At 62.6% G+C, this 461373-nt stretch carries 379 protein-coding genes, 1 tRNA gene and 73 pseudogenes (2 of these 453 running past the window's edge); 209 read left to right on the forward strand and 244 right to left on the reverse strand.

Annotated elements, in window-relative coordinates; all coding sequences use genetic code 11:
- Positions 1 to 557, reverse strand: a pseudogene (locus tag H9K75_RS25410) (molybdopterin-dependent oxidoreductase); its annotated part reaches 564 nt to the left of the window's first position; the annotation flags it as partial.
- Positions 558 to 836: 279 nt separating this feature from the next.
- On the opposite strand from H9K75_RS25410, the gene H9K75_RS04565 reads away from it, so the two are divergent.
- From H9K75_RS04565 to H9K75_RS04580, 4 genes are read left to right on the forward strand one after another with little or no spacing between them, the layout of a single operon-like run.
- Positions 837 to 1826, forward strand: a complete 990-nt coding sequence (locus H9K75_RS04565; RefSeq protein ID WP_187724928.1) for a hypothetical protein — start codon at positions 837 to 839, stop codon at positions 1824 to 1826.
- Positions 1827 to 1849: 23 nt separating this feature from the next.
- On the forward strand, positions 1850 to 2368 hold the full coding sequence (locus H9K75_RS04570; RefSeq protein ID WP_187724929.1) for a hypothetical protein: 519 nt from the start codon (positions 1850 to 1852) through the stop codon (positions 2366 to 2368).
- Positions 2344 to 3090, forward strand: a complete 747-nt coding sequence (locus H9K75_RS04575) for a DUF7507 domain-containing protein (RefSeq protein WP_187724930.1) — start codon at positions 2344 to 2346, stop codon at positions 3088 to 3090. Before H9K75_RS04570 ends, H9K75_RS04575 begins: the two co-directional genes overlap by 25 nt.
- Positions 3033 to 3437 carry an IPTL-CTERM sorting domain-containing protein gene (locus tag H9K75_RS04580; protein ID WP_187724931.1) on the forward strand — a complete coding sequence of 135 codons (405 nt, stop codon included), beginning with the start codon at positions 3033 to 3035 and terminating at the stop codon, positions 3435 to 3437. The genes H9K75_RS04575 and H9K75_RS04580 overlap by 58 nt, the downstream gene beginning before the upstream one ends.
- Before the next feature lie 101 nt (positions 3438 to 3538).
- On the opposite strand, the gene H9K75_RS04585 is transcribed toward H9K75_RS04580, so the two are convergent.
- Positions 3539 to 4804: a serine hydrolase domain-containing protein gene (locus H9K75_RS04585; RefSeq protein ID WP_187724932.1), complete on the reverse strand. Its 1266-nt coding sequence runs from the start codon at positions 4802 to 4804 to the stop codon at positions 3539 to 3541.
- An 80-nt stretch (positions 4805 to 4884) separates the two neighbouring features.
- Between H9K75_RS04585 and H9K75_RS04590 the strand changes: the two genes are divergently transcribed.
- On the forward strand, positions 4885 to 5823 hold the full coding sequence (locus H9K75_RS04590; RefSeq protein ID WP_187724933.1) for a LysR family transcriptional regulator: 939 nt from the start codon (positions 4885 to 4887) through the stop codon (positions 5821 to 5823).
- Positions 5795 to 6220: pseudogene (locus H9K75_RS04595) on the forward strand (integrase core domain-containing protein); the annotation flags it as partial. The gene H9K75_RS04590 and the pseudogene H9K75_RS04595, both read left to right, overlap by 29 nt.
- A 188-nt stretch (positions 6221 to 6408) precedes the next feature.
- Here H9K75_RS04595 and H9K75_RS04600 read toward each other — a convergent pair.
- From H9K75_RS04600 to thrS, 12 genes and pseudogenes are all read right to left on the reverse strand, one after another.
- Positions 6409 to 7038, reverse strand: coding sequence for a hypothetical protein (locus tag H9K75_RS04600; protein ID WP_187724935.1), 630 nt, complete (start codon positions 7036 to 7038; stop codon positions 6409 to 6411).
- Between the two features lie 56 nt (positions 7039 to 7094).
- On the reverse strand, positions 7095 to 7382 hold the full coding sequence (locus H9K75_RS04605; RefSeq protein ID WP_226858529.1) for a hypothetical protein: 288 nt from the start codon (positions 7380 to 7382) through the stop codon (positions 7095 to 7097).
- 98 nt (positions 7383 to 7480) lie between these two features.
- A complete protein-coding gene (locus tag H9K75_RS04610; protein ID WP_187724937.1) occupies positions 7481 to 8608 on the reverse strand; it encodes a hypothetical protein in 1128 nt (375 codons plus the stop codon).
- Between the two features lie 301 nt (positions 8609 to 8909).
- Positions 8910 to 8986, reverse strand: a tRNA-Pro gene (locus tag H9K75_RS04615).
- Between the two features lie 27 nt (positions 8987 to 9013).
- Positions 9014 to 9538: a MerR family transcriptional regulator gene (locus tag H9K75_RS25415; protein WP_187724938.1), complete on the reverse strand. Its 525-nt coding sequence runs from the start codon at positions 9536 to 9538 to the stop codon at positions 9014 to 9016.
- Positions 9539 to 9636: 98 nt separating this feature from the next.
- Positions 9637 to 9993, reverse strand: coding sequence for an integration host factor subunit alpha (locus H9K75_RS04625; RefSeq protein WP_187725902.1), 357 nt, complete (start codon positions 9991 to 9993; stop codon positions 9637 to 9639).
- Positions 9994 to 9998: 5 nt separating this feature from the next.
- Positions 9999 to 12434 carry a phenylalanine--tRNA ligase subunit beta gene (gene pheT / locus H9K75_RS04630; protein ID WP_187724939.1) on the reverse strand — a complete coding sequence of 812 codons (2436 nt, stop codon included), beginning with the start codon at positions 12432 to 12434 and terminating at the stop codon, positions 9999 to 10001.
- A gap of 89 nt (positions 12435 to 12523) precedes the next feature.
- Positions 12524 to 13575, reverse strand: a pseudogene (gene pheS / locus H9K75_RS04635) (phenylalanine--tRNA ligase subunit alpha).
- 198 nt (positions 13576 to 13773) lie between these two features.
- Complete coding sequence (gene rplT / locus H9K75_RS04640; protein WP_166066674.1) at positions 13774 to 14133, reverse strand: 50S ribosomal protein L20; 360 nt, start codon at positions 14131 to 14133, stop codon at positions 13774 to 13776.
- Positions 14134 to 14159: 26 nt separating this feature from the next.
- On the reverse strand, positions 14160 to 14363 hold the full coding sequence (gene rpmI, locus H9K75_RS04645; RefSeq protein WP_187599272.1) for a 50S ribosomal protein L35: 204 nt from the start codon (positions 14361 to 14363) through the stop codon (positions 14160 to 14162).
- A 192-nt stretch (positions 14364 to 14555) separates the two neighbouring features.
- A complete protein-coding gene (gene infC, locus H9K75_RS04650) occupies positions 14556 to 15167 on the reverse strand; it encodes a translation initiation factor IF-3 (RefSeq protein WP_187724940.1) in 612 nt (203 codons plus the stop codon).
- A gap of 73 nt (positions 15168 to 15240) precedes the next feature.
- Entirely contained in the window at positions 15241 to 17160 is a 1920-nt protein-coding gene (gene thrS / locus H9K75_RS04655; RefSeq protein WP_187724941.1) for a threonine--tRNA ligase, read from the reverse strand.
- 464 nt (positions 17161 to 17624) lie between these two features.
- Between thrS and H9K75_RS04660 the strand changes: the two genes are divergently transcribed.
- A complete protein-coding gene (locus H9K75_RS04660) occupies positions 17625 to 17996 on the forward strand; it encodes a YXWGXW repeat-containing protein (RefSeq protein WP_187724942.1) in 372 nt (123 codons plus the stop codon).
- Here H9K75_RS04660 and H9K75_RS04665 read toward each other — a convergent pair.
- From H9K75_RS04665 to aceA, 3 genes and pseudogenes are all read right to left on the reverse strand, one after another.
- Positions 17925 to 19214, reverse strand: a complete 1290-nt coding sequence (locus H9K75_RS04665; protein WP_187724943.1) for a cytochrome-c peroxidase — start codon at positions 19212 to 19214, stop codon at positions 17925 to 17927. The genes H9K75_RS04660 and H9K75_RS04665 overlap by 72 nt on opposite strands.
- A gap of 167 nt (positions 19215 to 19381) precedes the next feature.
- The gene (locus H9K75_RS04670) at positions 19382 to 20848 is read right to left on the reverse strand and encodes a metallophosphoesterase family protein (protein WP_187724944.1); all 1467 of its coding nucleotides are present in this window, start codon (positions 20846 to 20848) and stop codon (positions 19382 to 19384) included.
- A gap of 186 nt (positions 20849 to 21034) precedes the next feature.
- A pseudogene (gene aceA, locus H9K75_RS04675) lies at positions 21035 to 22362 on the reverse strand (isocitrate lyase).
- 399 nt (positions 22363 to 22761) lie between these two features.
- On the opposite strand from aceA, the pseudogene H9K75_RS04680 reads away from it, so the two are divergent.
- Positions 22762 to 23690, forward strand: a pseudogene (locus H9K75_RS04680) (DMT family transporter).
- A gap of 12 nt (positions 23691 to 23702) precedes the next feature.
- On the opposite strand, the gene rraA reads toward H9K75_RS04680, so the two are convergent.
- On the reverse strand, positions 23703 to 24155 hold the full coding sequence (gene rraA / locus H9K75_RS04685) for a ribonuclease E activity regulator RraA (protein ID WP_319016877.1): 453 nt from the start codon (positions 24153 to 24155) through the stop codon (positions 23703 to 23705).
- Between the two features lie 701 nt (positions 24156 to 24856).
- On the opposite strand from rraA, the gene H9K75_RS04690 reads away from it, so the two are divergent.
- The 5 genes from H9K75_RS04690 (at position 24857) to H9K75_RS04710 (ending at position 27693) form a co-directional block, all read left to right on the forward strand.
- The gene (locus H9K75_RS04690) at positions 24857 to 25153 is read left to right on the forward strand and encodes an SWIB/MDM2 domain-containing protein (protein WP_187724945.1); all 297 of its coding nucleotides are present in this window, start codon (positions 24857 to 24859) and stop codon (positions 25151 to 25153) included.
- A gap of 235 nt (positions 25154 to 25388) precedes the next feature.
- Positions 25389 to 25661 (forward strand): (2Fe-2S)-binding protein, encoded by a 273-nt coding sequence (locus tag H9K75_RS04695; protein WP_187724946.1) that lies wholly within the window; start codon positions 25389 to 25391, stop codon positions 25659 to 25661.
- 119 nt (positions 25662 to 25780) lie between these two features.
- Positions 25781 to 26536 (forward strand): energy transducer TonB, encoded by a 756-nt coding sequence (locus H9K75_RS04700; protein WP_187724947.1) that lies wholly within the window; start codon positions 25781 to 25783, stop codon positions 26534 to 26536.
- 23 nt (positions 26537 to 26559) lie between these two features.
- Complete coding sequence (locus H9K75_RS04705; protein ID WP_187724948.1) at positions 26560 to 27276, forward strand: MotA/TolQ/ExbB proton channel family protein; 717 nt, start codon at positions 26560 to 26562, stop codon at positions 27274 to 27276.
- Positions 27277 to 27282: 6 nt separating this feature from the next.
- On the forward strand, positions 27283 to 27693 hold the full coding sequence (locus H9K75_RS04710; RefSeq protein ID WP_187724949.1) for an ExbD/TolR family protein: 411 nt from the start codon (positions 27283 to 27285) through the stop codon (positions 27691 to 27693).
- 40 nt (positions 27694 to 27733) lie between these two features.
- On the opposite strand, the pseudogene H9K75_RS04715 reads toward H9K75_RS04710, so the two are convergent.
- The 6 genes and pseudogenes from H9K75_RS04715 to H9K75_RS04740 all read right to left on the reverse strand — a co-directional run bounded on the left by H9K75_RS04715 (position 27734) and on the right by H9K75_RS04740 (position 34245).
- Positions 27734 to 28851, reverse strand: a pseudogene (locus H9K75_RS04715) (IS3 family transposase).
- 285 nt (positions 28852 to 29136) lie between these two features.
- The gene (locus H9K75_RS04720) at positions 29137 to 29673 is read right to left on the reverse strand and encodes a hypothetical protein (protein WP_187724950.1); all 537 of its coding nucleotides are present in this window, start codon (positions 29671 to 29673) and stop codon (positions 29137 to 29139) included.
- A 444-nt stretch (positions 29674 to 30117) separates the two neighbouring features.
- Positions 30118 to 32490, reverse strand: a complete 2373-nt coding sequence (locus H9K75_RS25020; protein WP_187724951.1) for an RHS repeat-associated core domain-containing protein — start codon at positions 32488 to 32490, stop codon at positions 30118 to 30120.
- Positions 32388 to 33449, reverse strand: coding sequence for an RHS repeat protein (locus tag H9K75_RS24640; RefSeq protein ID WP_187724952.1), 1062 nt, complete (start codon positions 33447 to 33449; stop codon positions 32388 to 32390). Before H9K75_RS24640 ends, H9K75_RS25020 begins: the two co-directional genes overlap by 103 nt.
- Positions 33449 to 33754, reverse strand: a complete 306-nt coding sequence (locus H9K75_RS04735) for a hypothetical protein (RefSeq protein ID WP_187724953.1) — start codon at positions 33752 to 33754, stop codon at positions 33449 to 33451. Before H9K75_RS04735 ends, H9K75_RS24640 begins: the two co-directional genes overlap by 1 nt.
- 11 nt (positions 33755 to 33765) lie before the next feature.
- Positions 33766 to 34245, reverse strand: coding sequence for a DUF6531 domain-containing protein (locus H9K75_RS04740; protein WP_187724954.1), 480 nt, complete (start codon positions 34243 to 34245; stop codon positions 33766 to 33768).
- A gap of 242 nt (positions 34246 to 34487) precedes the next feature.
- Here H9K75_RS04740 and hemP point away from each other — a divergent pair, with 242 nt between their 5' ends.
- Positions 34488 to 34733, forward strand: a complete 246-nt coding sequence (gene hemP / locus H9K75_RS04745) for a hemin uptake protein HemP (protein ID WP_187724955.1) — start codon at positions 34488 to 34490, stop codon at positions 34731 to 34733.
- Positions 34734 to 35013: 280 nt separating this feature from the next.
- Here the strand turns inward: hemP and H9K75_RS04750 are convergent, their stop codons facing one another.
- Complete coding sequence (locus H9K75_RS04750; protein ID WP_187724956.1) at positions 35014 to 35421, reverse strand: GlcG/HbpS family heme-binding protein; 408 nt, start codon at positions 35419 to 35421, stop codon at positions 35014 to 35016.
- Positions 35422 to 35623: 202 nt separating this feature from the next.
- Here H9K75_RS04750 and H9K75_RS04755 point away from each other — a divergent pair, with 202 nt between their 5' ends.
- A complete protein-coding gene (locus H9K75_RS04755) occupies positions 35624 to 36316 on the forward strand; it encodes a Bax inhibitor-1/YccA family protein (protein ID WP_187724957.1) in 693 nt (230 codons plus the stop codon).
- 76 nt (positions 36317 to 36392) lie between these two features.
- On the opposite strand, the gene rlmD is transcribed toward H9K75_RS04755, so the two are convergent.
- Positions 36393 to 37862: a 23S rRNA (uracil(1939)-C(5))-methyltransferase RlmD gene (rlmD, locus tag H9K75_RS04760; protein ID WP_187724958.1), complete on the reverse strand. Its 1470-nt coding sequence runs from the start codon at positions 37860 to 37862 to the stop codon at positions 36393 to 36395.
- Positions 37863 to 37972: 110 nt separating this feature from the next.
- Between rlmD and H9K75_RS04765 the strand changes: the two genes are divergently transcribed.
- The 9 genes and pseudogenes from H9K75_RS04765 (at position 37973) to H9K75_RS04805 (ending at position 51477) form a co-directional block, all read left to right on the forward strand.
- A complete protein-coding gene (locus H9K75_RS04765) occupies positions 37973 to 39790 on the forward strand; it encodes a glutamine--tRNA ligase/YqeY domain fusion protein (protein ID WP_187724959.1) in 1818 nt (605 codons plus the stop codon).
- A gap of 219 nt (positions 39791 to 40009) precedes the next feature.
- Complete coding sequence (locus H9K75_RS04770) at positions 40010 to 41179, forward strand: DUF3300 domain-containing protein (RefSeq protein ID WP_187724960.1); 1170 nt, start codon at positions 40010 to 40012, stop codon at positions 41177 to 41179.
- Between the two features lie 215 nt (positions 41180 to 41394).
- Positions 41395 to 42293: pseudogene (locus tag H9K75_RS04775) on the forward strand (peptidoglycan DD-metalloendopeptidase family protein).
- 144 nt (positions 42294 to 42437) lie between these two features.
- Positions 42438 to 43310 (forward strand): META and DUF4377 domain-containing protein, encoded by an 873-nt coding sequence (locus tag H9K75_RS04780; RefSeq protein WP_187724961.1) that lies wholly within the window; start codon positions 42438 to 42440, stop codon positions 43308 to 43310.
- 205 nt (positions 43311 to 43515) lie between these two features.
- Positions 43516 to 45129 carry an acyl-CoA carboxylase subunit beta gene (locus H9K75_RS04785; RefSeq protein WP_187724962.1) on the forward strand — a complete coding sequence of 538 codons (1614 nt, stop codon included), beginning with the start codon at positions 43516 to 43518 and terminating at the stop codon, positions 45127 to 45129.
- 81 nt (positions 45130 to 45210) lie between these two features.
- Positions 45211 to 46376 (forward strand): annotated as a pseudogene (locus H9K75_RS04790) (acyl-CoA dehydrogenase family protein).
- Positions 46377 to 46413: 37 nt separating this feature from the next.
- A complete protein-coding gene (locus H9K75_RS04795; RefSeq protein ID WP_187724963.1) occupies positions 46414 to 48498 on the forward strand; it encodes an acetyl/propionyl/methylcrotonyl-CoA carboxylase subunit alpha in 2085 nt (694 codons plus the stop codon).
- A 26-nt stretch (positions 48499 to 48524) separates the two neighbouring features.
- Positions 48525 to 50362 (forward strand): annotated as a pseudogene (locus H9K75_RS04800) (acyclic terpene utilization AtuA family protein).
- A 62-nt stretch (positions 50363 to 50424) separates the two neighbouring features.
- Entirely contained in the window at positions 50425 to 51477 is a 1053-nt protein-coding gene (locus tag H9K75_RS04805; protein ID WP_187724964.1) for a Bug family tripartite tricarboxylate transporter substrate binding protein, read from the forward strand.
- Positions 51478 to 51493: 16 nt separating this feature from the next.
- Here H9K75_RS04805 and H9K75_RS04810 read toward each other — a convergent pair whose 3' ends face one another.
- Positions 51494 to 52342, reverse strand: a complete 849-nt coding sequence (locus H9K75_RS04810; protein ID WP_187724965.1) for a LysR family transcriptional regulator — start codon at positions 52340 to 52342, stop codon at positions 51494 to 51496.
- A gap of 262 nt (positions 52343 to 52604) precedes the next feature.
- On the opposite strand from H9K75_RS04810, the pseudogene H9K75_RS04815 reads away from it, so the two are divergent.
- From H9K75_RS04815 to H9K75_RS04830, 4 genes and pseudogenes are all read left to right on the forward strand, one after another.
- A pseudogene (locus H9K75_RS04815) lies at positions 52605 to 53120 on the forward strand (enoyl-CoA hydratase/isomerase family protein); the annotation flags it as partial.
- Between the two features lie 249 nt (positions 53121 to 53369).
- A pseudogene (locus tag H9K75_RS04820) lies at positions 53370 to 54547 on the forward strand (CaiB/BaiF CoA transferase family protein).
- A gap of 551 nt (positions 54548 to 55098) precedes the next feature.
- A complete protein-coding gene (locus H9K75_RS04825; protein WP_264294024.1) occupies positions 55099 to 55365 on the forward strand; it encodes a thermonuclease family protein in 267 nt (88 codons plus the stop codon).
- A 100-nt stretch (positions 55366 to 55465) separates the two neighbouring features.
- Positions 55466 to 56806: an MFS transporter gene (locus H9K75_RS04830; RefSeq protein ID WP_187724966.1), complete on the forward strand. Its 1341-nt coding sequence runs from the start codon at positions 55466 to 55468 to the stop codon at positions 56804 to 56806.
- A gap of 24 nt (positions 56807 to 56830) precedes the next feature.
- Here H9K75_RS04830 and H9K75_RS04835 read toward each other — a convergent pair whose 3' ends face one another.
- From H9K75_RS04835 to H9K75_RS04850, 4 genes are all read right to left on the reverse strand, one after another.
- Positions 56831 to 58462, reverse strand: a complete 1632-nt coding sequence (locus H9K75_RS04835) for a SpoVR family protein (RefSeq protein ID WP_187724967.1) — start codon at positions 58460 to 58462, stop codon at positions 56831 to 56833.
- Positions 58459 to 59727, reverse strand: a complete 1269-nt coding sequence (locus H9K75_RS04840) for a YeaH/YhbH family protein (RefSeq protein WP_187724968.1) — start codon at positions 59725 to 59727, stop codon at positions 58459 to 58461. The genes H9K75_RS04835 and H9K75_RS04840 overlap by 4 nt, the downstream gene beginning before the upstream one ends.
- 66 nt (positions 59728 to 59793) lie before the next feature.
- Positions 59794 to 61716, reverse strand: a complete 1923-nt coding sequence (locus tag H9K75_RS04845) for a PrkA family serine protein kinase (RefSeq protein WP_187724969.1) — start codon at positions 61714 to 61716, stop codon at positions 59794 to 59796.
- A 171-nt stretch (positions 61717 to 61887) separates the two neighbouring features.
- Positions 61888 to 62820, reverse strand: coding sequence for a DHH family phosphoesterase (locus tag H9K75_RS04850; RefSeq protein ID WP_187724970.1), 933 nt, complete (start codon positions 62818 to 62820; stop codon positions 61888 to 61890).
- Between the two features lie 129 nt (positions 62821 to 62949).
- Here H9K75_RS04850 and H9K75_RS04855 point away from each other — a divergent pair, with 129 nt between their 5' ends.
- Positions 62950 to 63672 carry a pseudouridine synthase gene (locus H9K75_RS04855; protein WP_187725905.1) on the forward strand — a complete coding sequence of 241 codons (723 nt, stop codon included), beginning with the start codon at positions 62950 to 62952 and terminating at the stop codon, positions 63670 to 63672.
- 165 nt (positions 63673 to 63837) lie between these two features.
- Positions 63838 to 64080 carry a hypothetical protein gene (locus tag H9K75_RS04860; protein WP_187724971.1) on the forward strand — a complete coding sequence of 81 codons (243 nt, stop codon included), beginning with the start codon at positions 63838 to 63840 and terminating at the stop codon, positions 64078 to 64080.
- A gap of 42 nt (positions 64081 to 64122) precedes the next feature.
- Here H9K75_RS04860 and ylqF read toward each other — a convergent pair whose 3' ends face one another.
- Positions 64123 to 65088, reverse strand: a complete 966-nt coding sequence (ylqF, locus tag H9K75_RS04865; protein WP_187724972.1) for a ribosome biogenesis GTPase YlqF — start codon at positions 65086 to 65088, stop codon at positions 64123 to 64125.
- Between the two features lie 78 nt (positions 65089 to 65166).
- On the opposite strand from ylqF, the gene H9K75_RS04870 reads away from it, so the two are divergent.
- From H9K75_RS04870 to H9K75_RS04880, 3 genes are read left to right on the forward strand one after another with little or no spacing between them, the layout of a single operon-like run.
- A complete protein-coding gene (locus H9K75_RS04870) occupies positions 65167 to 65490 on the forward strand; it encodes a DUF308 domain-containing protein (protein WP_226858798.1) in 324 nt (107 codons plus the stop codon).
- Positions 65487 to 65732 (forward strand): oxidoreductase-like domain-containing protein, encoded by a 246-nt coding sequence (locus H9K75_RS04875; protein ID WP_319016879.1) that lies wholly within the window; start codon positions 65487 to 65489, stop codon positions 65730 to 65732. The genes H9K75_RS04870 and H9K75_RS04875 overlap by 4 nt, the downstream gene beginning before the upstream one ends.
- A gap of 57 nt (positions 65733 to 65789) precedes the next feature.
- Positions 65790 to 67505, forward strand: coding sequence for a thiamine pyrophosphate-binding protein (locus H9K75_RS04880; protein ID WP_187724973.1), 1716 nt, complete (start codon positions 65790 to 65792; stop codon positions 67503 to 67505).
- Positions 67506 to 67523: 18 nt separating this feature from the next.
- Here H9K75_RS04880 and H9K75_RS04885 read toward each other — a convergent pair whose 3' ends face one another.
- On the reverse strand, positions 67524 to 69107 hold the full coding sequence (locus tag H9K75_RS04885) for a Na+/H+ antiporter (RefSeq protein ID WP_187724974.1): 1584 nt from the start codon (positions 69105 to 69107) through the stop codon (positions 67524 to 67526).
- Between the two features lie 262 nt (positions 69108 to 69369).
- Here H9K75_RS04885 and H9K75_RS04890 point away from each other — a divergent pair.
- Together H9K75_RS04890 and H9K75_RS04895 are read left to right on the forward strand one after the other, a co-directional pair.
- Positions 69370 to 70427: pseudogene (locus H9K75_RS04890) on the forward strand (patatin-like phospholipase family protein).
- Between the two features lie 438 nt (positions 70428 to 70865).
- Positions 70866 to 71945 (forward strand): IS5 family transposase, encoded by a 1080-nt coding sequence (locus H9K75_RS04895; RefSeq protein WP_187725907.1) that lies wholly within the window; start codon positions 70866 to 70868, stop codon positions 71943 to 71945.
- A 214-nt stretch (positions 71946 to 72159) separates the two neighbouring features.
- On the opposite strand, the gene H9K75_RS04900 is transcribed toward H9K75_RS04895, so the two are convergent.
- The 4 genes from H9K75_RS04900 to H9K75_RS04915 all read right to left on the reverse strand — a co-directional run bounded on the left by H9K75_RS04900 (position 72160) and on the right by H9K75_RS04915 (position 75240).
- Positions 72160 to 72867: a hypothetical protein gene (locus tag H9K75_RS04900; protein ID WP_187724976.1), complete on the reverse strand. Its 708-nt coding sequence runs from the start codon at positions 72865 to 72867 to the stop codon at positions 72160 to 72162.
- Between the two features lie 24 nt (positions 72868 to 72891).
- On the reverse strand, positions 72892 to 73749 hold the full coding sequence (locus H9K75_RS04905) for a hypothetical protein (protein WP_187724977.1): 858 nt from the start codon (positions 73747 to 73749) through the stop codon (positions 72892 to 72894).
- Positions 73750 to 74384: 635 nt separating this feature from the next.
- On the reverse strand, positions 74385 to 74606 hold the full coding sequence (locus tag H9K75_RS04910) for a hypothetical protein (protein WP_187724978.1): 222 nt from the start codon (positions 74604 to 74606) through the stop codon (positions 74385 to 74387).
- Positions 74607 to 74610: 4 nt separating this feature from the next.
- A complete protein-coding gene (locus H9K75_RS04915) occupies positions 74611 to 75240 on the reverse strand; it encodes a hypothetical protein (protein ID WP_187724979.1) in 630 nt (209 codons plus the stop codon).
- 217 nt (positions 75241 to 75457) lie between these two features.
- On the opposite strand from H9K75_RS04915, the gene H9K75_RS04920 reads away from it, so the two are divergent.
- Together H9K75_RS04920 and H9K75_RS04925 are read left to right on the forward strand one after the other, a co-directional pair.
- Positions 75458 to 75721 (forward strand): helix-turn-helix domain-containing protein, encoded by a 264-nt coding sequence (locus tag H9K75_RS04920; protein ID WP_187724980.1) that lies wholly within the window; start codon positions 75458 to 75460, stop codon positions 75719 to 75721.
- A 74-nt stretch (positions 75722 to 75795) separates the two neighbouring features.
- Complete coding sequence (locus H9K75_RS04925; RefSeq protein ID WP_187724981.1) at positions 75796 to 76389, forward strand: hypothetical protein; 594 nt, start codon at positions 75796 to 75798, stop codon at positions 76387 to 76389.
- On the opposite strand, the gene H9K75_RS04930 is transcribed toward H9K75_RS04925, so the two are convergent.
- The 3 genes from H9K75_RS04930 to H9K75_RS04940 form a co-directional block, all read right to left on the reverse strand.
- The gene (locus H9K75_RS04930) at positions 76371 to 78638 is read right to left on the reverse strand and encodes an FUSC family protein (RefSeq protein ID WP_187724982.1); all 2268 of its coding nucleotides are present in this window, start codon (positions 78636 to 78638) and stop codon (positions 76371 to 76373) included. The two genes, H9K75_RS04925 and H9K75_RS04930, sit on opposite strands and share 19 nt — an antisense overlap.
- Positions 78635 to 80170, reverse strand: coding sequence for a glutamate--cysteine ligase (gshA, locus tag H9K75_RS04935; protein ID WP_187724983.1), 1536 nt, complete (start codon positions 80168 to 80170; stop codon positions 78635 to 78637). Before gshA ends, H9K75_RS04930 begins: the two co-directional genes overlap by 4 nt.
- Before the next feature lie 184 nt (positions 80171 to 80354).
- Positions 80355 to 81272, reverse strand: a complete 918-nt coding sequence (locus tag H9K75_RS04940) for an SDR family NAD(P)-dependent oxidoreductase (protein ID WP_187724984.1) — start codon at positions 81270 to 81272, stop codon at positions 80355 to 80357.
- An 83-nt stretch (positions 81273 to 81355) separates the two neighbouring features.
- On the opposite strand from H9K75_RS04940, the gene H9K75_RS04945 reads away from it, so the two are divergent.
- A complete protein-coding gene (locus H9K75_RS04945) occupies positions 81356 to 81712 on the forward strand; it encodes a hypothetical protein (protein WP_187724985.1) in 357 nt (118 codons plus the stop codon).
- Here H9K75_RS04945 and H9K75_RS04950 read toward each other — a convergent pair.
- Complete coding sequence (locus tag H9K75_RS04950; RefSeq protein WP_187724986.1) at positions 81701 to 81877, reverse strand: hypothetical protein; 177 nt, start codon at positions 81875 to 81877, stop codon at positions 81701 to 81703. The two genes, H9K75_RS04945 and H9K75_RS04950, sit on opposite strands and share 12 nt — an antisense overlap.
- 24 nt (positions 81878 to 81901) lie before the next feature.
- Here H9K75_RS04950 and H9K75_RS04955 point away from each other — a divergent pair, with 24 nt between their 5' ends.
- The 9 genes and pseudogenes from H9K75_RS04955 to tolA all read left to right on the forward strand — a co-directional run bounded on the left by H9K75_RS04955 (position 81902) and on the right by tolA (position 88620).
- Entirely contained in the window at positions 81902 to 82201 is a 300-nt protein-coding gene (locus H9K75_RS04955; protein ID WP_187724987.1) for a 2Fe-2S iron-sulfur cluster-binding protein, read from the forward strand.
- Between the two features lie 300 nt (positions 82202 to 82501).
- The gene (ribBA, locus tag H9K75_RS04960) at positions 82502 to 83623 is read left to right on the forward strand and encodes a bifunctional 3,4-dihydroxy-2-butanone-4-phosphate synthase/GTP cyclohydrolase II (RefSeq protein WP_187724988.1); all 1122 of its coding nucleotides are present in this window, start codon (positions 82502 to 82504) and stop codon (positions 83621 to 83623) included.
- Positions 83624 to 83628: 5 nt separating this feature from the next.
- Complete coding sequence (ribH, locus tag H9K75_RS04965) at positions 83629 to 84138, forward strand: 6,7-dimethyl-8-ribityllumazine synthase (RefSeq protein WP_187724989.1); 510 nt, start codon at positions 83629 to 83631, stop codon at positions 84136 to 84138.
- Positions 84135 to 84677: a transcription antitermination factor NusB gene (gene nusB / locus H9K75_RS04970; RefSeq protein WP_187724990.1), complete on the forward strand. Its 543-nt coding sequence runs from the start codon at positions 84135 to 84137 to the stop codon at positions 84675 to 84677. The genes ribH and nusB overlap by 4 nt, the downstream gene beginning before the upstream one ends.
- A gap of 40 nt (positions 84678 to 84717) precedes the next feature.
- Positions 84718 to 85902, forward strand: coding sequence for a pyridoxal phosphate-dependent aminotransferase (locus tag H9K75_RS04975; protein WP_187724991.1), 1185 nt, complete (start codon positions 84718 to 84720; stop codon positions 85900 to 85902).
- A gap of 9 nt (positions 85903 to 85911) precedes the next feature.
- On the forward strand, positions 85912 to 86343 hold the full coding sequence (ybgC, locus tag H9K75_RS04980; protein ID WP_187725908.1) for a tol-pal system-associated acyl-CoA thioesterase: 432 nt from the start codon (positions 85912 to 85914) through the stop codon (positions 86341 to 86343).
- On the forward strand, positions 86337 to 87038 hold the full coding sequence (gene tolQ / locus H9K75_RS04985) for a protein TolQ (RefSeq protein WP_187725909.1): 702 nt from the start codon (positions 86337 to 86339) through the stop codon (positions 87036 to 87038). The genes ybgC and tolQ overlap by 7 nt, the downstream gene beginning before the upstream one ends.
- A 21-nt stretch (positions 87039 to 87059) precedes the next feature.
- On the forward strand, positions 87060 to 87488 hold the full coding sequence (locus H9K75_RS04990; RefSeq protein WP_187724992.1) for an ExbD/TolR family protein: 429 nt from the start codon (positions 87060 to 87062) through the stop codon (positions 87486 to 87488).
- 42 nt (positions 87489 to 87530) lie between these two features.
- A pseudogene (tolA, locus tag H9K75_RS04995) lies at positions 87531 to 88620 on the forward strand (cell envelope integrity protein TolA).
- An 840-nt stretch (positions 88621 to 89460) separates the two neighbouring features.
- Here the strand turns inward: tolA and H9K75_RS05000 are convergent.
- Positions 89461 to 90795, reverse strand: coding sequence for an MFS transporter (locus H9K75_RS05000; protein ID WP_187724993.1), 1335 nt, complete (start codon positions 90793 to 90795; stop codon positions 89461 to 89463).
- Positions 90796 to 91133: 338 nt separating this feature from the next.
- Here H9K75_RS05000 and cyoA point away from each other — a divergent pair, with 338 nt between their 5' ends.
- The 7 genes and pseudogenes from cyoA (at position 91134) to H9K75_RS05035 (ending at position 98055) form a co-directional block, all read left to right on the forward strand.
- The gene (gene cyoA, locus H9K75_RS05005; RefSeq protein ID WP_187724994.1) at positions 91134 to 92183 is read left to right on the forward strand and encodes a ubiquinol oxidase subunit II; all 1050 of its coding nucleotides are present in this window, start codon (positions 91134 to 91136) and stop codon (positions 92181 to 92183) included.
- Positions 92184 to 92210: 27 nt separating this feature from the next.
- Positions 92211 to 94221 (forward strand): annotated as a pseudogene (gene cyoB / locus H9K75_RS05010) (cytochrome o ubiquinol oxidase subunit I).
- A 21-nt stretch (positions 94222 to 94242) separates the two neighbouring features.
- Complete coding sequence (cyoC, locus tag H9K75_RS05015; protein WP_187724995.1) at positions 94243 to 94860, forward strand: cytochrome o ubiquinol oxidase subunit III; 618 nt, start codon at positions 94243 to 94245, stop codon at positions 94858 to 94860.
- Positions 94860 to 95270 (forward strand): cytochrome o ubiquinol oxidase subunit IV, encoded by a 411-nt coding sequence (gene cyoD, locus H9K75_RS05020; protein WP_187724996.1) that lies wholly within the window; start codon positions 94860 to 94862, stop codon positions 95268 to 95270. The genes cyoC and cyoD overlap by 1 nt, the downstream gene beginning before the upstream one ends.
- A 73-nt stretch (positions 95271 to 95343) precedes the next feature.
- Entirely contained in the window at positions 95344 to 96090 is a 747-nt protein-coding gene (locus H9K75_RS05025) for an SURF1 family protein (protein WP_226858681.1), read from the forward strand.
- A 20-nt stretch (positions 96091 to 96110) separates the two neighbouring features.
- Positions 96111 to 97487: pseudogene (locus tag H9K75_RS05030) on the forward strand (ATP-binding protein).
- Entirely contained in the window at positions 97474 to 98055 is a 582-nt protein-coding gene (locus H9K75_RS05035; RefSeq protein WP_187724998.1) for a response regulator transcription factor, read from the forward strand. Before H9K75_RS05030 ends, H9K75_RS05035 begins: the two are co-directional and overlap by 14 nt.
- 22 nt (positions 98056 to 98077) lie before the next feature.
- On the opposite strand, the gene H9K75_RS05040 is transcribed toward H9K75_RS05035, so the two are convergent.
- Positions 98078 to 98833, reverse strand: a complete 756-nt coding sequence (locus H9K75_RS05040; protein ID WP_226858530.1) for a sulfite exporter TauE/SafE family protein — start codon at positions 98831 to 98833, stop codon at positions 98078 to 98080.
- Between the two features lie 180 nt (positions 98834 to 99013).
- Positions 99014 to 99517, reverse strand: coding sequence for a macro domain-containing protein (locus H9K75_RS05045; protein ID WP_187725000.1), 504 nt, complete (start codon positions 99515 to 99517; stop codon positions 99014 to 99016).
- Positions 99518 to 99842: 325 nt separating this feature from the next.
- On the opposite strand from H9K75_RS05045, the gene H9K75_RS05050 reads away from it, so the two are divergent.
- From H9K75_RS05050 to H9K75_RS05060, 3 genes are all read left to right on the forward strand, one after another.
- Positions 99843 to 100727: a LysR family transcriptional regulator gene (locus H9K75_RS05050; RefSeq protein WP_187725910.1), complete on the forward strand. Its 885-nt coding sequence runs from the start codon at positions 99843 to 99845 to the stop codon at positions 100725 to 100727.
- 81 nt (positions 100728 to 100808) lie between these two features.
- Positions 100809 to 102194 (forward strand): prephenate-dependent tRNA uridine(34) hydroxylase TrhP, encoded by a 1386-nt coding sequence (gene trhP / locus H9K75_RS05055; protein WP_187725001.1) that lies wholly within the window; start codon positions 100809 to 100811, stop codon positions 102192 to 102194.
- 73 nt (positions 102195 to 102267) lie between these two features.
- The gene (locus tag H9K75_RS05060; protein ID WP_226858531.1) at positions 102268 to 103215 is read left to right on the forward strand and encodes a ParB N-terminal domain-containing protein; all 948 of its coding nucleotides are present in this window, start codon (positions 102268 to 102270) and stop codon (positions 103213 to 103215) included.
- 21 nt (positions 103216 to 103236) lie between these two features.
- Here H9K75_RS05060 and H9K75_RS05065 read toward each other — a convergent pair whose 3' ends face one another.
- Genes H9K75_RS05065 through H9K75_RS05075 form a run of 3 tightly spaced genes read right to left on the reverse strand, consistent with a single transcriptional unit; the run spans position 103237 to position 107166 of the window.
- The gene (locus H9K75_RS05065; protein WP_187725002.1) at positions 103237 to 104367 is read right to left on the reverse strand and encodes a CaiB/BaiF CoA transferase family protein; all 1131 of its coding nucleotides are present in this window, start codon (positions 104365 to 104367) and stop codon (positions 103237 to 103239) included.
- A 22-nt stretch (positions 104368 to 104389) separates the two neighbouring features.
- Positions 104390 to 105376, reverse strand: a complete 987-nt coding sequence (locus H9K75_RS05070; protein ID WP_187725003.1) for a Bug family tripartite tricarboxylate transporter substrate binding protein — start codon at positions 105374 to 105376, stop codon at positions 104390 to 104392.
- A 50-nt stretch (positions 105377 to 105426) separates the two neighbouring features.
- Positions 105427 to 107166: an acyl-CoA dehydrogenase family protein gene (locus H9K75_RS05075; RefSeq protein WP_187725004.1), complete on the reverse strand. Its 1740-nt coding sequence runs from the start codon at positions 107164 to 107166 to the stop codon at positions 105427 to 105429.
- A gap of 195 nt (positions 107167 to 107361) precedes the next feature.
- Between H9K75_RS05075 and H9K75_RS05080 the strand changes: the two genes are divergently transcribed.
- The 3 genes and pseudogenes from H9K75_RS05080 to H9K75_RS05090 all read left to right on the forward strand — a co-directional run bounded on the left by H9K75_RS05080 (position 107362) and on the right by H9K75_RS05090 (position 110603).
- Positions 107362 to 108258, forward strand: a complete 897-nt coding sequence (locus H9K75_RS05080) for a LysR family transcriptional regulator (RefSeq protein WP_187725912.1) — start codon at positions 107362 to 107364, stop codon at positions 108256 to 108258.
- Between the two features lie 577 nt (positions 108259 to 108835).
- Complete coding sequence (locus tag H9K75_RS05085; protein ID WP_187725005.1) at positions 108836 to 109600, forward strand: hypothetical protein; 765 nt, start codon at positions 108836 to 108838, stop codon at positions 109598 to 109600.
- A gap of 35 nt (positions 109601 to 109635) precedes the next feature.
- A pseudogene (locus H9K75_RS05090) lies at positions 109636 to 110603 on the forward strand (DUF6976 family protein).
- An 85-nt stretch (positions 110604 to 110688) separates the two neighbouring features.
- Here H9K75_RS05090 and acnB read toward each other — a convergent pair.
- The 5 genes and pseudogenes from acnB to H9K75_RS05115 form a co-directional block, all read right to left on the reverse strand.
- Positions 110689 to 113273, reverse strand: a pseudogene (gene acnB, locus H9K75_RS05095) (bifunctional aconitate hydratase 2/2-methylisocitrate dehydratase).
- Between the two features lie 125 nt (positions 113274 to 113398).
- Entirely contained in the window at positions 113399 to 113986 is a 588-nt protein-coding gene (locus H9K75_RS05100; protein WP_187725006.1) for a hypothetical protein, read from the reverse strand.
- Between the two features lie 58 nt (positions 113987 to 114044).
- Positions 114045 to 115064, reverse strand: coding sequence for an HpcH/HpaI aldolase/citrate lyase family protein (locus H9K75_RS05105; protein ID WP_187725007.1), 1020 nt, complete (start codon positions 115062 to 115064; stop codon positions 114045 to 114047).
- Positions 115061 to 115849: a trans-aconitate 2-methyltransferase gene (gene tam, locus H9K75_RS05110; RefSeq protein ID WP_187725008.1), complete on the reverse strand. Its 789-nt coding sequence runs from the start codon at positions 115847 to 115849 to the stop codon at positions 115061 to 115063. The genes H9K75_RS05105 and tam overlap by 4 nt, the downstream gene beginning before the upstream one ends.
- A gap of 26 nt (positions 115850 to 115875) precedes the next feature.
- Entirely contained in the window at positions 115876 to 116862 is a 987-nt protein-coding gene (locus H9K75_RS05115) for a malate dehydrogenase (protein ID WP_187725009.1), read from the reverse strand.
- Between the two features lie 259 nt (positions 116863 to 117121).
- Between H9K75_RS05115 and H9K75_RS05120 the strand changes: the two are divergent.
- The 9 genes and pseudogenes from H9K75_RS05120 to fghA form a co-directional block, all read left to right on the forward strand.
- A pseudogene (locus tag H9K75_RS05120) lies at positions 117122 to 117868 on the forward strand (GntR family transcriptional regulator); the annotation flags it as partial.
- A 133-nt stretch (positions 117869 to 118001) separates the two neighbouring features.
- Positions 118002 to 118424, forward strand: coding sequence for a succinate dehydrogenase, cytochrome b556 subunit (sdhC, locus tag H9K75_RS05125; protein WP_187725010.1), 423 nt, complete (start codon positions 118002 to 118004; stop codon positions 118422 to 118424).
- A gap of 49 nt (positions 118425 to 118473) precedes the next feature.
- Positions 118474 to 118839 carry a succinate dehydrogenase, hydrophobic membrane anchor protein gene (gene sdhD / locus H9K75_RS05130; protein WP_187725011.1) on the forward strand — a complete coding sequence of 122 codons (366 nt, stop codon included), beginning with the start codon at positions 118474 to 118476 and terminating at the stop codon, positions 118837 to 118839.
- Between the two features lie 32 nt (positions 118840 to 118871).
- Complete coding sequence (gene sdhA / locus H9K75_RS05135) at positions 118872 to 120677, forward strand: succinate dehydrogenase flavoprotein subunit (protein ID WP_187725012.1); 1806 nt, start codon at positions 118872 to 118874, stop codon at positions 120675 to 120677.
- 30 nt (positions 120678 to 120707) lie between these two features.
- Complete coding sequence (locus tag H9K75_RS05140; RefSeq protein ID WP_187725013.1) at positions 120708 to 121412, forward strand: succinate dehydrogenase iron-sulfur subunit; 705 nt, start codon at positions 120708 to 120710, stop codon at positions 121410 to 121412.
- 5 nt (positions 121413 to 121417) lie between these two features.
- Positions 121418 to 121693 carry a succinate dehydrogenase assembly factor 2 gene (locus tag H9K75_RS05145; RefSeq protein ID WP_187725014.1) on the forward strand — a complete coding sequence of 92 codons (276 nt, stop codon included), beginning with the start codon at positions 121418 to 121420 and terminating at the stop codon, positions 121691 to 121693.
- A gap of 57 nt (positions 121694 to 121750) precedes the next feature.
- A pseudogene (locus H9K75_RS05150) lies at positions 121751 to 123051 on the forward strand (citrate synthase).
- A gap of 233 nt (positions 123052 to 123284) precedes the next feature.
- Positions 123285 to 124400 (forward strand): S-(hydroxymethyl)glutathione dehydrogenase/class III alcohol dehydrogenase, encoded by a 1116-nt coding sequence (locus tag H9K75_RS05155; protein WP_187725015.1) that lies wholly within the window; start codon positions 123285 to 123287, stop codon positions 124398 to 124400.
- A 7-nt stretch (positions 124401 to 124407) separates the two neighbouring features.
- The gene (gene fghA, locus H9K75_RS05160; protein ID WP_319016881.1) at positions 124408 to 125277 is read left to right on the forward strand and encodes an S-formylglutathione hydrolase; all 870 of its coding nucleotides are present in this window, start codon (positions 124408 to 124410) and stop codon (positions 125275 to 125277) included.
- 12 nt (positions 125278 to 125289) lie between these two features.
- Here fghA and H9K75_RS05165 read toward each other — a convergent pair whose 3' ends face one another.
- A complete protein-coding gene (locus H9K75_RS05165; RefSeq protein WP_187725915.1) occupies positions 125290 to 126438 on the reverse strand; it encodes a PA0069 family radical SAM protein in 1149 nt (382 codons plus the stop codon).
- A gap of 182 nt (positions 126439 to 126620) precedes the next feature.
- On the opposite strand from H9K75_RS05165, the gene rnk reads away from it, so the two are divergent.
- A complete protein-coding gene (gene rnk, locus H9K75_RS05170) occupies positions 126621 to 127037 on the forward strand; it encodes a nucleoside diphosphate kinase regulator (RefSeq protein ID WP_187725016.1) in 417 nt (138 codons plus the stop codon).
- Positions 127038 to 127063: 26 nt separating this feature from the next.
- On the opposite strand, the gene H9K75_RS05175 is transcribed toward rnk, so the two are convergent.
- The 7 genes from H9K75_RS05175 to H9K75_RS05205 all read right to left on the reverse strand — a co-directional run bounded on the left by H9K75_RS05175 (position 127064) and on the right by H9K75_RS05205 (position 136074).
- A complete protein-coding gene (locus H9K75_RS05175) occupies positions 127064 to 128221 on the reverse strand; it encodes an acyltransferase family protein (RefSeq protein ID WP_187725017.1) in 1158 nt (385 codons plus the stop codon).
- 227 nt (positions 128222 to 128448) lie between these two features.
- A complete protein-coding gene (gene cydX, locus H9K75_RS05180) occupies positions 128449 to 128580 on the reverse strand; it encodes a cytochrome bd-I oxidase subunit CydX (protein ID WP_187725018.1) in 132 nt (43 codons plus the stop codon).
- 32 nt (positions 128581 to 128612) lie between these two features.
- On the reverse strand, positions 128613 to 129767 hold the full coding sequence (gene cydB, locus H9K75_RS05185) for a cytochrome d ubiquinol oxidase subunit II (RefSeq protein ID WP_187725019.1): 1155 nt from the start codon (positions 129765 to 129767) through the stop codon (positions 128613 to 128615).
- Positions 129768 to 129791: 24 nt separating this feature from the next.
- Complete coding sequence (locus H9K75_RS05190; protein ID WP_187725020.1) at positions 129792 to 131378, reverse strand: cytochrome ubiquinol oxidase subunit I; 1587 nt, start codon at positions 131376 to 131378, stop codon at positions 129792 to 129794.
- A 23-nt stretch (positions 131379 to 131401) separates the two neighbouring features.
- Positions 131402 to 133153 carry a thiol reductant ABC exporter subunit CydC gene (gene cydC / locus H9K75_RS05195; protein WP_404826409.1) on the reverse strand — a complete coding sequence of 584 codons (1752 nt, stop codon included), beginning with the start codon at positions 133151 to 133153 and terminating at the stop codon, positions 131402 to 131404.
- A complete protein-coding gene (gene cydD, locus H9K75_RS05200) occupies positions 133150 to 134841 on the reverse strand; it encodes a thiol reductant ABC exporter subunit CydD (protein ID WP_404826410.1) in 1692 nt (563 codons plus the stop codon). Before cydD ends, cydC begins: the two co-directional genes overlap by 4 nt.
- A gap of 282 nt (positions 134842 to 135123) precedes the next feature.
- Entirely contained in the window at positions 135124 to 136074 is a 951-nt protein-coding gene (locus H9K75_RS05205; RefSeq protein WP_187725021.1) for a LysR substrate-binding domain-containing protein, read from the reverse strand.
- A gap of 137 nt (positions 136075 to 136211) precedes the next feature.
- Between H9K75_RS05205 and H9K75_RS05210 the strand changes: the two genes are divergently transcribed.
- Together H9K75_RS05210 and H9K75_RS25025 are read left to right on the forward strand one after the other, a co-directional pair.
- Positions 136212 to 137216, forward strand: coding sequence for an MFS transporter (locus H9K75_RS05210; RefSeq protein WP_319016882.1), 1005 nt, complete (start codon positions 136212 to 136214; stop codon positions 137214 to 137216).
- Complete coding sequence (locus H9K75_RS25025; RefSeq protein WP_319016883.1) at positions 137195 to 137446, forward strand: hypothetical protein; 252 nt, start codon at positions 137195 to 137197, stop codon at positions 137444 to 137446. The genes H9K75_RS05210 and H9K75_RS25025 overlap by 22 nt, the downstream gene beginning before the upstream one ends.
- Before the next feature lie 18 nt (positions 137447 to 137464).
- Here the strand turns inward: H9K75_RS25025 and H9K75_RS05215 are convergent, their stop codons facing one another.
- From H9K75_RS05215 to H9K75_RS05245, 7 genes are all read right to left on the reverse strand, one after another.
- A complete protein-coding gene (locus tag H9K75_RS05215) occupies positions 137465 to 138418 on the reverse strand; it encodes an NAD(P)H-dependent flavin oxidoreductase (protein WP_187725022.1) in 954 nt (317 codons plus the stop codon).
- A gap of 105 nt (positions 138419 to 138523) precedes the next feature.
- Positions 138524 to 140314, reverse strand: coding sequence for an acyl-CoA dehydrogenase (locus tag H9K75_RS05220; RefSeq protein ID WP_187725023.1), 1791 nt, complete (start codon positions 140312 to 140314; stop codon positions 138524 to 138526).
- 81 nt (positions 140315 to 140395) lie between these two features.
- On the reverse strand, positions 140396 to 141328 hold the full coding sequence (locus H9K75_RS05225; RefSeq protein WP_187725024.1) for an electron transfer flavoprotein subunit alpha/FixB family protein: 933 nt from the start codon (positions 141326 to 141328) through the stop codon (positions 140396 to 140398).
- A gap of 13 nt (positions 141329 to 141341) precedes the next feature.
- A complete protein-coding gene (locus H9K75_RS05230) occupies positions 141342 to 142091 on the reverse strand; it encodes an electron transfer flavoprotein subunit beta/FixA family protein (RefSeq protein ID WP_187725025.1) in 750 nt (249 codons plus the stop codon).
- 109 nt (positions 142092 to 142200) lie between these two features.
- Positions 142201 to 143637 carry a mechanosensitive ion channel family protein gene (locus H9K75_RS05235; RefSeq protein WP_187725026.1) on the reverse strand — a complete coding sequence of 479 codons (1437 nt, stop codon included), beginning with the start codon at positions 143635 to 143637 and terminating at the stop codon, positions 142201 to 142203.
- Positions 143638 to 143666: 29 nt separating this feature from the next.
- A complete protein-coding gene (locus H9K75_RS05240) occupies positions 143667 to 144470 on the reverse strand; it encodes an enoyl-CoA hydratase (protein ID WP_187725027.1) in 804 nt (267 codons plus the stop codon).
- Positions 144471 to 144581: 111 nt separating this feature from the next.
- A complete protein-coding gene (locus H9K75_RS05245) occupies positions 144582 to 145541 on the reverse strand; it encodes a histone deacetylase family protein (protein WP_187725028.1) in 960 nt (319 codons plus the stop codon).
- A 36-nt stretch (positions 145542 to 145577) separates the two neighbouring features.
- Between H9K75_RS05245 and H9K75_RS05250 the strand changes: the two genes are divergently transcribed.
- The 5 genes and pseudogenes from H9K75_RS05250 to mltB all read left to right on the forward strand — a co-directional run bounded on the left by H9K75_RS05250 (position 145578) and on the right by mltB (position 150822).
- Complete coding sequence (locus H9K75_RS05250) at positions 145578 to 146498, forward strand: AAA family ATPase (RefSeq protein ID WP_187725029.1); 921 nt, start codon at positions 145578 to 145580, stop codon at positions 146496 to 146498.
- A gap of 33 nt (positions 146499 to 146531) precedes the next feature.
- Positions 146532 to 147569, forward strand: a complete 1038-nt coding sequence (locus H9K75_RS05255) for a DUF58 domain-containing protein (RefSeq protein ID WP_187725030.1) — start codon at positions 146532 to 146534, stop codon at positions 147567 to 147569.
- Positions 147570 to 147709: 140 nt separating this feature from the next.
- Positions 147710 to 148590: pseudogene (locus tag H9K75_RS25425) on the forward strand (DUF3488 domain-containing protein); the annotation flags it as partial.
- A gap of 183 nt (positions 148591 to 148773) precedes the next feature.
- Positions 148774 to 149679 carry a transglutaminase-like domain-containing protein gene (locus H9K75_RS25430; protein ID WP_404826428.1) on the forward strand — a complete coding sequence of 302 codons (906 nt, stop codon included), beginning with the start codon at positions 148774 to 148776 and terminating at the stop codon, positions 149677 to 149679.
- A 9-nt stretch (positions 149680 to 149688) separates the two neighbouring features.
- Positions 149689 to 150822, forward strand: coding sequence for a lytic murein transglycosylase B (gene mltB, locus H9K75_RS05265; protein WP_226858534.1), 1134 nt, complete (start codon positions 149689 to 149691; stop codon positions 150820 to 150822).
- 7 nt (positions 150823 to 150829) lie between these two features.
- Here mltB and H9K75_RS05270 read toward each other — a convergent pair whose 3' ends face one another.
- Together H9K75_RS05270 and H9K75_RS05275 are read right to left on the reverse strand one after the other, a co-directional pair.
- Complete coding sequence (locus tag H9K75_RS05270) at positions 150830 to 152050, reverse strand: branched-chain amino acid ABC transporter substrate-binding protein (RefSeq protein WP_226858683.1); 1221 nt, start codon at positions 152048 to 152050, stop codon at positions 150830 to 150832.
- A gap of 47 nt (positions 152051 to 152097) precedes the next feature.
- Entirely contained in the window at positions 152098 to 152970 is an 873-nt protein-coding gene (locus H9K75_RS05275) for a DUF2242 domain-containing protein (protein WP_187725032.1), read from the reverse strand.
- A gap of 144 nt (positions 152971 to 153114) precedes the next feature.
- Between H9K75_RS05275 and H9K75_RS05280 the strand changes: the two genes are divergently transcribed.
- Positions 153115 to 153495, forward strand: a complete 381-nt coding sequence (locus H9K75_RS05280) for an Hsp20/alpha crystallin family protein (RefSeq protein WP_187725033.1) — start codon at positions 153115 to 153117, stop codon at positions 153493 to 153495.
- 106 nt (positions 153496 to 153601) lie between these two features.
- On the opposite strand, the pseudogene tsaD reads toward H9K75_RS05280, so the two are convergent.
- The 5 genes and pseudogenes from tsaD to baeS all read right to left on the reverse strand — a co-directional run bounded on the left by tsaD (position 153602) and on the right by baeS (position 158623).
- Positions 153602 to 154640: pseudogene (gene tsaD / locus H9K75_RS05285) on the reverse strand (tRNA (adenosine(37)-N6)-threonylcarbamoyltransferase complex transferase subunit TsaD).
- 182 nt (positions 154641 to 154822) lie between these two features.
- Positions 154823 to 155269, reverse strand: a complete 447-nt coding sequence (locus H9K75_RS05290; protein WP_187725034.1) for a CBS domain-containing protein — start codon at positions 155267 to 155269, stop codon at positions 154823 to 154825.
- Positions 155270 to 155584: 315 nt separating this feature from the next.
- Positions 155585 to 156244 carry a DUF937 domain-containing protein gene (locus H9K75_RS05295; RefSeq protein WP_187725035.1) on the reverse strand — a complete coding sequence of 220 codons (660 nt, stop codon included), beginning with the start codon at positions 156242 to 156244 and terminating at the stop codon, positions 155585 to 155587.
- A 184-nt stretch (positions 156245 to 156428) separates the two neighbouring features.
- Positions 156429 to 157175 carry a response regulator gene (locus H9K75_RS05300; protein ID WP_187725036.1) on the reverse strand — a complete coding sequence of 249 codons (747 nt, stop codon included), beginning with the start codon at positions 157173 to 157175 and terminating at the stop codon, positions 156429 to 156431.
- Positions 157172 to 158623 (reverse strand): sensor histidine kinase efflux regulator BaeS, encoded by a 1452-nt coding sequence (gene baeS, locus H9K75_RS05305; RefSeq protein WP_187725037.1) that lies wholly within the window; start codon positions 158621 to 158623, stop codon positions 157172 to 157174. Before baeS ends, H9K75_RS05300 begins: the two co-directional genes overlap by 4 nt.
- A 318-nt stretch (positions 158624 to 158941) precedes the next feature.
- Here baeS and H9K75_RS05310 point away from each other — a divergent pair, with 318 nt between their 5' ends.
- The 5 genes from H9K75_RS05310 (at position 158942) to H9K75_RS05325 (ending at position 166095) form a co-directional block, all read left to right on the forward strand.
- Complete coding sequence (locus H9K75_RS05310; protein ID WP_226858535.1) at positions 158942 to 160174, forward strand: efflux RND transporter periplasmic adaptor subunit; 1233 nt, start codon at positions 158942 to 158944, stop codon at positions 160172 to 160174.
- Positions 160175 to 160192: 18 nt separating this feature from the next.
- The gene (locus tag H9K75_RS05315; protein WP_187725038.1) at positions 160193 to 163378 is read left to right on the forward strand and encodes an efflux RND transporter permease subunit; all 3186 of its coding nucleotides are present in this window, start codon (positions 160193 to 160195) and stop codon (positions 163376 to 163378) included.
- Positions 163379 to 163380: 2 nt separating this feature from the next.
- Positions 163381 to 164994: an efflux transporter outer membrane subunit gene (locus H9K75_RS05320; protein WP_404826429.1), complete on the forward strand. Its 1614-nt coding sequence runs from the start codon at positions 163381 to 163383 to the stop codon at positions 164992 to 164994.
- Positions 164995 to 165128: 134 nt separating this feature from the next.
- Entirely contained in the window at positions 165129 to 165389 is a 261-nt protein-coding gene (locus tag H9K75_RS23530) for a Dyp-type peroxidase (protein ID WP_226858536.1), read from the forward strand.
- An 82-nt stretch (positions 165390 to 165471) separates the two neighbouring features.
- Complete coding sequence (locus H9K75_RS05325) at positions 165472 to 166095, forward strand: Dyp-type peroxidase (RefSeq protein WP_264293975.1); 624 nt, start codon at positions 165472 to 165474, stop codon at positions 166093 to 166095.
- Here H9K75_RS05325 and H9K75_RS05330 read toward each other — a convergent pair.
- Positions 166088 to 166720, reverse strand: a complete 633-nt coding sequence (locus tag H9K75_RS05330) for a putative glycolipid-binding domain-containing protein (protein ID WP_226858537.1) — start codon at positions 166718 to 166720, stop codon at positions 166088 to 166090. The genes H9K75_RS05325 and H9K75_RS05330 overlap by 8 nt on opposite strands.
- 94 nt (positions 166721 to 166814) lie before the next feature.
- On the opposite strand from H9K75_RS05330, the gene ybiB reads away from it, so the two are divergent.
- Both ybiB and cobA read left to right on the forward strand, forming a co-directional pair.
- A complete protein-coding gene (gene ybiB, locus H9K75_RS05335; protein ID WP_187725040.1) occupies positions 166815 to 167753 on the forward strand; it encodes a DNA-binding protein YbiB in 939 nt (312 codons plus the stop codon).
- Positions 167738 to 168544 carry a uroporphyrinogen-III C-methyltransferase gene (gene cobA, locus H9K75_RS05340; RefSeq protein WP_187725041.1) on the forward strand — a complete coding sequence of 269 codons (807 nt, stop codon included), beginning with the start codon at positions 167738 to 167740 and terminating at the stop codon, positions 168542 to 168544. Before ybiB ends, cobA begins: the two co-directional genes overlap by 16 nt.
- Before the next feature lie 34 nt (positions 168545 to 168578).
- Here the strand turns inward: cobA and H9K75_RS05345 are convergent, their stop codons facing one another.
- Positions 168579 to 169058 carry an acyl-CoA thioesterase gene (locus H9K75_RS05345; RefSeq protein ID WP_187725042.1) on the reverse strand — a complete coding sequence of 160 codons (480 nt, stop codon included), beginning with the start codon at positions 169056 to 169058 and terminating at the stop codon, positions 168579 to 168581.
- Positions 169059 to 169157: 99 nt separating this feature from the next.
- Here H9K75_RS05345 and H9K75_RS05350 point away from each other — a divergent pair, with 99 nt between their 5' ends.
- Entirely contained in the window at positions 169158 to 170285 is a 1128-nt protein-coding gene (locus tag H9K75_RS05350) for a sterol desaturase family protein (RefSeq protein ID WP_187725043.1), read from the forward strand.
- Here H9K75_RS05350 and H9K75_RS23535 read toward each other — a convergent pair.
- Entirely contained in the window at positions 170257 to 170466 is a 210-nt protein-coding gene (locus tag H9K75_RS23535) for a hypothetical protein (RefSeq protein WP_226858799.1), read from the reverse strand. The genes H9K75_RS05350 and H9K75_RS23535 overlap by 29 nt on opposite strands.
- On the opposite strand from H9K75_RS23535, the gene H9K75_RS05355 reads away from it, so the two are divergent.
- The 5 genes and pseudogenes from H9K75_RS05355 (at position 170383) to H9K75_RS05375 (ending at position 174491) form a co-directional block, all read left to right on the forward strand.
- Positions 170383 to 171594, forward strand: a complete 1212-nt coding sequence (locus tag H9K75_RS05355) for a BaiN/RdsA family NAD(P)/FAD-dependent oxidoreductase (protein WP_226858685.1) — start codon at positions 170383 to 170385, stop codon at positions 171592 to 171594. The genes H9K75_RS23535 and H9K75_RS05355 overlap by 84 nt on opposite strands.
- Positions 171595 to 171649: 55 nt before the next feature.
- Positions 171650 to 171994, forward strand: coding sequence for an antibiotic biosynthesis monooxygenase family protein (locus tag H9K75_RS05360; RefSeq protein ID WP_187725044.1), 345 nt, complete (start codon positions 171650 to 171652; stop codon positions 171992 to 171994).
- A 93-nt stretch (positions 171995 to 172087) separates the two neighbouring features.
- Positions 172088 to 173302 (forward strand): MFS transporter, encoded by a 1215-nt coding sequence (locus H9K75_RS05365; protein ID WP_226858538.1) that lies wholly within the window; start codon positions 172088 to 172090, stop codon positions 173300 to 173302.
- A gap of 212 nt (positions 173303 to 173514) precedes the next feature.
- The gene (gene rpsU, locus H9K75_RS05370) at positions 173515 to 173727 is read left to right on the forward strand and encodes a 30S ribosomal protein S21 (RefSeq protein WP_007833691.1); all 213 of its coding nucleotides are present in this window, start codon (positions 173515 to 173517) and stop codon (positions 173725 to 173727) included.
- Between the two features lie 318 nt (positions 173728 to 174045).
- A pseudogene (locus H9K75_RS05375) lies at positions 174046 to 174491 on the forward strand (GatB/YqeY domain-containing protein).
- A gap of 35 nt (positions 174492 to 174526) precedes the next feature.
- Here H9K75_RS05375 and H9K75_RS05380 read toward each other — a convergent pair.
- Positions 174527 to 175018 (reverse strand): Lrp/AsnC family transcriptional regulator, encoded by a 492-nt coding sequence (locus H9K75_RS05380; protein WP_187725923.1) that lies wholly within the window; start codon positions 175016 to 175018, stop codon positions 174527 to 174529.
- A 133-nt stretch (positions 175019 to 175151) separates the two neighbouring features.
- On the opposite strand from H9K75_RS05380, the gene H9K75_RS05385 reads away from it, so the two are divergent.
- The 5 genes and pseudogenes from H9K75_RS05385 to H9K75_RS05405 all read left to right on the forward strand — a co-directional run bounded on the left by H9K75_RS05385 (position 175152) and on the right by H9K75_RS05405 (position 181684).
- On the forward strand, positions 175152 to 176072 hold the full coding sequence (locus H9K75_RS05385) for an EamA family transporter (RefSeq protein WP_187725045.1): 921 nt from the start codon (positions 175152 to 175154) through the stop codon (positions 176070 to 176072).
- 78 nt (positions 176073 to 176150) lie between these two features.
- Complete coding sequence (locus H9K75_RS05390) at positions 176151 to 176528, forward strand: DUF2946 family protein (RefSeq protein WP_187725046.1); 378 nt, start codon at positions 176151 to 176153, stop codon at positions 176526 to 176528.
- 288 nt (positions 176529 to 176816) lie between these two features.
- Positions 176817 to 178924: pseudogene (locus tag H9K75_RS05395) on the forward strand (TonB-dependent receptor).
- A 10-nt stretch (positions 178925 to 178934) separates the two neighbouring features.
- Positions 178935 to 180485, forward strand: coding sequence for a PepSY domain-containing protein (locus H9K75_RS05400; protein ID WP_187725047.1), 1551 nt, complete (start codon positions 178935 to 178937; stop codon positions 180483 to 180485).
- A 96-nt stretch (positions 180486 to 180581) separates the two neighbouring features.
- A pseudogene (locus tag H9K75_RS05405) lies at positions 180582 to 181684 on the forward strand (tartrate dehydrogenase).
- 62 nt (positions 181685 to 181746) lie between these two features.
- Here the strand turns inward: H9K75_RS05405 and H9K75_RS05410 are convergent.
- Positions 181747 to 182283 (reverse strand): TFIIB-type zinc ribbon-containing protein, encoded by a 537-nt coding sequence (locus H9K75_RS05410; RefSeq protein ID WP_187725048.1) that lies wholly within the window; start codon positions 182281 to 182283, stop codon positions 181747 to 181749.
- Between the two features lie 146 nt (positions 182284 to 182429).
- Complete coding sequence (locus H9K75_RS05415) at positions 182430 to 183080, reverse strand: hemerythrin domain-containing protein (RefSeq protein WP_226858539.1); 651 nt, start codon at positions 183078 to 183080, stop codon at positions 182430 to 182432.
- 581 nt (positions 183081 to 183661) lie between these two features.
- Between H9K75_RS05415 and H9K75_RS05420 the strand changes: the two genes are divergently transcribed.
- The 3 genes from H9K75_RS05420 to H9K75_RS05430 are packed head-to-tail and all read left to right on the forward strand — an operon-like array spanning position 183662 to position 185992.
- Complete coding sequence (locus H9K75_RS05420) at positions 183662 to 183916, forward strand: hypothetical protein (protein WP_187725049.1); 255 nt, start codon at positions 183662 to 183664, stop codon at positions 183914 to 183916.
- 11 nt (positions 183917 to 183927) lie between these two features.
- The gene (locus tag H9K75_RS05425) at positions 183928 to 184737 is read left to right on the forward strand and encodes an ATP-binding protein (RefSeq protein WP_187725050.1); all 810 of its coding nucleotides are present in this window, start codon (positions 183928 to 183930) and stop codon (positions 184735 to 184737) included.
- A complete protein-coding gene (locus H9K75_RS05430) occupies positions 184685 to 185992 on the forward strand; it encodes a M41 family metallopeptidase (RefSeq protein WP_187725051.1) in 1308 nt (435 codons plus the stop codon). The genes H9K75_RS05425 and H9K75_RS05430 overlap by 53 nt, the downstream gene beginning before the upstream one ends.
- Positions 185993 to 186029: 37 nt before the next feature.
- On the opposite strand, the gene H9K75_RS05435 is transcribed toward H9K75_RS05430, so the two are convergent.
- The 8 genes and pseudogenes from H9K75_RS05435 to pmbA form a co-directional block, all read right to left on the reverse strand.
- Entirely contained in the window at positions 186030 to 186905 is an 876-nt protein-coding gene (locus tag H9K75_RS05435) for a fimbrial protein (protein WP_226858540.1), read from the reverse strand.
- Entirely contained in the window at positions 186902 to 187345 is a 444-nt protein-coding gene (locus H9K75_RS23540; protein ID WP_226858541.1) for a hypothetical protein, read from the reverse strand. The genes H9K75_RS05435 and H9K75_RS23540 overlap by 4 nt, the downstream gene beginning before the upstream one ends.
- Positions 187346 to 187406: 61 nt before the next feature.
- Complete coding sequence (locus H9K75_RS05440) at positions 187407 to 188150, reverse strand: fimbrial biogenesis chaperone (RefSeq protein WP_187725052.1); 744 nt, start codon at positions 188148 to 188150, stop codon at positions 187407 to 187409.
- The gene (locus H9K75_RS05445) at positions 188147 to 188404 is read right to left on the reverse strand and encodes a FimD/PapC C-terminal domain-containing protein (RefSeq protein WP_187725053.1); all 258 of its coding nucleotides are present in this window, start codon (positions 188402 to 188404) and stop codon (positions 188147 to 188149) included. Before H9K75_RS05445 ends, H9K75_RS05440 begins: the two co-directional genes overlap by 4 nt.
- Positions 188398 to 190673 (reverse strand): annotated as a pseudogene (locus H9K75_RS25435) (fimbria/pilus outer membrane usher protein). The gene H9K75_RS05445 and the pseudogene H9K75_RS25435 overlap by 7 nt, the downstream one beginning before the upstream one ends.
- Before the next feature lie 29 nt (positions 190674 to 190702).
- On the reverse strand, positions 190703 to 191431 hold the full coding sequence (locus tag H9K75_RS05460) for a fimbrial biogenesis chaperone (RefSeq protein WP_187725055.1): 729 nt from the start codon (positions 191429 to 191431) through the stop codon (positions 190703 to 190705).
- An 83-nt stretch (positions 191432 to 191514) separates the two neighbouring features.
- Positions 191515 to 192045, reverse strand: a complete 531-nt coding sequence (locus H9K75_RS05465; RefSeq protein WP_187725056.1) for a fimbrial protein — start codon at positions 192043 to 192045, stop codon at positions 191515 to 191517.
- A 653-nt stretch (positions 192046 to 192698) separates the two neighbouring features.
- On the reverse strand, positions 192699 to 194108 hold the full coding sequence (gene pmbA, locus H9K75_RS05470; protein WP_187725057.1) for a metalloprotease PmbA: 1410 nt from the start codon (positions 194106 to 194108) through the stop codon (positions 192699 to 192701).
- An 81-nt stretch (positions 194109 to 194189) separates the two neighbouring features.
- Here pmbA and yjgA point away from each other — a divergent pair, with 81 nt between their 5' ends.
- Positions 194190 to 194846, forward strand: a complete 657-nt coding sequence (gene yjgA / locus H9K75_RS05475) for a ribosome biogenesis factor YjgA (RefSeq protein WP_187725058.1) — start codon at positions 194190 to 194192, stop codon at positions 194844 to 194846.
- A 20-nt stretch (positions 194847 to 194866) separates the two neighbouring features.
- Positions 194867 to 195498: pseudogene (mog, locus tag H9K75_RS05480) on the forward strand (molybdopterin adenylyltransferase).
- A 63-nt stretch (positions 195499 to 195561) separates the two neighbouring features.
- Here mog and H9K75_RS05485 read toward each other — a convergent pair.
- The 12 genes and pseudogenes from H9K75_RS05485 to H9K75_RS05535 all read right to left on the reverse strand — a co-directional run bounded on the left by H9K75_RS05485 (position 195562) and on the right by H9K75_RS05535 (position 208526).
- Positions 195562 to 198762 (reverse strand): glycerophosphodiester phosphodiesterase family protein, encoded by a 3201-nt coding sequence (locus tag H9K75_RS05485; protein ID WP_187725059.1) that lies wholly within the window; start codon positions 198760 to 198762, stop codon positions 195562 to 195564.
- A 144-nt stretch (positions 198763 to 198906) separates the two neighbouring features.
- Positions 198907 to 199572 carry a nitroreductase gene (locus H9K75_RS05490; protein WP_187725060.1) on the reverse strand — a complete coding sequence of 222 codons (666 nt, stop codon included), beginning with the start codon at positions 199570 to 199572 and terminating at the stop codon, positions 198907 to 198909.
- Positions 199573 to 199677: 105 nt separating this feature from the next.
- A complete protein-coding gene (locus H9K75_RS05495; RefSeq protein WP_187725061.1) occupies positions 199678 to 199926 on the reverse strand; it encodes a zinc ribbon domain-containing protein in 249 nt (82 codons plus the stop codon).
- Between the two features lie 214 nt (positions 199927 to 200140).
- Positions 200141 to 200635 (reverse strand): annotated as a pseudogene (locus tag H9K75_RS05500) (OmpA family protein); the annotation flags it as partial.
- Entirely contained in the window at positions 200635 to 201270 is a 636-nt protein-coding gene (locus H9K75_RS05505) for a DUF4352 domain-containing protein (RefSeq protein WP_226858542.1), read from the reverse strand. The gene H9K75_RS05505 and the pseudogene H9K75_RS05500, both read right to left, overlap by 1 nt.
- Before the next feature lie 41 nt (positions 201271 to 201311).
- On the reverse strand, positions 201312 to 201806 hold the full coding sequence (locus H9K75_RS05510) for a hypothetical protein (RefSeq protein ID WP_187725062.1): 495 nt from the start codon (positions 201804 to 201806) through the stop codon (positions 201312 to 201314).
- 26 nt (positions 201807 to 201832) lie between these two features.
- A complete protein-coding gene (locus H9K75_RS05515; protein WP_226858543.1) occupies positions 201833 to 202243 on the reverse strand; it encodes a hypothetical protein in 411 nt (136 codons plus the stop codon).
- Positions 202216 to 202689: a hypothetical protein gene (locus H9K75_RS23550; protein WP_226858544.1), complete on the reverse strand. Its 474-nt coding sequence runs from the start codon at positions 202687 to 202689 to the stop codon at positions 202216 to 202218. Before H9K75_RS23550 ends, H9K75_RS05515 begins: the two co-directional genes overlap by 28 nt.
- Positions 202686 to 203858 (reverse strand): CsgG/HfaB family protein, encoded by a 1173-nt coding sequence (locus H9K75_RS05520; protein WP_226858545.1) that lies wholly within the window; start codon positions 203856 to 203858, stop codon positions 202686 to 202688. Before H9K75_RS05520 ends, H9K75_RS23550 begins: the two co-directional genes overlap by 4 nt.
- Positions 203859 to 203944: 86 nt before the next feature.
- Entirely contained in the window at positions 203945 to 204409 is a 465-nt protein-coding gene (locus tag H9K75_RS05525; RefSeq protein ID WP_226858546.1) for a hypothetical protein, read from the reverse strand.
- Between the two features lie 48 nt (positions 204410 to 204457).
- The gene (locus tag H9K75_RS05530; RefSeq protein WP_226858547.1) at positions 204458 to 208054 is read right to left on the reverse strand and encodes a beta strand repeat-containing protein; all 3597 of its coding nucleotides are present in this window, start codon (positions 208052 to 208054) and stop codon (positions 204458 to 204460) included.
- 112 nt (positions 208055 to 208166) lie between these two features.
- Positions 208167 to 208526, reverse strand: coding sequence for a hypothetical protein (locus H9K75_RS05535; protein WP_187725063.1), 360 nt, complete (start codon positions 208524 to 208526; stop codon positions 208167 to 208169).
- 541 nt (positions 208527 to 209067) lie between these two features.
- Between H9K75_RS05535 and H9K75_RS05540 the strand changes: the two genes are divergently transcribed.
- Positions 209068 to 209601: a hypothetical protein gene (locus H9K75_RS05540; protein WP_226858548.1), complete on the forward strand. Its 534-nt coding sequence runs from the start codon at positions 209068 to 209070 to the stop codon at positions 209599 to 209601.
- 28 nt (positions 209602 to 209629) lie between these two features.
- On the opposite strand, the gene cysE is transcribed toward H9K75_RS05540, so the two are convergent.
- From cysE to H9K75_RS05555, 3 genes are all read right to left on the reverse strand, one after another.
- Entirely contained in the window at positions 209630 to 210484 is an 855-nt protein-coding gene (gene cysE / locus H9K75_RS05545; protein ID WP_187725064.1) for a serine O-acetyltransferase, read from the reverse strand.
- Positions 210485 to 210523: 39 nt separating this feature from the next.
- Complete coding sequence (locus H9K75_RS05550; RefSeq protein WP_187725065.1) at positions 210524 to 211291, reverse strand: RNA methyltransferase; 768 nt, start codon at positions 211289 to 211291, stop codon at positions 210524 to 210526.
- Positions 211292 to 211380: 89 nt separating this feature from the next.
- The gene (locus tag H9K75_RS05555) at positions 211381 to 212385 is read right to left on the reverse strand and encodes a DUF4349 domain-containing protein (protein ID WP_187725066.1); all 1005 of its coding nucleotides are present in this window, start codon (positions 212383 to 212385) and stop codon (positions 211381 to 211383) included.
- Between the two features lie 228 nt (positions 212386 to 212613).
- Between H9K75_RS05555 and H9K75_RS05560 the strand changes: the two are divergent.
- Positions 212614 to 213553: pseudogene (locus tag H9K75_RS05560) on the forward strand (inositol monophosphatase family protein).
- 14 nt (positions 213554 to 213567) lie between these two features.
- Here H9K75_RS05560 and H9K75_RS05565 read toward each other — a convergent pair.
- Positions 213568 to 214737 carry a helix-turn-helix domain-containing protein gene (locus tag H9K75_RS05565; protein WP_187725067.1) on the reverse strand — a complete coding sequence of 390 codons (1170 nt, stop codon included), beginning with the start codon at positions 214735 to 214737 and terminating at the stop codon, positions 213568 to 213570.
- A 248-nt stretch (positions 214738 to 214985) separates the two neighbouring features.
- On the opposite strand from H9K75_RS05565, the gene H9K75_RS05570 reads away from it, so the two are divergent.
- The 11 genes and pseudogenes from H9K75_RS05570 to H9K75_RS05620 all read left to right on the forward strand — a co-directional run bounded on the left by H9K75_RS05570 (position 214986) and on the right by H9K75_RS05620 (position 229621).
- Positions 214986 to 216023, forward strand: coding sequence for an XdhC family protein (locus H9K75_RS05570; RefSeq protein ID WP_187725068.1), 1038 nt, complete (start codon positions 214986 to 214988; stop codon positions 216021 to 216023).
- 89 nt (positions 216024 to 216112) lie between these two features.
- A complete protein-coding gene (gene ggt, locus H9K75_RS05575; protein WP_187725069.1) occupies positions 216113 to 217963 on the forward strand; it encodes a gamma-glutamyltransferase in 1851 nt (616 codons plus the stop codon).
- 79 nt (positions 217964 to 218042) lie between these two features.
- Positions 218043 to 219098 carry an Ldh family oxidoreductase gene (locus H9K75_RS05580; RefSeq protein ID WP_187725070.1) on the forward strand — a complete coding sequence of 352 codons (1056 nt, stop codon included), beginning with the start codon at positions 218043 to 218045 and terminating at the stop codon, positions 219096 to 219098.
- Positions 219091 to 220718: pseudogene (locus tag H9K75_RS05585) on the forward strand (phospholipase D family protein). The gene H9K75_RS05580 and the pseudogene H9K75_RS05585 overlap by 8 nt, the downstream one beginning before the upstream one ends.
- A gap of 358 nt (positions 220719 to 221076) precedes the next feature.
- Complete coding sequence (locus H9K75_RS05590) at positions 221077 to 221631, forward strand: AP2/ERF family transcription factor (RefSeq protein ID WP_226858549.1); 555 nt, start codon at positions 221077 to 221079, stop codon at positions 221629 to 221631.
- Positions 221628 to 222080 (forward strand): hypothetical protein, encoded by a 453-nt coding sequence (locus H9K75_RS05595; protein WP_187725072.1) that lies wholly within the window; start codon positions 221628 to 221630, stop codon positions 222078 to 222080. Before H9K75_RS05590 ends, H9K75_RS05595 begins: the two co-directional genes overlap by 4 nt.
- Positions 222081 to 222179: 99 nt before the next feature.
- Positions 222180 to 224437 (forward strand): annotated as a pseudogene (locus H9K75_RS25715) (type VI secretion system Vgr family protein); the annotation flags it as partial.
- Between the two features lie 599 nt (positions 224438 to 225036).
- Positions 225037 to 225516, forward strand: coding sequence for a DUF6531 domain-containing protein (locus H9K75_RS05605; protein ID WP_187725073.1), 480 nt, complete (start codon positions 225037 to 225039; stop codon positions 225514 to 225516).
- On the forward strand, positions 225459 to 228284 hold the full coding sequence (locus H9K75_RS05610) for an RHS repeat protein (RefSeq protein ID WP_187725074.1): 2826 nt from the start codon (positions 225459 to 225461) through the stop codon (positions 228282 to 228284). The genes H9K75_RS05605 and H9K75_RS05610 overlap by 58 nt, the downstream gene beginning before the upstream one ends.
- Positions 228262 to 229074, forward strand: a complete 813-nt coding sequence (locus tag H9K75_RS05615; protein ID WP_187725075.1) for an RHS repeat-associated core domain-containing protein — start codon at positions 228262 to 228264, stop codon at positions 229072 to 229074. Before H9K75_RS05610 ends, H9K75_RS05615 begins: the two co-directional genes overlap by 23 nt.
- A gap of 175 nt (positions 229075 to 229249) precedes the next feature.
- A complete protein-coding gene (locus H9K75_RS05620; RefSeq protein ID WP_187725076.1) occupies positions 229250 to 229621 on the forward strand; it encodes a hypothetical protein in 372 nt (123 codons plus the stop codon).
- A 318-nt stretch (positions 229622 to 229939) separates the two neighbouring features.
- On the opposite strand, the pseudogene H9K75_RS05625 reads toward H9K75_RS05620, so the two are convergent.
- Positions 229940 to 230458: pseudogene (locus H9K75_RS05625) on the reverse strand (transposase); the annotation flags it as partial.
- Between the two features lie 7 nt (positions 230459 to 230465).
- Here H9K75_RS05625 and H9K75_RS05630 point away from each other — a divergent pair.
- Positions 230466 to 230909 carry a hypothetical protein gene (locus tag H9K75_RS05630; protein WP_226858551.1) on the forward strand — a complete coding sequence of 148 codons (444 nt, stop codon included), beginning with the start codon at positions 230466 to 230468 and terminating at the stop codon, positions 230907 to 230909.
- 1 nt (position 230910) lies between these two features.
- Positions 230911 to 231294, forward strand: a complete 384-nt coding sequence (locus H9K75_RS05635; RefSeq protein WP_187725077.1) for an Imm10 family immunity protein — start codon at positions 230911 to 230913, stop codon at positions 231292 to 231294.
- Positions 231295 to 231328: 34 nt separating this feature from the next.
- Here the strand turns inward: H9K75_RS05635 and H9K75_RS25450 are convergent.
- Positions 231329 to 231890 (reverse strand): annotated as a pseudogene (locus H9K75_RS25450) (transposase); the annotation flags it as partial.
- A 227-nt stretch (positions 231891 to 232117) separates the two neighbouring features.
- Here H9K75_RS25450 and H9K75_RS23565 point away from each other — a divergent pair.
- From H9K75_RS23565 to H9K75_RS25720, 8 genes and pseudogenes are all read left to right on the forward strand, one after another.
- Positions 232118 to 233044, forward strand: coding sequence for an RHS repeat domain-containing protein (locus H9K75_RS23565; protein ID WP_264293976.1), 927 nt, complete (start codon positions 232118 to 232120; stop codon positions 233042 to 233044).
- Positions 233045 to 233396: 352 nt separating this feature from the next.
- Positions 233397 to 234164, forward strand: coding sequence for an RHS repeat domain-containing protein (locus H9K75_RS23575; protein WP_226858554.1), 768 nt, complete (start codon positions 233397 to 233399; stop codon positions 234162 to 234164).
- 390 nt (positions 234165 to 234554) lie between these two features.
- Positions 234555 to 234824, forward strand: coding sequence for a hypothetical protein (locus H9K75_RS05650; RefSeq protein WP_187725078.1), 270 nt, complete (start codon positions 234555 to 234557; stop codon positions 234822 to 234824).
- A 307-nt stretch (positions 234825 to 235131) separates the two neighbouring features.
- Positions 235132 to 235314, forward strand: coding sequence for a hypothetical protein (locus H9K75_RS05655; protein WP_187725079.1), 183 nt, complete (start codon positions 235132 to 235134; stop codon positions 235312 to 235314).
- Entirely contained in the window at positions 235311 to 235739 is a 429-nt protein-coding gene (locus H9K75_RS05660) for a hypothetical protein (RefSeq protein WP_187725080.1), read from the forward strand. Before H9K75_RS05655 ends, H9K75_RS05660 begins: the two co-directional genes overlap by 4 nt.
- Positions 235740 to 236121: 382 nt before the next feature.
- A complete protein-coding gene (locus H9K75_RS05665) occupies positions 236122 to 236745 on the forward strand; it encodes a hypothetical protein (RefSeq protein WP_226858555.1) in 624 nt (207 codons plus the stop codon).
- A gap of 115 nt (positions 236746 to 236860) precedes the next feature.
- Positions 236861 to 237164: pseudogene (locus H9K75_RS05670) on the forward strand (IS5/IS1182 family transposase); the annotation flags it as partial.
- Positions 237165 to 237381 (forward strand): annotated as a pseudogene (locus tag H9K75_RS25720) (IS30 family transposase); the annotation flags it as partial. It lies immediately after the preceding pseudogene.
- 75 nt (positions 237382 to 237456) lie between these two features.
- On the opposite strand, the gene H9K75_RS05675 reads toward H9K75_RS25720, so the two are convergent.
- The 12 genes and pseudogenes from H9K75_RS05675 to H9K75_RS05725 all read right to left on the reverse strand — a co-directional run bounded on the left by H9K75_RS05675 (position 237457) and on the right by H9K75_RS05725 (position 250149).
- The gene (locus H9K75_RS05675; RefSeq protein ID WP_187725082.1) at positions 237457 to 238506 is read right to left on the reverse strand and encodes a transketolase family protein; all 1050 of its coding nucleotides are present in this window, start codon (positions 238504 to 238506) and stop codon (positions 237457 to 237459) included.
- Positions 238503 to 239369, reverse strand: a complete 867-nt coding sequence (locus H9K75_RS05680) for a transketolase (protein WP_187725083.1) — start codon at positions 239367 to 239369, stop codon at positions 238503 to 238505. The genes H9K75_RS05675 and H9K75_RS05680 overlap by 4 nt, the downstream gene beginning before the upstream one ends.
- Positions 239366 to 240781 (reverse strand): N,N-dimethylformamidase beta subunit family domain-containing protein, encoded by a 1416-nt coding sequence (locus tag H9K75_RS23585; protein WP_226858558.1) that lies wholly within the window; start codon positions 240779 to 240781, stop codon positions 239366 to 239368. Before H9K75_RS23585 ends, H9K75_RS05680 begins: the two co-directional genes overlap by 4 nt.
- Positions 240751 to 241638, reverse strand: coding sequence for a phage terminase large subunit family protein (locus H9K75_RS23590; RefSeq protein WP_226858559.1), 888 nt, complete (start codon positions 241636 to 241638; stop codon positions 240751 to 240753). The genes H9K75_RS23585 and H9K75_RS23590 overlap by 31 nt, the downstream gene beginning before the upstream one ends.
- A 26-nt stretch (positions 241639 to 241664) precedes the next feature.
- Positions 241665 to 242003, reverse strand: coding sequence for a hypothetical protein (locus H9K75_RS05690; RefSeq protein ID WP_226858560.1), 339 nt, complete (start codon positions 242001 to 242003; stop codon positions 241665 to 241667).
- Entirely contained in the window at positions 242000 to 242749 is a 750-nt protein-coding gene (locus H9K75_RS05695) for a GntR family transcriptional regulator (protein WP_187725085.1), read from the reverse strand. Before H9K75_RS05695 ends, H9K75_RS05690 begins: the two co-directional genes overlap by 4 nt.
- 106 nt (positions 242750 to 242855) lie before the next feature.
- Complete coding sequence (locus H9K75_RS05700; RefSeq protein ID WP_226858561.1) at positions 242856 to 243932, reverse strand: extracellular solute-binding protein; 1077 nt, start codon at positions 243930 to 243932, stop codon at positions 242856 to 242858.
- A 72-nt stretch (positions 243933 to 244004) separates the two neighbouring features.
- On the reverse strand, positions 244005 to 244847 hold the full coding sequence (locus tag H9K75_RS05705; RefSeq protein ID WP_226858562.1) for an ABC transporter permease: 843 nt from the start codon (positions 244845 to 244847) through the stop codon (positions 244005 to 244007).
- Positions 244844 to 245758, reverse strand: a complete 915-nt coding sequence (locus tag H9K75_RS05710; RefSeq protein ID WP_187725086.1) for an ABC transporter permease — start codon at positions 245756 to 245758, stop codon at positions 244844 to 244846. Before H9K75_RS05710 ends, H9K75_RS05705 begins: the two co-directional genes overlap by 4 nt.
- On the reverse strand, positions 245755 to 246906 hold the full coding sequence (locus H9K75_RS05715; RefSeq protein ID WP_187725087.1) for an ABC transporter ATP-binding protein: 1152 nt from the start codon (positions 246904 to 246906) through the stop codon (positions 245755 to 245757). Before H9K75_RS05715 ends, H9K75_RS05710 begins: the two co-directional genes overlap by 4 nt.
- A gap of 45 nt (positions 246907 to 246951) precedes the next feature.
- Positions 246952 to 248205 (reverse strand): aminotransferase class III-fold pyridoxal phosphate-dependent enzyme, encoded by a 1254-nt coding sequence (locus tag H9K75_RS05720; protein ID WP_187725088.1) that lies wholly within the window; start codon positions 248203 to 248205, stop codon positions 246952 to 246954.
- A 307-nt stretch (positions 248206 to 248512) separates the two neighbouring features.
- Positions 248513 to 250149 (reverse strand): annotated as a pseudogene (locus tag H9K75_RS05725) (acyl-CoA synthetase).
- A gap of 155 nt (positions 250150 to 250304) precedes the next feature.
- On the opposite strand from H9K75_RS05725, the gene dnaG reads away from it, so the two are divergent.
- The 5 genes and pseudogenes from dnaG to H9K75_RS05750 all read left to right on the forward strand — a co-directional run bounded on the left by dnaG (position 250305) and on the right by H9K75_RS05750 (position 257254).
- Complete coding sequence (gene dnaG, locus H9K75_RS05730) at positions 250305 to 252311, forward strand: DNA primase (protein ID WP_187725089.1); 2007 nt, start codon at positions 250305 to 250307, stop codon at positions 252309 to 252311.
- A gap of 262 nt (positions 252312 to 252573) precedes the next feature.
- Positions 252574 to 255003, forward strand: a complete 2430-nt coding sequence (gene rpoD / locus H9K75_RS05735) for an RNA polymerase sigma factor RpoD (RefSeq protein WP_187725090.1) — start codon at positions 252574 to 252576, stop codon at positions 255001 to 255003.
- A gap of 300 nt (positions 255004 to 255303) precedes the next feature.
- Positions 255304 to 256200 (forward strand): annotated as a pseudogene (locus H9K75_RS05740) (ketopantoate reductase family protein); the annotation flags it as partial.
- Positions 256201 to 256336: 136 nt separating this feature from the next.
- A pseudogene (locus H9K75_RS05745) lies at positions 256337 to 256639 on the forward strand (winged helix-turn-helix transcriptional regulator); the annotation flags it as partial.
- Positions 256640 to 256894: 255 nt separating this feature from the next.
- Positions 256895 to 257254: an FKBP-type peptidyl-prolyl cis-trans isomerase gene (locus H9K75_RS05750; protein WP_187725093.1), complete on the forward strand. Its 360-nt coding sequence runs from the start codon at positions 256895 to 256897 to the stop codon at positions 257252 to 257254.
- A gap of 74 nt (positions 257255 to 257328) precedes the next feature.
- Here H9K75_RS05750 and H9K75_RS05755 read toward each other — a convergent pair whose 3' ends face one another.
- The 4 genes and pseudogenes from H9K75_RS05755 to ppsA form a co-directional block, all read right to left on the reverse strand.
- A complete protein-coding gene (locus H9K75_RS05755; RefSeq protein WP_187725094.1) occupies positions 257329 to 257835 on the reverse strand; it encodes a hypothetical protein in 507 nt (168 codons plus the stop codon).
- A gap of 129 nt (positions 257836 to 257964) precedes the next feature.
- Positions 257965 to 260034 (reverse strand): VC_2705 family sodium/solute symporter, encoded by a 2070-nt coding sequence (locus H9K75_RS05760; RefSeq protein ID WP_187725095.1) that lies wholly within the window; start codon positions 260032 to 260034, stop codon positions 257965 to 257967.
- Positions 260027 to 260329 carry a DUF4212 domain-containing protein gene (locus H9K75_RS05765; protein WP_404826431.1) on the reverse strand — a complete coding sequence of 101 codons (303 nt, stop codon included), beginning with the start codon at positions 260327 to 260329 and terminating at the stop codon, positions 260027 to 260029. The genes H9K75_RS05760 and H9K75_RS05765 overlap by 8 nt, the downstream gene beginning before the upstream one ends.
- Before the next feature lie 28 nt (positions 260330 to 260357).
- Positions 260358 to 262747, reverse strand: a pseudogene (ppsA, locus tag H9K75_RS05770) (phosphoenolpyruvate synthase).
- A 285-nt stretch (positions 262748 to 263032) separates the two neighbouring features.
- Here ppsA and ppsR point away from each other — a divergent pair.
- Together ppsR and H9K75_RS05780 are read left to right on the forward strand one after the other, a co-directional pair.
- The gene (gene ppsR, locus H9K75_RS05775) at positions 263033 to 263854 is read left to right on the forward strand and encodes a posphoenolpyruvate synthetase regulatory kinase/phosphorylase PpsR (RefSeq protein ID WP_187725931.1); all 822 of its coding nucleotides are present in this window, start codon (positions 263033 to 263035) and stop codon (positions 263852 to 263854) included.
- 9 nt (positions 263855 to 263863) lie between these two features.
- Positions 263864 to 264709, forward strand: coding sequence for a DUF4261 domain-containing protein (locus tag H9K75_RS05780; RefSeq protein ID WP_187725096.1), 846 nt, complete (start codon positions 263864 to 263866; stop codon positions 264707 to 264709).
- Between the two features lie 44 nt (positions 264710 to 264753).
- Here H9K75_RS05780 and ahpF read toward each other — a convergent pair whose 3' ends face one another.
- Together ahpF and ahpC are read right to left on the reverse strand one after the other, a co-directional pair.
- The gene (gene ahpF, locus H9K75_RS05785) at positions 264754 to 266310 is read right to left on the reverse strand and encodes an alkyl hydroperoxide reductase subunit F (RefSeq protein WP_187725097.1); all 1557 of its coding nucleotides are present in this window, start codon (positions 266308 to 266310) and stop codon (positions 264754 to 264756) included.
- A gap of 278 nt (positions 266311 to 266588) precedes the next feature.
- Entirely contained in the window at positions 266589 to 267152 is a 564-nt protein-coding gene (ahpC, locus tag H9K75_RS05790) for an alkyl hydroperoxide reductase subunit C (RefSeq protein ID WP_187725098.1), read from the reverse strand.
- A 400-nt stretch (positions 267153 to 267552) separates the two neighbouring features.
- Between ahpC and bfr the strand changes: the two genes are divergently transcribed.
- The gene (gene bfr / locus H9K75_RS05795; RefSeq protein WP_187725099.1) at positions 267553 to 268029 is read left to right on the forward strand and encodes a bacterioferritin; all 477 of its coding nucleotides are present in this window, start codon (positions 267553 to 267555) and stop codon (positions 268027 to 268029) included.
- A 76-nt stretch (positions 268030 to 268105) separates the two neighbouring features.
- On the opposite strand, the gene yccS is transcribed toward bfr, so the two are convergent.
- Positions 268106 to 270328 (reverse strand): YccS family putative transporter, encoded by a 2223-nt coding sequence (gene yccS / locus H9K75_RS05800; RefSeq protein WP_187725100.1) that lies wholly within the window; start codon positions 270326 to 270328, stop codon positions 268106 to 268108.
- Positions 270329 to 270379: 51 nt separating this feature from the next.
- A pseudogene (gene ppc, locus H9K75_RS05805) lies at positions 270380 to 273225 on the reverse strand (phosphoenolpyruvate carboxylase).
- Positions 273226 to 273403: 178 nt separating this feature from the next.
- On the opposite strand from ppc, the gene hemC reads away from it, so the two are divergent.
- From hemC to H9K75_RS05825, 4 genes and pseudogenes are all read left to right on the forward strand, one after another.
- Positions 273404 to 274345, forward strand: coding sequence for a hydroxymethylbilane synthase (gene hemC / locus H9K75_RS05810; protein ID WP_187725101.1), 942 nt, complete (start codon positions 273404 to 273406; stop codon positions 274343 to 274345).
- A 7-nt stretch (positions 274346 to 274352) separates the two neighbouring features.
- A complete protein-coding gene (locus tag H9K75_RS05815) occupies positions 274353 to 275147 on the forward strand; it encodes a uroporphyrinogen-III synthase (RefSeq protein WP_187725102.1) in 795 nt (264 codons plus the stop codon).
- Positions 275148 to 275197: 50 nt separating this feature from the next.
- Complete coding sequence (locus H9K75_RS05820; protein ID WP_187725932.1) at positions 275198 to 276283, forward strand: uroporphyrinogen-III C-methyltransferase; 1086 nt, start codon at positions 275198 to 275200, stop codon at positions 276281 to 276283.
- Between the two features lie 50 nt (positions 276284 to 276333).
- A pseudogene (locus H9K75_RS05825) lies at positions 276334 to 277616 on the forward strand (heme biosynthesis HemY N-terminal domain-containing protein).
- A gap of 159 nt (positions 277617 to 277775) precedes the next feature.
- On the opposite strand, the gene H9K75_RS05830 reads toward H9K75_RS05825, so the two are convergent.
- The 3 genes from H9K75_RS05830 to H9K75_RS05840 form a co-directional block, all read right to left on the reverse strand.
- Complete coding sequence (locus H9K75_RS05830) at positions 277776 to 279812, reverse strand: reverse transcriptase family protein (protein WP_187725103.1); 2037 nt, start codon at positions 279810 to 279812, stop codon at positions 277776 to 277778.
- Positions 279813 to 280169: 357 nt separating this feature from the next.
- Positions 280170 to 281897 carry an SWIM zinc finger family protein gene (locus tag H9K75_RS05835; RefSeq protein WP_187725104.1) on the reverse strand — a complete coding sequence of 576 codons (1728 nt, stop codon included), beginning with the start codon at positions 281895 to 281897 and terminating at the stop codon, positions 280170 to 280172.
- A gap of 8 nt (positions 281898 to 281905) precedes the next feature.
- Complete coding sequence (locus H9K75_RS05840) at positions 281906 to 285001, reverse strand: hypothetical protein (protein ID WP_187725105.1); 3096 nt, start codon at positions 284999 to 285001, stop codon at positions 281906 to 281908.
- 305 nt (positions 285002 to 285306) lie between these two features.
- On the opposite strand from H9K75_RS05840, the gene H9K75_RS05845 reads away from it, so the two are divergent.
- The 3 genes and pseudogenes from H9K75_RS05845 to galU all read left to right on the forward strand — a co-directional run bounded on the left by H9K75_RS05845 (position 285307) and on the right by galU (position 289907).
- A complete protein-coding gene (locus tag H9K75_RS05845; protein ID WP_187725106.1) occupies positions 285307 to 285933 on the forward strand; it encodes a VOC family protein in 627 nt (208 codons plus the stop codon).
- A 139-nt stretch (positions 285934 to 286072) separates the two neighbouring features.
- A pseudogene (locus H9K75_RS05850) lies at positions 286073 to 288981 on the forward strand (valine--tRNA ligase).
- 38 nt (positions 288982 to 289019) lie between these two features.
- Positions 289020 to 289907, forward strand: coding sequence for a UTP--glucose-1-phosphate uridylyltransferase GalU (gene galU, locus H9K75_RS05855; RefSeq protein WP_187725107.1), 888 nt, complete (start codon positions 289020 to 289022; stop codon positions 289905 to 289907).
- 45 nt (positions 289908 to 289952) lie between these two features.
- Here the strand turns inward: galU and H9K75_RS05860 are convergent, their stop codons facing one another.
- The gene (locus tag H9K75_RS05860) at positions 289953 to 290735 is read right to left on the reverse strand and encodes a DMT family transporter (protein ID WP_404826432.1); all 783 of its coding nucleotides are present in this window, start codon (positions 290733 to 290735) and stop codon (positions 289953 to 289955) included.
- A gap of 238 nt (positions 290736 to 290973) precedes the next feature.
- Here H9K75_RS05860 and H9K75_RS05865 point away from each other — a divergent pair, with 238 nt between their 5' ends.
- Both H9K75_RS05865 and H9K75_RS05870 read left to right on the forward strand, forming a co-directional pair.
- Positions 290974 to 291243: a hypothetical protein gene (locus H9K75_RS05865; RefSeq protein WP_187725108.1), complete on the forward strand. Its 270-nt coding sequence runs from the start codon at positions 290974 to 290976 to the stop codon at positions 291241 to 291243.
- Positions 291213 to 292538 (forward strand): aminotransferase-like domain-containing protein, encoded by a 1326-nt coding sequence (locus H9K75_RS05870; RefSeq protein ID WP_187725109.1) that lies wholly within the window; start codon positions 291213 to 291215, stop codon positions 292536 to 292538. Before H9K75_RS05865 ends, H9K75_RS05870 begins: the two co-directional genes overlap by 31 nt.
- Positions 292539 to 292580: 42 nt before the next feature.
- Here H9K75_RS05870 and H9K75_RS05875 read toward each other — a convergent pair whose 3' ends face one another.
- The 21 genes and pseudogenes from H9K75_RS05875 to H9K75_RS05975 form a co-directional block, all read right to left on the reverse strand.
- Positions 292581 to 292808: a sulfurtransferase TusA family protein gene (locus H9K75_RS05875; protein WP_187725934.1), complete on the reverse strand. Its 228-nt coding sequence runs from the start codon at positions 292806 to 292808 to the stop codon at positions 292581 to 292583.
- Positions 292809 to 292845: 37 nt separating this feature from the next.
- Positions 292846 to 293412 carry an NUDIX domain-containing protein gene (locus H9K75_RS05880; protein WP_187725110.1) on the reverse strand — a complete coding sequence of 189 codons (567 nt, stop codon included), beginning with the start codon at positions 293410 to 293412 and terminating at the stop codon, positions 292846 to 292848.
- Between the two features lie 74 nt (positions 293413 to 293486).
- The gene (gene cysM / locus H9K75_RS05885; RefSeq protein ID WP_187725111.1) at positions 293487 to 294392 is read right to left on the reverse strand and encodes a cysteine synthase CysM; all 906 of its coding nucleotides are present in this window, start codon (positions 294390 to 294392) and stop codon (positions 293487 to 293489) included.
- Positions 294393 to 295010: 618 nt separating this feature from the next.
- A complete protein-coding gene (locus tag H9K75_RS05890; RefSeq protein WP_016452507.1) occupies positions 295011 to 295253 on the reverse strand; it encodes a DUF2274 domain-containing protein in 243 nt (80 codons plus the stop codon).
- Positions 295254 to 295260: 7 nt separating this feature from the next.
- Positions 295261 to 296510 (reverse strand): annotated as a pseudogene (locus tag H9K75_RS05895) (TrbI/VirB10 family protein); the annotation flags it as partial.
- A 2-nt stretch (positions 296511 to 296512) separates the two neighbouring features.
- Complete coding sequence (gene trbG / locus H9K75_RS05900; RefSeq protein ID WP_016452509.1) at positions 296513 to 297505, reverse strand: P-type conjugative transfer protein TrbG; 993 nt, start codon at positions 297503 to 297505, stop codon at positions 296513 to 296515.
- Positions 297502 to 298206, reverse strand: a complete 705-nt coding sequence (gene trbF / locus H9K75_RS05905; RefSeq protein WP_016452510.1) for a conjugal transfer protein TrbF — start codon at positions 298204 to 298206, stop codon at positions 297502 to 297504. The genes trbG and trbF overlap by 4 nt, the downstream gene beginning before the upstream one ends.
- 18 nt (positions 298207 to 298224) lie before the next feature.
- A complete protein-coding gene (gene trbL / locus H9K75_RS05910; RefSeq protein ID WP_016452511.1) occupies positions 298225 to 299559 on the reverse strand; it encodes a P-type conjugative transfer protein TrbL in 1335 nt (444 codons plus the stop codon).
- A 12-nt stretch (positions 299560 to 299571) separates the two neighbouring features.
- Complete coding sequence (gene trbJ, locus H9K75_RS05915) at positions 299572 to 300300, reverse strand: P-type conjugative transfer protein TrbJ (RefSeq protein ID WP_016452512.1); 729 nt, start codon at positions 300298 to 300300, stop codon at positions 299572 to 299574.
- Positions 300297 to 302734 (reverse strand): annotated as a pseudogene (gene trbE, locus H9K75_RS05920) (conjugal transfer protein TrbE). Before trbE ends, trbJ begins: the two are co-directional and overlap by 4 nt.
- 10 nt (positions 302735 to 302744) lie before the next feature.
- Positions 302745 to 303029, reverse strand: coding sequence for a VirB3 family type IV secretion system protein (locus tag H9K75_RS05925; protein WP_016452514.1), 285 nt, complete (start codon positions 303027 to 303029; stop codon positions 302745 to 302747).
- Positions 303026 to 303418 carry a TrbC/VirB2 family protein gene (locus H9K75_RS05930; RefSeq protein ID WP_016452515.1) on the reverse strand — a complete coding sequence of 131 codons (393 nt, stop codon included), beginning with the start codon at positions 303416 to 303418 and terminating at the stop codon, positions 303026 to 303028. Before H9K75_RS05930 ends, H9K75_RS05925 begins: the two co-directional genes overlap by 4 nt.
- Positions 303415 to 304451: pseudogene (gene trbB, locus H9K75_RS05935) on the reverse strand (P-type conjugative transfer ATPase TrbB). Before trbB ends, H9K75_RS05930 begins: the two are co-directional and overlap by 4 nt.
- Positions 304448 to 304912 (reverse strand): hypothetical protein, encoded by a 465-nt coding sequence (locus H9K75_RS05940; protein WP_016452517.1) that lies wholly within the window; start codon positions 304910 to 304912, stop codon positions 304448 to 304450. Before H9K75_RS05940 ends, trbB begins: the two are co-directional and overlap by 4 nt.
- Positions 304909 to 306909, reverse strand: a complete 2001-nt coding sequence (locus H9K75_RS05945) for a conjugal transfer protein TraG (protein WP_016452518.1) — start codon at positions 306907 to 306909, stop codon at positions 304909 to 304911. The genes H9K75_RS05940 and H9K75_RS05945 overlap by 4 nt, the downstream gene beginning before the upstream one ends.
- Positions 306910 to 307126: 217 nt before the next feature.
- Positions 307127 to 307354: an EexN family lipoprotein gene (locus H9K75_RS05950; protein WP_016452519.1), complete on the reverse strand. Its 228-nt coding sequence runs from the start codon at positions 307352 to 307354 to the stop codon at positions 307127 to 307129.
- Between the two features lie 25 nt (positions 307355 to 307379).
- Positions 307380 to 308294: a LysR family transcriptional regulator gene (locus H9K75_RS05955; protein ID WP_016452520.1), complete on the reverse strand. Its 915-nt coding sequence runs from the start codon at positions 308292 to 308294 to the stop codon at positions 307380 to 307382.
- Between the two features lie 17 nt (positions 308295 to 308311).
- Positions 308312 to 309256: an electron transfer flavoprotein subunit alpha/FixB family protein gene (locus tag H9K75_RS05960; protein ID WP_026382503.1), complete on the reverse strand. Its 945-nt coding sequence runs from the start codon at positions 309254 to 309256 to the stop codon at positions 308312 to 308314.
- A 1-nt stretch (position 309257) separates the two neighbouring features.
- On the reverse strand, positions 309258 to 310007 hold the full coding sequence (locus H9K75_RS05965; RefSeq protein ID WP_026382504.1) for an electron transfer flavoprotein subunit beta/FixA family protein: 750 nt from the start codon (positions 310005 to 310007) through the stop codon (positions 309258 to 309260).
- Positions 310008 to 310031: 24 nt separating this feature from the next.
- Positions 310032 to 311812, reverse strand: a pseudogene (locus H9K75_RS05970) (acyl-CoA dehydrogenase).
- Between the two features lie 157 nt (positions 311813 to 311969).
- Positions 311970 to 312641: a nitroreductase gene (locus tag H9K75_RS05975; RefSeq protein ID WP_017405981.1), complete on the reverse strand. Its 672-nt coding sequence runs from the start codon at positions 312639 to 312641 to the stop codon at positions 311970 to 311972.
- A 360-nt stretch (positions 312642 to 313001) separates the two neighbouring features.
- Between H9K75_RS05975 and H9K75_RS05980 the strand changes: the two genes are divergently transcribed.
- Positions 313002 to 313994 (forward strand): AraC family transcriptional regulator, encoded by a 993-nt coding sequence (locus tag H9K75_RS05980; protein WP_445677827.1) that lies wholly within the window; start codon positions 313002 to 313004, stop codon positions 313992 to 313994.
- Positions 313995 to 314016: 22 nt separating this feature from the next.
- Here the strand turns inward: H9K75_RS05980 and H9K75_RS05985 are convergent, their stop codons facing one another.
- Positions 314017 to 314787, reverse strand: a complete 771-nt coding sequence (locus H9K75_RS05985) for an SDR family NAD(P)-dependent oxidoreductase (protein ID WP_016452526.1) — start codon at positions 314785 to 314787, stop codon at positions 314017 to 314019.
- Positions 314788 to 315072: 285 nt separating this feature from the next.
- Here H9K75_RS05985 and H9K75_RS05990 point away from each other — a divergent pair, with 285 nt between their 5' ends.
- The 15 genes and pseudogenes from H9K75_RS05990 (at position 315073) to H9K75_RS06060 (ending at position 329411) form a co-directional block, all read left to right on the forward strand.
- Positions 315073 to 316104, forward strand: coding sequence for a helix-turn-helix domain-containing protein (locus H9K75_RS05990; RefSeq protein ID WP_017405984.1), 1032 nt, complete (start codon positions 315073 to 315075; stop codon positions 316102 to 316104).
- A gap of 147 nt (positions 316105 to 316251) precedes the next feature.
- Positions 316252 to 317396, forward strand: a pseudogene (locus tag H9K75_RS05995) (acyl-CoA dehydrogenase family protein).
- Between the two features lie 11 nt (positions 317397 to 317407).
- Complete coding sequence (locus H9K75_RS06000; RefSeq protein ID WP_016452529.1) at positions 317408 to 318460, forward strand: CaiB/BaiF CoA transferase family protein; 1053 nt, start codon at positions 317408 to 317410, stop codon at positions 318458 to 318460.
- 11 nt (positions 318461 to 318471) lie between these two features.
- Positions 318472 to 320139, forward strand: a complete 1668-nt coding sequence (locus tag H9K75_RS06005; RefSeq protein ID WP_016452530.1) for a long-chain fatty acid--CoA ligase — start codon at positions 318472 to 318474, stop codon at positions 320137 to 320139.
- 43 nt (positions 320140 to 320182) lie between these two features.
- Positions 320183 to 321363: pseudogene (locus H9K75_RS06010) on the forward strand (thiolase family protein).
- Positions 321360 to 322160 (forward strand): enoyl-CoA hydratase/isomerase family protein, encoded by an 801-nt coding sequence (locus H9K75_RS06015; RefSeq protein ID WP_016452532.1) that lies wholly within the window; start codon positions 321360 to 321362, stop codon positions 322158 to 322160. Before H9K75_RS06010 ends, H9K75_RS06015 begins: the two are co-directional and overlap by 4 nt.
- A 29-nt stretch (positions 322161 to 322189) precedes the next feature.
- Positions 322190 to 322971: pseudogene (locus H9K75_RS06020) on the forward strand (SDR family NAD(P)-dependent oxidoreductase).
- 147 nt (positions 322972 to 323118) lie between these two features.
- On the forward strand, positions 323119 to 323850 hold the full coding sequence (locus H9K75_RS06025; RefSeq protein WP_016452534.1) for a glutathione binding-like protein: 732 nt from the start codon (positions 323119 to 323121) through the stop codon (positions 323848 to 323850).
- Positions 323847 to 324455: a 2-hydroxychromene-2-carboxylate isomerase gene (locus H9K75_RS06030; protein WP_016452535.1), complete on the forward strand. Its 609-nt coding sequence runs from the start codon at positions 323847 to 323849 to the stop codon at positions 324453 to 324455. Before H9K75_RS06025 ends, H9K75_RS06030 begins: the two co-directional genes overlap by 4 nt.
- 55 nt (positions 324456 to 324510) lie before the next feature.
- Positions 324511 to 325701, forward strand: a complete 1191-nt coding sequence (locus tag H9K75_RS06035) for an ABC transporter substrate-binding protein (RefSeq protein ID WP_016452536.1) — start codon at positions 324511 to 324513, stop codon at positions 325699 to 325701.
- A gap of 16 nt (positions 325702 to 325717) precedes the next feature.
- Complete coding sequence (locus H9K75_RS06040) at positions 325718 to 326485, forward strand: ABC transporter ATP-binding protein (protein WP_016452537.1); 768 nt, start codon at positions 325718 to 325720, stop codon at positions 326483 to 326485.
- Entirely contained in the window at positions 326482 to 327198 is a 717-nt protein-coding gene (locus tag H9K75_RS06045; RefSeq protein ID WP_016452538.1) for an ABC transporter ATP-binding protein, read from the forward strand. The genes H9K75_RS06040 and H9K75_RS06045 overlap by 4 nt, the downstream gene beginning before the upstream one ends.
- A gap of 19 nt (positions 327199 to 327217) precedes the next feature.
- A complete protein-coding gene (locus H9K75_RS06050) occupies positions 327218 to 328090 on the forward strand; it encodes a branched-chain amino acid ABC transporter permease (protein ID WP_016452539.1) in 873 nt (290 codons plus the stop codon).
- Positions 328091 to 328101: 11 nt separating this feature from the next.
- A complete protein-coding gene (locus H9K75_RS06055; protein WP_226858566.1) occupies positions 328102 to 329037 on the forward strand; it encodes a branched-chain amino acid ABC transporter permease in 936 nt (311 codons plus the stop codon).
- Positions 329038 to 329135: 98 nt separating this feature from the next.
- Entirely contained in the window at positions 329136 to 329411 is a 276-nt protein-coding gene (locus H9K75_RS06060) for a hypothetical protein (RefSeq protein WP_226858567.1), read from the forward strand.
- Here H9K75_RS06060 and H9K75_RS06065 read toward each other — a convergent pair.
- The 10 genes and pseudogenes from H9K75_RS06065 to H9K75_RS06110 all read right to left on the reverse strand — a co-directional run bounded on the left by H9K75_RS06065 (position 329404) and on the right by H9K75_RS06110 (position 336778).
- Positions 329404 to 331385, reverse strand: a pseudogene (locus H9K75_RS06065) (relaxase/mobilization nuclease domain-containing protein). The gene H9K75_RS06060 and the pseudogene H9K75_RS06065 overlap by 8 nt on opposite strands.
- Before the next feature lie 436 nt (positions 331386 to 331821).
- On the reverse strand, positions 331822 to 332409 hold the full coding sequence (locus H9K75_RS06070) for a S26 family signal peptidase (protein WP_016452543.1): 588 nt from the start codon (positions 332407 to 332409) through the stop codon (positions 331822 to 331824).
- A complete protein-coding gene (locus H9K75_RS06075; protein WP_016452544.1) occupies positions 332406 to 332930 on the reverse strand; it encodes a DUF2840 domain-containing protein in 525 nt (174 codons plus the stop codon). Before H9K75_RS06075 ends, H9K75_RS06070 begins: the two co-directional genes overlap by 4 nt.
- Positions 332927 to 333190: a hypothetical protein gene (locus H9K75_RS06080; protein WP_016452545.1), complete on the reverse strand. Its 264-nt coding sequence runs from the start codon at positions 333188 to 333190 to the stop codon at positions 332927 to 332929. Before H9K75_RS06080 ends, H9K75_RS06075 begins: the two co-directional genes overlap by 4 nt.
- A complete protein-coding gene (gene parA, locus H9K75_RS06085; RefSeq protein WP_016452546.1) occupies positions 333187 to 333825 on the reverse strand; it encodes a ParA family partition ATPase in 639 nt (212 codons plus the stop codon). Before parA ends, H9K75_RS06080 begins: the two co-directional genes overlap by 4 nt.
- 253 nt (positions 333826 to 334078) lie before the next feature.
- On the reverse strand, positions 334079 to 334927 hold the full coding sequence (locus H9K75_RS06090; RefSeq protein WP_016452547.1) for a replication initiator protein A: 849 nt from the start codon (positions 334925 to 334927) through the stop codon (positions 334079 to 334081).
- Positions 334928 to 334953: 26 nt separating this feature from the next.
- On the reverse strand, positions 334954 to 335244 hold the full coding sequence (locus H9K75_RS06095; protein ID WP_016452548.1) for a helix-turn-helix transcriptional regulator: 291 nt from the start codon (positions 335242 to 335244) through the stop codon (positions 334954 to 334956).
- Between the two features lie 83 nt (positions 335245 to 335327).
- On the reverse strand, positions 335328 to 336089 hold the full coding sequence (locus tag H9K75_RS06100) for a DUF2285 domain-containing protein (RefSeq protein ID WP_016452549.1): 762 nt from the start codon (positions 336087 to 336089) through the stop codon (positions 335328 to 335330).
- Between the two features lie 60 nt (positions 336090 to 336149).
- Positions 336150 to 336329, reverse strand: coding sequence for a hypothetical protein (locus H9K75_RS06105; RefSeq protein ID WP_187725112.1), 180 nt, complete (start codon positions 336327 to 336329; stop codon positions 336150 to 336152).
- 102 nt (positions 336330 to 336431) lie between these two features.
- Positions 336432 to 336778 (reverse strand): annotated as a pseudogene (locus tag H9K75_RS06110) (DUF2958 domain-containing protein).
- A gap of 223 nt (positions 336779 to 337001) precedes the next feature.
- On the opposite strand from H9K75_RS06110, the gene H9K75_RS06115 reads away from it, so the two are divergent.
- The gene (locus H9K75_RS06115; RefSeq protein WP_016452551.1) at positions 337002 to 337295 is read left to right on the forward strand and encodes a helix-turn-helix domain-containing protein; all 294 of its coding nucleotides are present in this window, start codon (positions 337002 to 337004) and stop codon (positions 337293 to 337295) included.
- A 364-nt stretch (positions 337296 to 337659) separates the two neighbouring features.
- On the opposite strand, the gene H9K75_RS06120 is transcribed toward H9K75_RS06115, so the two are convergent.
- On the reverse strand, positions 337660 to 337974 hold the full coding sequence (locus tag H9K75_RS06120) for a DUF736 domain-containing protein (RefSeq protein ID WP_016452552.1): 315 nt from the start codon (positions 337972 to 337974) through the stop codon (positions 337660 to 337662).
- Between the two features lie 623 nt (positions 337975 to 338597).
- On the opposite strand from H9K75_RS06120, the gene H9K75_RS06125 reads away from it, so the two are divergent.
- The gene (locus tag H9K75_RS06125; protein WP_016452553.1) at positions 338598 to 339332 is read left to right on the forward strand and encodes a DEAD/DEAH box helicase; all 735 of its coding nucleotides are present in this window, start codon (positions 338598 to 338600) and stop codon (positions 339330 to 339332) included.
- 63 nt (positions 339333 to 339395) lie between these two features.
- Here H9K75_RS06125 and H9K75_RS24660 read toward each other — a convergent pair whose 3' ends face one another.
- The 19 genes and pseudogenes from H9K75_RS24660 to H9K75_RS06190 form a co-directional block, all read right to left on the reverse strand.
- A complete protein-coding gene (locus H9K75_RS24660; RefSeq protein WP_264293978.1) occupies positions 339396 to 339527 on the reverse strand; it encodes a hypothetical protein in 132 nt (43 codons plus the stop codon).
- Between the two features lie 42 nt (positions 339528 to 339569).
- Positions 339570 to 339782: a hypothetical protein gene (locus H9K75_RS06130; RefSeq protein WP_016452554.1), complete on the reverse strand. Its 213-nt coding sequence runs from the start codon at positions 339780 to 339782 to the stop codon at positions 339570 to 339572.
- Positions 339783 to 340037: 255 nt separating this feature from the next.
- The gene (locus H9K75_RS06135) at positions 340038 to 341090 is read right to left on the reverse strand and encodes an MBL fold metallo-hydrolase (RefSeq protein WP_016452555.1); all 1053 of its coding nucleotides are present in this window, start codon (positions 341088 to 341090) and stop codon (positions 340038 to 340040) included.
- 9 nt (positions 341091 to 341099) lie between these two features.
- Positions 341100 to 341932, reverse strand: a pseudogene (locus H9K75_RS06140) (SDR family NAD(P)-dependent oxidoreductase).
- A gap of 16 nt (positions 341933 to 341948) precedes the next feature.
- Positions 341949 to 342242 (reverse strand): AMP-binding enzyme, encoded by a 294-nt coding sequence (locus tag H9K75_RS23595; protein ID WP_226858568.1) that lies wholly within the window; start codon positions 342240 to 342242, stop codon positions 341949 to 341951.
- The gene (locus H9K75_RS06145) at positions 342161 to 343552 is read right to left on the reverse strand and encodes an AMP-binding protein (RefSeq protein WP_226858569.1); all 1392 of its coding nucleotides are present in this window, start codon (positions 343550 to 343552) and stop codon (positions 342161 to 342163) included. The genes H9K75_RS23595 and H9K75_RS06145 overlap by 82 nt, the downstream gene beginning before the upstream one ends.
- A gap of 11 nt (positions 343553 to 343563) precedes the next feature.
- Positions 343564 to 344184: a carboxymuconolactone decarboxylase family protein gene (locus H9K75_RS06150; protein WP_226858570.1), complete on the reverse strand. Its 621-nt coding sequence runs from the start codon at positions 344182 to 344184 to the stop codon at positions 343564 to 343566.
- Between the two features lie 13 nt (positions 344185 to 344197).
- On the reverse strand, positions 344198 to 344905 hold the full coding sequence (locus H9K75_RS06155; RefSeq protein WP_016452559.1) for an ABC transporter ATP-binding protein: 708 nt from the start codon (positions 344903 to 344905) through the stop codon (positions 344198 to 344200).
- On the reverse strand, positions 344902 to 345654 hold the full coding sequence (locus H9K75_RS06160) for an ABC transporter ATP-binding protein (protein ID WP_016452560.1): 753 nt from the start codon (positions 345652 to 345654) through the stop codon (positions 344902 to 344904). Before H9K75_RS06160 ends, H9K75_RS06155 begins: the two co-directional genes overlap by 4 nt.
- On the reverse strand, positions 345651 to 345872 hold the full coding sequence (locus H9K75_RS23600; protein ID WP_226858687.1) for an ABC transporter permease: 222 nt from the start codon (positions 345870 to 345872) through the stop codon (positions 345651 to 345653). Before H9K75_RS23600 ends, H9K75_RS06160 begins: the two co-directional genes overlap by 4 nt.
- 52 nt (positions 345873 to 345924) lie before the next feature.
- Positions 345925 to 346617, reverse strand: a complete 693-nt coding sequence (locus H9K75_RS06165; RefSeq protein ID WP_226858571.1) for a branched-chain amino acid ABC transporter permease — start codon at positions 346615 to 346617, stop codon at positions 345925 to 345927.
- Positions 346614 to 346751, reverse strand: a complete 138-nt coding sequence (locus H9K75_RS23605; RefSeq protein ID WP_226858572.1) for a hypothetical protein — start codon at positions 346749 to 346751, stop codon at positions 346614 to 346616. The genes H9K75_RS06165 and H9K75_RS23605 overlap by 4 nt, the downstream gene beginning before the upstream one ends.
- The gene (locus tag H9K75_RS06170; RefSeq protein WP_264293980.1) at positions 346745 to 347299 is read right to left on the reverse strand and encodes a branched-chain amino acid ABC transporter permease; all 555 of its coding nucleotides are present in this window, start codon (positions 347297 to 347299) and stop codon (positions 346745 to 346747) included. The genes H9K75_RS23605 and H9K75_RS06170 overlap by 7 nt, the downstream gene beginning before the upstream one ends.
- On the reverse strand, positions 347251 to 347469 hold the full coding sequence (locus tag H9K75_RS24665) for an ABC transporter permease subunit (RefSeq protein WP_264293981.1): 219 nt from the start codon (positions 347467 to 347469) through the stop codon (positions 347251 to 347253). The genes H9K75_RS06170 and H9K75_RS24665 overlap by 49 nt, the downstream gene beginning before the upstream one ends.
- Before the next feature lie 48 nt (positions 347470 to 347517).
- Positions 347518 to 348714, reverse strand: coding sequence for an ABC transporter substrate-binding protein (locus H9K75_RS06175; protein ID WP_016452563.1), 1197 nt, complete (start codon positions 348712 to 348714; stop codon positions 347518 to 347520).
- 37 nt (positions 348715 to 348751) lie between these two features.
- Positions 348752 to 349560 (reverse strand): annotated as a pseudogene (locus H9K75_RS06180) (SDR family NAD(P)-dependent oxidoreductase).
- Between the two features lie 11 nt (positions 349561 to 349571).
- Positions 349572 to 350759: a lipid-transfer protein gene (locus H9K75_RS06185; protein ID WP_016452565.1), complete on the reverse strand. Its 1188-nt coding sequence runs from the start codon at positions 350757 to 350759 to the stop codon at positions 349572 to 349574.
- Positions 350760 to 350794: 35 nt separating this feature from the next.
- Entirely contained in the window at positions 350795 to 351205 is a 411-nt protein-coding gene (locus tag H9K75_RS23610) for an AMP-binding enzyme (protein ID WP_264293982.1), read from the reverse strand.
- Entirely contained in the window at positions 351115 to 352359 is a 1245-nt protein-coding gene (locus H9K75_RS06190) for an AMP-binding protein (RefSeq protein WP_264293983.1), read from the reverse strand. The genes H9K75_RS23610 and H9K75_RS06190 overlap by 91 nt, the downstream gene beginning before the upstream one ends.
- Before the next feature lie 223 nt (positions 352360 to 352582).
- On the opposite strand from H9K75_RS06190, the gene H9K75_RS06195 reads away from it, so the two are divergent.
- Positions 352583 to 353278 (forward strand): TetR/AcrR family transcriptional regulator, encoded by a 696-nt coding sequence (locus tag H9K75_RS06195; protein WP_016452567.1) that lies wholly within the window; start codon positions 352583 to 352585, stop codon positions 353276 to 353278.
- Positions 353279 to 353376: 98 nt separating this feature from the next.
- Here the strand turns inward: H9K75_RS06195 and H9K75_RS24670 are convergent.
- The 3 genes and pseudogenes from H9K75_RS24670 to H9K75_RS06210 all read right to left on the reverse strand — a co-directional run.
- Positions 353377 to 353550, reverse strand: a pseudogene (locus H9K75_RS24670) (reverse transcriptase domain-containing protein); the annotation flags it as partial.
- A 7-nt stretch (positions 353551 to 353557) separates the two neighbouring features.
- Positions 353558 to 355582, reverse strand: a pseudogene (locus tag H9K75_RS06205) (ParB/RepB/Spo0J family partition protein); the annotation flags it as partial.
- A 65-nt stretch (positions 355583 to 355647) separates the two neighbouring features.
- Positions 355648 to 356472, reverse strand: coding sequence for a DUF932 domain-containing protein (locus tag H9K75_RS06210; RefSeq protein ID WP_016452569.1), 825 nt, complete (start codon positions 356470 to 356472; stop codon positions 355648 to 355650).
- A 554-nt stretch (positions 356473 to 357026) separates the two neighbouring features.
- On the opposite strand from H9K75_RS06210, the gene H9K75_RS06215 reads away from it, so the two are divergent.
- The gene (locus H9K75_RS06215; protein ID WP_051139142.1) at positions 357027 to 357248 is read left to right on the forward strand and encodes a hypothetical protein; all 222 of its coding nucleotides are present in this window, start codon (positions 357027 to 357029) and stop codon (positions 357246 to 357248) included.
- A 47-nt stretch (positions 357249 to 357295) separates the two neighbouring features.
- Here H9K75_RS06215 and H9K75_RS06220 read toward each other — a convergent pair whose 3' ends face one another.
- From H9K75_RS06220 to H9K75_RS06240, 5 genes are all read right to left on the reverse strand, one after another.
- Entirely contained in the window at positions 357296 to 357646 is a 351-nt protein-coding gene (locus H9K75_RS06220; protein ID WP_016452570.1) for a DUF2958 domain-containing protein, read from the reverse strand.
- Positions 357647 to 357939: 293 nt separating this feature from the next.
- On the reverse strand, positions 357940 to 358332 hold the full coding sequence (locus H9K75_RS06225) for a hypothetical protein (RefSeq protein ID WP_016452571.1): 393 nt from the start codon (positions 358330 to 358332) through the stop codon (positions 357940 to 357942).
- A 366-nt stretch (positions 358333 to 358698) separates the two neighbouring features.
- On the reverse strand, positions 358699 to 359763 hold the full coding sequence (locus H9K75_RS06230) for a PDDEXK nuclease domain-containing protein (protein ID WP_016452572.1): 1065 nt from the start codon (positions 359761 to 359763) through the stop codon (positions 358699 to 358701).
- A complete protein-coding gene (locus H9K75_RS06235; RefSeq protein WP_016452573.1) occupies positions 359760 to 361112 on the reverse strand; it encodes a tyrosine-type recombinase/integrase in 1353 nt (450 codons plus the stop codon). The genes H9K75_RS06230 and H9K75_RS06235 overlap by 4 nt, the downstream gene beginning before the upstream one ends.
- A 456-nt stretch (positions 361113 to 361568) precedes the next feature.
- A complete protein-coding gene (locus tag H9K75_RS06240; protein WP_187725113.1) occupies positions 361569 to 362153 on the reverse strand; it encodes a hypothetical protein in 585 nt (194 codons plus the stop codon).
- Positions 362154 to 362307: 154 nt separating this feature from the next.
- On the opposite strand from H9K75_RS06240, the gene bluB reads away from it, so the two are divergent.
- Entirely contained in the window at positions 362308 to 363015 is a 708-nt protein-coding gene (bluB, locus tag H9K75_RS06245; protein WP_187725114.1) for a 5,6-dimethylbenzimidazole synthase, read from the forward strand.
- Between the two features lie 405 nt (positions 363016 to 363420).
- Here bluB and H9K75_RS06250 read toward each other — a convergent pair whose 3' ends face one another.
- Both H9K75_RS06250 and H9K75_RS06255 read right to left on the reverse strand, forming a co-directional pair.
- Positions 363421 to 363645, reverse strand: a complete 225-nt coding sequence (locus tag H9K75_RS06250) for a hypothetical protein (protein ID WP_187725115.1) — start codon at positions 363643 to 363645, stop codon at positions 363421 to 363423.
- A gap of 185 nt (positions 363646 to 363830) precedes the next feature.
- Positions 363831 to 364799, reverse strand: coding sequence for a LysR family transcriptional regulator (locus tag H9K75_RS06255; protein WP_187725116.1), 969 nt, complete (start codon positions 364797 to 364799; stop codon positions 363831 to 363833).
- Between the two features lie 177 nt (positions 364800 to 364976).
- Between H9K75_RS06255 and H9K75_RS06260 the strand changes: the two are divergent.
- The 5 genes and pseudogenes from H9K75_RS06260 (at position 364977) to H9K75_RS25455 (ending at position 369129) form a co-directional block, all read left to right on the forward strand.
- Positions 364977 to 366171 (forward strand): annotated as a pseudogene (locus H9K75_RS06260) (acyl-CoA dehydrogenase).
- A gap of 59 nt (positions 366172 to 366230) precedes the next feature.
- Positions 366231 to 367203: pseudogene (locus H9K75_RS06265) on the forward strand (tripartite tricarboxylate transporter substrate binding protein BugE).
- Positions 367204 to 368052: 849 nt separating this feature from the next.
- Positions 368053 to 368580, forward strand: coding sequence for a hypothetical protein (locus H9K75_RS06270; RefSeq protein ID WP_187725117.1), 528 nt, complete (start codon positions 368053 to 368055; stop codon positions 368578 to 368580).
- 175 nt (positions 368581 to 368755) lie between these two features.
- Positions 368756 to 368971, forward strand: coding sequence for a hypothetical protein (locus tag H9K75_RS06275; RefSeq protein ID WP_187725118.1), 216 nt, complete (start codon positions 368756 to 368758; stop codon positions 368969 to 368971).
- Between the two features lie 44 nt (positions 368972 to 369015).
- Positions 369016 to 369129, forward strand: a complete 114-nt coding sequence (locus H9K75_RS25455) for an IPTL-CTERM sorting domain-containing protein (protein WP_226858689.1) — start codon at positions 369016 to 369018, stop codon at positions 369127 to 369129.
- 90 nt (positions 369130 to 369219) lie between these two features.
- Here H9K75_RS25455 and H9K75_RS06285 read toward each other — a convergent pair whose 3' ends face one another.
- The 3 genes and pseudogenes from H9K75_RS06285 to H9K75_RS06290 all read right to left on the reverse strand — a co-directional run bounded on the left by H9K75_RS06285 (position 369220) and on the right by H9K75_RS06290 (position 371301).
- Positions 369220 to 370449 (reverse strand): sugar transporter, encoded by a 1230-nt coding sequence (locus H9K75_RS06285; protein ID WP_226858573.1) that lies wholly within the window; start codon positions 370447 to 370449, stop codon positions 369220 to 369222.
- Between the two features lie 189 nt (positions 370450 to 370638).
- Positions 370639 to 370859, reverse strand: a pseudogene (locus H9K75_RS23615) (VOC family protein); the annotation flags it as partial.
- A gap of 295 nt (positions 370860 to 371154) precedes the next feature.
- Positions 371155 to 371301, reverse strand: coding sequence for a VOC family protein (locus H9K75_RS06290; RefSeq protein WP_187725121.1), 147 nt, complete (start codon positions 371299 to 371301; stop codon positions 371155 to 371157).
- Between the two features lie 315 nt (positions 371302 to 371616).
- Between H9K75_RS06290 and H9K75_RS06295 the strand changes: the two genes are divergently transcribed.
- On the forward strand, positions 371617 to 372288 hold the full coding sequence (locus H9K75_RS06295; protein ID WP_187725122.1) for a hypothetical protein: 672 nt from the start codon (positions 371617 to 371619) through the stop codon (positions 372286 to 372288).
- 75 nt (positions 372289 to 372363) lie between these two features.
- Positions 372364 to 373173 carry a DUF4124 domain-containing protein gene (locus H9K75_RS06300; protein WP_226858574.1) on the forward strand — a complete coding sequence of 270 codons (810 nt, stop codon included), beginning with the start codon at positions 372364 to 372366 and terminating at the stop codon, positions 373171 to 373173.
- Here H9K75_RS06300 and H9K75_RS06305 read toward each other — a convergent pair.
- Positions 373064 to 374013 (reverse strand): annotated as a pseudogene (locus tag H9K75_RS06305) (NAD-dependent epimerase/dehydratase family protein). The gene H9K75_RS06300 and the pseudogene H9K75_RS06305 overlap by 110 nt on opposite strands.
- Positions 374014 to 374137: 124 nt before the next feature.
- On the opposite strand from H9K75_RS06305, the gene H9K75_RS06310 reads away from it, so the two are divergent.
- Positions 374138 to 375202: a CDP-6-deoxy-delta-3,4-glucoseen reductase gene (locus tag H9K75_RS06310; RefSeq protein ID WP_187725123.1), complete on the forward strand. Its 1065-nt coding sequence runs from the start codon at positions 374138 to 374140 to the stop codon at positions 375200 to 375202.
- A 10-nt stretch (positions 375203 to 375212) separates the two neighbouring features.
- Here H9K75_RS06310 and H9K75_RS06315 read toward each other — a convergent pair whose 3' ends face one another.
- Positions 375213 to 375563, reverse strand: a complete 351-nt coding sequence (locus H9K75_RS06315) for a four-helix bundle copper-binding protein (RefSeq protein WP_187725124.1) — start codon at positions 375561 to 375563, stop codon at positions 375213 to 375215.
- A gap of 179 nt (positions 375564 to 375742) precedes the next feature.
- Here H9K75_RS06315 and H9K75_RS06320 point away from each other — a divergent pair.
- Positions 375743 to 376722: pseudogene (locus tag H9K75_RS06320) on the forward strand (Bug family tripartite tricarboxylate transporter substrate binding protein).
- A gap of 163 nt (positions 376723 to 376885) precedes the next feature.
- Here the strand turns inward: H9K75_RS06320 and folK are convergent.
- Genes folK through hda form a run of 4 tightly spaced genes read right to left on the reverse strand, consistent with a single transcriptional unit; the run spans position 376886 to position 380431 of the window.
- The gene (folK, locus tag H9K75_RS06325) at positions 376886 to 377305 is read right to left on the reverse strand and encodes a 2-amino-4-hydroxy-6-hydroxymethyldihydropteridine diphosphokinase (protein WP_187725125.1); all 420 of its coding nucleotides are present in this window, start codon (positions 377303 to 377305) and stop codon (positions 376886 to 376888) included.
- Between the two features lie 16 nt (positions 377306 to 377321).
- Positions 377322 to 378965 carry a polynucleotide adenylyltransferase PcnB gene (gene pcnB, locus H9K75_RS06330; RefSeq protein WP_187725126.1) on the reverse strand — a complete coding sequence of 548 codons (1644 nt, stop codon included), beginning with the start codon at positions 378963 to 378965 and terminating at the stop codon, positions 377322 to 377324.
- A complete protein-coding gene (locus tag H9K75_RS06335) occupies positions 378962 to 379681 on the reverse strand; it encodes a histidinol-phosphatase (protein WP_187725127.1) in 720 nt (239 codons plus the stop codon). Before H9K75_RS06335 ends, pcnB begins: the two co-directional genes overlap by 4 nt.
- A gap of 54 nt (positions 379682 to 379735) precedes the next feature.
- Positions 379736 to 380431: a DnaA regulatory inactivator Hda gene (gene hda / locus H9K75_RS06340; RefSeq protein ID WP_187725128.1), complete on the reverse strand. Its 696-nt coding sequence runs from the start codon at positions 380429 to 380431 to the stop codon at positions 379736 to 379738.
- A 350-nt stretch (positions 380432 to 380781) separates the two neighbouring features.
- Between hda and purM the strand changes: the two genes are divergently transcribed.
- The 3 genes from purM to H9K75_RS06360 all read left to right on the forward strand — a co-directional run bounded on the left by purM (position 380782) and on the right by H9K75_RS06360 (position 383503).
- Positions 380782 to 381831 carry a phosphoribosylformylglycinamidine cyclo-ligase gene (gene purM, locus H9K75_RS06350; RefSeq protein WP_187725130.1) on the forward strand — a complete coding sequence of 350 codons (1050 nt, stop codon included), beginning with the start codon at positions 380782 to 380784 and terminating at the stop codon, positions 381829 to 381831.
- 20 nt (positions 381832 to 381851) lie between these two features.
- Complete coding sequence (locus tag H9K75_RS06355; protein WP_187725131.1) at positions 381852 to 382946, forward strand: AI-2E family transporter; 1095 nt, start codon at positions 381852 to 381854, stop codon at positions 382944 to 382946.
- 164 nt (positions 382947 to 383110) lie between these two features.
- Positions 383111 to 383503 (forward strand): universal stress protein, encoded by a 393-nt coding sequence (locus tag H9K75_RS06360; protein WP_187725132.1) that lies wholly within the window; start codon positions 383111 to 383113, stop codon positions 383501 to 383503.
- 86 nt (positions 383504 to 383589) lie between these two features.
- Here H9K75_RS06360 and ppk2 read toward each other — a convergent pair whose 3' ends face one another.
- From ppk2 to murJ, 3 genes are all read right to left on the reverse strand, one after another.
- Positions 383590 to 384462, reverse strand: coding sequence for a polyphosphate kinase 2 (ppk2, locus tag H9K75_RS06365; protein ID WP_226858575.1), 873 nt, complete (start codon positions 384460 to 384462; stop codon positions 383590 to 383592).
- Positions 384463 to 384625: 163 nt separating this feature from the next.
- Positions 384626 to 385489, reverse strand: coding sequence for a SirB1 family protein (locus tag H9K75_RS06370; RefSeq protein ID WP_187725134.1), 864 nt, complete (start codon positions 385487 to 385489; stop codon positions 384626 to 384628).
- A 128-nt stretch (positions 385490 to 385617) separates the two neighbouring features.
- Positions 385618 to 387183 carry a murein biosynthesis integral membrane protein MurJ gene (murJ, locus tag H9K75_RS06375; RefSeq protein WP_187725135.1) on the reverse strand — a complete coding sequence of 522 codons (1566 nt, stop codon included), beginning with the start codon at positions 387181 to 387183 and terminating at the stop codon, positions 385618 to 385620.
- A 276-nt stretch (positions 387184 to 387459) separates the two neighbouring features.
- Here murJ and rpsT point away from each other — a divergent pair, with 276 nt between their 5' ends.
- Positions 387460 to 387759, forward strand: coding sequence for a 30S ribosomal protein S20 (gene rpsT, locus H9K75_RS06380; protein ID WP_187725136.1), 300 nt, complete (start codon positions 387460 to 387462; stop codon positions 387757 to 387759).
- A gap of 236 nt (positions 387760 to 387995) precedes the next feature.
- On the opposite strand, the gene H9K75_RS06385 is transcribed toward rpsT, so the two are convergent.
- From H9K75_RS06385 to H9K75_RS06425, 13 genes and pseudogenes are all read right to left on the reverse strand, one after another.
- Entirely contained in the window at positions 387996 to 388595 is a 600-nt protein-coding gene (locus H9K75_RS06385; RefSeq protein WP_187725137.1) for an ankyrin repeat domain-containing protein, read from the reverse strand.
- Positions 388592 to 390355: an RHS repeat-associated core domain-containing protein gene (locus H9K75_RS06390; protein ID WP_264293984.1), complete on the reverse strand. Its 1764-nt coding sequence runs from the start codon at positions 390353 to 390355 to the stop codon at positions 388592 to 388594. The genes H9K75_RS06385 and H9K75_RS06390 overlap by 4 nt, the downstream gene beginning before the upstream one ends.
- A complete protein-coding gene (locus H9K75_RS06395) occupies positions 390352 to 390834 on the reverse strand; it encodes a hypothetical protein (protein WP_187725139.1) in 483 nt (160 codons plus the stop codon). Before H9K75_RS06395 ends, H9K75_RS06390 begins: the two co-directional genes overlap by 4 nt.
- Positions 390834 to 391370, reverse strand: coding sequence for an RHS repeat protein (locus H9K75_RS06400; RefSeq protein ID WP_187725140.1), 537 nt, complete (start codon positions 391368 to 391370; stop codon positions 390834 to 390836). Before H9K75_RS06400 ends, H9K75_RS06395 begins: the two co-directional genes overlap by 1 nt.
- On the reverse strand, positions 391274 to 393367 hold the full coding sequence (locus H9K75_RS06405) for a DUF6531 domain-containing protein (protein ID WP_187725141.1): 2094 nt from the start codon (positions 393365 to 393367) through the stop codon (positions 391274 to 391276). Before H9K75_RS06405 ends, H9K75_RS06400 begins: the two co-directional genes overlap by 97 nt.
- Positions 393368 to 393542: 175 nt before the next feature.
- Positions 393543 to 393692 carry a DUF2345 domain-containing protein gene (locus tag H9K75_RS23620; protein ID WP_226858576.1) on the reverse strand — a complete coding sequence of 50 codons (150 nt, stop codon included), beginning with the start codon at positions 393690 to 393692 and terminating at the stop codon, positions 393543 to 393545.
- A complete protein-coding gene (locus H9K75_RS23625) occupies positions 393689 to 394594 on the reverse strand; it encodes a type VI secretion system Vgr family protein (protein WP_264293985.1) in 906 nt (301 codons plus the stop codon). Before H9K75_RS23625 ends, H9K75_RS23620 begins: the two co-directional genes overlap by 4 nt.
- A gap of 10 nt (positions 394595 to 394604) precedes the next feature.
- A complete protein-coding gene (locus H9K75_RS23630) occupies positions 394605 to 394841 on the reverse strand; it encodes a hypothetical protein (protein ID WP_226858800.1) in 237 nt (78 codons plus the stop codon).
- Positions 394842 to 394865: 24 nt separating this feature from the next.
- Positions 394866 to 394967, reverse strand: a pseudogene (locus H9K75_RS24675) (hypothetical protein); the annotation flags it as partial.
- Positions 394968 to 395023: 56 nt separating this feature from the next.
- Positions 395024 to 395797: pseudogene (locus tag H9K75_RS23635) on the reverse strand (type VI secretion system Vgr family protein); the annotation flags it as partial.
- Positions 395798 to 396101: 304 nt separating this feature from the next.
- On the reverse strand, positions 396102 to 396701 hold the full coding sequence (locus tag H9K75_RS06415) for a nitroreductase family protein (protein ID WP_187725142.1): 600 nt from the start codon (positions 396699 to 396701) through the stop codon (positions 396102 to 396104).
- 232 nt (positions 396702 to 396933) lie between these two features.
- Positions 396934 to 398195 (reverse strand): IS3 family transposase gene (locus H9K75_RS06420; RefSeq protein WP_187723143.1). Its coding sequence is split into 2 segments (ribosomal slippage): positions 396934 to 397851 and positions 397854 to 398195, totalling 1260 coding nucleotides; the frame shifts between segments, so codons are not numbered across the junction.
- Positions 398196 to 398273: 78 nt separating this feature from the next.
- Positions 398274 to 398587 (reverse strand): annotated as a pseudogene (locus H9K75_RS06425) (DUF3579 domain-containing protein).
- Between the two features lie 319 nt (positions 398588 to 398906).
- Between H9K75_RS06425 and H9K75_RS06430 the strand changes: the two are divergent.
- On the forward strand, positions 398907 to 400121 hold the full coding sequence (locus tag H9K75_RS06430) for an aspartate aminotransferase family protein (RefSeq protein ID WP_187725143.1): 1215 nt from the start codon (positions 398907 to 398909) through the stop codon (positions 400119 to 400121).
- On the forward strand, positions 400118 to 401041 hold the full coding sequence (argF, locus tag H9K75_RS06435; protein WP_187725144.1) for an ornithine carbamoyltransferase: 924 nt from the start codon (positions 400118 to 400120) through the stop codon (positions 401039 to 401041). The genes H9K75_RS06430 and argF overlap by 4 nt, the downstream gene beginning before the upstream one ends.
- 132 nt (positions 401042 to 401173) lie before the next feature.
- On the opposite strand, the gene H9K75_RS06440 is transcribed toward argF, so the two are convergent.
- Positions 401174 to 402124 (reverse strand): LysR family transcriptional regulator, encoded by a 951-nt coding sequence (locus tag H9K75_RS06440; RefSeq protein ID WP_187725145.1) that lies wholly within the window; start codon positions 402122 to 402124, stop codon positions 401174 to 401176.
- A 200-nt stretch (positions 402125 to 402324) separates the two neighbouring features.
- Here H9K75_RS06440 and H9K75_RS06445 point away from each other — a divergent pair, with 200 nt between their 5' ends.
- From H9K75_RS06445 to H9K75_RS06470, 6 genes are all read left to right on the forward strand, one after another.
- A complete protein-coding gene (locus tag H9K75_RS06445) occupies positions 402325 to 403539 on the forward strand; it encodes an aminotransferase class I/II-fold pyridoxal phosphate-dependent enzyme (protein WP_187725146.1) in 1215 nt (404 codons plus the stop codon).
- A gap of 56 nt (positions 403540 to 403595) precedes the next feature.
- On the forward strand, positions 403596 to 404411 hold the full coding sequence (locus tag H9K75_RS06450; RefSeq protein WP_187725147.1) for an ABC transporter substrate-binding protein: 816 nt from the start codon (positions 403596 to 403598) through the stop codon (positions 404409 to 404411).
- Positions 404412 to 404487: 76 nt separating this feature from the next.
- Positions 404488 to 405186: an amino acid ABC transporter permease gene (locus H9K75_RS06455; RefSeq protein WP_187725148.1), complete on the forward strand. Its 699-nt coding sequence runs from the start codon at positions 404488 to 404490 to the stop codon at positions 405184 to 405186.
- Between the two features lie 3 nt (positions 405187 to 405189).
- Positions 405190 to 405945 carry an amino acid ABC transporter permease gene (locus H9K75_RS06460; protein ID WP_187725149.1) on the forward strand — a complete coding sequence of 252 codons (756 nt, stop codon included), beginning with the start codon at positions 405190 to 405192 and terminating at the stop codon, positions 405943 to 405945.
- 81 nt (positions 405946 to 406026) lie between these two features.
- On the forward strand, positions 406027 to 406755 hold the full coding sequence (locus tag H9K75_RS06465; RefSeq protein WP_187725936.1) for an amino acid ABC transporter ATP-binding protein: 729 nt from the start codon (positions 406027 to 406029) through the stop codon (positions 406753 to 406755).
- Between the two features lie 20 nt (positions 406756 to 406775).
- Positions 406776 to 407450, forward strand: a complete 675-nt coding sequence (locus H9K75_RS06470; RefSeq protein WP_187725937.1) for an RraA family protein — start codon at positions 406776 to 406778, stop codon at positions 407448 to 407450.
- A 28-nt stretch (positions 407451 to 407478) separates the two neighbouring features.
- Here the strand turns inward: H9K75_RS06470 and H9K75_RS06475 are convergent, their stop codons facing one another.
- From H9K75_RS06475 to H9K75_RS06485, 3 genes and pseudogenes are all read right to left on the reverse strand, one after another.
- Complete coding sequence (locus H9K75_RS06475; protein WP_187726191.1) at positions 407479 to 407748, reverse strand: hypothetical protein; 270 nt, start codon at positions 407746 to 407748, stop codon at positions 407479 to 407481.
- Positions 407749 to 407803: 55 nt separating this feature from the next.
- Positions 407804 to 409701 (reverse strand): annotated as a pseudogene (feoB, locus tag H9K75_RS06480) (ferrous iron transporter B).
- 33 nt (positions 409702 to 409734) lie between these two features.
- Positions 409735 to 410049: a FeoA family protein gene (locus H9K75_RS06485; protein WP_187725150.1), complete on the reverse strand. Its 315-nt coding sequence runs from the start codon at positions 410047 to 410049 to the stop codon at positions 409735 to 409737.
- Between the two features lie 409 nt (positions 410050 to 410458).
- Here H9K75_RS06485 and H9K75_RS06490 point away from each other — a divergent pair, with 409 nt between their 5' ends.
- From H9K75_RS06490 to kynB, 8 genes and pseudogenes are all read left to right on the forward strand, one after another.
- Positions 410459 to 410815, forward strand: a complete 357-nt coding sequence (locus H9K75_RS06490) for a c-type cytochrome (RefSeq protein WP_187725151.1) — start codon at positions 410459 to 410461, stop codon at positions 410813 to 410815.
- Complete coding sequence (locus H9K75_RS06495; protein ID WP_187725938.1) at positions 410815 to 412104, forward strand: NAD(P)/FAD-dependent oxidoreductase; 1290 nt, start codon at positions 410815 to 410817, stop codon at positions 412102 to 412104. The genes H9K75_RS06490 and H9K75_RS06495 overlap by 1 nt, the downstream gene beginning before the upstream one ends.
- Positions 412104 to 413174 carry a YeeE/YedE family protein gene (locus H9K75_RS06500; protein WP_187725152.1) on the forward strand — a complete coding sequence of 357 codons (1071 nt, stop codon included), beginning with the start codon at positions 412104 to 412106 and terminating at the stop codon, positions 413172 to 413174. Before H9K75_RS06495 ends, H9K75_RS06500 begins: the two co-directional genes overlap by 1 nt.
- Positions 413171 to 414511: an NAD(P)/FAD-dependent oxidoreductase gene (locus H9K75_RS06505; RefSeq protein ID WP_187725153.1), complete on the forward strand. Its 1341-nt coding sequence runs from the start codon at positions 413171 to 413173 to the stop codon at positions 414509 to 414511. The genes H9K75_RS06500 and H9K75_RS06505 overlap by 4 nt, the downstream gene beginning before the upstream one ends.
- Positions 414512 to 414514: 3 nt before the next feature.
- Entirely contained in the window at positions 414515 to 415015 is a 501-nt protein-coding gene (locus tag H9K75_RS06510; protein ID WP_187725154.1) for a thiosulfate oxidation carrier protein SoxY, read from the forward strand.
- A 14-nt stretch (positions 415016 to 415029) separates the two neighbouring features.
- Positions 415030 to 415376 (forward strand): annotated as a pseudogene (gene soxZ, locus H9K75_RS06515) (thiosulfate oxidation carrier complex protein SoxZ).
- A 33-nt stretch (positions 415377 to 415409) separates the two neighbouring features.
- Positions 415410 to 415739: a YkgJ family cysteine cluster protein gene (locus tag H9K75_RS06520; protein WP_187725155.1), complete on the forward strand. Its 330-nt coding sequence runs from the start codon at positions 415410 to 415412 to the stop codon at positions 415737 to 415739.
- Positions 415736 to 416386 carry an arylformamidase gene (gene kynB / locus H9K75_RS06525; protein ID WP_187725156.1) on the forward strand — a complete coding sequence of 217 codons (651 nt, stop codon included), beginning with the start codon at positions 415736 to 415738 and terminating at the stop codon, positions 416384 to 416386. Before H9K75_RS06520 ends, kynB begins: the two co-directional genes overlap by 4 nt.
- A 13-nt stretch (positions 416387 to 416399) precedes the next feature.
- On the opposite strand, the gene H9K75_RS06530 is transcribed toward kynB, so the two are convergent.
- A complete protein-coding gene (locus H9K75_RS06530) occupies positions 416400 to 417803 on the reverse strand; it encodes an L-lactate permease (protein WP_187725157.1) in 1404 nt (467 codons plus the stop codon).
- 72 nt (positions 417804 to 417875) lie between these two features.
- Between H9K75_RS06530 and H9K75_RS23640 the strand changes: the two are divergent.
- A pseudogene (locus H9K75_RS23640) lies at positions 417876 to 418037 on the forward strand (helix-turn-helix domain-containing protein); the annotation flags it as partial.
- A gap of 245 nt (positions 418038 to 418282) precedes the next feature.
- Positions 418283 to 418450 (forward strand): cupin domain-containing protein, encoded by a 168-nt coding sequence (locus tag H9K75_RS24680; protein ID WP_264293986.1) that lies wholly within the window; start codon positions 418283 to 418285, stop codon positions 418448 to 418450.
- Positions 418451 to 418465: 15 nt separating this feature from the next.
- Here the strand turns inward: H9K75_RS24680 and H9K75_RS06540 are convergent, their stop codons facing one another.
- The 7 genes and pseudogenes from H9K75_RS06540 to H9K75_RS06570 all read right to left on the reverse strand — a co-directional run bounded on the left by H9K75_RS06540 (position 418466) and on the right by H9K75_RS06570 (position 427075).
- Positions 418466 to 419518: an adenosine deaminase gene (locus tag H9K75_RS06540; RefSeq protein ID WP_187725158.1), complete on the reverse strand. Its 1053-nt coding sequence runs from the start codon at positions 419516 to 419518 to the stop codon at positions 418466 to 418468.
- Between the two features lie 2 nt (positions 419519 to 419520).
- Positions 419521 to 420504, reverse strand: a complete 984-nt coding sequence (locus tag H9K75_RS06545) for an aromatic ring-hydroxylating dioxygenase subunit alpha (protein WP_187725159.1) — start codon at positions 420502 to 420504, stop codon at positions 419521 to 419523.
- A gap of 111 nt (positions 420505 to 420615) precedes the next feature.
- Positions 420616 to 421781, reverse strand: a pseudogene (locus H9K75_RS06550) (BMP family ABC transporter substrate-binding protein).
- A 464-nt stretch (positions 421782 to 422245) separates the two neighbouring features.
- Positions 422246 to 423391 (reverse strand): BMP family ABC transporter substrate-binding protein, encoded by a 1146-nt coding sequence (locus tag H9K75_RS06555; protein ID WP_187725160.1) that lies wholly within the window; start codon positions 423389 to 423391, stop codon positions 422246 to 422248.
- Between the two features lie 102 nt (positions 423392 to 423493).
- A pseudogene (locus H9K75_RS06560) lies at positions 423494 to 424413 on the reverse strand (ABC transporter permease).
- Positions 424413 to 425503, reverse strand: a pseudogene (locus H9K75_RS06565) (ABC transporter permease). The pseudogenes H9K75_RS06560 and H9K75_RS06565 overlap by 1 nt, the downstream one beginning before the upstream one ends.
- Positions 425490 to 427075, reverse strand: a pseudogene (locus tag H9K75_RS06570) (ABC transporter ATP-binding protein). The pseudogenes H9K75_RS06565 and H9K75_RS06570 overlap by 14 nt, the downstream one beginning before the upstream one ends.
- Positions 427076 to 427391: 316 nt before the next feature.
- Here H9K75_RS06570 and xdhA point away from each other — a divergent pair.
- The 3 genes from xdhA to H9K75_RS06585 all read left to right on the forward strand — a co-directional run bounded on the left by xdhA (position 427392) and on the right by H9K75_RS06585 (position 432557).
- On the forward strand, positions 427392 to 428888 hold the full coding sequence (xdhA, locus tag H9K75_RS06575) for a xanthine dehydrogenase small subunit (RefSeq protein ID WP_187725161.1): 1497 nt from the start codon (positions 427392 to 427394) through the stop codon (positions 428886 to 428888).
- On the forward strand, positions 428885 to 431215 hold the full coding sequence (gene xdhB / locus H9K75_RS06580; RefSeq protein WP_187725162.1) for a xanthine dehydrogenase molybdopterin binding subunit: 2331 nt from the start codon (positions 428885 to 428887) through the stop codon (positions 431213 to 431215). Before xdhA ends, xdhB begins: the two co-directional genes overlap by 4 nt.
- A gap of 118 nt (positions 431216 to 431333) precedes the next feature.
- Complete coding sequence (locus H9K75_RS06585; protein WP_226858578.1) at positions 431334 to 432557, forward strand: multidrug effflux MFS transporter; 1224 nt, start codon at positions 431334 to 431336, stop codon at positions 432555 to 432557.
- Positions 432558 to 432567: 10 nt separating this feature from the next.
- Here the strand turns inward: H9K75_RS06585 and H9K75_RS23650 are convergent, their stop codons facing one another.
- The 3 genes from H9K75_RS23650 to H9K75_RS06595 all read right to left on the reverse strand — a co-directional run bounded on the left by H9K75_RS23650 (position 432568) and on the right by H9K75_RS06595 (position 435458).
- Positions 432568 to 433107, reverse strand: a complete 540-nt coding sequence (locus H9K75_RS23650) for a GGDEF domain-containing protein (protein WP_226858579.1) — start codon at positions 433105 to 433107, stop codon at positions 432568 to 432570.
- Complete coding sequence (locus H9K75_RS06590) at positions 433080 to 434627, reverse strand: cache domain-containing protein (RefSeq protein WP_226858580.1); 1548 nt, start codon at positions 434625 to 434627, stop codon at positions 433080 to 433082. The genes H9K75_RS23650 and H9K75_RS06590 overlap by 28 nt, the downstream gene beginning before the upstream one ends.
- A 207-nt stretch (positions 434628 to 434834) precedes the next feature.
- Positions 434835 to 435458 (reverse strand): Crp/Fnr family transcriptional regulator, encoded by a 624-nt coding sequence (locus tag H9K75_RS06595; RefSeq protein ID WP_187725163.1) that lies wholly within the window; start codon positions 435456 to 435458, stop codon positions 434835 to 434837.
- Positions 435459 to 435781: 323 nt separating this feature from the next.
- Here H9K75_RS06595 and H9K75_RS06600 point away from each other — a divergent pair.
- Positions 435782 to 436806 (forward strand): annotated as a pseudogene (locus H9K75_RS06600) (porin).
- 54 nt (positions 436807 to 436860) lie between these two features.
- Here H9K75_RS06600 and H9K75_RS06605 read toward each other — a convergent pair.
- The 3 genes and pseudogenes from H9K75_RS06605 to H9K75_RS06615 all read right to left on the reverse strand — a co-directional run bounded on the left by H9K75_RS06605 (position 436861) and on the right by H9K75_RS06615 (position 440319).
- Positions 436861 to 438220: pseudogene (locus tag H9K75_RS06605) on the reverse strand (glycerate kinase type-2 family protein).
- A gap of 106 nt (positions 438221 to 438326) precedes the next feature.
- Positions 438327 to 439772, reverse strand: a complete 1446-nt coding sequence (locus tag H9K75_RS06610) for an aminotransferase class V-fold PLP-dependent enzyme (protein ID WP_226858692.1) — start codon at positions 439770 to 439772, stop codon at positions 438327 to 438329.
- Between the two features lie 79 nt (positions 439773 to 439851).
- Positions 439852 to 440319 carry a Rid family detoxifying hydrolase gene (locus H9K75_RS06615; protein WP_187725165.1) on the reverse strand — a complete coding sequence of 156 codons (468 nt, stop codon included), beginning with the start codon at positions 440317 to 440319 and terminating at the stop codon, positions 439852 to 439854.
- Between the two features lie 523 nt (positions 440320 to 440842).
- Here H9K75_RS06615 and H9K75_RS06625 point away from each other — a divergent pair.
- The 10 genes and pseudogenes from H9K75_RS06625 to H9K75_RS06670 all read left to right on the forward strand — a co-directional run bounded on the left by H9K75_RS06625 (position 440843) and on the right by H9K75_RS06670 (position 453213).
- Positions 440843 to 442297, forward strand: coding sequence for a cache domain-containing protein (locus H9K75_RS06625; RefSeq protein WP_187725166.1), 1455 nt, complete (start codon positions 440843 to 440845; stop codon positions 442295 to 442297).
- Entirely contained in the window at positions 442294 to 442965 is a 672-nt protein-coding gene (locus H9K75_RS06630) for a response regulator (protein ID WP_187725167.1), read from the forward strand. The genes H9K75_RS06625 and H9K75_RS06630 overlap by 4 nt, the downstream gene beginning before the upstream one ends.
- A gap of 62 nt (positions 442966 to 443027) precedes the next feature.
- Positions 443028 to 443480, forward strand: coding sequence for an HIT family protein (locus tag H9K75_RS06635; protein ID WP_187725168.1), 453 nt, complete (start codon positions 443028 to 443030; stop codon positions 443478 to 443480).
- A gap of 90 nt (positions 443481 to 443570) precedes the next feature.
- The gene (locus H9K75_RS06640) at positions 443571 to 444410 is read left to right on the forward strand and encodes an alpha/beta hydrolase (protein ID WP_187725169.1); all 840 of its coding nucleotides are present in this window, start codon (positions 443571 to 443573) and stop codon (positions 444408 to 444410) included.
- Between the two features lie 165 nt (positions 444411 to 444575).
- Positions 444576 to 445556: a tRNA (adenosine(37)-N6)-dimethylallyltransferase MiaA gene (gene miaA, locus H9K75_RS06645; protein WP_187725170.1), complete on the forward strand. Its 981-nt coding sequence runs from the start codon at positions 444576 to 444578 to the stop codon at positions 445554 to 445556.
- Positions 445553 to 446217 (forward strand): annotated as a pseudogene (locus H9K75_RS06650) (ABC transporter ATP-binding protein). The gene miaA and the pseudogene H9K75_RS06650 overlap by 4 nt, the downstream one beginning before the upstream one ends.
- Positions 446214 to 448796 (forward strand): ABC transporter permease, encoded by a 2583-nt coding sequence (locus tag H9K75_RS06655; protein ID WP_187725171.1) that lies wholly within the window; start codon positions 446214 to 446216, stop codon positions 448794 to 448796. Before H9K75_RS06650 ends, H9K75_RS06655 begins: the two are co-directional and overlap by 4 nt.
- 39 nt (positions 448797 to 448835) lie before the next feature.
- On the forward strand, positions 448836 to 449915 hold the full coding sequence (locus tag H9K75_RS06660; RefSeq protein WP_187725172.1) for a PLP-dependent cysteine synthase family protein: 1080 nt from the start codon (positions 448836 to 448838) through the stop codon (positions 449913 to 449915).
- Between the two features lie 54 nt (positions 449916 to 449969).
- Entirely contained in the window at positions 449970 to 451106 is a 1137-nt protein-coding gene (locus tag H9K75_RS06665; protein WP_187725941.1) for a lipocalin-like domain-containing protein, read from the forward strand.
- Between the two features lie 211 nt (positions 451107 to 451317).
- Entirely contained in the window at positions 451318 to 453213 is a 1896-nt protein-coding gene (locus H9K75_RS06670; RefSeq protein WP_187725173.1) for a PAS domain-containing hybrid sensor histidine kinase/response regulator, read from the forward strand.
- Between the two features lie 117 nt (positions 453214 to 453330).
- Here the strand turns inward: H9K75_RS06670 and H9K75_RS06675 are convergent, their stop codons facing one another.
- From H9K75_RS06675 to H9K75_RS23655, 9 genes are all read right to left on the reverse strand, one after another.
- The gene (locus tag H9K75_RS06675; RefSeq protein ID WP_187725174.1) at positions 453331 to 454329 is read right to left on the reverse strand and encodes a branched-chain amino acid ABC transporter permease; all 999 of its coding nucleotides are present in this window, start codon (positions 454327 to 454329) and stop codon (positions 453331 to 453333) included.
- 15 nt (positions 454330 to 454344) lie between these two features.
- Positions 454345 to 455229 carry a branched-chain amino acid ABC transporter permease gene (locus H9K75_RS06680; protein WP_187725175.1) on the reverse strand — a complete coding sequence of 295 codons (885 nt, stop codon included), beginning with the start codon at positions 455227 to 455229 and terminating at the stop codon, positions 454345 to 454347.
- Positions 455230 to 455266: 37 nt separating this feature from the next.
- Positions 455267 to 456472 carry an ABC transporter substrate-binding protein gene (locus H9K75_RS06685; RefSeq protein ID WP_187725176.1) on the reverse strand — a complete coding sequence of 402 codons (1206 nt, stop codon included), beginning with the start codon at positions 456470 to 456472 and terminating at the stop codon, positions 455267 to 455269.
- 115 nt (positions 456473 to 456587) lie between these two features.
- The gene (locus H9K75_RS06690) at positions 456588 to 457787 is read right to left on the reverse strand and encodes an ABC transporter substrate-binding protein (RefSeq protein WP_187725177.1); all 1200 of its coding nucleotides are present in this window, start codon (positions 457785 to 457787) and stop codon (positions 456588 to 456590) included.
- 54 nt (positions 457788 to 457841) lie between these two features.
- A complete protein-coding gene (locus H9K75_RS06695) occupies positions 457842 to 458555 on the reverse strand; it encodes an ABC transporter ATP-binding protein (protein ID WP_187725178.1) in 714 nt (237 codons plus the stop codon).
- A 97-nt stretch (positions 458556 to 458652) separates the two neighbouring features.
- The gene (locus tag H9K75_RS06700; protein ID WP_187725179.1) at positions 458653 to 459423 is read right to left on the reverse strand and encodes an ABC transporter ATP-binding protein; all 771 of its coding nucleotides are present in this window, start codon (positions 459421 to 459423) and stop codon (positions 458653 to 458655) included.
- A 194-nt stretch (positions 459424 to 459617) separates the two neighbouring features.
- On the reverse strand, positions 459618 to 460169 hold the full coding sequence (locus H9K75_RS06705; protein ID WP_319016884.1) for a TOBE domain-containing protein: 552 nt from the start codon (positions 460167 to 460169) through the stop codon (positions 459618 to 459620).
- Entirely contained in the window at positions 460163 to 460399 is a 237-nt protein-coding gene (locus tag H9K75_RS25030) for a winged helix-turn-helix domain-containing protein (protein WP_319016885.1), read from the reverse strand. Before H9K75_RS25030 ends, H9K75_RS06705 begins: the two co-directional genes overlap by 7 nt.
- Before the next feature lie 8 nt (positions 460400 to 460407).
- Positions 460408 to 460638, reverse strand: a complete 231-nt coding sequence (locus tag H9K75_RS23655; protein ID WP_226858801.1) for a hypothetical protein — start codon at positions 460636 to 460638, stop codon at positions 460408 to 460410.
- Here H9K75_RS23655 and modA point away from each other — a divergent pair.
- Together modA and modB are read left to right on the forward strand one after the other, a co-directional pair.
- Positions 460546 to 461246, forward strand: a pseudogene (gene modA, locus H9K75_RS06710) (molybdate ABC transporter substrate-binding protein). The gene H9K75_RS23655 and the pseudogene modA sit on opposite strands and share 93 nt — an antisense overlap.
- A gap of 89 nt (positions 461247 to 461335) precedes the next feature.
- A protein-coding gene (gene modB, locus H9K75_RS06715) for a molybdate ABC transporter permease subunit (protein ID WP_187725180.1) crosses the window boundary here: on the forward strand, positions 461336 to 461373 show its 5' portion. The gene runs 640 nt beyond the window's last position; only the first 38 of its 678 coding nucleotides appear in the window; it begins with the start codon at positions 461336 to 461338; its stop codon lies beyond the right edge, outside the window.

Genomic DNA, 461373 nt, shown 5'->3' on the forward strand with positions numbered 1-461373 from the left:
CCCGATGCGCGTCGCCTGCGCCAGCCAGGTTCGCGCGGGTTGTGTCCCCACAGAAGAACGATGTCCGCGTTCTCCAGATCCGCCACGCCGATGCCACGGCCAAAGGTCAGCGCATGCGCATAGTCCTTGTGCCAGCCACAGACTTCGACGGCATACAAAAGATTCGGGCTGCCAAACTTGCGAATAAATCGCTCGACCCATTCGTAGCTGTCCACCATCGGCGTGCCACTCGGCGTAGTCACCGCGAACGCCACGGATTCAGCACCATGCTCGGCCCGCGCGGCCAGCAAGCGCCGCGCAATCTCGTCAAGCGCCTCGTCCCAGGAAATGCGTTCCCATTGCGGATCCAGCGCATCCCGTCGCGCCCTGCGCCGCATCGGATACGCAAGCCGCAACGGACTCGCCAGCAACTCAGGCGCCGCACGCCCCTTGGCGCACAACGCGCCTCCGGTCGGGTGCTCCGGCAAAGGAAGCACCTTCACCAGCCGCCCGTTCTCCACCTCATTGCTGGACCCGCAACGTGAACGACAGAGCGTGCAGTAGCCTGAAATATGCATGATTCAATAAGTAGCGCGTGACACATTACATTTGATGCACTGCATGGTAGCGCGCTACCTGGCGAATCTACTTCGGGGTAACTACTGGGGTAGAGCTATAAATTCACCCAAGAAAACAACCGTGTCGCTGCTTCTCACTCTCCAGGATCTGGCGGAAAACCGCTATGTAGCGCACTACAACTGAGCCCGATGGATTGCAATTGTCAATCAATGTCAATAGCTAAATTATTTGCCTTTAACTCGTTAAGCTAATAAAAGCTATTGACTGCACCTTGAAACATGACTTCCAAGTTTTTCTCGGCATCGTGCCAAGCTCTACTGGTCACAGCGATGATTGCATCGCCCACGCTGGGCTCGTCTGCCAATCTGATCGTCAACAACGGATTCGAAAACAATCCGCCTGGCTTGCCCACAGGCAATCACATTCCATGGTCAATCACGCCGTGGGTTTTAGGACCAGGCGCGCAAGCCAACGTCGTGACCGTGAATGGAGACGCCAGCTACGGCAATGGCGGCCCGAATCTGGATGCAGAGGGGCATGCGTCGGGCACCTTGCAATACTATCTCGATATCAATGGTGGCAATAACACCATCTCTCAGACCATTACGGTGCCTACCTGCGGCGCCATCGACACCAACCCTCGCACCGTGGATTTCAACGGTTATTTTTCCGTCAGAGACTATGCATTCGCTTCAGGATCCGGTTACATCCGTATTCTGGATCAGTCCGTTTTAGATGGTTCAGGCTCGCCAACCGAACTGGCGATCGTGAACATTACGAACCTGACGTCAACCGATGCAAGTGGAGCAATCGTAAATCCCATCGACCAGACTTGGAAGCAGTTCGGCGGTTCAGTCGCAGTGACGCCAGGTCACCAGATTACGTACCAGGCTTACATCACGGACTATCTGAATTTCGACAACGCCTACATGGCGTTCAAGGACTTCAGCTGCCCATCAACGACATTGGCGATGGCCAAACAATGGAACGGCGCGCCTGGCGGACATGTGGCTACCTTGTCGGCAACTCGCGACAGCGGGGCAACCCAGGTTGATACGCTGGTCGCCACGTCGGATGGCTCGGCAGTGCAGCTTGTCTCGGACAGCAGCCCCTTACCGTCTTCGCAGGCGACAAAATACGCATCAGCGAAACGCTTTCCAACACGGGAAGCACGGCTTACAGCCAAACTTTCAGTTGTACCGGGGACACCACCGTCACCAATATCGGGACAGGTATTTTCGACGTCGAAGTGGGCAATGTCAGTGTGAACACCGCACCAATCGTCTGCACGATGGTGAACACCAACGTAACACAGTCCACATTCAAACTGAGCAAACAATGGAATGGAGGGCAGGAAGGGGATACGGCCACGGTGACCGCAACGGCGCTGCAGCCAGGCACGGCACCCGTTCCACTGATTTCCACAGCAACATCGCTTGCCAACGGAACCACGGGTCAGTCGCAATCCGGTATGGCCACGGTGGTATCACATGGCACCAGCTTCACCGTGACGGAGTCCATCGCCAATGCTTCCACTAGCCCTGCTGTGTATGACACTCAGTTGAGCTGTACCAACGCACTGGTCAATGGCCAAACGGTCACGCTCAATGCAGCACCAGGAACGCAAGCGGAATGCACGATGAGTAACACGCTCGCTGCGCTGTCTATTCAAAAGCTGGCTTCGGCTCCCTCTGATACGAATGGTTCAGGCGTGGTGGGAGACGTCGGTGACGAAATCACTTATACATTCACTGTCACCAACACGGGCGGGCGGATTTGGCCAACGTGCAAATCAATGATGCGTTGTTGAGCGCGGCCAACGCATCGATCGTCTGGGGCGCAGGCACGGCACCAGCCACGCTGCCGGTCAATGGCGTTGCGACAGCGACGTCCGTGTACAAGATCACCGCAGCCGATGTGGCAAGTCCCTCGGGCGAGGTCATCAATACGGCGACCGCATCGGCCGAGATTGGAGGCAAGTCGGTCACTTCACAGCCGGATGCTACCCATACGCCAGTGAAGGCTTCGCATCCTTCGCTATCCATCACCAAGACAGGCGCGGTTGCTGATTCAAACGGCTCGGGACTGCTCGGAGATGCGGGCGACTTGATCACCTACCAATTCGTGATCGCCAACACCGGCGACACGCGCCTGACGGGCATTCAGATAAATGATCCGTTGCCTGGCCTTACAACGCCCTCATTCACCAATTGGCCCGGTCAACCCGGCGTACTCGAAGTCAGCGAAACAGTCACCGCCACGGCTACGTACACGATTCAGGTGGCTGACCTGGTTTCCACGAGAGTCGACAATCAAGCGAGCGCAAGTGCCACACCGCTTGCCGGAGTGTCCCCCACCGCCCAATCGCAACTCGTGAGCATTCCGACGGCGGCACCCCACCCCAGGCTTGCCATCACAAAAAAAGCGGCCGTCGCAGATTCCAATAGTTCGGGATTGCGGGTGATGCAGGTGATGTGGTCACCTACACCATCACCGTCAGCAACCTCGGTGACACACCATTGGCCGGTGTGAGCGTCACTGATCCGATGAGTGGGTTGTCTGCGCTGAACATTGCATGGCCTGATCCAGCAGCCCCCGGATCGCTACCCAAAGGCGGGGTTGCAACAGCCACCGCAACCTATTCAATCAAAGCCGCCGATGTCACCGCCGGGCAGGTTCTCAACACCGCCACGGCCCAGGCGCCGCCAGTGGCAGGCGTGGCCGTCGGCAGCGTCTCCGATACGGCCAGTATTCAAACAACGACGGCGCCTTCGGTGATTGCCCAGAATGTTCCCACGTTGGGCGAGTGGGGCGTGATCATCTTGTCGTCTCTGATGGCAATGCTCGGACTGACGCGAATCCGTAGACGCAAATTCTGAAATCTCAGGCCGCCGCAAGGCGGCTTTTTCAATTCTTCACCGCCCGATGCAGGCATGTCTGTCAACTCGGCACGATCACACCTGGCTTCAGGCAATCAGGATCAAGGCGCAAGTCCCGCATACACGGCGTCCCGCACCTGCGTCACCAGCGCACCGGACATCCCCTCAAACGCGGTATTGGTCAACAGCACGACGGTCAGTTTGCGCTCGGGATCTACAAACCAGTTGTGGCCATAGGCCCCGCCCCATTGGAGTGTTCCCTTGCTTTGAGGCGAGCGTGCAAGCGCGGGATTGACAAGCACTGCCCAGCCATAACCGAATCCCCAGCCCGGACCTTGCGTCTGAGCCTGCTCGCCGACCTGGTCCTTCATCATCAACGCACTGCTCTGCGCGTTGAGCAGCGGCGCGCCTCCTGTCCGTATGGTCTCCAGGAACACCATGAAATCATCCGCATTTCCGAGCGCCCCCGCCCCGCCGGATGCAAACGCCTGCGCATTGAATGCACGGCCTGGATCGAAGCGCAGGGCACCCACCGAATCTCCGGGCAAAGGCACGGCCATGTTGCGCGTCATGCGGATGGGAGCCGGCTTGCCATCGGCATACGGCGTCGCGAGAGCCTCACCTGCGCGCGCGACAAAGCGTGTATGCGTCAAGGACAACGGTCGCGTCACGTATTGAGCCACCGCCTCGGACAAGCTACCGCCCGTGACCTTCTCGATCACCGCGCCAAGCACGTCGATGCCCAGCGAATACCGCCAGCCCTTGCCGGGCTCAAAATACAGCGGTGCCTGACCCAGTCTGCGCAGATTCTCGTCGAGCCGAATCGCCGCATCGTCGAGTCCATCGGACACTTTCAGCCGCGCGTAAGCACCGTCTTCAGCCTCCAGGAAGCGGTAACCCAGCCCCGACGTATGCGTCATCAGATGCCGGACCCGGATCACGGGTTCAGTGCCATCGACCAGACGCGGCCGAAAATCGGGCAGATAGCGCGTCACCGCATCATCGAGGCCCAACTGCCCGGACTCGATCAGGCGCATCGCCACCACCGTGACGAGCGGCTTGGTCATCGACGCCAACCGGAAATCGGTCTCGGGTCGCATCAGCCTGCCGGACTCCCGATCCGCCAGCCCTACTGCCTGCCGATAAAGAATTTTCCCATCCACCGCCACCACTGCGACGCCCCCCACGATGCGCCGCTCGTTCACCGCCGCCTGTAGCACAGGCGTGAGATGCCGGGCGAGCTTCGCGTTGGTTTGCACCGAGGAAGCCGACGCCGTGCGCCCTTCTGCAGCGGGCAACGAGACCGCAGCCAGCAGCGTCACGCCGACCGCCAATGAAAGTACCCGGAAAGAATTGAAAAAAGACATGCGCAAAAAATTTCTGTGAATGACGGTGCCAGTCTGAGACGCTTCACGTGAAGGCACAAGCATGCGAGACTTAACAAATCATGAAGAAAAACTTCACAATAGAGCGAACGCCAACGCCTGCCTACAACACCTTTGTGCTGCTGGCCCGACTCGGCACTTTTACGCGTGCGGGTGACCACCTTGGCATCAGCGCGTCCGCAGTGTCTCAACAGATACGTCGGCTGGAGGCACAGGTGGGCACGCGTCTTTTCAACCGCACAAGCCGCCAGGTCGCGTTGACCGAGGCAGGGCAACAGCTTTTGACCGAAGTGACACCTGCACTCGAAATGCTCGACCTTGCCCTTCAACGCGTACGCGCACGACAACATGGGCCGAGTGGGCTGCTGCGCATCAACACTTCACGCCTCGCTGCTGGGCTGTTGATCGAGCCTCGCATCGATGAATTTCTCGCACGCTATCCCGATCTGAAGCTGGAGCTATTCACCGACGACACCTTTGCCGACATCGTGCGAGAAGGCTTCGATGCCGGCATTCGCCTCGGACCCTATCTCGCGAATGACGTGGTCTCGGTGCCGCTGGACAACGGCCAACCCGTGGGCGTTGTCGCCAGCTCCGCGTATCTCGAACGCATGGGCACGCCAAAATCTCCGCTGGATCTCGCCCACCACGATTGCATCCGCTACCGCTTTGCTGGCAGCAAGCGCCTGGAGAGCTGGCATTTCCAGATCGACGGGCAGGACACCGAAGTAGACGTCCATGGCCGGCTCATCTTCTCCGACAACCACTACATCATTCGCGCCACCTGCAAAGGCTACGGCTTGGCGCAACTTTTTCTGCGCAGCATTCGCAGCGAACTCGAACGTGGCGAACTGGTGCCCGTGCTGCAAGACCATGCCCCGATGCCCACGACATTCCACCTCTACTTCGCGGCGCGCCAACTCATGCCACCCAAGCTGCGCGCGTTGATCGATTTTTTGCGCGAGCCGCTGCAGGAAACATCAGCTGCTCAACGTGATTGATGACTTCAACCGTGAGGCTCTGGGCATTGACCTAGACTTCTCACTGCCATCGCATCGCGTGATTCGAGTCTTGGGACAGATCATGGCCTGGCGTGGAAAGCCGCAAGCGATACGTTGTGACAACGGGCCAGAGTACGTCAGCGCTACGCTGCTGCACTGGGCCAGCGGGCAAGGAATTCGCATCGAACACATCCAGCCTGGCAAGCCCCAGCAGAATGCCTATGTGGGGCGCTTCAACAGAACGGTCCGCTACGAATGGCTGTCACAGTACTATGGGTCTGACCTCCACGAGGTTCGGGAGTACGCCACGCAATGGATGTGGCGCTACAACCATGAATGCCCAAACATGGCATTGGGCGGCATCACACCCAAACAGCGGCTGGCCATGGCCGCATAGCTCTACTTTTCAGAGGGGTGGCTTATGGAAGGATTGCCGTCCAACTTCTGGGGGTCAGTTCAAACCCGGGGCGATTCAGGTTGTCAACACCGCCACGGCTTAAGCGTCCCCAGTGGCAGGCGTGTCCATCGGCAGTTTCTCCAAAGCCAACTGAATGATTCGATGCACCAATTGCAGGAGCGCCTAAATTATGTCGACTTCTTTTGGGCAGAATTTTTCATGGGCGCCTTCTTTGCCGCCCTCCTCTTAGCGGAGTCTCGCGCAGATTTATCCAGGGGCTGGTGGTAGAGGGAAATGACCATTGATCGAATTTTGAAGTCCGTGCCAGAGCCTTCGAGCTTATGCTTTGAGTAGAACGCCAGCTTATTTGTATTGCAGTCGATGCATGAGTGTCCATCATTCATCAATTGCCTGCGCCAAATATTGAGCACGCCCAAGGCATCGGCTCTCTTCACCATATAGAAGAGCAATCCGCCTTGATCGTGGCTATAGTTGCCCGAGGCTTGGACGTACCGTGACGTGAGCTGCAAGAAACCCTCCTTGAAGTTGCCATCTTTCTTCGCCTCGCCGATCCACGAGTGAGAGCCAATACGAACCGCCAAATCGACGTGACCACCAGTCTTGCTGTCATGCGTCGCGTTGTAGCCACTACGTTTGAGTCCAACCAAGATATCGAGACTGATACGATCTTCGGTGTCGTTCTGGCGAAGTTCGCGGCTAGCTTGCAACTCGTAGATAGACTCGTCAATGTCGGCGTAAAGTTGTTCAATGAATTCCTCGTAATTTCCGCCATCTGCGAGCATCTCACGTCGAATCATGGCCTGGACAGTTGGCTTAGAACTGTAACGATAGTAATCCTCGAGCGATATCATGGTCACGCCACACCCATATCTTTCAGCGTGGCTCCCGGGGTAAAGCAGATCATGATCTGCGACTCAGAGATGGGTTCACCAAATTCGGGATGTATTACGGCTTCACCCCGTGAGTAATGCCTAACTTCTTCCTCAGGCAATTCGTAAAACCCGCCGTCGAACTCGTACATTAAGCATGTCTTGAGAACCTTCACCCTAGGAGTGGCAAGGTACGAAAGAGCACGTGCGACCACCGCCTCATCGCCTGCTTGGGCCAAATGAAGAAGGTGGTCAAACGTGTAATGATCCAATTGATGCTCGCGGGATGATAGGGCGTGCCAAACGTGCAAGCACGCCTGCTTTACACTGGGCGCGGAAGCCCAGTCTTCCTGAATTACCGCGTCTATGTTCACTTTCGCGTACGTTTGAGACGACTGAGGACTTGGTCATGAACGAACTTGTAGTCGTCCAAATCTAGACATCCAACAATCTCAACATCGTTGACTTGACCATGAGCTCGGTTGTACAGGGAGCGAGCATTGCCCCGAATTTCTAGGCTCAAATCGCTCATTGGCGCTTTCTGCGACCATGTAACTCCGATGGCATAGGGGTCAATCTTCGCAACATGGCGCTTTCCTCCAGCATGGAATTCGTCTTTGCGTAAGTCCCTCGTCTTAGAGCGATGCAACTGACCACGATTGTTTGAGGATGATTCCTTACCTGTGGCCACAAACCCTAGCGCAGTCACGCGACCACACATTTCGTCCAGATACATCGGATTTATAACGGGACGAAGATTCACCAACCCCACACCGACTATTGCTTGGTTGTTGTACTTGGTTCCGATTCGGTTCAGTTCGCCAATCACGCGGGACAAAGGTGAGACTTCCTTATCTTCAGTAACCCCTGGAAGGAAATCTACACGGATTTCGACTAGCTCGGCATCGGTGTCAATCACCGCTGTATCGAAGCATGGGATTGACTTCGTGCGCACCCCAATCAACTCCTCGTATATCGAGAATGCCCTCTGCTGAGCAGCACTCATCAAGGAAATATTTAATGGTTCGCGGAACACATAAGACCGAGTGCTGAAGAACTGCAGGTAAAGCTTCCCGTCTACGTAGTCGGCAGCAATCAACTTTGGAGGAGGCATCTTATGTGGTTCCAACGCTTCCCGGATCGTTGGCGCTTCAAGAATCGCGAACGGACGCTTACGTACAAGGCCTGCCAAGTTGCTAGCTGCATTTTCTTTTGCCCACTTCAAAATTTTGGCGCGACTATCGTCACCCAGCGCCCGGAGATCAAAGAAGGTAACCCTCTTGTTTCCCACGTACGTGTGAACTCTAGCGAGCTTCGCAAGTCTTTTGTACGCTGCAGTCCAAATGGCGTCACTGTAAAAATCATGGCTCGCAGCTTCAATAGTTTCGGCCCACCCTCTACTGACGTGAAGGCCGGTGCTAGAAATAATGGGCCTTGCAGCAGACCATTGCATCCGCGTCGCGAGAAGCTCCAAAAGCCCTACAACCTGCTCACGCACGGCGGTCGCCTCTCCACTATGGCCTCGCGCAGTACCCATCCCAACCTCCGTTACTTACATATGACTGATGGAAGATATCTTAACTGGCCGAGACTTCCAGATGTGGAACTTCTTCAATGCGGGATATGACCCTTGTTTTAAAACCAATTTCGCAACATTGGGGGCAAGCATCAAGCGAGCCAAAGCATCCCTAAATTGCCTGCACAGGCGCCCTCACATGACAGCTTTTACAAACTTGGGGGTGAGACAAATAGGGCAAAAAAAGGACCTAGCCCTTGCGAAGCTAAGTCCTTGATATAAATGGTCGGCGTGGCGGGATTCGAACTCGCGACCCCTTGCACCCCATGCAAGTGCGCTACCAGGCTGCGCTACACGCCGACAAGTCCTCAATTATATCGTGAAATTTCACACCCACGACAAAAGGGCTCGAATTTCCTGAAGTTCTTTTCTGATGGCCGGGAGGCTGAGTGGCGCGAGCTGGCGAGGGGTATCGGCTTCTGGCGTGGCCGCGCCATTGTTGTTGTCGTTATTGGTGCCGTGGCTGGTGGCAGCCGCTACGTCTGCATTGCGTGCGGGCGATTCCAGCGCGTCGCCGACGGAGCCTGCTTCGAGCAGTTCCTCAAGCGCGGCTGCGTCTGCTGCTTCCAACTGTTCGGCACCGGCCCTGCCTGCGTGGGCCAATTCCTGGAGGCGATTGCGCGCGCCGCTGATGGTGAAGCCCTGGTCATACAGCAGATCGCGGATGCGGCGCACCATGAGCACTTCGTGGTGCTGGTAGTAGCGACGGTTTCCACGGCGCTTCATGGGGCGCAATTGCGTGAATTCCTGTTCCCAGTAACGCAGCACGTGCGGCTTGACTCCGCACAGCTCGGCCACCTCACCGATGGTGAAGTAGCGTTTGGCCGGAATGGGTGGCAGCACTGTGTTCATGGAATTTTCATGAAATCTTTGGAAAAGCCCTCAAGGCTACTCCAGTCAAAACATCCCTTGCCATTTCAGGGCGGCTTTCGCACCGTCCCGGTCAGGCTTTATTCGACTTCTTTGACTTCGCCCTGAATTTGCTCCTTGAGCTTGGAGCTTGCATGGAAAGTGACGACCCGTCGCGCCTCGATGGGAATCGATTCTCCGGTACGCGGGTTGCGCCCGGGGCGCGGTGCCTTGGTACGGATCTGGAAATTGCCGAAGCTCGAGAGCTTCACATCTTCTCCGTTGACCAGACTGCGCACGATCAGATCGAAGAACGAGTCGATCATGTCCTTGGACTCGCGCTTGTTCAGGCCGATCTGCTCGAACAGCAGGTCGGCGAGTTGCGCTTTGGTGAGCGCGGGCGATTCCAGACTTTCGACGGTGAATTCCCCGATCCCGTTGTCCTCATTGAGCGTCATCATCGTCATCGCAGCCTTGCTCCGGTCTTGTCAGTCAACGATTGAAGAATACCTTGCACGGCGGATTCAATGTCGGCATCGGCAAGGGCTGCGGTGTCGGAACCCAGGGCGAGGCGGATCGCCAGACTCTTCTCGCCGTCTGCCAAGCCACCGGACGAGCCTGCCTTGGGGCGGAACACGTCGAACAGCACGGCGGAACGCAACATGCCCTGGGGCGCGCCACTGTGTATGGCGTCCATGACGGCGGCGTGGGTCACATTTTCTGCGACGACGACGGCGATGTCACGCTCCACGGCCTGGTGCTTGGCAACCGATTGGAAAACCGGTACCTTGCGCGCAAGAACTGCATCGAGTTCAAGTTCGAACAGCACCGGTGCCTGCGCCAGATCCCAGCTCTGGCGCCACCTGGGATGCAGCTCCCCGACAAAGCCGATGGCGCGGCCGCCTTGCAGCACGCGTGCGCAGCGGCCCGGGTGCATGGCCGGATGTTCGGCTGGCTCGAAGGTCGCATCGAGCGGCGCGAGGAGTGCCTGCACGTCGCCCTTCACGTCGAAGAAATCAATCTTGCCGTTTTCGCTTGCGCTCCATTGCAATGTGTTGGCCGGGCCGTATGCGAGGCCCGCCACGCGCATGGGCTGGGAGAAGCCCTTGACCGTCGTGTCGCTTTCTTCGACGGACTCGTCACGCAGGAACACGCGGCCGATTTCGAACACCCGCACGCGCGAAGCCTTGCGGTCCACGTTGAACTTGAGCACCTGCAACAGCGAGCCGATCAGCGACGAGCGCATCACGCTCAGGTGGCTGGCAATCGGGTTCAGCAGCTTGATCGGATTGGGGTTGCCCGCCAGCTCCTGCTCCCACTTTTCCTCGACGAAGCTGAAATTGATGGTTTCCTGATAGCCGAGGCCTGCCAGCAGATGGCGCACCTCGTACTGGCCGCGGCGATTCTCGGCGCGCAGCTTGGGACTGATGGGCGCGAGCGGCTTGCTGGTCGGCAGATTTTCGTAGCCGATCATGCGTGCAACCTCTTCGATCAGGTCTTCTTCGAGGTTGATGTCGAAGCGGAACGAAGGTGCCGTGACGGTGAGCACGCCGTCGCCCTGCTCCGTGGGCAAGCCGAGGCCCGTGAGCGCGTCGTAGCACTGCTGCTGCGTCAGCGGCATGCCGATGACCTTGGCGGCGCGCGCAACGCGCAGCGTGACCTGCCTGGCGTCGGGCATATTGGGCTTCTGGTCATCCATCGCGCCGCAGACCGTTTCCGGCGTACCGCAGATTTCCAGCACCAGTTGCGTGATGCGCTCGATGTGCTCGACGGTGTGCTGCGGATCGACGCCGCGCTCGAAGCGATGGCCAGCATCGGTTGAGAAGTTGAAGTGGCGCGAGCGACCCGCGACGGCCTTGGGCCACCAGAACGCCGCTTCGACGTAGATGTTGCGCGTGTCGTCGGAAACCGCCGTGGCGTCACCGCCCATGATGCCCGCGAGCGATTCGATTTCCTTGTCGTCGGCGATCACACCGACCTTCAGGAAATCATCGATGGTGATGGTGTTGCCGTTCAACAGCTTGAGCTGCTCGCCCACCTTGCCCCAGCGCACGTGCAGGCCGCCGTGGATCTTGTCGAGGTCGAAGATGTGAGAGGGTCGGCCCAGTTCGAACATCACATAGTTCGAGATGTCGACGAGCGGCGCGACACTGCGCTGGCCACAACGCGCCAGGCGATCAACCATCCATTGTGGCGTGCGGGCCTTGGTGTTCACGTTGCGGATGATGCGCCCCGAGAAGCGGCCGCACAGGTCGGTGGCCTCGATCTTCACGGGCAGTTTGTCCTGTGTGCCGACTGCCGCCACGGGGAAACTCAGCGGCCTCAGCGCAGCGCCCGTCAGCGCCGAGACTTCACGCGCGATACCGTAGACCGAGAGGTTGTGCGCCAGGTTGGGCGTGAGCTTGAGCGTGAACAGCGTGTCGTCGAGATTCAGGTACTCGCGGATGTTCTGGCCCAGCGGCGCATCGGCCGGCAACTCCAGCAGACCGCCGTGGTCGTCGGCAAGCTTGAGCTCCTTGGCCGAGCACAGCATGCCGTAGCTTTCCACGCCGCGCAGCTTGCCGATCTTGATCTTGAAGGGCTTTCCGTCTTCGCCCGGCGGCAGTTCCGCGCCGACCATCGCGCACGGCACCTTGATGCCGACGCGTGCATTCGGCGCGCCGCAGACGATGTTGAGCAACTCGGGGCCGCCCACGTCCACCTTGCAAACGCGCAGGCGATCCGCATCGGGATGCTGCACGGCTTCCTTGATCTCACCGACGACGATGTCCGAGAACGCGGGCGCAACGGGCTCGAGTTCTTCGACTTCGAGACCGGCCATGGTCAGCGTATCGGCAAGCTGCTGGGTGGTCAGGGGTGGGTTGCAGAATTCGCGCAACCAGGATTCTGGGAATTGCATGGCTTTATCTCAATCTCTTTGGCGTGGACAAGACCTGTTGCCCGTTGTGTTTGTTGGTTTGGGCAGGCCTTGCAATATCGATCAACGGGTCACTGGAACTGCGACAGGAAACGGATGTCGCCGTCGAAGAACAGCCGCAGATCGTTCACTCCATAACGCAGCATCGTCAGACGATCCGGGCCCATGCCAAAGGCAAAGCCGATGAACCTCTCGGGATCGAGACCCATGTTGCGCACCACGTTCGGGTGCACCTGCCCCGCACCGGACACTTCGAGCCAGCGACCGGCGAGCGGGCCGCTCTGGAACTGGATGTCGATCTCGGCACTCGGCTCGGTGAATGGGAAAAAGCTCGGACGAAAGCGCAGCACCAGATCGTCCTGCTCGAAGAAGGTCTTGCAGAAATCGGTGAACACCACTTTCAGATCCTTGAAGCTCACGTTCTCGCCGATCCACAGGCCTTCGCACTGGTGGAACATCGGCGAGTGCGTGGCATCCGAATCGACGCGATAGGTGCGGCCCGGCGCGATCACGCGGATTTCGGGCATGGTCTGACCGGCGTCGATCAGGTGACGGTATTTCTTGACGTGCTGAACCGCATGGCGCACCTGCATCGGGCTGGTGTGCGTGCGCAGCAGATTCGGCGCGTGGGCCGTGCCGCCTTCGACGTAGAAGGTGTCGTGCATGGAGCGCGCAGGATGGTCTTCGGGCGTGTTGAGCGCGGTGAAGTTGAACCAGTCGGATTCGATTTCCGGCCCTCGGCCACCTCGAAACCCATCGAGCCGAAAATGCCCTCGATGCGCTCCATGGTGATCGACACGGGATGCAGCCCCCCGTTGCCACGGCGTCGGCCCGGCAGCGTCACGTCGAGCACCTCGGCCTTCAGATGGGCCTCGAGTTCTGCATCGGCAAGCGCCTGGCGGCGTGCGGTGAGCGCCGCCTCGATGGCCTGCTTGGCCAGATTGATGGCCGCGCCGCGCGACTTTTTCTCTTCGACGGAAAGCTGCGCCATGCCCTTCATGAGCTCAGTCACCTTGCCCGACTTGCCCAGAAACTGCGCCTTGGCATTTTCCAGGTCATTGGGGGTTTGCGCCTGCGCGAACAATTGCTGCGCGCTTTCGACCAGAGAATCCAACTCGTTCATATCGACTTCTTTAACCATCTGATGTCCTGACCCGTAAGTACTCGGCTGATGCGTCAGTCGAATCACGCAAGGGTCAGCACACCGAAAGCTTTTTCTCGAATTTCAAAATAAACAAGGGCTAGTGCCTTTTCAAGCCCTAGCCCTTGCTGTTTGTGCGCAAGCAGGAAACACCGGGGTGCCTACTGCCTATCGCGGAACTCAGGCAGCCAGCTTGGCCTTGACTTGTTCCACGATGCTGCCAAAGGCAGCCTTGTCGTGCACCGCGATATCGGCCAGCATCTTGCGGTCGATTTCGATGGAAGCCTTCTTCAGGCCGTTGGCGAATTGGCTGTAGGTCAGGCCCAGTTCGCGTGCAGCGGCGTTGATACGGGCGATCCACAGTTGGCGGAACACGCGCTTCTTGGTACGACGGTCACGGTAGGCATATTGCCCGGCCTTCATCACCGCCTGCTTGGCGACGCGGAAGACGTTACCGCGACGACCACGGAAGCCCTTGGAGAGGGCCAGAACTTTTTTATGGCGGGCGCGAGCCGTTACACCACGTTTGACGCGAGGCATGTGTTTTCTCCTTGTTCGTCAGTGAATTAAAGGCCCATGGAGGGCAACATTTGTGCGATAGAGCCCATGTTGGTCTCGTGCACGGCAGTTGCACCACGCAGATGGCGCTTATTCTTGGTGGTCTTCTTGGTCAGAATGTGACGCTTGAAGGCTTGACCGCGCTTGACGGTACCACCCGGACGAACGCGAAAACGCTTCTTCGCGCTGCTCTTGGTTTTCATTTTGGGCATGTGAATGCTCCTGTTGAATTGTGCTCGTGAGGCGTTTGCGCACCATTGCGCAACCTTGTAGGCCCCGAGACACTTCTTAAAACGGAAGAACCGGAGTCCTTCCGTGCGACAGCGCTTGCGCACCGTCTGTTGCGAACCCGGCTTCGGTTGCCCGCCGCCGCTTCCGCAAATTTTTGACCAAACCCCGGATTATCAGGCAGTTTGACCCGCTGCCGGAGCAGCCGTTTCACTCTTTGCGCCAGCCACAGGTTTCTTGCGGGCCGGAGCAATCATCATGATCATCTGACGGCCTTCGAGCTTGGGGAACTGCTCCACCAGAATGCTGTCGGCCAGCTCATCGCGCAAACGGTTCAGAAGCGCCAGACCCAGGTCCTGGTGAGTGATTTCACGGCCACGGAATCGCAGCGTGACCTTCACCTTGTCGCCATCGGCCAGGAATCGACGGATGTTGCGCAACTTGATGTTGTAGTCACCGTCATCGGTACCGGGGCGGAATTTCACTTCCTTGATCTCGATGACCGTCTGCTTGGCCTTGGCTTCGGCAGCCTTCTTCTGTTCCTGATACTTGAACTTGCCGTAGTCCATCAGTCGGCAGACCGGGGGATTGGCCGTGGCGGCGATTTCCACCAGATCCACGTCCAGATCACCGGCCATGGCCAGCGCCTGCTGGATCGGCACGATGCCGATGGGTTCATTGTCAGGACCAGAAAGACGCACTTCTGGTGCTGTGATTTCACGGTTCAGGCGGTGCTTGCGCTCCTCGCGCTGACGACGATCACGAAATTCGGTAGCGATGGTTCTCACCCTCTAAAAAAACAGCCACAACAACGTGGCAGAAATGCACAACGCGCGCGCCAAAGCGTTTCAGATTGGGAAATCAGACCTTGGAAGCTATGTCTTGTGCGATCAGGTCGACAAACGCATCGACCGACATGACTCCGAGGTCTTTGTTACCCCGGGCGCGCACTGCAACAGTCCCTGCGGCCATCTCCTTGTCGCCGGCGACGAGGATATAGGGCAGTTTCTGCATGGCATGTTCGCGTATTTTATACGTAATCTTTTCATTGCGCAGATCCGTGACCACTCTAAGGTCTTGATTCGGCAATGCTTTTTGAAGCTTTGCAGCGATTTCGCGACAATAATCGGCCTGATTGTCCGTGATATTGAGCACCGCGACCTGCTCGGGCGCGAGCCACACGGGGAGCGCGCCAGCGTGCTGCTCGATCAGAATGCCGATGAATCGTTCAAGGCTGCCGACGATGGCACGGTGCAGCATGATCGGGCGATGGCGCTCGCCATCTTCACCGACGAATTCGGCATCGAGGCGCTCGGGCAGGTTCGGATCGACCTGGATCGTGCCGCACTGCCATTCCCGGCCCAGCGCGTCCTTGAGCGTGTATTCGATCTTCGGGCCGTAGAACGCGCCCTCGCCTGGCAGGTATTCGAAGTCACAGCCCGAAGCGCGCAGACCATCGGCCAGTGCGGCCTCCGCCTTGTCCCAGCTTTCGTCGGAGCCGATGCGCTTGTCCGGGCGGGTCGACAAGCGATACAGGATGTCGGTGAAGCCGAAGTCCTTGTAGACCTTCTGGAGCAAGGACGTGAACGCCTTGACTTCGCCCTGGATCTGATCGGGCATGCAGAAAATGTGACCGTCATCCTGCGTGAACGCGCGCACGCGCATGATGCCGTGCAGGCTGCCGGTGGGCTCATTGCGGTGACAATTGCCGAACTCGCCAAAGCGCAGCGGCAGGTCGCGGTAGCTCTTGATGCCCTGCTTGAAGATGATGATGTGACCCGGGCAATTCATCGGCTTCAAGGCATATTCACGCTTTTCCGACTCGGTCGTGAACATGTTCTCGCGGTACTTGTCCCAGTGGCCGGTCTTCTCCCAAAGCGACTTGTCGAGCAACTGCGGCGCCTTTACCTCGAGATAGCCGTTGTCACGGTAGACACGGCGCATGTATTGCTCGACCTCCTGCCAGACGGTCCAGCCCTTGGGGTGCCAGAACACGGTTCCCGGCGAGTGCTCGTCGATGTGGAACAGATCGAGTTCACGGCCGAGCTTGCGGTGGTCGCGCTTCTCGGCCTCTTCGAGCATGTGCAGATAGCCGTTGAGCTCGTCCTTGGTCGCCCACGCGGTGCCATAGATGCGCTGCAGCATCTCGTTGCGATGGTCGCCGCGCCAGTACGCGCCCGCCACCTTCATCAGCTTGAAGAACTTGAGCTTGCCGGTGCTGGGCACGTGCGGGCCGCGGCACAGATCCTCGAAGTTGCCCTCGCGGTACAGGCTCACGTCTTCGTTGGACGGAATGCTGGCGATGATCTCGGCTTTATAGGCTTCTCCAAGACTCTTGAAATACGCCACCGCTTCGTCGCGTGGCAGCACGCGGCGGGTCACCGGCTCGTCCTTGTTGGCAAGCTCGGTCATCTTCTTTTCGATGGCGGCGAGATCCTCGGGCGTGAACGGGCGCTTGTAGCTGAAGTCGTAGTAGAAGCCGTTTTCGATCACCGGGCCGATGGTCACCTGGGCGTCTGGGTAAAGCTCCTTGACCGCATAGGCCAGCAAATGGGCGGTCGAGTGACGGATCAAATCGAGGCCATCTGCGTCCTTGGCCGTGATGATCGAGAGCGCCGCGTCGTGGTCGATGGAAAAGCTGGTATCGACCGCCTTGCCATCCACCTTGCCGCCGAGTGCGGCCTTGGCCAGACCCGAGCCGATCGACTGGGCCACTTCGGCCACGGTCACCGGACCGGGATATTGCCTTTGCGAACCATCTGGAAGAGTGATTTGAACCATGTTGCTCTGCATTCTCGCGATTGAATCGCGGCGCTATAAAAACAAATGCGCGGACCGGCCGCGCAAACTTGAAAACAGGGAATTGACAGACATGCCCGCACCAGGGTGCGCGGACCTGCACCTCAGGCGATCGGACATCTCCCGTAGAGCGTTGCGTTCGCGGTGTCATAACCTGAAGGCGCCTTTCTAACCTGTCAAAAATGAGAGAACAAAGTGCCTGTTCATCCCGGATTGGAACCGCCTCGATAGAGGCAATCCTGCTATTTTAGCGTGGTAAGCGCTTTTGGGTTGGGTTTGTCCGCCGCTGCGCGCAAGCTGTCGTTGATCAAGCCACGCGGACACCCCATGTATCGCTTACGTAAAGCTTCGCAAAGCGAGCGAAATATGACAACCGTTTGGCAGCACCCGTCGTTGAATGCTCATTGTCCCCTTCTTGTGAATTGGGGTCTTGAGAGGATTTTGCAATGATTCAACGTTCCCGCTTTGGGCTCGCCGCAGCCGCGTTGTCCGCCGTCACCTTGACCGGGTGCATCGTTGCGCCTGTCGGACAGCCCTATTACAACGATCCGTACAGCAATATCCCCGATACACAGGCCTACGCGCCGATCTACGCGCCGATTGCGCCTCCAGCCCCCTACGTCGAGACCGTACCGGTTGCGCCTTATGTCGGCGCCGTGTGGATTGGCGGCTACTGGAATTGGTCTGGTGGCCGCCACGCCTGGGTGCCAGGCCGCTACGTGCACGGTCGCCCCGGCTATGGCTGGTCACCGCGCACCTGGTCGCCCGGCCCGCGCGGCGGCTATCAAATGCGTGGCGGCGGCTGGCACCGTCGCTGAGGTTCTTGATTCAGGCAGCGGCCTGCGCACCTCTGGCGGCATGAGCGGCACGTAGCGCTCATCTGTCAGTGATCGCAAGAATGCAACCAGATCATCTACATCCCCATCCGAGAGCGCCGCCGGGCTGCCAGGCTTGCGATTGAGCGGCGGCGAATTGACGTTCACATTTTCGTGAAAGCTTGGCGCAACATCGTCAAACGCCCCGCTCTTTCCGTACCACCGCACGGGATCGATTCCGCGCGTGTTGTAAAAGTCCACCACCTCACGCAGGCTGGTGATCGAACCGTTATGCATGAAGCTCTGCCGGATCGCCACATTGCGCAGGCTCGGCGTGCGCACGTAGCCGCACCATTGCCCGGGTTCGGGCCACTTCAATTTTTTGGCCGTCTCGCAAAGGCCATTGTCGAAATGCCGTGGATTGCGATTGGCTGCCAGCGCCTTGTTGCGCGGTGACGCCAACGCCTCGTACCCAAAGTCCGTGAACAACGAGCGCTCCCCGCGCGACGCGGTTTCCGACACCGTGTGGCACGACGCGCAATTACCCTTGTCCTGATTCTTGAACAGTGCCAGACCACGCAGTTCGGCAGGCTTCAGCGCCGCCTGCTTGCGCGCGAAGCGATCAAATCGCGAGGTGAACGGGGACAGCTCGTCCGATTGCAGATAGGCTTGAAGTGATGTTCCCAGCGCGCGCAAGAGTGCCTCGGGATCCCGCTCAACGCTCTTGCCGAATGACGGCACCAGCAGTTGTGAAACCCCATTTTTGTTGAGCCGCGCAAGCAAGTGGGCGGCATTGCGGTTATTCATCTCCAGCGGATCGAGCAAGGGCGCACGCACCTGTTCCGCGAGCGAATCCGCGCTGGCATCCGCCATCAATCCGCCAAAAAAAGACGGCACGAGCGCGTCATCGTCCTCGTAGAAATAGCGCTTGGGTACGTAGCGCACATAGAGCAGTGAGGGTGCGACACGTTTGCCAAAGTGCCCTGCTCTGCTGCCGCGCGCGGTACCGGGTGTCTTTTCATGCGCGCCGAGCCCGCGGCGCAGATCGGGACCCCATGCGCGTGCGGGATCATGACAACTGGCACACGAGGTGCCTTGGGGATCGGACAGGCGCGCATCGTGAAACAGCACACGCCCCAGCTCGATGAGTTGGGCGTCTTGCGGGAAGCGGGCCTGCGTAGGGTCGTAGCGCGCCGCAACCTGCGGGGTGGAGGCAATCATCCTGACGACTTTCGCACTCGCTCCGGGCGCAAGCCATACCGCTGCCGTGGGTGCATCCTGCGCGCGCGAGGTACAGGCGAGCGCTGCGCAAAAAAACGCCGCCAGCAGTGCGACGGCGTTTTTCCTTTTCTTCGTCCAATGATTCGCCAAGACCGGCACTCGCAAGATCAGGGAGTCAGGAAGCCGGCCTTGTCGCAGCCCAGCGAATAGCCTTGCTGCAGGCAGGTTGCCAGCAACTTGCCGTCTGCGGTGTAGGCTTTGAAGCTCCAACCCGTGGACGGCTGCGCGCGGCGCTCCATCAACAGGAAGCCAAAACTTGCATGGTGCGAAATCTTGTCGATGACAGCGCCCGGAGCGGGTTCGGTTCCGGGTGCGAGCGGATCGGGGAGCGCCACGTCGAGGTTGTCGCCTGCGGTTCCACTCACGATGGTTGCCGTCTGGCCGGTCTTGAAGCTGATCGCCTGGAAATCGTGCACGTGACCGTGCAGCGCGAGATTCACGCCGGGCGGGTAGTAGGCTTGCGCGTTCAGGCTGCTCATCACCGACGTCATGGCGGGATTGGCCTGCGCGGGCTTGGCACCGGCAATCGGCGCAAACGCCAGAATCGGATGGTGATTGGTGAAGAAGTTGTTCACCAGACCCGACTTGGCAGCGATGTCCGCGACCTGACGAAACTGCTTTTGATAGATCGCGAATTGCGTGTCTTCCGGCTTCAACGCGGTCTTCGGATTCTTTGCGGAATCAAACACGATGACCTGCGTTCCGGAGCCGAGCTTCACGGCATACGGATCGCTGTAGTTCGCGGTCGCATCATTGCTCGCGAGATCGCAGGAGCGCGCCGCGCTGAATGGCTGCGGGTCCAGAAACCTGAACCAGCCCTGTCCGCCACGCGCACATTCTTCGTGGTTGCCGCGCACCATCACCCAGGGCGCGGCGGCGAGCAATTTCGCCGCCGGCTTGAACAGGTCGGCCTGCCACGTATCCCAGCCATAGCCCCAGGGGCTGCCCTTGCAGCCCGCGATGTCGGACGGACAGGCATTCTCGCGGTAGTGGTAGTCACCCACGTGCAGGACCAGATCGGGCTTGAGGGCGGCAGCAGCGTTCGCGACCTTCTCGAACGGCCATGCCGCGGAGTCGCCACAGGCCTGCCAGGCGTTGTCGACCTTCTTGAGGCGGCATCCGCTGTCCCCAAACACCACGATGCGCTGCGGCTGCGCCTTGGGCAGAGGCAAATTTTGACCTGCAACGTTCACCTGCAAAGCCGTTGCAGGCAAGGCCTGTTCGCACACGGTGACCGGGAATGCCGAAGGCTTGGAGTCCGTGGGGTCGCTGGCCGTTGGACGCAGTCCCGGGTTGCTCGGCGCTGAACGCAGACTCATGCGCGAGACGCCGCCGTCCACGGTGATCAGCGGGCACGCTTCCTGCGGACCCGCCGAGGCTTCGGGCACATAGTTGGTGATGACGCGTGCAATGGCCTCGTTCTTGGTGCCGACCATCACCCAGGCCGCCTGGATATTCGACGCCTTGCTGGCCGCATCGCCGTCAGAGCCGCCGCAACCGTGCAGCGCCAGGAGGGATGCCGTCGCGACGAGACTCAACCCGCCCCATTGGAAAGTACGTTGTTGTATGTTCATTTTTTCTCCGTGGACCACTGGAAATTCCGTGGCTCGCGAAGCTTATGAACAGCATGTGACGCGATGGTGAAACATCCTCGGGCAACAAAAAAACCACGGTCAGCCTACGCTGCCGTGGTTGTGTCTGCCGGAGTCCCCTATTCGCTGCGCTCCTGCTGGACGCAGCGAACCGGGTCAAGCACTCGATCAGTGGAATTGCTCTTCTTCGGTCGAACCGGTCAGCGCCTTCACGCTGGACGAGCCGCCCTGGATCACGGTGGTCACGTCGTCGAAGTAACCCGCGCCCACTTCCTGCTGGTGCGACACGAAGGTGTAGCCTTGCTCGCGTGCTGCGAATTCCGGTTCCTGCACCATTTCAACGTAGTGCTTCATGCCTTCGCCGCGAGCATAGGCGTGGGCGAACTTGAAGGTGTTGTACCAGTTGCTGTGGATACCGGCCAGCGTGATGAACTGGAACTTGTAGCCGAGCGCCGAAAGGTCTTCCTGGAACGAAGCGATCTGGCTGTCGTTGAGGTTCTTCTTCCAGTTGAACGATGGCGAGCAGTTGTAGCTCAGCAGCTTGCCCGGGCAGGCCGCGTGCACGGCCTGCGCGAACTCGCGCGCAAAGCCGATATCCGGCACGCCGGTTTCGCACCACACCAAATCGGCGTAGGGAGCGTAGGCAACGCCGCGGCTGATGGCTTGTTCCAGGCCGTTCTTGACGCGGTAGAAACCTTCCTGCGTGCGCTCGCCGGTCAGGAACGGCTTGTCGTTGGCGTCGTAGTCGCTGGTGATCAGGTTGGCCGCTTCCGCGTCGGTGCGGGCCAGAACGATGGTCGGCACACCCATCACGTCAGCCGCAAAGCGCGCTGCGTTCAGCTTTTCGCAGGCCTCCTGCGTGGGCACCAGCACCTTGCCACCCATGTGACCGCACTTCTTCACGGCGGCCAGTTGGTCTTCAAAGTGAACGCCGGCAGCGCCTGCAGCGATCATGTTCTTCATCAGTTCGAAGGCGTTCAGCACGCCGCCGAAACCGGCTTCAGCATCGGCCACGATTGGCAGGAAGTAGTCGATGAATTCCTTGTCGCCGGGATTGACGCCACGGCCCCACTGGATTTCGTCGGCGCGCTTGAAGGTGTTGTTGATGCGGCGAACCATGGTCGGCACCGAGTCATACGCATACAGCGACTGGTCAGGGTACATGGTTTCGCTGGTGTTGCCGTCGGCGGCAACCTGCCAGCCCGACAGGTACACGGCCTCGAGGCCGGCCTTGGCCTGCTGCATCGCCTGACCGGCGGAGATCGCACCGAATGCGTTCACGTAGCCCTTCTTGGAGCCACCATTGATCTTTTCCCACAGCACTTCGGCGCCGCGCTGGGCCAGTGTGTTTTCTGGCTGCAGGCTGCCGCGCAGACGTACCACGTCGGCAGCGGTGTAGTTGCGCTTCACGCCCTTCCAGCGGGGTTCTGCGCCCAGTCTTTTTCAAGGGCGGCAATTTGCTGTTCGCGGCTCAGTTGGTTGGTCAGCTTGGACATGAAAGTTCTCCAAAAAGCAAAGAAAGGATGGTTGAAATCGGTGGCATTGCAGCGTGAGGTTTTTGCTTTGCCGTTGGAGATACTTTAAGTCTTCTATAAGAGTTGCATTCAATCTTATGTCTTATATAAGAGAGATTTTTATATCAATAAAATCAATGGGTTATGTTTTCATTTTCTGTATGCGAAATTACGTTTCTTGTATTGAGAAAAAATACTGCGGTGCAACATTTCCGTTTTCCATATCGCAACATTGTCCATCCATATTATGAAATTTAGGGTTGCACCCCCTCTGTCGGCGGCAGCCGGGCTCATTCGGAGCGGGGTTTGAGGCATGATGTTCACGCACCGCGTCTTCGCGATTCGCCCTCCTCCTTCTTTCCCCGCCACCGTCCGCGCGCCATGCTCAGTCGTCCCGTTGCCTATTCGTGCCTCGCTCTGAGCATGGTGCTCGTCGGCAGCTATGTGGCGCTTTCCAAACCGCTCGCCGCGACCTTCCCGGTCTTCCTGCTGGCCTGGCTGCGCTTTGGCATCGGCGTGCTGGCGATGCCGCACTGGCTGTGCAAGGGCGCGGATGAGCCGCCGATGACCGGGCAAACGCGCTGGTTGCTGTTCCTGCAATCCCTGTTTGGCAATTTCCTGTTCACGGTCTGCATGATTTCGGGCGTGAGCATGACCGGAGCCACTTCGGCAGGCGTGATCATGGCCTCGATCCCGGCATGCGTCGCGGTGATGAGCTGGCTTTTCCTCAAGGAGCGCGTTGCGACGCGCACCTGGGTCGCCGTTGCCTGTGCGGTGCTGGGCATCGCGCTCTTTTCGTTTGCGAAGTCGCCGCACGCCGGGGCCGACGACGCGGCAACGGGCAAGGCCCAACTGCAATGGCTGGGCTACGCCCTGCTGCTGGCGGCGTCGCTTTGCGAGGCCGCTTATTCGGTGATTGGCAAGAAGCTGACCGGTGCGCTCGGCCCAAGCGCATCACCTCGCTCATCAACCTCTGGGGATTCACGCTCGCAACACCGTTCGGGCTGTACTTCGCGTGGCATTTCGATTTCGCCGCCGTTCCGGCCCGCATCTGGCTTTTGTTGCTGTTTTACGCGCTGGCCGCCTGCGTGTGGACTGTGTGGTTGTGGATGACCGGCCTCAAGGTCGTTCCAGCCGCGCAGGGCGGAGTGTTCACGGTATTGCTGCCGGTGAGCGCCGCGCTGTTCGGTGTGCTGGTGCTAGGCGAGCAATTCACCCCACTGCAATTGCTGGCCTTCGGCATGGCCCTCGCAAGCGTGGTGCTGGCCACCCTGCCATCGAGAGGCAGTTCAGCGGCCCGTCGCCACTGAACTGCGCGCCCGTCAAAGCTCTGCGGCGCCGATCACGATGCCGTCCGCATCGGCATACAACCAGTCACCCGGACGAACCCAGACGCCCGAGACCAGCACCGGCACGTCGGCGCGACCTTCGCCACGCTTTTCGGTCGGCAGCGGCATGAGTGCCAGGGCGCGAATGCCGATGGGCGTCTCGCGCAATTCCGCGATGTCCCTGACCGCGCCATGAACCACCATGCCCGCCCAGCCGTTCTTCGCGGCGGTCGCCGCCACGTTGCCGCCTACCAAGGCACGTCGCAGCGAGCCGCCGCCATCGACCACCAGCACGCGGCCATTGCCAGGCGTCTCGACCGCCGCCTTCACGACGGAGTTGTCCTCGAAACACTTCACCGTCGCAACCGGCCCCGCAAACGCCGCCTTGCCGCCGAAATCCTGAAACACCGGCGGCAGCACGCGAAATGCGCCCGTGTCATCTTTCAAGTGTGCATCACAGAGATCGCAGGTGCTGATGGTCTGCGTGGGGCCGATGTCATGGATATGTCCTTCCTGTTGCGAGTGCCATGGTTCAAATCTGGATCAATTAAAGCGTCGTGAATGTGCCATGAAATGCCACGCGCTGATCGGACGTATTCGAGCAAAAAAGGACCTTCGCCTGCCCTGCACGATCCTTTCGCAAGGGAAAAAGGGCCGGGAAGACTGGTAACAATTGGTTAATGAGAGTCATCCATCGAGAGCCTCCCCGAGTGAGGGGTCTCCAACCCAGCCTCCAGACATTCGTTCTTGCGAATAAAACTACGGATCTGGGGCTATGGATACGGCAAGGGCAAACCGACGGCGCCAAGCAGCCCGGCCAAAAACGAATAAATCTCGATAAATCATGGACTTGTAGCGTAAATTTGCGGCGACACCTTCAGTCGCGTGCCCCATAGCTCACTCAACTATGCTGGAGCTGGGTTGAAAGCAGGATTCAATCAACACGGCGCGGTCCAGACTCGCGACAGAGGGGAATGCCCGTCCAACAAGTATCAGACTATCAATATCAGCGGAAACAAATGAAGGCAAAAAATCGTTTCTCCGCCTTGGAAAGCTGTTTTTTTCCCATTAGCATCGGCTCAGCCAGTGAAGCAACAGGCGTTCGCTGGTGAGTCTTTTCACTATTTCTCGAACAAGGGATATCCAACATGGCAACTGCATCCAAGTCCACCGACAAGGCAGCACCCGCAAAGAAGCGCACGCCCAACGCGGCATTCATGAAGCCCCTGACTCCCAGCCCCGCTCTGGCCGCAGTCGTTGGCTCGGCACCGCTGCCGCGTACGGAGATCATCAGCAAGCTGTGGACATACATCAAGGCCAACAACCTGCAAGATGCTGCCAACAAGCGCATGATCAACGCCGACGCCAAGCTCAAGGAAGTGTTCGGCAAGCCCCAAGTCTCGATGTTCGAGATGGCTGGCCTGATCGGCAAGCACGTCAAGTAAGCAGCGGCCGCAGACCGCGCGTCACCATCGTGGCGCGTCTCCAGGAAAACCGACAGGCAACCACCAGCCCGTCGGTTTTTTTTCGCCCGCGCATCGCCGACCAAGCCTCGAAATCCCTCGTTGAACCCAATAGTTACACAACATGAAGGTGATAAATATTGCGAATGCGATAAATTCGCATTTATAATCAGCGACAGTACATTTCTTCAACAGCCAGCCAGGCCTTCTTCGCACCATGATTGTTTGTGTTTGCCGCCGAGTCTCAGACCGCGAAATCGCACGCCATGCGCATGCGGGCATGAGCTTCGACGAAATTCAATTCGAACTGGGGGTCGCCACCCAATGCGGGCGCTGCGAGCAGTGCGCGCGCGACGTGGTGTCCCAGTGTTGCGCGACCGGCACCGTAGCGGCTCTGCACAACGAGTCTGCGCCGAAGACGATCCAGCTTGCCAACTCCATTACAGAGAGCAAAGCATGGAATTCATCGCGACCATTGCAGGCAGTTTGATTCTTGTCGTAGCCTCGGTTTGGTGGGTTTTACGCAAATAATCGACCAACCTCCTTTTCGTCTACCCGGCCGCTGACAGCGCTTGCAGACTTCCCTCGCGCCTGTTGGCCGCCTTCTCTATGTCCCAGATTGATCAAACAGACGCCGCGGCGCTTTCCGGGCGCAACACCGTGGTGATCGGTTCCGTTGTGGCGCTGCATGTCGCGGCGTTGTGGGCCATTCAGGCTGGCATGGGCGATCACAAACCGCCCGAGGTCATCACTCCCGTGCAGCTGATCAGTGAGTTCATCACCGCCGCACCGCCGACACCGCCAGCCCCTCCGCCCGCGGCTCCGGTACCGCCGCCGCCCAAGCCCGCACCGCCACCTCCTCCCAAGCCTGCGCCCACGCCGCCCAAGCCGAAGCCCAAAACACCGCTGCCAGCGGCAATCAAGGATCCAACGCCGTCGCCCAATGCGCCGACCGGCGCGGTCGAACCGATCGCGCCAGCGCCTGTGGCACCACCGGTTCCGCCCGCTCCGCCGGCGCCCCCTGCCCCGGCTCCGAGTCCGGCTCCCGCCGCGCCTGCCCCAGCACCGGCTGCGCCGAAGATCGAACTGCCATCGAGCAATGCCGCCTATCTGAACAATCCGGCGCCCGGCTTCCCTGCCGTCAGCCGACGCATGGGTGAACAGGGCAAGGTCACACTGCGCGTGCTGATCAGCGCGCAAGGCTTGCCCGAGCGCGTCGAGCTCGCCAAGTCGAGCGGCTTTGACCGCCTGGACAACGTCGCCATCGACACCGTCAAGCGCTGGAAATTCGTGCCGGGCAAACGCAATGGCGTACCCGAGGCCATGGAATACCTGGTGCCCGTCAATTTCGTTCTCCAACAATAAATTTCTTCGCAGGAGTTTTCTTCATGAATTCCCAATTTGGCATCGCCAATGTCTGGATACAAGGTGATTTCGTCACCCGTGCCGTCGCCGTCCTGTTGCTGGCCATGTCGCTGGCCACGTGGATCGTCATCATCATCAAGGCGCTCGACATCCTGCGCTTCAAGAAAAACGCGCGCATCGCACGCGACTTCTGGCACAGCGAAGACTTTGCCGCCGGCATGAGCAAGCTGGGCAGCGACCCGAGCAACCCGTTCCGCATCCTGGCTCTCGAAGGCCGCGAGGCCACGGCCCACCACCGCAACACCCAGGCGCACCTGCACGACTCGCTCGACGTCAGCGATTGGGTGACACGCTGCCTGCGCAACTGCATCGACGAATTCACCGCACGCCTGCAATCGGGCCTCGCGATCCTGGCCTCCGTCGGATCGACCGCGCCCTTCATCGGCCTGTTCGGCACCGTCTGGGGCATCTACCACGCGCTGGTGGCGATTGGCACCTCGGGGCAATCGACCATCGACAAGGTCGCTGGCCCGATCGGCGAAGCGCTGATCATGACCGCACTCGGCCTGGCCGTCGCGATTCCTGCCGTGTTGGGCTACAACGCGCTGGTGCGCGGCAACAAGTCGATCCTCAACGGTCTCAACAGCTTTGCGCACGATCTGCACGCCTACTTCGTGACCGGCGCCCGTGTGTCCTCGCACAGCGAACCCGGCAAGGTGCTGCCGATCAAGAAGGGATAACTCGACATGGCTTTTGGCACACAGGACGAATCCGATGACGTGATGAACGAAATCAACATGACGCCCCTCGTGGACGTGATGCTGGTTCTGCTCATCATCTTCATCATCACCGTGCCGGTGATCAAACATGCGGTTCCCGTGGACCTGCCCCGCGCCTCGAACACGGAAGAGGTCATCAAGCCGGAAACCATCCGCCTGTCAATCACCGAAGACGGCAAGTTCCACTGGAACGAGCTGGACATCGGCGACGAGGAACTCGAACCCCGCCTCGCCACCGAGGCCGCCAAGGAACCCCAGCCCGACCTGCACATTCGCGGCGACAAGAACGTACGCTACGAACGCGTCGCAATGGCCATGTCGGCGGCACAGCGCGCTGGCGTCAAGAAAATCGGCTTTGTCACGGATCCTGCGAAGTAGTCGTCCCTGAAATATTCATTTCACGCCGTAAGCTTCCCTGTCAAGTAGACAGTCGATTACTGGAATCTGCGGCAGTGGTTAACCTGGGCAGGAACTGCTTGGGAGGCAGTCCGCCCAGGGCGTCATGAGGACGCTGCTCGTTGTAGATTCGTAGCCAGTCCTCGGTGATGCGTTCGACCTGCTCTATGTTCTTGAACACGTAGGCGTCCAATACTTCGTGACGGTAGGTTCGGTTGAACCGTTCGATGTAGGCGTTCTGATTGGGCTCGCCCGGTTCGATGCGATTGAGCCGGATGCCTTTGGCTGCTGTCCAGTCAATAAAATGGTGGCTCGTCATCTCTGGCCCGTTGTCCATGCGAATACTCTCCGGCGCCCCGTACCAGTCGATCAAGCGGTTCAAGGTACGGATCAACCGCGTCGATGGAATCGAGATGCCGATCTCGATGCACAGCGCCTCGCGGTTGGCTTCGTCGATCACGTTGAGCGTGCGGAATCTGCGGCCGTCGTAGAGCACGTCATGCATGAAGTCCAGCGCCCAGCCCTGATTGACCAGCGTGCCTGCTTGCAAGGGCACGGGATCGCGCTGCGTGATGCGCTTCTTCACGCGTTTGGGGATGTTGAGCCCCAATTGACAATACACCCGCCAGACGCGCTTGTGATTCCATTTGCGTCCGTCGAGCCGCAGCCGGTCATAGCACTTCCAAAATCCCCAACGCGGGTTGACTTGCACGATGGCGTTGAGCGCATCAATGATCTCTGCATCGCGCCTCACCGCCGCCTCGGCTTCCTTATAAAACGCCGCCCGGGACAGTCCACGATCACACAGGCTTTGCTCACTGCCAACCCTCGCTCCTGGATCAGGTCTTTGGCCGCCAACCGCTTGGCTGACGGCGTCAGTACTTTTTTGCGATCACGTCCTTCATCGCTGCAGCTTCCAGTGCCAGGTCAGCATACATCCGCTTGAGCCGCGCATTCTCCGATTCCAGCTCGCGCATGCGCGTCAACTCTGACACCGTGACACCCGCGTATTTGCTCTTCCATCCGTACCAGGTCGCCGCTGATGCCGTGCTTGCGACAGACCTCAGCCACCGGCGCACCGGCTTCGCCCTCCTTCAAGATGGCCACGATTCGGCTCTCGCTGAACTTGCTCTTTCTCATTGCTGCCTCTGCTTTCTCTTTGAGGCCGCATTCTCCAGTTATGAGTTGTCTAATTTCAGGGGAAGCTTACGCCCTCACCTTGAATGTATTTTTTGCCAACGTCCGCGACCAAGCCTCATATCTGTTCGATTCTGAGCCGCAGTTTTATCTGGTGCGCGCTCACCCAACGCCCCGGGAGCAGGCTCATCAATATTGACTTCAAACTATTGCCGCTTGTGGCGACTGATGAATATACCTCAGCACCATAGCCTGATTTATTGTAGCCGTTTAGATTAAACTATTAATTCATTGAAATTTCTTGAAGACTTGCCTCGCCAAATTCATTGATTCTTTTTTTGTCGCTTGTCGATAAACCTGATTATTGTCATCAAAAATAAACCAACCAAAATAAGTCAGTCTATTATCTTTTTCAATATGAACTATGGGGTTTGCATATGAGCGATCCCAGAAAATTGAAGGCGGTGTTTTTGAATAAACTTCAAGAATTAATTTTCCAGAATTAACATCATGAATTCTTAATATATACGCTGTGCCTGAAATCCAAAATGAACCAATAAGATCGCCTTTATCAGTAAATGAAATTAAAGAAATTGGACTATCAAAATACTCTCCATAACTTCTCTTTTTGCACTGTGTATTTAAAGAAAATAATTCTCTCTCTCCGGCGTTGGTTGTTTTTCGCGCGATGAAAAATCCATTTTCTTCGTCAGACGGAAACTCGCTATAAAACTGTACTACCTCTCGATTATTCATGCAATGCAAAGGGTTGGCGGAAATACTTGCCCAATGTATGAATGAAAATATAAAAATAAGAATTTTCATTTGTGAATTATTTCAAAGCATGGTTTTTCATTTTTACAAGATAATGAATTTTTTCGCGCATCTTGCAAGTAGCTCGAACACGGTTGAGTAGAGAATTCGAATAGCCTGCCGGATCCAGTGCGGCCCTGAGCACTCCGGGCTGTATCAGCGCGCATTCGCATATACTGTTCTGCGCCCGAGTCTATCGGCTTCTGAATCGAACCGCTAACCTCGCCGCAATTATGACACCTAATAAGCTGGCGATCGCAAGTAATCCGGCAATTGCTGGCTGTCTACATCGAGGATTTTCTGAATATAGAGAATACGCATTTGCGCACTCCGAAAACGCCATACTGTATGATGAAACCACCCATAAGACGCACCAAAGAGAAAAAAGCGCGGACGCCACAGTTAATACGATGCATAAGTAATGCACGATTTTATGGTTACTCATGATGGTTAATCCTACATTCCAAATGGGGGAAGAGGGTTGGGTATGGCCCCTGGTGCGGGTTTTGGATACGGCAAGCCAGTCGAAGGCTTCCACCCCGCTTCAAGTAGCGTTTGACGTGCAAAAGATTGGCATTGATTTGTAGGACCCCAATGCCCTAGAGGTCTTCCAATTTTTAATGCTCTATTTACTTTGTTTTCGTCCACCCCCTCAATTTTTGTACAAGTTGCTCCAGATTCTTTGCTTCTACCAGCGTGACTCGTCACTTGAACCGGGTCCCCAGGCATGTCGCCAGAATCATTGCCAGGCACGTTCCCCTTGATTCCACCCATCCCCGCTTCCTCACTATCAGTTTTAATCCAGTGGTGGTCAACAGGGCCGTTCTTGATACCAAAAGCTGGTTGCTTGCACAAGTAGACTTCTAGTCCCAGTGGATCGACCCAATTGTTTGGATTTGCCAATGCGTAAGCGCTCGTGTTCCACCCCCCTGCAAGGCCAATCGGGTCTTCGGTAATGTATCTACCTACTCTTGTATCGTAGTAGCGATACCGGTTGTAGTGCAGCCCCGACTCTTCGTCAATCTGTTGCCCCTGCAACTTTATTGGCTGGTGTACTTTTTCACTGACGGGTTTCTCTAGAGCGCTACCCCATGCATCTAGCTCGCTGCCGGGTTCGACTGCACCGTCTGCGCCCACCAATGCCATCGGCGTCCCCAAATGATCACACTGATAAGCATGCACCAGCCTGCCTTGCATTGAAGGCTCCGGATCCAGCATGGCTCTCAGCACTGCGGGCTGCATCTGCGCCATTTGCATCCACTGCTGCGAGAATGCGCTGAGCCTGCCTCGCCGCAGTTCCTGCTCCAGCCCGTCAAACAGGGATTCGGTATTCCGGTCCAGCCGGATTCCCTGCTGCTCCTGCAGCTTTTGCGCCAGCGTGCGTTTGGGCGGCTGCTTGTCTCCCTCCACGCGGATCATCGGCACAAAGCTGCCGGGCTCGTAGATCGTGTGAATCTGCCGGTTGTCCTTTTCCGTGAGGACTAATCTGTCCCCGTCCCAGCCGAAGAATGTCGTCTGCACGGGCCCTTGCAGGTTCCCCTCGGCATCGCCTTGCTGCACCTGCTTGACCACGCGCCTGCCGAACGGGTCGTAGTGGTAATTCGCGCCGCGCACGGCGGTGTCGCACTCCATCTCGAAGCGGATGAGCCGGTGGTTGCTGTCGTAGTGATAGTGGTGCTGCTCGTTGCCTTCGGCCTTGTGCTTGCGCCTGAGGTTGCCCCAGGCGTCGTATTCGTAGTGGAACTCGCCGTCATCGGTGATGCGGTTGTCCATCCACTTCGCTGCCGTGTTGTGGTGGTCCTTGGCGGCGTTCTCGCCCAGCGGGTTGAAGCGCTTGTCCCCCATGTGCTGGCGCACGGTCTCCTCCCAGTGCTCAGGGCCTGTGGCGATCCGGGCGTTCTCGAACAGGCGGTTGCCAGCGGGGTCGAACCGGTAGTGCTGCATCGCGAGGCCTGGCTGGCTCGCCGCAATCAGACGTCCTGCCTTGTCGTAGCCGTATTCGTGCGGGCCCCTGAGGGTTTCGATGCGGGTGAGCTGGCCGGCTGCGTCGTAGTGGTGTTGGCGCTGGAGCGTGGATGGGCTCTCATCTTCTGCGATGAGCGGGCTGTGGGTGTGCAGGTGCGACAGGCGCGAGAGCGCGTCATAGCTGCGCGTGGTCTGCGTGGGGCCGAACCGGCGCTGGGTCTCCCGGTGCAGCTTATCGCGCTCGAAGTCGATCACGCTGCGGCCATCGAGCACCATGCCGTGCAGGTGGCCCGGGCCGTAGGTCTGCCACCCGATGGCGGGCAAGCCCGTGTACGTGGTTTGTGATTCGCTGCCGAGTTCGTCGAATTGCCGCCGCACCTCGTGCGTCCAGACCTCGCTGCCATCCGGGCCGGTGATGCTCTGGGTCTCGCGGATGATGCGGCCTAGCATGTCGCGCTCGAACCCTGCAGTGATGGTGTTGCCGCCCAGCTCGGTCACGTGCCATGCCTTCGCGAGCTGGCCGTCTTGTGTGTAGCTGAAGTGCTCTGCGGGAGCCTGATTGCTCTCGCCCATCTGGCGCTTGAGCAGCCTGCCGCCCTTGTCGTAGTGGTAGCGGCTGATGAGTCCCTCGTCATCGCTTCGAAGAAGGTCCCCCACGGCATTGAACTGGTAGTGCTGCGTGCGGCCGTCGAAGTTGACTTGTTTGGTCAGCCGGTCCATCGCGTCGTATTCAAACGTGGTGTGTGCGCCGTTTTCGTTGGTCAGGCGCACCATGCGTCCCGCATCGTCGTAGTCGAACCGCTGGGTGTAGCCGCCGTAGTGATAGACCCTGGGCTGGCCCTGGACGTCGCGCTCGAACTGCACGACGTTGCCATCGGGCGCGGTGATGCGGGCGAGATCGCCTGCTTCGTTGTACGCATAGCGGGTGGTTTGGCCCAGACCATCCGTTCTGGCAATGACGCGGCCCCGCTCGTCGTAGTCCGCCCTGGCCTGCGCGCCTTCCTCGCCCGTCGTCGCCGTGGTTTGCCCCAGCGGTCATACCGGTAGCGGGTGACGCTGCCGGAGCAGTCGGTGTAGCTGCAGAGTTGTCCCGCGCTGGTCCACGCGAGGTGTTTTTGGCCGCCCCTGGCATCTTCGATGCTCCGGGGCTGCTCACTGCGCTCATCTGCATAGTGATAGCGCGTGACATGGCCCAGCGCGTCGGTGACGCTGGCAAGCCGCGCCATCGCGTCATAGGCAAAGCGGTCGCTCGCCCCGTTGGGGCGGGTGCTTTGCTCGATCTGCCCCTGCGCGTTGTAGCTGAAGCGGCTTTGCAGCCCGTCTGGCTGGGTGATGGACAGCAATCCGCCGGTGGCTACATCGAGCTCGTAGTGCGTTTCCCGGCCAAGGGCGTCGATGCTGGCGAGCAGGCGTCCGCTGTCGTCAAAACGGCTTTGCGTGACGCCGCCGTCGGCCTCCTGCAGCTTGACCACGCGCCTGAGCCCGCCTTCGCCCCTGAAGTGGTAGATGCTCACACGCCCCAGGCTGTCGGTGACCGTTGTCGAGTCTTGTGCGTAGTCAAAGCGGTAGGACAGGGCCCCTTGGCGCAATTGCTCGACCACCTTGCCCGCTTCGTTGTAGACATAGCGCACGGCAGGTCTGCCCGCATACGCATGTGCGGTCATGCGACCGGGCCATTGGGGATGGTATTGGAATGCCCGCACCTGGCTTGCGTCCCGGCCATGAACGGCAACCAGCTCTCCGCGTGGACTGTATTCATAGCGGACCAGCGGCCGAAGCGGCAGGTCAGCCGCGTGGGGGTCGTGCGTCAGATACACCGCCATCAGGCGCACGCCGCAATCCGCGCCCCAGCCGTGCGCACCCCGTGGGCCACGCCCGGTAGCGTCTTGAGTTCCAGCCGGTATTGGCGACCCACGCCATCCTGCACCGCTGCGATGCGGCCCCCGGCGTCACGCTGGAGTCTTTGCGACTGGCCAAAACGATCATTGAGTCCGAGCAGATGCATGCGCCTGCCCACCATCTCCTCTGCCAGGGAAGACGGCCCACCGAACACCCACCACGGGCCCAGCGGGTTGTTGGTGACGAAAAAGAGCGCAGGATTGCACCGGTCACTTTCGTTCAGGCCCATCCATGCAAGATTCAGGCGGGAAACGGGCAGCTCTTTTTGCAGGTCCAGGCGCTCCCGTCCTCCGCGCACGACCCACAGGTTCTCGCTGCGGCTATACGCAGCTTCGCCGGGAGCCAGAGGCCGGAACCGGATGCTGCGGCCCTTGCTGTCATTGAGTGTGAGGGTCTCCTCGGTCTGCACCAGCGAGACTTCGGTGGGCAGCCACCAGCCCGGCCCAGCAACCCGACCGGTGCGGGCGTGTCGGTCTGGTAACTTGAGTAGTCACGCGAGACGACGAAGGCCAGCGGCCCGGGCAGCGAGACATCCACTTCACCGCCTTGCACCTTCGCGCCCAGCAGCGGGTTGACCGGATTGCCCTTGGCCACACCGCCCGGACAGACGGAGCACGCCACGCCTCCCGAAGTCCCGATGTACACCGTGCGCGAGCCCTGCGTGATCGGCCCTCCCTTGAGCGTCATGTCGGTCTGCCGCGCCGCTGGTAAGCCTGTCATGGATGATTCCTCCCTGAATGCTCTTGTATGTGGAAATCGCCGCGAGACTCCAATTTACTTGCCCGCTTCTCCATCTTATCAATGGAACCAAGGAAGGATGCTTGGCTTATTCATTGGAATTGATGTTCCCAGACGATTTCACCTCTCCAACAAAATTTCTCAATTATTTTGTGCTTTTGCCTTGACGCATGAATGAGAACGGTTATCATTCAACCATCGCAAACACAACGGAGAACCAACCGATGTCCGCAACACTCACCGCTTCCACAGGGAACGCCCTGCTCGGCTCCGCCAATGCAGCTTTTGGTGGACAGCGCGCATCATCCCGCGCTGCCAACGCTTCGCAGGGTGCGGGCCATCTGGCTGAAGGTGCTGCGGTGGACAGTCGCAATCTGCTGCAGGGGCAGAAGGTGGTGACGATTGCGCATAACGGCGTGTTGTACCGCTTGCAGGCCACCAAGCTGGGCAAGCTGATCCTGACCAAGTAACCGTTGGCCGGCTTGCATTCATCCGCCAACTCCCATTTTTCGAAGTTTCATCGTGGGGCGACTCCAGGACCAGGCTCTGGTCCGAAGGTCGTATTTGCCAGCCACCGAGTTCGCTCCATTAGCCAGGCGTTTTTTCTCAGGAAAAGAGCCCTTGTTTGCCCCACGATCTGCGGTCTGATTGAGGACTGCGCTGCCCTTCAACGGAAAAACCGGCCATGGCCGGTTTTTTCATATTGATTTTTTGAACGGCGAACACCGCCGTGGGCCATGTGTTGCGGAATTACAGCCCCAGCGCTGCGATGCCTGCCTTGGCGATCTGTACGTCTTCGGTGGATTTCACGCCGCTCACGCCGACCGCGCCGAGGCACAGGCCGTTCTTCATGATCGGGACGCCGCCTTCGAGCAGGCCGTCGATGGCGGGCACGCTCAGGAACGAGGTACGGCCGCCGTTGATCATTTCCTCATAGAGTCGGCTTTCGCGGCAGCCGAGTGCCGCCGTGCGGGCCTTGGATGTTGCGATGTGCGCCGAGACCGGGGCCGCGCCATCGAGTCGCTGCAGCCACAGCAGATGGCCGCCGTTGTCGACGACGGCGATCGTCACGTTCCATTGGTGGTTTGCAGCTTCCGCCTCGGCTGCGGCGGCAATCTTCTTGATGTCGGAGAGTTCGAGAACGGAGCTGGTCTTCATGATGGATGTGCCTTGGATTGGGAAGAAGGGAGGGTTTCCCGACGAGCATACAGGGCGACACGCGAGCCACCTACCTGCGAGGGTTAAAAGAATCCCAACCCAAAAGTACGGGATCGCGCGTGGGTATTGCAATTCTCTATGCCCATCGCCACCTAGAATTTACACGTCTGCGTCTTGCAGGCTCCAAAGGAGAAACACACACATGAATCCAGAAGTCACCAACTGGGGCTCCGCCACCCAGGTGCTTTCGCAGGAAGAGCGCCACAAGGTGTTGCGCAACACCTATTGGCTGCTTGCGCTGAGCCTGGTACCCACGGTCCTGGGTGCCTGGATCGGGGTGTCCACCGGAATTACCCAGTCGCTGCGCGGCGGCATCGGCCTTGTCGTGTTCCTCGTGGGCGCGTTCGGCTTCATGTTCACCATCGAGAAGACCAAGAACTCGGCGGCAGGCGTGCCTGTGCTGCTGGGCTTCACGTTCTTCATGGGCCTGATGCTCTCGCGCCTGATCGGGATGGTGCTGGGCTTCAAGAACGGCTCCGAGCTGATCATGACGGCGTTTGCGGGCACCGCGGGCGTGTTCTTCGTGATGGCGTCGCTGGCCACCGTGATCAAACGCGACCTGTCGGGCATGGGCAAGTTCCTGTTCGTCGGCGTGCTGGTGCTGTTCGTGGGCTCGATCATCAACGTCTTCGTGGGCTCCACGGCTGGCATGATGGCGATTTCGGTTGCCGCGATTGCGATCTTCAGCGCCTACATGCTGTATGACCTCAAGCAGATCCTGGACGGCGGCGAAACCAACTACATCAGTGCCACGCTCGCGCTGTATCTGGACATCTTCAACGTGTTCCAGAGCCTGCTGGCCCTGCTGGGCATCTTCGGCGGCGAACGCGACTGACGCACTGCACTCTGTTGTCTTCACTGACACAAAAAACGGCCTCGTTTGAGGCCGTTTTCTTTGGCGAGGGAGGCGATCACGCCAACTCGAACACCGCCATGCTTTCCACGTGCGCCGTGTGCGGGAACATGTTGACCACGCCCGCCGCGACGCAGCGGTAGCCCGCCTTGTGCACCAGCAGCCCGGCGTCGCGCGCCAGCGTGGCCGGATTGCAGCTCACATAGACGATGCGCCTGGGCGGCTGCCATTGCTTGCCGGATTCTGGCAACTCTGGCGCGTCCTCGGCGCCGATGCGCGCCTGATGGATGTCGGCGAGTGCCTTGGCGAGCGCGAAAGCGCCTTCGCGCGGCGGATCGACCAGCCACTTGTCCGCCTGGCCGTCGGCAAACAGCATCTCGGGCGTCATGTCGAACAGGTTTCGCGCGACGAACTGCGTGGGAGCCAGTTGCGCGCCGTCGCCGCGCGCGCTTTGGTTCTTGAGCAGGTTTTCCTCGGAGCGCGCGACCAGCGCCTCGCTGCCTTCGATGCCCAGCACTTCGCGGGCCTGCGTGGCGATGGGCAGCGTGAAGTTGCCCAGACCGCAGAACCAGTCGATCACACGTTCGGTTTTTTGCGCATCCAGCAGGCGCAGCGCGCGCGTGACCAGCACGCGGTTGATGTGTGGGTTGACCTGGGTGAAATCCGTGGGCTTGAACGGCATGTGGATGCCGAAATCCGGCAGCGCATAGGCCAGTTGCGCGCCGCCCTCGTCGAGCAGTTTGACGGTATCCGGCCCCTTGGGCTGAAGCCACCATTGCACATCGTGCTGCTCCGCGAAATCGCGCAGCCGGGCCAGATCTGCGTCGGACAGCGGCTCCAGATGGCGCAGCACCAGCGCGGTCACCTCGTCACCGCAGGCCAGCTCGATCTGCGGGCAGGTCTCGCGAGCGTCCATCGCACTGATGAGCGCGCGCATCGGCATCAGCATCGCATCGACATGCGGAGGCAGGATCTTGCAGGTTTCCATGTCCGCGATGTAGCGGCTCTTGCGCTCGTGGAAGCCGACCAGCACCTTGTCCTTCTTGGGCACGTAGCGCACCGACATCCGCGCGCGGAAGCGGTAACCCCAGGCCGGCCCTTCTATCGGACGGTAAATGTTTTCGGCCTTGACCTTGCCGAGGTGCCAAAGGTTGTCCTCGAGCACACGCTGCTTGATTGCCACCTGCGCCGCCACATGCAGGTGCTGCATCTTGCAGCCGCCGCAGGCACCGGAATGCAGGCCGAAGTTCGGACAGCCGGGACGCACGCGTTGCGAGGATTCGTGATGGATTTCCGTGAGGCTGGCGGCCTCCCAATTGTTCTTCTTGCGGTGCACGTTGGCGGTGACGATTTCGCCGGGCAGCGCGCCGTCGATGAACACCACCTTGCCGTCCGGCCTGCGCGCGACGCCCTGCGCGTCCATGTCCATGGAGTTGACTTCGAGCCAGCCGGGCGGCAGATCGGTGCGGCCTGCGGGCAGATGGGCGTCGATCTCGACAATTTCCTGATTCTTCGTGGGAGCACTCATAACCCGCCATTGTCTCAGACCCGAGCCACCACAAGCGCCGACATTGATGGCAATATCGAAGGTTTTGCGGGGCCGCACACGGGCAAACCCCAAATCGTAAAATCTGGACCATGAGCCACCCTCACACCGACAAAGACAGCAGTGCCGCAGCCGAGGTCGTCAAGCCGACCAACTTCCTGCGCAACATCATCGAGTCCGATCTGGACAAGGGCACCTACGCCCGGCGTCACTGGGGTGGCAATCCCGGCGATGCGGCGCATCACCAGCAGGGCATCGTCGATCCGGCAAGAATCCGCACGCGCTTTCCGCCCGAACCCAACGGCTATCTGCACATTGGCCACGCCAAGTCGATCTGCCTGAATTTCGGGCTCGCCCGGGATTTCGATGGCGTCTGTCATCTGCGCTTTGACGACACCAATCCCGAAAAGGAAGACCAGGAATACGTCGACAGCATCATCGAATCGGTGAAGTGGCTGGGCTATGACTGGAAGGACCCGGACGGCCACGAGAACCTGTACTTCGCGAGCGACTATTTCGATTTCATGCACCGCTGCGCCGTGTATCTGATCGAGCAAGGCGCCGCCTACGTGGACGAGCAGTCTGCCGACGACATGAAGGCCAATCGCGGCGACTTCGGCCGGCCCGGCGTGAACAGTCCGTTTCGTGACCGCAGCGTGGCGGAGAACCTCGCGCGCTTTGCCGACATGAAGAGCGGCAGCCTGCCCGACGGCGCTGCCGTGCTGCGCGCAAAGATCGACATGGCGTCGCCCAACATCAATCTGCGCGACCCGGCGATCTACCGCGTGCGCCACGCCGAGCATCACAACACCGGCAACCGCTGGTGCATCTACCCGATGTACACCTTCGCGCATCCGATTGAAGATGCGCTCGAACACATCACGCATTCGATCTGCACGCTCGAATTCGAAGATCAGCGCCCGTTCTATGACTGGCTGCTCGATCATCTGCGCGAAGGCGGTCTGATCGCCGCGCCGCAGCCGCGCCAATACGAGTTCTCGCGCCTCAATCTCACCTATGTGATCACCAGCAAGCGCAAGCTCAAGCATCTGGTGGACAGCGGCCTGATGAGCGGCTGGGATGACCCGCGCATGCCGACCGTGGTGGGCCTGCGCCGCCGTGGCTACACGCCCGAATCGATCCGCAATTTCTGCGAGCGCATCGGTGTGACCAAGGACTACGCCTGGATCGACTACTCCACCCTCGAAGGATGCCTGCGCGAGGACCTCGAGAACAAGGCCCACCGCGCGATGGTGGTGCTCGATCCGCTCAGGCTGACACTCACCAACTGGGCCGAGGTGTTCGGTTCGGCCGATCACCTCGAAGCATGCAGCCTGCCCGCCCTGCCCCATGCGGCCGAGGGCGAAACGGTTCCCGAGCGCCATTTCACGCTGGGCCGCGAAGTCTGGATCGAACGCGAGGATTTCGCCGAGGTGCCTCCCAAGGGCTACAAGCGCCTGTTTCCCGGCAACAAGGTGCGCCTGAAGGGCGGCTACGTCATCGAGTGCACGGGCTGCGAGAAGGACGGCGACGGCAACATCACCAAGGTGCTTGCCACGGTCGTGCCCGACACCAAGAGCGGCACGCCCGGCGCGGACAGCGTCAAGGTCAAGGCAGCCATCACTTGGGTGGGCGTGCAGGACGGCGTCGAGGCCGAGGTGCGCCTGTATGACCGTTTGTTCACCGACCCGCAGCCCGACGCTGGCGGCAAGGACTATCTGGCCCTGATCAATCCCGACAGCCTCAAGGTGGTGACGGCATACGTCGAGCCTTCGCTGAAGTCCGCACGGCAGGGCGAGACGTTCCAGTTCGAGCGCTTCGGCTATTTCGTGGCGGATCGCAAGGACCATTCGGCGGACAAGCCGGTGTTCAACCGCATCACCGGGCTCAAGGACAGCTGGGGCAAGTAGAGCCACTCCCCTGAACATGGCAGCCATCGGCGAGTCCGGCGGGCTGCCTTTTTCATGGCGGTTTGATGACTTTTCGGTCCTCGCGCACACTTTGCCGGATTTGGCCTACAAACAAAGTCTCGCGCCCGTGCGTTGTTGACGTTACGCTCGCTCGTACATCACGGACCGCAAGAAGCTCAGGTTGGCCCGCAGGATGCCACGCAAGGATCTCTCCAGACGATGCAGTCCATTCTTTCAGCAACGCCGCCCAGCAGCGGCGCACCACCGGCTCGCGGTGCCGGTGCGCGTCGTTGCGCGTTGTTGCGCGCGATCTGCTGCGGCCTTGTCGCCGTGCTCGCCATGGGCGGCTGCAGGCATGACGGAGACAACGTCCCTGTTGTCGGCGCTGCTCCCACGGCCGGCGTGGCAAGCAGTTCGCCGCCCGCTGCCGTCGCCAGCGACACACCACCCATCGTCGCCGTGCCGGGCATCTACAAGCGGCCGCCCGCCGACACGATCTACCAGATGGTGGCGCCGATTGCGCTCTATCCCGACAGGCTGCTTGCGCAGATGCTCGCGGGCGCGACCTACCCCGCGCAGGTCACCGAAGCCAGCGCCTGGCTGACCAAAAACCCCGGCCTCATCAAGAACGACCTGCGCCTGAGCGCCGCCGACGAACAGGCCTGGGACGCGTCCATCAAGGCGCTCACGCAGTTCCCCAATGTACTGGAGCAGATGGCCGACAATCCGGCCTGGACGACGGCCCTCGGCAAGACCTTTTACAACTACCCGACCGATCTGCTCAACGCAATTCAGGTGATGCGGGTGCGCGCACGCAAGGCTGGTTCGCTCACGAGCACGGACCAGCTCACCGTGAAGATGGCGGCGCAGCCCACGGGCCGTGCCAATTACACGCCCTCGCCCGACATGGAGGCCAACGACTATGCCGAACCGGTGGTTCCGCCGCCGCGCGAATACATCGAGATAGAGGAAGCTCAGCCCGACACGGTCTACGTGCCGCGTTATGACCCCACACAGATTTTTGGCGATCCCGTCGCCCTTTATCCGGGCTATCAGGATCCCGGGCGCAATGCATCATCCAATCAGACGCCCGACGTGCCCGTGACCTTTGGCGCGGGCAGCCTGCTGCCCATCGAGGCGGAGCAACGTCCCTGGGGCTGGCAGGCCTGGAGCGTGCATTGGGGGCAGCGCGGCGCCAACATGAGCGGCTGGCACCCGGGGAACCACCGCCGCCGCCCGCAGCGCGTCCGGCCGTCGTGTTCAGGAACACCACCTACGTCTCGCGTTCCGCGAGCGTGCTCGAAGACGCTCGGCGCACTCCCAGAAACGCGATCAATCCGCTGGCGCAGGCCGTCGAGGGCGCGTCGGAGCCCGCCCCGGAGGCAGTAGCCGCTGCATCCGCGCTCCTCCCAGGCACACAAGCGGTGGCCCCGCCTCCAGGGCCTGTTCAGACCACGCACGGGGATCGCGCTGTGCTGAGACTGCAACGCCGCAGACCGCCCAAAAGGGGCGCTGAAAAAAGTATCGGCCCGCCAACGCGGCATACTGTTCGAGCCATGTTGACCGGCTGCCCGGGTGGCTCCCTCACTGACCACTGTTCACCGATGAACCCACAATCCAAGTCTCTCATCACCCTTCAGCGCCGCCAGTGGATGCAGGCGTTGTGCGGAGCCACTGTGCTGTCGTCCGTGCCCGCCTTTGCGGCACGCACGCGCGAGCCCGAACCCGAGGCCGCTGCAGCCGCCACCCTGTGGCCGCACGACAGCCGTGTGCCTGGCGGCATCGCACGCCTGTCGCTCGGCCCCGCGCCGCTGCGCCCGAAGGTGCAGACCGGCGACTCGCAGGTCCTCGTGCTCGGCGACATGATCGAATGGACCGCTGTCGTCGGCATTGCGCTGTCGAGCGCGGTGGGCGAGCAGCAGGTCAGCGTGCAGACCGACAAGGGCACGCGCACGCTCGAATACCGTGTGCGCAGCAAAAAGTACACCGAGCAGCGGCTCAAGGTATCCCCAAGACCGTTGACCTTTCGCCCGAGGACAACGCCCGCTACGAGCGCGAGCGCGAGCACCAGCAAAAGGTCATGGCCACCTTCAGCGAACCCTTTGCCCGCGCGGCCGACCTGCACATGCGCGTGCCCGTTCCCGGGCGGCGATCCAGCTCGTTCGGGCTGCGCCGCATCTTCAACGGCCAGTCGCGCAACCCCCACAGCGGCATGGACATTGCAGCGCCCACCGGCACCGCGGTGACGTCGCCACTGCCAGCGCGCGTGATCGACATCGGCGACTATTTCTTCAACGGCGGAACCGTCTGGCTCGACCATGGCGGCGGCCTGCTGACCATGTATTGCCATTTGAGCCAGGTGGATTGCCAGGTCGGCGATGAACTCAAGACCGGCCAGGCGTTCTGCAAGGTGGGCGCGACGGGCCGCGTGACCGGCCCGCACCTGCATTGGGGTGTGATGCTCAATCGCACCATGGTCGATCCCGCGCTGTTCATTGACTGAGGTGATTTCCAGGCTCCGGGGAACCTATGGCACCTGCCGCAGTCTGTTCCTGCTGTTGGGCCACAAACCTTTCTTATCTGACATGAAGATCAAACTTTTGCAGGTAAGGTTCACCTCTTCCAATTGAACAGGGAGTTTTCGTTCATGACCACCTCCACCCGCTTGTCGACGCGCATTGCACGATTCGCCGCCACTGCTGCGGCGGCCGCCGTCCTCGCCGCCTGTGCGGCGCCCCAGGCTCCCCAGCCTGCGCCGACAACGCCTCCTCCACAGGCATCTCTGGATCCCAAGCCCATGGAACCCAATTCCAACGCCGCACAACTTCTCCCGCAATATGTGTGGAGCCTCACCCAGGTTGCGGGCTCCGACGGGCAGATGCGCCACGACTGGCTGATTCCCGGCAAGGCGGCTCCGGTGCTGAACTTCCAGAACGGCCAGGTGAGCGTGCAGAACCTCTGCAATCTGGTGAACGCAACCTATAGCACCAGCCTCGACAAGATCGAGATCAAGCAGCCCGTCTCCACCATGCGCGCCTGCGTGGACAATCTCCAGATGACGCAGGAACGCCGCGTGGTGCAGCAACTGCAACTCGCGCAGAAATTCCAGATCGTTCCGGCGGGCAACAACCTGCCGATCCGCATGTACCTGAGCTTCTCGGATGGCCTGCGCTGGGAACTGTATGGCCAGCCCACACCAGCCACGCGCTATGGCTCTGCCGCTGAACGCATCTTTCTCGAAGTCGGCCCCGAAAAGGTCAACTGCAACCACCCGCTGATGCGTGATGCCAAGTGCCTGCGCGTGCGTGACCTGAGCTACGACAACCAGGGCATCAAGCGTGTGACCGGCGACTGGCGCATCATGCAGGGCGATATCGAGGGCTACAAATTCGAGCCCGGCCTTCGCAACGTGCTGCGCGTGAATCGCTACGCACTGACCAAGGGCCCCGCGCAAGCTGCGGACGCGCCGACGCACGCCTATGTGCTGGACATGATCGTCGAGTCCGAACGCGTGCGCTGATCGAACTACGCACCCTCTCGACCTCCACGGGCCGGACACCGCAGCATGCGGTTCCGGCCCGTTGTTCGTTCTCCCACCCATAAGAGCCTCTTATGAAATGAACAACAAGTTTTTGTTGGATGGGGCCGTGTCACTCTGCCATCATGAGTCCTGAAATCTATCAACAGGCCCTTCTTGAATACAACTGAGCAACGGGAGACAACCCATGGATGCGAAGGTGGGCGGGATGACTGGCAGAATCGAGAGCGCGGATCGCAATCGCCAGCACATGCTGGACCGCATTGCCGAAGTACGTGAACTTGAAGAGCGCACGCGCGCACGTTCGGCCCGCGCCGCCGCGCAGTTCCACGCGCTGGGCAAGCTGCTGCCGCGCGAACGGCTTGCGCACCTGCTGGACGCCGACCAGCCCTTCTACGAACTGATGACGCTCGCGGGCTATTGGAGCCTTGAGGATCCGGACCCCGCCACCAGCATTCCCGGCAGCGCGCTGATCGTCGGCATCGGCCACGTGAGTGGCGTGCGCTGCATGGTGGCGGTGAATGATTCCGGCATCAGCGCCGGGGCGATGCAGTCGTACACCGGACAGAAGCTGATTCGTGCTCAGGAAATCGCACTCGCGCAAAAGCTGCCGCTCGTGCAACTGATCGAGAGCGCGGGCGGCAATCTGCGCAAGTATCGCGTCGAGCGGTTCATGGTCGGTGGCGGCATGTTCTACAACCTCGCGCGCCTGTCCGCTGCGGGGTTGCCGGTGGTCTCGCTGATCCACGGCTCATCGGCCGCCGGCGGCGCCTATCTTCCGGGACTCTCCGACTATGTGGTGATGGTGCGCGAGCAAGCCCATGCCTATCTGGCCGGGCCCTCGCTACTCAAGGCCGCAACGGGCGAGGACGCCAGCGATGAGGAACTCGGCGGCGCGGACATGCATGCCTGCGTGTCGGGCCTCGCCGACTACGTGGCCGACAACGATCTCGACGGCATCGAGCGCGTGCGCGCCATCATGCGCCAGATCGATTGGCAAGCCGGCCGCGCCCCGCCATTCGCCCAGCCCCTGGGCAGCGCCGACGATCTCCTGCAGATCATGCCTGTGGACAGTCGCACGCCGGTGGACATGCGCGAGGTGATCGCGCGACTGGTCGATGGCTCCGAATTTCATGCGTTCAAGGAACAGTTCGGCGCGCCGACGGTCTGCGGCTACGCGCATATCGAAGGTCACGCGGTCGGCATTCTCACCAACAACGGCCCGCTCGACAGTGACGGAGCCAACAAGGCCGCCCAGTTCATCCAGCTATGCGTGCAACTGGGCCGTCCGCTGGTCTTTCTGCAGAACATCACCGGCTTCATGGTGGGCACGGCGCACGAGCAGGCCGGAATGATCAAGCATGGTGCCAAGCTGATTCAGGCGCTGTCCAACGCCAGCGTCACGCGTCTCACCGTGATGTGCGGAGCCTCTTACGGCGCGGGCAACTACGGCATGTGCGGCCGCGCGTTCAAGCCCGACCTGCTGCTGTCCTGGCCCAACTCCAAAACCGCCGTCATGGGCGGCGAGCAGGCAGCGATGACCATGCGCCTCGTGGCCGAAGCATCGGCACGGCGCAGCGGCAAGCCACTCGACGAAGCCCAGGCGCAGGAAGAAAGCGCCGCCATCGTGCGCACCTTCGAATCGCAATCGGGCGCCATCCACACCAGCAGCATGTTGCTGGACGATGGAGTGATCGATCCGCGCGAGACGCGCTCCTGGCTTGGCATGGCACTCGCCACCGCCGCGCAGGCCAGGCAGCGGCAGCTTGCGCCCGTGCAATTCGGCGTTGCCCGTTTCTGAGTCTTGTTTGCTCGCCGCCGCGGTGTCCGTATTGACGCCACGCCAGACCTACCGTTGACCCCAGCATTGGAGATCGAAAGCATGATGACACCCGAACATAGGGCCCTACAGGACAGCGTGCGCAAGCTGATCGAGCGCGAGATCGAACCCCATGTCGACGAATGGGAGGCCGCCGAAATCTTTCCCGCGCACCAGGTATTCAAGAAGCTCGGCGCAGCCGGTTTTCTCGGTGTGAACAAGCCGGTGGAGTTCGGCGGCATGGGGCTGGACTACACCTACGAAATCGCCTTCTGCGAAGCCATCGGCAACATCAGCTCGGGCGGCGTGGGCATGGCGATTGCCGTCCAGACCGACATGGCAACGCCCGCGCTCACGCACTTCGGCTCGGATGAACTGCGCGAGCAATTTCTCAAGCCCAGCATTGCGGGCGATCTCGTCGTGTGTCTCGGGTCTCCGAGTCGGGCGCGGGCTCCGACGTCGCCTCGCTCAAGACCACGGCCCGCCGCGACGGTGACGACTACGTGATCAACGGCTCCAAGATGTGGATCACCAATGCCACGCAGGCCGACTGGATGTGCCTGCTCGCCAATACCAGCGAAGGTGACGTGCACCGCAACAAGTCGCTGATCTGCGTGCCGCTGCGCGAGAACGGGAAGCTGCGCCCCGGCATCACGATGAACAAGATCAAGAAGGTCGGCATGTGGGCGTCGGATACCGCACAGGTGTTCTTCGACGATGTGCGCGTTCCGGTGCGCAACCGCATCGGCGAGGAGGGCAAGGGCTTCACCTACCAGATGCGCCAGTTCCAGGAGGAACGCCTGAGCGGCGCCACGCGGCGCGTCACCGCGCTCAACAATGTGATCGACGAGACCATTGCCTACACGCGCGAGCGCAAGGCTTTCGGGCGCTCGATCCTCGACAACCAGTCGGTGCATTTCCGGTTGGCCGAGTTGCGCACCGAGGTCGAAATGCTGCGCTCCGCCATCTACCGTGCGGCGCAGGTGCACATGGCGGGCGGCGACATGACCGAACTGGCCTCGATGTGCAAGCTCAAGGCTGGTCGTCTGTGCCGTGAGGTCACCGATTCGTGCCTTCAATACTGGGGTGGCATGGGCTTTACCTGGGAGAACAAGGTCTCGCGTGCATGGCGCGATCTGCGGCTGATCTCCATCGGCGGCGGCGCCGACGAGATCATGCTCACCATCATCTGCAAGCACATGGGCACGCTGCCCAAGCGTGCCGCCTGATCGGCGTTGTCATCGCAACCATGAAAGGCAGACCGACATGCGCTTTGACACCTTGCTGATTGCCAACCGTGGCGAGATCGCAATGCGCGTGATACGCACGGCACGGCGCATGGGGATTCGCACCGTCGCGGTGTACTCCGACGCAGACGCCGACAGTCCGCACGTGCGCGCCGCGCACCTCGCGGTGCACATCGGGCCGTCGGCGGCCGATCAGAGCTATCGCAATGCGGATGCGCTGATCGATGCCTGCCAACGCTCGGGCGCGCAGGCGATCCATCCGGGCTACGGCTTTTTGTCCGAGAATGCCGGGTTCGCACGGGCCGTGGTCGACGCCGGACTGGTGTTCGTCGGCCCCAGCGCACGCGTGATATCCCTCATGGGGAACAAGGCCGAGGCCAAGCGCACCATGCAGGCGGCGGGCGTTCCCACCGTGCCGGGCGCGCAGGGCTGCGCGACGGCCGAGCAAATACTCGCGGCGGCGCAGCAGATCGGCTTTCCGGTGATCCTGAAAGCGGCGGCGGGTGGTGGCGGACGCGGCATGCGCGTGGTGCGCGAGGCCGCAGAGCTACCGGAAATGTTTCGCCAGGCGCAGTCCGAAGCCGCGAGCGCGTTCGGCTCCGACGAAATCATCATCGAGCGCGCCATCGAGGCCGGTCGCCACATCGAGGTGCAGGTGCTGTGCGACGAACACGGAAGCTGTCTGCATCTGGGCGAGCGTGACTGCTCCACGCAGCGCCGTTTTCAGAAACTCGTCGAGGAAGCGCCCTCGCCCGCCGTGAATGCGGCCTTGCGCGAGGCAATGGGCGACGTCGCGCGCAAGGCCTGCAGCGCCATTGGCTACACGGGCGCGGGCACGCTGGAGTTTCTGCTCGATGCCGACCAACAGCATTTCTATTTCATGGAGATGAACACGCGTCTGCAGGTCGAGCACGGCGTCACCGAACTCGTCACCGGCATCGATCTGGTGGAGCAGCAGTTGCGCGTGGCGCAGGGACTGCCGCTCGCGTTCGGTCAGGACGACGTCAAGCTCACGGGTCACGCCATCGAGGTGCGCCTGTGCGCCGAAGATCCGTGGCAAGGCTACTTGCCGCAGGTGGGCGTGATGGGCGAGTGGCAAGCGCCCGAGGGCATTCGCACCGATTCGGCGCTGCAAAGCGGCGCGGCGATCACGCCGTTTTATGACTCCATGATCGCCAAGCTGCTCGCGCACGCCGATTCGCGCGCGGCCTGCACGCGCCGCCTGCTGCTTGCGTGCGAGGAAACCACCGCACTCGGCGTGCGCACCAATCTCGGATTCCTGCAGCGCTGCCTTGCGCATCCGCGCTTTGTGACGGGCGAAGTCACCACGGACTTCCTTGGCCAGCAGGATCTGGACGGTGCCGCATGGCGACACGCTCCGTCGGAACACGCACGCGCGGCAGCGGCGCTGCTGCTTGGCGCAAGCGACGGCGGCAATGGCAGCGGTATGCCGCCCCGGCCCATGCTCGCGAGCGATCGCAGCACGGGGCGCAGCGTGTGGATTCGCGACGTCACCTCGCCCGCCGCGACATCGACCAGCGAGTGCGTCGTGCGGCACGCGGAGTCACCCGGGACGCTGGAGATCCAGAGCCGCTCGGCCACGCCACCTGCGCGCTCGCGATCCGCTCGCGAAGCCGCGCCGCGCGAGCCCGTGCAGACATGGCGCATCGGTCATCTGCGCTGCACGGCTGAGGATGCAGCGCGCCGCAGCGCGAGCATCGCCTTTTCGCTCGACGGCATCTGGCGTTCGCTGCGCTGGTATCGGGACGCGCAGGCGCGGCTGTGGATTCAGGATCGCGCCGACAGTTTCGTCTTCGAGCGCGTGACGAATTTCGATGCAACCGGCGACGCGCAGGCCAGGGGCGGCGCACTCAAGGCCCCGATGAGCGCGCGCGTGATCGCGGTGTTCGCCAAGGCCGGGCAGCAGGTCGCCAAGGATGATCCGTTGGTGGTTCTCGAATCCATGAAGATGGAGATGCCCATGCTCGCGCCATGTGCCGGACGCGTGGAAAAACTGGGCGTGTCCGTGGGCGATCAGCTCAACGCCGGACAGTTGATTCTGGAAGTCGTGGCGCTTGATGCGGCCACCGGGGAGCAGGCATGAACCAGGTCGCATCTCCAAAAACAGGCATGGCCGGTCGCAGCGTGCTGATTGGCGGAGCCTCGGGCTTCTGGGGGATTCGCAGATCGCCGTGCCGCAGTTGCTCGAACAGCCCGGCCTGCAATATCTGGTGTTCGACTATCTGGCCGAGACCACCATGTCGATCCTGCAGCGCGCGCGGCTGCGCTCGCCCGAGCTGGGCTACGCCACCGACTTCGTGACGGCCGCTGTCGCACCGCATCTGCAGACCATCAAGCAGCGTGGCGTGCGCCTCGTCACCAATGCGGGCGGTCTCAACCCCGCGGGTTGCCGTGATGCAATCCTCGGTCTGGCAAGCGAACAAGGCATTGCGCTCAAGGTCGCCATCGTCACCGGAGACGACGTGCTCGCGCAGCAGGCGCAGTTCGAGGCCTGGCCCGCCGATGCCGCAAGCGCGCAAGCCCTGCCCCGGCTCATGTCGGCCAACGCCTATCTCGGCGCGGCCCCTATCGCCCAGGCGCTCGATGCCGGTGCGGACATCGTGATCACCGGTCGCTGCGTGGACTGTGCGCCGCTGGTGGGCATTGCCATGCACGAGTTCGGCTGGACCTGTGCGCAATACGACGAGCTTGCGCAGGCCTGTCTTGCGGGCCATCTGATCGAATGCGGTGCGCAGGGCTCGGGCGGCCTGTTCACCGACTGGGAGAAGGTGCCCGACTGGGCCGACATCGGCTATCCGCTCGTGCGTCTGGCCGCCGACGGGACATTCGAGCTGTTTCAGCCCGAGGGCAAGGGCGGGCTCGTCACACGCCAGACCGTGGGCGAACAACTGCTCTACGAAATTGGCGACCCGGCACGCTACGAATTGCCCGACGTGATCTGCGATTTCTCCGACGTGCGCACCGACGATCTCGCGGGAGACGGCCAACCAGCGCGCGGCGTTCGCGTGAGCGGCGCGCGAGGCGCACCACCCAGCGATCTTTACAAGGTCACCGCCACCTACAGCGACGGCTGGCACATCGCCATCATGATGGCGATTCGCGGCCAGCGTGCCATGGAAAAGGCGCAGCGCACCGCCGACGCGCTGCTGCGCCGCACGCGTTCGCAGATGCAGCAAGCAGGCTTTGCGGACTATGGCGAGACGCTCGTCGAGCTGCTCGGCGCCGAGTCGATGTACGGCCCGCATCGCCGCGTGAACGAGAGCCGCGAGATCGTGCTGCGCATCGCCGCGAGACACGAGGACAAGCGCGCGCTGGCCTTTTTGCAAAAGGAAGCATCGTCTGCGGGCACCTCGATGGGGCCGGGCACGCGCAGCCATTTTGGTGGCCGCTCCGATGTGCAGGGCGTGATCCGCACGACCTCGTTCCTGATCGCGAAACAGGTGGTTGCGGTGCAGTGGCAAATGAGTGGCGATCCGCAGGTGCACGCCGTTGCTGCTCAGCCAGCGATACGGGTCGCGCCCCTTCAACACCGCGCGAGGCCTGCGCCGCCGCACCAGGAAGACAGTGTCGCGACGGGCCCGTTACAACGTATCACGGTCGGCGACATCGCCCATGGTCGCAGCGGCGACAAGGGTGACGACGCCAACATCGGTCTCATGGCGCGCGAATCGCGTTGGCTGGCATTGCTGCGCGAGCAGGTGACGGCGGAACGTGTGCACGCCTATTTCGCGCACCTGATCGCAGGATCGGTCACGCGCTATGACCTGCCCGGTCTCGGCGCGGTGAACTTCGTGCTCAAGCAGGCGCTGGGCGGCGGCGGCTCGTGCAGCCTGCGCTCGGACCCGCTCGGCAAGTGCTATGCGCAGATGCTGCTCGACATGGAGATCGATTGTCCGCAATCGCTGCTGCCTGGCACGCGGCCTTTCCATTCCTCCTTGCCTTCCTGAGTCCGCGCCATGTCCCCTGTTCTTTTGAATGTGCGTTCCCCAACCATTGAAGGAGACCCGTCATGAAGCAGCACCCCACTTCCACGCCGCGCCACCCGGCGGATGTCCACTGGTCGCGCCGCCACTGGTTGCAGGCAGTGGCCGCCGCAGGCCTGGGCGCACTGGCGCTGCCGCATTCGCGGCGCGCATGGGCCGCCGATGCGGTCGAGCCGGTAAACAGGCTCGACAAGCCCGTGCGCATCATCGTCGCCTATGGCGCGGGCGGTGCGTCCGACAGCATCGCGCGCTATGTGGGGGACTCCATCGCCCAGCGCAGCGGCAAATCGGTGATCGTCGAGAACAAGCCCGGCGCGGACGGCAACATCGCCGCCGAGGCCGTGGTGCGCGCACCCGGCGATTCCTACAACCTGCTGGTGTCCGGTTCGTCCACGCATGCGGCCAACGCCACGATATACAAGAAACTCGGCTACAACCCCACGGCCGATTTCACGCCGCTTGCCAATATGGCTTCGACGCCATACGCGATGATCGTCAACCCCAAGCGCATCACGCAAACCGGCGTGGCGGACTTCATCGCCTGGGCAAAAAAGGAGGGCCAGCCACTGTCCTTCGCAAGCGCCAACGTGGGTGGGCGCATCGCAGGCGAGCGCTTCAAGCAGCTCACCAAAATCAACGCCGTGAACGTGCCCTACAAAAGCAGCGCGCAGGCCATGACCGATCTGATTGGCGGACAGTTCGATTTCTATTTCTGCGACATGCTCACCGCGCTTCCGCAGATCAAGGCGGGCCACGTACGGGCGCTCGCGCTGTCCGGCGCAGAGCGCGTGCCGAGCCTACCCGACGTGCCGACCGTGGCCGAGCTTGGCTATCCGGGTTTCGACGTGAGTTCCTGGATTGCGATCTGGAGCGCCAAGGCGTCAACACCCGCACCCGTGTCCGCCGCGCTGTCGCAGTGGATCGGCGAGGCGCTCGCGTCGGCTGCGGGTCAGGATTTCCTCGTCAAGAAGGGACTGGTTCCGACACCCGTCACACCCGACTATCTGACGATGCTCGAGGAACGCGACACGCGGCTGTGGGGCAAGATCATCATCGATGCCGGCATGCAGCAGCCTTGATGTGAAAACCCAAAGCCTAGCGCGGAGCCACCAGATGCAGCACCTTCATGGCACTGTCGTTGATCGCGCCGCTGCGCCAGTACAGGTGAAACTTCATCGCTGGCAGCGCGGGCAGATGCACCTGCGGATCGAGCACGCGCACATCGGGGGCCAGCATCTCCACGGTGCGCGCGGTGATGCCCAGACCGGCGCGCAGCGCGGCGCGGATCCCGGCCAGCGTCGAGGTCTGGAACGCGGAGTGCCAGGGCATGCCGGCATCGGCGAGTGCCTCGATCATGCTGCTGCGAAACGGGCAGGCGTGATCCATCAGGATCAGCGGCACCGATCCGCCCGCCTGATGCCGATAACGCAGACCCGCAATCCAGGCCACGGGCGAGGTGCGCAGCAGCAGATGCTCGAAATCCGCATGCGGCACGATATCGAGCATCAGGTCGATGTCCCCCTTGCGCAGCGCGCTGCCGAGCCAGCGGCTTTGCGCGACCTTCACGTCGATGCTGAGGTTCGGGAAATTCTCGGCGCAGATCTCGAGATAGCTTGGCAGCAGCGTGTCCACGGCATCCACGCACGCGCCGATCTTCACCGACTGGTGGCTCTCCCGCGTGGTGACCACGCGGTAGGCCTCGTCGTTCAGCAGCACCATGCGCCGCGCGTATTCGAGCAGTCGCAGCCCTTCCGTGGTGAGCCGCTTGCGCCGCCCCGCGCGTTCAAACAACGCGCAGCCCACGATCTCTTCGAGCTTCTGCATCTGCTGCGACACCGCCGCCTGGGTGCGAAACACCTTTTCCGCCGCGTTGGTGAAGCTCTCGCGCTCGGCCACCGCGACAAAGGTGCGCAACTGGCCGATGTCCAGATTGCGAACGCTCATGCCGCTCGCCTTCCGCCAACGCGGTACTGCATCGGGTCTGTGCCAACGTGGCGCACGGTGTCTCCTTGTCCTGGTGATGTGACCTGGCTCGAATGATTGTAGTGTGCCCCTCAAGTCCCCCGACGGCCTGCCGAGCCGCCTCAACCGGAGAATCCGCATGACTGGCGAAACCCCACAAGACTGGCTGATCACCACCCACACCGGGCCGGTGTTCACGATCCGGTTGAATCGCGGCGAGGCACGCAATCCGTTGGGCGGGAGCATGGTGCAGGCGCTGTCGCAGGCCCTGCATGAGGCCGCGAATTTGCCCGAAGTGCGGGTGATTCTGTTCACCGCCGAAGGCCCGGCCTTCAGCGCGGGCGGCAACCTGGGCAATATCCACGACCGACTGAGCGAGCCTGTCGGCGCCGACGGGCGCGACCCCATCGCCACCGGCAATCGCGGCTACGGCGAGTTTCTGACGCAACTCGTCAACGTGCCCAAGGTGACCGTCGCGAGCGTCCACGGTGCGGCGATGGGCGGGGGCGCGGGTCTCGTCTGTGCGGTGGACATCGCCGTGGGATCGCCCGCCGCGAGGTTCGGTTTTCCCGAAGCGTCCATCGGCCTCGTGCCCGGACAGATCCTGCCATTCGTCGCCGCGCGACTCGGGCAGCAGACGGCACGCCGACTGATGCTGACCGGCGAGCGCATTGACGCGGCAGAGGCACATCGCATCGGGCTGCTCGACTATCTGGCCGACTCGCCCGAGACGCTGGCGGCGAAAACCGACGAGGTGCTGCGCCTTGTCATCGCCGCAGCACCGAGGGCCTGCGCGGCGACCAAGCGCATGCTCAGCGCCCTGCCCACCGGACCGCTCGCGGGCAACGCGGCGCTGCCCACTATCTCGATGCAGCGTCTCACCTGTTTGCCACGCAGATGCGCAGCGAAGCCGTCGAAGGCATCACGGCGTCGAAGGAAAAACGGCCCGCAAGCTGGAACCGTCCATCGGCATGAACAAAGAGCGCCATTGAACAGGAGACACGGCAATATGGCATCCCTCGACGGAATCAAGGTAGTGGACCTCTCGCGCGTGCTTGGCGGTCCGGTGTGCGCGCAGATCCTCGGCGACCACGGCGCGGATGTGATCAAGGTGGAAGGCCCCGACGGCGACGAGACGCGCACTTGGGGGCCACCATTCAACGATGCGGGCATGGCCTCGTATTTCGCGGGCATCAACCGCAACAAGCGGACCGTGTGCGTCGATGTCTCGACGCCTGAGGGCCGGGAGGTGGTGCTGCGCCTGCTCGAAAACGCGGACGTGCTGATCGAAAATTTCAAGGTCGGCACGCTGGAGCGCTGGGGCATGGGCTACGACGAGCTGCTGCGCGAACGCTTTCCGCGCCTTATCCACTGCCGCGTCACGGGCTTTGGCGCTACCGGGCCGCTCGGGGGTTGCCGGGGTACGACGCGGCCGTGCAGGCGCTCAGCGGTCTCATGAGCATCAATGGCGACCCCGACGGCGTTGCCACGCGCATGGGCGTGCCCATCGTCGATGTGACCACGGGCCTGAACGCGGTGATCGGCATCCTCATGGCGCTGCATGAGAGGGAACGCAGCGGTCTCGGCCAATCCGTGGAGTCGGCGCTCTACGACAGCGCGCTGTTCTCGCTCTATCCGCACTCGATCAACACGTTGTTCACGGGCCGCCCGCCGCTGCGGTCGGGCAACGGCCACCCCAACATCGCGCCCTACGATACCTATGCGACGGCGACCGAGCCGATCTATCTGGCGGTGGGCAACAACGGGCAGTTCCAGCGTCTGTGCGAAGCCGTGGGGCATGCGCATCTCGCGCGCGATGAGCGCTACGCCACCAACGCCAACCGCGCCGTCAATCGCTTTGCACTCAAGCAGGATCTTCAGGCGGCATTCAGCGCATTCGAGGCCAAGGCGCTGTTCGAAAAGCTCGTCGCCGTGGGCGTGCCCTGCGGAGTGATCCAGAACGTGGTCGAGGCCCTGGCGCACCCGCACACGGCGCACCGGGAAATGATTGCCGAGGTCGACGGCTTTCGCTCGGTGGCCTCGCCGATCAAGCTCAGCCGCACGCCCGCAAGCTACCGCATCAAGCCGCAGGAGATCGGCCAAAGCACGCTCGCGGTGCTGCGCGAGGCGGGCCTCACGGACGAACAGGTCGCGCATCTTCAGGCAAGCGGCGTGATCAGGCCCTAGGCTCAATATCTGCCCCAACTCAGGCTTCGCAAGCCGGTATTGCGAATACAGTGTGCGGTTCCGTCCATCCATTCATCCTTCGCACACTGCTGTCCATGTCGCATGCCGTCGCCGCTCTTTTTTGTCTGATCGTTCATGTGAGCGACGGCGACAGTCTGCTCGCGCGTTGTCATGATGATGCGAAGCCCGTTGTGTCATGGCCGGTCAGGGTGCGGATCGTCAGGGCCTGTTCACACAACGCACGGGGATCGCGTTGTGCAGTCTTGGGATGGGATGCAAGGCGCAGGCTCGAAGCAAGGTAGGTACCTTGCGAGAGACTGCAACGCCGCAGACCGCCCAAGACTGCACAACCCTTCGGGCAAGCCAGGCAGGGCCGCCCCTGCGGCGTTGCATTCCTTGCGCGGGTGCCTACCCGCGCGGCGTCACGCGCCTAGCATGAGCGGCCCTGTCTGGCTTGCGCGACCCCGTGGGTTGTGTGAACAGGCCCTCACATCGACGCGCCCGAACTGGGGCAGGATTTTGGCCGCGAATCCAGAGCGCGCCTCGCGTCGCTGTGTCTTGGCAGGACCGCAAAGCTCACACCGGTGGCGCGCGACCAGTACAAGCGCCTCATCGCCCATGTGCGCTGCGAAACGAACGATGCCGCGAGGGCGCAACTGGCGAGCGGGCTCGCGTGGGTCTACACGCGGCACAAGGCCGACCGGCGTGCGTTGCAGGCGCTCGAAGAGAGCGCAAGAAATCGGCATCTCGGCCTGTGGTCCGCGCCCTTTCCCGAGGCCCCCTGGACGTACCGCCAGAGTCATCGCTCACCCCGATGACCATGTGGGCGCGCACTGCACTCGCAGCGCCGCCAGCACAAATGCCCGCAACTTGTTAGCATGCGCTCGCGCAGGCAGCCCCACGCGATACGCATGCCCCATGCGGCTGCGCTGCGCCAGACACAAGCAACTACAACATCGCCTCGCCAAGCAGAATTCCAACGTGCCGCAGCCCGCTCCTTCTTCGCCACCAACCCCAGCGCCGCAAAAAAGCATTTACGCCCATTCCGCGTTTCTCGCGTTCATTGCCGCGCGGCTGCTGGCCGTGTTCGCCACGCAGGTTCAGGCCGTCGTCGTTGCATGGCAGGTCTACGATCTCACGCGTTCGCCGATGGCGCTCGCCTATGTCGGTCTCGCGCAATTTCTGCCGATGCTGGTGCTGCTGCTGCCTGCGGGCGATCTGATCGACCGTTTTGCGCGCAAGCCGATTCTCGCCGCCGCCTGGGGCGTCGGCGCGATCTGTAGCGCGCTGCTGTGGTGGCTGTCCGGCCATGGCGCTGCGGGCGTGAACGGCATCTACGCGGTGCTCGTGCTGTTCGGCTGCACGAGGGCGTTTTCCGGCCCGGCGCTGCAAAGCCTGTTGCCGCAGATCGTCGCGCGTGAGCAGCTTGCCCAGGCGATCGCCGCCAACAGCATGATCATGCGTGGCGCTGCGATTGGCGGCCCGTTTCTGGGCGGCGTGCTCTATGCACTTGGTGGCGGCGAGCTGACCTATGCGATCTGCTTCGCGTGCCTGCTGCTGGGCAGCGCCCTGCTCATCTGGCTGGTGCCGGTGAAGTACGCCGGGCCGCCGGCTCCCACGCAGGGCACGATGAGCGAGCGCTTTGGCGCTGGCATCCGGTTCATCCGCTCGCGGCCCATCATCCTCGGCACGATCTCGCTCGATCTGTTTGCCGTGCTGCTCGGCGGCGTGGTCGCGCTGCTGCCGATCTATGCCCACGAGGTGCTGCACGTCGGCCCGCAAGGACTGGGAGCGCTGCGCAGCGCCATGGCCATCGGCGAGGTGAGCGCCGGTCTCTACCTCAGCATGCGGCCGTTCAACAGCCGCGTGGGCCGCACGATGTTCATCGCCGTGGCGATCTTCGGCGTGGCCAATCTAGTGTTCGCGCTGTCCACGGTCTACATCGTCTCGTTCATCGCGTTGATGATTGCAGGCTCGGCCGACATGGTCAGCGTCTACATTCGCGGCGCACTCGTGCAGTTCTCGACACCCGACCACATGCGCGGTCGCGTCAACGCGGTGAACATGCTGTTCATCGGATCTTCGAACGAACTCGGCGAATTCCGCGCAGGCACCAGCGCCGCGTGGTTGAGCGCCGTGCCCGCCGCCGTGCTCGGCGGTGTCTGCACGCTGGCCGTGGTGGGCCTGTGGTCACGCATTTTTCCGACGCTGCGCGATGTGGACAAATTCGAGGAAGCGGCGCTCCCCGGCGATCAATGAACGGCCTGCTGCAAAGCCGCTCCGTCACGCCGGTGGCCCGGAGACCGAATGCAGCAGCACCGGCAGCTCGCCATCGCCGCCCACGCTTTCAAGCTGCACGCCAAAGCCCCACAGCCGCGCCGCATGCCTGAGCACCTCGAGCGCATCGTCGGCAAGCGGATGGCCACGATACTGCGTGTGCCGCAGGGTGAGGCAGCGATCACCGCGCAGGTTCACGTTCCAGACCTGGATATTGGGCTCGCGCACACCGAGATCGTATTGCTGTGACAGCGTCTGGCGCAGCGTGCGGTAGCCGTCTTCGTCGTGAATCGCGCTGACCAGCAGTTCGCTGTCCCCGGCATCATCGTGGATCGAGAACAGGCGCATCTCGCGCATCAGGCGTGGGCTCAGGAACTGGCCGACAAAGCTCTCGTCCTTGAAGTTCTGCATCGCGTGGTGCAGCGCGGGTAGCCACGGCGTGCCCGCCATATCGGGAAACCAGCGCCGATCCTCGTCGCTGGGTTCGCGGCAGATGCGCTGGATGTCGCGATACATCGCAAAGCCCAGAGCGTAAGGATTGATGCCGCTGTAGGCGCGGTGTCCTGCGGGCGGCTGGTAGATCACGTTGGTGTGCGAGGACAGCCACTCGATCATCACCCCATCGGTGAGCCAGCCCTCGTCATACAGCGTGTTGAGCAGCGTGTAGTGCCAGAACGTGGCCCAGCCCTCGTTCATCACCTGGGTCTGGCGCTGCGGATAGAAATACTGCGCGATCTTGCGCACGATGCGCACGATCTCGCGCTGCCATGGTTCGAGCAGCGGCGCATTCTTCTCGATGAAGTACAGCAGGTTTTCCTCGGGCTCGCGCGGAAAACGTTCCGTGGGCTGCGCGGCGCTGTCCTTGTCGGGGCGCGCGGGCAGCGTGCGCCACAGCTCGTTGACCTGCTGCTGCGCATAGGCTTCGCGCTGCTCGCGCTCGGCCCGTTCGCGCGCCAGGCTTTTCTTGGAGGGCCGCTGGTAACGATCCACACCGAGGCTGGACAAGGCATGGCATGAGTCGAGCCACTGCTCCACGGTGGCAAGTCCGTGCCGCTCCTCGCACTGCGCAATGAAGTCACGCGCGTAGACCAGATAGTCGATGATGCTGCCCGCATCGGTCCACATGCCGAACAAATAGTTGTTCTTGAAGAAGCTGTTGTGCCCGTAGGCCGCGTGGGCAATCACCAGCGCCTGCATCGCGGTGGTGTTCTCCTCCATCAGATAGCTGATGCAGGGGTTCGAGTTGATCACGATCTCGTAGGCCAGACCCATGTGACCGCGCCGGTAACGCCGCTCGGTGGCCAGATACTCCTTGCCATAGCTCCAGTGCCGGTATCCCACCGGCATGCCGACGCTCGAATAGGCATCCATCATCTGCTCGGCGGAAATCACCTCAAGCTGGTTGGGATAGGTGTCGAGCCCGAAGCGTTCGGCCGTCGCGGCAATGGCCGCGTGATAGCGCTCGATCAGCTCGAACGTCCAGTCGGTGGGATCGGGCAGCGGGCCTTCGGGGCGTCGGCCCGCTGGCCGGAGATCATGCGGCGGCGCGTTGCGCAGGCCGCGCTCCACCGCAAACGGCGGCCTGCGCTGGCCCGCACCGTCGCGGCGCGCGAGCACCGGGTATTGAGAGAGGTTCATGCGCCGGCCCCCTCTTTCCTGAACAGATCGCGAAACACCGGATAGATGTCGCCCGCCCCGCTCACCTTGCGCATCGCGAAGTGCGAAAAGCGGGCCGCAAGCTGGCTGTACTCGTCCCACAGGTTCTGCTCGTGCTCGACCACCTGTACGTAGGCGAAATAGCGCACCAGCGGCAATATCTTGTCGGCCAGCAGGTTGCGGCAGACCGCGCCATCGCTGCCGTAGTTGTCGCCATCGCTCGCCTGCGCCACGTAGACGTTCCAGTCCGCGACCGGATAGCGCGCGCTGACGATCTGCTCGAGCAGCACGAGCGCGCTGCTCACCACCGTGCCACCGCTTTCCTGCGAATGAAAGAACTCGTCCTCGCCAACCTCGGCCGCCTGCGTGTGGTGACGGATGAACACGATGTCGATCTTCTCGTAGTGCCGAGTGAGGAACAGATAGAGCAGGATGAAGAAGCGCTTGGCCAGATCCTTGCGCTCCTCGTCCATCGAGCCCGAAACATCCATCACGCAGAACATCACCGCCTGGGTGCTGGGCGCAGGAACCCGGGTGCGGTTGCGAAAACGCAGGTCGAGCGGATCGAGAAACGCCACCTTGCCGATGCGATTCCTGAGCGCGCCGATACGGCCTTCCAGCTCGGCGATGGCCTCGCCCGCGCCATCGCCGTCGGCAAGCAGCGCTTCAAGCCCCGCTTCGAGAGCGGCCAATTCGCGATGCGGTGCCTTGGTGAGCGCGATGCGCCTGCCGAGCGCGCCGCGCATGGTGCGCACCACCGCGAGATTGTGCGGCGTGCCGTCATGGCTGTAGCCCGCGCGGCGCGACTTGTATTGCTGCGTATTGGCGATCTGCGTGCGAAGCAGGCGCGGCAGCGCAAGGTCTTCAAAGAACAGCTCCATGAACTCTTCCTTGGTGAGCGTGAAGGTGAAGTCGTCCTCGCCTTCGCCGCTGTCACTCGCCTGCGATCCACCGGCGCCACCGCCACCCTGCGGCCTCGCGATGCGGTCGCCGCGCACATGTTCGGTATTGCCGGGATGCACGCTGTCGCGCACGCCGCCCTGTCCGTGACGAAACGAGGGCTCGCGGATGTCCTTCTTCGGAATCGTGATGGTCTCCGCCTGCTCGATGTGGCGAATGTCGCGCTGGCCCACGGCGCGACGCACGGCCTCGGCAATCTGCTCCTTGTAGCGGCGAACGAAGCGCTCGCGGTTGCCCACGGACTTGTTCTTGCCCGCGAGCCGACGGTCGATGATTTGCAATGCCATCTAAGCTCCCATGCGTGACTGGCCCGGCACCATAGCGCGCGTCCAGCCTCAACAATGCGCCCGGTCTCAACTGCTCTTGCGCACCCGCAGATACCATTCGCAGAGCAGCCTGACCTGCTTGGGCGTGTAGCCCTTGGATTCCATGCGCGTGACGAAATCCTCGTGCTTGCGGGCGTCCTCGGCACTCGCCTTGGCATTGAAGCTGATCACCGGCAGCAACTCTTCGGTGTTCGAGAACATCTTTTTCTCGATCACGAGGCGCAGCTTCTCGTAGCTGGTCCAGCTCGGGTTCTTGCCATGGTTGTTGGCCCGCGCACGCAGGACGAAGTTGACGATCTCGTTGCGAAAGTCCTTGGAATTGGCGATGCCTGCGGGCTTCTCGACCTTTTCGAGTTCGGCATTGAGCGCGTTGCGGTCGAACACCTCGCCGGTGTCGGTGTCGCGATATTCGCTGTCCTGAATCCAGTAGTCGGCGTAGGTCACGTAGCGGTCGAAGATGTTCTGCCCGTACTCGCTGTAGCTCTCCAGATACGCGGTCTGTATCTCCTTGCCGATGAACTCGGCATAGCGCGGCGACAGGTACTCCTTGATGTAGCTGGTGTACTTGCTCTCAAGCTCGCCAGCAAACTGCTCGCGCTCGATCTGCTGCTCGAGCACATACATCAGATGCACGGGATTGGCCGCCACCTCGGTGCTGTCGTAATTGAACACCTTCGACAGAATCTTGAAGGCAAAGCGCGTGGAAATGCCCGACATGCCCTCGTCGACACCCGCGTAGTCGCGGTATTCCTGGTAGTTCTTGGCGCGCGGATCGGTGTCCTTGAGGCTCTCGCCGTCGTAGACCTGCATCTTGCTGAAGATGCTGGAATTCTCGGGCTCCTTCAGCCGCGTGAGCACCGAGAACTGCGCCATCATCTTGAGCGTGCCGGGCGCGCACACGGCATGGGCCAGCGAGGATTCACGGATCAGCTTTTCGTAGATCCGCACCTCCTCCGACACGCGCAGGCAATACGGCACCTTGACGATGTAGATGCGATCCAGAAACGCCTCGTTGTTGCGGTTGTTGCGAAACGCCTTCCACTCGCTCTCGTTGCTGTGCGCGAGCACCAGCCCCTCGAACGGAATCGCGCCGAAGCCTTCCGTGCCCTTGTAGTTGCCCTCCTGCGTGGCGGTGAGCAGTGGATGCAGCACCTTGATCGGTGCCTTGAACATCTCCACGAATTCGAGCAGTCCCTGATTCGCCAGGCACAGGCCACCCGAGTAGCTGTAGGCATCGGTATCGTCCTGCGCAAAGCTCTCGAGCTTGCGGATGTCGACCTTGCCGACGAGGCTGGAGATGTCCTGATTGTTCTCGTCGCCGGGCTCGGTCTTGGCAATGCCGATCTGCTTGAGGATGCTGGGATAGCGCTTGACCACGCGGAACTGCCGGATGTCGCCGCCCAGCTCCTCAAGGCGCTTGACCGCCCAGGGCGAGAGCACGCGCTTGAGGCTGCGCCGTGGAATGCCGAACTGCTCCTCCAGCAGCGGGCCATCCTCGATTGGATCGAACAGGCCGAGCGGTGACTCGTTCACCGGCGAATCCTTGAGTGCGTAGAACGGCACCTGCTGCATCAGGTATTTGAGCCGTTCGGCAATCGAGCTCTTGCCGCCGCCCACGGGGCCAAGCAGGTACAGGATCTGTTTGCGTTCCTCAAGCCCCTGCGCGGCATGCCGGAAAAAGCTCACCACCTGCTCGATGGCGTCTTCCATGCCGTAAAACTCGGAGAAGGCGGGGTAGCGGCGAATCACCTTGTTGGCAAACAGGCGCGAGAGCTGAGGATCGCTGCGCGTGTCCACCATTTCCGGCTCGCCGATGGCAGCGAGCATGCGCCGTGCCGCACTTTCATACACCATGGGGTCACGCTGGCACAGTGCGAGGTACTCGTCTATCGACATTTCCTCTTCGCGCAAGCGGGCATAGCGAGCGGCGGAATTGCTGATCACATCCATACGACCTCCAACACGGCACCCGGGGTCGAACAGTGCCGCAAAAGTTGCGAGACGACATGCGTTACCGAATAGCTTCGTTGTAGCACCTTGCAAGGGGTTTGAACAGATCAACAGTCCTACGTGTCAAATGGTTGACACGAGCGCAAGATGCGTGTTTCCCGCAAGGTCCGATCAGGCCTTGAAGGTGCCGCTCAGCAGTTCCGGAAGCCGCTGCGCCGACATGCGAAAGCCACATGCCTGCGCATGCCCGCCGCCGCCCATGCTGACCGCCAGCACCGAGCAGTCATAACCGCGCTGCGAACGCAGGCCGGCCTTGATCTGCCCTTCGGAGCCGACCTGCCACATCAGCGCAAACGTGCCGCTCTCGCGCGACAGCAGGTCGCCCACCAGGCTATGAAATGCACCGGGCGCATTCACCATCACGCCCTGCTCGCCGTTGAAGTTCACCGGCTGCGCGTCGCGTGCGATGTCGGTGGCTAGGTTGTGGAATTTCTCGTCCATGCCATTGCCCCGCGCGATGAAGGCGGCAAGCTGTTCATGCGTGAAGTCGGCAATCTCCTGCCAGCGCGCGAGTTCGAAGGGCTCCATGTCGAGCGCGGAGACAAAACCGCGCGTCTCGGGATATTGCCAGCGCCACAAATCGCGGTCCTCGACAAAGCGGATCAGGTCGGGCACGGGCGCATCGCCGTGAAAGAATTCCCAGGCCAGTCGCGCACCCGACTTGTTCATGTCGAAATGCACGACACCGCAGCGGCACTGGTAGTTGCCCAACTCGCGCTGCGCGCTGATGTGATGATCGAGCATCACGAGTTTGGATACGCGTTCTTCCATCTGCGAAAGAATCGCGGCCGGAAACGAAAAATCGAGAATGTAGACCGCGCGGCCATCCAGCGGCGGCAGATCGTCGAGCGTCTTCACCTGTCCGTGGGTGAGCCCCACGCATTCGACCTCGCCGTCATAAAACTGCCATGCCGCCCACGCGGCTGAAAAGCCGTCGGCACAACGTCCGTGATACAGGATGAGCGGTGATGGATCATCGCGCTCGGCCCGCACAAAAAGGGAAAGAGGCAGGAGGGTCGAGGTCGTTTGGACGTTGGTATTCATGCGCGCCATTGTCATGCGAATCAACGGCTATGCTTGCGGATTGCTCACTTTTTGCAAACCGATACCGTGTTTCCCGAAACCGCACGCGCCCCGCTCCCACCGCTTGATCTGATCTGGCGCGATGACCATATGGTGGCAGTCTACAAACCCGCAGGCTGGCTGGTGCACCGCACGGGACTCGATGCGGGAGAGACACGCTTCGTTCTGCAGGCGCTGCGCAATCAACTGGGCCAGCACGTCTACCCCGTTCACCGACTCGACAAGGGCACCTGCGGCGTGCTCGTCATGGCACTGCATGCGGACGCGGCGCGGGCGCTCGCGCAGTCGTTTCTCACGCATCAGGTGCGCAAGGAATATCTTGCGATGGTGCGCGGATGTGCACCGTTGAGCGTACTTGTGAATCACGCCCTGCGTCCCGACGATGCCCCGCCCGATGCCGCGGTGCAGGACGCCCAGACCCGGCTCACCTGTGTCGCGCGGCTCGAGCTACCAGTGTCGAGCGACCCACGTTTCGAGCGCACGCGCGCATCGCTGGTTCACGCCGAGCCGCTGACTGGGCGCAGGCACCAGATTCGCCGTCACTTGAAGCACATCGCCCACCCCATCATCGGCGATGCCACGCACGGCAAGGGGCCGCTCAATCGCTGGTGGGCCGAACGCATCGGGCTACAGCGGCTATGGCTGCACGCGTGGAGGCTCTCGGTGCCGCATCCGGTGAGCGGCGAGCGCATCGATCTGCACAGCGGGCTTTCGCTGAAGCCGGACGCAACGCGCGCTCCCGTCAATGCCGATCTGCGCGACTGGAACGAACGCGTGCTTTCCATGCCGTGGAATGGCACAAACACAGGCTGAATTCCCAACGGACTTGAGGCCGCAGAGACGCGGCGTGGTCTGACACGAAATCGACGCGCACCACCCTTCTAATGAAGTCTCTCAGCGCTCGCATGCCAGCGCGTCGCGTCCTCACCCAAGCCCGGATTGCACCGGTGCCTCATGGCCCAAGCCCAGGAGACACACATGTCAGCTTTCGCAACCATTCAAGGTCTCGTCACCTACCGCGAGGGAGAAGGCGTTCCGATGACCATCCCGCAAGGCCCCGTGGAGCTGGATTTCGCGCCCGACAGCGTCACGCTGAGCTGGATGGACGACGCCAGGACCGCAGGCCTCGCCGCCATCCCTCGCGATGAATACGATCGTTACGTGCGCGAGGGCAAGATCGTCGTCATGCAAGGCAATGCAAGGGATGAGGACGACAAGTGACCATGGTCGCGCTGCGCGCTCCAGTCACGCGCGCGAAAACACTCACTCCTGCTCGCGCCTGCGCTGACGACCCGCGTCCTTGCGTACCTTGCGCTTGTCCCACTCGGCCTTCTTGAGGGCGCGGGCCTCTTCCTTCACCGCCGCCTCGGCGAGCCAGGTTTCGAACTCTGCGGGCGTTTCCAGCGAAATGCGCCCGAGGATGCCGCCGCGAAAATCGGTGAGCACGATCTCCGATGCCTTCTGCATGTTGAGCTTGCCGCCCGACATCACCGCGCCACGCTTGCGCGCGATCTTCTCGAGCAATTCGTCGTCGTGCAGCTCGCTCACTTCCTGCGGCGTGAGGCCGAGCTTGTAGCGCTCGTCCAGTTGCGCGGCATAGCGGTGCTTGAGATAGGCAAGCAGGTCGAGCACCACGGCTTCCTCGTCGTAGGCATTGCGGCCCACCGCGCCCGAGGCTGCGAGCCGATCCCCGCTCTGATCGACGATGATGCGCGGCCACAGCATGCCGGGCGTGTCCCACAGATAGAAGTCGTCGGCCAGCACGATGCGCTGTTCCTGTTTGGTGACGCCGGCCTCGTCGCCAGTCTTGGCCTGGCGTTTGGCCGACAGCGTATTGATCAACGTGGATTTGCCCACATTGGGAATCCCGCAGATCAGCACGCGCATCGGGCGCGAAAGGCCCACGCGCGTCGGCGCGAGCTTGCGGCAGCCGTCGATCAGCTTGCGCGCGGGCGCCGCGTCCGACGCATCGAGCGCGATGGCGTGGGTCTCGAGCTTGGCGTTGTACCAGTCGAGCCAGAGCGGCGTGCGTTCAGGGTCGGCCAGATCCTGTTTGTTGATGACCTTGAGCGTGGGCTTGTGGCCGGTGAGTTCGGCCAGCAAGGGGTTGGCGCTGGAGCCCGGAAGGCGCGCATCGAGCAACTCGATCACGACATCGATGTCCTTGATGCGCTCCTCGATGGTCTTGCGCGTCAGGTGCATATGACCGGGAAACCACTGAATGGCCATGGAACTGTACTTTCACGAATAGAAACTGATTTGAAGGGCAAGGATAATCGGGCTTTGTTCCTCCGGTTGAGCGCACGCGTGCAACCAACCCCTCCGACCGATCACCATGACCGCCCCACTACCCCGTCGCGCAAGCTCGACAACGACGTGCTTTTCAAAGGCGTCATCTGTGCGCTCATCGGCGCGATCATTCTTCTGGCGCCCTATGTGTCCCGCTCGCCGGGCGTGCAGGATCTGATGCGCCAAGCCTATATTGTCGGCTGGTTTGCGCTGGTGCTGGGAATTGCCTTCCTTGTGCAGTACGCCGTGCGCCGCAACAAGCGCCGCGTGCTCGATGCGGAAACCGCGAACTATCTCGAACAGAACGCGCGCCAACGCAAGTCCTCGCGCCGCAACAAGTGATTCCCTTCGCCAGCATGCGCGTCACGGGCGAACTGGCGCAGGCTCGCGCGCTGTTTACCGCGTTGCAGTTGCACGCCAGCCGCCTGAACGTGACGCTGCGCCCCACCCCGCCCGAGCCCGATACCTGCTGCGGGCGCGGCTGCAACGGCTGCGTGTGGGAGGGCTTCTACGCGGCCACCGAATTCTGGCGACAGGATGCCGTGGCAGCCTGCGAGCGCGCGCAGTCGCAGCATCAGGCATGATCGGTACGCGGCCATTCGTAGCCACATCCCCATCCACAAGCAACCAGAGAAAACGCCATGGAGACAAACCGCACCCCGTCGCCCCCACAGCCCAGCGCCCGCACCGGCGGACAGGTGCTCGTCGATCAGCTTGTACTGCATGGCGTGAAGCAACTGTTCTGCGTGCCCGGTGAAAGCTACCTGGCCGCGCTCGATGCCATGCACGACGCCCACGTCGACGTGACCATCTGCCGCCAGGAAGGCGGCGCGGCGATGATGGCCGAGGCGCAGGGCAAGCTCACCGGCCAGCCGGGCATCTGCTTCGTCACGCGCGGCCCGGGCGCAACGAATGCCTCGGCAGGCATTCACATCGCGCATCAGGATTCGACACCGCTCCTCGTCTTCGTCGGCCAGGTCGCACGCGGCATGATGGATCGCGAGGCGTTTCAGGAACTCGACTACGGCGCGGTCTTCGGCAGCATGACCAAATGGACCGTGCAGATCGACGACGCCGCGCGCATTCCCGAACTGGTCTCGCGCGCGTTTCACGTCGCCACCGCCGGACGCCCCGGCCCGGTCGTCATCGCGCTGCCCGAAGACATGCTGACCGACCTGGTGACCGTGCCCGACGCGCGGCCCTATTCCGTCACCGAGATCGCGCCGGGCGCGGATGCCGTGGCCGGGCTCAGGTCGCGCCTCGAAAAGGCCGAGCGCCCTGTTGTGATCGTCGGTGGCACGCGCTGGAACCAGCAGGCGGTCGATGATCTGGTGGCGTTTGCGGACGGCTGGAAACTGCCCGTGTATTGTTCGTTCCGCAGGCAGATGCTGTTCCCCGCGAACCACGCAAGCTATGGCGGCGATCTGGGCCTCGGCGTCAATCCCAGGCTGCTGGCTCGCATTCGCGCGAGCGATCTGGTCATCGTGCTGGGCGGCAGGCTCTCCGAGATTGCCTCGCAAAGCTACGAGCTGTTCCAGATTCCCGAGCCGCAGCAGGACATGGTCCACATCCATGCCGATGCCAACGAACTGGGCCGCCTCTACCATGCGGCGCAGGCCATCAACGCCACGCCGCAGCCGATGACCGCAGCGCTGGCAGCGCTCGCGAAGCCAGCGAACGCGCCCCAATGGGCACAGCACACGGCCGATGCCCACGCTGAGTACCTCGCGTGGAGCGATCCTGGCAAGATCAGCATTCCCGGCAATCTGCAAATGGGCCAGATCATGGGCCACCTGCGCGAGGTGCTGCCGGCCGACACCATTTTCTGCAACGGCGCGGGCAATTTCGCCACCTGGGTGCACCGCTTCTGGCCGTTCACGACGTTTGCAAGCCAGCTCGCGCCCACCAGCGGCTCGATGGGCTACGGCCCGCCAGCAGGTGTCGGTGCCAAGCGCCTGTGGCCGCAGCGTGAGGTCGTGGTGTTCTCGGGCGATGGTGACTTTCTCATGCACGGCCAGGAATTCGCCACCGCGATCCAGTACCAGTTGCCGATCATCGTCGTGCTGCTCGACAACGCCATGTACGGCACGATCCGCATGCATCAGGAGCGCGAATATCCCGGGCGCGTCAGCGGCACGCAGTTGAAGAATCCCGATTTTTCCGCTTACGCCAAGGCGTTCGGCGGCCATGGCGAGAGCGTGCGCACGACCGAGGAGTTCGGCCCCGCGCTGGAGCGCGCGCGCGCGAGCGGCTTGCCGAGCATTCTCCACTGCTTCATCGATCCCGAGGCGATCACGCCTGCGGGCACGCTGAGCGGGATCCGCAAGGCCGCCGAGGACAGGCAACGCAGCCAGTGAGGCTGCGCGCCGTGCCACTCAAGCGCGCACCGCAATGGCGTTGAGTTCTTCGAGATCGAGGTTTTTCTGCAGGGCGCCGAGCGTATGTTCGTCGATGTCGCCGACGCGGTGCAGGCGAATCAGCTCGGTGCGTGATGCGGCAATCGCCTGCAGCACGACGTCGAAATGCGCCTCCACGCGGGGCTGCATCGTGTCTTCCTGACCCACAAAACGTTCGTACGCCGCGGCCTTCTTCGTGTACTGCTCAAGGAGCATCGGATGCACGAGCTGGCCGTCGCGGTCATATGCCACGCTCTGCACGTACGCAAGCTGGGTCTGCATCAGGATGGCCTCGGCCTCGCTCAAGCTGAGCCGCGTGCGGTCGGACTCGGGTGGCCGGATGCCCATCCAGCGGATCAATGTACCAAGCGTCGTTCCCTGGATCAGCACGGTTCCCAGAATCACGGCGAAGGCCGCCACCAGAATGAAGTCGCGCCCCGGAAATTCCTGCGGCAGGCTCAATGCGAGCGCCAGCGTCACCACGCCGCGCACCCCGGCCCAACCCAGAACGACGCCACCGCGCACACCGAGCGGAGCGTATCGTTTCAGCCCCAGTCGCCGCAGCAGCACGATCACCAGATCGGACAGGAAGATCCACACATACCGCGCGAGCAGCAGCGTGACCAGAATGATCAGCACTGGCCCGCCCATCTGCTCGATGACGACGCCAAAGCCTCCGACGCGCTCCACCACACCGCGCAGCGACAACCCGATCAGGATGAACACCGCCGCTTCGAGCAGAAAGATCGCGACGGTCCAGAACGAGTTGCCGCGCATGCGCGTTGCGGCATTGAAGATCTTGTTCTGGTAGGAGCCGCAGATCAACCCGGCAACCACGGTGGCGATCACGCCTGAGAAGCCGAAGTGCTCGCCCAGCAGGTAGGCCGCCCATGGCACCAGCAGCGTGGAGACGATGATCAGATATTCATCGCGCAAGCGGCGCGCGATGAACACCCAGACAAAGCCCACGAGACAGCCAATCGCCGCCCCGCCGATGGCCAGCATGGCGAAGGTTTGCACGGCATCCACGGTACTGAAGGCTCCGGTCGCGCTCGCGGCAATTGCAAAGCGGAACAGCACCAGACCGCTGGCATCGTTGAACAGGCTCTCGCCTTCAAGCAGCATCGTGAGCCGCCGCGGCAGCGTCACACGCTCGAGCACGGCGCGCGCAGACACCGCATCGGGCGGCGAGACGATAGCGCCGAGCACGGCGCACGCGGCCCACGGCAAGGACGGAAACAGCAGGTGCGCAATCCATGCCACCGCGAGCGTGGTGAAGACCACCGCGCCAATCGCCAGCGAGGCAATGCCGATCATGTGGCGCCTCAGATACCGCCCCGAAATGCTCCACGCACCGTCGATGAGCAATGGCGGCAGAAAGACCACCAGCATCAACTCGGGATCGGGGGAAAACGCAGGCAGACCCGGCACGAAGGCCATCAACACGCCCCCGACGAGCAAGGCCACCGCGGGCGGCAGGCCGAGTCGATTCGCAAAGAAGTGCAGCGCGATGATCACCGGCAGAGTGACGATCATCAGTTCGAAGAGTTGCGTGGCGTGCATGGAGTGATCTCGTGGAAAGCGTGTTTTTTCTTCTCAGGCGGCGACAAGAGGCGCGTGCAGACGCTGCAAACCCTGCCACCCGGGTAGCAAGACTATTTAAATTGAATGCGACTCGTCAATAGCCAAACAATAAGAATCCGCAAAACGCCGTGGCGAATGCAGACAAACAACATGGCCACGCACGGCCATGTCGCGGGGTCGGCGGTGCGGGTGTCGATATACTGCCTGCCGCTCAAATCAACCTCAGCGTCGGCGACCGGGTATGCACAGGAAAGTCAGCACAATTCGTTTTTTGGCAGCAGCCCTGGGTCTGCTCGGTCTCGCCGCGTGCGGCAGCAATCCGGGCTCAGGCACTGCGCCTTCGGCAACCCCACGAATGCGGCGGCCTCTGCGTCTTCGCCTGCTTCACCGCCAGCGATCAGGATCGGTCTTGCGCTCGGTGGCGGCGCGGCCAAGGGATTTGCGCACATCGGCGTGATCAAGATGCTCGAGGCCAACGGCTTCACGCCCGCCGTGGTCTCGGGCACCAGCGCGGGCAGCGTGGTGGGCGCGATGTACGCGAGCGGCATGAACTCCTTCGAGTTGCAGGAGAAGGCGGTGGCGCTCGACGAGGCGAAGATTCGCGACCTGCAACTGTCCACGGGCGGTCTGGTGCTCGGGCAGAAGCTCGAAGACTATGTGAACGAGCAGGTCCGCAACAAGCCTCTCGACAAACTCGGCAAGCCCTTTGTTGCGGTCGCAACGCGCCTTGAAGACGGCGAGCGCACGGTCTTCAATGTCGGCAATACCGGCCAGGCGGTGCGCGCGTCGAGCAGCGTGCCCGGCGTGTTCCAGCCGGTGGCTATCGGCAAGTTTCACTATGTCGATGGCGGCATCACCAGTCCCGTGCCGGTGGATGCGGCGCGCCAGTTGGGCGCGGACATCGTGATTGCGGTGGACATCTCGAACAAGGCGCGCGGCACGAATCCCGGCAATATGCTGGGTGCGCTGGGCCAGTCGATTGCAATCATGGGGCAGAAGCTCGGACAGGCGGAACTGGCGCGTGCCGACGTGACCATCCGTCCCAAGGTGCTCGACATCGGCCCGGCGGATTTCAGCCAGCGCGCGAGCGCCATCGTCGAAGGGGAAAAAGCCGCCGTCGCCGCGATGCCGGAAATCCGCAAGCGCGTCGCCGAATTGCAGGCCAGGCGCGAGGAAGCCACCCGGCTCGCGCGCCAGCAGGCCGACGAGGCACGTTATCAAAAGTGCATGAACGACCGCTCGAGCATGCAGAAGCTCTCCGGCATGGTGGGTCTGGACGGGGCCTGCGCCAAGCCTTGATCGCGGGTGGCTGGTGGATCGTCGACGACACGGGTTCCCAAAGAAGGGCGTGCATTTGACACATGGTCACCCAAAGCCGCCAGCGCAAACCCCTTGAGGGCAGCCCAAGCTCTATGCATGATGTGCGCATCGTGCACCGGGGCAAGAGCAAACGGCTCAGCGCACAAGAGCGGCAACACAACTCAAGCCCCACCAAGCCATCCAGCCGATCACCGCATGAACCGCTGCCCTCTCAAGGGCGAGTTGGGCGACAGCGTGCATGCGGTGCTGTGTGCGGCGGGCTACAACCTCAGGTGGCTGCTGCGCATGATCGCGAGGAAGAGGATTCCCTTTTTGTGGGCGTTTTTTGTGGCTGCACGCCGTGTGCACACTAGGGAACCTCTCAAAACCTCCCTCGGAGTTGAATCCGTCAGTTGCCTGCGGTAAATTCTGAGCATGATCACCCCACGCAGCGCTTTGAAGTTTGACCTGTTTGCCGAAACCTCTCGCAAACGCAAGATCGATGAAATGGGTGATCCACTACAAGTCATTGCACAGCACATCGACTTCACTGCTCTTGCCCGGTTGGTCGATGGAATCATCGAACGCAGCAATGCTCGCAAGGGTGGCCGCCCCGCCTATCCCGCCGAGGTCATGGTGCGCGTGATGGTCTTGAAGCGCCTCTACAACCTCTCGGATGAGCAGATGGAATACCAGTTGCTTGACCGCATGAGCTACCAGCGGTTTTGCTTGCTGCAGCAGTCAATGAACGTTCCCGACCGCAACACCATCTGGCGCTTTGGTGAGCGCCTGGGCGTCGATGGTGCAACGGCCTTGCTGCAAGGTGTGGACGAACAATTGCATCGCCACGGCTATATTGCCCGGGGTGGTCAGTCCATCGATGCAACGCTGGTGCCAGCGCCACGTCAGCGCATGAGCAACAAGGAGCGTGATCAGCTCGGCAACGGTCAAAAGCCCGACTGGAGTGAGGCCAAGGCCCGACAAAAAGACACCGATGCGACCCACACGAGGAAACATGACAAAAGCTACTTTGGCTACAAGCTCAGCGTGAGCGTTGATCACAAACACGGCTTCATCCGGGGCGTTGCTACGGGCACGGCCAGTGAGCACGACGGGCATCACTTCGATGAGGTACTGGATCTGCGAAACACCGGCAAAGACGTGAATGCCGACAAGGCTTACACCAGTGCACAGCGCCGTGAAATGCTGGCTGCACTGGGCTTCAACGACGGCATGCAACGCAAAGCCGGGGCAGGCAAGCCCTTGAGTGATTGCCAAAAGCGGCGCAACCATCGAATTGCGAAAACCCGGGCGAAGGTAGAACACGTGTTTGCAGGCATTCGCCACATGGGCGGCAAGTTCGTGCGCACGATCGGACAGGTCGGAGCCAGCACGGTCATGACGCTGATGGCGGCCTGCTACAACCTCAAGCGCCTGGCTTCATTCCTTGAAAACGGGATTGATCCCTTCTTCAAATCGAAGCCCTCAAAGATACAGGCGCGTCTGCAGGCTGCATAAGCGCGGGATTTAAGGACTAAAAGGCCTCAAATCGTCCGAAACTGCACTCCAGTTGGCAATTTACGCCTCTGAATCAGGCTTTGCGCTACCAACCTCGCGAAATTCGGTGGTTATGAGAGGTACCCAGTAGTTGAGATAACCCTTAAACAATGACGTACCTGGCCTGTGGGATTCCGAGGTAGTAAGGCTTTCAGAGTGTGAAGTCACCAATAATCTAGGTTGGATTATAAATATCCAGCACATCCAGTGCGCGAACGCTTACTTGATCCGGATACCGCGATAAAGGTCCCTCGATTTCTGGAGGAAATATTCTAGATTTTAAAATCTCGTAAATTTCCACGCGCTTTTCTGGATTAAGCGCATATTTTTTCTTTGAATTACTAATTTTAAAAAATATTAAATTATGGGAAAGCAATATGTTCAAAACGTTTGGAACTCGGGATTCATATTTGATGTCTACTCCTCTCCCCTTGGGAATGTCGCTCGCCCACATATAACCTTTTGAGTTACCTGACCACATATGCTCTTGGTCAAGCTTTCTGACTAGCAAAAAAGCTACAACAATATCTAAAGCTATAAGGGGCTCTCCATTGCTAAATTGTGCAATGGCTACATCAATAAATTCTTCTAAATCCGCAGCAGAGGCTATTTCAACTGCCATGATTGGTAGCCGAGTTGCTACGCGAATGCGAACTTCTTCAAGAGTTTTTGCTTGCACTGGTCGAATCATTACAATTGGACCAGGAGATTGCAGAACTAATGAACAAAAGTCCTTGGCAATTAGAGCGAAATTTTTATCGTACTGATGAATGCTAAATTTCCACTCAGCATTCCATTTTGGGTTGTTCGCACATACTTGAACAAACGACGTAGAAGAGCCGTCATATTCACCTAACGGATGGGCAATGTAGATGATTCCCATTTCTCCTCCTCGCCAACACGCGCATTAGCGCAGCTTGGCATTAGAAAGAGCTGTGAGCATCACTCCTGCTGGGATGGGGATCTCTACAAGCTTCTCGATGGGTAACAACGATAGCGCAGTCAAAATCACTTTGCGCAAATCATCTTGATTTCGAGGGCCTGGGTTTTCAATAGCGTATTCAGTTACAGATTTGATATCGCTTGATTTGGTGTCAGTTTGAAATACCAAATCATGGGGGAGCGAATTTTGAGTCATCCAATTTTGAACGACTGATGTAACTTTGACCGTTCTCAGCTTATTCCAAGCGCGTGCGGAAGCTTCGTCAGCTTGCCGAAGCTGTTGAATAAATGTCTGAGGCTGCCAATTTTCATTAACTGACAAATCAGAAAAATCTTTTCCATCAGTAGGGTTCTGTGCCAAAAAATCACTAGCCCATTTTTTTTGGCTGTCCAAATCTATTGGTGAAATCTCAATCCAATCTTCGGCGGGAACGGGCGCTACTTCTAAGGCAACGCGAACTGTCCCATCTTTGCGGTGCATAAAACGCTTACCGCTGGGAGACAGTAAAACAAAAGCGTCCCAAATGGCCCTCCGCAATGAGCTAGGTTTTTCTACCGCAGTCATTGCCGGAGGATAAGTTGCATCGCCAAGCGTAACAGCTAGCGCATCTTTATCAGTCTTGATGAGGGTGAGTTTGCCGACACGTTCGAGGTCTTCGATGAAGGCAGACAACGTGCGCTTCCCAAAAGTTTTCCAACTAACCCCTGGAAAATCCCTCAAAAGCAGCCCGCCTAAAGCGGCGGTAGTGATGTAATTTTTCGCAGGATTGAGATTTTTTGCGACAGTTTGAAGAACCGATTCAACGTAATCTTGGTATGTCATGACTAAAGCCGGGAAGCAGGTAACCTCTTACGATATGTTTATATCCTAAGAGGCGAATTTGATAGATACTGCTTTTGCAAGGCGCAAATAACCTGGGCGCAGCTGGCGCAATACTTTGAATCGGCTTGATAGTCGCTTGCATCGACTGCCAATTCAAAACCTGGCATTTTTGGCTTCGGGTCCCGTTGCTCGACAAAGTAAATTGTCTTTCCCCCTGGAGTGTCCAGGCAGCAGCATCAGGTCTTCCGCAGAGCCATTATAGCTTAGGTTGTGTGCCTGTGCAAGCTGAAGTCGAAAGCTCAGCCCAAGCCCCTCGCTGGCTGCGCGTTTTTGCTATAAGTGTTTGATTTGTATGGATTTTTCAATTTTGTCGTTTGCCTGTTTGTTGCGTCAGGGGTGTCGGTTGCGCTTTCGGCAAGTAAGAATGCGATGAATTTAAGTTGAGTGTGGGACCGGGGATTGCGACAGGATGGCTGCGCGAAACAGACCATGGTAGGCCAGCATTCGGGCTGACCACACCAAGGCTTGTCAAGACTTTGGCGAGAAGCTTAGGTGAGCGCCCAACATGCGCAGAGCAAGCCTTTCGTCGCTTTTAAATTGGCTGGATGACTGATTCGAGCAATTCAAAGCGTCTATCACAAGCTAGGCTTCACGCCCTTGTTCAGTTGTTCTTGGACACGCTTGCGTGCATCGGCCTCGCTACCCGCGTTCCTGCCGTCCATGGCTCGTAGGATGGCAGCGGAGTCAATAGCTCGGAGTGCCACGGCCTCCACCAGCCCGTCGCTATCGTGAGTCCATTCGGCGTAGTACGCGCGACTACATGAGCGCTTGAACTCTGACGGCAGGATGATGGACATGGGCTCAGGAAGGAAGTTGTCCCCACCCGTCGGGTTGGAAGCCAATCCTCACGAGGTCGAACATTCGGCATGGGGCTGCCGGTATCGCCGCGCCTGTGATGGTTCGTCCTCCTTCGGAGTACGGGCCGAAATACTGCTTTCCGTCCTGGTCAAATTCCCACCCAACCACTATGGCACCGAGCTTGTCGCCCATCTCACCCTTGATGAAGCTCTCTTTGCCGAATTTTTTCCGGACGGCTTCCAGCAGGACTTGGCGTGTGTACCGCGAAGTCTTTGGTAGGCGCTGATTTTTTTGCACGAACCAGATGCTGTCGGCGTGGCCCTTGAATGCCGTGAACTCATCGAGTGGCCCACTCCACGAGTTGTCGTAAAGACGCTCCCCTTGCCAGGCCGCAAGACCGCTCTCAACCTTGTTGGTGTAGATCGGTATCACCTTCATCTGTGCAGGTCTACCAAAGGCTGTTTTTGCCTCTGCAACTGACATCCCTAGCTTCACGCCAGCAATGTCGGTGGCGTGCGCGCCGAAGCTAAGCAGCGCGAGGGCAACGCCAGTCACGAGGGCCGCACGTATTTTTTCGACGATAAAACGCATCTTGCCCCTTAGTCCGCCATGCCGTTCGAGCCGGTTGCCCACGGAAGAGGCTGAACGTGTGATGCCGGGCCATGGCTGGCTGTCGGTGCGTTGGGGTTGTGCAGCCTGACAAGGCTGCAAAAGCGAAGGCAAGGATTGCCAGTTTCATAAGCGATGACCTCCTGTTAACGATGGCGGCACCACGCCGCAACCAGGGGCGCATCGTAGCTCAATAAAGTCGTGTTACGACTATTCCGATTGAGAATAAATCATGCGGGGCATGTCTGCCTCTCTTTACCACGCGAACTACGATGACCTGCGCGCGCTGTTGCGCGCGGTGCGCGTCAAAGCCGGGCTGACGCAACTGCAGATGGCCGATGCGCTTGGGGTGGGTCAGTCCTATGTTTCGAAGCTTGAGCGGGGAGAGAATTTCGTGGACGTTCTTCTGTATGCGAGGTGGTGCCAAGCTTGCAGCACGAAACCGGGGATAGTTCTTGACCAGTTGCTTGATAGGTCTGTCAGCGTGACGAAGGTCAGTGACTAGAAGGCATCCCGCCTGCCAACTTGCACTCTGGTCCTAGGCGAGGCTGGGTTAGAGTGTTGGAAAGGATGGGAGTTATGTTCAACTTGCTGGTAACTGCAGATGAAAACGGTTGGTCCGGTCAACCGACTAACTTTGCGCTAAGTCGTTGTGTGCGCGAGTACACGGATGCCGCGATTACAGAAAGATTTGGCTCGTTGGATGAAGCCAGCGCAGCGGAGCTGATGAGAATCCCATCGGTTTTTGCTTACGAAGAAGGTGTGGGGAAGGCACCGAAGTTTGGAAGAATTACAGGGGTAAGCAAAAGGTCGAATCGTATGGAAGTGCGCGTCGACTATGAATTTATCAACCTCCCCAAGTTCTTGACGAACGAAGAATTGTGGTCGATGGGGGCTGAGCTTGACCTGGGTAGTTGGGAATCGCCGCGCACCCATTGGGCAGTCAAAGATGTAGATTTGTCGCGTGAACTACTCTCGAAAGGCGTACTGCTTCCGGCGCAATTCGCTTCCCAGCGTCAACCAACTGCCGGGATCCCCAGGGTTGTCAGGTCTCATGTGATCATATCCCCCGTAGAAGCTGGGCACTCATCGAAGCCAGAGAGTCCCATCCCAAGACCGCACAACGCAATACCAGTGCGTCGGGTGAACAGGCCCTACTTGCCAAGCAACTGATCCGCGTCCTTGCGCACCTGCGCGGCGAGCAGGATGGCCTGCTCCAGCCGTCGCTCAAGCCACGGCATCAGATCGGCATCCCAGGCCTGCGGAACCTGCTCGGGGCCGGGAGCCAGCGTGGGCTCGCGCACCGGCTGCGCGGGCTCATCGGCGTCCACCGTCTCGATGATGACTTCCTTGCCCGAGAGCAGATTGATCATGCGTTCGCTGGCGCGCCGCAGCGGCAATTCGAGCCGCTCGCCCGGAAGGCTTCCGCGACGCAGCAGCAGCAGGCTCTTGACCGCCGTGAGCTGCGCGAGCATCTGGTAGGCATGGGCCTGAAGCAGCTCAAGCGGCTGTAGCGGCGGGCGCACGGCGCGCGGTTCCTTGAGGGAGCGTTCGGCGGCCAGCACCAGTGCGGTCAGGCTGTCGTAGGCGTCCTTGCGCGCGAGTCGCCAGTTCAGTTCGGGTGCGTTGTCCACCGCGTCGAGTTGCGCCAGATCGAGCGCCGTGCGCACGTGATCGATCTGCGATTTGACGACGCGGCGCACCAGTCCCGGAATCTGCGAGCGCTCCCATGACGGCAGCACATACGAGAAAAGCCAGGCGATGCCCGCGCCGAGCAAGGTGTCCACCGTGCGCTCGAACAGCGCGAACACGGTGCTCGACGACGCGCTGATCATGTGCGCCTGGATCAGGCCCAGCACCGTCGCGGCGACGGCGGTGTAGAGATATTTGCGCAGCGCCAGCCCGTGCGCCACCGATTGCGCGACGGTCAGGCACAGAATCAGCGCGAGATAGCCGGGATGCAGCGACAGAATCGACAAGGCCAGCACGCAGCCCAGCAAGGTGCCGCCGACACGCAGATTGCGGCGCTCAAGCGTCTGGGCAAGGCTGCCGCGCAACACGACCACGATGGTCAGGAAAATCCAGTATTCATGCGTGCCCCAGGGCAATAGCAGCGATATGAGATACGCCGTTGCAATCGCGAGCGCCGCGCGCACCGCGTGGCGCAGCGCCGGGGCACCCCAGTTCCACAGCGAGTAGAACGGCTTGAGCGACCAGGACACCGGGCTCACGAACAGATGCCAGCTGGCCCGCACCGCCGCCAGATTCGGCTGCGCCTCGCCACGTGCAAGCGCATACAGGCGCAGCACCTCGTCGTTCAGGTTCGCAATGCGATCCGCCAGCGAGTGCACGAGCGCGTCGGGACTGGGATTGCGCGACGTGATGATCCGGTTCGGATCGCTGTCCATCGCATCGTCATCCACCGCCCAGCGCAGGTTTTCAAGCCGCGCGCGATAGTCCATGGGACGCGGCGGCCTGCGCGCGAACAGCATGAAATCGGCGAGCTGATCGGTCTCGTTCGCGAGCAGGATCAGCATGTCGTGCATCTGCCCGAGCACGGTGTGGTGGCCCGCGTGTTGCTTCAGGGTGTCGAGATCGAGCGCGCACGCGATCATGTGGTCGCGCATGTCCAGCACGTGCAGCAGCATCGCGGCCAGGCGCTGGCGCGGCGGCGTGTCGGGCGACTCGAACACCACGTCGCGCGTGGACTGGATCTGGTCGGCCAGCGCCGCCTGGCGCGCGAGCAGCCGACTGATGAGGCCGCCGGACGCTTCGCTGCGCGTCTCGGCCGTGTCCGCTCCGAACTGGCGGGCCTGCAGCCGCATGAGATCGGCGAGCGACAACAGCGTGTCGGCGATGAACTGGACGCGGTAGCGCGGATTGAGCCAGCGGTGCACCACGCATGAATAGAGCACGTACAGGAACGCGCCCAGCGCGAAGATGCCCGTCATCTGCAGGGCTGCCGTGAGTCGCTTGACCTCTTCGTGCGGCGGCACGGCCAGCGAGAAAATCATCGCGAACATCAGCGCGATGGCGATGGGCGCGCCCCGCTTTCCCCACGCCATGGCAAGGAACACGACGAAGGTGCTCACCACGATCAGAATGCCCAGCTCCAGCGGCGAGCTGTGCAGCATCTGCACCGCGAAGAACAGCGGCACGCCGATGATCGGCGCGGGAATCATCTGGCGGAATTTGCCCCTGCGCGGCCCGGCCAGATCGGGCGGGATGGTGACTACCGCGCCCAGCGCCGCAGCCGCCCCGGCACTGGTGCCAAGCACCAGCCCGACGCCAGCGGAGATCAGCAGATACCCCAGCGCCACGGCATAGCCGTTGGTCATGTAGTAGTTGAGCAGGCCACGCAGCGCCGCCTTCGCGTGCTGTTGTATGGCAACGCGTGTACCGCGCGCTGCCGGCAGGATCATCCCAGTTGCTCCACCGACATGTAGCGCTCGCGCCAGGCCTCGAACGGCATGTCATCCGCCTCTTCGATTGCGGTCTGCGCGGCCACCGATTTCTCGGCCATGGCCACATAGCGCTGCTGCTGCTCGTCGGACCATGGGCGTGCCATCAGTTCCTCGCGCGCCAGTTGGGAACGCTCGCGCGCATAAGCGATGAAGTCGTTGCCGTACTTGTCGCTCAGCTCACGCAGCACATGGGCCGATGGCGTGCTGTCGGGCGCATGGAATCGCTGCTCGGCCTTGCGCAGTGCGTCTATGTGCGCCTGCGATCCCTCGGCCGCGTCGAGCGCCGCCGCAATCGGCTCGCACTCCCGGAGCACCTGCAGGCCCCAGTCGGCGAGCGCGATCTCCTTGCCGCCGCGCTTCAACTGCAAGCCGGGCTCACGTCCGCGCTCGGCGGTCAGATGCTGGTTGTTCTTGAGTTCGGCGATTTCTTCGGGCGTGTCGGGCGGGCTCTCGGAGTACAGGCAATGCAGCAGAAACACGTCGAGCACGCGCATGGTGTCGGCGTCGATGCCGACGGACTCGAACGGATCGAGATCCATCAGCCGCACCTCGACATATTCAACGCCGCGCTCGCGCAGCGCGTGCAGAGGACGCTCGCCGCTTTTCGTGGTGCGCTTGGGGCGGATGGTGCCGTAGAACTCGTTTTCGATCTGCAGCAGGCTGGTGCCCAACTGGTTGTATTCGCCGCCCGGGTTGCGGATGCCGATCTGCTCGTAGGCCGGATAGGGCCGCGTGAGCGCCTCGTGCAGCGAATTCGCATAGCCTTCAAGACCGTTGTAGCTCACCGCAAGCGTGGCCTGCGCGTCGCTCTGGTAGCCCAGACGCCCCATGCGCAGCGACGTGGCATGTGGCAGATAGAGCGCGCGCTTGCCGTTGCCCAGCGGCTGCAAGGCATGCTCGCGGCCTGCAACGAAACTCGGGCACAACGCGGGCGAGGCGCCGAACAGATACAGCAGAACGAATGCGTGACGGCGAAAATTGCGGATAAGGCCGAAGTACTCTTCACTCGTCACGCCGGGCAGCGACCAGTTGTAGTGAATGCCCGAGATCGTCTGCATGCGGCGGCCGTAGCGGTGACCAAGGCCCATGCGGTACACGCTCTTGGAGCGACCCGAGTTGGACAGTCCGTAGCGACCCAGCGGAATCGTCTCATCGGTCGGCAACAGGCTTGGCATGCTCGACGACCAGAACAATTCCTTGTCGCACTGCGTGGTGAGCACGCGGTGAACGAACTGGTGAATTTCACCAAGTTCGTCGAGGCATTGCTGCACGCTCGGCTGCACGCCGGTGATCAGTTCCAGTTGCGATTCGCTGAAGTCGGTGGTGATGTGCGGATTCGTCAGGGCCGAACCCAATCCACGCGGATGAGGTGTCAATGCCAGAGCGCCGGTGGGCAGAGCCCGCAACCCCTCTTTTTCAATGCCTCTACGCATGCCCGCCAACCGCTCCCTGGAGAGGCTGGCGAGGTGCTGTTGCAGTTGGTTTGTCATTGTGTATGCGCTTCGATCACTGGTGTGGGGGTGGAACTTAGCACGGAGTGCCGCAGCGTGCCGAAAATGCCATCAACGCCTTTTTTTTGATTCGGGGAAACCGCCCGCCAGGCGCAGCGGTTTCCGGAAATGAGGTAGGAAGAAAGACGCGCGCCCCACGCCCTCCTGCCATGAGCCGAGCGCGTCAGCGCCCACGTCCAGCGGCGGCCATCGCCTTGGCGAACTCGTGCGAGCCCTGCGCCGAGCCATTGGGCGGCACCTGATCGTTGTGGCGATCGGTGACGCTGGCCAGGTGTGCGGCCAGGCGCTCGGGCACGTCGGCACCAGCGCCCAGATGTATTCCCTCGGTCATGGTGATGTATGCGGCCTCGAACGAACCCGCACCCGCGAGCAGAATGGTGCGCGTGGGAGCGCTCTCGTGCGCCAGCACCAGCATCGCGGGCACGACGGACTCGGGCGCGAGCGCGTCGAGCACCTCCTGCGGCAACAGCCCTTCGGTCATGCGCGTATGCGCGGTCGGCGCGAGCGCGTTGACCTGGATACCGTACTTTGCGCCTTCCAGCGCCAGGGTCTGCATCAGCCCGACCTGAGCGAGCTTGGCCGCGCCGTAGTTGGTCTGGCCAAAGTTGCCGTAGAGCCCGGTGGACGAGGTCGTCATCACGATACGACCGTACTTCTGTTCGATCATGTGCGGCCACACCGCCTTGCAGCAGTTGGCGGCGCCCATCAGGTGCACATCCACGACCAGCCGGAAATCGGCCATGTCCATCTTGGCGAACGACTTGTCGCGCAGGATGCCGGCATTGTTCACGAGAATATCCACGCGGCCCCAGGTGTCGATGGCCTGCCGGACCATGGCCTGCACAGCCTCGAAATCGGTCACCGACGCGCCATTCGCGATGGCTTCGCCACCAGCGGCGCGAATCTCCGCCGCCACGGCCTCGGCGGCGGACACCGAGCCGCCACTGCCATCCACCGCTCCGCCCAGATCGTTGACCACCACCTTCGCACCACGGGCGGCCAAGGCCAGCGCGTGCTGCCTGCCAAGCCCGCCACCAGCCCCGGTCACGATGGCCACCTGGCCGTCAAAGCGAATCGCCATGAATGTTCTCCTGTACAGATTTAGATATGGATGATGTCGTGCAGCGGCGGGGCCAGCCGCAGGAGCCACCGAGGCGGCACCGCATGTTAGTACGCCAATCGGCTCGTCAGCCACGATTTGAAGTCGCGTGGGCTACAGACGCGCCGAGCCGGGGGTTATCCATTGATTGGCTGAACAACCATGTGGATAACCAAGGACATGGTCAGGATTCGAATCGTAAGTCGTTGATTTACAAGAAGTCACATTCCACCGCACATTTTTTAGGCACGGTGTCGGTCGGGTTGTCCCTGAAAACGCTGCACAATCCTGTGGATAAGACCGAAACTGGCCTGTATCGAATGGCCAAGCCATTGATTTCAAATGACTTCTTCCCCGGTGCCCAATTTCCGTGCAGGTCGCGTGCGGTTATCCCAATCTTCCTTGGACAATCATGGGGATAACTCCCGGCAATCGCTGCAATGGCATGCTAAGTGATTGATTTCAAAGGCCATGCCTTGCCTTGCCGAATATTTGGGCAGCCCCGGCACGTTCACCGCGTCTGACGACGCTAAGATCACGTCCGCCGATGCGCCATGCGCCGCCGCATCGATTTCTTGATTCAGCACCAATTTTCTCTCCCGCCTTCAGCCATGAGCCAACCCTCCCATGCCATCCCGTTCTTCATCGCCAAAGTGGGGGACGACGGCACCCAGGTGGACGCGTGGCCCGAGCAGCCGCTGCTCGTCTCGCTTGAGCAAGGCGGCGTCGACTGGCCAAGCTCCTGCCGCAACGGTACCTGCCGCACCTGCATCGGTTTTCTGAGCGCGGGCACGGTGCGCTACGAAATCGAATGGCCGGGCCTGTCACCCGAAGAAAAGGCCGAGGGCTGGGTGCTGCCCTGCTGCGCCTACCCGACGAGCGATCTGACCATCGAGAACTCGTCGATCTGAGCCGGAACGCGCGCTGGGCAGGCGTTCCGGCACGGGCGCTGATTTCATTTCGGCACGTTGCCAGCAAAGCGCTGCGACAGTGGTCTAAAATCGCAGGCTTCGGGACGTGATGCGTTCCTTGACCGGGCGGCCCGCTGGCCGCATCGCATGTTCTTTAGGGGCCGCCCTCAACGGGCACGTTCTGCTGCAGCCGACGAGGATTTCTCGGCCATTGCAGTCAGCAGAAAACCGCATGGCCCGCCGCTCGGACAGGCGTTGCCCAGCAGGACGCACGGCGCACCCCCCAATCGAAAGCCCCGCATGAATTCCCCCCTCACGCCCGCGCCGGTTTCCTCCGTTGAAGAGATCGTGGCCGAGATGCGCGCTGGCCGCATCGTCATCCTGGTGGATGAAGAAGACCGTGAAAACGAAGGCGACCTGGTGCTGGCCGCCGATCACGTGACGCCCGATGCGATCAACTTCATGGCCCGGTATGGCCGTGGCCTGATCTGCCTGACGCTCACCCGCGACCGCTGCGAGCGCCTGAATCTGCCGCCGATGGTGCCGCGCAACGGCACCAAGATGGGCACGGCCTTCACCGCCTCCATCGAGGCCGCTGAAGGCGTGACCACCGGCATTTCCGCAGCCGACCGCGCACGCACCGTGCAGGCCGCCGTCGCGCCGCATGCCAGGGCCGCCGATCTGGTGCAGCCCGGTCACATCTTCCCGCTGCAGGCCGTCGATGGCGGCGTGCTGATGCGCGCCGGTCATACCGAAGCCGGTTGCGACCTGGCGGCCATGGCCGGCTGCACGCCCGCTGCCGTGATCTGCGAAGTGATGAAGGACGACGGCACGATGGCGCGCCTGCCCGATCTGCAACTCTTCGCCGCCGAACACGGCCTGAAGATCGGCACGATTGCCGATCTCATCCAGTACCGCAGCCGCCACGAATCGCTGGTGCAAAAGGTCAGCGAACGCGAGTTGCAGACCGCCTTCGGCACGTTCACCGCGCATGCCTTCCACGAAGCCACGAGCAACGCCGTGCACATCGCGCTGGTGATGGGCTCGTGGAACGAAGACCAGGCCATCCCCGTGCGCGTGCACGAGCCGCTGTCGGTGCTCGACGCGCTGGAGATCAACCGCTCGATGCACTCCTGGGGTCTGCAACCGAGCCTCGAATACATCGCCCGCGACGGTCAGGGCGTGGCCGTGCTGCTGAACTGTGGCGAAAGCGGCGAGCAACTGCTCGAACAGTTCGACGGCACGGCGCGCGCCGCCCATGCGCCGGAGCGCGGTCGCATGGACCTGCGCACTTATGGCGTGGGCGCGCAGATCCTGCGCGAAGTGGGCGTCAAGAAGATGCAACTGCTCGGCCAGCCGCGCCGCATGCCCAGCATGGCGGGCTATGACCTCGAAATCACCGGATACATCCCCAAGGACTGAACACTATGCAAGGCGCAGAAAAAGGCAAGCAACCTCAACTGGACGGCTCGGGCCTCACCATCGGCATCGTGCAGGCCCGATTCAACGAAGGCATCACCAATGCCCTGTTCGACGCTTGTTTCAAGGAACTCGTCGCGCTTGGCGTGGACGCCAACGACATCGACCACGTCACCGTACCCGGCGCGCTCGAAGTGCCGCTGGCGTTGCAGACGCTCGCCAATCGCGGCGAGCACGATGCACTGATCGCGCTCGGCTGCATCATTCGCGGCGAGACCTATCACTTCGAACTCGTTGCCAATGAATCGGGCGCTGGCGTGACGCGCGTGGGTCTCGACTTCGATCTGCCGATCGCGAACGCCATCCTGACCACCGAAAATCTCGAGCAGGCCATGGCCCGCCGAACCGAAAAAGGTACCGATGCCGCGCGCGTCGCGGTTGAAATGGCGCAACTCGTGTCCGAACTCACGATCAACGACGACGACATGGACATCCTCATGAACGGAGATGCCGAATGAGCGAACTCAACAAACCCCGCCCGCCACGCCAGCCACGCACCGGCACGACGAGTACCGGAGCCCGCAAGGCAGCGTCCAAGTCGGGGCGCAGCCGCGCGCGTGAATTCGTGCTGCAGGCGCTGTACCAGCACATTCTGAGCGGCAACGATGCGAGCGACATCGACCTGTTCACCCGCGATCTCGCTGGCTTTCACAAGGCCGACGTCGCGCACTACGATGCCGTGTTGCATGGCTGCATCAGCACCGCCGCCGACCTCGACAGGCTGATCGAGCCCAAGCTCGATCGCAAGCTCTCGGAAATTTCGCCCATCGAGCATGCGGTGATGTGGATCGGCGTCTACGAGTTCCAGAATTGCATCGACGTGCCGTGGCGCGTGGTGCTCAACGAATGCATCGAGCTGGCCAAGGAATTTGGCGGCACCGACGGCCACAAGTACGTGAACGGCGTGCTCAACGGCCTGGCGCCGCAGTTGCGCGCGACCGAAGTGGCCGCCGACAAGGCCAGGCCAGCGGCAGACGGTTCCGGCGACGAAGCCTGACCGGGCGCGGCCGCGAACCGAACAGCGAATACGAACAGCAATGAAATTTTCGACACGCGCAGAAAAGATCGAACCGTTCTACGTGATGGAGGTGGCCAAGGCCGCCCAGGCACTGGCCCGTGACGTGGCCGGCACGAACAGCCCGATGATCTTCCTGAACATCGGCGAACCCGACTTCACCGCGCCGCCGTTGGTGCAGGAAGCGGCGGACCGCGCCGTGCGCGCCGGCATCACGCAGTACACGAACGCGCTCGGCCTTGAAGCGCTGCGCGAGAAAATCAGCCAGTGGTACCGTGATCGCTTTGGCGTGAACGTTCCCGCGCAACGCGTCGTCGTGACGGCGGGCGCCTCGGCGGCGCTGCAACTGGCCTGTCTCGCGTTGATCGAGCGCGGCGACGAGATCCTCATGCCCGACCCGAGCTACCCCTGCAACCGTCACTTCGTGAGCGCGGCAGAAGGCACGGCGGTGCTGATTCCGACCACCGCGCAGGAGCGCTACCAGTTGAGCGCGGCCAAGGTCGAGGCGGCCTGGGGCGAACGCACGCGCGGCGTGCTGCTCGCCTCGCCCTCCAACCCGACCGGCACCTCGATTGCGCCCGATGAGCTGCGCAGCATCCACAAGGTGGTCAAGGAACGCGGCGGCATCACCATCATCGACGAGATCTACCTTGGGCTCTCGTATGACGAGGCATTCGGCCAGTCGGCGCTGGCAATCGATGACGACATCATCAGCATCAACAGCTTCAGCAAGTACTTCAACATGACCGGCTGGCGTCTGGGCTGGATGGTCGTGCCCGAAGCCATGGTGCCCGTGGTCGAGCGCCTCGCGCAGAACCTGTTCATCTGCGCGAGCACGATCTCGCAACACGCCGCCCTCGCCTGCTTCGAGCCCGACAGCATCAACGAATACGAGCAGCGCCGTGCGCAATTCAAGGCGCGCCGCGACTACTTCATTCCCGCGCTCAACGAGTTGGGACTGAACGTGCCCGTGATGCCCGATGGCGCGTTCTACGCGTGGGCAGACTGCACGCAGGCCGCGCAAAGACTCGGCGTCGATGGGAGCTGGGACTTTGCATTCGAGCTGATGAAGCGCGCGCATTTGGCGATCACGCCGGGCCGCGATTTCGGCATCGCGGACACGGGCCGCTTCGTGCGTTTTTCGACCGCCAATTCAATGGCGCAATTGCAGGAGGCGGTCGCACGCCTCAAGCAGCTCATCGGCTGAACCATGGATATGGCATTCGAATGGCCCGTGAGAGTCTATTGGGAGGACACGGACGCCGGTGGCATCGTGTTCTATGCCAACTACCTGAAATTCTTCGAGCGCGCCCGCACCGAATGGCTGCGCTCGCTCGGTTTCGGGCAGCACGACATGCGGGAACAAACTGGCGGAATGTTTGTCGTAACCGGTGCCAATCTGCGTTATCACCGGCCCGCGCGGCTCGACGATGAACTGATTGTTACTGCCGCGGTCAGCGAAATGGGCAAAGCATCGTTAACAATAGAACAGAAGGCGCTCCTCAAGCCAGCGCAGATGAATCAGGTAACTTCTTCTTCTCCCCTGTCTTTGCTGTGTGAAGCGTCCATCCGCATCGGCTGGGTGGACGCCGCTCACATGCGCCCTTCGCGTATTCCCGGCACTCTTTTGGAACAACTCAAATCATGAATCAAGACATGTCCATCGCGAGCCTGGTGCTCAATGCCAGCTGGGTGGTTCAAATCGTCATGGTCCTGCTGCTCGGCGTGTCCGTCGCAAGCTGGGCGGCCATCTTTCGCAAACTCTTTGCGCTCAAACGCGTGAAGGAACTCAACGAGGATTTCGAGCGCGACTTCTGGTCGGGCAACAGTCTCAATGATCTCTATGCGAGCGCCGCGCAGAACGCCAAGCAGGCCGGACCGATGGAGCGCATCTTCGCCAGCGGCATGCGCGAATACCAGAAGCTGCGCGAGCGCCGCATCAGCGACCCCGGCACGCTGCTCGACGGCGCACGCCGCGCGATGCGCGCGAGCTTCCAGCGCGAGATGGACGTGATCGAATCGAGCCTGTCTTTCCTTGGCTCCGTCGCCTCGGTCAGCCCCTACGTCGGCCTGTTCGGCACGGTGTGGGGGATCATGCACGCGTTCACTGGCTTTGCCGGCATGGAACAGGTGACGCTCGCCACCGTTGCTCCGGGCATTGCCGAAGCGCTGGTGGCGACCGCCATTGGCCTGTTCGCCGCCATTCCTGCGGTGATCGCCTACAACCGTTTTGCACGCGACATCGACCGCGTGGCCACGCATCAGGAAACCTTCATCGAAGAGTTCTCCAACATCCTGCAGCGCAACCTTGGCGGCCAGCCAGGTTCGTCGTCGGGCCACTGAAGCACCAAGGAGCAGAAGAACATGCCCGTAATGGCTTCCCGAGGCGGCTCGCGTCGTCGCTCCATGAACGAGATCAACATGGTTCCGTTCATCGACGTCATGCTCGTGCTGCTGATCATCTTCATGGTCACCGCGCCCATGATGACCCCGAGTTCGGTCAACGTGCCGTCGGTTGGCAAAGGTGCCAAGACGCCCAAGACCTTCGGTCAGGTGATCGTGCAAAAAGACGGAGGCGTCACGCTCAAGACCGATGGCAATGAGCGCGCGCTGTCGCTTCAGGCACTTGGCAGCGCAGCGCGCACCTGGCAGAAGGAGCAGGAAGAGGGAACGCCCGTGCTGATCACGGCCGAGAAGTCGGTGAACTATGAATCGGTGATGAAGGCGATGGATGCGCTGCAGCGCGCAGGCGTCGAGCGCGTCGGCCTCACCGTGAAATCGTCCGGCAACTGACCGATCCAGCAAGCAAGCAAGGTATAGCCGCTCAATCGCTGAATGCAATCCATCAAAGAACGCGACCAATTTGCCCCGCCCCGTCCTCCCGGACGGATGCGCGCAGTCGCACTCGCCGTGCTGGCCCACGCCGTGCTGATCGGCGCGCTCACGTGGGGAATCAACTGGAAGAAATCGTCCGATGCGCCCGCATCGGAAGCGGAACTCTGGGCCGCGTTGCCGCAGCAGGCCGCACCGCGCGCGGTCGAACCGTCACCCCCCCACCGCCGCCCGATCCCAAGCCGGAGCCGAGACCCACTCCGCCGCCGCCCCTCCACCACCTCCTCCTCCGCCGCCCAAACCGCAGGTCCAGCCCGACACGCGCGACGCCGACATTGCGCTTGAGCGCAAGAAAAAGCGCGAGGAAGAAGAAAAGGAAAAGAAGCGCCAGCAGCAATTGCAGCTTGAGAAAGAGCGCAAGGAAAAGGAGCGCAAGGAAGCCGAAGAAGACCGCAAGGAGCGGCTTGAGGAACAAAAGCGCGAGAAGCTCGAACAGCAGAAAAAGGACAAGGCCGAAAAGGAAAAGGCCGAGCGCGAGAAGGAGCGCAAGGACCAGCAGCTCGAACGCGAAAAGGAAAAGAAGGAACAGGCCGAAAAGGATCGCAAGGAAAAAGCCGAGAAGGCCGAAAAAGCTGCCAAGGCCGAGGCCGACAAGAAGAAGGCGGCCGAAGACAAGCGCAAGGCCGACGCCGCCGCAGCCAAGGCGGCAGACGCCCAGCGCGCGGAAAACCTGCGGCGCATGCAGGGCATGGCCGGTGCGACCGGCAGTGCCACGCACAATGCCGGACCCGGCGGCAGCAGCAGCGGTTCCGGTTCGGGTGGTCCCTCTGCGGGCTATGCAGGCAAGGTGGCAGCCAAGGTGCGCCCGAACATCGTGTTCCCCGACGCGATCTCGGGCAACCCGCGCGCCGAGGTCGAAGTGCGTGCGTCGCCGGACGGCACGATTGTCGGCACACGCCTCGTCAAATCCAGCGGCAACCCCGCATGGGATCAAGCCGTGCTGCGAGCGCTCGAAAAGACCGACACCTTGCCCAAGGACACCGATGGCCGCGTGCCCTCATCGCTCAGCATCGGGTTCAGGCCGAACGACTGATCGACGGCTCATCATGAGCGAACAAAACGGGGCCCCGTTTTGATTGGATGTGCCTGACCCATCAGACGCCCCGCTCCGCCTTCACTCCCTCGCCCGCTGGCGGGAGAGGGCTGGGGTGAGGGTGGTGGTGAGCTCGCTACACAAGGATGGCTGAATGAACAAGCGCCGTACCCCCTCACCCCTGCCCTCTCCCCACAAGTGGTGGAGAGGGAGATGAACGCCGCAGCGCACATGGTGTCGTTCGACAAATCAATCGCTGAACGACAGAGCAGATTCGAACCGCGCGCTCCCCGCATCTTCTCCCTCGCCCGCTGGCGGGAGAAGGCTGGGTGAGGGTGGTGCTGAACTCTCTACAAGGATGGCTGAATGAACAAGCGCCGCAGCCCCCTCACCCCTACCCTCTCCCCACAAGTGGTGGAGAAGGAGATGAATGCCGCAGCGCACATGGGGTCGTTCGACAAATCAATCGCTGAACGACAGAGCAGATTCGAACCGCGCGCTCCCCACATCTTCTCCCTCGCCCGCTGGCGGGAGAGGGCTGGGGTGAGGGTGGTGCTGAGCTCGCTACAAGGATGGCTGAATGAACAAGCGCCGTAGCCCCTCACCCTTGCCCTCTCCCCCACAAGTGGTGGAGAGGGAGATGAACGCCACAGCGCACATGGTGTCGTTCGACAAATCAATCGCTGAACGACAGAGCAGATTCGAACCGCGCGCTCCCCACATCTTCTCCCTCGCCCGCTGGCGGGAGAGGGCTGGGGTGAGGGTGGTGCGGCGCTCGCGCAAAAAAAAGGGACGTCCATTGACGCCCCTTCTGTTCTCAGTGCCTTGAGAACACTCTCATCACGCCTCGCGCTGCTCCAGCACGCGGTTGATGCGCAGCGCCAGCAGCGTGCAGACGGCACCCGACAGCAGGTATAGCGACACGGCCATCAGTCCGAATTTCGCCGACAGCCCGAGCGCCACCAGTGGCGCGAAGGCCGCGCCGATCAACCAGGCCAGATCGTTGGACAGGGCCGCACCGGTGTAGCGGAAGTGGCTGGAGAAATTATTGGTCACCGTGCCCGATGACTGGCCATACGACAGACCCAGCAGGATGAAGCCCACCAGAATGAAGATGTTGTTGCCCGTGGAGCCCGCGCCCAGCAGGAACGGAGCGGCCAGGCTGAACACGCCGATCAGCACCGCCATGGTGCCGAGTAGATTGCGACGACCCACCTTGTCGGCAAGCGTGCCCGAGATCACGATGGCACCGGCGGCAAACACCGCGCCCACCATCTGCACATTGAGCACGTCGACCATGGACTGCTCGGAGTACATCGAGATCCACGAAAGCGGGAACACCGTCACCAGATGGAACAGCGCAAGGCTCGCAAGCGCGGCGAACGCGCCGAGCAGCACGTTGCCACCTTCCGCGCTCATCACCTCGGTCACGCTCACGGGCTCGAGTTCACGGGCCTGCAGCGCATCGGCATACGACTGTCCCACCACCAGACGCAGGCGCGCGAACAGCGCCACCACGTTGATCGCGAACGCGACGAAGAACGGATAGCGCCAGCCCCAATCGAGGAACTCGCTGACCGGCAGGCTGCTGTACAGATAGGCAAACAAAGCGGCCGCGATGATGAAGCCGAGCGGCGCGCCGAGCTGGCCGATCATCGAGTACCAGCCGCGCTTGTCCTTGGGCACGCCCATGGCGAGCAGCGACGGCAGTCCGTCCCACGACCCGCCGAGCGCGAGGCCCTGGCCGATGCGCAGCACGATCAGCACCACGATGGCCGTAGAACCCACGGCCGCGTAGTTGGGCAGAAACGCCATGCCCACGGTGCACACGCCAAGCGTGAGCATCGCAATCGACAGCTTGGTGCCGCGCCCCCAGCGTCGCTGAACGGCCATGCCGATGGCGGTGCCGACCGGTCTCGCGATAAACGCCAGCGCGAAGATCGCGAACGACATCAGCGTTCCATCCAGGCGCGACAAAAACGGAAACAGGGTGAACGGAAATACCAGTACGCAGGCGATACCGAATACGAAAAAGTCGAAATACTCGGACGAACGCCCGATGATCACGCCGACAGCGATTTCATTGGGTGTGACGTCCTCATCCGTGTGCGCACGCGAAAGAGAATTGGCATCTTCAACGCGTGGCGCGGTATAGGCTACGGAACCGCTGCTCATCAAGAAACTCCTTGTCCATCTGACATTTTTTGCCAGGTTCGCGGTCGGCGATGCTCGTGGTCATCGCCAGAAATCCGGAACCTCGTGCAGTTCTATACCCGCAGTTTAGGCGTCAAAAGTCCATAAACACAGGCAAACCCGAGTGCAAAACCCTAGATATTTGTCAGTCTTTTGCTATTTTAGGGTGACAAACCGGTCCTAAGTCCTTGTCGCGCTTGATATTGGACAAATTGTCCACTCGACATCTTTGGTATCGGGATTACAGTCTCGCTTATTCAGTAATCCGCGTTAACACCGAGGGGGCAAACCCTGTGTGCGCGACTTTGTCCATTCCAAGCATGTCCAAAACCAAGGAAACCCGCAGCCCGGCATGGCTAGTCGCGGCAGCTTTGACAGCCTTTCTCACGGGTTGCAGCAACGCCGTCGTGCTCAATCCGGCCGGCGATATCGCTGCCCAGCAGGGACAACTGGTGATCACAGCCACGTTGCTGATGCTCGTCATCATTGTTCCGGTGATCATCTTGACGCTGCTGTTCGCCTGGAAATACCGCCAGTCCAACACCGAAGCGCTCTATGAGCCCGAATGGCACCATTCCACCAGCCTCGAACTGGTGATCTGGACCGTTCCGCTGCTGATCGTCATTGCGCTGGGCGCGCTGACATGGATCAGCACCCACAAGCTCGATCCTTATCGCCCGCTGGACCGCATTTCGGCCACCAAGGCGGTGGATCCGAACGTCAAGCCGTTGGAAATCCAGGTGGTGTCGCTCGACTGGAAGTGGCTGTTCTTCTATCCCGAGGAAGGCATCGCGACGGTCAACGAAGTGGCCGCTCCGGTGGATCGCCCGATTCTCTTCAAGCTCACGTCCGCCAACACGATGAACGCGTTCTACGTTCCCGATCTGGCCGGCATGATCTACACCATGCCCGGAATGCAGACCGAGCTGAACGCCGTGATCAACAAGGCGGGCGAGTTCAAGGGCATGTCCTCGCACTACAGCGGCGCCGGCTTTGCCGGCATGAACTTCAAGTTCAAGGGCATGACCGACGAGGACTACGCCAAGTGGGTCGCTCAGGCGAAGACCGAGGGCAAGCCGCTCGATCCGGCCACCTACCTGAACCTTGCCAAACCGAGCGAGCGCAACCCGGTAGAGCGTTTCTCGTCGCTCGATCCGGAGCTGTACAACAAGGTGCTGAACCGCTGCGTCGAAGAGGGCAAGATGTGCATGCACCACATGATGGCCATCGACGAAATGGGCGGCGAGGCCTACCTCAAGGCCGCAGGTCTGAACCTGCCGCAGGACGTGTGCACCGTCAAGAATGCCGACAGCGTCGTCGCCCTGCTCGATTCGCAGCGCGCGCCATCATCCACGGCTGCGGTGCAGTAACGAAGAGAACCCAAAGAGACTCAACAAATGGTGTCTGATCAAACCACCCCTGCGGCCCACTGGCTGCTTGGCCGCATCACATGGGACCAGATTCCCATGACGCACGAGCCCATCGTGCTCTATACCTTCATCGCCGTGCTGCTGGGCGGCCTCGTCATGCTCGCGGGCCTGACCAAATTCCGGCTCTGGGGCCGCTCTGGAGAGACTGGCTCACCTCGATCGATCACAAGAAGATCGGCATCATGTACATGGTCCTCGGCGTGGTCATGCTAGTGCGCGGTTTTGCCGATGCGGTGATGATGCGACTCCAGCAGTCGATGGCCTTCGGCGAGAACCTCGGCTATCTGCCACCGCACCACTACGACCAGATCTTCACCGCCCACGGCGTGATCATGATCTTCTTCGTGGCGATGCCGTTCGTGACCGGCCTGATGAACTATCTGGTGCCGCTGCAAATCGGCGCGCGCGACGTGTCGTTCCCGTTCCTCAACAACTTCAGCTTCTGGATGACCACGGGCGGCGCCATCCTCGTGATGATTTCGCTGTTCCTTGGCGAGTTCTCCACTAGCGGCTGGCTGGCACTCTCCAACCTGGGACACCAGAGCGGAAGCACGGGACTGGACTACTACATATGGGGACTTCAGGTCGCCGGTGTGGGCACGACGCTCTCGGGCATCAACCTGATCGTCACGATCATCAAGATGCGCGCCCCCGGCATGAACCTGATGCGGATGCCGGTCTTCACGTGGACCGCGCTGTGCACCAATGCGCTGATCGTTGCCTCGTTCCCGGTGCTGACCGCTGCGCTCGTGCTGATGTCGCTGGACCGCTATGTCGGCACGCACTTCTTCTCGAACGACTTCGGCGGCAACCCGATGCTCTACGTGAACCTGATCTGGATCTGGGGCCACCCCGAGGTCTACATCCTGATCCTGCCGTGCTTCGGCGTGTTCTCGGAAATCGTCGCCACGTTCTCGCGCAAGCGCCTGTTCGGCTACACCTCGATGGTCTACGCGACGGTCTGTATCACGATTCTTTCCTACCTCGTGTGGCTGCACCACTTCTTCACGATGGGCTCGGGTGCGAGCGTGAACACCTTCTTTGGCATCACGACGATGATCATCTCGATCCCGACGGGCGCGAAGATCTTCAACTGGCTGTTCACCATGTACCGTGGCCGCATCCGCTTCACGGTGCCGATGCTGTGGACCATCGGCTTCATGGTCACCTTCGCCATCGGCGGCATGACCGGCGTGCTGCTGGCCGTGCCACCGGCCGACTTCGTGCTGCACAACTCGCTGTTCCTGATCGCGCACTTTCACAACGTGATCATCGGCGGCGTGGTGTTCGCCGTGTTCGCGGGCATCAACTACTGGTATCCCAAGGCGTTCGGCTACCGCCTGAACGAGTTCTGGGCAAGGCCTCGTTCTGGTTCTGGCTGGTGGGCTTCTGGGTGGCGTTCACGCCGCTGTACATCCTCGGTCTGATGGGTGTGACGCGCCGTGCCAACCACTTCGAGGACCCGTCGCTGCAGATCTGGTTCATCATCGCCGCCTTCGGGGTTGCCCTGATTGCTGCGGGCATCGGCTGCTTCTTCATTCAATTGTTCGTGAGCTACCTGCACCGCGACAAGCTGCGTGACGAGACCGGCGATCCATGGGATGGCCGCACGCTGGAGTGGGCGACCTCCTCGCCCCCGCCGCAGTACAACTTCGCGTTCACGCCCGTGGTCCACGAAATCGACGCCTGGACGGACATGAAGAAGCACGGCTACAAGCGCCCGCTCTCCGGCTTCGCGCCGATCCACATGCCCGCCAACACCGGCGCCGGCGTGGTGATCGGAGCGCTCTCCACCCTTCTGGGCTTTGCGCTGATCTGGCACATGTGGCCTCTGGCGATTGCATCGTTTGCCGCCACCGTGCTCGCATCGATCATCCATACGTTCAACTACAAGCGTGACTACTACATTCCCGCAGCCGAGGTGGCCCGCACGGAAGAACTTCGCACGCAGGAGCTTGCCCGTGCAAGCCATGCATAAATAAGGCGGAGATTCAAAAAAATGTCCAATACTCATACCGCCGCACTGGGCCAGCGCGACTACCACCTCGCGCACGAGCCCCATCCCGAAAACGGCACCGCTCTGGGCTTCTGGCTCTATCTGATGAGCGACTGCCTGATCTTCGCCGCGCTGTTCGCCACCTATGGCGTGCTCGGTCGCAACTACGCCGCCGGCCCGACCGGCAAGGAACTGTTCGATCTGTCCCTCGTGGCGATCAACACGGCCTTCCTGCTGCTGTCGTCGATCACCTTCGGCTTTGCCATGCTGCAAAAGCAGCAGAACAAGCGGAGCGGCACGCTGCTGTGGCTCGCGATCACGGGTCTGTTCGGCCTCGCGTTCCTGTGCGTCGAACTCTACGAATTCCAGCACATGATCCACGAGGGCGCGGGCCCGACCCGCAGCGCGTTCACCTCGTCGTTCTTCACGCTGGTGGGCACGCACGGTATCCACGTCACGTTCGGCCTGATCTGGCTGATCACGCTGATGATCCAGATCTCCAAGCACGGACTCAACCCCGCCAACAACCGCCGCCTGATGTGCCTGTCGATGTTCTGGCACTTTCTGGACGTGGTCTGGATCGGCGTCTTCACATTCGTTTATCTGATGGGGGTGCTCTGATGAGTGCAGCACACAACCACGCCGATCATCATCACGACGATCACGATGAAGGCCCGCACAGCACCTTCTCGGGCTACATGACCGGCTTCATCCTCTCGATCATCCTCACGGCGATTCCGTTCTGGCTGGTCATGGGCAACGTCATCAGCGACCGCTCCACGGCCGTGCTGGTGCTTGGCGGCTTTGCCGTGGTGCAGATCATCGTCCACATGATCTTCTTCCTGCACATGAACGGCAAGATCGAAGGCGGCTGGACCATGCTGTCCACGATCTTCACGATCATCTTCGTGGCCATCGGCATTGCCGGCACACTCTGGGTGATGTTCCACATGAACACCAACATGATGCCGCAGCACGTGATGCCGGATGCACCAGCGACGCAGAGCGCTCCGGCCCACCACTCTCCTTGACCTCACCTTGACGGTACAGGTCGGCTCGCAGGGCGCCCGCAGGCGCTCTGTCATTACCAAGGCGATTCTCACGATGGTGGGCATCGCCTTGTTTTTTGGCTTTCTCGCGCTCGGCACTTGGCAGGTGCAGCGCCGCGCGTGGAAGCTCGATCTCATGGAACGCGTGGAGCAGCGTCTGCATGCCACGCCGGTCGCAGCGCCGACGAAGGCCGATGAGCCCATCAGCGCCGAAGAATACGAGTACCAGCCCGTGGTCCTCGAAGGCCGCTGGCTCGCCGACAAAACGGTGCTCTCGCAGGCGCTGACCGGACTCGGCGCGGGCTTCTGGGTGATGACGCCGCTTGAGCGCGCCGATGGCTCGCAGGTGCTCGTCAATCGCGGCTTCGTGCCCGAAAAATCGCGCGCCAGCATCGAGCCCGTCGCGGCCAATGCGCCGGTGCGCGTGCAGGGACTGCTGCGCATGAGCGAGCCCGGCGGCGGCTTTCTGCGCAGCAATGATGCGGCCAACGACAAATGGCACTCGCGCGACGTGTCGGCCATCGGTGCGGCCATGGGTCTGGCACGCGTCGCGCCCTACTTCGTCGATCAGGGCATCCCCGACATTCGCGTCAATGTCAACGCCGACGCGCCCATGCCCGCCGTGCAGGGCCCGTGGCCACGCGGCGGCATGACGGTGGTGAAGTTTCACAACAGCCACGCGGTCTACATCTTCACCTGGTATGGCCTCGCGTTCATGGTGCTGATCGCTGCGTGGCTGGTCGTGCGGCACGAGCGCAGGAAAGACGAGCAAGAAGTCCCCGGGCCAGCGTCCGACGCCTGATTTGGCGACAATCCAGACCCATGAACAGCAGCGGCAGCCTCGTTGACACCACCGGCATTCCCGCGCGTGCCATGCGTTCGCCGCGCACGCACGCGGGTCTCAAGAATCTGCACCAGCTCATACAGCTGCGCTGGATCGCCGTGCTCGGCAGGTCTTCACCATCGCGGTCGCGCACTATGCGCTGAACCTGCGGCTGCCCGTGCAGGCAATGCTCATGGTGGTCGGCTGCCTCGCCATCTTCAACGTGGTCAGCATGCTGCGTTGGCGCACCGGGCGCGGCGTGCGCAACGTCGAGCTGTTTCTCGCGCTGCTGGTGGATGTCGCCGTGCTCACGGTGCAGCTTTATTTGAGCGGCGGCAGCAGCAACCCGTTCGTGTTCCTGTACCTCCTGCAGATCGCCGTCGGCGCGATGCTGCTGCGCGGTGGCTACATCTGGACGATCGTGCTGATCACCGCCGTGTGCTTCTTCGTGCTGTCCAACCACCATGTGGGCCTGTCCGTGGCGCACGATCCGATCCAGGGTCTTGCCAGTCCCTACGTGATCGGCCTGCTGGTGTGCTTTGTGCTCAACGCGATCCTGATCGTGGTGTTCATCACGCGCATCGCGCGTACCCTGCGCCTGCGCGACGCACGTCTGGCCGCCGCGCGCCAGCGCGCAACGGAGGAGGAACACGTGGTGCGCATGGGGCTGCTGGCCTCGGGCGCGGCGCATGAACTGGGCACGCCACTGGCCACCATGGCCGTGATTCTTGGCGACTGGAAGCGCGACCCGGCACTCTCGGGCAACGCCGTGCTGCAGGAAGAAGTCGCCGAGATGCAGATCCAGTTGCAACGCTGCAAGACCATCGTGAGCGACATCCTGATGTCCGCCGGTGAGGCTCGCGGTGAAGCATCGGCAGAGACCACGGTCTGCGAATTCCTCGACTCGCTGGCCGAGGAATGGGAGCGCACGCGCCCGGTGCGCACCTTCGCCTACGAAAACAACTTCGGCGCAGACAGCCCGATGGTCTCCGATGCCACGTTGGAGCAGATGGTATTCAACGTGCTCGACAATGCCAGGGACGCCTCGCCCGATTGGGTGGCGCTGATCGCCGAGCGCACCAGCACCGCGCTCGTGATCACCGTCTGCGACGACGGCCCCGGATTTTCCAAGGACATTCTCGCCCGCTACGGCACGCCCTACGTATCGAGCAAGGGCCGCCCCGGCGGGGTCTCGGACTGTTCCTCGCGATGAACGTGGCCCGCACGCTTGGGGCAGCGTTCAGGCGCGCAATCGCGCGGACAGCGGCGCGGTGGTGACGATCACGTTGCCGCTGCACTCCATCATCCTGCCCGCGACCGACGATAACAACAAAGAGACAAACTCCGAGATTGGTAAGCCCCATGCAAAACAATGACACGCCGGTGCCAGACAACGCCGATGGACCGCAGGGCAGCGCGCAGCGCCTGCTGATGATCGTGGAAGATGACGAGGCCTTTGCCCGCACCCTCGCGCGTTCCTTCGAGCGCCGGGGCTACAGGGTGCTGCATGCCGAGAGTCTCGAGCACATGGAGACGCTGCTCCGGAACCATACCCCCGGCTACGCGGTCGTCGACCTCAAGCTCAAGGGCGAAGCCACCGGACTTGCCTGCGTTCGCAAGCTGCATGCGCACGATGAAGACATGCTGATCGTCGTGCTCACCGGTTATGCGAGCATCACCACGGCCGTCGAGGCGGTGAAGCTCGGCGCGTGCCACTATCTCGCCAAACCCTCCAACACCGACGACATCGAGGCCGCATTCGGCTTCACCGAGGGCAACGAGGCAACCGAGCTGACCAACCGCTCCAGCTCGATCAAGACGCTGGAATGGGAACGCATCCACGAGGTGCTGGCAGAAACCGGTTTCAATATTTCCGAGGCCGCGCGGCGCCTTGGCATGCACCGCAGAACGCTGACGCGCAAGCTGGAAAAGCGCCGGGTCTGAGCGCGGCTGCCGATTCGGACGTTCAGCGCACCACCATCGATGCGCCCAGCAGCATCAGGCTGACCATCAGGCAGCGCTTGAACCACAGCGGAGACAGCCTCGAACGCAGCCAGGTGCCGATCTGCATGCCGACAATCGCCGGAATCAGCAGCACGGCCGACCAGCCCACGTCGCCCGTCGTGAAGCTGCCATTCCACGCGAGACCGGCGGCCAGCGCCAGGGTCGAGACCGTGAAGCACAGGCCCATGGTCTGAATCAGCTCGTCGCGCTGCATGTTCAGCGATTGCAGATAGGGAACCGCCGGTATGACGAACACGCCCGTTCCCGCCGTCACGCCACCCGTGATCGCACCGACGACCGGCCCCATCCAGCGCTCCTGCTGCGGCGAGACACGCCACTGCGCCCCAAGCAAGGCCCAGCCGGCATAGATCACCAAGGCAATACCGAGCGCCACATTGGCCCAGGCGCCCGCCGGTGCGCCGATCAACCACGCACCCACGGCCGTCCCCAGGCAGATCGCGACCTGCATCGGCCACATGCGCGAGAACGATGCGCCAAGCGATCCCCAGGGGCGCATCTGCCAGATATTGGTCACCAGCGACGGGATGATCAACAGCGCCGCTGCTTCCGCAGGCGGCATGCGTAGCGCGAGCAGGCCCATCGCCACGGTCGGAAGCCCCAGCCCGACAATACCCTTGACCATGCCGGCCAGTACGAACACGGCCACGGCAACCATCAGCCACGAGGGCGTCGATACGGTCCAGTTTGAAATTTCCATTTTTGAATGCCACCTGTCTTGCGATTCATCTATGGGTGGCATTGTGTGCATAGGTATTCGAGCTGCCAATGCGCCAGTTCCGGAGCCAGCCTCAGGCCCTGCCGAAGGCTCAAGCGCAAAGCAGAACGCCATGCGTCGGGCGACGGCATGGCGTTCAGGTGAACCGCAAGCTTCGGCGAGTCAGAGCTCCTCGGACGCGGGCAGGTTCCGTTGGTACGTGGTGTAGACGATCACGGGTATGCCGAGCTCGCCGAGATACTGGTCAACGAGCGGCCTGACCTGCTCCCATTCGAGTCCACCCACGCCGGTGGCAAGGCGTGGAAGAGCCACGCTTCCAATGTTCTCCGCACGCACATGCCTGGCCATGTTCTGCAGCGCATGGCGGACGTTTTCAATCGTCGCCTTGCCGGGCTTGGCGCTCGGGCCCTGACCCAGCGTGTCCTGCGTGACCAGATTCAAAATCCTGCGCACGCCGCCCTCGGGGAGCAGGCCCGTCCAGCCCCACACCTCGCCCACCGCGATGGGCCGCGAGCGCGTGTCGTGCCGAAAATCCTTGACCAGCGACGGCCAGCGCTCGCGCAGTGCGAGCGCGAGGCCGCTGTCAAAAGGGTCGTGCGCCGATATGCCGTGCGCCAGCAATTCGGCCTTGCTCAACAAGATATCGCCCGTGACTTCCTTGATCATGCATTGACTCCGGTTTCAATAAAAATATGACGTTCCTTTTTCACTATACATAATCCGAAAACGAGATCGAAATAATGGAGTCAATAACTCTATTAATATCTCCCTCGTATACTTTCATCTTAAAATTCAAATACCTACGCGTGATCATTAAATCAGGAAGAAAAATCTATTTAATAAAAAATCAACCAATAAATAACCGATGGTTGATTTACTACAAAAAATGGATCGGGTTGGTCTTCCCAAAACGGTGCCTCATGCAAAGGACCTCAAACTCAGGCCTGGCCTGAGGCACTACACGCCCTGTGCTAGGCTTGCCCGCATGTCACTGCACTTTGACCTGATCGACCTGCGGCTGTTCGTGAACACCGTAGAGGCAGGATCCATCACCTCGGGCGCGGAACGCAGCCACCTGTCGCTGGCCTCCGCGAGCGAGCGGATTCGCGGCATGGAGGACAACGCCGGTGTCACGCTGCTGGTGCGCGAGCGGCGCGGGGTGCAGCCCACCGCAGCGGGTCATATGGTGCTTCGCCATGCGCGGCTCGTGCTCCAGCAAATGCAGCAACTGCAATCCGAGATGCACGACTTTGGCGAGGGTCTGGCCGGTCAGGTCCACCTGCTGTGCAACACCTCCACGATCAGCGAACACCTACCCAGGCCGCTGGCCGCGTTCCTCGCGCTGCATCCGAGGATTTCCCTGCATATCGAAGACCGCACCAGTTCGCAGATCGCCGACGCCCTGCGCGCAGGAACCGCGCAACTCGGCATTGCAGCCGATAACGTGGATCTGCAAGGTTTGCAGACACTGCCCTTTCGCCCCGATCCGCTGGTGCTGGTCGTGCCCCGGGATCACGCGCTGGCGGGCGCACGCAGCGTCTCACTGGCCGACGCGGTGGATCTGGACTTCATCGGCCTTGCCAACGAAAACGCGTTGCAGACGCTGCTGGCGCGTCAGGCGCAGCAACTTGGCAAGCGCCTGCACTTCCGGGCGCGGCTCAACCATCTCGAGGCCGTATGCCAACTGGTAGGCCTGGGAACCGGCGTGGCGATCATGCCGCGCATCGCCGCGCAGAGACATGCCCGCGCGCTCGGCGTCAAAGGCGTTGCGCTGACCGACGCCTGGGCCAACCGCCAGATGCTGATCTGCTGCCGCAACTTCGATGAACTCCCAGCGCCCGCGCAGGCCCTCGTGGGCCAGTTGAAGGGTGATTGACGCTGTCCTGCACCGCCATCAAAACCCGGCCAAAAAACACTGCGCAGGAAAGCTGCATCCACATCTGGGAAAATACGCCTCATGACCTTGAAAGCCCCCGAACTGCTGCTGCCTGCCGGCTCGCTCGACAAGATGCGTGCCGCCTATGATTTCGGCGCCGACGCGATCTACGCCGGCCAGCCGCGCTACAGCCTGCGCGCCCGCAACAACGAATTCCGCCTTGAGCAGATTGCCCAGGGCATTCAGGAGGCGCATGCGCGGGGCAAGAAATTCTTCGTCACGAGCAACCTGATCGCGCACAACGACAAGGTGCGCACCTACCTGCGCGACATCGCTCCCGTGATGGATCTCAAGCCCGACGCGTTCATCATGGCCGATCCGGGTCTGATGATGATGGTGAAGGAAAAGTGGCCCGAGGCCGAGATTCACCTCTCGGTGCAGGCCAATACCACCAACTACGCGACGGTGAAGTTCTGGCAGAAGGCCGGCGTCTCGCGCATCATCCTGTCGCGCGAACTGAGTCTCGACGAGATCGAGAAGATCCGCCAGGAATGCCCGGACATGGAGCTCGAAGTGTTCGTGCACGGCGCGCTGTGCATCGCCTATTCGGGCCGCTGCCTGCTCTCAGGCTATTTCAATCGCCGCGATCCCAATCAGGGGACCTGCACCAATGCCTGCCGCTGGGAATACAAGACGCACGGCGCTGCGGTCGACCCCAACACCGGCGAAGCGCTGGCCCAGACCATGGACAACGGCTTCAACTTCGAGAAGGCACGCGAAGAGGCCGATTCGATGTTCACCTCGTCGACCTGCGGCAATGGCGAGCGCCATCCAAAGGCCGAACAGGTCTACCTGATCGAGGAAATGGGTCGTCCCGGCGAGCACATGCCGATCATGGAGGACGAGCACGGTACCTACATCATGAATTCCAAGGACCTGCGCGCCGTGGAGCATGTCGAGCGCCTCGTGAAGATCGGCATCGATTCGCTGAAGATCGAAGGCCGTACCAAGAGCCTGTACTACGTGGCGCGCACCGCGCAGGTCTATCGCCGCGCCATCGACGACGCGGTAGCGGGCCGTGCGTTCAATCCCGAGCTGATCACCGAACTCGAAGGCCTTGCCAATCGCGGCTACACCGGCGGCCTGATGGAGCGCCGTCCCTCGCAGGATTACCAGAACTACGAAACCGGCCACAGCGTGCTGCAGCGCAGCCACTTCGTGGGCGAGGTGCGCGGCTATGAAAATGGCCTCGCCGAGGTCGAGACCAAGAACCGCTTCCAGGTCGGCGACACGCTGGAGATCATTCACCCGCAAGGCAATCGCCAGGTGAAACTCGAGAAGATGTTCAACCTCGAAGGTGAACCGGTTCAGGTGGCGCAAGGCAACCCCGTGCGCGTGCGCATCCCGCTTGAAGGCCCGGTCGAAGGCGCGCTGATTTCGCGCCTGCTGCAGACCGACGCTGCCTGACCCTTTCTTTCCCTGTGAACAAGAAAGGCCCTGAAATCAGGGCCTTTCTTGTTCGTCCTTTTGTTTCGCTCCGATGACCTACGAACTTCCCGCCAACGCCAATCCCGACCACAAGCTCGACAACCCCACGGCCGACGACATCGTCGTGCTGCCGGAACTCAAGGCGTATATCGACCCGCTCACGCCCGATGAATATGAGTCGCTGGAGCGCAGCATCCTCGACGAAGGCTGCCGCGATGCACTGGTGCTCTGGGGCAATATCCTGATCGACGGACACAACCGCTTCGGCATCTGCCAGAAACATGGACTGCCGTTCCACACGATGCAGAACACGCGCTTCAAGCGCATGGAGGACGTGCATCTGTGGATGATCGACCAGCACCTGGGTCGCCGCAGCGTGAGCGAATTCCAGCGCGGCGTGCTGGCACTGCGCAAGCGCGAAATCATCGCCGAGCGCCGTGCGGCCGCCGCCGCGGCAGTCGTTGCCGCCAAGGCCGAAGCCAAGGAGGCCAATGGCGGCGAACAGGCGCCATGGGAAGGCGACACCGACCCGGTGGTCGCCAAGGCGCTCGCAAGCGTGGCCAGGGTGCCCGATGACGCGCTCGACACACGCGAGGCTCTGGCTCGTGCCGCGCGCCTGACCGCAAGCCAGTTAAAGATGATCGAGGCGATTCAGGAAAACGCCGCACCCGAAGTGGTGGCCGCCGTGAAATCGGGAGAACTCTCGCTCAACGCCGCGGCCGTGGTTTCGTCCCTGCCCCAATCCGAACAAGCCGCTGCCGCCCAGGGCGGAGCGCAGGAACTCAAGGCCGCCGCCAAACGCGTGCGCGACGCCAAGAAGAAACCCAAAGCCGAAGCGCCGACGACCTCGGAGGCCGATGCCGATCCCGACGAAGGCAACGCTGCGCCCGAGAAATCCGCAGACGAACTCAGGCAGCGCGTCACCGAACTCGAGGCCGAAAACGAGCGCCTGCGCCAGCAGGTCAAGGCGCTACAGGATCTGCTGGCCGAGCAGGTTTGACGGAGGCTTCGCGAGGCCCGATCACTCATCCGGCAGAAAGTCCTGCCCTTGCACCAACGGCGCAAACCGATAGGTCGCTGGCGTCCTGCTGAGTTTTACCGGTGCGCCGAGACCGCGGTAGTCGCCCATGCGGACCACCATTTCGCTGTGCCTGGTATGCGGCGCTTCCAGTGCCTGCTCGACGTCGAGCACCGGCGCTGCGGGCACGCCGATGGCCATGAGTTGATCGGCCAGTTGCACGCCGTCATGGGACGCGAGGATGTGCTCGAGGATGGCCTTGAGAGCCACCCGGTGCACGGAGCGCTGGCCCGCCGTGGCGAAGCGCTCGTCGCTGCCGAGGTCCGGTTGCCCGAGGTGATCGCACATCAGCCTGAATTGGCGGTCGTTGCCTACCGCGAGAAAAATCGGCGACGAGCCGGTATTCACCACGTCGTAGGGATAGATGTTGGGATGCGCATTGCCGGTGCGCTCGGGGAGTTTGCCGTTCATGAACCAGTTGGCGGCATGGGGATGCAGCAGCGAGATACCCGAATCGTAGAGCGAGGCGTTGATGAGCTGGCCCTTGCCGCTGCGCCCGCGTTCGTGCAGCGCCAGCAGCACGCCGATGACGGCGTTCATGCCGGTCACCATATCGACCACGGGCAGTCCCACGCGCAGCGGATCACCGCCCGCTTCGCCATTGACGCTCATGACACCGGCCATGGCCTGGATCGCCGCGTCGTAGCCGGGTAGCGCACCCAGCGGGCCATCCTCACCGAAACCCGATACGCGGCACCAGATGAGCGCGGGGAACTCGTGCTGGATCTGTTCCCAGCCTATGCCCCATTTTTCCATCGTTCCGATCTTGAAGTTCTCCACCACCACGTCGGCTCTGGCCATCAGTTCGCGCACGCGCTGCTGTCCGTCCTGCGTGGCGAGGTCGAGGAACTGGATGCGCTTGTTGCGATTGAGGCCGTAGTAGTACGAGGCGACGCCGTCGCGAAACGGCGGTCCCCAGGTGCGCGTGTCGTCACCTTGCGGCGGCTCGATCTTGAGCACATCGGCACCGTGATCGCCCAGTATCTGGCCGCACAGCGGGCCACCGAGAATGCGCGAGAGATCGAGCACACGCAGTCCCTGCAAGGCCCCCGCCCCCATTGTCGAATTCGTCATCATGCGTTGCCTGTGCGAAGTTTCAATCGAGCGTCACGCCGGATTTTTTGACCACGTCACGCCAACGATCCACCTCGGCCGCGATGAATCTGGACAGATAGGCGGGACTCGTATCCGGGCCACGCTCAAGGCCTTGAGCGGCAAAGGCCTTCTTCACATTGTCCGAGTCGAGAGCCTTGGCAAACGCCTGATTCAGGATCTGCACGCGGTCACCGGGCATGCCCTTGGGGGCGACGACACCAAAGAACACGCTTACGTCATAGCCCTTGAGACCTTGCTCGGCGATGCTGGGAATGTCGGGCATGGCGGTGGAGCGTCTGGCGGTAGCGACGCCAAGCGCCCGGACGCGATTCGCCTTGATGTAGGGCATGGCCGTCAGAATGTCGGTGAAGGTCATGTCCACCTGCCCCGCCAGCAGATCGTTGAGTGCCGGACCTGTGCCCTTGTAGGGCACGTGCATCAGCGTGGTGCCAGCGAGTTCATTGAACATCACACCGGCCAGGTGCGACGAGGCGCCATTGCCCGAGGACGCAAAGCTCAGCTTGTTGGGACTGGACTTGTCGAGCGCGATCAGTTCTTTCACATTCTTCACATCCAGGTTCTCGCGCACCACCAGGATGTTGGGCAGGTAGCCCACGTACATGATGGGCGTGAAGCTGATGCGCGGGTCGTAGCTCATCTTTTTGTAGAGGCTCTGGTTGATGGCCAGAGGACCCGAAGTGCCGAACATGATCGTGTAGCCGTCGGGCTTGGCGCGTTCAAGAAATTCGGCACCGATATTGCCGCCCGCGCCGGCCTTGTTCTCCACGATCACGCTCTGTCCAAGCTCTTTTCCCAGCTCCACGGCCAGCACCCGCGCCATGGCATCGGTGGGTCCCCCGGGCGGAAATGGCACGACGAAACTCACCGTGCGCTCAGGAAATTTTTCCGCAGCAATGCCTTTGCCGACGGGCAGGCATGCGGCGGCGGTTGCCGCGAGGGCGATCACGAATCCACGCTTGTTGAACATGCGTCTGTCTCCTTGTTTGTCTTGTTGGAATTGCTGCTGTCTCGAAACGATCAGGACCATGCTGGCGGTATGCCGCCATCGGCACACAGCGGATCACGCGGCAGGAGACGGTTCACCAGCACCAATTGCGACAGACGCAAACGCTCCTTCGAGCCGGTCTTTGACGCTTCCCATGCCATGGCAATCGCCGAGGTGCAGCAATAGAGCGCCGTGGCCGTCTGGCGTGCCAGGTGTTCATGGCCGTTCTCCGTCGTCGTTTCGGCGAGTGCGCTTGCGCGCGACAGCGCCTCGCGCAGCGCCTTGTCGTAGGCAGGCTGGAGGGCCGCATCCGCGAGCAGGCCCATCAGGTATTTCTGCAGCACGGGAAGCGAACCCTCGCGCTTGATGGCGCGAATCACATCCAGGGCAACGATGTTGCTCGTGCCCTCCCAGATCGAGCCCAGATGCGCATCGCGCACCAGGCGCGGATCGCTCCATTCCTCGATGTAGCCGCAACCACCGCGAACCTCCATCGCGTCTCCCGTGACCTTGCGGGCGTCGCGGCAGGCGCGGAATTTGATCATTGGCGTAAGAATGCGCAGCAGCGCATAGGCCTCCTTGTCGCCCGCATCAGAGCGCGCCAGCGTCTGCGCCGTCTGGAACACCATGGTGCGTGCCTGCTCTGCCGGTACGCGCAGCTTGTCGAGCTGCCTGCGCATGAGCGGCATGTCCTCAAGGCGCTTGCCGAATGCAGTGCGTTCGTGCGCCACGTATTCGGCCTCGGCCACGGCGCGACGCATCATGCCGGCCGAGCGCACGCCGTTGGACAGGCGCGAGTTGTTGACCATGTCGGCCATCTGCACGAAGCCACGTCCGCGCTCGCCGACCAGCCACGCCTGCGCGCCTTCGAGCGTGATCTCGCCGCTCGCCATCGAACGTGTGCCCAGCTTTTCCTTGAGCCGGACGATGCGGTAGCGATTGGTGCTGCCATCGTCGAGATAGCGTGGCAGCAGGAACAGCGAGATGCCCTTCATGCCGGCAGGATCGCCATCGACGCGCGCCAGCACCATGGCAAATTCCGCATCGGGATTCGAGCAGAACCATTTGTCGCCCACCAGCCGCCATGAGCCATCGGCATTCGGATATGCGATGGTCTGCGTGTTGGAGATGTCCGAGCCCGCCGCCTGCTCGGTCATGAACATGGCGCCCTGCGCCTGCGCATCCCAATCGAGCGAGAGCAGTTGCGGCAGGTACTTGTCGAGCAGTTCGGGCTCACCGAATTTCTTGAGCGTGCGCGTGAGCGAATCGGTCATCGACAGCGGACAGCACAGGCCGAACTCGGCCTGCACGAACAGATAGGTCAACGCGTACTTGACGATGGGCGGCAGCTTGCCGTTCCAGCCCAGCATGTCTTCGCGATGCGAGATGGCCTGCAGGCCGAATTCACCATAGGCGACGCGTTCCATTTCTTCGTAGGCAGCGTGCTTGATGATGCGCTGGCGGTTCTCTCCCGAACGGCTGCGGTGTTCAAGCACGGGCGGATTCTTGTCCGCAATGCCCGCCAGTTCATCGAGCCGCCCGCCGGCCAGCTCCCCCATGCGCGTGAAATGCGGCAGCAGATGCAGGAACAGCGCTTCGGGAAGGTAGAGCTTGAGCAGCGACTCCAGTTCAGGATCGGTGACGTAGAAGTTCGCGCCGTGACGATCCGGCACCGGGTGCGCGTTGCTCACGGCGGGACGCGCATCGGCGACCTTCTGGATGGCCGCTGTTCGCTGGACGGTGGCCGCCTGGGGCCTTGCAATCGCCGACATCTGTGTCTCCTTGAAATCCGGTGAACGTCGCTTCCGTGCCCGTTGGCTTTTCGAAGTACGCACTCGGTACCGCGAAGGAAGCACGTCATATTTCAGCGCCGCCAATGATTCGCGTCAAATATTATTAAAATCTCGTTTGATATTTAATAAATATTATTAACTGCCCAAGCTGATTGCATCATTCGCATCCAGATGATCGAATTCCGACTACTCCGCTACTTCGCCGCGCTGGCCGATGAGCTGCATTTCGGGCGTGCCGCGGCGCGTCTCTCCATCTCGCAGCCACCATTGAGCGTGGCGATCAAGCAGTTGGAGGAGCAGGTTCAGGCACAGCTATTCGAGCGCAACAGCAAGGAAGTGCGACTGACGGCCGCCGGTGAGCATCTCCTGCCGCGCGCCCGGCAAATCCTCGCACTCTCGAGTCAGGCCGCGCAGGAAACAAGCGATGTGGCGCGCGGCGTGCGCGGGCATTTGCGCGTCGGATTCGTCGGAGCCAGTCTGTATCGCGGCGTGCCGCAGGCGCTGCAGGCCTTCCAGGCACTGCATCCGCAAGTGCGCGTGGACATGCTGGAACTCAACAGCGCCGAGCAATTGCAGGAGTTGCAGCAGGCGCGGCTCGACCTGGGGTTGGTGCACTCCGTGCGACCACCGGACGACGTCAGCAGCCTCAAGCTCATGGACGAGCCGTTCATGGCCTGCCTGCCCGAAGGCCACGCGCTCACCGCGCTAGATGTGATCCAGCTACCCGAGCTGAAAAACGAGCGCCTGATCCTGTTTCTGAGCCAGGTCTCGCCGATCTACCACCGCCGCATCATCGAGATGTGTCAGGCCCATGGTTTCTCGCCCGAGATCCGCCACGAGGTGCGGCACTGGCTCTCGGTGCTGTCTCTCGTCTCGCTGGGTCAGGGCGTGGCGATTGCACCCGCCTCGCTTCAGCGCGTGGGCATGCCGCGCGTGATCTTCAAGCCGCTCGCTGGAGAACAACCGGTGTCGGAACTATTGGCAGTGTGGCGCAAGACGCCCGACAACCCGCTGGTACAGGCACTGCTGGGCTGCCTTCGCGAGGCCACCGGCGACCAGTTCCCGCAGTAGTAGCCCGCAAGCCGGAGGCCTTGAAAGGACTCGCTATTGCGAGCCAAAAACCGTCAGAGCCACTGAACAAAATGTTTCCATGCAGAAACACAGATTGCCTTGCATTTGTTGAGCTGAGTCATGAAAGAGGGATGCGAAATAGGGTCAAGAGAGAAATGCTGCAATTGTATGCAAACACGGATTGAATGTGAGCAATTGTTATTCATGAAGTATGGTCGCTTCCACATCTCTTTAGCTATCAAATCCGTTCCAGCCTTCGTGAGTATCCATACTATACAGCAATTACTGTATAAAAATACAGCACGATCCTGCAAGCTAAAACTGTGTTTTAAACCAGTTATTTTCTCGAGCCACTTTCGTGCCTTCTCGGTGAATTTGCGCGTCTAAATGCTATACACCAAAAAACCACACAGTAAAAAAACCTTTTAATTTGTGTTGTTTCTGAACGCAATGACTGTTTGTTAACCAGAACTCCTATATCAGAATACAAGTCGCTATCGAGAAAATCTATCCAACTAACGCATCGGCAGCACATCCGCTGCAGTTGCACGTCCATGGCGATCAGGGAGGCGGAAAATTGAGTTCTCAGAACAACAACGCGTTCAAGCTGCTGCTTGGCTTGAGCGGTGACTGGAATTTGCATCAGATCCGGCTGTCAAGGGACGGCTCTGCTCTGGAACTGCTCGTGGGTCGCGTGAAAAAGGTCACCCACTGGTTCGGCAAGGAACAGTGGGAAAACGTCGACGGCCCGCGCCACGCGTGGCGACATCTCGATTTCGGCGGCATGCCCACCTATGTGCACGCGGTGCTTGATGGAGATGAGAAGCTGTTCGAGCAGACGTGGGCCGGTCCGCGCGATCAGGCATTCACGCGAGCCATGGCCAGCTATCTGGTGGAGTTGCTTTGCAGCGGCGCCGATCTGGGCAGCATCTGCAAGCTGCACCGCATCGATCTCGATACCTTGTGGCGCTTCCGGTTCTCACTGGATCGCACCGGCGGCGCGTCGCTGCCGGTAGAGCCTGCCGCGTTGCAACGACTGCGCTCGCATGAATCGACCATGCGGCAGATGGCGCTCACGGAAGTCACGCAAAAGGCGGCGGCCAGTTCCCCGATCCCCGGCGCCGATTCGCCCATCTGGACACTCATCGGCAGCGGCGAAGCCCCGCTGCAGACCAATGTGTTCGCGCTGCGCCTGTTGCTGGCGCGCCTGCGCACCGAAGTGGAAGCCTCGTCCGACGAAGCCACGCGCCGACTCAAGTGCGCCAAGCTGCACCGCTACTTCACGAACAACGCGACCCAGTTGGCCGATGAAATCAATCAACTCAAAGTGATTGCGATATGAGTCGCCCGAGCCCCAACGCGTCCGGCGGTCGCATGATGCCGGTCGAACTCGCGGCCGAACTGATCCGCTCCGGCAACAGCTACAGCATTGCTGGCGACGAATCGCAACTGCGCCAACTGCCTGCGGGCAACTGGATCGGCGGCACCATCCCCTACTTTCTCGGACAGGATGGCGGCCAGACCACACAGCAAGGCGTTTTCGTCGCGCCCCTGCCGTCCTCTGGCCTGCTGCCGCAAGTCAAGAGTTATGACGAGTCCACGCTGGACCAGATCTGCCTTGACGGTCCCGACCATGGCTTCTCGATCATCGTGATCCCGGCGTTCTCGGGCGTTCATACCTCGTTCGCCCGCAACGCACCGAGCTATGACGACATGTACGTCAAGCCCTTGATCGGCTGGATCAGCGGCATCCATCTGGAGCAGATGGACAAACAGATCCCCATGGCGGTGAACGGCCAGACGCTCGCGTTCGAGCGCGAAAAAGTCGTGGTCATGCACATGCCGCTGCCGCCCCACCTCGTGGCGCACATCGACATCCTGAACCTGTTCGAGCAAGGCAAGGGCCCGCTGCTGCAGTTCAACAACACGGGATTTCACATCGACCAATGCAGCGTGGACGGCAAGCCCATGCGCCTGTCCGACTTCGTGAAAAGCAATCAGATCGACACACGCTTGCCGCTGGTTGCCGACTATTGCGGCGCCATGGTCAACGCAAGCATCAAGAGCCTCAACGATGACGGCACGGTAGACATGTATGCGCCGCTTTTCGAAGGCGTCGACTACCGCTTCGCCGCCCCGTGGCCGACTACGTGGCCGCCTTCCACGAGCGCCTGCCGCATGACCAAAAGCCCGTGAGCTTTGCGTGCAACTGCATCCTGAACTATCTCTACGCCGACCTCGAAGGCAAGAAGCTGCCCGACATGTGGGGGCCGATGACCTTTGGTGAAGTGGCGTATCAGTTGCTCAACCAGACGCTGGTCTATCTGCGGGTGGAGCCGGTCTAGGCGCGTTGAGTCATTTACGCAGGAAAGACAAAACAAAAAACCCGCCTATGCGGGTTTTTTGATGCTCTCGGCAGAACCAGGCCGATCAGACCTTCTCCGCGACTTCCGCGTATTCCTCGATCTGGTCGAAGTTCATGTAGCGGTACACGCTCGCCTTGTCGGCGTCGATCACGCCCATTTCCTGGAGGTACTGCTCCTTGGTCGGCAGCTTGCCCAGGCGCGAGGCGATGGCGGCGAGTTCGGCGGAGCCGAGGAACACGTTGGTGTTCTTGCCCAGGCGGTTCGGGAAGTTGCGCGTGGAGGTGGAGATCACCGTCGCGCCTTCACGCACCTGTGCCTGGTTGCCCATGCACAGCGAGCAGCCCGGCATTTCGGTGCGCGCACCGGCGGTGCCGAAGGCGGCGTAGTGGCCTTCCTTGATCAACTCGTTCTGATCCATCTTGGTCGGCGGCGCGACCCACAGCTTGACCGGAATGTCGCGCTGTCCGCCGAGCAGCTTGGCGGCGGCGCGGAAGTGGCCGATGTTGGTCATGCACGAACCGATGAAGGCTTCGTCGATGGCGGTGCCAGCGACTTCGGACAGGAACTTGGCGTCGTCCGGGTCGTTCGGGCAGCAGACGATGGGCTCCTTGATGTCGGCCAGATCGATCTCGATGACGTGCGCGTATTCGGCGTCCTTGTCGGCTTCGAGCAGCTCGGGCTTGGCCAGCCAGGCTTCGACCTTCTCGATGCGGCGCTGCAGCGTCTTCGCGTCGGCATAACCGTCGGCGATCATGTTCTTCATCAGAACCACGTTCGACCTCAGGTACTCGGCGACGGGCTCCTTGTTGAGCTTGATCGTGCAGCCCGCGGCCGAGCGCTCGGCCGAGGCGTCGGACAGTTCGAAGGCCTGTTCGACCTTGAGGTCGGGCAGACCTTCGATTTCGAGGATGCGGCCCGAGAACTCGTTGATCTTGCCGGCCTTGGCCACGGTGAGCAGGCCTTGCTTGATGCCGTACAGCGGGATCGCGTGCACGAGGTCGCGCAGGGTCACGCCGGGCTGCATTTCACCCTTGAAGCGAACGAGGATGGACTCGGGCATGTCCAGCGGCATCACGCCGGTGGCCGCACCGAACGCGACGAGGCCGGAGCCGGCTGGGAAGGAAATGCCGATCGGAAAACGCGTGTGCGAGTCGCCGCCGGTGCCGACGGTGTCGGGCAGCAGCAGGCGGTTGAGCCAGCTGTGGATCACGCCGTCGCCGGGACGCAGCGCAACGCCGCCACGGTTGGAGATGAAGGCGGGCAGCTCGCGGTGCGTCTTCACGTCCACGGGCTTGGGATAGGCTGCGGTGTGGCAGAAGGACTGCATCACCATGTCGGCGGAGAAGCCGAGGCAGGCCAGGTCCTTGAGTTCGTCGCGCGTCATCGGGCCGGTGGTGTCCTGCGACCCCACGGTGGTCATGCGCGGCTCGCAGTAGGTACCGGGGCGCACGCCCTGGCCTTCGGGCAGACCGACGGCGCGGCCAACCATCTTCTGGGCCAGCGTGAAGCCGGCCTTGGACGTGGCGGGTGCCTGCGGCAGGCGGAAGACGTTCGACGCCGGCAGACCCAGCGCTTCGCGGGCCTTGGCCGTGAGCGAGCGGCCGATGATCAGGTTGATGCGGCCACCGGCGCGCACTTCGTCGAGCAGCACGTCGGACTTGAGCTGGAAGTCGGCGACGTTGGCGCCGTTCTTCTCGATCTTGCCGTCATAGGGATAGATGTCGATCACGTCGCCCATCTCCAGCCGGGAGACGTCGACTTCGATCGGCAGCGCGCCCGAGTCTTCCTGCGTGTTGAAGAAGATCGGTGCGATCTTGCCGCCCAGCGTCACACCGCCGAAGCGCTTGTTGGGCACGAACGGGATGTCCATGCCGGTCGCCCAGATGATGGAGTTGGTGGCCGACTTGCGCGAAGAACCGGTGCCGACCACGTCGCCCACGTAGGCCACGAGGTGGCCCTTGTTCTTGAGGTCGTCGATGAACTGCATGGGGCCGCGCTTGCCGTCGGCTTCGGGCTTGAACGCCGCGTCGGGACGCGTGTTCTTGAGCATCGCCAGATAGTGCAGCGGAATGTCGGGGCGGCTCCAGGCATCGGGCGCGGCGACAGGTCGTCGGTGTTGGTCTCGCCGGGCACCTTGAAGACGGTGACGGTGATCTTTTTCTCGACTTCGGGGCGCGAGGTGAACCACTCGGCGTCGGCCCAGCTCTGCATCACTTCGCGGGCCTTGGCGTTGCCCGCCTTGGCCTTGGCGGCGACATCGTTGAAGAAGTCGAACATCAGCAGCGTCTTCTTCAGCGCCTCGGCAGCCACACCGGCGACTTCGGGGTCGTCCAGCAATTCGATCAGCGGATGCACGTTGTAGCCGCCCACCATGGTGCCGAGCAGCTCGGTGGCCTTGGCCTTGGAGATCAGGTCGACCTTGATGTCGCCATGCGCCACAGCGGCCAGGAACGACGCCTTGACCTTGGCCGCGTCATCCACACCGGGCGGCACGCGGTGGGTCAGCAGGTCGAGCAAAAAGGCATCCTCGCCCGCGGGCGGGTTCTTGATCAGCTCGGTCAGCTCGGCTACCTGCCTGGCGTCCAGCGGCAGTGGGGGAATGCCCAAAGCGGCGCGCTCGGCCACATGGTCACGATAGGCTTTCAACATGGTCTACTTCTCCGAAGTTTTGGTTCTCAATCAATGGGGGCAACAAAACCGGCAGGCCTCCGGTGGCCATCGCCTGAATGGCCACCGGAAACCTGCCGGAGTTTTTCAGTCCAGAACTACAGGGGTTACTTGTTGTTCACGCCGTCCAGCAGGTTGGGCTGAGGGTTCTTCTTCATCGACTCGGCCACGGCCACCTGGTTGGGGCTCATGCATTCGTCGGCCATGCGCTGGCCCTGCTTCTGGTTGAGCAACATGGACTTGTTGGCAATCTGCATCCAGACCGCGCCGGCCTTCTGGTCTTCGAGTCGCACGGCACCGGTGGAGGTGGTCACGGGCTGCATGTGGTATTTGAAATTCTTGCCGGTCACATGGAAACGGCCAGGAGACTTCTCGTCCTTTTCGATGTCCACGAAGGCACCCAGTTCGCAGGGCATGCGGCCAGTGGTGACGGTCTCGGCCAGCGCCAGTTCGGCGGGCGACAGCGCGGCTTCTGCGGCGATGAAGCCGGTGGCCACCTGTGTCGCGGCGCTCTTGAGCTGCGTGCGGCTGCTGGTGGCCGCAGACTTCTTCGGCGTGCTCTTCTTGGCAGCCGTGGTGGTCTTCTTGGCCGCAGGAGCTTTCGCAGCAGTCTTGGGGGCGGGCTTGGAAGTGGTCTGCGCCGTGACGAGGGCGGGTGCGAGAGCGATCAGTGCGGCAGCGAAGAGGGTCTTCATGGTGACTCCTGCAAGGAAAAAATGGATTGATGGAACCAAAACAATAAAAATAACCGATTTATGCCGAATCGGAGCCATCGCCCGTAACAAACCATTGGCGCATTTCCAACGGAATGGAGCGGCCGGTCTGGTGTGCTCGCTCGAGAACCTGCCAGAAATAGCGGTAGCTCGCGCGATCATGCAAAACGCCGTCTTCGCTGATGGGCGCCCAGTCAGCGGCCACGGCGGCGGAAATGATGCGTCCGGCGCGTTCGATCTCGATCTCGTCCGGTGCCAGCGCCGCCAGAATCGGGCGAATCTGCGCCGGGTGGATGCTCCACATGCGCGTGTAGCCGAATTCGCGAGCGGCCTTGCGGGCTGCTGCCTGCATGGCATCGGTATTGCTGAATTCGGTGACGACGCAGTGCGAGGGAACCTTGCCATGGGCGTGGCAGGCCGATGAGATGTCGAGTTTGGCGCGCACGACCAGTGGATGCTCGAACTGGCCGGTCGAGGTCATCCCCGACGATGGTATCGCGCCGCCATGGGCGGAGACGAAATCCATCAGGCCGAAGCTCAGGCTCTGGATGCGCGGATGCGCGGCGATGTCGAACGCGCGCTGCACGGCGGCGGGCGATTCGATGAGCGCGTGCAGCGGCAGGTCCTTGGCACCGGCGGCGTCGAGCGCACGCGCGGCGATTTCCACATCCTCCACCGACTCCACCTTGGGAATCATGATGTGGCAAAGCCGGTCCCAGGCCTCACCCGCAATCGTCGCCACGTCATTGGCGAACGCCGGATGATCGACCGTGTGCACCCGGGCGGCCACGCGCGCTCCGGGCCGGGTTTCGCGCGCCAGTTGGGCGACGAGGCTTGCGTGCTCACGCTCCAGTCCCACGGGCGCGCCATCCTCGCAGTCCAGCGTCACGTCGAACACCACATGGCCGAACTCGCCGCGCATCTCGTCCTGCAATTGCAGGCTCTTGCGCATGCGTGCTTCGACGCCGCTGTAGTGATCGCAAACGGGAATGGACTGCCGCCCCGCCTGCGCTCCGAGCAGGACAGTGGCTGGATGGGCTGGGTTGGCGGGCGTCGTCATGCGGGGCGCTGGGCAACGATGAACATGCGCGGAAAGGCCAGCAGACGCTTGCCATCGCTGCGCACGGGATATTCGGTATCGATTCGCTCCTCGTAACTCGCAAGAAACTCGGCTCGCAAGACATCGGAAAGCGGATCGACAAAGGGTTTGAGTCCGGTACTGCGCACCCATTCGACGATGGCTGCGGCTGACTCCAGGGGATGCTGGTAAACGGTGTGCCAGACATCGACCTGCGCGGCCTCGCGCGCCAGCAGGTCGTAGTACTGCTGAATGCCAAGCAGGTCGGTACGCAGGCGACTCACATCGCCAATCACCTGCCGGTAAGGCGATTCGGCGGCCAGTTCGCGCATGTTGCGGTGCGTGGGTTCGGCGCGGTTGTCCGGCATCTGCACGGCCAGCACGCCGCCGGGTGCGAGTGCGTTGAAAAGACGCGGGATCAGCGTCTCGTGCTCGCCTACCCATTGCAACGCGGCATTCGCATAGATGAGATCGGGTGCCGGATCAGTGGCGGAGCCGGGCACCCAGTCCTTGATGTCCGCGGCCACAAAATCCACGCCGGGAAGGCGCTTGGCCGCACTCTCCAGCATGGCTTTGGAGTTGTCCACCCCGGTCACACGCGCATTCGGAAAGCGCGCGACCAGCAGTTCGGTGGAATTCCCCGGCCCGCAGCCCAGATCCACCACATGGGATGGATTGGAAAGGGGCACGCGCGCCAGCAGCTCACGGGCCGGGCGCGTGCGCTCGTCTTCGTAGCGGCTGTAGAGCTGGGGATTCCAATCCTGCACGGGCGGACTTTTTTCGCTTCAGGAAATCACAGCAGGTGCTTGACGCCGTCCTGCTCGCCTTGCAGCTCGGCCAGCGTCTTGTCGATGCATTCCTGCGAGAAGGCATCGATTTCCAGACCTTCGACGATCTTGTACTCACCGTTTTCGGTGGTGACCGGGAAGCCGAACACGATGTCCTTGGGAATGCCGTATTCGCCATTGGAAGGCACGCCCATGGTGACCCATTCGCCCTTGGAGCCCAGAGCCCAGTCGCGCATGTGGTCGATGGCGGCGTTGGCAGCCGAAGCAGCCGACGACAGACCGCGAGCGGCGATGATCGCAGCGCCGCGCTTGCCCACGGTCGGCAGGAACACGTCCTTGTTCCATGCCTGATCGTTGATCATGTCCTTGACGGACTTGCCGTCCACGGTGGCGAAGCGGTAGTCCGCGTACATCGTGGGCGAGTGGTTGCCCCAGACGGTCAGCTTCTTGATGTCGCCGACGGCGAAGTTTGCCTTCGCGGCCAGTTGCGAAGCAGCGCGGTTGTGATCGAGGCGCAGCATGGCGGTGAAGTTCTTGGCTGGCAGATCAGGCGCCGACTTCATCGCGATGTAGGCATTGGTGTTGGCCGGGTTGCCGACCACCAGCACCTTCACATTGCGCGAGGCGACGGCGTTCAGCGCCTTGCCCTGGGCCGTGAAGATCTGGGCGTTCGCGGCCAGCAGGTCGGCGCGCTCCATGCCGGGGCCGCGAGGACGGGCACCGACCAGCAGCGCGTAGTCGGTATCCTTGAAGGCTTGCAGCGGATCGCTGTGGGCCTCGATACCGGCCAGCAACGGGAACGCGCAGTCTTCCAGTTCCATGATCACGCCCTTGAGCGCGTTCTGGGCTTTTTCGTCGGGAATTTCGAGCAACTGAAGAATGACGGGCTGATCCTTGCCCAGCATTTCGCCGGAAGCGATGCGGAACAACAGGGCGTAACCGATTTGACCAGCGGCACCGGTGACGGCAACGCGAACGGGCTTCTTGCTCATGGGAAAAACTCCAAAAAAATGAGGACAGTATGGGTGCCAGGGTTCACTTGACCGCGCTCCAAACGACAGCAGCCCGTGCCCCGCAATCACAACCCAAGAGTGTACCGCTGATTGCTGAACAGGGTCAATTTGTCTTATGTCTTATATAAGATATGATGCCGGGTGAAAGTTTCAACTTGATTACCTCGTCGATCCCCAGTCCCGACCCTGCGGCAATGTCCTCCAATCCGACCCCTCCTCCCTCGGTTCCGCCACTCAAGCGGGAGGGGTCGGCGTATCGACACCGGCCTTCAGCCCGCTGTATCAGCAAATCAAGGGACTGATCCTGCACAGCCTGCAGCACGGCGAGTGGAAGCCCGGCGAGGTCATCCCCAGCGAAATGGATCTGGCCGCGCGCTTTCGCGTGAGTCAGGGCACGGTTCGCAAGGCCATCGACGAACTTGCCGCGGACAACCTGCTGATGCGCCGTCAGGGCAAGGGCACCTTCGTCGCGACGCACGCCGAGCGGCAGGTGCAGTACCGCTTTCTCAAGCTGATGCCCGATGTCGGCGACGCGCGCGAGGAAGGCCCGGCACAGCGCACGATTCTCGAGTGCAAACGCAGCCGCGCGCCGGTTGAAATCGCGCGGGCGCTGCAGTTGCGCACCGGCGATCCCGTGATCCAGGCGCGGCGCATCCTGTCATTTGCCGGTGTGCCCACGATCCTGGAGGACATCTGGCTGCCCGGACAGGCCTTCAAAGGGCTGACCGCCGAGCAGATGGCCGAGTACCAGGGCCCGACCTACGCGATGTTCGAACTGGACTATGGCGTGCGCATGGTGCGTGCCGAAGAAAAAATCCGCGCCATCGCTCCGGACGAAGAACAGGCGAATCTGCTGCTGGTGCCCGTGGGGACGCCGCTGCTGTCCGTCGAGCGACTTGCTTATACGTATAACGATGTTCCAATGGAGTTACGTCGCGCACTCTATCGAACTGACACGCATCACTATCATAATTCGCTAAGTTGACAACCGGGTTTCCCGCAACTCCCGAGTACGGAATAAGCAATCACCACAACCGGGTGACATTGCGTTGCAATAGAATTTTGGGTTGACCTCATCGGCGATTACAACGCAGTTACATCCACGAAAGCACCTTGACATGACTGAGCAAGCCAAAAAGCGGCCCGAGTTCCGCAATATCAACGTATTCACGGACCTCCCGTCATACCGACTTCCGGCGGCTGGCATCCTGTCGATCCTGCACCGTGTGAGCGGCATGATCCTGTTCCTGCTGCTGCCGTTCATCATGTGGATGTTCGACACATCGCTGTCTTCGGAAATTTCCTACGGTTCTTTCACATCGGTGTTTCAGGGCACCTGGGGCTGGTTCGCCAAGCTCGTGTGCCTGGCGCTGATCTGGGGTTATCTGCATCACTTCTGCGCCGGTGTTCGCCACCTTGCGATGGACATGAACCATCACATCGTGAACAAGGAATTCGGCAAGACCTCCGCCCTCGTGTGCTTCGCGGTCAGCCTGCTGCTGACCGTGGTGCTGGGCGCCAAGTTGTTCGGCCTGTTCTGATCGGCCAAGTCTTTCTCTTTTAATTCTCCCTCGATAAGGAAAAAGAACCATGTCCGTGAATTACGGCTCCAAGCGCACCGTGGTTGGTGCGCACTACGGCATCCGCGACTGGCTGGTCCAGCGCGGCACCGCCGTGCTGATGGCACTGTTCACCATCGTCCTGCTCGCCCGCGTGCTGATGATCTCCGGCCCCATTGGCTATGACGGCTGGGCGGGCGTCTTCGCCCCCCAATGGATGAAGTTCCTGACCTTCGCCGTGATCGTCTCGCTGGTGTGGCACGCCTGGGTGGGTGTGCGCGACGTCTGGATGGACTACGTGCCCGCTGCCGGTCTGCGTCTGATCCTGAACATTTTCACCATTGTCTGGCTGGTCGGCTGTGCAGGCTGGGGCTTCCAGGTTCTGTGGCGTCTCTGATAGAGACTGATCTCCGCGATTGAAAGAAAAGAATGAGCTACTCAAAAGCAAATATCACCAAGCGCAAGTTTGACGTCGTGATCGTCGGCGCTGGCGGTTCCGGCCTGCGCGCTGCGCTGGAGCTGTCCCGTGCGGGCCTGTCCGTGGCGTCGCTGTCCAAGGTGTTCCCGACCCGCTCGCACACGGTGGCGGCGCAGGGCGGCGTGTCGGCCTCGCTCGGCAACATGTCCGAGGACAACTGGCACTACCACTTCTACGACACCATCAAGGGCTCCGACTGGCTGGGCGACCAGGACGCCATCGAGTTCATGTGCCGTGAAGCATCGAACGTCGTGATCGAACTCGAACACTTCGGCATGCCGTTCGACCGCAATCCCGACGGCACGATCTACCAGCGCCCGTTCGGCGGCCACACGGCCAACTACGGCGAAAAGCCCGTGCAGCGCGCCTGCGCCGCGGCCGACCGTACCGGTCACGCGATGCTGCATACGCTCTACCAGCAGAACGTCAAGTCCAGGACCAACTTCTTCGTGGAGTGGATGGCACTCGATCTGCTGCGCAACGCACAGGGCGACGTGGTCGGCGTCACGGCCATCGAACTCGAAACCGGTGATCTGTATGAGCTGCACGCCAAGGCCGTGCTGCTGGCCACCGGCGGCGCCGGTCGCATCTTCGCCGCATCGACTAACGCGTTCATCAACACCGGCGACGGCCTCGGCATGGCCGCTCGCGCGGGCATCCCGCTGCAGGACATGGAGTTCTGGCAGTTCCACCCGACCGGTGTGGCCGGCGCGGGCGTGCTGCTCACCGAAGGCTGCCGCGGCGAAGGCGCGATCCTGCTCAACAGCGAAGGCGAGCGCTTCATGGAGCGCTATGCGCCCACGCTGAAGGATCTGGCGCCGCGTGACTTCGTGTCGCGCTCCATGGACCAGGAAATCAAGGAAGGTCGCGGCTGTGGTCCGAACAAGGACTACATCCTGATGAAGCTCGATCACCTGGGCGCGGACACCATCCGCAAGCGTCTGCCCTCGGTGGAAGAAATCGGCCACAACTTCGCCAACGTCGACATCACCAAGGAGCCGATTCCCGTCGTGCCGACGATCCACTACCAGATGGGCGGCGTGCCGACCAACATCCACGGTCAGGTCGTGGTCTGGGACGGTCAGCAAAACCAGGTGGTCAACGGCCTCTATGCGGTGGGCGAGTGCTCCTGCGTATCGGTGCACGGCGCGAACCGCCTGGGCACGAACTCGCTGCTCGACCTGCTGGTGTTCGGCAAGTCCGCTGGCAAGCACATCGTCAATTTCGTCAACGGTTTTGGCGACCATCAGGAAGTCCCTGCCGATGCCGCAGACCGCACGCTGGAGCGCCTGAACCAGCTCGAAGAAGCCAAGGACGGCGTCTACGCGCAGGATCTCGCCGGTGACATTCGCTCCACGATGCAGCAGCACGCCGGTGTGTTCCGCACGCAGGCCAGCATGGATGAAGGCGTTCAGAAGATCAACGCACTGCGCGAGCGCGTCGGCAGCATCGCCATGAAGGACAAGTCCAAGGTCTGGAACACGGCCCGCATGGAAGCGCTCGAAGTGGACAACCTGATCGAAGTCGCCCAGGCCACCATGACCTCGGCCGCGGCCCGCCACGAATGCCGTGGCGCGCATACCGTCTACGATTACGAGCGCCCCGCCGACGACCCGAACTTCCCGCTGGGCCGCAACGACAAGGAATGGCTCAAGCACACGCTGTGGAACAGCTCTGACAACAGCCTGTACTACAAGCCCGTGAACCTCAAGCCCCTGACAGTGGAGAGCGTGCCTCCCAAGGTCCGCACGTTCTAATCCCGTAGCCCACGACAAGAGATTCAACAAATGAAGCGTACTTTCAAAATCTACCGCTACGATCCCGATAAGGATTCCAAGCCCTACATGCAGACCGTGGAGCTGGAGCTCGACGGTCACGAGCGCATGCTGCTGGACGCACTCGTCAAACTCAAGCAGGTGGATCCGACGATCTCGTTCCGTCGTTCGTGCCGCGAAGGTGTGTGCGGCTCCGACGCGATGAACATCAACGGCAAGAACGGCCTCGCGTGCCTCACGAACATGAAGACCCTCAACGGTGACATCGTTCTGAAGCCGCTGCCCGGCCTGCCAGTGATCCGCGACCTGATCGTGGACATGACGCAGTTCTTCAAGCAATACCACTCGATCAAGCCCTACCTGCAAAGCGACATCTACGCGTCGCCAAGCAAGGAGCGCCTGCAGTCGTCCGAGGAGCGCGAAGAGCTCAACGGTCTGTACGAGTGCATCCTGTGCGCGAGCTGCTCCACGAGCTGCCCGTCGTTCTGGTGGAACCCCGACAAGTTCGTCGGCCCGGCCGGTCTGCTGCAGGCCTACCGCTTCATCGCCGACAGCCGTGACACCGCCACGGAATCGCGCCTGGACAACCTGGAAGATCCGTACCGCCTGTTCCGTTGCCACACCATCATGAACTGTGTCGACGTGTGCCCCAAGCACCTGAACCCCACGGTTGCGATCGGCAAGATCAAGGAATTGATGGTCCGTCGGGCCATCTGAAGAAAATGGCAGAAGAAGACACCCTTCTCGATGAACGCGAAGCATCGGTCCTGCGCTGGCGCAGCCGACGCGGTCTGGTCGAGAACGACCTGTTCATCGAGCGCTTCTTTGCCACTCATGGATCGCGTCTGACCGTCGGTCAGGCGCGCGGACTTTCGGCGCTGATGGATCTCTCCGACAACGACCTGCTCGACCTCCTGCTGCGCCGCAAGGAGCCGGAAGGCGAGCTGGCCACGGACGAGATTCGCACGGTACTGGAGCAGTTACGCCCGAATGCATGAAGCCATCGGGTCCAAGTCCGCACTCCATTGCGGCTCAACTATTGAAGGAAACATGAAATGAAACTGGCAGACAACAAAGCAACGCTATCGTTCAGCGACGGCAGCCCAAGCGTCGAACTTCCCGTGTACCAGGGCACGATGGGTCCTGACGTGATCGACATCCGCAAGCTGTACGCGCAGACGGACATGTTCACCTACGACCCGGGTTTCCTGTCCACCGCGGCCTGCCAGTCGTCCATCACCTACATCGACGGCGACAAGGGCGAGCTGCTGTACCGTGGCTACCCCATCGAGCAACTGGCTACCAACTGCAACTACCTCGACACCTGCTACCTGCTGCTGAATGGCGAGTTGCCCGATCAAAAGCAGAAGGCCGAATTCGAAGACCTCGTGACCAAGCACACCATGGTCAACGAGCAGATGCAATTCTTCCTGCGCGGCTTTCGTCGTGACGCCCACCCGATGGCCGTGCTGACCGGTCTGGTCGGCGGTCTGTCGGCCTTCTATCACGACAGCACCGACATCAACAACCCGAGCACCGCGAGATCTCGGCCATCCGCCTGATCGCCAAGATGCCGACGCTGGTGGCAATGGCGTACAAGTACGGCGTGGGCCAGCCCTACCAGTACCCGCAGAACAACCTGTCCTATGCAGGCAACTTCCTGCGCATGATGTTCGGCAACCCGTGCGAAGAGTACAAGGTCGACCCGGTGATCGAGCGCGCCATGGACCGCATCTTCATCCTGCACGCCGACCACGAGCAGAACGCCTCGACGTCTACGGTTCGCCTGTGCGGTTCGTCGGGCACCAACCCGTTCGCAGCCATTGCGGCCGGTGTGGCCTGCCTCTGGGGCCCCGCTCACGGCGGTGCGAACGAAGCCGCGCTGAACATGCTCTACACCATCCAGGCACAAGGCGGCGTGGAAAAGATCGGCGAGTTCATCAAGCAGGTCAAGGACAAGAACTCCGGCGTCAAGCTCATGGGCTTCGGTCACCGTGTGTACAAGAACTATGACCCGCGCGCCAAGCTCATGCAGGAAACCTGCAATGAAGTCCTGGCAGCCATGGGCCTCGAAAAGGATCCGTTGTTCGCGCTGGCCAAGAAGCTCGAGTCCATCGCCCTCGAAGACGAATACTTCGTGTCGCGCAAGCTCTACCCGAACGTGGACTTCTACTCCGGCATCGTGCAACGCGCCATCGGCATCCCTGTGAACCTGTTCACCGGCATCTTCGCGCTGGCCCGCACCGTCGGCTGGATCGCCCAGTTGAACGAAATGATCAGCGATCCCGAGTACAAGATCGGTCGCCCACGCCAGCTGTACACCGGCTCCGCGCGCCGCGACGTGCCAAAGCGCTAAGCCATCCGCGCTTCCCGAACAGCCCAGCGGTGCCACGTGCCGCTGGGCTTTTTTGCGGGAAAGCGCGGTTGCTGCCGACGCTGCCCTGCGCTGCCAATCCCGGGCATGGGGCGCTGACATGCGGGCAGTGGCTGCCCGCATGCTCGCTCCTTGCCATAAAGTAGCAGTTTCGCGCGCCGCCCCTTCGCGCCCGCGCCTTTTCACTCATTCGCCTGCACCCGGAGACCAGAACCATGAAATCCCGCGCCGCCGTTGCCTTCAAGGCCGGAGAACCCCTGCAAATCGTCGAGATCGACGTCGCACCGCCACAAAAGGGTGAAGTGCTCATCAAGATCACGCACACGGGCGTCTGCCACACCGATGCGTTCACGCTGTCCGGTGACGATCCCGAGGGCGTGTTTCCGGCCGTGCTGGGCCATGAAGGCGCCGGCGTGGTGGTGGAGGTCGGCGAAGGCGTTACCAGCGTGAAGCCCGGCGACCATGTGATTCCTCTGTACACCGCCGAATGCGGCGAATGCCTGTTCTGCAAGAGCGGCAAGACCAATCTGTGCGTAGCCGTGCGCGCCACGCAGGGCAAGGGCCTGATGCCCGACGGCACGACGCGTTTCTCGTACAACGGCGAGCCGATCTATCACTATATGGGTTGCTCGACCTTCAGCGAATACACCGTTGTCGCCGAAGTCTCGCTCGCGAAAATCAGCCCCGAGGCCAACCCGGAACAGGTCTGCCTGCTCGGCTGCGGCGTGACCACGGGCCTCGGCGCGGTTAAGAACACCGCCAAGGTTCAGGAAGGTGATTCGGTGGCGGTGTTCGGCCTCGGCGGCATTGGTCTCGCGGTGATCCAGGGCGCGAAGCTCGCCAAGGCCGGCCGCATCATCGCGGTGGACACCAATCCGTCCAAGTTCGATCTGGCGAAGACGTTTGGCGCGACCGACTGCATCAACCCCAAGGATTTCGACAAGCCGATCCAGCAGGTCATCGTCGAGATGACGACCTGGGGCGTGGATCACAGCTTCGAATGCATCGGCAACGTGAACGTGATGCGTGCAGCGCTTGAATGCGCACACCGTGGCTGGGGCCAGTCGGTGATCATCGGCGTCGCGGGTGCGGGCCAGGAAATTTCGACCCGCCCATTCCAGTTGGTGACCGGCCGCAAGTGGCTCGGCACGGCGTTTGGTGGCGTCAAGGGTCGCAGCCAGTTGCCCGGCATGGTCGAGGACGCAATGGCCGGCAGGATCCAGCTCGAACCCTTCGTCACGCACACCATGCCGCTCGACGAGATCAACGAAGCCTTCGAGTTGATGCACGACGGCAAGTCGATCCGCTCGGTCGTTCACTTCACCGAATGATCGCGCCATGACTGCCACCACACTGGAATTGAAGACCGCACACGCCTGCTTTGGCGGCGCGCAACGTTTCTACGAGCACGCCTCGCGCGAAGTCGGCCTGCCGATGAAGTTCTCGGTCTATCTACCGCCCCAGGCACTGATGGGCGAGAAGGTACCCGCCCTGCTCTATCTGGCGGGCCTGACCTGCACCGAGGAAACCTTCATGACCAAGGCCAACGCGCAGCGCGTGGCCGCCGAACTCGGCATGGCGTTGATCGCGCCCGACACCAGCCCGCGCGGCGCGAATGTACCGGGCGAATCGCAGGCATGGGACTTTGGCGTGGGTGCAGGCTTTTATCTTGACGCGACACGTGAGCCCTGGGCCCGGAACTGGCGCATGGAAAGCTATCTGCTCAGCGAACTCCTGCCCCTCGTCAGCGACAAACTGCCCATTGCGGGCGACCGCATCGGCATCTTCGGACACTCCATGGGCGGCCATGGAGCCTTGACTCTGGCGCTGCGCCATCCGGGCGTATTCAAAAGCGTTTCGGCATTCGCGCCGATCAGCAACCCGGTGAACTGCGCCTGGGGCCAGAAGGCCTTCGCAGGCTATCTTGGCGAAGACCCGTCAAGCTGGACCGCGCACGATGCCAGCGAGCTGATGAGCGCGCAAACGCGGGCGCCATATCCCGCGGGGATCCTCATCGACCAGGGCATGGCCGACAAATTTCTCATGGAAAAACAACTGCTGCCCGAAGCCTTCGAGGCCGCATGCGCCAAGGTCGGCCAGCCGCTGCAACTGCGCATGCAGCCGGGCTACGACCATGGCTACTACTTCATTCAGACGTTCATCGAGGATCATCTGCGGTACCACGCGAGCCAGGGCCTGTTCGGCTGAGCAACGGCGCGCTCAGAACAACACGCCCTGCCCCTTCGCGAGAGCGGGTCGGTACTGAGACAGGTCCAGTTCGGTGCGCTCGCGGTTGAGCCCCAGTTTTTCGCAGGTGCGGTGAAAGCGCTGGCGCAGCAGATCGGCCCAGACGCCCGAGCCCTTCATGCGCGAGACGTAGTTGCTGTCGTAGCTGAGCCCGGCGTCGCGACCGGCCTCGTTCACGCCGTGCAGATCCTGCACGCGCGAGAGCACGCGCGCGGCCCGGTCCGGGTAATGCTGCACCAGCCACTCGCGCATGATGTCGTTGAGCTCCCAGGGCAGGCGCAGCACCGTGTAGAACGCCGAGGTGGCCCCGGCCTCGCTCGCCGCAATGAGCACCTGCTCCATGTCCTCGTTGATGAATGGAATCTGCGGCGCAACGCTCACGCCCACTGGCACACCGGCCTGCGCAAGCGCACGGATGGTGCGCAGGCGGCGATACGGCGCTGCGGCCCGGGGCTCGAGAATGCGCGCCAGTTTGGCATCGAGCGTGGTGATCGTGACGTAGGCGGCCACGAGCCGATTGCCCGCGAGTTCGCCGAGCAGGTCGAGATCGCGCTCCACGCCGCTCGATTTGGTGATCAACGAAAACGGATGCCGCGCATCGCGCATCACCTGCATCACGCCGCGCGTGAGTCGCAGCTCACGCTCCACGGGCTGGTAGCAATCGGTCGCCGAGCCGATATTCACAATCGAAGGGCGATGCGACGGCGAGGACAGTTCCTTGCGAAGCACCTCGGCAATATTGCGCTTGGCGATGATCTTCGTCTCGAAGTCCAGCCCCGGTGACAGGTTCAGGTAGCTGTGCGTGGGCCGCGCGTAGCAGTACACGCAGCCATGCTCGCAGCCGCGATAGGGATTGACCGACTGCTCGAAGAAGATGTCGGGCGAATCGTTGCTGGCCAGTGCGCTGCGCGCGTCTTCGAGCATCACCTGCGTGCTCACCGGCGGTGCGTCGCCCTCGTCCTCATCGCCCGCGCTCCACCAGATGTCCTGATCCTCATCCATAGCCAAGGCGCTGCGGCTTTGGCGGCTGAATCGATGCTCCACCTGCGTGGCGATGCCCGGCCCTTGATGGGCTCGGAGACGAGCGAGATCGGCAGTACGCGGCGGTTCATGACGGTGCAGTGGATTTGTATTGCTGGTTATTTATACAGTAATTTAATCGACTTGGCACGGACATGAAATTCCCGCTCTTACAAACCTATTCTCATGAACCCGCGCCGCCACGTGCGGCATTGCGGCCAGTTCACTGAAAGCCTATACAGTGGTGGGTTTTTTCAAGATTTCTGTTCGAAAGGAAAATCATCATGGCCAATGCAAAGCCGCCCATCACGCTGTCTTCGCTCGACGTGGATCGCATCGAGGCGCTGCTTGCGGCGATTCCCGCGAGCGCGTTCCCGGGCAAGGCCGAGTTGCAGGCGGAACTCGATCGCGCCGACATCGTTGCGCCCGAGGAAATGCCGCCCACGGTGGTCACGATGAATTCGACCGTTCAGTTCTCGATCATCGAATCGGGCAAGGACTTTGTGCTGAGCCTTGTCTATCCGCGCGACATGGACGGCAGTGCCGACAAGATTTCCATCTTCGCGCCGGTCGGCAGCGCCCTGCTCGGCCTGTCGATTGGCGACGAGCTTGCCTGGCCCGGCCCCGGTGGAAAAATGATGACGGTGCGCGTCAAGCAGATCGTCTACCAGCCCGAGAGCGCTGGCGAGCTGCATCGCTGAGAGCCGGTCGAGAAAGCGCGCTGTCCCTAACTGACGAACTGCCCGGCGAGCAGCACGCCGCCACCCGCACCGATCAGGCTCAGTTGCCAGCGCAGCGCGGTCAGCCAGGTCGGCACGTGCCGCTCCACCTTCAAATAGAGAATCCGGCCCGCCACCAGCGACAGACCAAACGCCAGACACATGCCGAGCAGATGCAGGGCGGGAATATCGGGCACCCAGGCCGAGACCACGGCATTGACCAGAAGGCAGATCGAAAAGTGAATCAGAAACACCGAGTAAGACATTTGGCCCAGTGTCTGAAGCCGTGAGGTCAGCGGGTCGAGCGATTCAAGCAGCCTGCCGAACAGCCGTTGCGCATGCGTGGTTCCATCGGCTTGGGCGGGTCGCATAAGCAGCATCAGCAGCAGCGCCGAAGTCATCGCCAGCGCGACCCGGCCGCGGAAATCGACCCACAGTGCCGCACAACCGACCACGCCGATCAGCACAAACCAAGCGGTCCAACGTGTGGAACGCGATCCCCAGAATGCCAGCATGCCGAGGCCATAGGCACCAAAGAAGTAGATGCCCCACATGTCCCACTCGGCATGGCGATTCGCGTACAGCAGCGAGCCACAGACACCCGCAATCACCAGCAACTTGGTGATGGCCGCGCGCACGCGGTCGCTGAGCTTGAAGGTGCGCATCGCGGCGAAAAAGCATGCCGCCATCACGAAGAGCTGAAAGTCGATGGCGACGTACCACACACCTGCGGACAGCGCTTCTTCGCCCACGATGTCCTGAATCAGGAAGGCGTTGGCAATCAATTGCGGAATGCTGGGTTCACCGGGAACCGAGGGATGATCCATCAGCGAGCGCACCAGATCGGACAGCAGCACCGCCACGATCAGCGCCACCGCATAGGGCACGACCAGCCGCACAAATCGCTTGCCGACTTGCTGGGGCGCGTTGTCGAACCTGGCCAGGCCCTGGGGCGCCAGGCTGGCCGCCGCGAGATAGCCGCCCAGCACGAGAAATATCTGCACGGCCATGCGCGCGTAGTCGCCCAGCCATTCGATGGTGCCCGGAAGAAGGGGTTTCGCTACGTCCGACATCGGGCCGTAGAAGGCTAGGTGATGCCAGACGATGGCCATGCAGGCCAGACCCTTGATGCAATCAATGCTTGCATTTCGCTTTGCGGAAGACATTTATTAGTGTTGTATGTATTCGGTTCCGACTGGACGGATGCCCGGCCCAATCCTGCAAAGGCGAAATTGTGCCTTCATTGCAGAAATCGTGCAGGCGGCGAAAGAAGGAGTTCATCCTTCTTGCAAACCATGCATCCGACTGGCCCGGATTGCGAACACTTTCAAACACATGGGTGACAACGCTTCCCACGCCGTCACCCTGTTCAACGCATGGCGCGCAATTTGGTTTACTTTGGTTCGGTGCGCTTGAGAATATCGCGGCGCATCACCTCGTCTTCGGTGAGTTCAAACCACATCGCGTTGAGCACCGCGAACAGCGCGGCCAGGGGCAGGCCCAGAAGCCAGGAGAAATACCACATGATGTCTTGTTCCTTCGACGTTGTTGGCGCGCTCAGTACGAGTGCGTTTCACCCTTGATGATGGCCATGGGATCGACCTTGCCGCGCAGCACGCTGTACACCCATGAGGTGTAGGCAAGAATCAGCGGCAGGAAGATCATCACGCACACCAGCATGATGAACAGCGTCGTGTGGCTCGACGACGAATCCCACACGGTCAGGCTGAAACGCGGATCGACCGATGAGGGCAGGATCATCGGGAACATCGCAGCGCCGACCGTGAGGATGATGCAGACGATGGCCAGACCGCTGCTCAGCAGCGCGAGCCACTCGCGGCGCGAGCGCATGCCGAGCGCCGAGATCCACGGCAGCACCACGCCCAGCAGCGGCAGCAGCCAGAGCACCGGCGTCGCCTTGAAATTGGCCATCCATGCGCCTTGCGCAACGGCCGCGGTCTTGGCCAGCGGGTTCGACGGGCCGACCTTGTTGATGGCGCTGGTGATCTCGTAGCCGTTGATGCCCATGGCAATCCACACGCCCGCCAAAGCGAACAGCACCGATGCCAGCATCGCCGCCATCGCGCCGAAGCGCGCGGCGCGAGCGGCCACCTCGCCATCGGTCTTGAACACCAGCCACGACGCGCCGTGCATGACCATCATGGCAAGCGACACCAGTCCACACAGCAACGCGAACGGCTGCAGCAGGCCGAAGAACGTGCCGTCGTAGTAAATGCGCAAATCATCGGAGAAGCGGAACGGCACGCCGAGCAGCACGTTGCCCACGGCCACGCCGAAGAGCAATGCAGGCACGATGCCGCTCACGCACAGCACCCAATCCCATTTGTTGCGCCACGAGGCCTCCTCGCGTTTGCTGCGGAACTTGAAGGCCACGGGTCGCAGGATCAACGCCACCAGAATGGCAAACATCGCCAGATAGAAACCCGAGAACGACACCGCGTAGAGCTGCGGCCACGCGGCGAAGATCGCGCCGCCGCCGAGAATCAGCCACACCTGGTTGCCCTCCCAGATCGGGCCGACCGTGTTGATGACCACGCGACGCTCGACGTCGATCTTTGCCGTGGCGCGCAGCAGCGCCATCGCCCCCAGATCGAAGCCGTCGGTCACCGCGAAGCCCACCAGCAGAATGCCGAGCAGCAGCCACCAGATGACGCGCAGGACATCGTAGGAAATCAGTTCATGCAAGATCATTTTTCAAACTCCTGATGTGCCGGTTCAACGCGCGCGCGCCAGCTTTTCGATCATCGGCTCGTAGAAGCTCAGATGCGGTTCGCTCTCGTGCTCGGGCCCCTTGCGGATGGCCTTGAGCATGAGCTTCATCTCGATCACGAACAGCACCGTGTAGATCAGGATGAAGGCACCAATGGTCAGCAGCAGCGTGCTCGCGCCGAGGTTGGAGACCGCCATCGCCGTGGGCAGAACCCCTTCGATGATCCACGGCTGGCGGCCCAGCTCGGCCACGATCCAGCCGCACTCGATGGCAACCCACGGCAGCGGAATGGCAAACACGGCGACCCTGAGCAACCAGGGATAGGCATCCAACCGGTGGCGCGCCGAGAGATAGAAGAACGTGCCGGTCAGCAAGATGAAGAACATGCCCAGTCCCACCATCATGCGGAAGGTCCAGAACAGCGGCCCGACGGGCGGCACGGTGTCCATCGCGGCTTGCTGAATCTGCTCGTTCGTGGCCTTGCGCGGATCGTCCACGTAGCGCATGAGCAAGAGCGCATAGCCAAGCGACGCGCCCTTGTCCTCGAACACCGCCTTGGCCTCGGGCGGCACCTGCGCATCGCTCTTGGCGGCGCGAATGGTCTGCAGTGCGTCGTAGGCCTCGATGCCGTCACGGATGTAGGTTTCGGTGTTCCTCACCAGATCGTTGATGCCGGGAATTTCCTTGGTCAGCGAGCGCGTGCCGATCAGCCCCATGGCCCATGGAATATGCACGGCATAGTGCGTCTCACGCGCCGCCCTGTCGGGAATGCCGAACAGCGTGAATGAGGCGGGCGCGGGCTCGGTGTCCCACATCGCCTCGATTGAGGCGAGCTTCATCTTCTGGTGTTCCGACGAGAGATAACCGCTCTCGTCGCCCAGCACCACCACCGAAAGCGAGGCCGCGAGACCGAACGATGCGGCCACCGTCATCGAGCGCTTTGCGAGGTGCACATGACGCCCTTTGAGCAGATACCACGCCGAAATGCCGAGCACGAAGACCGATGCCGCCACGTAGCCGGCAGAGACGGTGTGCACGAACTTGGCCTGCGCCACGGGATTGGTGAGCACTGCGAAGAAATCATTCACTTCCATGCGCATGGTCTGCGGATTGAAGGCAGCGCCTACGGGATTCTGCATCCAGCCATTGGCGATCAGAATCCACAGTGCGGAAAAGTTCGAACCAATCGCGACCAGCCAGGTCGTCACCAGGTGAGCGCGTGCGCTCATGCGGTCCCAGCCAAAGAAGAACAGGCCGACGAACGTCGCCTCCAGAAAGAAAGCCATCAGGCCCTCGATTGCGAGCGGCGCGCCGAAGATGTCGCCGACGTAGTGGCTGTAGTAGCTCCAGTTCATGCCGAACTGGAACTCCATCACCACGCCCGTCGCCACACCCATCGCGAAGTTGATGCCGAACAGCGCGCCCCAGAACTTGGTCATGTCGCGCCAGATGGTGCGGCCGGTCATCACAAACACCGTCTCCATGATGGCGACGAGGATGGACAGGCCAATCGTGAGCGGGACAAAGAGAAAGTGGTAGAGCGCCGTTATCGCAAATTGGAGCCGCGATAAGTCGACGATGTTGAGGTCCATGATGCGATCCTTCTTTCGTGGGTTCAGATGCCGTTCTTGTTATTCGGTGATTGCGGGGCGGCGTCGGCTCTCAGGCTGCTGACCGCTCGCGCAAATGCTTCGGTGCCGTGGCGCGCCTCACCGGCAAGGCGGCCACCTTCCATCCAGATCACTCGATCCGCCATCGCGGCCTCTCGCTGCCAATGGGTCGCAAGCACCAGCGTGCGGCCAGAAGACTGCGTCCAGAGCCGCGCCAGCACATCCTTCGCAACAGCGGCGTCAAGGCCTTCGGTCACTTCGTCGAGCAGCCAGCATGGCGCCGGGCTGAGCAACAAGCGCGCCAGCGCCAGCCGCCGTGCCTGCCCGCCGGACAGGCCAAGCCCGCCTTCGCCAAGTGGCGTGTCAAGCCCCTGTGGCAAGGCGCGAACATCATGAGCGAGTCCCGCTTCTTCGAGCACATTCCACAAATTCTGATCCTGCTCGTGAGGGGATTCAAGGCGCAAATTGTCTCGCACGCTTTCCCGAAACAGTTCGGTATGCTGCGTCATCCAACTGCAGTCACATGCGGCAACATGGCCGCTGCTTGGGGCAAGCTCGCCCGAGATGAGCGACAGCAGCGTGGTCTTGCCCGCTCCACTCGCACCGATCAGTGCAACGCGCTCGCCCTGCCGAATCTCCAGATTCAAGGGGCCGATGATCCTTCGGCCATCGTGCGCCGCACTGGCGTTTTCCAGTTGCACCGCAAGTCCGGCAATCGGCGGCGCCTGTTGTACGGGCACCTCGCCGAGTGGCGCTTCCTGCGCGAGCACGGCACCGATTCTTCGCACCGCGAGCAGGGTTCGCCCGGCTTCGGCGGCTCCCCGGCGCAGCGCGGCAAACGGCTCCATCGCCGACAGCGCCAGCAACACGCCGAAGGCGGCCACGGCAGCGCCAATGCGCCGTTCATCGACCAGCCATGCCATCGCAAGCAGCACGCCGCACAGCGTCAGCGCACTGGCAATGCCGTAGGCGACCGTCGCGAGCGCCTCGAGACGAAACAATGACATGTCGGCCTTCGCCGCACGCGCATCGCTGGCCTCGATGGCCTCGCACTGCGCGGCAAGACGCCCGGCCATCAGCAGTTCGGTTTTTCCAGCGACCAGATCGACCGTGCGTGCGCGCAGACTTTCGGTATTCAACGCGCGCCGCAGTGCCGCCTTGCGGCTGACCGATGCCTGCCACAACGCGATGCCCAGCCCTGCGCACAGCAGCCAGAGCGCGGCAAGCAATCCAATCCACCACCGCATCAGGCCCAGAGCGAACCCTAGCATCGCCGCAGCGCCCAGCGCCGCAAACGCGGGCACGACCAGACGCAGATAGATGTTGTCGAGCGCATCCACGTCGGCGGTGAGCCGCTGCAGCAGACGCGCCGGACGTTGCAACAGCCAGCGCGCGGCACGCGGACGTGACCAGGCCCGGAACAGCCGCTCGCGCAGGGCGGCCAGCGCGGCCAGCGTTGCATCGTGCGTGACGAGGCGCTCCGCATAACGCGCACCGGTGCGCCCTATGGCCAACAAACGAATTCCGGCAGACGGCATGAAGACATCGAACACCAGCGCAGCGGCAGGCACCAGTCCCGCGATGGCCGTCGCCGTGATGAACCAGCCCGACAATCCCAACAGCGCCATGCCCATCAGCACCGTCAACAGCGACAAGGCAGCGCCTCCAAGCCACAGCCTGCGCGTGGCGCTTCCCTGCATGGCGCGCAGTACGGCATGCCATTCCTCGCGCGGGCGGCGGTTGTTGTTCCGCTTCATGCCGCCACTTCCTGCGACCCGGTAGTTAGCCGGATCACCCGGTCCATGCGCTGCGCGAGCCGTGCATCGTGTGTCGCAACGATCAGCGTGCGGCCCTGCGCGATCTGCACGAGCGACTCGATCACCTGATCGGCGGTCTGCGGATCGAGATGGGCCGTGGGCTCATCCACCAACAAAAGCCCCGCGTGCCGGTTCACCGCAAGCCGCGCGAGCGCGAGGCGCACGGCCTCGCCGCCCGACAGGCCGCTTCCGCCCTCGCCCAGACTCAGGCCCGCGCGGTGTTCCAGTGCCTGCGACAACGCGGCCACATCGACCGCGTGGCGCACGTCCTGCGCGCTCACGTCGCTGCGGCCCAGTCCCACATTGCGCAGCACCGATCCGGCGAACACATGCGAATGCTGTCCCATCCATGCGATCCGCGCGCGCAGCCTCTGCGCGGACTCTTCATTCATGGTCTCGCCATCGATGCGAATGCTGCCGCGCTCGGGCACGATCAACCCGGCCAGTTGCGCCAGCAGCACTGACTTGCCCGCGCCGCTCGGCGCCCAGAGCGCAACATGCTCGCCAGCCGCAATGCGCTCGCTCCATGCGGACATGGCGGCCGGATGGCCCGGCACGCCAACCTGGAGCGCGTCGATTTCGACGGCCACGGCACCCATCGGCGCTGGCACGCGCGCTATGGAATCCTGCGCGCCAGCGCCGACGATCTGCATGGCATCGCGCTGCATATCGGCCATCGTCGAGAGTGCGGCCTCGCCCGCGGCCTTGTCGTGCCACACAGCGGAAAGTTCGCGCAAGGGATCAAAAAAAGCCGGCGCAAGCATCAGCACGAACAGCGCCTGCGCGAGCGACAGCTTCTCGCCCCAGGCACCAAAGGCAAGCGTGCCCAGCAGATGAAAGCCCACGTAGACCGCCACCATTGCCACGCCGAGTGCCGAGAAAAACTCGAGCACAGCGGATGAAAGAAAGGCGATGCGCAGCACGCGCATGGTGCGCGCACGCAGCGATTCGGCGCGTTCACGCAAACGCAGGGCCGTCGCGTCCACCGCGTCGAGCGCGCGCAGCGTGCTGAGCCCCCGCAGCCGGTCGAGCAGAAAGCCGTTCATGCCGCCGACCTCCAGCATCTGTTCCTCGCTCGCGGACTTCGCACGCCATCCCACAATCGCCATGAACAACGGAATCAGCGGAGCAGCAAACAGCAGAATCAGCGCGGCAAGCCACGAAAACCAGCCGACCGCAACGGCGATCACAAACGGCACGGAGCGCGCCTTGAACATCGCCGTCTGGTATCGGGAGCGCCACGGAACGACGGCCTCGGCCTGCTCGGCCATGGCGCTCGCGGCTTGGCCCGAAGGTGCCTGCGCCCGGTCCATCGGCGACACGCGGGCGAGCGAGCGCGAGAGCTGCGCGCGCACACCGCTCAGATGTTGGCGCGCGATGCGCTGCGATTGCCATGCGCCCATGCCATCGAGCACCGCGCGCAACACGCCCGCCGCGAGCACGCAGGCGGCGAGCGGCAACACGGCGTCAAATCCGCCCCCTTGCGTCATGCGCTCGACGGATTGGGCGATCCACCACGCCTGCGGCATCCAGAGCAGCGAAGCCACCATCTGCAATACAGCACCGGTACGGCCCATGCGAGCGGAAGGTTGATCTGGCGATGACGACGACGCGGCGCGACTGAACATGGCTCCAAGCTGTGATGAATAGAAAACTCATCGAAAAGTACTGACCCAAGGGTTACCACTATGTCCCGAACGCGAGGCGGATGGGAAGCAAGGACGCGACTCTTGACGAAAATCAAGATAAAACTGTCGTAAATCGCACAATTACTCGACATTCCGTTCAGAAAAGGCCAAGGTTTCGATTGCTTCTTGCCCAATCTCAATGCACCAACATGCAAAAAGATGTTGGCCGGACTGGCTGAACGGTTGCGCTCTGGCGCGCTCCTGCGTTACCGCGTCACCGCGTTAGCGCCGTTTGCGCGCAGCGGTTTTCTTTTTACCCGCACGCGTGACAGCCCAGGACAGCGCGCGCTCCGACGCCGCCAGCGCAATCAGCCAATCCTTGAGCGCCTGAGCAGCGGGCCTCAGCAACGCCTGTTTGTGGTGCACCAGATAGTAGGCCTTGTGCACCGGCAGGCGCATGGCAAAGGGTTCGATCAACAGACCGTCGCGCAATTCGGCCTCGGTCAGCACGGCGCTGCTGAGCACCACGCCCTGGCCATGGCGCGCGCTCTCGATCGCCAGCGCGGACTGATCGAAATGCTGGCGCGTGAGACGCGCGATCTGCGCCTCGTCCAGATTGCTGAATCGCCCGAGCCATTCATCCCAATAGGGCAGGATGGTGGTGTCGAGCAAGGTGGCGCGCAGCAGGTCATCGGGAGACTTCAGACGAATGCGGCTTGCATAGCCGGGCGCGCAATACAGCCGCGCCTCGTCGGAATACAGCAGATCGATCTGCAATTGCGCATCCTGTCCGTCGAAATACCGAATCGCGAGATCCGCGCGGTCACGGTCGAAGTTCGTGAGATCGGTGGTCGCGCCCAGATGCAGGGACACCTCTGGATGCAGCGTGAGAAAAGCCGCCATGCGCGGCGCAAACCATTTCGCAGCCAGCGTCGGGGGCATGGAAAGCCAGACCTCGTTGGTCTGGCTCAGCCGCAGTTGATCGCTCGCCTGCTGGATGTTTGCCAGCGCCGGCTGGATCGCCGCCCAGTAGTTCACGGCATCGGCCGTGGGCTGTACCTGCCGCACGGAGCGCAAAAACAGCGGCGCGCCCAGCCATTGCTCAAGTTTCTGAATCTGCTGGCCCACGGCGCCCGGCGTCACGTGCAGCTCTTGCGCGGCGAGCATGAAGCTCTTGTGCCGCATCGCGGCGTCGAAGACATGCAGGGATTTGAGCGGTAGCGGTGTGGGCATGGTGCAGAAATTCTATTTCATATCGCAAATTAAATCGTTTGTCAGCCTTTGCGCGAATTTCAGAAAATGGCCATTCCGAACACGCTTTGCAAAGATGCAATGAATCACCATTTCCCCGCCAGGCAAGAGGCGCATCCATGAAGCAGCAACAGCAACAGCGCACGTCCTGGACCCTGGTGCTCGTCGCCGCCGCGATTCTCATGATCACCATGGGATCGCGCCAATCGCTGGGCCTGTTTCTCTCGCCGATCAATTCGCACACGGGCCTCGGCATTGCCAAGATCAGTTTTGCGATGGCGGTCGCCCAACTGGTCTGGGGCGCGGTCCAGCCGGTGTTCGGTGCCGTGGCGGACCGCTGGGGTCCCGGCCGCGTCATCGTGCTGGGTGCTTTTCTACTGGCCGCAGGTTGCGCGCTCACGACGCAGGTCACCAGCGAATGGGGACTGATCTTTGCCATCGGCCTGCTGAGCGCGGCCGGTGCGGGAGCGGGCAGTTTCTCGATCCTGATCGGCGCCACGGCACAGCGCATCGCGCCCGAGCAACGTTCGTTCGTCGGTGGCGTGATCAACGCCGGTGGCAGCATGGGCCAGTTCATCTTCGCACCGCTCAATCAGGCGGTGATGTCGGCGTTCGGCTGGATGCAGGCGATGTGGATGATGGCCGTGATCGCGCTCACCACGGCACCGATGGCCTGGTGGCTGCGCGGCAAGCCGCACGCTGCTGGTGAATCGGGTAGCACATCGCCCTCCGGTGCGAGTGCCCTCACACTGCGTCAGCAACTGTCGATTGCGCTGCGCGACCGCAGCTACTGGTGTCTGCACGCGGGTTTCTTCACCTGCGGATTTCACATTGCGTTCCTCGTCACCCACATGCCCGGCGAGGTGAGTCTGTGCGGGCTCAGCGCCAACGTGGCATCGACGTCGCTCGCATTGATCGGCCTCGCCAACGTGGTGGGTAGTCTGGTCGCGGGAGCGATGGGCTCGCGCGTGCGCATGAAGATGATCCTGTTCTGGATGTATGCCTCACGCGCGGTGGCGATCCTGATCTTCATGTTCGCGCCGAAGGAGCCCGTCACGTTCTATGTTTTTGCCGTGGTGCTGGGGCCACGTGGCTTGCCACCGTGCCGCCTACGGCGGGCCTGACGGCCAAGCTGTTTGGCGCGCGCTATCTCGCAACCCTGTTCGGGCTCACGCTGTTCACGCACCAGATCGGCGGATTTCTCGGTGCCTGGCTTGGCGGGCTGGCCGTGGTGGCGACGGGCAACTACGACTGGATGTGGTGGGCAGACGCGGTGCTGGCCGCGCTCGCGGCACTCGTGAATCTGCCGATCAGGGAGGAACGCCCCAAGCCGCTTGCCTTGCAGGCTGCCTGAGGCGTGACAGTACAGGCGCTAGAGCGCGAGGCGTGCGCGCGCCGCCGCGTATTCGCGCTTCAGGCGTGCAATGAAATCGCCCGCCTTGACCACTTCGTTGACCGCGCCAATGCCCTGGCCGCTACCCCAGATGTCCTTCCAGGCCTTGGCCGCGCCACTGCCGAAATTCATCTTGCTGGGATCGGATTCGGGCAGGTTCTCGGGATCGAGCCCTGCCGCGCGAATGCTGGCCGCGAGATAGTTGCCGTGCACGCCGGTGAACAGATTGCTGTAGATGATGTCGTCGGAGTTGCTGTCCACGATCGCCTGTTTATAGGCGTCCGACGCGCGCGCCTCCTCGGTCGCGATGAAGGCCGATCCGATGTAGGCAAAGTCTGCACCCATGGCCTGCGCCGCAAGCACCGCATCGCCTGATGCAATCGATCCGGACAGCGCCACGGGGCCGTCAAACCACTGGCGGATCTCCTGAATCAGCGCGAACGGACTCTTCACCCCGGCATGACCGCCCGCGCCAGCCGCCACCGCGATCAGGCCGTCGGCCCCCTTTTCGATGGCCTTGTGCGCGAACTTGTTGTTGATGATGTCGTGCAGCACCACGCCGCCCCAGCCGTGCACCGCCTGATTCAGATCCTCGCGCGCGCCGAGGCTGGTGATCACCACGGGCACCTTGTATCTGGCGCAGACCTGCAGGTCATGCTCGAGCCGATCATTGCTTTTATGCACGATCTGGTTGATCGCAAACGGGGCCGACGGCGTGTCGGGATGCGCCTGGTCCCAGGCCGCCAGCGTTTCGGTGATCTCGGCGAGCCAGTCGTCGAGCTGCTCGGCAGGACGCGCGTTGAGCGCAGGCATCGAACCGACGATTCCGGCCTTGCATTGCGCAATCACCAGCGCAGGCGTGCTGACGATGAACATGGGCGATGCAATCACGGGCAACGCGAGGTTTTGCAGCACGGAGGGCAGCTTGGACATGGCGAAAGATCTCCAGAAAATCGTATGGATGCGAGGGTTGCTCAGCCGGCGCACGTCGCGAACCGTGCGCGGCAGCGGCGGAACTTCGAGCCAGCAGTTCGTCCGTCAGAACGCCTCTTGCGGCAAAGCCATCACCGTCGATGCGCCATCGACGATGCTGTCGCGCAGCGACGTGGTCTTCACCAGAATGTGATCGGCGTAGAAACGCGCGGTCGCCACCTTGGCGTTCATGAACATTACGTCTTCGCCCTTGGCAACAAGCTCCTGCGCCACCAGCAGGGCACGGCCCAGTTGCCAGCCCGCAACCAGATTGCCCGCAAGCATCAGATAGGGAACGCTGCCCGCATACACATCGTTGGGCGCCGTCCTGGCGGCGTTGGCCATGAAATCCACCACGTCGAGGAACGCCTTGCGCGCTGCGGCCAGGCGTGCAGCCACGGCCTTGGCGTTGTCGCTGCCATTGGCGTTGAGTTCGCTTTCAGTCTTCTCGATCTGTGCGGCAATGGCCCTGGCGGACGCACCGCCGTCGCGCGTGGTCTTGCGACCCACGAGGTCATTGGCCTGAATCGCGGTCGTGCCTTCGTAGATCGTCAGAATCTTGGCGTCACGGTAGTACTGCGCCGCGCCCGTCTCTTCGATGAAGCCCATGCCGCCATGCACCTGCACGCCGAGGCTCGTGACCTCGAGACTCATCTCGGTGCTGTAGCCCTTGATCAGCGGGACGAGGAATTCGTAGAAAGCGGCGTTGTCGGCACGCACCTGCGCATCCGGATGGGCATGCGCCGCGTCATACGCTGCGGCGCCGGTCAGCGCCATCGCGCGGCAGCCTTCGACGTAGGCGCGCATCGTCATCAGCATGCGGCGCACGTCGGGATGGTGAATGATCGTGGCACTGCCCTTCACACTGCCGTCCACGGGGCGGCTTTGCACGCGATCCTTGGCGTAGGCCACGGCCTTCTGATAGGCGCGGTCGGCCACGGCAATGCCCTGCACTCCCACCGCGTAACGAGCGGCGTTCATCATGATGAACATGTATTCGAGCCCGCGATTTTCCTCACCGACCAGATAGCCGACTGCGCCGCCGTGATCGCCAAACTGCAACACCGCCGTGGGCGATGCCTTGATGCCCATCTTGTGCTCGATGGAGACGCAATGCACGTCGTTGCGCTTGCCAAGCGAGCCGTCCTTGTTCACCAGCACCTTGGGCACGACGAACAGGCTGATGCCCTTCACGCCTTCGGGCGCGCCCGCCACGCGCGCGAGCACCAGGTGGACGATGTTGTCCACCATGTCGTGCTCACCGTAGGTGATGAAAATCTTGGTGCCAAACACCTTGTAGCTGCCGTCGGGCTGCGGTTCGGCCTTGGTGCGCACGAGCGCGAGATCCGATCCGGCCTGCGGTTCGGTCAGGTTCATGGTGCCGGTCCACTCGCCGGTCACGAGCTTCTCGAGATAGGTGGCCTTGAGCTCGTCACTGCCCGCGGTGAGCAGCGCCTCGATGGCGCCGTCGGTGAGCAGCGGGCACAGCGCAAAGCTCAGATTGGCACTGTTGAGCATCTCGATGCAGGCCGCGCCGATGGATTTGGGCAGGCCCTGGCCGCCAAAATCGACCGGGTGCTGCAGGCCCTGCCAGCCGCCCTCCGCATATTGCCTGAAAGCATCCTTGAAGCCGGGCGTCGTGGTGACGACGCCATCTTTCCACGACGAAGGGTTCAAATCCCCGGGCACGTTCAGCGGCGCCACCACGCCCTCGCAGAGCTTGGCGCATTCTTCGAGAACGGCCTGCGCGGTTTCGAGACCAGCGTCTTCAAAACCGGGAATCCGGGCGACCTGTCCGATGTTGGCGAGGTACTCGATGTCGAACAGCATGTCCTTGATGGGTGCGACGTAGCTCATGGGATATCTCAGTTAAAAATTGCAGAAACTGGCGAAAAAAAGGGCACCACGCAGGATGCCCCGTTTCATGCACAGGTCGATTTAAAGCGCCTTGACCAGCTCCGGCACCGCCGTGAACAGGTCAGCCACCAGACCGTAGTCGGCCACCGAGAAGATCGGCGCTTCTTCGTCCTTGTTGATCGCGACGATCACCTTGGAGTCCTTCATGCCGGCCAGATGCTGGATCGCGCCGGAGATGCCTGCGGCGATGTACAACTGAGGCGCGACGATCTTGCCGGTCTGACCGACTTGCAGGTCGTTGGGCGCATAGCCCGCATCCACCGCAGCGCGCGACGCGCCGATGGCTGCGTTCAGCTTGTCGGCCAGCGGCGTCATCACCTCGGTGAACTTCTCTGCGGAGCCCAGCGCGCGCCCACCGGAGACGATGATCTTGGCTGCGGTCAGCTCGGGGCGATCATTCTTCGTGACCTCGCGGCCCACGAAGCTGCTCTTGCCCGAGTCGGCAACAGCGTCCGCGTTTTCGACGGCGGCGGAACCGCCGGTCGCAGGAGCCGCATCAAAGCCCGTGCCACGCACGGTGATCACCTTGACCTTGTCGCCCGACTGCACCGTGGCAATCGCGTTACCTGCATAGATCGGACGCTCGAACGTGTCGGCGGAAACCACCTTGGTGATGTCGCTGATCTGTGCCACGTCGAGCTTGGCGGCCACGCGCGGCGCGACGTTCTTGCCCGCGGCGGTCGCCGGGAACAGGATGTGGCCGTAGTTGCCAGCAATCGCCAGGACTTGTGCGGCGACGTTTTCGGCCAGACCGTCCTTGAGGCTTGCGCCGTCGGCGAGGATGACCTTGGAGACGCCGGCGATCTGCGCGGCAGCCTGTGCTGCTGCGGCGGCGCCTTCACCGGCGACGAGCACATGCACGTCGGCGTCACAGGCCTTGGCGGCAGTGACGGCGTTCAGGGTTGCGGGCTTGATCGAAGCGTTGTCGTGTTCTGCAATAACGAGTGCGGTCATTTCTAGTTTCTCCTCAGATCACTTTGGCTTCGTTCTTGAGCTTGTCGACCAATGTCGCGACGTCGGGCACCTTCACACCGGCACCGCGCTTTGGAGGCTCGGTCACCTTCAGGGTCTTCAGGCGCGGAGCTGCATCGACACCCAGATCTTCGGGCTTGATGATGTCGAGCTGCTTCTTCTTGGCCTTCATGATGTTGGGCAGCGTGACGTAACGCGGCTCGTTCAGGCGCAGGTCGGTCGTGATGACCGCGGGCATGCTGAGGCTCAGGGTTTCGAGGCCACCGTCCACTTCGCGCGTGACCGAGACCTTGTCGCCAGCGACTTCCACCTTGGAGGCGTAAGTCGCCTGGGGCAGATCGGCGAGCGCCGCCAGCATCTGGCCGGTCTGGTTGGAGTCGTCGTCAATGGCCTGCTTGCCGAGAATGACGAGGCCCGGTTGCTCCTTGTCCACCAGCGCCTTGAGCAGCTTGGCAACGGCCAGAGGCTGGAGCTCCTCGGTCGTTTCCACCAGAATGCCGCGATCCGCGCCGATGGCCATTGCCGTGCGCAGGGTTTCCTGGCTCTGCGTCACGCCGCAGGAAACCGCGATCACTTCGGTGACCACGCCCTTTTCCTTCAGGCGAACCGCTTCTTCGACGGCGATCTCGTCAAACGGGTTCATCGACATCTTCACGTTGGCGATGTCTACACCCGTTCCGTCCGACTTCACGCGGACCTTGACGTTGTAGTCCACCACGCGTTTGACTGGGACCAATACCTTCATTGCTGCGGCTCCTTAAGTTTTTGACTGGTTCAGTTGACGTATACGTAAACCAAATCATTCTATCCCGCACCGCAACATGTGCGGATATTGCAATAAGGAATGATCGGTTTTAAGAAAAATAGAACGGTCGTGCTTTTATTGCCATTATCGTAGCAGAAATCAAACCGGCCCAGTTCTGATAAAAACTCCGCCAGTCACGAACGTGACGCTTCACGGGGCACACCGTTCCCGGATTCAGGCGATTGGCCCACGGCAGCGCCGCCCTTTTGGGGCGATTGGGAGAGTATGGCACCAACTGCGCCGGCCGCATCGGCCAGATGCAGCACGCGCTGGGGTAAGGAATGTCGACACCGGCCTCGCGCAGTCCCTTGAGGATGGCGATATTGACGTCGGACGTCACGTTGGCGGTCCCGGCACCGGGATCGCTGATCCAGAAATTCAGGCTGAACTCGATGGCATCGGCTCCGAAGTTCACCAGATGGGCAACCGGCACGGGCGTTTCGAGCACGCGCGCCTGCGCCTTGGCCGCGTCGGCCAGAATCCGCTGAACCTGTTCCACGTCGCTGTCGTAGCCCACGCCGATGCGGGTGGTGATGTTGAATCTGCGATCCGCGTCTGACAGATTTTCCACGCGTTGAGTGATGATGCTTTCGTTGGGCACGATGGATTCGCGGCCATTACCCGCACGGATCAGGGTGTAGCGCGTCTTGATGTCGGTGATGCGTCCCTCGAAGCCATCGACCCTGACGTTGTCGCCGATGCGCAGCGAACGCTCCAGCAGGATCACGAAGCCGCTCACGTAGTTGGCCGCGAGCTTTTGCATGCCGAATCCGAGACCAACCCCCAGCGCGCCGCCGAGCACCGACAGCGCGGTCAGATCCACGCCAACGGCGGACAGCGCAAACAGCAGGCCGATCAGCAAAAGCAAGGCGCGCGTCATGTTCACGAAGACCTTGCGCATCGAAAGATCGGTCACGGTCTCGTTGAGCACACGACGCTCGAAGGTTGCCGACGCCCAGAGCGCGGCCACCAGCATGAGCGCGGCAGACAGTCCGCCCTGGATCAGCATGAGCAGGCTAACATTGGTTTTGCCAAAAGCCAGCGAAACGCCGTCCAGCTCGGCCATCACGCCGGGCAACAGGCCCAGAATCCACAGCACCGCGACGGCCCAGGCGGCCCATGAGAAAATGCGCTCGATCAGCCGCGCGAGTCCCGAATTCGGGAATGTCGCCGTCAGCACGCGCGCAATCCAGCGGATCAGCACCAGCGAGACCAAGATGGGCACGGCCACGCGCAGCACGAAAACCGGCTGAAAGTGCTCGAAGACCAGCCGCGCCGCGTAGACCAGCACCAGTGCGGCCAAGGGGAACATCACCCCCTGAGTGGGACGCCGGCCGAACCAGATCGACTCCGCCGCGTCCTCACGTTTGCGGCCCAGCGTCATCGTGATGCCATAGGCCAGCGCCAGACAGCCGAGCAACACGGCCACCTCAAGCCAGATTCCGACGCCGCGGGACGCCTCCAGCAACCTGTCAAACCATTCCATCGGGTTCAGTCCTTGCTCACGGATTCGGGTCAGGCGTGCTTCCACGCCGGTCGACGCTTTTCGGCGAAGGCGCGTGCGCCCTCCTGCGCATCGGCGTCCATCATGTTGACGGCCATCGTCTGTCCAGCCAACTGGTAAGCCGATTCGATGCCCATCTCGCGCTGCTGATACACCAGCGCCTTACCCATGGCCACGGCCACGCGCGGTTTGCTGACGATGGCGGCAACCAGCTTCTCGACCTCGGTATCCAGCTGGTCGGTAGACACCGCGCGGTTCACGAGCCCGCGCTCGAGTGCGGTCTGCGCATCGATGAAGTCACCGGTCAGAAGCATCTCCATCGCCATCTTCGCAGGCACGTTGCGCACCAGCGGCACGCTCGGGGTCGAGCAGAACAGTCCGTACTGGATGCCGCTCGTGGCAAAGCTCGCATCCTCGCTCGCCACTGCCAAATCGCATTGCGCAACCAGTTGGCAACCCGCCGCCGTCGCCATGCCGTGCACCTTGGCAATCACCGGAACCGGCAGCTTGTGGATGGCAAGCATCATGCGGCCGCATTGCGCAAACAACTCCTGATAGAACGCCAGCGCCGGATGGGCCGCCATGTCCTTGAGGTTGTGTCCCGCACAGAACGCCTTGCCATTGGCGGCGAGAACGACCACGCGCACGCCTTCGTCCGCCGCAATCGCGTTGAGCGCCTTCTGCAGGGCGGCGAGCATTTCATGCCCGAGTGCGTTGAAACGCCTGGCGTCGTCCAGTGTCAGCGTCACCACGCCGCGCGGGTCACGCTCCGCGCGCAGCGGGCCTTCGGAAAAATCGGCAATGTCCAGTGTCATGAGCGTCAACATTCCAGATCGATGCGGCAAACGCGCATCCACGCTGAATCTTGACATAAACGCGCGAGCGATCCCGGTTCCGCCCGTAGGATCGCAAGCCCTATTGGGCCTTCAAAGATCGGCCAACACCCGGATGTGGGCCTCCACGCTGCGCGACAGCGCTCCCATCATGTAGCCGCCCTCGAGGCAGGAGACGATGCGGTTGTTCGAAAAACGCCTGGCGACGTCCTTGATGCGCTGGGTCATCCAGGCGTAGTCCTGCTCGTTCAGGGCCAACTGGCCCATGTCGTCCTCGCGGTGGGCGTCGAAGCCGGCGCTCACGAAAATCATCTCGGGCTTGAACGCTTCCAGGCGCGGCATCCACATCATCTCGACGATTTCGCGGATGTCCATGCCCTTGGTATACGCAGGGACCGGCACGTTGACCATGTTGGAGGCCGGATTCTGGTCGCCGCTATAGGGATAGAACGGATGCTGGAAGATGCTGACCATCAGGGTGCGATCGTCACCCGCGAGAATGTCTTCGGTTCCGTTTCCATGGTGCACGTCGAAATCCACGATGGCCACCCGCTTGAGATGGTGGCGGTCAAGCACGTATTTCGCGGCGATTGCCACGTTGTTGAAGAAGCAGAACCCCATGGCCTTGTCACGCGTGGCGTGGTGCCCGGGCGGACGCACGCTGCAAAACGCGTTTTCCACCTCACCCGCCATCACCGCATCGGTGGCGGCGATGGCCGCCCCGGCGGAACGCAAAGCGGCATTCCACGTGTGGGCATTCATCGAGGTATCGGTGTCGATCTGCTGGTACGGCGGGCCTCCGGCGAGTTGTTCCTCTGCCACCCGGTCCGACATTCCACGCACCGAAGCCACATACATGCGATCATGTGCAAGTTCTATGTCAGAGAGGGATGCCAAAGGCGCTTCGTATCGTTCGAGCGCGTCGGCCACACCAGTCACCAGCAGTCGGTCCTCGATGGCGTCCAGCCGTGCCGGACACTCGGGGTGGCCGGGACCCATTTCGTGTTTCCAGCAGTCCCGGTGGGTAAAAAGTCCCGTCTTGCTCACTGTCATTGCGGTGTCTCTTGTAATTTTTGAATAACGTCAGCCATGCACGCACAGCAGAAGATCAAATCACTCCTGGATCAGCTTAACACGGTGATCGTGGGCAAGGAATCTCAGGTTCAGGACTGCGTTGCATGTCTGCTCGCAGGCGGTCATTTGTTGATCGAAGACGTACCCGGGGTCGGCAAAACTACGCTAGCACACGCGCTGGCGAGCACGTTTGGATTGCGCTTCTCGCGCGTGCAGTTCACGGCCGACCTGATGCCGAGCGACCTGACGGGCGTGTCGATCTACGAGCGTGGCAAGGAAGCCTTCGTGTTCCATCCCGGCCCGGTGTTCGCACAGGTGCTGCTGGCCGACGAAATCAATCGCGCCAGTCCGAAAACCCAGAGCGCGCTGCTCGAGGCCATGGAAGAGCGGCAAGTGTCCGTCGAGGGCGAGACGCGCGCGCTGCCGCATCCGTTTTTCGTGATCGCCACGCAGAACCCGCATGACCAGCTCGGCACGTTCGCGCTGCCCGAGTCGCAGCTCGACCGCTTCCTGATGCGCATCTCGCTCGGCTACCCGGACCGCCGGGCCGAGCGCATGCTGCTCGCGGGCTCGGATCGCCGCGACATGCTCGACCATCTACTGCCTCAGCTCTCGCTGCACGAACTCGAACTGTTACAGCAGGAAGTGCTCAAGGTACACGCATCGGACACGCTGCTCAATTACGTGCAGGATTTGATCACCGCCACACGCTCGGGACGCTGGTTTCTGCAGGGCCTGTCACCACGCGCAGGCATTGCGCTCATGCGCGCCGCCAAGGCGCAGGCGCTCATCAGCGGGCGCGACTATGTGGCGCCGGATGACGTGCAGGCCATCCTGCCCCAGACCGTCGCGCATCGGCTGATTCCGGTGGGCGATGCGGGCCGTGGCGCGGTCGAGCAGGTGCGCGCCATGATTGAAGCCACTCCGCTGCCCTGACCGCTTTCAAGCCACCGCAAGACCGAACCGCGCATGCCGACCCTGAGCCCTCCGTCCGCAGACCCGTTTGCCGCCACCACCGGATCACAGGCCGTCTCGTGGCGCTCGCCCATGGCGGCATTGCGCCAGCGCTGGCGCACCTGGTGGGGCGCACGCCTGCCGCGCACCAATACGCTGACGCTCACCCAGCGCAACGTGTACATCCTGCCCACCGGCGCGGGCTGGATGCTGGCGATCACGCTCGCGCTGCTGCTCGTCGGCTCGATCAATTTCCAGCTCAACCTGGGTTACCTGCTGACCTTTCTGCTGGTGGGTTGCGTGGCCGTGAGCGTGCACGTGTGCCACTCCACGCTGCGTGGACTGCAACTGCATCTGATAGACCCCGCTCCGCAGTTTCTCGGCTCGGCCAGCATGCTCGACATCCAGTTGAACAGCACCCGCAAGCAGCCCCGCTACGCCATCGGCATGACGGTCTATGGCCACGAAAACTGGGTGTGGACCGACGTGCCTGCGGGCGGCTTGGCGAGCGTGCAGATCGCATTCAATCCGCCACGGCGCGGACGCCATGCGGTGCCCGCGCTCAAGGCCGAGACGCGCTACCCGCTGGGCACGTTTCGCGTCTGGGCAATCTGGCGCCCCGCTGCCGAGGTGCTGATTTATCCCAAGCCCGAAGTTTCTGCGCCGCAACTGCCGCCGGGCGAGGCGCGCGCGCAGGGCACGGGCAACGCGCCTTCGCGCGGCGTGGGTGAATTCGACGGCGTGCGGCCCTACCACCGGGGCGATCCGCTCAAGCTCGTCGTTTGGAAGAAGGCCGCCAAGTCGTTTGCCACGGGCAGCGACGAACTCGTGAGCCGCGACGCGCAGCAATCGCAGCGCCAGGAACTCTGGCTCGACGTTGCTGCCACCGGACTGCAGGACCCCGAGGCCCGCGTCTCGCGCCTCACGGCCTGGGTGCTGCAGGCGGACCGGCTCGGCGTCGAATACGGCCTGCGCCTGCCCGGCAAGGAGATCGCGCCCGACGCGGGTGCGGCGCATCGCCACCTTTGCCTGGAGGCGCTTGCGCTGTGCTGAACGCTGCTGCCGCTTCCCCGACCGCCGGTGGCGCATCTGCCGGCCTGATCCAGCGCCTTGCCTCGCTGCCACGCGAAACGCGTGACACGCTCTGGCTGCTTGCCGTCGTGGGCCTGGTCATCTCGCCCCTGATTCCGCATGTGCCGGGCTGGACCATGCCATTTGCCTACGCGCTGCTGCTCTGGCGTGCATGGCTTTCGTGGAACCAGCGCGCGCTGCCCAATCGCTGGATCAAGGGCGGCCTGCTGCTGGTCGCCGTGGTGCTCACCGTTGTCTCGCACAAGACCATCGTGGGCAGAGATGCTGGCGTGACCCTGATCGTTCTGCTGCTGGTGCTCAAGACGCTGGAGTTGCGCGCGCGGCGCGATGCGATGGTGATTTTCTTTCTCGGCTTCTTCACGCTGCTGGCCAACTTCTTCTTCTCGCAATCGCTGATCGTCGCGTTCGTGATGCTGGTCGGCATGCTGGGACTGCTCACCGCGCTGATCAATTCCAATCTGCCGGTTGGCCGACCTCCGCTCATGCAAAGCCTGCGCACAGCGGCATGGATGTCGCTGCTGGGCGCGCCGATCATGCTCGCGCTGTTCCTGCTGTTCCCGCGCATGGCTCCGCTGTGGGCGTGCCCGGCAACGACATCAGCGGACGCAGCGGCCTGTCCGATGAAATGAAGATCGGCAACATCGCGTCGTTGGTGCTCGACGACGCCGTCGCCATGCGCATTCGCTTCGACACCCCCAACGGCAGGCCGCCCGATCAGCGCCATCTCTACTTTCGCGGGCCCGTGATGTCGTACTTCAACGGCCAGGAATGGTTTGCCACGCAATCGCACGAAGCGCGCGTCAACAACGGCGGCATCTCCAATTCGGCTCAGCTTCAGGTGCGCGGAGAGCCAGTACGTTACGAGGTGACGCTGGAGGCGAACCGCAGACCCTGGCTGCTGCTTCTCGATGCCGCCGAAAAGGCACCGGAAGTTCCCGAAGGCACGCGGGCATACATGACACCTGCATTGCAGTGGATGCTCAATCGTCCGGCCCAGAGCGTGCTTCGCTACAAGGCCGAAAGCCACCTCGACTACCGCAGCGGCCCGACCGAGCGCACGCGCGAACTACGCCCGTTCGTGCAGCTTCCGCAGGGCTTCAATCCGCGCACGCGAGCCCTTGCCGAGGAGATGCGCAGCGACCCTCAACTGCAGGGCAAAGGCAATATGGCCTTCGTGAACGCGGCACTTCAGCGACTGCGTACGGGCGGTTATACCTATACGCTCGAGCCAGGCGTCGCGGGTGCCCATTCCGCAGACGAATTCTGGTTCGACACCAAGATGGGGTTCTGCGAACACATCGCTTCGGCTTTTGCGATCCTGATGCGCAATCTCGACGTCCCTGCGCGCATCGTCACCGGGTATCAGGGTGGCGAGATCAACGGTGTCGATGGTTACTGGACCGTGCGACAGGCGGATGCCCATGCCTGGACCGAGGTGTGGATCGAAGATCGCGGCTGGGTGCGCATCGATCCGACCGGTGCCGTGATGCCCTCGCGCATCGGCGAATACCGTCGCTTGCAGACTCCCCGCAGCGCCTTCGGTACCGCCTTCGACACGGTGATCAGCCCCACGATCTACATGCAGATGCGCGCCGTCTGGGAAGCCGTCAACAACGGCTGGAATCAATGGGTGCTGAACTACACGCAGGAGCGCCAGTTCAATCTGTTGCGCTCCCTTGGCATGGAGGCTCCGAGCTGGCAGGATCTGGCGCGCCTGCTGGGCGCGATTGCGGGTCTCGCCGCGCTGATCGGCATTGCCTGGTCCCTGTGGGAGCGCAGCCATCAGGACCCGTGGCAGCGCATGATGAGCCAGGCGCGCCAGCAACTCAAGAAGGTCGGCATGGAGTTGCCAGAGCACCTGCCGCCGCGCGGCATCGCGGCACGGATTCGTGCGCACTGGGACGACACCTCGCAGACCCAACCGATCATCGACTGGCTGCTGCGCGTCGAGCGCGCGCGCTATGCGCCCAGGCCCGACGCGGCGCTTGCCGACCTGCAACGCGACCTGCGTCGCATGCCGTGGCCGAGCGCGCCGCCCACATCCAGCGGCGCCGCACCGCAGCCCCTCTGACCGCTCGCGATGAAGCGCCTGTCCGTCGCCATCGCCAGCGCTGCCTTGCTGCTCGCGGCGATGGCCGTGCTCGGCGCGGTGCTCGTGACGAAATCACGAACCATGGCGGGCTCGGCGTCCACGGCTCGCGCTGTCGCCAAGCAGGCAAGCCGCTTTTACGCGAGCAATCCGCGCGCCATGCAGTTGGCGGATCGCATTGCCGCTCGCAACGATCTGGATGCGCAATGGACGCGCCGCATCATTGGCTCGGCTCGCGTGATCGAGCCCATCAAAAAGCTCGTGCTGCCGCCACCGGAGAGCGGGCAAAAGAAGAACTGGAACGCTTACCGCGCGAGATTCGTGGAGCCCACGCGCATACGCGCCGGAGTGCGATTTCGTGATGCGCACCTCGATGCCCTGCAACGCGCGGAGCAGCAGTTCGGCGTACCCGCCGGCATCATCGTCGGAGTCCTCGGCATGGAGACGCTGTGGGGCCAGCAGACCGGAAAAATCCGCGTGCTCGATGCGCTCGCGACACTGGCCATCGACTTCCCGCGCGAGCATCCGAGGGCCGCTGCCCGCAGCGAATATTTCGTGCAGGAGCTCGAACAATTCCTGCTGCTGATGCACCACAGCGATTCCGACCCACGCACGCCACGCGGCAGTTACGCGGGCGACATGGGCATGCCGCAATTCATGCCGTCGAGCTGGGCGCGTTACGGTGTCGATTTCAACAACGACGGCCACATCGACCTGTGGAATGCCGAGGACGCGATTGGCTCGGTTGCCAACTACCTGCAAGGCCATGGCTGGATGGCCGGTCTCCCGGTGTACTACCGCATTGCGGCAGGCGTCTCCGAGCCGGTGCTTCGATCACTCGGCTCGGGCGGGCTCGCGCCGAGGCACAGCATCGAAGCGCTCCACGAGCAGGGCATCAGCCTGGTGAATGATCAGGGCCAGGAACTTGCACCGCATTCGCTTGCGGAACTGCGCCTTGCCCTCGTCGAGCTGGAAAATCGCAGCAGCCCATCGCTCTTTGTCGCAGCCACCGGCAATCTGCAGGCTCTCACGCGCTACAACCCATCCAGGTACTACGCCATGGCGGTCACGGAACTGGGTGCGGCGATTGCCGCAGTGTCGCCACAACGATCACAAGGGCGATAGCCGCAACTCAGGCGGGGCGCGCCATCCTGCATGTCGTCGGCTGCTCCGCCTTGGCGGCGGGAATTTCGCGGATCACACGAAAGCCGTAGCCCGAGCCCTCGACATCGAATTTCACGCCCGGCGTGCCGACCTTCTCCATCATGCCGACGACCAGGTTCTGCTGGAACTGGTGATCGGCAGCGCGCATGCGCCCGCGCTGGCCGTACAACGTCACGTCGACCTCTTCAAGCCTGCGCGCAATCGCAACCACGTCATGGGTCGTCTGCGCGCGTTCCGACGCCTGCGCGAGGGCCTCGATCATGAGCTGCATGCGCATGTGAACGTAGTCATCCTGTGGCTTGGGAAAACGCGTGCGGAATGAACGGTAGAACGCCTCGCTGTCGGCGGTCTGCACGTTGGGCAGCCAGTCGGCGACCGCAATCACCTTGCCCACACCTGCATCGCCGAGCGCTGCCGGGGCTCCGAGCGCGTTTCCGTAGAAGGTGTAAAACCTGCCATCAAACCCCACGTCGCGCGCCGCCTTCACGAGCAGCGTGAGATCGTTGCCCCAGTTGCCGGTGATGACCGCCTGCGCGCCGCTGGCCTTGATCTTCACGGCGTAGGGTGCGAAGTCCTTCACGCGCCCCATCGGATGGAGTTCCTGCGCGAGCACCTTCACATCGGGACGCTGAGCCGCCAGTTGCTCGCGCGCCTCGCGCAGCACGGCCTGGCCGAAGCTGTAGTCCTGACCGATCAGGTACACGCCCTTGAGCGCCTTGTCCTCGCGAATCACATCCATGAGCGCGGCGATGCGCATGTTGGCGTGCGCGTCAAACCGGAAGTGCCAGAAGCTACAGCGCTCGTTGGTCAGCGAAGGCTCTACCGCCGAGTAGTTGAGAAACAGCACCCGCTTGTCCGGTTCGCGTTCGTTGTGCTTGTTGATCGCATCGATCAGCGCCGACGCGGTCGCCGACGAGTTGCCCTGAAGAATCACGCGCGCACCGTCGTCGATGGCTGCACGCAGTGCCGAAAGTGCCTCCTCGTTCTGGCCCTTGCTGTCGTAGCGCTGTAGTTGCAGCTTGACCGTGCCGCCGCGCGCGTTGACTCGCTCCACGGCCCACGCGATGTTGCGCAGCACGGCTTCTCCGGTATTGGCAAACGGGCCGGACAGGCTTTCCACCAAGGCCAGCTTGAGCACCCCCGCATCGGCCGCGAAGGCCGCCAGCGAGGACAGCCCTGCGCCCAGCATGGCCGCGCCGGCCTTCAGACTCAGTCGTCGGGATTGGTTCGTCGTCATCATGGTTTCTGCCCAGGCTCCGATGCCGGCGTCGCATCGCGCTTGTCGTCGCTCGCCGCCTTGGCCTCGTTCGCGCGCTGCTCGGCCATCAGGCCTTCGATGATGGTGTCGATGGAGGAGCGCTGAGGCTTTGGTTCGGCCGCCTCGGGAGCCGCAAGCTCCACGACCGGTGCCGGTGCAGGCTTGATGACTTCATAGGGCTGGACAGGCGACGCGGTCACGGGCTGCGTTTGGGGTCTGGCGTTCGGCGTGGATTTTTCGGCGCCCGATGGTACGGCAGGCGATCTGGACAACGTCGAGCCCGATTGCGGCAGCGCCGTAGGGACATAGCGGTCGAACAACTGGAAGAACAGCTCATAGAAGCGCGGATCGGACACGGTCTCGCTTCCCACCTTGACCAGCGTGTCCTCGGTCGCACTCACCGGCAGTGACAGCGAGCCAATCGCACCCACGCCGAGAGAAGCCGAGTTGTTGATCTTCTTGATCACATAACGGTCCTGCAACGCGCTCGCGTAGGCAGCGGTCTTCTCATCGTTCTTGCCGTCCACCGCGCAGACCACACGCATTTCCACCTGATAGTGGATGTCGTTCGTGGGCTGGAAATACTTGCGCCCGGTGACCAGTTCATCGGTCGCCGTATTGACGAGATAGCCCTGGCTGAGCAGCGCGCGACGAGCCGCCTCGCAGGTCCGGGATTGCGAAGCAGCCACGTGGCGTGTGTACATGCCGGTGTTGTCGAAGTCGGCCGGACTGAAGGCCACAGGCCGCTCGAGCCCGGGCATGCTCGAAGGAAGCGACGAGCAGCCGGTCAATGCGGCAGAGCCGACGACCACACCAGCCGCAAGCCAGAAAGAAAAACGTGGTTGGAACATATGAAGAAATAACGCTGATGATCGCGCCGGGGCGAGCGAAAAAACTTTGCAGGCAGAGCCCTTGAAATGCCTGATTCCTCACCCATTTTCTCAACAAGCGCGCGATATGTTTAAAAAATTCCCGAATCCCACAGGAGCATTGAGATGATTTTCGCACCCGTCATTCACCGTCACGCAACATTTGGCCTTCCTCGCGTGTCAGACGCTGCCTTGCAACGCTTCATGGCAAGCACCTTGCAGTCGGCCACACCCAATGATGTACAGGTCACCAAGGACGAGAACGGCGTGACGCTGCAACTGGACGTGCCCGGCCTCTCGCGCGATCAACTTCAGATTCGCCTTGAAGGCAAGCAAGTGCACCTGAGCAGCATCGAAGGCGCACCGCGCAACGTGCGCCGCAGTTGGGAACTCGCCGAAGAAATCGATACGGCCGCCAGTTCCGCGAAGCTCGAAAATGGTGTGTTGACCCTGCAGTTGGTCAGGCTGGCACCCGTTGACAAAAGCGTTTCGCTGAGCATCAACTGATCGACAGAAAAGCAAGGCTGTAGCGCCCGTTCGACATCCATCTTTAGCAACGAAAAGGCGGTTTCAAGAACCGCCTTTTTCGTTTTAGTTGGGGTAAAAAAGATCGCTACACCAGCGTATCGAGCGGCCAGCGCGGCTTCACGTCAAACGCGTATTCGGTATTCGCGGCCTCGCGTCCCGCTTGCAGACGCATGGCGGCTGCCATCGCGATCATTGCGCCGTTATCGGTGCACAGATGCAGCTCGGGGTAATGCACACGGATGGCGCTTGTCGCGCATTCGCGATCGAGTTGTTCGCGCAGCAGCTTGTTGGCCCCCACTCCGCCCGCGACGACAACGCGCTTCATGCCCGTCTGATTGAGCGCGGCCAGCGTCTTCCTCACCAGCACGTCGACAATCGCCGCCTGCGTGCTGGCCGCCAGATCGGCCTTGCGTTGTTCAAGCTCATCGCCGAGTTTTTTGGCCTGCGTGAGCACGGCCGTTTTCAATCCAGCGAACGAAAAATCCAGATCCCCGAATGCAGCAAGGGGCGCGGCAGTTTGAATGCCTTGGGATCACCGCCTTCCGCCAATCGGGACAGCACCGGCCCGCCCGGATACGGCAGCCCCATGAGCTTGGCAGACTTGTCGAACGCCTCACCGGCCGCGTCATCAATGGTCTCGCCGAGAATTTCATACTCACCCACGCCATCGACTCGCATGAGCTGCGTATGCCCGCCCGACACCAGCAACGCCACAAACGGAAATTCCGGAGGATCGGCGCTTAAAAAGGGCGACAGCAAATGCCCCTCAAGGTGGTGTACACCGAGCACCGGCTTGCCCAGCGCGGCGGCCAGAGAGCAGGCCACGCCCGCGCCCACCAGCAACGCCCCGCGAGCCCCGGTCCGCGCGTGAAGGCGACGACATCGACATCGTCAAGCCGCACTCCCGCATCGGACAGCACCGCCTCGGTCAACGGCAAAACCCGGCGTATGTGGTCGCGACTGGCCAGCTCGGGCACCACGCCGCCATAGGCACGGTGCATCTCGATCTGGCTGTGCAACGCATGCGAGAGAAGAATGGGCACGCCCCCGTCGTCCGGCATACGCACAAGCGCCACGCCGGTTTCATCACACGAGGATTCAAACCCCAGAATCAACGAACTCATGCCCGAAGTGTAATTCGCCAGAAAAATCAAACAGTGCCAGGGGCCATGTCAGCACGAGCGAAGCAACGTGCCGGACACAGCTCTTTTCAATCCCGGCCAGCAAAACCAATGCCCCACAAACCCTCGGCTTCTAGCATGAAAAGTGTCTTTTCAAGCAGCTTTTGACCGCCCGGCAAAAGCCGTCACGACACGGAATTCCCCGTGATGTACTGCTCCATCTGCTCAATCAGGAACTTCTGATGCTCCATGATGTTCTTGACCAGATCCCCGATGGAGATCAGCCCCACAACCGCTCCATCACTCACCACCGGCAAATGGCGGATGCGGTTGGCCGTCATGACCGCCATGCATTCGTCGGTGCTGTTTTCCAGGTGAACAAAGCGCACGGCACGCGTCATGACCTCGCTGATCGGCGTATCACCCGAGGAACGCCCCATGAGCACAACCTTGCGCGCGTAATCGCGCTCGGAAAAAATGCCTTCGATGCTGCCATTGCCATCGAGCACCATCAAGGCGCCGATACCCTTGTCGGCCATGAGTTTCAACGCGCTCAGAATCGTTTCGGCGGGCTGTACGGAGTACACCTGAGCCATCGGCTTGGACTTCAGAACTTCGGCTACCGTCGTCATATCGAGCTCCCTGGGCAGTCAATGTGAATGAATGTGCACGGACTTCAACCTCATCGAATTAACAATGAATTGAAGTTTTGCAGGGACAAGTGTTGCCCAGGCTGGGCGCTTGTGCAACCGGTCGGTGCACCGATCAGGGTTTGCCTTAGCAACCGAATGCAACCTGCAATCGCAGTCATCTTCCTGTCATCGGTTTGCGCGGGCCATGCCAATGAAAAGGCGCGGAGCAAAAACAAAACGGCCGAGTCGCCTGAAAAGGTCCGACTCGGCCGCCTCGGGACGGAAGCATCCCGTTGATCCCGTCAATCAAATCGCTCAGCGGCGACCACCGAGGAAGGAGGTGCCCATCTTGAGCAGGTCGCCGATGCCGACCTGACCGTCACCATCCTGATCGAGCAGGCTGCCCAGCAGGCCACCGCCCGCGCCGCCCTGTTGCTGGGCGCGGGTTTTTTCCTGACCTAGCATATTGCCGAGACCGCCGGTGTCCATGCCGCCAGAGCTCACGCGGTTTGCGAGGAAGGCCATCACGATCGGTGCCAGGATCTGCAGCAACTGACCGCCGCCCGCGCCAAGGCCCGATGCCTGGCCCAGACTGCTGCCCGCGCGATCCTGCTTGCCGCCGAAGATGTGGCCCAGGATGTCTGCGCCCATGGACGAAGAACCACCGGCAGCACCGCCGCCGCCAAGCACCGAGCCCAGCAGGCCGCCGAGATCGAGTCCGCCCATGCCGCCAAGGGCCGCCTGCGGTTGCTGGCTGGGCATGTGGCCCTGCAGCGCATTCATCAGCGAATCCGCTCCGCCCGGTTGCTGTGCGTTGTGGCCCAACGCGCCCAGCAGCATCGGCAAAGCCATGCTCACCGCGCTGCCGGTTTCCTGTGGATTGGATCCCAGTTGCTGCGCGATCTGCTGCATCGGAGCGCCCTGCAATTGCGCCATCAGTTCTTCCGCGAGAGAAGCGTTGTCATTGGTGTTCATGGGAGCGATCCTTCAAGTTGGAAATGGATGCACTTCGCCGCCGGAAGGCCCCTTGGCAACGTGCAAAGCGCGATGTTATTCGGCGAATGTGAATCTACACAGGGACATGTCCCTACTGGCAAAAAAGATGGACGTTAGTTAACAAATTCTCCAGCGCACTATCCGGTAGTGGCTCCAACCCGTCTCAGCCTGACAGCTCGAGACGGAATCCCACGCCGTACACCGAACGGATCGGATCGGCCTCTGGGTCCACCGCTTCGAATTTGCGGCGCAGATTCTTGATGTGACTGTCCACCGCACGGTCATTCACCGAACGCGGATCGGCATGCAGCCGCGCCAGCAATTGATCGCGTGTGAACGCATGGCCGGGTGCGGACAGCAGCACGCGCAACAGGCGAAACTCCACCGGCGTGAGTTGCAGCAGCGCTCCCTTGTAATACGCGCGATAGGCCTCCACATCCACCCAGAGCGGCGACGGGTGGTGGTGCGACGAACCCGTCATCGGCCCGCGCTCGCCGCGCGCCTGCGTGCGGCGCAGAATGGCCTTGACGCGAGCGACCACTTCGCGCGGACTGAACGGGGTTTTGCCGATGTAGTCGTCGGCGCCGGCTTCCAGCCCTTCGAGCCGGTCCCATTCCTCGATGCGCGCCGTGAGCATCACCACGGGCACGTCGCTGAAGGCCCGCAATTCGCGGCACAGGCTGATGCCGTCCTTGCCCGGAAGCATCACATCCAGCAGCACCAGATCGGTCTGCTGCTCGCGCACATGGCGCGCGAGATCGGCACCATCGGGGAGCCACGTGGCCTCGTATCCGGCGGCGCGCAGATAGTCCATCATCAACGACGCCAGTTTGGGCTCGTCTTCCACCACCAGCACGCGCGCAGGTGCGGCAGGCCGCGCATCGTGCAGAACCGGGGACGGATTCGTCATGCGCCCACTCCCTCGTGCAGCGGCGTACCGGACCGCTCATGATTGAGCGGCATGCGGATCGTCATCAGCAACCCGCCCAACGGCGACGGCTGGGCCTGCAAGGCTCCGCCATGCGCCTCGATGATGCGGCGGCAAATGGCCAGGCCCAGCCCCGCGCCACCGCTGGCGCGGCTGCGCGAGCCTTCGACGCGATAGAAACGGTCGAAGATGCGCTGTAGCTGCTCGGGCTCCACGCCGGGCGCGGAATCGCTGAACGTCAGCACCGCCTGCTGGTCCGCGCCGCGCCTCGCGGCGATCTGCAGCCGACCGCCCCGGTCGGTGTAGCGCAGCGAGTTTTCCAGCAGATTGCTGAAAAGCTGCCGGAGTCGCCGCCTGTCGCCCGAGACCACCAGTTCGGGCTCGTCGCACTGCACTTCGAGCACGATGCCCGCATCGCTCAGGCGCTGGGCATACGAAACCACGGCCAGCCGCAGCAGTTCCACCAGATCGAGCGGCGTGTGCTGGAACGTCATCGCTCCCGCCTCGGCCAGCGACAGATCGTAGAGGTCGCTCACCAGCTTGTTGAGCGTTGCGACCTCGGCCTGGAGCGATGGCAATGATTCGCGCGTGAGCGGTCGAACGCCGTCCTCCATGGCCTCGAGTTCGCCATGCAGCACACCGAGCGGCGTGCGCAATTCGTGCGAGAGATCGGCCATGAAGTCACGGCGCATGGCCTCGTTGCGTTCGAGCACCTGCGCCATCTGGTTGAAGTCGGTCGCAAGCTGCCCCACCTCGTCGGGCGAACGGGCATCGACACGAATGGAATAGTCGCCCTCTGCAAGCCGCTTCGTGGCCTTGGCCATTTCGCGCAGCGGTTTGAGCAGCACGCGCGCCACCCACAGCGCCACCAGCGCCGCGAGCAGGGCCGACACCGCTCCCATCGTCCAGCTCGCGCGAAACTGGCTGCGCTCAAAACGCACGTCACCTGCGGCGGTGACGCTCTGGAACTGCGCGTGCACCACGTAGCCTACGGTGCGCCCATCCACTTGCAGCGGCTGGCGTGTTCCCTGCCCACGCGTGTCGGAAAAACCGACCACGAAATGGCCGTTCTCATCGAGCAAGGTGGTGCGCAGCAGCGCACCGGTGAGTTCCGACAGCGGTGGCGACGGAGCCGGCTGCGGCTCTTGCGCGGGAACGGGCCGCAACAGATGGAACCAGCGCCGACGCTCACCGCGCAGGAACTCCCAGCTACTGCCGTTTTCCAGATAGGCCGCGATGATGCGCGGGCGCGCCGCCTCGAGCCGCTCGGCCTCCTGCTCGTTGAGATAACCGAGAAACCCGCGGTTAAAGCTCCACTGCGCTGCGAGCGTCATCGCCACGACCACGCACACCGCCGTGAACAGCACGGCCAGAAACAGCCTGGCGGTGATGCCCAGTGAAAAACGGCTTCTGAAAAATGGCGGCTTCATCTGATCATTCCAGCAGGGTGGGACGCGCGGCAGGCTCCGTGGTTCCTCGAAAGTTCACAATTTAACGACACCCCGCGGACATTTCCGCCGGTTTGCGGCGTTATGGTGCAAATAACGGGTTTTCCGGTACGCAATCCCGGCTTGCCAACCATGAGAATGGCGCAGCCCCGAATGAGACTCCCATGTTTCTCCCAAATTGACGTTCACAATGAACGCTTATAACGAGATTTGCGCTCCTACATGACTTCAGCCGCTCCCATTTTTCCCGCCACGCAAATGCCAGGGCGCGAGCGCAATGCACACACATCTTTCGGGATCATGCTTCAAACGCCTCGCATTTCACGGCTTCTTCTGATTTCAGCCTGTGCACTCGCCGTTAGCGCCTGCTCCAGGAACGATTCCAAGCCCGCCGCCGCTCCGGGCCCCACCGAGGTGGGAGTCTTCACGCTGCAACCCGAACGCCAGGTCGTCACCAACGAATTGCCCGGCCGCACCAGCGCCTTTCTCACGGCGGAAATCCGGCCACAGGTCGGGGGCATTCTGCAAAAGCGGTTGTTCACCGAAGGGGCCACCGTGAAGGCCGGGCAGGTGCTCTACCAGATCGATCCGGCGACTTACTCGGTGGCGCTCAAGAGCGCCGAAGCCGCGCTCGCCAAGTCACGCGCGTCGCTGGGCACGGCGCAGACCAATGCCAGACGCAATGCCGAACTCGTGAAGATCGACGCGGTGAGCCGTCAGGTCTATGACGACAGCCAGGCGGCCGTGCTGCAGGCGCAGTCCGACGTGGGCGTCGCGAGCGCAGCCGTGGACACGGCGCGAATCAATCTCGGCTACACGCAGATCAAGTCGCCGATTGCCGGTCGCACGACCACGTCGAGCGTCACGCCGGGCGCGCTGGTCACGGCCAACCAGACCAATGTGCTGACCACGGTCTCGCAGATCGATCCGCTGTATGTGGACTTCACGCAGTCGAGCGGCGAGGTGCTGCAGCTCAAGAACGCGCTGTCCACCGGCAGGCTGCAAGGCACGGGCAAGGACGAGGCGCGCATCACCATCAAGCTCGACGATGGCAGCAGCTACCCGCATCCGGGCCGTCTGCAGTTCAGTGGCGTGAACGTCAATCCGACCACCGGCTCGATCACGCTGCGCGCCATCGTTCCCAATCCAGACGGGTTGCTGATGCCCGGCATGTACGTGCGTGCCGCATTCGAAAGCGGCGTGCAGGAAGCCGCGCTGCTCGCGCCGCAACAGGCCGTCACGCGCGATCCGGCGGGCAATGCCAGCGTCATGTTGGTGGGCGCAGGAAACAAGCTCGAGCGCCGCCGCATCGTGACCGGTGCGGCCGTGGGCAATCGCTGGGAGGTCGTCTCCGGCCTCAAGTCGGGCGACACCATTCTGGTGGATGGGTCGCTGCGCGCCAAGCCGGGTGACGAGGTCAAGCCCGTGCCCTGGAAGCCGCGCGACGCCCAGAAGGCCGTGACCGGCGAAGACACCGGCACGGCGGCTCCGGCCAATGCGGCGCGCGCAGCCAGCGCCGCCGCATCGCGTTGATCGAGAGACCGACTCCCCATGGCTCAGTTCTTCATCCACCGCCCCGTGTTTGCGTGGGTGCTCTCCATCGTCATCATGCTGGCGGGCGCGATGTCCATCTGGACGCTGCCGCTCGAGCAGTATCCCGACATCGCTCCGCCGCGCGTGACCCTGAACACGATCTACACCGGCGCCAGCGCCGAGACCGTGGAAAACTCCGTCACGCAGGTGATCGAGCAGCAGCTCAAGGGGCTGGACAATCTGCTCTACATGAGCTCGACCAGCGATTCAGCCGGTCGCTCGCGCACCACGCTGACGTTCGCGCCCGGCACCAACATCGACGTGGCGCAGGTGCAGGCCCAGAACAAGCTGCAAGGAGCCATCAACCGGCTGCCCGAATCGGTGAAAAGCCGTGGCGTGTTCGTCAACAAGGGCGGTAACGACTATCTGGTCACCTATGTGTTCACCTCGCCCGACCCGAGCGTCACGCAGGTGCGCATTGGTGACTATCTGACCAGCAACGTGGTCGACGTGATCGCGCGTGTGGACGGCGTGGGCGACGTGACCGTGTTCGGCACCAACTACGCGATGCGCATCTGGATGGACCCGGCGCTGATGGAGAAATACGCGCTGATGCCCTCCGATCTGGTGGTTGCGCTCAACAACCAGAACGTGCAGGTGTCCGCCGGCCAGCTCGGCCAGTTGCCCGCCGTGAAGGGCCAGATGCTGAACGCCACGATCACCGCGCGCTCCAAGTTGCAGACGATCGACGAGTTCAAGGAGATCGTGCTGAAGTCCGCGCAGGACGGCTCGGTCGTGACCATGGCCGACGTCGCCCGCGTCACGCTCGAAGGCGACAACCTGACGGTGAAATCGATTCTCAACGGCCAGCCGGGTGCAGGCCTTGGCATCGTGCTGGCCGATGGCGCCAACGCGATGAAGGTGGCCGAGGACGTACAGAAGAAGCTCAACGAACTCTCGGTCTATTTTCCCGACGGCATCAAGGGCGTGATCAGTTCGGACAGCACGCCGTTCGTGCGCGCCTCCATCGAGGAAGTGGTCAAGACGCTTGCCGAAGCCATGGTGCTGGTAACGCTCGTGATGTTCGTCTTCCTGCAGAACCTGCGCGCCACGCTGATTCCCGCGATTGCCGTGCCGGTCGTGCTGCTCGGCACTTTCGGTGTGCTCTCGGCCATGGGCTACTCGATCAACATGCTGACCATGTTCGCGATGGTGCTGGCGATTGGCCTGCTGGTGGACGATGCCATCGTGGTGGTCGAGAACGTCGAGCGCGTGATGAGCGAGGAAGGACTCGGGCCCAAGGAAGCGACGCAGAAGTCGATGGCGGAAATCACGCCCGCGCTCGTCGGCATCGGCCTCACGCTGTCCGCCGTGTTCATCCCGATGGCCTTTTTTGCGGGCTCGGTCGGCGTGATCTACCGCCAGTTCTCGATCACCATCGTGGCCGCCATGGGCCTTTCGGTGTTCGTAGCCCTGACGCTCACTCCGGCCCTGTGCGCTACCCTGCTCAAGCCGATGGCGCATGGTCACCATGACCGCCCAATCCGCAAGGGCCCGCTCGGGCTGCTCGACCGGTTCTTTCGCGCCTTCAACCACCAGTTCGACAGCAAGGCCAACTGGTACCAGAGTTCCGTCGGCAAGCTGCTCGGCCGCACGGGCCGCATGATGCTGATCTTTGTCCTGCTGATCGGCGTCGTGGCGTGGCTGTTTCACCGCCTGCCGACCTCGTTCCTACCCGATGAGGATCAGGGCTTCGTCACCGCCAGCATCACCCTGCCCTCCGGCGCCACCGACGCGCGCCTGCAGGACGTGATGGACGAGATGACGACCTATTTCCGCGCCATTCCCGAAGTGGACCGCGTCAATGCCATCTCAGGCCTGAACGGCAACCAGAACTCGGGCAACATGTTCGTTCGTCTGAAGCCTTGGGATCAGCGACCGCTGGCGAGCCAGTCGGCCGCAGCCATCGCCAACAAGGCCACGCAGGAGCTTCGCAAGATCCGCGACGCCCGCATTTTCGTGATGCTGCCGCCCGCCGTACGCGGTCTCGGTTCGAGTTCGGGCATCAACTTCATGCTCAAGGATCTGAACGGTCTCGGCCACGACGAACTCATGAAGGCCAAGGACACCATGATCACCGAAGCCCGCAACATGCCGGCGCTGCTGAACATGCGGACCTCCAACTTCGACGACACCTCCGAACTCAAGGTGGACATCGATGACCGCAAGGCCGCCGCGCTGGGGCTCTCGATGACCGATATCAATACCGTGCTCTCGAGCGCGCTGGGCGGCAACTACGTCAACGACTTCATCCACTTCGGCCGCGTCAAGCGCGTCTACATCCAGGCCGACGCGCCGTTTCGCATGTTGCCCCAGGACATCCTGCAATGGTCGGTGCGCAACAGGAACGGAGAGATGGTGCGCTTCTCGTCGTTTGCCTCCACGTCGTGGACGGCCGGCTCGCCACAACTCATGCGCTACAACGGCAGCCCCGCGCTGGAAATGCTCGCCAACACGCCTGCGGGCGTGAGTTCGGGTGATGCGATGAAGGCCGTCGAAACCATCGTGCAGAAATTGCCGAACGGCATCGGCATCGAATGGACCGGCGCCTCGCTACAGGAACGCCAGTCGGGTTCGCAGGCGCCGCTGCTGTATGCGGTTTCGATCCTGTTCGTGTTCCTGTGCCTGGCCGCGCTGTACGAAAGCTGGAGCGTGCCGTTCTCGGTGATGCTGGCCGTGCCGCTCGGCGTCATCGGCGCGCTGATTGCGACCTATACGCGCGGCATGGCCAACGACGTGTACTTTCAGGTCGGGCTGCTCACCACCGTCGGCCTTGCTTCGAAGAATGCGATTCTGATCGTCGAATTCGCCGTGCAACTGCAGGAGCGCGGCGTCCAGATCGTCGATGCCACGCTGCAGGCAGTGCGCATGCGACTGCGCCCGATCCTGATGACGTCGCTGGCGTTCGGCTTCGGCGTGCTGCCGCTGGCCATCGGCACGGGCGCGGGAGCGGGTGGCCGCCAAGCCATTGGCACGGCGGTGCTGGGCGGCATGATCTTCTCCACCTTGCTGGGCATCTTCTTCGTGCCGGTATTCTTTCTCGTGATCCGCAGCCTGTTCGCGCGCGGCAAGGCAAAGGCAACGACCGAAACGCCTGCCGCCCCGGCCCCTGGCCCGAACGACACGCCGCATACCGCACCATGATGATGACGATGGAACCGAACCCCCTGCGCGGCGCGCGCCTTCGCTGGCGCTACGCCGTCGCGCTGAGCACGCCGCTGATGCTCTCGGCCTGCATGTCGCTGGCTCCAGACTATGAGCAGCCCCCGCTGCCGGTGCTGGTCAACCTGGAACATGCCAAGTCCACGGCGGCGCTTTCCCCCGATCAGCAGGCCGCCGTGCGCGTCACCGCGCAATCCGGTCCGATGGCCTGGCAGGACTTCATCGCCGAGCCGCGCCTGCGCGAACTCATCCGTCAGGCGCTCGACAACAACCGCGACCTGCGCGTGGCGATTCTTGCCATCGAGAAGGCGCGCGCGCAATACGGTATCGAACGCGCCGGTCTTTTCCCCTCGGTTGCGGCCACCGGCGCGGGCAGCCGCTCGCGCACTGCGGACGACCTGACCGCAGCGGGCCGCTCCAACGTGGCAGGCCAGTACACGGCACAACTGGGATTCAGCAGCTACGAGATCGACTTCTTTGGCCGCGTCCGCAATCTCAACGAAGCGGCGCTGCAGGAGTTTCTGCGCACCGGCGAAAGCCGCCGCAGCGTGCAGCTCAGCCTGATCGCCGAGATCGCCAACGCCTGGCTCACGCTCGACGCCGATGCGCGCCGCCTGGCACTCGCGCGCGAAACGCTGCGCACGCGCCTCGAATCGCTGCAGCTCACGGAGCGCAGCCACGAACTCGGCGCGGCCAATGGCCTCACGCTGGCGCAGACGCGCTCCACCGTGGACTCGGCGCGCGTCGATGTCGGAACCTACACCTCGCAACTCGCGCGTGACCGCAACGCGCTCGGACTGCTCGTCGGCGACTCGGTGCACGAATCCCTGCTGCCCGCGAGCGTGGCCTTTGCCGCTGCCACCAGAACGCAGCCCACACCGCTCGGCACCGGCCCGCGCAGTTCGGAACGCCTCGCCTCCGTGCAGGTCATGCTGCCCGAACCCGTCGCCGCGCTGCTGTCGGTGCCGCAGGACCTGCCCTCGTCCGTGCTGCTGCAACGCCCGGACGTGCAGGCCGCCGAACACACGCTGCGCGGCACCTACGCCAACATCGGCGCGGCCCGCGCGGCATTCTTCCCGTCGATCACGCTCACCACGTCCATCGGCGTGGGCAGCAACGCGCTGTCCCACCTGTTCGACGCGGGCAACGGCATGTGGTCGTTCATTCCGCAGATCCGCCTGCCGATTTTCGATGCGGGCAGGAACCGCTCCAACCTGCGCGTGGCCGAAGTCGCGCGCGACACCGCCGTTGCGCAGTACGAAAAAACCGTACAGACCGCATTCCGCGAAGTGTCGGACGCACTCGCTGATCGCTCCACGCTCGATGATCGCCTCAACGCGCAGCGCTCGATGGTCGAGTCCACCAAAAAGACGCTTGAACTCTCCGACGCCCGCTACCGTCTCGGCGCCGACAACTACCTCACGGTTCTCGACGCCCAGCGCTCGCTCTACACCGCGCAGCAAACGCAGATCACGCTGCAGTTGGCAGAACAGGTCAACCGCATCACGATCTACAAGGTGCTGGGCGGTCAATGGGGCGACGGCGCGCTTGATCGCGAGGACGTGGCCGACACACGGCTGCCGCCGAACCGGCCATAGGCACTGTCGGGTAGGCAAAAAGCGATGAACACACGGACAGGCTTACGGATCGAAGGCGCTTGCCAGCATAATGAGTTGGATGATCGTGGTGACCCAGGGCCTTCAACAGATCGCCTTCTTCAAAACAATTGCATATGACAAACAATCGCGGTGACAGAGTTCCCATCGATGCGCAAAGCATCGACGCTCCCCTCTCCAAGGCAACGATTTTTCTGGTCGTGACGGTCGGCCCGTCTCAGGATGCATTTACCAGCGCCTGCAAGACCCTGGAGGGTATCGATGACCTCGTGAAAACCGTCGGTTTTCGCGACCTCGATGCACGACTCTCGTGCATCGCAGGCATTGGCAGTGATTTCTGGCAGCGACTGCATCCCGACGCCCGCCCCAGGAACTGAAGCCCTTTGAAGCCATCCAGGGTGCCCGGCACAACGCCCCCTCCACCCCGGCGATCTGCTGTTTCACATTCGCGCCGCGCGAATGGACATCTGCTTCGAGTTTGAACGGCTCTTGCTCCAGTCACTTGGCAGCAGCATCAGCGTCGTCGATGAGGTGCAGGGCTTCCGGTATTTTGATGCGCGCGACCTGCTGGGGTTTGTGGATGGCACAGCCAATCCCAACGGTCTGGATCTCGCGGCGTCAACGCTCGTGGGTGACGAAGACGGCGAGTTTTGCGGCGGCAGCTATGTGGTTGTTCAGAAATACCTCCACGACCTCACGGCATGGCAACAGTTGTCCAACGATTTGCAGGAAAAGATCATTGGCCGAACCAAGATCGACAATGTGGAAATTGACGACGACGCCGCTCCCCAGAAGTCCCACAAGTCGCTTGCCACGGTCGTCGATGCGGAGGGCGTCGAACACGACATCCTGCGAGACAACATGCCCTTTGGCCGAGCGGGCGCGAACGAGTTTGGTACCTATTTCATCGGTTACTCCCGCTATCTCTGGGTGATCGAAAAAATGCTGCAACGCATGTATGTCGGCGAACCGGCTGGTTCCTATGATCGCCTGCTGGATTTTTCAACGCCACACACGGGAACCACGTTCTTCGCGCCCGCGCGCCCGCTTCTTCAGGCGATGGCCGGGGCGGCGCTCAAGTAGGCTGCGTCGGCAACCTGCCCTGACGCGATTCAAAATACTCGCGCATCCTCCAGAGTCCCGGATACTCGGAAACAATTCCAGAATCCGTGACCCTGAGCAGCGCTTGGTAACCATGCAACGGTGACGCATAGAGATAGGTGTGCGGATCGACACGCGTGTATTCCTGATGGAGCCGCTTCACTCGCAAGTCTTCAAAATCCAGCCATACCGCTTCGGAAGTCGAAGACCTGGATACGTTCAGGTTCAAACGTCGCAATGCGTTGGTATTCGTGGCTGGAGTGAAGCCGAGATCGATATCCCTCAAGCCGTCCAAAGAATCGTCGTGCCGACCGTTGATGAACCAACGGTGCCCTGGTTCCCGGACGATGCTCATATCGATGTTGTTCGTGCCGACCCAGCCTTGTACGAAAGCCCTGGCGCTGACCCAATCAGGGTCACAGGCCACGCGATACGAAAGACTTGCCACCGCAGCAGTCTGATGGCAAAAAACCGCCGTTCCCTCGATGCTCCACCCGTCACTGACTTGGGTGACTCGACAGGCATCCTGCCCATTTTTATCCAGACACGTCCAAAGAACTGTGTGCACGATTTCACTCCGCGTGAAGGACATGGCGGCATTGTGCATGGAGGTGGCTCCAAGCAATCCCATATAACCATCAGTCATTAAACATGCAGCACAATATGCATGTTTTCATTTTGCTCACCTGCCATCCCCCATCATGGGCATCAGTCACTATCTCAAGGAAATCGGTCGCGGCGCACGCGGCGCGAAGGCGATGGATCGCGCCGAGGCTACCGATCTTTTCGGTCAAATTCTCGATGGCCAAGTCAGCGATCTCGAGATGGGTGCGTTCTGCATTGCAATGCGGATCAAGGGTGAGACGCTGGAGGAGATGTGCGGTTTTCTAGACGCCACGCACGCGCGCATTTCCCGGTTTCCCGCGACCGGGAAACCGCTGATCGTGCTGCCCAGCTATAACGGCGCGCGCAAGCTGCCGGTGCTTACGCCACTGCTTGCGCTGTTGCTGGCGCGAGAGGGCCTGCCGGTGTTGTTGCACGGCATGCGCACCGAGGCCCGGCGCGTGCTGGCGTCCGACGTGCTGACGGCGCTCGGCATTGCGCCGGGCACCGCGCCGCGTGCGCTGGCGAACGGCGAAGTCGCGCATATCGAAACCCGCCATCTGCACCCCAGGCTCGCCGATCTGCTGGCCGCGCGTGAGGTCATCGGGTTGCGCAACCCGGCGCACAGCGTGGTCAAGCTCATCAATCCGGGGGCTTCGAACACGCTGGTCATCAGCAGCTACACGCATCCCGAATATTTCCAGACGCTGGGCGAAACCTATTCGGCGCTCGGCATGAGCGGCGTGCTCTCGCGTGGTCTTGAAGGCGAAGTGGCCGCCGATCCGCGCCGCTCGCCACGCTATGACGCCTTCGTGCACGGCAGCCATCTGCTGCTGCAGGACCAAGGCCCCGGCACGGCCAGCGAAGTGCCTGGGCTGCCAACCGAAATCGACGTGGCCAGCACCGCGCGCTACACCCGGCGGGTGCTCGATGGCGAGCTGCCGGTGCCGCCGGCTCTCGCACAGCAGGTTCAATACATTGCCGAAATCGCGCAACGCGTTCATCAGGAGCAGGCCACATCATGCGCAATACAGTGACTCCGCCCGAAATCCAAGGCAGTTGCACACTGGTCGGCGCAGGCCCCGGTGATCCTGAGCTGCTCACGCTCAAGGCAGTCAAGGCCATTGCCAGGGCGACCGTGCTGCTGGTTGACGACCTCGTGAATCCTGCGGTGCTCGATCACGCCTCGCCCACCGCGCGCATTGTTCACGTCGGCAAGCGCGGCGGCTGCAAAAGCACTCCGCAGGCCTTCATCGAAAGGCTCATGGTCAACGAAACGCTGGCCGGGGAAACCGTGGTGCGATTGAAGGGCGGCGACCCGTTCATCTTCGGGCGGGGCGGCGAGGAGATCGAAGCCCTGCGCGCAGCGGGCGTGACGGCCACGGTGATCAACGGCATCACCTCGGGCCTGGCCGGACTGACCGCGCTGAACACCCCGCTCACCCACCGCGATCATGCGCATGGCGTGGTGTTTCTCACCGGCCACGCCAAACCCGGCGACACCGGCACGGACTGGCGCCAGATCGCAAAAACGGCGCATGACGCCAAACTCACGCTCGTGATTTACATGGGCATCAGCGGCTCAGCGCATATCCAGCAGGAACTGTTGCACGGCCTGCCCGCGCACACGCCCGCGGTGGTGATCCAGAGCGCCAGCCTGCCCCAGCAACGCCACGTGGTGACCACGCTCGGGGAGTTGCGCCACACGATCGAGGAACACCGCCTGGCAAGCCCGTCGATCATCGTCGTGGGCGATGTGGTGCGCGGGGTCGTTGCGTTGCAGCCCCGGAATGACGACAACGACGGGGAGTGCGCGCGGATCGCCTGATCAGCCCCAGGACGATTGCGTGCGCGTGAGCGCCTCAGCCCTTGCTCGCCTGTTCAAAGCGCTGCGCAAATTCACCGCGCAACTGCTTGCGGATCTGCGCGGCCGACCATCGGCGTTTTTCTTCGTCGGAACCCGGCGCGAGCTGCGGCACCTTGGCGGGCTTGCGGTTTTCGTCCACGGCCACCATGGTGAAGAAGCAACTGTTCACGTGGCGCACGATCTGGGAGCGAATATTCTCGGCCACCACCTTCACGCCAATCTCCATCGACGAATTGCCGGTGTAGTTCACGCTCGCCAGAAAGGTCACCAGTTCGCCCACGTGAATGGGTTGCAGGAACATCACCTGATCGACACTGAGCGTGACGACGTAGGACGAGGAATAGCGCGCCGCGCAGGCATATGCCACCTGATCGAGCAGCTTGAGCACCGCCCCGCCGTGTACGTTGCCGGAAAAGTTCGCCATGTCCGGAGACATGAGCACCGTCATGCTGAGTTGGTGTGAAGGAAGGTCCATCGCCGCATTCTATAAATTTGCGGTTACATAGACATGGATCACATTTAGATAAACTCTCACACACTAAGACATTGAGGCGGGACAACCCTTGAGCGAATCATGCTGGAAAAACTAAACGATTTCACAGGAAGCCATGGAGAGCTCAAAAAGGGCCGTGGACTGATCACCGGCGTCATCGCCCTCACCCTCGCCTGCCTGTGCTTTCTGGGCGTGCTGGCGTTTCACTTCCCGCAATACCTGACCACGCCGGAATTGCGCAAGAGCTACGACGTCTCGATGCTGCGCAACGTGATGTTCGGCGCGATGGTGATTGCGGGTGGCCTGTCGCTCGTGAACATTCTGTTCAACCGCTCGCGCTGGCTTTCGAGCTTCGCGTTCGCTCTTGTGGCCATCACCGCGTTTCTGGGCGGCCACAAGGTCGAGGTGGATCCGAACTTCCCGAGCGACACGCCCTACATTGGGCTCGACTGGTTCATTCTCGATCTGCTCGGCTCTTCGCTGATCTTCATCTTCATCGAAAAGCTGTTTGCGCTGCGCAAGGACCAGCCCGTCTTTCGCGAGGAATGGCAGACCGATTTTCACCACTTCATCGTCAACCACATGGTCGTCGGCTTCGTGCTGCTGGCCACCAATCTGATGGTGCACAAGTTCTTCGGGTGGGCCGCCAACGACGGCATTCGCGGCTGGATCGCCAATCTGAATTTCTGGGTGGCACTGTTTCTCATCGTGCTCGTGGCCGATCTGGTGCAGTACTGGACGCATCGCGCCTACCACGAAGTCCCCGTGCTCTGGCGTCTGCACGCCGTGCATCACAGCGTGAAAAGCATGGACTGGATGGCCGGTTCGCGCCAGCACATTCTCGAGTTGCTGATCACCCGCACGCTGGTGCTCGCGCCGATCTACGTGCTCGGATTTTCCAAGGAAGTGATTGATGCCTACATCATCATCGTCGGCTTCCAGGCCGTGTTCAACCACGCGAACGTGAGCGTGCGCCTGGGTCCGCTGCGCTATGTGATCGTGACGCCGAATTTTCACCACTGGCACCACAGCCAGGATCAGGAAGCACTCGACAAGAACTACGCCGCGCACTTCGCATTCATCGACTACCTGTTTGGCACGGCGGTGAAAAGCGACAAGCTCTGGCCCGAAAAATACGGCGTGCTTGGCGACTACGTGCCGAACGGCTTTTTCAAGCAACTCAAGTTTCCGTTTGTCTGGAAGGGCTGAGGCCCGATTCCACAAGCTGAGACAATCGCGGGTTCGCCAACGGGCAACCCGCTTTTTTTGTTTCTGCCGTGTCTACACATTCCATCATTTCGACGCCATCATCATCGGAGCCGGTGCCGCCGGTTTGTTCTGCGCCGCGCATGCGGGCCAGCGCGGGCTCAGGGTGCTGCTCATCGATCATGCAGAGAAGGTGGCCGAGAAGATCCGCATCTCGGGCGGCGGGCGCTGCAACTTCACCAATCGTGACCTGGACGTGCGCGCGCCGCACAAGCATTTCGTCGGCCAGAACCCGCAGTTCTGCCGCTCGGCCCTGTCGCGCTATACGCCAGCGGATTTCATCGCGCTCGTGGACAAGCACGGCATCGGCCATCATGAAAAGCACAAGGGCCAGTTGTTCGCGGATCGCTCCGCCGAAGACCTGATTGCCATGCTGCTGGCCGAGTGTGCCGACGGCAAGGTCGAGCGCTGGCAGCCGTGCGCGGTGACGTCGGTCAGTCGCACGGATGACGACGTGGCGCGCTATGCGCTTGAAACCAGCAGGGGCGCGGTGTCGGCGCACAACGTCGTGATTGCCACGGGCGGGCTGTCGATTCCCAAGATTGGCGCAACGGACTTCGGCTACCGGATTGCGACACAGTTTGATCTGCCGCTGATCGAGCGCCGCCCGGGGCTCGTGCCGATGACCTTTGATGGCGCCGCCTGGGAGCCCTATGCGCAGCTCGCCGGCCTGGCGCTGCCGGTCGAAATCAGCACCGGCAGCAAGAAGGAGCGCATGGCCTTCGTCGAAGACCTGCTGTTCACGCACCGTGGGCTTTCGGGCCCTGCGGTGTTGCAGATATCGAGCTACTGGCAGCCCGGCACGCCGCTGGCCATCAACCTCGCAGCGACGGAAAATATGGGCGAGCAACTGCTGGCGGCCAAGGTCCGTTCGCGCAAGCTGATCGCCAACGAACTCGCAGCCCACGTGCCTTCACGGCTTGCGGATGCATGGTGCCAGCAAAGCGCGGACTGGCAACGGCCGGTCAACGAGGCATCCGACAAGGCGCTCGCGAAGCTCGCCGAAAAGCTCTCGCGCTGGGAACTGATTCCTACCGGCACCGAGGGCTACAAGAAGGCCGAAGTGACTCTCGGCGGCGTGGACACCCGCGCTCTGTCGCAGCAGAGCATGGAAGCTAGGACGCAGCCCGGGCTGTTCTTCATCGGCGAAGTGGTGGACATCACCGGCTGGCTCGGTGGCTACAACTTCCAATGGGCCTGGGCGAGCGCGCATGCATGTGCGCAAAGCCTTGCTGCAGAGCGCGCTGCGTAAAACGCGGCGTTCATGCATCATTCGCGTATTCCCATTCCAACCAGGAGCGCGAGACATGATTGCCGTGATTTTCGAGGTCGAACCCGCTGAGGGCCATCGCCAGACCTATCTGGACATCGCCGCCAGTCTGCGCCCCGAGTTGGAGCGCGTGGATGGTTTCATCTCCGTCGAGCGCTTTGAAAGCCTCACGCAACCGGGCAAGCTGCTGTCGCTTTCCTTCTGGCGCGACGAGCAGGCAGTCGCTGGATGGCGCGCCGTTGAACACCACCGCTCGGCCCAGTCCGCGGGACGCGCCGGGGTGTTCGCCAACTACCGCCTGCGGGTGGCCCAGGTGCTGCGCGACTACGGACTCAACGAGCGCGACGAGGCACCTGCCGATGCGCGGCAGTTTCACGGCTGAGTGAATTAATAAAAAAAGCGTCACGAACAAGCGCATGCAGGCTTCCGAAGCGCAGCCCCCGCACCGCGACGACGGCGCTTTCACGGCGATGTCGTGGTGCGCGCCGCTTTCGTGTCCGGCCTGCTGGGCTGGGGCATGGGCTTCTATGGTCCACCGATCTTTCTGCACGCGGTCGTGTCGGCCAACCAGTGGTCGGTGTCGCTGGTCTCGGCGGCGATCACGCTGCACTATCTTTTTGGAGCCTTCGTCGTCTCGCGCCTGCCGAAACTGCACGCGCGCCACGGTGTTCCGCGCATCACGCTGACCGGTGCATTTGCGCTGGCGCTCGGCGTCGTCGGCTGGTCGTTGGCGCGCCAGCCCTGGCAATTGTTTGCGGCGGCGATCCTGAGCGGCGCAGGCTGGGTGACGATGAGCGCCGCAGGCATCAACGCGATGATCGCGCCGTGGTTCGAGCGCAAGCGGCCAGTGGCGCTGTCCCGGGCCTACAACGGCGCGAGTGTCGGCGGAATGGTGTTCGCGCCGCTGTGGAGCCTGCTGATCGCGCAATTCGGCTTTCCCGCTGCCGCCGGCATCATCAGCGTCGGCATGTTGCTGGTGATGATCTGGCTGACACAGCGCGTGCTGAACTTCACGCCCGAGGCGCTGGGCCAGAATGTGGATGACCTGCCCGCTGGCGAGCCATCCCAAGGCGCGAAAATGTCCTCCACGCCGGCGTCGCGTATCGCCTCGCTGCCCGGTCGGGCGCTCTGGAAAAGCCCGCAATTCCTGACGCTCGCAGCCGCCATGTCGCTTTCGCTGTTTGCACAAAGCGGGCTGGTGTCGCACCTGTATTTGCTGCTCGTGCCGATGCTGGGCACACAGGGCGCGGGCTGGAGCATGACCCTGATGACCGCCTGCGCGGTGCTGGGCCGCACGCTGTTCGCCAGGGCGGTCACCAACACCCGGGAGCGCCGCTTGCTGAGCTGCGCGAGTTTTGCCATGCAGATGTGCGGCGTGATGTTGCTGATGACCGCCACGCAGTCGGGCCTGCCACTGTGGTGCGGACTGGTGCTGTTTGGCGCCGGCCTCGGCAACGCGATTTCGCTGCCGCCGTTGATCGCGCAGGCGGACTTCGCCTCGGCAGACGTGGCCCGCGTGGTGGCGCTGATCGTCGCTGTCTCGCAGGCGCTCTATGCATTTGCACCGCTGACCTTCGCAATCCTGCTCAAGGTCGATGCCTCTCATCTGGGGTTTTTCGTGGGCGCATTGGCCCTGCAGATGCTGGCGATCACGGCACTTTGGATGGGCCGGGCAAAGACAACGGCCTGATCGTTGCCACGGACTGTCGGCGCGGGCGAGAGCGCTCCCAAAGTGGGAGCGACTTGCCATCTCTTTTTTGGCCGCTATAATATTGGGCTTTGCTGGCAATAGCTCCGCTGGCCAATACTAGTTTCATAAGCGGAGCAAATCCGCCGTGCATGGTTTTTAGGCCCGATCTTCCCGAAAACCCTCTCGCGGCACCCCTTGGAAAACATTAGCTAATGACCACCATCCGTGTAAAAGAAAACGAACCCTTTGACGTAGCGCTGCGCCGTTTCAAGCGCACCATCGAAAAGCTCGGCCTGCTGACCGACCTGCGCGCCCGCGAGTTCTACGAAAAGCCAACCGCCGAGCGCAAGCGCAAGAAGGCCGCCGCCGTCAAGCGTCACTACAAGCGCGTTCGCAGCATGCAACTGCCCAAGAAGCTGTACTAATCCACAGCTCGGCGAGTTCATCAACACGCCAGAAGCCGCGCTAGGGACGCCAAGCGCGGCTTTTTTGTTTTCAAAAAAGCAAACACCCTGCCCCCTGCCTCCGCCCCCGCATTGAACATTGGCGCAAGCAGCACAAAGAGCCCCCGATCACCCAGCCACAACGACAATACGAGCCTTCAGGCTAGGCGTCGCAACCGCAGACAGTACTCTTGTACGGCAAGGTTGCGCAACAACGCATGAAGGCTCGTATTGACGCCCTGGCACGATTCACCAATCGAAGCCATCAGGCTTCGTAACCCCCAAAAAACAGGAGCAAATATGACCTTGAAGGAAAGAATTACGGAAGACATGAAGACGGCTATGCGGGCAAAGGACTCCGAACGCCTCGGCACCATCCGCCTGCTCCAGGCCGCCATGAAGCAAAAAGAAGTCGACGAACGCATCGACCTCGACGACACCGCCATCGTCTCCATCATCGACAAGCTCATCAAGCAGCGCAAGGACAGCATCACCCAGTTCGAAGCCGGTGGTCGCCAGGATCTGGCCGACAAGGAAAAGGCCGAATTGAAGGTGCTCGAGGTCTACCTGCCGCAGCGCATGTCGGCCGAAGAAGTGACCGCCGCGGTGAATGCCATCGTCACCGAACTGGGCGCTTCCGGCCCGGCGACATGGGCAAGGTGATGGGCGCGGTGAAAACCAGGCTCGCAGGCAAGGCCGACATGGGCCAGGTGTCCGCCGCCGTCAAGGCCGCGCTCGCGGGCTGACGATTTTTTCCTAGGCAAAACCGTCGCCGCGTCAGTCACGAACCAGCACGAGACTGCGCCAACGGCAGTTGCAGGCCGCGCTTGAGGGTCGCCAGCGCAATCGACGTGGTGAAGCGTTGAATGTTCTGGTCGCCATCGAACAGGCGTCGCGTCAGCGCCTGGTATTCCTGCATGTCCGATGCGGTGACGATCAGCAGATAGTCGGTATCCCCGGTCACGCTGTAGCACTGCTGGACAGCGGGCTCGGCCGCAACGCGTGCGCGAAACCCTGCCGTGAGCGCGTCCAGCTCGTTCACCAGTTGCACCGCGATGAAGATGGTCAGCGGCCTGCCCAGCGCCTCGGGATCGAGTACCGCCACGTTGGACGCAATCACGCCGCTGTCCTGCAATCGGCGGATGCGCCGTTGCACCGCAGCGGGCGACAGATGCACGTGATCGGCAATCTCACGCTGGGGTGTGAGATTGTTTGACTGGAGGATGGCCAGAATGGCCTCATCAAACGGGTCCACAAGAGGTTCGCGGTTCATCATGTGAAGACGGTCCCAGGGTGCAGAAGAAGAAGAAGAAGAAGAAAGAACAATAAAAAGAACGAGTGAAAGTTGCGTTTGAATGCGCAAAAAATCGCAATTCACCACAAGCGCACGCAATATTATCTCGCCCATGTCCCATGATTCCCTCCTGCAGCGACTGCTGCCCTCGCTGGCCGTGCTCGGATCGGTCACGTCGCTGTGCGTCGGCACCAGTTTCGCCAAACATCTGTTTCCGGTGATCGGAGCACAGGGCACGACGGCGTTGCGCGTGGGTTTTTCGGCCTTGCTGCTGCTGGCCATCTGGCGGCCCTGGCGCTTCGGGCCGACACGCGCCAACATCCGGCAGATCGTGATCTTCGGTGCCGTGCTCGGGCTCATGAACCTGCTGTTCTACATGGCGATCAAGCGCCTTCCATTCGGCGTGACCGTGGCCATCGAGTTCATCGGCCCGCTCTCGGTGGCCGTCTGGACCTCGCGCCGCCCGCTCGATCTGGTGTGGCTCGGTCTGGCCGTCGTGGGATTGTTTCTGCTGCTCATCCTGCCGCTGTTCGGCGCGCAGGTGGGCACGCTGGATCCCGTAGGCCTCGCGTACGCGATTGCGGCGTCGGTCTGCTGGGCTGGCTACATCGTGCTTGGCAAGCGCACCGGTCACATGCACGGCGGCATGGTCGTGTCGCTGGGCTTGCTTTCGGCGGCTTTCGTGGTCGTGCCCTTCGGCATCGCCGAGGCGGGAGCCAAGCTGCTCACACCCTCGCTGCTGATATATGGCCTCGTGGTAGCTGCGGTGTCTAGCGCGATTCCCTACTCGCTGGAAATGTTCGCACTCAAGCGTCTGTCACACAGCGCGTTCTCCACCATGCTTGCCACCGAACCTGCGGTCGCCGCGCTGGCCGGCATGTTGCTGCTGCATGAAAACCTCACGCTGACCCAATGGTCGGCCATCGGCATCATCATGTGCGCGGCGATGGGCAGCGCGCTGACGGCGCGGCCCGAGCCGGTGAAGACCACGGAAAACAAGCCCGCCCACCACAAACCGGCTGCCGCAACCTGAAAGCGCCATGGAGTCAAATGGACTCACGCGGCAACACCTGACCGGAATGGTCATGAACTGCTGCCATAATGGCGCGCCATGAATGCCTTGCGCACCTCTTCAATGCTGATCCGCCTCGTGCTGGCGTGGTTTGTATTGACGCTGGGCGTTGCCATCGCTTCACCGGTGATGCATCCCGAATCCATGGAAATGGTCTGCTCCTCCGACGGGAGCATGAAGGTCGTCCTCATCGACGATGACGGCGCGGCCCACATGGGTCACCACACGCTCGACTGCCCGATGTGTCTGGCGGCAACCCTGCCTCCGTCGCCCGTGAACCTGCGCGCAGAAATGTCCCAGCCGCTTGCATACGCTTTGCGGCCAATTGTCGCGGCGCACATTGCCGCACTGGTCGGCGCGCCGCTGCCGCCGCGCGGCCCCCTTCGTTTCTTTCCTGATCCTGTATCGCCGGGCTGACCGCCTTCGTGCGCAGGTGCGCGCGCCGTTCAACGGCGCTCGGCTGCCGCGGCTGCCCCTTCCGTGACGATCACGAAATCGACGAGCGCCTGCGCTGCTCGCTTCGCCCATTTTCCCAGGCAGATCCCCATGCAATTCGTTCCACGCTCTCTTGCCGCAGCGGCAGGACCGCTCGCCACCAGTGTTGATGAGTCAACCTTCCGACAGCCCAACCACACCGCGCCCGCCTTCCGTCAGACGGTTCTGGCATCAAGCCTTTGCGCGATTGCGCTGGGCGCAGCCCCTGCAATGGTTCATGCACAGTCCGAACCGGCGACGCTGCCCACCGTCGTCGTCACGGAAGAATCCGCGCCCGAGGCCAACGGCAAGTTGAACCTCGACACGCCTTCTGGCACCGCGAGCCGACTCGGCCTGACGCCACGTGAGACGCCTGCCACGGTCACGGTGGTTGATCGCGCCGCCATCGAAGCGCGCGGCGCACAGGACACGCAGGAAGTCCTGCGCTCGATTCCCGGCGTCACCGCACACAACGCGCCAGGCAACATCGGCGTGAGTTACCGCGGCTTCAGCGGGTCATCGCTGAGCCAGCTTTTCAACGGCATCAACGTGCAGTACAGCATCGCAGCGCGGCCCGTGGACAGCTGGATCTACGACCGCGTGGAGGCCATCGGCGGCGCATCGAGCTTTCTGTATGGCGCGGGCGGCGTCGGCGGCACGATCAACTACATCACCAAGCTTCCCGAGCGCTACGACATTTCGGAGGGGCAATTGCGCCTGGGCTCGAACGGCTTGAAAGAGGCTTCCATCGGCCTGAACCGGCGCATTGCCGGTGATGGCTCGGGCAGTGCGGATCACTATGCGCGCATCGACCTGAACCACCGTGATGCCGATGGATGGACCGACGGAACCGGCAGCCGGTCAACCCAGCTCGCGGCGTCGCTGCTGTCCGTGATCGGGCGTGACTTCACGCATACGCTGGCCTACGAATTCCAGGACGAAAAGGTCGATCGCCCATATTGGGGCACACCGCTGCTCAACCCGCTTGCCGGGACGCTGCACATCGACGACGCAACGCGCTTCAAGAACTACAACAGTGCCGATGGCCTGTACGCCCAGCGTGTGCAGTGGCTGCGCTCCGTTGCGGATTGGCGCGTGTCTGGTGCGTTTCAGGTGAAGAACACCTTCTATGTCTATGACGCGTTGCGCGACTACCGCAACGTCGAGAGCTACCGCTTCAATCCCGGCAACACCGCCGTCATCCGTTCGAGCACTTTGCTGCAGCGGCACGACCAGAGGCTCGTCGGCGACCGCATCGAAGGCGCGTATCAGGGCCAGCTCGCCGGTCGTCGCAGCGACTGGGCGTTCGGGCTCGATGTGAGCGTCAACCGGCAGACCCGTTTCCCAACAGCCTGTCCGGCACGGTCAGCACCGTCGATCCCTATCACTTTGCCACCGAGAATTTTTTCGACATACCGGGCATGGCACCGGGCTTTCGCGCCGACCGCGACAACAAGGTCACCACGGCCGCGCTGTATCTGGAAAACCGCACGGCTCTCACGCCCACGCTGAATCTGGTCACCGCGCTGCGGCACGAACGCATCGATCTCGATCTGACGAACCGGCGCGAGGTCACTGCGGCCAATCCCGCAGACTTCGAGCGCGGATATCACCCGACGACCGGTCGCGTCGGCCTCGTCTGGGACGTCGCGCCGGGCGCGAATCTCTACGCTCAATACGCAACCGCTGCCGATCCGCCATCGGGTGTCCTGTCAACCGCGTCGTTCGCCGACGTGCGCAACAACAGCGAACTCACCACTGGCCGCCAGTGGGAGTTCGGCACCAAGCTCGACTTCTGGGAGGGCAAGGGCACGGCAACGCTGGCCGCCTATCACATCACCCGCAAGAACATCGCCACACAGGACCCGAACAACAGCGCGCTCACGGTACTGGTGGGCGAGCAGTCGTCCAAGGGCGTGGAGCTGGCGGTCGGCTTGCAGCCCACGCGGCGCTGGTCGATCCAGGGCAATGCGAGCTATGTCGATGCACGCTACGAGAACTACCAACAGGGCGGTGTATCGCTGGCCGGAAGGACGCCGACCAACACGCCATCCACGGTGGCAAACCTCTGGACGTCGTACACATTCACACCGGCGTTGCAGGGCAACATCGGCATACGCCATGTCGGCAAGGTTTATGCAGACGCCGCCAACACGCTGAGCTGGCCGTCCTACACGCTGCTGGATCTGGGCCTGAGCTACCGCGTGAACCGCAACGTGACCGTCGTCGGGCGAGTCCGCAATGCGACGGACAAGCGCTACGCAGCCAATCTCACGAGCACCATGGCGTATCTCGGTGCGCCGCGCACGGCAGACCTCAGCGTGCGCGTGGCGTTCTAGGAGAAGCGCCATGCGAATTCATGCAAAGCGCTGGCTGTTTCTGATCCACCGCTGGTTCGGCATCGTCGCCTGCATATTCTTTGCGATGTGGTTCGTCTCGGGGGTGGTGATGATGTACGTGGGCTACCCCAAGCTCACCGAGGCCGAGCGCCTGCAACACCTGCCGCCGCTGGGGACGGCCAGCTCAGTGATGACGCCGCGCGAGGCACTGGACGCAGCCGGTATCACGGGACCCTTGAAAACCCTGCGATTCGCCGCATCCAGCGGTGGCCGTATGGTCTATCTCGCGGTACCGCAGGCCGCTGCCCCAGCGCCCGGCCCGCGCCGGGCAGCGCCGCCCGGCAGCGGCGTGATCACCATCGATGCACATACCGGTGCGCGACTCGAATCCGTCGATGAGCGCCTCGCGCTGGCAAGCGCCGCTGCCTATGCGGGCCCGGACGTGAGGCTTGCCCATCGGGGCGTGATCGATGAAGACGCCTTCACCCATTCCCGGGGTCTGGACGCGCACCGGCCACTGCACCGCGTGCAACTGGACGATGCCGATGCCACGCTGCTCTACGTATCGGGCCGCACGGGCGAAGTGGTGCGCGATGCGCCTCGCGCCGAACGCCTCTGGAACTATGCCGGTGCATGGATTCACTGGCTGTATCCGTTTCGCGGCAATGTCTTCGACAAGTATTGGACCGACATCGTGAACTGGCTGTCGATCCTCGGCATCGCGATGGCGCTGACGGGCACCATCGTCGGCATTCTGCGCTGGCGCTTCACGCGGCCCTATCGCAGCGGCGCACGCACCCCGTATCAATCCAGCATGATGCGCTGGCATCACATCTCCGGACTGCTGTTTGCGCTCGTGACCATGACCTGGATTTTCAGCGGCCTGATGTCGATGAACCCCTGGCGTATTTTCGACAACGGCGCGCCGCCGTTGAATACCGAAGCGCTGCAAGGTGGCCCGTTGATGATCACGGCGCGGGACGCCGCGCCAGAGGCATTGCTTGCCGCCGCTGCTGCCCACGGCGCGGTGCGCGAGTTGCGCTGGGCACGCACGCTGGGCCAGACCACGGTGTTCGCGCAGGGTGCCGCTGGCCAGCCCACGCTACTCGACAGCCAGACCGCGCAGGCACGCTCGATTGACGACGAAGCGCTGCAACGCGCCGCGGCGCGGCTGCTGCCCGATCCGGTGGCGCGCGTCGAGCGGCTCTCAGCCTACGACCTTTACTACTACTCACGCGATGCACACACCATGACCGGCGGCGCCGACAAGCCGCTGCCGGTACTGCGCGTGGTCTTCGACGACGCGCATCGCACCTGGGTGCATATCGATCCCCATACCGGCGCCGTGCTGGGACGCACGGACAGCACCCGTCGCACCAACCGCTGGCTGTTCGCGATGTTGCACAGTTGGGACTGGCTGCCCTTGCTGGAGCGCCGCCCGCTCTGGGACATCGTGATGATCGTCCTGAGCCTGGGCGGTACGGTGCTGAGCCTGACCGGTGTGGTGATCGGCTGGCGCAGGCTGGGGATGAAACTGCGCGTTGTCAGACGCAAATCGTGAAGGCCGTGAAAGATCGCGTTTCCATCGGGCGGTTTCTATGGATGTCGTTTTTATTGCAAACTACCGTGGTTCGTCCCTCAACTCACGAGACCGCCCATGAGCAACGCCAGCACCACCAAAAGCTTCCGCATCGCAGTTCTACCCGGTGACGGCATCGGCCGTGAGGTCATGCCCGAAGGCCTGCGCGCCCTCCAGGCCGCAGCAAGAAGATTCAATATGACGCTCGAATTTGAGCACTTCGACTGGGCGCACTGCGACTACTACGCCGAGCACGGCAAGATGATGCCCGATGACTGGAAGGCCCAACTACAGGGGTTTGACGCGCTGTTCTTCGGCGCCGTCGGCTGGCCTGCCACGGTGCCCGATCACGTGTCGCTCTGGGGTTCGCTGCTCAAGTTCCGCCGCGAATTCGATCAGTACATCAACCTGCGCCCGGTGCGCCTGTTCGAGGGCGTGCCCTGCCCGCTCGCCAACCGCAAGCCCGGCGACATCGACTACTACGTGGTGCGCGAGAACACCGAAGGTGAATACACGTCGCTCGGAGGCATCATGTTCGAGGGCACGGAACGCGAGATCGTGATTCAGGAATCGGTGTATTCACGCAAGGGTGCCGACCGCTTGCTGAAATACGCCTTCGATCTGGCCCAGAGTCGTCACAAGAAACACGTGACGCTCGCCACCAAGAGCAATGGCATCGCCATCAGCATGCCCTGGTGGGACAAGCGCGCGGAAGACGTGGCCAGAAGCTATCCGGGAATCACGCTGGACAAGCAGCACATCGACATCCTCACCGCGCGCTTCGTGCTCCAGCCCGACCGCTTCGACGTGGTGGCCGCAACCAATCTGTTCGGTGACATCCTCTCCGACCTCGGTCCCGCAACCACCGGCACCATCGGCCTGGCCCATCGGCCAACCTGAATCCGGATCGTAATTTTCCGTCGCTGTTCGAGCCGGTGCACGGCTCCGCGCCCGACATCTACGGCAAGAACATCGCCAACCCCATCGCGATAATCTGGTCCGGTGCAATGATGCTCGACTTCCTCACCCACGGCGAAGGCGCGGGCCGGGCCGCGCACGACGCAATCCTCAAAGCCATTGAGGAAGTCATCAAGACCGGCCCGTTGACACCGGATCTGGGCGGCGATGCCAACACGACCGACGTGGGCCAGGCGATTGCGGCGCGGATCATGGCGCTGTGATTGGGCGCTGCTGCATCAGCGCAATCGGGGCGGGAGGAGATTTCGAGAAATCTTCTGCCGTTTCAGCTCGGTCTGCCTGACTCGCGTACTTCGCTATTCAAATGCCGCAAGATGGCCTCTCGCGTGGGCTGTTTTTTCAACCAGGTCGCAAACTTTTCAACCTCGTTGAATTCTTCGTCCCCAATGGTCGCACGAAAGCGTTGGAGCGCGGATTCGCGAACTGCCTGATCACGCAGACGACGCTGATAAGGGTCGGTGGAAATGCTCGTGATGCGGGTGTGCAGCCCGTGTGCCTTCAAATACTGCCACTCACCGGCGTCAAGCCACACTTCTTCGCAGTGGAAGCAGAAATCCAGGCCATGCGCCTTGTCGGCCAGCACGTTGAAACGCAGCATGATGCGACTGCATTTGGGGCACGGCAATGCACGCTTGGTATCACTGGCGTCGGCACCTTCAAATGAGACCGCCTCCGCAGCCGCCATGTCCGAAGTGCGCGCGCCCTTGACCCAATCCAGATACGGCGCCAGAGAAAGCAGTGCACCACTACATTGGTTGCACTGATAACTGGCCGGTCCGGTTTCCTCGATCCGGGCGGGCATCAAGGTGCCCGTGTGGCAACCGCAGCAAAGCATTGAATTTCCTCTCTTGACAACCTGGGGACTGCGTCGCTGGCAGATCCCTGAACGAATTTGGTTTCAGGTCATTCTATGGGAACTCATTGATTCAAATGGCAACGCGCGCGCGCTCATTTCAGACGAATCTTCTTCTTGATCACCGCGCCCGCCTTCTCCACGCGCTTGCGTTCTTCAAACACGCGCCTCAGATGGCGCAGGTCGTCTGGCGTCAAATATTTCTGCGCGTGCAGGAACTGCTCCTGCTCCTCCTCGCGCATGTGGTGCAGGTACTCGTCCTTCACCTTTGCGAAGCGGCGCAGCCAGCCACTGGAGGCCATGTCTCGCGCGGCCAGATCGGCGAGCAGCTTGTCCATTTCCTTATGCTCGCCCACCGCGTGACGTGCATCTTCGGTGGTTTTCGGGTTGCGCATCACGGAAGACCATAAGGCCTGTTCTTCCGCAGCGGCGTGGCCCTTGATTTCCAGTACGAGTTCTTTGAACAGCTTCTTGCGATCCGCCGATTCGCCGTGCGTGGCGGAGATCATTGCGAGCAGGGCTCGATGGCGGTCATGGTCCTCGACGAGCCGCCCGAAGATGTCCTCCTTGCCGCGAAATCGCGTCTTGGGGGTACTGCCCATCTGCGCAGGAACCTCGGGCGCGAGCTTTCTGGCCTTGGCAACGGCGCTGGCCTTTGCGGCACGCTCCAACCGTTTGGCGGGAGACACCCGCGTGGTCGCGCTGGTCGCCTTCGTTGTTGTCTTTGCTGCCTTGCTGGTACTCATCGCGCTTTTGTCCTCTGGTGAAGTAGCCTGAAGCAATTTATGCAACGCAGCGAGCAAGCCGGGTAAGACAGCAGGCTGCGGCACTGTCCCACTGCACCCTGGCTACATGTCGGACACACCGAGGCCGATGCCTTCAAAAAGCGCAAGTCTTTGCATGATGAATTCGATGTGCGCTGCAACCGTCTGTTGCCTCCAAACCACTCAAACCCTTGAAATCACCATGTCTCGCGGTCATTGCCTCCACGATCTCTTGCGCTGATGCAAACAAGCCCGTCACAATTGCGCCTGTTCTGTGCATGCCAGAAAAATATCTTGAGCACACAGACGCTTGCGGCCCGGCCTGCCATTGCAGATGATCCCGCCCAAGCCCAACCTGTCTCTCCAACGAAACGACTTCCCGGAGACCCGCCCATGACTCAGTTTTTGATCCACACCGCTCAACCCTGACGCGCCTCCATCCGTCCCGGCTGGTTCAACGCGTCACTTGAATTTTTTGATTCAACACGCGTTCGTCCGCCCGGGCCGTCGATGCTCTGGCCTGGGTGTTCGCGCCCGCCGGGACTTCGATTTACGGAGCGCACATGAGTGCAAAAACTTTCTCGCGCGATTTCGCGCAAGGGCAGACCAAGAAACTTCGCCGCATGCGCCAGCCGCTGGTCATGCAGCTTTCACCGCCATCGCCGCGCAATCACGTGGCGCGTGCATTGACGTTGCGCGCCGCATCTGGCGGCGCGGGCAAGCACATCCGCAGCCACGGCGCACAGCGCCGCGCGGACAAGGTGGAACTGCGCAAGCAGACGGTCAACGGTCACGCTTTCGACAAGAACCGGGACTAAAGAAAAAGAACATGGAAACAACGACAACCGCCACAAAGAATTTCGCACCACGCGTCAACGAGCAACACGGCAACCAGGATCGGACGCTGCTTGGCAACCGCATGACGCTGCGCCAGCAGGTGCTGGACATCACCGCAACCACTCTGAAGTCCGAGCTTTTCGGACTCGACTCGCTGATTGATCGACTCATCGATTCGGTGCGCGCCTGGTACTTGCTGCCCGAGGTCATCGACCGTCCGGTCATCGTCTGTCTATGGGGTTTGACGGGTACCGGCAAGACCCAGCTCGTGCGCCGCATGCCGCAATTGCTGGGTTTTTACAACCGTTTTCTCGAAGTTCAGATGGACGGCTTCAGCAACAGCTCACGTGCGGCGGGCCGCGATTCGATCTCCGCGATGCTCGCCAACTCGTCCATCGTGGAAGGCCAGCCCGGCATTCTTCTGCTCGACGAGTTTCAGCGCTTCAGAACGCGTGACCGCAAGGGCGACGACATTGCCGTCAAGCGCTATCAGGACGTATGGGCGCTGCTCTCGGACGGGCGTCTGTCGCCACCGATGGACGCGCTCGACCGCATCGAACTCGAACAGGCGTATCACCAGTACGAGGCCATGCAGGCGCACGTGGACAAGGTCAATGAGGAAGAAGACGACAACGCGCAGGATTCGCCGCGCAGAAAGCCCAGGCAGAAGTCGCCGTTTTATCTCTCTGCCTTCGATGCACGCGACCTGCAGGCAGCACTCAAGCTCAGCGAGCCCATCATGCAAGATCATGCGCTGGACGCCCGAGCAGGTGCAGCAGCAACTCGAGCAGTTCCGCAATGATCCGTCGCGCTGGGGCACCGACCACAGCAAGCTGCTGATTCTCGTGACGGGCAACCTCGACGAGATGTACCAGGGCGTCGCCAAGCGTGTTCAGGACTGTGATACCGATGCCGATGTGTTCCACGCGTTTACCCGGCGACTCTCGACCATCGACGTGAAGGAGGCGCTCGCCGAGCGCTTGCGGCCCGAGCAGGTCGCACGTCTGGGCAATCAGCATCTGGTGTTTCCTTCGCTGGATCGCAATGCGTATGAACGGCTGATCGCCGATGCCTGCGCTCGGCAGGTCGAGGCCGTGCGCGCCACGCTCGGTCTGGACATCGAGCTCACGCCATCGGTGCTGCGCACGCTCTACCAGAACGCGGTGTTTCCGGTGCAGGGCACGCGTCCGGTGTTCTCCACCGTGCACGCGGTGCTCGGCCCGAGCCTTGGCAGCGCCGCGGTATGGAGCCTGCAGAAACTGGCGCAATCGGCATCGTCGCCTTTGCGCGAACAGTGCAAGCTGCAACTCGACATGAGTGCCGATGGCAAACAGTTGGTCATGCGTTTGCTGAACCACGCTGCGGATGCTGCGGTTGTCGCCGAGCAAAGCCTCGCGCTGCATCTGGAGATCGATACGCTGCGCCAGCGCGCGCAGCCCGACTTCCGGGCGCTGCTGGCGGTGCACGAAGCCGGACACGGTCTGGTCTATGCCCTGCTCAATCATTGCGCGCCTACCGACGTGCGCATCAACGTCGCCTCGTTCGAGGGTGGCTATGCGAGCTATGCACCGCGCGTGGCCGAATCACGGCGCATGGCACGTGACGAAATCTGCACGACGCTTGCCGGTCGCGCGGCCGAGATCTGGGTGTTCGGGGAGGACGCGGTGTCCACCGGCGCGGAGGAAGACCTGAGCAGTGCGACGCGCCACGCGGCGCGCTATCACCGTCATTGGGCGATGGGCGAGCGGCTGAGCCGCAGCGATGTCACGCACGATGTCGAGCAGCATGTGAACACCGACATCGAAGCCAGCAATGCGGCAATCGAATCGACGCTACAGGCCGAACTGGCACGCGCAAAGCAACTGCTTTGTGATGCGCGCGTTCCGTTTGAGCGTTTGGTGGCCGCGTTGATGGCCCAGGGTTTCGTGGATGCCAGGCAGTTTGGACAAGTCACCGGGCTTGAGCTTCACGCTCGCAACGATGCGCTCGAACCCTGGGACGCCGCCTGGAAGCGTTTTGTCAACAAAGAGGTTCAGACGATGATCGCGGCAAAGTGACAAACCCGGGCGCTCGAAAGCATGCCGCGCGGCGGCCTTACTGCACGCGTACCTGTACATAGGCCGTGGCCAAAACCTTGCCAGCCGTCACCGTCAGTCCGGGGATTTTGGACAGCGTGGCGGTGTAGTTTTGCAGGTAGTACGTGTACCCGGGCGTAGGCGACGCGCCGCTGTTGCTCGCGCCTTCGAGCACCGGATACCAACCCGTGTTGGTGTTCTGCCCGGGCGGATCGGTGAGGTTTTCGCCAAGGAAGACCAGCGGCTTCCTGGTTTGCGAATGGGCCAGCGAAATGCCGACGCCCTTGGCGAGCCTGGAGTCGGTCAAATATGCGTCTGAAACCAGAAACGGCACTGACCCCGAACTGCCCGTCAATCCCAGTTGCTGAGCCGCGGCAATCGCACCACTGGAGGCCTGAATGCCGATGGATGTCTGACCCTGAGCCGTTCCGGACGTCGCCGCGTTGCTGCACTCCAATTGGACGCTGAACGTACCCTGTCGCACGCCACCCTGCTCCAGTTCCTGCACAGAGATCGGCGCGAAGCTCACGTTGCTGGTTGATGAATTGACGCGGCAGGTTGCGCTACTGGTCAGCGTTGACGTATTCCACATTCCATAGGCGAAGCCGTTTGAATTATCAACTCCTTGTTGATTGTCGAAACTGTCCTGTCCCATGGAGTCACTTGCAATGCCTCCGCCCCTCAGTTGGATGTACGCGTTGGGACGCCAGCATGCATATACGGTTCCATTTCCGACGGGAATGCCCATGCCTTGTGTACCCAATCCCGAACACCCGTTGAAGGGATTGTCAAGCGCGGGTAAGTCGTCAGACATCTTGTAGAGTTGAGCCTGAAGTGGCGGAACGTCGCTGAGCCGGATCTGGATTTTCCCGCCGACCTGCTGGTAGCTCGTCACCGGTACAACCCCCAATTTCGGCTGAGTACGACACCATTCATCGACATCCGCAAACCCACATTTTTAAACCATGTCGCGTACACGTAGTCCATTCCGCCAGCCTTTCGCGCAAGGTAGTAGCCACCCACACGGTCTCTACCGTTGACAGCGACCAGGAATTGCAGGGTTGGCTTGTCCGCAATATCGCAAATCCACAATACGGTATTTGCGGTTGTTCCGCCGGCGGTGTAGTTGGAGGATGGAACCACGGTGCTCGCGAGCAGGGTGCCATCCGGTTGAAGGTATGTGTCGCTAAGATTGACCGCGCCAAAACGAATCGGAGCTTGCGAGGTGTCGTCCGTTCTGAGTGCATTGGTCCGCACGCAGGCGGCGTGCGCGGCACCCAGCAGCCCCATCAGCAGGATCGTGCCTGCCGCCCACCACTTGTTGCTCCATTTCATATCGTCATCATCCTTGCATTCGCTTTGCATTGGCCTGGTCTCGCGAGCAGAGCTTCGGCACTCAATTCACGGGAAAGGTTCGTTCGATGATCTCGCCGCGATCACCGATCACCTGCGCGCGCACCGACGTGACCACTGCGGCGGAATCAGGAGTCAGCGGAAACACGCGGCCTGAAAACGGCAGGAGGGTCAGATCGATCTGCGACAGGGACTTGCTGCCGCCATCTGCCAGTACAAAATCCCAGCGCGCAAAGCTCACCACGAAAGGACTTCGGTTCTCGGCGGCAATGTGTGTGGCAGCGCCTTCGCGCCTGAGGTGAAACGAGAGTTTGTCGAGAATGGCGCGTTGATCGTGGACCAGGGACGCGGGCCGGTAAAGCAGCTTCAATTGCAGATTCAGAGCCACGTTCAACCGGTTGTCTTCCAGGCCTTCCTGCGGCACGGGCGGCACTTCCAGCAAGTTGAGCCAGAACAGCGATTCCCGGTCTGCGGGCATGGCGCTGCCGTTGTGAAAAATGTTCAGCAAACGTCGATCCCCTCGCTTGAGCAGCACGACCGGAGGGCTCACCAGAAACGGCGCCGTGCTTTTGTGCGGGCCCTCCGATCCGCTATCGATCCAGGCCTGAATGGCCGTCGCCGTCTCGCCCGTGTTCCCCACCATCAGCGTTTTGAAGCGCACGCCCTCGGCAAATACCACGCGCGTCTCGCCCACGACGAACGCCGCGTGGACGTGCGAAGCGGCAATGGCGCAGACGAGCGCAAGCAGAACCCGGGCGATGCGAAGGTGATGCAGGCTGACGCTCATCGGCAGGTCCGCTCCAGCATGGTGATGCCTGCTACCGGGGAGTGGGCCGACGCCGGCGTCGTTGCGTAGTCCAGAGTGCAGCGCTCGGCGGCAGAATCACCCCATTTCACGAGCAACTGTCCGGCGGATTTTTCTGCGCGCAGATAGATCTGGTTGCCCTGCCCGACCATGGCTACCGGCTCGTCGCCGTCCGCGTACACGTCCGCGCCCATCGGAATGCTGGAGCCGCTCGGCAGCCGCACGCGAATCAGCATTGCCCGCCCGCCCGCGTCTGGTACTTGAGCCGCACCAGCGAGCCGGCATACGGAGCCACGCGCTGCTCGCTCGCCAACAGGTCGAAGTCGCCCGTCATGCCCTGGGGATCGAGAGTGATATTGTTGTATCGATAAGGGATCACGCTCGGCACGAGCACGAATCCGTTGTCGTTGACGCGGCCCGATACGCCGCCCCACACGCGCGCACCTTCGGCACCGACAGCCTCTACCAGGGCCGCGGTCTCTCCAAGGTAAGGGCCGAGGGTCAATCCACCCGAATGCACGACGGCCGCGCCCTGGGTTGAGGCACCTAGCTGCCAGTATCCGCTTCCCCTTGATGCGTTCACGCCCAGCGTTGCGTTGTTGAACCGCTTTTGGGCATTGGCGGCGAGGGAACTCTTCGAGCCGTCGTTGCCATGGCTCGCGGTGACGCTGTAGCTCAGGCTGTCGTCATGGGCCTGCACGCCCGAATAGGTCGCCTGAACCTGTTCACCCCGGTTCGCACTGTGAACGGCAGACACAGCGACGTGGCCGGGCCGCGCGAGCGCCGAGCCATCCAGCGGAAAGCTCACCGACAGCATCGCGGTGTTCTCCCTGGCATCTCCCAGCATCGGTGCGGGGATCGGGTTGTTGGTTTGCGACGCCCCGATGCGCTGCCGAGCCAGCGCGAAATTCACACTCACGCCGTTGCCGAAGCTCTTGGAATAGCCGAGTTGCAGATTGTTGTCGTCGCTTCTTCCATTCCTATAGCTGCCGGTGGAAGCTGCGACGTACATGCTGCCCCACTTGCCCAGCGGCTGATTCACGTTGATGTGAAAGCGATTGCGCTGCATGTAGGTCGCAGAGTTCCACTGCGCCGCGCCCACCGCGCGCAGTCCGATCACATCCGACAGATCGCGGTAGCCTTCGGTGGAATAGCGGTAACCCGAAAGCGTCACCACGGTGTTCGAGGTCTGGAACATGCGGCTGAACGACAGGTGCGCCATCCAGCCGTTCATCGCCGGAAGGCCATTGGCCGTGGCACTTGCATAGGTGAAGTCACCACCAAACGCGCCCAGACTCGAATTGAAAACGCCGCCCAGTACGGCTGACCGGTAACCCCCGCGAGACGCAATCCGCCCGTTGCCGTCCATGAATTGCTGAGACCGCGGCTATAGACCGCGTCGAAAAAGTCGGTACCCTCGCCTACTGCGCGTGTGCGACCCAAAGCGATGTCGTATCGCCCCGCGCCTTCGCGAAGCGATTCGGGAACGGCGGAAAACGGCACGGTGAACAATCGCACGCGGCCATCGTTTTCCAGCACCTCCACGTCCAGGTCACCGCTCAGGCTCGTGGCGTAGAGATCGGAAATCTCGAAGCTTCCCGGAGCCACCGTGGTCTGGTAGATCTGGAACCCGTTCTGGCGCACGGTGACGCGGGCATTGGTCTGCGCGACACCGCGCACCACCGGGGCGAAGCCGCGCATCGAGTCGGGAAGCATGCGCTCGTCGGTGCGCAACGTCAGACCGTTGAAACCCAGCGCAGAAAGAAACCGTCCCGACGTGAAGGTCTGACCGACCACCATTTCACTGCCCCAATCAACGAGTGGTCGCTGCACGTAGGTGCGCAGGTTCTGGTAGCGCAGACCACGGTCCTGATCATGCTGCAAAGCGCCTTGCTGACGAAGCTGCCACTGACCTAGATTCATGCCCGCATTGAGCGAGAGATAGGCGGACTGGCGCGTGTACGACTGGCGCCCTTCGGTTTGCACGAGCTGGTAGTTGCCCAGATAGTTCAAGGTGAGCGCGGTAATGCCTGCGTCCAGATCGCCCCGCGCCACCTCGCCTCTCGGTGCCTTGCTCAGGTAGGCCTGCGGCATCGAAATCTGGTATTGCAATCGCCCGCCCTCAAGCTCAGCGGTGGCTCCCGGAAACAGCTTGACGAGATCCGCGCAGGTCTCCTGTGGCGAGACGCGCGGCTCGACGCCGAGTTCGGCGAGCAACGCGTTGTCTATGCAAATCCATTGGCGTCCACTGGTGTCGGCGCGCAGTTCTAGCTCCTTGCGAAACCTGAGCTGCTCGTTGAGGAACACGTCCAATCGATACCTCCCGGCAGGGAGATCCTGCGCGGAATTGAACTGCTCCAGCAGTTGCGGGCTGATGCCGAGACCCTTGAACATTTTCGGATCGAACGACAGCTTCGGCGCGGGCGGCTGGCTTACCTCCTGGGCAGCACTTGCCCAGGGCGGCAATATCGTCATTGCCAGCCAGAACAACAATCTGATTTTCATGGAGTGGCGTTATTCGTTGTCCGCGAAAGTCACTTGACCACCGTGTCGATGGATTCAGTGACTTCGGCTCCATAGTCGTTCACCGTCGATATGGAAATCCTCGCCTTGTCGCGAGCGTGCATTGCCGACCTGAAACCCCAGCGGGCCGTTGCGCGCGGAGCGAGCATTTGCGGCTGCATGTCCACGGGCGCGATCCCCTCGTCTGCTTCGACACGAATCGAATTGATGTTCACGTTGAAAGGCGTGGGATTGCGGATCTCCAACTGCTCCTGTGTCAACCGGTACTCCAGCCTCTTGCCGATGTCGAACGCACCCTCGTGAAGAGCAGCAGGACGATAAAAAATCTTTACCGTGCTCTTTATCAAAAGGATCAGGCGATTCGCCTCTTCCGCCTGCGCCTTGATCGCAGGAATGTGACTGAAGTTCAGGTAGTAGACGCGCTCGATATCCGCAAGCTCGGGATCGGGAAGAATCTTCAGGCGAACCGTTTGTCCGCTTCTCGGCTCAAGTTTGAAGACCGGAGGCGCGACGACGAATGGCAGGCCGGTGTCTTCCGTGGCTCCGGGTGTGCGGCTTGCCCAGACCTGGACCAGAAAGGGATGATCGGAAGGATTCGAGAACTGAATCGATTTCTCCCTGGTTCCCTCGACAACGACGACCCGCGTTCCCTGCATCACGACGCTCGCCCACGCGCTTTGGCGCGGCACGAATGCACTTGCCAGCAGCAGAATCAGTCCCCATGCAAACAATCGACGCATGCACTTCCTTCCAAACTCGAAACTTCAAAGTCAGCCACGCCTGCAGCAGCCTGCATGCGCGGCTTTCAGGTATTGCGTCCCTGTCAGTTGTAGTTGAGCGAGTACTCGGCGATGCCCTGAACCGAGCCCGCCGTTGCGCCACCCTCCTCGGAGATGTACTGCACGCCGAACTGGTGCGAAGCCGAGCTCTGATTGGCGGGCAAAACCAGGCCGGGAACGGATGTCGTCCCGCTCAGGATGATCGCCTCGGTACCGGCGCTGGTCTTCATCAACTGCAGCTGCACCTTGGTTGCGGCGCCGGTCGTGGCGCGATTGCCCAGATTGCCCTTGACGGTCGCCGAGTGGCCCAGAAAGTTGGTGGCGATATTGGTGGGTGTCCCCGCCGTAGGGCAGCCCTTGACTGTCATCGTGAACGGTGTGAGACCCGTGGTCGAGTTCACCGCCGCCAGTGCCGAGGTCGGCACCGTATTGAGCAGCACGATGCCGTTGGTCTGACCATTGACTTCGGCGACGCAGGTCTGAGTCGAAACCTCGCCCTGAAAAGTAATGGTGCTTGCAGCATATGCAAACGCGGGAGCTGCAAAAATCGCCAGAACAGCAAGAGTCTTTTTCATGTAACTTCCTTTGAAGCGTAAATTGACGGAGATGGCGCACTTTGGATGCGACCAGCGACCCACTTGAGGTTGTCGCTCCATATATTTTTAGTTACATCAACGACCCAAACACCCACAATTCCATCCAAAATCGACTTCAAGGACTTAACACTGATTTAAGTCAGTTCTCAAAAATCCGCCCCAGGAACCGAAAGCTTCAAGAGAGATAAATACTCGATTATAGGAATAGTGTGATATGTTCTTGCAAATCTCGACAATCATTAATCACGCACAAACACCTGTCGAATGTACGATTGAGGTCTCACAATACGCGCACAAATATAATCATGACATCACATTCACTATTGGAAATGATTACCTTTCGACCCACCGATTACCAAGCCACAAGCAAGATCCGTTAGATAAATTCAAAACCGGCTTTCGTTGGTAAATTTCCAAAATACCCCTCAAATAGAGCGTCTTTGTAAATCGCCATCCAGCCGAACTCCATAAACGTTCACATATTCCGTTGACGGTCGATGGGAATCATGCGTGGTTACTCAGGCCTGTTCGCCATAAACGACAAAGGCCACGAAGCATTCCTGCTTCGCGGCCTTTTGGGGCTGCGCAATCCACTAAATTTTCAGCGCGTCAGAGATTATTCGGGCGCGCCCTCAATTACCCGCCACCTTCATCTTTCCAATGAGCACCGAGCCGACGGTCTTGGCGCCGTAGTTGTAGGCATCGGCACCCACGGCGACGATGTTAGCAAGCATGTCCTTCAAATTACCGGCAATGGTGATTTCCTGCACCGGAAAGGCGATCTTGCCGTTTTCCACCCAGAAGCCGCTTGCGCCGCGCGAATAGTCGCCCGTGACGTAGTTCACACCCTGCCCCATGAGTTCGATCACGAAGAGGCCCGTGCCGAGCTTTTCGAGCATGGCTTCCAGATCGTCGCCGGGGCGCGTGAGGCGCGAGGTGAGCGTGAGGTTGTGCGAGCCGCCCGCATTGCCGGTCGTCTTCATGCCAAGTTTGCGTGCCGAGTAGCTTGTGAGGAAGTAGCCTTCCACGCGGCCCGCGTCGACCACCTTGCGCGCCTGCACGCGCACGCCCTCCTCGTCAAACGGCGAACTGCCCTTGCCGCCGGGGATGAACGGATCTTCCATGATGTCGATGTGCTGTGGAAAGACGTTCTTGCCCAGCGAATCGAGCAAGAAGGTGCTCTTGCGGTAGAGTGCGCCGCCGCTCACGGCCTGCACGAAGCCGCCGAGCAGGCCTGCGGCCAGGGGCGATTCGAACAGCACCGGGCATTCGGTGGTGGGAATCTTGCGGCTGCCGAGGCGGCTCAGCGCGCGTTCGGCGGCATAGCGGCCAATGGCCGCGGGCGACGCGAGATCCTGCGCGCTGCGCATCGAGCTGTACCAGGAATCGCGCTGCATTTCGGCATTGCGACCGGGCAGCGCGGCAATCGGTGCGACCGACATGCTGTGGCGCGAGCTTGCGTAGCCGCCGCGAAAGCCGCGCGTGTGGGCGCTGAAGAAATGGCTCTGCTGCGCCGAGACGCCCGCGCCCTCACTGTTGGTGATGCGTTTGCTGGTGCCGAGTGCGGCAGCCTCGCACTCGAGCGCCAATCGCGCGGCCTCCTCGCTGGTCACGTTCCACGGGTGGAACAGGCCGAGATCGCGGTGGGTGTTCTCGGGCGCTATGTCCTCGGCATCCGGAAGGCCGGCGACCGGGTCTTCCGCTGTGAAACGGGCAATATCGTATGCCGCCTGAACGGTGCGCTCGATGGCCTGCGCGGAGAAATCCGACGTGCTGGCATTGCCACGGCGGTGTCCCAGATAGACGGTCACGCCGAGCGATTTGTCGCGATTGCGCTCCACGGTTTCCAGTTCGCCCTTGCGCACGCTCACACTCAGTCCACAGCCCTCGGACGCGTCGGCACCGGCGTCGGTGGCGCCCAGCTTTTTGGCGTGGGCCAACGCCTGGTCGACCAGGTCAGCAAAGAAGTCACGGGTGTAGCTGAAGCCGCTGTCGGGTGGAGACCCTGCGGCGCTGTTGGCGTTGGAAGGTGATTTTTTCATATCGGCGGCTATGATACTTGCCACATTGAGCCCCCGTTCGGCACACGACTGAATGGCCGGCGCACTCCATTGAATACTCTCATGTCACGTAAACCCAAAAAAGGCTACTTCGTGCGAGGTCAGTTCGTTGCCGAAGGCAGCGAAATGGACCTGCAACTGAAGGCCGAACTCAGGGGAACCGATGGTTCCACCAAGACCGAACTCAAGCGCGAGAGCGATGAGCTGCAGGATCTGGGCAAGGAGCTGCTCACGCTGCGCTCCGACCTGTTCAACCGCCTCAACCTGCCGGAGAAGCTCGCGGAAGCGCTCGCCGAGGCCAAGCGCATCACGAATTTCGAGGGCAAGCGTCGGCAGATGCAGTTTGTCGGCAAGCTCATGCGCAAGCTCGAGGAAGTCGAGGTCACCGCCGTGCGTCAGGCGCTCGACGAGCAGCGCAACGGCTCGGCCGAAGAAAAGCTCTCGCTGCATCTGGCCGAGCAATGGCGCGACCGCCTGATCGCGCACGAAGAATCACTCGCGACCTGGCTTGAGCAGTTCCCGCGCACCGACACCCAGCAAATCCGCGCGCTGATCCGTCAGGCCCGCAAGGATGCGCCCGAAGACGACAAGGCCGCCGAATCGCAGGGACTGGCTCCTCGCAAGGGCCGCGCCTACCGCGAACTGTTCCAACTGGTGAAGGAGCAGCTCGAAGACGCCAAGACGCAGTCCGACGCCGAATCGCACGAGGACGACGCCTGAGTCATGCGGAGACATCACACATGAGCACGACTTCACCGCCTCTTTCGCATCTTCCGCCGCTGCCCGCCACGCCCGAGCCGGTAAGGATCGGCATCGTCTCGATCAGCGACCGGGCGAGCACCGGCGTCTACGAAGACAAGGGCCTGCCCGCGCTGAAGGAATGGCTGCTCGGCGCGCTGCACAACCCCATCGAATTCGAGGCACGCCTGATCCCGACGAGAAGAATGGCATCAGCGCCGCCCTGATCGAACTGGTGGAGGCAGGTTGCTCGCTGGTGCTCACCACCGGCGGCACGGGCCCTGCCCCGCGTGACGTGACGCCCGAAGCCACGCTCGCCGTGGCCGACAGGGAGATGCCGGGTTTTGGCGAACAAATGCGCCAGATCAGCCTGAGCTTCGTGCCGACCGCAATCCTCTCGCGCCAGGTGGCCGTCATTCGCGGCAAGAGCCTGATCATCAACCTGCCCGGCCAGCCCAAGGCGATCGCGGAAACGCTGGCCGGCCTCAAGGACGCGGACGGCTCGCAGAAGGTGAACGGCATCTTCGCGGCAGTGCCGTATTGCATCGACCTGATCGGTGGCCCCTACCTCGAGACGCGCGATCAGGTCTGCAAGGGCTTTCGCCCCAAAACCGGCATTCGCACACGCGACTGAGAGCGCAAAAACAAAGCCACTGCGCACGAAGCGCAGTGGCTTTCGTTTTCTTCTAGCGCCGTTTCAACGGGTCAACGCGCTCTTGCGATCACGGCGGCGTGAACGCAGCCATGCCAGCGCGCCCACGGCCCACGACAACGTGAGGACCGCACCCGCACCCAGCGAAGGAACGGCCGTGGGCGTGCCTGGCATCACCGGCTCGGCCTTGGTGACGCCAAGGCCACCCGGATCGACGATGAAGCCGTTGGCCGCAAGGTCGTTGTCCCCGTCGCCGCCATCGGTCAGCGTGAGAGTCACCTTGTTGCCGCTGATCTGCGCACCCGCGAACTCATACCAATGCGCCTGCGCGTTGGCCTGGGTCTTGCCGTATTTGTAGTATTTGGCATCCGTGGGCAGCGCCTGCGGATAGGTCAGCTCGACCACCGCCTGCTTGCCCGCTTCGCCACCCTTTAGCGTGAAGCCGGTCACACCGAACGGGAAGCTCAGGTTGTCGGGCGTGCTCGTCGGCACCGATACCGACATCGCATTGCCCGCATCAAAAGCCCAGAGGCCCGTTCCGCCGCCAGTGACCTTCGCCTGCACCACGCCGCTCTTGCCCACGGGGCTCAGTGGCGCTTCCACGGGCAGCGGCGCGAACGTGAAATTGACCGAGCAGTTGCCGCTGACGACGCCCGTGGTGTAGATCGTGCGATCCGCATTCCACGCGCCCGCCGGGCAGTCGCCACCGGGTGCCGCGCCAGTCACCGCATAGCCCGGCTGCGGCGTCACGCTGCAGGCACTGGTCTGACCGGGCACTGCGCTGCTGCAGGACACAGCACCGGCACTCGCCGAATTGGAGGTGCCGGTCACGCCGCCCGAACCATCGCCCACGGTCAACGTGACCGGCTGGGCCATCAGCACATAGCTGTAGGTGCCATCGCCCATCTTGTAACGGTAGCCCGGCAGCACCACGGCTGTGCCGGCGCTCGTGAAGGTGATCGTGCCGTCGGTGGGTGTCTGCGCCGTGGCGGTGCCGCCGAGCAGCACCATCTCGTTGGCACGCGCCGTCGTTGACTCGCCGGTCTGGGTGGTGAGAGTCACCTCCAGCGAGGCCGCTTCGTTCAGCGCGATTTTTGCGGGCAGAGCGGCGGCCTTGATCGCCACTGGAAAATTGGCGGCCCACTTTGCGTAGTCCGTTGTGAGGCCGTGCGTGCCCCAGCTGTAGTACTTGTAGAAGTCGTTGGCAGTATTGAGGGTCCAGGGCCAGAAGGTCGTGCCACGGTGTTTCGCGGCCTCCATGATGGGACGGCTGATCCCGCTGTACGAAGGGTTGAAGGTGGAGTTGTTTTGCTGCGTTGCCTCCAGCACCTTGCGAACGCCATCGCGCACGTCCGCGCCCGCGTTGCTGCTGTTCAGAAAGCCTAGCGTCAGTTCAGGAATCTGCTCGGCACTGAGCTTGAGCTGGGGACTGGAGAACGAGATCGCCACCGTTTGGTCGGCCACGCCCTCTTCCTGTATCTCCTGCTTCAATCGGGTCACCACCGAAGGCGTGCTGCTCTTGATTTCAATGAAGTGCGTGATCGGCTTGTTCTTGAATGCCTTGAAATACTCACGCATGGTGGGGATCTGCAGCCCCTGCGGTTTGGTGCGCAGCGCCTTGACCTGCTCCAGCGTCATGGATTCGATGTTGCCCGTGCCATTGGTCGTGCGAACCACGGAGGCGTCATGCATGATCACCAGATGCCCATCCTTGGTGATGTAGATGTCGTTCTCGACCGCATCGGCACCGGCTGCGACGGCTGCCTGCGCGCTCTCCATCGTGTTTTCATCATGCTCGCCTCCGGCAGGCATGCCGCGATGACCGGCGATCAGCGGCTTGCGCAGCAGCGTGCCTGCGGGCAACTTGCGCATCACATCGGCGAACACCGTGCTGTCGCTGGCGAGCACGCCGTTCACGCCGGTGGTGAGAACCAGCGCCGCATCCTGCGCGGTTCTCGCATCGGACACCGCCCATACCGTGATCAGCAGACGCTGCAGATGGGATACGGTCTCGCGCGTGGCCAGCGCTGCGGGCAGCACGGCGATCTTGGCGCCCGCACGGTTGGTGTCTCCCGTGATCTTCAACACGGCTTCGGTTCCAGCGGTCAGCGCGACAGCCGTGAAATCGACCGCGGTGCGCAGTTGCGGCAACTGGGTCCGTGCATATTTGAGCAGCACGGGATCATCGGACAACAAGGTGATGTCCGCCAGAGTGGGACCACCGAACGAGTATTCGCCCAGCGCATCTACCGTCGCCTGATCCTTCACGCGAAGCACCGGCACGGTCACGCGCCTGGCCTGCGCCAGATAGTCTTCCAGCGTTCCCAGCTTCTGGCCGGAGGCGTCGTTGAGGTTCAGCGCGCTGTCCAGCGTGAACAACGAGTTGCTCGATCCGTCACCCTCTCTGGTCGCAAGACTCGTCATGCCCTGCACCAGCGTTGGCGCCATCGACGCGGCGGTGCCCGTGTCCTGCACCAGGACCGGCAACTCCAGCTCGGGAAGTGGGGTTTTCTGCTCGGTGACCTTCACGCTGTACACGCGCACCAGCGCACCCGAGGTCTGTACACCCACGCCGCCCTTGGCATTCGCGGCGGAGGAAATCGTCGTGTCATGCAGGAGCGTGCCGTTCAGGTACTGGCGCACGCGGTTGCCGTGCACGATCACCGTGGCCTTGTAGCGCTTGTTCTTGCTGATGACCTCCGAGAACGGCTTCTTGCTCTGCACATCCCACGTGCTTGCGGCGCTGCGAAAAGCCAACTCCGTCCCATTGTCATCAAGCGCGCTCTGCCGCACCGCAAACTGGTAGTAAGGCTCGAATTGCTGCTTGGTATTCAGCGGCGAGGTGCGATACATCACACTCGCCCAACGCGAGGTGTTCACCGCACTGTCCATGGTGAATTCCATATCGATGCGGTAGTTGGACAAGGTCTCCAGATTCACGGGCAACATCACGCCGGTCATGCCGGAGGCGTCTGGCGTGCCGTCGATCAACAGATTGCCACCTGTAACCTTGGCCTTGCCCTTCATCTTCGGCTGCACACGCCAGTTGGCCGGAAGCGCTTCATCGGCTACGCCGGAAAAGTTCTCGTCGATGTAGACCGTTGCCTGCGGATCGGCCTTGAGAAATTGAGCCTCCAGAGCCTTGCGTGCTGCGTGGCTGCCGACGGGCGTATCGGACCAGGCCACGGGAGCGGAAAAAGCGAGCAATGTCGCAACGGCGGCGGCCAGTGTTGTGCGTTGTTGCATGTGGTTATGCCTTTTTATAAACGGACAAGTCTTCCCAATGCATATGACAACCATGTTACCCATGGATGACAGCCGCTGTCACAAACCATCTTTCCGCAGACCGGAATCGGTGATTGCGCAAGTCCCGGAGGTTGTATGCCCTAGTCAAAAACCCCGCAACTGCGCCCACTCGCCGAACGCTGCGCGATCGGCGCGCAATGCGTTGATCGGCGCCGCCGTGTCCTCGTAGCCGAGCGCGATGCCGTAGGCCACGCGGTAGGGGTGCGGTACTTCGAGCACGCGCTCCACGGTCTCGCGATAACGCCGCCAGTAGCCTTGCGGGCAGGTGGCCATGCCGCGCTCGGTGGCGAGCAGCATGAAGGACTGCAGGTAGATGCCCAGATCGAGCCACTGCGCGTAGCCCATGCGCTCGTCCACCTGGACGATCACACCCACGGGCGCGCCGAAGAACAGGCCGTTTCGCGCGAGTTGCTCAAGACGTGCGGCCTTGTCTTCGCGGGGGATGTCGATGGTCTTGTACAGATCCTCGCCATTCTTGAAACGGCGAGTGCGATACGGGTCCCAGAGGCTCGGCGGATACGACATATGCGGCACCTCGCCATCATCCGTGGGCTCGGCACTGGTTACCGCCGCGACCAACTGCGCAAGTGGCGCGCCCGCCAGCGCCGTCACGCGCCAGGGCTGGAGGTTGCCGCCGGATGCGGACTGCGCGGCGTCGGCGATCAGCCTGTGCACATCGCTGGAACCGGGAACACGTGGGAGAAAGGCGCGCACCGAACGGCGCTCCTGCATGGCCTGACTGACGTTCATTTTTCGGGAACCTCTGCTCTATGATGGTCTGTGCCAATGTATTCGTGGCAACCAACGCATCATGCAACATCGGCGACAGGCCGCATCGGCGCGGCCCGCTGTGCGTCAGTTTCCCTTGAACATGAAATACGCCAACACGAGCACGCCGAGCGCAAAGATGAGCCGCACGATCCAAGGCGTCACCAACCACGCGCCGAGCGCCAGCAGGCCACGGCTCCAGACCTGCGGGGATTCGAGCGCATTTTGATTGCGCCCTTCCCCTGGTTGCGCGCGCATCGGATAGCCGCATGACGGGCAGGTTGCGGCCTGCGTGGAAATCTCGCGGCCACATTCGGGACATTTCACCAATGCCATGGCTTAGCCTCCCTTGGTCGGTACACCGATCAGAATTTGCACCCGCCGGTTGAGCTGGCGTCCTGCGGGATCGTCGCTTCCGTCGGGCCGGGTATTGGGGCGACAGGTTCACGCTTGCCCAGCCCTCGGTAGCAGCGCGCCGATGGGTTCGCCCTTCGAGCACCTGCGCCACGGATTGTGCACGACGCTGCGAAAGGCTGTCGTTGTACGAGTCGGTGCCCTTGCCATCGGTATGCCCGCGAACCGTGATCGGCGCGTTGGGATAGCTGTCGATGAGTTCGGCTGCGTTGTTCAGCGAGGGCGTCGCATCCGGCCGCAGCTCGGCCTTGTCGAAATCGAACAGCACGTCGGCCGGCAGATTCACCGAGATGGCGTTCTGCACGGTGGGCTCGGCCTTGAGCACCTGAATCAGCTCGCGTGTTCTCTCAAGTCGCTCGGGCGGAACTTCGGCTTCACGCAGCACGGTCTGCGGACCGTCCTTTTTTTGTAGGACGGTCGCCGGGCCGGAAGCGTTGATGCTGGAGGACACGGATTTCGCGTTCAGCACCGTCTGCGGTGCATCCTTCTGCAGCGAAAGACTGGAATTCTTCTGCGCCAAGGGCTGGTTGCTGCGAATCACGTCATACGCCAGAACGTTGCCCGCAGCGAAGACCAGCGCGCTCAGCAAGCACGCGGCAGCGGGCCAGGTAGAGTACTTGCGCTCTCGCATCAACTGCCCTGCAGCGGAAGCTCCATGGCGAGCCCCGGTGCGACGATGTTGTCTTCCTGGTAGCCATCGTTGAACACCAGCCGCAACTTGCGCGCCGACGCCGGTACGGCTCCGAGGAAAACCAGTTGTCCATCCAGCGTCTCGCCCTGTCGCAGCGTCAGGTTGCGATTGCTGTCGGGACGCTTGATCTGCAGGCGATTGTGGTTCTCGTCCTCGAGAAACGTGTCGGCCATGGCCAGCATCGTCGATGCATTGATCCGGTTGGCAAACGAAATGCTCACATCCACCACGGTGGCATCGGCGCCGATTTCGATGCCCTTCACCCGCACGGTGACGCCCGATGGCGACACGCCTTGCACCGACATGGACACCTTCTTGGGCGTCGCGGTTGCAGCCGCAGGCGCTTGCTGCGCTGGCGCAGCAGGCGCCGGCATGGGGGCAGGTACCGGAGCCGGTGACACCGGCGGCGGCGCGACGGTTGCCGGGGGCGCGACCGGCGCCGCAGGCGCTGTCGTTGCGGGCGGGGCAACCTCCGATGCGTTGTCCTTGCATGCTGCCAACGATATTCCTATGGCGACCATCACTGCCACGGTACCCGTGCGGTGCCCGAAACCTGCGCGCATCATTGGATTCATTCGTCAATTCCCTCTGGTTCATTTCCATCGTTTCCATACTTTCAGCGGATCCGTATGCTGTTGACCTGCGAAGGAACCGAGCCCGGCCCCTGCGCGCCGCCGTCACTCTGGCCCGCGCAGTCCTCGCTGCGCACGTCGGTGGCGTTGTGGCCCTGCACGATCACGGTGCGGCCCTTGAGGCTCGCGCCGTTCACGTCCACACTGTTGACCGATACCGATCCATCACCCGCACAGCGCACGTTCGTGGCGGTGTTGTTGGTGACCGTAATGCGATTGCCGGGCGCGCTGTCGGCACGCATCGGAGCTTGCGCGGGCGTCCGCGCAGCGCGACCGGGGTTTTGCGCGGCCTCGGCATCCTCAGCGGTGCGCGGGCCGATTTTTCCCTGCGGTCCTATCGGACCATTCGGGCCTGTCGCCAAGGCGAGCTGTCCGCCCACCAGCGACAGCAGCGCGACGGTCAACGAGCAACGCAGCCCACGCCAGCCCGGCTTGCTGGCCTGGCTTCCCGAATTGTCATGTGCGTCGTGTCGATGCATGCCGATCCGCCTTTCCCATGGGTTGTTCACTGGGCACGCGTTGCAGGCACGCCCGGTAAAACGGTTCCCGGAGTGGGTGCGCCCACGCCGGGGATTCTTGCTGCTGGCGAGGGCGCCATTCCGGGCAGCGACGGATTGTTCGTCGCAGGTGCAGCGCTATGTCCCGCCGCTGCGGCATTCTCGGCGCCGCTTGCGGGATCACCGGATTGCCTGCGGATTTGCGCTTCCAACTGGTCCGCAAAGCTCACCGCAAGCGCCACTTCCTCAAGCGCCATTTCGTTGCCAAGCTCGCTGATCATCGTGACCACATTGCGCTGCTGCGCGCTGCCGGGTGGCGAGAGACGCTCCACCAGACGCGCGTAGCCGAGCGCCTTCACATTGTCCTTGGGAACGCCCTGACCGGTACGATTCAATTCCGACAGTCGCTGCAGCGCCATCGGATCCCGCGCACCGCCGCGAGCAGATACCAACGGTATGCCTGACCGAGATCTCCGAGCCCGGTTCGCGGATTGCGGTAAGCCTCGCCGACGAACGAAAGCAACTGGGGATTCTGCGTGGTCAATGCCTCACGCTTGAGGCGTTCCAACTCGTTGCGATACAGCGGTGCCTGGCAGCCGAGATCCGTCACGCCGCGCTCCAGCGAGTCGTTGCACGACTGCACGAATCGTGCAGCGGTGGCCGCTGAAGGTGCCTGCTGCTGGGCTGCCTGCTGCGCCGCTTGTTGCTGTTGCTGCTGGGCGGCTGTCGCCGCTGCCCCCTGTGGAGAAACCGTGGCTGCGTTCTGAGCCAGGACCGCAATGGGCAGTGTCGTCATCAGGCATGCAATCAACCCGCCAACGACGGGGTGGCGCATCATCATCGGCGGTGGGAGTGAACGTCTCATGTGCCGGCCTTTTGCGAAGTACGACCACCTTGCGGTGCGGGCGCGACGGACGCATCGGCGGCCTTGGTCGCGGGCTCCAGCGTTCCGTCCCAGGCCATCGGCACACCGAAGAACAGCGGCTCGAAGCCCTTCCATTTCATCACGTCGACCGGGCCGAGTGCCGCATAACGTTCCGAATACACGGCCTGCAGAGCGGCCTTGGTTTCCTCGTCGAGTTGCTGCGTGACCTGCACCGGCTGGCCGTACTTGCGCAGCGTGACCTGAATGAGGCCGAGCTTGAGTTCAGGTGCCAGCGACTCGTAGGCCTTCTGCATGTTCTCGACCACGACCGGATCGGGCTTGCCGCCGGGAATGCAACGCCAGTAAGGTGTGTTCGTGGCTTTCCCGACAAGCTCGAGCACGCTCAGGTCCACCAGCGTGCGGATCGCGGAATGCCGTCCCTGCAGATATTTGCCTTCGAGCTTGAAACCGAATGCGTTGCCATAGAAGCCCAGGCTGCCATTGTTTTCGGTGCTCAGATTGAGCACCTTCACCACGTTCGATGCCTGGATCCGCGGCACCATTTGCTGCGTGCTGAAGCTCACGAGGTTGAGGTCGAGCGCGAGCGCAGAATAGATCGCCGTCCGCTTGACGTCGGCGCCGATATCGGTCTTGCCATTACCGCCGCCGAACTGGATGCCCACGGAGTTGGAACGCCCCGCGCCTGCGATGGCGCGATCGAATTCCGTGAGTGCGCCGGTGATGAGAAAGTCGGGCATGGTCACGCCGAATTTGGCACCAAGCTGCGCCTGCGAAATCAGGTAGTCTGGATGGTAGGGAACGTACACGATGTGCGCGCCGATGCGGTTGACCGCCGTGCGCACCATCTCGGTGATGTCTCCGGGAATTTCGGCGCCGACCAGGGGGTTCGACAGATTGGTGGCATCGGAGATGTTGCGCGTCTGCATGTAGATGATCGGATCACCATCCTTGTAGACGTCGAGCATGCGTCCGAATCGCGCGAGCGACGATGCATATGTGCTCAGATTGTTGACCGGCTCCAGCTTCTCCGAATCACGTTCCTCCATCAACGTCGAAGCATCCTTGAGCGCGTTTTCCGTGGAAGCACAACCCACCAAAGCGGCCATCATCGTTGCGAGGGCCGCTCGTTGCATCAGAATTTTCTTCATGTTTTGTAGTTGCTTGTTTTTGCATTCAAGGGCATCCCTTCCATGTTGGACGGGATGCCCGCTATCTGCGCGCGTAGACCGCAGTCTCAGCGCGAATTGAGTACCGTGATGTTCTCCACGCCACGCCCTTCCACGTAGAGCGTGACGTTGCCACTCACGTTGCCCTGAATCACCGGACTCGCGATACGCAGCGCCCCGTCAGATCCTCGCTGCACGTTGTTGTAGTCGGTGCGAATCACGACGTTCTGCTGGCGATCCGGGAGCTTGAGCGTGCCGTCGGGTTGCACCAGCGCGCTCTGATCCACCAGGGAGTTCTGGGCAACGGCGCGGTTCACACGCGCCTTTGCGTTCACCGCGGGGAACACACCGTCGATCAGTTTCACGCCGGTCGATGCCATGTCCTTGTAATTGCCCAGTTGCTCGTTGTAGTTCACCATTTGTGCCTGTGCCGCCAGGCTGGCGAACACGAACACCGCGCCCGCGCACAGCGCGCCGAGCGGGCGAGCCATGCGCTGGGCGCGCCGCGCAATGGGTGGGGTCTGATGTCTCATGGTCAGTCCTTTCGTTGGAAATCAAATGCGTGGCTCATGGGGTGCGGTTCAGTTGCTGACGATGTTGAACGCAGGCACCACGGTGACCGAGTTGTTCACCACGCCGACAGAGGGCGTGACATAGGTGTAGCCCGGATTGGCGGCAAACGCGGCGTTGCCGGCAACGCCCACGACGCCGGTGACGGCGCCACCGATGTTGCGCACGCTGCCCGACGTGATGCCTGCCGCCGATGCCGTGTTGTTGCCAACGATGGTCACGGCGCCGGTAATCACGCCCTTGTTGATGACCGAATTGGATACGCCGCCCGCCACCGAACGGCCCTGATTTCCGGCAATGACGACCGCGCCGGTCATCACGCCATCGTTGATGAGCGAGTTCACCTTGCCACCCATGGTTGCGCTGCCACGGTTCCCGGCAATCACCACCATGCCGGAGAGCTGACCCTTGTTTTCCACGCTGTTGACCGTACCGCCACCCGTGGCGCTGCCCTGGTTGCCGATCAGCGTGATGTTCGCGGCCGCGATGCTGCCCTTGTTGGAGACGCTGTTGACCGTGCCGCCGCCCCGGGCCGATCCCGAGTTCGCCGCGATCAGTATCTGGCTGGCCTTGATCGAGCCAGAGCCCGTGACGCTGTTCACGGTGCCACCGCCATTCGTGGTTCCATGATTGCCGAGGATCGTGATGCTCGACGCTCCGACGCTGCCATCCACCGTGACGCTGTTGGCCGTGCCATCGCTTGCCGAGCCGCGATTGCCGAGAATCGCGATCTGACCGCCGGTGATCGAGCCCCTGCCGGTCACACTGTTGATCGTGCCGCCCCGGCTGGCCGATCCCTGGTTGCCCAAAATCGTGATGCTGCTCGCGCGGACCGAGCCCTCGGTGTCCACGCTGTTGACCGCGCCTTTTTCGGACGATCCATTGTTGCCCGCCACGGTGACGCTCGATGCCGAGACGCTGCCGCCCTTGCGGCTGCGCACGCTGTTGGCCACCGCATCGCCACTTTCCGCGCGCGCGCCGCCCCGGTTGGCAAACACCTGAATCGAACTGCCTTTGATGGATGAAGATCCTTCGGCCGCAATACTGTTGGCGAGCGCCGTCTTGCCGTTGCTGGCGCTGGTCTGACTGCTGTGGTTGCCAATGACCATGGCATTCAGAGCGTTCATGTCGGCACCGTCGTCCTGCACGATGCTGTTGGCTGCGGCCAGGCCCTTGGTTGCGCTCAGATTGTCGGCGGTGTTGCCAACGAGCTGGAAGGTCGCGCCGCGCAGGCTGGCGAGCACCTGAATCGCATTGGCGTTGGCCTGGCCCACGCCCTTGTCGATGGCGTGGCCGATCAGTGTCTTTTCCTCGCCCTCACTGCGCAGGTTGGTTGCCGTGTTGCCGATCACGTTCAGGGTGCTCGACTGAACCTTGCCGCTTCCATTGACCGCGACCGCGTTGGCGTTCATGCGACCACCCTTCGCGCTCAACTGGCGCGCGGTGTTGGCCGTGATCTGCACCGGCGTACTGCGAAGGCTGACCGAATCGGGCCCTTCCATGTACACCGAGTTGGCAGCAAGAATGCCGTTGGTCTTCGATCCCATGCCCAGCGCCTGGCTCGCGCCGCCGCCGGTGCTGATGTTCTCGCCGGTGTTGCCGAGTATCGTCACGGGGCTCGACTGGATTCGCGCACCGCGGTAGGCAGCCAGGGCATTGACGAGCGCCGTGCCACCGCCCGCATGCACGCCGTTCGCGGTGTTCGTCGAAATCGCCCATGGCGACGCGGTATCCATGTGCACGTCCTCGTGCAGCACGAGCGAATTGGCCGCGGCGCGCGCGTTGCTTGAATTGCTCACCAGACCGCCCGCTCCCGACGTGCTCTTGGCCGTGGTGCTCATGTTGTTCGCCGTGTTGTTGACGATGGCGCCATTGGCGGAGAGTTGCGCCGCCGTCGCTCCACCGCTTTCGAGCGCGACACTGTTGGCCATCAGCGTGCCGCCACGCGCGTTCAGATTCGAAGCGTTGTTGCCCACAATGTACAGGTTCTTCGCATCCAACTGCGAGCCTCCTACCGACAGCGAATTGGCAAGAGCCACCGAATCCTGGCTGGTCGAGTACAGCAGGCCCGCGCCCACGCTTGCCGAGCCGCCCTTGGACTGCACGTTGCGCGCCTCGTTGTTGGCCAGTGTCACGGTGGTCTTGTTCACACGCCCTTCGGTGACCGCGAGCGAATTGGCAGCGGCCATTCCGCCGAGGCCGGTCACGTTGGTGCTGGTGTTGCCCGTCACCGTGACCCTGGATTGATCCACGGTCGATTGGCGATCCATCGCCGCCGTGTTTCCAAGCGCGCGGCCATTGCGATCCGCCGACGCCACGATACCGGCGCCCACCGAGCCCGACATGCCCGTGGTGCGAATCTGATGGGCCGTGTTGTCGGTGATTTGAATCTGGCCGCCCTTGACGGTCGCGTTGTCGAGCCAGATGCTGTTGGCCGCAGCGCCGCCGCCCGTGGCGACCACATCGCTGGCCCGGTTGTTGTCAACGCCGTGCACCGGGCGATTGGTCAACTCGCCCTTCTGCACGGAAATCGCATTCGCCAGCGCCGCAGCCGACACGCGAACCTCGGCCAGCGCGCCGCCCAGGATCGATCCTTCACCGCCCCAAGCATTGACGTTGCGCGCCTCGTTGGAGGTCAGGCTTGCCTGGTATCCGGAGCCTCCCAAGCGGTGATCGGTAAAACTGACACTGTTGGCAAGCGCGCTGCCGCCGGTCGTGGTCATGTTTTCCGCGCGGTTGTCGGCCAGCGTCAGTTGGGCATTGCGCAACTCGCTCGATGCGATGGCCGCCGTGTTGGCTGCGGCGACACCCGTCAGATTGACCTGCGCAATCGTGCCACGCCCGATTCCGGCGCTGCCGCCACCAGCGCGAATTTCCTTCGCGTGATTCGACGTGCTCAACACCTGTGAATCCTTGATCGTGCTTCGCGCCGCAGTCAGCGCATTCGCGAGCGCGGAGCCGCCAATCGATGTCACGTTGCTGGCCTCGTTGTCCGTGAGCGAGGCCCTGACGTTGCTGAGTTCCGTCGCATCGGTGAGTACCGTATTGACCGACGAGCGGCCTGGCATTTGCAGCGAGCCCGTCCCCAGCAGCACATTGGCCTTGGCACCGAGCGCATCCACATTGCTTGCGCGATTGCCCTGAACCAGCAGTTGGGTGGAGCTCAAGGGCTTGCGTCCCTCACCGCTTGCGACCAGCACCATGTTGGCCGACGCCGCGCCGCCGAACGCGTTCACGAATCCGGTGACCTGATTGCCCAGCACCTGGAGCTGCGAGTTCTTCATCTGCATCGCAGCCACACCAATGCCGTTGGCCTGCGCGGTACCGACCAGATCGATGTTCATGCCCACATTGGCAAGCAGGGAGCCCTTGAAGCCCGAGCCTGTCACCGTTGCCGGGGATTTGTTGCCAAGCACCAATGCCTGGCTGCTGGAATCCATCTCGGTTCCAGCGCTGTTCTTGTGCCAACCGAGGCCGGTCAGCATCGATTCCTGCGCAACCGCCTGCGGCGCGCCCACTACCGAAGCGCCCAACAGGCCCAAAGCGATCCAGTGCTGCTGTGTCTTTCGCTTTTTCTTGCTCACGCCAAGCCCTTCGAAAAATTCCATGAAGCCCTTGCACGGGCCGTTTCAAAGCCATTCGCTGCGCGGTGGACGAGAGTGGTGTGGGAGCGCCTTCAAGCGGCTGCTCCCACACGCCTCTACCTGGTCCCAGGCGCCATCAGTTGATGTTGACGCTGTTGACGTTGGCAGTGCCGCCAATCGCCGTGACCCTGTTGGCCTCATTGCCGATGACGTTGATTTCCGAGTTGTGAACCTTGGAGCCGGTGATGTTCACGCTGTTGACGTTGGCCACGCCGTCGAGGGTGACGTCAGCGACCTTGATGCTCGCCTTGCCGCCACCTGCGGTGATGTCGTTCGCCTTGTTGTTCAGCACGTTGATCTTGCTGTTGAAAATCTCCGAGCCGGTCGAGGCTTTACCCGAAGCCAGGCCGGGAATCGTGATGTTTCCGCTATCGGCAAATGCCGCGCCACAAGACATGGCCAAGAATGCAATAGCAGTGGTAGCAATCTTTCGCATTTTCAGGATCCTTTGGGAAGTTGAAGTTGAATCGAAAAGCAGCCTTTGCGGCTTGCAGGCGGATTCTTAACGATTGAATATCCTGTGGAAGTAAGAAAGCGTTCTCCCAAATCGTGGAGTCCAGCGGTCCAATATCGCGCTCTCACCCCAAGAGAAATGAGGCCATTAGGGAATTCGCCTACAAGAACTCGCGAATGCTATCAAACTTACAACTCCATAACGGTATTTACAACAAGCGAAGAAGTAAATGAATTGCAAGGAAAATCAAACACTTCATAACAAAGAAGCTGCGGCTTCTACTGCCTAATCGCATTTGTTCGAACGGTTTCCAGCCAGATCGAGTGAATTTTCCAGAGGCGACATCCCTGTATTTTCAAATGATGAAATGGAAATTTCGCCATGGATTCAGCGAAAATCATTCATTCAAATTTCATTTAAATGTCATACGACTTTAATATTCATGCGATATATAGACAATAAAGCGCTTTCCATAATCGCCGCGATATTCACCCTGACCGCCTGCTCGCCCCAATCGACTTCGATGTCCGGAATCAGTTTCCCGGAGGACGCCAAGATTGCCGAGGCGCTTCAGACGCAGCTCAAGAACGATCCCAACAGCGCGACGGCTCGTGAACTGGTGCGTACACTGGGTGGCGAAAAGGGTTCGCTCAAGTTCCTGATCAAGGACGTGATCTATCGCCAGGGCGCATACGAGGTGCATTACGACGCCGCCTTGGTGATGGGGCAGGCCGGGACGGACAGCCTGAAGGCGCTCTACGCCGGGATGGTTCCCGAAGCCGACCGCACCAGGCTCACGCCGGATACCCGGGAGACCTACGAAGCGTGGCTGAAAAACCAGGCCGAAACGCTTCAGAAAGACCCGGCCCGCAAGGCTGCGGGCGATGCGCTCGCAAGCACCGTCGAGCTGCTGAACCAGTGTTACCAGGACGCTAAGCCGGGCGCGGAAATACCGGTCATGCAGGGCCTTGGTGCGCTTCTGTCACCTGCGCGCAGCGGCCTCTACGCCGAGAAGCTGCCTCGCGCGGACATCACCGTGCGCTGCCTGCCGATGTAAGGATTTCGCTGGGCGTTGGCCCGGCGTGCTACTTGCCCACCAGATCGTTGAGCCGCGCTGCCTCGAAGTTTTCGCGCTTGGCGGCGTCGCACGGCACGCAGTCGCCGACTTCTTTGGGCGCGGCCGTGCTGAGCTTTTCGATGCTCTGCCACAGCAAGGCAATCTGGCGCTCCTGCGCGGCGGTGTGCTCGATCAGGCCGCGCATGGCCTGCGCAAGCGGATCGTCCTGTTGATGTTCGATGCCGTAGGCGGAAAACGGCGCGGGACTGGTGGACGGCATCGCCGACGCGCCGGAACCCGCGCCCGGCAGCGGTGCCGCCTGTTCGGGCATCGGGGACGCGTCGGTGACGTCCGCGCTCTGCCCTGCTTTGGACGGAATGATGCGCGCCGGTATGCCTACGGCGGTCGCGCCTGCAGGCACGGGCTTGATGACCACGGCGTTGCTGCCGATCTTGGCGCCGTCGCCGACCTCGAAACCGCCGAGCACCTTGGCACCGGCGCTGACCACCACGTCCCTGCCCAGCGTCGGGTGGCGCTTTTCGCCCTTGTACAGCGAGGTGCCGCCCAGCGTCACGCCCTGATAGATCGTGCAGCCATCGCCGATCTCGGCGGTCTCGCCGACGACCACGCCCATGGCGTGATCAAAGAACACCCGGTTGCCGATCTTCGCGCCCGGGTGAATCTCGATGCCGGTCAGCCAGCGTCCGATGTGCGAGATGAAGCGACCCAGCCATTTGAGGCCGTGATTCCAGCACCAGTGCGCGAGTCGGTGCAGCCAGATGGCATGCAGGCCCGGGTAACAGGTGATCACTTCCCAGGTACTGCGGGCAGCCGGGTCGCGCTCGAGGATGCACTGGATGTCGGATCGCAGGCGGTCAAACATGAAGATGAACTATCTATATTCGTTTTTGGGAATTGGAGTCTAGCGTTTTGGCTGTGCGCACCGGATCATCGCCTTGGCAACACCGCGAAGGATGTGGATTTCCTCGGGGGTGAGTTGCGCGCGATTGAAAAGCTGGTTCAGACGCGGCATGAGCTTCTTGGGCGCGGCCGGGTCGAGAAAGCCGATCTCGGAGAGCGCCTGCTCCCAGTGGTCGAGCATGCCCGCCACCTGAGCCGCATCGGCGCGGTCGGCGGGCGCCGTGGCCTCCTGCACCTCGTAGCCGCCAAGCGCCTGCCGCCAGTCATAGGCCACGACCTGCACCGCCGAGGCCAGGTTCAGCGAGCCGAATTGAGGATTCGTCGGAATCGACAGCGCAACGTTGCAGCGGTAGACGTCGTCGTTGGACATGCCAAAGCGCTCGCAGCCAAACAGGAACGCGACGCCGGTTTCGTTGAATGCGGCAGCAGCCTCGGCATCCGGCGCCTGCGAGAGCCTGCCGTTCACCAGCAGTTCGAAATGCTCTCGTGGCGTGCGCGTGGGCGGACCAAAGTCGCGCGGGGTCATCGCGGTCGCGCAGAGGTGACTGATGCCGTCGAGCGCCTCGTCCAGCGTCTCGACGATGCGGCAGTTCTCCAGCACGTCCAGCGCCCCGCTCGCGCGCTGAACGGTTTCTTCCTTGCGCAGCACGTTCGGCCAACGCGGAGCCACCAGCACCAGGTCATCGAACCCCATGGTCTTGAGCGCGCGGGCGGCCGCGCCGACATTGCCTGCATGGCTGGTGTTGATGAGGATGAAGCGGGTTTTCATGGCAGACAGGCGAATCGGGCGTGCGGCGACGCGAAGCCCTCGATTGTCGCCGCTTTGAACGCCTGACGAAAACTCGCGGGACCGAATCGCTATGCGGCAACGGCAGCGGCGCTCACCCGCGCACGTCGGCGTGCGCGCCACGTCCGCAGCAACAGCCACACGGGCAAGAGCAACACGCCCAGCACCACCAGCCAGGGCAGCAGCGCTGCCACGCCGATCACCATGGTCTGCGCGCTGCCGGTCAGCGCATTCCATGCGCCTGTCCAGGTCTGCAACCACGGGCTGTAGGTACCCGACAGGACGACCCGTTGGGGCTGAAACTGCATCTGCACGAACTGTTTGACGGTCTCCTTTTCCAGCAGCTTGCGCTGGGTCTGCGCGGCATCGATCTCGGCCTGCACCTGCGAGAGCGTGTCACGGATTTCCATCAGGTCGCTCAGCTTGCGCTTGACGTCGCGCTCGCGCAGCAGCTCGCGCAGGGAGTCGCGGTATTCGGTGCGGTTCTTGATTCGCGCCTCCACGTCGATCACTTCGCCCGTCTTGTCTTCGCTCGAAGTCTGGTGCTGGAGCACCTTGGCCGTGCTGCCGAGCGCATCGGTCAGCATTGCGAAATCACGCGGATTGACGCGCATGGTCAGATAGGCCGAACCCGCGGAATGCGAGGTTTCGCGCTGCAGCGCCGATGCTTCGACCTGACAGTCAAGCTGCTCGCAACGCGCCTTGACCGCGCCCCAAAGCCCCGCGAGATCGGCAGCCGGTGCCTCGATCTGCAGGTGATGGCGAACGGCCAGAAACCGTTGCACTTCGTCAGCGCTCGTGGGTGACGACGTCGCGGTGAGCGACGCGGGCGCAGGTGCGGGTGCGGGCACCGCTTCGGCCATGCGCCTGCGGACGTCGCCACCCGCAGCCATTTTCTGCGTCATCTGCGCCACTTGCTCCGCGCCGCGCGCGTCCACCTCGACAGCCGCCGGGGAATCGTTGCCATCCTGCGGCGAACAGGCCGCAAGCAACGCCCCCGCCACCAACACACCGAACCCGGCGCGCGCGAGGGACTGCCAACGCGCAGAAACGCCTGCACGAACGGATGAGATCACTGAATCATCAGGACCATGAACGGTGGGTTGCTTGCACATGAAGTTTTCTCCGGATCACCACAATTGGTACCCACTGAATCGTGGCGTCGGCAGAAACGGGGTGATTGGCTTACAAAAAAACACAAGCATGCAAAAGTCGGCGAACCACGCTAGAATTCGCCCTTTCGCGCGCCCGCATCGCCGGACGCTACACGGCAAATCTCGCCGAGTCGCTCCTCATCACAATCCATGTCGTCCTCCAATCTGCACCCCATGCTTAACGTGGCCATCAAGGCTGCGCGCGCCGCTGGCGCCATCATCAACCGCGCCGCCCTCGACGTCGAGGCAGTGCGCGTCTCCCAGAAACAGATCAATGATTTTGTGACCGAGGTCGACGTGGCGAGCGAGCGCGCCATCATCGAAACCCTTCTCACGGCCTATCCGCAGCACGGCATCCTGGCCGAGGAATCGGGCCGCGAGCATGGCTCCCAAACGTCCGAATACGTGTGGATCATCGATCCGCTGGACGGCACCACCAATTTCATCCACGGCTTTCCCGTCTACTGCATCAGCATCGCTCTCGCGGTGCGCGGCAAGATCGAACAGGCCGTGATCTACGACCCACGCGCAACGACCTGTTCACCGCCACCAAGGGCCGTGGCGCGTTCCTCAACGAGCGCCGCATCCGCGTGAGCAAGCGCACGCGCATGAACGAATGCCTGATCTCCACGGGCTTTCCATTCCGCCCGGGCGACAACTTCCAGAACTATCTGGCGCTCATGGGCGACGTGATGCAGCGCTGCGCCGGCCTGCGCCGCCCGGTGCCGCCGCGCTCGACCTGGCCTACGTGGCAGCGGGCTTCACCGACGCCTTCTTTGAAACCGGCCTGTCGATCTGGGATGTGGCCGCAGGCTCGCTGCTGGTGACCGAGGCCGGTGGCCTGGTCGGCAATTTCACGGGCGAGGCCGACTTCCTCGAACAACGTGAATGCCTCGCGGGCAATCCGCGCATCTACGGTCAGATGGTCGCGATCGTCGGCAAGCACAGCAAGTTCGCCAGCGCTGGCGAGAAGGCCGCGCTGCGCCAGGCGGGCATCGATGCCGACAACGCAGTGAGCCTTGCACAGGCAGAGGTGGATGCTGACGCCAATGCCGACTCCGTCGCGGGCGACACGCAGAACCGGCCCTGAGCGGGCCGCCTCAGTCAGCGCTGCCTGAGCTTGCGGTACACCGTGGCGCGGCTGATGCCCAGCGTGCGCGCGGCCTGCGCCACGTTGCCGCGCGCATCGGCCACTGCCCGGTGCACCATGGCAAGCTCCGCATCCTTGAGCGGCATGGAATGCCCGACACCGCGCCCGCGCTGCTGCGCAAGACTCGCGGCGCACGCCATGTCCGGCCCTTCAAGCTGCGCCTGCACCTGAACGCGCAGCCCGGACCATAGCGGCACTTCCATGACGCCCTTGCCGTTCCTCGCTCGCGTTGCCGCATCGAACAGCGACTGCACGGGTATCGCGAACAGCTCATCGCTGTGCACTGCACCGCGTCCCGCCACGAGTTGCGTGAGAATCTGGCGCGCCACGGGGTTGGCGGCAGTCACGCAGCCGTCTTCATCGAGGCATAGCAGCCCGTCGCGGTGACCATCGCCGAGCTGGCCCGGCCAGTTCAGTCGCAGCAGCAGCCGGTGTGGCGTTTGCAGCGTGAGCGCATTTTCTATGTTGCGAGCGGCGCGCGCGATCAGGTGCCGCAGTTCGGGGCGCTCCAGCGCCTCCACACCCGCGAGGGACAGCGTACCCACGCACTCGCCCGCAGCCCCGTAGATCGGCGCACCGGCGCAGCTGTACACCGAGGTGTCTCGATAGAAATGCTCGCCGCGATGCAGCCACACGGCGCGCCGCTCCGACAGCGCGGCACTGATCGCCGAGGTCCCGATGCTGCGCTCCGACAGGTTGACGCCCACGCGCGCGATGGCGACGGCGCGCGGATCCGCAGCGTCGATGGCACCGGCGATATCGATCAGCACGCCGCGCGCATCGGTCAGGATCGCGAAAAAGCGCGTGCTGGCGACCGTGCGACCGAGTTCCGCCAGCGCCGGACGGGCCGCTCGCAGCAGCGCGCGTTGGGTCTCCTGCGCGCTGCGCGCAAACTGCGCCGTCACGACGTCGAATTCAACGTGGTGATGCGGCCGTTGGCCCTGCGCAAGACAGCGCCGCCATGAGCGCTCTATCCACTCGCTGTCCGGGCGCAGGTGCAGTGCACCAGCGTGACAGGCATCGCCCGCGTGGCGGTGCCGTTCGCGCTCGTCAAACACTACCGAGCGCGCACGCTGAATTTGCTGCAGGCGCTGTTCGGCGAACAGATCGTGTTGGCTACGCATGGGGGTGGCTCGCGGCGAAGAATCCGAAAAAGCATCTGCACCAGAGCGTGTGGCCGCGCTGGCGAAATGATTCCATTCATTGAAAAATACTCGAGAGGCAAAGGCGGGACGAAAAGGTTCCGACACCCCCTTTTGCACGCAAAGCGGATCACCGTTATAGATGCTCGTTCGGCAGTCCGGGATTCTAAGTGCGCCGGGACAAGATCGGCTGGCAGCGAGGGACTTTATCTCGCAGCAAAATGGCCCTCATGGAAAATCTGGATGTGATGGTGCTGCGCCAACTGCGCGACTGGCGGCTGGCGGGCAAGCGGGCCTTGCTCGCCACGGTAGTGCGCACCTGGGGATCGTCGCCGCGACCCATCGGCTCCATCATGGCGCTGTGCGAAGACGGCGCGGTGATCGGTTCGGTCTCGGGCGGCTGCATCGAGGACGATCTGATCTACCGCTACACGCAGGCCTATGCCAACGCGGCTGCCGCCAACGCGAGTGGTCGGCAGGCGATCCCGAGCGGAGCGCCGGGTTTCGTGAAATACGGAATCAGCGCCGACGAGGCCCACCGCTTTGGTCTGCCGTGCGGCGGAACGCTGGAACTGTTGCTGGAGTATGACCCCGACGCCAACCAGCTCGAGCGGCTGGTGCGCTTGCTCGAGTCGGGCCAGCTTGTCGAGCGCGTCGTGCAGTTGTCCGATGGCCTCGTCACGCTTGCGTCGGCCGCCGCGCCCACGGAACTCTCGCTCACCGACGAGCGGCTCACCAATACCTTCGGGCCCGAATACCGCATGCTCCTGATCGGCGCAGGCCAGCTCACCGAATACCTTGCCACGATGGCGCTGTTCAGCGGCTTTGCGGTCACGGTTTGCGATCCACGCGAGGAATATCGCGGCGCATGGAGCGTCGCCGCCGCCAAGGTCGTGAGCGACATGCCCGATGACGTGGTCAACGCCTTCAAGCCGGATCGCCGCAGCTGCGTGGTGGCACTCACGCACGACCCCAAGCTCGACGATCTGGCGCTTCTGGAAGCTCTCAAGACCGATGCCTTCTACGTGGGCGCCATCGGCTCGCGCCGCAACAACCAGGCGCGCCACGAGCGCATGATCGAACACTTCGGCGAGACCCCAAAAAGCCTCGCACGCCTGCGCGGCCCCATCGGCATCTACATCGGCAGCAAGACCCCGGCGGAGATCGCGGTCAGCGTGATGGCCGAGATTCTTGCGGTGAAGAACGGCGTCGCATTGCCGCGCGATGTGGAGGTGGCCATTGCCAAGAACGAGCTGCATGCGGGCTAGGGCCTGTTCACACGACCTCGCCGGTTTGGGGAAGGTCGCCGTTTTCACTTAGGATGTAGCCATCGTTTATCAGCGCATAAGGAGACATCATGGCTCAGCCATTTCGACCGGATATTCGCGTCCTGCTGCCCGTCGCGGCCGCTGCCAGCCTGCTGCTGAGCGCCTGCTCTGGCACGCCCTCGCTCAAGCTCTCGCCCGCCGCCACGCAGCCCGAAGGCTCGTCCGGCTACACCGAAAAGCCCGGTTGGGCGACCACCAAATTTGCCGTTGCCGCAGCCAACCCGCTGGCAACCGAAGCCGGCTACAAGGTGCTTCAGGCGGGCGGCAGCGCGATTGATGCGGCCATCGCCGTGCAGATGGTGTTGTCGCTCGTGGAGCCGCAATCGAGCGGCATCGGCGGCGGCGCATTCCTGCTGCATGCGACTGGCAGCAAGGTCGAGGCATACGACGGCCGCGAAGTCGCCCCTGCTGCCGCCACCGAAAACCACTTCATCGGCAAGGACGGCAAGCCCCTGCCCTTCATCGAAGGCGTGGTCGGTGGGCGTTCGGTGGGCGTTCCCGGCGTGGTGCGCATGCTCGAGCTGGCGCACAAGGAGCATGGCAAGCTGCCCTGGGCCAAACTGTTCGAGCCTGCCATCGGTCTGGCTGAAGATGGCTTCAAGGTGAGCGCACGGCTCAACACCCTGCTCGCGAATGAAAAGTACCTGGCCAACGACCCCACCGCACGCGCCTATTTCTTCGACGCCGCAGGCAAGCCGTGGCCTGTGGGTCATACGCTCAAGAACCCGGAGCTCGCCAAGGTGCTCCGCGACATCGCCAGAAACGGCTCCAAGGCGCTGCTCGAAGGCGAAGTCGCCAAGGCCATCGTCGACAAGGTCAACAGCCATCCGACCAACCCCGGCCAGATGACGCTGGCCGATCTGTCGGGCTACCAGCCCAAGAAGCGCGAGGCGCTGTGCACCGACTACCAGCTCGCCGCCCGCACCTACAACATGTGCGGCTTCCCGCCACCGAGTTCGGGTGGCATCGCGGTTGCGCAGATCCTTGGGATTCTCAAGAACACCAACGCCACCTCGATACCACTCGGTGACGGGCTCACGGGCCCCAACGACCCCAAGGGCAAGCTCCCGAAGGCCGACTGGCTGTATCTCTACAACGAGGCGGCGCGACTCGCATTTGCCGACCGCAACCAGTACGTGGCCGATCCGGATTTCGTGCAGGCACCGGCCGGAAACTGGAAAAGCCTCACCGATTCCGCCTACCTTGCCGAGCGTGCCAAGCTGATCGGCGAAAAAAGCATGAACATCGCCAAACCCGGCACACCCGGCGGCATGAAAACCAGCTACGCGCCCATGCCCGACCAGATCGAGCACGGCACCAGCCACATCAGCGTGGTCGATGCCATGGGCAACGCGGTGGCGATGACCACCACCATCGAAGACCAGTTCGGCTCGCGCCAGATGGTCAAGGGCTTCCTGCTCAACAACGAACTCACCGATTTCAGCTTTGCACCCAAGGACGCGAGCGGCGCGCCCATCGCCAACCGTGTGCAACCGGGCAAACGCCCGCGCTCGTCGATGGCTCCCACGCTGGTCTTCGACAAATCGGACGGCAAGCTGCTGATGAGCGGCGGCAGCCCCGGTGGCGCGCTCATCATCCACTACACCAGCAAGCTGGTCTACGGCATCTTCAACTGGGGACTCACGCCGCAGCAGGCCATCAATCTGCCGAACTTCGGATCGCTCAACGGACCGACCATGCTCGAAGAGCAGCGCTTTCCCCCTGCCACCGTCTCGGCCCTGCGCGAGCGCGGTGCCGAGGTGCGTGAGATGAACATGACCAGCGGCCTGCAGGCCATCACGCGCGCCGAAATCCACGGACAGCAGATGTGGCTGGGCGGTGCCGATCCGCGTCGCGAGGGTGTGGTGATGGGCGATTGAGCGGGTCGCACCTTCGTTCGGAAAAACGAAAGCCCGTCCCCCGATTGCACGCTGGCAGCGACAACCCACTCTCGAACCCATGACTACACCCACGCTGGGTCCAACCGACCAAGTCCTCATTCCCTTTGACGAAATGCGCGCCGTGCTGTGCCAGATCTTCGAGCGCCATGGCACCAGCGCCGAGGTCGCCGCAGCACTGGCCGACAACTGTGCTGCGGCCCAGCGCGACGGGGCCATGAGTCATGGACTGTTCCGCATTCCCGGCTATGTGTCCACGCTCAAGAGCGGCTGGGTGGACGGCAAGGCCGTGCCGGTGGTCGAAGACAAGGCGCCGGGTTTTCTGAGTGTCGATGCAGCCAACGGTTACGCGCAGCCCGCCTACCGGGCCGCGTACGAGGCCTTCGTCAGGAAGGTGCGAGCCAACGGCATTGCGCTGCTCGCGATTCGTCGCTCGCACCATTTCGCGGCGCTCTGGCCTGACGTCGAGCCGCTGGCGCGCGAAGGACTGGTGGCGCTCACCATGGTCAACAGCATGGCCTGCGTGGTGCCGAGTGGCGGCAACAAGGCCTTGTTCGGCACCAACCCGATTGCGTTCGCGGCACCGCGCGAGAACGGCGATCCGCTGGTCTTCGATCTGGCGACCAGCGCGACGGCGCATGGAGACATCCAGATCGCCGCACGCGCAGGACACGAGGTGCCAATCGGCTACGGCGTGGACAGGCACGGCGAGCCCACCACGAAGCCAAAGGAAATTCTGGAAGGTGGTGCGTTGCTGCCCTTTGGCGGCGAGCATGGCGCGCACAAGGGCTCGGCGCTGGCGATGATGGTGGAACTGCTTGCGGCGGCGCTCACCGGCGGCAACTTCTCGTTCGAGTTCGACTGGAGCCAGCATCCCGGCGCGCAGTCGCCCTACACCGGTCAGTTGATCATCGCCATCGATCCGTCGCTCACCAGTGGGCAGAACTTCGCGCAGCGCTGCGAAACGCTCGTGCAGGCCATGGCCGACGCCGGACAGCAACGCCAGCCCGGTGACCGACGGTATGAGCAACGTGCACGTTCGATGGCGCATGGCGTGCCGGTCGATGCGGCGCAGTGGCAGCAGCTTCTGGAACTGGCGGGGCCCGCGCATGCCTGAGGTCACCGCACTCATCAACGCCCTGCGGGCTCCGGCACCGCCTGCTGCGGTCCCGGCTCGGCGAGCAAAGAGCCTGGCCTTAACGTCGCTGAGTCTGTCGTGCCTGCTGGCGCTGTCCGGATGCAGCCTGCCGCCGCTGGAAGGGCGCAGCGTCTCGCAGGCCCTGCCGCCCGACGCCGCCGCGCAGACGCCGCTCGGGCAGTCCATCGGTCCGCGATTGGCCGAGCATCCCGGCCTGAGCGGCGTTCACGCGCTGCAGGATCCGCACGACGCATTCGCCGCGCGCGCATCGCTCGCGCGCGTGGCCGCCAAGACGCTGGACGTGCAGTACTACATCTGGCGCAACGACATCACCGGCACGCTGCTGTTTGGCGAACTGCTGACGGCAGCGGATCGTGGCGTGCGCGTGCGACTGCTGCTCGACGACGTGGGCACGTCCGGTCTCGATACCGAACTGGCCGCGCTCGCACGCCACCAGAACATCGAGGTGAGGTTGTTCAACCCGTTCATGCTGCGCAAGCCAAAGGTCGTCGGCTATCTGGCGGATCTGGGCCGCGCCAACCGCCGCATGCACAACAAGTCATTCACCGCCGACAACCAGGCCAGCATCATCGGCGGGCGCAACGTGGGCGACGAATATTTCGGTGCGACCGACGGCGTGCTGTTCACCGACCTCGACGTGCTCGCCATCGGACCCATCGCCGGGGATGTATCGACCGACTTCGACCGCTACTGGGCGAGCGCCAGCGCCCATCCTGCAAAAGACATCCTGCCCCGGGCCGAACCGGCCGAGCTGGAACAGCTCTCCGCCAAGACCCGGGCACTGCTCGCCTCACCCCGCGCCCGTGAGTACACCGACAGCATCCACCAGACGCCGTTCATCACGCAGCTCCTGGAGGGCACGCTGCCATTCGAGTGGACGCACGTGAAGATGATCAGCGACGATCCGTCCAAGGGCCTGGGCAAGGCCAAGAGGGCCAGTTGTTGCTGCCGCAACTGGAAAAGGCGCTGGGCAAGATCGAAACCAGCCTCGACCTGGTATCCGCCTATTTCGTGCCACGCGCGGCGGGCGTGGAGAGCTTTGGCAAACTCGCGGACAACAAGGTGCAGGTGCGCATCCTCACGAATGCCTTCGAGGCCACCGACGTCCCCGCCGTGCACGCGGGCTACGCCAAGCGGCGCAAGGCGCTGCTCGAGCGCGGCGTGCGGCTCTACGAAATGCGCAGCCTCGTGCCGGCTTATGCAGACACCGCCGACAAGAATTTCTTCCAGCGCTTTGGCAGCTCCGGCGCCAGCCTGCACGCCAAGACCTTCGCCGTGGACGGCAAGCGCCTCTTCGTCGGCTCCTTCAATTTCGATCCGCGCTCGGCGCTGCTCAACACCGAACTCGGCTTTCTGATCGACAGCCCCGCCATGGCCCAGCAACTCGTGAGCGTGATGGACAACGAAGTGCCACGCCTGTCCTACCGCGTGGAACTTAACGGCACGGGCGATCTGCAATGGGTAGGCGGATCGAACACCGCCACACCGCAGATCTACACCGTGGAGCCCCACACCACATGGTTCAGCCGCGCGATGGTGACGTTTCTTGGCTGGCTTCCGATTGAAGGCTTTCTTTGAAGAGATTCCTTGAAGAACGTGACTGCCACCCAGGTTTCAGGGCGGCAATCAAGCACCGGAAATTCAAGCGCAAGAGCGAGTCAGGCAAGGCCCGTTTGGGAGACTTCAGCAATTGGATGCATGGTAGGCTATGACTATCAAGCTACCTGTTATCAAGATGTCGAGTTCCTTCAACGAATTGTGGCCTTCATTTTCCACAAACATTCCCGGGTTTGTGGGGCACCAAAATACGCATTCGGAGCGCTTTTCGTCGCCTGGAGTGAGCCCCAGACGGATGAAACCTTGGTGCAGCGGGTCTGGTTGCGCGCGAATTGATCAAGCAAATGACTGACCATAGATCCAGAACGTGTACTGCGTCGTGCGCCTCGATGCATCCGGTCGGTCTGGAATCCCCGGAAACCTATGGCTTGTCAACGTCAAAAGACAGGGCAGATTGTTTCACCGTTCTTTCTTTGACAACGCGTATGGTGGACGTGATTCGGCGTTCACGATGGCGGTGGCGTACCGGGACGCACTGCTTCGGATTTTTCCTCCGCTGACCCAACTGCAGCAGCGCGTCAAAATCCGCTCCAACAACAAATCTGGAATGGCCGGCGTCTCAGCCAGATATGACGACAATAGACGACGTCTCAAGGCTTGGGTGGCGACAATGGATGCGTCGGGCGTCACGCACCAGAAGTACTTCTCGGTGAAGGAGCATGGCGAAGAGAAAGCCAAGGAGCTTGCCATTGCAGCAAGAAAAGAACTGCTCACGCTCTACCGTGACAACAAGTTCGTGACCGTGAACGCCAATGCGACACAAGCGGCAGAGTCCGCGTTCCCAGCGCTGCTCAATGAAGGGGCGAATCAGGAAGGCATATCCCCGTTGAGTCCCATGTTGCGCACAACACGGATGCGGACAAGGCCCGGATGACTCGGCAGCTCGAACTTCTCAACGCCTGGTTTGATGCCCTGCGGCCTCAGTTTGCGCATCTACGCTTGAGCGTCTATCCCATCGCCGCCCGTGGTCATGACGGTCTGTTCATCGTCGTAGGCAACGCCGAGCTCCCCGGCCAACTGCGGCGCAGAAGCTGGCATATCCAAACGAGAACGTACGCAGAGATCCTGCCGTTGGCGTGGGAATACGCGCGGAAGATCATCACCGAGCAGATGGGCATTGCTTGCTGGGAAGGGTTCAAGGAAAGGCACGAGCAAACCGTGTTTGAAAGCACGGCAGAGCAGGCGGTCTTCATTCGCTACCGGTATGACGCGATCACAGAATCGTCATTGCGAGCTACTCCACCTTCCGAATTGATGCCAATGCTTCAGGATTTCAGTGTTCCGCCGTTGCCTCCAGCGCAAATTATTTCTTCCATCAATTAACAATTTGGATTTCCTCGGTGACAGTTGTCATTGAGTTTTCTTGCCTTTTGTATATTATTGTTAGAATTAATTAAGAACCGAGAACAAGAGGAAGATTCAATGGCGAATCGTACTTTCATAGCGCACAGTCCGCTGGGCGAGGAGCTGGAATTCCGCTCATTGGAGGGCAGTGAGCAGATCTCGCGATTGTTTGAATACCGGGTTCGTCTGATCAGCCAGAATTCGTCGATTGCCGCCAGGAGTTTGCTGGGCAAGGACATGAGCATCGAGATCGATCTCACGACGGAAACTGCAGGGAGTGGCAAGCGATTTCTCTCGGGACAGGTGACGCAGTTTTCCTATATTGGAAAGGACGGCGACCATTTTGCATATGAGGCCCTGCTACGCCCCTGGCTCTGGCATGCGACGCGGCGCTCGGACTTCAAGATCTTCCAGTTCAAGAAGGTGCCGGACATCATCAAGGAGGTGCTGGGCCCCTACGGTTTCACCATTGATGACCGGCTCGTCGGCAGCTATCGCGCGTGGGACTATATGGTCCAGTACGGCGAGACTGATTTCAATTTCATCTCGCGCCTGCTTGAAGCCGAGGGCGGCTATTTCTTCTTTGAGCACAGCATGGGAAGCCACAAGCTGGTGCTGGCGGATGACATCGGAAGCCACGGCCCTCTTCCCAACGGACCGGCCACCATTTCCTATTACCCCGGCAACCGGGCTGCGAACATTCACAGCGTCGACTTCATTGACGATTGGCGCTTTGCCGAAGATATCGCTTCCGGCCACTTCGCATCGGATGACTACGACTTCGAAAAACCCAAGGCCTTGCTCGAGACGCGCCAGCAGCAGCCCGCAGGCCACCCGAGGACAGTCGCGAACTCTACGACTGGCCGGGTGGCTACACCGATGCGGGCGACGGCGAGAACTACGCACGCGTGCGCATCGAGCAGCAAAAGGCCCAGCGCGAAGTCGCCCAGGGCGAAGGCAATGCGCGCAACATCGCACCGGGCTACCTGTTCACCTTCAGCAAATATCCAAGAGCTGACCAGAACAAGGAATACCTGATCGAGTCGGCGTATTACCGCTTTGAAGAGAACGTGCGCCGAAGCGACGGCGCAGGAGGCTCGGGCGCTGCCAAGCGCGCGGGCATCGACAGCCCGACCACGTACCGCATCAGCTTCAGCGTCATCCCCAAATCGGTCCCGTATCGCAGCCAGCGCACGACCCCCAAGCCCCACACCACGGGCCCGCAGACCGCGGTCATCACCGGCCCCGCAGGCGAAGAAATCTACACCGATCCATATGGCCGCGTGAAGGTGCAGTTCCACTGGGACCGCTACGGGAAGAACGACGAGAACTCGAGCTGCTGGATTCGCGTGAGCCAGACCTGGGCGGGCGCGAACTACGGCTCCATGCACATCCCGCGCATCGGGCAGGAAGTGATCGTGGATTTTTTGAACGGTGATCCGGACTACCCGATCATCACGGGCCGGGTCTACAACGCCATGCAGATGCCGCCGTGGGACTTACCGGCCAACAAGACGCAGTCGGGCATCAAGACGCATTCAAGCCTGGGTGGTGCGGGCGGCGCTGGCATGAAGAACGGTGCAGGCGATGCCAACGCGCTGCGCTTTGAGGACAAGAAGGGCGAGGAGCAGTTGTGGCTGCACGCGCAGAAGGACCAGCTCACGGAGGTCGAGCACGACGAGGACAAGTGGGTGGGCAACGACCGGCGCAAGGTGATCGACCGGGATGAGTTCAACACGATTCACCGCGACCGCACGGAGATCGTGGATCGCAACGAGAAGATCAATGTGCATGGGTGGCGCACCGAGGAGGTGGATCTGGATGAGACCATCACGATTCACCAGAACCGCAAGGAGCGGGTGGATCACGACGAGAAGATCTCGATTGGGGATAACCGCACGGAAGATGTCGGGAAGAACGAGACCATCGACATTGGCAAGAACAAGAAGGAGACCATCGGCATCACCTACATGGAGAACACCGGCATTGCCAAGATGATGAACATCGGCTTTGCCTACAGCCGCAATGTGGGCCTGGCGATGAACTCGCTCGTAGGCCTGATGCAGGCGAGCCAGGTGGGCATGAGCAAGAGCCTGATGGTGGGTCAGACCTATACCGCCACCATCGGCAAGAAGGTGGAGTTCAAGGTGGGTGAGCGCAAGGAGGAGAACGTCGGCAAGGTATCCGTGCACACGGTGGGCGATCACTTTGAACTGGTCTGCGGCAAGGCGAAGATTGTGCTCAAAAGCGATGGCGGGATTTATCTCAAGGGCGCGCACATCGAGCTGCAGGCCGAGAAGGAACTCAATGGCGATGCCGGCATGGTGCAGTGGAACTGTGGCGCGAGCAAAACGCCGCCAGCCACGCCCAAGGAGGACGGCAAGGAGGGAGGCGGTGAAGGTGAAGGAGAAGGCGGAGGGGCTGGTGATGGAGCGGGCGGTGAAGCGGGTGGTGGGGCTGGCGCTCCCGCAGGCGCAGGCGGGCCGCCCGGTGGCAACTCCTTTGTGGCCTCGGATACTGGCGGTGGTGCAATGGGCGGCATGGGTGGAATGGGTGGCCTCGGCGGGATGGGCGGAATGGGCGGCGGCATGGGCGGCCTTGGTGGCTTGGCCGGAGCCGTGGGCGGTCTCATGGGCGCTGGCGGCGGTGGAGGCCTCGGCGGCTTGGCAGGCGCAGCAGGCGCAATGCTCGGGGCGGCAATTCGGCACTCGGGGAGCGCTGAGTGCGGCGGGCAAGGTCGCCGGCCTCGCCAACTCCATGGGTGCAGGCAATGGCAAGCTCAGCGCGATCGCCGGGGCTTTGAACATGACCGGTGGATTGATGGGGGCAGCCTCCCTTTCGGCGCCGGTCAGTGCGCCCAAGTCGGGCGTACCGATGATGACGACGTTCTGAAAAAACCAAAAGAGAAAAGCAAGATCAGAAGAGAGGATGAGAAATGACAGGGTTACCAGCAGCGCGTCAGACGGACATGACTTTAAAAGGCGGACCGATCACGCAAGGTTCGCGCACCGTGCTCATCGGCTCGCAGGGCGGCATTGCGTGCTCGAGCTGCCCGGGCGGCGTCAAGGTGTCGAATCCCGTCAATCCCATGCTGGGCGCGAAGGTGCAGGACGAAGAGGTCGACATCGCATTGCCCGGGGCAATGCCTTTTGTGGTGTCCCGTGACTATTCGAGTTACCAGACTGACACGCCAGCGCCCGTGGGCTTGTTAGGCCCGGGCTGGTGGCTGCCTGCTGAAATCAGCCTGTTGCAGACGCAAGAGCTGCTCACGCTGAATGACAGCAAGGGACGCAGCATTCGTTTTGAACCACTCGCCCTGGCCAGGCCGCCTATAGCCGCAGCGAGAATCTGTGGATCGTGCGCGGTGGTCTTGAGCGCCTCGATGAAATTCCCGAGCTTCCCATGGCGCGCCTGAACATGGCGTGGCAGGGGCTGCATGTCGATGACCGCCGCAACAGCAGCCTGTTCTTCGTTGCCAACCATGCGCTGGGTCCCTGGTGGATTCTGGGTGCGCAGCCGCCACAGGGAGAGGTTACCGGCAAGCGCTTGTTCCTGCTGGGCATGAACGACCGTTTTGGTCGCACGCTGCGGTATGGACGCAACGGCGACGGTGTGGTGACCGTGGTGGAGGACGGCACGGGTCGCCGATACCGCATGGAACACAAACACTTCCCGCTGATCGCCAACGCAGGCGTGCAAGGCTGGGGAGAGGACAGCGGAACACGTCTTGCCGCCGTCTATCTCACACACGACCCGCATTGGCCAGAACCTCTTACAGAGCCATTGGTTCGATACGAATACAGCGCACGCGGTGAACTCATGGCCGTCTACGGCCGCGACGGCCGCCTGCAACGCCGCTTTCAATACCATCCCCAATGGCCCGGCCGCATGACGGGACTGGTCTATGCAGGCCGTCCGGAAATCACATACAGCTATAACGAACAGGGCAAGGTGGTCGAACTGGCCAAACAGGGCGCCCTGTCATACCGCTTTGAATATGCCAAGGATTCCACGAAGACAATCGACAGTCTTGGCCGGGAGACGGTCTACCATTTTGAAGGTGAGGCGGGACTGCGCCGGGTGGTGAAGGTGCAGCACCCTGATGGCAGTATCACGCAAAGCCGTTTTGATCCGAGCGGACGGCAGACATCCAGCATAGACGCGCTAGGTCGAGAGACGCAATACGAGCTCGATGTAGCCACCGGGGCGCTGCTGTCCATCACGCCACCCGACGGGCTGCAAAGCCGCTTCAGCTACAACGCGCAGGGGCAGATCGACGAAAGTACCCGCCCCAACGGTGCGAGTGACCGGTACGTCTATGAAGCGATGGGCCGTCTTGCCAGTGTCACCGACTCACTGGAACACGTCACCCAATACCTGTATTCTGACAACGTCAGCGAACAACCGAATGCCATCATTGATGCGCGTGGTGGCAAGAAATTCTTCGGCTGGAACGGCGCGGGCCAACTCACCAGCTATACCGACTGCTCCGGCAGTATTACCCGTTACCGGTATGACCATTGGGGCCAGCTTACCGGCACGCTTGGAGAGGAAAACACCTCGACGAGAAATGAATATGACGCTCGGGGCTGGCTCATAGCGAGCACCAACGCGCTGAACCAAACCACCCGCTATGCGTACAACGAAGCAGGCGATCTCGCCCGCATCACCGCGCCCGATGGCAACGTCGTGCAGTTCGAGCGCGACGTCCAGGGCCAGCCCAGGGCCTATCACTACGGCGGCTACACCCAGCGGTTCGACTACGACGATGCGGGACGCATGGTGCGCCTGACCAACGAAAACGGCGCACACACCACGTTTGAATACGACGTGATGGACCGGCTGACCAAACAAGTCAACTTCGACGGCCGCACGCAGCACTACCAGTTCAATGCCGTGGGGGACCTTCTTCGAAGCGATGACGAGGGACTCGTCAGCCGCTACCACTACGACAAGGGCGGCAGGCTGCTCAAGCGCCAGATGGGCGAGAGCGATCAGGCTCCCGCGGAGCACTTCAGCTACACACAAGACGGCCAGCTCGCGAAGGCATGGCACGTGACCGAGCTGGGCGGCAACACCATCACTGCAGGGTTCGAGCGCGACATGCTAGGCCGCATCATCCGCGAGACCCAGAGCATCGTCGGCCCCTATGGAAGCGACGTTTGGCAGCACAGTGTAGACTTTCATTTCAACGAGCTTGGCATCGAAACAAAGACCTTCTACACGGGCTTGCCCGCCATCGAATGGCAGACCTACGGCCCAGGCCACCTGCACGGCATGGTGCTCGATGGCCGCAGCGTGATCGACTTCGAGCGCGACAAGCTGCACCGGGAGACCCAGCGCCGGTTCGGCCCCACGCAGACCACGCGCAGCTACGACGCACTCTCGCGCCTGTCGCACCTGCACACCCACAGCCCGCTCATCGCAGAAGAGGGGAGCCCATCCACGCTCCAGCGCCAACACCACTACGACGCAGCCGGCCAGCTCACCCGCATCGAAACCCCCAGGGGCCCGCACGAATACGGCTACGACAAGGCAGGACGCCTGATTGCGGCGAGCCAGCCAGGTCTCGCGATGCAGCACTACCGGTTCGACCCCGCTGGCAACCGCCTGTTCGAGAACGCCCGGATCACCACAGGCCCTGAGCACTGGGAGGAGACCGTGCGCCAGCACATGGGGACAAGCGCTTCAACCCGCTGGGCGAGAACGCCGCCAAGGACAATCACAGCACGGCAGCGAAGTGGATGGACAACCGCATCACCGACGACGGCGAGTTCCACTACGAATACGACGCCTGGGCAACCTCAGGCGCAAGCACAAGGCCGAAGGCAACGAGCAGCACCACTATCACTACGACAGCAACCACCGGCTCATCCGCTTCGAGATGGAGTGCGACACCGCCGTGCGCGGCGCGAACTACCACTACGACCCGTTCGGCAGGCGCGTGGTCAAGCAGGTGCAGCAAGGCGATGCCGAGGGGAACCTGCAAGGGCCCGTGCAGACGACGTTCTTCGGCTGGGACGGGGACAGATTAGTCCTCACGGAAAAGGACAACCGGCAGATTCACACGATCTACGAGCCCGGCAGCTTTGTGCCGATGATCCGCGTGGAGGGAGAAAAACAGCCCCCAATGCGTTCTCTTGCACAGAAACTGCAAGAAGTGCAAGGTATTCGCTTGGATAGAGAGACTCAATCTGTGCTTACCTTGCTGGAACGGGAGCTTCGGCATGACAAACTTAGTGCATTTTCAATTGAGTGGATGCGAACCTTGCAAATTTCGCCTGAGTCTTTGATGAGTATGTTGGAGACAGAGTTCTCTATTCAGGAAAAACGATTGGATTTGTATCTGTGTGATCATTTGGGAGCACCAATCTCAATAATCAATACTGAAGGGCTAATCGACTGGAGCGTTCAAATAGATCCGTGGGGGAAAGCTATTGAGGGCCGAATTGAAAACGACGATCAGCCCATAAAACTCCCGGGTCAATTTTACGATGCTGAATCAAGCCTAATCTACAATCGACATCGCTATTATCACTCAGAATTATCAAAATATTTGGAGCAAGATCCGATGGGATTGAGTGGGGGCTTAAACCCTTACTCTTATGCTTTTAATTCACCACTTAATTTCATTGATCCAACTGGCTTGCAAGTCCCTGTGCCATTACCTCCAATTCCAGTTCCTGGTGTCCCAAATCCATCTTTAGATGCACAAAGGGAATTAGCGGATAGATTAAGTCGGAAATATAGAAAAAATGATGATGAGGGGAAAACATATCAGACATACACTCGTCGTCACACATTACAAGGTCTGTGCTATTCTGGTCGAACATCGGGCTATGACTCACCCGAAAAAAATGTGGAAGAAAGAGGAAAGCAACAAACCGATCTAAATGAAGAAGGCTTTCTGCCCCGGAGCTGGATAGATCTTCATCTGATTCCAATGCCATACGTGGTCGTGAACAGCAAATGATTGAAATGAATGGAGGTGCTAGAAGGAGTGGTGGGAGCTCCAGAAATGAGATCAATGGCATTCGTCCATTAAATCCCAATAAATACTTTGTGTATATACCGGCAGCTAATGCCGCTTTCGGAGGGCCTCCGATCCCCGGCGGAAAATGCAGGGCGCAATAAATAGGAGTAAAAATATGCTTTCCGATCAAGATTATCAAAAGTTAAAAATTTTCATAGATGTTTTTTTTGAATGGTATACCCCAAAGTATCCAACAACGCCCGACGGCACACCCTCTCAATTTTTGGAAAAAATCGAAAAAGAATCATTAGCAAATGCGAAAAAAGGCATGCTGATGTCTCTAAATGACTCGATTGAATGGACTTCTAAATGGACTTCAGAAGAAGTTGCCGAGGCTGATGCAAGGATGGAGCTTGCGGGAACATTCACTTTAAGTGAGGTGCGGAGGCAATATTCAAAAAAATTCATTCAAATACTCCGTCGCGGAAAAATAATATCACAATCCGAATATTATTTAGTAAAGGGTATTGCGGATGGGGAGGTATAGAGTCTGGTCATTCGGAGTTAAAAAAACTCCGTTCTATGATTGATGATTTTGAATTTCAGAATCACAAGCAAAAATAAGAGCTGCACTACACAGTTATCCCTGTACAATCTGCAAATCCCGGGTGCGCCAAACAAACTGAACTGTTCAAGAAACGCATTTAGAGCGTGTTATGAACTCACGCTCGAAGCAAGCCGGGCACCTCTCATAACCACCGAATTTCGCGAGTTAGGTAGCGCAAAGCGTGATTGAGAGGCGTAAATTGCCAACTGGAGTGCAGTTTCGGACGATTTGAGGCGTTTTAGTCCTTAAATCCCGCGCTTATGCAGCCTGCGGACGCGCCTGTATCTTTGAGGGCTTCGATTTGAAGAAGGGATCAATCCCGTTTTCAAGGAATGAAGCCAGACGCTTGAGGTTGTAGCAGGCCGCCATCAGCGTCATGACCGTGCCGGCTCTGACCTGTCCGATCGTGCGCACGAACTTGCCGCCCATGTGGCGAATGCCTGCAAACACGTGTTCTACCTTCGCGCGGGTTTTCGCAATTCGATGGTTGCGCCGCTTTTGGCAATCACTCAAGGGCTTGCCTGCCCGGGCTTTGCGCTGCATGCCGTCGTTGAAGCCCAGTGCAGCCAGCATTTCACGGCGCTGTGCACTGGTGTAAGCCTTGTCGGCATTCACGTCTTTGCCGGTGTTTCGCAGATCCAGTACCTCATCGAAGTGATGCCCGTCGTGCTCACTGGCCGTGCCCGTAGCAACGCCCCGGATGAAGCCGTGTTTGTGATCGACGCTCACGCTGAGCTTGTAGCCAAAGTAGCTTTTGTCATGTTTCCTCGTGTGGGTGCGGTTCGTGAGTCAGGATCCCATTGGATTATTTGGTGGAAATATTTTTTATCAATACGCGCCAAATCCACTTGATTGGATTGATCCACTAGGGTTGTCGCCTTTCGGATCAGGGAAGGGGACCCATACTGCTCGGGTTACTGTACAGAAAGCGAACGGCACTTCAAAGCCATGTGGCGTATTTCAGAGCGGCAACATGACGCCAGATGAAAAAGCATTGGGATTTCCGAAGAATAGTCTGGCTACCCATACGGAGGCTCGGGCAACTTCTCAAGTTCCACTGGAAGTTGGAGATCATATGATCATCGATGGCCAGTATCCTCCATGTCCATCTTGCAAAGGAAAAATGAATGCACGCGCAGCACAGACAGGCGCAACAATCCAATATAATTGGCCAGAGAACGGGCAACAAAAAACGTGGATAGCTAACCCTCCTAAAGGATGTAAATAAAATGAAATTCGAATTTTCTGCAAATGAGGTAAACTATTCATTTGAAAACGGCATTCACACTCTTGGACTAGCGGATGATAAAAATGAGCCAAAAGATTATATAATTCTTCAGAGATCAATTGAAATTGAGGAGAAAGACCGCGAACTAGGTCAAGATACGTATTACATTGAAATTTGCGCTGATGGGGTTGCTGGATATGGAGGAATAAAGTCTGTTTTGCTCAGTGCCAACACGCTAAAAATAGAAATCGGAGAAAATGCAATATGGAGAGGAGATTTGTTATTGATAGAGATTAATATACAAGTCGCGAAGAACTTCAAGGGTTTGCGGGACGGACTCTCGGCGATATTTTTAGGCACAAATACAATGCTAATGTTTGACTAGATAAAGCGTGTTATGAACTCATTCTCGAAGCAAGTCAGGGCAACGCGTTGGGCAGCATGAGTAGAGCAAGAATCAGGAAGTACAGCCCAGCGAGTACTTGCGGTAGCCGTTCGTAGTCTCGGCTCAGGCGGCGAAACCGGGCGAGCCATCCAAAGCTACGCTCCACCCAGCGGCGGGGCAGCAGCACAAAGCCCTTCCTAGCCTCGGCAGCTTGATGATCCTAAGATCAATGCCTTGTTTTGCGGCCTGGTTTTTGGCGTCTTCGCCGGTATAGCCTTGATCTGCCCAAGCCATCTCAACGCTTTGACCCGTGACCTCCTGCAGCGTCGCGCACAACTGCTGCACTAGCGCCCGCTCCTGCTTGTTGGCTGGCGTGACATGCACAAAGCCAGCAAGTGCCCCAGCGTATCTACCGCCATGTGCTACTTGGAGCCATTGCGTCGCTTGTAGCCGTCATACCCGGCACGCGTGCCACTCTCGCAACTCGACTGCAGCGTTCGCCCATCCAGCACCACCGCACTGGGCTGTCCCTGGCGCCCCTGCGCCACTCGAATGATTGAACGCAGATCGTTGACCATGGCCTCAAAGCATCCAGCGGCGCGTTTGTTGATACACCGCCGATGACCGCGGAAATCGCATCAGCACCACGGATCCGCTGAATCGAACCACCTTCACCCAATACGATGATCGAGGCCTTCCCATCTCGTCTACGGACGCCGCCGGACGAAGCAAGTTCCTTCACTGGGACGCGGCAGCACAACTGATCGCTTACACAGATTGCTCAGGCAATACCAACCGCTACACCTACGACGCACTGGGTCACTTGAGCACGAGCACTGATGCACTTGGACAAGTGACCAGGTACCGCAACGACAGGCTGGGACGGCTCAACGAAGTCATTGAACCTACTGGAGCCACCCATCACTACGAATGGGACGGTGAAGGCCGTTTGCTGGTCTATACCGATCCAAGAGGCGGCACAACCCGCTATCGTTACGACGGATCTGGACAACCCGCCCAGCGCACTGATGCGCGTGGAGGAGTTCTGCTCTACCACTACGATCAGGCAGAGCGCTTGATCGTTCTGCAAAACGAGAATGGTGCCCGAACCCGCTTCTTCTACGATGCAGGCGATAGGCTCACCGATGAAATTGGCTTTGACGGACGCCATCAGCGCTACATCTACAACGCTGCAAGCGAACTCACCCATGTCATTGAAGCGGGCGGCACGCAAGCAGGTCCCGGCAAGATCACGCATCTTGAGCGCGATGTACTTGGTCAACTGACAGGCAAGCGGGCGTACAGTGAAAGCGCTCAAGACACAAGTACAGCCAACTATACGTACGATCCCCTGGGCCGTCTCATTGCGGCGACCAACCCAGCAGCCCGTATCAGCTATCTCTACGATCCGGTCGGCCAGATTCTGGAAGAAATCCAGGCCCTGCATCCCACTCCCGAGCAGGTGAAAGAAGGGGCAAACGCAGGCACGGAACGCAAGATTGCCCATTCCTATGACGAATTGGGGAACCGCAATCGCACCACGCTGCCTGACGGCCGGGCACTTGATTGGCTGCACTACGGATCGGGCCATCTGCATCAGATCGGCCTCACGGCGGCAGATGAGACATCCCACGCAGATGGAGCACGCCAGATCATCACCGACATCGAACGCGACAAGCTGCATCGTGAAACCCAGCGCAGCCAAGGAGCGCTCACCAGCCGCTACGCATATGACCCTTCGGGCGGTTGATCAGGCATCGGGCAGACACACACGCGTCGAGTGCATTCGCCGAGAACCGACGGAACCAAACGCAGGCTGTACTTGAGCGCGCCTACGTCTACGATGCGACGGGCCAGTTGATCACCAAGGCAGACACTCTGCGCGGGCGCCAGGACTACCGCTACGATCCGGTGGGACGTATCCTTGCAGCGCTGCCTACACAAGTCAGCAAGCTGCGTGAAGAACTGTTTGCATTTGATCCTGCGGGCAACCTTCTTGATGATCATGTGTCTTCCCAAAGACACTACCGGAGCAACCGGGCTTATCAGTCGTCGGCGACAACCGCCTGCGTTTCTATCAAGACCTGCACTATGAATACGACGTGCATGGCAATGTCATCAAGCGCACCAAAGGCAACCAAAGCGGCGGCAACGCCAGCGTCACGGAACTGCACTGGAACGCCGATCACCAACTGACCGAATCACGCACTACGCGCCATGGCCTAACGCAAAGCGTCCGCTACGCCTATGACGCGTTGGGTCGCAGGGTGAGCAAGACGGACGCATTTGGCACGACGCAGTTCTTGTGGGATGGTGATCTGATGGTGCACAGCCAGCGGGGAGTCAGAGCCAATCTGTTCATCTATGAACCTGGCAGTTTTGTTCCGCTGGCCACGGTTCAGGGAACCGGACAAAAAGCGCACACCTACTGGTATCAATGCGACCAGATTGGCGCTCCGCAGGAACTGACTGACGCACATGGGCGGATAGTCTGGGCGGCCGACTACAAGGTCTGGGGTGAATCGAAAATACGGGAGATCACGCAACGCACTGGCACGGATGGCATGGCAGCCAAGCCTTACGGCGGGATTGTTGATTGGTATGCCCAATCGCAGAACGCCTCGAAGGCCAAAACTGAAGAGCCGTTCCGCATTGATCAACCGTTCCGGTTTCAGGGGCAGCAGTCAGATGAAGAGACGGGTCTGCATTACAACCGGTTTAGATATTACGATCCCGGGGTTGGGAGGTTTGTCAGTCAAGATCCGATTGGGTTGCTGGGGGCAAAATTTATTTGCTTATGCCCCAAATCCGATTATGCTTACCGATCCATCAGGATTGGATTACCGTACAACGTTTTGGAATGCGGTTAACTGGGGCAATCAGATAGTAGGTTTCAGGTTCATCATATTATTCCTCGGGCTATTTATGACAAACACTCAAGTTTGATGAATTGTGCCGGGTTGGCAAGGATGAGCCTGACAATTTAATAGGTTTACCCAAAAAAGCAGAATACTTAGGAATTAGGACTGGAAGGTACTTTGGATCGGCCTTACACTTCACGAGCCACGGAAACTACTCATTAAGTGTTGATAACGCGTTGGGGGCGATTTCTCGATTGCCTTGCGCTGCGAGAAAAGGAGCTGTCAAAGCACTTCAAGAAACGCTGAGAGAAGCGTTGCGCCAAAAAGGGAACCCAGTTGTCAACAGTGAAGGGCTACAACCTCGATGTGGGATGATGTTATTGCAAAAAGGAGATGAAATTGGATAACTATGTTGAATCAAGTAATGCGGCCTTTGAAAATTTGTTGAAAATAGTTAATTCAGATGATTTTATGAGAGGTTTGACTGGATCATTTGAAAATATTGAGGTTACAACTGATATTGACATGGCAGTATATTGGTCTACTGATCAAGACGCCCAAGACGATCAGACAGGGATTTTATATTGGACCGAACTTTTGGAATATAATACAAGCATTTATCATACTACAGAGGTGAAGAATAGCCTTCCAGATCAGGGGTTTCTTTGACGAAACATCTATCAACTCTCGGAGTTGAATTATCCCAGAATATTATTTCAAAAAAACAGGTCGCACTTCTGCCGAATGAAATAAAAGGGGTGATTAGTGAGAATTTCAATACTTTTTTGATTGAATATTCGTATTTCAATCGTCTGCATCCCTTTAGTGAAAAATTGTTGAATATTTATATTAGCGGGGGTTTCCTTGTGGGTGGCATGGAGAGTTTCCGCATGGAAGTATGATAGTTTATTCACCCCAGCATAATTTAGACTCATAATAAAATTCGGGCGAAATTGTCATAACGCCTCACAGCCCCGTGCCCACAGGAGGAACCCGTCAGGCCAAAGAACTGTTTGCATTTGATCCTGCAGGCAACCTTCTTGATGATCATGTGTCTTCCCCAAAGACACTACCGGAGCAACCGGGCTTATCAGTCGTCGGCGACAACCGCCTGCGTTTCTATCAAGACCTGCACTTTGAATATGGCAAAAAATCATGACGCCAACACCATCAATTATTACCGATGAAAAAATAATCAAATACAATATCAAAACGTTGGATTTTGACATCGAAGATGAGTTAAAAGCAAGAAGTATTCCATTTACTTCATGGGGAAGAATATTAGTCACGAGCGCCACTAATCAGTACACCTACAATTTTTCAGACGACGCAACAGCATCTGAAATTGAAAAAAATCTTGTGAAAAATGAAGTAATAAAAGGTCCACGTGTAATCATTGTTTGGTCAAATGCCATAAAGCCGGTTCTAAGTTCAAAAATAGAATTATTAAAAGACTATTCACTCGAAATAGTAACCGAGGATTGGGATTTCTGGATTTTTGGAGATCATTGGATTTTGGAAAAATATCACGAAGGAGAATTGATCTTAATAAATTTCGACTCGACCCTTAAGAGTTTTCTTTGAGTACTGTTAACTAAGCACGCGTTGCCTGAGCAACGGGGACGGTGCAAATCAATTCAAATCGATGTCCCGATTCCAGATGGTCAAAACGAGAGCCCCCGGCACGCCGCAGGCCACAGTAGGCCTCGAATTACGATATCACGATGATATCTGCAAAAAATCACCGTGCACGCAGGCGCGGACGACGCAGTGGTCAAAATCTTATGGGGTAGAAAACATACCAAAAGGAATCCATAACAGGTGTGCGAGGTCTAGCTGAAAGAGTTAACAAACCTCAGGGACAATAATGGAAAGTGGTATCGATAAACTATTAATAATTTTAAGCCTCGACTGTTTTCAGTCATACATCTGGAAAGATAGCGACCGAAAATATATTGACCCAGTCATGAACGTCGCGAGAAAATTTTTCCAGCAAGTGCTTAATGGAGGTGACAATTACTTTATGGATTCTGATTTTAACTCGGAAAGAATATTAAAAACAGAGTTTGATTTTTACAAAGAGATAAATCAACCAGTCTCAAGAGTTAACTATATTAAAGGGCTTCAGTTTGAGATTGAAGATGACTCTTCGAATAATTCTGATTTGATGATTTTATCAATTATCTCAAGCTTGCAATGGCTGGATGAAAAGTCACTACTCCAATCGATTGATAATGATATGTTAACCATATTGAAAAAATTGGAGGCTTCTGGTGTTTATGTGCAAAGTGCTGAATATGATCGGGAGGCAATAAAAAAATCTTGGCATAAATCCAACACGCCTTGGGATCTTTTTTTGAAACAAGAATCAATGTTTGAGGATATTGGTGAATATCCCTGTCTAATTCTTTATCAGGCAAAGAAAATAAATCCCGCTTTGAAATTTCTAGAAGAATGCCAAGCAATTTTAAATTCTTCGGAATTTTCAAAAATTATTGATTTCATGATTCTAGAAATCAATAATTCACACATGATATTGGAGGCAACAAAAACAAATACTCTTTCTTTTCTTGGGGAGTACAAGAAGTAGTCGCCCCTGAATAACCCCGAAGCCTGCCCCCACACAGCCTTTGCGGGCATTTCCCGCTCCTCAGAACTCCCAATCTGATATCCAATAGCACCAGTTTTCTGGGAGTTTTGCCGTGATGTTTGCCTGCCCCGCCACCGATGATTTCTTCCGCTCGCGCATTGATCACATGATCGATGTGCGTCACCCGCTGGCCGTGCTGGCCTCGCGCATGCCGTGGCAGGAGATCGAGGCGCAGGTCGCCCAGGTCTTTTCCCGCAAGGGTCGTGCAGGCGCGGCACTGTCTGATCTGGATCTTTTCGGGAAAGGTGCAACGCGCAGTCCGCGCCAGCAACGCCGGGCGACCGCGCGTGCCGCTGCGCATCATGATCTCGCTGCTGTACCTCAAGCACGCGTTCAACGAATCGGATGAGGCACTGTTGGCCGAGTCGGCGCTCCAGGCAGGCTTTGCAGCCAGGATCAACCAGATCGCAGGGCCCATGCGCAAGGCGCATATCTACGATCAAGGCAGTGAGATGGCGCGTCACAAGGAGCTTGCCGAGCTGGTCAAGGTGCAGATCTACTTTTGCGATCCGCATGGCCCCTGGCAGCGCGGTTCATGCGAAAAACACCAACGGCTTGCTGCGCCGCAGCGCGCCTATTGCATTCACCAGCAGCGCACCAGGGGGACAAGAACAAGCTCTTGCGCGACCCCGTGGGTTGTGTGAACAGGCCCTAACCGAGCGCCGAGCCCACCGCATCCGCGATGCCGGTTGCGGTCAGCCCGTGGCGCTCGAACAGCCATTGCATCGACGCGCCCTGCGCGAACCGGTCGCGCACGCCGAGGCGCAGCAGGCGCACTCCGCTGCCGGCCTCGGCCAGTACCTCGGCGGTGGCCGAGCCCAGTCCGCCGAGGGTCGAGTGGTTTTCCACGGTGACGATGAGCTTGCGCCGCCGCGCTTGCGCGAGGACGAAGTCCGCGTCAAACGGCTTGAGCGTGTGCGCGTTGGCGACGGCGACGCGTATGCCGTGCTGTTCACGCAGTGCAAGCGCCGCCGCCCTGGCTGGCTCGACCGTCAGGCCGCTTGCCACGATCAGCACGTCGCCGTCGCGATCATCGAGCGCTTGAATGCGGCCCAGTTCCAGCGGCTCCCAGGGCGTGTCCGGCGCAAGCGCGGCAGATGCGCGCAGCAGTCGCAGGTAGACAGGTCCTTCGTGGTCGGCGGCCGCGCGCACCGCGGCAGGAATCTGTGCGGGCCCGGACGGTTCGATCACGGTCATGTGGGGCAGCGCGCGCATGAGCGCCACGTCGTCGATGGCCTGATGGCTCACGCCGAGGATGGTGGAGAGGCCTGGCAAAAAACCGACGATCTTCACGTCCGCATGCGGGTAGGCGATCTGCATCGCCACCTGATCGTAGGCGCGGCGCGTGGCGAACACGCAGAAGGTGTGGACCCAGGCCTGCATGCCGCTTCGCGCGAGTCCGCCAGCGACGCCCATCATGTTGGCCTCGGCGATGCCGGCGTTCAGAAAACGCCGGGGAAAGGTATCGCGAAACAGATCGGTCTCGGTGGGCGCTGTCAGATCCGCCGACAGCGCGACGATGCCGGTGCGCTCGCGTGCGAGGGCCTGCAAGGCCTCTCCGTAGTATCGCGGCACGCCGTCGCCGAGCGGCTTTTCGAGCGATGGCGCGGCGATCACCGATGTGTGCGCACCGCCCTGGGTGAAGTCTTCCACGGCCAGCATGCGTTCGCGAACCTGTTGGCTGCTCGTCGGTGTGTTCATGCGATCTCTCCCAGTTCTTCAAGTGCCGCATCGGCCACCTCGGCCGGCAGCTTGGCGTTGTGGCTGATGATGCCTTCGAGCAGGCTCACGCCCTTGCCCGGCACGGTGGTGGCGACGATGATGGTCGGCTTGGTGGTTTCGGCGCGCGCGTCGGCAAAGGCCTTGAGCAGCGCGCAAAGGTCATGGCCATCGAGTTCGATGACGTTCCAGCCGAACGCCAGCCATTTGTCCGCAATCGGTGCGAGCCGGAGCACGTCGTCGGTGTGGCCCTCGACCTGCATCCAGTTGAGGTCGAGAATCACGCAGAGATTGTTGAGCCGCTGCGAGCCCGCGAACATCGCGGCCTCCCAGACCTGGCCCTCCTCCAACTCGCCATCGCCGAGGATCACGTTCACACGGTAGTCCACGCCGCTGATGCGCGATGCGGCCGCCATGCCGGCCGCGACCGAAAGCCCCTGCCCCAGCGAACCGAAGGTGCCTTCGACGACCGGGCCGAGGCGCTCCGACACGTTGATCTCAAGCGCCGAGCCGTCCTTGATGTAATCATCGAGCAGTTCCGCCGGAATCATGCCGCGCAACGCCAGCGCCGCATGGAACAGCGCCGAGTTGTGGGCCGTCGAGAGAATGCAGCGGTCGCGCTCTTCCCAGCGCGGATGGGCCGGGTCGATTCGCGCGTCGTTGAAGTACAGGCTCGCGAAGATTTCCGCCGCGCCAAGACCTTGCTGCACATACCCCTGACCATGTCGGCGCACGAGCTTGATGACCTGCCTGCGCAGCGCATGAGCGACCTTGCGCAATTCGGCGACCGGCAGTGCGAGCCGATCACGCTGCTGCCATGGGATGGGAAACGCGTTTGTGTTCATGACGGCATCTCGAAGGGTTCGGGGTTGAGAAAGCGCTCGATCACATTGCCGGTGATCCGGCTGATGTTGTTGTCGTAGTGGTTGTGGCTCAAGGAGAGCACGTAGGAGATCGATCCGGTGGCGAACACCGCGCCGCCGTTGGCGGTTTCGAAGAACACCATGTCGGCCCGCACGAGCGCGTTCTGCTCGCCGTCGAGTCCGTGAACCGTGGTGCGGTATTCCTCGGGCGTTGGCAGGGAGCCGGGGCCGAGTCCGTGCGAGGTCGCAAGCATCACCGCATGCGGGGGAGAGCCGAGAGCCACGTCGAAGCGGTCGAGTTCGATGCCGACCGCGCCGCCGATGCGGACGCCGTAGTCGCCGATGCGCTCGCCCTGCGATATGCCTTCGATGGCGAAAGCCACGCGTGGATTGGAGGCCCCTTCGGTCAGCAGGTAGTAGCCGGCATGGTCGTACACCATGGCCGCGAAGCCGACGCCGATCAGCTTCTGCGGCGCGAAACCGCTGTGTCGCCACAGCGCGCCGGGCTCGCCCGTGCCTGCAAGGTGTACCTCTCCGGGTTGCGATTCCCAGGTGCGCGTGCCCGTGATGCCGCGCCGCACTTCAACCGCTGCCGGGGCTTTCGGGTGAAATGCGCAGCGCCAGTAGAACCCGTTGGCACCGAGCGCGAGATGGCGCCCGCCCGCATTCTGAAATGCCATCACGCCGTTCATCATGGCCTCGCTGTAGTACTCAGGATGCGACAGTGTCGCGAGCACCCGGTAGTCCGCCAGGGCGCGCGGGCCCTGCCTGTCGAGTTCGACATCGGTGATCACCTCGTAGTCGATGCCCTTCTCTTCGAGCCAGTCGAGGAAGTGGGTGTCGATGGCCAGATTCCCGAGCGAAGACCGTGGCCGCATGTTGAGCACGGGGCGCAGCCAGGAGCTGTACGCGCGCCCGCTGCCGTCGATATGGTGGTCATAGGTGGATTGGCCGATCTCCGGATGCTCCTGCAGGTAGATGTCGTCGCCGGTGAGCATCAACAGCCGCTCGGTCAGCACCTCGAAATGCACGGCGTGCAAGCGCAGCGCGTTGTTCGCGTAGGCCATGTAGGTCATGCTCGGAGCCAGTACCGCGAGCGATGCACGCTTCGCATTGACCGCCGGTGTGACGAAGAAGGTGATCAGGGTCTCGATCCCCTGGGCGTCGTCTGCATCGGCGTTGCCGGTCGAAACCGGACGCAGCCGCAGCGCATGGAAACCCGACTTCCAATCGGCGGGAATCTGCAGATCGAGCGTCACGGGCCAGCCGCAATCGTAGATGTCGTCGCTGTGAAAATGAATCGCGCCGTACTCGCGCGGGGCGAGCCGCCAGTCGTGGACGTCACCGGTCCAGTGCACGCCCGTCATGCCGCGACAAGGCAATTGATGCAGCACGCCATGCAGAAGATTGGGGAGCGATCCAGCACGTCGAGCGTATCGATGCCGTGCGTGAAATCCCAGGATGCGATCAGCGCCGCGTCGGCCACGCCGCTGCGTGCAGCGTCATCTCCACGCCGCAACGCTTCTGCATTCAGCAAACCCGCCGCCATGCGTGGCGCCTCGACCTTGCCGTCGTAGTGGGCGGTGCAATATGCGCTGGACACGGACAGCGCGTGCGCGGCAATCGTCAGCGGCCCTTGGGAATCGATGCGCCAGGTGCCGGGCCTGAGGGCGCGCGCTTCATGGCGATCTTCGGGCAGCACGCCGTCGGCGAGTCGGCACTGGTGAACGACCATCTCGCCGGTTGCGGGATCGAGGCCGCCCTGCACCCAGTACCAGCGGCGCTGCTCGAGCGGCACTCCCGTCGTCAGTTCGATGGCGCCAGCGCCTGCACCCACACGCAGAACCACACCGCCGCGCGTGACCTGGAGCGCGTAGCCCGTTGCACTGTCCTCGCACCAGCGCGCCATGACGGTCTGTGGTGTGTTCAAAAGCCGTGTCGGCCAGATATAGCAGCCGAAGGAGAATGCGCCCGCGGGTGCCAGGCGCGGATCGGACGGCACCGACATGAACGATCCGCAGGGCGCGATCCGGGGTTCGACGCGGTGCGCGCCGTCCACCGGAGAGACCAGCTCCCGGTACTTGATGCCAGGCCCGGTGGCGTCGGCGTCGGCACAACGCACGCGTACGAACTTCACGTCGACCTGCTCGTGTGTGTCGCTCGCAAGATGAAAGCGGATGCGCTCGCCCGCGCGCACGCTGAGGGTGTCGGAATAGCCGACGAAGGCGTTGGTTTCCATGGAGGTTTTCATGATCTTGGGGATGATTGGCGGTAGCCTCAGTCCAGCTTCAATTCGCTTGCGGTAAGCGCCTTCCAGCGCAACCGGAACACATGCCACTCGGCTTCGTCGAGCGAGTCGAACACCACGTCATGAAATACCTTGACCTTCTGACCACGCTCATCGGGCATCTGCGCGAGCGCCCAGCGGCGTCCGGGCTCAAGCACCGCGAGCAGATAGCGACCCGGAAATCCTCCCCAGCGCATGCGGTGCAGCAGCTTCTTGAGTTCCTCGGAGTGAGGGCCGCGAATGCATTGTCGAAACTCGCGCGCCAGGTCGGTGCGCCGGGGATCGAGTACATAGCGCGCCGCGTTCGGGTCGCTGGTGTGGTCCATCATTTTGGTATCAACTTTCGGGTGGAAGATGAGGGTTCGTTGCGTAGCTCGAGAAGCTCTGCCGCACGCGCGGGATGGGCTTCGATCTCCTCGAGCACACGCAGGAAGTTGCTGCCGCCTTCGATCAAGTCATCCTTGATCGCCGCGCTGACGGCCTGCGCGTCACGCTGCTGGAGACCGCGCAGCACGTGCATGTGCTGGTGTTCGCCGCTATAGGCCGGGTGGCCATGCGGGTAGAGAAAATTCATCAGCGGCCCGACCTGCACCCAGATGCGGTCAAGCATCTCGGTGAGCTGCGGCATGCCGGACAGGCGGTAGATGCCGAAGTGGAAATCGAAGTTGTGTTGCAACGCACCGCGGTAATCCTTGTTCTTCTCGGCCAGCAACAATTGGCGATGGCTTTCGCTGAGTCGGTCGATGGCGGCGTCGTCCAGGTGGGGCACGGCGCGCTCGGCAGCCAGCGGCTCGAGGATCAGACGCAGCTCGCGCAGTTCGAGATACTCGGCCAGCGAGAGCTGGCGCACACGAATGAAGTAGCCTTCCTTCATTTCGAGTGCGCGGTCACGCACCAACTGGATCAGCGCTTCGCGCACCGGCGTTTCACTGGTGCCGATTTCCTTGGCCAGTTCGCGAATCTTCAATCGCTGTCCGGGCTGAAAGACCGCCGACATCAGTTGCTCACGCAGGTTTTCATAAATCTGGCTGGCCAGGTTGGTTCGCTCGACCACATGGATACCGGTGGATGCCATACTTCTTTTCCTCTGCTTGAATGTGTGTGTTGTTCCCGGCTCAGGGTAATACCCCGAGCCCATCGACGTATTTTGACGCCCATGAAGCAACACGCACGGCAGCAGTTCAGCGGCCCAGCCAGGAGATCCAGCGGTCACGCAGCATCTGGCGGTTTTTACCGACCCACTCGTGGTCTGCAACGATCAGCTTGTCGAAGTTCTCCGGAGAGGTTGCAAGCAATGCGCGACGCTCGGGTGTGATCAGCGCGGCGGTGCCCGCAAAGCCCGTGTCGTAGCTGATGGCGTTCACGAATTTCACATGCTCCTGCGCGGGCAGGCCGTAGAAAAATTCGATGTATGCGGCTGCGGCCTTGGGGTGCGGCGCACTCTTGGGAATGGCCATGTAGGCCACGTCGCTGATGGCCTGATTCCACGTGGTGGCGATGGGCAACTTCGCATTGACGAGCGAGATGAGCTTGCTCGAATATCCCATCGTCATCACAACTTCCTTGTTGCGCATGATCTGCATGAGTTGATCGCCGCTTTTCCACCAGACCGCGATATGAGGGCGAATGACATCGAGCTTCTTGTAGGCGCGGTCGAGATCGAGCGGGAACAGCTTGTCGGCCGGGACCCCATCCGCGAGCAACGCGGCCACCGGCAGCCACCATTCGCGGTCACCCGTATCGGGCAGGCCGCGCGGGCCCGGAAACTTCGTCGTATCCCAAAAATCGGCCCAGGTCCTGGGTACGTTGTTGCCCTTGAATGCATCGGTGCTGTAGCCGAGTTGCATCCCGCCGACGGTGCGCATCACGCCAAAGGGTGTGCACGCGCCCTTGACGCCGTTCGCTGCGACGTTCGGGAATTTGCTGCAATCGATGGGTTGCAGCAGTTCCTTCTTCTGCACCAGATCGGGCGGCGTGGCCGTGACGATGTCGAACTCCACACTGCCGCTGCGCGACATGGCCTGAAGCTTGGCCCATTGGTCGGGCACTTCAATCGCCACAGGCACGACCTCGACGCCCGTCGCCTTGCTGAACGGCGTGTAGAAGTAGCGCGACAGCGTCTTCTCCATGACACCGCCGGTGCTTGAAATCACGAGTTCCTTTTCAAGGCCCTGCGCCATTGCCTCAGGCACTCCCGCGATGGCCGTACAGGCAAGTGCAGCGAGGACTGCGGATTTGAATCGGGATATCCATTTCATGATCGGTATTCCTTGTGAGTGGGAATCAAAATAGAAGAAAGAAGAACAACAACAACGGGGAAGTCGGAGCCGTCACTGGCGACCCCTGCGCTTCTCAAGCACACGCAGCAACGCGACCGCGAGCAGCACCGCCACCGACAGCAAGGTCAGCAAGGTGGCAATCGCCGGAATGATCGGAGTGAGGTTCTGCTCGATGTCGTCAAACATTCGCCGTGGCAGGGTCTGCTGGCGCACGCTGGAGACAAAGAAGGAAACCACGGGTTCATCAAACGAAATGATGAAAGCGAACAGTGCGCCACTCAGCAGTCCGGGCACGATCAGCGGCAGGGTCACGAGGAAGAACGCCCTCGTCCTGCTCGCTCCGCAGCTCATGGCCGCGCATTCGAGATCGGGATCGACGCGCGACAACGCGGCCGACACCGTGAACACCACGAACGGCAATGCGATCACCGTGTGCGCGGCAACGAAGCCCGTCATCGTGCCGACGACACCAAGACGCTGGAAGAACAGATAACAGGCCACGGCCAGCGCGATGTGCGGCGCGATCACCGGGCCGATCACCAGCCATTGCGCCGCGCCCCGCAAACGCGCGGTACCGCGAACAATGGCGTAGGAGACCATGGTGCCGATCACCACCGAACACAGCATCGTGAGCGCTGCGACCTGAAGGCTCAGCAATGCCGCCTTCTGCCACTGCGCATCGGCGAAGAATTCCCCGTACCAGTGCAGCGTGAAGCCGCTCGGTGGAAACTCCAGGAAATCCTTCGGGCTGAAGGACATCGGCACGATGATCAGTGTCGGCAGCATGATGAACAGCACCACCAGCACCACATAGATGCGCAGCGAGAAATTGCCGAGATCGAACGGTGCGCGCCTGCGAACGCGGGTGCTTTCCATGGTTTCGATTGCGCTCATGCTCCACCTCCCATCAACCGGTCAAAACTCACTGCCTTCTTGAACACCATCGTGAGCGTCGCGACCACGGCCATCAGTACGCCGATCAGTGCGGCGGCGAAGGGCCAGTCGAGCATTTCGCGCACCTGCTGCGACACCAGCGTGGCGATCATCAACTCCTGCGGGCTGCCGACCAGTGCAGGCGTCACGAAGAATCCGAGCGCCGAGAGGAACACCATCAGACAGCCGCTCCAGACGCCCGCGCGGCTCATCGGCAGCAGCACCTCGAAGAACGCGCGACGACGACTGGCGCCGAGCATCGCGGCGGCTCGCATGTAGTCGTCGGGGATGTTCCTGAGCGCCGCGTAGATCGGCAGGATCATGAATGGCAGCAACACATGCGCCATCGCGAGCACCACCGAGCCTTCGGTGTAGAGCAGCTTGATCGGTTCGCCGACAATCCCGAGCCACTGCAGCACGTCGTTGACGATGCCCTCGCGGCGCAGCAGCACGATCCAGGCCGCCGTGCGCACCAGCACGCTGGACCACAGCGGCAGCAGCACGCAGGCGGTGAGCAGCACGGCCACGGCGCCTCTGACCCGCGTCATCATGAGCGCTAACGGAAACCCGAGCACCAGCGCGAGCACCGTGGTCAGCAGGCTGATCCAGGCGGTGCGCAGCATGACTTTCAGATAGACCGGGTTCTCGAACACCCGGGCGTAGTTCGAGAGCGTGGGATGCGGCTCAAGCACGCTCAGCGACAGCAGGCTCAACAGCGGATACGCGAACACCACGAGCATCAGCACGAAAAACGGCGTGAGCAGCAGCACGGTCGAGGCGACGCTGAGTTGCCGGTGGCCGAGCCATATTCTTTGCAGTGCCGAGGGCGTAGCGCCCGTCGGCAATGCGGGGGACAGTGCGGCTGCGGTCATGATGCGGCGACCTCGGCGCCCGCGTCCGCGCCATAGACGCGCAGCGCCTCGACGGGCCAGCGCAGACCGACACAATCGCCGGCCATGACGTTGACGCGGCTCGGATCGGGCAGGCGCGCGCGCAGCTCGGTGCCGTCGGTCAGTTGCGCGACGCACAGCACTGTCGAGCCTCCGTAGATCACACCGTTCACGACGGCGCGAAGCGCTGCCGGATCATCGGGATCGGCGAGCGTGATCTGCTCGGGCCGCAATGCGCCGACCGCATCGCCACGCGCCACGATGTTTCCGACCAGCCCCTCGGCGCGCACCTCGGTGGGGTTCGCGCCGCCCGGCAGTTGCACCAGTGCGCCGCCCGGCAGCAGCGATTGCACCTCGACCGGCATGAAGTTGGTCTCGCCGATGAAGCCTGCGACGAAGCGTGTGCGCGGACGTTCGTACAGCGCCTTGGGCTCATCGAGTTGCTGGATGCGGCCCTGGCTGAGAATCGCCACGCGATCAGCCATCGTCAACGCCTCGCCCTGATCGTGCGTGACGAAGACCACGGTGATGCCGAGCTGGGACTGGAGCCGCTTGATCTCCAGTTGCATCTCTTCGCGCAGATTCTTGTCGAGCGCACTCAGGGGCTCGTCCATCAACAGCACCTTGGGCCGGTAGACGATGGCGCGCGCCAGCGCCACGCGCTGCTGCTGTCCGCCCGACAACTGCGCCGGCATGCGGTCGCCATAACCTTCGAGGCGCACGGTGGCGAGCGCCTGCTCGGCCAGGCGCAGCCGTTCCGCCTTCGCCACGCCGCGCATCTTCAGGCCGAACGCCACGTTGTCGCGCACCGACAGATGCGGAAACAGCGTGTACTTCTGGAACACCATGCCCAGATTGCGCTGGTTCGCGGGCAGATAGGTAACGTCCCGACCGTCGATGCTGATGCTGCCGGAATCGGGTAGCTCGAAACCGGCAATGCTCATCAAGATGGAAGTCTTGCCTGACCCGCTGGGTCCAAGCAGCGCCAGAAATTCACCGGGTCTGACGACCAGCGAGACATCATCCACGGCCCGCACGGAGCCGTAACGTTTCGCGAGATTCTTGATTTCAATGGCGCCGCCCGCAGTGGATGAGGTGTCGGCGTGTAGTGGGCTTGCTGCAAATACCATGCGCGTGTGCTCCCGTAATGCTGTGGGCTTCAACTGGCTCGCGCTTCAGCACTGGCCGTAACGCGAGGCCACGACCGCAAACGCGGAATCCGTGGCCTGCAATGCGAGGTCGATGTCCCGCTCGGTATGCGCAAGCGAGAAAAACATGTTGTGGCAGGGGTGCAGATAGACCCCGTGGCGCAGCGTCTCGACGGTGAACGCGGCACCCTTTTTGAGACTCGCGTCGTCGTCGAAAAGAATCAAGGGCATTGCCGCGGGGCCGCTCTGGCGCACGGTCACCCGGTGGCTTGCGGACTGCGCGGCAATGCCATCGCGAAAACGCTGGCCCAGCCTTGCGATGTGCGAAACCACGTCGTCGCGTTGGGAAACCTCAAGCGTCGCGAGCCCCGCGGCCATGGCCACGCCACCCTGCCAGAACGAGCCCGTGGTGTAGATGCGCGTGGCCGCATCGCGCAGCGCCTCGACCCCGGTCACGGCAGCGAGTGCGTAGCCATTGGCAATCGACTTGCTCCAGGCGCTGAGGTCGGGACGCACGCCAACGGTTTCCCAGCTTCCGCCCGCGTGCACACGCAAACCGGCGCGCACCTCGTCGACGATCAGCGCGGCACCGGCTGCATCGCACAGTTCGCGGGCGCGGCGCGCAAATTCCGGCGTGGGCAGTTCCTGATCGACGCGAAGGTCGTGCTTGAAGGCGGAGCACACGATCGCGGCGAGATCGTTACCCGCCTGCTGCGCGGCGGCTTCCAGGCTCGCGACGTCGTTGTAGGTGTAGTGAATCAGGTGCGCGCGATCCTCCGGCGTGATACCGACCGGGATCGGCGTGCACCACGGATCGGCACCGTGATAGGCCTTCTCGGCGACCAGCACCTTGCGCTTGCCGGTTGCGGCGCGCGCCACCATCAGGCAGACGGTTGTCGCGTCGGTGCCGTTCTTCTGAAACAGCGCCCAGTCGGCGTGCGCGGTCCGCTCGACGAAGCGTTCGGCCAGCTCGACAAATCGCGCCGTAGGCCCGTTCAGGCAATCGCCCTGAGCGTGCTGGCGACGAACCGCTTCTTCGACCTCCGGATGGTGATGACCGAGCAGGTTCGGACCCCAACTGCACATGAAGTCGATGTATTCGTTGCCATCGACGTCCCAGAGATGACAGCCCTGCCCGCGCTCGAAGAACTGCGGATAGCCCGCCGGTAGCAAGGCCGCGTTGAGGTGACCGGTCATGCCCCCTGGCACGACCCGCTTGGCGCGCTCACGCAGCGCGGTGTTTTGAAAACTCGGCCTGGAGTGGCTGACTTCTGACGACATGTGAACCTCTGGTTTTCGATCAATTTGCTATACGATATATCATGTTTCATATCAAAAAAATGGTGAAAACCCGATGCGAAACCGTCGCGATATCTGTTAACGCGCGTTCAATATCTAACAAATACTAACAATTGGAAATATAAAGAAAAACCCACGCCTGCGATAGGCCGCCGCCGTGCGGCCCCTCCGGGCGAATGGTTTGACACGCCGCCGCTGCTGACGATCAATAGAGGCCGCGAGGCGCGACCACAGGGATGGCCGTGGCACTGCGGGAGACGGGCCGCGCTGACCCGCCCCTGTCTGGCGCTCAGGCGTCGATGGCCGACGCCGAGCCTGCCTGCTTGCGCAGCTCGAACTTCTGGATCTTGCCGGTGCTGGTCTTGGGCAGGTCGCCGAACACCACGGCGCGCGGGACCTTGTAACCCGCGAGGTGCTTCTTGCAGTGCGCGACGATGTCCTGCTCCGTCGTCATCGCTCCGGCCTTCAGCTCTACGAACGCGCACGGCGTCTCGCCCCACTTGGCGTCGGGCTTGGCAACCACCGCCGCCGCGAGCACGTCGGGATGGCGATACAGCACGTCCTCCACCTCGATGGACGAGATGTTCTCGCCACCCGAGATGATGATGTCCTTGCTGCGGTCCTTGATCTTGATGTAGCCGTCGGGATACTGCACGGCCAGATCGCCCGAATGAAACCAGCCGCCACGAAACGCCTCTTCGGTCGCCGCCGGGTTCTTCAGGTAGCCCTTCATGGCGATGTTGCCCTGGAACATGATCTCGCCCATGGTTTCGCCATCGTGCGGCACGGGCTTCATGGTTTCAGGATCGAGCACGGCGGCAGAACGCTGCAGGTGATAGCGCACCCCCTGGCGCGCGTTGAGCCGCGCGCGCTCGCCGATGTCAAGCTCGTCCCAGGCATCGTGCCTGGCGCAGACAGTCGCGGGACCATAGACCTCGGTGAGCCCGTAGACGTGCGTGATGTCGAAGCCCATGGCCTCCATGCCTTCGATCATCGCGGCGGGTGGCGCCGCCCCGCCACCATCGATTTCACGCCCGCCGGCACGCCCTCCTTCATGGCCGCTGGCGCGTTCACGAGCAGGCTCTGAACAATCGGCGCGCCGCAGTAATGCGTGACGCCGTGGTCGCGGATCGCATCGAAGATCGCCTGCGCATCCACACGGCGCAGGCAGACGTTCACGGCCGCGCGCGCGGCCACGGTCCAGGGGAAGCACCAGCCGTTGCAGTGGAACATGGGCAGCGTCCACAGATAGACCGCATGCTTGGGCATGTCCCATTCGAGCACATTGCTGATCGCGTTGATCGTCGCTCCCCGATGGTGGTAGACCACTCCCTTGGGATTGCCGGTCGTGCCACTCGTGTAGTTGAGCGCAATCGCGTCCCACTCGTTGCCAGGCAACTGCCACGCGAAGCGGGCATCGCCCTTGGCGAGAAACTCCTCGTAGGTCTGCGTGCCGATGGCCTGCGAGGCCGCGCCGTAGAGTTCGTCGACCACATCGATCACGAGCAGCGGCGTCGTCAGCTTGCGCAGCGGCAGCGCCTTGGCGACGATGGGCGCAAACTCGGGATCGACGATCAGCACCCTGGCCTCGCCATGGTCGAGCATGAAGGCAATCGTCTCCGGATCGAGCCGCGTGTTGAGCGTGTTGAGCACCGCACCCGCCATCGGAATGCCGAAGTGCGCCTCCACCATCGGCGGCGTGTTGGGCAACATCACGGCCACGGTGTCGTTCTTGCCGATGCCCGCCTTTTGCAGGCTGCTCGCCAATTGACGGCAGCGCGCATAGGTCTCACCCCAGGTGCGACGCAGGTCACCGTAGATGATGGCGGTCCTGTCCGGATAGATCTCAGCGGTGCGTTCGATGAAGGACAAGGGTGTCAGCGGCGCGTGATTGGCTTCGTTCTGATCCAGTTGCTGGTCGTAGATGCTGAGGGTCACGTTGTCTCCTGTTCATTCGATGCAATCGGTCGGCCCCTGTGCGTGCCGAGGGGCGTTCCGTGATTACAGCAGAGGTCGCTGACGCCGGGCTGAGTGAAAACCACATGCGGGGAAACCGCCCGCGCTTGGGCGAAAATACCCCGGTGTCCATTCCACAGAACTTCATCCAGGATCTTCTCTCGCGCACCGACGTCGTCGACGTGGTGGGCCACTACGTGCAACTCAAGAAGGCCGGCGCCAACTACATGGGCCTGTGCCCGTTTCACGGAGAGAAGTCGCCCTCTTTCAGCGTGAGCCCGTCCAAGCAGTTCTATCACTGCTTCGGCTGCGGCAAGAATGGCAATGCCATCGGGTTTCTGATGGACCACGCGGGTCTGGGCTTTCGCGATGCGGTGCAGGATCTCGCGCAAAAGGCCGGCATGCAGGTACCCGACGATGACAACAGCTCGCCCCAGGATCGCGAACGCGCGGCTGCCCAGCGCAAGAAGCAGGCAACCCTCAACGACGTGCTTGAGAAGGCCGGTGAATCCTGGCGCAAGCAGTTGCGCGAATCGCCACGCGCCATCGGCTATTTCAAGAAGCGCGGCGTGTCCGGGCAGATCGCCAAGAAATACGGGCTGGGCTATGCGCCCGAGGGCTGGCGCAATCTCGCTAGCGTGTTTCCGAGCTACGAGGACCCGCTGCTCGAGGAAAGCGGCCTGGTCATCGTCGGCGAGGAAGACGACAAGCGCTACGACCGTTTCCGCGACCGCGTGATGTTTCCGATCCGCAATGTCAAGGGCGAATGCATAGGCTTCGGTGGCCGGGTTCTTGGCGACGACAAGCCGAAGTATCTGAACTCTCCCGAAACCGAGGTGTTCCACAAGGGGCGCGAGCTGTACGGGCTGTTCGAGGCGCGCAGCGCCATCCGCGAGGCCGGCTATGCGCTCGTCACCGAAGGCTATATGGACGTGGTCGCGCTTGCACAACTGGGATTTCCGAACGCCGTCGCAACGCTTGGCACGGCGTGCACGCCCGATCACGTGCACAAGCTGTTCCGCTTCACCGACACCGTGGTGTTCAGCTTCGACGGCGACGCCGCCGGACGCCGCGCGGCGCGCAAGGCGCTCGATGGCGCCCTGCCCTACGCAAGCGATACGCGCAGCGTGAAGTTCCTGTTCCTGCCAAGCGAGCACGATCCGGACAGCTTCGTGCGCGAATACGGCGGCGATGCGTTCGCCCGCCACGTGGGCGATGCCATGCCGCTCAGCCGCTTTCTGCTCGAGGCCTCGGGGGAAGGCTGCGACCTGGGCACGGCAGAGGGTCGCGCGCACATGCTCGCCAACGCAAGACCGCTGTGGAGCCTGCTGCCCGACGGCGCGCTCAAGCGGCAACTGCTGGCCGAACTCGGCGAACTCGGCCAATTGCCGGCCAACGATCTGAGCCAGCTTTGGGCGCAGGCGCCACAGCCGCAGGGACGCGGCGGATTCCGTCCGGCAGGTGGCGGCGCAGCGGGTGCGGAGGACGGCATGCCGTGGGACATCCCGGGCGAGCTGGCCCCGTGGGAGCGCGGCGGCGAGCCGTCGTTTGCGCCCCACGATGGATACCCCGCGGCGGGCGGCTATCCGTCATCGGCGCAAATGAAAAAGCCGTGGCGCGGCAACGGCACCTGGAAAAAACGCTGGGGCAAGGACGCCGATCTGCCGCCACAGCCGCCGCTTGCGCGCGACGCGGTCGCCAAAAAGGAAGACCATGCCGTGCGGCTGATGCTGTCGCACATGGAGTTTCTCGAAGATCTGTCGCACGAAGACCACACCATGCTGTGCGATCTTCCCGCGCCCCACGGTCCGATCTTCGTCTGGATCGAAGGCCAGTTGCACGAACACGGCCCGCTCGCCTGGGCGGTATTGCAGGAATCGCTCACCGGCCACGAATACGAGACCAAGATGCGCAGGCTCATGACCGGCTCCCACGCCCAGACGGAGGGAGACGTTGCGGAGCTGCGCACCGAGCTACGGGACATTCTCAATCGCCTGCTGATCGACCATCTGCGGCGTCAGGAAAACGCGCTGATCCAGCTCGCGGGAAGCGATCCCGCTGCGTTGACCAAATACAAAGAATTACAGAATCGTCGAATTGCTCTGGAAAACCCCAAGCTGTCAAGCTCTTGAATTGCCTGTAAAAGGTATAATTTAAGGCTTGTCGGCAAGAGCGACAGCAGCACCTCCGGATCAGGCGCCCGTGACAAACACGCACAACAGCCTACCCCACCGCAAGGACTGCACTCCAAATGTTCGCCCAGACATCTTGCCAGCGAGGAATCAGTCCTCATCTGCGAAGGTAACGGTAACGTCCTTTGCCGTATTAGCCCGCGCCGGGATATGTGGCGCTTGCGTTTTCTTTGTGTGTTCGTTTTTGATCCCGAGGTAATTCATGCCTGTTCAAAAGTCCGCGAAGCCGGCCAAGTCTGCGCCTGCCAAAAGCGCCGCTGCTAAGACCGCTGCGAAGACCGTTTCCAAAGTTGCCGTGAAATCCGCGACCAAGGTGCCCGCGAAGGCGCCGCCTGCCAAAAAGGCAGCGGCCAAGCCCGCCACCAAGGCCGCAAAGAATGAAGAAATCAAGACCGTGCCTGCGAAGAAATCTGCCGCCTCCAAGGAAACCACCGAAGAATTGAAGAAAAAGCCCGCGCGCGCCGCTGCTGCTGCCGCTGCCGCCCCTGTTGCGGATGCTGGCGACGACGACACACCAAAGAAGCGCCCGGGTCGCCCGGCCAAGGCTGCCGCCGCTGCGGCTGAAGCCAAGGCGCCGGCCAAGCGTGGCCGCAAGCCCAAGGCCAAGGAAGACGAAGGCTCGGCCGATGACGCCGACCTGTCGGATATCGAGTCTGACCTCGAAGGCGAGCCGGAACCCGAAGTCGAACAGGTCGCTACGGTCGAGAAGGTCAAGCCACTGCGCATGAAGATCAGCAAGGCGAAGGAACGCGCCTTGATGAAGGAATTCGGCCTGGACGAAACCGTCCTGTCCGAAGAAGACATGGCCAAGCGCCGCTCGCAGCTCAAGAAGCTGATCACGCTCGGCAAGACGCGCGGCTACCTCACGCAGGTCGAAATCTCCGATCACTTGCCCGACAAGCTGGTCGATGCCGAAACGATGGAAGTCGTGGTCACCATGTTGAACGACATGGGCGTGGCCGTGTACGAGCAGACTCCCGATGCGGAAACCCTGTTCCAGAACAACGTCACTCCCACGGCCACCACCGTCGAGGAAGCCGAAGAAGAAGCCGAAGCCGCCCTGTCCACCGTGGACTCGGAATTTGGCCGCACGACCGATCCGGTGCGCATGTACATGCGTGAAATGGGCACGGTCGAGCTGCTGACGCGCGAAGGCGAAATCGAAATCGCCAAGCGCATCGAAGGCGGCCTGCAGGACATGATGGAGGCGATCTCCGCATCGCCCGCGACCATCGCCGAAATTCTGCAGATGGGTGAAGAAATCCGCGAAGGCAAGGTCGTCATCTCGACCATCGTCGACGGTTTCTCCAATCCCAACGAAGCCGACGACTATGTGGCTGAAGAAGACTTCGACGAATTCGACGAAGACGATGACGACGACGGCAAGGGCGGCTCCAAGGCGCTGACCAAGAAGCTCGAGGAGCTCAAAAACGAGGCGCTGAGCCGCTTCGACACGCTGCGCGGTCACTTCGAGAAGATGCACAAGGTCTACGACAAGGACGGCTACGGCGGCGCGACCTACATGAAGATCCAGCACGACATCTCGGCTGAACTCATGACCATCCGCTTCACCGCCAAGACCATCGAGAAGCTGTGCGACATGCTGCGCGCCCAGGTGGACGACGTGCGCAAGAAGGAACGCGAACTGCGTCGCATCATCGTGGACAAGTGCGGCATGCCGCAGGAAACCTTCATCAAGGAATTTCCGCCCAATCTGCTGAACCTGCAATGGGTCGAAAAGCAGGCTTCCTCTGGCAAGCCCTGGAGCAACATCCTCGCGCGCAATATCCCGCCCGTGCAGGAGCTCCAGCAGCGCCTGATGGATCTGCAGGCCCGCGTGGTGGTGCCGCTCACCGAGCTCAAGGACATCAACAAGCGCATGAACGCAGGCGAAGCCGCGTCGCGCGATGCCAAGAAGGAGATGATCGAGGCCAACCTGCGCCTGGTGATCTCGATTGCCAAGAAGTACACGAACCGTGGCCTGCAATTCCTCGACCTGATCCAGGAAGGCAACATCGGTCTGATGAAGGCCGTGGACAAGTTCGAATACCGTCGCGGCTACAAGTTCTCGACCTATGCGACGTGGTGGATCCGCCAGGCCATCACGCGCTCCATCGCCGACCAGGCGCGCACGATCCGCATCCCGGTGCACATGATCGAGACCATCAACAAGATGAACCGCATCTCGCGCCAGCATCTGCAGGAGTTCGGCTTCGAGCCCGATGCGTCGATTCTCGCCGCGAAGATGGAAATTCCCGAGGACAAGATCCGCAAGATCATGAAGATCGCCAAGGAGCCGATCTCGATGGAAACCCCCATCGGCGACGACGACGACAGCCATCTGGGCGACTTCATCGAGGACAGCAACAACACCGCGCCGGTCGATGCAGCCATGCAAGCCGGGCTGCGCGATGTCGTCAAGGACATCCTCGACGGTCTCACGCCACGCGAAGCCAAGGTGCTGCGCATGCGCTTTGGTATTGAAATGTCCACCGACCACACGCTTGAAGAAGTGGGCAAGCAGTTCGACGTGACGCGCGAGCGCATCCGCCAGATCGAAGCCAAGGCGTTGCGCAAGCTCAAGCACCCGAGCCGCTCGGACAAGCTGCGCAGCTTCATCGATTCGCTGTAAGCGCGTCAGGCGCAAGGGCTGCGACACCTCGCGGCTCTGTCGCTGCCTCTTTCTTCGATCAAGCCCCGTACCGCATCGCCGGCACGGGGCTTTTTCTTTTCGTCTTTGGCCGATCCTCGTGTCCGGGTTGCCATCCGCAAAAGCCGGGACGCGCTTGAGGCAGATGCGAGCGGGGTTTTGAGCGCCGTTGACGACAGCGTTGACGCTATATTCACCGCTGCCGTCACACCAAGGACCATCCGTGCAAAACTCCAGCATTTCTCCGAACGCACAAGGCAGCCTCCTCTCCATCGCCGTCATGGGCGCGGGGCGGTGGGTTGCTACTTCGGCGCGATGCTCGCGCGCGCCGGGCACGAGGTCACGCTGATCGGTCGCCAGGCCCACGTGGAAGCGGTGCGCAAACAGGGGTTGCGCCTGCAGACCGCGACGGAAGACATCCACGTGCCAATGAATGCGAGCACCGAGGTGAGCGCCGTTCAGGGCGCGGACGTGGTGCTGTTCTGCGTGAAGTCCACCGACACGGAATCCGCCGCCGCGCAGATCAAGCCGTTTCTCGCACCGGGCACGCTCGTGCTCACGCTGCAAAACGGCGTGGACAACGACGAACGCGCGAGCGCGGTGCTCGGCCCTGATCGTCCGGTCGCGCCGGTCGTCGTCTATGTCGCCACCGCGATGGCAGGCCCCGGCCATGTGCGCCATTTCGGGCGCGGCGAGCTGGTGATTGCACCGACACCCGCAAGCGACCGCGTGGCGCAGCAGTTTGCGAAGGCCGGTATTCCGACCCAGGTGTCGCACAACGTGCGCGGCGCGCTCTGGTCCAAGCTGATCATCAACTGCGCCTACAACGCGCTGTCGGCGCTCACGCAGATGCCCTATGGCTGGCTGGTCGAGCAAGGCGGCGTGAATCCGCTGATCGACGACATCATCGACGAATGCCTTGCCGTGGCTCGCGCCGATGGCATCGATCTGCCCGAGAAGCTGCGCGACACCGTCCATGGCCTGCCGCAGACCATGCCGGGCCAACTGTCCTCGACGGCGCAGGATCTCGCTCGACACAAGCCCACCGAGATCGATCACCTCAACGGATACGTGGTGCAGCGCGGCAAGGCGCACGGCGTTCCCACGCCGGTGAACAATACGCTGCTGGTGCTGGTGCAACTGGCACAGACACCCCGCAGCGCCACGCCTTCGCGCTGACGCAATACACCCTGTGGCAAAAGCTACCAAACTTGTAGCAACATCGATTCCAAGTTATATTGAGGCCGTTTTTGCCCAACGCCCAGCAACGATGCCTCTCGGGCGGCTTTCATTTCATGCGCAAGGAGAAGCCCTCATGAGCTCCAAGGACAACGCCGCAGTCAATCAGCTGTTCGAGCGACTCGAATGCCGCTATGCGATGCGCGTGCTGTGGGCGCTGCGTGACGGCCACCCGCAAACCTTTCGCCTGCTGCAGGACAGCGTGGGCGGCATCACGCCCAACACGCTGAACACCCGCATCAAGGAACTGCGCGAGGCCAGCCTGCTCGACCACGGCAGCGAGGGCTACACCGTCACGCCACTGGGCCAGGACCTGCTCAAGCGCCTGTCGGACGTGCAGCCCTTCGCCCTGCGCTGGGCAGCCACGCATCCACGCAAAGTCACCGTGCGAGCCACCCCTGCTGCCGCGCCAGTCTCGCCCAGCTCGGTCGCACCGGACGCACAAGGCGCGCCTCCTGCCCACACCACGCCCGCGACGCCCCGGCCTTCGGACGACTAAATCGCTTCATGGCCAACCAACCCGCGCAAGTCGCGGGTTTTGTGTTTTTGGCACTATGCTTGCGACATCGCCGCCTTGCCTTCGCTGGTGCGCTCGCAGCGATTCTTATCAACCCATCCAAAGGACTTTTGCTTCATGACCTTCACCACCACCCCCTCCGGCCTGCAATACCTCGACACCGTCATCGGCGAAGGCACCGAAGCCAAGGCAGGCACGCCCGTTCGCGTGCACTACACCGGCTGGCTCTACAACGACGGCCAGCAAGGCGCCAAGTTCGACTCCAGCCGCGATCGCAACGATCCGTTTGAGTTTCCTCTGGGCGGCGGCATGGTCATCAAGGGCTGGGACGAAGGCGTGCAGGGCATGAAGGTGGGCGGCCAGCGCACGCTCGTGATTCCCGCCGCACTGGGCTACGGCGCGCGTGGTGCGGGCGGCGTGATTCCGCCGAACGCCACGCTCAAATTCGACGTGGAACTGCTGGGCGTGGGCGGTTGAACGGATTTTCCCCGCCGAAACGAAAAACGCGTCCCCCGGACGCGTTTTTTCATGGACGGTTTGCGCAGCAGCGTCTACCCATTGAGCGCATGATCGAGCCGCGCAAACTTCACATCGCCCACTGCCGCACGGATCTTGGGTGCGAGCGCGAGCAGTTCGTTATAGCCGCCCGCCGATTCCACGGCGAGCGTCAGCGGCAGGCCGCGCAAGCCCAGGCCCGAGGTCAACTCCGTCGCGACGCGGTAGGCATCCTGATAGCGTTCGCTGATACTGCGAATCACCTCGATGCCAAAGCTGCTGGGCGGTGAAAACGTGGTCGGGGTGGCAGTCGTAGTAGCGCCGGGCGCCACGGCGGCGGGTGCTGGTGCAGCGCTGGTCGCGGCAGTCGCCTCGAGCAGGCCCTGATCGATCATGACCTGCACATCCTGCGGGGTGATTCCCATGGGAGCGGTAGCATCCAGCACCTGCTGCATCGTGCGCTTTCCATCGAACAGGATGAACGCAGACCGTTGGCGAGGTGTCAGCGCACCGTGACGCTCCTTGAGCGCCAGTTGACCCGCTTGCGTTTTGACATAAATCATTGAATACCTCACATTTGGGCCGGAAGATTAGTATCGAACAATCTCAAATGTTAGTGAATTTGTATATCGGGAATGCCCGAAGCAAATCAATGATTTACGCTAAATTCATTTACATTTCGGTAGCTTTTTTTAATCACTGCGCGCACGCGTCCACAGGCTCACAAGGCAGGTCACCAGAAGGCCGAACGGAACGCCGAAAACACCGGCAGAAATCGGCTGAATGCCGAACCACAAACCATCCACCAAGAGTGGTGCGGGAACGACAGCGCGCACCACCTCCACTTGCGACAACAGGTAGTACATGGTGAGCAGCAGCCCGCACAGCATGCCTGCCACGGCTCCTTCGCGCGTGGTGCCGCGCCAGAAGATGCCCAGCACCATGGCCGGAACGAAAGCCGACGCTGCAATCGAGAACGAAGCCGACACCATCGGCAGGATTTCCGACGGCTTGAGCGCTGCCACGAATGCCGCAGACAAGGCCACGGTCAGCAGTGCGAACTTGGTGAGAATCACGCGCTGCTCGGGCGACGCACGGCGACGGGTCTCACGGAAATAAAGATCGCGCACCAGCGCATTGCTGATGGTGAGCAGCAGCCCGTCGGCGGTCGACAGCGCAGCCGCCAGACCGCCCGCTGCCACAAGGCCGGAAATCACGTAGGGCAGTCCGGCGATTTCGGGCGTGGCCAGCATGATCAGGTCGGCACCAAAGCGCATTTCGCCAAACTGCAGAATGCCGTCGCCGTTCATGTCTTCCACGGACAGCAAGGCACTATCGAGGCGCGACCATTGCGCCATCCAGCTCGGAAGTGCATCAAAGCTGCTGCCCACGAGATTGTTCATGACCTCGTGCTTGATGAGTACCGCCAGCGCGGGCGCGCTCAGGTACAAGAGCGCAATGAAGAACAGCGACCAGGCCACCGAAGAACGCGCGGCGGCCACGCTGGGCACCGTGTAGTAGCGCGTGAGCAAATGCGGCAGCCCGGCGGTGCCGACCATCAGGCAAAACATCAACGCAAGAAAATTGCGGCGCGAATTGCGGAATGCGTCGCGCTCCTCGGAGCTGCCCTCGGGATCCCCCGCAAATGCCTGGCTGTGCCGCGGCAGACCGCCAAGCGGCCGCGCGCGCTCGTAGTTCTCGCGCATCTCGCGTGTCCACAGTTCACGCGCATTCGCGGCATCGCGCGGCATCTTCACGAGTTCGCGGCTCGCGGCCACGATCAGCCCGACATCGGCGTTCTGCGCGCGCAGTTGCTGAATGCGTTCACGTGCAGCGGCGCGTTCGCGCTCCAGCGCCGCATCCACGTCGGTCAGCCGCGCTTCGTACTCGCGCGCGCGGCGCAGGTAGGCGCGCTGCACTTCCATCTCCGCAGGCGAGGCGAGCAACGCGTCCTCAAGCTCGGCGATCTTGTTGATCTGCGAGCCATATTCCATCATCGCCACGGGATTGCCCAACTGCTTGTACGCGAGCCAGGACACAGGAATCAGAAACGCCAGCAGAATGACCACGTATTGCGCCACCTGCGTCCAGGTGATGGCGCGCATGCCACCCAGAAACGAGCACAGCAGCACCCCGCCCAGCCCGAGCATGATGCCGATCTCGAACTGCACGCCGGTCAGTCGCGAGGCAATCAGTCCCACGCCGTAGATCTGCGCCACCACATAGGTGAACGAGCAGATCACCGCGGCGAGTGCGGCAATCACGCGCGGCCAGCGGCCACCAAAGCGCACCTGGAAGAAATCGGGAATCGTGTAGAGGTTCATCGCTCGCAGATGCGGCGCGATCAGGATGCCGACCAGGCAGAAGCCGCCCGTCCAGCCGAGCAGATAGGCCAGCCCGCCCGTCTGCCCCGGCAGGCCCGCAAACCCCTGCAGATAGAGCGCGCCGGACAGGCTGATGAACGACGCCGCGCTCATCCAGTCCGCCGCAGCGGCCATGCCGTTGTAGAACGGCGGAATGCGCCGCCCTGCAACGTAATATTCCTCGGGATCGGTCGTGCGGCCATACACGCCGATGCCGGCATAGGCCATCACGGTCAGGAACAGAAAAATCGGGCCGATCCAGTGTCGCGACAAGCCTTGCTGTTCGGCCCAGGCCAGGCTCGCGATGAAGCCGACGACGCCGATCACGTACAGCGTCAGAATGCGCGCGAGTCGGCTCGAATACGCGCGGCGGACCGCGCCGCCGCCGCCGTCACTCATGGGAGGACGCGGCGCTGGATTCTGCTGCTTGATCCTGTCGCTCGAAATGGTTCATGGCCGCACAGTAAACGCAGATGATCGCGATGAACATCAGGACTGCCCCTTGGGCGACCATCCAGTAACCGAATTGCCACTGTCCGATGATCCACGTCAGATCACGCACGAACCAGACCGCGCCAAAAGTGACCAGCACCCAGACGAACAAAAGCCCGGCCTTGAGCCACAAGTGCCGGGCGTCGTGCATATCGGGTGGAAAGGGAACCCCCACCTGCTCGTCATTCTCTGAATGGGGCAGCACGTGGACGAACCCTTTGCTTAAAGCCTCAGCCTGCGAGGTTCTGCCAGGTCGAAACCACACTGTCGGGATTCAGCGAAATCGACGAGATGCCCTGATCGGCAAGCCACTTGGCGAAGTCCGGATGATCGCTGGGCCCTGACCGCAGATGCCCACGTACTTGCCCTGCTTCTTGCAGGCCTCGATGGCCATGCGCAGCAGCTTCTGCAAGGCCGGATCGCGCTCGTCGAAATCTGCGGTCAGCAATTCGAGGCCGGAATCGCGGTCCAGACCGAGCGTGAGCTGCGTGAGGTCGTTCGAGCCGATGGAGAAGCCGTCGAAGTATTCCAGAAACTCGTCTGCGAGCACGGCGTTCGAGGGAATCTCGCACATCATGATGATCTTCAGATCGTTCTCGCCGCGCTTGAGGCCGTGCTCGGCCAGCAGTTGCGTCACACGGTCGGCCTGCTTGAGCGTGCGCACGAACGGCACCATCACCTGGATGTTGTTCAGTCCCATCTCGTTGCGAACGCGCTTGATCGCCTCGCACTCCATCGCAAAGGCTTCGCCGAAGTCCTCGCTGATGTAGCGCAGCGCGCCGCGAAAGCCGAGCATCGGGTTCTCTTCTTCGGGCTCGTAGCGGCTGCCGCCGATCAGCTTGCGGTATTCGTTGGACTTGAAATCCGACAGACGCACGATGACCGGCTTGGGCCAGAAAGCGGCGGCAATCGTCGCCACGCCTTCGGCCACCTTGTCCACGTAGAACGCGCGCGGCGAGGCATGGCCACGGGCCACGGACTCGACGGCCTTCTTGAGATCGGCGTCGACGGCCGGGTAGTCGAGGATGGCCTTGGGATGCACGCCAATGTTGTTGTTGATGATGAATTCAAGACGCGCCAGCCCCACCCCTTCGTTGGGCAGTTGCGCAAAGTCGAACGCGAGCTGCGGGTTGCCCACGTTCATCATGATCTTGGTGCTGATCTTGGGCATCACGCCGCGCTGCACTTCGGTGACTTCGGTTTCGAGCAGGCCATCGTAGATCTTGCCGGTGTCGCCCTCGGCGCAGCTCACGGTGACGAGCGTGCCCTCCTTGAGCAGCGAGGTCGCGTCGCCGCATCCCACCACGGCGGGAATGCCCAGTTCACGCGCGATGATCGCCGCGTGGCAGGTACGACCGCCACGGTTGGTGACGATGGCGGAGGCGCGCTTCATCACCGGCTCCCAGTTGGGATCGGTCATGTCGGTCACGAGCACGTCGCCGGGCTGCACCTTGTCCATCTCGGCAATGTCGTTCACCAGACGCACCGGGCCGGTGCCGATCTTCTGACCGATGGCGCGGCCCTCGGCGATCACCGTGCCCGTGCCCTTGAGCTTGAAGCGCTGCTCGGCCTGGCCCTTGGACTGGCTCTTCACGGTCTCGGGACGCGCCTGCAGGATGTAGAGCTGCCCATCGGTGCCGTCCTTGCCCCATTCGATATCCATCGGACGACCGTAGTGCTTCTCGATGATCAGCGCGTATCGGGCGAGTTGCTCGACGTCGGCGTCGGTCAGCGAATAGCGGTTGCGCAGTTCCGGTGCCACGTCGGTGGTCTTCACCAGCTTGCCTGAAGCGGCCTTTTCCTCGGCCGAGGCGAACACCATCTGGATCAGCTTGCTGCCCAGATTGCGGCGGATGACCGACTTGTTGCCAGCCTCGAGCATCGGCTTGTGCACATAGAACTCGTCGGGATTGACCGCGCCCTGCACCACCGTTTCGCCGAGACCATAGCTCGAGGTGATGAACACCACTTCCTCGAAGCCGGATTCGGTGTCGATGGTGAACATCACGCCGGCTGCGCCGGTGTCCGAGCGCACCATGCGCTGCACGCCAGCCGACAGCGCGACCACGTCGTGTGCAAAACCCTTGTGAACGCGATACGAAATGGCGCGGTCGTTGTAGAGCGACGCAAACACTTCCTTCATCTTGTGCAGCACGTCTTCGATGCCGACCACGTTCAGAAAGGTTTCCTGCTGACCGGCAAACGAGGCGTCCGGAAGATCTTCGGCAGTGGCTGAGGAACGCACCGCAAAGCTCGCCTGCACGTTGCCTCCAGCGAGCGTCGCAAACGCATCGCGAACCGCCTTTTCAAGATCGGCTGGAAACGGCTGGCTTTCCATCCAGCCGCGAATCTCGGCACCGGCTGCGGCCAGGGCACGCACGTCGTCCACGTCGAGCGTCGCGAGCTTCTGGCTGATGCGGTCGGCCAGACCTTCGTGCTGCAGGAATTCGCGGAATGCGTGGGCGGTCGTGGCGAAACCTGTAGGCACGCGCACGCCGTCGGGCAGTTGGGAGATCATCTCGCCGAGCGAGGCGTTCTTGCCGCCTACGACCTCGACGTCGGTCATTCTCAGGTTCTCAAACGGAACGACCAGGGCGGTCGTTTCATAGAGTGCAGACATGGGGAAGCTCCAGAGTTTAAAAACCGGTGCAGGCCCGCAGCACTCGTCGGCTCAATGGCCGGAATTGAGCGCGCGAAGCCGTTTCCCACATCGCCAGGCGAAGTGCTTTGATGTTCTGGTTGTGAAGCGCCAAGAAACAACATGGGAAGGAAATTGGGAATAATGGGGCATTGTAGGGCTCCGTCGACGGACGCGCGGAAAGCGGTTTCCCGGCCCGACAATGCGAACAGGTTTTCATTCCGGCGTTTTCAAGAATACTGAAATATGAGCTCTGCCCAGCGTGCAATGCACACCCATACGATTTTCGTGATCTCCGACGGCACCGGCATCACCGCCGAGACTTTCGGCACGGCCATCATGGCCCAGTTCGAGACCAAGCCCCGCCTGATCCGCATTCCGTTCGTCGATTCAATTGACAAATGCCACCAGGCGGTCCGTCAGGTGAATCACGTTGCCGAAGTGGAAAACAAGAAGCCCATCGTCTTCACCACGCTCGTCAATCAGGAAATGCTGGATGTGATCGAGACCCAATGCAAGGGCAAGGTATTCGACATGTTCGGCACCTTCGTGCGTCCGCTGGAGATCGAACTCGGCCAGACCTCTCTGCACCGCGTGGGCCGTTTTGCCGACATCAGCGAGAGCAAGGAATACCTTGAGCGCATGGAGGCGATCAACTACACGCTCGCCCACGACGACGGCCAGACCCACAACGACCTGACCGGCGCCGACGTGATCCTCGTCGGCGTCAGCCGCAGCGGCAAGACCCCGACCAGCCTCTATCTGGCGATGCAGTTCGGCCTCAAGGTAGCCAACTACCCGCTGATCCCCGAAGATTTCGAACGCAAGCAACTACCGCCCGCGCTGGAGCCCTATCGCAAGAAACTGTTCGGCCTGACGATCGACCCCCAGCGCCTGTCCAGCATCCGCAACGAGCGCCGCCCCGACTCCAAATACGCCAGCCTGCAGAACTGCCGCTACGAGGTGGCCGAAGCCGAATCCATGATGCGCCGCTCAGGCATCGGCTGGCTGTCCAGCACCACCAAATCGATCGAAGAGATCGCAACGACGATCCTGCAGGAAGTGCTGCCGCAGCATTTGGGACACTGAACTCATACCATGAACGACGCGCAAACTGCTTTCAGCCATCGCCAGCAACCCGACATGTGGAACTTCGAGGCGCTGTACACGCGGCCTCCTGAACTCGACGGAGAAACGCTGCGCGCGGCACTCGCCGAACGGCTTGGTGACGTGGCTATAGTCTCGGACGGTGCGACGATTCTGCTCGCGTTGAACGACTACTGCGTGAATTACGCGGACAAAAAAGGCGTACCCAGCCAGATCGCCATCATGCAGGCAGACAAGCCGCTCGACCCAGCTCACTACGCCGAGGCCGCACAGCAGACCTGGGACTGGCCCGACAAGGATGCCGCGCTGGCTCAATGCCAGCATTCCGTGATGGTCACCGAACTCATGGGCCGCGGTCTCCAGATCGAAGACCGGCTCGAAATCCTCCAGGCCATCATGCATGTTGTCATCGAATGCAGTGATGTGAAGGCGATCTCCCAGACTCCTGCGCGCTGCCTGCTCAACCCCGAAACCTATCTGCAAAACCATGCGGATGGCTATGTCTACTACGGCCTGTTCAATCTGCGCTTTTTCAGCATCAGTAACGAGAACGGCGATATGTTGATGGACAGCCTTGGACTAAGCGTTTTCGGCGTGCCCGACATGCAATGCCATTTCTGGGAACTCGACCCTACCGCCATGTCGCGCATGCTGTTCAACTCCGCCGTCTACCTGATCCAGAACGGCGACGTCGTCGAAGACGGCCACACCCTTGCCGGCATCACGGAAGGCAGCAGATGGCGCTGCCAGCACGAAGACTCACTGGTCGCGCCCGAACGCATGGTGCTGGATGTGAATCCCGGTGCACCGTACGCTGCCGGCAATCGAGACAGCTAGGAAGCTCTGTACGAGAGTCCACAAGGCTGGCCGCACTCGCCCCATCAATGCCGAATCAAATGATCAAACGCTGACAGCGCAGCCGTGGCGCCTGTGCCGGCGGCGATGATGATTTGTTTGTACGGCACGTTGGTGCAATCTCCCGCACCGAACACGCCGGGCACGTTGGTGGCGCCCTTGGCGTCGATGACGATTTCGCCGAACTTGGTGAGGTCGACCGTGCCCTTGAGCCAGTCGGTGTTGGGCAGCAGGCCGATCTGCACGAAGATGCCTTCGAGTTCGATCGTGCGGATCTCGTCGTTGGTGCGGTTCTTGTACGTGATGCCGTTGACCTTGGAGCCATCGCCGTTCACTTCGGTGGTCTGTGCGTTGAGGATCACGTCCACGTTCGGCAGGCTCGCGAGTTTCTTCTGCAGCACGGCGTCGGCCTTGAGTTCAGGGGCGAATTCCAGCACCGTCACGTGGGCAACGATACCGGCCAGGTCGATGGCGGCCTCGATACCGGAGTTGCCGCCACCAATCACCGCAACGCGCTTGCCCTTGAAGAGCGGGCCGTCGCAGTGCGGGCAATAGGTGACGCCCTTGGTGCGATATTGTTCTTCGCCGGGAACGTTCATGTTTCTCCAGCGCGCACCGGTCGAGAGGATCACGGTCTTGCTCTTGAGCTTTGCGCCGTTTTCCAGTTCCACCTCGACCAGACCGCCTTCGGTCGGCGCAGGCTTCAAGGCCTTGGCGCGCTGCAAGTTCATGACCTGGACGTCGTAGTCGCCGACGTGTTGCTCCAGTGCGATGGCGAACTTCGGACCTTCGGTCTTGCTGACCGAGATGAAGTTCTCGATGTCCACGGTGTCGAGCACCTGGCCGCCAAAACGCTCGGCCGCAACGCCTGTGCGGATGCCCTTGCGCGCTGCATACACGGCAGCGGCCGCACCGGCGGGGCCACCGCCGACGACGAGCACTTCAAAAGGCTCCATCGCGTCGATCTTCGCGGCCACGCGGGCTTGGGCGCCGCTGTCGATCTTGGCGACGATCTCGGCGAGTTCCATGCGGCCCTGACCGAAGTTCTTGCCATTCAGGAACACGGTGGGCACGCCCATGATTTCGCGTTCCTTGATTTCATTCTGGAACACGGAGCCATCGATCGCGGTGTGGGTGATGCGTGGGTTCAGCACGCTCATCAGGTTGAGCGCCTGCACGACGTCTGGGCAGTTATGGCATGACAGCGAGTAGTACGTCTCGAAGTGGTACTCGCCGCTGAGGTTCTTCACCTGTTCGAGCAGATCGGCCGCTTCCTTCGAGGGATGGCCACCCACCTGAAGCAGCGCCAGCACCAGCGACGTGAATTCATGACCCAGCGGCACACCGGCGAAACGCACGCCCGTGTCCACGCCCGGGTTGGTGATCAGGAAAGAAGGCTTGCGCACATCGGCGTCGTTCTTCTCGACCACGGTGATCTTGTCAGAAAGCGCCTTGATCTCGCCAAGGAGTTCGCGCACTTCCTTGGAGGTGGCTCCATCGTCGAGCGTGGCCACCAGTTCCACCGGACGCTGCAGGCGCTCCAGATAGGCTTTCAATTGGGTTTGAAGTGTGGTGTCGAGCATGGAGATTCCTCTGAAAGTCTGGGCCTGTTCACACAACGCACGGGGATCGCGTTGTGCAATCTTGGGATGGGATGCAAGGCGCAGGCTCGAAGCAAGGTAGGTACCTTGCGAGAGACTGCAACGCCGCAGACCGCCCAAGACTGCGCAACCCTTCGGGCTCGCGCGACCCTGTGCGTTGTGTGAACAGGCCCTGGTTTTGAATAAAAAAAGCCCGGGCGCCAGGCACCCGGGCGTCTTCAACGTTTCAACTGTGTTGAGTGTGGCGGCTGGCTACCGGATCAGATCTTGCCGACCAGATCGAGCGAAGGAGCCAGAGTCTTGGCGCCCTCTTCCCACTTGGCTGGGCAAACTTCACCAGGATGCGAAGCCACGTACTGTGCAGCCTTGATCTTGCGCATCATTTCTTCTGCATTGCGGCCAATGCCTTCGGCAGTGATTTCGACGGACTGGATCACGCCCTGTGGGTCGATGATGAACGTACCGCGATTGGCCAGACCCTGGTCGGCGCGCAGCACTTCGAAGTTGTTGGAGATTTCCCAGGTCGGGTCACCAATCATGGTGTACTGGATCTTGGCGATGGTGTCGGATGCGTCGTGCCATGCCTTGTGCACGAAATGGGTGTCGGTGGACACCGAGAACACTTCCACGCCCAGCTTCTGCAACTCAGCATAGTGGTCGGCCACGTCACCCAGCTCTGTCGGGCACACGAATGTGAAGTCAGCGGGGTAGAAGAAGAACACGGCCCACTTGCCCAGAACGTCCTTTTCGGTGATGTCGATGAACTTGCCGTTCTTGAATGCGCTGGCCTTGAAAGGCTTGATGGTGGTGTTGATCACGGACATTGCTGTTTCCTTTTCGGTTGGTTGGTTGAGTGATTATTGATTGATTGATTGATTGGCTAAGAACAGACTCGAGTTTAGGCTCAAGCACTTGATTAATCCAATGAATTGACTTGATGACTTCGATTTACGAAAACTATTAACCTGAAGGCTTGCGCTGGCCTCCGGGCAACGGCTGCAAGGCCAGCCGATCCATCAGTTGCAGCCCATCCATGGAATTTTCAAGCATACGGGGAGACGCATTCACGCACTGGCTGGAATGTCATGAAATTTTGTGAGTTGCGAAATCATTTGCGAACGCAACTCAACATCACACGCAGCCATACCGCGCGCGAATGGGCATTGTCTTGCATCGGCAAGATTCGTTCGTGACAATGCGCGCATTGAACAACAGGAGTACCCCATGCAAGGCGACCCACAAGTGATTGCGCACCTGCAAGCGCAACTGAAGAACGAGCTTACGGCCATCAACCAGTACTTCCTGCACTACCGCATGCTCAAGCACTGGGGCTTCGACAAGTTGGCCAAGAAGGAATATGACGAGTCGATTGGCGAAATGAAGCACGCGGACAAGATCATGGACCGCATTTTCATGCTCGACGGCCTGCCCAATCTGCAGGATCTTGCCAAGCTGCAGGTCGGCGAGGACGTGCCGGAAATCCTCGAATGCGACCTGCGCAGCGAGCGCGGCGCGCAGGCCACGATCAAGGACGGCATCGCCCACTGCGAAGCCGTGCGCGACTACGTTTCGCGCGATCTGCTTCAGGAAATTCTGGAGGATACGGAAGAGCACATCGACTTCCTCGAAACCCAGATCGATCTGGTGGACAAGGTCGGCGTGCAGAACTATCTGCAATCGATGATGGGCGAGACTGACTGATTGATTGACTGACGAGTCCGCTCTACCCGGTTCGACGCGCCTCCAGGAGAGGCGCTTTTTTGTGTCTCAAGTCCGCTTATTTTGCACCGTCACTCGCAAGCGCAAGCTCTGCCGTCACCTGCCGCAGCGGCGCTATCTGGCGGCAGATCAGCGCGAGCTGGTTGAGCTGCACGCGCAGCAGCCCCGGGGCCGATTCGGCATGGTCTTCGAGCGTGCTGATCACCGCCTCGCAGCCTGCATCGTCGGCCAGCGCGGTCTCGAACATTCCATGCGCGCGCAGCGCTGACGCGATGGTGTTGAATGCGTTCACCGCCAGCTCGCCCGATGAGAGCAATACCGCATCCTGCGCCGCGCCGCCGAGCTTGCCGCGATGCGCGCCAAGTGCCGAGACATAGTTGAGCAAGCTGTGCGAGCGCACCAGCACGCGCTGCCCCCACCGCACATTGCGACGCGCCCAGTAGGGCTCCTGCATGAGCTGATTGAACGAATTCGACAGCGCGGCATCGGCGTCGTGCGCGTTGCGGCGCGCGACGCGGTAGTCCAGATCGTCGTCCTTGCCCTGCGCGTACTGCGAAAGAATCTCGCGCAGATAGGCCGCATTCGCCGCCACGGCGTTGGCGGCAGCGACGTTCAGGCGACGGCCCTGCCAGTCGGGTAGTACCAGCAGCATGGCGACGGCGGAAATCACGCTGCCCACCAGCGTATCGATCAGGCGCGGTGCAATCAGCTCGTAGGCCGCGCCGGTGGTCTGGTTGAAGCACATCAGCACCATCAGCGTGATGGCGGCGGTGCCGATCACATAGCGTTGATTGCGCGTGATGAAGAACACCACGCCGGCACCTACGGCGATCAGCGCCTGCGTCGCGAGCCCCGGAAACAGCTTGAGCAAGGCCCAGCCGACGAGCAGGCCGAGCACCGTTCCGATGATGCGCTCGAAGACGCGGGTGATGGTCGCGCCATACGTTGCCTGGCAAACGAAGAGCGTGGTCAGCAGGATCCAGTGACCATGCTCCGGATCGGTCATCTGCATCGCCAGACAGCCCGCCGCGAGCGCCGCCGACAGCCGCACCGCATGGCGCAGCAGTGGTGATCGCCAATGGAACTGGCGAGTGATGCGCGACCAGGCATCGCCCAGCGTGCGGGCCGAGGCGTCGAACAGCGTCACGTCGCCAAGCCAGGCCGTATCAAGCGGGCCGGTGGCCAGCGTGAGCTGCGCATCCAGCGTCGTGAGATTGCGCGACAACGCCCGCAGGGAATGCAGCGGGCGCAGCCAGTGCGCTCGATTCTGCTGCTCCAGATACGTGATTGCTGCGTCGAGATCAGCAATGGCCTGCGCCACTTCCACGCCGCGCGTGAACGCCTCGTGCGCACGCAGCGCCTCGGCGAGGCGCGCGCAGGTCACGCCCTGTAGCGCAAGCACGCGCTGGCAGCGGTACAGCACGTCGCTGTGAAACAGTTCATCGGCCCAGTCGTTGTAGAGATAGTGCGATGAGCTGGCTCGCTCGTGAATGTCCTGCGCGAGAAAGTACAGGTTCAGGCAACGCAGCAGCTCGCCCTGCGGCGCGCGGCCCGCCTGCATGCGGCTCAGCAATCGCTCCTTCATCACGTTGAGCACGGCCACGACGCGGCCATTGGCCTGTGCAAGTCCGATGCGCCGCTGCTGCACATCCACGCCGCGCACCGGCTCGAACAGGCTGGCCTTGAGCTGGAGATAGCCGCTGAGTTCGGCATAAAGTTGCGCAAGCCCGATGCGCAGCGGCCGCAGCGCAAACGCCATCTTCCAGAGCACCGACAGCAGGCCGTACCAGGCAGCGCCGGTGAGCAAAAGCACCGGGACAAGATGCGCCTCGGGTTGCGACTGCGAAGGCGGTTGTCGGGTCGCGCCCACGCTCATCGCCGTATACAGCGCCAGAATCACCGACGCTGTGGACACCGCACGGTAGCCCTCGCCCACCGCGCCGAGCATGGTGAGCGCTAACGTGAAACCACACAGCGCGAGCGCAAAAAGCAGGGGCGACTGAACCACGGCCTCGATGCTGAAGGACACCAGCGCGAAGCCGCACAGTGTGATCACCAGCGTGCGCAGACGACCGCGCCAGTTGTCGTCGGTCTCGGCGAGCGCACTGGCGATCACGCCGAGAAACAGCGGCACCAGCCATGGCATGTGACCGCTGCTCCAGCACCACCACATCGCGCCGCCAAGCGCCAGCGCCACGGGCACCGCCTGGAGCGATGCCTCGTACACGCGCAGGCGATGCAGCCAGCCGCTCAGCGCCAAATCACGTCCCCGCAACTGCATGATCTATCGGTTCCAGCCACTCGAAAAAACAGTCGCGGATGATGCACGCAATCAGCCGGTGTTGCGCAGCGCGGCGGCAATACCGTTAATGGAAATCTGGATACCCGTCTTCACGCGGTCATCGCCCTGCCCCAGACGCCAGCGCCGGATCAACTCGACCTGTAGGTGATGCAGCGGATCGATGTAGGGAAAGCGGTGGCGGATCGAACGCGCAAGCGCCGAGTTGTGCGCAAGCCGCTGCCTGTCACCGGTGATGCGTACCAGCGCGTCGGAGGTGCGCTGCCATTCGGCCTCGATGGCACCGAACACCTTCTTGCGCAGCCGCGCATCGCCCACAAGTTCGCTGTAGCGGGACGCCAGCGCCATGTCGCTCTTGGCGAGCACCATGTCCATGTTGGAGAGCAGCGTGCGAAAAAACGGCCACTGGCGGTACATCTTCTGCAACAGCGCGAGCTGCGCCTTGGGATCCTTGCCAGGGGCCTTGATGAACGCGTCGACGGCGGCGCCGAACCCGTACCAGCCTGGAAGCGTCAGGCGGCACTGCCCCAACTGAAACCCCAGGGAATCGCGCGCAAATCCTCGATCTTCTGCGTTGCCTTGCGCGATGCGGGACGCGAGCCGATGTTCATTTCGGCGATTTCGCGAATCGGTGTGGCGCTGAAGAAATAGTCGGTAAAGCCCGGTGTGTCGAACACCAGCGCGCGGTAGGCTCCCATGCTGGCCCGCGAGAGCTGTTCGGCGGTATCCAGAAATATTCGGGTGGCCGGCTTCGTGGGCTGCAGCAAGGTGGCCTCAAGCGTCGCGGCAACCAGGGTTTCCAGATTGCGTCGGCCGATCTCGGGATTGGCGTATTTGGAGGCAATCACCTCGCCCTGCTCGGTCAGACGTATCTGTCCACGCACGGTGCCCGGCGGCTGCGCCAGAATCGCCTGATAGCTGGGGCCACCGCCGCGGCCCACGGTGCCGCCACGGCCATGGAACATGCGCAACTGGATTTGCGCGCCGTGCCGGGCCGCGTTGAGTACGTCGAACAAGGCGACCAGCGCGATCTCGGCGCGATACAGCTCCCAACTGCTGGTGAAGATGCCGCCATCCTTGTTGCTGTCGCTGTAGCCGAGCATGATGTCCTGCTCGGCGCCACTCGCGCGCACCAGCGCGGCATAGCCCGGCAGCGCATACAGCTCGCGCATGATGGGCGCGGCATTGCGCAGGTCTTCGATGGTCTCGAACAGCGGCACGACGATGAGATCGGCGCGCCCGCCCTGATCGAGCGTGCCCTGCATCAGCCCGACTTCCTTTTGCAGCAGCAGCACCTCGAGCATGTCGCTCACGGTCTCGGTGTGGCTGATGATGTAGTGGCGGATCGCATCGTTGCCGTAGCGCTTGCGCATCGCGAGTGCCGCCTCGAAGATAGCGATCTCGTCGGCCGTGTGGTCGGAGTACGTCGCCCCCATGACACGCAGCGAGCGCGCATCCGACAGCAACTGCATCAACAGCGTGCGGCGCTCGGGTTCGCTCAGCGCACAGTAGTCAGGTGCGATGCGCGCCGTCGCCAGCAGCTCGGCGACGACGCGCTCATGCTGGTCGGAGCTTTGGCGCAGATCGACCGTCGCGAGGTGAAAACCGAAAACTTCCACCGCGCGGATCAGCGGGCGCAGGCGTTGTTGCGCCATGGCCGACGCCTTGTGCGACAGCAGCGATGATTCGATCACGCGCAGGTCGGCGAGAAACTCTTCGGCGTTCAGATACGGGTTCTGGGGCGCTACCGCGTGGCGCGCCGCTTCGCCGCCGGCAAGCGACTTGAGCGTTGCCGCCAGACGCGCATAAATGCCCGTGAGCGCACGGCGATAGGGCTCGTCGGCGCGGTGTTCGCTGGTGTCGGGAGAGCGGTCGGCCAGCGCCAGCATCGGCAGCGGAATGTGCACCAGGTTGGAAGACAGCGACAGCTCGCGCCCGAGGTTGTGCACCTCCGTCAGATAGTGCCGCAGCGCCACCTCGGACTGCCGCTTGAGCGCCAGCGCAAGCGTCGCGGCGCTGACGTTCGGATTGCCGTCGCGGTCGCCGCCGATCCACTGGCCCATGCGCAGAAAGCTGGCCACGTGCTGATGGCCCAGCTCGCGCTCCAGCTCCGCATAGATGCGCGGAATCTCGCGAAGAAAGGTGTATTCGTAGTAGGACAGCGCGTTCTCGATCTCGTCGGCCACCGTGAGCTTGGAGTAGCGCAGCAGCCGCGTCTGCCAGAGTTGGGCGACGCGCGCGCGCAGTTGCGCCTCGTTGGCAGCCAGTTCGCGCGGCGTGATCGGGTCCTTCGCGCTGTTGTAGAGCTGCGCGCGCAGGGCGATCTCTTCGCGCTCGGTGAGCAGATCGGCGATCTCGCGCTCGGAATCCAGAATGCTCTTGCGCTGCACCTCGGTCGGATGCGCGGTGAGCACCGGAGATACGTAGCTCCTGGCAAGCGACTGCGCGACGGCGCGCGGTGCAATCCCGGCCCAGCGCAGTCGCGCGAGCGCCACTTCGATGCTGCCTTCCTGCGCGCTGCCCGCGCGCTCGTGAATCTCGCGGCGACGGATGTGGTGGCGGTCTTCGGCCAGGTTGGCCAGATGGCTGAAATAGGTGAACGCGCGGATCACGCTCACCGTCTGGTCGCCCGTCAGCCCCTTGAGCAGCTTCTTGAGCGCCCTGTCCGCCTCCTGATCCGCGTCGCGGCGAAACGCGACCGAGAGCTTGCGGATCTGCTCGACGAGGTCGTATGCGGCCACACCTTCCTGCTCGCGGATCACATCGCCCAGAATGCGCCCAAGCAGGCGAATGTCCTGAATCAGCGGCAGATCCTTGTCGGTCTTGCGCACGGCGGGAGCATTGGCGGAGGCATCGGATTTGCGAGCGGATGCGGACATGCGGAAGGTCACTCCTGAACTTTGGGACGATGAGGGCGGCATCTGTATCGCGCCATGACACGCCTGATCAAATCAACCGCACCAGAATCTACTGGTACTGTAGGAAACTGCTGCAACGCAACATGCTAGCATCCCCGAGCGCCCGTTCAGGGCGCACACGATCGAATACGTCATCGCCATGAAAATAGTTCCCACGCAGTCCTCTCCCTTTGTGATCGCCACACGCGAAAGTCGCCTTGCCATGTGGCAGGCCGAGCATGTCCAGGCCCTGCTGCGCAATGCCGGGTACAGCATCGAGCTGCTGGGCATGACCACCAAGGGCGACCAGATTCTGGACCGCACGCTCGCCAAGGTTGGTGGCAAGGGGCTGTTCGTGAAAGAGCTTGAACTGGCCCTCGAAGAAGGCCGCGCCGATCTCGCCGTGCATTCGCTCAAGGACGTTCCGATGGAGCTGCCCGCCGGTTTCGAGCTGGCCTGCGTGATGGAACGCGAAGACCCGCGCGATGCCTTTGTCTCGCCACACCACGCCACGCTGGCCGATCTGCCGCAGGGCGCGGTGGTCGGCACGTCGAGCCTGCGCCGCCAGGTGCTGTTGCAGGCACTGCGCCCCGATCTCAAGATCGAGCCGCTGCGCGGCAACCTCGACACACGGCTGCGCAAGCTCGATGAGGGCCAGTACGCGGCCATCGTGCTTGCCGCAGCGGGACTGAAACGCCTGGGGCTTGAGGACCGCATACGCCACGCGTTCGAGCCCGGGGAAATGTTGCCCTCCGCCGGTCAGGGCGCGCTCGGCATCGAGATTCGCGCCGGGCGCGACGATCTCAAGCAGGCGCTCGCGCCGCTGGCGCACACACCCACCTGGTTGACCGTGACGGCCGAGCGCGCGGTGAGCCGCGCCATGGGCGGCAGTTGCTCGGTGCCACTGGCAGCGCATGGCCGCTGGTCGGGTAACACGCTGCGCATCGACGCGGCCTGGGGCGATGTGGAAGGCAAGACCTCGCTGATCCGCGCCACGGCTGAATCGGATGGCGTGAGCGATCTGGCATCGGCCGATGCGCTCGGGGTTGCCGTTGCCGCCAAACTCAAGGCGGCGGGCGCAAGAGTCAGCACCGCGTCCTGAGCGCGCAATGACACGCGTTCTGATCACCCGCCCCTCGCCCGAAGCCGAGCGGTGGGCAGAGCAACTGCGCGCGCAGCACATCGATGCCGCCGCCCTGCCCCTGCTTCGCATCGCCGCCGTGCGCGATCCGCAATTACAGGCGGCGCTTGCACACGCCCGCTCGCGACTTCATGCATTCCATGCGCTCATGTTCGTCAGCGGGAACGCGGCGGCGGCTTTTTTCGCGGACGCTGCGGCGCTGACTCCGGGTGATGTTGCTGGCAGCCTGCCGCGTTTCTGGTCTCCCGGCCCGGGCACGGCGCGCGCACTGGAACAGGCGGGCGTGCCCGCGAGTCGGATCGACGGCCCGGCGCAGGATTCCGGGCAGTTCGATTCGGAAAGCCTCTGGCTCGCCGTCGGCCCACAGATCGGGGCGGGCAAGCGCGTGCTCATCGTGCGCGGCGCCAATGCCCGCGAGACCAGGGGCGGCAACGGACGCGACTGGCTGGCCGCGCAAATCACCGGCGCTGGCGGGGAGGTGGAATTCGTTGCCGCCTACGAGCGCCGCGGCACCTCGCTCGCTCCAGAGGACAAAGACCTTGCGCGGTGTGCGGCCTCGGACGGCACACTGTGGTTTTTCAGCAGTTCCGAGGCCATCGAGAATCTCGCGCGCGAATTGCCGCAAACATGCTGGGACAAGGCCCGCGCGCTGGTCACCCATCCACGCATCGCCGATACCGCCCGTGCAGCCGGGTTCGGCTACGTAAGTGAGTGCCGCCCTACACTACAGGAAGTGATAGCGTCGATAAAATCAACAATATGAGCCTCGAGCCCCAACACACAATCCACGAAGAGACGACGGAAAGCGCGGCGATGTCGGCCAGAGCCCCGGCCGCAGCGGCGCCAGCCGCCACGCCCGTGCCAGGCGCGAGCAACAACGGCAATGGCTCTCGCCTGCTTGTCACCGCCATCGGACTGGTGGCCGTCGCTGGCCTCGTGAGCAGCGTCATGCTGTGGCAGAAGCTCTCCAATATTCAGGAACAACTGGCCCGCCAGACCGCCGACTCGGGCGCTCAGGCCATTGAGGCCCGCACCATGGCCCGCGAGGCCGCCGATGTGGCGCGCGACACCTCCGCGCGCCTGACGGTCACTGAAACCCGCGTCGGCGAGGTGGCGCTTCAGCGCACCCAGCTCGAAGAGCTGATGCAGAGTCTTTCGCGCTCGCGTGACGAAAATCTGGTGGTGGACATCGAATCGGGCCTGCGTCTGGCGCTGCAGCAGTCGCAGCTCACCGGCAGTATCGAGCCCGTCGTTGCCGCCCTCAAAAGCGCCGATCAGCGCATCGAACGTGCGGCCCAGCCGCGCCTCGCACCGGTGCAACGCGCCATCGCGCATGATCTGGACCTGATCGGAAAATCCGCCGTGACCGACACCTCGGGCCTATTGGGCCGCGTGGACGATCTCACGCGCCAGGTCGATGAAATTCCGCTACTCAATGCCGTCGTGCCCGCATCCACCATGCGCCAGCGCAACGCCCATGCGCGCTCCGCCGCCGAGCCGCCTGCTCCGGTCGATCCGGACGAACCGCGCTGGAAGACCATGCTCGGCAACACCTGGGAGGCCATCACCGCCGAGGCGCGCGGACTGGTGCGCGTGAGCCGCATCGACCAGCCCGACGCGGTGCTGATAGCGCCTCAGCAGGCCTATTTTCTGCGCGAGAACCTCAAGCTCTCGCTACTGAACGCGCGCCTTGGCATTCTCTCGCGCCGCATGGACTCCGCCCGTCTCGATCTGAACAATGCGCGCACCGCGCTGGTCAAATATTTCGACCCCGAATCGCGCTACACGCAGCGCGCCATCGACACCATCTCGCAGTTGCAGTCCAACATGCAGGGGCTTGAACTGCCGCGTCTGGACGAGAGCTTCACGGCACTCGCCACCGCTGCGGCGGGCCGATGATGACGATGACGACGACGAGTAAGCCGACGATGAACGGAAAGCCCTGACCCATGCGCGCAGCTCTCTGGCTCCTGGCCCTGTTTGGTGTCGCCGTGGCGGTTGCCCTGTTTGCAGGCAACAACCACGGCACAGTGACGCTGTTCTGGCCGCCCTACCGGGTGGATCTCTCGCTCAATGCGGTCTTGCTGCTGCTGTTCGGTAGTTTTGCGATTCTGTATGGAGCGCTGCGGGGCACGGCAACGCTGCTTGCGCTGCCCAGTCGCGCGCGCCGCTGGCGTTTGCAGCAAAAGGAACGCGCCATGCACGCCTCGCTGCTGGACGCCATGTCGCAACTGCTCGCGGGCCGCTTCCTGCGCGCACGCAAAGCCGCCGAATCCGCCATTGCGCAGGAAAGCGATCTGTCGCACACGCTTCCCGTTCCGCACGGCCTCCAACTGCGCACGCTCTCGCACATCGTCGCTGCCGAAAGCTCGCACGCCCTGCAGGATCGTCCCACGCGCGAAGCGCATCTGCAGCAGGCGCTCGACTCGATTCCGGCGAATCCGTCCACATCCGAACAGGAACTGCGCGATGGTGCGCAAATGCGCGCCGCGCGCTGGTCGCTCGACGAACGCGATGCCAACGCAGCACTCGACCGCATGGCCTCGCTGCCCGCCGGGGCCGCGCGCCGCACGCTGGCCCTGCGCGCCAAACTCAAGGCATCGCGCATGGCGCATCTCACGCAGGAAGCACTCGACACCGCGCGCCTGCTCGGCAAACACCGCGCGTTCTCACCCGCCGCCGCCGAAAGCATCGTGCGTAGCCTCGCGGTCGAATTGATCAACGACGCCCACGACCCCGCGCAATTGCAGCGCGCGTGGATGACGCTCGACACCAATGAGCGCGCCATGCCCGAACTCGCGATCCACGCCGCCCGCCGACTCGCGGAACTCGAAGGCGACCCGGCGCAGGTGCGTCAATGGCTGCTGCCCGTGTGGGAGCTCATGGCCGATCCCCATCAACGCCAGCCATTGAGCGACCCTCAGGCCCGCAAGCTGATCCAGGTGCTCGAATCCAACCTGAGCGGCATCGACGCGACCTGGCTTGCGCGCATCGAAAGCGCCCAGCAAGCCAATCCCCGGGACGCGCGTCTGCAATACCTGTCGGCCGTAGCCTGCCTGCACCTCGAACTCTGGGCAAGGCCCAGCAACTGTTCACCCAGGCCGCCCCCAAGCTCACCGACAACAAACTGCGCGCCAGCGCATGGCGCTTCCTCGCCGAACTCGCCGAACACCGCAACGACGAACCCGCCGCAGCCGAAGCCTGGAAACAGGCCGCCATCGCCGCACTCTAATCAGTCACTCCGCTTCTCGCGAAGTCGCGAGATGCCCTCGGTACGAGCGAAGCAAGATGCCCCGTCGAGGGCAGTCCCGGCCTCTCCCCTCAGAATCGCGAAAACGCAGTGTGAAAACACGCGTCCCTCACCCCATCCCCTTCACCAAATACCCCAACATCACAGCCCCACCAACACCCCCATGAACACATCCCACCGCTGCCTGCGCATGTAATACAAAACAATCACCGCAATCATCGCGAAGATGGTGATCAGCCGGTTGTGCAGAATCGATCCCATCACGAAGCAGATCACCATCTGCATCCAGTAAGTCCCCAACCGACCCGCAGGCTTGTCCTTCGATGCGCCTTGATCGTCGCGCCCGGCAGCATCGTCGAAGCTAAACCGCCCGCTCGCATTACCCTGATCTTCCTGCCGCGAGGAACCCGATTGCGGCCCACGCCCGAAATGCGAATCGGACGAAGAGCGCCGGTTTGACGAAGCCCCCGAAGCGGAGGACGCGCCATGGCGCGCAAGCTGCCGCGCCTCGCGGCGTTGCAAATCCGTCTGCTCAAGCACCGGCTCCAATGCCGCCGCCGGTTGCCACCAGGGCTCGCCATTCGTGCGAACCGGTGCCCGCCCAGCCGCTGCAAGCGCGCGAAACGACGCGGGTGACGATGAACTCGCCGACCGCTGGTCCTGGCGACTCGCCGCAAGCAGGGCATCGTTGGCCCGGTCGAGCGGACTGCGCATGAGTTGCTGGGCATCGGCGAGCAATTGCCTGCCCTGACGCGCATTGATCTGGTGCACGAACTGTGCGAGGCCCAGCAACTGCGAAGGCTGGGCCTGCTGTCCCTGCCAATGCGCTTGCGTGGAGGTGCTTGCATCCGCAGCAGATCGGGACGCCCGATGCAAGGCGGCGCGCAGCCTGCGGCGCGTTTTTCTGGATACGCTGGGCGATGGCCCGTTGACCACGAGACCCGTGACCTCCTGACGCCGCCCCTTGCGCATCACACGTTCCTTGTCGGGATGGGGTGTGAAGCCCTCGTCGCGCAGAATCCAGCGCACGCGGCCAAGCAGCTTGCCGACATGGTCGCGCGCCGCCTCGCCCGAAGCGGAGAACGTGAGATCGTCGGCATAGCGGGTGTAGACAAAACCGAGTTGTCGGGCCAGCCCCTGCAAGCGCCGGTCCATGCGACGACACAGCAGATTGGTGACCATGGGGCTGGTCGGCGCGCCCTGCGGCAGCACCCGCTCGCGCGCCTTGCCGCCAACGAACAGGCGCTCGCCATCGACCTGCCAGGCCTGCGCGCGGTTTTCACTGCACAGCAGCGCGAGCACCGTGGCGACACCCTCGCCATAGCCCAGTTGGCGGAACACGCCCTTGATGCGGGCAAACGCAATGCTGGGGAAGAAATCCTTCACGTCGAGATTGATCACCACGTCCTGCCCCGCGTGCGGAGCGGCGTTGCTGATGATCGACCGACCGGCCAGAAAACCGTGCGCGGCCTCGTGCGCCGGAATCTTGTTCAACACGTTATCAAGCACCCAATACTGCGCGCGTTTCAGGCGCGGCATGGGTGCGGAAATCAGGCGCTCGCCACCGGTTTTCTTGGGCAGTGTGAACGAGTGGTAATGATGGGTGCGCGCGACCTCGCGATGAAAGCTCAGAAACCGCAGTTCCGCGACGCTCACGCCCATGGACTCGGCCAGTTGTGCGGCGCTGCTCAATGCGGGCAGGCCATGGCGAGCCAGACGCGGTAGATCCGGAATCGCCCGATCACGCGTGCGTCTCGACGTCTGTTCCTGCTCCTGCTGCGTGAGCGGCCCGTCCACCAGAGCCGCCGATACGCCAGGACCGAGATATCCCACATGCGATGCGCGCCTCGCATGCCAGGCAAGCGCGCGTTCATGGCGTTTTTTCGCCTGTTCGCGTTTGGTCGTCTCGCGCTTTTCCCGCGCATTCTTCATGCGTTGCTTGCGCATCTCGCGCAGCGCGCGCTCGGGGTCGCGCCGCACACCCAACTGCTGGTTCAGCTCACTGAGTTCGCGTTGCAGCTCGCCTTCGCGATGAATCAGTTCCGCCGCGAGTTGCGGCTGCCCTTCTGCCTTGGGCCAGAAACCCAGCCGCTGCATCTCGTCAAGAATGACTTCCTGCTTGCTCGACTGGGCGATGCGTTCGTAGATTTCCGCGCGAGTGGGTTGCGGATTGCTCATGCTTCACCTCCGATGTTTGAAGGTGCAGCCCGCGAACGAAGTGAAGCAGAAGAAAAGGAGAAAGAGAAAAGACAACGAGAAAAAAAGGATGGAGCAGCGCGCTTCTCGTCGAAGAGCCTGAAAGGCTCACGGACGGGAGCTGTTCGCTCGACGCCACCCCGCCACGGTAGTGCAGCTTCGCTTGTAGCAAGCCACTCAGGAAATGCACTACCGTGGCTGGGGTGGCACAGTGAAAACGGCGCCCGTGATGCATGAAACGGCAGTTCACATGGGCGGCGAAACACCACCCGGATTGCAAGAGCCTGCGCGTTGAATCTGCTCCATCAAAAAGGAGTTTAGTGCAATTGGTCAGAAAACTCACGCGATTTCTCCCTGCTTTTCAAGGGATGTGGAAACTATCGTGCGGCGATGCGCGTCGAGCGCATCCTGGGCAGCCAGCCGCAGCGCCACGATGTGCTGGCAAGGACCTCGGTACAAGCGGTTTTGCTGGAAAAAATTGCAGGTACAGCGCGCATCCGTCATGTGATCGTCGGCAGTGAGTTCCAACTGCGTTTCAAACCAGCGCTTGTCACCATTGCCGCGCGAAATCCGTCCCGTCACGCGGGTAAAACCGTCCGCAAAATCAATCTGCGGCACCGCCACCGCACCGCTACGGATCAGATTGAGCGCGGCTTCCTCTTCGGGCGATGCGGGCACCATGCGCTGTTCGGCGCTAAGCGGCTCGCGCAGCAGCTCGCGCCACGCATAGCGTTCGGCCGACAGGTCATATACCGCGCGGCCCGCGTTCATCCAGCTCGTCATGCAGGCATGGACCTGCGCGATGGAAAGTCCCGTCATCGCGGCGAGTTCCTGCGCACTGGCCTGCCAGCAAGATTGCAAGGCCTTACCGACCGCATCGATGTCCGCATCCTTTACATCGGCCTGGGGTGCCATCAGATGAAAACGCGCGCTTGCGGCCCAGTCATTGGCGCTCCAGCCGGAAAGGCCGAGCGTGACGGTCACGAGCCCCATGTCGATCACCCAGAAGCTCGGCATGCCGGTGCCAAGCAAATGCACACGCACGCGCGTGGCCTGTGAGATCAGCCGCTCCAGCGTCAGCAGACGCCGGCGTCCCCAGATGCGTATGGTCCGCGCCGGTGTGGACGCTGGCCCCAGCAACTGCGAACGCTTGGTCTGAAGGCGCTTCTCCCACGGCTCGAACACGATGCACGGTGCGGCATCGGGCGCCAATTCAAACCGCATCGCGCGCGGGCCATGTTTTTCGCGCTGGGATCGCAGTTGCGCGCAGATGTTGAACACATCCATGGGATGCAGATCGATCACGGTCGCGGGCAGTGCCATGGCGCTCGACACCTGCAGAAAACCGCGCAACCAGCTATCGGGCAGCTCGATCTTTTCCTCGCGCAGACCCGGATCATCGCCGGTGCGCACGTCAAAGCCCGAAGGATCGAGTTGCAGCCGCGTGTCCTTGTAGTTGCGGATCTTCTGGAATTCTTCGTAAAGACTTGCCGAGTAGTCGATGTTGGTCGTGCCGCAGATCATTTCGCCCGCATGCTCGAACGCCGCGTGCTGGATGCTGACCGAGCAGTAACTGGACTCGTCCTGGCTGAACGCCTCGAACAGCAGGCGGTCGGGATGCACGGTGATCACGGGATCGAGCACGTACCAGAGATCGCGGTTGTTCTGGTAGAGCCAATCGAAATATTGGCGCTGCGCCCGATAGAACGGGCTCAGCACCTTGGCCTTGCTCTCGCGCAGGCGCCTGAGTTCGACCGTGATCTCCTTGGCACGCTCGCGGATATGGCCCGTATCGGCCATGAAACCGGCGAGCAGTTGCGACTCGTGCTCGGCCAGCCACTGGCGGTAAGCGGTCTTGTCGCGACCACGCGTGCGCATGTCGCTCACCACCACATCGTGCAGCGCAGACAGGCCTTCGCGCACCTGCAGATAAGCGAGCCCGTCGCGTCTCAGAATGCCGTCAAAGCGCGTGGGTGGCCTGAGCAGATCGGGCGCAAACGAAAATGATTGCGAGGCCGCCGTGTCGCTGACCTGTGTCGCACCGTAGTACTGGTATTTGAATTCCATGGCTGACCTCAGATGACGGACGTTGCCGGGCCGCTTGCGCGGTGCTCGACGGCGACCGGCTGCATGAAACTCTGCGCAAGCGCAGGGTGGCGCCCGGCGATGTCGCGCAGGCCCGCTACATAGTCCGGCTGATCGGCGAGACTCGCGCTCACCACCTGCCGCGCAAAGATGCCGGCCACCACGCTCGCCGTGTCCGGTGAGTCGAGTTGCGTGCGCAAAAACGCGAGCACCCGCGTCTTGCTCGCGCGGGCGCGGTGCACCTGGCTGAGCACCGCAAGAAAATAAGGCTGTAGTTCCTGAAGCCGCGCCGCACGGTCGCGCGGTGATTCGTCGGGCAGGCTCAAAAGCCACTGGGTGACGAACAATTGCACACTGGTACTCGGGTGTTGCGACAGCCGCGTGAGGCACATGCTCGCCTCGGGAGCGGTCATGCGCTGCGTGAGCCGCTGGCGGCCAAGCGCCTGCACCCAGACCTGCGGATGGTCCACCCAGGCAATCAGCAGTTCGGGAGACAGTGCCGATGCCGGCAGGCGTTCGCCAAACAATGTGCGCGCGTATTCCTGCGTATCGGCAAAACGCGCGTCGGCCAGCGTCAGCAACTGCTCGGCCTGCGCGGGCGTGGTCTGCCCGATGGGTGCAAGCAGCGTGTCCAGGCTCCGTCGGCTGCGCGCGCGCACGTCGGTATCCGCGTGTCGTGCGAGCGTGGCCCACTGGCGCAGGCTGTAGGCCTCGTCGCCGAGCGACTGCAAGGCCCACGCACCGTAACGCTGCGCTCCGCTTGCACGCGCCTGCAACGCCCGCCATGCGCCCGAGGCATCGCGCGCGGGCGCCGCGTCGCGCAGCGGCCCGGTCAGCAGCGCAAGCGCATCGTCGTAGGCGCCCTCGCCCTCCTCGGCACGAAACAGCACGTCATGCAGGCGCTCGGCGATGCGCGCGTTGCAGCGCGAGTCCTGCGCCAGGCGCGTGATGATTGGCTTGACGGCCTCGCGCAATTCACGGTGCGGCGAGACGGCAAACTCCGCGAGCACGTCGGCTTGTTCGTAGAGCAAGTCGTCCGGCAGGCTGCCCAGCAGGCGAATGCCACAGGCCACGCGCGCGGGCTCGTCGGCTGCGAGCAATGCGCGCAACGAGCTTGCGGGCAGCGTCTGCAATGCGGTTGGATGAACCAGCAGCCAGGCTGTGGCGATCTGCACCAGCGGCGTGAGCGAATGCTCGAGCAGGCGTTGAAGCGGCAGTGGCGGCACGCTGGCCGCCGACCTCGCGAGCGGCGCGTTCTCGCTCAACAGCGAAACGATGTTGTCGCGGATTTCAGGAAGCGCCGGGTTGGCGTCGTCGATCGTGGGCAGCACGGCCAGCAGGGCCAGCGCGACCGCCGCGCCATCGGCAAACGACAGCAGTGCAACGCCTTGCGTGCGAAGCACAGCCGCTGGCGAAATCAGCAGCGACGCCACCAGATCCGCATCACCGGCGGCACCGATCCGGTCGCGCGACAGCCAGGCGCTCAGGTAGTCCGCCGCAGGCCCGTCGCCGCATTGCGCCAGCACCATGAGCCACGGCCTGAGGGACTGCATGTCGCGCACGTCGGCCATGTGCCTTTGCACCACCTCGAGCCCGAGCGCGGCGGCGGGCGCATAGCGTTGACGCAGCAGCGGCGCAATCTGCGAAGCGTCCTGCGTATGCAGAAAATCCCGCTGATCGCTCAGTGCGCGCGTGAACGACCACAGCAGCAGCTCGGAACGCACCTGCCCCACCAGTTGCAGCAAGCGCTGCGGGTGCGCGTTCCACATCTGCGCCAGGCCGTCCACACGGTTGGCAGGCAACTGCTCCAGGTTCAACGGCGCGTTGACACGAAAACTCCACGCGCGATGCGAGGCGAGCAGGCCACTCCACTCGGGCAGCACCAGTCGTGCGGCCAGCAACCAGTGCATTTCGGGCAAGGCTCCGGCGCGGGTTGCGGGCTGCTCGCCGCACAGCTCGTCCATGCGTTTCAACAACGCCACGGCCAGCGCCGGAGCCTCGCTGTGCTCCACCGCCGCGAGCCGCCGCAGATGACGCCAGCCACGCAGGCGCATGTAGAGCACGGTCTCGCGGTGAAACTGCGCGAACGCGCCTTTCGGCCCGTCGAAGCGCGCATGCAGCACGGCCAGCGTTTCGTGATCGTGCCGCCACTCCGCGCGTTTGTAGATGCGCTTGATCGCGGGCCACAGGTCGCCGCCCGGATCGACGCTCGCCATCAGTTCGCGCGCCGTTTGCGCCATCGCATCGTCAAAACAACCGAGTTCATCGGTGTGCAGCAGCGCCAGCGCGTCGCCGGACATCTCTCGATTCTTTCGCCGTGACCGGCCGTCCATCGCGGCTTGCCCGCCCTGATCGGCAAGTAACTGCCGTGTCGATTCGAGCGCGGTGATGCGCTCGTCGGGACCGAGCAACGCGAGCCATGCCTGGCGCGCCAGATCGCGCGTCGCGCCGCTGCGCCCGCGCTCCGACAACGCCTGCATCGCAACCGCCGCTCCGCCGTCACGCAGACGCCCGATGAGGTAGGCCAGGCAGTAGTCGAGCAGATCGTCACCGGTTTCAAGCAGCGCAATCAGGCGCGGAACCTGCGCATGAAGCAACTGCTGGGCCGCGCCGCCGCGCGCCGGATCGGCATATTCCGCGAGCCGCCAGATCAGCCGCCCTTGCTGCCCGGCAGACATGCGCCGCCAGGCATTGCCATCGAGCCTCGCGCACAGCACGGCAATCGCCCGCGCCTGCGCCGATGATTCGGGTTGCGCGGTGGGCTCCGGCGCTGCGGCCATACGTTCGAAGGTGGCAACCTCATCGAAACCCTGCCTTGATTTCAGCACCTCGCCCGCCGCGAGCCGCTGCTGAAGATAGTTCACCGCCCGCTGCCGCGCCAGCTCGAGCGTGACGGGCATGGGCGTGAGCGTGCTTTCGTCCACCTGCGTGGCCAGCCCCGCCTTGAGATGCGTGGTCTGCAGCGTGACCACATGGCGCGCAGATGAATCCATCCCCGGTTGATCCAGCGCCACCACGCGCAGCGTGCTGATGCGTTCGTTGGCACCCTGGATTCTGGACAGTACGGCTTGGGCGAGGAGATTCATGCAGCAGGCATCGGGTGGATGTAAACGAGGGCTGATAAAGAAATCTGCCTATCGATCACGATGTCGGTCAAGAAAACTAGCTTCGAGTGTAGAGCACCTTGGCCGGCGCTTTGTAGTAGCTGCGCCAGCACACCCCACTGGATCGTCTGACAAACATCTCCAGCGAATCGATAGAAAAGTCTGATCTGAAACAAATGCACCGCATGCACCCTCAAGCAAGATCAAGCACTGCCAATTACCTTATTTCGTTTAGGTAAATTAATTACGCATAATAAAACCACATTCCTTTCTCTCAGGAGACTTCCATGAGCGCAATTCCCTCCGCAGCAACCCGCGCAAACCTGCCCTCCCCCGCCACCATCCAGCAGTTGCACCACTACGCCTACAAGGCGCGCGACGCCGAGGAGACGCGGCATTTCTATGAAGACATTCTTGGCCTACCGCTCTATCACATCATCCAGAGCGACTACGTCCCCTCCACCGGCGAGTACTGCCCGTACACGCATTTCTTCTTCCGGCTCAACGACGGCTCGTTCATCGCGTTCTTCGACATCGGCGACGATGAAAAGCCGCTGCCCTCGCCCAATACGCCGCCGTGGGTGAACCACATCGCCTTTCGCGTGGATACGGTCGCGGATCTCGAAGCCACGAAGGCGCGGCTTCAGGCGCATGGCATCGAGGTGCTCGGCATCACCGACCACCACATCTTCAAGAGCATCTATTTCTTCGACCCGAATGGAATCCGGCTCGAACTGTCGGCGCAGCTCGCGGGCGAGGCGCTGATGGCGCGCGAGAGCCGCACCGCCCACGCGCGTCTGGCGGAATGGACCGAGCGCAAGCAGCAGTGGCGCAAGGAACGCGCTGCGGGAAAGGTCACGGAATCCCTCAAGCCGGGCACCAATGACCGACCCGAATTCGTGCCCGGCAGTTGAATCCCGCAGATTCCGCACGCACGAGCGGCTCAATATGAGGTGAGCGCGGAGCCGAGGCGCGAAACGAATAAAATGGAACGAACCCTCCGACCATTGCCCCAACGGCATCCCACGGGATGCCGTTTTTCATTGCATTGCCATGAGCGACGACAACAAAATTTCACAACCGGGCCTCGACAGCCTTTCCAAATCGTTCGAACCCGCAGCCATCGAGGCCCAATGGGGTCCCGAGTGGGAAAAGCGCGGCTATGGCAACGCGGGCTACCGTGGCACCGGCGCGCCGAATGCGGAGTCCGTCGCCGAGCACCGCAACTTCTCCATCCAGTTGCCGCCCCCAACGTGACCGGCACGCTGCACATGGGCCACGCGTTCAACCAGACGATCATGGATTCCCTCACGCGCTACTACCGCATGAAGGGCTACAACACCGCGTGGGTGCCGGGCACCGACCACGCAGGCATTGCCACGCAGATCGTGGTCGAGCGCCAGTTGCAAGACCAGGGCGTGAGCCGCCATGACCTCGGCCGCGAGAAGTTCACGGAAAAGGTCTGGGAGTGGAAGGAAAAAAGCGGCAACACCATCACCACGCAGATGCGCCGCATGGGCGACAGCGTGGACTGGAGCCGCGAATACTTCACCATGGACGACAAGCTCTCCAGGGTGGTGAACGAGACCTTTGTGCGCCTGTTCGAGCAGGGCCTGATCTACCGCGGCAAACGTCTCGTGAACTGGGACCCGAAGCTGCAATCGGCGGTGTCCGATCTGGAAGTCGAAAACGAGCAGAAGGACGGCTCGCTGTGGCATATCGCCTATCCGCTGTCGGATGGATCGGGCCAGTTGGTGGTTGCCACGACGCGCCCCGAAACCATGCTCGGCGACGTGGCCGTGATGGTGCATCCCGAAGACGAGCGCTACCAGCATCTGATCGGCAAGACCGTGACGCTGCCGCTCGTGGGCCGCGAGATTCCGATCATCGCCGACGACTACGTGGACCGTGAATTCGGCACCGGCGTGGTGAAAGTCACGCCCGCGCACGACAACAACGATTACCAGGTCGGCCAGCGCCACGGGCTGCCGATGATCGGCGTGCTCACGCTGGCGGCCACCATCAACGAAAACGCGCCCGAGAAATATCGCGGCATGGATCGCTTCGTGGCACGCAAGGCCATCGTGGCCGATCTCGAAGCCGCCGGGCTGATGGTCGAGATCAAGAAGCACAAGCTGATGGTGCCGATCTGCACGCGCACCGGCCAGGTGATCGAGCCGATGCTGACCGACCAGTGGTTTGTGGCGATGACCAAGGTCGGCGAAGGCGACCCGACCGGCAAGTCCATCGCCGCCAAGGCCATCGACGCGGTGGCGAGCGGTCAGGTGCAGTTCGTGCCCGAGAACTGGGTGAACACCTACAACCAGTGGATGAACAACATCCAGGACTGGTGCATCTCGCGCCAGCTCTGGTGGGGTCATCAGATCCCCGCATGGTATGACGAGAACGGCAACTGCATCGTCGCGCGCAACGAGGCCGAAGCGCAGGCCAAGGCACCTGGAAAGAAGCTCACGCGCGACCCCGACGTGCTCGACACCTGGTACTCATCGGCACTCGTGCCGTTCAGCACCATGGGCTGGCCCGAGCAAGGCGAAGCCGCCGACTCGGACTACAACCTGTACCTGCCCTCGTCGGTGCTGGTGACGGGCTACGACATCATCTTCTTCTGGGTTGCCCGGATGATCATGATGAGCACGCACTTCACGGGGCGCGTGCCGTTCAAGCATGTCTACATGCACGGTCTGGTGCTCGATGCGCACGGCAAGAAGATGTCCAAGTCCGAAGGCAATGTGCTGGACCCGGTCGATCTGATCGACGGCATCACGCTGGAGCCACTGCTTGAAAAACGCACGCAGGGCCTGCGCCGCCCAGAGACCGCGCCGACGGTCCGCAAGAACACGCAGAAGGAATTTCCGGACGGCATTCCGGCCTACGGCGCCGACGCTCTGCGCTTCACGTTTGCCGCACTGGCGTCGCTTGGCCGCTCGATCAACTTCGACTCCAAGCGCTGCGAGGGCTACCGCAACTTCTGCAACAAGCTCTGGAACGCCAGCCGCTTCGTGCTGATGAACTGCGAGGGCCATGACTGCGGCCTGCAGGAACACACCAAGGAGCAGTGCCAGCCCGGTGGCGAATTCGAAGGCTATATGCACTTCAGCCAGCCTGATCGCTGGATCTCGTCGCAATTGCAGAAGGTCGAGGCCGAGGTCGCCAAGGGCTTTGCCGAGTACCGTCTCGACAACGTCGCGAACACGATCTATGAATTCGTGTGGAACGAGTTCTGCGACTGGTATCTCGAAATCGCCAAGGTGCAGATCCAGAACGGCAACGAGGCGCAGCAACGCGCCACGCGCCGCACGCTGATCCGCACGCTCGAAGCCATCCTGCGTCTCGCGCATCCGATCATTCCGTTCGTGACCGAAGCGCTCTGGCAAAAGGTCGCGCCGGTTGCGGGCCTGCCGGGCGAGTCGGTGTCGATTGCCCGCTATCCGGAGGCGCAACCAGCAAAGATCGACGAGGCGGCGATTGCCTACGTGGGCCGCATCAAGCAGATGGTCGATTCCTGCCGCACGCTGCGCGGCGAGATGGGAGTGTCGCCCGCACAGCGCCTGCCGCTGCTTGCCGTGGCAGGCTCGGCCGCCGATGCGCAGTTCCTGCGCGACAACGCCGCCGTGCTGCAAAACCTCGCCAAGCTCAGCGAAGCGAAGGTGTTCGAAGACGAATCCGCATGGGCCGCCGAAGCGCAGAACGCGCCAGTCGCGGTGGTCGGCGATGCGCGTCTGGCGATGTTCGTGGAAGTCGACGTGGCCGCCGAAAAGGCCCGCCTGTCCAAGGAGGCAACGCGCCTCGAAGGCGAAATCGCCAGCTCCGAAAAGAAGCTCGGCAACGAGGCCTTCGTCGCCAAGGCGCCAGCCGCCGTGCTGGAGCAGGAACGCGCCCGGGTGTCCGAGAAGAGTGCGACACTCGCACGCATCAAGGAACAACTGGCGCGTCTGGGTTGAGCCCGGTCGCTGGTGTCATTTTTGGAATCGACGAACTCATGAGCAATCACACGCGCGTGCGCAAGGCCGTTTTTCCCGTCGCTGGTCTCGGCACCCGATTTCTGCCCGCCACCAAGGCCTCGCCGAAGGAGATGCTGCCGGTGGTGGACAAGCCCTTGATCCAGTACGCCGTGGAAGAGGCCTACGAAGCCGGTATCCGCGACATGATCTTCGTGACCGGTCGCAGCAAGCGCGCCATCGAAGATCATTTCGACACCGCTTACGAGCTTGAAAACGAGCTCGAAAACGCGGGCAAGGAAGCCATGCTCGATCTGGTGCGCAGCATCAGCCCGCCCGACATGAACTGCCTGTTCGTGCGCCAGCCGCGCTCCTTGGGACTGGGCCACGCCGTGCTTTGTGCCGAACCTCTGGTTGGCAACGACCCGTTTGCCGTGCTGCTGGCCGATGATTTGATGCGCGGTGAACCCGGTGGTCCCGGCGTGATGAAGCAGATGACCACCGCGTTTCACAAGCAGGGCCGCTCATTGCTCGCCGTGCAGGAAGTCCCGCTCGAACAAACCAGGCGCTACGGCATCGTCAAGGGCGAGCCCGCCGGTGGCCCGCTGATGCGCATCGATGAAATCGTGGAAAAGCCCACGCCAGAAACAGCCCCGTCGCGCATGGGCGTGGCTGGCCGCTACGTGCTGACGCCCGCCATCTTTGAAGAGCTGCGCACGCAGCCCAAGGGTGCCGGTGGCGAAATCCAGTTGACGGACGCAATCGGTCGCCTGATGTCGTCCGAGACCGTGTACGCGTTCCAGTATGTAGGCCGTCGCTACGACTGCGGCAGCAAGGAAGGGTTTCTCGAAGCCACCGTCGATCTGGCCTTGCAGCACCCCGACGTGGGATCGAGCTTTCGCGAATATCTGAAGACGCTGAGCCTCTGATTCCGTCTGCGTGCACATCCATCGCCTCATGACGAATGCACGCCGTCATGAGGCGAATTTCTTTGCGCCCGCCACGCACAGCACGACCGCAATCGTCACCACCAGCATCGCCGCACTCACGGCCTCATCCAGCAAACTGGCCGCGAGCGCCAGGCCAAAGAACGGTTGCAGCAACTGCAATTGCCCCACCGCTGCTATTCCGCCCTGTGCGAGCCCGCGATACCAGAACACAAAACCCAGAAACATGCTGAACAAAGCCACATAACCTAGAGCGAGCCAGCCCGGCCCACTCACGTCCTGGAGCGGATGATCGGGCCAGAACCACAACACGGCGGCAATCATCAGCGGCAGCGACAACACCAGCGCCCAGGAGATCACCTGCCAACCACCGAGTGAGCGCGCAAGACGCCCTCCTTCGGCGTAGCCAAGACCACAGAGCGCAATCGCCAGCAGCATGAAGGTGTCGCCGAGCGGCGCGGCGCTCACGCCTTCACGCAGTGCGAAGCCCGCCACCAGCGCGCTGCCGATCAACGAGAACACCCAGAAGGCCGGTCGTGGCCGCTCGCCGCCACGCAGCACTCCGAAAATCGCCGTGGAGAGCGGCAACAGCCCGATGAACACGATGGAGTGCGCCGAGGTCACGTGCTGCAGCGCGAGAGCCGTGAGCAGCGGAAAACCCACAACCACACCGATTGCCACCACCGCGAGCGAAATCCACTGCGAACGCTGCGGCCACGCTTGCCTGCGCCACAACAGGATGGCTAGGGCCTGTTCACACAACGCACGGGGATCGCGTTGTGCAGTCTTGGGATGGGATGCAAGGCGCAGGCTCGAAGCAAGGTAGGTACCTTGCGAGAGACTGCAACGCCGCAGACCGCCCAAGACTGCACAACCCTTCGGGCAAGCCAGGCAGGGCCGCCCCTGCGGCGTTGCATTCCTTGCGCGGGTGCCTACCCGCGCGGCGTCATGCGCCTAGCATGAGCGGTCCTGTCTGGCTTGCGCGACCCCGTGGGTTGTGTGAACAGGCCCTAGAGCCAGCAGCCCCGCAATCGCGGCACGCGCCACGGTGAGAAACATCGGATCGAAATCCCGCAATGCGAGCCGCGTCGCGGGCAGTGAACCGCTGAAGATCACTACGCCCAAAAGGCCGTTCCACCAACCATCCGAACTTGAATTTTTGCCTACCGCCAACACCATTGCATGCCCTCAAAAAAAGATCGCCCGCCTCAAAATCACGGCTGCTCCGGATGTTAATTTCATGATTCAATACAATCAAAATATTGTCATGGATACACTCATCACACAATGGCAGATGCTCGCTACAAGGTCCTGGTAGACCACTTCGCGCAAGAAATCCGCAGCGGTCGGCTTGCCGCAGGCACGCGCCTACCCACGCATCGCAGGCTTGCCGGTCAACGCGGGATAGCGCTGGTCACCGCCACGCGCGTCTATGCCGAATTGCAGGCCATGGGCCTCGTGAGTGGCGAAGCCGGGCGCGGCACCTTCGTGAAGGATTTGTCGCTGCCGCTCGGCCTCGGTGTGGACTACCCTGCACAGGCACCGGATCATGCCGATCTCACGTTCAACAGCCCCGTCGTCGCGGGTCAGACCGCATTGCTGCGTACCGCATTGCGCCGCTTGGCGAACTCGGGTGATCTGGAATCGCTGCTTCACTACCAGCCCCATGCGGGCAGGCCGCATGATCGAAGCGTCCTGGCCACACATCTGCAATCGCGCGGCCTCGCGGTGGATGCATCTCGCCTGCTGTTCGTCGATGGCGCGCAGCACGGCCTCACTGTCACGGCCATGAGCCTGCTTCAACCGGGGGACGTGGTTGCGGTCGATGCGCTCACCTACCCCGGCTTCAAATTGCTCGCGCAATCGCTGCGCCTTGAACTTCTGCCGATCCCGGCCTCGGGCAACGGACCTGATCTCAACGCGCTCGAGACCGTCTGCGCACGCCGCAAGGTGCGCGCCATCTATGCCATGCCGACACTGCACAATCCGCTCGGCTGGGTACTGAGCCTGACACGCCGACAGCGACTGGTCTCCATCGCCCGCAAACACGGTCTGCTGATCATCGAGGACGCCGCCTACGCGTTTCTGGCCGACGCTCCACCGCCGCCACTGGCCGCGTTGGCACCCGAAATCACGGTCTATGTCAGCGCCCTATCCAAGAGCATTGCGACGGGCCTGCGCGTCGGCTTCATCGCCGCGCCCGCACCGATGGTGCACGCCCTTGAGCGCGGCATCCGCGCCACCACCTGGAACACGGCGGCCATCATGACCACGCTCGGTTGCCGCTGGCTCGTAGACGGCACCATCCACAAGCTCGAACGCGACAAACGTATCGATGCCACCGCTCGTCAGGCCATCGTGAGTGAAGTGTTTGCGGGAATGCGGCTGATCCGCCACCCGCATTCCTACTACGTGTGGATACCGCTTGGTGAGGATCTGCGCGCCGATCAGGTCGCAAGCTCGCTGCTGAACCAGCGCATCGCGGTATCAACCGCCGAGCCCTACGCGACTACCGCTTCCGTGCCGCATGCCCTACGCCTTGCGTTAGGCTCCATGCCGCTCGCTCAATTGCGCGCGGCGCTCGCGGGCGTGCGCGACGCGATTGCGTACTGACGCTGACTGAACCTGCGCCTGCTCAACCTGTCTTTCTCTCGATCAACGGCGCTTGAGCACGTGGATGAATTCGTCACCCACGGTCTGCTGTTCGACCAGTTCGTTGCCCGTCTGCTTGGCAAACGCCTGGAAATCCCGGATTGAGCCGGTGTCGGTAGACACCACCTTGAGCAACTGACCGCTCGCGAGCTCCGCCAGCGCCTTCTTCGCGCGCAGAATCGGCAGCGGGCAGTTCAGGCCACGGGTATCGATTTCCTTGTCTACTTGCATATCCATTCACTCTATGTCTGACTTGCTTGCTCGATGCTCAGTTGGACGGCGGCGAGTCCAGCCCGCGACGGCGCTCGGCATTCTCTTCTTCAGTGAAGAACACCGGCTCGTAGCCGCGTGACTTGAGCCAGTCCGCCAGCGCATAACCCGTACCGGCGGGCCAGCATTTGAGTTCGCCCAGATTGACGAAGCGATAGTCCACCAACTCGGGCGAGAGCTTGACCTCGCCTTCGGCGACCACATGGTAGGCAATGATCACCTGATTCATGCGCAGGAATTCGTATGCACCCACGATGGAGCAACTGCGCACGTCAAGGTTGGTTTCCTCCTTGACCTCGCGTGCAACGCCCTCCTGCGGTGACTCGCCCGCTTCCATGAACCCGGTGATCAGCGCAAACATCCTCGGCGGCCAGGCCGCGTTGCGCGCGAGCAGTACCTGCCCGTTCACCTCGACGATGGCCGCGAGCACCGGCGTCGGATTGTTCCAATGCGTCCAGCCACATGCGGGGCAGCGCAGCCGCTCGACCTCACCGCTGTCTTCCAGCAAAATCGTGGGCTCAAGCAATGTCGCGCAATGGGGGCAAAAGCGTGTCTCGTGGTGCATATTGTTGTTGTCGGTTTTTATTGAAAGGTGGCCCGAGTGAATGGCCAGCGGCGAAGCGCAGAGCTAACGCTCGCCTACGCCGGAAAAACGCCCGTGGACAGATAGCGGTCGCCGCGATCACACACCACGAACACGATGGTCGCATTCTCTTCGCGCTCTGAAATCTGCTGCGCCACCACGCATGCGCCAGCCGCGGAAATGCCGCCAAAGATACCTTCTTCGCGCGCTAGGCGACGCGCCATGTCCTCGGCGTCGTTCTGCGTCACATACACCAGCTCATCAACGAGCGATGCATCGTAAATCTTGGGCAGGTATTCGTCGGGCCACTTGCGAATCCCCGGAATGCGCGAACCCTCCGTCGGCTGCGCGCCGACGATCTTCACATTCGGGTTCTTTTCCTTCAGAAATCTGGACACGCCAGTGATCGTGCCCGTCGTGCCCATCGCACTCACGAAATGCGTGATGCGGCCACCGGTTTGCTCCCATAGCTCAGGGCCGGTGCCCTCGTAGTGCGAACGCGGATTGTCGGCATTGGCAAACTGGTCCAGCACCACGCCCTTGCCCTGGCTGACCATCGTATCCGCGAGATCGCGGGCGTATTCCATGCCGCCGCTTTTGGGCGTGAGAATCAACTCGGCGCCGTAGGCCTTCATCGTCTGCGCGCGCTCGATCGACAGATCCTCCGGCATGATCAACACCATCCGATAACCCTTGATCGCCGCCGCCATCGCCAACGCAATCCCGGTGTTACCCGAAGTCGCTTCGATCAGCGTGTCTCCGGGCTTGATCTCGCCACGCTCCTCGGCCCGCCGAATCATCGACACCGCAGGCCGATCCTTGACCGAGCCCGCAGGATTGTTGCCCTCCAGCTTCCCCAAAATCACATTGCCGCGCGCGGCACTCTGTTGGGCTCCGATACGCTGCAAGGCAACCAGTGGAGTGTTCCCGATTGCGTCCTCGATGGTGGGGTAGGAATTCATACCCAATACTGTGCCATAATTCATGTCTTCGCGAGTTCACGCACCCAACAATAGCCCGAGTGGTGGAATTGGTAGACGCAGCGGACTCAAAAATAGGGACTTCTACGTAGTTCTTGCTTGAGGTCACTGCCTGCCAAGCCGCATGGGACAAGGGATTGAGTGATAAATCGCCTCTTGATCGAGATGCCTGCATTTCGAGCCAGGAGTCAGCTAGGAGCCAGGACGATGCAAGCTGGCTCCCAGTGAGGAGTAGATAGTTGAAGTAGCATCGTGCGTCATGCCCGAGTGGTGAAATTGGTAGACGCAGGGGACTCAGACCAAATTTGAGCCCTCCGGGGAAACCCCAGAGGTGAAGCCCGTCAAACTCGGCGAAGGCCCTGGACGCAAGTCCGAGCTAATACCGAGCCAAGCCCTGGAGCCGAAAGGCTCCTCGGAAGGTGTAGAGAGCAGACGGCGGGCACCTACGGCCGAAAGGCTATGGTGAAGGCGTGCTCCAGCCCACGAACGCCGTTTCTTCGGAGACGGCGGCGGCGAAAGCCGAAGTGGGAAGAAAATCCCCCGCCGCAAGGCGTGCCGGTTCGATTCCGGCCTCGGGCACCAATTCAAGAGCCGCCTCTGTCAAGCAGAGGCGGCTTTTTCGTTCTTGGTCTGCGTGCGCTTGAATCCTCGATCCCCCGCCATGAAGGTTTCCAGCATGTACGGGATCAGCATCGTGGCATCGACCGCCTCCCCATACGCCTGCGCGTACAGCGCGGCATAGCGGTCAAGGTCGGCTTTCAGGCTGACCGAGCACGCAAAGGTTAGCTTCGTGGACTCCAGCTTGGGCAGCGGCCCCAGCCGCAATTTCTTCGTCGTGCTCATCGCATCGCCCCCGCTGGAAGAACATCGGCTGGTACGGTCGCAACACCAGATCGCGGTTGACGATGATCCGCACCGGCAGGCCCGGCCGCTCCGTCAAGGTCGGCTGAATGTTCATGTTGCGCCGGGTCATCTCCTGGCCGACCTGATTGATGCTGTCCTGCGCGCTGTCGCGCCCGGCAATCACGATGCGGTTGCCGTTCTGCCGGTTCTCCGGCGCGGCCAGCTCCGCGCCCACGCCCAGCAGTGTCGTCAGCGCCGCACCGGCAAAGACGCGATCCCAGTGCCAATCGACGCCATCCTCCAGGCCGGAGTAGCCGGCCGGGTCGGCGCCCGCGAGGTTGTCGAGCTTCAGCGAAGACGTATCCGGCAAGATAATGCGGTTCCACACCACCTGCACGCGGCTCTGCCCATAGCTCATCTGGCTGTTGTACTTGCCCATGAGGCGCGAGCCCTGAGGGATCAACAGAAACTTGCCCGTGGCCGAGTCGTAGACCGGCTCCGTCACCGTGCCAATCACGTCGCCCGGCAGGTCCGACTTGATGCCTGTCACCAGCGCCCCGGCGATCACCGTCCCGGCCATCATCTGGTACGGCGAGGCTGGCATTTGCAGATTGCCAGAATTGCGGGTTTCCGTAGAACCGCCTTTCAGGAAAGCCTCTTTCTGGTCTTGCCGGTTCTGCACGGCGGTCGGGTCGGCAGGCTGGGCAGCCGTCGAGGCCGGCCCAGCGGCCAGCGGGTCGAAGCCCGCCAAGGTCGATGCCGGGCCAGCCGCTTGCGCAGTCGCTGGCGCTGCGGTCTTGCCGGGCGTACCAGAATGGAAGAACACCGAGGAAGCCGCTGCCGCTTCGGCTTCCTTGCGCCGAGCGTCCTCCGGGTCGTGGCCCGGTGGCGCATACGTGGGTGTCACCGGCTGCTGCGCCTTCACGATGGCAGGGCCGAGATCGCCCGGCAGCGGCGGCCCCAGCTCCGGCACCTTCCGCAGCTTGGAGTAATCCGAAGGCAGGCCATCCAGCCCCTCGGACTTCGAGACGCGATCCACGTTGTAAAGCTCGGTCTGCTCGCCTGCGCCGCGCCGATGTGGCTGCAATGACCAGATCGTGGCCCTAGCACGGCGACCGACAGGCCGCCCGTGAGCATGGCCAAGGTGCGCCGATTCAGGCGTGTGACCGGGCGCGGCTGGGCGCGCAGCGCCACCGCCTCGGGCGCGACCTTGCCCGCCTGTGGCGTGCCAAGATCGCGAGTGTCGTCCTGGCTCATGGTCAGTTCCTCCGCGTGCCACCGGAAACGCCATCGGTGCGCTCGATCCGCACCACATCGCCCTTGTCTCCGCCCAGGCGCAGTTCGGCCGCACCGAACAGGCGATCCACGATGTAATACGGCGACCGAAAACGGTAGTTCACCAACTGCCCGTCGCCCTGCGCGCCGATGACGAACAGCGGCGGCAGCTCGCCCTGCGCGATGCCCGGCGGGAACTGGATGTAGACCTTCCCGCCGTCATCGAAGGCGCGCAGCGGCTTCCACGGCGGATTGCTGCCGCTGACCGCGTAGCGGAAGCGGATCTTCTCCAGCGACAGGCCGCTATCGACCGGCGCGACGGCGCTGGCCGCTTGCGCCTGGCGCTGCAGGGCCAGCATCTTGTCCTTCGGGTACTCCCAGGACAACGACGCCATCCACGTCTTCTCGGTCGAAGTCAGCTCCAGCAGGTAGGTGCGCCGGCTGGTGGTGATGACTAGGTTGGTCTTCAACCCCGAGCGGATCGGTTTGACCATCACATTGACGCGCAGCGCATCGCCGCTGCCGCTCGACGTGTCCCCGACGATCCAGCGAACCGTGTCGCCAGCAGCCACCGTCACCAGCTCCTCACCAGGCTGGAGCGCGATCACCGTCACGCGGCCCACGGCCGCATAGACCTGATACAGCGCGCCATCTGTGAAGGGCCACACTTGAATCGCGTTGACGTAGCCCTCGCGCGTGGGCGCAATACGCGCCTCGGCGTTGGCGCGAGACACGCGCACGGTTTCATCGGCGGGTTCTGCGACGGACTTGGCATCCGGCACAGGTTTCATCTGCGCTGGCATCGGCAGCACCTGCGGCACAGCCACTACCTCCACAGGCGTAGGCGGCTCCGGCAGCGGCTGGGCCTGCACCGGCTCATCGAGCGAGATGGACGGCGGCGGCTTGCCCTGCGTAGCGCAGCCCGTGAGGGCAAGCAGCATGATCGGCAAGGCGGATTTACGGAAAAGATCATTCATGGTTTTGCTCCTTCGTTCGCTTCCAGTTCGCGGCTCCACGACAGCCCGTTGGCGTAGATGCCCAGGGGGTTTTTGCGCACGCGCTGCTCGGTGCGCGGCGTCTGCTGCACGATGGACACCACGGCGTTCCAGCGTTCGGTGCGATCCAGCGCGCCGTTGACGAAGCGCGTCTCCGTCCAGCGCACGTTGAACGACGTGTCGCTGGCGCGGGTCACGCTGCTGATCTGCACCGTCACCGACTCCTTGCCGATACGCGCGAACGGATCGTTCACGCGGGCGTACTCGTTGAGCACCACGGCGCCTTTGTCGGTCGTGTAGTCATAGGCATCGAGCCAGTTCTGCCGCACCACGATGGGGTCGATGGACAGCGAGCGCACCAGACCGATGAAGCGGCCGAGGTGGTAAGCAATCTGCGCATCGCTGGGCCGGTACGGCGTGGCCGCTTCGCCGACAGCGCGCACCTGACCCGAGTTGTCCACCTCGATGACGTAGGGGGTGACGATGGACTGCGCGGAACGCCAGACCAGGCCACCGGCCATCAGTACGGCCAAAGTGAGGCAGCCGAAGGCCATGAACCGCCAGTTCTTCGCCTGTACGCGGGCCGAGCCGATGCGCTCGTCCCAGGCCTGGGCGGCGGATTGGTACGGGGTAGCAGGCTGCGGTGTGTTGGCATAGCGCACCTGCGGTCTTTTGAATCGCATGGGAGTTCTCCTTCAAGATCAGGAATCGGAATCACGCAGGCTTGGCCCCTGGCTGGAGCTGCCGCCGTCGCCGCCGCGCAGCGTGTGGGCGGCGGTCGTCGCGGCATGGGTGAGTTGCTGCCTGCGGTGCAGGCGCTTGGCCCAGGCGGGTTGTTCGGCAGACGGAGCCGATCCGCTAGCGTCAGGGTCGGCGTGCGCGGCGCCGGAGGCCGGCGCGTCATCGGGCCGAAAGGCCGCCGCCATGCGTTCCTTCATCGACCGCGCCCCATCGGCGACTTTCTGCCCGGCCGCCTGCGCGCCGGTCTTGGCAACATTGCCCACGCCGGCGGCGGCACCCTTCAGGCCGCCACCGGCCGAAGTGGAGCCCGCCTGGTACGTCGACTTGGCGCTGCTGGCGGTCGATGCCATCGAGCGGGCGGCGGCGGGTGCCATGCGTGCCCCGGCCGCCACTGCGCTTCCGACGCCGGTAGCCGCGGCACCGACCGCCACGGCGGTTCCGGCTGCGCCGATGGCAGCACCGGCCATCGCGCCCGCGCCGAGCTGTGGCCCACCGGACACCAAGCCTGTCGCAATGCCCGGCCCAAAGATGCCCAGGGCCAGCATGGACAATGAGGCCAGCATGATGACCAGCGCCTGGTCGATGGACGGCTCGGAACCGGGCGGTATCCTGAATTCGGCGAACAGCCCTGAGCCGATACCCACGACGACGGCGAGCACCAGCACCTTGATGCCCGAGGACACCACGTTGCCCAGCACCTTCTCGGCCATAAACGCTGTCTTGTTCCAGAGGGCAAACGGCACCAGCACGAAGCCCGCCAGCGTGGTCAGCTTGAACTCGATCAACGTGACGAAGAGTTGCACCGCCAGCACGAAGAAGCTGACGATGACCACCAGCCAAGCGAGAAATAGCACGACGATGGGCGCGATGTGGATGAAGACCTCCGGGAAGCCCGCCATCTCCCGGATCTGGTCGAGGATGGGCGCCGCTGCGTCGATACCGGCCTTGGCCAACCGTCCCGGCTGCAGGAAGTTGCCCATGCTCAAGGTCGAGCCGCTGGCCGTCAGGCCCAGCCCGGCGAATGAGCGGAACAGGATGCCCGCCAGGGTGTTGAAATTGCCGATGATGTAGGCGAAGGCACCCACGTACAGCACCTTGCGGATCAGCTTGGCGATCACGTCCTCGCCCTGGCCGGTGGCATGCCCCATCGCCCAGAACAGCCCGGCGAGCGTCATGTCGATGACGATCAACGTTGCGGTCAGGAACGCCACCTCGCCATGCAACAGTCCGAAGCCCGAGTCGATGTAGCGCGAGAAGATGTCGAGGAAGCGGTCAATGACCGAAACGTCGTTCATGGCCTGGCTCCGTCAACGACTGTAGAAATCGACGGACCGCGGCGTGTACGGCGTGCCCTCACCCAGGAAGCGCCGGTTCACCTCGCGGCCCCGCTCCACGGCGGCGGCCTGCCGCGCCAGTTCCAGCGAGCCCGCGCGATCCTGCGTGATCTGCAGCCGCTGCGTTTGGATCGACTGCTTGGCCTGCAGGGCCAGCAACTGGTTCGTGGCCTGCATCGCCTGCAAAGCGCCCACCGCCGATTGGCTCTTGCCCACGAGGTCGGCCAGCACGCCTTCGTCGTCGCTCAGGTTCTGCGATGCCTGAGCCTGCATCTGCATGGTGGTCTGCAGGCCATCGAGCGTGTTCTTCCAGCGTTCCTGCGCGTCGCGGTACATCTGGTTGCCGCTCACGGTGGCGGCGTATTGCTCGGGGTACAGGCGCTGGAATTCCCGATCCAGATTCGTCACGTCATAGGCCAAGCCCTTGGCCTGCGCGATCAGCCGCTGGGTGGTCGCCAGATTGGCGCGCAGCTGGCCGACCACGCTGGATGGCAGACTGGCCAGGTTGCGCGCCTGGTTGATGAGCATCTGCGCTTCGTTCTGGAGCTGCTTGATCTGGTTGTTGATCTGCTCCAGCGTGCGGATCGCGGTCAGCGTGTTCTGCACGAGGTTCGTGGGGTCGATCACGACCCATTGCGCCTGCACGGCGGTAGCGGTGCAAAGCATGGCCGCGACGGCGGCGGCGAGAAGACGCTTTTTCATGATGGGTTCTCCTGGAGATGGGTGGACGGGAACGAGGACAGCAGGTCGGCGGCCCAATTCAGGCCGCGATGGCGCAGCCACGCGGCTACGAACGGGGTGGAAGCGGATGAAGCGGCAGCGAGCACCGCGTCGATGTCGCGCTGGTCTTGCGGCGTGGACGTGCCCGCAAAGGCCAGCGTCGCGGCGCCCAGGTCGAGGTCGAACAGGCGGTTGCCGAGTCGGGATTGGTAGTAGTAGTCGCGCTTGGGCTGCGCGGTCGCCACGATCTCGATCTGGCGCGAGTTCAGCCCGAAGCCTTCGTAGATAACCCTGATCTGCGGCTCGGTCGCCTGTGGGTTGGGCAGGAAGATGCGGCTCGCGCAGCTCTCGATGATTGCGGGCGCGATGCTCGAATCCTTGATGTCCGCCAGGCTCTGCGTGGCGAAGATGACGCTCACGTTCTTCTTGCGCAGCGTCTTGAGCCATTGGCGGATGCGCGCCGCAAACACCGGGTCATCGAGGAACAGCCACGCTTCATCGAGGATCAGCAGCGTGGGCGCACCGTCGAAGCGTTCATCGAAGCGCGCAAAGAGGTAATGCAGCACGGCCATGACGGCGGCCTTGCTGTGCATCAGTTCCTCCATCTCGAAGCACTGCACGGAGCCGGCGCCCAGGCGATCCGAATCCGCATCCAGCAGCTTGCCGTGGGCGCCGCCCAGCACGTACGGCGCGAGCGCCTGGCGCAGCGCATTCGATTGCAGCAGCACCGACAGGCCGGTCATCGTGCGCTGCTCCACCGGCGCACCGGCGAGACTGCCGAGCGCCGACCAGATGGCGGCCTTCTCTTCGGGGCCGACGGCTACACCCTCATGCCGCAAGCGCCCTTCGATCCATTCGGCGGCCCAGGTGCGGTAGCCCTCGCGGTCGATGCGGGCGAGAGGCTGAAACGCGATCTCGCCATCCATCCCGAGGTCGTAGTGCTCGCCACCCAGCCCGAGGATGGTGGCGCGCATCGAGCGTCCCATGTCGAAGGCAAAGATGCGCGAGCCGCGATAGCGCCGAAACTGCATCGCCAATGTGGCGAGCAGCACCGACTTGCCCATGCCCGTAGGACCAGCCACCAGCGTGTGGCCCACGTCGCCGATGTGCGTCACCAGCCGGAACGGCGTCGCGCCCTCAGTGCGCGTGACGATCAGCGGCGGGCCGTCGAGGTGCGCGTTCTTCTCCGGCCCGGCCCATACCGCCGACACCGGCATCAGGTGCGCCAGGTTCAACGTGGAGACAATGGGCTGGCGCACGTTCGCGTAGGCATGACCCGGAATGGACGACAGCCACGCATCCACGGCGTTGAGCGTTTCGGGGATGGTGACGAAGCCACGCCCCTGGATGACGCGCTCCACCCTGCGCAGCTTCTCGTCGGCCACGGCGGCATCCGCGTCCATGACGGTGACGGTCGCTGTCACGTAGCCGAAGGCCACTTGATCGCTGCCCAGCTCCTGCAAGGCGGCATCGGCATCGGTGGCCTTGTTGCTGGCGTCGGTATCGACCAGCGGGCTTTCTTGCTGGAAGATCGTCTCGCGCAGCAGCGCGATGACGTTCTTGCGCTTGGCGAACCACTGGCGGCGCAAGCGCCCCAACTCCCGTTCCGCCTCGGATTTGTCGAGGCACAGAAAGCGCGTGCTCCAGCGATACCCAAATCCCAGGCGGTTGAGGTCGTCCAGAATCCCCGGCCAGGTCGAGGTCGGGAAACCGCGCACCGTCGCCACGCGCAGATGCTGGTCGCCCAGCATCGGTGCCAGGCCGCCGATCAGCGGCGCGTCGGCTAGCAGAGCGTCGAGGTGGAATGGCACCTCGGGCACGCCCACGCGGTAACGCCGCGTTGAAACGGTGGCATGCAGGTAGGTCAGCGTCTGGCTGTCATCGAGCCAGACGATCTCCGGCATCACGCCATCGAGCAGGTCAAAGATGCGATCCGTCTCCGCGACGAAGGCAGTTAGGCGCTCGCGCCAATCCACGCCTTCGGTGGGTCGGTTCTCATAGAGCAGCCCTGCTGCGCGGGCGCGCGACTCCTCGGCCGGCAGGTACACCAGCGTGAGGTGGTAGCCACTCTCGAAATGGTTGCCCGAGTCCTCGAAGGCGGCGCGGCGCTCCTCGTCCACCAGCCAGGACAGCGGCTCAGGAAACTCCGAGTGCGGGTAGCTGGCCGCGGGCCGGCGCTCGGCTTCGATGAACAGCGCCCAGCCCGAGCTCAGGCGGCGCAGCGCGTTGTTCAGCCGCGCCGACGTGGAGATCAACTCGCCCTGCGTCGCGCTGTCGAGGTCAGGCCCCGAAAGCGCGCCGTGCGCTGGAAGGCGCCATCCTTGTTCAGCACGACGCCCGGCGCGATCAGCCCGGCCCAAGGCAGCCAGTCGGCCAGCAGCGCCGGCCGCTGGCGGTATTCGGCAAGGTTCAGCATGGCATTCCCCTCACACGTCCAGCAGCGGCCGGTGCTTGATGTGGCGCGCGAAGACCTGCATGAACTGCGGATCGACACGCGCACCCCAGACCGCCAGCGCATGGCCGGCGATCCAGAGCACCACGCCCGGAATCCACAGTTGCAGGCCCAAGCCCACGGCGGCGGCCAAGGTGCCATTGGCAATCGCCACTGTGCGCGGCGCGCCGCCCAGCAGGATCGGCTCGGTCAGCGAGCGATGCAGGGGCACCTCGAAACCTGGAGCGAACCCCTGCACGCCATCGTGGGCCGCGTTCATACGACGGCCCCGCCCGAGAAGCTGAAGAACGACAGGAAGAACGAGGACGCGGCAAACGCGATCGACAGACCGAAGACGATCTGGATCAGCTTGCGGAACCCGCCCGAGGTATCGCCGAAGGCCAGCGCCAGGCCCGTGGCGATGATGATGATGACCGCGATGATCCGGGCCACCGGACCCTGGATCGACTCCAGGATGGATTGCAGCGGCCCCTCCCAGGGCATCGAGGAACCTGCGGCCTGCGCGGTGCCTGCGAGCAGCAGCATCAGCGCCGCGAGCATCAGACCCTGCAGGGCCGGGCGCGCCAAGCCATCCAGCCGCGCGGGGTGGCAGCGCAGGGCAAGCGGGTTTACAGAAATACGGAAAGCAGGAACGATCATCTGCGTCATGGCAGTTCTCCAGGTTGATCAGGGGACACGGAAGAAAGGTCGGACTGCGGCAGCAGCTCCGGGAATGGAGCCTCCAGCGCATCCGCCAGTTGGTAGCCCGAGCCGTCGAAGCCGACGACCCGAGCGATGCTCTCGATGCGGCGCTTGCGTCCGCGCCCGGCAATGTGGATGACCACGTTGACCGCTTCCGCGATCAGCGCACGGGGCGGGTTCACCGCCACTTCGAGAATCAGTTGCTCCAGGCGCAGCAGCGCGCCCAGCGCGGAGCCGGCGTGGATCGTGGCGATGCCGCCGGGGTGGCCGGTGCCCAGACCTTGATGAGATCCAGTGCCTCGGCGCCGCGCACCTCGCCGACGACCACACGATCCGGGCGCAGGCGCATGGACGAACGCACCAGCTCGGTCATGGACACGACGCCCTGGCGCGTGCGCAGCGGTACGTGATCGCGCGCCGCGCATTGCAGCTCCACCGTGTCTTCGAGCACCAGCACGCGGTCGCCCGTGGCGGCGATTTCGGCCAGCAGCGCATTCGCCAAGGTGGTCTTGCCGGTGCTGGTGCCGCCCGCGATCAGGATGTTCTGGCGCTCGCGCACGGCGCGCACCAGCAAACCAGCCTGTGCGGCGGTCATCATCCCGTCCTCGATGTAGCGCGACAGCGGGATCACACCAAAGGCACGCTTGCGCAAGGCGAAGGCTGGCCCCGGTGCAGCGGGCGGCAGGATGCCCTCGAAGCGTTCGCCGGTCTCGGGCAGCTCTGCCGTCAAAAGCGGCTGGCCGCGATGCACCTCGGCGCCGACGTGGGCGGCCACGAGACGGATGATGCGTTCGCCATCAGCCTCGGACAGCTCCTCGCCCATCGGGGCGCGGCCCGTGGACAGACGATCCACCCAGAGCGTGCGGTCGGGGTTGAGCATGATTTCCACCACGTCCGGGTCTTCGAGCGCGGCGGCGATCAGCGGCCCCATGGCCGTGCGTAGCATCTGAATGCGGCGATCCAGCGAGGTGGCCGTGAAGGAGGAAAGAACGGCGCTCATAAGGCACGCTCCTGGGCATCTGCAGCGGCCGCCGCGCCCTCCGATCGCGTCGGATCGGGGTGCAGTTCCTCCACCACATCCCGCACCAGGCTGCGCCCGCGCAGCAAATGCCGTCCGAGCTGTTCGACGAACTGCTCGAAGCGGGCCTTGCCCTGGGCGCGAGCGGCGTCCTGATGGGCCTCGGGCACGGGCGTGCTCACAGTGAGGAAATAGCGGATGAACAGCGCCAATGTTTCGATGGCAATGTTCTGGTCGCGCTCCAGACGCTCGGCGTGGCGCGACAGGCGATCCAGTCGCTTGGCAATCGCCGCCTCGCGCTGGTCGGCCGCATCGGGCGACAGCCAGGAGGCCAGGGCCGCCGCGACGATGCTGGACTTGGACACGCCCTTCTTGGCGGCCAGTTCATCGAGCCGCTTGCTGTGCTCCGGCTGGATGAACACATTGAGGCGGTGTTGGGTCATAGGTCGATTCCGTCGTCAGGGTCAAGGGAAGCCAGCCGGGCCGTGCGCTGCAGGGCCGGGTCGAGCTGGCGAGGAAGGGGAAGCTGCATGTCATCGTCATCGAGCAGCCCGAGGTCGGCTGCAGGCGCAGCCAGGTCGGGGTCGTAGGCGGCGGCTTCGGAGAGTTCGGGTTGGCGACGCGGGCCGCCGTCGTCAGCGGCAGAGGGGAAGCCTTCAACGGCTTCGGTTGCAGGCGCCACCGGAACGGGAGGAACCGTCAGCCCGCTCCAGTCGTCGGGCCGTAAGGGAGGCACGTCGGCGTAGCGCCCCGCAACGAGTACAGGAGGCGGCAGCACGCGCCGCTGGAAGTTCGCGTCAGAGTAGTAGCGCAGCTTCTTGGCCTTGATCGGCGCGACGCTGGAAACCATCACCACCGCCTCATCGGGCGGCAGCTGCATCACCTCGCCCGGCGTGAGCAGCGGGCGGGCGGTTTCTTGTCTCGACACCATTAGGTGCCCCAGCCACGGTGCGAGTCGATGTCCCGCGTAGTTGCGCTGCGCGCGCAGCTCGGTAGCGGTGCCAAGGGTTTCGGAAATCCGCTTGGCCGTGCGCTCGTCGTTGGTGGCGAACGTCACGCGCACATGGCAGTTGTCGAGGATGGAATGGTTCTGGCCGTAGGCTTTGTCGATCTGATTGAGCGACTGCGCGATCAGGAAGCTGCGGATGCCGTAGCCCGCCATGAAGGCCAGCGCCGTCTCGAAGAAGTCCAGGCGCCCAAGCGCCGGGAATTCATCGAGCATCAGCAACAGCTTGTGACGGCGCTGGATGCCATCGCTGCCATCGAGTGATTCCGTCAGCCGCCGCCCGATTTGGTTGAGGATCAGGCGGATCAGCGGTTTGGTGCGGCTGATGTCCGAAGGCGGCACCACGAGATACAGCGACACGGGATGCTCGGCCGCGATCAGGTCGGCAATGCGCCAGTCGCAGCGCGAGGTGACTTCGGCCACCGTGGGGTCTCGGTACAGGCCGAGGAATGACATGGCGGTGCTCAACACGCCGGAACGCTCGTTGTCCGATTTGTTCAGGACTTCACGCGCTGCCGATGCCACCACCAGATGCGGTCCATCGCCGATGTGCGGCGTGGTCATCATCCGATGCAGGGTAAGCTCGAAGGGACAGGCCGGGTCGCTGAGGAAGTTGGCGACACCGCGCAGCGTCTTGTCTTCGCCTGCGTAGAGCACATGCAGGATGGCCCCAACCAGCAGCGCATGCGAGGTCTTCTCCCAATGGTTGCGCCGCTCCAGTGCTCCTTCGGGATCGACCAGAATGTCTGCGATGTTCTGCACGTCGCGCACTTCGTGCGCGCCGCGCCTCACCTCCAGCAGCGGGTTGTAGGCCGCCGACTTCGCATCGGTCGGGTTGAACAGCAGGCAGTGCGAGAAGCGCGAGCGCCAGCCAGCGGTGATGCTCCAGTTCTCGCCCTTGATGTCGTGAATGACGGCCGATGCGGGCCAGCTCAACAAGGTGGGCACCACTAGGCCCACGCCCTTGCCCGAGCGGGTAGGCGCGAAGGTCAGAACATGCTCCGGGCCTTCGTGCCGCAGGTACTGCTGGCGATGCAGGCCAAGGAATACGCCCGCAGACCGGTCAAGACTCGCCTTGTGGATGTCCTCCGCATTGGCCCAGCGCGCCGTGCCGTAGGTCGTGACCAGCTTGGACTGGCGCGAGCGCCAGATCGACATGCCGACGGCAACCACCACCGCGATCAGGCCGCTGCCTGCGGCAATGGCACCGCCCACGTCGAATACATGCGGCGCGTAGGCGTCGAAGAAGAACCACCACTCGAACAGGCGCCAGGGGTGATAGACCGGCGTGCCGAGGAAATCGAACCAGGGCGAACCCAGGCGTAGCTGGTAGCCCAGCGCCGCTGCTGTCCATTGCGTGGCGCTCCATACGCCAGCGATCACGATGCCGAAGACAACGGCAATCTGACCGAACAGCACGTTCGTTCCTTGCATTGGCCAACCTCCCGCTACGGCACAGGGACATGCCGTAGTGCCGAGGATCAAGGCGAGCGTGCAGGTCGGTCAAAGACCGTTATAGCGGGGATTCAGGCCAAAATGGCCAGACTTCTTGCTGTGGCGAAGGCAATAAAAATGCCGCATGCGCGAGCGCGCTGCGGCGTGATGAGGTAACAGCAAGAACTCTGTCGCGGCCAGGCGACGGCGCGGGGCGCTATTTGGATTGCTGTTCCGGCCGATCGCCGAAGAAACGCCGGTTGGCGGCTTCGGCCGCACGGCGGCAGAGTTCTTCTCCTGCCTTCGCGCGGTCTTCCTTGCACAGGCGCTGGACTTCTTTGAGGCGCTCGGGATGGGCAACGAGGAAGTCCACGGTTTCCGTCGGTTGGGATGGTCCACAGCCCGTCAGTGCGGCAACCATCAGCAGCGGCAGGAATCGGGTCATGGCTTGGGTCCTTTCAGCAGGTGGATCAGGAGTCCTCGGCGGCGCTGGAGCCATCCGCCGAATCAATGGAGGCCACTCGTTCGATGAACCGGGCCAGCATTTCGGAGGGCTCCACGTCACGGTGCAGCAGATACGTGGCCAGCATCTGCGGCTTGCCCGCCAAGCGCCGGGCCACAACACCTGGCCCACGGCCGGATGCAATGTGCGCGGCGCCCGCCAAACCGAGCGCCAATCCGGCTGAGACCAAGGTCATCATCACCTCATAGGACGCCACGCGCTGGGCGATCAGTGGCTGTTGCTCGTAGCGCTGCAAAACGCGATCAACTTGGCGTGCATGGCCTTCGCATATCGCCGGATCGCATAGCGCCAGCGGATAGCGCAACACTTCTTCCAACGGCACGTGCTTGTGGGCCAGAACAGGATGGCGAGCTGGGACCGCCACCATCAGTTCGTCTTCCCATGCAGGCCTGACCACAATGCCGTCGCCCACCTCTTCGGCCATCGAAAAGCCGACGTCATACAGGTCATCGTGCAGACCCTTGATCTGTTGATCCAACGGCACCTCAAATAGCCGAACATCAATCTCTGGATCTTCCGCTCGGCACTGTGCCAGCAGCGTCGGCATTCGCGAGGGCGTGATGCCATCGGACAAAGCGATGCGCAACTGTCGCTGAAACCCACTGGCGGCGGACTTGACGCCGTCACACGCCTGTTTCAGAGCTTCGAAGATTCGCGGCACCCGCTCCAGGAATGCCATTCCGGCAAAGGTCAGGCGGGTGCTTCGCGTGGTTCGCGTGAACAGTTGCGCCCCGAGCTCTTCCTCTATCTCCTTGATGGTGCGCGACAAAGGGGACTGATCGATGTGCAGCTTTTCCGCTGCGCGGCCGAAGTGAAGTTCTTCGGCCACCGCTATAAAGCAACGTAAATGCCGAAGCTCCATGGTGTATCTCATCCAATTTAAAAGGCCTTGACGAATTCCGGCACAACTGCGAAAAGGTCCGCCTCCAGCCCGTAGTCGGCCACGCTGAAGATCGGGGCCTCGGGGTCCTTGTTGATCGCCACGATCACCTTGGAGTCCTTCATGCCGGCCAGGTGCTGGATGGCGCCCGAGATGCCGGCGGCAATGTACAACTGCGGCGCGACGATCTTGCCCGTCTGGCCCACTTGCAGGTCGTTGGGGGCGTAGCCCGCATCCACGGCAGCACGGCTGGCGCCGATGGCAGCGCCCAGCTTGTCGGCCAGGGGGGTGATGACTTCGTCGAACTTTTCCTTGCTGCCCAGCGCACGGCCACCAGACACGATGATCTTGGCGGCGGTGAGTTCGGGGCGGTCGCTCTTGGCGATCTCGCTGCCCACGTAGCTGCTCTTGCCAGCGTCGGCGGCCGCAGCAGCGGTTTCGACAGCGGCGCTGCCACCCGTGGCGGCGGCGGCGTCAAAGCCGGTGGTGCGCACGGTGATGACCTTCACGGCATCAGCAGACTGCACGGTGGCGATGGCGTTGCCGGCGTAGATGGGGCGCTCGAAGGTATCGGCGGAGATGACCTTGGTGATGTCGCTGATCTGGGCGACGTCGAGCTTGGCAGCCACGCGCGGGGCCACGTTCTTGCCGCTGGCGGTGGCGGGGAACAGGATGTGGCTGTAGTTGCCGGCACCACTGCCATGGAGTGCCAGCACCTGGGCGGCCACGTTCTCGGCGAGGCCGTGGGCCAGGCTGGCGCCGTCGGCGTGGATGACCTTGGCAACGCCGGCGATCTGGCTGGCTTGCTGTGCGGCAGCGCCGGCGTTGTGGCCGGCCACCAGCACGTGCACGTCGCCGCCGCAGGCTGCGGCGGCCGTCACGGTGTTGAGCGTCGCGCCCTTGATGGTCGCGTTGTCGTGTTCAGCGATTACGAGTACGGTCATGTCAGATCACCTTCGCTTCGTTCTTGAGTTTCTCGACCAGGGCGGCCACGTCGGCCACCTTCACGCCGGCGCCGCGCTTGGCGGGTTCGCTGACCTTCAAGTTCTTCAGGCGCGGGGCCACGTCCACGCCGAGGTCTTCGGGCTTGACGGTGTCCAGCGGCTTTTTCTTGGCCTTCATGATGTTGGGCAGCGTGACGTAGCGCGGCTCGTTCAGGCGCAGGTCGGCGGTGATGACGGCGGGCAGCGTAAGGCTGAGGGTTTCCAGGCCGCCGTCCACTTCGCGGGTCACGGCTGCCTTGTCGCCGGCGATCTCGACCTTGGAGGCGAAGGTGGCTTGCGGCAGGTCGGCCAGCGCCGCCAGCATCTGGCCGGTCTGGTTGCAGTCGTCGTCGATGGCCTGCTTGCCCAGGATCACGAGGCCGGGCTGTTCATTGTCGATCAGGGCCTTGAGCAGCTTAGCCACGGCCAGCGGCTGCAGTTCTTCATTGGTCTCGACCAGGATGCCGCGGTCGGCACCGATGGCCATGGCGGTGCGCAGCGTCTCCTGGCATTGGGACACGCCGCACGAGACGGCGACGATCTCCGTTGCCGCGCCTTTCTCCTTGAGCCGCACAGCCTCTTCGACGGCAATCTCGTCGAAGGGGTTCATGCTCATTTTGACATTGGCGATGTCCACGCCGCTGCCATCGCTCTGGACGCGGACCTTGACGTTGTAGTCAACCACCCGCTTGACGGGAACCAGGATTTTCATGGGAGGGTTTCCTTTCAGGATCATTCAGAGTTGATCATCCGCCAGGGCCAGCGTGCTGGCGGCGCCGCCCGTGACGATGTCGCGCAACATCGGCGCCTGCACTAGGACATGCGCTGCGTAGTGGCTGGCCGTGGCACGCTTGGCGCCGAGAAAGCCCGCATCGCCAGATCTCGCCGCGAGTTGCGCAGTGGCGGCTTCGGCCATGCGCGCCGACAGCCAGCCGCCGATCACCGTGCCCGCCAGCCGCAAGAAGGGCACGGCGCCCGCCGCGCACTGCGCGGGTTGGTCGTCGTGGGCCAGCAGCCAGTCGGCCGCGTCCCCCAGCGCACGCGCCGAAGCCGCTAACACGCCGCCGATCTGCGCCAGCGCGGCATCGGGCATCTCGGCCAACCGGCGCGCATCGCCGTCGATGCGGCCCAGCAGTGCCTTCAGCGTGCGCCCGCCCTCGCGCGCCAGCTTGCGGCCAATCAGGTCGTTGGCCTGGATGCCCGTCGTGCCTTCGTAGATGGTCGTGATGCGCGCGTCGCGCAAGTGCTGTGAGGCGCCGGTTTCCTCGACGTAACCCATGCCGCCATGCACCTGCACACCATCGGACGTGATGCCCTGTGCGCTGTCGGTGCACCAGCCCTTGACCACCGGGATCAGCAGGCCGACCAGGGCCAGCGCCTGCTCGCGCTCTTGCGCGTCGGCGTGGCCTGCGGCGCGGTCCATCTGGCCGGCGCAGAAATAGGCCAATGCGCGCATGGCCTCGGTGCGGGCCTTCATGTCCATCAGCATGCGCCGCACGTCCGGGTGGCCGGCGATGGTGGTGCTGCCGCTGAGCAGTGGCTTGCCCTGCACCCGCTCCAGCGCGTAGGCGCGTGCGCGCTGGTAGGCGCGCTCGGCGATGCCCACGCCTTCAAGGCCGACGTTCAGCCGCGCATGGTTCATCATCGTGAACATGCAGGCCAGCCCCTGGTTCGGCTCGCCGACCAGGTAGCCGATCGCGCCCCGCAGTCGCCAAAGCTCATCGACGCCGTGGGGCTGCCGTGGATGCCCATCTTGTGCTCGATGGAGGTGCAGGCCAGGTCGTTGCGTTCGCCCAGGGAGCCGTCGTCGTTGACCAGGTACTTCGGGCACAGGAACAGCGAGATGCCTTTCACGCCGGGCGGTGCATCGGGCAGGCGCGCCAGCACGAGGTGGACGATGTTCTCGGCCATGTCGTGCTCGCCCCAGGTGATGAAGATCTTGTTTCCGCTGACGCGGTAATGGTCGCCTTCGGGCACGGCGCGACTGCGCAGCGCGGCCAAGTCGGAGCCTGCTTGGGGCTCGGTGAGGTTCATGGTGCCGGTCCAGCGGCCCGCGACCATGGGCTCCAGGAAGCGGCGCTTGAGTGCGTCGCTGCCATGGTGCGCAATGGCTTCCACCGCGCCCAGCGTGAGCATCTGGCACAGGCTGAACGCGAGGTTGGACGACTTCCACATCTCCAGCACGGCTGTGGACACCAGCGTGGGCAGGCCCTGGCCGCCCCATTCGGTGGCAGCGGGCATGCCGTTCCAGCCGTTCTCGCAGAAGCTGGCCCAGGCTTCGCGAAAGCCATCGGCTGGCGTGACCTGGCCGTCGTGCCAGCGCGCGCCCTGCACGTCGCCGGTGCGGTTCAGCGGATCAAGCACGCCGGTGGCGTAGTGGGCAGCCTCCTGCAGGATGGCCTCGACCAGGTCGGGCGTGGTTTCTTCATGGCCCGGCTGGGCACAGATCGCATCCAGGCCTCCGACTTCCTTCATCGTGAACAGCATGTCGCGCAAGGGCGCGGCGTAGGTAGACATTGCTTACTCCTCTTTGTGGGTTCAACCCGTCTGCCCCATAGGGCATACATCCATGCATGACCCTACCCACCAGGACAAGGCCCGGTCGATCAACCGCTTCAGGGCGGCTGAATTTCTCAGGCGGCTTACGACGCGATTAGTTGGTATGACAAGATTTCTAGAAGCCGCTGAAGCGTGTGAAGTTCTCGACCGGCTCACGCTCGGTGCGCACGCGGTTCACCACGGCCGCCGGGTCGGCATAGCCCAGTGCCATGCCGCACAGGACCATCTGCCCGTCCGGGATTTGCAGGGCTTCAGCCAGAAGGCGCGGGTAAAGGGTCCACGCCATCTGCGAACAGGTATCCAGGCCTCGTGCGCGGGCCGCCAGCATGATGTTCTGTAAGAACATCCCGTAGTCCACCCAACTGCTCTGCACCATGCGCCGGTCCAAGGTGAAGATCAAACCGACCGGCGCATCGAAGAAGGCAAAGTTGCGTGCATGTTGAGCGCGCATGGCATCCGTATCTCCCTTGGAGATTCCGACTGCGGCATAAAGAGCGAAACCGCACCGACGCCGCCTGGTCAGGTAGGGCTCGAAGAACTCGGCCGGGTAGATGTCGTATTCGGACTGGTGCTCTCCCTCTTCATGGTGAAAGGCGTGCAATACACGGTCGCATAGGCGCTTCCTCGCCTCGCCCGCCACGGCAATGACATGCCACGGCTGGGTGTTGGTGCCACTGGGCGCGCTGGCTGCCACCGACAGAATCTGGGCCACCGCTTCTTGCGACACCGGGGTCGGCAGAAAGGCGCGCACGGAACGACGTTCGCGCATCACCGCATCAATCAGCATGTTGCGCAAAGGCACGGCGCAGACAGACATTCACTCTCTCCTGGTTGCTGGGCTATTCGGGTGAGCACACCGACATGCCGTTGCCGAAGAAGCATTCATGCGAATGCATCGATGCCGAACGTCCACGGGTCGTCCCTGGGTGTGCTACCAAGCGGTATTCTGGGCACTCGGCACATACGCGTCTTGCCCGCCAGTGCATGGCGAGTTGACTTTGTATGCACAAGGCAAAATCCGGTTGACCGCAGCCGGACGCTACATCGTTAGCGGGCCGTTTTCTTGGTGTAATTTCGGATTCAGCGCCAGCTATCGTTGCTCCCTTTGACCATGTTGAAACCCGTCGTCACTGTTCCTGTTTTTGCCGTGCATGGCCTGCTCGACGGCGCGCGCAGCAAAGGACTGGCCACCGAGTCCTGGCTGGATGGCGTTCTGGCGCAGGCCCGCATCGCCGAGTCGCTGCTGCATCTGGAGCAGTCGCGTGTGACCATAGAGCAATACATCGCACTCTTCAGTGCCGTGAAGAACAGCTTGGACGACGAATGCCTAGGCCATCTACACGGTCGGCCGTTGCGCTGCGGCAGCTTTGCGCTGATGGCTCGCTCTACGCTCGGGGCCAAGACGCTGGCAGCCGCCTTGCAGCGCGTGAGTGCATCCTTCGCCCTGCTGCAGGACGACGTGGCGCTTGTGCCCGTCTCTGATGGCTTGCTCAAGGGTGCTGCTCTGGACGTGCGCCACGCCCTGGGCAAACATTCAGACTTCCTGCACGGGCTGCTGTTGCGCGTTTTCTGGCGTCTGCTGGTATGGCTGCACGGCGGCCGACTGGTGCCCAGAGGGCTCGATTTTGCCTTCGAGCCACCGCCGCGTGCCGCAGACTATGCCCAAATCTTCTCGGGCACGTTGCGGTTCGGGCAGGCGCGGTCGGCGGTCTGGTTCGAGGCATCCGCATTCACGCAGCCGATGCGCCGTGACACCGCCGCGCTCCAGACCTTTTTGCGTGCCACACCGGGCAACCTGATCGGCCCGCGTCTAATCGAGCGGACAGCCAGCGCGCGGGTGCGCGCGCTATTGCAGCAAGCGTGCCCGGAGTGGCCCGATCTGACTGTCGCCGCGCAGCGCTTGCACATGTCGGTCAGCGCACTGCAGCGGCATCTGGCCGTGGAGGGCAAGTCCTTTCAGGTGCTGAAGGACGAGTTACGGCGCGACATGGCGATCGTTCGGTTGACCAGCACCGATGCCGCGCTGAGCGCCATCGCCGCCGAGTTGGGGTTCGCCGACGGCACCGCCTTCCAGCGGGCCTTCAAGTCATGGACCGGCAGCACGCCAGGCGTCTATCGTTCGCGCACCCAAAAAACGTAGCGCTGCTTCGACGCGGTCGCACTCAAAGCGACGAGCACAGATGCCCGCCATCCACTGGCACGCAGGCGCCGGTCATCCACGACCCGGCCTCGGTCGCGAACAGCAGGAACAGACCGTTGAGCTCCTCCGGCTTACCCAGGCGGCGCATCGGGATGCGCTTGATAAGCGCCTTGCCATGGTCGGTATCCCACATGGCATCGGTCATCTCGGTGTCGATGTAGCCCGGCTCGATGGCATTGACGCGAATGCCGTGGCGCGCCCATTCGAGCGCCAGGCTCTTGGTCATGTGCACGACTGCAGCCTTGGACGTGGCATACAGCATGGCGCCCGGCATCACGCGTTCGCCCAGGATCGATGCGATGTTGATGACTGAGCCTCCCCGCCCCGCATCCACCCAGCGCTGCGCGGCACGCGCGGCCACCAGCCACACGCCGCGCACGTTGGTCTCCATCAGCGAGTCGAAGTCGGACACAGGCAGCGTGAGCGACAAGGCGTCGTTGGAAGCCCCGGCGTTGTTAACCACCACGTCGAGGATGGTGCCCGAGGCGTCTATCTCGGCGAAGGCGTCGTCGATGGACTGCTCGGAAGCCACATCCATTTCCAGCACCGTGACCTGAGGCGAACCGAGCTTTTCGAGTTCCTGGGCGAGTTTGTCGAGCCGCGCCTTGCGCCGCGCCCCAATCACTACCTTGGCCTTGCAACCAGCAGCCAGCCGAGCGAAGTTCTCGCCCAGGCCCGACGAGGCCCCCGTGACCAGCACCCGCTTGCCTGCCAGCATTGCACCCAGATCCATCATCGTCTCCTTGCATCTTCAGTTCGCCGTCGATGCCGGGAGGTTAGCGCAGGGCCGCTCGGCTGCGGGGTTGCCTCGCTCCCCATCCGTCGAAAGAGGTGCCTTGTCAGTTGATCGAGACCATCCGTCATTGCCGCGCCAAGCACCGCTGCCTACGATTGCCTGTATGCCTTGGGTACCCTGAGCGCCGCACGAAAGCACGCCACGGTGTCGACGCTCCGGTCCCGATGGGCTGCGGCGTCTGGGGGCAGATTCAGGAGACGACAAGTGCTGCAACAGTCACCCATGGAATGGTCCATCGACCATGCGCCCATCGAGGGCAGGATAGATGCGACGGAAGCGATCCTCAAGGACTCCTTCCAGCGCTGGAGTCTTTCCTCCCCGGCGAAGCCTGCTGCATTCCAGGCGAAGTTGCGGCGACACGAACTCGCCGGAGCCTCCTTGGTATGCACCGTGACCGGTGCTTGCGTCGAGCAGTCTCCTCCTGGACATTCGTCATTCGACGATGAGTTCTGCCTGGGGCTGCAGCTGAACCTGAGCGGCCGAGTACAGTTGCAGCAGTGGGACACGCCAATCTGCGAGGGCGACATGTTCCTCTGGCGTACCGATCAGCGGCAAGACTATGAGGTGCTGGAACGAACCCACAGCGTGTCGTTGATGATTCCCTGGCAGCTCATGCGCGAGCATCTACCGGGCCGCAAGCAGCCGCCCGCAGCCTGCCGCATTGACAGTCACACAGGCGTGGGCTCACTGCTCAGCCAACACCTGATGGGGTTGGCAAAGGAGATCGGCGCCGTGCCGCCCTCCGCCCACGTCGCCCTTTGCCGCACGGTGATCGGGCTTCTGGACATTGCGCTGCCAGAGCCGGAGAGCGCCACTCGATTCACGGCCATGGCCGCGTTGCGCGAACGAGTACTTGCCTACATCGCCCAGCATTTTCAAGAGGATGACCTGAGTCCGGCACGCATCGCCGCGGCGCACGGTATTTCACTGCGTTACCTTCATGCGCTGTTTGCGCAGGGCGATACCACGGTGGTCGGCCACATCCTGGAAAGCCGATTGCAAGCGTGCTGGCGGACACTCGTTGACCCGGTCTGCCGGCATCTGCAGGTCTCGGCGATCGCCTTTCACTGGGGCTTCAACTCCACCAGCCATTTCTGCCGCGCATTCAAACAACGCTTTGGAGTGTCGCCCAGCGATGCACGCGGCATGACTGCTCACGGCTCCGCCATCGGCCCGGTCGAGTCAGCCGGGCTTTCCCTTGCACACGCAAAGTCAACTTGCCATGCACTGGCGGGCAAGACGCGCACGGGCTGAATGCCGACCATATGCCCTGGACAGACTGAGAACGCAGAGATTCGACGCTTCGCCCGCCCCGTTGTGGGTATGCGGGCATGACCCGGGGCCGCATCGCTGGCCAAGTTTTCAAACCTTCATCGTACAAACCTTCTGAGGAGCGCTCCCATGCTGCCGCAATTGCACCGTCAACCCTGGATGGACAGCGACATCGAGACCTTTCGCGACCAGGTGCGCCGCTACATCGCCGCCGAGATGGCTCCGCACCTGCCCGCTTGGCGCGAACAGGGCTACGTCCCGCGCGAGACCTGGCGGCCCTTCGGCGAGATGGGGTTCATGCTGCCCGAAATGCCCGAAGCCTACGGCGGCACCGGGGCCAGCATTGCCTACCAGCTGGTGGTACAGGATGAGTTGACCAGAGCGGAAATGCCCAACAACGTCCAGGTGAACAGCATCGCTGCGCACTACATCATGGACTACGGCACCGAGGAGCAGAAGCAGCGCTGGCTGCCCAAGCTGAGCAGCGGCGAGATGCTGCTCGGCATTGCGATGACCGAACCCGGCTGCGGGACGGACCTCAAGGCCATCGCCACCCGCGCGCGCCGTGATGGCGACCACTACGTGATCGACGGTGCCAAGACCTTCATCACCAACGGCTACACCTGCAATCTGCTGATTGTGGTCGCACGCACCGGCGAGGCGGGCAGCCGAGGCCTTTCGCTGATCGTGGTGGAGACCGAGAACCTGCCAGGGTTCCGCGTGGGCCGCCTGCTCGACAAGATCGGCCTGCATGCGTCGGACACCGCCGAACTCTTCTTCGACGGGGTGCGCGTGCCGGTCGATCAAGTCCTGGGGGCGTCGAAGGGCTTGGTTTCAAGCAGTTGATGGGCCAGTTGCCCTACGAACGCATGACCATCGCCGTGCCTGCGGCGGCCATCATCGACCGGGCCCTGGAACTCACCGTCGAATACACGAAGGAGCGCAAGATTTTCGGCGCACCGCTGTTCGAGATGCAGACCACGCGCCACAAGCTGGCCGAGATCGCCACCACCGCTCACGTGGTGCGCACCTTCGTCAACGACTGCATCCAGCGGCTGCTGGACGGAAAGCTCGACGCCGAAGCCGCGTACATGGCCAAGTGGTGGTGCAGCGAGCAGCAGTGCCGCGTGGTGGACGAGTGCCTGCAGATGTTCGGCGGCTACGGCTACATGTACGAATACCCGATCGCGCGCATGTACACCACCTCGCGCGTGCAGAAGATCTACGGCGGCGCGAACGAGGTCATGAAAGAACTGATTGCGAGGAAGCTGTGAACGCCTCGCACATGCTGCAAAAGCCACTGCACGGCGTCCGTGTGGTGGAGTTCGAAGGGATCGGGCCGGGCCCGCTGGCCGCCATGATGCTGGCCGACATGGGTGCCGAGGTGATTGCGCTGACACGGGCCGAGCAGGCCGCCGGGGCGCAGCCGCTGGGCGGGGCGGCGGCCAACCCGCTGCACCGGGGCAAGACGGTCGAGATCACCGACCTGAAGTCGCCCGGCGGCAAGGCGCGCGCCCTGGATCTGATCGGCCAGTCCGACGTTCTGATCGAAGGCTTTCGCCCCGGCGTGATGGAACGGCTGGGGTTCGGCCCCGCCGAATGCGCGGCGCGCAACCCCAAGCTGGTCTATGGCCGGATGACGGGCTGGGGCCAGGACGGCCCGCTCTCCCGGGCCGCTGGCCACGACCTGAACTACGTGGCGCTGACGGGCCTGCTGTCGCTGTCGGCCCGCAAGGGGCAGATGCCCATCGTGCCGCCCTCGGTGCTCGGGGACGCGGCCGGGGCGCTGGGCATGGCCTTCGGTGTCGCCTGCGCGCTGGTCGATGCGCGCGGTAACGGTAGGGGCAGTGGCCGCGGCCGGGTCGTGGATGCCGCCATCATCGACATCGTGGCCATGATGGGCACGCTGGTGCATTGGATTCGCGCCAATGGGCAGATCGACGGCACGAAGCCGAGCCCGTTTCACGATTCGCCGTTCTATGACGTGTACGCCTGTGCCGACGGCGGCTTCATCAGCCTCGCGGTGGTGGAGCCCGCGTTCCACGCACTGCTGCTGTCGAAGCTGGGCCTGACGGACGTGAACCCTGCCGACCAGTACGACACGACGACGTGGCCAGCGCTGAAGGAGCGCATTGCGGCCCTCATCCGCAGCCAACCCAGGGCGCACTGGTGCGCGTTGCTCGAAGGCAGCGACGCCTGCTTCGCGCCCGTGCTCAGCCTGGCCGAGGCGGCGCGGCATCCGCACAACGCGGCACGGGGTATCTACCAGACCACCCCCTCCGGCGCCATCGAGGCGGCCCCGGCCCCACGGTTCCAGGCACTCAACGCAACCACATAGGAGACCAGAGAATGACCAACACCACCAAGATCGTGCGCGGCTGCCCGTCTACCTCGGGCAACGACCGCCAGCTCAACACCACGACGCTCATCCGGCACGCCGCGCGCACCCACGGAGACCAGGAGATCGTCTACCGCACGCCCGATGGCGGCTGGGACCGCTACACCTATGCCGACTGCTACGCGCGCGTCTGCCGCAGCGCCAATGCGCTGCGCGCGCTCGGTGTCGAACCTGGCGACCGGGTCGGCATCCTGGACTGGAACAGCCGACGCCATTTCGAGCTGTACTGGTCCATCCCTGGCCTGGGCGCGGTCATGCTGCAGATGAACCTGCGCCTGGGCGCCGAAGACCTGGGCTACGTGGTCGGCCACAGCCAAGTGTCCTACGTATGCGTGGACGAATCATTGCTGCCCATCGCCGAATCCGTCGCGGCGAATTCGCCCCAGATCAAGGGCTGGATCGTCATGACCGACAAGCCGCTGGACCAGATTAAGACCACGCTGAAACCGCTGCTGCACTACGAAGACCTGCTGGCCGCCGCCGACCCCAAGATCGACTGGCCCGAGATCGACGAAACCTCGGCCTACAGCGCCTGCTACACCACCGGCACCACGGGCAAGCCCAAGGGCGTGTACTACTCGCACCGCTGCATCTACCTGCACTCCACGGGCATGGCCACCAATCTGGGCATGACGCTGAGCGACTGCGTGATGCTCATCACGCCCATGTTCCACGGGCAATGCTGGGGCCTGCCGCAGGCCGCCACGCTGCTGGGCGACAAGATCGTGCTGCCGGGCCGCTATGTCGCCGAGGACACCAAGCCCCTGGTTGACGCCATGATCGCCGAGGGCGTGACGGTCGCCAACGGCGCACCGGCCATCTTTCAGCCCATGCTGCAGTACATCGAAACGATGCCGGTCAAGCCGGACTTCAGCAGCATGCGCATGCTGTCCGGCGCCTCCGAGCCGCCGCTGTCGATGATGATCGGTTTCTACAAACTCACCGGTGCCGAGGTGGTCCACGGCTACGGTGCCACCGAAGCCACGACGCTGGTGACCATGAACCGCCTCAAGTCCACGCTCAAGAAGCGCCTGACCGAGGAAGAGCGCTGGAACCTCAAGCGCAAGCAGGGTCTGGTGCTGACCGGGGTGGACATCCGCATCCTCGATGCCGATGACAAGGACTTGCCGCATGACGGAAAGTCGGCGGGCGAGATTTGCGTGCGCGGCCCCTGGATCACGGCCAGCTACCACGACATGCCCGATTCCGCAGACCGCTTCCTGGAGGGTGGCTGGTGGCGCTCGGGCGATGTCGGCACGGTGGACGAGAACGGCTACCTCAAGGTCACCGACCGCATCAAGGACGTGATCAAGAGCGGCGGCGAATGGATTTCTTCCATCGACATGGAAAACCTGCTCATGGGCCACCCCGCCGTGCGCGACGCCGCCGTGGTCGGCGTTCCGCATCCGAAGTGGCAGGAGCGGCCGCTGGCCCTGGTGGTGCTCAAGCCCGGCCAGCAGGCGACCCAGGAACAACTGAAGGAGCACCTGGGCAGCGCCTTCGCCAAGTGGCAGTGGCCGGATCAGGTTCTGTTCGTCGAGGCCATCCCCAAGACCAGCGTCGGCAAGCTCGACAAGAAGCGCATACGCGTCGAGCAGGCAGACCGCTATTCCGCCTGACACCCGCTTTGCATGACCCCCAGTTTCTTACCAGGAGAACCACATGAATGACCATGAACCCGTGATCGTCGGCGCGCTGCGCACCCCCGTGGGCAAGCGCGGCGGGCGCCTGCAAAAATGGCACCCCGTCGATCTGATGGCCGAGACGCTGCGCCAGCTGGTCGAACAGTCCGGCGTCAACCCCTCCGATCTGGACGACGTGATCGTCGGCTGTGTGCTGCAGTGGGACCAGCAGCATGGCAACCTGGCCCGCCATGCCGTGCTGGCGGCGGGGCTGCCCGAATCCGTCCCGGCTGTGACGGTGGACCGGCAATGCGGCTCCGGCCAGCAGGCGGTGAGTTTTGCCGTGCATGGCATCCAGGCGGGGGCCTACCAGCTGGCCATCGGCGGGGGGTGGAGTCGATGTCGCAGGCGCCGCTGCCGCCGTCGTTCAAGCCCGGCGCGCCGCTGGGCGCGCAATACAGCCCGCGCGAACTGGCGCGCTACCAGGACAACCCGCTGATACCGCAAGGCGTTTCGTCGGAGTTGCTGAACTCGCGCTTCGGCCTGACCCGTGAAGTCCTGGATGCATCCGCCGTGCGCAGCCACAAGCGCGCCGCCGAGGCGATTCAGGCCGGTCGCATCAAGGATCAACTGGTGCATCTGACCGAGGACCCGGCCGACCCGAACAGCCCCGTCGTCGCCGCCGACGAGGGCGTGCGCGCCAACCCCGACCCCGAGAAGCTGGCCACGCTGAAAGCCGTGTTTGCCGCCAACGGCACCACCACCGCCGGCAACTCGTCGCAGATCAGCGACGGCGCCGCCGCACTGCTGATCGCCAGCCGTGCCTATGCCAAAAAGCATGGCCTCAAGCCGCGTGCGCGCTTCGTCAGCACCGCCGTGGCCGCCGCCGACCCGGTGATCCAGTTCACCGCCGTGCTCGACTCCACCCGCAAGGCATTGAAGGAATCGGGCCTGACCATCAACGACATCGACCTGTTCGAAGTCAACGAGGCTTTCGGCGGCGTGCCGCTGATGTTCCAGCAGGAATTCGGCATCCCGGACGACCGCCTGAATGTCAACGGCGGCTCGATGGCCATTGGCCATCCGCTGGGTTCCACCGGCGCGCGCATGCTCACCGACCTGCTGTACGAACTGGAGCGCCGGGGCGGCCGCTATGGCCTGCAAACCATCTGCGAGGCTTCGGGCACGGCCAACACCACCATCATCGAGCGGCTTGCATGAGCGGGGCCACCATGAGCGAAGCCAGTGAAGTGCTCGTCAGCCGTGACGGCGCCGTCGTCACCCTGACCATCAACCGCCCGCGTGCGAAGAACAGCCTGAACCGCGCGGTGTTCGATGGCCTGTCCGCACAGCTTGCGCAACTGCGCGACGACGATGTCGTGCGGGTCGTCGTCATCACCGGCGCCGAGGGCGTGTTTTGCGCGGGCGCCGACATCACGGCCTTTGAAGTGCTGCGCGCCGCGCCGCTGCTGGGCGACCGCTCGGCGACCGGCTGGGACTTCTTTGCGGCGCTGGGGCGCTTCCCCAAGCCCGTCATCGCGGCGGTGGAAAAGGTCGCGCTGGGCGGCGGCACGGAACTGGCGCTGGCCTGCGACATCGTGATCGCGGGCGAGTCCGCCAAGTTCGGCGTGCCGGAAGTCAAGCTGGGCGCCATCCCCGGTGCGGGCGGCACCCAGCGCTTGATTCATGCCATCGGCAAGTCCAAAGCCATGGCGCTGTTGCTGACCGGCGATTTCATGGATGCCCGCAAGGCTTGCGACGTCGGCATCGTCGCCGAAGTGACGGCGGACGGCCAGGCCCTGCCGACGGCGTTGGCGATGGCCAGCCGGATTGCGGCCAATTCGCCGCTGGCCGTGGCGCTGGCCAAGGATGCGGCCCTGGCCAGCTTTGAAACCCCGCTCGCGCAGGGCCTGGAGCATGAGAAGCGCAATTTCGTTGTCGCTTTGCGTTCGGCCGACAACCTGGAAGGGCAAGCGGCATTCCTGGGCAAGCGCACCCCCAAATTCACCGGCCAATAACGCCTGTCTGTCATCTTCAAGGAAAAACCATGCAACTCAATTCCGGCATTTCTGCCGTCATCACCGGGGGGCTTCCGGCCTGGGGGCCGCCACGGCCCGGCGTTTGGCCAGCCATGGCGTCAAGGTCGCCATCTTCGACATGAACGAAGCCGTCGGCCAGGCGTTGGCCAGCGAGCTTGGCGGCGTTTACTGCAACGTGGACGTAACGTCCGAGGAGCAGGTGGACGCAGCCTTCGCCAAGGCCCGCGCCGCGATCGGGCAGGAACGCGTTTTGGTCAACTGCGCCGGCACGGCCGACGCCGTCAAGACTGTCAGCCGCGATCGGAAAACGGGTGAGATCCGCCCGAGTGCGGTGGATCGCTTCAACCGCATCGTGCAGATCAACCTGGTGGGCACGTTCCGCTGCATTGCCAAATCGACGGCGGGCATGCTGGCGCTGGAACCGCTGGCCGACGGCGACCGCGGCGTCGTGGTCAACACCGCTTCGGCCGCTGCGGTGGACGGCCAGGTCGGCCAGGCCAGCTATGCCGCCAGCAAGGCCGCCGTCATGGGCATGACCTTGCCGATCGCACGCGACCTGATGGACGAAGGCGTTCGCGTCAACACCATCCTGCCGGGGATCTTCGGCACCCCCTTGCTGCTGGCCCTGCCGGACAACGTCAAGCAAGCGCTGGCGGCCAGCGTGCCCTTTCCCAAGCGTTTGGGCGACCCCGATGAATTCGCGCAGGCCGTCGAGTTTCTGGTCACTTGCGGCTACATGAACGCCGAGTCCATCCGCGTGGATGGGGCCCTCCGCATGGCGCCGCGCTGACGCCTTGAACCCTCGAAGAGCTGCGCATGATGTCGTCAACCCGAGAAAGCCGCGCGACGGGAGCCTGGAATGTCAGGGGGCCGGCCACGGGTGACTGCAAGTCATGGCGTGATGTCGATCCGCAGCTCGCCAGGAGCGTCATTCGCCATGATTGACCTGCATTACGCACCGACACCCAACGGCTGGAAGATCTCCATCCTGCTTGAGGAACTCGGACTTCCCTATACGGTGACTCCGGTCAACATCCGCGCTGGCGAGCAATTCAAGCCGGAATTTCTGGCGATCAGCCCGAACAACCGCATTCCGGCCATAGTGGACCATGCGCCGCTCGACGGCGGCGGCCCGCTTTCGGTGTTCGAGACCGGCGCCATCCTGGTCTATCTGGCCCAGAAAACCAACCGCTTCCTGCCCACGGATCTGCGCGGCTTCACCCAAACCATGCAATGGGTGATGTGGCAGGTGAGCGGACTGGGGCCCATGCTCGGCCAGCATGGTCACTTTGCGCTGTATGCGCAGGAAAAGATCGCCTACGCGATCGAGCGTTACCGCGACGAAGCGGCGCGGCTGTATCGCGTGCTCGATACCCAGCTCGGCAAGACCGGCGCCTATGTCGCCGGCGCCGAGTACGGCATCGCCGACATCGCCTGCTTTCCCTGGGCCATGACCCACAAGGCGCAAGGCTTCACGCTCGACGATTTTCCCCACATCAAGCGCTGGTACGCCAGCGTGCGCGCCCGGCCGCAAGTGCAGGCGGGACTGGCGGTCGGCAAATTCGAGAAGGAGCCGCTGGACGACGAAGCAAGAAAGAACATGTTCGGCCAGAAGGCCAAGGAGATGGCACACCGCATGTCGCCCAACAACCAGCGAGAAACACCATGATCGAATTCTTCTTCGACTGCTCCAGCCCCTGGACCTATCTCGCCTTCCACAACATCCAGCCGCTCGCCGACGAACTGGGCGTCGAGGTCACATGGCGGCCCATCCTGGTCGGCGGCATCTTCAACACGATCAATCCGACCGTCTACGCCTCGCGCGAGACGCCGGTGCCGCAGAAGGCCCGCTACCTGAAAAAGGATCTGGCAGATTGGGCCCGCTCGACGGGGCTTGCGATCAAGATGCCGCCGACGGTGTTTCCCGTCAACAGCGTGAAGGCGATGCGCGGCTGCGTCTGGCTCGGCAACGACATGGTGCCGTTTGCCCGCGCCATATTTGAAGCCTATTGGGGCGAGGACCAGGACATCTCGCAGGATTCGGTGCTGACCCATGTGTGCCAGCGCATTGGCATCGATCCCGCCCCATTCTTTGCAGGCATCGGCGAGCAGGCGATCAAGGATCAGCTCAAGGCCAACACCGATGAGGTGGTCGCGCGCGGCGGCTTTGGCTCGCCGACCATCTTTGTGGACAAGACCGACATGTATTTCGGCAACGACCGCATGCCGCTGATCCGCGAAGCCGTGCTGCGCCTGCAAGGGAAGACGGCCTGATACCGCAAGCAGGGTTCACCCATCCATTCATCTCACCACCACCACAGGAGACATCATGCAAAAAAGACAATTCATCACCATGCTTTCCGGCGCCATGCTGACCGGCGTTTCTGGCCTGGTCCGCGCGCAGGGCGCAGGCACCCCGGGCGTGACGGATCGCGAGATCAAGATCGGCTCGACCGGGCCGCTCAGCGGCCCGGCCGCAGGCTATGGCGTCGTCGGCAAGACCATGTCTGCATGGTTTGACCTGGTCAACGCCGAGGGCGGCGTGAATGGGCGCCAGCTCAAGCTGGTGCTGGCCGACGATGGCTACAGCCCGCCGAAAACCCTGGAGCAATCGCGCCGCCTGGTGGAGCGCGATCAGGTGGCTTTTCTCGCGGCGCAGATAGGCTCGTCCACTGGGCTGGCGTCGCGCAGCTATCTCAACAACGCCAAAGTACCGCAACTCTTCGTTTCGTCCGGCTCTGCCACGTGGCTGGATGATGCGGCTAAGTTCCCCTGGAGCATGGGCTGGCTGCCCCTGTACACCGACGAAGGGCGCATCCTGGCCAGGCACATCCTGCAGACGCGGCCCAACGCGAAGATCGCCATGTTCTACCAGAACGACGACGCCGGCAAGGATGTGCTGCGTGGCGTGAAGGAGGTTCTGGCTGCCGCCGGGAAGAAGCTCATCAGCGAAGAGTCGCATGAAGTGTCGGATCCGACGGTGGACTCGCAGATCGTCTCCATGCATGCCTCGGGCGCGGACGTGCTGGTGGCGTGGGGTTCGCCCAAAGCCACCCTCCAGTCGCTGCGCAAGACCCACGACATCGGCTGGCGCCCGGCCATCTACATCAACCCGAGCGCATCTTCGGTGCCCGCGGTGCTGACTCCGGTGGGGCTGGACAAGGTCAAGGGCATCATGAGCGCCGCGTTCCTCAAGGATCCGAGCGATCCGACCTGGAAGGACGACCCTGGTGTCCTGGCCTGGCATGCCTTCATGGACAAATACAACAAAGGCGCGGCCAAGGAGTACCTCACCGTGCTCGGTGCCTGCCTTGGGCAAGTGACAGTGCAGTTGCTCAAGCAGTGCGGCAACGACCTCTCGCGCGAGAACATCATGCGGCAGTCGCGCCGCCTGGACATGGATTTGCCCATGATGCTGCCGGGCCTGCGTGTCAAGACCAGCGACGCCCGCCCTCACCCGATACCGGACATGCGCATCCAGCAGTTCGACGGCACGAGCTGGAAGGTGATGCCGTCCTGACGGGGCGAGCGCAGCGATGGAACCCATTCTTTCCGTACGCGACCTGACGATCCGCTTCGGCGGTGTCGTCGCGCTGGACGCCTTCTCGATGGACGTGCCCGAGGGCTGCATCTTCGGCCTGATCGGGCCGAACGGCGCTGGCAAGACGACCTGCTTCAACTGCATCAGCGGCCTGTACCGGCCCACCCACGGCAGCGTGCGCTTCGGCCAGGCCGAGTTGACGCGCCTGCCGCGCCACGGCGTGGCACGGCTGGGTCTGAGCCGCACCTTCCAGAACGTGGCGCTCTACCCCTCGCTCACGGTGCGCGAAAACGTGATGGTGGGTGCGCACGCGCGGCTGCCGGTGTCGATGCTGGGTGCCGCGCTGCGCTCGCGCGCCGTCCGTGCCGCCGAGGAAGAAATCGCGCACTCGGCTGACGCGGCCCTGGCCACGCTGCGGCTGTCCGACTATGCCGACCGGGGCGTGGCGGAACTGCCGGTGGGCATCCAGCACCGCGTGGAAATCGCGCGGGCGCTGGTGACGCGGCCCAAGCTGCTGCTGCTTGACGAACCCGCCGCTGGCCTCACCGCTGGCGAGGTCGATGAACTGCGCGACGTGCTGCTGCGCCTGCACGAGGAATTGAAGCTGACCATGGTGATCGTGGAGCACAACATGCGCTTCGTGATGAAGACCTGCTCCGACCTCGCGGTACTGAGCTTTGGCCGCAAGCTCGCCCAGGGCTCGCCCGAGGAAGTGGCCAACAACGACGCCGTGCTCGATGCCTATCTGGGAGGTGTGCTGTGACCCAACGGCTTGAAATCCGCAACCTCGCGGTGGCCTACGGCCGAACGGCGGTGGTGCATGGCATCGACCTGCACGTGCAGGCCGGCGAGATGGTGGCGCTGCTCGGCGCCAACGGCGCGGGAAAGACCTCCATCCTGCGCGCCATCAGCCACCAGCAGGTGACTGCCAAGGGCACGCTGCGCTTCGAGGGCCAGGACATCATCGACATGGCCGCGCCCGCCATCGCCTCGCTGGGCATCGCCCACGTGCCCGAAGGGCGCGGCACCTTTGGCGACCTGACGGTGCTGGAAAACCTGCGCGTGGGCGCCATCCACCGCCGCGACAAGGACGGCATCGAGCAGGACATCGCCCGGATGCAGACGCTGTTTCCCAAGCTGTCCAGCCGCGCGAAGCAGGCGGCGGGCACGCTCAGCGGCGGCGAGCAGCAGATGCTGGCCATCGCGCGCGCGCTGATGACGCGCCCCAAGATGCTGCTGCTGGACGAGCCTTCGTTCGGCATCGCGCCGCGCGTGACGCAGGAGATCTACGAACTCCTGCACCAGTTGCGCGAAACCGAGCACCTCACGGCGCTCATCGTGGAGCAGAACGCCCAGGTCGCGCTGAACCTAGTCAACCGGGCCTATGTGCTCGAAAGCGGGCGCGTCACTGCCCAGGGCACCGCAGCCGAGCTGCGCGAAGACGACGCCGTGCGCCGCAGCTACCTCGGCCACTGATCAAAAAAGGTTCATCACCATGCAAGCATTCCTTCACCAGATAGCTTCGGGCCTGGCGGCGGGCGGCATCTATGCCAGCCTCGCCATCGCGCTTGTGCTCATCTATCGCTGCACTTCGTCCGTCAACTTCGCGCAGGGCGAACTGGCGATGTTCTCCACCTATATGAGCTGGGCGTTGGTTCAGGCGGGCGCATCATGGTGGGTGGCCTTCGCCGTCGTGGTCGTGGGTTCCTTCCTGCTCGGGCTGGCGCTGGAACGGGTCATCTTCCAGCCCCTGCGGCACAAGCCGGTGCTCTCGGTCGTGGCGGCCAGCATCGCGCTGCTCATCATCTTGAACAGCCTGGTCGGCTGGCTGTTCGGGCATGAGATGCTGGAGTTCGCCACGCCGTTCGGTGGCGTCCTCAGCCGTGCCGAACCCTATCTGTCGGCCCACGAGGTCGGCGTTCTGCTCGTCACCCTGGCCGAACTGGCGGCGGTATTCGCGTTCTTCCGCTTCACCCGGTTCGGCCTGGCGATGCGTGCGGTGGCGGTGAACGCGCCGTCGGCGGAACTGTCGGGCATCAGCACCAACAAGGTGCTGGCCGTGGGCTGGGGTCTTGCAGCGGTGGCCGGTGCCGTGGCGGGGCTGATGGCCGCGCCCATCGTGTTCCTGGAGCCGTCGATGATGATGGGGCCGCTGATCTACGCACTGGCGGGCGCGCTGCTGGGCGGCATCGCCAGCCCTGTGGGCGCCGTGGCCGGGGGCTTCGCCGTCGGGGTACTGGAGAACCTGCTGGGCGCCTACGTGGTCGGCAACGACCTGAAACTGACCTGCATCATGCTGTTGATCATCGCGATGCTGGTCTTGCGGCCCGCCGGTATCTTCGGCAAGACGGCCCAGGTGAGGGTGTGAGCATGAGTACCATGAACGCCCCACTCAACATCCGCCCGGCGGCATCGCCCACCTGGTTGCGCTGGACGGCCTCGGTGGTCGGGCTCGCGCTGCTGGCCTGGTCCTTTAGTTGGCAAAGTTATCCGTTGTACGTGATGACGCAGGTGCTGATCTATGGCATCGCCATCATGGGCCTGAACCTGCTCACCGGCTACACGGGCCAGATCTCGCTCGGCCACAGCGCCTTCTTCGCCATCGGTGCCTATACTGCGGCGGTGCTCTCGCATCACCTGGGCTGGCCATTCTACGTGGGCGTGCCGGTGGCGGCGCTGTTGTGCTTCGTGGCGGGTTTCCTCTTCGGCTTCCCGGCGCTGCGGCTGCCCATGCTTTATCTGGCGCTGTCCACCTTCGCGGTGGCGGTGGTGACACCGCAGGCGCTCAAGTGGAAAAAGATCGAGTGGCTGACCGGCGGCGTGGCGGGGATCGTCCTGGAAAAACCTGTGTTCCCAGGAGTGCTGGCCGACCGGGCGGACTGGGCCATCATGGCCTGCGTTGCGGCCTGCGCGCTCTGCGCCTTCCTGCTGGCGCGGCGGATTCTCGGCTCGCAGTTCGGCCGCCTGGTGGACGCCTCGCGCGACCAGCCGCTCGCGGCGGCGGCGGGCGGGCTCGACATCACCGCCCTGCGCACGCAGATGTTCGGCCTCAGCGCGGCGTTCACCGGCCTGGCCGGTGCCCTGAGCGTGGTGGCGGGCCAGTTCGTCGCGCCCGAGAACTTTCCCTTCCTGCTCTCGGTGTCCCTGCTGGTGGGCAGCTTCGTGGGCGGGGTGCGCAGCCTGTGGGGCGCCTTCCTGGGGGCTGCCTTCATCGTGCTCACGCCCAACTTGGCCGAGAGCGTGTCGCAATCCGCGCCGTGGATGATCTTCGGCTTCGCACTGCTCGCGGTGGTCTTCCTGGCCCCAATGGCTTGAGCGGCTGGATCACCAGCCTCCGGCGCAGGCGTGCAAATTCCTCATCCGCCCAGTCTTAGATGCTTTCCATGCAGCCCGTCTTCGTCGCTGGCACGGGCATGACCCGTTCCGGCAAGCACATTGACTGCGGTCTCAAATCGCTCACCGCCGAGGCGATTGGCGAAGCCATTGCCGATGCAGGCATCACCCCGTCCCAACTGCAGGCGCCCCACATGCGCAACGCCGCTGCTGGTGTCATGGCCGACCAGGTGCTGATCCCCGGAAAGGTGGCGTTGCGCGGCATGGGCATCAGGCGCATTCCGGTCGTCAACATCGAGAACGCTTGTAGACGCATCCTTGCAGTGGGTGCTCGATATGCTGCTGGCTTCAGATAACAGATAAGCCCTGTTGCCGTCGGATTTGCCAGGATACGCGGCCGTCATGTACCTGCGCAGAAATCGGCATACCGAGTCGTTGTTCGATGACAGGCCTCCATGGCACCAGGCTGAACCCCATGCCGTCATCGAGCATGGCGTAGCGCCCGCTGGCCAGCATGACGCTGCGGCGGTAGATGCCCGCCACGCGCTGGCCATCGGCCACGGGCCGATGCTCCAGGCCAGTTTCGGCGGCCAAGTCCTTCGCGGCATGCGCTACATCCCGGCTGCGCAGCGTTGCCAGCAGATTGCGCGCCAGGATGACGCGTTGGCCGCGCCGCTCGGCCAGCCCCTGTTCGGCCAGGAAGTCGGTGCGCTGTTGCATTGCCTGCTTGGCCTCACCGCCAAAGCCCAGGTCGCCCAGGCCAGAGCCGCCGCCGATCAACTGCTGGTCAAGCCAGGTGGCCCCGATCACGCGGGCCTGCCGCTCGATGGGCAGGTGCGATTTCAGCTCCACGGCCACGCCGCCCAGGCGCTGCGCGTCGTAGCGACGGCCCTGATCGGGCAGGTCGCCCGGCACCTTCCATAGCCCTTCGGCCACGCGCTCCACGATGCCTGCCCGGCGCAGGGCTTCCAAGCGCCGGACGTGGGCCGCGACGACTTCCTGCGGATCGCGGCCCGGCACGGCCTGGCCCTGCGCGATAGCAAGGTGGTGGTCGGTGCGGTACAGACCATCGCTCGCCAGCACGGCGATGTTCTTGTCGGCCGCGCGCACGTCGGCCGATCCCTTCACCTCCACCACGGCGCCGGTGGGATAGTTCGCCAGCTCGTCGCGGGTGTTGAGCGCGACGTAGTGGGCCTTGCCGTCCACCCCGTCGATGACCAGATAGCCACGGTCGCGCAGCTCGTCGGCCAGCCCCTTCGCGGCTACGCGGCCGAGAATGGTTCGGCCATCGTCGCCCGGCTCGAACACCGCCAGTTCGCGCGGCTCGCCGCGCATGGCACGCTGCATGGTGCGGATGATGTCGCCACGCTCGCCCAGGGCGCGCAGGGTCTTCTCGGCATCGGCATGGACGGCCCAGGTGCCCGGCTGCGTCTCGTCGGCCAGCCCCAGGCGCTGCAAGCGTTGCAGGCGGCCGATCAGCAGCAGGCGTTGGCGTTGCAGCTTCGGTTCGTTGAAGCGTTCGATCTGCACCCGGCCGTCTTCGCCGGCCTCGCGTTTCAGCGTGCGATCCAGGCTCGTCCACCGCTCCTGCTCCACCTCGCGTTGCAAGGTCTGCTGGATCTCCAGTTCGGTGCGCGGCCCCAGCCATTCGGTCGCCAGCTCGGATGCGCGATGCCGAAAGCCATCGGCGATGTAGTCACCCGCGATGATGAGGTCTTTGCTGGTATCGTCGCGCCCGCGCACGATCAGGTGGGCGTGGGGGTTGTCGGTGTTCCAGTGATCAACGGCCACCCATTCCAGCCGTGTGCCCAGGTCAGCTTCCATGCGGTTCATCAGATGCCGTGTATAGGTGCGCAGGTCTTCCAGCTCCGCGCCGTCCTCGGCGAGACGATGAAGCGGAAGTGATGCCGGTCGTCGGCGCAGCGTTCCTTGAAGGCGTCGAGGTCGGCGGTATCGGTCTGCGGCCCGTAGGCTTGGCCTGGCTCGCCGTCGCGGCCCACGCCGTCGCGCTCGATGTAGCGTAGGTGCTTGGCGAGCGATTGCGGGCTGGCCCGCTGCTGGTTCACCAGTAGGGTCTTGATGGTCACGCGCCGCGACATGGGTGTCAGCTTCGCGCCCGCAAACCGCGCCGCCGTATGGCCGCGCCCCAGGCGTGAGCCGGGCCGCTGGCCGGTGGCCTTGCCGCCGACGGCCGATGCCGGACGGCGCACCGAGGACTTGCCGCCACTGGCCTTGCCGGCCTGCTGGAGCACCTTGGAAACGAAGCCCTGGCCGCGGTTTTTTGGCGCGCTGGGGCGGATGTGGAAATCGTCGTCGCGGCGGTTGATCATGACTTCTCTCCCTGAAAGCTGGGGCGTAGTCCGTCGTGCGAAGCACGCGAACAAGCCCATATCGACGCGGGCCACGCGCCACAAGCAGCACGGCGGCGAAGCCGCTGCGTGCCGCGCCACCCCCACGTGCAGACTGGCTTTGCGGGCCGACAGGTGCCGCCCCCTTTTGTCTTGCCTTCCGCATTTGCCTCCCGCATCCGCTCCAGGCAACTGCGGCCCGGCGGCAAGGCTGCACCGGCAGCCAGCGCACCGGCGAACACGGCGATGGCCGCAGGCCATCCGTGTTCGAGACAAGACGCCTGCACGTGGGACGGCTGCGCCGGAGGCAGCGTGAAGTGCGGCGCGGATGCGCTCGCACTGCATGTGCGACGACACACGGAACGCCGCCGGAACGACACGCCCGATAGCACGATGATGCACAGCGAATCAGCGGCCATCATGGGCGCGACTCCAGCCAAACCGGGCGCGCAACGCCAACCACGGCGGCTGCGCTGACCGGCCCGAAATACCGGCTGTCGAAAGACGCCGGATTGGTCGCGCTGAGCAGGAACAGCTCGCCAGGCTGAAGGCGACGGCACTGCTGCCAGGATGGCAGCGGCCGGCCCCAGCGATCGGCAGGCAACACGGCGGCTGAAGGCACGCCGTCGATGCGGACTTTGCCGTCAGCGATACACACCTCTTGCGGCGCCATCGCGCCCACGCGCTTGAGCAACGGGATGCGCGTCGGTAGGTAGCCGCGCTGCGCAGCCAGCGCGGCGGCCTCGGCGGGCAGCGGCACCAACACGATGCTACCCACGGACAACGGACGTGGCGGCGAGCTGGTGCGATGGTCGAGCGGATCGACGCGATACCATCCGACCGCCACGCTGTCGGATGGGTTGTAGGTCAGGCGCGGCAGCGGATGCACGAAGGACGCCCAGGCAAGCGCAGCGAGGCCGCAGGTGGACAGGCCCGCCAGCATGAGGCGAGCGCGCAGGCGCGAGCGTGGATGCGTGACAGCAGTGGGAACAGAAATCGTGCTCATGACAGCGCCCTCACAGCCAGCCAGGCGGCGTGCCGCTCGGCGCTGTATTCGGGCAGCGGCAAGCGCGCCGCGAGCCGGTTGCCCAGCGTGCGCCAGTACGCGGGCGAGGCGGTAGCAGGCGTGATGCCCAGCGCTTCGATGCCGTCGATGCGTTCCAGCACGGCACGCACCGATTGCTCACCCTCGGCGTGCAGCAACAGGCGCGCGCCCGGCTGCACGCCGGGGATGCGCTGCGCGCCATCCATCGGCATGCACGCCTGCATCACCATGAGCTGCCAGCGGATCGTGCCGTAGTCGTTGGCCTGCCAGCGGATGCGGCAGAGAACCGCGTTCGGCGTGAACACCGCGCAGCGACGCCAGCGGTCGAATCGGATGATGCGCGAGGGATCGCCGAAGCGCAGATAGAGGTCGAAGCGTTGGTCGATGTAGGCGAGCGCAACGCGCGTCAGCGGCACGCCATCGGCTCGGCCGACTGGCGGGGCAGATGACGTCGGCAATGCTGTCGAAACGGGTGTGATCATGGAGACTTCTCCGGGAATTCCCGCTTCAGCAGCGCGCGCAACAGATCAGCCACCGTCACGCCTTGCGTGAAGGCCGATACCTTGATGCGCGCCCGCATGGCGGGCGTGATGTCGAGGGTCAGGCGGGCCGTGTAGAGGTCGCCTTTCTGGAGGTCATCGGCGCTGCCCTGGCGAATCCACGCCTCGGCGTGCGGATTCGCGGGCGGGCGCGCGCCGATGCCCACGCGCTTGCCCGTGCGTTTGCTGGCGGGACTGCTCATGACGGCCACCGCAGCAGTTCGTCCACCAGCGCGGTGATTTCGCTGGCGGCGGCGCTGTCGGGCGCCGTCTCGCGCGCCAGTCGGCCAGCGGCCACGCTGTCGGCGAACACGATGCGTTGATGCACTTCCGCGCGCAGCGCGGGCAGCGGCTGCTCGGCCAGCGCTCCGCGTGCTTCGCGTCCGATCACCGTGGTGCTGACGCGCCGGTTGATGACAAACGCCGCGCGCAGCGCAGGCCGAAACACCTGCGCCTCGCGGATCAGCGCCACCATCTCGGCACTGGCCCACAGGTCGTAGGGACTGGGCTGCACGGGAATCAGCACCCGCTCGGCCGCCAGCAGCGCGGAGCGCGCCAGCGCCGCGATGCGTGGTGGCCCGTCGATGACGACGTGATCGGCCCGCCTGGCGAGTTCTGGCGCTTCCTGGTGCAGGGTTTCGCGAGCAAGGCCCACAGCGCTGAACAGCCTTGGCAAGCCTTGCTGGCTGCGGCGCTGCGTCCAGTCCAGCGCGGAGCCCTGCGGATCGGCATCCAGCAGGACGACGTGCTGGCCGCGCATCGCCAGCTCGCCGGCGATGTGCGTTGCGAGCGTGGTCTTGCCCACGCCGCCTTTCTGGTTGAGCAGCGCGACGATCATGGCCTGGCCCTCCGCGTTGGAAAGCCCGGCTGTTGCCGCTGCGCTTCGCGTCCTGTGGCGGTTGTCCACCGAGACGCGGCGCTGCTACTACCAGTTAGAGTATTTAAGTTAGGGAAGTTAAGGGAGACCGAAACCCGCGCCAGCATTGGCTTTGCGGCCGATGGACACGCCTGATAGCACGATAGTCCCACGCCCGATAGCACGATACCTGGCACGCCTGATAGCACGAGCCCGTCCACAGGACGCGCACCGTTTATCCCCGTGCCGTGGACGGCACGGGACGCCCTGGCCGGAAGGTCAGCAGCTCGGCGCCATCCAGCCGTTCGATGCCCAGGACGTAGCCCGGCAGTGACTGCCGCGCGACCAGCGCACGCAGGTCGCAGGCAAAGTCGTAGGGCTTGGCCGTGCTGCCCGACTTGCGGTACAGGTGCTGGAAGTCGAACTGCCACCCGCCCGGCTGCCGCCCACCGTGCTTGCGCACCAGGCGGTACAGCCAGCGCTCGATCCCGCCCGTCAGCCGGAAGTACGCCGGGTCGATGGTCAGCACCAGGGCGGCATCGAGCACGCCCGCATAGAACCAGTCCGGCAGGATCAGCTCCAGTCCCAAGGGCGTTCCCCTGGCATCGGCCAGCTCCTTCCACTCGTTGATCCACGAGAAGCGGTGCAGCCGCCTTCCCGTGGTCTCCCGGATGGACGTGGCCACCGTCGTGGATTGCAGGCGATCCAGCGCGGCCTTGAGGCGCTGGTAGTCGCGCAGCGATGTACCGCGCCCGATGAAGCGCAGGATCTCGTAGGGCGTGGCCTGCATCAGCCGCGACGGGCGCAAGCCCGCGTCGCGCGCCTCCACGATCTGCGAGGCCGCCCAGATCAGCACGTCGGCATCCCAGATCGTGGCGATGCCGTGTTCCTGCGTGCCTTCCACGCGGATCGTGATGCCGCCGGCCTGAAAGTCGATCGGCGTCGTGCGCCGCGACTTCGCCAGCGAGAAGAACGGAAAGGCCATCAAGTCCTGGCTGTCGCGCGGCGCCATGTCGCCCGGCAAGGCGCGAAACAGATCGAGCTGTTCGCGCTCCTGCCTGACTGCCCCGGATGGGCTGAACATGGCGAAGGCCACCCGCGCGCCAGTGATCAGCGCGCACGGCTGTCCGCCGAGTGCTGCTCGGCGTATTCGGGATCGGACGTGCTCTCGAAGCTGCGCTCGGCGGCCCAGGCATCGAGGTCGGCCACGGCGTACATGACGCGGCGGCCGAACTTGCGGAACTTGGGGCCGCCACCCAGCACGCGCTGCTTTTCCAGCGTGCGCGGCGACAGCCGCAGGTAGTCGGCAGCCTCGTCGTTGGTGAGATAACGCTGCGGCTGTGCAGCAGCGGCCGGGGTAGCTGCGGGTGCGGCGGCAGGCCGCAAGGGAGCAGGACGCATGGTGAGAACCTCCATCGGTTGCAGGGCTCCGGCCACACAGCGCAACCGGATGGAGGCAGTCTCAGAAAACGAAGCGCTCCTGCTCAGGGTCGTTTTGCGTCCTCTTCAAAACGACCCTTCTCAAGCGGCGCAAGCTGTGCTAGGCGGCGATAGCCGCCGCGCATCAGCGCATCGCCGCGCCGCACCAGGCGGCGCACCTTGGAGCGCAGGCCGCCGTCGCTGTACCAGCCGGCCGCGGCGTCCGCACCGAACAAGCCCTCGGCCACGTCGCGCAAGGACGCGCCCGCCAGGGTGGCGTCGAGCGCCTGCAGGGTGTGCAGCTCCAGCAGCGCCGCAGGGGGCGGTCGGGGGCGAGCCATCGGCGCTGGCGTGTCAGGCACGTGGGTGGCCCCACGGCCACGGTAGGCATGGGCCACGGCCATGCCGTCCTCAAGGCCAGGCGCCAGCGCATAGCGCTGGCAAAGGCCGGGGCTGCGCGCGATCAGCGCCAGGCCCTTGCCGTCGTGGAGCAGTTGCTTGTGGCCGGGAATGCGCCAAAACGCGAACGGCTCGGCATCCGGTGGCGGATCGGCATCGGGGTGAAGCTGCACCACGGCCTCATGGCCGGGGAGCCAGGCCGGATGCGCGTCACGCGCGTCCAAGGCCGGGTCTTCCAGCAGACGCAGGCCCCAGCGATGCGCAGCCTCATGCATTGCTTGTGCTTGGCGATGACGGCGCAGCCAGTCGAGCCGGTAGTCGGGATGGCGACGCAGGTACTCCCAGGCCAGTGCGAGCGTGTCCAGGCACAGGACGTAGAGGTAGGCGGCGGTCGGATACCAGTGCGCGAAGTGGTGCGGCTCGGCCATGACGCAAGCTCCCGTAGAGCAGGACGGCCGTCACCGGTTTCACACGCAAACGTCACCGCATCAAACTTGCATCCAATCGTGAATAAGCTGGTAGATTGGTAACTTGCGTGTCAAGACGAAATGCATCGGATGGGTTGCATGGATCGTCTGAATGCGACGGTGGCGCGCGAGGACATACGCGCCTCCTGCGATATCCACCGTGCCCGATGCCACGGCCGGCATCATGACCGATTGCGCCACGATGGCACCGATTTGGTGCGATAGTGCGGACTAAGACCGGACGGGTCTGGAGCAAGACCGAAATAGTCTCAATGCGCCCGGCTTGGCCTGGGCGCGAACGGCTCAATCGAGGATGGAGCCGTTCTCCTGGGCCAGCCGCAGGTACTCCGACAACGGGCGCACCGCCCGGAAATACCGGTCCCGCATCACGGGCTGTTTGCTCGGCCCGACGATGGATGCGAGGTCGGACAGCTTGATCTCGCCTAGCTCGGGCATGCCGATCCCCAAGTCGATCAGGCCATGGGCCGTATCGCCGTCGGCGGGTCGAGCGACACCAACAGCCAGGTGGCGTGTGCATCCGGCGTGAACAGCCGCACCACGGGCAGCGGGTCGATGACCCGGCCAGCGGCGCGGGCTTGGCCGTGTTCCAGCAACAGCCTGCGCTCGTCCTCGGTGATGAGCTGGTTCATGGGCGTCCCCTCATTCGCACAAAACCGCCGAAGCGTGAAAGCGCAAAACCGCATTGGCGGGTTTGTGGAAAGGCACGGATGCGGCTTTGCGCTTCTGTGAGAAGCCGCAGATACGGATTTCCGTAAAAGCACAAAAGCGGCAGGCAGGCATAGTTGAACACTATAGATTGTAGCCCTATAGGGCGCAATCGGCTGTCATCTTGGATTTTGGGGAGATCCAGGGTTGGCAGCGAAACATACATTGTCGGAGGCACTAAAGACCATCAGGAAAGCGCGTGGATTGAGCCAGGAGGCGTTCTCCGACGTGTCCAGCCGCACCTACATGAGCACGCTGGAGCGCGACCTCAAAAGCCCCACCCTGAACAAGCTGGCCGAGCTGTGCGAGGTCATGGAGGTGCACCCGCTCACGCTGCTGACGCTGGCCTATGCCGGCGACGACCTGCAGCAGGTTGATCAGCTTCTGGTGCAGGTGCGCCAGGAGTTGGAGACTGTGGCGAAGAAGAGTGACACGCCATAGCGTGCGACGTTGCTGGCGTGGCCGATCCGGCTCAGCCGGTTCGGGGACTGCAGGGGCGCCAAGCATCGCGCGGCGGGGATAGGCCACAGGGCTTTCCCCAGGAGGCAAGCGAAGCGCGCAGCGCCGCAGGCGCGAAGGCGTGAGGGATTGCAGCCGGATGGCCGTGACGGCGAAGTCGGCACGGGGCGCAGCCCGTAAAGCCCGGCGGTGCAACGCACCGACACGCCCGGCCACCGCTTGCGGCGGGCAACTCAACACATGCGAAAGCCGCTCGACACGGCGCAGCCTTGGCGATGGTGTTGCCTCCTTGAAGTGCCGCGAAGGCAGCACAGCGCCCCGCCACGTGGGCGGGGCGCTGTGGCGGTCACGCCGCCTGGGGCTTGCTGCGCGACCAGATCAGGTCGTGCGTGCCGTCCTCGCCTTCGATCAGGCGGGCATAGACCGTGGCCGGGAACGAAGGATCGTCAAGGGTCACGGAGATGTACTCCCGCCCGGCCTCGCTGGTCTTCTTCCACGCCGCGCCGATATCGTGGCTGGCGGCCTGCAGGCGAAAGTCCGGGGCCTTCTCGTTGTCCCCCTTGTCGTTGGGCACCAGCTTGACCTTGACGTTGAGCGTCAGGGTGCGAAGCGTGCCGGTGTAGCCGTCTTTGTCTGCGGTGAAGCTGCCGATGTTGGCCATGATGAAACTCCTTTTGGTGGAACAAGGTTCGCGCCCATCGCGTCCTTGTTGTGATCCGGCCGGCGGGGGACGGGCGGGCTGCACCGCTTGCGGTCGAAACGCAGTGGAGAGCCGGGAGGCGAAAAGAATTTGCTGCGCGAGGAAGCCGCGCAGCGGCGGGGAAATTGTTTTCGCTGGACGGTTGCAGCCATGAAGCCCGAGGCGCAGCCGCGCCCCGCCAGGATTCACAACAACACAAGGACGCCTTGGGCCGAACCGCACCGAAAAGAGACAGGGCCGACTCGGCATCCCCGCACGAAGGCTGCACCGGCTCGCCCACTGACGCGGGCCGGGTCAACCACCCGACGACAAGCGAGAACGCCCCGGCCGCACCTTGCGGCGCCGGTCTTGAGGCGTGGCGTGGAAGCTCCATGGCGATGCCGGGCGGGATGTCCGTGAACCGTCCTTCGTGACGTGATGGGCGAGAACCGCCAGCGTTGAGGACGGCACGCATTCGTACAACCTGCCGCAGTAAGCGCCAGCGTGTTCGCCAGCGCCTCGTCCATCGTGGCGGGCGTTGGCCGGGTCGATCCGGCATCGCCGGTTCGGCGGTATTTGAGGGGCGCCAAGCTCGCGCGGCGGGGATGTCCGACGCAGTGCTGGAACACATGCGCACGCGCTACCGTGTCGATGCACATTGGCTCCCCAACCGACAATCCGCGCAAACCTTGGCGGACCAGGCTACTGCGTGGGGCCGCATGGCGGGACCGGCCGACAGCAAGACGTGGGTGGGGTTGCCGTTGGCCGTGCACCGGCGCTGCGACAAGCCGATGCACGGACTGGCCAACCGCATCGCCTACGACGGTGCGATGGTGTACGGCACCATCGCACCGCGAGCCGACAAGGAAACCCCCGCCCGACTGCCTACGGGGTGGATTCACGCCAGTGGAACATCCGACGGGAACTGGGTGCCGGCTGAAGGAAAAGCCCTGCGGGCGCTGCTGGCCTTGCTTCATGAGGACGGAGTGAATGCAGCCGACATTTCGGTCATCACGCCCTTCAAGAATGTCCTGGAGAACCTCAAACGCTTGCTCGGCGACACGATGGTTTCCGGAACCATCCACACCATGCAGGGAAAGGAAGCGCCGGTTGTCATCATGGTGTTGGGCGGAAATACCGACGGTCCCGGCGCACGCGACTGGGCGGTCTCGGAGCCCAACCTGCTGAACGTGGCGGCAACGCGGGCGAAGCGGCGCTTCTATGTGATCGGCGACCGCAACGACTGGCAGAACCGCGCTCTGTTTTGTGATGTCATGGATCTCTTGCCGCTCCAGCGTCTTCCCGAACATGAAGCCGTGGCGATGACTCAACCTCAATAATTGTGCAGGCTGAGACCGTGCATGCACAGGTCATACTGGCGGCAAGCCTTGACTTCCCTGCAACTACCGAGTGTGCCGCCCGGCCACCTCCTGACACTGGCCCTGGACGGGCCAGTGCCCGAAGGCATTGCGCAATGCAGCAATGCCTTCGACACCGGGCGCGGCCACCGCCGCGCCCGGATTTTTGAAGCTCACCGCGCCTAGGGCGAAACGACCTAGGCGCGGTGCTGACGATGGTTATTCCTTTGTCTCAATGATCCACCACACGGCCCGCGCTAAGGCACGGCCCGTGATGGGATGAATGTCGGTGAGATCGGCTCGGGCCATCCAGCCCGAGGGCGGACGGTAACCGCGCACATCGCCCTCGCCGTGCCAGCGGCGGGCGCGTACCGTGCCGGGCGCGTAGACCGCCGCCATGCGCGGGCCACTGGTGATGTTGATGGTGGGCATGGTTCGGCTCCCTGCGGCAAAGCGCTCCGGCCTTGGCCCGGGCGCTTGCCTGCGGCATGGGTCAGGCGGCCAATGCCTCGGCAGGTTCATGCATCACGGTGGCTATTCTGGGCAATTAAAGTCGTAAACACCCACCCAGCATCCATGCGGCTGTTCGCAATGCCCAGCCAGGCCGCTGCCTATCTAAAGTCGTAAACACCAGCGTGGACTGCCCTCTCAATGAATGAGGTAGCTGAGGCCGGAGATGGTGCGGCCTCACGACTTCAGCTCATACCATGCGACGCCGCTCCCATCCACGGTGCACCCTACGGCGCTTTCCGCGATGAAGTAATTCATACAGGCCACGGCCTCGCCCGTGGCGAGACTCAGTTGCTGCCCGTCCTGCTCATCGATGGCACGGTGGAACAAGGCGGGGAACACGTCCACGATGCGCTGCGGCCCGCCCGTCAGCGACTGGCGCAGCCGTTCCAGCGCCCGCTCCTGACCGGCGCGCAGCGAGCCCAGGCGTTCGTGCAGCCCGTAGAAGGGTTCATTGTGCGAGGGCAGCACCAGCACATCGGCGGGCACTTCCCGCGCCAGCTTGTCCAGCGACTCGAACCACTCCTTGAGCGGATTGGCCTGCGGCTCGGTGGCGAACACCGACACGTTCGACGAGATGCGCGGCAGCACCTGGTCGCCCGCAACCAGCAGTTTCAGGCCGGGGCAGTACAGGCAGGCATGCTCCGGCGAATGGCCGCCGGTGGTGATGACCCGCCAGGCGTGCGCGCCCAACTGCAGCAGGTCGCCATCCTGCAGGCGCCGGAAGCTCTCGGGCAGCGCATGGATGTGCTTGCCGAAGCTGCCGAAGCGGCTGCGGTAGCCCTCGATGGCTGCCTCCGACCAGCCCGCGCGGCGGTGGAACAGCACGCCGTCGGGCGGCGCCTCGCGGTTCGTGTCGGCGTGCATCACGCGGCAGCTCAGGTATTCCAGGCGGCTCATGTGCAGCGGCACGCCAGCGCGGCGCGTGAACCAGCCTGCCAGCCCGATGTGGTCGGGGTGCATGTGCGTGGTGTACACGCCCTGCAGCGGTCGCGCCAGCGGCCCCTCACCCATCAGCGCCAGCCAGTCGGCCACGGTGGTGGGGTTGTTCAGGCCGGTGTCCACCAGCACCCAGCCATCGTGCGTGTCGATGGCCCAGACGTTGATGTGGTCGAGCCGGAACGGCATGGACAGCCGGATCCAGCGCACGCCGGGGGCGACCTCGACCGTGTGGTGCGACGCCGGGGGCTCGAAGGGGTAGGTCAGCGCGGGGGTGTCTGGCTTCGTCATCGCATCAGGTTATATGCCAGTGAGCCCGCCCGTGCACAGCAGGGTCTGGCCGCTCACGTAGTCGGACTCGGGAATGCAGAACAGGTAGGCCGCGCCGGCGGCCTCCTCGGGCGTGCCGGCCCGGCCCAGCGGAATGTTCCGCTCCATCGCTGCCATCAGGTCCGGGTTCACGCCCACCTTGATCTCGCGTCCCTCGACCTGGATGGCGGCGTCGGAATCGGCGGTGGCCTCGGTCATGCGGGTGCGGATGAGGCCGTAGGCCACGCAATTGACCGTGGTGTTCAGGCGCCCCACTCCTTGGCCAGCGCCATGGTCAGGCCCACGATGCCCGCCTTGGCGGCGGAGTAGTTGACCTGCCCCGCATTGCCGAAGACGCCCGAGACCGAGGAGACGTTGACCACCTTGCGCACCACACGGCGGCCGGCCTCGGCGTCGGCCCGGCTCAGCGCGCGGACCACCGGCTGCGCCGCGCGCAGGATGCGGAACGGCGCGGTCAGGTGCACGTCGATCATCGCGTCCCACTGCGCGTCGCTCATCTTCTGGATGACGTTGTCCCAGGTGTAGCCCGCGTTGTTGATGAGGATGTCCAGCCCGCCAAACGCGCCGGTGGCCGTGCCGATCAGCCGGTCGGCGAAACCGGCTTCGGCCACGCTGCCGCAGCAGGCCACCGCCTCGCCGCCCAGCGCGATGATCTCCTCGCGCACGGCCATGGCGGGTTCGTCGTCGAGGTCGTTGAGGACGAGCCGGGCCCCTTCGCCCGCGAGCTTGAGGGCCATCGCCCGGCCAATACCCCGGCCCGAGCCGGTGACCACGGCCACCTTGCCGCGCAGTTTTTCCGACATGGTGTGCTCCTCCTGTTTACCGGGCGGGTGCCGCCTCGGCGTCGTAGGCGCCGGCGCTGCCTTGCTGGCGCAGGACGGCGCGCTGGATCTTGCCGGTCGCCGTCTTGGGCAGGCTGTCCATCTGGCGCAGGTAGCGCGGCTTGGCGAAGCGTGGCAGTTGGGCGCTGGCCTGGCGGACGATGTCCGCCATGTCCAGCGCCGCTCCCTCGCTGGGCACCAGGGCGAGCATCACCTCGTCCTCCCCGCCCGCGCCCTGCGCCGGAACGGCGTAGGCCGCCACTTCATGGACGCCGGGCAACTGGCCCACCACGACCTCGACCTCGGTGGCCGAGATGTTCTCGCCCCGGCGGCGGATGCAGTCCTTGATGCGGTCCACGAAGGTGATAAGCCCTGTTCGTCCCGCGTGCCTGCATCGCCCGTGTGGAACCAGAGGTTGCGCCAGGCCTCGACCGTTTTCGCCGGGACGTTCAGGTAGCCCGCCATGAAGCCGAAGGGCACCTTGGGCCGCACCAGGATTTCGCCCACTTGCCCGGCCAGCACCGGCACATCGGTCTCGGGGTCGGCGATGCAGATCTCGAAACGGTCCTCGTGCGCCCAGCCGGCCGCGTTCGGCGCAGCGTGCCCGATGCGCCCCCAGATGGGAATGCCGACCTCGGTCATGCCGAACCCAGACAGCACGTCCTTCACGCCGAAGCGCTCGCGGAACACGGCCTCGTGCTGGGCCGGGTTGGGCGCGCTCAGGCTGGCGCGCAGGCGGTGGTCGCGGTCCTGCTCCGTGGGCGGCTGGTTGATGACGAACATGGCCGTCGTGCCCAGGTGGTTGGTCAGCGTGGCGCCGCTGCGGCGGATGTCGGCCAGCCAAGTGCTGGCGCTGAACCGCTGCTTGAGGAAGGCCGGTATGCCCGCCAGCACCGTCGCCCCCAGTTGCATGAACAGACCGTTGGCATGGAACAGGGGCAGGCAAATGTAGTACTTGTCGGCCTCGGTGATCTCCAGGCTGCGTATCGCCCCCAGCCCGAGCAGGGCGCAGTGGCAGTGCGGCATCAGCACGCCCTTACTGGGCCCGGTAGTGCCGGAGGTGTACATGATGCAGAAGATGTCCTCGGGCCGGGGCGCGGGGCCTTCCCACGGCGCGCAGGCGCTGCTGTCCATCCAGGCCACCTGCCGCCAGCGTTCGGGCACGGCGGCGGGCGCGTCGCCCACCACGACCAGGGTGCGCAGGTGGGGCAGCTCATCCGCCAGGCTGGCGACGTGCTCGACCAGCGCGGAGTCCACCACGATGGTGGCCAGTTGGCAATCGTTCAACTGGTGGCGGAGGAAGGAGGAACGCAGCTCGGTGTTGAGCATCACCGCCGTGGCCCGCAGGTAGCCGATGCCGAACGTGGTCGCCACCATGGCGCAGCTGTTGGACATGAAGACGCCAACGCGCTCTTCGGGCTGCACGCCCAGTTGGTGGTGCAGGAAGCTCGCAAACCGCTGGCTGCTGGTGAACGCCTGCCCCACGGTGAAGGCGATGCCCTGGCTGTCCTCCAGCCAGGGCGCTGCGGGGCGGCTGGCGGCCCATTCGCGCAGGGCATCGGTCAGCGTGCATGCGTGGGGTTCGTGGATGCGGCTGTACATGGCCTTCTCTTTCAGACTTCGAGATCCTGGAGCCAGGGAACGTGGGCCAGCGCCTCCGAGGGCATGGGCTCCAGCTCCGAGCCCATCAGGCCGTTCCAGCGATTGAACCAGCCGACCATGGCCACGCAGGACACGATCTCGACGATTTCCTCCTCGGAGAAGACCTGCCGGGCCTGGTCGATGGCCTGGCCCGGTTCGCGCACCGGCAGGCTGCCGCCTGCGGTGGCGATGGCCAGCGCCTTGCGCTCCTGCTCGGTGTACCGAGGGTCGTCCCGGTAGGACGGCAGCGCGGCCAGCTTGTCCCAGCCCACGCCCAGGTGGTGGGCGGCGTGGACGAGGTGCGTCGTCGTATAGCGACAGCGCGCACCGCGCGCGGCTTCCGCGGCGATCAGGAAGCGCAGCGCCTGGGTGAGCTGCCCGTCGCCGCGCAGCGTCACGCTCAACAGCTTGAGCAGCGCGGGCACCACGCCGGGTTTGCGCGCCATGGTCAGCAGCGCATTCGGGCGGTAGCCGACGAAATCCACCAGCTCTTCGAGCACGGGGTCGCGCGAGCGGGGGTCGCTTTCATGCAGGGGCGCGATGCGCGCGGCGGTGCGGGCGTTCATGGGCATGCCTTGGATTGGGGTTTGCATGGGCACGGAGCGGTCACGCCGCTGCGCCCGTCGTGATGAGGCCCTCGACGTGGGCGCGCTGCGCGTCCAGTTCCTGGGCCGTGCCGGACCAGGCGACCTGGCCATGGTCCAGCACGTACTGGCGGTGGGCCAGCTTCAGGGGCACCTTGAGGTTCTGCTCCACCAGCACGATGCCGGTGCCCTGGCGATGGACTTCGCTGAACACGCGGACCAGTTGGTCCACGATGACCGGCGCCAGCCCCTCGGTGGGTTCGTCGAGCAGCAGCATGCGCGGGTTGCCCAGCAGGGCGCGCCCGATCGACAGCATCTGCTGCTCGCCGCCGGAGAGCTGGTCGCCGCCGAAGTCCAGCCGTTCCCGCAGGCGCGGGAAGGCGTCCAGCACCCGGTCGAGGGTCCAGTGCCCCGGCTGGTGGGCCAGCGCGCCGATCTTGAGGTTCTCCAGCACCGACAGGTTGGGGAAGATGCGGCGCGTGTCCGGCACCAGCGCCACGCCGAGCTTGGCGATGGCCTCCACGCCCAGGCCCGAAATGTCCTGCTCGCCCAGCAGGCGCCGGCCGGCCACCAGGGGCATCAGGCCGACCAGGGCCTTGAGCAGCGTGGTTTTGCCTGCGCCGTTGCGCCCGACGATGGCGACGATTTCATGGAAATCGATCCGCACGGAGATTTCTTCCAGCGCCAGGGCCTGGCCGTACCTGACGCTGGCTTTTTCGAGTTCGATCACTGCGCGTCCTCCCCAAGGTAAATCGACCGCACCGCTTCGTTCCTGCGGATGTCCTCGGGGGCGCCGCAGGCGATGACCGAGCCGTTGCTCATGACCACGATTTCGTGGGACAGCGACATCACCGCATCCATGTTGTGCTCGATCAGCAGCACCGTGCGCCCCTGCGCGGCCTTGCGGATCAGGGCCAGCGCGGCCTGGATCTCGTGGTGGCCGATGCCCGCCAGCGGTTCGTCCAGCAGCAAAATCCTGGGATCGGGCAGCAGGGTCACGCCCAGTTCCAGCGAGCGCTGCAGGCCGTAGGGCAGCGTGCCCGCGACGTCGTCGCGGTGGGCCGCCAGCCCCGTCAGCTCCAGGATGGCATCCAGCTGCTCGCGGAACTGCCGGTCGAAGTGGCGGCTCATCCAGAAGGGCTGGAACCCGGGCCGGCGGGACTGGGCCGCGACCAGCAGGTTCTCGGCCACCGTCATTTCGCCGAAGATCTTGATGATCTGGAAGCTGCGCCCGATGCCCATGCGGGCCCGTTCGTAGGCGGGGCGCTGGCTGATCTCCCGGCCGCCGCAGTACACCTTGCCCGCATGGCGCATCTGCCGCCCGGCCAGCACGTTCAGCAGCGTGGTCTTGCCCGCGCCGTTGGGTCCGATCAGGCCGTAGATGCAGCCCTCCAGGAATTCATGGCTGACGTCGTTGACCGCCTTCAGGGCGCCGTAGCTGACAGTCACGCCCTCGCACCGCAGTGCTGCCTGGCTCATCGCGCACCTCCGCGCCGGTTCTTCTGGTAGGCCGCGAAACCCTGCTCCAGCTCGCCAACGATGCCGCGCGGGAAGAAGATGGTTGCAAGGATGAACACCAGGCCCAGCACGCCGTACCAGTACTCGGTCCAGCTGCTCAGCCATTCCTTGAGCACCTCGAAGGCGATCACGCCGACGGTGGCGCCCCACAGCGAGCCGGAGCCGCCCAGCAGGGTCATGATGATCACGTCCCCGAGGTGGTCCAGTGCAGCATCTGCGGGTTCATGTACATCAGCAGCGAGGCCAGCAGCGCCCCGCCAGGCCGCTCAGGCCGCCCGAGATCACGAAGGTGATCTGCTTGTAGCGGTTGACGTTGAAGCCCAGTTGGTCGGCGCGGGTCTCGTTGCCACGGATCGCCGCGATCACGCGGCCGAACGGCGAACTGCGCAGCGAGATCACCGCCAGCATGACCAGGGCATACACGCCCAGCACGAACCAGTAGTAGTGGACGGGGTCGTAGAAGTCGATGCCCAGGAAGCCCGGGCGCTCCACGCCCGAGATGCCGTCCGACCCGCCAGTGAAGCCGCGCAGCTTGCTGTCCGCCAGGATGAAGATCAGCTGGGACAGCGCCAGGGTCACCAGCGCGAAGAAGATGCCGGACACCCGCAGCGCGAAGAAGCTGAACAGCAGGGCGAACGCAGCCCCCACGATGATGGCCAGGCCCACGCCGGCGGAGAAAGGCAGCCCGTATTTCTGCGTCGCCAGGGCCACGGCGTAGCCGCCCACCCCGAGGAAGGTGGCGTGCCCGAAGGACACCATGCCCAAAGCGCCGAACACGAAGTCGAAGCCGATGGCGAAGATCGCCCAGATGGCCGCCAGGGTGACCAGCTGGATCAGCGCTTCACTCGGGTTGAGGAAGGGCAGCAGGATGCCGGCCGCGGCCAGCAGCAGGCCGAAGCAGATGTCGAACAGGGAGAGTTTCATGCCGTCCTCGCCGCGCGGTAGAACAAGCCCTGCGGGCGCGTCAAGAGGGTGCCGATCAGCAGCACGAAGGTCATGATGTCCACCCAGCCGGGCAGGTACACGTAGCCCAGGGCACGCACCATGCCGATCAGCATGGACGCCGCGATCGCCCCCGGATGTTCCCCAGCCCACCCAGGATCACGACGATGAAGCAGTCGATGATGGTGTTGGTCGCCATACCCAGCTCGATGGGGAACAGCGGCGCCGCGATCGCGCCCGCCAGGCCCGACAGGCCACAGCCCGTGGCGAAGACCGCCATGCGGATCGCGCCCACTGGCAGGCCCAGGATGCGCACCATTTCCGCGTCGCTGCTGGCGGCCCGCACGAGCATGCCGAAAGTGCTCTTCTCAAGCACCAAGTACAGGCCCGCCGAGACGAGAGCGCCGAACCCGATCACGAACAGCCGGTACATCGGGATCGTGCTGCCCAGCATGTCCACGGTGCCGTTCCACAGCGGCGGAATCGCCACCTCCTGGTAGCCGGGGCCCCAGACGAAGCGCACCACGTCGCTCAGGATCAGGATCAGGCCGAAGGTCAGGATCAGCTGGTAGAAGTGCGGGCGCTCGTAGAGCGGTCGCAGCGCCAGCTTCTCGATCACCGCGCCCGCCAGCGCGGTGAAGAACGTAGCGGCCAGCACGCCCATGAGGAACGAGCCCGTGCGCCGCCCGTTTCATACGAGACGTAGGCGCCCAACATATAGATGGCACCGTGGGCAAAATTGATCACACCCAGCATGCCGAAGATGAGCGTCAGGCCCGCCGCCAGCAAAAACAGCAGCATGCCCAGGCTCAAGCCGATCACGATAGTTGACATAGCGATTCACCGAGTGCGGAAGGCCGGGGCGGCCTCCCGCTGCGGCCTTCAGTTCTTGCAGGCCTCGAACAGCTTCTCTTCGGGAAAGACCTTGGTGATCTTCATCGTCAGCGCGGGGGCTGGCGGGGTGCCCTGCACCACCTCGCCCCAGAAGCCCGGCTGCAGGGCCTGGTGGTCGCAGGCACGCATGGTCTTCTTGCCTTCCACGGAGTTCTCGCGGACGCTGGCGGCGAAGGCGTCCACCCACTTCTCCTTGTCCCAGGAGCCGGTCTTTTCCACCGTGTCCAGCCACCACGCCATGCCGTCGTAGGCCTCCCCGGCCGTCATGCTGGGGAAGATGCCGAACTTCTTGCGGTAGGCCTCGACGAACTTGCGGTTGGCGGCGGTGTCGATGGTGTGGTCGTAGCGCAGGCCGGAATTGACGCCCAGCGAGGCCGGCCCCACGGCCGCCGCCATGGTTTCATCGGCGGCCACGGGTCCGAAAAGCACCTTGCTCTTGCCCAGGTTCACCTGGCCGGCCTGCTTGAGCAAAGTAACCACGTCCGAGCCCGTCAGCATCAGCAGCACGCCGTCGGCGTCGGACTTGGCGATCTTGTCCACGATGGACGAATAGTCGCGGTTGCCCAGGGGCGGGAAGTCCTCACCCACGATCTGGATACCGTTGGGGCCGGTCTGCTGCTTGATCCACTCGTAGCCGTCACGGGTGGCCTGGTAGTCGGCGGTAACGATGTAGATCTTCTTGAGCTTCCTGTCCTGCATGTACGCCAGCGCCATGCGGTTTTCCATGCCCAGGTTGTTCGATGTACGGAAGGTGTAGCGGGAGCCGCCGGGCACGGTGATCTTGTCGTCCGCCGAGATGGTGACGAGGTGGGGCACCTTGCGCTGCTTGGCCAGGTTCATGACCGCCAGCGTGGAGGCGGAGCTGAGCGCACCGAAGATCATGTGCGAGCCCTCGGAGATCAGCTTGGTGGCCTTCTGCACGGCGGGCTGGGGCTTGGTTTCGTCGTCCTCCCAGGTGACTTCGATGGGCACGCCCATCACCTTGCCGCCGCGCTCCTCGACGGCGATCTGCACGCCCCGGCGCATGTCCTCGCCCAGCAGCCCGTAGGGACCGGAGAGCGACAGCACGCCGCCGATCTTGAACTTCTCGGGCTTGGACTGGGCATGCCCGTTGGACACCAGCCCCATGGCCGCCGCCGCGGCGACCACCATGCCCTTTTTAAACCATTTCGCAACGCTAACCATGATGTGTCTCCTGTCGTTGATTTGCATGTATTCCAGGTCAGCCGATGCGGGCGGAAATACCGCCATCGACCATGATTTCGGCGGACGTGACGTACTTGGATTCGTCACTCGCCAGCCACAGGGCCGTGGTGGCCACGTCCCATGCGTCTCCCATGTGGCCCATGGGGCACTGCCGGTCCCGCTTGGCCAGCATTTCCTCCTGCGACGCTTCCCGGTACCCGTCCGCCAGCGACAGCACGGGCTGTCGGACCATGGGCGTATTCATCAGGCCCGGCATCAGCACGTTCGAGCGGATGCCCCGCTTGGCGTATTCCAGGGCGACGCTGCGGGAGAAGCCGAGCACCGCGGCCTTCGAGGCGCTGTAGGACACGTAGGCCACGCCGCTGTCGCGCACGCCGGCTACCGAGCCGATGTTGACGATGCTCCCCGGCCTTTCCGGAGCATGGAGGGGATCGCATGCTTGCAGGTCAGGAACATGGAGGTGAGGTTGATGTCGAAGACCAGGCGCCAGTCCTCCAGGCTCTGCTCGACGACCCCACCCAGGCGGGCGGTGCCGACGTTGTTCACCAGGATGTCGATGTCGCCATAGGTGGTCACGCAATCCTGGACCAGCGCTTCCACCGCGCCGGGGTCGGTCACGTCGCACTGGGCCACGCTCATGGCCCCGCCCTCTTCCCGCACGATCGACTCGGTCTCGCGCGCTGCGTCCAGGTGGATGTCGCAGCCATAGACCTTCGCCCCTTCGCGGGCGAACAACACGGCCATGGCCTTGCCATTGCCCCAGCCGGGCCCCGATGATCCGCAACCGGTGACCAGGGCCACCTTGCCTTCCAGGCGTTTCACCATGATCTCGTCCCTCAGTCCGCGCGCCCGTACAGGGTCACCACGGTGGCGCCGCCCAGGCCCGCGTTGTGCTGCAAGGCCAGGCGTGCACCCTCCACTTGGCGTGCTTCGGCGCTGCCGCGCAGTTGGTGGGTCAGCTCGTAGCACTGCGCCAAGCCGGTCGCGCCCAGCGGATGGCCCTTGGACAGCAGCCCGCCCGAGGGGTTGACGACGACCGCGCCGCCATAGGTGTTGCTGTCCGACTCGACGAAGGCCCGGCCCTCGCCGACGGCGCAGAAACCCAGGCCCTCGTAGCTGAGCAGCTCGTTCTGCGCAAAGCAGTCGTGCAGCTCGCACACGTCGATGTCCTGCGGTCCCACGCCTGCCGCCTCGTAGACCTGGCGGGCGGCCTCGCGCGTCATGTCGAAGCCCACAACGGAAATCGCGGACTTGTCGGCGAACGCGCCGGGGCGGTCGGACACCAGCGACTGCGCCAACACCTGCACGTTGGCGGAGAGGCCCATCTTCTGGGCGAACTTCTTGCTCACGAAGACGGCGGCAGCGGCGCCGCAGGTCGGCGGGCAGGCCATCAGGCGGGTCATGGCGCCGGGCACCAGGGGCGAGCTGGCCAGCACCTCCTCCACCGTCACCTCCTTGCGGAACAGCGCCAGCGGATTGCGCGCAGCGTGGCGGCTGGCCTTGGCGCGGATCCTGGCGAAGGTGTCCAGCGGGGTGCCGTACCGCTCCATGTGCTCGCGGCCCGCCGCGCCGAAGTAGCGGATCGCCATGGGCAGCTCGGGGTGGCCGAAGATCTCGTCCATGACCCCGTTGAAGTGGTCGAGCGGATCGGGCCGGTCGTCCCAGTACGCCCTCAGGGCGCCGGCGGGCATCTGTTCGAAACCCACCGCCAGCGCGCAGTCCGCCGAGCCGTTGGCCACGGCCTTGCGCGCCATGTACAGGGCCGTGGAGCCGGAGGAGCAGTTGTTGTTGACGTTGATCACCGGCACCCCGGTCATGCCGACCTCGTAGACCGCGCGCTGGCCGCTGGCCGAGTCGCCATAGACGTAGCCCGCATAGACGTCCTGCACGTCGGAGTAGGTGAGGCCCGCGTCCTGCAGCGCCTCGCGGATCGCCTGCGCAGCCATTTCCGGGTACGGCAGGTTGTCGCCGGGTTTCTTGAAAGGGGTCATGCCGACACCGGCAACGAGAACGGGCTCTTGCATTGCGATACCTCCGGGGTTGAATCACCAAACGTGCGTCAGGAAACCATGCGCTCCTGCGCGTGCCAATACTTCTTGCGGACTTCTTTCTTCAAGACCTTGCCCACCGCACTGCGCGGCAGCTGCGCGACGATCTCGACCTCCTTGGGCGCCTTGATGCTGCCCAGGCGGTCCTTGACGAACTGGATGAGCGCCTGCGGCTCCACGGACTGGCCCGGGCGCAGCTCGATGACCGCCCTGACGGCCTCGCCCCACTTGTCGTCGGGCACGCCGATGACGGCGCAGTCCTTCACGGCCGGGTGGGCCATGACGGCGGCCTCGACCTCGGACGAGAAGACGTTGAAGCCGCCCGTGACGATCATGTCCTTCTTGCGGTCAACGATGAACAGGAAGCCCTGCTCGTCGAAATAGCCCACGTCGCCCGTGCAGTGCCAGCCGTGGCGCTGCACTTCAGCCGTGGCCTCGGGTTCTTGTAGTAGCCCTCGGTCACGATGTCGCCCTGCGCGACGATCTCGCCCACGGCCCCCGGCTGGGTGAGCAGGCTGCCGTCGTCGTCCATGACCGCCACCCGCGTGAAGGGGAAGCGGCGCCCCGCGCTCAGCAGGCGCTGGCGGGGCGCCACCTGCCCGTCGATGAAATGGTCCTCGACCCGCAGCACGGAGATCGCGCCAGGCACTTCCGCCTGGCCATAGATCTGCAGCATGACGGGGCCGAACACATCGATGGCCTCCGCCAGTTTGTCGGGCGACATGGGTGCGGCGCCGTACATGAGGTAGCGCAGCGCGGAAAAGTCGAAATCGCGGACGTTGGGCTGCGCCAGTAGCGTATAGATGACTGTTGGGGGCAGGAACAGCATGTTGACCCGCTCCTGCTCGATCACCTTGAGCAGGTTCTGCGGATCAATCCCGTCCATCAGGACAACGCGGCCACCGCGCGCCATGAAGGGCAGCGACACCAGCCCCGCCGTGTGGGTGATAGGTGCCGCCGCCAGCACGGTCATGCAGTCGGTAATGTTCATGGCCGACATATGGTTGGCCATGGTCGCCGTCAGGTTGCGGTGGCTGAGCATGACGCCCTTCGAGCGCCCCGTGGTGCCACCGGTACCCATGATCATGGCCAGCCCCCGCGGCTGCAGCGGCGCTGCGTACATCTCGGGCGGCTGGCCTTGGATCAACCGAGCAATCGACAGATCCGCCCCATCGGCCTCTTCCAGAGCTATGTAGTGACGAATGCGGGGGACCTTGCCGCGGATCTCGGCGACCTGGCTGATATAGCGGGCCTGATAGAAAAGGACGTCGCAGTCCATGTCCTGCAGGAACTCGATGTTGGTCTCCACGCTGTTGCGCGCATTAACGGGCAGCCAGACACCCCCTCCGCGCAACACCCCCAGCAGCGCCACGAAAGCAGCCCCGGCATTGCCGCTCAGCACTGCGCCGTGAAAACCAGGTGCGAGTCCCAAGGCCTGTAGCCCCCGTGCGATCTGGCACGTGAGCGCTCCCGCTTGCGCATAGGTGACGGCCGGGGTATCACGCCCGCAGTCCACGAAACAAGGCGCATCCGGATGGCTGGTAGCACCAGCATCGAAATAGTCCAGCAGATTCATTGCTGTGCTTCTCCGTTCAAGTCAAGTCTGGTTCGGTGGAACAGCTATCGCAGACAATTCACATGCCTGCGGCGGCGGCGTTCAGCTGGAGGCCTCTGCATTCGGTGATGCCCCTTGCATGCTGTTCAAGCGGTACCATTTCTTTTAAATTGGTACCATTAGACGCGCTCGATTGGTACCAAGTCAATTGACTTGGTACCATGTCTCATTAGGAGAAACCCGCATGAAAAAGAAGCTCACAGACGAAGAGTTCTTCGATGCGCTGACCCATCTGCTCCTGACGGAGGGGGTCAAAGGCCTGACCGTGGGTGAAATCGCCGCACGGCTGCACTGCTCGCGGCGGCGCCTCTACGACATTGCGCAGACGAAGGAAGAGATCTTCTGCGCCGTCGTGCAACGCTTTTTCGATAGCCTCCTGAGACAGGGCGAAGCACTGATCCACCGTGAACAGGATTTGACGACAGCACTCGCTGCCTACCTGGACGTAGGCGTCCAGGCGGCTAGTCGCATCGGTGTCCAGTTCCTGAAGGACGTCGAAGATTCAGCAGTTGCCAGAGGTATCTTCGATCACTACCAGCAGGTCCGTACCCTTAGGCTATCCCAACTCATCGACGATGGGGTACACCAGGGTGTCTTCGCACCCTGCCATGGGCTGGTCGTATCCGAACTCATTCTGGGAGCCGCACTAAGGCTGCGCCGCCCGGCATTCCTTGCCCAGGCCAATCTCACCCTTGAGGACGCATTCCAAGAGTTCTACCGGGTGCTGCTAGGTGGGCTACTGATCGACTCAGCCACACCAAAAGCGGCTCGTAGGGGCGTACGGGCAAGCCGAGCCACTTCGCAGCGCACCGTCACAAAGAAAGATACAGACCCTGATGAAGTCGGCACGATGCTAATTGCCGCCTGGAATCGCGGTTAGGGAAGGTCTGCACAACACCCGCTGCGACAAGCGCCGGCACGTGATGTTTCAAGACCTGCACGTTTTCCTAGTGGTTGAAGCTGGCAGTACTATGGTTGCCTGCCCGCTTCAAGCGCCTGATGCGCGCTGCGCCCCGGCCGGAAGCCGTAGCTGTGCTCGCTGAAGGTCGGATCGATGAGCGGTTGCAGCACCTGCAGCAGGGCCTGCTGGATCAACCTGTCCACCACGGTGGGAATCCCCAATTCCCGCGTCCCTCCGCCCGGCTTGGGTACCCGGAATAGTGGCGGCTTCTTCCGCGCCGTTCTGCTGCGCAACCTGCGGGCTTTCCTCGGGTACGTCTGCCTTCGTGAAGATGGTAGGCATCCAGCCGGTGCCCTTCGCCAGCCGCTCGGCCTCGCTGGCAATGTCGGCCTTCTTGAGCTTTGCCAGCCGGTGGACGCTCTCGGGCGCGAACTCGCCCACGGCTTGCAAAACCGCCGCCTTCGCAACGTGCTTGAAATAGCCTTCCGCCGTGGGTTGCCACCATACGGCCATGTCGAGGCCCACGGCCTGCGCCAGTTCCGCGCCGGGCTGCTGCGCCGTGCCGCGCGGCGTCACCACGTCCACCGTCGAAGCCACGCACACGGCCAGCAGCTTGACCAACTCGCCTTGCTCCATCGCCAGCAGCGCGACGAACAGTGCGGCGCTGTCCTCGGGCAACTTGCCGCCCCACGCCTGCTGCAATTCGCGGAGCGCTACGGCGGCGGGTGACTCGGGCCAGTCCGGTGCCATGCCTTCCAGCCGGTCTTGAATTTTCAGGCTCACGCCCAGCGGAATATCGTGGCCGTAGTAGCGGCCCTGCAAGACGGTCTGCACCATGCCATGCACCAGCACGGCCAGCGCCACATGTGGATGCTGGGCCACCTCGATTTGCAGCGCCGCCGTGCGGTGCGCGCTCAGGCGTTGGGCCAGCCGGTCGGAAATCGCTGCGGCCTTGGGCTGCTCGTCTTCCTCGCCTTCGTCATCGTTCGCGGCGTCCGGGTCGCTAAAGCCTTGGCGCAACTTCTCCAGCGTGCGAAGGGCTTTCGCCTCGGCCTCGCGCAGCAGCCCTCGATGAATCACGGCCTCGCCGTTGCGGTCGATGGTGACGATGGCACCGGCTGCGGCCTTCACATTCGCGCCGTATCCCTGCAAGCCTTCTTCCAGTGCCTGCAACTGCTCGCCCAGGGCTTCGCCTTCCTCCTGCAAGGCATCGGCCTTGTCCTCGTCGTCGGCGTCCATCGCGGCATCCACCGCTTCGGCCACCTCCTGCATCTTGGCTTGCAGCTTCTCGATGCGCTGCGCTTCGCGCTTGTTGGGTTCGCGCCGCTCCCTCGGGGCGCGCTGGAAGGCGTGCAGGTCGGCATGGGTCATGCCCGGCGTGGCATCGGCCCAAGCCCAGCCCTCGGCCTTCACCTCGGCGGCGATGCCCGCCAGCTTGTCCTGTGCCAGCCGTTCCAGCAATGCAGCATCAGTCAGGTACACGCCCGCGTCATCCTCCGCGAACAGGTCGCGGCGGATACCGCCGCCCTCCTGCTCGTAGGCGTCCAGCCCGACGAAGCGCACCAACGGATGCCGGTAAGCGTCGATTTCCCGTTCGGTGAGGCGTTCGCGCAAATGCGAAGGGTGGCGTTGCCACTGCGGGGCGTCGTAGAAAGCGGCTTCCTGCGCCGCGTGGTCATCCGTTCCGGCCAGGGCCATCAGCTGGTCCAGGCTCACGGCGTCGGCCCGATAGTCGGCCATCAGGCGCGGGGAGACATTCGCCAGCTTCAAGCGGCGCTGCACGACCAGCGGCGTGACACTGAAATCCGCCGCAATGTCCTCGATGGGCCGGCCTTCGGCCACCAGTGTCGCGAAGGCTTCAAATTGGTCTGCCGGGTGCATGGCTTCACGCTGCACGTTCTCGGTGAGGCTGGCCGTGCGCGCAGTGCCATCGGCCACCTGCAGGCAAGGCACGTCCCAATCCTTGGCGATGCGGTGCTTCTTCGCCAGCAGCTTCAACGCGGCCAGCCTGCGCCCACCGGCCACCACCTCGTAATGCAGGCCATCGGCGGCGGGAATCACGATCAGGTTTTGCAGCAGGCCCACGCGCTGGATGGATGCGGCCAGTTCAGGGATGGACATGCGCGGGGTCTTGCGCACGTTGCGGCCCGTGCGGCGCAGCACCAGACGCGACAGCGGCACCAGGATCATGTACTTGCTCGGGTCGGCGGCTTGCAGCACGTTCGCGGCGCTGCTGGCTGCGGTGTTGACGGCGCGGGCTTCGGTGGTGGTAACGGCGTTCATGGCGAATCTCCAATCAAGTGAAACAAGGGAATGGAGGGGAACCGCCCCTCCGGCGGGGGAACGGTTCAGGCCTTGAGGGCGCGCATGCCATCGGCCAGCAGCCACAGGGCGCGATTCAGGCGAATGTCGGAATCAATGCCCTGCACGGGGCGGGTTTGCTGCCTGCGGCCATTGGCGGCGCGGCCATGCAATCCGCCCTTGGTCAGGTTCTCCTGCGTGCGGTTAAACACGCTCCACAAGTCGGGGCGGCGATCCTCGAAGCGGCGCGGCATCAGGATTTGCGATTCCGTGACGGGCGCGGGCTTGTTCGGGTCGTCGTACTTCAAAGCCAGCGCGGCACGGGCGAACACTTCGGATTCGCCATCGTCCAAGGTGATGCCGCGCATCAGGTCGCGGGACTCCTGCACCCGGTCAAAGCCGCGCAGAACCTCGAAGGCGCCTTCGATGACTTGGCCCGCCACGTCGCCTTTGTGAGGCACGCGCACATCGGCAAAGGTGTCGCCGCACACCAGCCCATTGGCGCAGATAAATCTGAATTGCCCGGCCAGCATCTGATAGCTGCTGGTGCCATCGTGCGAGTTCAGCAGCACGATTTCGTTAGCTTCCGCGCCGTTGATCTGGCTGGCGTGGCGTAGGCGCAGCAGGTGTTTCGTGTGTTCGCGCCGCCTCTCGTTGCGTACACGGGTCTGGCACACCATGAAGGGCTGGAAGCCTTCTTTGCGAAGCTCAGTCAAAACCGTAGCCGTGGGGATGTAGCTGTATCGCTCCGAACGGCTCTCATGCGGGGAGTCCGCGAAGATGGACGGGGCCACGCGCCGGATTTGGTCATCCGACAGGGGATAGTCGGAACGCAGTGCGGGGGAATGGTTTGCGAAACGGGATGCGAGCATGTCTTTCTCCTGACTTGGCTGTTGAAGAAACACCGGATTCCTAGATTCGGAGCCCAGCCTTTCGGCTGTTCGGTGCAGTCGGCACGAGGAACCCGGTTGGCCCTGTTGCCACCGTCTTTCCTGAGTTCATCGCCCGCGACGGTCAGGAGCGCGCGGACGGGGGCCGTCAAGGAGACAAGCGCAGGGTTGGTGCGGCCCGCAGGCGCAGCCGAGGACACGGCCCTGCGCGCCTTGACGGCACACGGCCGCGGGCTACAGTCGCGGACAAGGTGATGAGTCAGGGAAGACGGCTGGACAAGGCAACGGCCCCTCAACACGCCGACCGCACGGCAAGCGAAGCGCGCAGGCCCGAAGCTGGAAGCCGGGCCGGAGGCGTCAGCCGACCGGAGGGAGGGGACGATGGAAGCCCGTCAGGGGCGAAACCCCGCAGGGGGTTCGATGCGCAGCACGACAGCGCGACCGGCCATCTCCCAGGTGGCCGGGGACGTCCACATGACTTCAACGAAATCCCCTTGGACTGCTACTCGCCCAGCCATCGGCACAATGGCAATGACATGGACATACGAGCCCTACAAGACGATGAACTGATGGCCCAGGCCCGAGACTGGCGGCAACGGGCACTGCGCGGAGAAAAAAACGCACGCGGCTTTGCGCACGAACTGGAATGCGAAGTGCGTCGGCGCTTCCCCAAGAACGACAGGCCCTTGACGCTGCCGCCCGTGCGCCTGCTGGGCACGGTGTCGCAGCCTATCCAGCGTCGATGGAAGCCCTGGTGAACGCCCAGGGGGAGTAGAGAAAAGGGGCGTGGCGCCCCTTGACAGAATCAGAAGACGATCCGCCCCGCCAGCCGCGCATCCCGCGCATAGGCACTCAGCCGCTTCTCGGCACGAAAGTGCAGATCGCGCTCGATCGGCAACCCCAGCCGCCCGCGCACGGTCGCCAGTTCCTGCAGGCTGACCCAGCCCAGCTCGGGCATCCCCAGGCCCAGATCGCACAGACCGAAAGCATGGTCGTGATCGTCCGGGTCGATCTCGGTCAGCAGCCAGGTCGCGCCGGCATCCGGTGTGAACAGCTTGAGCACAGGGGCCGGATCAAAGTCCGACGTTTCGGTGGATTGCCGGCCGTTGGCCAGCAGCAGCGCACGCTGCTCGTCGGTGATGAATGCGCAGTTCATGGTGAACTCCTGAAGGATGCCGGGCGGAATTGCCCAGCCCTTCCGGGGCACGGCGCAGCGCAAGCAGTCAAGGGTCATCGACGGCCGCAGGCCGCAAGCGCCATCGGCGCGCAGCCCTTGACGGCGAGCACGCCGTGGCACGATGAAGGAAACAGCAAGCCGCCCCTCCAACGAAGGCACGGACTGGCAAGCGAAGCGCGCAGCGCCACAGGCGCGGAGAAACCCGCACCGGGCGCAGCAGAAAAAATGCGCCGCCCCCGCAAGGACGACGCACCGAAGGCTGCGCAGCGCGATCAGTTCGCCGCCGGCACCGTCATCGACTGCAACTGCTCGATCACGCCAGGCTCAACGAACACGCAAGCCTGCTCGTCCGCGATCGGCACGTTGAACAACTGCGCGAACACCGTGCGTCGCAGATGGGCCAGCCGGCCCGTCCGGTATACCTGTTCGGGCTTCATGCGCCCGCCGGCCTGCGAGCCGCTGCGCTGCGGATCGCATTCGACCAGCGCGACAAAGCCATCGTCGGACAGCTTCTGATGCTCGGGGCACAGACCCCAGCCCGTCTTCGTATGGCGCTCCATGCTGGCGCGCAGGCGCTTGTCCAGCAGGATGGTGCCGGTATCGAACGCCGTGCCGCAAACGAGGCAAACGTGCTGTTCGAGGGAAACGTGTGATTTATCGTTCATGACGATCTCCGGTTGCACGGGCGGAATTGCCCGGAACCGTCGCCCCCACGGCGTAGCGCAGCAGTCAGGGGTCGCAGACGGCCGCCAGGACGCAAGCGCGCACAAGCGCGCGCCGCCCTTGACGGCGAGAACGCCGTGATACGGTGAAGGGAACAGCAAGACCGCTCACACCCGCCCACTGCAAACACCCACCTTTAGGCAAGCGCAGCGCGCAGGCCCGGATCAGCGAGCCGGGCCGGAGGCGTCAGCCGAGTGAAGCGAGGGAACGATGAAAGCCCGAATGGGGCGAAACCCCGCAGGGGATTCGATGCGCAGCACGACAGCGCGACGACGGCACGCCGGGACGCCCGAATGCGAGGAACAGAACTACTCGCTGTCCGTCTTGCGCTGCTCGATTTGCAACCGCGCCCGCTCGGTCGCCTGCTGCAACCGCTCGCCCAGCACGGCGCGCGGTGGCAAGCTGGTCAGGTACTCGGCCACGTGGATGCCCGACTTGTCCAGTTCCAGCAGCTCGATCTGCTCGGACTTCTTGCCGGTGCAGAGGATGATCCCCAGCGGTGAGGCTTCTTCGGACTCCCGCTCGTGCAGGTCGAGCCAGCGCAGGTACAGCTCCATCTGCCCCTTGTAAGCGGCCTTGAACTCGCCGACTTTCAACTCCACTGCCACCAGCCGCCGCAGCTTGCGGTTGTAGAACAGCAGGTCGAGGTGAAAGTCGTCGCCGTCGATCTGGATGCGCTTCTGACGGGCAACGAACGTGAAGCCCACGCCCAGCTCCAGCAGGAAGGATTCCATTTCGCGGATGATCGCGGCCTCCAAGTCGCCTTCCTGCCAGGTGTCTCGCAGGCCCAGGAAATCGAGGATGTACGGGTCTCGCATGACCAGAGCGGGCGACATGCGCTGCGCATCGCGCATCCTCGCCAGCTCTTGCGCAATCGTCTCGTCCGGCTTTTGAGATAGCGCCGTGCGCTCGTACAGCATCGAGTCGATGCGCTCGCGCAGCGTCCGCACGCTCCAGCGCTCGATGTTGGCCATCTGTGCGTAGTAGTCTCGCTGGAGCGGGTCTTTCAGCGGCAGCAAGGCCACGAAATGCGACCAGCTCAATTGTCGTGACAGCGTCACGACAATTGGCTCGTCCGTGTAGGTAGCCGCGAACTGCACCATCCGGCGCAGGTTCTTGTCCGCGAAGCTGCGGCCGTAGTCCTGCACAAGCTGCGCAGCCAAGGTCGGCAGGATCTCATCACCGTATCCGGCCCGCTGACCAGCCAGCACTTCCGTGTGGATGCGCTGGCCGATGCGCCAAAACAGCAAGGTCAGCTCGGCGTTGACCGCTGACGCGGCGCGCTGCCGCGCCGCGTCGATCAGTACTCGAATGTCGCCCAGCAGCGTGGCTGGTGCCACAGATGACGCCACGGCTGCTTTGCGCCTGTTCATGCCGTGACCTCCTTCTGGTCCTGCATCAGATTCGGCGCAGCCCGCTTGGAATCAGGCGGCACGGCGCGCGTGGCGGCTTTGCGATGCCGGAATGGACGGTAGTTACCCAGGCTGGTGCGGGTCTTGTCGTCGTCCGTGACCACAGGAGACGGCTTCGGCAGCGCAGCCGGCGCATGGCCGTCGATGGCGCCCCGGCGTAGGGTGGCCACTTTCTCGGCAGCGGCACGCACCGGGTCATCCTCTGCATGGACATACGCCATGAACTGCGTGACGGTCTTGTGCGCAGTCAGCGCCATGCCGACCTTGATGGGGATACCGGAGTTGGCAATGTCGGTCGCCGCACGATGACGGATGCCGTGTGTTCCGACATGCGCTACCTCTGCGCGGCCTAAGATGCGCTTCCAGCCGTTGTAGTACGTGCTCTCGGGCAATGGCTTCTTGGCATCAAAGATGGCTGGACACACGTAAGGCGAGTTGTCGATGCGGGGCGCATTGCGCAGCAACTGGTACGCCGCCTCGCTCATCGGCTTGGACATATCGCCCGTCTTGCTGTCAGACCAGACGACCCGGCGATTCTCGAAATCCACCCAAGCCCATTCGAGCGTGCGGATTTCGGTCATCCGCGCGGAAAACTCGAATTGCAGGCGAACCGCCAGCGTCACGGTCGGATGCTCCAACCCCAGGGCATCCGCACGGTCGAGGTAAGCATAGAGCCGCCCCAGTTCCTCGTTGTTGATATACCGCGTCTCGCCGTCCTCGCGGTACTTGGGGACGTGTCGGCATGGATTGGAGCCGTCAGGCCGGTAGCCCCACACCTCGGCCATGTTGAACATCTTGCGCAAACAGGCCAGAACCCGATTGGCCGTAACGCCGATCTTTGCCTTGTCCTTCATCAGCGTGGTGATGTGCGCCCGCGTTACGTCCGGCACCTTGAGCTTGCCCAGGGTAGGCAGGATGTGGCGGTCGATGTAGCCCTGGTAGGAATCGACCGTCCGGGGCTTGTTGCGCGGCTTGGAGTATTCCTCGATGAACTGCCCGCACAGTTCCTTGACCGTCGGGGCCATGCGGGCAGCCAGCTTGGCGGCGCTGGGGTCGTCGCCCTTGCGCACGTCGGCCAGCCAGTCCTGTGCGATCGACCGCGCTTGCTCGACGGTCAGCTCGCCGAACTGGCCGATCTTCGGCTTGCGGCGCTCGCCCCAGTTCGTGCGGTACTGGAGCATGAAGACCTTGCGGCCGTGGGCGGTGACTTTGCAGAGAAAGCCGGGGACAATGGTATCCCGCAGTTCGTAATCCTTGCCGGTGACTTCTGCCGTATCGACAGCGGATTTGGTGAGTTTGATCTTAGCCATGACGCCTCCTAGTTCGAGATCGAACGCAGGAACCAGCCAGGAGCCACGGCATCAGAATGTCTGCCGCAATCGGTCTGGTCTAGGCGTAAGGCTAAACGGGACTAGCCTCTTGGAAAACCAAGCGCAGCAAGGCTCTGCGGGTTCCAGCGTGGTCTCATGCTAGTCTCGGGACTCAATCTCAAAATCCGCCGCCGCAAGGCGTGCCGGTTCGATTCCGGCCTCGGGCACCAACGGTTTGACGCTACAAAAGTGATTGCACTTTCCCGTAGCTTCCGCAACCGCTTATCAAAAAGCCTGCGACCCAATATCTGGGTCGCAGGCTTTTTGATTTCTGGCTGGCAAGTTCCGGTCAGGGGCGCTGAGTGTGACTCGCAGACCCGCCGCAAGGATCTGACCAGACAGATGCATACGACTGGCCGCCGTTGCTGAAAACTTCACGTTGGACGACTTGCCATGTCAATGGAGGTTGAATTTATCAAACGTGATCATTCGTTTTTTATCAGCTTTAGTGACGCTCCTAGTATCCAATTTCAACGCATCAGAATTTTCATCACCAAGGACGTAGCTCTCGAAAACTGATCGGTAGAAATACCACTGGCGTTTGCTTCGATCATATTTAAATGAAACCGAGTAATTCCAATGCTGTCCGCAGGCCGCGGTGTTTTCGAACGAGAAAACATTTGGTTGCGGTTGCGTGATACGCGGCTCATCCATGTCCAGCACCGGATCGCATTGCGCTGCCCCATCCAGCCGACCGACTACATTGTCATTGCGCGCAAACACCGTATAAGAACCTTGTTTTTCCTCGACGAGCAAGAGAGGGCGGGTCGGCGCCTCGGCAGCGTACCGCGGTGGTTCATCTGATCGCCGTGTTGCGACAACAATAAATTGAGGCGCGCTCTTGGGCGACATTTTCAGCGCCCTTTCTTCAATCAAAATATATTCCGCACCTAGTACCTTTTTAACAAACGCAGTCATGTCACCCGCACATGCAGCCGTTGAAATGAACGTGCCCAACAGCACGATTGGTACGAGTTTCATTTTTCCCTCAAAACAAGGACGGTTTTGGTGAATGGTAACGGACGTCTCGGCATATCGGGATATTGGTCCCGGATGATTCGGGCCAGATTTATCCACACGCATCGCCAGCCTGGGTTTGACCCATCGCATGACCATATCAAAGGACAATGCCGTGATGACCGAACAGACACTTTCCTCATCCTCCTCATCGGCGTGCGAGCCAGCCGCTTCATCGTCTCTTGCCTTCAGTGCAGCCGAGCGCGCTGCCGTTTATCGCGCGATTCATGAGCGGCGCGACATGCGCCATTTTTGTGGCGGCACCGTGCAGGATGACGTGTTGTTGCGCCTGCTGCGAGCGGCGCATCACGCGCCGAGCGTGGGCATGATGCAGCCGTGGCGTTTCATTCGCGTAAAGAGCCGGGAATTGCGCCTTGGCATTCATGCGCTGATCGAGCAGGAACGCGTGAGAACGGCCGAGGCGCTCGGTGAGCGGCAGCAGGAATTCATGAAGCTCAAGGTCGAAGGTGTGCTCGACGCGGCCGAGGTGCTGGTCATTGCCATGCCGCCGGGTCGCGAGGCCCATGTGTTCGGTCGCCGCACACTGCCCGAGATGGACATTGCAAGCGCGTCCTGCGCCGTGCAGAACCTCTGGCTTGCCGCACGCGCGGAAGGTCTGGGCATGGGCTGGGTGTCGATATTCGATCCGGTCGCGCTCGCGCAACTTCTGCGCATGCCGCAGGGTGCGCACGCGCTGGGCGTCCTCTGTCTCGGGCCGGTGAATGCCTTCTACAGCGAGCCGATGCTGCAGCAGGAAAAGTGGACTCGACGAGCGCCGCTGGAAGACATGCTGATGGAAGATTTCTGGACCAGCGATGCAACCTGAATCGAATCCATCAAGGCCGCGTACTCTGGCCTCCCCTGGATTGCCCGGCCCGGCATTCGGCTGCCGGGAATGGCGCTGCCCGGCGCGGGCTGACCGACTCCACCGACATCCGAAGCCTTGGGAGTCGGAGTAGTCCTCTTAGGTTCGCATCCAGCGAGGGTGGCAACGGTGGCGGCGAGCGCGACAACCGTAAGCGTGGTGCGGAATGTCATGACGGTACCTTGTGAGTGAATGAATGAACGAAGGCACCCAAATGGTAGAGCCGACCCGTCGCGTGCAGCCACGCATCTGCGTAAGAAGCCGGAAAAAGCGTAACGCCGCTTTTGCGCGTCAATACGCCTCCTGCAATCCCGAGCACCGCATGGTGGACAGGATTGCAGGAGGCGTATGGTTAGCAGCGTACCGTCAGGAGGTGCTGCGCCGAATCTGCTGCCTGCCCAGATCGGTGATGGTGAACTTGCCATCGACGGTCTTGCCGATCATTCCCCATTCCAGAAGACGCACGGAGAGGTGCTCCTTGAGTGCCTCGGTCATGCTGACCAGTTCGCCCATTTCAAGGCGTTTGAGCATGCTTAGCTCGTCCACTGTAGGTTCGAAAGTGGTTGCGTGATAGACAGCATCCAGTGCCATGGCAGTACTCCTTTTGCGCAGGTTTGTCGTTGTTGGTCTTGATTCGACCGGCGCGCCGCGAAGCGGTTCCGGGCACCCGTTCAACTCAAGCAGTTTTCCTACATTCGGCGGCTTGCCATACCAAACCGTCATGACGAATCAGCGTATTCCTGCGGCAGCGGCTTGCCATCAGGGTAAGGACCTATTCACGCGATGAAAGGGGGATCGCGGGGGCGGTCCTCGGTGCCTGGAATCTGACCGGTTGCACGCGCCAGCCATTGACTGAAGGCGCTGAGCACTGGCGTCGGCTGCTGCGCCGGGCTGACGAGGTAGTAGGCGCGCTCGCCGCGCAAGGGCCGGTTGCAGGCGACGATGAGGTCGCCGCGCGCCATCTCGGCCTCGATCAGCATCGGCGGCACGAGCGCCACGCCAAGGCCCATGGCTGCGGCCACGGCAATCATGGAGAACAGCTCGTAGCGCGGGCCGTCGAGCGCGCGCGGCGCATCGACACCCATCGCATCGAACCATTGCCGCCAGCCATAGGGACGCGTGCTCTGCTGCAGCAGCGGCAGTCGTGCGATTGCCTCGGGCGAGATGGTGGAATGCGCGCGCCCCCGGCCACGCGGGGCGGCACGCTCGAGCAGGCGCGGGCTGCAGACCGGGATCACGTCTTCCTGCATGAGCATCTGCGCCTGCACGCCCGGCCAGTTGGCGACCTGCTCGGGCGTTCCGGCATAGAGCGCCGCGTCATAGCCGGAGTCCGGAAAAAGAAAGGGCCGCGTCTGCGTCTCGATGTGGACCATGATTTCAGGATGTTCACTCGCAAGCAGTGGCAGGCGTGGAATCAGCCAGCGCGTGGCGAAAGTCGGCACGGCAGCGAGCGACAGCGAACCACCATGGCCCTGATGCGCCATCACGTCGAGCGTGTCGCGTTCCAGGCCCTGCAACCAGCGCGCGATCTGCTTGCTGTAGTGCCGCCCGGCTTCGCTGAGCGTGACGCCGTGGCGCGTGCGGCGAAAAAGCTGCACGCCCAATTGATCCTCGAGCGCCAGAACCTGCCGCGATACGGCGCTTTGCGTGAGCGCCAGTTCCTGCGCCGCGCGGGTGTAGCTTTCATGCCGCGCCGCAGCCTCGAAGCAGGCCAGTGCCTGGGTGGAAGGAATATGTCTGCGCATGCGGGTCATCTTATCCAAGTATTCTGAAACCGCATATCTGAATGAAAACAACTCGCTTGCCGCAACCCTGAATCAAGGAATAACATGGGTTCAATCGATGAGTCATGCAATGCGCGCATGCGTGGCTCCCAAGGGTTTCAGCACCTTACCACCGCACTCACAGGAGACAAAATCATCATGGCCAACGCACGTTTTCAATGGGACGACCCTTCCTCATCGAACAGCAACTGAGCGACGACGAACGCGCCATCCGCGACGCTGCCGCCGCGTATTGCCAGGACAAGCTCGCGCCACGCGTGCTCGAGCAATTCCGCCATGAAAAGACCGATGCAACGATCTTCCGCGAGATGGGCGAGCTGGGCCTGCTCGGCCCGACGATTCCCGAGCAGTACGGCGGCCCCGGCCTGAACTACGTTGCCTATGGACTGATTGCCCGCGAGGTCGAACGCGTCGATTCGGGCTACCGCTCGATGGCCAGCGTGCAAAGCTCACTGGTGATGGTGCCGATCTACGAATTCGGCACCGAAGCGCAGAAACAGAAATACCTGCCCAAGCTCGCCAGCGGCGAATTCATCGGCTGCTTTGGCCTGACCGAGCCCGACCATGGCTCCGATCCCGGCAGCATGTCCACGCGCGCCTACAAGGTCGATGGTGGCTACAGGCTCAAGGGCAACAAGATGTGGATCACCAACAGCCCGATCGCCGACGTGTTCGTCGTCTGGGCCAAGGAAGTGAGCGAAGGCGGCGCGCTCGGCCCGATTCGCGGCTTCATCCTGGACAAGGGCATGAAGGGCCTGACCGCTCCGGCGATCCACGGCAAGGTCGGCCTGCGCGCATCGATCACCGGCGAGATCGTGATGGACGACGTGTTCGTGCCCGAAGAAAACGCCTTTCCCGAGGTGCAAGGCCTGAAGGGTCCGTTCACCTGCCTGAACAGCGCTCGCTACGGCATCGCCTGGGCGCAATGGGCGCAGCAGAGTTCTGCTGGCACACCGCACGCCAGTACACGATGGACCGCAAGCAGTTTGGCCGCCCGCTCGCCGCCAACCAGCTCATCCAGAAGAAGCTGGCCGACATGCAGACGGAAATCACGCTCGGCCTGCAAGCCGCGTTGCGCTTTGGTCGCATGAAGGACGAGGGCATCGCGTCGGTCGAAGCCACCTCGCTCATCAAGCGCAACAACTGCGGCAAGGCGCTGGACATCGCCCGCCTGGCGCGCGACATGATGGGTGGCAACGGCATCAGCGACGAATTCGGCGTGGCGCGACATCTCGTGAACCTCGAAGTGGTGAACACCTACGAAGGCACGCACGACGTGCATGCGCTGATCCTGGGCCGTGCGCAGACCGGTCTGGCAGCCTTCGCCAACTGATCCGCAGTGCTTTAATCCTCCCGGACACACACCATCAACACCAAGGAGACAAGCTCATGATGAAGATTCGTCGAAGCGTATTGGCGCTCGGTATTCTGGCCACTCTCGGTTCCCTGCCTGCGCAGGCGGAGGACCGCTACCCACCAAGCCCATCAAGCTGCTCGTGCCGTTTGCGGCCGGCGGCACGACCGACCTGATCGCCCGCATCGTCGCCGACCCGCTTGGCCGCGAGCTGGGACAGACCGTGGTGGTGGACAACAAGGGCGGCGGGGGCGGCAGCATCGGCGCGGCCGAAACCGCGCGCGCCGCACCCGACGGCTACAACCTGGGCATCGCCACCGTATCCACCACGGCCACGAACCCGGCGATCAACCCCAAGATTCCCTACAACGTCGCGACCGACTTCACGCCCATCATCAACATCGCCGCCACGCCCAACGTGATCGCGGTGAATCCCAAGCAACCGTTCAGCGACTACAAGGGCTTTGTCGAAGCCATCAAGGCGAACCCCGGCAAATACTCCTACGCATCGCCCGGCAACGGCAGCATCACGCATTTGATGATGGAGATGTACAAGCTCTCCACCGGGCTCGACATCGTGCACGTGCCCTATCGCGGCAGCGGTCCGGCGCTCAACGACGCGGTGGCCGGTCAGGTGCCGGTGATCTTCGACAACCTGCCTTCCGCGTTCCCATTCATCAAGGACAAGCGCCTCACCGCCATCGTCGTTGCCGCGCCGCAGCGCGTGCCCGCCATGCCCGATGTGCCCACGTTCAAGGAACTGGGCCTCGAACAGGTGAACCGCATGGCCTACTACGGCATCGTCGGCCCCAAGAACCTGCCACGCCCGATCGTCGACAAGATCAATGCTGCCGTGCGCAAGGTCATGCAGGACCCCGGCATTCGCAAGAAGATCGAGGAGACCGGCTCCATCATCCAGGCCGGCACCCGGAAGAGTTCGCCAAACAGATGAAAGAGGAATACGCGGTCTACAAGGACGTGGTCGTCAAGCAGAAGCTCACCATGGATTGACACCTGGGCACGCATTCCGGGCGCAAGTCACGCCGCGTCGCCCCGAAATTGAGAGAGAAAACCCCAAATGGACCGCAATGGTCCATTTTTTTTGCAGGGTATTCGCCGCCTTCGACAGGTCAAAAAGGCAACGCGCACAAGCCCACACATGTGCAAGCCTCTTTCATCCCATTTGCATTTGATTATTCAGACACGCTTGAATAATCGCAATTCAATATTCACAAAATGAGCCAATTCAATTGAAGGCGCTCAATTCAATTGAATATCAATAGCGGTGACCGAGGTTATTCGTAGCAACCAATGATTTTTCGCAATCAGTAGATTCGCAACAGTTAATAACAATAGAATTATTTATTGATGCACAAATCAAAATTTATTTGATTTAACGCATGGAAATCATGTATTTCCAGACTCTACTGAAAACGCATGATCAATAGTAAGTGAGACGATATTTTATTGATAGACATTTATTATGAAAACAACAGCCAGTTTAGCGATATCCGCCATGCTCGCCATCTCCTTGTTGCAGGCCGCGCGCGCAGACACGCCATTGCCGACACTTACCTGCAACCCCTTCAGTACCACCCCGGGAGTAATCTACCCTTCGCATTTCGGCGATGTGATGAATACCTCCCCTGCCACTTATAAATATTGGAGTGCGGGTACGCAATTTTTGAGCACGCCAACCGATCACACGATAGGGATGCTGACGCCGCAAAGCCCTCTGGCTACAACGCGCCTCCCACGGTTCCCGCACTGGCAAGCGGTTGGCTTGCGCAAGACGGCCCCCGCCTGGTTCCTCTTCCGAGTAACACCATCGTTGGATGGAACGGAACAGACAAGCCGAACATGAATCCCAACGTCATGTATTTTTTCCGGTATCGCTTCATGATGGACCCGCAGGCAGATGCCTCCCGGTTCAGCCTGATGTTCGGAGATCTGCAGGCCGACGATGCATTGAAGGGTGTCTACCTGAATGGGAAATTGGTGCGGACGACAGCCGTGCCGGCCAACCCGGAGGAAAAACTGACTGACTCACGCCTGTTTGCTTCGGGAGGAGCGCAATTCAAACCCGGCGAAAATGAAATGATATTTGCCGTGTTGAATATCGGTGACATCACCAAGCCGCCGCTTTACGTGGATGCGCATGGCCATCAACCCAGCATGGTTGCACTGCACCTTGCAGCTCCTATAGGAGGCCAATGTGCCCCGCAACCCACGATTTCGACGCCCGTTATTCCCGCAGGTGTGCTGACGGCTACAACACCGATGGCATATAGCGGCAGCCTGACGAATTGGGGCCACTCGACGGTGGCGCAGATTCGCACGCTCAACACCGCAACGAATATCATTTACGGGCCTTTTTATGCCCGATAGATCCGGCGACCGGGACCTATTCCCTGTCCAACGCCCCGCCATTCCCGGTGGGTGACTACATCATGGTTGGAGAGCTCAATGTCGATACTTCTCCAATGGCACGGACATATTGTTCGCGCAGTCGGACATAGGCAGTTTTTCCGTCACCGGACTCACCCTGAACCAGGCGACCAACGTGGATTCGCGTACGAAACCGAATTTCACCGGAACGGTTCCGAGCCGGGGAACGGCAACCACCGTCAGCGTGACCGCGACAAGGGCCAACGATCCCAAGACCTACGGACCCTACACGGCCACGATTCAAGCCGATGGCTCCTATCGCGTAGAGCCCGACCTGCTTCCACCGGGGACTACACGGTCACCGCCACCGTCGTCGGGGCAGCGGATCTGAAGACAACCACCAGTTTCAAGGTGACGGCACCGGCGGACGTGCCCGTGACGGAATCCGTCACTCCGGTTCCGAGCCTGGGGGAGTGGGCGCTGCTATGGTTGACCGCGCTGCTCGGAGCGTTTGGATATCTTGGGATGCGAAAGACACGCGTTCGCTGAACCCAACAAACCCGCCATGGCATGGGATCGAAGGGGCCGATGAGGCCCTCTCAATCCATGCCACGCGCGTTGGATCGCAGCGTTTGCCGCCTATTTCACCGGGGCCGGTGAAAACGTGCCAGCCCACTTCCATGTGGCAAACGCACACCAGACAAGGCCGACCACGGCAAGGCTGCCGCCCACGGTTCCCAGATGCTGCAGTCCGGCATGTGTGCCGACCTGGCTGCCCAGTAGCGCGCCCGCTCCGATGCCGATATTGAAGATGCCCGAAAACAGCGACATGCCGACGTCGGTCGCATCGGATGCCAGACGCAATACCTTCGCCTGCAGCGGCAGCACCATGCAAAGTATCGCCACGCCCCAGATCGAACACACCACGTACAAAGCCAGCGGCGACTGTGTGCTCGGCAGCAGCAGCCACAGGCAGGCTGTCACCGTCGCGAGGCCGAGCAGCAGAAAGGCACGCGGCCAGCGCAGGCCAAAAGCGCTGAAGCAGATACTGCCGACAATGCCCATGCCGCCGTACAGCAGCAACACCCAGGTGGTGACTTGATTGCTCAGCCCTGCCACATGCTGGATCAAGGGTTCGATGTAGCTGTAGACGGTGAACTGCGCGGTCACCATCACGATCAGCAGGGCATAGGTCGCCACCAGTGCGGGGCGCTTGAACAGCATCGGAATGCTGCTTGCCGAGCCCGCGTTTTCGCTGGGCAGGGATGGCAGCAGACGCCAGAGCGTCAGCATCACGACGAACGCTACGAAACCGATGGCGCCAAAGGTCGTGCGCCAGCCCAGCGCTTCGCCGACGATGCGGCCGAGCGGAATGCCAAGCACCATCGCGAGTGTCGTGCCGGTCGCGAGCAGCCCGAGCGCCTGCGCCTTCTTGCCCTCGGGCGCGACGCGCACCGCCAGCGCGGCGGTGATCGACCAGAACACCGCGTGCGCCAGCGCGATGCCGATGCGGCTGATCATCAGCGTCGCGTAACTCCACGCAAAGGCAGAAAGCACATGGCTTGCGATGAACAGCGCAAACACACCCATGAGCAATCGACGACGTTCGAGGTGGCTGGTCGCCAGCATCATCGGCAGCGACGTGAGCGCCACCACCCACGCATAGATGGTGAGCATCAGGCCGATCTGCTCGGTGCGCATGCCGAAACTGCCGCCGATGTCGCTGAGCAGCCCCACGGGGACGAACTCCGTGGTGTTGAAGACAAACGCGGCCAGCGCCAGCGCGATCACGCTCATCCAGGCCTGCCGCGATGAACGCGAGTCAGGCGTCGGCAGGGAGCGGGAATGGGCAGCGATGGATTCGGACACGGGCGGACTCAAGGACATGGGCAGACAAAAATATCGGGCATCTGCAGATCGGCCGAGCCGATGCTGCGATGCAACATTTATTGTCGGACGATTTGCCAGCAACCGCCCATCAGGCGCGAGATGTCCCCACTCCGCAGTGAGGTCACAGCGCCGTCATCATTGCTCCCGCGCGCAGGCTGTGCTTCGGGGTCAGTCTTGCGCTTGCGGATAGTGACAGACCGCCTCGATGTTGTGCCCATCGGGATCGAGCACAAAAGCGCCGTAGTAATCGGGGTGGTATTGGGCCTCAGGCCCGGCGCACCGTTGTCGCGCCCGCCCGCAGCCATTGCGGCCTTGTAGAACGCATCCACCTGCGCGCGGCTTCTGGCCCGAAAGGCCACGTGAATGGGTGGCTGATTCGGACTGCCCCGGCTAGGGCCTGTTCACCCAACCCACGGGGTCGCGCAAGCCAGGCAGGGCCGCTCATGCTAGGCGCGTGACGCCGCGCGGGTAGGCACCCGCGCAAGGAACGCAACACCGCAGGGGCGGCCCTGCCTGGCTTGCCCGAAGGGTTGTGCAGTCTTGGGCGGTCTGCGGCGTTGCAGTCTCTCGCAAGGTACCTACCTTGCTTCGAGCCTGCGCCTTGCATCCCATCCCAAGACTGCACAACGCGATCCCCGTGCGTTGGGTGAACAGGCCCTAGTCCAGAAATCATGCTTGGGCGCCTCACCGAATCCTGCCGTATCGGTGTGGCCGGTTTTGAGCCGCAGAGAGCTGCTTCAGCATCGCATAGCCCAGCGGTTCGAGCGCCTGCTCGTAGAACGCAAGGGACTTGGCAAAGTCGGAAACCATCACTCCGGTGTGATCGATCATGAGTCGCTCCTATGGGCTAATCGGATGACTGTAAAAAAACCCAGTCACCGCGTATGCAGGACGGGATCCATTCCGTCCATTCATCGATTGCCAATTAACAATCGACAAACTTTGTACCTTCTGATTCAACTATGAAGAATTGGCAAAACCTGACAAAGAAACTCAAAGGGGTCAACGAAAATGCCTCTCAGGACGTCGTACATGCAGCAGACGCTGTGGCAGCAACCGATCAATGTGCAGCGTCATCATGATCGTCATTTTCACCCCGCTGCTCGGCAACACGACGACCAGCATTCACACAAGGGAGACTCCTACATGCTTAGCTCCACTTTCAGCAAGATCGCCATTGCGGGCGCGCTGGCGGCCACGATGGTTGGCTGCGTTGCCATGGATGATCCGTACTATCAGGGCGGCTACCAAGGTGGTTATGGCGGCGGTTATGCCACCACCACCTACAGCAGCTACCCGGCCTGGCAAGGCCCGGGCTACTACTACGATGGCGGCTACTACCAGACCAACCCCGGCGTCAGCGGCGCGATCTTCATCCGCAATCAGGATGACTGGCGCTCGCGCGACAACGATCGCCGCCGCGACTGGGAGCGTCGTCATGACAACGACCGCCGAGAGGCCGACCGCCGCCGTGACGAACAGCGCCGCGATGCCGACCGTCGCCGTGAGATGGAACGCCGCGAGATGGAACGCCGTGAGGCTGACCGCCGCCGCGATGATCAACGTCGCGACTGGGGCAATAACAACAACCGGCCACCACCACCCGTGTATCAGCAAAACCAGAACCCCGAGGCGCAGCGCGACTTCAATCGCAGCGAACGCATCCTGCGCCAGCAGGAAAACCGCCAGTTGCGTGATCCCGATCCGCGCGTGAACCGCGAACGTGCCGAGATCTTCGAGCGCCAACGCCAGCAACGCGAAGACGCCAACCGCAAGAACCAGAACCCCTGGGGAACCGGCAATAGCCCCGGAAACTGATCGCGGCGAGAATGATGCTCTGTCGGGCAAGGTGTAATGCCTTGCTCGCCCGCTCGCTCAATTCACCTTCGCATCATGATTCCTGATCGCAACGCCCTTGAATCCCCAGGCCGCTCGCTGCGGCTTGGCTGTTTGCTTTCCTTGTGCATGCTGGCCGCAGGGTTCGCGTCGCCCGCCAGCGCGCAGGTGATTCGCTGCACCGATCCGGCCACCGGCAAGGTCAGCTATACCGATGGCAAATGCGCAAGCGGTACCAGCGCGCAGGAGATCGAGGCACGCAAGTCGCCCGATGAAATCAAGGCCGAACGTGAACAGGCCGCACTGGCGCGGGACCGCATGCGCGAACGCCAGCAGCAGGACGCCAAACAGCGCCAGCAGAGTGCCGTCGAGCAGCGCCGCGAGCAGGAAGGCCGCAACCAGACCCAGCAGGCCGCATCCAACAATCCGGCCGATTCACAGGCCTGCGCGCAGGCACGGCGCCATCTCTCGGAAGTGCAATCCACGCTCGGCCAGGGCATGTATGACGAACCGCAGCGCCTGTCCGAGGCCCAGCGCGGCGCCGAACAGGCCTGCCTCACGCCCGACGAATGGGTGCGCACCCAGCGCGACGCGCAGTACAACAATAACGCCAACAACAACTACTACCCGAGCTATCCCTACGTGGTGCGGCCACCGCATGTCGTGCGTCCCCCGCCAAACCGCCCCAGCCCGATCCCAGGCCACCGGCGTTCACGAACTGCAACGTGTTCCGCTGCACTGACGCCAGGGGCAACGTCTATCCGCGCTGACCGGCGCTCAGGCCCTGGACGACGGTGGGAAATTGAAGCCGCACGCGCAATTCCTCGCGCATGCGCCGCGTGTCGAGGCGACGTGATTCGCTCATGAAGCTCAGCAGGGTGACCGGCAACTGATCCCGCGCGGCGTCGCGCGGCACACGCGGCGGGCGCGGCAGGCCGAACAGATCGGCGGCCAGATCAAAGTAGTCGCCCATCTTCATCTCGGTCTCGTCGCTCACGTTGTAGACACGCTGGGCGCGACCTCGCCAGATTGCCGCGAGACAAGCACGCGCGAGATCGTCAGCCTGAATATGGTTGGTATGCACGTCGTCCTGCGCGGCCAGTACCGGCGTGCCGCGCTGCAATCTCGCAACCGGCGTGCCGTTCGGACGATCCAGGCCATAGATGCCGGGAACGCGCACGATGCTGGCGCGCACGCCGGCGCGACCCAGATGGCGGATTGCACGCTCGGCATTCACGCGGCGGTGCGCACGGGGGTGGCGGGCGCTGTGGCCCTCGTTTCATGCACCCTTTCGCCGCTGCAATCGCCATACACACCGGTGGTGGACGCATAGACCAGCGCGCCGGGCAAGGAACGCAAACGCAGCGCGCGTGACAGGTTTTCGGCCCGCACGTCGCGCCACCACTGCGCTCCGGTCTCCCCTTCGCCGGGCGGCGGCGCGAGATACAGCACGCGCTGAAACACGCCCGCGAGCCGACCCAGCGAAGCCCGGTCGTCCAGATTGCCGAGCAGCGGCCGCACGCCAGCCGCGCGCAACTGCGGCGCGCGCGAAGGCGAGGAAGTGAGCGCCGAAACCGAAACCCGCGCGGCATCCGCACGCAATTGCCTTGCGGCGCGCATTCCCACATCGCCACAGCCGACGATCAACACGCGCATGCGGCGAAAGCGGGCCGGAAGCGCTCCAAGGGGACTTTGGTTTGAGGGCAAAATCAAGACTTTCCCGAAGCATTCTGCCGCCGGATCGACAACCACATGATCGATCCCGGGCAATCAGCGCTCCGTGCAGAATGACAGAGTGAATACAAGAAAGAATTCCAAGGATACCCGCAACATGACGAGCGAGCAGACCACCACCGCTGCCACCTTCACCATCAGCGTGCAGCCGAGCGGCCGGATTTTCACAGCGCAAGACGACGAGACCATCCTCACCGCCGCGATCCGCAGCGGCGTCGGCCTTCCCTACAGTTGCAAGGACGGCTCCTGCGGCTCCTGCAAGTGCAAGAAACTCAGCGGTTCGGTGGTGCACAAGGAACACGCGGAAAAGGCGCTTTCAGCGGCAGAGGAAGAAGCGGGCTTCGTGCTCACCTGCAGCGCCCGCGCGCTGACCGACGTGGTGCTCGAATCCCGCCAGGTCACGGACGAGAGCGCATATCCCGTCAAGAAGCTGCCGGTGCGCGTGTCCTCGCTCACGCGCGCGTCGCACGACGTCATGCAGGTCAAGCTGCAATTGCCCGCAGCCGATCACTTCAAATACCACGCGGGCCAGTACATCGAATTCATCCTGCGCGATGGTGCCCGCCGTGCGTACTCGATGGCCACCGCGCCGCACTTTCAGGAACAGGCTCCGGGCGTGGAACTGCACATCCGCCACATGTCGGGCGGCAAATTCACCGATCATGTCTTCGGTGCCATGAAGGAGCGCGACATCCTGCGCGTGGAGGGCCCGTTCGGCAGCTTCTTCCTGCGCGAAGATTCGGACAAGCCGATCATCCTGCTGGCCTCAGGCACGGGCTTCGCGCCCGTCAAGGCGCTGATCGAGCACATGCTGCACAAGGGCGTGACGCGCCCCGTCGCGCTGTACTGGGGTGGCCGCCGACCGGCCGATCTGTACATGGACGCATGGATACGGGAGCGCGCAGCCGACATGCCGAACCTGAGCTACGTGCCGGTGATCTCCAACGCCCTGCCCGAAGACCAATGGAGCGGCCGCACCGGCTTCGTGCACAAGGCGGTATTGGAAGACTTCGCCGATCTTTCCGGCTACCAGGTCTATGCCTGCGGCGCTCCCATCGTGGTCGATTCGGCACGCAGCGAATACATCGGCGAGCGCGGGCTCCCGCAGGAAGAATTCTTCGCCGATTCATTCACATCCGAGGCGGACAAGCACGCCGCCTGACGGCTGGCCCTTAAGCGATCAGCTCACGGCAGAGCCCGGCGCAATGCCGGCAGCTTTCGGCGCAATCCTGGCAATGATCGGCCTCGTGCTTTTCACACTCGGTGGCGCAGGCCTCGCAAATGCGGGCGCACAGTTCGCAGATCGGCGACACATGCGTGCTGTCACGCGCCATGGCGGCAGCGGCCAGACGGCACACCTCGGCGCATTCCACGTCTTGCGCCACGCAATTGAGCATATGCTCCGCGTGCACGTCGCGCAGACACGCAGCAGCGCAAAAGTCGCACAGCAGGGCCGCGCGCGAACAGGCAGCTATGCACTCCCAATAGCGGGATTCGGACAGAGAAGTGGGCGCGTCAAGCATGTGGCTCCTTTCCGCTGATGGCAGCGAGGCTGGCAAGAAACACACCGCGTGCCAGCAGCGCAGTTCCCTTTATAGGAAAACCCGTCGACACCATTCTGTAGGACTTGACTGCAATCTGCGCAGGAAAGTCGCACGCACCGCCCGACATTCGTCAGAATTTTCAGCACAATACAGTCCCTATGAACCGCAGAAACCTATTTCTTACGACTACAGCCGCCGTGATGGCCCTGTCAGCCCCGTTGGCCGTGAACGCACAGCAGCAGGACACTCCGATTCGCCTGGTGGTCCCCTATGCGCCCGGCGGGCCGCTTGACACCACCTCGCGCATCCTCGCCGAGCGCGTTCGTGACACCTTGGGGTGGTGGTCATCGACAACAAGGCGGGTGCCGGGGGCAACATCGGTGCCGACATCGTCGCCAAGGCGGCGCACGACGGCCAGACCATCGGCCTCGCAGCCACTGCAACGCACGCCGTCAATCCCTGGCTGTTCTCGAAAATGCCCTACGACGCGGACAAGGACTTCGCGGGCATCACCCAGATGGTTCGCGTGCCCAACGTGCTCGTGATGAACGCCGCACGCGCCGAAAAGCTCGGCATCCATACCGTGGACGACCTGATCAAGTATGCGAAGAACAATCCCGCCAAGCTCAACTACGGCAGTGGCGGCAACGGCAGCGCGGGCCACCTCGCGGGCGAATTGCTCAAGCAGCGCGCCGGCATCTACGCCCTGCACATTCCCTACCGCGGTGCCAATCCCGCGCAGCTTGCGCTGCTGGCGGGCGAGGTCGATTTCAACATCGACAACCTGGCCGCCGCCGCTCCGAACATCAAGGCAGGCAAGCTCAAGGCCTTGGCCGTGACCTCGCTCGACGAATCGCCCATGCTGCCCGGTGTGCCGCCACTCTCGAAAACCTACAAGGGATTCGCCATCGATACCTGGTGGGGCCTGGTCGCTCCCGCAGGCACGCCGAAGGACGTGATCGCCAAGCTCAACAAGGCCTTCACCGAGGCCCTCAAATCACCCGAGACCAAGACCAAATTCGCCACCATGATGGCCGAACCCGTGCCCACCACGCCGGAACAGTTCGACCAGTTCATGGCAGCCGAACGCGCGAAGTATCAGAAGCTGGTGAAGGCGTCGGGCGCGAAGGTGGATTGAGCAAACCCCGCCCTGCCGCTTCACTCACCCGGCGCGTAAAGCACCTGAGGCCGCAAGGCCCTGGTTGAGGTTCAGTCTCAGCGCAGGCACCATTCCTCAGCCGGTGCCTTGCGTTCAATGCGCTGCCCGGAAATCAGGGCGCGCTGACTTTCGGTGAGCTGCGTCAGCACCTGCTCCCGAGCAACTCTGCCATCGGCAGCAGCACGAATGCGCGCTCCTGCCAGCGCGGATGCGGCAGCGTGAGTCTCTCGGTATTCATTTGCAGATCGTCAAAGCGCACGATGTCTAGATCGAGCGTGCGCGGGGCGTTGCGATAGGGGCGTTCGCGGCCTGCGGCCTGTTCGATGGCTTGCAGGCCATCCAGCAATTGCAGCGGCGTCAGCGCGGTTTCGATCTGCGCGATGGCGTTCAGGTAGTCAGGGCCGCCAGCGTCGACGGGCGCGCTGCCGTAGAGCGATGAGACGCGAACGACGCGCGTCTGCGCAAGCGCAGCGATGCCTTGCACCGCCTCGCGCAGCGCGGCGCGGGCATCGCCAAGATTGGCGCCGAGGCCGATCCAGGCGGTGTGTTTCTCAACGCTCATGGCGCGATCCTGGCTCTCAGTCTGGCGACGAATCCTGGGAGCCGCCGCCTGATGAAGATGCTCCGCCCTCCGCACCACCGGGTTTGCGGCGACGGCGGCGGCGCTTCTTGGCAGGACCTGCCGCTGGTGGTTCGCCGATTTCCGCTTGCTCGAACGATCCTTCGGGCTCACGCGGCGGTGTCGCGGTGGTTTTGGCCTTGGGCTGGTCGGCGTTCGATGCGGCAGGCGCATTGCCTTGCTTGGGAGCGGCGCGCCTGGAGGCAGGCTGCGCCTTGCGCTGCTTGGCGCGCTGTTCCTCGCGGGCCTGCTCCATCATGTCGTCGCGGCGGGCGTCGTCGGCCTGCTGGAATTCCTGCCACCACTCGGCGATGTGCTCGTCGACCTCGCCCACATCGGCGCGCAGCCGCAAAAAGTCGAAGCCCGCGCGGAAACGCAGATGCGCGACCATGCCATAGGGCGTGGAGCCCGAGCGCTTGTCGAAACGCGGCTGCATCACCCAGATTTCGCGCATGTCGGCAGCGAGCTTGCCGCGACCGGAGACGTCGCCGATGCGCTTGTCGAACACGTCGTCGATGGCATCCTGGAGCGCAGGGAACGGCTGCTGACGCTGCATGCGCTGCTCCCAGCCGGTCTTCACGTCCTGCCACAGCACGCAAGCCAGCAGGAAGCTCGGAGCCACCGTCTTGCCCTCGCCCACGCGGCGGTCGGTGTCCATCAGCGCGGCGTTGACGAAGGTGTGATCGGCGCGCTCCACGACGATGTCGAGCAGCGGATAAATGCCCTTGGCCAGCCCGAGTTCCTTGAGCTGCGCAATCGATGCAATCGAATGGCCGGTCTGCAGCAGCTTGAGCATTTCATCGAACAAGCGGCTTTGCGGCACGTCGTTGAGCAGGTGTTCGGATTCGACCAGCGGCCTGGAGGTCTTGGGATCGAGCTTGAAGCCGAGCTGCGAGAGCTTGGCTGCAAAGCGCACGGCGCGGATGATGCGCACCGGATCCTCGCGGTAGCGCGTGGCCGGGTCGCCAATCATGCGCAGGATTTTTTTCTTGGCGTCTTCAATGCCCTTGTGAAAATCCACGACGACCTGGGTTTCCGGGTCGTAGTACATCGCGTTCACGGTGAAGTCGCGGCGCGTGGCGTCCTCGTCCTGCGGGCCCCAGACGTTGTCGCGCAGCACCCGGCCGCTCGCGTCCACGGCGTGGTGCATGCCCGCGAGCTGGGCCTTGCTGGTCTTTTCATTGCCGCTCACCTGCTCGGCGGCGGCGTTGTCGAGAAACGCGCGGAAGGTCGAGACTTCGATCACCTCATGCTCGCGTCCACGTCCATAGACGACGTGCACGATGCGAAAGCGCTTGCCGATGATGAAGGCGCGGCGAAACAGGCCCTTGACCTGCTCGGGCGTGGCATTGGTGGCCACGTCGAAGTCCTTGGGGCGCAGACCCAGCAGCAGATCGCGCACCGCGCCGCCGACGACGTAGGCCTCGAAACCCGCCTGCTTGAGGGTGCGCACCACGTCGCTCGCACGCTTGTCCACCAGTTCGGGATCGATGCCGTGTACCGCCACGGGCACATCCACGCGCTTGCCGAAGCGGCTCTTGCCGCGCCCTGCGGCGGCGCCGGTTTTCTTGCCGAGCAATTTGTCGATGAAGGTCTTGATCATGGCTTTTGCCCAAACAGGTCCAGAATGCGCCAGCCGCGCTGTTGCGCGAGCGCGCGCAGACGATCATCGGGGTTGGTCGCCACCGGATGCTGCACCTTTTCGAGAAGCGGTACGTCGTTCATGGAATCGCTGTAGAACGTGCACTCCACATCGCTCCAGCCCAGATTGCGCTTTGCAAGCCATTGCTCCATGCGCTGGACCTTGCCCTCGCGCATCGACGGAATGCCGTCGATCTCGCCCGTGATCCAGCCGCTCTCGTCGCGCGCCAGTTGCACGGCGATCAGGTTCTGCACGCCCAGTTCCTTGGCGATGGGCGCGGTCACGAACTCGTTCGTGGCGGTGATGATCACGATTTCGTCTCCTGCATCGAGGTGCAAGCGCAGCAGGTCCTGCGCCTCAGGGCGAATCGCCGGGCGGATCACCTCGTCCATGAAGCGCTCATGCGCAAGCGCCGCATCGGCCTCGCCGCGTTCGCGCACGGCCTCGGTGGCAAAGCGCACGTAGTCATGCACGTCCAGGCGTCCCGCCAGATAGTCGTCGAAGAACGCCTGATTGCGGCGACCGAATTCTTCCTTGTCGGCCCAGCCGATGCGGATCGAGAACTCTCCCCATTCGAAGTCGGAGTCGAGGGGAAGCAAGGTGTGATCCAGATCGAAGAGCGCCAGCCGGAGTCTTTGCGCCTGTGGCACCTGAGGCGCCGAAATGGTGGAATTCATTCTTCTTTGTGTGTTGATGGGGCCGCCGCGCTCATGTCGCGGATGGCTTTGCGTTCATTCGTGCTGCAACATGTCCTTGAGCAGCGGAATGGTGATCGCGCGCTTTTCGCGCAGCGAATAGCTGTCGAGCTTTCCAAGCAAGTGCATGAGGCTGCCCAGATCGCGCGAGAAACGCTTGAGCATGTAGTCCATGACGTCGTCCGAAAGGAATACGCCACGTGCATCGGCCTCCTGGCGCAACACCTTGCGACGTGCGTTTTCATCCAGAAAATGCAATTGGAACACGTGTCCCCATCCAAGGCGGCTGCGCAGATCGTCGCGCAGCGGCAAATCGGCGGGCGGCACGTCACCCGCAGCCAGCACCCAGCGCGGATTGCCCACCGGCGGATTCAGCGCATTGATGAACCAATTGAACGCCGCCGCCTGCTGCTTGCTGCTGTAGAGATGCACCTCGTCCATGATCACCGCCACCCAGCGATCGCTGAAGGCCGCCGGGTCGTTGACCGAGGCATCGAGCCAGCCCACGGATTGCCCCTGCTCACGCAGGGCTTCGTAGGCTGCACGCAACAGATGTGTCTTGCCGCAGCCCGACTCGCCCCACAGATACGTCGGGACCGGCGAGCGCACATAGTTGTGTCCCGAGCCTACCGACAGCCGCAGATGCGCGAGTGCTTCCTCATTGGGGCCGACAAAAAAACGGTCGAAGGTCGGGCCCGGCGTGAGCCCGATGTCCAGCGCCAGTTGCTTCACGCCGTCACCTCGCAATCACCGCAGACACAGGCGCAGGGCCGACGGGCGGCGATTGGAACTGACGCGACGGACGGGATGGCAAGGGGCATGGGATAAACATCTGGGGCCGATGGGCCGGGTACCGGACGGCGTGGCGGAAAATCCGTCCGGCAGGAACCTGGATTTTAGTGCCTTGATCGCACAACGCCTCTCACGCGACGAATTTGTCTTGAATTGCCCGGCGCAGCCCGACCGGAATCACGCGAATTGTCAGTGCCTGCACGCACGGAATTGCCTGTGACTGCGGGCAAGCCCTTAAAATCTCCCGTTCTGCCTGCCTTGCAGGCTCATTCGCCCCTGAATTGCGATCCATGAGCTCCTCCACTCCCTCCACTCCCATTTCGTACAAAGACGCCGGTGTCGACATTGACGCTGGCGACGCGCTGGTCGAGCGCATCAAGCCGCTGGCTAAAAAAACCATGCGCGAAGGAGTGATGGCGGGGATTGGAGGCTTCGGAGCGCTGTTTGAAGTGCCCAAGCGCTACAAGGAGCCGGTGCTCGTCTCCGGCACCGACGGCGTGGGCACCAAGCTCAAGCTGGCCTTTGAATGGAACATGCACGACACGGTCGGCATCGATCTGGTCGGCATGAGCGTCAACGACGTGCTGGTGCAAGGCGCGGAGCCGCTGTTCTTTCTCGACTACTTCGCCTGCGGCAAGCTCGACGTCGATACGGCAGCCGCCGTCGTGGGCGGCATTGCCAAGGGTTGCGAGCTTTCCGGTTGCGCGCTGATCGGTGGCGAAACGGCCGAAATGCCGGGCATGTACCCGGCCGGTGAATACGATCTGGCCGGCTTCGCGGTGGGCGCGGTCGAGAAATCCAGAATCCTGACCGGCCAGAACGTCAAGCCCGGCGATGTGGTGCTCGGTCTCGCTTCGGCGGGCGCGCATTCCAACGGCTTCTCGCTGGTGCGCAAATGCATCGAGCGTGCCGAGGCCAATGGCTCGATTCCCGAGACCCTCGACGGCAAGCCGTTCCGAAATGCGGTGATGGAACCCACCCGCCTGTACGTGAAAAACGTGCTCGCGGCGCTCGAGCAGCACCCGATCAAGGCGCTCGCCCACATCACCGGCGGAGGCTTGCTGGAAAACATTCCGCGCGTGCTTCCCGAAGGCACGGCCGCGCATCTCAAGGCTGGAAGCTGGCCGCAGACCGAACTCTTCGCCTGGCTGCAGAAGACCGCCGGCATCGACGACATCGAGATGAACCGCACGTTCAACAACGGCATCGGCATGGTGGTCGTGATCGCAGCCGACGCCGCAGACGCTGCGGCCGCCACGCTCGCATCGCTGGGCGAGAGCGTGCACCGCATCGGCGTGATCGCCGAGCGCGGTGACGGCGCCGCCGTCATCGTCGCCTGAGTCTTCAAACGCGGAGATCTATGCCCACTGCTTCGCCTGCGCCCGCGCCACAAGGGCGGCCGCCCGAGCCACCGCACCACCCCGGCGGCGGACCCAAGCCTTTCCGGGGCGTCGAGGTGGCAAGCTATCTGATGATGGCTGCCATGCTTCTGCTGGTGCTGCACTACAGCCTGTTGCCGGGTCTGCTGAGCGTCTGCCTGGGCTTTCTGGTCACGCGCTGGCTGGCTGTCAAGCTCACCTGGTTACGCCGCAGGTTTCCGCGCAAGGCCGGCCAGGTCAGCTTCGGGCCGGGACTGGCAGCCACCATGGTCATTCTCGCGCCCATGCTGCTGCTGGCCTTTGGACTCTCGCATTCGCGCACCTACATCGTCGATGCGCCGCAGCAATACAAGGAGCTGCTGGATTTTCTGGCCGATACCGTGCTGGAACTGCGCCAGAAGCTGCCCGCCGACATCGGAGCCATGCTGCCCGCCGGGGCCGAGGAACTGCAAAAGGTCATGGCGAACTATTTGGGCGCCAAGGCCGGCGCGCTCGCGATGGCTGGACGCGCGTGGCTCACGGGTCTGCTGTATGCCTACGTCGGCGTGCTCATCGGCGCGCTCGCGGCGGTACGCCACATCAGCAACCATCGTGGCCCGCTCGCCATTCAACTGATCCGGCGCATCACGCTGTTCGGAGAAGCATTCCGCCAGATCGTGGCCGCGCAGTTCTGGATCGCCTCGTTCAACACGGTGCTGACCGCGCTCTTCCTGCTCGCGATTCTGCCGCTGTGGGACCTCAAGCTCCCCTACACCCCTGCGCTGATCACGCTCACCTTCTTCGCCGGCCTGATCCCCATCGTGGGCAATCTGCTTTGCAATGCCGTGATCACGCTGGTCGGATTGTCGGTGTCACCGGCTGCGGCGGCTGCCTGCCTCGTGTTCCTGATCCTGATCCACAAGGCGGAGTACGTGATCAACGCCAAGGTGGTGGGCACGCGCACCCACATGGGCGTGTGGGAACTGCTGGCGGTGATGTTCGTGGCCGAGGCCATCTTCGGGCCCTCGGGTCTCGTGGCAGCGCCGTTGTTCTACGCGTATCTCAAGAAAGAGCTGGAAGCCGCGCGTCTCGTGTAGGGCCACAAGCAGGGCCACAAAACGCCCATCTGGATCACCACTTCGGCACTTGCTTCGGCTATGCTCGCGAGTAGGTCGCGGCGACGCTGCACTGCACTGGTGCATGCGGACGATGCGCTGCGAATGTCTGTAATCCACACGTTCAAACAAACTGGAGACCTTGCATGACCATTCTGGTTGCCTATGTCGCTCGCCCCGAAGGCCGCGCTGCGCTGGACAAAGCCATTGAAATCGCCACCCGCCGCAATGAACCGCTGGTCGTGGTGAACGCCGGCCCCGGCGGTCATCAGGATGATCCCGCGCTCATCAGCGGCTACGAGGCCGAGCGCGTGGAAGAACGCCTTGCCTCGCTCAGCATCAAGGCCGAGTTCAAGCAGTTCGTGCGCGGCAAGAGCGCCATCGACGAAATCGACAACCTGGTCAAGGAACTGGATGTCACCGTGCTGGTGATCGGCCTGCGCAAGCGCACCGCCGTCGGCAAGCTGCTTCTGGGCAGCATGGCACAGGAAATCCTCATGAGTGTCGATTGCCCGGTGCTGTGCGTGAAGGCCACTTGAGCGCCTTTTTGCCATTGGCATCGCCCCATGAAAAAACTGCGTGAGCCTTTCTTTCGGTTCACGCAGTTTCGCATCTTCATCCGCTGTCAATAGATCTGCGGCACGATCAGCGCCTCTGGCACCGGCTGGCGGAAATAATCCGGATTGCGGACACGCTCGGGCAGCACCACTTCGGCATGCGCCACTTCGTGATAAGGCATCTGACTGAGCAGGTGCGAGATGCAGTTCAGGCGGGCCTTTTTCTTGTCGTCGGCGGGCACGACCCACCAAGGCGCTTCGGGAATATGCGTGCGTTCGAGCATCACTTCCTTGGCCTTGGTGTATTCCTCCCAGCGCACGCGACTTTGCAGGTCCATGGGGCTGAGCTTCCACTGCTTGAGTGGATCGTGAATGCGGCCGAGAAAGCGCATGTGCTGCTCTTCGTCGGTGATCGAGAACCAGTATTTGATCAGGCGAATGCCCGAGCGCACGAGCATCTTCTCGAACTCGGGCACGCTGCGAAAGAACTCTTCGTACTCCGCGTCGGTGCAAAACCCCATCACATGCTCGACACCCGCGCGGTTGTACCAGCTACGGTCGAACATGACGATTTCGCCCGCTGCGGGCAGATGGGAGACATAGCGCTGAAAGTACCACTGCGTGCGCTCGCGGTCATTCGGCGCGGGCAGCGCCGCAACGCGTGCCACGCGCGGATTCAAGCGCTGGGTGATGCGCTTGATGACGCCGCCCTTGCCTGCCGCATCGCGGCCTTCAAAGAGGATGACGACCTTCTCGCGCGACTGCTGAACCCAGTCCTGCAGCTTGACGAGTTCGCCCTGCAATTGAAACAGGCTCTTGAAATAGCTGTGCCGCGCCGCCTGATCGACGAGCGGGCGGCGTGCGCCATTTTCATCCACGTCGCGATCATCGATTTCGAGCTCAAGCTCTTCGTCATAGCTGTCCATGAGGTCGTCAGCCATGCGTTGCATGAATTCTTGGGGGCTAGTGCAGAGTTTTGAAACATAGGAAAGACCTACAAACACTCACTAATGATGACTCATTTTCATGACAATCAGGTGACCGAAAAATGACGGATTGGCGTCTGTCACACTCCAAAAGTGCGTTTGTCTGGGTTTCGCCCATTCAGCTTTGAGACTCGCGCAACCGGAGCAGCAGTTCCTGAATGGCCTCGGCATCCACCGACGCGCCTTCATGCTCCAGATAGATTTCCAGATCACTGATCGCATCCATCATGTGGCCGCGCTCCACGTGCGCAAAGCCCCGGTCACGCCGCTCGTTCCAGGCTTCGGGCAACAACGCGATAAGGCGGCTTTGCACATCGATGAGCCGCTGCCAGTCGCCCTCGGCACGGTGAATTTCCTTGAGGTTGCGCAGCATGCGCACCAGAATCTGCCGCGACGACGCCGAGCGCAGATACTCTCCCAGCTCGCGCAGGCTGCCATCCTGGCTCGGGCGACTGTCCGAGATGAATGTATCTAGGCGCTCGCCCAGATCCTCGCGAGACAGCGAACGCCCGGTGGTCGGATCGACGACTACCTGCCCCTCGGGCAACTGCACCTTGACGAGAAAATGGCCGGGAAACGAAATCCCGTGCGCACGCAAATCGACGCTTTGCGCTAGCTCCAGCCACAACACCGCCAGCGAGATCGGAATGCCGCGACGCGAGCGCAGCACCACATTCATATAGCTGTTGTCGGGGTCGTAGTAGTTGTTGAGATTGCCGCTGAAACCCAGATCATGGAAGAAGAACTGGTTCAGTGCCGCGAGTTTGCGCATCGGCTCAGCCGCTGGCTCCACCATGCGGACAAGGCGTGCCTGAAGCTGATCCACTTCATCGAGCACCTGCTGCACATCGAGCAGCGGATAGGCATCCTGCGCGATGCACGCCGCTGCCTCGAGCAGCGGTACGGACTCCTGCTGGCCGCCTTCCTGGACGAGACTTGCAAAATATTCCAGTGGGGTGGGAACATTGAATTGCAGTGACATAGGACTTCCCTCAGCTACTGGACATGGGTGTTGGTGTCACGAACACCGCGTCCGGTTCCTATTGATTCGAGAACGCGGGCTTTTTTCATCACTGAAAAAAGCCGTTCGCCCTTGCGCTGACCGAACCATTATCTGCGCAAAACTTGCCGCAGATTCATTCGGGCCGCCCAGAGCGCGCCGAAGTACACCACCATAGAACCAATCAGCATGGCAGCCAGTAGGCCAAGACGCCACATTGGCTGCGCCCGAAGCGCGATCCAGTCGAAATGCTGATTTCCCCACCAAAGAAATCCCGTCAACAAAACACCGGCCATCAGAATGCGCGCGATGAAGCTGCCCCATCCGGGCCGCGGCTTGAAGCTGCCGCGACGTATCAGCCCGACCAGCAGCCAGGTCGCATTCACGAGCGCACCCAGGCCAATCGACAACGCCAGCCCCGCATGCGCCAACTTGGGAACCAGCAGCAGATTGAGCAATTGCGTGATCACAAGCACCACGACGGCGATCTTCACCGGGGTGCGAATGTCCTGCGCCGCGTAGTAGCCGGGCGCCAGCACCTTCACCGCGACCAGGCCCAGAAGGCCGACGCCATAGCCCTGCAGCGCAACCGTGATCTGCTGCACATCGCGATCACTCAGCGCCCCATAGTGAAACAGCGAGGCCACGAGCGGCTTGGCGAAGACCAGCAGACCGATGGCGCAGGGCACGCTCAGCAACACCACAATGCGCAGCCCCCAATCCAGCATGGACGAATAGCGCTCGCCATCACCGCTTGCCTTGGCGAGGGTCAGTTGCGAGGTCAGCACCACGCCCAGCGCCACACCGAGCAAGGCCGTGGGAAACTCCATCAAGCGATCGGCGTAGAACAGCCACGTCACGCTGCCCTGTTGCAGATACGAGGCGATCTGCGTGTTGATCATCAGCGAAATCTGCGCCACACCGACGCCCAGCAACGCCGGCCCCATGAGCTTGAGAATGCGGTGTACTCCGGGATCGGCAAACGCCACGCGGATGGTCCTGATGCTCATGCCGATGCGCGGCATCAACCCGAGCTTGATGAGCGCCGGAATCTGCACCGCCAGCTGCAGAACGCCGCCAAGCATCACGCCGCCCACCATCGCGTAGATCGGCTCGATGCCGTGCCGCGCAAACAACGGCGCGCCGAGCACGGCGGCGGCAATCATGCTCACATTGAGAAGCACCGGCGTGAGCGCGGACACAGCGTAACGCCGCCAGGTATTGAGCACACCCGCCGCCAACGCGACCAGCGACATGAAGCCGATGTATGGAAACATCCAGCGCGTCATCAACACCGCGGCGTCCATGCCGCCCGGCGAGGCGCGCAGCCCGCTCGCCAGCAGCCAGACCAGCACCGGCGCGCCAACGACACCCGCGATGCAGGTGAACAGCAGCACCCAGAACAGCACCGTCGCAACATGGCTGATCAGCGTGTGAGTGGACTCGTCGCCAAAGTGCGCCTTGTGCGTGCCCAGCACCGGCACGAACGCCTGACTGAACGCCCCTTCGGCAAACAGGCGCCGAAACAGATTGGGAATCCGGAACGCGACATTGAACGCGTCGGTCATCACATTGGCCCCGAACATCGAGGCCATCAGCAAATCACGCACCAGCCCAAGCACACGGGAGGCAAGCGTCAGCAACGAAACGGTGGAGGCGGCTTTGAACAACGACACGGGCGCCAGTGTATGCGCAGGCAGCTCGGGCAAAGCGATTTTCACGCGGGAAGTTTTCGCCCGGAAAAGTCTGCTGACAATTCCCGCGACAACACGCGTGGCCGCTTGTGCAGGCTCGGCAACCGGCACCAGCAAGTGCGAGTCACCCGCGAACCCCGGCGATGCCGACGCACAGACCGACGCCCGCCCAAAGCGCCACCCCACAATCAGCGAAATTTCAGGCTATAATGCTCGGCTTTGCTGACATCATCCTCAGACACCTAAGGAACACATACCATGGCATCTAAGCCAAAGAAAAAGAACCCCCGCCTGGCGTCCGGCCGCAAGCGCGCCCGCCAGAACGTCAAGCTGAACGCAGCCAACACATCGCTGCGTTCGAAGTACCGTACCGCAGTCAAGAACGTCGAAAAGGCTGTTCTGGCTGGTGACAAGACCAAGGCAACCGAACTGTTCGCCAAGGCTCAATCCGTGCTGGACACGATCGCCGACAAGGGCATCTTCCACAAAAACAAGGCAGCTCGCGACAAGAGCCGCCTGTCCGCCAAGGTCAAGACCCTGGCAGTAGCAGCCGCCTGACTCTCTTCAGGCAAACAGCCCGGGTGATTTTTAGTATTACTATTATTATCACCCGCCGTTTGTAACGGGTGCGCTGTCAGCAAAACGAAGAAACCGCCGAAAGGCGGTTTTTTTGTTTTCGTCCAAGAATATATAGGCATTGCAACGATACCGGAAAAAATCGTGTGTGGCAGATTTTCTCGAGCTTTGGCACGCGTGTAGAGACATCGGATTTTAGTTTGAAATTTTCAACAAAACTAGTTTTTACAAATTTGCAAGAAATCCGCAGGTCTTAATTTATCTTCTTTTAAAATACGGTCCGCTTCAATTTTTTTTATTCTCTCACAACAATTTGGAATGTGCGGCATAATTTCAAAATTAGACCATCTATGGGCAAATATACAAGCATCATACCCTCTGTCACTTTTTACTGACAAATCAGCACCGCTTTTAATTAAAAATATTGCAACATCATTGTTTTTTTTCCAAACTGCAGTCAAAAATGGAGATCGTGCGGCACCTTTTAAATCATGATTAACGTCACCCCCTTTTTGAACTAAGTACTCGGCTGTTGCCACTGCATTTTTACCGCCATGGTAGGCCACTATTGATAAGGGCGTATCATCATAATCTGATAATTTTTCGTTGGCATCGAATATCTTATTCTCTATATAAAATTGAGTTTTATTCACATCTCCCGTGGCGAGGGCGCGATAGAATTGCTGTTTCAAATATCCTCGTTTTAAAATATCTGCGTCATTACAAGTATTCGATTTTTCACAATCATCCGCCGCAGCCGCAGGAGTTATCGTAAAAATAAAAAAAATATTTATAATCAGAAGTTTGAAAAGTTTCATTTATTACTCATAATTTCCCAAAAGGCCTCTTCTTGCGCGGCATCATATGCGGGCTGCCCCTTGTTGATATCTTTTAGTACAAAATGATAGACGGATGCTTGAAATCTACAGACTGCAGGGAGACCGATTTTACCAGCAGCATTAGCCTCATCACATGCTTGCTTCATATCATCTCTCAACTTATCATCGCATTGATTTTTGTCTGCCTGCCATGTTCCGTAACATCTATCGTGCGCAGAGCATGCGCCTAAAAAGCTGGCCTCTCCAAAATATGAATCTGGGATGTATTTATCAGTTTTGGCGTCACCGCATCCAGCTCCCCATGGTTGACCATCCGGGCGCAGTTCAGGATTTGATGGTACTGATGATTGATTATCTACAGATATGGCTTGTAGGCCCAACGGATCCACAAATAGAAGTGTATTTAAAGGATAAATATAAAAATTAATACCTCCTTTATGTTTTATTAAATCCTGATTGATGTAGCTTCCAGAAATCGATTCATAGTATCGATACCTGTTGTAATACAGTCCCGTGGCGTCATCCTCATGCTGCCCAGGTAGCCGAATAGGCTGATACAGGCGCTTCGGACTGTATTCGTCTTTCACGTTCCCCCAAGCATCCAGCGTCGCAGCCCACTCCACTTGTCCTTCGCTGCTGAAGAGCGCATTGGGCGTTCCCAGATGGTCGCACAGGTAGTGCCGCACTTCCACGCTTTTGGCATTCTCCTGCCGCTCGCTGCGTGCCGTCTCTTCAAACTCCTGGCGCTGCGCGTTGATGAAGCTTTGCGCGTCAGCGGCCATGCCCAGCCCGACTATGCGCTCGTTGAGGAGCGCGCTGGTCGCATTGATATCCGTGAGCATGGCGCGCAAGGCGTCCCGCGCCATGCCAGCGGGGAGGTGGGCAATCAGGTCGTCGGCCATGCCTGGCGCTGCTCTGGCAGCCCGGCGCAACTGCACCAGCGGTGTAAAGCTGCCCGGCTCGTACACCGTGTGCACGATCTCCGGCTGGCTCTGCCCGTTGATGTCCCGGGCATTGCCATGGTTGAGCCGCTCGGTATGCACCAGCCGGTCCCCGTCCCAGCCAAAGTAATCGGTTGTCCCGCTTTCTTCGCCCGCATCCTTGTGGCCCATGTGACCCAAGTTGCTCGCATGGCCTGTGTTGCCCGCATTGCTGTACTTGGCCAGCCGCCTGCCAAACGCGTCATAGCGGTAGCGCTGGGTGAGCTGTGTGCCTTCTTCCTCTTCACCATCATCTTTTTCGTGAACCACGACTTGCACCAGCTGGTTGCCCTTGTCGTAGGCCAGCTCCATCTTGCGGCGCGCTTTTCCTGCCATGCCCTGCACGCTTTCAGTGCGGTTGCCCCGGCTGTCGTAGCGGTAGTGAATCCTGGCGCCTTCGCTGCTCGCATCTTCGCTGTTCTCGTAGTAGCCCACACGGTTGCCGTGCCACTTCGCGGTGGCGGCCCAGTCCTCCAGGTGTCCCCCTTGCTCCGGCTTGCCCTGCAGGGCGTTGTAGTCGCTGCGCGCCATCTGCTCGCGGCTGACCGGCGTTGCCTCGCGGCCCGCTCTTTGCTGCGTCCTTTGGCGGTCTGTTTCGTTCAGCGCTCCCGTGATGACATCGCCCGCCCCGGGGTTGCCTGCCGGCTCTGCAATGGGCAGGCGGTTGCCCGCCGGGTCGAACCTCCAGCGCTGCTGGCCCGCCTGCGGGGTGTCTGCACCTGTGAGGCGGCCTGCCGCGTCGTAGGCAAAGCGGCTCATGCCCGCCGGGCTCTGGATGCCCACCATCTGTCCCAGGCTGTCGTAGTGGTAGTGCCGGGACGCCAGCGCCCCGAGCACGGCCTGTGGGGGCCTTGCGGGCTGGGCGAGGCCTGCGCTGTGGACGGGGCTGCCCCCGGCAGGCTGTCCAGCATGTCAGGCAGGCCCGCGCCTTGCGCAAAGCCGCCCCACTGCATGGATGTCAGGCGCCCGGCGCTGTCCCAGCCCAGCTGGCGGATCAAAGGCTCGGCCGTGGTGCTCGCCAACTGGCGTCTGACCTCGCGGTGCAGCGCATCTCGCTCCAGGTCCACCAGGCTCTCGCCTTGCCAGGTGATGCCGTGCACGTGGCCCGAACCATAAAGCAGGTAGCCCACCTCGCCCAGACCCTGCAACTGGCTCGCTTGCCGGTTGCCCAGCACATCCAGGCGATGGCTGATGCGGTGTTCGAACTCGATCTCCGGCCCGGCGGCAGGAGGGTCCATCACACCGGCGCCGTTGTGGGTCGTGGCTCTGGAGGGGAGGTGTGTTTGTACAGGCGCTGGATCTCGCCTGTGACCCGGCCCGCCACATCGCGCTCGATGATGGCCTGGCTTTGCAGTTGCGCCCCGGCTTCTGGCGCTTCATGCCAGACGCTTGCTTGCAGCAACTCGCCTGCCTTGCCCCATTGGTAGCGGTGCGTGGTCGCGGGCACGAGCTCGCTTGGCGGCAGATGCCTTGCAATGAGCTGCCCCGTGATGCTCCACTCGTAGTGGCTCGTGTGGCTTGCCAGGCCCTGCTGCGCCTCCCAGCCGTCTGCCGAGTGCGTGAGCTGCCCGGCTGCATCGTAGCGGTAGCTTTGCACCCGGGCATCAAAGCCGGTCTCCCTTGCCAGACGGTCCATCACGTCCCACTCGAAGCGGGTGTGCTCACCGTTCTCGTTGGTCAGCAGCGCAAGGCGTCCGGCCACGTCATAGGCGAAGGCCAGGCTGTGGCCCGCGTGGCTGCGCCGCGTGAGCCGTCCCCACAGGTCGTACTCCATGCTGACCGAGGCCGCCGTCGTGCTGGCGGGCGCTCTGCTGCGGCCCTCTGCGCTGTACCCCTCCACGCTGTACACATCTGCGCTGCGCTTGTCATCCTGCCCGCGCGCACCTGGCTCACCTGCCCCCGGGCGTCGTACTCGTAGTGCTCTGAGCTGCCGTCGGCGTAGTGCACGGCCTGCAACTGGTCCCTGTCGCTGTACTGGTAGCGTACGCGCTCACCCAGCGCGTTCACCACCGCCGTGCTCCTGCCCCAGCGGTCGTACTCGTAGCGGGTGCTCTGCCCGGAGCAATCGGTGTAGCTTGCCACCTGCCCCGCCGCGGTATAGGCAATGTGCTTGTCTCCACCCCTGGCATCGGTGATGCGAACGGGTTTGTCTGCGTTCAGGCGCGTGGCAGGCTCCGCTGCCGCACTGGCAATGTCCGGGTAGTGATAGTGCTCGGCGCTGCCATCTGCCAGGATGATTTGCGTGAGGCGGCCCAGGCGGTCATATCCGTAGCGGATCGTGCGCCCGGCCGCATCGGTGGTGCTTTGCAGCAGCCCACTACCCTCCTCGTAGGTCTGGCTGCTGGTGCTGCCATCGGGCCCCTGGGTGGACAGCAGTTGCCCCAGGGGACTCACCTGCATGCGCACGCTGCGCCCCAGCGGGTCCGTGACGCCCGTGAGGTGCCCGTACTGGTTGTAGCTTCGCCTCACGGTGCTGCCATCGGCGCGCACATGCTCGGTCAGCCGCGACAGGCCCGCTTCGCCCTGGAAGATGTAGGTCTCAACGCGCCCCAGGCTGTCGGTGACGATGCAGGCCCGGCGCGGCTGTCCATCGGCTTCGGGTAGCGCGCGGTAGTCAAAGCGGTAGTCGATGCCCTCCTGGTTGCTTTGCTCTACCGCCTTGCCCCCAGGCTCATAGCGGTCGTAGGCGTAGCGGTGCTCGGGCCCGCTTTTTTCCTGATGAAAGACCATCAGGTGGTTGCGCCAGGCAAACCGGCGCACTGTGTCCCCGTGGCGGTTCTTCACGGCAACCAGGTCGCCCTCCGCGCTGTAGGCGTAGCTGACGAGATCGATCGACTGCGCGAGAGCGCCGGTTTGCAGGGGAAGCGCAGGATCGCGCCTGAGCTCAATGCGCATCAGGCGCACGCCGCTGTCCGCCTGCCAGTGAAAGTGACTACCCTCGCGCCCGTAGTGCCGGGCGTCCTGTGCTGCGCTGACCCGGCTGTAGTGCAACTGGTAGTGGCGCCCCACGCCATCGTCGATGCCGGTGATGCGCGATTGCCCCAGCACCTCTGCCCAGTGGTAGCGCTGCGTGCGGCCAAGGCTCTCCAGCTTGCCCAGCAGCACCCAGCCCGCATCGGGCGCAGGCAGCTGCGTGGCCGGGTGCGTCTGCGCAGCCCTGCGCGCAGCCTCCATCGCCTGCCAGTTCGCGGGAGCAAACACCCACAGCGTGTCGCCACCCCCGTTGGCGGCAAAAATGAGATGACTTGCGCAGGCCATCTCGCGACTGATCCACGCAAAGCGGTCTCTCCACCAGGCGGGCGCCTGCTGGTCTGCAAGCGCAGCGGTGCCGACAGCCGAAGCCGCAACCGAAGCCTGCCCCGCGTCCTGCCCCGCGTCCAGGGCAAACCGCGCCCCGCCAGTGAGCGAGGCCAGCTCCTGCGCCAGGTTGCCCGGGTGCATCCCCGTGCGCAGCAGCCAGATGTCTTCGCTGGGACTGTAGAGCGACTCGCCTGGCGCCAGCGCATCAAACGTGATGGTGCGCCCCTGGCTGTCGTGCAGCAACGTGGCGCCGGCCTGCACCGTCAGGCGCAGCTCCAGCGGCGCGCTCCAGCCGTAACCCAGCACGCCGCAGTACCCCCCTTGCTCTGCGTTCACATAGCTGCTGTACTGGCGCTGCCACACCAGCGGCATGGCCCCGGGCAGCGCAAAGTCAAGATCAGACGCCCCCGAGAGCACCTTCGCGCCCAGCTGGGGATTGACCGGGCTGCCCTTGGCAACGCCCCCGGACACACCGAGCAGGCCACACCCCCCTGGGTTCCTATCAGTACCGTGAGTGAGCCCGTCACAATGCGTGAATACGCAACCTTGTCGTCTATGCGTGCCGCTGGCTTTCCTGTCATGAAGACCTTCCCTCCAATTTTTTTCTGATCGTGCTTTCCAAAAAGCAATACCGGGATGCCCGCCCCTAACAGTTGATGCGCACCAAGTCCGACAGGATGCGGATCAGGTCTTTATTCAGGCGGATGCTGCTTGAGCCACAGGTCAGCAGGATTTCTTGCGAGGCCGTGATCTCGATTTTCTTGGCCGTGATCTTCTGCGTCTCCTCCACCGTCACCGTGTCGCTCTTGACGGTGGTGGTGCGGGGCCATTGACCACCTCGGTCTTGTCCACGCCACTGACCTCAATGCGCTTGCCGCCCACGATCGAGCTGTGCAGCAAGCCCACGTTCTCGGAGTGCACCAGCCCGACGTTGAAGGTGGAGAGCAGCCCCACCTTCTCCATCCGCATCTGGCCTACCGTGATATCCCATTTCTTCTTGATCTCGTCCGTCTCGTTCTTGAGGACCGTCTTCGTGCGGCTCTTCCTGACCGTCACATCCTCGTTGTGATCCACGGTACGCGTGCGGCTCTTGTGCACCGTGAGGGTCTCGTTCTTGTCCACCACTTCCGTGCGGTTGCCGTGAATCGTGATGGTCTCATCCAGATCCACTTCCTCGGTGCGCCACCCGTGCACATTGATCTTCTCGTTACGATCCACGATCTCCGTGCGGTCGCGGTGAATCGTGTTGAACTCATCCCGGTCGATCACCTTGCGCCGGTCGTTGCCCACCCACTTGTCCTCGTCGTGCTCGACCTCGGTGAGCTGGTCCTTCTGCGCATGCAGCCACAGTTGTTCCTCACCCTTCTTGTCCTCAAAGCGCAGCGCGTTGGCATCGCCCGCACCGTTCTTCATGCCCGCGCCGCCCGCACCACCCAGGCTGGAGCGGGTCTTGATGCCCGACTGCGTCTTGTTGGCAGGTAAATCCCACGGCGGCATCTGCATGGCGTTGTAGACCCGGCCCGTGATGATCGGGTAGTCCGGATCACCGTTCAAAAAATCCACGATCACTTCCTGCCCGATGCGCGGGATGTGCATGGAGCCGTAGTTCGCGCCCGCCCAGGTCTGGCTCACGCGAATCCAGCAGCTCGAGTTCTCGTCGTTCTTCCCGTAGCGGTCCCAGTGGAACTGCACCTTCACGCGGCCATACTTATCGGTGTAGATTTCTTCGCCTGCGGGCCGGTGATGACCGCCGTCTGCGGGCCTGTGGTGTGGGGCTTGGGGTCGTGCGCTGGCTGCGATATGGAACCGATTTGGGGATGACGCTGAAGCTGATGCGGTACGTGGTCGGGCTGTCGATGCCCGCGCGCTTGGCAGCGCCCGAGCCTCCCGCGCCGTCGCTTCGGCGCACGTTCTCTTCAAAGCGGTAATACGCCGACTCGATCAAATATTCCTTGTTCTGGTCGGCTCTCGGGTATTTGCTGAAGGTGAACAGGTAGCCTGGTGCGATGTTGCGCGCATTGCCTTCGCCCTGGGCGACTTCGCGCTGGGCCTTTTGCTGCTCGATGCGCACGCGTGCGTAGTTCTCGCCGTCGCCCGCATCGGTGTAGCCACCCGGCCAGTCGTAGAGTTCGCGACTGTCCTCGGGTGGCCTGCGGGCTGCTGCTGGCGCGTCTCGAGCAAGGCCTTGGGTTTTTCGAAGTCGTAGTCATCCGATGCGAAGTGGCCGGAAGCGATATCTTCGGCAAAGCGCCAATCGTCAATGAAGTCGACGCTGTGAATGTTCGCAGCCCGGTTGCCGGGGTAATAGGAAATGGTGGTCGGTCCGTTGGGAAGAGGGCCGTGGCTTCCGATGTCGTCCGCCAGCACCAGCTTGTGGCTTCCCTGGCTGTGCTCAAAGAAGAAATAACCGCCCTCGGCTTCAAGAAGGCGCGAGATGAAATTGAAGTCGGTCTCGCCGTACTGGACCATATAGTCCCACGCGCGATAGCTGCCGACGAGCCGGTCATCAATGGTGAAACCGTAGGGACCCAGCACTTCCTTGATGATGTCCGGCACCTTCTTGAACTGGAAGATCTTGAAGTCCGAGCGACGTGTCGCATGCCAGAGCCAGGGGCGCAGCAGAGCCTCATATGCAAAATGGTCGCCGTCCTTTCCAATATAGGAAAACTGCGTCACCTGTCCCGAGAGAAATCGCTTGCCACTCCCCGCAGTTTCCGTCGTGAGATCGATCTCAATGCTCATGTCCTTGCCCAGCAAACTCCTGGCGGCAATCGAGGAATTCTGGCTGATCAGACGAACCCGGTATTCAAACAATCGCGAGATCTGCTCACTGCCCTCCAATGAGCGGAATTCCAACTCCTCGCCCAGCGGACTGTGGGCAACGAAGGTTCTGTTGGACATGGCAACTCCATCGAGAAATGGTTTTGGATAGTTTTCATAAATACTATGCGTAAATCTGGTTACCAGCAACACATGTTCCAACACGTTGTACGAGAAGACTCGGCTTTTAGACCCGCAACAGATCAGGTTTCACTCTCACGCCAGGGGAAACATATGATTGTCAAAAATTACATCAGCTCTGCTAAAAGGCCATTCATAGGCATAAAAAAACAAAAATGGGCAAAAGGTGACATGACAACGGCACCCTTCCCCACTCTTTGCAAGGCGCACGCAAGATGCAATGCGCCCTGTTGTTACTCACCGATCAACGAAACGTCTTGAATCGCACGTCATCCGCGATGAAGGTCTTGTCGCCGATTGGCTTTTCGTTTGAGCCGAAAGGCATTTGCGCGCGCAGTTTCCAGGATGCTGGAAGGCCCCAGGTGCTGGCGACCTGCTCGTCGATCAGTGGGCTGTAATGCTGCAGGCTGGCGCCGATGCCGGCTTCGGCGAGGACTGTCCAGACGGCGTATTGGGCCATGCCGGACGAATGTTCGGAGAACATGGGGAACTTGTCGGCATAGATGGGGAATTTGTTTTGCAGTTCGTCGACGACGTCATGGTCTTCGAAGAACAGCACCGTACCGGCTCCTGCAGCGAACGAGGTCATCTTGGCGTCGGTCGTCACGAAGGCGTCGGCGGGGACGATGGCGCGCAGGGTTTCGCGGGTGAAATTCCACAGTTTTTCATGCTGCGCTCCAAACAGGATCACGACACGCGAGCTTTGCGAATTGAAGGCCGACGGGGCTTGCCGAACGGCCTCGTGGATCAGCGCCTCGACTTGTGCCTCGGAGAGGGGAAGGTTCTTGCCGATGGCGTATTGGGTACGGCGTTTGGTGAACAGTTGAATGGCTGTGCTTGTCATGAAATCCCTAACTTAGTTGAACATCGCCAGAGTCGAGCCTCACTGCCCATTTTCATGTGTCAAACGAGACGCATCGATCTGGTTCGCAGGCAGTCTATTGCAGGCGTGACCAGCCCGAGGACTCAGGTAGAAAATCCAGAGGCGGCATAGGGATGACTTGTGAGTCGTTGAGCGTGGATTGCGGGAAACTGCATTTCACTCACCAAAAACGCCCGGGATGACCCGTCCTAAATTACGTTGACACTTTAGACGGTTGAACATTCCGGAGTAATTCGGCCATAGACGCCCGGTGCACAGCATTGGGCGTCTGCATTTTCAGCGATGTGTGCAGTCTCTCGCAGTTGTATATCTGCACGGACTCCTTCACCATTCGCCTGGCCTGGGCCAGATCGGCTGGCCTTTGAAGTAGTAACTCACCTTTCAGGATTCCGTTGACCCGCTCGGCCAGTGCATTCTGGTAGCAGTCGTAGCCATCGGTCATCGAGCACGTCACCCCGTGACGCTTGTGCAACTCCTGGTAGTAGTCTGCGCAGTATTGAATGCCTCTGTCCGAATGATGCGTCAGTGGTTGCTGGCTTTGTCGTGCTTTCAATGCGTTCTTGAACGCCTGCGCCACTTCCTGCGTCTGCAGGCTTGCGTGGACATGCCAGCCCACGATCTTGCGTGAGTAGGCGTCTGTGATCAGGCTCAGGTAGACGAACTTTCCCTGCGTGGGCAGGTAGGTGATGTCCGCCACCCAGACTTGCTCGCTTCTTGTGGCCTGCTCCTGCTGTGGCCCGCCCTTGAGCAGGTTCGGGTGGCGCCTGAAGCGATGATGGCTGTGAGTTGTCTTGTGATAGGCCCGCTTTGGCGCAACAAGCATTCTGGCGTTGCGCAGCACATCAAACAGCGCGTCCCGTCCCATCGCTATACCCGCCTTCTGTAGCGGAACCTCCAGCATTTTCTGGAGCTTGCGCGTGCCCACCCGGGGTTGGCGCATGCGCTCGTGTTCAACAAGTTGCACGACCGTCTGGGCCTGGTTCATGCGCGCGGCGTGGCGCTGGCAGCCCTGGTAATGCGCCTGACGGCTCATGCCCATGTGTTGGCAAGCTCTGCTCACACTCAGTCCTTGGACGAGTTTTTCCTGGAGAACTTGCCCAAAGGCTTTTTTACGACACGCACTCCGTAGTCTTTGCGAAGCACATCGATCACTGCTTCAAACAATTGCGCCTTCTGCTGAGAATCCTTGAGCTGTACTTCAAGCTCCTTGATCCGTTGCTCAGGCGTGAGTGGCTGAGGTTCTTTATCTATCCGCATGGCAGCAGATGATGCACCAACACTCCAGCCCAGTCGCCCGTGTTTGCGCAACCACACCAACACGGTCGATCTCCCCTGAATGCCGTATTTGCTTTGCGCTTGTCTGTATGTCAGCTCGCCTTTTTCTACCTGCTCCACCACCGCCAGCTTAAAAGCCAGCGTGTAGTCGCGCTGCGTACGTTTGATCTCTGATTCCATCTCGCTTGCCTTTTTTGCAAGTCCAAGGTGTCAACTTTATTCAGGACGGGTCAGGAACCAAAGAAAAAGGCCTGTGAGTCAGGCCTTTGCGTCGGGCAGGTAGCACGCTTCGGCGACCTGAAGATTGTTGTCTTTTGCGAAGTTCAACACGAAATCCCACGCCATGGGTTCATACCGCTGCAGTTCCCGATTGACCACCACGCACTTCACTCCGTTCATGCTCGTGGGAATGCACCACGGCGAATAGCTCAGGTGGCTTCCGGGCTTGCGCCACCGGGTCGGAACTGGCTCATCACTCCCGCCAGCCGCTCCGCCCAATCACTGGGCCGAAAGGTTTGCCCCTCCTGCGTGAGCCCTTGAATGAAGATTTCTTTTGCGTCGGGGGAGACCATCGGTGCGGTGTCGTAATAGTGGGTCGTGGCATCGTGCACCACGTCGGCGATTCTAACTCTTATATAAGAGATAAGACACAATGGCCTTGGAAAGTGCTTGCGCCAATAAAAGCAACGCATCACTTTATGCGCTTGATGCATTGAGTCTCAGGGCCTTTCTGCCGCGCCCGCGCCCTGCGGCGCATGACAGTGATGCGCAATACTCAACGAAGATGCCATGTACAGCCTCTAAAATTGCATCTCGTTGTGCTGGCTGTAGAACCATTCGTGATCGATAGTGCCAGCTTTGTGTTTCCCAGCAATGTCAGGAGATTTCCGCATGACCGCTTTTGTCGAGGCAGCCTCACCCCACGTGATGAACACCTATGGCCGCGTACCCATCGCTCTGGAGCGAGGCCAAGGCGTGCGAGTGTGGGATGTGAATGGCAAGGAGTACCTCGATGGTCTCGCCGGTATCGCCGTGAACACGCTGGGCCACAACCACCCGAAGTTCGTCCCGGCGCTCCAGGATCAGGTCGCCAAGCTCATCCACACCTCCAACTACTACCACGTGCCCGGCCAGGAAGTGCTGGCCAAGCTGCTCACCGAGCGCGCGAAGATGGACAACGTGTTCTTCTGCAACACGGGTCTGGAAGCGAACGAGTGCGCGATCAAGATCGCACGCAAGTATAGCGTGGACAAGGGCATCGAGAAGCCGGTGATCGTGGTGTATGAACACGCGTTTCATGGCCGCTCCATTGCCACCATGACGGCCACGGCCAACCCCAAGATCCGCAACGGCTTCGGCCCCCTGCTCGATGGCTTTCTGCGTGTGCCGGTCAACGACATCGACGCACTGAAGAAGGCCACCGAAGGCAACCCGAACGTGGTCGCCGTGATGATGGAGCCGATTCAGGGCGAAGGCGGCCTGCATCCGATGCGCGCCGAATACATGAAGCAGGTGCGCGCACTTTGCGACGCCAACGAGTGGCTGATGATTCTCGACGAGGTGCAGGCCGGCATGGGTCGCACGGGCAAGTGGTTTGCGCACCAGTGGGCGGACGTCGTGCCCGACGTGATGTCGCTCGCCAAGGGCCTGGGATCGGGCGTGCCGATCGGCGCGGTTGTGGCGCGCGGCAAGGCCTCGACGGTGTTGCAGCCCGGCAATCACGGCACGACGTTTGGCGGCAATCCGCTGGCGATGCGCGCCGGTGTGGAAACCATCCGCATCATGGAAGAAGACAAGCTGCTGCAGAACGCGGCCGATGTGGGCGAGCATTTCAAAGCAGCGCTCAAGACCGCCTTCGCCGGTGAAAAGGGTGTGCTGGACGTGCGCGGCCAGGGCCTGATGATCGGTGTCGAACTCGACCGCTCCTGCGGTGCGCTGATCGGCCGTGGTGCCGAGGAAGCCAGCCTGCTGTTCTCGGTCACCGCCGACACCGTGATCCGACTGGTTCCGGCATTGATTCTCTCGCGCGCCGAGGCCGATGAAATCGTTGCGCGTCTGGCCCCGCTGGTCAAGAAGTTCCTCTCCGAAGAGCCTGCAAAACCATGAAGCATTACCTGCAGTTTTCCGATTTCAACGCGGACGAGTACAACTACCTGTTCTCGCGTGCGGCGATCATCAAGGGCAAGTTCAAGAGCTACGAGAAATACCACCCGCTGTTTGATCGCACGCTGGCCATGATTTTCGAGAAGGCCAGCACGCGCACGCGCGTGAGCTTCGAGGCCGGCATGTACCAATTGGGCGGCAGCGTGGTGCATCTGACCACGGGCGACAGCCAATTGGGGCGTTCCGAGCCCATCGATGACAGCGCCCGCGTGATCAGCCGCATGACCGATCTGGTGATGATCCGCACCTACGAGCAAAGCAAGATCGAACGCTTCGCCGCGAATTCCCGCGTGCCGGTCATCAACGGCCTGACCAATGAATTCCATCCATGCCAGATCCTCGCCGACATCTTCACCTTCATCGAGCACCGCGGCTCGATCAAGGGCAAGACGGTCACCTGGGTCGGTGACGGCAACAACATGGCCAACACCTGGCTGCAAGCCGCCGAGCTGCTGGACTTCACCGTCCATGTGAGCACGCCCAGTGGCTACGAGGTCGACGAAAAGCTCGCCTTCGGTGGCCGCACACCGCGCCCCGGCTGCTACAAGGTCTTTGCCGACCCCATGCAGGCATGCAAGGACGCCGACCTCGTCACCACCGACGTGTGGACCAGCATGGGCTACGAAGCCGAAAACGAGAAGCGCATGAAGGCATTCGCCGACTGGTGCGTCGATTCGGACATGATGGCCGCCGCCAAGCCCGATGCGCTATTCATGCACTGCCTGCCCGCACACCGGGGCGAGGAGGTCATGGCCGACGTGATCGACGGCCCGCAATCGGTCGTCTGGGATGAGGCCGAAAATCGCATGCACGCGCAGAAGGCGCTCATGGAGTATTTGCTGCTCGGGCGCCTCGACTCCTGATGCGGATGAGGGCAACGGGCAACCACCACGTCAGCGCCCTGCCCGAAGTCCCCAAAACCGCCCGCCCGCATTCGTTGCATGGCGGGCTTTTTCTTTCCCGGATTCAGCGTGCGGTTGCAAGCAGCAGGCGATTCAGAGCGGCGACGGATTTGCGTTCGCTGCTTCATCGGCAGGACTCGGCCCCGCATCCTGGAACAGACGCGAAAAATTGCAGCACGACTGTGCCAGCATCACGATACCGGCCAACAGATTGCTGCGCTGATCTGCAAGATGCATGGCAACGTAGGTCGTCTCGGGCAGCGGAGGATTCACGTCGAGCATCTGCAACTGGCCGCTGTCCACCATCGACGCAAAGCAGTCGGCCGGCAAGTAGCTCACGCCAATGCCAGACACCATCAGGCCGATCAGCGCGATCAGGCTGCTGCTCTGCAGGTTGTGCTCGACCTCCACGCCGTGATCCTTCAACCAGCGGCTGTACATCAATCCCGTGCCAGACAATACGCCCTGAGATAGCAGACGATATGCAGCCAATTCCTGCAAAGTCATGGAACCACGGGTATTCACCAATCCGGGTTTGCACATCCAGACGTTCTGCACGCTCCCCAACCTGGTGCAGACCGCGCGACCTTCGCGAAAGACGTCCGGCACGATGATGAGATCGATATCGTCGTTCATCAGCCGGTCTCGCAGACTGACGCTGGAGTCCACCTCGGGCTCGATCGTCACGCGCGGGTAGTACTGCTGCACCAGCGCCACGAGCCGCGGCAACCAGGTCATGGCTGTGAGTTCGGTCACACCAAGACGCAATCTGCGCGCAATGGCGTCGGGCCTGCGGAACTGCTCGATGGCGGCATCGCGTTGCGCCAGCAGATTGGCGGCAAGCGTCGCCAATTCCTCGCCTTTTTCCGTCAGCCGCGAACTGCGCGCCGTGCGGTCGAACAGCTCGGTTTCGAGTTGCAGTTCCAGTTCCTGAACGCGCCTCGATATGGCCGACTGGGTTGTGTGCAGCTTGGCCGCAGCCTGCGAAAAGCCGCCGAGCCGCGCGATCCAGTACACCGCTTCAAGCTGTTTGTAGGTCCACATCGAAGACGTTCATTACGGGTTAGCCCTAGACACATGCGTTATTGGCATCAGTAGAGATTGAAAAAAATCGCTTTTTTTAATTTTTCATCAAACTGACAATTTTTCCAAGCCCTCGATTCACCTCGTGTCTCGTGGGCAGAAACCCGGGACCTCAGCCTGCGCGTTGACGGTGCCGCCCGTTTTGACCGGAGAACAGCCCCATGACCACCGTGATCGCCGACCGCCTCAGCGTCGTCAAACCTTCCCCCAGCATGGCCGCCAAGGCCCGCGTCGATGCGCTCGTGGCCGAGGGGCGCACCATCATCGACTTCACCATCGGCGAGCCGGACTTCGACACACCGGCCCATATCGTCGAGGCAGGCATCGCGGCACTCGACAAGGGCTATACCCGCTACACCGCAGCAGCAGGCACACTGGCGCTGCGCAAGGCGATTGCGGCCAAGCTGTTGCGCGAGAACGGGCTGCACTATGCACCGACCGACATCGTCGTGGGCTCGGGCGCAAAGCAGATCATCTACAGCGCCTTTACCGCAACGCTCAACGCGGGCGACGAGGTCATCGTGCCTGCGCCGTACTGGGTTTCCTATCCCGACATGGTGGCCCTGCATGGCGGCAAGCCGGTCATCGTGACCTGCAGCGCCGATGATGGTTTCAAGCTCACGCCTCAGGCACTGGCCCGTGCCATCACGCCGCGCACGCGCTGGCTGATCCTGAACACGCCCAACAATCCGAGCGGCGCCGTGTACTCTCTTGGCGAACTGACCGCTCTGATCGAGGTACTTAACCGGCATCCCCATGTATGGCTGCTCACGGACGAAATCTACGAACACTTCGTCTATGGGGGAGTTAAGCACGTCGCACCGGTTAGCGTTGACACCTCGCTGCAAACACGCACGCTGCTGGTCAACGGGCTGTCCAAGGCCTACGCATTCACCGGCTGGCGCGTGGGCTACGGCGCCGCACCAGCCGCACTGGCAAAAGCTCTCACGCTGCTCATGTCGCAAAGCACCACCTGTCCGAGCGCCATCAGCCAGTCGGCGGCCGTCACCGCATTGAACGGCCCCCAGGACTGCGTGCAGGAAGCGGCCCACATGTTTGAAAAACGCCGCAATCGCATCGTCGAACTGCTCGACGCGATACCAGGCATTGAGTGCCTGCCACCCGACGGCGCGTTCTACGTCTTTCCGGGCGTCGCAGGGCTTCTGGGACAGACCACGCCCACTGGCAAGGTGCTCGGCAACGACATCGACGTGATGAACTTTCTGCTCGACGAGGCGGGCGTCGCCTGCATCGACGGCACCTCGTATGGCATGCCCGCGCATCTGCGCCTGTCGTTTGCCACTTCCATGGACCAGATCGAAGCTGGCTGCAAGGCCATCGCGCAAGCGATTGCCCGCTGCAAATCCGCCGCTTGAGCCCGCATTGCCCAGCTTACCGTTCCACTCGTCGCTTCTCAACAAGGAAACCAACCATGCGTAAATCTCTGCTCGCCTCCGTCGCCGTCGTCTGCATGAGCCTGACAGGCACTGCCGCCATGGCGGACCAGCTCGCCGACATCAAGGCCAAGGGCACTCTGGTGTGCGGCGTGCTCGGCACATCGCAGCCATTCAGCTTTCCCAATCCACAGACCCGCCAGATTCAAGGCTACGACGTGGACTTCTGCGAGGCCATCGCCAAGAGCCTGAACGTCAAGCTGGAGATCAAGCCTATCGCCGTGGCCGCGCGCATTCCGGAACTGCTGCAAAAGCGCATCGACGTCATCGCCGCCAACCTGGGCTGGACGCCTGAGCGCGCGCAGCAGATCGCCTATTCGGACTCCTACTACGCGGCATTGCAGAAAGTGGCGGTCAAGCAAGGCAGCTTTGCGAAATCCACTGATCTTGCAGGCAAGAAGGTCAGCGCCACCAAGGGCTCCACTTCAGAGGCAGCGATCAAGGCCTTCCTGCCGACCGCAACACCCGTCACCTTCCAGGATCCGCCATCGGCATTCCTCGCCATGCAGCAGGGCAAGGTGGAAGGCTTCGTGGTCTCAGAGATGATGCTGGTGCAGCTCAAGCAACAGTCGATGAAGACCAGCCCGATCGACATCCTCGAGCCGCAACTGGCCGAAGAGCTTTGGGGCGTCGGCATGCGCAAGGATGAGCCAGCGCTGATCGCTCACGTCAACAAGACGCTCGAGCAGATGGAAGCCAACGGCGAAGCCGCGAAGATCTTCGACAAGTGGATGGGGGCCGACACCGAATTCAAGATGCAGCGCAGCTTCAACATCAAGCCCATCAAGGGCTAGGGCTACGCGAATCGCGCTGCCGCCGGGCGGCGCGTGCGGTGCCGACTTCACTTTCTCCCATGCCACATGAACCTCTATGAGTATTGAGCTGGATTTTTCATTCCTGCTGAAGGACGAGTATCCACAGACCATCGCCAAGGGTGTGTGGACCATGCTCAAGCTGACGGCATGGTGCTGGCTTCTCGCGATGGGCATCGGCACGGTGCTGGCCACGATCCGCATGTCCGGCACGCGCCTGGCGAATGCCTTCGTGGCCTCCTATGTGGAATGGCACCAGAACGTGCCCGTGCTGGTGCATGTCTTCATCTGGTATTTCGGCGTCCCCGCGATGCTGCCCGAGCCATGGCGCAACTGGATCAATGCCCACGACAGCGAGTTCCTCTGTGCGGCCATCGCCATCGGCATGGTCATGGCGGCCTACGTGGCTGAAGCCCTGCGTGGCGGAATTCGCAGCATCCCGAAATCACAGTTCGAGGCTTCTCGCGCACTCGGGCTGAGTTATTTGCAGGCGACTCGTCTGGTGATCATGCCGCAGGCGATGCGCATCGCATTGCCGCCGCTGGTAAGCATCACCGTGCTGCTGTTCAAGAACACCAGTCTCGCGATGGCCGTCGGAGCGGCCGAGCTGACCTATGTGACGCGCGAGATCGAAAGCACGACGTTCCGCACGTTTGAAATCTACCTCGTGTCGACCATGATTTATCTGAGTATCTCGCTGCTCATCATGGCCGTCGGGCGTCTGCTCGAAAACCGCTACCGCATCAAGGAGCGCTGAACCATGGGCGATATCTTCAACATATTCAAGGACAATCTGCCGCTGCTGCTGGTGGGCCAATATCCATATGGCCCGCTCGGCGGCCTTGCGATGACGCTGATCGTCTCCGTCGCGGGCATCGTGCTTGCGTTTCCGCTCAGCGTGCTGATGGCGATGGCGATGGTCAGTCCGTGGCGCGCATTGCGCCTGCCGGTACAGGCGCTGGTGGCCGTGCTGCGCGGCGTGCCACTGATCATGTTCATCTTCTGGGTGTATTTTCTGGTGCCACTGGTCATCGGCTCCTCGATCAGCGGAGCGACGACGATGCTGGTCACACTGGTGTTCTACCAGGCCGCGTATCTCGCGGAAATCGTGCGCGCGGGAATTCAGGGCCTGCCGCGTGGACAGATGGAAGCCTCGCGCGCGCTTGGCATGAGCTACATACAGACCAGCTTCAAGGTCATCCTGCCGCAGGCGCTGTTCAACATGATTCCTTCGATGATCGGTCAGTTCGTCTCGACCATCAAGGAGACGTCGCTGGGTTATGTGATCAGCATGAACGAGCTCACGTTTGCGGCCAACCAGATCAACAACCAACTGCTCACCAAGCCGTTCGAGGTGTACTTCATCCTCGCCGCCATGTATTTCCTGCTGTGCTTCACGCTCACGAGCTTTGCGCGCTGGCTCGAAAAGCGCATCGCCAACAGGCGTGCGGGCGTGACTGCCGCCACGAACTCCGCCGAGACGCCACCCGTCGCAAGCATTGCGAACGCGGATTGATCGCACTGCACGCATTGAACGACAGCCCACCGCCGAACGCGAGACTGACCCATGAACCACCCATCGCCCCATGCACCGACCATCATCGAATTCAAGGATGTCAACAAGTGGTACGGCGCTTATCACGCACTCAACAACATCAATGCCGAAGTCGCCACCGGGGAAGTGGTGGTGATCTGCGGACCTTCGGGCTCAGGCAAGTCCACGCTCATCCGCACAGTGAACCGGCTGGAGGAAATACAGGGCGGCACCATCAGCTTCAAGGGCGCGGACGTGCATGCAAAGAACGTGAACATCAACGAATTTCGCAGCCACATCGGATTCGTGTTCCAGAGCTTCAACCTGTTTCCGCATCTCTCGGTGGCGGACAACATCATGCTGGCGCCCGTCAACGTACAAAAGCGCGGCAAGCCGGGCGCCAGGCAGATCGCACTTTCGCTGCTCGACCGCGTCGGCCTCGCGCACAAGGCGGACGCGTTCCCGGGTCAGCTCTCGGGCGGGCAGCAGCAGCGCGTGGCGATTGCGCGCGCGCTTGCCATGAACCCGCCCGCCATGCTGTTTGATGAGCCGACCTCCGCACTCGACCCCGAGATGGTGGGCGAAGTCCTGCAGGTCATGAAAAATCTCGCACGCGAAGGCATGACCATGATGTGCGTGACGCACGAGATGAACTTCGCACGCGAGGTCGCCGACCGCGTCTGGTTCATGGACGCCGGAGCCCTGGTGGAAAGCGGCACGCCTGAAGAATTCTTCTCACACCCCAAGAGCGAACGTGCACAGAAATTTCTGTCCGACTTGCGTGCTCACTGATTTCAAAGGAACCCATGATGATGATCGGAAACCGAATCCTCAAACGCCGTCGCTCGGTAGACCTCGATCTGGCAGCGCAGTTTCTCACGCTGCCGGTCGCCAACGTGAGCGACTGCATGTCGCGCATGTCGGCTGGCGGCGCGGCACTCAGGCCGATGCACGGCGGCGCCAACATGGCCGGACCGGCGCTGACGGTCAAGACCCGCCCCGGTGACAACCTGATGATCCACAAGGCCCTCGCGCTCGCCAAGGCGGGCGACGTGATCGTCGTCGATGCGGGCGGCGATCTGACCAATGCGCTGATCGGAGAGATCATGGTCGGCAACGCGGTGAAGATCGGCATCGCAGGCTTCGTCATCAACGGTGCGATTCGCGATGCTGGCGAGATTCGCGCGGGACATCTGCCGGTCTACGCCGCCGGTGTGACGCATCGCGGCCCCTACAAGGATGGACCGGGTGAAATCAACACTCCCATTGCCATCGGCGGCATGGTCATCGAGCCGGGCGACTTGGTCATCGGCGATGAAGATGGAATTCTGTGCGTGCCGTTCGACGAGGTGTCTGCACTGCTGAACGCCACGCAGGCCAAGCAGGAGGCCGAAAAGAAGATGATTGCCGACATCGCCAACGGCAGCTACGACAATGCATGGATAGATGCCACGCTGAAACGCATCGGTTGTCAGATCGAGGAATGACCGGGCAGTCCCGAGAGACAGCGACAGCTCACTGGCGCTCGCCGATGCGGCCGTGCAAAACGATGGGCTTGGAGTCCTGCATCTCACGCGAAGCGGCGCTGTGACACGACGACCCGCTGCTCGATGATTTCGTGCCGGGACTGTCGCAATTCGTGCAGCCACTGCCACACCCCGATGCGTGTGCGAGCTTGGGATTGATGCGCGCAAGCGGATTGCGCCATTTCTGCGGCATGTAGCGCCACAGCACATAGAGCGCCGCCAGCGCCACGATGAATCCGACGATCAGTGATTGCGTCATGTAACTCAGTTCCTCCCAGGGCCTGTTCACACGGGACATAACTCCCGCACGCGCATCAGCCCCAGCCCAGCGCCACGGCGATGTGATAGACGATGAAGCAGGCGATGTAGGCGAGCCCGAACAGGTAGCCCGCCATGATCGCCACGTATTTCCAGCTATTGGTCTCGCGGCGCACCGTCGCCAGCGTCGCCAGGCACTGGGGCGCGAAGATGAACCAGGTGAGCAGCGAGAGCGCGGTCGCCAGTGACCACTGGCTCGCGATCAGGGGGCCGAGCTGCGCGGCGGTGTCGTCGCCCGATGCGGACAGCGCGTACACCGTGCCCAGCGCGCTCACCGCCACCTCGCGCGCGGCCATGCCGGGCACGAGTGCAATGCAGATCTGCCAGTTGAAACCGATGGGCGCAAACACAAGCGCCATGGCCTCGCCGATGCGACCGGCCAGGCTGTAGGTGATGGCGGGTTCGGTCGCGCCGTCCGGTGCTCCGGGGAACGACGAGAGAAACCACAGCACGATGGTCAGGGCCAGAATGATGCCGCCTACGCGCTTGAGGAAGATGACGGCGCGTTCGTACAAGCCGATCAACAGGCTGCGCACGCTGGGCCAGCGATAGGCGGGCAATTCCATCAGCAGCGCCGCACGGCCCTGGCGCGCGCCAAAACGTTTGGCGACGTAGGCCACGGCCATAGCGCTCACGATGCCCGCCACGTAAAGACCGAACAGCACCAGCCCCTGCAAATTGAAGAGACCGCCGACGGTACGCGCGGGAATGAACGCGCCGATCAGCAGCGCATAGACCGGCAGGCGCGCGGAGCACGTCATCAGGGGCGCGATCATGATGGTCACGAGACGATCACGCCAACTTGGAATGGAGCGCGCGGCCATCACGCCGGGAATCGCGCAGGCAAAACTCGAAAGCAGCGGAATGAACGAACGGCCCGACAGCCCCACCGTGCCCATCATGCGGTCCAGCAGAAACGCGGCTCGCGGCAGATAACCCGAATCCTCAAGCACCAGAATGAAGAAGAACAGGATCAGGATCTGCGGCAGAAACACGATCACGCCGCCCGCCCGGCAATCACGCCATCGGCAAGCAGGCTGCGCAGCGGCCCGTCGGCCATGTGGGCGTTGAGCCATGCGGCGGCAGACGCGGTGGTCGCGTCGATGAAGTCCATGGGCACGGCGGCCCATGCAAACACCGCCTGAAAGATCAGGAACAGCAGCACCGCCAACAGCACTAGTCCCCAAACAGGGTGCAGCACGATGGCGTCGATCCGGTCATCGCGCGCCAGTTGTACCGCAGGTGCCCTGACCGCCAGATCGAGAATGCGGCGCACCTCGTCGTGCAGGTCGAGCACGCGTTGCTGCGCATCGCCCGCGAAGCTTTTGCTGTGGCTTGGCAGGGCGTTGCCGAGCTGGTCGGTGTCGATCCAGCGCAGCAGTTGCGCCGCGCCATCGGCCTTCACCGCGACGGTGGAAATCACGGGCACACCGAGTTCGCGCGACAGCACCGCCTCGTCGATCTCGATGCCCTGCTTCCTGGCCATGTCGCTCATGTTGAGCACCAGCACCATCGGCAGGCCCAGATTGCGCGCCTCCAGAACGAGCCGCAGATTCAGGCGCAGATGCGTCGCATCGGTCACGCAGGCAATCAGTTCGGGCTGCGGCTCGCCCGCGCGCTGGCCGAGCAGCACATCGCGCGTGACGGCCTCGTCCATGCTTTGCGCATGCAGGCTGTAGGCACCGGGCAGATCGAGCATGCGCACGCGCTTGCCACCTGGCGTGGTGAACCAGCCCTCCTTGCGCTCCACCGTCACGCCCGCGTAGTTCGCGACCTTCTGGCGTGCCCCCGTCATCAGATTGAACAGTGCAGTCTTGCCGCAGTTGGGATTGCCCAGCAGCGCTATATGCAGCGCGCTGCCCGAAGCGGGTGGATTGCTTGCGTTCGTCGTCATCTCTTGCCCTCTAATCCTGCTCGTTCCTGATCGTCATGCCCTAGCTGGCTGCACCAGCACGAAAGCGGCCTCGTCACGGCGCAGCGCGAACGTCGCCTGCCCGACGCGAATGGCAAGCGGATCCGCGCCCGGAAATCCGGTGGCAAGCACGCGCACCTGCTCGCCCGGCAGGAAGCCGATCTCCATCAGGCGCAGAACCAGCGATTTCTCCAGTTCGCCGTTCGCGGGCCTGAGGCCCACGACGACGCCGTCCCGGTGGCGTTCAAGCGTGTCCAGCGCTATTCCCGCCGCTACCTGTGCAACGCCTCGAGGGGTCTGGCCGCTTGAATCTTGTGGCTGTACTCGCATGTCTGATGGAAGGTTCGTGAATGGTTTTAATTCTCATTCTAAAATAGACTGGAAGAAAACCTACGAGAGCGTTGCAGTTCCCCCTTCTGCCGAAGACGGAACCCGGCTTGCCATCCGCGCCCTATCACGGTTTTCGGGTTTTTTGCGCGTTGCGCGGCAATCTCGGTATTCACGATCAACTATTCGTCGGCAGGCACCGACCTCTAGAATTCGCGGCTTCAGACAGCTCTGCTTGTGCCGCGTGACGGCTGAGAGGACATCCTGCATACGTGCCGACCTGCCCTGCAACCCGCAGGCGATGTCGGGCCCGCATCAACGCCCAAGCTTTGTTTGCCCCGTTGATTGCATCGGGTGCCCGAAAGCGCGCGCCCGCCTTGTGGCGGCACGCCCGGTCACCCGGGAAAACCTGATGCCACACACTGATTCCATCGTCGCGCTCGCCGATCTGTCGCGCCCCGCCGCGTTCGCACTGCTGCTGTGGGCCCTGCCGCCGGCCATCCAGGCCGCGCAGAGCCCGACTTCCCAAGACACCGAGTTGCTCGCGGCCAGTTGCCTGAACTGCCATGCACCGGCGTCACGCGCCGCGCAGACGCCTGGCAGCATTCCGGCGCTGGGCGGGCAATCTGCCGCGGTGCTCAAGCAGCGCCTTCAGGATTTCAAGACCGGCAAGGCAGCCGATGCCACCGTGATGCCCCGACTCATGAGGGGCTATGACGACGCGCAGATCGCCGCGCTCGCGCAGTGGTTCGGCAAGGACGAAAAATGATGCCGGCCCCTTCATCGATTCCACGCCGCGCCGTGCTCACCACGGCCTTGGCCGGTGCAGCCACGCTCGCGGCACCGGCGCTGGTGCGCGCGCAGGCCGCGTCGTCGCATGTCGTGGTGGTAGGCGGCGGTTTTGGTGGCGCCACCGCCGCGCGCTATCTGCGCCAGTTCGCAGCAGAGGTGCGCGTGACGCTGGTGGAGCCCGAACAGCGCTTTTTCACCTGTCCGTTCTCCAACCTCTATCTCGCGGGCCTGCGCAGTTGGGAAAGCATCGGCCATGGCTACGAGGGCCTGCGCAAGGCCGGCATCGAGGTCGTGCACGCGCGTGCGGACGCGGTGGACGCGAGCGCACGCACGCTGCGCCTGTCGAACGGCCAGACACTTCCATGGGATCGCCTGGTGCTCTCACCCGGTGTGGACATGCGCTGGAATGCGCTCGAGGGCTACGACGAGGCGGCCACGCAACGCGCTCCCCACGCATGGAAGGCTGGCGCGCAGACGCAATTGCTGCTCCAGCAGATGCAGGCCATGCGTGATGGCGGCACCTTCGTGATGACGATTCCCGACAACCCGTTTCGCTGTCCGCCCGGTCCCTACGAGCGCGCGGCGATGGTGGCGCATTACTTCAAGCAACACAAGCCACGCAGCAAGATTCTGCTGCTCGACGCCAAGGACAATTTCTCCAAGAAGGCGCTGTTCATGCAAGGCTGGAAGGCGCTCTACGGCGACATGATCGAATGGGTTGGCTTTGCCGACGACGGCCTCGTCACGCGCGTCGATGCGCGCGCGCTCGAGGTCGAAACCAATTTCGGCGCACGTCACAAGGCCGACGTGCTCAACGTGATTCCGCCGCAAAAAGCCGGTTTGATTGCCGAACGCGCTGGCGTCACCGATGGCAGCGGCTGGGTGCCGATTCACGCCGAAACGTTTGAATCACGCGCCGTCAAGGGCATCTACGTGCTGGGCGACGCCACCCTTGCCGCGCCCATGCCCAAGTCGGGCTTTGCGGCCAACACGCAAGGCAAGATGGCTGCCGCCGCGATTGCCAGCGAGCTGACGCAAAGACCGCTGCCGCAGGCCGTCTATGCCAACACCTGCTACAGCCTCGTCGGCACGGACTACGGCATTTCCGTGGCCGGTGTCTACCGTGCGGCCAACGGCCGGTTGATCGAAGTGCCGGACTCGGGCGGCGTGAGCGCCATGGACGTCTCCACCAGCTTTCGTGCAGCCGAAGCACATCACGGCGCGGCCTGGTATGCGGCCATCAGCGCAGATATCTGGGATCGATGATGAGCTTGCTCTGGGCTGGATTTTTGATCGGTTGCGTATTCGGCGTTGCGGCGCGGCTCGGGCGTTTCTGCCTGCTTCGCGGACTGCGCCAGACGCTAGCGCTGGACGGCGAGCAGCGCAGCGGCGCGCCCGCGCTCCAGGCCTTTGCCCTGGCGCTGGCGACGGCACTTCTGATGTCGCAACTGCTGGCCGAAAGAGGCCAGATCGACCTGACCACCGCACAGGTCGTGCGCAGCAGCTTTTCGTGGTTCGGCGCGCTGATCGGCGGGCTGCTGTTCGGCGGTGGCATGGCGCTTGCACGCAGTTGCGGCGCGCGCTCGCTGGTGCTGCTCGCGGGTGGCAATCTGCGCTCGCTGGTCACGCTGCTGTGCCTTGGCGCGGCCGCGCAGGCCTCGCTCACGGGCGTTCTCGTGCCCGCGCGCCAGTGGGTGCAGGGCTTTGGAAAGCTCTCGCTGGAGCACGCAACGCTGCCCGCGCGGCTGCTTGCAAACGGCTTTTCCGCGACCGCCACATTGGCGCTTGCCACCGGATTGCCGGTGCTGGCACTGCTTTTCTACGCGCTGAGAAAACCCGAGTTGCGCCGCAGCCCCGTGCAGTGGATCGCAGCGCTCGTGATCGGCGCGCTCGTGGCGGCGGGCTGGTGGATCACGGCCTACTTCAACTTCGAATCGTTCGAGCCGGTGCCGCTGACGTCGTTGAGTTTCGTGGGTCCGGTGGCCGAAGGGCAGCTCTACCTGCAACTCGCCGTGGGCCGCGCATTCAGCCTCGGGCCAGCGATGGTTGCCGGCACGCTCGTCGGCGCTTTCGTCGCGGCACTGTTGTCGCGCACCGCGCGGCTCGAGGGATTTGACGGTGCATCGCGCATGCTGGCCTCGGCCACCGGCGGCCTGCTCATGGGCTTTGGCGGCGTTCTGGCCGTGGGCTGCTCCATCGGTCAGGGCCTCACCGGGCTTTCCACGCTCGCGTTCGCGAGCTTTCCTGCCGTCGCCGGCATCGTCATCGGTGCGCTCGCCACGCTTGCGCTGCAAGCCAGAACACCATTCGGTCAACAAGGAAGTCTTCAAGCATGAAACGTCGCAATTTCCTCATCACACCGCCCGCACTCGCATTGGGCGCTGCTGCTGCTGTCGCGCCGGGCCTCTTTATGGCCGCGCCGACCATCATCACGCCGCAGTCGCGCATCCTGCCGCGCGAGGGCAAGGGCGCGCGCATCGTGGTCTGCGGAGGCGGCTGGGGCGGGCTGACGGCGGCCCGTTACCTGCGCGAGCTGATTCCAACGTCCGACGTGGTGCTGCTGGAGCGCAACCCCACGTTCTGGTCCGGCCCGATGAGCAACAAGTGGCTGATCGACGTGGTGAACACCGATTTCGTGAACCACGACATGCTGCGCCCTGCCAACAAATACGGCTACAGGCTGCTGCAGTGCGAGGTCAACGGTTTCGAGCGCGACAAGAAGCTGGTGCGCACCTCGCACGGCGTGATCGACTACGACTACCTGATCCTCTCGGGCGGCATCCGCAACGACTACGAAGCCTGGTTCGGCAACGATCAGCGCGCGATCAACCACACGCGCAAGCACTTCCCCAACGCCTACATACCGAATCAGGAAATGTTCGCGCTCAAGCGCAAGGTCAAGGACTTCCGTGGCGGCACGCTCGTGATGACGCTGCCCCCGCCGCCGCACCGCTGCCCGCCCTCGCCCTACGAGCGCGCATGCCTGATCGCCTGGCACATCAAGACGCACAAGATTCCGGGCAAGATCGTGATCCTCGATCCCAAACCGAAGATCGGACCGATCGGCACGGGCTACAAGCAGGCCTTCGACGAACTGTATCCCGACATCATCACGCACGTGCCCAATGCGCACGTGCAGGAGGTCGATCCGTTCAACCGCAGGATCAAGACGGCCGCCGGTGAATTCAGGTTCGACGATGCGATTCTCATGCCGCCGCAACAGGCCGCCGAAATGGTCTGGAGCGCCGACCTCATTGGCAAGACGCCGGACGGCAAGCCCACCGGCTGGGCCGACATGAACACGCGCATGTTCAACGCCCGCACCGATGAGAACGTGTATTTCGTCGGTGACCTGATGGGCACGATTTCCGATCAGTTCGGCCACTACCCCAAGAGCGGCCATGTTGCCAACTACATCGGCAAGATCGTCGCGACCAATATCGCGCAGCGCGTGGCTGGCAAGGAAGTGACGCTGCTCCTGCCCGACAACCTCTGCTACATGATGGTGAACGGCGATCCGCAGGAGGAAATTTCGGTGAAGTTCGAGTACGAGGTCGATGCCACCGGCAAGGTCATCCAGACCCAGATCGACATGGACGTGCGCAACACCGACATGGTCAAGGAAGACTTCGCATGGGCGCGCAGCAAGTTCAGCGACTTCCTGGCGATCTGAGCCATGACAGCTTCCACACACACCCATCTCACGCGACGCACGCTGGTTGCCAGCGCCGTGGGCGCGGGCGCGACGCTGGCGCTTCCTGCCCTCGCGCAAAGTCCTGCCAGAGCACCGCTCGTGGGCGCGCTCGCACCCAATCCCGCCGAGTTCAAGAAGGCATTCGATGAATTCACTGGTGGCCGGGCACCGAAAACCGGGGGCCTGCTGCTCGACGTCTCCATGCTCGCCGACAACCCGAGCGCCGTGCCGGTGAAGGTGAAGCTCGAGCAGCCCATCAGCGACACGGACTGGTGCGAGGAAATCATCGTGCTGGCCGAACTCAATCCGTCGCCGCTCGCCTGCCGCATGAAGTTCACGCAAGCGAACGGAACGGCAGAGGCGGCGGTGCGCGTGCGCCTGTCGCAAACCCAGACCATCCACGCGCTCGCCCGCATGAAGAGCGGACAGTTGTTCGCCGCAAGCCAGGCCGTCACCGTGGCTGCCAGCGGCTGCGGCATGTGAAAGGGGCCGCAGCCATGAACAACAACAACAACAACAACAACAAACCGCCGCGCATCTGGATCAGCAATGCCACGCCCAAAAAGGGCGAGATCGTCCGCGTCCGCGCGCAGATCGAGCATGTCATGGAGAGCGGCTTGCGTACCGACGCCGAAGGAAAGATCCGCCGCGCAACATCGTCGTGCTGTTCGAGGCCAGACTCGGCGATACCCCGCTGTTCGTGTGGGAACCGGGCATCAGCATCTCGCAGAATCCCTATATCGAATTCACCTTTCTCGCGCGCGAGAGCGGCGAGGTGCGTTTCTTCTGGAGGGATGACACGGGGCAGACGCTGACCGCGAAAAAACCGATCACCGTCGGCTGATCCTAAGGTGCAATACTCCGCTCCCGTAACCCCATGACCACCGCACACCCCTGCCTTAGCTGCGGCGCCTGTTGCGCCAGTTTCCGCGTCGATTTCTCCATCGAGGAAACCCAGGCGCATGGCGGCAGCGTTCCCGACGGACTGGTGGTTTCGGTCACCGAATTCACATCGCGCATGCGCGGCACCGATCACGCGTCGCCGCGTTGCGCCGCGCTCACGGGCACGGTGGGCGAAAAGGCGGCGTGCGGAATCTACGAATGGCGACCATCACCGTGCCGCGAGTTCGAGGCGGGCTCGGATGCCTGCATCCGCGCACGCACCCGCAGGCACTTGCCGCCGTTGCCGGAAGGCTTTGTTGCATGACCCGGCAGCAGACATCGCAGCGCCGCATCTGGGACATCTCGGCGCCGGTCCGCGTCGGAACGCCGGTGTTTCCGGGCGACACCGAATACGCGCAGCAATGGAGCGCCACGATTTCGCCGACCTCGCCGGTCAACGTCGCAACGATCACGCTTTCGCCGCACGTCGGCACGCATGCCGATGCGCCCCTGCATTACGACGCCGCCGGAGCGTCCATCGGCCATCTGGCGCTTGATGCCTACATCGGACCGTGCCGCGTGATCCATGCGATGGGATGCGGCCCGCTGATTCAGTGGGAACACATCGCCCATGCCGTCGACGACCGTCTGCCGGAACGTGTGCTGGTGCGCACCTACCTTCGCATGCCGGTTGATCGCTGGGACGCCGATCTCACCGGCTTTGCACCGGACACCATCGAGCGGCTTGCCGATTGCGGCGTGAGACTCGTCGGCATCGACACGGCCAGCATCGACCCCGCCGCCAGCGAGACGCTCGAAAGCCATCAGGTCATTCGCCGCCGCGACCTGCGCGTGCTTGAAAATCTCGTGCTCGATGACGTGGCTGAAGGCGACTACGAGTTAGTCGCGCTGCCACTTAAATTGGTCTCCTGCGATGCATCTCCGGTGCGCGCGATTCTTCGTGCCTTGTGAGCGCTGGCTGCGTTCACAGAAACAGGTTGATCATGGCCATCAGGGTCACGGCAAAAAGATCAATGGCCAACACCATCACCTGAATCCAGCGCCGGTGCAACACGGCTTGCGCGGGAGCGAGATGGCAGGCCATTTCGATCTTGCCCGGCGAGGCCATCAGCAGCAACGCCGCACTCACGTTGTGCACCGCCATGAAGGGCAGGACCTGCACGTTCAAGGCCTGTGCGATCTCGGCCTGAGTTGCCGCGAACATCGCATTTGCCCCGGTGTTGGAGCCGGTCACGAAGCCTCCCAGAGCACCCACGAACGGCGCGGCAAACAGATACCAGCGGCCTCCTGCGGCCAGGGCGTGTGCCAACTGGGTCGCCATGCCCGAGACCGCCATCAACACGCCCATCGCAATGAAGAGACCGGTGACCGGCGCCACCTGGGTCCATGAACGAAACGCCGTCCTGAGCGAGGCAGCAGGAGGCATGGCGCGCGAGAAATACAGCGCGGCAATGAACAGCCACAGCGCGGGCGATGCGAGCACGTGCCACTGCGGCGGCAGATGCAGCCATCGCCCCGCAAGCCCCACGATCAACACGCCCGCCAACAGCACGCCGTATGCAGCGAGCGCGCGCTGGCCGACAGGCGCGAGCGGCGGCAGCGCCGCAGCATGCGCCTTGCGCCTGCCGCGCCACAGATGCAGCGCAATCATCGCAAGCGCCCCGAGCGCACCCGCAGGGGCCGTGCCCACCGTCGCATTGAAGAAGCTCACCGCGAGCGTCAGCAGCAGGCCGGAAACGACTCCCAGCCACACTCCCGCTGCGCGTTCTCCCACGGGGCTTGCGAGCCATGCGGCAACGACACCCGTCACCACGAACGGAATCACGCTCACATAGGCCGATGCAAGCCCGAGCGCGTCGAGCGACAGGCCCGCCATCGTCGCCGCGATCAGCGTGCCCGGCCCCATCGATCCCCAGGGCACGGCGCACAGGCCGAGCAGGCCGATCACCGCCACCTTGCGGGCAGACAGTCCGCAATGCACGAGCAACGGTATGCCAATGGTGATGCCGATGCCAAACCCGGTCAGGGACTCGGCAAACGGCGTGACGCCATGCACCACCAGCAGCACCGCCGCCGCGCCATTCCCGGTCTGCCCGAGAATCCATTGCGCAAGCGCCTTCTGCGCACCCGCCTCGCGGAGCACCTCCGACAGCAGCAGTCCGCCGCCAACGATCATCAGCACCTCGACAAGCACCGGCAACCACTGCGCCGCAGCGCGCCATGCCGCGTCCGCGCTCAACGGAAAGGCCAGCGCAATCGCCAACACGGACAACAGCACACCGGCAATGGCCGCATGCAGGGACCGCATCCCGAGCAGCAGCGCAATGATCACGGCCAGCACGGGCAAGGCACTCAGGAACAGGGTCATGACATCCAGAAATGGTTTGGGTTAAAATTACCTATCCGCAAGTTTATTTGCGCATCAGAAATTTATCAAGTCATGAATAAATCCACCAGTTCCGAGGAAACCGATTCCGATGTGCTGTTTGGTCTGGCCGTGCGTGCAAGGCGCGCGCAGCTCGGCATCACGCTCGATCAGTTGGCCGAAGCCAGCGGCGTTTCATCGGGCGCGTTGTCACGCGTGGAGCGTGGCCTGCTCGGAGCGAGCCTGCGTAACGCGACGGCCATTGCACGCGGTCTGGATTGCGATATCGGTGAATTGCTGCAAGTGAGCGAGGGCCCGCAGGTCACGCGCGCCAACGCCCACCAGCGCATCGTGCATGCCGATACCGGGGTGGAGCGCATCGCGCTCGGCAAACCCGCGCCGGGGCTTGTCGTGGTGCAGTACGAGCTTCCCCGGGCGCCGAGTCCAGCCACTTCGCCGCACACCGCGCCGGAACGCGCGAGATGTTCTACATCCTCAAGGGCAGCGTGCGCGTGTTCGCGGGCACGCAAAGCGTGCTGCTGCGCGCTGGCGACACGGCGATCATCACCATGGATTCCGAGCATCGCTTCGTCAACGAGGGAGGCGGTGCGGCGCGCCTGATACTGCTTGTATCGAGTCCGGTTGCGTGAGTGTTGCCCGCGCGATCAGGCGCGCTCGAAGCACTCGCGCAATTGCACTTGCCAACGCTGCTTGTCGGCCACCGCCGCAAAGCTGGCCTCGATGCTGTTGAACGCCAGTTGATACGCGTGCTGCGCAGTCAGCCCCGGGACCTGCTCGAACAGCCGCGTGAAGTTGGTGTTCATATAGCCGCCGAAGTAGGCCGGATCATCGGAATTCACCGTCGCTGCGAGCCCCGCGTCGAGCAGCCGTTGGATGTTGTGATCGGCAAGCGTGGGGAACACGCACAGCTTTTCGTTGGACAGCGGGCACACCGTCAAGGCAATGCGATCCCTCGCGAGGCGGTCCATCAGATCCGGATCGTGCACCGCTTGCACACCGTGATCGATGCGCTCGACTCCCAGCACATCGAGTGCGCTCCAGATGTAGGCCGGCGGGCCTTCCTCGCCCGCATGCGCGACCAGGTGCAGGCCGAGATCACGGGCGCGCGCAAATACCCGCGCGAACTTTTCAGGCGGATGGCCGACCTCGCTGCTGTCCAGCCCCACACCGATGAAGCGGTCGCGAAACGGCAGCGCGTCTTCGAGCGTCTGGAGCGCCGCCTCCTCCGGCAGGTGTCGCAGAAAACACAGGATCAACGCCGCCGATATGCCTTGCTCGCGCTCGGCATCCACACACGCGCGGTGCAGGCCTTCGATGACGGTCGCCATCGCCACGCCGCGCTCGGTATGGGTCTGCGGATCGAAGAACATCTCGGCACGCACGACGTTGTCGGCCACGGCCCGGTCGAGGTATGCGCGCGCCATGTCGTAGAAATCCTGCTGCGTCAAAAGCACGCTCGCACCCGCGTAGTAGATGTCGAGAAAGCTCTGCAGATCGGTGAACGCATACGCCTCGCGCAGCGCCTCGACGCTGGCATAGGCGAGCTTGACGCCGTTGCGCTCGGCCAGGCGGAAAATCATTTCGGGTTCGAGCGAACCTTCGATGTGCATGTGCAGCTCGGCCTTGGGCATGGACCTGAGCAGCCCAGGCAAGCGCGTGGCGTCGATGGCGGGAATCTCGAAGTTCGTTGCATTCATGTTCAGCAGACTCCAAAAGTGATGCCGCAGGCCTTGAGATACCGGCGATATGCGGAGGACATGCGATCCGCAGCCGAATGCATTTCGGCGCGCGGATCAAGCGGCAGCGCCTTGGGCAACTGCGATTCCAGCACCGGCTGGTCCTGCACGAAGATCGTGTGCTGGAAGTCTCGCAACTGCTCGTCGCTCGACTCAAAATCGGCCACGGCCAGACGAAACCACACACGCGAAGTCTCGGGCGTGACCGGGCAAATGAACAAGCCGATCTGCTCGCGCCAGCCTTGTCGGGATGTGCCCTCTTCCGGTATCTTGGTGAGCACGGCGGTGTACGGCGCGGTCACTTCATAGGTGTATTCCACCTCGGCCGCGCTGGTCGAATGCAGGTTGGATTGAGGCTGCACCGCCTTGCATCCGGTCGCAAGTACGCCGGTGTCGGTGGGCTCGACCTTGTAGGTTGCAATCGCGGTTGCATGACGACTGCCAAGCCAGCCGTCATGCACAAAACCGAAGTGCGACATGTCGAGGAAATTTTCGATGATGCGCGGCGCGCTCGCCGCCACGTCGTAAGGACCGCAATTCACCTTGCGCAAATGCCCATCGGTCTCCGCAGCGAATGCAGGCAGTTCGCTCGCCTTGTCGGCATCCTGCAGCCGCACCCACACGAGACCGTGAGCCTCTTTCACGGCAAACGACCGCACGCATTGCGACGGAGGTGGAACGAAATCGGGCACCGCTGGAATCTTCACACACTGCCCGCCAGACGCGAACTGCCAGCCGTGATACGGACACTCGAGATGACCGTTTTCCACACGCCCCATCGACAGCCGCGCACCACGATGCGGGCAACGGTCGACAAATGCCTGCGGCGCGCCATCCCCGTCGCGCCAGAGAACCACGGCCTGATCCAGCAGCGCTGCAGACAAGGGTTCATCGTTGAGCACTTCGTGCGACAGGGCAACGGGATGCCAGAGGGTGTTTTCGATCATCGGAGACTGCCTGAAATTCCTGTGTTCCAAATACGAAAAGCCGCCCGGGGCGGCCTTTGGAGCGTGCGGCGATCTTACGCGAAGTGCGTGTGATGGGCTCGCAGACGCGGCTTACTTGCCACCCGGCACCTTGCCTTCCACGCCCTTGACGTAGAAGTTCACGCCCTTGAGGAAGGTATCGTCGGCGACGGCTCCTGCCGCCAGCAGTTCCTTGCCGTCCTGCGCGGCGATGGGGCCCTTCCAGATCGAGAAGCTGCCGTCTGCGAGACCCTTCTTCACTTCCTCGACCTTGGCCTTCACTTCGGGAGGAACGTCGGCAGCCAGCGAGACGATGTCGATGGCGCCTTCCTTCACGCCCCACCACGATTGCTTGGTGGCCCATTTGCCGTCCAGCGCTTCCTTGGTGGTCTTGATGTAGTAGCCCGCCGGGTTGAAGATCGCCGAGCCCAGGTGTGCCTTGGGACCGTAGGCGGTCATGTCGGAATCCCAGCCGAAGGCGCGCTTGCCTTTTTCTTCCGCCGTCTTCAGCACCGCGGCGGAATCGGTATTCTGGAAAAGGATGTCGGCCCGCCGTTGATCAGCGAAGTCGCGGCTTCGGTCTCCTTGGGCGGGGCGAACCATTCGTTCACCCACACGACCTTGGTCGTGATCTTCGGGTTCATCGACTGCGCGCCCAGCGTGAAGCTGTTGATGTTGCGAAGCACTTCGGGAATCGGCACGGAGCCGACCACGCCCAGCGTGTTGGACTTGGTCATCGCGCCCGCGATGATGCCCGCGAGGTACGCGCCCTCATACGTGCGGAAGTCGTAAGTCGCGGAGTTCGGACCGCTCTTGTAGCCGGTCGCGTGCTCCCATTTCACGTCGGGAAATTCCGCAGCGAGCTTCTGGATCACGTCCATGTAGCCGAAGGTCGTGCCGAAGATCAGCTTGTTGCCCTGCGTGGCCATGTCGCGCAGCACACGCTCGGCATCGGCACCTTCCGGCACGCTTTCCACATAGGAGGTCTTGATCTTGTCGCCGAGTTCCTTTTCCAGCGCCTTGCGCGCGGTGTCGTGCGCAAACGTGTAGCCACCATCGCCCACCGGACCCACGTAAGCGAACGCGATCTTCAACGGCTCATTGGCCGCCGCCGGCGCGGAAGCCGCAGGTGCCGACGCCGTGGAAGCGGCAGGCGCGTCGTCCTTCTTGCCACAGCCCGTCAGCGCAGCAGCCGCCGCCACCGCCACCGCCGACAGCGTCGCGACCTTGATCAGTGAACGTTTTTGGAGATCCGTCATCGTGAGATTCCTCTGTTGAATAGTGAGAAAGCGCAATAAACCAATGATTTCAGCAGCGCGAGCCCTGCTCTACGTCAATGTTCGGCCTATAGCAAATATATGCATAAATCAGGCCAAGATGGAGTGGGGTGACGGAATTTTGACAGCCGTGTTGTTTGAATGCGCAGCAGCCCTCACCCCGCCCTCTCCGCAAGCGGGCGAGGGGGCAATACCGAATGGCTGGCCGTACAAAGACTGCCCAAGCGGGAAACGACCACACCCCTCGGCCGGAGCGTGCCTGCGCAGCCCACATGGCCTCTGAACCCACAGCACCAACGGCAAGCGTGAGCAACAACGCATGAGAGGCCGTATTGCCGCCCCAAAACGACAAGCCATCGAAGCCGCAAAGGCTTCGTAACACCCAAAAAAAACCCTCTCCGCGTGCGGCAGAGGGCAGTAGAAAAAGAAAGAAAGAAACGGACGCCTTACTTCGCGCCGGGCACGGTCCCTTCAATTCCATTCACATAAAAATTGATGCCGCGAAGAAAAGCATCATCCGCCTTCGCCCCTGCGGCCAATAACTCCTTGCCGGTGTTGTCCTTGATCGGCCCGGTCCAGACGGCAAACGAACCATCCTTCATGCCGTCACGCGCCTTCGCCACCTTGTCCTTGATTTCCTGCGGCACGTCGTCGGCGATCTTCTTCAGGTCGATCGCGCCTTCCTTCACGCCCCACCAGAAATTGCCGGTCTGCCACTTGCCCGCGAGCTTGTCTTCGACGACCTTGGTGTAGTACGGAGTCCAGTCGATCACGGCAGAGCCCAGGTGCGCCTTGGGTGCAAATGCGCTCATGTCGCCATCCTTGCCGAAGGCGCGTACACCGCGCTCTTCGGCGGTCTTGAGCACTGCGGGCGAATTGGTGTTCTGGTACATCACGTCCACACCGCCGTTGATCAGGCTGGTGGCGGCCTCGGACTCCTTGGGAGGCGCAAACCATTCGTTCACCCACACGACCTTGGCCTTGATCGAGGGATCGATGCTCTGCGCGCCGAGCACGAAGCTGTTGATGTTGCGCACCACTTCGGGGATCGGCACGGAGGCCACCACGCCCACCGTCCTGGTCTTGGTCATCGCACCGGCGACGATGCCTGCAAGGTATGCGCCCTCGAAGGTCTTGGTGTCATACACGGCGACGTTGTCCGCCGTCTTGTAGCCCGTGGCATGTTCGAAATTCACGTCCTTGAGATCACCTGCCACCTTCTGCACGAACTCCTGGTAGCCAAAGCTGGTTGCAAAAATCAGCTTGTTGCCCTGCCCTGCCATGTCGCGCATGACACGCTCGGCGTCGGCAGACTCGGGCACGCTCTCGACCATCGAGGTCTCGATCTTGTCGCCGAATTTTTCCTGGATTGCCTTGCGTCCGAGCTCGTGCTGGAAGGTCCAGCCGCCATCGCCAATCGGGCTCACGTAGACATAGCCGATCTTCAGTTTCCCGGCGGCGGGAGCGGCGGCAGCCGGTGCCGGCGCAGGCGCGGCGGCTTCTTCCTTCTTGCCGCAGGCGGTCAGCACCGCGACGGACATGGCCGACAGGCCGATCATCTTGATCAGAGCACGCTTGCTCACAGTACGCATGGAAAGATCCTCTTCTTGGAAAACGTATGAACGACAGACAGACACACAGCCACGGAGGCTGCACGCAAACGGGCGCATTCTTGCTGTTGTTGGACTTGGTTGTCATGACCCGGGATAGAAAGGCTTGCCGAGCGACGCCGGCATGTTGGCGCGAATCCACGTGGGGTTTCGCGAGATCAGCACCAACACCACGATGGTGGCCAGATACGGCAGCATCGACAGCACCTGGCTCGGCAACTGCACACCCGTGGCCTGCAGGTGAAACTGCAGCATCGTCACGCCGCCGAACAGATAGGCACCCAGCAACACGCGCGCCGGTCGCCAGGTGGCAAACGTGGTGAGCGCCAATGCGATCCAGCCGCGTCCGGAGACCATGCCCTCGACCCACAGCGGCGTGTAGACCGTGGAGATATAGGCACCGGCAAGACCGCACATTGCGCCGCCGAACATCACCGCCATCAGGCGAATGCGACGCACCGGATAACCGAGTGCGTGCGCTGACGCCGGTGACTCGCCCACCGCGCGCAGCACGAGGCCGGCACGCGTGCGGTACAGAAACCAGATCATCACGATCACCAGCACGACGGTCAGATAAACCATCGGGTGCAGGGTGAACAGCGCGGGTCCGACCACCGGCAGATCGGCCAGACCGGGGATCGCGTACTTGGGCAGCTCAGGAAGCCGCGCCTGCACGTAGTTCAGCCCGATGAAGGCCGAGAAGCCCCGCCGAACAGCGACAGCGCGAGCCCAGTGGCGTACTGGTTGGTGTTCAGCCAGATCACCAGCAGCCCGAACAGGCCCGCGAGCAATGCGCCCACCGCCATGCCCGCAGCAAAACCCACCCAGGTATTGCCCGAGTGCACCACGGCGGCGAAGCCCGCGATGGCCGAACACAGCATCATGCCTTCGGCGCCGAGATTGACGACGCCGGATTTCTCGTTGATCAACAGACCCAGCGCGGCCAGCGCCAGCACCGTGCCTGCGGACAGCGTCGAGCCAAGGAGCAGTGCATAGGACTCCATCACAGCGCTCCCTTCACCGCAACGGGCCGAGGCACACGCGATGTCCAGCGAATGCGGTAGGCCACGAGCGTGTCGCAGGCCAGCAGCGTGAACAACAGCAGCCCCTGGAACACGCCCGTCAATGCCTTGGGCAGGCCAAGGCGGGACTGCGCGAGTTCACCGCCGATGTAGAACATGCTCATCAAAATGGCCGAGAACACCATGCCCACGGGATGCAGCCGCCCGACAAAGGCCACGATGATCGCGGCAAAGCCGTACCCGGCGGGCACATAGGGCGTGAGCTGACCGAGCGGCCCGGCCACTTCAAGCGCCCCGCGAGACCCGCCGCCGCGCCCGAAATCAACAGCGCAGTCCAGAGCGAGCGGCGCGAGGAGAAGCCCGCATAGCGCGCCGCCGCAGGAGAGATGCCGCCCACCTGAAGCGCGAAACCGGCGCGCGTGCGAAACAGAAACACCCAGAGCAGCGCAGCGCCGACCAGCGCGATCACCACACCGATGTTCATGCGAAATCCCTGCACCAATTTGGGAATCTGCGTGACCCGCTCGAACATCTTGGTCTGCGGAAAGTTGTAGCCCGCCGGGTCCTTCCACGGACCATAGACCAGGTAGCCGAGAAACAGCGTCGCGACATACACGAGCATCAGGCTGACCAGGATTTCGTTGGCATTGAACCTGTCACGCAGCAGCGCGACGATGCCTGCCCACAGCATGCCGCCCACCATGCCGGCGATCAGGATCGCCGGAACGATCCACGGCCCGGAATTCTTGTCGGCCAGCAGCGCCATGCCGCCCGCCGCGACCGCGCCGATCACGAACTGCCCTTCCGCGCCGATGTTCCACACGTTGGAGCGAAAGCACACCGCGAGCCCGAGTGCGATCAGCAGCAGCGGCGTGGCCTTGATGGTGAGTTCCGCAAGCGCGTAGCCGGACTTGACCGGCTCCCAGAAAAACGCCTGCAGACCGCGCACCGGATCCTTGCCGAGCAGCGCAAACAGGCACACGCCGATCACCACCGTGATCGCGAGCGCCAGCACCGGCGAGCCCCAGGTCCAGTATTTCGACGGCTGGGGACGTGGTTCAAGCTTGAACATCGGCGCCTCCCCTGCTCGCGACCGGGTTCGTGGGGCTGTGGGTGCTGGCATTCCACAGCCCGCTCATCCATTCGCCGATCAATTGCACGGTCGCATCCGCGCGGGGAATCGAGGGGGAGAGTTGCCCCTTGGCCACCACATGCAGTCGATCACAGATTTCAAACAATTCGTCCAACTCCTCGCTGAGCACCAGCACGGCGCAGCCAGCATCGCGCAGCTTCAGGATTTCGCCATGGATCTGCGCCGCCGCGCCCACGTCCACGCCCATGTGGGCTGCGAGACGATCAGCAGAGTGGGCTCGGCATCGATCTCGCGGCCCACGATGAATTTCTGCAGGTTGCCACCCGACAACGACTGCGCCGCAGCCTGCGGTCCGCCCGCCTTGACGTTGAAGCGCGTGATGATGTCGCGCGCCTGATGCTGCAGCCGGCGCATGTGAATCCAGCCGCCGCGCCCCACCGCCGTCTTGCGCGTGAGCAGCAGATTGTGCGCGAGACTCATGCTCGGCACGGCGCCCCGGCCAAGACGCTCCTCGGGCACGAAATGCAGACCGAGCGCGCGGCGCTTGCCTGGCCCCATGCGGCCCGCGTCCCTGCCCGAGACCTGGATCATCGCGGGCGCGGCGCGCGTGTCCTCGCCAGACAGCGCATACAGCAGCTCGCGCTGGCCATTGCCGGACACGCCCGCGATGCCCACGACCTCACCCTCGCGAACCTCCAGATCGATGTCGGCCAGATCGACGCCGAACTGGTCAAGGCGCGGCAGGCTCAACTCGTTGACTTTGAGGACCACCGGCCCCACCCTGGATTCGCGGTGTTCGAGCCTGGGCGGCTCGGAGCCGATCATCATGCGCGAGAGCGATGCATTGGTTTCCCTGGAAGGATCGCAAACACCGGTCACCACACCGCCGCGCAGCACCGTGCAGGCAGTGCACAGCGAACGGATTTCATGCAGCTTGTGACTGATGTAGAGAATCGAGCAGCCCTCGCTCGCGAGCCGACGCAGCACGACGAACAGCTTCTCCACCGCCTGGGGCGTGAGCACCGAGGTCGGCTCGTCCAGAATCAGCACGCGCGGGCGGGTCAGCAGCGCGCGGATGATTTCCACGCGCTGCATTTCGCCCACCGAGAGCGTGTGCACCGGACGATGGGGATCGACCTCCAGGCCGTATTCCCGGGCCGTGGCGTCCACGCGCTCGATGACTTCGGCGAGCGCCATGCTCTTGTCGAGACCCAGCCACACGTTCTCGGCCACGGTCAGCGTGTCGAACAGGCTGAAGTGCTGGAACACCATGGCAATGCCCAGTTGGCGCGCCTCCTGCGGATTGCGGATCTGCACCGGCTGGCCGTCGACAACGATGCTGCCCTCATCGGGTTTGACCGCGCCGTAGATGATCTTCATCAACGTTGACTTGCCCGCGCCGTTCTCACCCAGAATGGCATGCACCTCGCCCGCAAGCACCGTGAGCGATACACCATCATTTGCCACGACTGCTGGGTATCGCTTGGTGATACCCGTAAGCTGCAATCGAGGCGCAGCCGAGGGCGAAAAATTCTGGTCAGAGAAAGTCATGCGCGAGATTGTCTCTTAGTTGCAAAGGGTTATGCGTCCAGACGGCATTCCATCCAGCGGCCACATAAGTGCATCGCTACGGTTTTCGCAGCGAATCGGTCGTGTTGCGGCTGACTGCCCTGCCCTGCCCTGCGATCATCGAAAGCAAGATGCGAGCCCACAATCGCCAGTGCCGATGGGCCAAGATGGAGCGGCTTCAGCGCAGCGCCCAAAGCTGTCATAGTGTTGCAGACATTGGCGGCCTGCCGCCATTGATAAATTTAGCGAGTCGTTCGCACTTACCCTTATCCGACCGATCTGACGAGACTGGCATTCCATGAGCAATACCCGCCCCCTGCGCTTCATCCGTCGCGGACGGACCGTCACCCTGAACGGCATCGCAGCAGACCGCACGCTGCTGGAGGTGCTGCGCGAAGACCTCGCATGCACCGACACCAAGGAAGGTTGCGGCGAAGGCGACTGCGGCGCCTGCACCGTCGTGCTGGGCTCGGTGCGCGATGGCGCGGTGCATTACCAGTCGATCAACAGCTGCATCCGTCTGGCGCATTCGATAGACGGCATGGCGTTGTGGACCGCTGGTGACCTCGCCAGCGATCCGCTCATCGAACGGGCGAATCAGACCGCTGGCGGACTGCATCCGGCGCAGCAGGCCATGGTTCAGTGCCATGGATCGCAGTGCGGTTTCTGCACGCCTGGCTTCGTGATGAGCCTGTTCGGCATGTACCAGAACCATGTCTGCAAGGATCGGACGATCACGCGCGAGCTGGCGGTGGAAGAACTGTCGGGCAACCTCTGCCGCTGCACCGGCTACCGCCCGATCTTCGAGGCCGCGCAGGGCATGGCCGAGCTGCCGCGCATACAGGTCAACGAGGCCGCGCTGCTCCGGCAACTCGCCGCGCTGAACGACGCGCCTCCATTGCAGGACGCAGCCTATCTTGCGCCCACGACGCTCGGCGCGCTGCTGCGGGCACGCGCCGATCATCCGCAAGCACTGATTGCTGCGGGCACGACCGATGTGGGACTATGGATCACCAAGATGCACAGGCAGTACGCCCAAGTCCTCGACGTGACGCGTGCAGCCGAACTGCTGCGCATCGACACCCACGAGCGCCACATCCAGATCGGAGCCGCCGTCTCGCTGACCGATGCGTTCGCCGTGCTGGCCCGGCACTGGCCTCAGCTTCACCGCTTTGCCACGCGCTTTGCGGGCGTGCCGGTGCGCAACTCCGGCACGCTTGGCGGCAATATTGCCAACGGCTCGCCCATCGGCGATTCCATGCCGTTGTTGATCGCGCTCGGTGCCGACATCACGCTCGCGAGCGTGCGCGGCGAACGCCGCATGGCGCTCGAAGACTTCTACACCGGCTACCGTAAGAACCTGCTGGCGAGCGACGAGTTGCTCACGGCGATCCACGTGCCGCTGCCCGTGCCGGGACAGCAGCTTGCGGCCTACAAGATTTCCAAACGGTTCGACGACGATATTTCCGCCGTCTGCCTGGCCATCAACCTGCAGATGGAAGACGGCGTGATTGCGAACGCGCGCATCGGTGCCGGCGGCGTGGCGGCGACACCGGCACGCGCGGTGCAGACCGAGGCATTGCTGGCCTCGAGAAAATGGGATGAAGCGCTCGCAAGCGAGGCCGGAGAGTCTCTGCAGTCCGAGTTCAATCCGATCTCCGACATGCGCGCGAGCAGCGCCTACCGCCGGGAAATGCTGGGCGCGTTAATGCGGCGTTTCTGGTTTGAATCCGCCCTGCCTGCCGGCCAGCGCACGGGCCTTGACACACTCAAGCCACTGGAGGTGCTGGCATGAACACCCGTGACACGCACAGTGAAGCCGCGGCCCCGCTCGCGCCGTCCGCCGTCGGCACATCGCACATCCACGAGAGCGCACGCGTCCAGGTTGCCGGTGCCGCAACCTACATCGACGACATCCCCGAAATCAAGGGCACGCTGTACGCCGCGCCGATTCTCTCGGATGTTGCCCACGGCACGCTCGACGGCGTCGATGCGAGCGCCGCGCTCGCCATGCCGGGGGTGCGCGATGTCGTGCTCAGCGCGGACATTCCGGGCGACCCGATACTTGCCGCGTTTGCGCATGACGAACCGGTGTTCGCCATCGACAAGGTGCAGTTCGCCGGTCAGGTGATCGGCCTCGTGATCGCCGAGACGGTCATGCAGGCACGCCGTGCCGCGCGCGCCGTGAAATTGCAGATCACGCCGCTGCCCGCAATTCTGTCGTTGCAGCAGGCACTCGAGGCCAAGAGCTACGTGCTGCCGCCGGTGCACGTGCGGCGCGGCGACGCGGCAGGCGCGCTGAGCGCGGCAAGGCACCGACTGCAAGGCAGCTTCGAGGTCGGCGGGCAGGAACATTTTTATCTCGAAGGCCAGATCGCTTACGCACTGCCGCTTGAGCAGAACCAGTGGGCGATCCATTCGAGCACACAGCATCCGGGCGAGGTGCAGCACTGGGTGGCGCACGCCCTGGGTCTGGAGAACAGCGCCGTGCGCGTCGAGTGCCGACGCATGGGCGGCGGCTTCGGCGGCAAGGAAACGCAGGCCGGGCATCTCGCGGTGTGGGCCGCGATTGCCGCCAACAAGACAGGCACTCCGGTAAAGCTGCGCCTTGATCGCGATGACGATTTTCTGGTCACCGGAAAGCGCCATCCGTTTGGCTACGAATACGACGTGGGCTTTGACGACTCGGGGCGCATCACGGGCCTGAAACTTCAGCTTGCGGCCAACTGCGGTTTCAGCGCCGACCTGTCCGGCCCGGTGGCGGACCGCGCCGTTTTCCACAGCGACAACGCCTACTTCCTGGAAGACGTGGACATCGCATCGTTTCGCTGCAAGACCCACACGCAAAGCCATACCGCGTTTCGCGGCTTCGGCGGACCGCAGGGCGTGATCGCCATCGAGGCCATCCTCGGCGACATCGCGCGCGCCCTGCATCTGGACGCCTTCGACGTGCGCATGCGCAACCTCTACGGCACGACGGATCGCAACCTCACGCACTACCAGATGAAGGTGGAGGACAACATCCTGCACGACCTGCTGCCGCAACTGGAGCGAAGCTCGAACTACCGAAAGCGCCAGCAGGCCGTTGCGCACTGGAACGCAGGCAACGCGGTCATCAAGCGGGGCCTCGCGATCACGCCGGTGAAGTTCGGCATCAGCTTTACTGCCACGCTGTTCAATCAGGCCGGTGCGCTCGTCAATGTCTACACCGACGGCAGCGTGCAGGTGAATCACGGTGGCACGGAAATGGGACAGGGTCTGCACACCAAGGTGGCGCAAATCGTGGCCGATGAGTTGGGCGTGCCGTTCGAGCGCGTGATCATCACCGCGAGCGACACCAGCAAGGTGCCCAATGCAAGCGCAACGGCCGCATCGAGTGGCACCGATCTGAACGGCCGCGCCGCGCAATTCGCGGCACGCAACATCCGCGACAACCTCGCCGCGTATGTCGGCGGCCTCGACGCTGTGGGAGCCGGTGCGGTGGAGTTCGCCGGTGGCAAGGTCATCACGCCCAGGTGCACGCGCGACTGGAACGATGTCGTCAAGGAGGCATACGCCAACCGCATTCAATTGTGGAGCGACGGCTTCTACCGCACGCCCAAGATTCACTACGACAAGACCACGCTCACGGGCCGCCCGTTCTACTATTTCGCCTACGGCGCGGCATGCTCCGAGGTGGCCATCGACACGCTCACGGGAGAGTCCCGCGTGCTCGCGGTGGACATCCTGCATGACGTGGGCCGCAGCATCAATCCGGCCATCGATATCGGCCAGATCGAGGGCGGCTTCGTCCAGGGCATGGGCTGGCTCACCACCGAGGAACTGGTCTGGAGCGAAAACGGCCTGCTCGCCACGCACGCGCCCAGCACCTACAAGATTCCGGCAACGGGCGATATCCCGGAGCACTTCCACATCGACTTCTGGCACGAGGCCAATCGCGAAGACAACGTGGGCGGCAGCAAGGCCGTCGGCGAGCCGCCGTTCATGCTGGCGATCAGCGTCTACGAGGCGCTGCGCAACGCCATCGCCGCAGCGCGCGAGGGCAACGAAGCGGCACCGGTGAGGCTCACCGCACCGGCCACGGCCGAGAGTGTGCTGCGCGCGCTCGGGCGATTGTCGTGACCTGAAATTTTTTAAACGCCGACTGCGGGGCCAATGACATGACGCGCCGTGAGGAAATCCGGCGCGCTGCGCAACCCGTGCGAAGTTCCACACGACAATCCGCGACAATCGCGCCCCTATGTCTTTTTCTTCCTCGAACTCCTCCACGGTTTCCATGCGCATGGTGGTGATCCTTGGCCTGCTCTCGGCCATTGGTCCGTTCGCCATCGACATGTATCTGCCCGCGCTGCCGCAGATCGGCGCGAGCCTGAACGCACCCGTTGGAGCGGTGCAGGCCAGCCTCACGGCATTCTTCATCGCCTTGGGACTGGGCCAGCCGATATTCGGTTCGCTCTCGGACATGTGGGGACGCAAGAAGCCGCTCTATCTCGGGCTGGCGATCTTCATTGCGGCAAGCGTCGGCTGCGCGTTCGCGCAGAACATTCAAACGCTGGTCGCGCTGCGTTTCGTCCAGGGCCTGGGCGCGGCGGCGGGCATGGCGATACCGCGTGCCGTGGTGCGCGATCTGCATACCGGGCACGAAGCGGCTCGCATGATGTCGCTTTTGATGCTGGTGTTCAGCGTCTCGCCGATTCTTGCGCCGCTTGCGGGCAGCGGCGTGATCGCGCTGGGCGGCTGGCGCCTGGTGTTCTGGGCAGTGACGCTCGCGGCCGTGCTCGGTTTGGCCGCAATGGTGCGCGGCCTGCCCGAAACCCGCGATGCCGCCGCGCGCAACGAAAGCAGCATCGCCGACGTGCTCAAGGCCTATGCCTTGCTGCTGCGCGACTGGCACTACCTCGGTCTCGTATTCATCGGAGCAACCGCGATGGCGGGCTTTTTTGTCTATCTCGCGGGTTCGCCGTTCGTGCTGATCAACCACTACGGCCTGTCGGCCACGCAGTACAGTCTGGCCTTTGCGTTCAATGCCATTGCGTTCATCGGAGCCGCCCAGTTCACCGGGCCACTGGGCCAGCGCTACGGCCTCGTGAACATCGTCAAGCTCGCGGCATCGGCCTGCGGCGTGGTGATGTCCTGCCTGCTGGCCTACTACCTGCTCGGTGGCGACAAGCTCGTGGTATTGATCGCCCTGTACTTCACCGCCAGTGGACTGATGGGGTTGGTGATTCCGACGACCTCGGTCCTGGCGCTCGACGATCACGGCGACATCGCCGGAACCGCGTCCGCGCTGCTGGGCACCCTGCAAATGCTCACGGGTGCCATTGCGATGCAGATCGTCGGCCTGTTCTCGAACGGCAAGCCACTGCCGATGGTGATCGGCATGGCGGCGGGCGCGCTCACCGGTGTGCTGCTCACATGGATCACGCTGAGCGGCGACAGGCACACCGCGAAGCAGAAGCATTGAGGACCAGGGCCTAGACGGCCACGGTCTTGTCCGCCACTTCGCGCAGCATGATGCGGTTGCGGCCCGCGCGCTTGGCGTAATAGCACGCCATGTCGGCGGCGCGCAGCCACGGCGTCACGTCGTCCAGATCCGCTGGCGCAACGACAATTCCGATGCTCACCGTCGTGGTCGAGGTCTCGCCCTCATGGCTGAACTCCCATTCCGCAATCGAGGCGCGCACATGCTCGGCGATCATTTCGGCGCGCTCTGCCGAACAGTGGGGCAATACCACGGCGAACTCGTCACCCCCGAGACGCGCCACCCAGCCGACATGCCGCGCCAGCTCGTCAAGAAGATTGGCGAACTGCCGCAGCAGGATGTCGCCCGCCTCGTGCCCCAGGCGGTCGTTGACGAGCGTGAAATGGTCCAGATCGACATGCAGCAGCGCGATGCCGTTGTCCGCGCCGTCGGTCCCGTGTTCCTTGCGGCGTGCCAGCATTGCGCGCACGCGCTCCAGGAAGGCCGCACGGTTGGGCAGATTGGTCAGCAGGTCGTGCGAGTGGACCCACATGGGTTTGCGCCGTTCATCCCGTGCGGACGTGATGTCTTCGAGCACCCACACCGCCGCCATGGCCGAGCGTCGATCAAGTGCCATGCGCCCGACGACGCGCGCCCACAACTGGCTTCCGTCCTTGCGGCGCAGCGCGAACTCTCCTTCGTAGCCGCCGCGCGATGCCGCCCCTCGCGCATCTGCCGCGCCAGATCGCCAAAGTGCTGGTCGTCGGCAAACAATTGCCGCACCGACTGCCCTTCGAGTTCGGCGCGCGAGTAACCGAGCATCAGGCTCGCCTGCTGGCTCAGCAGTTCCAGCACGTCATTGCGCGTGATGACGATGCCGATCGGTGCCTGCTCCAGAATGCCCTGCAATTGCAGCCGCGAAAATTCCGCCTGATGACCATGATGCTGCTGCTGCGCTTCGAGGTGATCGAGCGCTCCCGCCAGCAGCTCGGCTTCGGCGGACGCGGGCGGCGTCGCGCCCGACGGATCATCGTTCAGCAGAATGCCCTGTGCGCGCCGGTGCAGTCGCGTGAGCGGTGATGCCACCCACGCCATGCAAAGCACCGCGATCAGCGCCACTAGCAGCACGCTGGCCGCCGCGAGCCACCACGAGCGCCGCTGGGCACCTTGCAGTGGCGCCATCAGCGCACGGGAATCGGTCACCCTCGCCACCCACCATTCGGGCATGGGCACGCCCGCCATGCTGACCAGATGATCGCTGACCGTTTCCGTCTCGCCGCGCCCCGTGGTGACGGGCTTGAGTTCCGAGCGCCAGCGCGTATAGACCGGCCCGATGCCCGGCTCGGTCTTGATGTTGCCCATCACGCGTTCGAGCTGCGGATGCGACAGGATCACGCCGTCCGAGGTGAACACGATCAGCCGCGAATCATCGCGCGCCGGCAGTCCCAGCGAATGCGGCAGCAGACCCTGTGACTGAAGCCTCAGCACTCCGCCCACCACACCAAGCACCTTGCCTTCGTCGTTGACCAGCGGGAGCGTGAGCATGATGCGCGCCGCGCCAGGTCGATCACCGATCACGCCCGAAACCAGCGGCTTGCCCTGCACCATGGTGCGCAGAAGAATGTCGCGCTCGTCGGCATCGACGTCCGATGCGGACTCCGACTTGCCATTCTGCAGGTTCAGGATCAGCCGGCCATCACGGCGCGCGATCTCCATCGAATCGAAGAAACGCAGCGCCGGAAGCCCCTGCTGCAGCATCCACTCGAGCAACGAGGGCGACTGCAACATCTGCGGCGTGATGCCATCTGCGAGCGTGCTCAACACCTTCTGGCTCTGCTCGATCTTGCTGGCGAGCAGGCGCGCAACCAGTTCGACCTCGTCGGTCTGCTGACGCACGAGCCGTCCGGCGACTTCCTCGCCCGAAGCACGCGAGACCACCCATGCGGTCACGGTTCCGGCCAGCGCCACCGCCAGAAAGACGATCAGCATCAGGCGCCGCACCAGCGGACCAGGGATGTGCATTTCCGGGAACAGGCCGACGCCGCGTTCGGCGTGCGCTTCGCCGCCCGTCATCGCGGGTCTCCTTGCGGCGAAGGGACACACCAGGCCTGGAGTGCAAGAAATGCTGTGCGGAACATGGCGTTGGCAGACGGCGTGGAGCCCACGCTTACATCAGAATGACACCAATATACGGGGCCGCGGTTGCGCCGCCGTTGGGATAAATACCCGATTCAGAGAAATCCCTGATGCGGAGTCGAGCGCGAGTGGGCGACAACAAGCTCAGCAGCGCGCCACGTTCTGCAAAGCGGAAGGCTGCGGAAGACTCAGCACGTTGCCGGTTCCCGCGATGAGCCCATGTTCGCGCAAATGGCGCAGCACGCGGGAAAAGGTTTCTGGTGCGATGCCCAGTTGCGCGGCGATGAGGCGCTTGCGTTGCAGCAGCGTGACCTGCAGGCTGCCATCCTCGGCCGGCGAGGCATTGCGCAGCAGCCACTGGGCGCAGCGCGCCTCGGCGTCTTGCGCGAGACGACTGACCGCAAGTTCGGTCTGCTGCATGTAGCCAGCGGCCATGTCGCGCACCAGCGTCTGGGTTTCGCGGGACAGAGCGGTATAGGCCTTGCGGAACTCCGCCAGCGGCAAACGCCGCAGGCACACCTGGGTGTCGGCGACGATGTCCACGGGATAGGACTGTTCCATGATCACCGGCGCCGCATCCAGCCAGATCGGTCCTTCCACCATGCCGAGCTGGTGACGCAACTGGCCCGAATCAAGCAGCCCGAACAACACCCGCCCGCTGTCCAGATAGATCACGCTGTCGGGGCGCTGCGAGCGTTCACGCAGCACACGGCCAGCCTGGACGATTTCTGGCGGGACGGCAGTATGGGATGAAGACAGTGGGAGCATGGGCCTGTACTTTGCAGTCCTCACCCGCATTGCACATTGAGACAAGTCAAAACACACGTGCCCCGGAATTGCCAAAAGTCAATTCAATTGTTAAGCACAGATTGATGTAGCCACGCTCCTAACCCACAACGGACTGGCTTGGATACGCGGTGCGCTACAAACAACACTTCCTGCTGAAAATCAAAAAAACGCTGGCGGCACGATGTTTGCTTTTCGACAATTTACCCGTCGTCACAAATTCGTCATTCAACGGGTGTGTCGGTGAATCTTCAGTGAGACCCACCAAGCCATCTGGCGATCCTTTTATTCAGCAGGAGAAAACCATGAAAAAAAACATGCTGGCCATTGCGGCAGCGACCCTTTGCGCGACCGGCGCGTTGGCCCAAAGTTCGGTGAAGGTGACCGGTATCAGCGACGTCTTCATGGGCTCCATGAAGATGGCTGGGACGCTGATCGCACCAATGTGGTGAACAGCGGCGGCCTGACCACGTCATGGTTCGGCTTCACGGGCAGCGAAGACCTGGGCAGCGGCCTCAAGGCCAATTTCCAGTTGACCTCGTTTCTACAGACCGACACCGGCACGCAGGGCCGCTTCCCCGGCGACACCTTTTTCTCGCGCGACGCCAACGTCAGCCTGTCCGGCGGTTTCGGCTCGGTGATGCTCGGTCGCTGGATGGCGCCCAACTTCCTGCCCTCGGTGGTGGCGAACCCGTTGGGCGATTCGTTCGTGTTCGCTCCGCTGATCCTGCACATCAACGTGCCGCTGTTCAACCGCAGCGGCTGGCAAGCCACGACGCCCGCCGACACCGGCTGGAGCAACCAGCTCGTCTACAGCACGCCCGACATCGGCGGCTTCAAGGCGAACCTGCAGTACCAGTTCGGTGAAAAGACCGGGGACAACAAAAACAAGAAGAACGTGGGCGCCAACTTCTTCTACTTCGGTGGCCCGCTGACGGTGACCGGTTTCTACGAGCGCGCGCAGATCGCCAATCCCGGCGCCGGTGACTACCTCGGCACGACCAAGACCGCCTGGATGCTGGGCGGTGCCTATGACTTCAAGGTGGTCAAGCCCTATCTGACCTACGGCCAGTCCGAAGCCGACAACACCGACGTCGAAGCCAAGACGCTGCAGGTGGGTGCTTCGGTGCCGCTCGGTGCCGGTGCTCTGGTGGGTTCATGGGCCAAGACCAAGCTGTCGGGCGTGGACACGAACCGCAAGACGCTGACCGTTGGCTATGACTACAACCTGTCCAAGCGCACCGATGTGTACGCCATGGTCATGAACGACAAGATCACGCATTACAACTCGGGTACGAGCTACGGCGTGGGCATTCGCCACCGCTTCTGATCGCGCAGGCAACGCGCGAACGCTCAGGGCGTTTGCGCGTTGCGCTCCAAAACCTCAAAGCACCAGCAGCGCGCGAAAATCATTGACGTTGGTGTTGGTCGGCCCGGTGACGAGCAGATCGCCAATGGCGTCGAAATAGCCGTAGGCGTCATTGCGATCGAGCGCGTCGGCGACCTTGAGCCCATGGGCCTCGGCGCGAGCCAGCGTGTCCGGCGTGACGAACGCGCCCGCGTTGTCCTCGATGCCGTCGATGCCGTCGGTGTCGGCCGCCAGTGCCCACACGTCGGGCTGAGCCTGCAGCGCCTGCGCCAGGCCAAGGCAGAATTCCCCCGCACGACCGCCGCGCCCCTTGGAGCTGCCCTCGGGCTGTGGCCGGATCGTCACGGTCGTTTCTCCACCGCTCAAGATCACGCAGGGGCGCGCGAACGGCTCGCCGTGCTTCGCCGTGGCTCTCGCAAGGGCCGCATGAACCCGGCCGACCTCGCGCGATTCGCCTTCGATCTCGTCGCTCAGGACATGCACCGCGAGCCCCGCCGCGCGCGCCGCCCCGGCTGCGGCCTGCAGCGACTGCATGGGTGTGGCGATCAGTTGCACGCTCTGCCCCGCAAACACGGCGTCGCCCGGCTTGGGCGTTTCAAGCTCGCCCGCTCCAGTTGCGCGATCACCGTTTGCGGCACCGAAATGCGGTAGCGCCTGAGAATCGCCAGTGCGTCCGCGCAGGTGCTGGCATCGGCGACCGTCGGTCCGCTGGCGATGATGGCGGGATCATCGCCCGGCACGTCGCTGATGGTGAGCGTCACGACCCGCGCCGGAGCGCAGGCCGCCGCCAGGCGTCCGCCCTTGATGCGCGAGAGATGCTTGCGCACGCAGTTCATCTCCGAGATATTCGCGCCGCTTGCCAGCAGGGCCTTGTTGATGTCCTGCTTGTCGGCCAGCGTCAGTCCATCGGCGGGCAGGGTCAGCAGGGATGATCCGCCACCGGAGATCAGGCACAGGACCAGATCGTCCTTGCTCAAGCCCTGGACCATCTGCAAGATGCGCTCCGCCGCCTGCATGCCGGCCGCGTCCGGCACGGGATGCGCGGCCTCCACGATTTCCACGCGCTGCCTGACCCCTGCGCACGTTCGGGAATATGTCCGTAGCGCGTGACCACCAGCCCGGACATTGCCGCATCCTCGGGCCACAGCGCTTCGACCGCCTGCGCCATCGCTGCACCTGCCTTGCCCGCACCGATGACGACGGTGCGGCCCCTTGGCGGCTCGGGCAGATGCTCCTTCAAGGTATGCAGGGGTTGCGCCCGCCGCACTGCGACCGCGTAGAGCGAAAGCAAAAAGCCGCGAGGATCGCGGCGAAAATCCGGCGCGGCTGCGGCGGCGATGGATTCGAGAGAAGGGTTTGCGGCGTGCGAGGACATGTCCAAATTGTACGGAGCGAATGCGCCTGGGCATTCCCCTCCCACCACGTTGCGTGCGGCTTCGCGCCGCGCGCAACGTGGTGCCCGCCGACGCGGGTCACATGCCTCAGGCCATCTTTTTCGACAGGTCCCACATCGCATCGACCACCAGATCGACGTCCGTGGCGTCATGCCACAGATGGGTGGACAGGCGCACACCGTAATGTTCCGCCGCTGCCCCGATCACCGGGAAATTGGAGTTGCGGATCTGGAAACCCTGCGGATAGTCGCTTGCCATGCGCGCCACGAATTGCGAGGACTTCTGGCTGTTCATCACGTCATCCTTGTTCTGGAACGGATTGAACGAGGTCAGCGCCGACACCAGCTTGGGATCGTCCTTGGGCGCATACAGCGATGCGATACCCCAACGCTCGACGATCTTTTCCTTCAGATACGCCGAGAGCGCCAGGTCGTAGGTCTCGACTTTCTTGCGTCCGAGTTCATCCCACATCGCGCATGCACGTACCAGCGACGCGAACATCGGCGTATGCACGCTGCCGCAACTGGTGATGGTTGCCGCGATGTCGTAGGTTGCGGTGCCGTTGGTGGTGCGCTCGAGATCCGAGTACGAGCTTGTGTGGATCGGATACCACTTGGGCAGCGGCAGCGGATTGGACGCGCGGATCTTGTTGCGCACGACCAGGATGCCGGTGGAACCCGGGCCGCACTGCCACTTGTGGCCCGCGCCCGACATGAAGTCCATGCCAAGGTCCGCGTAGTTGTAGGCCATCATGCCCGGCAGGTGGGCTCCGTCCACGATGCTGATGAGCTGATGCGCCTTCACCACCGTCATCAGATCGGCGATGGGCAGCATGGTGCCGGTCTTGTAGGTCGGCGAGGACCACATCATCGCGCGCACCCGCTTGCCCTGCGCCTTGAGCGCGCGAATGCGTTCGTCGAACAGGTTCACATAGGTCGCCGCGGTCTGGTTGTTGCCCACCGGCATGGGGATGCGCGAGACCTCGATGCCATAGCGATTCGTCGCGATCTTGAGCGGTGTGTCGCCGCCGCCGTGCTCATGGTTGGTGGTCACCACCACGTCGCCGGGTTCCCAGTCGATCCCGAGAATCGCGTGGCACATTCCCGATGAGGTATTGGCCGAAAACGCCAGTTCGTCCGGGTCCACGCCGAATCCCGGCGCCGCAGCCTTGCGCAGATCGAGCAGATTGGAATAGCCGTTGAGGCAGTCCACCGCCTTCGCGCGATTGAGCGAGGAAAACTCGTCGAGCACCACGGTTGGCATGGAGCCCGCCGTGCCGATGTTCATGAAGGTTTTCTGCGGATTGAGCACGAACATGCCCTGCACGCTCGACCAGAAGGCCTCGTCCTTGACCAGCTCCGCGCGCAGCGCCTCGGTGGTCGACTGCGCGTTGCTGCTGCCGCAGGCGGCCAGCATCGGGCCGAGCGCCGCGGCTCCCGCGCCATAGCCCATCATGCGCAGAAAATCGCGTCGCTTGGAAGTCCAGGCGCTGGTTGCCTGCGCCGAATCCGCCGCGCAGTTGTCACTCGACATCGTGGGGGTTGTTGCCTGATTCATGGAAGCCTCCGTGGGAAAGGAAATTGCAATCGGATCGATCAATCAAGGTTCTCGGTCAGCGGCGACCGACGACGGCGGCGATTTCGATCTTCACGTCACGCGGCAGGCGCGCCACCTCGACCGTCGCGCGCGCCGGTGCGGCCGACTTGAAGTACTCGCCGTACACCTTGTTCATCGCACCGAATTCATTGAGGTCCTTCATGTAGACCTGCGTGGCGAGCACGTCCTCGTAGCCGAGGCCCTGGCTCTTGAGCTTGGCCCCGATGAAATCGAGAACCGCACGCGTCTGCTCCTCGATCGTGGTGCCGGCGATCGCCGTGCCCGCTGCATTGAGCGGCAGCACGCCGGAGAAATAGATCGTGTTGCCGTGCGAGACCATCTGCGAATACGGACCGATGGCCGGATAGATCTGATTGGTGGAAAGCACCTCACGCTTGGACGGCGCCGCGCAGCCGACCAATGCCAATGCGCTGATCGCCGCGCCGCATGCCAATACCAGTCGAAGTGTTGTGTTGCGTTTCATCCATCAGCTCCTCTTTGAAGAAAAGAAATCCGTCGACGATGATCTTTATTTGCACAAACAACAGGTATTTACTCGACACGAGGCGGGCAAAACATGCAGTTTCAAATCAACGTCGGCGAATGGATTTTAGAAACGGAAAACACCAGCGCGGTCATGTTTTTTCCCCTACGCAGTAATACGCAAATCAATCCACGCAATACTACGTAGCAGCGTTCAAAGGAAACATAAAAATACAAAATGCACAAAAAACATAATCGCACTCATCTTTTTGGAGCACACCCCAAACGGCGGAAATTATGATTTTCATAGCGCTCAAGCTAAATTCCACAGGCATCACACGCCATATTCACCAAGAATGGGCACGTAGCTCCCGAATTTTCCGATTCTTTTATTTGGTGCGCGCTCCGAATATATTCCGCGCTCTGGAATTAATGGAGTGATTGGTTACACCTCGGGAAAAACCGCTTGACGCGTTTCATGGATCGGCAATCATTTGGGTCATGCGAAAAGGCTTCTCATAATCATGCAACTGCGCATCAAACTGATATTGATGGCGGCCATTCCCGTGGGCGTGGCACTGATTTGCATGGGGATTACCGTGCGACACCAAACCATGGCGCTTGCCAACGAAGAGCGCGCGCTGGTGGAGTCCGCGTATCTGCACAGCAAGGAAGCCGAATTGCGCCAATATGTGGAACTGGCGCTCAGCACGGTGCTGCGATTTGCGGGTCAGCCCTCGGGCGGCGCGGCGCTCAGCGAGGCCGAACGCCAGCAGCAGGCCGTGAACGCGGTCGCCCAGTTGAAGTTCGGCGACGACGGCTATTTCTTCCTCTACGACCAGCGCGGCAATCTGCTCGTGAACCCCGGGCAGATGGCGGTGCCCAACGTGGACCTGTGCGATCCCAACCAGCCTGCGGGCCAGATCCCCGCGCGGCTCATCGTCGATACCGGCCTGTCTGGCGGCGGGCTGGTGCGTTACGACTGGCACAAGCCGTCTTCCCAAGCCACGGTTGCCAAGCTCGGTTACGTGCTCCAGGTGCCGGGCTGGAACTGGGTGATCGGCACGGGCCTGTATCTTGACGACGTCGAGCAGGCGCTTAGGCGCCTCGACGAGCGAGCCAAGCAGAACATTGCGGCCACGCAGCAGCGCATCTACTGGATCGCGGCGGTCTGCATGGTGCTGATCGCCGCCGCCGGGGTGCTGCTCAACCTCAAGGATCACCGCATCTCGAGCGCCAAGCTCAGGCGCCTGGCCCAACGCGTGGTGCACTCGCAGGAGGAAGAGCGCGCCCGCCTCGCGCGGGACCTGCATGACGGCGTCGTGCAGGTGCTGGTGTCGTCCAAGTTCCTGCTTGAGACCGCGCAGTTGCAGCACACGCAGCAAGCGAGCCCGCAGCAGCCTCCGGTGAATGCGGCGCTCGACAAGGGGCTGGCTCGGCTCAACGACGCACTCGTTGAAATCCGCCGCGTCTCGCATGGTCTGCGCCCCGCGCTGCTCGACGATCTGGGCCTGCCGGCAGCGCTCTCGCTGATGTGCGAGCAGATGGGCGACGGCGCGCAAGGCACGGGAATCGCGGTGCATTTCGAGCAAACCGGCGACGCCCTGCCGATCCCCAACACCCACGCCACGGCCCTCTACCGCGTGGCGCAGGAAGCGGTCAAGAACGCCTGCATGCATGCGTCTGGCGCGAGCACCGTGGTGGTGTTGCTGCAATATGTTCCGCGGATGATGACGCTCGTAGTGCAGGACAACGGGCCGGGCTTCGACATCCATCGCATTCTGTCGGACGGCAGCAGCGGCATCGGCCTGCGCAACATGCGCGAGCGCGTCGATGCGCTCGGCGGCCAGTTCCAGATCGTCTCGAGCCGTGTTGGCACGCGCATCATCGCCACGCTGCCCCTGCGCGCCGACGCCGAAATCGACCGAGACGCCGTGCAGCCGCACTCCCGTTTTGACTCCAGCTACGCACCCGCATGACAATCACCAACCACACCATCCGTGTCCTGCTCGTCGATGACCACCCCCTCGTGCGCGACGGCGTGCGCATGCGGCTGGAGGCGACGCCCCACATCCGCGTCGTGGCCGAGGCGGGCTGCGCCGACGAGGCGTTCGCACTCGCTGGCACCGCCCTGCCGGACATCGTGCTCACCGACATCCGCATGCCAGGTGCGAGCGGCATTCAGCTCACTGCACGCTTTCGCGAACACCATCCGCTGGTGCGCGTGCTGGTGCTGTCGATGCACCACGATGAGGAATACGTGCGGCGTGCCATGGCACTCGGTGCCAGCGGCTACGTGCTCAAGGACTCTCCCGCGCAGCAACTCGTCGAAGCCATCGAGCGGGTGCACGCGGGGCGCATGTTCCTGAGTCCTGCCATCGAGACCTTGCTGCACGCGCAGCTCGACGACGTGGGCAACGAGCGCTCCAACCGCACCCTGACCCCGCGCGAGGCCACCGTGCTCCAGTTGCTGGCGCAGGGCCGCTCCAACAAGGAAATTGCCGAGCTGATGGGCTCCTCGGTGCGCACGGTGGAAACGCACCGGCTGCACCTGCGCCGCAAGCTGCGCATCGACGGTCGCGCCGCGCTGGTCAAATACGCCGTGGACCACGCCGACCTGCAGATGCAGCCCTCCTTCCAGGCCTGACCGCTGCGCCAGCTTAGACTTGGGGTCTGTTGGCACAACGCCATCGCTTCAGGAGACGGATCTTGCCCAAATTCGTGGACACTTCACCGCCCGGTCAATGCATTTTCTGCCGCCTGGTCTCGCGCGAGATTCCCGCGGCCGTGGTGTTCGAGGACGAACTGACCATTGCCTTCATGGACCTCGGCCAGGTCACGCCCGGCCATGTGTTGGTCGCGACCCGGCGACATGCCCAAACGCTGTACGACCTCGACGACGCCGAAGCGGCTGCCGTCATGCAGACCGCGCGCCGCATCGCGTTGGCCGCGCGCAAGGCGTTTCCATCGGCGGGTCTCAGCCTGCTGCAGGCCAACGGTGCAGAGGGCGGACAGACCGTTGGCCACTTTCACATGCACGTGGTTCCGCGCCACGCCGATGACGGGATCGATCTGACCTGGCCGCGCAAGGAACCCGGCGGCGCCATACTTGCCGACTACGCCGAGCGCCTGAAAGCGGCCCTTGCCGAATCGCCCCACTGAGCGCAACGCGCCGCCAACACGCTGGTTCTGACCGCAAGACGCTCTCATCATTGAACTTTCACGCGCTGTCCTGACTCTTACCCAGCGACCATGAAAAAACGCTGGATTGTTGCCTCTTGCGCCCTCGCCACGACGGCGCTCACCACCGGTGCCGTCGCGCTCGACGCCAAGCAGCGGCAATGGATTTTCCAACCCAGTGACCGCGCCTGGGGCGGCAATCGCGACATGTCGGGGCTTGAGGACGTGTGGATTCCCCTCTCTACATCCAGGACCGGCGGCGAGAAAAAGCTGCACGCGCTGTGGATGCCTGCGGCGAGTGCCGATGCGCCAGTCATGCTGTATCTGCATGGCGCGCGCTGGAACGTCTCGGGCTCCGTGCCACGCATCCGGCGCATGCAAAGCCTCGGTTTTTCGGTGCTGGCCGTGGACTATCGAGGATTCGGGCAGAGCAGCAATGAACTGCCGTCCGAGGCCTCGGCGCTCGAGGATGCGCAGCTTGCCTGGCAGTGGCTCGCCCAACGCGCGCCGCACAGTGATCGCTACATCTTCGGTCACTCGCTCGGCGGCGCGGTCGCGATCCAGTTGGCGGCCAAGGTGCGCGACGAGCGCGGCACCATCGTCGAGGGCACGTTCACCAGCATCTCCGACGTGGTGAGCACCTTCAAATGGGGCTGGTTGCCGGTTTCTGCGCTGATCACGCAGCGCTTCGACAGCCTGAGCAAGGTGGCACAGGTCCAGTCGCCACTGCTGGTCGTGCATGGCAGCGACGACAAGCTGATTCCCGCCGATCTGGGCCGCAGACTCTATGAAGCGGCACCCGGTCCGAAACGGTTTGTGCTGGTCGAAGGCGGCACGCACCACAACACCAATTCACTGGGCATCGAGCAGTACCGCAACGGCCTGCGCGAGCTTTTTGAACTGAAGCTCTGAAATTTCGCCTGCTCCTGCCACCTGGGCGAACCAGCCTGGCGGGGCGTGAGCGCGGTATCCGGTACGACGCATTTTTCGGACGACAACACGCGGCCGATCTCCCGCTCGCTCTGGAACTGGCCTATCCCTTCTGATGAGACGCACGTGCTGATGGACAATCGGCACATGACCGATTTTTCCTCCCTGCCCTGCGTTGCCATCGCCGGGCCCACCGCTTCCGGCAAGACCGCGGCCGCGCTGCAGTTGGCGGCGAGCCTCGCGCCGGGGCTGGCGGTGGAAATCATCAGCGTCGATTCGGCGCTGGTCTATCGCGGCATGGACATCGGCACGGCCAAGCCTTCGCACGCGGAACTCGCGCAGGTGCCGCACCACCTGATCGACATTCTCGATCCGCTCGATTCCTACAGCGCCGCCGATTTCGTGCGCGACACCGAGCGACTGATCGCGGCGATCCATGCGCGCGGCGCACTGCCGGTGCTGGTTGGCGGCACCATGCTGTACTTCAAGGCGCTGATCGACGGCATCGACGACATGCCGCCCGCCGACCCCGAGGTGCGCGCGCGGCTCGACGCTCAGGCCGCCGACATCGGCTGGCCCGCCATGCATGCGCAACTCGCGAAGGTCGACCCGATCACCGCCGCGCGACTGGCGCCGGGCGACAGCCAGCGCATTCAGCGGGCTCTTGAAGTCTGGCACGTCTCGGGCCAGCCGCTGTCGAGCTTTCACTCGCGCTCATCGAACAGGAATTCCTCCAGCCTGCTGGCGGCTGACGCGCTCTATTCCCTTGAACCCGACAACCGAGCGTGGCTGCACGAGCGCATCGCTCAACGCTTTCACGCCATGCTGGACAGCGGTTTTCTCGACGAGATGCACAGGCTGCGCGCGCGCGGCGATCTGCATTCCGATCTGCCGTCGATGCGCTGCGTCGGCTACCGCCAGGCATGGGAATCACTCGATGGCACGCAGCCGATGTCCACGCTCGCGGAACGCGGAATCGCCGCGACCCGGCAGCTCGCCAAACGCCAGATCACCTGGTTGCGCAGCATGCCGGAGCGGCATGTCGTGGCCTGCGACCAGCCGCATGCGGCCAGCACGCTCGTCGCTGCCATCGGCCAGCGCATTCGCGCCTCGGGGCTTCTCGCATGACGGCGCCGCTGATGCAGTTGCGCGGCCTGACCAAGCGCTACGGTGAGTCGGTGGTGTTCGGCGACGTGGACATGGACGTGCACCCGGGCGAATTCATCGCCGTGGTGGGTGAGTCCGGCGTCGGAAAGTCCACGCTGCTCAACTGCATGGCGGGGCTCGATACTTGGGACGCGGGCACGGTCACGCATCGCGGCGCCGACCTTGGAGCCATGGACGACAAGGCCCGCGCGATCTGGCGGCGCAGCCACGTGGGCTTCGTCTTTCAGGCCTTCCACGTGCTGCCGCATCTGGACGTCGCGCAGAACGTCGCACTGCCGCTGATGCTGCTTGAGCACAACGATGCGGCACGCGTGCGCGCGATGCTGCAATCGGTCGGCCTGGGCGAGATGGGCGCGCGCCTGCCGCAGGAACTGTCTGGCGGGCAGTTGCAGCGCGTGGCGATTGCCCGCGCTCTGGTGCACAAACCGCCACTGCTGCTTGCGGACGAACCCACGGGCAACCTCGACCCGAGACCGCCGCGCGCGTCATGGATCTGCTGATCGCGCAGACCCGCGAGCACGGCGCGGCGCTGGTGCTGGTCACGCACTCCGAGAATGCCGCTGCGCGCGCCGATCGCATGCTGCGGCTCACGGCCACCGGAATGCGGCAGCAGCGGCCATGATCACGGCGCTGCTTCGCACCGTCGTCTGGCAGAACGTTCGCCACCATCCGTGGCGCACCTTGGCGGCGGTGGTTGCGGTGATGCTGGGCGTCGCGCTCGGGCTGTCGGTGCAGTTGATCAACGCCTCGGCACTCACCGAATTCTCGCGCGCCGTGCGCAGCGTGCAAGGGCAACCCGATCTCGAACTGAGCGCAGCGCACGGCAGCCTGCCCGAGTCACTGTATGGCGTGGTTGCCACGCAGCCCTCCGTCGCGCTCGCCAGCCCCTGGCTCGATATTTCGGCGCTTGCCCGACGGGTTGATCGAGCGCCGAATGAAAACGTCGCATTGCGCGTGCTCGGCACCGACACGCTGAGCGTCGCCGCCATGGCTCCTGCGCTCACACCGCGCGCGGCCGAGGGTGCGGACCGGCTCGCCATCGTCGCGCCCGACACGGTGTTTCTCAATGTCGCCGCGCTCAAGGCCCTCGACATAGCCGACGCCGAATTGCCGCGCGCATACCTGCACCTGCAAAGCGGCGCTACACAGCGGCGCGTGCAGATCGCGGGCACGATTGCCGCGCCCGGCGCGCCCACCGCCGTCATGGACATCGGCGCGGCGCAGGATTTCTTCGCGCGCGCGGGCGAGCTGAGCCGCATCGATCTGCAGTTGCGCGAGGGCCTTGATCTCGCGAAGCTGCGGCGTGATTGGCAGTCGCTGCCAGGCTGGCCCGGCAATGTCTTGATCAGTGCTCCGGGCGACACCAACGAGCGCGTGGGCAACCTCTCGCGCGCCTATCGCGTGAACCTCACGGTGCTCGCGCTCGTGGCGCTGTTCACGGGTGCGTTCCTGGTCTACTCTGTGCTGGCCCTGGGCGTCGCGCAGCGCGCGCCGCAACTCGCGCTGATCGCGGTGCTCGGCGTGACGCCGCAGCAGCGGCGCGTGCTGGTGCTGGCCGAAGCGGGCCTGATCGGCGTGATCGGAAGCGTGCTGGGCGTGGCGTTGGGTGCGGCGCTGGCGGCGCTCGCGCTCAGGCTGCTCGGAGGCGATCTGGGCGGCGGCTATTTCGCCGGCGTGCAGCCGCAGCTGCAATGGAGCGGCGCCACGGCCTGCATCTATGGCCTGCTCGGCGTGATGGCGGCGCTCGTTGGCGGCTGGTGGCCCGCGCGCCAGGCCTTGGCGCTGCCGCCCGCGCAAACGCTCAAGGGCCTGGGTGCCATGACGCGCGCGCCGCACAAACCCTGGCTGGGTCTTGCGCTGCTCGTCGCGAGCGCGGCGCTCGCGAGCGTGCCACCGGTTCAGGGCATTCCGGTCGCCGCCTATGTGGCCGTGGGCCTGCTGCTGATCGGCGGCATCGCCCTGTTGCCATGGATTGTTCAGGGACTGCTGCGGCTCGCGCTGCCACTCGCGCGCACGCGTGTGCTGCCTTTGTTGACCGCCGAGCGCGCGCACCGCATGCGCGGCGTTGCCGCCGTGGCGGTGGGCGGTGTCGTCGCGAGCCTGAGTCTTGCGGTTGCGCTCACGGCCATGGTCAGCAGCTTTCGCGCGTCGGTCAGTCAATGGCTGGAAACCGTGGTGCCCGCACCCCTGTATGTGCGGGCCGCTGGTTTGCCATCGGGCGACGACGCCGCGATCTTCTCGTCCGCCCAGATACGCGCCATCTCCCGACTCGGGGACGTCGAGCGTCTACAGGCCCAACGCGTGAGCAGCCTGCGCCTGAGCGCGACGCAGGCGCCGCTCACGCTGATTGCCAAACCGATTGCCGGCTCACGCGTCGAAGCGGCGCTTCCTCTGGTGAGCGCGCCACTCGAAGCTCGGTCGGGGACGATCCCGGTCTATGTCAGCGAGGCCGTTCAGGCACTCTACGGAGTGCATGTGGGCGACGAATGGCCCGAGCTGTCGCGCGCGCTGCAACCCCAGGCAGGCAGCGCGGACCCGCAGGCTTCGACCCGCTTTTTCGTCGCGGGCATCTGGCGCGATTACGTCAGGCAGTTTGGTGCCGTCGTGATCGACGCCGCCGACTACGCACGCATCACGGGTGACGCGCGCACCAGCGATCTCGCGATCTGGCCCGGTGCGAACACGGACCCGGTTTCCCTTCAACGGCAGATCGGCGAGGCCGTGCCCGGCAGCGCGCTCGACTTCACCACGTCGGGCGCGATTCGCGCGCGTTCCCTCGCCATCTTTGACCGCACGTTTGCGGTGACCTACTGGTTGCAGATCGTCGCCATCGCCATCGGACTGTTCGGGGTCGCGGCCAGCTTCAGCGCGCAAGTGCTCGCGCGGCGCAAGGAGTTCGGACTGCTTGCGCACTTGGGCCTCACGCGCGCCCAGATTCTTGGCGTGGTCGCGGGCGAAGGCGCGGCATGGACGAGCATCGGCGCCATTGCGGGAACCACGCTCGGCATTGCGGTGTCGGCGGTGCTCATCTTCGTCGTGAATCCCCAGAGTTTTCACTGGACCATGGACCTGCACCTGCCATGGCCGCGCCTCGCGCTACTGGCCCTTGCGCTCATTGCTGCGGGCACGCTCACGGCCTGGATCGCGGGTCGCGCGGCGGCAGGAAAATCCGCCGTTCTGGCCGTCAAGGAAGACTGGTAAATTCGCGAACCTGCCTCACCGCTGCCACAATCACCGGCCATGGAACACCGCAACCCACCCCTTTCCTGCACTCCCTCGGACTGGCTGCACAACGCCATCGCGCGCATCGAAGCCGATTACCAGCGCAGCGCCGACACGCACATGATTCCGCTGCCGATGCCGGCGTTTGCCGGGCACGGCATCGACCTGTATCTCAAGGACGAATCGACGCACCCGAGCGGCAGCCTCAAGCACCGGCTGGCGCGTTCGCTGTTTCTGTATGCCCTGTGCAATGGCTGGCTGCACGAGCATTCGACCGTGGTGGAAGCATCGAGCGGCTCGACCGCCGTGAGCGAGGCCTATTTCGCGCGCCTGCTCGGGCTGCCTTTCGTCGCGGTGATGCCGCGCAGCACCTCTGCCGAGAAGATTGCGTTGATCGAGTTCTATGGCGGACGCTGCCATTTCGTGGATTCCGCGGGCGAGGTCTACGATGCGGCGCGCACGGTGGCGAGCGAGACCGGCGGCCACTACATGGACCAGTTCACCTATGCCGAGCGCGCCACCGACTGGCGCGGCAACAACAATATCGCCGAGAGCATGTTCTCGCAGATGCAGCGCGAGCGCCATCCCGTGCCGCGTTGGATCGTCGTGGGCGCAGGCACCGGCGGCACGAGCGCGACCATCGGCCGGTACGTGCGCTTTCAACGCCATGCCACCGAACTCTGCGTGGCCGATCCAGCGGGCTCGGTGTTTGCGGCATACCACCGCACGGGCGACAAGACGCTGACCGCACCCGGTTCGCGCATCGAGGGCATTGGCCGTCCACGCGTGGAGCCGAGCTTCATCCGCACGCTGGTCGATCGCATGGAAGAAGTGAAGGATGTGGACTCCATCGCCGCAATGCGCGGGCTCAGCGCAATGCTCGGGCGACGCGTGGGGCCATCGACCGGCACGAATTTCGTCGCCATGCTGCGGCTTGCGAGCGAAATGCGCGATGCGGGTCAGCAGGGCTCGATTCTCTCGCTGCTGTGCGACGCGGGAGAACGCTATCTGCCCACGTATTTCAACGACGACTGGGTGCGCGAGTGCATGGGTGAATGCGATTCGGCAGGCCAGCGTCTCGACGCCCTGATGGCGTGATGGCCTGAACCCGTGCGGCCCGCAGCAAGCCTCGCCCTGAGCCGCCGCGACTGGATGGCGTTTGCCGCACGCGTGCTCGGGGCCGCTGCGATGCCCTTGTTGGCGGTCGCGCCCGCGCTGGCCCTGGCCCCAAGGCGGCTGGAATTCCCGCGCGACCACGGCAGCCACCCGGAGCTGCAGACCGAGTGGTGGTACATCACGGGCCATGCGCGTAGCGGTGCAGGCGCAAAAGAAGAGGCAGCGCGGGAGTTCGGATTTCAGGTCACGTTCTTTCGTTCGCGGGTCGCGGCGACGCAGCAGATGCGCTCCGGATTCGCCGCGCGCCAGCTCATTTTCGCGCACGCTGCCGTCACCGATCTCACGGGGCGCAAGCAGTACCACGACCAGCGCATCGCGCGCGCGGGCTTCGGCATCGCGCAGGCATCGGAGAGCGACTGCGATGTCCGGCTGCGCGACTGGACGCTGGCGCGATCCACGCCCGCCACCCAACAGGACGCCGCGGCGCACAGCGTCTTCACGACCGCCATCCGCGCGCGCGAATTTGAACTGAACCTGACGCTGGCCGGCACCCAGCCGCTGCTGCTCCAAGGCGCTCAAGGTCTTTCCCGCAAGGGACCCGATGCCGATCAGGCGAGCTACTACTACAGCGTGCCGCAGCTTTCGGTGGGCGGCGACATCGTGGTCGGGGGCGTGCGTCACCGCATCGACGCGCGCCACGACGATCCGCGCATCAACCGTGCGTGGATGGACCATGAATGGAGCGAGGCGCTGATGCACCCCGAGGCCGTTGGCTGGGACTGGATCGGCATGAACCTGTTCGATGGCTCGGCGCTCACCGCGTTCCGGCTGCGCCGCGCCGATGGCAGTGCGCTGTGGGCCGGTGGTTCATGGCGCGGACCGGACGCGGGCACGCCGCGCAGCTTCGGCGCGAGCGAAGTCCGGTTCGAGCCACAGCGCCATTGGCAGAGCCCGCGCGACAAGGCGCGCTACCCGGTCGAATGGCAGGTTGCCACGCCGGTCGGCCGCTTCAAGGTGAGTGCCCTGCTCGACGACCAGGAACTCGACAGCACGGGCTCGACCGGCGCCGTGTACTGGGAAGGCCTCTGCGATCTGCTGGACGGTGCTGGCCAGCGGGTCGGTCGCGGTTACCTGGAGATGACGGGCTATGCAGGCGGCATCCGTCTGAACTAGGGCCGCGCGTGGCCAGCGCTTCACCCCTCTTTTGAGGACATTCCATAGCCGTAACCAATTTGAAAAGTTGTAGCGATAGAATTGCAACCTGCTTGTCTTCCTACCGTCGGCAGGTTTCGCCCTCAACGCACAGCGTGCACACACCGAAGCCCGTCTTCGAAAGCCAGTCAGTCCCATGCACGATCCCGTTCTCCGCGTTTTGGCCGAGACCATGAAACAGTCTCGCATCGCACACGCGCTGCTGGACGCAAGCAACGGCGATGCGATCTCCCACAACGAGGCGCTGAAGGCTGTCATCCATGAGCATCCAGACCTCGCGGCTCGCATTGGCGAGCACGCGATGCGTTGTTCCGCGCAGGGCTGCCGCGTCGATTATGTACACGCGCCCTCCTCGCTTCGCCTGGAGTTTGTACCCATCACGGGCGAGCGCGCCGAGGTGCTCGCCATACAACTGATTGCGGCATCCACAGGTGCGGCGCGTGTCGAGCGCGAAGACGCCGACACCCGAATGCAGCACCAGTTCAAGCGCGCGCTCGGTGCCATCGCTGCCAATGCATGGATGTGCACACCCACGGGCGAGGCGTTCTGGGCCCAGCAAACGCTGCAAAGCGCGATTGCACATCCGCAACAGCCCGCGGGCGATGCGCCGGCCTGCAACGCCTCCGCCATGTTCCACCCCGACGATCTGCCGGCTGCGAACAAGCTGTTCACACAGGCCCTGCACGACGGCGTGGCACGCGCGTTCCGTTATCGCGTGCGTCGCGATGACGCAAGCTACCGCTGGCATCAGGCGCAGTACGCGCCGATCCGTGGTGACGATGGCTCCATCGCCTATTGGGTAGGCGCTGGCTTCGACATCCAGTCGTTTGTCGAATCCGAGGAAAGCCTGATCGCGCAGATCGAGGCGCAGAAGGCCGAACACAGCAACGACAAGCGGCTGCTGCGCGATGCCAACAACCTGCTCGCGAGCACGCAGAAGATGGCGGTGGTCTCGCGACTCGCGGGCGGCGTGGCGCACGATCTGAACAACATGCTGTTCATCATGGGCATGAACGCGGAGCTGCTGTACAAGAATCTGCAGCATCCGATCTTCAAGGACTATGCCGACGGCATTCGCGCCAACGTCAAGAAGGCCGCGCGGCTGTCGTCGCAGCTCATGGGCTTCAGCGGCCGCAAGCCGCAGAGCATGGCAGCGGTCGAGCCGAAAAAGCTCATGTCCGAGCTGCATGATCTGCTGGAAAAGGCCGTGGGAGCCGAGACCTCTCTGGCGATTTGCGTCGAGGAGGATGCGGGCACCGTGCTGGTGGACCGGATGTACCTCGAGAATTCGCTGATCAATCTCGCGATCAATGCGCGCGACGCGGTCGCGGGGCGCGGCTCGATCACACTGTCGATTGCCAATGAGCGCGTGCGGCGTGGCGACGTGGATCGCGACTACGTGACGTTCCGCATGCACGACGACGGCATGGGCATGTCGCAGGAAGTGCAGGAGCGCATCTTCGAGCCCTTCTTCACCACCAAGGCGCCCGACAAAGGCACGGGACTCGGGCTTCCGATGGTGAAGAACTTTGTCGAGAATTCGGGCGGTTTTCTGGAGGTGAAAACCGTCGAGAACGTGGGCACGACGATCTCGATATATCTGCCGCGATCCAACCTCTGCGCAGCCGCCGACTCCGCAGCGCCTGCCGCCGTGGTCGAGGTCGGCAACGAGTCGCTGCTCATCATCGACGACGATTCGGGCGTGCGCAATGCACTGGCCAATGCGCTGCATGATGCGGGTTACCAGAACATCACCACCGCGTACAACTCCGAGTACGCCATCGGCTTCCTGAGCAATGGCCTCAAGGCCGACGTCATCATCTCCGACGTGCGAATGCCCGGCAAGATGACGACCGCGCAGTTTCTCGGCAAGCTGCAGGAGATCGGGGCCGATGTCCCGGTGATCTTCGTGACCGGTTATTCGGAGGATGTGGTGATCGAACACGGCCTGGTCGATGGCCGCCACCCCGTGCTGTTCAAGCCCTACACGCTCGAGGAACTGTTCGCGAGCATTCGGGACTGCGTGAAGAAACCGAGCAAGGCGGCGAGCACGCTATCGACTGCCTGAGGCCGCTTGCCTAATGGCGATGCGGTGGCGATGCGGTGGCGATGCGGTGCCTGAAAAAAAGATCCGGAGCCCATCGGTTCAACGGGCTCCGGATCGTGCACACACCTCGGTCTCTCTTCAGTGCGCCTTCCCGCCCGAGCGGCGACGATCCAGCCAGGCGATCAGCTCGCCCATCAATCCCTTGCGGAATGCGAGCACGCAGACCACGAAGATCAGGCCGGTGACGATGGTGACCGACTCACCGAGCGTGTTGAACCAGTCGATGCCGGTCGTGCGCGCGAGGAACGAACCGAAGTCGCCGATCTTGTTTTCGAGCATCACCACCACGGCCGAACCGACAATCGGGCCGGACAGCGTGCCGAGGCCCCCCACGAGCGTCATCAGCACGACGTGACCCGAGGAGGTCCAGTGCACGTCGGAGAGCGTGGCAAAGCCCAGCACCAGCGTCTTGAGCGAACCCGCGAGACCCGCGATGGCAGCCGAGATCACGAACGCCAGCAGCTTGAAGCGGTTGGTGTCGTAGCCCAGCGAAATCGCGCGCGGTTCGTTCTCCTTGATGCCCTTGAGCACCTGCCCGAACGGCGAGTGGATCGTGCGCACGATCACGAGGAACGCGAGCACCACGACGACCAGACACACGTAGTACATGGTCAGGTCGCTTTGCAGATCGATCAGGCCGAACAGCTTGCCGCGTGGCACGCCCTGCAGGCCGTCTTCGCCGCCGGTGAATGGCAGTTGCAGGCAGGCGAAGTACAGCATCTGCGCGAGCGCCAGCGTGATCATCGTCGCGTAGATGCCTTGGCGGCGAATCGCGAAAAAGCCCATCACCAGTCCGAGCACGGCACCGGTGACCAGGCCGAGCAGCAGACCGATTTCAGGTGTCACGCCCCAGACCTTGATGGACTGGCCCGTGATGTAGGCCGCGCCGCCCAGAAACGCCGCGTGGCCGAACGACAGCAGGCCGGTGTAGCCGAGCAGCAGATTGAAGGCAGAGGCAAACAACGCGAACGTCATCAGCTTCATGACGAACACCGGATAGGCACCGGCAAACGGGGCAATGATCAGGCCGAGCAAAAGAAGGCCATAACCGATCGGAGCAAATTTCTTCGTATTCATGTGACAGTGCCCCTCTTATTTCTCTTTGCCGAACAGGCCGGCGGGGCGGATGAGCAGAACGATGGCCATGATGACGAACACCACGGTGGACGAGGCTTCCGGATAGAACACCTTGGTGAGCCCTTCGATCACACCGAGACCGAGACCCGTGAGGATGGAGCCCATGATCGAGCCCATGCCACCGATCACGACCACGGCGAACACCACGATGATGAGGTTCTGCCCCATGAGCGGAGTCACCTGATACACCGGCGCGGCGAGCACCCCGGCAAACGCGGCGAGCGCGGCGCCAAACGCGTAGGTCAACGTGATCATCACCGGCACGTTGACGCCAAAGGCCTCAACGAGTCGCGGATTTTCCGTGCCGGCACGCAGGTAGGCGCCGAGCTTGGTCTTCTCGATCACATACCAGGTCGCAAGGCACACGATGATCGACGCCACCACCACCCAGGCGCGGTAGTTGGGCAGCATCATGAAGCCAAGATTGGTGGCGCCTTCAAGCAGTTCGGGCGTGTCGTAGCCGAGGCCCGACACACCGTAGATCGAACGGAACACGCCTTCGATGATCAGCGTGAGTCCGAGCGTGAGCAGCAGTCCGTAGAGGTGATCGAGCTTGTAGATCCAGCGCAGCATCGTGCGCTCGATCACCACGCCTAGCAACCCGACAATCAGCGGAGCCACAATCAGCATCACCCAGTAGTTGATGCCGAAGTAGTTCATGGCCATCCAGGTGAGCAGCGCCCCAAGCATGAACAGCGCGCCGTGCGCGAAGTTGATCACGTTGAGCAGGCCGAAGATCACGGCCAGACCCAGACTGAGGATCGCATAGAACGAGCCATTGACCAGCCCCAGAAGGAGCTGGCTCAGCATGGCTGGTAGAGAAACACCAAAGATTTCCATGGGTAGCAAAAGTTAGAGGTTCAGCCCGGCCGCCGGGTCACTTCCAGAGAGCGCACTTGCTCTCGGCCTTGGTTGCGAACACCTGTTCGCCCGGCAGCTTCTTGACGAGCTTGTAATAGTCCCAGGTGCCCTTCGATTCCGATGGAGCCTTCACCTGCATGAGGTACATGTCATGCACGTAGCGGCCATCGGGGCGCAGCACGCCCGAGCCGAAGAAGTCGTTCATCTTCATGCCGCGCCAGGCCTCCATCACCTTGTCGGCGTCGGTGGACTTGGCGGCCTCCACGGCCTTCAGGTAATTCATGGTGGCCGAGTAATCGGCCGCCTGAATTTCCGTGGGGCGGCGCTGTGTCTTGGCCATGAACTTGTCGGCGAACTTGCGTGTCTCGTCGTTCAGGTCCCAGTACCAGCTCGTGGTGAATTGCAGGCCTTCGGTGGTCTTCAGGCCCAGGCTGTGGATGTCGCTGTAGAAAACCAGCAGCGCTGCGAGCTTCATCGACTTGCCGATGCCGAATTCCTTGGCAGCCTTGATCGAATTGATCGTGTCGCCACCGGCATTCGCGAGACCGAGCACCTGCGCCTTGGAGTTCTGCGCCTGTAGCAGGAACGAGGAGAAGTCCGAGGCGTTCAGCGGATGACGCACCGCGCCAAGCACGGTGCCGCCCTTGGCCTTGATGACCGCAGAGGTGTCGGCCTCGAGCGCGTGTCCGAAGGCGTAGTCCGCCGTCAGGAAGAACCAGCTCTTGCCGCCCGAATCCACCACTGCCGCACCCGTGCCCTTGGCCAGCGCCACAGTGTCGTATGCGTAGTGAACGGTATACGGTGTGCACTGTTCGTTGGTCAGCGCCGAGGTCGCGGCGCCATTGTTGATCATCACGCGCTTCTTTTCCTGCGCGACCTTGGCGAGCGCCAGAGCCGTGCCGGAGTTCGTGCCACTGAAGATCATCGTCAGGCCCTGGGTGTCGATCCACTCACGGGCCTTGGATGCGGCGATGTCTGCCTTGTTCTGGTGATCGACGGTCATCAGCTCGATGGGCATGCCCAGCACCTTGCCGCCGAAATCATCAATCGCCATCTGGATGGCCACGCCGCCGTTCTTGCCCTCCACGTCCGCATAGAGGCTCGACATGTCGGTGATGAGACCGATCTTGACTTTCTGCTCCTGCGCGAGCGCGGCCTGCGAACACAGGCCCGCGGCTGCGAGCGTGATTGCCAATGCTGTGAACTTGCTCTTCCTCTGCATGTCGTGTCTCCTGATGGTTTTTTGAGTGAGGGGCGAAACGGGTGATGACCGACGACCGGATGACCACGGCAAGGCGCGTGTGGCGCCCAGCCGCTTCTTCTTCATCCTGCCTTGATTACTTCCACAGCGTGCACTTGGAATCGGCCTTGGTGGTCCAGACCGTATCGGCAGGCAGTGTCTGCAGCACGTTCAGGTAGTCCCATGGCTTCTTGGATTCGGACTGCTTCTTCACTTCGACGAGGTACATGTCGTGCGCGAAGCGGCCATCCGGGCGGATCATGCCCTTGCCGTAGAAGTCGCTGATCGGCGTGCTCTTGAGGTGCGCCATGACCTTGTCGGCATCGGTGGTCTTCACGGCCTGCACGGCCTTCAGATAGGTCATCGTCGCGGAGTAATCGGCCGCATGGATGTCGGTCGGCATGCGCTTGGTCTTGTCGAAGAACTTCTTGGAGAACGCGCGCGATGCGTCATCCTTGTCCCAGTACCAGCTCGTGGTGTGCAGCAGGCCTTCGGTGTTCTTCAGACCCAGCGAGTGGATGTCCGACAGGAACACCAGCAGACCGGCGGTCTTCATGCTCTTGTTGATGCCGAATTCCTTGGCCGCCTTCACCGAGTTGATGAAGTCGCCGCCCGCGTTCGCGAGACCCAGCACCTGGGCCTTGGAGTTCTGCGCCTGCAGCAGGAAGGACGAGAAGTCCGATGCATTCAAGGGGTGACGCACCGAGCCGACAATCGTGCCACCCTTGGCCTTGATGACGGCAGACGTGTCGGCTTCGAGCGAGTGACCGAAGGCGTAGTCGGCCGTCAGAAAGAACCAGCTCTTGCCGCCGCGCTCGACCACCGCACCGCCAGTGCCCTTGGCCAGCGCCACGGTGTCATATGCATAGTGCACGGTGTAGGGGCTGCACTGCTCGTTGGTCAGCGCGGCAGAGCCCGCGCCGTTGTTGAAGTACACGCGCTTCTTTTCCTGCGCCACCTTGGCTGCGGCCAGCGCCGTGCCGGAGTTGGTGCCGCCAAACAGCATGGTCACGCCAGCGGTGTCCACCCACTCGCGCGCCTTGGACGCGGCGATGTCGGCCTTGTTCTGGTGGTCGGCAGACACCAGCTCGATCGGCTGGCCCAGCACCTTGCCACCGAAATCGTCGATGGCCATCTGGATGGCGACCGCACCGTTCTTGCCTTCCACGTCAGCGTAGAGGCTGGACATGTCGGTAATGAAGCCGATCTTCACCTTTTCTTGGGCATGGACTGCGGATGCAGATGCCAAGCCCACCACACCCATTGCGCACACGAGTGCCTTGAGAGTTGCCTTCATTACGTAGCTCCTTTGACGTTCGAAATTTGAATTTTTTGAGTCGCGATGACCGACTCACACACCCAGCAGCTCGTTGAGCACGGGCATCTTGGCTTCCAGCTCGCTTGCGCCGAAGCGCTCGACGATCTGGCCATGTTCCATCACGTAGAAACGATCCGCCAGCGGCGCGGCAAAACGGAAGTTCTGCTCGACCATGACGATCGTGTATCCCTTCTGGCGCAGCATGATGATCATGCGGGCCAGAGCCTGCACGATGACCGGAGCCAGACCTTCGGAAATTTCATCGAGCAGCAGCAGGTTCGCGCCGGTTCGCAGGATGCGCGCGACCGCCAGCATCTGCTGCTCGCCACCCGAAAGGCGCGTGCCCTGGCTGTTGCGACGTTCCGCCAGATTCGGGAACATCGCGTAGATCTCGTCGACCGACATGCCCTTGGTGCCGGTCTTCAGCGCCGGTGGCAGCATCAGGTTCTCTTCGGTCGAAAGACTCGAAAAGATCCCGCGCTCCTCGGGGCAATAACCGATGCCGAGATGCGCGATCCGGTACGTCGGCATGCCGATGGTCTCGATGCCGTTGATCTTCACCGAGCCCTTGCGCGCCCCCGTGAGACCCATGATGGCGCGCATCGTCGACGTGCGGCCCGCACCATTGCGACCCAGCAACGTGACCACCTCGCCGGGCTGCACGACCATGTCGACGCCGTGCAGCACGTGCGATTCGCCGTACCAGGCCTCAAGGCCCTTGATTTCCAATGCAGGCGTGCTACTCATTTCGGCAATTCCGTATTTTTCTTTTCGTGCGCGGCGCGCAGGCTCGGCCCGGCCACGGGTGTGATCGCGAAGCGACTCGTCAGGAGGTGCTTCATGGTCAGTGCGCTCCCTGCAGCTCTACGTCGGTCGTGCCCATGTAGGCTTCCATCACCTGCGGATTCCTCGACACTTCCTCATACGGGCCTTCGGCCAGAATCGCGCCGCGCTGCAGCACGGTGATCCGGTCGGCAATCGTGGAGACCACCTTCATGTTGTGCTCCACCATCAGGATCGTGCGACCCGCCGACACCTTCTTGATGAGCTGCGTGACCCGGTCCACGTCCTCGTGGCCCATGCCCTGCGTGGGTTCGTCGAGCAGCATCAGCTCGGGCTCCATGGCCAGCGTGGTGGCGATCTCAAGCGCCCGCTTGCGGCCATAGGGCAGGTTGACGGTGACCTCGTCGGCCATGTCCGCGAGCCCCACTTCGGCCAGCAACTGGATGGCGCGGCCATTCAACTGGTCGAGGCTCTTCTCGCTTTGCCAGAAGTGGTAGGAATTGCCGAGCTGGCGCTGCAGGCCAAGGCGCACGTTCTCCATCAGCGTCAGATGCGGAAACACGGCCGAGATCTGGAACGAGCGGATCACGCCGCGTCGCGCAATCTGCGCGGGCGGCTCGCGGGTGATGTCCTGACCATTGAACTTGATCGTGCCCGACGTGGGCTCAAGAAACTTGGTCAGCAGGTTGAAGCAAGTGGTCTTGCCCGCGCCATTGGGGCCGATCAACGCATGGATCGAGCCGCGACGCACAGACAGGTTCACATCGCTGACAGCGGTGAAGCCCTTGAATTCCTTGGTGAGGTGGGATGTTTCCAGAATGAAGTCGCTCATGGCAACCGGTGCAGACGATGCCATTTCGCGGCATCGCACACCATCGTCTCCTTCGGTAATGTTGCACCGCATCCTAGGGGTGCATTCCGTTTGGAGGAACTGGTGGAAATGCCTATGTATTTACGCCTATGCGGAAAACACCGCGTTGACCGGCCTTTCCACAACTATCCGGTGCAGGAGTGGGCATTCGCGCCTCAATCAAGCGCCAACACGATGGCAGACTCATCCACCTTCAATACCACACGGGAGCGCACACGCAGCCCCTCGCCCGGCGCCGAAAAACCCACAATCTGCAAGGTCGCGCCCAGCGCTGCGGTGATCTCGTCGCCGAGCGAGCCACGCGAAATGCGCGTGACGGAACCATTCCAGGCATTGAAACCGTCGGCATCGACGGCTGTGTCTTTACTGTCACGAACTGCGCGTACGGCGGTTGCCTTACACAAGGCTTGCACGCGAATACCCGTGCGCAATCCCAGTAATTCCGCGCTTTCCAGCGTGATGCGCGAACGCACCCGGAAGGCTTCGGACGCCTCGGCGCGCAGGTGCACGCGCACCAGATGCCCCTGCACCTCGATGCCGGTCACGACGCAGGGCCATTGGTTGCGCATGCTGGTGCGAATGGCCAGCCGCGCAGCGGTACCCGCGGGCAGATCGGTGTGCGGCTGCATGTTCTGCACGGCACTCGCGCGCGCCGACTGAAGCGCATGCGCGGCGCTCAGCAACTGCCTGCCGGCCTCGGTCAGCACCGCCCGCCACCACCACGCCCGCCAACCGCGCGCGCAAGCAGCGCCACGCCCGAAAGATTGGTCAGCGTGTCCACGGCCTGCCAGGCGGCCTTGTAGCTCACGCCCACGGCGCGCGCGGCCTTGGAGATCGAGCCCAGCTCGTCGATCTGGCGCAGGATGTCGATGCGCCGGTCGGTCTGCACATGACCGAGTGCTTCGACGAACGAGGGCTCACGTGGTTTTCGTTGCATGGCAGACATCATGCCGCGTCTTGCATATACTTACCGCTATTCAACAATGGAATAACGATCAAGGATTCAGCATGACGACCGAGCGCACGCGCACCACCTTCTCCCTCAGGATTGTTGCTGCGCCTGCCGCGCTGGCGCTGGCCCTGCTGCCTGCGGCGCATGCCGGTGAGGTCGCGGTGGCGGTAGCCGCCAATTTCACCGCGCCCATGCACAAGCTCGCCGCGATGTTCGAGAAGCAAAGTGGCGACAAGGTGGTGGTCTCGACTGGCGCGACCGGCAAGTTCTACGCGCAGATCGTCAACGGTGCGCCATTCGACGTGCTGCTCGCAGCCGACGACACGACCCCGAGAAGCTCGAAAAGGAAGACAAGGCCGTCAAGGATACGCGCTACACCTATGCCGTCGGCAAGCTGGTGCTCTGGAGCCCGCGTGACAACTATGTGGATGGCGAGGGCAAGGTGCTCGGCAGCGACTTCACCCACATCTCCATCGCCAACCCCAAGCTCGCACCCTACGGCGCGGCCGCCATGGAGACGCTGGACAAGCTCAGGCTCACCGAACGCATCACGCCGCGCATCGTGACCGGCGAGAACATCGGCCAGACCTTCCAGTTCGTCGCCACCGGCAATGCGGCGCTGGGCTTCGTCGCGCTGTCGCAGGTGATGATGGACGGCAAGGTGAGCAAGGGCTCGTACTGGATCGTGCCGGAGACCATGCACGAGCCGATTCGCCAGGATGCCATCCTGCTCAACAAGGGCGCAGACAACGCGACGGCCAAGGCCTTGCTTCAATTCCTGAAAAGCGACGAGGCGCGCGCGGTCATCAAGACCTACGGCTACGGCTTCTGAATCGGGAGCCCAGGCGCCGAATGAACCCGATGGTGGATACTGCGCGGCAGCCCTGACTGCGCCCCGCCCTCTCTCGCGATGAACCAGTAATGCATTTCACCGCCGAAAACTGGCAAGCCGTGCTGCT

It is taken from the genome of Diaphorobacter aerolatus (assembly GCF_014489535.1).
GTDB lineage: Bacteria > Pseudomonadota > Gammaproteobacteria > Burkholderiales > Burkholderiaceae_C > Diaphorobacter_A > Diaphorobacter_A aerolatus.

Bases quoted from the DNA above. Each gene is read 5' to 3' on its own strand.
- H9K75_RS05580 (WP_187725070.1), top strand. From the start codon at position 218,043: ATGACTACACCCACGCTGGGTCCAACCGACCAAGTCCTCATTCCCTTT.
- H9K75_RS23605 (WP_226858572.1), bottom strand. From the start codon at position 346,751: ATGCTGATCGGCATGGTGCGTGCCCTGGGCTACGTGTACCTGCCCGGC.
- cydB (WP_187725019.1), bottom strand. From the start codon at position 129,767: ATGATCTTGCATGAACTGATTTCCTACGATGTCCTGCGCGTCATCTGG.
- H9K75_RS23535 (WP_226858799.1), bottom strand. From the start codon at position 170,466: ATGATCGATGAGCAGCACCCTGAGCCCGCGCTGGCCCGCATGCGCGGC.
- H9K75_RS06290 (WP_187725121.1), bottom strand. From the start codon at position 371,301: ATGATCGATCACACCGGAGTGATGGTTTCCGACTTTGCCAAGTCCCTT.
- trhP (WP_187725001.1), top strand. From the start codon at position 100,809: ATGACCTTGAAAGCCCCCGAACTGCTGCTGCCTGCCGGCTCGCTCGAC.
- H9K75_RS05105 (WP_187725007.1), bottom strand. From the start codon at position 115,064: ATGACGACGCCCGCCAACCCAGCCCATCCAGCCACTGTCCTGCTCGGA.
- H9K75_RS24640 (WP_187724952.1), bottom strand. From the start codon at position 33,449: ATGGCGGTGTATCTGACGCACGACCCCCACGCGGCTGACCTGCCGCTT.
- H9K75_RS05540 (WP_226858548.1), top strand. From the start codon at position 209,068: ATGTCCGGAATCAGTTTCCCGGAGGACGCCAAGATTGCCGAGGCGCTT.
- H9K75_RS06195 (WP_016452567.1), top strand. From the start codon at position 352,583: ATGAAAAAGAAGCTCACAGACGAAGAGTTCTTCGATGCGCTGACCCAT.
- H9K75_RS04750 (WP_187724956.1), bottom strand. From the start codon at position 35,421: ATGAAGACCAGCTCCGTTCTCGAACTCTCCGACATCAAGAAGATTGCC.
- H9K75_RS05525 (WP_226858546.1), bottom strand. From the start codon at position 204,409: ATGAGACATCAGACCCCACCCATTGCGCGGCGCGCCCAGCGCATGGCT.
- H9K75_RS05830 (WP_187725103.1), bottom strand. From the start codon at position 279,812: ATGAGCAATCCGCAACCCACTCGCGCGGAAATCTACGAACGCATCGCC.
- H9K75_RS06135 (WP_016452555.1), bottom strand. From the start codon at position 341,090: ATGACGAAGCCAGACACCCCCGCGCTGACCTACCCCTTCGAGCCCCCG.
- H9K75_RS06505 (WP_187725153.1), top strand. From the start codon at position 413,171: ATGAAACGTCGCAATTTCCTCATCACACCGCCCGCACTCGCATTGGGC.
- H9K75_RS06170 (WP_264293980.1), bottom strand. From the start codon at position 347,299: ATGGGCGTGCTGGCCGCTACGTTCTTCACCGCGCTGGCGGGCGCGGTG.
- H9K75_RS06390 (WP_264293984.1), bottom strand. From the start codon at position 390,355: ATGAGCCGCTTTGCCTACGACGCGGCAGGCCGCCTCACAGGTGCAGAC.
- sdhA (WP_187725012.1), top strand. From the start codon at position 118,872: ATGAGCTACTCAAAAGCAAATATCACCAAGCGCAAGTTTGACGTCGTG.
- H9K75_RS05460 (WP_187725055.1), bottom strand. From the start codon at position 191,431: ATGCGTCGATTGTTTGCATGGGGACTGATTCTGCTGCTGGCAAGTGCA.
- H9K75_RS05230 (WP_187725025.1), bottom strand. From the start codon at position 142,091: ATGAAGGTATTGGTCCCAGTCAAACGCGTGGTGGACTACAACGTCAAG.
- folK (WP_187725125.1), bottom strand. From the start codon at position 377,305: ATGAGCGTTGAGAAACACACCGCCTGGATCGGCCTCGGCGCCAATCTT.
- H9K75_RS25430 (WP_404826428.1), top strand. From the start codon at position 148,774: ATGGCCTTCGTGAACGCGGCACTTCAGCGACTGCGTACGGGCGGTTAT.
- H9K75_RS06250 (WP_187725115.1), bottom strand. From the start codon at position 363,645: ATGGCACTGGATGCTGTCTATCACGCAACCACTTTCGAACCTACAGTG.
- H9K75_RS06430 (WP_187725143.1), top strand. From the start codon at position 398,907: ATGACCGCTTTTGTCGAGGCAGCCTCACCCCACGTGATGAACACCTAT.
- H9K75_RS05400 (WP_187725047.1), top strand. From the start codon at position 178,935: ATGCGAATTCATGCAAAGCGCTGGCTGTTTCTGATCCACCGCTGGTTC.
- H9K75_RS05955 (WP_016452520.1), bottom strand. From the start codon at position 308,294: ATGGAGCTTCGGCATTTACGTTGCTTTATAGCGGTGGCCGAAGAACTT.
- H9K75_RS06695 (WP_187725178.1), bottom strand. From the start codon at position 458,555: ATGAGTAGCACGCCTGCATTGGAAATCAAGGGCCTTGAGGCCTGGTAC.
- H9K75_RS04940 (WP_187724984.1), bottom strand. From the start codon at position 81,272: ATGGCGATTCGCTTTGACGGCCAGGTGGCCATCGTGACCGGGGCTGGT.
- H9K75_RS05880 (WP_187725110.1), bottom strand. From the start codon at position 293,412: ATGCACCACGAGACACGCTTTTGCCCCCATTGCGCGACATTGCTTGAG.
- ahpC (WP_187725098.1), bottom strand. From the start codon at position 267,152: ATGTCCGTGATCAACACCACCATCAAGCCTTTCAAGGCCAGCGCATTC.
- H9K75_RS04855 (WP_187725905.1), top strand. From the start codon at position 62,950: ATGGTGGCAGTCTACAAACCCGCAGGCTGGCTGGTGCACCGCACGGGA.
- H9K75_RS05530 (WP_226858547.1), bottom strand. From the start codon at position 208,054: ATGGAATTTTTCGAAGGGCTTGGCGTGAGCAAGAAAAAGCGAAAGACA.
- H9K75_RS06540 (WP_187725158.1), bottom strand. From the start codon at position 419,518: ATGAATGCAACGAACTTCGAGATTCCCGCCATCGACGCCACGCGCTTG.
- H9K75_RS05490 (WP_187725060.1), bottom strand. From the start codon at position 199,572: ATGAACGTCAGTCAGGCCATGCAGGAGCGCCGTTCGGTGCGCGCCTTT.
- H9K75_RS06240 (WP_187725113.1), bottom strand. From the start codon at position 362,153: ATGAAACTCGTACCAATCGTGCTGTTGGGCACGTTCATTTCAACGGCT.
- H9K75_RS04780 (WP_187724961.1), top strand. From the start codon at position 42,438: ATGACCACCTCCACCCGCTTGTCGACGCGCATTGCACGATTCGCCGCC.
- H9K75_RS05300 (WP_187725036.1), bottom strand. From the start codon at position 157,175: ATGACGAATCCGTCCCCGGTTCTGCACGATGCGCGGCCTGCCGCACCT.
- H9K75_RS06165 (WP_226858571.1), bottom strand. From the start codon at position 346,617: ATGAAACTCTCCCTGTTCGACATCTGCTTCGGCCTGCTGCTGGCCGCG.
- H9K75_RS04565 (WP_187724928.1), top strand. From the start codon at position 837: ATGACTTCCAAGTTTTTCTCGGCATCGTGCCAAGCTCTACTGGTCACA.
- H9K75_RS05225 (WP_187725024.1), bottom strand. From the start codon at position 141,328: ATGACCGCACTCGTTATTGCAGAACACGACAACGCTTCGATCAAGCCC.
- H9K75_RS05035 (WP_187724998.1), top strand. From the start codon at position 97,474: ATGCAAAACAATGACACGCCGGTGCCAGACAACGCCGATGGACCGCAG.
- H9K75_RS05750 (WP_187725093.1), top strand. From the start codon at position 256,895: ATGACCTTCACCACCACCCCCTCCGGCCTGCAATACCTCGACACCGTC.
- H9K75_RS05680 (WP_187725083.1), bottom strand. From the start codon at position 239,369: ATGAACACAAACGCGTTTCCCATCCCATGGCAGCAGCGTGATCGGCTC.
- pmbA (WP_187725057.1), bottom strand. From the start codon at position 194,108: ATGAAAAAATCACCTTCCAACGCCAACAGCGCCGCAGGGTCTCCACCC.
- H9K75_RS05235 (WP_187725026.1), bottom strand. From the start codon at position 143,637: ATGGAATGGTTTGACAGGTTGCTGGAGGCGTCCCGCGGCGTCGGAATC.
- H9K75_RS06655 (WP_187725171.1), top strand. From the start codon at position 446,214: ATGATCACGGCGCTGCTTCGCACCGTCGTCTGGCAGAACGTTCGCCAC.
- H9K75_RS06220 (WP_016452570.1), bottom strand. From the start codon at position 357,646: ATGAACTGCGCATTCATCACCGACGAGCAGCGTGCGCTGCTGCTGGCC.
- H9K75_RS05815 (WP_187725102.1), top strand. From the start codon at position 274,353: ATGACACGCGTTCTGATCACCCGCCCCTCGCCCGAAGCCGAGCGGTGG.
- H9K75_RS05115 (WP_187725009.1), bottom strand. From the start codon at position 116,862: ATGAGCAAGAAGCCCGTTCGCGTTGCCGTCACCGGTGCCGCTGGTCAA.
- H9K75_RS05665 (WP_226858555.1), top strand. From the start codon at position 236,122: ATGAACGTCGCGAGAAAATTTTTCCAGCAAGTGCTTAATGGAGGTGAC.
- H9K75_RS05950 (WP_016452519.1), bottom strand. From the start codon at position 307,354: ATGACCCGATTCCTGCCGCTGCTGATGGTTGCCGCACTGACGGGCTGT.
- H9K75_RS04770 (WP_187724960.1), top strand. From the start codon at position 40,010: ATGCAGTCCATTCTTTCAGCAACGCCGCCCAGCAGCGGCGCACCACCG.
- yccS (WP_187725100.1), bottom strand. From the start codon at position 270,328: ATGCAGTTGCGGGGACGTGATTTGGCGCTGAGCGGCTGGCTGCATCGC.
- H9K75_RS06100 (WP_016452549.1), bottom strand. From the start codon at position 336,089: ATGGCCGAGCCGCACCACTTCGCGCACTGGTATCCGACCGCCGCCTAC.
- H9K75_RS04665 (WP_187724943.1), bottom strand. From the start codon at position 19,214: ATGATTGCCTCCACCCCGCAGGTTGCGGCGCGCTACGACCCTACGCAG.
- H9K75_RS05660 (WP_187725080.1), top strand. From the start codon at position 235,311: ATGACGCCAACACCATCAATTATTACCGATGAAAAAATAATCAAATAC.
- H9K75_RS06670 (WP_187725173.1), top strand. From the start codon at position 451,318: ATGAAACAGTCTCGCATCGCACACGCGCTGCTGGACGCAAGCAACGGC.
- H9K75_RS05240 (WP_187725027.1), bottom strand. From the start codon at position 144,470: ATGACACTGGACATTGCCGATTTTTCCGAAGGCCCGCTGCGCGCGGAG.
- H9K75_RS04850 (WP_187724970.1), bottom strand. From the start codon at position 62,820: ATGAATACCAACGTCCAAACGACCTCGACCCTCCTGCCTCTTTCCCTT.
- H9K75_RS06015 (WP_016452532.1), top strand. From the start codon at position 321,360: ATGAGCGGGGCCACCATGAGCGAAGCCAGTGAAGTGCTCGTCAGCCGT.
- H9K75_RS04810 (WP_187724965.1), bottom strand. From the start codon at position 52,342: ATGAGCGTTCGCAATCTGGACATCGGCCAGTTGCGCACCTTTGTCGCG.
- argF (WP_187725144.1), top strand. From the start codon at position 400,118: ATGAAGCATTACCTGCAGTTTTCCGATTTCAACGCGGACGAGTACAAC.
- H9K75_RS05965 (WP_026382504.1), bottom strand. From the start codon at position 310,007: ATGAAAATCCTGGTTCCCGTCAAGCGGGTGGTTGACTACAACGTCAAG.
- H9K75_RS04740 (WP_187724954.1), bottom strand. From the start codon at position 34,245: ATGACAGGCTTACCAGCGGCGCGGCAGACCGACATGACGCTCAAGGGA.
- purM (WP_187725130.1), top strand. From the start codon at position 380,782: ATGAGCTCCTCCACTCCCTCCACTCCCATTTCGTACAAAGACGCCGGT.
- H9K75_RS04670 (WP_187724944.1), bottom strand. From the start codon at position 20,848: ATGAACATACAACAACGTACTTTCCAATGGGGCGGGTTGAGTCTCGTC.
- H9K75_RS05415 (WP_226858539.1), bottom strand. From the start codon at position 183,080: ATGAGTACCAGCAAGGCAGCAAAGACAACAACGAAGGCGACCAGCGCG.
- cydD (WP_404826410.1), bottom strand. From the start codon at position 134,841: ATGTTCAGTCGCGCCGCGTCGTCGTCATCGCCAGATCAACCTTCCGCT.
- H9K75_RS23530 (WP_226858536.1), top strand. From the start codon at position 165,129: ATGACAAACAATCGCGGTGACAGAGTTCCCATCGATGCGCAAAGCATC.
- H9K75_RS05425 (WP_187725050.1), top strand. From the start codon at position 183,928: ATGGAAACAACGACAACCGCCACAAAGAATTTCGCACCACGCGTCAAC.
- ppk2 (WP_226858575.1), bottom strand. From the start codon at position 384,462: ATGGCTGACGACCTCATGGACAGCTATGACGAAGAGCTTGAGCTCGAA.
- yjgA (WP_187725058.1), top strand. From the start codon at position 194,190: ATGTCACGTAAACCCAAAAAAGGCTACTTCGTGCGAGGTCAGTTCGTT.
- H9K75_RS06530 (WP_187725157.1), bottom strand. From the start codon at position 417,803: ATGACCCTGTTCCTGAGTGCCTTGCCCGTGCTGGCCGTGATCATTGCG.
- ahpF (WP_187725097.1), bottom strand. From the start codon at position 266,310: ATGCTCGACACCACACTTCAAACCCAATTGAAAGCCTATCTGGAGCGC.
- fghA (WP_319016881.1), top strand. From the start codon at position 124,408: ATGACTGCCACCACACTGGAATTGAAGACCGCACACGCCTGCTTTGGC.
- rpmI (WP_187599272.1), bottom strand. From the start codon at position 14,363: ATGCCCAAAATGAAAACCAAGAGCAGCGCGAAGAAGCGTTTTCGCGTT.
- H9K75_RS06590 (WP_226858580.1), bottom strand. From the start codon at position 434,627: ATGACGGGCGGCGAAGCGCACGCCGAACGCGGCGTCGGCCTGTTCCCG.
- H9K75_RS06270 (WP_187725117.1), top strand. From the start codon at position 368,053: ATGAATCCCAACGTCATGTATTTTTTCCGGTATCGCTTCATGATGGAC.
- H9K75_RS23650 (WP_226858579.1), bottom strand. From the start codon at position 433,107: ATGTGGGTCCACTCGCACGACCTGCTGACCAATCTGCCCAACCGTGCG.
- H9K75_RS04955 (WP_187724987.1), top strand. From the start codon at position 81,902: ATGAGCCAACCCTCCCATGCCATCCCGTTCTTCATCGCCAAAGTGGGG.
- H9K75_RS05875 (WP_187725934.1), bottom strand. From the start codon at position 292,808: ATGCAAGTAGACAAGGAAATCGATACCCGTGGCCTGAACTGCCCGCTG.
- H9K75_RS06470 (WP_187725937.1), top strand. From the start codon at position 406,776: ATGATCGGAAACCGAATCCTCAAACGCCGTCGCTCGGTAGACCTCGAT.
- H9K75_RS05990 (WP_017405984.1), top strand. From the start codon at position 315,073: ATGGAATGGTCCATCGACCATGCGCCCATCGAGGGCAGGATAGATGCG.
- H9K75_RS05385 (WP_187725045.1), top strand. From the start codon at position 175,152: ATGTCCCATGATTCCCTCCTGCAGCGACTGCTGCCCTCGCTGGCCGTG.
- H9K75_RS06585 (WP_226858578.1), top strand. From the start codon at position 431,334: ATGTCTTTTTCTTCCTCGAACTCCTCCACGGTTTCCATGCGCATGGTG.
- trbJ (WP_016452512.1), bottom strand. From the start codon at position 300,300: ATGAAAAAGCGTCTTCTCGCCGCCGCCGTCGCGGCCATGCTTTGCACC.
- H9K75_RS06160 (WP_016452560.1), bottom strand. From the start codon at position 345,654: ATGAGCCAGGCAGCACTGCGGTGCGAGGGCGTGACTGTCAGCTACGGC.
- H9K75_RS05605 (WP_187725073.1), top strand. From the start codon at position 225,037: ATGACAGGGTTACCAGCAGCGCGTCAGACGGACATGACTTTAAAAGGC.
- H9K75_RS06485 (WP_187725150.1), bottom strand. From the start codon at position 410,049: ATGCGAGTACAGCCACAAGATTCAAGCGGCCAGACCCCTCGAGGCGTT.
- H9K75_RS05760 (WP_187725095.1), bottom strand. From the start codon at position 260,034: ATGAGTGACGGCGGCGGCGGCGCGGTCCGCCGCGCGTATTCGAGCCGA.
- H9K75_RS05350 (WP_187725043.1), top strand. From the start codon at position 169,158: ATGCTGGAAAAACTAAACGATTTCACAGGAAGCCATGGAGAGCTCAAA.
- H9K75_RS06060 (WP_226858567.1), top strand. From the start codon at position 329,136: ATGACCCGTTCCGGCAAGCACATTGACTGCGGTCTCAAATCGCTCACC.
- H9K75_RS05720 (WP_187725088.1), bottom strand. From the start codon at position 248,205: ATGTCGTCAGAAGTCAGCCACTCCAGGCCGAGTTTTCAAAACACCGCG.
- H9K75_RS05945 (WP_016452518.1), bottom strand. From the start codon at position 306,909: ATGCAAGGAACGAACGTGCTGTTCGGTCAGATTGCCGTTGTCTTCGGC.
- galU (WP_187725107.1), top strand. From the start codon at position 289,020: ATGAGCAATCACACGCGCGTGCGCAAGGCCGTTTTTCCCGTCGCTGGT.
- H9K75_RS05505 (WP_226858542.1), bottom strand. From the start codon at position 201,270: ATGAATCCAATGATGCGCGCAGGTTTCGGGCACCGCACGGGTACCGTG.
- H9K75_RS04625 (WP_187725902.1), bottom strand. From the start codon at position 9,993: ATGACGCTCAATGAGGACAACGGGATCGGGGAATTCACCGTCGAAAGT.
- H9K75_RS06310 (WP_187725123.1), top strand. From the start codon at position 374,138: ATGACGAGCGAGCAGACCACCACCGCTGCCACCTTCACCATCAGCGTG.
- H9K75_RS05380 (WP_187725923.1), bottom strand. From the start codon at position 175,018: ATGAACCGCGAACCTCTTGTGGACCCGTTTGATGAGGCCATTCTGGCC.
- miaA (WP_187725170.1), top strand. From the start codon at position 444,576: ATGACCGATTTTTCCTCCCTGCCCTGCGTTGCCATCGCCGGGCCCACC.
- H9K75_RS06000 (WP_016452529.1), top strand. From the start codon at position 317,408: ATGCTGCAAAAGCCACTGCACGGCGTCCGTGTGGTGGAGTTCGAAGGG.
- H9K75_RS05495 (WP_187725061.1), bottom strand. From the start codon at position 199,926: ATGGCATTGGTGAAATGTCCCGAATGTGGCCGCGAGATTTCCACGCAG.
- H9K75_RS05190 (WP_187725020.1), bottom strand. From the start codon at position 131,378: ATGGACCTCAACATCGTCGACTTATCGCGGCTCCAATTTGCGATAACG.
- H9K75_RS23540 (WP_226858541.1), bottom strand. From the start codon at position 187,345: ATGAAATGGAGCAACAAGTGGTGGGCGGCAGGCACGATCCTGCTGATG.
- H9K75_RS05985 (WP_016452526.1), bottom strand. From the start codon at position 314,787: ATGGATCTGGGTGCAATGCTGGCAGGCAAGCGGGTGCTGGTCACGGGG.
- H9K75_RS05175 (WP_187725017.1), bottom strand. From the start codon at position 128,221: ATGTCTTCCGCAAAGCGAAATGCAAGCATTGATTGCATCAAGGGTCTG.
- H9K75_RS06675 (WP_187725174.1), bottom strand. From the start codon at position 454,329: ATGAATACGAAGAAATTTGCTCCGATCGGTTATGGCCTTCTTTTGCTC.
- H9K75_RS05410 (WP_187725048.1), bottom strand. From the start codon at position 182,283: ATGCCCGCCCGGATCGAGGAAACCGGACCGGCCAGTTATCAGTGCAAC.
- H9K75_RS06225 (WP_016452571.1), bottom strand. From the start codon at position 358,332: ATGAACGATAAATCACACGTTTCCCTCGAACAGCACGTTTGCCTCGTT.
- H9K75_RS05465 (WP_187725056.1), bottom strand. From the start codon at position 192,045: ATGAAAAAGACTCTTGCTGTTCTGGCGATTTTTGCAGCTCCCGCGTTT.
- H9K75_RS04880 (WP_187724973.1), top strand. From the start codon at position 65,790: ATGGAGACAAACCGCACCCCGTCGCCCCCACAGCCCAGCGCCCGCACC.
- parA (WP_016452546.1), bottom strand. From the start codon at position 333,825: ATGATCGTCGCGCTGCTCAACCAGAAAGGCGGCGTGGGCAAGACCACG.
- H9K75_RS06680 (WP_187725175.1), bottom strand. From the start codon at position 455,229: ATGGAAATCTTTGGTGTTTCTCTACCAGCCATGCTGAGCCAGCTCCTT.
- H9K75_RS06025 (WP_016452534.1), top strand. From the start codon at position 323,119: ATGATTGACCTGCATTACGCACCGACACCCAACGGCTGGAAGATCTCC.
- H9K75_RS05255 (WP_187725030.1), top strand. From the start codon at position 146,532: ATGCCGACCCTGAGCCCTCCGTCCGCAGACCCGTTTGCCGCCACCACC.
- H9K75_RS05675 (WP_187725082.1), bottom strand. From the start codon at position 238,506: ATGAACACACCGACGAGCAGCCAACAGGTTCGCGAACGCATGCTGGCC.
- rpoD (WP_187725090.1), top strand. From the start codon at position 252,574: ATGCCTGTTCAAAAGTCCGCGAAGCCGGCCAAGTCTGCGCCTGCCAAA.
- H9K75_RS05845 (WP_187725106.1), top strand. From the start codon at position 285,307: ATGAGCGCAATTCCCTCCGCAGCAACCCGCGCAAACCTGCCCTCCCCC.
- H9K75_RS06545 (WP_187725159.1), bottom strand. From the start codon at position 420,504: ATGATCGAAAACACCCTCTGGCATCCCGTTGCCCTGTCGCACGAAGTG.
- thrS (WP_187724941.1), bottom strand. From the start codon at position 17,160: ATGGTTCAAATCACTCTTCCAGATGGTTCGCAAAGGCAATATCCCGGT.
- cyoC (WP_187724995.1), top strand. From the start codon at position 94,243: ATGTCCAATACTCATACCGCCGCACTGGGCCAGCGCGACTACCACCTC.
- H9K75_RS05070 (WP_187725003.1), bottom strand. From the start codon at position 105,376: ATGTTCAACAAGCGTGGATTCGTGATCGCCCTCGCGGCAACCGCCGCC.
- H9K75_RS06665 (WP_187725941.1), top strand. From the start codon at position 449,970: ATGGCGTTTGCCGCACGCGTGCTCGGGGCCGCTGCGATGCCCTTGTTG.
- H9K75_RS05100 (WP_187725006.1), bottom strand. From the start codon at position 113,986: ATGAAGACCCTCTTCGCTGCCGCACTGATCGCTCTCGCACCCGCCCTC.
- H9K75_RS04700 (WP_187724947.1), top strand. From the start codon at position 25,781: ATGTCCCAGATTGATCAAACAGACGCCGCGGCGCTTTCCGGGCGCAAC.
- H9K75_RS05840 (WP_187725105.1), bottom strand. From the start codon at position 285,001: ATGAATCTCCTCGCCCAAGCCGTACTGTCCAGAATCCAGGGTGCCAAC.
- H9K75_RS05925 (WP_016452514.1), bottom strand. From the start codon at position 303,029: ATGAACGCGGCCCACGATGGCGTGCAGGGGTTCGCTCCAGGTTTCGAG.
- H9K75_RS06700 (WP_187725179.1), bottom strand. From the start codon at position 459,423: ATGAGCGACTTCATTCTGGAAACATCCCACCTCACCAAGGAATTCAAG.
- H9K75_RS04710 (WP_187724949.1), top strand. From the start codon at position 27,283: ATGGCTTTTGGCACACAGGACGAATCCGATGACGTGATGAACGAAATC.
- H9K75_RS24665 (WP_264293981.1), bottom strand. From the start codon at position 347,469: ATGTCAACTATCGTGATCGGCTTGAGCCTGGGCATGCTGCTGTTTTTG.
- H9K75_RS05290 (WP_187725034.1), bottom strand. From the start codon at position 155,269: ATGACGACGGTAGCCGAAGTTCTGAAGTCCAAGCCGATGGCTCAGGTG.
- ylqF (WP_187724972.1), bottom strand. From the start codon at position 65,088: ATGGCCATTCAGTGGTTTCCCGGTCATATGCACCTGACGCGCAAGACC.
- H9K75_RS04845 (WP_187724969.1), bottom strand. From the start codon at position 61,716: ATGGATGTGATCAGCAATTCCGCCGCTCGCTATGCCCGCTTGCGCGAA.
- H9K75_RS05940 (WP_016452517.1), bottom strand. From the start codon at position 304,912: ATGACCCAACACCGCCTCAATGTGTTCATCCAGCCGGAGCACAGCAAG.
- H9K75_RS06640 (WP_187725169.1), top strand. From the start codon at position 443,571: ATGAAAAAACGCTGGATTGTTGCCTCTTGCGCCCTCGCCACGACGGCG.
- H9K75_RS06490 (WP_187725151.1), top strand. From the start codon at position 410,459: ATGCCACACACTGATTCCATCGTCGCGCTCGCCGATCTGTCGCGCCCC.
- H9K75_RS06150 (WP_226858570.1), bottom strand. From the start codon at position 344,184: ATGCAAACCCCAATCCAAGGCATGCCCATGAACGCCCGCACCGCCGCG.
- H9K75_RS05295 (WP_187725035.1), bottom strand. From the start codon at position 156,244: ATGAACACCAATGACAACGCTTCTCTCGCGGAAGAACTGATGGCGCAA.
- H9K75_RS05535 (WP_187725063.1), bottom strand. From the start codon at position 208,526: ATGCGAAAGATTGCTACCACTGCTATTGCATTCTTGGCCATGTCTTGT.
- H9K75_RS06050 (WP_016452539.1), top strand. From the start codon at position 327,218: ATGCAAGCATTCCTTCACCAGATAGCTTCGGGCCTGGCGGCGGGCGGC.
- H9K75_RS04925 (WP_187724981.1), top strand. From the start codon at position 75,796: ATGTTCAACTTGCTGGTAACTGCAGATGAAAACGGTTGGTCCGGTCAA.
- H9K75_RS06445 (WP_187725146.1), top strand. From the start codon at position 402,325: ATGACCACCGTGATCGCCGACCGCCTCAGCGTCGTCAAACCTTCCCCC.
- H9K75_RS06145 (WP_226858569.1), bottom strand. From the start codon at position 343,552: ATGTACAGCCGCATCCACGAACCCCACGCATGCACGCTGACCGATGCC.
- H9K75_RS04600 (WP_187724935.1), bottom strand. From the start codon at position 7,038: ATGATTCGACGTGAGATGCTCGCAGATGGCGGAAATTACGAGGAATTC.
- H9K75_RS04785 (WP_187724962.1), top strand. From the start codon at position 43,516: ATGGATGCGAAGGTGGGCGGGATGACTGGCAGAATCGAGAGCGCGGAT.
- pheT (WP_187724939.1), bottom strand. From the start codon at position 12,434: ATGCAATTCCCAGAATCCTGGTTGCGCGAATTCTGCAACCCACCCCTG.
- H9K75_RS05635 (WP_187725077.1), top strand. From the start codon at position 230,911: ATGAAATTCGAATTTTCTGCAAATGAGGTAAACTATTCATTTGAAAAC.
- H9K75_RS05360 (WP_187725044.1), top strand. From the start codon at position 171,650: ATGATTGCCGTGATTTTCGAGGTCGAACCCGCTGAGGGCCATCGCCAG.
- H9K75_RS05215 (WP_187725022.1), bottom strand. From the start codon at position 138,418: ATGTCCAAGCTGCCCTCCGTGCTGCAAAACCTCGCGTTGCCCGTGATT.
- mltB (WP_226858534.1), top strand. From the start codon at position 149,689: ATGAAGCGCCTGTCCGTCGCCATCGCCAGCGCTGCCTTGCTGCTCGCG.
- trbG (WP_016452509.1), bottom strand. From the start codon at position 297,505: ATGAATGATCTTTTCCGTAAATCCGCCTTGCCGATCATGCTGCTTGCC.
- H9K75_RS06055 (WP_226858566.1), top strand. From the start codon at position 328,102: ATGAACGCCCCACTCAACATCCGCCCGGCGGCATCGCCCACCTGGTTG.
- H9K75_RS05690 (WP_226858560.1), bottom strand. From the start codon at position 242,003: ATGATGGACCACACCAGCGACCCGAACGCGGCGCGCTATGTACTCGAT.
- H9K75_RS05330 (WP_226858537.1), bottom strand. From the start codon at position 166,720: ATGCACAATGCCGCCATGTCCTTCACGCGGAGTGAAATCGTGCACACA.
- H9K75_RS05565 (WP_187725067.1), bottom strand. From the start codon at position 214,737: ATGCGTAGCCAACACGATCTGTTCGCCGAACAGCGCCTGCAGCAAATT.
- H9K75_RS05140 (WP_187725013.1), top strand. From the start codon at position 120,708: ATGAAGCGTACTTTCAAAATCTACCGCTACGATCCCGATAAGGATTCC.
- sdhC (WP_187725010.1), top strand. From the start codon at position 118,002: ATGACTGAGCAAGCCAAAAAGCGGCCCGAGTTCCGCAATATCAACGTA.
- H9K75_RS05060 (WP_226858531.1), top strand. From the start codon at position 102,268: ATGACCTACGAACTTCCCGCCAACGCCAATCCCGACCACAAGCTCGAC.
- H9K75_RS06395 (WP_187725139.1), bottom strand. From the start codon at position 390,834: ATGGACCCTCCTGCCGCCGGGCCGGAGATCGAGTTCGAACACCGCATC.
- H9K75_RS05620 (WP_187725076.1), top strand. From the start codon at position 229,250: ATGCTTTCCGATCAAGATTATCAAAAGTTAAAAATTTTCATAGATGTT.
- H9K75_RS06360 (WP_187725132.1), top strand. From the start codon at position 383,111: ATGACCATTCTGGTTGCCTATGTCGCTCGCCCCGAAGGCCGCGCTGCG.
- H9K75_RS05595 (WP_187725072.1), top strand. From the start codon at position 221,628: ATGACTCGGCAGCTCGAACTTCTCAACGCCTGGTTTGATGCCCTGCGG.
- H9K75_RS06210 (WP_016452569.1), bottom strand. From the start codon at position 356,472: ATGCTCGCATCCCGTTTCGCAAACCATTCCCCCGCACTGCGTTCCGAC.
- bluB (WP_187725114.1), top strand. From the start codon at position 362,308: ATGACCGAACAGACACTTTCCTCATCCTCCTCATCGGCGTGCGAGCCA.
- H9K75_RS06175 (WP_016452563.1), bottom strand. From the start codon at position 348,714: ATGGTTAGCGTTGCGAAATGGTTTAAAAAGGGCATGGTGGTCGCCGCG.
- cyoA (WP_187724994.1), top strand. From the start codon at position 91,134: ATGTCCAAAACCAAGGAAACCCGCAGCCCGGCATGGCTAGTCGCGGCA.
- H9K75_RS04930 (WP_187724982.1), bottom strand. From the start codon at position 78,638: ATGATCCTGCCGGCAGCGCGCGGTACACGCGTTGCCATACAACAGCAC.
- H9K75_RS05780 (WP_187725096.1), top strand. From the start codon at position 263,864: ATGAACGACGCGCAAACTGCTTTCAGCCATCGCCAGCAACCCGACATG.
- H9K75_RS04705 (WP_187724948.1), top strand. From the start codon at position 26,560: ATGAATTCCCAATTTGGCATCGCCAATGTCTGGATACAAGGTGATTTC.
- H9K75_RS05345 (WP_187725042.1), bottom strand. From the start codon at position 169,058: ATGGACCTTCCTTCACACCAACTCAGCATGACGGTGCTCATGTCTCCG.
- H9K75_RS05075 (WP_187725004.1), bottom strand. From the start codon at position 107,166: ATGTCGGCGATTGCAAGGCCCCAGGCGGCCACCGTCCAGCGAACAGCG.
- H9K75_RS06690 (WP_187725177.1), bottom strand. From the start codon at position 457,787: ATGAAGGCAACTCTCAAGGCACTCGTGTGCGCAATGGGTGTGGTGGGC.
- H9K75_RS05975 (WP_017405981.1), bottom strand. From the start codon at position 312,641: ATGCTGATTGATGCGGTGATGCGCGAACGTCGTTCCGTGCGCGCCTTT.
- H9K75_RS06030 (WP_016452535.1), top strand. From the start codon at position 323,847: ATGATCGAATTCTTCTTCGACTGCTCCAGCCCCTGGACCTATCTCGCC.
- H9K75_RS25030 (WP_319016885.1), bottom strand. From the start codon at position 460,399: ATGCAACGAAAACCACGTGAGCCCTCGTTCGTCGAAGCACTCGGTCAT.
- H9K75_RS06125 (WP_016452553.1), top strand. From the start codon at position 338,598: ATGTCCGACGCAGTGCTGGAACACATGCGCACGCGCTACCGTGTCGAT.
- H9K75_RS06495 (WP_187725938.1), top strand. From the start codon at position 410,815: ATGCCGGCCCCTTCATCGATTCCACGCCGCGCCGTGCTCACCACGGCC.
- H9K75_RS04910 (WP_187724978.1), bottom strand. From the start codon at position 74,606: ATGTCCATCATCCTGCCGTCAGAGTTCAAGCGCTCATGTAGTCGCGCG.
- H9K75_RS05755 (WP_187725094.1), bottom strand. From the start codon at position 257,835: ATGATTTATGTCAAAACGCAAGCGGGTCAACTGGCGCTCAAGGAGCGT.
- H9K75_RS06185 (WP_016452565.1), bottom strand. From the start codon at position 350,759: ATGCAAGAGCCCGTTCTCGTTGCCGGTGTCGGCATGACCCCTTTCAAG.
- H9K75_RS05245 (WP_187725028.1), bottom strand. From the start codon at position 145,541: ATGACAGTGAGCAAGACGGGACTTTTTACCCACCGGGACTGCTGGAAA.
- H9K75_RS05705 (WP_226858562.1), bottom strand. From the start codon at position 244,847: ATGAGCGCAATCGAAACCATGGAAAGCACCCGCGTTCGCAGGCGCGCA.
- trbL (WP_016452511.1), bottom strand. From the start codon at position 299,559: ATGAACGACGTTTCGGTCATTGACCGCTTCCTCGACATCTTCTCGCGC.
- H9K75_RS04805 (WP_187724964.1), top strand. From the start codon at position 50,425: ATGAAGCAGCACCCCACTTCCACGCCGCGCCACCCGGCGGATGTCCAC.
- H9K75_RS04920 (WP_187724980.1), top strand. From the start codon at position 75,458: ATGTCTGCCTCTCTTTACCACGCGAACTACGATGACCTGCGCGCGCTG.
- H9K75_RS06415 (WP_187725142.1), bottom strand. From the start codon at position 396,701: ATGACAAGCACAGCCATTCAACTGTTCACCAAACGCCGTACCCAATAC.
- H9K75_RS05440 (WP_187725052.1), bottom strand. From the start codon at position 188,150: ATGAGCGTCAGCCTGCATCACCTTCGCATCGCCCGGGTTCTGCTTGCG.
- H9K75_RS06685 (WP_187725176.1), bottom strand. From the start codon at position 456,472: ATGCAGAGGAAGAGCAAGTTCACAGCATTGGCAATCACGCTCGCAGCC.
- rlmD (WP_187724958.1), bottom strand. From the start codon at position 37,862: ATGAGTGCTCCCACGAAGAATCAGGAAATTGTCGAGATCGACGCCCAT.
- H9K75_RS05715 (WP_187725087.1), bottom strand. From the start codon at position 246,906: ATGGTATTTGCAGCAAGCCCACTACACGCCGACACCTCATCCACTGCG.
- H9K75_RS04755 (WP_187724957.1), top strand. From the start codon at position 35,624: ATGAATCCAGAAGTCACCAACTGGGGCTCCGCCACCCAGGTGCTTTCG.
- H9K75_RS06660 (WP_187725172.1), top strand. From the start codon at position 448,836: ATGGAACACCGCAACCCACCCCTTTCCTGCACTCCCTCGGACTGGCTG.
- H9K75_RS05025 (WP_226858681.1), top strand. From the start codon at position 95,344: ATGGTGGGCATCGCCTTGTTTTTTGGCTTTCTCGCGCTCGGCACTTGG.
- cobA (WP_187725041.1), top strand. From the start codon at position 167,738: ATGCGCAATACAGTGACTCCGCCCGAAATCCAAGGCAGTTGCACACTG.
- H9K75_RS06075 (WP_016452544.1), bottom strand. From the start codon at position 332,930: ATGATCACACCCGTTTCGACAGCATTGCCGACGTCATCTGCCCCGCCA.
- H9K75_RS05550 (WP_187725065.1), bottom strand. From the start codon at position 211,291: ATGAAAACCCGCTTCATCCTCATCAACACCAGCCATGCAGGCAATGTC.
- H9K75_RS05870 (WP_187725109.1), top strand. From the start codon at position 291,213: ATGGCAGATGCTCGCTACAAGGTCCTGGTAGACCACTTCGCGCAAGAA.
- H9K75_RS05890 (WP_016452507.1), bottom strand. From the start codon at position 295,253: ATGAGCACGACGAAGAAATTGCGGCTGGGGCCGCTGCCCAAGCTGGAG.
- trbF (WP_016452510.1), bottom strand. From the start codon at position 298,206: ATGCGATTCAAAAGACCGCAGGTGCGCTATGCCAACACACCGCAGCCT.
- ybiB (WP_187725040.1), top strand. From the start codon at position 166,815: ATGGGCATCAGTCACTATCTCAAGGAAATCGGTCGCGGCGCACGCGGC.
- H9K75_RS06255 (WP_187725116.1), bottom strand. From the start codon at position 364,799: ATGCGCAGACATATTCCTTCCACCCAGGCACTGGCCTGCTTCGAGGCT.
- H9K75_RS06190 (WP_264293983.1), bottom strand. From the start codon at position 352,359: ATGAATCTGCTGGACTATTTCGATGCTGGTGCTACCAGCCATCCGGAT.
- H9K75_RS05390 (WP_187725046.1), top strand. From the start codon at position 176,151: ATGAATGCCTTGCGCACCTCTTCAATGCTGATCCGCCTCGTGCTGGCG.
- H9K75_RS24680 (WP_264293986.1), top strand. From the start codon at position 418,283: ATGTTCTACATCCTCAAGGGCAGCGTGCGCGTGTTCGCGGGCACGCAA.
- H9K75_RS06630 (WP_187725167.1), top strand. From the start codon at position 442,294: ATGACAATCACCAACCACACCATCCGTGTCCTGCTCGTCGATGACCAC.
- H9K75_RS05515 (WP_226858543.1), bottom strand. From the start codon at position 202,243: ATGGCGCTGCAGCGACTGTCGGAATTGAATCGTACCGGTCAGGGCGTT.
- H9K75_RS06500 (WP_187725152.1), top strand. From the start codon at position 412,104: ATGAGCTTGCTCTGGGCTGGATTTTTGATCGGTTGCGTATTCGGCGTT.
- H9K75_RS04860 (WP_187724971.1), top strand. From the start codon at position 63,838: ATGTCAGCTTTCGCAACCATTCAAGGTCTCGTCACCTACCGCGAGGGA.
- H9K75_RS06235 (WP_016452573.1), bottom strand. From the start codon at position 361,112: ATGGCTAAGATCAAACTCACCAAATCCGCTGTCGATACGGCAGAAGTC.
- H9K75_RS23590 (WP_226858559.1), bottom strand. From the start codon at position 241,638: ATGAAAACCTCCATGGAAACCAACGCCTTCGTCGGCTATTCCGACACC.
- cydX (WP_187725018.1), bottom strand. From the start codon at position 128,580: ATGTGGTATTTCTCCTGGCTTCTGGGCCTGCCCCTGGCCGCGCTGTTC.
- H9K75_RS23600 (WP_226858687.1), bottom strand. From the start codon at position 345,872: ATGACCCTGCTGGGCGGCTCCGGCTCGCTGTGGGGCGCCACCGTCGGC.
- H9K75_RS06520 (WP_187725155.1), top strand. From the start codon at position 415,410: ATGACCACCGCACACCCCTGCCTTAGCTGCGGCGCCTGTTGCGCCAGT.
- H9K75_RS04795 (WP_187724963.1), top strand. From the start codon at position 46,414: ATGCGCTTTGACACCTTGCTGATTGCCAACCGTGGCGAGATCGCAATG.
- H9K75_RS06230 (WP_016452572.1), bottom strand. From the start codon at position 359,763: ATGAACAGGCGCAAAGCAGCCGTGGCGTCATCTGTGGCACCAGCCACG.
- H9K75_RS05155 (WP_187725015.1), top strand. From the start codon at position 123,285: ATGAAATCCCGCGCCGCCGTTGCCTTCAAGGCCGGAGAACCCCTGCAA.
- ribBA (WP_187724988.1), top strand. From the start codon at position 82,502: ATGAATTCCCCCCTCACGCCCGCGCCGGTTTCCTCCGTTGAAGAGATC.
- H9K75_RS06400 (WP_187725140.1), bottom strand. From the start codon at position 391,370: ATGGAGTACGACCTGTGGGGACGGCTCACGCGGCGCAGCCACGCGGGC.
- H9K75_RS05445 (WP_187725053.1), bottom strand. From the start codon at position 188,404: ATGCTGATTCGCGTGCGGCTGCCGAGCGGCTCCAGCATTCCGATGGGC.
- H9K75_RS05310 (WP_226858535.1), top strand. From the start codon at position 158,942: ATGCTTCAAACGCCTCGCATTTCACGGCTTCTTCTGATTTCAGCCTGT.
- H9K75_RS06615 (WP_187725165.1), bottom strand. From the start codon at position 440,319: ATGAAACGCAACACAACACTTCGACTGGTATTGGCATGCGGCGCGGCG.
- H9K75_RS05695 (WP_187725085.1), bottom strand. From the start codon at position 242,749: ATGGCATCCACCGGTATCCATGTGGTCGAGCGAACCAACCTGGCCAGC.
- H9K75_RS06440 (WP_187725145.1), bottom strand. From the start codon at position 402,124: ATGTGGACCTACAAACAGCTTGAAGCGGTGTACTGGATCGCGCGGCTC.
- H9K75_RS05700 (WP_226858561.1), bottom strand. From the start codon at position 243,932: ATGAAATGGATATCCCGATTCAAATCCGCAGTCCTCGCTGCACTTGCC.
- cysM (WP_187725111.1), bottom strand. From the start codon at position 294,392: ATGAATTCCTACCCCACCATCGAGGACGCAATCGGGAACACTCCACTG.
- H9K75_RS04660 (WP_187724942.1), top strand. From the start codon at position 17,625: ATGATTCAACGTTCCCGCTTTGGGCTCGCCGCAGCCGCGTTGTCCGCC.
- H9K75_RS05250 (WP_187725029.1), top strand. From the start codon at position 145,578: ATGCACGCACAGCAGAAGATCAAATCACTCCTGGATCAGCTTAACACG.
- H9K75_RS05835 (WP_187725104.1), bottom strand. From the start codon at position 281,897: ATGGAATTCAAATACCAGTACTACGGTGCGACACAGGTCAGCGACACG.
- H9K75_RS06295 (WP_187725122.1), top strand. From the start codon at position 371,617: ATGCTTAGCTCCACTTTCAGCAAGATCGCCATTGCGGGCGCGCTGGCG.
- H9K75_RS04720 (WP_187724950.1), bottom strand. From the start codon at position 29,673: ATGAAAATTCTTATTTTTATATTTTCATTCATACATTGGGCAAGTATT.
- H9K75_RS06130 (WP_016452554.1), bottom strand. From the start codon at position 339,782: ATGCCCACCATCAACATCACCAGTGGCCCGCGCATGGCGGCGGTCTAC.
- H9K75_RS06095 (WP_016452548.1), bottom strand. From the start codon at position 335,244: ATGCGTCCTGCTCCCTTGCGGCCTGCCGCCGCACCCGCAGCTACCCCG.
- H9K75_RS05220 (WP_187725023.1), bottom strand. From the start codon at position 140,314: ATGAGCTACGTCGCACCCATCAAGGACATGCTGTTCGACATCGAGTAC.
- H9K75_RS06450 (WP_187725147.1), top strand. From the start codon at position 403,596: ATGCGTAAATCTCTGCTCGCCTCCGTCGCCGTCGTCTGCATGAGCCTG.
- H9K75_RS05510 (WP_187725062.1), bottom strand. From the start codon at position 201,806: ATGCATCGACACGACGCACATGACAATTCGGGAAGCCAGGCCAGCAAG.
- rpsT (WP_187725136.1), top strand. From the start codon at position 387,460: ATGGCATCTAAGCCAAAGAAAAAGAACCCCCGCCTGGCGTCCGGCCGC.
- H9K75_RS04885 (WP_187724974.1), bottom strand. From the start codon at position 69,107: ATGCACGCCACGCAACTCTTCGAACTGATGATCGTCACTCTGCCGGTG.
- H9K75_RS05210 (WP_319016882.1), top strand. From the start codon at position 136,212: ATGAAGCAGCAACAGCAACAGCGCACGTCCTGGACCCTGGTGCTCGTC.
- xdhB (WP_187725162.1), top strand. From the start codon at position 428,885: ATGAACACCCGTGACACGCACAGTGAAGCCGCGGCCCCGCTCGCGCCG.
- H9K75_RS05420 (WP_187725049.1), top strand. From the start codon at position 183,662: ATGAGTGCAAAAACTTTCTCGCGCGATTTCGCGCAAGGGCAGACCAAG.
- rnk (WP_187725016.1), top strand. From the start codon at position 126,621: ATGGCCAATGCAAAGCCGCCCATCACGCTGTCTTCGCTCGACGTGGAT.
- H9K75_RS06455 (WP_187725148.1), top strand. From the start codon at position 404,488: ATGAGTATTGAGCTGGATTTTTCATTCCTGCTGAAGGACGAGTATCCA.
- H9K75_RS06555 (WP_187725160.1), bottom strand. From the start codon at position 423,391: ATGCGTACTGTGAGCAAGCGTGCTCTGATCAAGATGATCGGCCTGTCG.
- H9K75_RS06385 (WP_187725137.1), bottom strand. From the start codon at position 388,595: ATGAAACTTTTCAAACTTCTGATTATAAATATTTTTTTTATTTTTACG.
- xdhA (WP_187725161.1), top strand. From the start codon at position 427,392: ATGAGCAATACCCGCCCCCTGCGCTTCATCCGTCGCGGACGGACCGTC.
- H9K75_RS05520 (WP_226858545.1), bottom strand. From the start codon at position 203,858: ATGAAGAAAATTCTGATGCAACGAGCGGCCCTCGCAACGATGATGGCC.
- H9K75_RS05320 (WP_404826429.1), top strand. From the start codon at position 163,381: ATGACGATGGAACCGAACCCCCTGCGCGGCGCGCGCCTTCGCTGGCGC.
- H9K75_RS05280 (WP_187725033.1), top strand. From the start codon at position 153,115: ATGATTTTCGCACCCGTCATTCACCGTCACGCAACATTTGGCCTTCCT.
- H9K75_RS06300 (WP_226858574.1), top strand. From the start codon at position 372,364: ATGATTCCTGATCGCAACGCCCTTGAATCCCCAGGCCGCTCGCTGCGG.
- H9K75_RS04835 (WP_187724967.1), bottom strand. From the start codon at position 58,462: ATGAACCTCTCTCAATACCCGGTGCTCGCGCGCCGCGACGGTGCGGGC.
- pcnB (WP_187725126.1), bottom strand. From the start codon at position 378,965: ATGATCAAGACCTTCATCGACAAATTGCTCGGCAAGAAAACCGGCGCC.
- H9K75_RS25415 (WP_187724938.1), bottom strand. From the start codon at position 9,538: ATGAACACAGTGCTGCCACCCATTCCGGCCAAACGCTACTTCACCATC.
- H9K75_RS04735 (WP_187724953.1), bottom strand. From the start codon at position 33,754: ATGGGCCTGAACGAAAGTGACCGGTGCAATCCTGCGCTCTTTTTCGTC.
- ybgC (WP_187725908.1), top strand. From the start codon at position 85,912: ATGGCATTCGAATGGCCCGTGAGAGTCTATTGGGAGGACACGGACGCC.
- H9K75_RS05145 (WP_187725014.1), top strand. From the start codon at position 121,418: ATGGCAGAAGAAGACACCCTTCTCGATGAACGCGAAGCATCGGTCCTG.
- H9K75_RS06355 (WP_187725131.1), top strand. From the start codon at position 381,852: ATGCCCACTGCTTCGCCTGCGCCCGCGCCACAAGGGCGGCCGCCCGAG.
- ppsR (WP_187725931.1), top strand. From the start codon at position 263,033: ATGCACACCCATACGATTTTCGTGATCTCCGACGGCACCGGCATCACC.
- H9K75_RS06035 (WP_016452536.1), top strand. From the start codon at position 324,511: ATGCAAAAAAGACAATTCATCACCATGCTTTCCGGCGCCATGCTGACC.
- cysE (WP_187725064.1), bottom strand. From the start codon at position 210,484: ATGTTTGACCGCCTGCGATCCGACATCCAGTGCATCCTCGAGCGCGAC.
- H9K75_RS23550 (WP_226858544.1), bottom strand. From the start codon at position 202,689: ATGAGACGTTCACTCCCACCGCCGATGATGATGCGCCACCCCGTCGTT.
- cydC (WP_404826409.1), bottom strand. From the start codon at position 133,153: ATGAAGCGGAACAACAACCGCCGCCCGCGCGAGGAATGGCATGCCGTA.
- H9K75_RS05315 (WP_187725038.1), top strand. From the start codon at position 160,193: ATGGCTCAGTTCTTCATCCACCGCCCCGTGTTTGCGTGGGTGCTCTCC.
- H9K75_RS05065 (WP_187725002.1), bottom strand. From the start codon at position 104,367: ATGACGAATTCGACAATGGGGGCGGGGGCCTTGCAGGGACTGCGTGTG.
- H9K75_RS06475 (WP_187726191.1), bottom strand. From the start codon at position 407,748: ATGACGCAATCACTGATCGTCGGATTCATCGTGGCGCTGGCGGCGCTC.
- H9K75_RS04765 (WP_187724959.1), top strand. From the start codon at position 37,973: ATGAGCCACCCTCACACCGACAAAGACAGCAGTGCCGCAGCCGAGGTC.
- H9K75_RS06040 (WP_016452537.1), top strand. From the start codon at position 325,718: ATGGAACCCATTCTTTCCGTACGCGACCTGACGATCCGCTTCGGCGGT.
- H9K75_RS06460 (WP_187725149.1), top strand. From the start codon at position 405,190: ATGGGCGATATCTTCAACATATTCAAGGACAATCTGCCGCTGCTGCTG.
- H9K75_RS05570 (WP_187725068.1), top strand. From the start codon at position 214,986: ATGGAAAATCTGGATGTGATGGTGCTGCGCCAACTGCGCGACTGGCGG.
- H9K75_RS04585 (WP_187724932.1), bottom strand. From the start codon at position 4,804: ATGTCTTTTTTCAATTCTTTCCGGGTACTTTCATTGGCGGTCGGCGTG.
- gshA (WP_187724983.1), bottom strand. From the start codon at position 80,170: ATGACAAACCAACTGCAACAGCACCTCGCCAGCCTCTCCAGGGAGCGG.
- H9K75_RS06335 (WP_187725127.1), bottom strand. From the start codon at position 379,681: ATGAATTCCACCATTTCGGCGCCTCAGGTGCCACAGGCGCAAAGACTC.
- H9K75_RS06070 (WP_016452543.1), bottom strand. From the start codon at position 332,409: ATGAGCACGATTTCTGTTCCCACTGCTGTCACGCATCCACGCTCGCGC.
- H9K75_RS05275 (WP_187725032.1), bottom strand. From the start codon at position 152,970: ATGTTCCAACCACGTTTTTCTTTCTGGCTTGCGGCTGGTGTGGTCGTC.
- baeS (WP_187725037.1), bottom strand. From the start codon at position 158,623: ATGAAGCCGCCATTTTTCAGAAGCCGTTTTTCACTGGGCATCACCGCC.
- H9K75_RS04900 (WP_187724976.1), bottom strand. From the start codon at position 72,867: ATGGGAATCATCTACATTGCCCATCCGTTAGGTGAATATGACGGCTCT.
- bfr (WP_187725099.1), top strand. From the start codon at position 267,553: ATGCAAGGCGACCCACAAGTGATTGCGCACCTGCAAGCGCAACTGAAG.
- H9K75_RS06120 (WP_016452552.1), bottom strand. From the start codon at position 337,974: ATGGCCAACATCGGCAGCTTCACCGCAGACAAAGACGGCTACACCGGC.
- H9K75_RS04690 (WP_187724945.1), top strand. From the start codon at position 24,857: ATGGCAACTGCATCCAAGTCCACCGACAAGGCAGCACCCGCAAAGAAG.
- H9K75_RS06510 (WP_187725154.1), top strand. From the start codon at position 414,515: ATGACAGCTTCCACACACACCCATCTCACGCGACGCACGCTGGTTGCC.
- H9K75_RS06080 (WP_016452545.1), bottom strand. From the start codon at position 333,190: ATGAGCAGTCCCGCCAGCAAACGCACGGGCAAGCGCGTGGGCATCGGC.
- ribH (WP_187724989.1), top strand. From the start codon at position 83,629: ATGCAAGGCGCAGAAAAAGGCAAGCAACCTCAACTGGACGGCTCGGGC.
- H9K75_RS06625 (WP_187725166.1), top strand. From the start codon at position 440,843: ATGCAACTGCGCATCAAACTGATATTGATGGCGGCCATTCCCGTGGGC.
- H9K75_RS04975 (WP_187724991.1), top strand. From the start codon at position 84,718: ATGAAATTTTCGACACGCGCAGAAAAGATCGAACCGTTCTACGTGATG.
- H9K75_RS04830 (WP_187724966.1), top strand. From the start codon at position 55,466: ATGCGGCTGCGCTGCGCCAGACACAAGCAACTACAACATCGCCTCGCC.
- nusB (WP_187724990.1), top strand. From the start codon at position 84,135: ATGAGCGAACTCAACAAACCCCGCCCGCCACGCCAGCCACGCACCGGC.
- H9K75_RS04905 (WP_187724977.1), bottom strand. From the start codon at position 73,749: ATGACATACCAAGATTACGTTGAATCGGTTCTTCAAACTGTCGCAAAA.
- rpsU (WP_007833691.1), top strand. From the start codon at position 173,515: ATGACCACCATCCGTGTAAAAGAAAACGAACCCTTTGACGTAGCGCTG.
- H9K75_RS04570 (WP_187724929.1), top strand. From the start codon at position 1,850: ATGGTGAACACCAACGTAACACAGTCCACATTCAAACTGAGCAAACAA.
- H9K75_RS04990 (WP_187724992.1), top strand. From the start codon at position 87,060: ATGCCCGTAATGGCTTCCCGAGGCGGCTCGCGTCGTCGCTCCATGAAC.
- H9K75_RS04945 (WP_187724985.1), top strand. From the start codon at position 81,356: ATGTTAGTACGCCAATCGGCTCGTCAGCCACGATTTGAAGTCGCGTGG.
- H9K75_RS05000 (WP_187724993.1), bottom strand. From the start codon at position 90,795: ATGAGCAGCGGTTCCGTAGCCTATACCGCGCCACGCGTTGAAGATGCC.
- H9K75_RS05045 (WP_187725000.1), bottom strand. From the start codon at position 99,517: ATGATCAAGGAAGTCACGGGCGATATCTTGTTGAGCAAGGCCGAATTG.
- H9K75_RS04840 (WP_187724968.1), bottom strand. From the start codon at position 59,727: ATGGCATTGCAAATCATCGACCGTCGGCTCGCGGGCAAGAACAAGTCC.
- H9K75_RS06005 (WP_016452530.1), top strand. From the start codon at position 318,472: ATGACCAACACCACCAAGATCGTGCGCGGCTGCCCGTCTACCTCGGGC.
- H9K75_RS06315 (WP_187725124.1), bottom strand. From the start codon at position 375,563: ATGCTTGACGCGCCCACTTCTCTGTCCGAATCCCGCTATTGGGAGTGC.
- H9K75_RS05325 (WP_264293975.1), top strand. From the start codon at position 165,472: ATGGACATCTGCTTCGAGTTTGAACGGCTCTTGCTCCAGTCACTTGGC.
- hemP (WP_187724955.1), top strand. From the start codon at position 34,488: ATGTCCGCAACACTCACCGCTTCCACAGGGAACGCCCTGCTCGGCTCC.
- H9K75_RS05960 (WP_026382503.1), bottom strand. From the start codon at position 309,256: ATGACCGTACTCGTAATCGCTGAACACGACAACGCGACCATCAAGGGC.
- H9K75_RS04590 (WP_187724933.1), top strand. From the start codon at position 4,885: ATGAAGAAAAACTTCACAATAGAGCGAACGCCAACGCCTGCCTACAAC.
- H9K75_RS06090 (WP_016452547.1), bottom strand. From the start codon at position 334,927: ATGTTCAGCCCATCCGGGGCAGTCAGGCAGGAGCGCGAACAGCTCGAT.
- rplT (WP_166066674.1), bottom strand. From the start codon at position 14,133: ATGCCTCGCGTCAAACGTGGTGTAACGGCTCGCGCCCGCCATAAAAAA.
- H9K75_RS05820 (WP_187725932.1), top strand. From the start codon at position 275,198: ATGTCGGCCAGAGCCCCGGCCGCAGCGGCGCCAGCCGCCACGCCCGTG.
- H9K75_RS06595 (WP_187725163.1), bottom strand. From the start codon at position 435,458: ATGCTCCCACTGTCTTCATCCCATACTGCCGTCCCGCCAGAAATCGTC.
- H9K75_RS06610 (WP_226858692.1), bottom strand. From the start codon at position 439,772: ATGTCGAGTGACAACTGCGCGGCGGATTCGGCGCAGGCAACCAGCGCC.
- H9K75_RS04695 (WP_187724946.1), top strand. From the start codon at position 25,389: ATGATTGTTTGTGTTTGCCGCCGAGTCTCAGACCGCGAAATCGCACGC.
- sdhD (WP_187725011.1), top strand. From the start codon at position 118,474: ATGTCCGTGAATTACGGCTCCAAGCGCACCGTGGTTGGTGCGCACTAC.
- H9K75_RS05430 (WP_187725051.1), top strand. From the start codon at position 184,685: ATGCGCTGGACGCCCGAGCAGGTGCAGCAGCAACTCGAGCAGTTCCGC.
- H9K75_RS05485 (WP_187725059.1), bottom strand. From the start codon at position 198,762: ATGCAACAACGCACAACACTGGCCGCCGCCGTTGCGACATTGCTCGCT.
- H9K75_RS05710 (WP_187725086.1), bottom strand. From the start codon at position 245,758: ATGACCGCAGCCGCACTGTCCCCCGCATTGCCGACGGGCGCTACGCCC.
- kynB (WP_187725156.1), top strand. From the start codon at position 415,736: ATGACCCGGCAGCAGACATCGCAGCGCCGCATCTGGGACATCTCGGCG.
- ggt (WP_187725069.1), top strand. From the start codon at position 216,113: ATGGCTCAGCCATTTCGACCGGATATTCGCGTCCTGCTGCCCGTCGCG.
- H9K75_RS05205 (WP_187725021.1), bottom strand. From the start codon at position 136,074: ATGCCCACACCGCTACCGCTCAAATCCCTGCATGTCTTCGACGCCGCG.
- hemC (WP_187725101.1), top strand. From the start codon at position 273,404: ATGAAAATAGTTCCCACGCAGTCCTCTCCCTTTGTGATCGCCACACGC.
- H9K75_RS05040 (WP_226858530.1), bottom strand. From the start codon at position 98,833: ATGGAAATTTCAAACTGGACCGTATCGACGCCCTCGTGGCTGATGGTT.
- cyoD (WP_187724996.1), top strand. From the start codon at position 94,860: ATGAGTGCAGCACACAACCACGCCGATCATCATCACGACGATCACGAT.
- H9K75_RS06370 (WP_187725134.1), bottom strand. From the start codon at position 385,489: ATGTCACTGCAATTCAATGTTCCCACCCCACTGGAATATTTTGCAAGT.
- H9K75_RS05270 (WP_226858683.1), bottom strand. From the start codon at position 152,050: ATGCTGGGCGCAGGGCTGTCCTCGCTGGCGGCCTTCGCGGCCGATGCG.
- H9K75_RS05930 (WP_016452515.1), bottom strand. From the start codon at position 303,418: ATGACGCAGATGATCGTTCCTGCTTTCCGTATTTCTGTAAACCCGCTT.
- H9K75_RS06215 (WP_051139142.1), top strand. From the start codon at position 357,027: ATGGACATACGAGCCCTACAAGACGATGAACTGATGGCCCAGGCCCGA.